The organism is Micromonospora chaiyaphumensis, assembly GCF_900091435.1.
GTDB classification, from domain to species: Bacteria; Actinomycetota; Actinomycetes; order Mycobacteriales; family Micromonosporaceae; genus Micromonospora; species Micromonospora chaiyaphumensis.
In genome coordinates, this window is the sequence record NZ_FMCS01000003.1 from 1 (window position 1) to 461373 (window position 461373).

At 71.7% G+C, this 461373-nt stretch carries 367 protein-coding genes, 1 tRNA gene and 8 pseudogenes (1 of these 376 only partly in view); 177 read left to right on the forward strand and 199 right to left on the reverse strand.

Annotated elements, in window-relative coordinates; genetic code table 11:
* Window positions 1–487 (reverse strand): C39 family peptidase (locus GA0070214_RS09405; protein WP_091261524.1); only part of this gene is annotated, 487 nt, incomplete at its 3' end.
* 939 nt (window positions 488–1426) lie between these two features.
* Here GA0070214_RS09405 and GA0070214_RS09410 point away from each other — a divergent pair.
* Window positions 1427–2605: a CaiB/BaiF CoA transferase family protein gene (locus tag GA0070214_RS09410; protein WP_244167625.1), complete on the forward strand. Its 1179-nt coding sequence runs from the start codon at window positions 1427–1429 to the stop codon at window positions 2603–2605.
* 3 nt (window positions 2606–2608) lie between these two features.
* Here GA0070214_RS09410 and GA0070214_RS09415 read toward each other — a convergent pair whose 3' ends face one another.
* On the reverse strand, window positions 2609–3181 hold the full coding sequence (locus GA0070214_RS09415) for a TetR/AcrR family transcriptional regulator (protein ID WP_091261526.1): 573 nt from the start codon (window positions 3179–3181) through the stop codon (window positions 2609–2611).
* Window positions 3182–3319: 138 nt separating this feature from the next.
* Here GA0070214_RS09415 and GA0070214_RS09420 point away from each other — a divergent pair, with 138 nt between their 5' ends.
* Entirely contained in the window at window positions 3320–4513 is a 1194-nt protein-coding gene (locus tag GA0070214_RS09420) for a thiolase family protein (RefSeq protein ID WP_091261528.1), read from the forward strand.
* A 27-nt stretch (window positions 4514–4540) separates the two neighbouring features.
* Here the strand turns inward: GA0070214_RS09420 and GA0070214_RS09425 are convergent, their stop codons facing one another.
* Window positions 4541–4969 carry a PPOX class F420-dependent oxidoreductase gene (locus GA0070214_RS09425; RefSeq protein ID WP_244167626.1) on the reverse strand — a complete coding sequence of 143 codons (429 nt, stop codon included), beginning with the start codon at window positions 4967–4969 and terminating at the stop codon, window positions 4541–4543.
* A 140-nt stretch (window positions 4970–5109) separates the two neighbouring features.
* On the opposite strand from GA0070214_RS09425, the gene GA0070214_RS09430 reads away from it, so the two are divergent.
* On the forward strand, window positions 5110–6321 hold the full coding sequence (locus tag GA0070214_RS09430) for an LCP family protein (protein WP_244167627.1): 1212 nt from the start codon (window positions 5110–5112) through the stop codon (window positions 6319–6321).
* Between the two features lie 23 nt (window positions 6322–6344).
* On the opposite strand, the gene GA0070214_RS09435 is transcribed toward GA0070214_RS09430, so the two are convergent.
* From GA0070214_RS09435 to GA0070214_RS09445, 3 genes are all read right to left on the reverse strand, one after another.
* Entirely contained in the window at window positions 6345–6881 is a 537-nt protein-coding gene (locus tag GA0070214_RS09435; RefSeq protein WP_091261530.1) for a hypothetical protein, read from the reverse strand.
* 143 nt (window positions 6882–7024) lie between these two features.
* Window positions 7025–7501 carry an SRPBCC family protein gene (locus GA0070214_RS09440; RefSeq protein WP_091261532.1) on the reverse strand — a complete coding sequence of 159 codons (477 nt, stop codon included), beginning with the start codon at window positions 7499–7501 and terminating at the stop codon, window positions 7025–7027.
* A 20-nt stretch (window positions 7502–7521) separates the two neighbouring features.
* Window positions 7522–8313: an alpha/beta hydrolase gene (locus tag GA0070214_RS09445; RefSeq protein WP_091261534.1), complete on the reverse strand. Its 792-nt coding sequence runs from the start codon at window positions 8311–8313 to the stop codon at window positions 7522–7524.
* Window positions 8314–8412: 99 nt separating this feature from the next.
* On the opposite strand from GA0070214_RS09445, the gene GA0070214_RS09450 reads away from it, so the two are divergent.
* Entirely contained in the window at window positions 8413–9024 is a 612-nt protein-coding gene (locus GA0070214_RS09450) for a TetR/AcrR family transcriptional regulator (protein ID WP_208602702.1), read from the forward strand.
* Here GA0070214_RS09450 and GA0070214_RS09455 read toward each other — a convergent pair.
* Window positions 9009–10331 carry an MFS transporter gene (locus GA0070214_RS09455; RefSeq protein ID WP_091261535.1) on the reverse strand — a complete coding sequence of 441 codons (1323 nt, stop codon included), beginning with the start codon at window positions 10329–10331 and terminating at the stop codon, window positions 9009–9011. The genes GA0070214_RS09450 and GA0070214_RS09455 overlap by 16 nt on opposite strands.
* A gap of 130 nt (window positions 10332–10461) precedes the next feature.
* On the opposite strand from GA0070214_RS09455, the gene GA0070214_RS09460 reads away from it, so the two are divergent.
* Both GA0070214_RS09460 and GA0070214_RS09465 read left to right on the forward strand, forming a co-directional pair.
* Window positions 10462–11541 carry a DUF5937 family protein gene (locus GA0070214_RS09460; protein WP_091262044.1) on the forward strand — a complete coding sequence of 360 codons (1080 nt, stop codon included), beginning with the start codon at window positions 10462–10464 and terminating at the stop codon, window positions 11539–11541.
* Window positions 11542–11567: 26 nt separating this feature from the next.
* Window positions 11568–12116, forward strand: coding sequence for a GNAT family N-acetyltransferase (locus tag GA0070214_RS09465; RefSeq protein WP_091261536.1), 549 nt, complete (start codon window positions 11568–11570; stop codon window positions 12114–12116).
* On the opposite strand, the gene GA0070214_RS09470 is transcribed toward GA0070214_RS09465, so the two are convergent.
* Complete coding sequence (locus tag GA0070214_RS09470) at window positions 12050–13108, reverse strand: S8 family serine peptidase (RefSeq protein WP_091261538.1); 1059 nt, start codon at window positions 13106–13108, stop codon at window positions 12050–12052. The two genes, GA0070214_RS09465 and GA0070214_RS09470, sit on opposite strands and share 67 nt — an antisense overlap.
* 131 nt (window positions 13109–13239) lie before the next feature.
* Here GA0070214_RS09470 and GA0070214_RS09475 point away from each other — a divergent pair, with 131 nt between their 5' ends.
* Genes GA0070214_RS09475 through GA0070214_RS09530 form a run of 12 tightly spaced genes read left to right on the forward strand, consistent with a single transcriptional unit; the run spans window position 13240 to window position 32282 of the window.
* On the forward strand, window positions 13240–13893 hold the full coding sequence (locus tag GA0070214_RS09475; protein WP_091261540.1) for a hypothetical protein: 654 nt from the start codon (window positions 13240–13242) through the stop codon (window positions 13891–13893).
* Window position 13894: 1 nt separating this feature from the next.
* Window positions 13895–14194, forward strand: a complete 300-nt coding sequence (locus tag GA0070214_RS09480) for a LysM peptidoglycan-binding domain-containing protein (RefSeq protein WP_091261542.1) — start codon at window positions 13895–13897, stop codon at window positions 14192–14194.
* Window position 14195: 1 nt separating this feature from the next.
* Window positions 14196–15347: a hypothetical protein gene (locus tag GA0070214_RS09485; protein WP_091261544.1), complete on the forward strand. Its 1152-nt coding sequence runs from the start codon at window positions 14196–14198 to the stop codon at window positions 15345–15347.
* Window positions 15348–15366: 19 nt separating this feature from the next.
* Window positions 15367–15864 (forward strand): phage baseplate assembly protein V, encoded by a 498-nt coding sequence (locus GA0070214_RS09490; RefSeq protein ID WP_091261546.1) that lies wholly within the window; start codon window positions 15367–15369, stop codon window positions 15862–15864.
* A complete protein-coding gene (locus GA0070214_RS09495; RefSeq protein WP_091261547.1) occupies window positions 15864–16181 on the forward strand; it encodes a hypothetical protein in 318 nt (105 codons plus the stop codon). Before GA0070214_RS09490 ends, GA0070214_RS09495 begins: the two co-directional genes overlap by 1 nt.
* Window positions 16178–16561 carry a GPW/gp25 family protein gene (locus tag GA0070214_RS09500; RefSeq protein WP_091261549.1) on the forward strand — a complete coding sequence of 128 codons (384 nt, stop codon included), beginning with the start codon at window positions 16178–16180 and terminating at the stop codon, window positions 16559–16561. Before GA0070214_RS09495 ends, GA0070214_RS09500 begins: the two co-directional genes overlap by 4 nt.
* Complete coding sequence (locus tag GA0070214_RS09505; RefSeq protein WP_091261551.1) at window positions 16558–19062, forward strand: putative baseplate assembly protein; 2505 nt, start codon at window positions 16558–16560, stop codon at window positions 19060–19062. The genes GA0070214_RS09500 and GA0070214_RS09505 overlap by 4 nt, the downstream gene beginning before the upstream one ends.
* Window positions 19063–19118: 56 nt before the next feature.
* Window positions 19119–21617 carry a baseplate J/gp47 family protein gene (locus GA0070214_RS09510; RefSeq protein ID WP_091261553.1) on the forward strand — a complete coding sequence of 833 codons (2499 nt, stop codon included), beginning with the start codon at window positions 19119–19121 and terminating at the stop codon, window positions 21615–21617.
* Window positions 21614–23791, forward strand: a complete 2178-nt coding sequence (locus tag GA0070214_RS09515; RefSeq protein WP_091261555.1) for a phage tail protein — start codon at window positions 21614–21616, stop codon at window positions 23789–23791. The genes GA0070214_RS09510 and GA0070214_RS09515 overlap by 4 nt, the downstream gene beginning before the upstream one ends.
* A 1-nt stretch (window position 23792) precedes the next feature.
* Complete coding sequence (locus GA0070214_RS09520; protein ID WP_091261558.1) at window positions 23793–26870, forward strand: DUF6519 domain-containing protein; 3078 nt, start codon at window positions 23793–23795, stop codon at window positions 26868–26870.
* Window positions 26867–31321, forward strand: coding sequence for an eCIS core domain-containing protein (locus GA0070214_RS09525; RefSeq protein WP_139141779.1), 4455 nt, complete (start codon window positions 26867–26869; stop codon window positions 31319–31321). Before GA0070214_RS09520 ends, GA0070214_RS09525 begins: the two co-directional genes overlap by 4 nt.
* 19 nt (window positions 31322–31340) lie before the next feature.
* Window positions 31341–32282, forward strand: coding sequence for an inositol-3-phosphate synthase (locus GA0070214_RS09530; protein WP_091261563.1), 942 nt, complete (start codon window positions 31341–31343; stop codon window positions 32280–32282).
* A gap of 310 nt (window positions 32283–32592) precedes the next feature.
* On the opposite strand, the gene GA0070214_RS09540 is transcribed toward GA0070214_RS09530, so the two are convergent.
* Window positions 32593–33183 (reverse strand): NADPH-dependent FMN reductase, encoded by a 591-nt coding sequence (locus GA0070214_RS09540; protein ID WP_091261565.1) that lies wholly within the window; start codon window positions 33181–33183, stop codon window positions 32593–32595.
* A gap of 87 nt (window positions 33184–33270) precedes the next feature.
* On the opposite strand from GA0070214_RS09540, the gene GA0070214_RS09545 reads away from it, so the two are divergent.
* Window positions 33271–33789 (forward strand): MarR family winged helix-turn-helix transcriptional regulator, encoded by a 519-nt coding sequence (locus GA0070214_RS09545; RefSeq protein ID WP_091261567.1) that lies wholly within the window; start codon window positions 33271–33273, stop codon window positions 33787–33789.
* Between the two features lie 16 nt (window positions 33790–33805).
* Here the strand turns inward: GA0070214_RS09545 and GA0070214_RS09550 are convergent, their stop codons facing one another.
* From GA0070214_RS09550 to GA0070214_RS09575, 6 genes are read right to left on the reverse strand one after another with little or no spacing between them, the layout of a single operon-like run.
* On the reverse strand, window positions 33806–35716 hold the full coding sequence (locus tag GA0070214_RS09550) for an ATP-binding protein (RefSeq protein ID WP_091261570.1): 1911 nt from the start codon (window positions 35714–35716) through the stop codon (window positions 33806–33808).
* Complete coding sequence (locus GA0070214_RS09555; RefSeq protein ID WP_091261572.1) at window positions 35713–36963, reverse strand: Pvc16 family protein; 1251 nt, start codon at window positions 36961–36963, stop codon at window positions 35713–35715. The genes GA0070214_RS09550 and GA0070214_RS09555 overlap by 4 nt, the downstream gene beginning before the upstream one ends.
* Entirely contained in the window at window positions 36960–37841 is an 882-nt protein-coding gene (locus tag GA0070214_RS09560; protein ID WP_091261574.1) for a hypothetical protein, read from the reverse strand. Before GA0070214_RS09560 ends, GA0070214_RS09555 begins: the two co-directional genes overlap by 4 nt.
* The gene (locus GA0070214_RS09565) at window positions 37838–38551 is read right to left on the reverse strand and encodes a hypothetical protein (protein ID WP_091261576.1); all 714 of its coding nucleotides are present in this window, start codon (window positions 38549–38551) and stop codon (window positions 37838–37840) included. Before GA0070214_RS09565 ends, GA0070214_RS09560 begins: the two co-directional genes overlap by 4 nt.
* 5 nt (window positions 38552–38556) lie before the next feature.
* Complete coding sequence (locus GA0070214_RS09570; protein WP_091261579.1) at window positions 38557–39078, reverse strand: phage tail protein; 522 nt, start codon at window positions 39076–39078, stop codon at window positions 38557–38559.
* An 11-nt stretch (window positions 39079–39089) separates the two neighbouring features.
* Window positions 39090–40649: a phage tail sheath family protein gene (locus GA0070214_RS09575; protein ID WP_091261581.1), complete on the reverse strand. Its 1560-nt coding sequence runs from the start codon at window positions 40647–40649 to the stop codon at window positions 39090–39092.
* 415 nt (window positions 40650–41064) lie between these two features.
* Here GA0070214_RS09575 and GA0070214_RS09580 point away from each other — a divergent pair, with 415 nt between their 5' ends.
* From GA0070214_RS09580 to GA0070214_RS09595, 4 genes are all read left to right on the forward strand, one after another.
* On the forward strand, window positions 41065–41298 hold the full coding sequence (locus tag GA0070214_RS09580; protein ID WP_091261583.1) for a hypothetical protein: 234 nt from the start codon (window positions 41065–41067) through the stop codon (window positions 41296–41298).
* 123 nt (window positions 41299–41421) lie between these two features.
* A complete protein-coding gene (locus tag GA0070214_RS09585; protein ID WP_139141780.1) occupies window positions 41422–41637 on the forward strand; it encodes a hypothetical protein in 216 nt (71 codons plus the stop codon).
* Window positions 41638–41665: 28 nt separating this feature from the next.
* Entirely contained in the window at window positions 41666–42040 is a 375-nt protein-coding gene (locus GA0070214_RS09590) for a hypothetical protein (RefSeq protein ID WP_091261591.1), read from the forward strand.
* An 82-nt stretch (window positions 42041–42122) separates the two neighbouring features.
* Window positions 42123–42926, forward strand: a complete 804-nt coding sequence (locus GA0070214_RS09595; RefSeq protein ID WP_091261593.1) for an AfsR/SARP family transcriptional regulator — start codon at window positions 42123–42125, stop codon at window positions 42924–42926.
* Here the strand turns inward: GA0070214_RS09595 and GA0070214_RS09600 are convergent.
* Window positions 42857–43654 (reverse strand): AfsR/SARP family transcriptional regulator, encoded by a 798-nt coding sequence (locus GA0070214_RS09600; protein ID WP_167364217.1) that lies wholly within the window; start codon window positions 43652–43654, stop codon window positions 42857–42859. The genes GA0070214_RS09595 and GA0070214_RS09600 overlap by 70 nt on opposite strands.
* Before the next feature lie 450 nt (window positions 43655–44104).
* On the opposite strand from GA0070214_RS09600, the gene GA0070214_RS09605 reads away from it, so the two are divergent.
* Both GA0070214_RS09605 and GA0070214_RS09610 read left to right on the forward strand, forming a co-directional pair.
* Window positions 44105–44413, forward strand: coding sequence for a TraR/DksA family transcriptional regulator (locus GA0070214_RS09605; RefSeq protein WP_091261596.1), 309 nt, complete (start codon window positions 44105–44107; stop codon window positions 44411–44413).
* A gap of 102 nt (window positions 44414–44515) precedes the next feature.
* On the forward strand, window positions 44516–45046 hold the full coding sequence (locus GA0070214_RS09610; protein ID WP_091261598.1) for a GNAT family N-acetyltransferase: 531 nt from the start codon (window positions 44516–44518) through the stop codon (window positions 45044–45046).
* Between the two features lie 17 nt (window positions 45047–45063).
* Here GA0070214_RS09610 and GA0070214_RS09615 read toward each other — a convergent pair whose 3' ends face one another.
* Both GA0070214_RS09615 and GA0070214_RS09620 read right to left on the reverse strand, forming a co-directional pair.
* Window positions 45064–45381, reverse strand: coding sequence for a DUF4326 domain-containing protein (locus tag GA0070214_RS09615; RefSeq protein ID WP_091261601.1), 318 nt, complete (start codon window positions 45379–45381; stop codon window positions 45064–45066).
* A 46-nt stretch (window positions 45382–45427) separates the two neighbouring features.
* Window positions 45428–46468 (reverse strand): LacI family DNA-binding transcriptional regulator, encoded by a 1041-nt coding sequence (locus GA0070214_RS09620; RefSeq protein WP_091261603.1) that lies wholly within the window; start codon window positions 46466–46468, stop codon window positions 45428–45430.
* A 245-nt stretch (window positions 46469–46713) separates the two neighbouring features.
* Between GA0070214_RS09620 and GA0070214_RS09625 the strand changes: the two genes are divergently transcribed.
* From GA0070214_RS09625 to GA0070214_RS09635, 3 genes are all read left to right on the forward strand, one after another.
* Window positions 46714–47664 carry a LamG-like jellyroll fold domain-containing protein gene (locus tag GA0070214_RS09625; RefSeq protein ID WP_091261605.1) on the forward strand — a complete coding sequence of 317 codons (951 nt, stop codon included), beginning with the start codon at window positions 46714–46716 and terminating at the stop codon, window positions 47662–47664.
* 37 nt (window positions 47665–47701) lie between these two features.
* A complete protein-coding gene (locus GA0070214_RS09630) occupies window positions 47702–49804 on the forward strand; it encodes a PQQ-dependent sugar dehydrogenase (protein ID WP_091261608.1) in 2103 nt (700 codons plus the stop codon).
* Between the two features lie 113 nt (window positions 49805–49917).
* Complete coding sequence (locus tag GA0070214_RS09635; protein WP_091261610.1) at window positions 49918–50469, forward strand: YciI family protein; 552 nt, start codon at window positions 49918–49920, stop codon at window positions 50467–50469.
* A 58-nt stretch (window positions 50470–50527) separates the two neighbouring features.
* Here the strand turns inward: GA0070214_RS09635 and rfbB are convergent, their stop codons facing one another.
* The 6 genes from rfbB to GA0070214_RS09665 form a co-directional block, all read right to left on the reverse strand.
* Window positions 50528–51517, reverse strand: a complete 990-nt coding sequence (gene rfbB / locus GA0070214_RS09640; RefSeq protein WP_091261613.1) for a dTDP-glucose 4,6-dehydratase — start codon at window positions 51515–51517, stop codon at window positions 50528–50530.
* Window positions 51518–51664: 147 nt separating this feature from the next.
* Window positions 51665–52609 carry a hypothetical protein gene (locus tag GA0070214_RS09645; RefSeq protein ID WP_091261616.1) on the reverse strand — a complete coding sequence of 315 codons (945 nt, stop codon included), beginning with the start codon at window positions 52607–52609 and terminating at the stop codon, window positions 51665–51667.
* A 124-nt stretch (window positions 52610–52733) separates the two neighbouring features.
* Entirely contained in the window at window positions 52734–54113 is a 1380-nt protein-coding gene (locus GA0070214_RS09650) for a protoporphyrinogen/coproporphyrinogen oxidase (protein WP_091261618.1), read from the reverse strand.
* Window positions 54114–54183: 70 nt separating this feature from the next.
* On the reverse strand, window positions 54184–54882 hold the full coding sequence (locus GA0070214_RS09655; RefSeq protein ID WP_091261620.1) for an SDR family oxidoreductase: 699 nt from the start codon (window positions 54880–54882) through the stop codon (window positions 54184–54186).
* 190 nt (window positions 54883–55072) lie between these two features.
* Entirely contained in the window at window positions 55073–56698 is a 1626-nt protein-coding gene (locus GA0070214_RS09660; protein WP_091261623.1) for an MFS transporter, read from the reverse strand.
* 50 nt (window positions 56699–56748) lie between these two features.
* Window positions 56749–57309, reverse strand: coding sequence for an NADPH-dependent FMN reductase (locus GA0070214_RS09665; protein ID WP_244167628.1), 561 nt, complete (start codon window positions 57307–57309; stop codon window positions 56749–56751).
* A 192-nt stretch (window positions 57310–57501) separates the two neighbouring features.
* On the opposite strand from GA0070214_RS09665, the gene GA0070214_RS09670 reads away from it, so the two are divergent.
* From GA0070214_RS09670 to GA0070214_RS09695, 6 genes are all read left to right on the forward strand, one after another.
* Window positions 57502–60780 carry an AfsR/SARP family transcriptional regulator gene (locus GA0070214_RS09670; RefSeq protein ID WP_091261627.1) on the forward strand — a complete coding sequence of 1093 codons (3279 nt, stop codon included), beginning with the start codon at window positions 57502–57504 and terminating at the stop codon, window positions 60778–60780.
* 71 nt (window positions 60781–60851) lie between these two features.
* Complete coding sequence (locus GA0070214_RS09675; protein WP_091261629.1) at window positions 60852–61724, forward strand: alpha/beta fold hydrolase; 873 nt, start codon at window positions 60852–60854, stop codon at window positions 61722–61724.
* Between the two features lie 199 nt (window positions 61725–61923).
* Window positions 61924–63447 carry an outer membrane protein assembly factor BamB family protein gene (locus GA0070214_RS09680; protein ID WP_091261631.1) on the forward strand — a complete coding sequence of 508 codons (1524 nt, stop codon included), beginning with the start codon at window positions 61924–61926 and terminating at the stop codon, window positions 63445–63447.
* A gap of 162 nt (window positions 63448–63609) precedes the next feature.
* Window positions 63610–64470 (forward strand): glucose-1-phosphate thymidylyltransferase RfbA, encoded by an 861-nt coding sequence (gene rfbA, locus GA0070214_RS09685; protein WP_091262046.1) that lies wholly within the window; start codon window positions 63610–63612, stop codon window positions 64468–64470.
* 129 nt (window positions 64471–64599) lie between these two features.
* A complete protein-coding gene (locus tag GA0070214_RS09690) occupies window positions 64600–65175 on the forward strand; it encodes a hypothetical protein (RefSeq protein ID WP_091261633.1) in 576 nt (191 codons plus the stop codon).
* A 9-nt stretch (window positions 65176–65184) separates the two neighbouring features.
* Window positions 65185–66444, forward strand: coding sequence for an activator-dependent family glycosyltransferase (locus tag GA0070214_RS09695; protein WP_091261636.1), 1260 nt, complete (start codon window positions 65185–65187; stop codon window positions 66442–66444).
* 62 nt (window positions 66445–66506) lie between these two features.
* Here the strand turns inward: GA0070214_RS09695 and rfbH are convergent, their stop codons facing one another.
* The 6 genes from rfbH to GA0070214_RS09725 all read right to left on the reverse strand — a co-directional run bounded on the left by rfbH (window position 66507) and on the right by GA0070214_RS09725 (window position 73301).
* The gene (gene rfbH / locus GA0070214_RS09700; RefSeq protein ID WP_091261638.1) at window positions 66507–67817 is read right to left on the reverse strand and encodes a lipopolysaccharide biosynthesis protein RfbH; all 1311 of its coding nucleotides are present in this window, start codon (window positions 67815–67817) and stop codon (window positions 66507–66509) included.
* Window positions 67810–68787, reverse strand: coding sequence for an NAD-dependent epimerase/dehydratase family protein (locus GA0070214_RS09705; protein WP_091261640.1), 978 nt, complete (start codon window positions 68785–68787; stop codon window positions 67810–67812). Before GA0070214_RS09705 ends, rfbH begins: the two co-directional genes overlap by 8 nt.
* Window positions 68784–69773, reverse strand: coding sequence for a Gfo/Idh/MocA family protein (locus GA0070214_RS09710; RefSeq protein ID WP_208602703.1), 990 nt, complete (start codon window positions 69771–69773; stop codon window positions 68784–68786). Before GA0070214_RS09710 ends, GA0070214_RS09705 begins: the two co-directional genes overlap by 4 nt.
* Complete coding sequence (locus GA0070214_RS09715) at window positions 69764–71161, reverse strand: NDP-hexose 2,3-dehydratase family protein (RefSeq protein WP_244167629.1); 1398 nt, start codon at window positions 71159–71161, stop codon at window positions 69764–69766. Before GA0070214_RS09715 ends, GA0070214_RS09710 begins: the two co-directional genes overlap by 10 nt.
* Window positions 71162–71228: 67 nt before the next feature.
* On the reverse strand, window positions 71229–72482 hold the full coding sequence (locus GA0070214_RS09720; protein ID WP_091261642.1) for an activator-dependent family glycosyltransferase: 1254 nt from the start codon (window positions 72480–72482) through the stop codon (window positions 71229–71231).
* Between the two features lie 69 nt (window positions 72483–72551).
* Window positions 72552–73301, reverse strand: a complete 750-nt coding sequence (locus tag GA0070214_RS09725; protein ID WP_167364218.1) for a 4'-phosphopantetheinyl transferase family protein — start codon at window positions 73299–73301, stop codon at window positions 72552–72554.
* A gap of 225 nt (window positions 73302–73526) precedes the next feature.
* Between GA0070214_RS09725 and GA0070214_RS09730 the strand changes: the two genes are divergently transcribed.
* The 13 genes from GA0070214_RS09730 to GA0070214_RS09790 are packed head-to-tail and all read left to right on the forward strand — an operon-like array spanning window position 73527 to window position 91313.
* Window positions 73527–75050, forward strand: a complete 1524-nt coding sequence (locus GA0070214_RS09730) for a nitroreductase family protein (protein ID WP_091261647.1) — start codon at window positions 73527–73529, stop codon at window positions 75048–75050.
* A 36-nt stretch (window positions 75051–75086) separates the two neighbouring features.
* Window positions 75087–76286 carry an acyl-CoA dehydrogenase family protein gene (locus GA0070214_RS09735; RefSeq protein WP_091261649.1) on the forward strand — a complete coding sequence of 400 codons (1200 nt, stop codon included), beginning with the start codon at window positions 75087–75089 and terminating at the stop codon, window positions 76284–76286.
* Window positions 76279–77769 (forward strand): class I adenylate-forming enzyme family protein, encoded by a 1491-nt coding sequence (locus tag GA0070214_RS09740; protein WP_091261652.1) that lies wholly within the window; start codon window positions 76279–76281, stop codon window positions 77767–77769. Before GA0070214_RS09735 ends, GA0070214_RS09740 begins: the two co-directional genes overlap by 8 nt.
* Before the next feature lie 17 nt (window positions 77770–77786).
* On the forward strand, window positions 77787–78074 hold the full coding sequence (locus GA0070214_RS09745) for a phosphopantetheine-binding protein (RefSeq protein ID WP_091261654.1): 288 nt from the start codon (window positions 77787–77789) through the stop codon (window positions 78072–78074).
* A complete protein-coding gene (locus GA0070214_RS09750; RefSeq protein ID WP_091261656.1) occupies window positions 78071–79048 on the forward strand; it encodes a hypothetical protein in 978 nt (325 codons plus the stop codon). Before GA0070214_RS09745 ends, GA0070214_RS09750 begins: the two co-directional genes overlap by 4 nt.
* A gap of 1 nt (window position 79049) precedes the next feature.
* Complete coding sequence (locus GA0070214_RS09755) at window positions 79050–79754, forward strand: 4-hydroxy-tetrahydrodipicolinate reductase (RefSeq protein ID WP_091261658.1); 705 nt, start codon at window positions 79050–79052, stop codon at window positions 79752–79754.
* Window positions 79745–81637: a non-ribosomal peptide synthetase gene (locus tag GA0070214_RS09760; protein WP_167364219.1), complete on the forward strand. Its 1893-nt coding sequence runs from the start codon at window positions 79745–79747 to the stop codon at window positions 81635–81637. The genes GA0070214_RS09755 and GA0070214_RS09760 overlap by 10 nt, the downstream gene beginning before the upstream one ends.
* The gene (locus GA0070214_RS09765; RefSeq protein WP_091261661.1) at window positions 81637–87150 is read left to right on the forward strand and encodes a type I polyketide synthase; all 5514 of its coding nucleotides are present in this window, start codon (window positions 81637–81639) and stop codon (window positions 87148–87150) included. Before GA0070214_RS09760 ends, GA0070214_RS09765 begins: the two co-directional genes overlap by 1 nt.
* A gap of 3 nt (window positions 87151–87153) precedes the next feature.
* Entirely contained in the window at window positions 87154–88038 is an 885-nt protein-coding gene (locus GA0070214_RS09770; protein WP_091261662.1) for a 3-hydroxyacyl-CoA dehydrogenase family protein, read from the forward strand.
* Complete coding sequence (locus GA0070214_RS09775; RefSeq protein WP_091261663.1) at window positions 88038–88286, forward strand: acyl carrier protein; 249 nt, start codon at window positions 88038–88040, stop codon at window positions 88284–88286. Before GA0070214_RS09770 ends, GA0070214_RS09775 begins: the two co-directional genes overlap by 1 nt.
* Window positions 88283–89473 carry an acyl-CoA dehydrogenase family protein gene (locus tag GA0070214_RS09780; RefSeq protein WP_091261664.1) on the forward strand — a complete coding sequence of 397 codons (1191 nt, stop codon included), beginning with the start codon at window positions 88283–88285 and terminating at the stop codon, window positions 89471–89473. The genes GA0070214_RS09775 and GA0070214_RS09780 overlap by 4 nt, the downstream gene beginning before the upstream one ends.
* Window positions 89470–90534 (forward strand): HAD-IIIC family phosphatase, encoded by a 1065-nt coding sequence (locus tag GA0070214_RS09785; protein WP_091261665.1) that lies wholly within the window; start codon window positions 89470–89472, stop codon window positions 90532–90534. The genes GA0070214_RS09780 and GA0070214_RS09785 overlap by 4 nt, the downstream gene beginning before the upstream one ends.
* On the forward strand, window positions 90531–91313 hold the full coding sequence (locus tag GA0070214_RS09790) for a thioesterase II family protein (protein ID WP_244167630.1): 783 nt from the start codon (window positions 90531–90533) through the stop codon (window positions 91311–91313). Before GA0070214_RS09785 ends, GA0070214_RS09790 begins: the two co-directional genes overlap by 4 nt.
* 6 nt (window positions 91314–91319) lie before the next feature.
* Here GA0070214_RS09790 and GA0070214_RS09795 read toward each other — a convergent pair whose 3' ends face one another.
* On the reverse strand, window positions 91320–92633 hold the full coding sequence (locus GA0070214_RS09795) for a 3-deoxy-7-phosphoheptulonate synthase (RefSeq protein ID WP_091261666.1): 1314 nt from the start codon (window positions 92631–92633) through the stop codon (window positions 91320–91322).
* Between the two features lie 290 nt (window positions 92634–92923).
* On the opposite strand from GA0070214_RS09795, the gene GA0070214_RS09800 reads away from it, so the two are divergent.
* Both GA0070214_RS09800 and GA0070214_RS09805 read left to right on the forward strand, forming a co-directional pair.
* The gene (locus tag GA0070214_RS09800; RefSeq protein ID WP_091262053.1) at window positions 92924–94249 is read left to right on the forward strand and encodes an FAD-dependent oxidoreductase; all 1326 of its coding nucleotides are present in this window, start codon (window positions 92924–92926) and stop codon (window positions 94247–94249) included.
* 155 nt (window positions 94250–94404) lie between these two features.
* Window positions 94405–96012 (forward strand): FAD-binding oxidoreductase, encoded by a 1608-nt coding sequence (locus GA0070214_RS09805; protein WP_208602704.1) that lies wholly within the window; start codon window positions 94405–94407, stop codon window positions 96010–96012.
* 70 nt (window positions 96013–96082) lie between these two features.
* On the opposite strand, the gene GA0070214_RS09810 is transcribed toward GA0070214_RS09805, so the two are convergent.
* From GA0070214_RS09810 to GA0070214_RS09845, 8 genes are all read right to left on the reverse strand, one after another.
* Entirely contained in the window at window positions 96083–97786 is a 1704-nt protein-coding gene (locus tag GA0070214_RS09810; RefSeq protein ID WP_091261668.1) for a (2,3-dihydroxybenzoyl)adenylate synthase, read from the reverse strand.
* 234 nt (window positions 97787–98020) lie between these two features.
* The gene (locus GA0070214_RS09815) at window positions 98021–98530 is read right to left on the reverse strand and encodes an SRPBCC domain-containing protein (protein ID WP_091261669.1); all 510 of its coding nucleotides are present in this window, start codon (window positions 98528–98530) and stop codon (window positions 98021–98023) included.
* Window positions 98531–98677: 147 nt separating this feature from the next.
* Window positions 98678–99355 carry a DUF899 domain-containing protein gene (locus GA0070214_RS09820; protein WP_091261670.1) on the reverse strand — a complete coding sequence of 226 codons (678 nt, stop codon included), beginning with the start codon at window positions 99353–99355 and terminating at the stop codon, window positions 98678–98680.
* Window positions 99356–99380: 25 nt separating this feature from the next.
* On the reverse strand, window positions 99381–100985 hold the full coding sequence (cmdF, locus tag GA0070214_RS09825; protein ID WP_091261671.1) for a tyrosine 2,3-aminomutase: 1605 nt from the start codon (window positions 100983–100985) through the stop codon (window positions 99381–99383).
* Between the two features lie 69 nt (window positions 100986–101054).
* The gene (locus GA0070214_RS09830) at window positions 101055–104303 is read right to left on the reverse strand and encodes a non-ribosomal peptide synthetase (protein WP_091261672.1); all 3249 of its coding nucleotides are present in this window, start codon (window positions 104301–104303) and stop codon (window positions 101055–101057) included.
* A 90-nt stretch (window positions 104304–104393) separates the two neighbouring features.
* A complete protein-coding gene (locus tag GA0070214_RS09835) occupies window positions 104394–105656 on the reverse strand; it encodes a GNAT family N-acetyltransferase (protein WP_091261673.1) in 1263 nt (420 codons plus the stop codon).
* Between the two features lie 26 nt (window positions 105657–105682).
* Window positions 105683–107083 (reverse strand): condensation domain-containing protein, encoded by a 1401-nt coding sequence (locus GA0070214_RS09840; RefSeq protein ID WP_091261674.1) that lies wholly within the window; start codon window positions 107081–107083, stop codon window positions 105683–105685.
* 36 nt (window positions 107084–107119) lie between these two features.
* Entirely contained in the window at window positions 107120–107407 is a 288-nt protein-coding gene (locus tag GA0070214_RS09845) for a phosphopantetheine-binding protein (RefSeq protein WP_091261675.1), read from the reverse strand.
* Between the two features lie 392 nt (window positions 107408–107799).
* Between GA0070214_RS09845 and GA0070214_RS09850 the strand changes: the two genes are divergently transcribed.
* From GA0070214_RS09850 to GA0070214_RS09860, 3 genes are all read left to right on the forward strand, one after another.
* Window positions 107800–109197 (forward strand): salicylate synthase, encoded by a 1398-nt coding sequence (locus tag GA0070214_RS09850; RefSeq protein ID WP_091261676.1) that lies wholly within the window; start codon window positions 107800–107802, stop codon window positions 109195–109197.
* A complete protein-coding gene (locus GA0070214_RS09855; protein ID WP_091261677.1) occupies window positions 109179–110330 on the forward strand; it encodes an epoxide hydrolase family protein in 1152 nt (383 codons plus the stop codon). Before GA0070214_RS09850 ends, GA0070214_RS09855 begins: the two co-directional genes overlap by 19 nt.
* Before the next feature lie 113 nt (window positions 110331–110443).
* The gene (locus GA0070214_RS09860) at window positions 110444–111685 is read left to right on the forward strand and encodes a cytochrome P450 family protein (RefSeq protein ID WP_091262055.1); all 1242 of its coding nucleotides are present in this window, start codon (window positions 110444–110446) and stop codon (window positions 111683–111685) included.
* 122 nt (window positions 111686–111807) lie between these two features.
* Here the strand turns inward: GA0070214_RS09860 and GA0070214_RS09865 are convergent, their stop codons facing one another.
* The 6 genes from GA0070214_RS09865 to GA0070214_RS09890 all read right to left on the reverse strand — a co-directional run bounded on the left by GA0070214_RS09865 (window position 111808) and on the right by GA0070214_RS09890 (window position 117795).
* Window positions 111808–112218, reverse strand: a complete 411-nt coding sequence (locus GA0070214_RS09865; RefSeq protein ID WP_091261678.1) for an SgcJ/EcaC family oxidoreductase — start codon at window positions 112216–112218, stop codon at window positions 111808–111810.
* A 46-nt stretch (window positions 112219–112264) separates the two neighbouring features.
* A complete protein-coding gene (locus tag GA0070214_RS09870; RefSeq protein ID WP_208602705.1) occupies window positions 112265–113449 on the reverse strand; it encodes an acyl-CoA dehydrogenase family protein in 1185 nt (394 codons plus the stop codon).
* Window positions 113450–113509: 60 nt separating this feature from the next.
* Window positions 113510–114313: a TIGR03084 family metal-binding protein gene (locus GA0070214_RS09875; RefSeq protein WP_091261679.1), complete on the reverse strand. Its 804-nt coding sequence runs from the start codon at window positions 114311–114313 to the stop codon at window positions 113510–113512.
* A 76-nt stretch (window positions 114314–114389) separates the two neighbouring features.
* On the reverse strand, window positions 114390–115529 hold the full coding sequence (locus GA0070214_RS09880; RefSeq protein ID WP_139141781.1) for a carboxymuconolactone decarboxylase family protein: 1140 nt from the start codon (window positions 115527–115529) through the stop codon (window positions 114390–114392).
* A gap of 62 nt (window positions 115530–115591) precedes the next feature.
* Window positions 115592–117229 carry a GMC family oxidoreductase N-terminal domain-containing protein gene (locus GA0070214_RS09885; RefSeq protein WP_091261680.1) on the reverse strand — a complete coding sequence of 546 codons (1638 nt, stop codon included), beginning with the start codon at window positions 117227–117229 and terminating at the stop codon, window positions 115592–115594.
* Window positions 117226–117795, reverse strand: coding sequence for a DUF5987 family protein (locus GA0070214_RS09890; RefSeq protein ID WP_377463226.1), 570 nt, complete (start codon window positions 117793–117795; stop codon window positions 117226–117228). Before GA0070214_RS09890 ends, GA0070214_RS09885 begins: the two co-directional genes overlap by 4 nt.
* Before the next feature lie 338 nt (window positions 117796–118133).
* Between GA0070214_RS09890 and GA0070214_RS09895 the strand changes: the two genes are divergently transcribed.
* The 9 genes from GA0070214_RS09895 to GA0070214_RS09935 all read left to right on the forward strand — a co-directional run bounded on the left by GA0070214_RS09895 (window position 118134) and on the right by GA0070214_RS09935 (window position 130929).
* Window positions 118134–119198, forward strand: a complete 1065-nt coding sequence (locus GA0070214_RS09895) for a carboxymuconolactone decarboxylase family protein (RefSeq protein ID WP_091261681.1) — start codon at window positions 118134–118136, stop codon at window positions 119196–119198.
* Window positions 119199–119297: 99 nt separating this feature from the next.
* Window positions 119298–119867, forward strand: a complete 570-nt coding sequence (locus GA0070214_RS09900; RefSeq protein WP_377463225.1) for a hypothetical protein — start codon at window positions 119298–119300, stop codon at window positions 119865–119867.
* Complete coding sequence (locus tag GA0070214_RS09905; RefSeq protein WP_091261682.1) at window positions 119864–120451, forward strand: copper resistance CopC family protein; 588 nt, start codon at window positions 119864–119866, stop codon at window positions 120449–120451. Before GA0070214_RS09900 ends, GA0070214_RS09905 begins: the two co-directional genes overlap by 4 nt.
* 71 nt (window positions 120452–120522) lie before the next feature.
* Window positions 120523–121518, forward strand: a complete 996-nt coding sequence (locus GA0070214_RS09910) for a DUF1702 family protein (protein ID WP_091261683.1) — start codon at window positions 120523–120525, stop codon at window positions 121516–121518.
* 181 nt (window positions 121519–121699) lie between these two features.
* Window positions 121700–122665, forward strand: coding sequence for a DUF1702 family protein (locus GA0070214_RS09915; protein WP_091261684.1), 966 nt, complete (start codon window positions 121700–121702; stop codon window positions 122663–122665).
* Between the two features lie 124 nt (window positions 122666–122789).
* Entirely contained in the window at window positions 122790–128579 is a 5790-nt protein-coding gene (locus tag GA0070214_RS09920) for a type I polyketide synthase (RefSeq protein WP_091261685.1), read from the forward strand.
* Between the two features lie 2 nt (window positions 128580–128581).
* Entirely contained in the window at window positions 128582–129022 is a 441-nt protein-coding gene (locus GA0070214_RS09925) for an acyl-CoA thioesterase (protein WP_091261686.1), read from the forward strand.
* 15 nt (window positions 129023–129037) lie between these two features.
* Window positions 129038–129571 carry a flavin reductase family protein gene (locus tag GA0070214_RS09930; protein WP_091261687.1) on the forward strand — a complete coding sequence of 178 codons (534 nt, stop codon included), beginning with the start codon at window positions 129038–129040 and terminating at the stop codon, window positions 129569–129571.
* Window positions 129568–130929 (forward strand): cytochrome P450, encoded by a 1362-nt coding sequence (locus GA0070214_RS09935; protein WP_091261688.1) that lies wholly within the window; start codon window positions 129568–129570, stop codon window positions 130927–130929. Before GA0070214_RS09930 ends, GA0070214_RS09935 begins: the two co-directional genes overlap by 4 nt.
* A 118-nt stretch (window positions 130930–131047) precedes the next feature.
* On the opposite strand, the gene GA0070214_RS09940 is transcribed toward GA0070214_RS09935, so the two are convergent.
* On the reverse strand, window positions 131048–131797 hold the full coding sequence (locus GA0070214_RS09940; protein ID WP_091261689.1) for a helix-turn-helix domain-containing protein: 750 nt from the start codon (window positions 131795–131797) through the stop codon (window positions 131048–131050).
* Between the two features lie 435 nt (window positions 131798–132232).
* Between GA0070214_RS09940 and GA0070214_RS09945 the strand changes: the two genes are divergently transcribed.
* The 3 genes from GA0070214_RS09945 to GA0070214_RS09955 all read left to right on the forward strand — a co-directional run bounded on the left by GA0070214_RS09945 (window position 132233) and on the right by GA0070214_RS09955 (window position 136219).
* Window positions 132233–132868 carry a MerR family transcriptional regulator gene (locus tag GA0070214_RS09945; protein WP_091261690.1) on the forward strand — a complete coding sequence of 212 codons (636 nt, stop codon included), beginning with the start codon at window positions 132233–132235 and terminating at the stop codon, window positions 132866–132868.
* A gap of 376 nt (window positions 132869–133244) precedes the next feature.
* Window positions 133245–135164: a CRTAC1 family protein gene (locus GA0070214_RS09950; RefSeq protein WP_091261691.1), complete on the forward strand. Its 1920-nt coding sequence runs from the start codon at window positions 133245–133247 to the stop codon at window positions 135162–135164.
* A 113-nt stretch (window positions 135165–135277) separates the two neighbouring features.
* Window positions 135278–136219: an enediyne biosynthesis protein gene (locus GA0070214_RS09955; RefSeq protein ID WP_244167680.1), complete on the forward strand. Its 942-nt coding sequence runs from the start codon at window positions 135278–135280 to the stop codon at window positions 136217–136219.
* Window positions 136220–136287: 68 nt separating this feature from the next.
* Here GA0070214_RS09955 and GA0070214_RS09960 read toward each other — a convergent pair whose 3' ends face one another.
* From GA0070214_RS09960 to GA0070214_RS10030, 15 genes are all read right to left on the reverse strand, one after another.
* Window positions 136288–137340: a ketoacyl-ACP synthase III family protein gene (locus tag GA0070214_RS09960; RefSeq protein ID WP_091261693.1), complete on the reverse strand. Its 1053-nt coding sequence runs from the start codon at window positions 137338–137340 to the stop codon at window positions 136288–136290.
* On the reverse strand, window positions 137340–138008 hold the full coding sequence (locus GA0070214_RS09965) for a dTMP kinase (RefSeq protein ID WP_091261694.1): 669 nt from the start codon (window positions 138006–138008) through the stop codon (window positions 137340–137342). Before GA0070214_RS09965 ends, GA0070214_RS09960 begins: the two co-directional genes overlap by 1 nt.
* Entirely contained in the window at window positions 138005–139138 is a 1134-nt protein-coding gene (locus GA0070214_RS09970) for a nucleotidyltransferase domain-containing protein (RefSeq protein WP_139141782.1), read from the reverse strand. Before GA0070214_RS09970 ends, GA0070214_RS09965 begins: the two co-directional genes overlap by 4 nt.
* Complete coding sequence (locus GA0070214_RS09975; RefSeq protein WP_091261696.1) at window positions 139135–140388, reverse strand: cytochrome P450; 1254 nt, start codon at window positions 140386–140388, stop codon at window positions 139135–139137. Before GA0070214_RS09975 ends, GA0070214_RS09970 begins: the two co-directional genes overlap by 4 nt.
* Window positions 140382–143084, reverse strand: a complete 2703-nt coding sequence (locus GA0070214_RS09980) for a PEP/pyruvate-binding domain-containing protein (protein ID WP_091261697.1) — start codon at window positions 143082–143084, stop codon at window positions 140382–140384. The genes GA0070214_RS09975 and GA0070214_RS09980 overlap by 7 nt, the downstream gene beginning before the upstream one ends.
* A 5-nt stretch (window positions 143085–143089) precedes the next feature.
* Entirely contained in the window at window positions 143090–143698 is a 609-nt protein-coding gene (locus tag GA0070214_RS09985) for a methyltransferase family protein (RefSeq protein WP_139141784.1), read from the reverse strand.
* 32 nt (window positions 143699–143730) lie between these two features.
* Window positions 143731–144621: an AfsA-related hotdog domain-containing protein gene (locus tag GA0070214_RS09990; protein ID WP_091261698.1), complete on the reverse strand. Its 891-nt coding sequence runs from the start codon at window positions 144619–144621 to the stop codon at window positions 143731–143733.
* Window positions 144618–145271 (reverse strand): nitroreductase family protein, encoded by a 654-nt coding sequence (locus tag GA0070214_RS09995; protein WP_091261699.1) that lies wholly within the window; start codon window positions 145269–145271, stop codon window positions 144618–144620. Before GA0070214_RS09995 ends, GA0070214_RS09990 begins: the two co-directional genes overlap by 4 nt.
* A gap of 401 nt (window positions 145272–145672) precedes the next feature.
* Window positions 145673–146767: a glycerate kinase gene (locus GA0070214_RS10000; RefSeq protein ID WP_091261700.1), complete on the reverse strand. Its 1095-nt coding sequence runs from the start codon at window positions 146765–146767 to the stop codon at window positions 145673–145675.
* A complete protein-coding gene (locus tag GA0070214_RS10005) occupies window positions 146767–147603 on the reverse strand; it encodes a sugar phosphate isomerase/epimerase family protein (protein ID WP_091261701.1) in 837 nt (278 codons plus the stop codon). Before GA0070214_RS10005 ends, GA0070214_RS10000 begins: the two co-directional genes overlap by 1 nt.
* Complete coding sequence (locus GA0070214_RS10010; protein WP_091261702.1) at window positions 147600–148763, reverse strand: dihydrodipicolinate synthase family protein; 1164 nt, start codon at window positions 148761–148763, stop codon at window positions 147600–147602. Before GA0070214_RS10010 ends, GA0070214_RS10005 begins: the two co-directional genes overlap by 4 nt.
* Window positions 148760–149911, reverse strand: a complete 1152-nt coding sequence (locus GA0070214_RS10015; RefSeq protein WP_091261703.1) for a Gfo/Idh/MocA family protein — start codon at window positions 149909–149911, stop codon at window positions 148760–148762. Before GA0070214_RS10015 ends, GA0070214_RS10010 begins: the two co-directional genes overlap by 4 nt.
* A gap of 19 nt (window positions 149912–149930) precedes the next feature.
* A complete protein-coding gene (locus tag GA0070214_RS10020) occupies window positions 149931–150752 on the reverse strand; it encodes an ABC transporter ATP-binding protein (RefSeq protein WP_091261704.1) in 822 nt (273 codons plus the stop codon).
* A 5-nt stretch (window positions 150753–150757) separates the two neighbouring features.
* On the reverse strand, window positions 150758–151774 hold the full coding sequence (locus GA0070214_RS10025) for an ABC transporter substrate-binding protein (protein ID WP_091261705.1): 1017 nt from the start codon (window positions 151772–151774) through the stop codon (window positions 150758–150760).
* 16 nt (window positions 151775–151790) lie between these two features.
* Entirely contained in the window at window positions 151791–152672 is an 882-nt protein-coding gene (locus tag GA0070214_RS10030; protein ID WP_091261706.1) for an ABC transporter permease, read from the reverse strand.
* 214 nt (window positions 152673–152886) lie between these two features.
* Here GA0070214_RS10030 and GA0070214_RS10035 point away from each other — a divergent pair, with 214 nt between their 5' ends.
* Both GA0070214_RS10035 and GA0070214_RS10040 read left to right on the forward strand, forming a co-directional pair.
* Window positions 152887–153900, forward strand: a complete 1014-nt coding sequence (locus GA0070214_RS10035; RefSeq protein WP_244167632.1) for a LacI family DNA-binding transcriptional regulator — start codon at window positions 152887–152889, stop codon at window positions 153898–153900.
* Window positions 153897–155051 carry a mandelate racemase/muconate lactonizing enzyme family protein gene (locus GA0070214_RS10040; protein WP_091261708.1) on the forward strand — a complete coding sequence of 385 codons (1155 nt, stop codon included), beginning with the start codon at window positions 153897–153899 and terminating at the stop codon, window positions 155049–155051. Before GA0070214_RS10035 ends, GA0070214_RS10040 begins: the two co-directional genes overlap by 4 nt.
* A gap of 129 nt (window positions 155052–155180) precedes the next feature.
* On the opposite strand, the gene GA0070214_RS10045 is transcribed toward GA0070214_RS10040, so the two are convergent.
* Genes GA0070214_RS10045 through GA0070214_RS10055 form a run of 3 tightly spaced genes read right to left on the reverse strand, consistent with a single transcriptional unit; the run spans window position 155181 to window position 156550 of the window.
* Window positions 155181–155753 carry a TIGR03086 family metal-binding protein gene (locus GA0070214_RS10045; RefSeq protein ID WP_091261709.1) on the reverse strand — a complete coding sequence of 191 codons (573 nt, stop codon included), beginning with the start codon at window positions 155751–155753 and terminating at the stop codon, window positions 155181–155183.
* Window positions 155740–156222 carry an SRPBCC domain-containing protein gene (locus tag GA0070214_RS10050; protein WP_091261710.1) on the reverse strand — a complete coding sequence of 161 codons (483 nt, stop codon included), beginning with the start codon at window positions 156220–156222 and terminating at the stop codon, window positions 155740–155742. Before GA0070214_RS10050 ends, GA0070214_RS10045 begins: the two co-directional genes overlap by 14 nt.
* Window positions 156155–156550 (reverse strand): ArsR/SmtB family transcription factor, encoded by a 396-nt coding sequence (locus GA0070214_RS10055; RefSeq protein WP_091261711.1) that lies wholly within the window; start codon window positions 156548–156550, stop codon window positions 156155–156157. The genes GA0070214_RS10050 and GA0070214_RS10055 overlap by 68 nt, the downstream gene beginning before the upstream one ends.
* A 133-nt stretch (window positions 156551–156683) precedes the next feature.
* Here GA0070214_RS10055 and ggt point away from each other — a divergent pair, with 133 nt between their 5' ends.
* Entirely contained in the window at window positions 156684–158486 is a 1803-nt protein-coding gene (gene ggt / locus GA0070214_RS10060; protein WP_091261712.1) for a gamma-glutamyltransferase, read from the forward strand.
* A gap of 158 nt (window positions 158487–158644) precedes the next feature.
* A complete protein-coding gene (locus GA0070214_RS10065; protein WP_091261713.1) occupies window positions 158645–159232 on the forward strand; it encodes a dihydrofolate reductase family protein in 588 nt (195 codons plus the stop codon).
* A gap of 29 nt (window positions 159233–159261) precedes the next feature.
* Here GA0070214_RS10065 and GA0070214_RS10070 read toward each other — a convergent pair whose 3' ends face one another.
* Window positions 159262–160134: an LLM class F420-dependent oxidoreductase gene (locus GA0070214_RS10070; RefSeq protein WP_091261714.1), complete on the reverse strand. Its 873-nt coding sequence runs from the start codon at window positions 160132–160134 to the stop codon at window positions 159262–159264.
* Between the two features lie 55 nt (window positions 160135–160189).
* The gene (locus tag GA0070214_RS10075; RefSeq protein ID WP_091261715.1) at window positions 160190–161677 is read right to left on the reverse strand and encodes a purine-cytosine permease family protein; all 1488 of its coding nucleotides are present in this window, start codon (window positions 161675–161677) and stop codon (window positions 160190–160192) included.
* Between the two features lie 402 nt (window positions 161678–162079).
* Here GA0070214_RS10075 and GA0070214_RS10080 point away from each other — a divergent pair, with 402 nt between their 5' ends.
* Window positions 162080–163411 (forward strand): MFS transporter, encoded by a 1332-nt coding sequence (locus GA0070214_RS10080; RefSeq protein ID WP_091261716.1) that lies wholly within the window; start codon window positions 162080–162082, stop codon window positions 163409–163411.
* Between the two features lie 49 nt (window positions 163412–163460).
* Here GA0070214_RS10080 and GA0070214_RS10085 read toward each other — a convergent pair whose 3' ends face one another.
* From GA0070214_RS10085 to GA0070214_RS31755, 6 genes are all read right to left on the reverse strand, one after another.
* Window positions 163461–165296 (reverse strand): AMP-dependent synthetase/ligase, encoded by a 1836-nt coding sequence (locus tag GA0070214_RS10085; protein ID WP_091261717.1) that lies wholly within the window; start codon window positions 165294–165296, stop codon window positions 163461–163463.
* 125 nt (window positions 165297–165421) lie between these two features.
* Window positions 165422–166153, reverse strand: coding sequence for a TioE family transcriptional regulator (locus GA0070214_RS10090; protein ID WP_091261718.1), 732 nt, complete (start codon window positions 166151–166153; stop codon window positions 165422–165424).
* Window positions 166120–166470 carry a hypothetical protein gene (locus GA0070214_RS32995; protein WP_167364221.1) on the reverse strand — a complete coding sequence of 117 codons (351 nt, stop codon included), beginning with the start codon at window positions 166468–166470 and terminating at the stop codon, window positions 166120–166122. The genes GA0070214_RS10090 and GA0070214_RS32995 overlap by 34 nt, the downstream gene beginning before the upstream one ends.
* Before the next feature lie 160 nt (window positions 166471–166630).
* Window positions 166631–166993 carry a YciI family protein gene (locus tag GA0070214_RS10100; RefSeq protein WP_091261719.1) on the reverse strand — a complete coding sequence of 121 codons (363 nt, stop codon included), beginning with the start codon at window positions 166991–166993 and terminating at the stop codon, window positions 166631–166633.
* 273 nt (window positions 166994–167266) lie between these two features.
* Window positions 167267–167893: a dihydrofolate reductase family protein gene (locus GA0070214_RS10105; RefSeq protein ID WP_091261720.1), complete on the reverse strand. Its 627-nt coding sequence runs from the start codon at window positions 167891–167893 to the stop codon at window positions 167267–167269.
* Window positions 167890–168057, reverse strand: a complete 168-nt coding sequence (locus GA0070214_RS31755; RefSeq protein WP_167364222.1) for a hypothetical protein — start codon at window positions 168055–168057, stop codon at window positions 167890–167892. The genes GA0070214_RS10105 and GA0070214_RS31755 overlap by 4 nt, the downstream gene beginning before the upstream one ends.
* 53 nt (window positions 168058–168110) lie before the next feature.
* On the opposite strand from GA0070214_RS31755, the gene GA0070214_RS10110 reads away from it, so the two are divergent.
* The gene (locus GA0070214_RS10110; protein WP_091261721.1) at window positions 168111–168557 is read left to right on the forward strand and encodes a winged helix-turn-helix transcriptional regulator; all 447 of its coding nucleotides are present in this window, start codon (window positions 168111–168113) and stop codon (window positions 168555–168557) included.
* Here GA0070214_RS10110 and GA0070214_RS10115 read toward each other — a convergent pair whose 3' ends face one another.
* The gene (locus GA0070214_RS10115; protein ID WP_091261722.1) at window positions 168558–169073 is read right to left on the reverse strand and encodes a winged helix-turn-helix transcriptional regulator; all 516 of its coding nucleotides are present in this window, start codon (window positions 169071–169073) and stop codon (window positions 168558–168560) included.
* Window positions 169074–169147: 74 nt separating this feature from the next.
* Here GA0070214_RS10115 and GA0070214_RS10120 point away from each other — a divergent pair, with 74 nt between their 5' ends.
* Both GA0070214_RS10120 and GA0070214_RS10125 read left to right on the forward strand, forming a co-directional pair.
* Window positions 169148–169735 (forward strand): dihydrofolate reductase family protein, encoded by a 588-nt coding sequence (locus tag GA0070214_RS10120; RefSeq protein WP_091261723.1) that lies wholly within the window; start codon window positions 169148–169150, stop codon window positions 169733–169735.
* On the forward strand, window positions 169729–170544 hold the full coding sequence (locus GA0070214_RS10125) for an MBL fold metallo-hydrolase (protein ID WP_091261724.1): 816 nt from the start codon (window positions 169729–169731) through the stop codon (window positions 170542–170544). The genes GA0070214_RS10120 and GA0070214_RS10125 overlap by 7 nt, the downstream gene beginning before the upstream one ends.
* A 31-nt stretch (window positions 170545–170575) precedes the next feature.
* On the opposite strand, the gene GA0070214_RS10130 is transcribed toward GA0070214_RS10125, so the two are convergent.
* The 3 genes from GA0070214_RS10130 to GA0070214_RS10140 are packed head-to-tail and all read right to left on the reverse strand — an operon-like array spanning window position 170576 to window position 172579.
* Window positions 170576–170809 (reverse strand): hypothetical protein, encoded by a 234-nt coding sequence (locus tag GA0070214_RS10130; protein WP_091261725.1) that lies wholly within the window; start codon window positions 170807–170809, stop codon window positions 170576–170578.
* Window positions 170810–170831: 22 nt separating this feature from the next.
* Window positions 170832–171674 carry an ABC transporter permease gene (locus GA0070214_RS10135; RefSeq protein ID WP_139141785.1) on the reverse strand — a complete coding sequence of 281 codons (843 nt, stop codon included), beginning with the start codon at window positions 171672–171674 and terminating at the stop codon, window positions 170832–170834.
* Window positions 171671–172579, reverse strand: a complete 909-nt coding sequence (locus GA0070214_RS10140) for an ABC transporter ATP-binding protein (RefSeq protein ID WP_244167633.1) — start codon at window positions 172577–172579, stop codon at window positions 171671–171673. The genes GA0070214_RS10135 and GA0070214_RS10140 overlap by 4 nt, the downstream gene beginning before the upstream one ends.
* Before the next feature lie 549 nt (window positions 172580–173128).
* On the opposite strand from GA0070214_RS10140, the gene GA0070214_RS10145 reads away from it, so the two are divergent.
* From GA0070214_RS10145 to GA0070214_RS10185, 9 genes are all read left to right on the forward strand, one after another.
* On the forward strand, window positions 173129–175228 hold the full coding sequence (locus GA0070214_RS10145; RefSeq protein ID WP_139141786.1) for a TOMM precursor leader peptide-binding protein: 2100 nt from the start codon (window positions 173129–173131) through the stop codon (window positions 175226–175228).
* 53 nt (window positions 175229–175281) lie between these two features.
* The gene (locus tag GA0070214_RS10150; RefSeq protein WP_046564715.1) at window positions 175282–175464 is read left to right on the forward strand and encodes a hypothetical protein; all 183 of its coding nucleotides are present in this window, start codon (window positions 175282–175284) and stop codon (window positions 175462–175464) included.
* A 182-nt stretch (window positions 175465–175646) separates the two neighbouring features.
* Window positions 175647–175865 carry a thiazolylpeptide-type bacteriocin gene (locus tag GA0070214_RS10155; protein WP_225853738.1) on the forward strand — a complete coding sequence of 73 codons (219 nt, stop codon included), beginning with the start codon at window positions 175647–175649 and terminating at the stop codon, window positions 175863–175865.
* 76 nt (window positions 175866–175941) lie between these two features.
* Window positions 175942–176127 carry a thiazolylpeptide-type bacteriocin gene (locus GA0070214_RS10160; protein WP_088993326.1) on the forward strand — a complete coding sequence of 62 codons (186 nt, stop codon included), beginning with the start codon at window positions 175942–175944 and terminating at the stop codon, window positions 176125–176127.
* Window positions 176128–176216: 89 nt separating this feature from the next.
* A complete protein-coding gene (locus tag GA0070214_RS10165; protein WP_167364223.1) occupies window positions 176217–178166 on the forward strand; it encodes a TOMM precursor leader peptide-binding protein in 1950 nt (649 codons plus the stop codon).
* A 10-nt stretch (window positions 178167–178176) separates the two neighbouring features.
* Window positions 178177–179769 (forward strand): SagB family peptide dehydrogenase, encoded by a 1593-nt coding sequence (locus GA0070214_RS10170; RefSeq protein WP_091261730.1) that lies wholly within the window; start codon window positions 178177–178179, stop codon window positions 179767–179769.
* Between the two features lie 30 nt (window positions 179770–179799).
* Window positions 179800–182580 (forward strand): lantibiotic dehydratase, encoded by a 2781-nt coding sequence (locus tag GA0070214_RS10175; RefSeq protein ID WP_091261731.1) that lies wholly within the window; start codon window positions 179800–179802, stop codon window positions 182578–182580.
* Window positions 182577–183626: a thiopeptide-type bacteriocin biosynthesis protein gene (locus tag GA0070214_RS10180; RefSeq protein ID WP_091261732.1), complete on the forward strand. Its 1050-nt coding sequence runs from the start codon at window positions 182577–182579 to the stop codon at window positions 183624–183626. The genes GA0070214_RS10175 and GA0070214_RS10180 overlap by 4 nt, the downstream gene beginning before the upstream one ends.
* Window positions 183623–184852 carry a zinc metalloprotease gene (locus GA0070214_RS10185; protein WP_091261733.1) on the forward strand — a complete coding sequence of 410 codons (1230 nt, stop codon included), beginning with the start codon at window positions 183623–183625 and terminating at the stop codon, window positions 184850–184852. The genes GA0070214_RS10180 and GA0070214_RS10185 overlap by 4 nt, the downstream gene beginning before the upstream one ends.
* Window positions 184853–184967: 115 nt before the next feature.
* Here GA0070214_RS10185 and GA0070214_RS31760 read toward each other — a convergent pair whose 3' ends face one another.
* The 5 genes from GA0070214_RS31760 to GA0070214_RS10210 all read right to left on the reverse strand — a co-directional run bounded on the left by GA0070214_RS31760 (window position 184968) and on the right by GA0070214_RS10210 (window position 189620).
* Window positions 184968–185444 (reverse strand): Fic family protein, encoded by a 477-nt coding sequence (locus GA0070214_RS31760; RefSeq protein ID WP_167364224.1) that lies wholly within the window; start codon window positions 185442–185444, stop codon window positions 184968–184970.
* Window positions 185445–185592: 148 nt separating this feature from the next.
* Window positions 185593–186576 carry a hypothetical protein gene (locus GA0070214_RS10195; RefSeq protein ID WP_139141789.1) on the reverse strand — a complete coding sequence of 328 codons (984 nt, stop codon included), beginning with the start codon at window positions 186574–186576 and terminating at the stop codon, window positions 185593–185595.
* A 300-nt stretch (window positions 186577–186876) separates the two neighbouring features.
* Entirely contained in the window at window positions 186877–187326 is a 450-nt protein-coding gene (locus GA0070214_RS10200; protein ID WP_091261735.1) for an AAA family ATPase, read from the reverse strand.
* Between the two features lie 145 nt (window positions 187327–187471).
* A complete protein-coding gene (locus GA0070214_RS10205) occupies window positions 187472–189001 on the reverse strand; it encodes a hypothetical protein (protein WP_244167634.1) in 1530 nt (509 codons plus the stop codon).
* Between the two features lie 82 nt (window positions 189002–189083).
* The gene (locus GA0070214_RS10210; RefSeq protein ID WP_091262072.1) at window positions 189084–189620 is read right to left on the reverse strand and encodes a DUF4240 domain-containing protein; all 537 of its coding nucleotides are present in this window, start codon (window positions 189618–189620) and stop codon (window positions 189084–189086) included.
* A gap of 231 nt (window positions 189621–189851) precedes the next feature.
* On the opposite strand from GA0070214_RS10210, the gene GA0070214_RS10215 reads away from it, so the two are divergent.
* Window positions 189852–190235: a hypothetical protein gene (locus tag GA0070214_RS10215; RefSeq protein WP_139141790.1), complete on the forward strand. Its 384-nt coding sequence runs from the start codon at window positions 189852–189854 to the stop codon at window positions 190233–190235.
* A gap of 90 nt (window positions 190236–190325) precedes the next feature.
* On the opposite strand, the gene GA0070214_RS10220 is transcribed toward GA0070214_RS10215, so the two are convergent.
* Together GA0070214_RS10220 and GA0070214_RS10225 are read right to left on the reverse strand one after the other, a co-directional pair.
* Window positions 190326–190805, reverse strand: a complete 480-nt coding sequence (locus tag GA0070214_RS10220; RefSeq protein WP_091261737.1) for a GNAT family N-acetyltransferase — start codon at window positions 190803–190805, stop codon at window positions 190326–190328.
* A 160-nt stretch (window positions 190806–190965) separates the two neighbouring features.
* Window positions 190966–191922, reverse strand: coding sequence for a sulfotransferase family protein (locus tag GA0070214_RS10225; RefSeq protein ID WP_091262074.1), 957 nt, complete (start codon window positions 191920–191922; stop codon window positions 190966–190968).
* Window positions 191923–192026: 104 nt separating this feature from the next.
* On the opposite strand from GA0070214_RS10225, the gene GA0070214_RS10230 reads away from it, so the two are divergent.
* Complete coding sequence (locus GA0070214_RS10230) at window positions 192027–193208, forward strand: zinc metalloprotease (protein WP_244167635.1); 1182 nt, start codon at window positions 192027–192029, stop codon at window positions 193206–193208.
* A 59-nt stretch (window positions 193209–193267) separates the two neighbouring features.
* On the opposite strand, the gene GA0070214_RS10235 is transcribed toward GA0070214_RS10230, so the two are convergent.
* From GA0070214_RS10235 to GA0070214_RS32755, 4 genes are all read right to left on the reverse strand, one after another.
* Complete coding sequence (locus GA0070214_RS10235; RefSeq protein WP_091262077.1) at window positions 193268–193783, reverse strand: GNAT family N-acetyltransferase; 516 nt, start codon at window positions 193781–193783, stop codon at window positions 193268–193270.
* 64 nt (window positions 193784–193847) lie between these two features.
* A complete protein-coding gene (locus tag GA0070214_RS10240; RefSeq protein WP_091261738.1) occupies window positions 193848–196376 on the reverse strand; it encodes an FtsX-like permease family protein in 2529 nt (842 codons plus the stop codon).
* 1 nt (window position 196377) lies between these two features.
* Window positions 196378–197148 carry an ABC transporter ATP-binding protein gene (locus GA0070214_RS10245; protein ID WP_208602737.1) on the reverse strand — a complete coding sequence of 257 codons (771 nt, stop codon included), beginning with the start codon at window positions 197146–197148 and terminating at the stop codon, window positions 196378–196380.
* Window positions 197149–197185: 37 nt separating this feature from the next.
* Window positions 197186–197317: a hypothetical protein gene (locus tag GA0070214_RS32755; protein WP_279615645.1), complete on the reverse strand. Its 132-nt coding sequence runs from the start codon at window positions 197315–197317 to the stop codon at window positions 197186–197188.
* Between the two features lie 174 nt (window positions 197318–197491).
* Between GA0070214_RS32755 and GA0070214_RS10250 the strand changes: the two genes are divergently transcribed.
* On the forward strand, window positions 197492–197695 hold the full coding sequence (locus tag GA0070214_RS10250) for a heavy-metal-associated domain-containing protein (protein WP_167364225.1): 204 nt from the start codon (window positions 197492–197494) through the stop codon (window positions 197693–197695).
* On the opposite strand, the gene GA0070214_RS10255 is transcribed toward GA0070214_RS10250, so the two are convergent.
* The 3 genes from GA0070214_RS10255 to GA0070214_RS10265 form a co-directional block, all read right to left on the reverse strand.
* Window positions 197692–200667: an AfsR/SARP family transcriptional regulator gene (locus tag GA0070214_RS10255; RefSeq protein ID WP_167364226.1), complete on the reverse strand. Its 2976-nt coding sequence runs from the start codon at window positions 200665–200667 to the stop codon at window positions 197692–197694. The two genes, GA0070214_RS10250 and GA0070214_RS10255, sit on opposite strands and share 4 nt — an antisense overlap.
* A 129-nt stretch (window positions 200668–200796) precedes the next feature.
* Window positions 200797–201867, reverse strand: coding sequence for a flavin-containing monooxygenase (locus GA0070214_RS10260; RefSeq protein ID WP_091261742.1), 1071 nt, complete (start codon window positions 201865–201867; stop codon window positions 200797–200799).
* Window positions 201868–201890: 23 nt separating this feature from the next.
* A complete protein-coding gene (locus tag GA0070214_RS10265; protein ID WP_091261743.1) occupies window positions 201891–202088 on the reverse strand; it encodes a heavy-metal-associated domain-containing protein in 198 nt (65 codons plus the stop codon).
* Between the two features lie 218 nt (window positions 202089–202306).
* Here GA0070214_RS10265 and GA0070214_RS10270 point away from each other — a divergent pair, with 218 nt between their 5' ends.
* The gene (locus GA0070214_RS10270; RefSeq protein ID WP_091261744.1) at window positions 202307–205546 is read left to right on the forward strand and encodes a heavy metal translocating P-type ATPase; all 3240 of its coding nucleotides are present in this window, start codon (window positions 202307–202309) and stop codon (window positions 205544–205546) included.
* 29 nt (window positions 205547–205575) lie between these two features.
* The gene (locus GA0070214_RS10275) at window positions 205576–206211 is read left to right on the forward strand and encodes a DJ-1/PfpI family protein (protein ID WP_091261745.1); all 636 of its coding nucleotides are present in this window, start codon (window positions 205576–205578) and stop codon (window positions 206209–206211) included.
* A gap of 233 nt (window positions 206212–206444) precedes the next feature.
* On the opposite strand, the gene GA0070214_RS10280 is transcribed toward GA0070214_RS10275, so the two are convergent.
* Window positions 206445–208424 (reverse strand): acyl-CoA dehydrogenase family protein, encoded by a 1980-nt coding sequence (locus GA0070214_RS10280; protein WP_091261746.1) that lies wholly within the window; start codon window positions 208422–208424, stop codon window positions 206445–206447.
* Window positions 208425–208772: 348 nt separating this feature from the next.
* Between GA0070214_RS10280 and GA0070214_RS10285 the strand changes: the two genes are divergently transcribed.
* The 4 genes from GA0070214_RS10285 (at window position 208773) to GA0070214_RS10300 (ending at window position 212876) form a co-directional block, all read left to right on the forward strand.
* Window positions 208773–210806, forward strand: coding sequence for a hypothetical protein (locus GA0070214_RS10285; RefSeq protein WP_091261747.1), 2034 nt, complete (start codon window positions 208773–208775; stop codon window positions 210804–210806).
* A 73-nt stretch (window positions 210807–210879) separates the two neighbouring features.
* On the forward strand, window positions 210880–211191 hold the full coding sequence (locus tag GA0070214_RS10290; protein ID WP_091261748.1) for a hypothetical protein: 312 nt from the start codon (window positions 210880–210882) through the stop codon (window positions 211189–211191).
* Window positions 211192–211369: 178 nt separating this feature from the next.
* A complete protein-coding gene (locus GA0070214_RS10295; protein ID WP_139141792.1) occupies window positions 211370–212233 on the forward strand; it encodes a hypothetical protein in 864 nt (287 codons plus the stop codon).
* Between the two features lie 169 nt (window positions 212234–212402).
* Complete coding sequence (locus GA0070214_RS10300) at window positions 212403–212876, forward strand: NUDIX domain-containing protein (RefSeq protein ID WP_091261750.1); 474 nt, start codon at window positions 212403–212405, stop codon at window positions 212874–212876.
* Between the two features lie 92 nt (window positions 212877–212968).
* On the opposite strand, the gene GA0070214_RS10305 is transcribed toward GA0070214_RS10300, so the two are convergent.
* On the reverse strand, window positions 212969–213922 hold the full coding sequence (locus GA0070214_RS10305; protein WP_091261751.1) for an NAD(P)-dependent alcohol dehydrogenase: 954 nt from the start codon (window positions 213920–213922) through the stop codon (window positions 212969–212971).
* Between the two features lie 430 nt (window positions 213923–214352).
* A complete protein-coding gene (locus GA0070214_RS10310) occupies window positions 214353–215783 on the reverse strand; it encodes a hypothetical protein (RefSeq protein ID WP_091261752.1) in 1431 nt (476 codons plus the stop codon).
* A gap of 359 nt (window positions 215784–216142) precedes the next feature.
* Between GA0070214_RS10310 and GA0070214_RS10315 the strand changes: the two genes are divergently transcribed.
* Window positions 216143–216937 (forward strand): MarR family winged helix-turn-helix transcriptional regulator, encoded by a 795-nt coding sequence (locus GA0070214_RS10315; protein WP_244167636.1) that lies wholly within the window; start codon window positions 216143–216145, stop codon window positions 216935–216937.
* Between the two features lie 254 nt (window positions 216938–217191).
* Here the strand turns inward: GA0070214_RS10315 and GA0070214_RS10320 are convergent, their stop codons facing one another.
* The 7 genes and pseudogenes from GA0070214_RS10320 to GA0070214_RS10350 form a co-directional block, all read right to left on the reverse strand.
* Complete coding sequence (locus GA0070214_RS10320; protein WP_091261754.1) at window positions 217192–217773, reverse strand: dihydrofolate reductase family protein; 582 nt, start codon at window positions 217771–217773, stop codon at window positions 217192–217194.
* Between the two features lie 65 nt (window positions 217774–217838).
* The gene (locus GA0070214_RS10325; RefSeq protein WP_244167637.1) at window positions 217839–218678 is read right to left on the reverse strand and encodes an AraC family transcriptional regulator; all 840 of its coding nucleotides are present in this window, start codon (window positions 218676–218678) and stop codon (window positions 217839–217841) included.
* Window positions 218679–218962: 284 nt separating this feature from the next.
* Window positions 218963–219511 (reverse strand): PPOX class F420-dependent oxidoreductase, encoded by a 549-nt coding sequence (locus GA0070214_RS10330; protein WP_244167638.1) that lies wholly within the window; start codon window positions 219509–219511, stop codon window positions 218963–218965.
* Window positions 219512–219605: 94 nt separating this feature from the next.
* Window positions 219606–219788 (reverse strand): annotated as a pseudogene (locus tag GA0070214_RS33000) (dihydrodipicolinate synthase family protein); the annotation flags it as partial.
* Between the two features lie 313 nt (window positions 219789–220101).
* Window positions 220102–220833, reverse strand: coding sequence for an ALF repeat-containing protein (locus GA0070214_RS10340; protein ID WP_091261756.1), 732 nt, complete (start codon window positions 220831–220833; stop codon window positions 220102–220104).
* Window positions 220834–221035: 202 nt separating this feature from the next.
* Window positions 221036–221407, reverse strand: a complete 372-nt coding sequence (locus GA0070214_RS10345) for a VOC family protein (RefSeq protein ID WP_091261757.1) — start codon at window positions 221405–221407, stop codon at window positions 221036–221038.
* 54 nt (window positions 221408–221461) lie between these two features.
* A complete protein-coding gene (locus tag GA0070214_RS10350; protein WP_091261758.1) occupies window positions 221462–222367 on the reverse strand; it encodes a LysR family transcriptional regulator in 906 nt (301 codons plus the stop codon).
* 72 nt (window positions 222368–222439) lie between these two features.
* On the opposite strand from GA0070214_RS10350, the gene GA0070214_RS10355 reads away from it, so the two are divergent.
* The 4 genes from GA0070214_RS10355 to GA0070214_RS10370 all read left to right on the forward strand — a co-directional run bounded on the left by GA0070214_RS10355 (window position 222440) and on the right by GA0070214_RS10370 (window position 225923).
* Window positions 222440–223369: an EamA family transporter gene (locus tag GA0070214_RS10355; RefSeq protein ID WP_091261759.1), complete on the forward strand. Its 930-nt coding sequence runs from the start codon at window positions 222440–222442 to the stop codon at window positions 223367–223369.
* 62 nt (window positions 223370–223431) lie between these two features.
* Window positions 223432–224577 carry a hypothetical protein gene (locus GA0070214_RS10360; RefSeq protein WP_139141793.1) on the forward strand — a complete coding sequence of 382 codons (1146 nt, stop codon included), beginning with the start codon at window positions 223432–223434 and terminating at the stop codon, window positions 224575–224577.
* Between the two features lie 207 nt (window positions 224578–224784).
* Window positions 224785–225645 (forward strand): YwqG family protein, encoded by an 861-nt coding sequence (locus GA0070214_RS10365; RefSeq protein ID WP_244167639.1) that lies wholly within the window; start codon window positions 224785–224787, stop codon window positions 225643–225645.
* 74 nt (window positions 225646–225719) lie between these two features.
* A complete protein-coding gene (locus GA0070214_RS10370) occupies window positions 225720–225923 on the forward strand; it encodes a hypothetical protein (RefSeq protein ID WP_091262083.1) in 204 nt (67 codons plus the stop codon).
* Between the two features lie 48 nt (window positions 225924–225971).
* Here GA0070214_RS10370 and GA0070214_RS10375 read toward each other — a convergent pair whose 3' ends face one another.
* Together GA0070214_RS10375 and GA0070214_RS10380 are read right to left on the reverse strand one after the other, a co-directional pair.
* Window positions 225972–226409: a VOC family protein gene (locus GA0070214_RS10375; protein ID WP_091261761.1), complete on the reverse strand. Its 438-nt coding sequence runs from the start codon at window positions 226407–226409 to the stop codon at window positions 225972–225974.
* A 186-nt stretch (window positions 226410–226595) separates the two neighbouring features.
* Window positions 226596–227564: an outer membrane protein assembly factor BamB family protein gene (locus tag GA0070214_RS10380; protein ID WP_091261762.1), complete on the reverse strand. Its 969-nt coding sequence runs from the start codon at window positions 227562–227564 to the stop codon at window positions 226596–226598.
* Window positions 227565–227649: 85 nt separating this feature from the next.
* On the opposite strand from GA0070214_RS10380, the gene GA0070214_RS10385 reads away from it, so the two are divergent.
* Both GA0070214_RS10385 and GA0070214_RS10390 read left to right on the forward strand, forming a co-directional pair.
* Complete coding sequence (locus tag GA0070214_RS10385; RefSeq protein ID WP_279615646.1) at window positions 227650–228765, forward strand: MFS transporter; 1116 nt, start codon at window positions 227650–227652, stop codon at window positions 228763–228765.
* Between the two features lie 117 nt (window positions 228766–228882).
* Window positions 228883–229239, forward strand: coding sequence for a VOC family protein (locus GA0070214_RS10390; RefSeq protein ID WP_091262085.1), 357 nt, complete (start codon window positions 228883–228885; stop codon window positions 229237–229239).
* Window positions 229240–229489: 250 nt separating this feature from the next.
* Here the strand turns inward: GA0070214_RS10390 and GA0070214_RS10395 are convergent, their stop codons facing one another.
* From GA0070214_RS10395 to GA0070214_RS10400, 3 genes are all read right to left on the reverse strand, one after another.
* Window positions 229490–231130 (reverse strand): DUF885 domain-containing protein, encoded by a 1641-nt coding sequence (locus tag GA0070214_RS10395; protein ID WP_091261764.1) that lies wholly within the window; start codon window positions 231128–231130, stop codon window positions 229490–229492.
* A 170-nt stretch (window positions 231131–231300) separates the two neighbouring features.
* On the reverse strand, window positions 231301–231489 hold the full coding sequence (locus GA0070214_RS31380) for a hypothetical protein (RefSeq protein WP_139141794.1): 189 nt from the start codon (window positions 231487–231489) through the stop codon (window positions 231301–231303).
* Window positions 231490–231554: 65 nt separating this feature from the next.
* Complete coding sequence (locus GA0070214_RS10400; RefSeq protein ID WP_091261765.1) at window positions 231555–232004, reverse strand: hypothetical protein; 450 nt, start codon at window positions 232002–232004, stop codon at window positions 231555–231557.
* Window positions 232005–232257: 253 nt separating this feature from the next.
* On the opposite strand from GA0070214_RS10400, the gene GA0070214_RS10405 reads away from it, so the two are divergent.
* Window positions 232258–232737, forward strand: a complete 480-nt coding sequence (locus GA0070214_RS10405) for a heme-degrading domain-containing protein (RefSeq protein WP_244167640.1) — start codon at window positions 232258–232260, stop codon at window positions 232735–232737.
* 239 nt (window positions 232738–232976) lie between these two features.
* On the forward strand, window positions 232977–233750 hold the full coding sequence (locus tag GA0070214_RS10410) for a maleylpyruvate isomerase N-terminal domain-containing protein (protein WP_091261767.1): 774 nt from the start codon (window positions 232977–232979) through the stop codon (window positions 233748–233750).
* Window positions 233751–233870: 120 nt separating this feature from the next.
* Here the strand turns inward: GA0070214_RS10410 and GA0070214_RS10415 are convergent, their stop codons facing one another.
* Window positions 233871–234449 carry a DUF3995 domain-containing protein gene (locus tag GA0070214_RS10415; RefSeq protein WP_139141795.1) on the reverse strand — a complete coding sequence of 193 codons (579 nt, stop codon included), beginning with the start codon at window positions 234447–234449 and terminating at the stop codon, window positions 233871–233873.
* 589 nt (window positions 234450–235038) lie between these two features.
* On the opposite strand from GA0070214_RS10415, the gene GA0070214_RS10420 reads away from it, so the two are divergent.
* Entirely contained in the window at window positions 235039–236403 is a 1365-nt protein-coding gene (locus GA0070214_RS10420) for an MFS transporter (RefSeq protein WP_091261769.1), read from the forward strand.
* Window positions 236404–236640: 237 nt separating this feature from the next.
* Here GA0070214_RS10420 and GA0070214_RS10425 read toward each other — a convergent pair whose 3' ends face one another.
* Window positions 236641–237024 carry a VOC family protein gene (locus GA0070214_RS10425; RefSeq protein ID WP_091261770.1) on the reverse strand — a complete coding sequence of 128 codons (384 nt, stop codon included), beginning with the start codon at window positions 237022–237024 and terminating at the stop codon, window positions 236641–236643.
* Window positions 237025–237121: 97 nt separating this feature from the next.
* Entirely contained in the window at window positions 237122–237460 is a 339-nt protein-coding gene (locus GA0070214_RS10430) for a hypothetical protein (protein WP_139141796.1), read from the reverse strand.
* Between the two features lie 371 nt (window positions 237461–237831).
* Between GA0070214_RS10430 and GA0070214_RS10435 the strand changes: the two genes are divergently transcribed.
* Both GA0070214_RS10435 and GA0070214_RS10440 read left to right on the forward strand, forming a co-directional pair.
* On the forward strand, window positions 237832–238923 hold the full coding sequence (locus GA0070214_RS10435) for a CapA family protein (protein WP_167364228.1): 1092 nt from the start codon (window positions 237832–237834) through the stop codon (window positions 238921–238923).
* Between the two features lie 94 nt (window positions 238924–239017).
* On the forward strand, window positions 239018–239749 hold the full coding sequence (locus GA0070214_RS10440; protein WP_091261773.1) for a class I SAM-dependent methyltransferase: 732 nt from the start codon (window positions 239018–239020) through the stop codon (window positions 239747–239749).
* On the opposite strand, the gene GA0070214_RS10445 is transcribed toward GA0070214_RS10440, so the two are convergent.
* On the reverse strand, window positions 239713–240489 hold the full coding sequence (locus tag GA0070214_RS10445; protein WP_091261774.1) for a glycosyl hydrolase: 777 nt from the start codon (window positions 240487–240489) through the stop codon (window positions 239713–239715). The two genes, GA0070214_RS10440 and GA0070214_RS10445, sit on opposite strands and share 37 nt — an antisense overlap.
* Before the next feature lie 185 nt (window positions 240490–240674).
* On the opposite strand from GA0070214_RS10445, the gene GA0070214_RS10450 reads away from it, so the two are divergent.
* On the forward strand, window positions 240675–241910 hold the full coding sequence (locus tag GA0070214_RS10450; protein ID WP_208602706.1) for a phospholipase D-like domain-containing protein: 1236 nt from the start codon (window positions 240675–240677) through the stop codon (window positions 241908–241910).
* Window positions 241911–241975: 65 nt separating this feature from the next.
* Window positions 241976–242329, forward strand: a complete 354-nt coding sequence (locus tag GA0070214_RS10455) for a hypothetical protein (RefSeq protein WP_091261776.1) — start codon at window positions 241976–241978, stop codon at window positions 242327–242329.
* 624 nt (window positions 242330–242953) lie between these two features.
* On the opposite strand, the gene GA0070214_RS10460 is transcribed toward GA0070214_RS10455, so the two are convergent.
* From GA0070214_RS10460 to GA0070214_RS10475, 5 genes are all read right to left on the reverse strand, one after another.
* Window positions 242954–249142 (reverse strand): S8 family serine peptidase, encoded by a 6189-nt coding sequence (locus tag GA0070214_RS10460; RefSeq protein WP_091261777.1) that lies wholly within the window; start codon window positions 249140–249142, stop codon window positions 242954–242956.
* A 15-nt stretch (window positions 249143–249157) separates the two neighbouring features.
* Complete coding sequence (locus tag GA0070214_RS31765; RefSeq protein ID WP_167364229.1) at window positions 249158–249319, reverse strand: hypothetical protein; 162 nt, start codon at window positions 249317–249319, stop codon at window positions 249158–249160.
* Between the two features lie 80 nt (window positions 249320–249399).
* On the reverse strand, window positions 249400–252354 hold the full coding sequence (locus GA0070214_RS10465) for an ATP-binding protein (protein WP_091261778.1): 2955 nt from the start codon (window positions 252352–252354) through the stop codon (window positions 249400–249402).
* Between the two features lie 513 nt (window positions 252355–252867).
* The gene (locus tag GA0070214_RS10470) at window positions 252868–253710 is read right to left on the reverse strand and encodes an alpha/beta fold hydrolase (RefSeq protein WP_208602707.1); all 843 of its coding nucleotides are present in this window, start codon (window positions 253708–253710) and stop codon (window positions 252868–252870) included.
* A gap of 374 nt (window positions 253711–254084) precedes the next feature.
* Entirely contained in the window at window positions 254085–254675 is a 591-nt protein-coding gene (locus GA0070214_RS10475) for a TetR/AcrR family transcriptional regulator (RefSeq protein WP_091261779.1), read from the reverse strand.
* A 41-nt stretch (window positions 254676–254716) separates the two neighbouring features.
* Here GA0070214_RS10475 and GA0070214_RS10480 point away from each other — a divergent pair, with 41 nt between their 5' ends.
* The 3 genes from GA0070214_RS10480 to GA0070214_RS10490 all read left to right on the forward strand — a co-directional run bounded on the left by GA0070214_RS10480 (window position 254717) and on the right by GA0070214_RS10490 (window position 256927).
* Window positions 254717–255463, forward strand: a complete 747-nt coding sequence (locus GA0070214_RS10480; RefSeq protein ID WP_244167641.1) for a GMC oxidoreductase — start codon at window positions 254717–254719, stop codon at window positions 255461–255463.
* 180 nt (window positions 255464–255643) lie between these two features.
* Window positions 255644–255907, forward strand: a complete 264-nt coding sequence (locus GA0070214_RS10485; protein ID WP_244167642.1) for an AMP-binding enzyme — start codon at window positions 255644–255646, stop codon at window positions 255905–255907.
* A gap of 381 nt (window positions 255908–256288) precedes the next feature.
* Complete coding sequence (locus GA0070214_RS10490; protein ID WP_091261780.1) at window positions 256289–256927, forward strand: GAP family protein; 639 nt, start codon at window positions 256289–256291, stop codon at window positions 256925–256927.
* Window positions 256928–257041: 114 nt separating this feature from the next.
* Here GA0070214_RS10490 and GA0070214_RS10495 read toward each other — a convergent pair whose 3' ends face one another.
* The 8 genes from GA0070214_RS10495 to GA0070214_RS10530 form a co-directional block, all read right to left on the reverse strand.
* The gene (locus tag GA0070214_RS10495; protein WP_244167643.1) at window positions 257042–258094 is read right to left on the reverse strand and encodes an FUSC family protein; all 1053 of its coding nucleotides are present in this window, start codon (window positions 258092–258094) and stop codon (window positions 257042–257044) included.
* A 629-nt stretch (window positions 258095–258723) separates the two neighbouring features.
* Entirely contained in the window at window positions 258724–261093 is a 2370-nt protein-coding gene (locus tag GA0070214_RS10500; RefSeq protein ID WP_279615647.1) for an arylsulfatase, read from the reverse strand.
* 56 nt (window positions 261094–261149) lie between these two features.
* Window positions 261150–262145 (reverse strand): formylglycine-generating enzyme family protein, encoded by a 996-nt coding sequence (locus GA0070214_RS10505; RefSeq protein ID WP_377463049.1) that lies wholly within the window; start codon window positions 262143–262145, stop codon window positions 261150–261152.
* 160 nt (window positions 262146–262305) lie between these two features.
* The gene (locus tag GA0070214_RS10510) at window positions 262306–264105 is read right to left on the reverse strand and encodes an alkyl/aryl-sulfatase (protein WP_091261783.1); all 1800 of its coding nucleotides are present in this window, start codon (window positions 264103–264105) and stop codon (window positions 262306–262308) included.
* A gap of 59 nt (window positions 264106–264164) precedes the next feature.
* Window positions 264165–265895, reverse strand: coding sequence for a GMC family oxidoreductase (locus GA0070214_RS10515; RefSeq protein ID WP_091261784.1), 1731 nt, complete (start codon window positions 265893–265895; stop codon window positions 264165–264167).
* Window positions 265896–266106: 211 nt separating this feature from the next.
* The gene (locus GA0070214_RS10520) at window positions 266107–267822 is read right to left on the reverse strand and encodes an aldehyde dehydrogenase family protein (protein ID WP_091261785.1); all 1716 of its coding nucleotides are present in this window, start codon (window positions 267820–267822) and stop codon (window positions 266107–266109) included.
* Between the two features lie 164 nt (window positions 267823–267986).
* The gene (locus GA0070214_RS10525; protein WP_091261786.1) at window positions 267987–269471 is read right to left on the reverse strand and encodes a long-chain-fatty-acid--CoA ligase; all 1485 of its coding nucleotides are present in this window, start codon (window positions 269469–269471) and stop codon (window positions 267987–267989) included.
* 175 nt (window positions 269472–269646) lie between these two features.
* Complete coding sequence (locus GA0070214_RS10530) at window positions 269647–270969, reverse strand: MFS transporter (RefSeq protein ID WP_208602708.1); 1323 nt, start codon at window positions 270967–270969, stop codon at window positions 269647–269649.
* 514 nt (window positions 270970–271483) lie between these two features.
* Here GA0070214_RS10530 and GA0070214_RS10535 point away from each other — a divergent pair.
* The 5 genes from GA0070214_RS10535 to GA0070214_RS10555 are packed head-to-tail and all read left to right on the forward strand — an operon-like array spanning window position 271484 to window position 276480.
* Window positions 271484–272371 carry an ABC transporter substrate-binding protein gene (locus GA0070214_RS10535; RefSeq protein WP_208602709.1) on the forward strand — a complete coding sequence of 296 codons (888 nt, stop codon included), beginning with the start codon at window positions 271484–271486 and terminating at the stop codon, window positions 272369–272371.
* A complete protein-coding gene (locus GA0070214_RS10540) occupies window positions 272368–273318 on the forward strand; it encodes an amino acid ABC transporter permease (protein WP_244167644.1) in 951 nt (316 codons plus the stop codon). Before GA0070214_RS10535 ends, GA0070214_RS10540 begins: the two co-directional genes overlap by 4 nt.
* Window positions 273315–274079, forward strand: a complete 765-nt coding sequence (locus tag GA0070214_RS10545; RefSeq protein ID WP_279615648.1) for an amino acid ABC transporter ATP-binding protein — start codon at window positions 273315–273317, stop codon at window positions 274077–274079. The genes GA0070214_RS10540 and GA0070214_RS10545 overlap by 4 nt, the downstream gene beginning before the upstream one ends.
* Window positions 274079–275701 (forward strand): N-acyl-D-amino-acid deacylase family protein, encoded by a 1623-nt coding sequence (locus GA0070214_RS10550; RefSeq protein WP_091261788.1) that lies wholly within the window; start codon window positions 274079–274081, stop codon window positions 275699–275701. Before GA0070214_RS10545 ends, GA0070214_RS10550 begins: the two co-directional genes overlap by 1 nt.
* 8 nt (window positions 275702–275709) lie before the next feature.
* Entirely contained in the window at window positions 275710–276480 is a 771-nt protein-coding gene (locus tag GA0070214_RS10555; protein ID WP_091261789.1) for a serine hydrolase, read from the forward strand.
* Here the strand turns inward: GA0070214_RS10555 and GA0070214_RS10560 are convergent.
* Window positions 276363–277376: a LysR family transcriptional regulator gene (locus tag GA0070214_RS10560; RefSeq protein ID WP_091261790.1), complete on the reverse strand. Its 1014-nt coding sequence runs from the start codon at window positions 277374–277376 to the stop codon at window positions 276363–276365. The genes GA0070214_RS10555 and GA0070214_RS10560 overlap by 118 nt on opposite strands.
* 179 nt (window positions 277377–277555) lie before the next feature.
* On the opposite strand from GA0070214_RS10560, the gene GA0070214_RS10565 reads away from it, so the two are divergent.
* Both GA0070214_RS10565 and GA0070214_RS10570 read left to right on the forward strand, forming a co-directional pair.
* Window positions 277556–278242, forward strand: a complete 687-nt coding sequence (locus GA0070214_RS10565) for a DUF2306 domain-containing protein (RefSeq protein WP_091261791.1) — start codon at window positions 277556–277558, stop codon at window positions 278240–278242.
* A gap of 193 nt (window positions 278243–278435) precedes the next feature.
* Complete coding sequence (locus tag GA0070214_RS10570) at window positions 278436–279644, forward strand: MFS transporter (RefSeq protein ID WP_091261792.1); 1209 nt, start codon at window positions 278436–278438, stop codon at window positions 279642–279644.
* 98 nt (window positions 279645–279742) lie between these two features.
* Here GA0070214_RS10570 and GA0070214_RS10575 read toward each other — a convergent pair whose 3' ends face one another.
* Window positions 279743–280144, reverse strand: a complete 402-nt coding sequence (locus GA0070214_RS10575; protein ID WP_167364230.1) for a nuclear transport factor 2 family protein — start codon at window positions 280142–280144, stop codon at window positions 279743–279745.
* An 80-nt stretch (window positions 280145–280224) separates the two neighbouring features.
* On the opposite strand from GA0070214_RS10575, the gene GA0070214_RS10580 reads away from it, so the two are divergent.
* The gene (locus GA0070214_RS10580) at window positions 280225–280674 is read left to right on the forward strand and encodes a MarR family winged helix-turn-helix transcriptional regulator (RefSeq protein WP_091261794.1); all 450 of its coding nucleotides are present in this window, start codon (window positions 280225–280227) and stop codon (window positions 280672–280674) included.
* A gap of 113 nt (window positions 280675–280787) precedes the next feature.
* Here the strand turns inward: GA0070214_RS10580 and GA0070214_RS10585 are convergent, their stop codons facing one another.
* A complete protein-coding gene (locus GA0070214_RS10585) occupies window positions 280788–281852 on the reverse strand; it encodes a glycoside hydrolase family 18 protein (protein WP_091261795.1) in 1065 nt (354 codons plus the stop codon).
* A gap of 132 nt (window positions 281853–281984) precedes the next feature.
* Entirely contained in the window at window positions 281985–282710 is a 726-nt protein-coding gene (locus GA0070214_RS10590) for a class I SAM-dependent methyltransferase (RefSeq protein WP_091261796.1), read from the reverse strand.
* A gap of 291 nt (window positions 282711–283001) precedes the next feature.
* On the opposite strand from GA0070214_RS10590, the pseudogene GA0070214_RS10595 reads away from it, so the two are divergent.
* Both GA0070214_RS10595 and GA0070214_RS10600 read left to right on the forward strand, forming a co-directional pair.
* Window positions 283002–283663, forward strand: a pseudogene (locus tag GA0070214_RS10595) (MOSC domain-containing protein).
* Window positions 283664–283920: 257 nt separating this feature from the next.
* Window positions 283921–285102 carry a low temperature requirement protein A gene (locus tag GA0070214_RS10600; RefSeq protein ID WP_167364232.1) on the forward strand — a complete coding sequence of 394 codons (1182 nt, stop codon included), beginning with the start codon at window positions 283921–283923 and terminating at the stop codon, window positions 285100–285102.
* 3 nt (window positions 285103–285105) lie between these two features.
* Here the strand turns inward: GA0070214_RS10600 and GA0070214_RS10605 are convergent, their stop codons facing one another.
* The gene (locus tag GA0070214_RS10605; RefSeq protein WP_091261798.1) at window positions 285106–286290 is read right to left on the reverse strand and encodes a low temperature requirement protein A; all 1185 of its coding nucleotides are present in this window, start codon (window positions 286288–286290) and stop codon (window positions 285106–285108) included.
* 486 nt (window positions 286291–286776) lie between these two features.
* Between GA0070214_RS10605 and GA0070214_RS10610 the strand changes: the two genes are divergently transcribed.
* A complete protein-coding gene (locus GA0070214_RS10610) occupies window positions 286777–287187 on the forward strand; it encodes a DUF2267 domain-containing protein (RefSeq protein WP_167364233.1) in 411 nt (136 codons plus the stop codon).
* Window positions 287188–288213: 1026 nt separating this feature from the next.
* A complete protein-coding gene (locus GA0070214_RS31770; protein WP_167364215.1) occupies window positions 288214–288576 on the forward strand; it encodes an SCO4402 family protein in 363 nt (120 codons plus the stop codon).
* Window positions 288577–288657: 81 nt separating this feature from the next.
* Here the strand turns inward: GA0070214_RS31770 and GA0070214_RS10620 are convergent, their stop codons facing one another.
* Both GA0070214_RS10620 and GA0070214_RS10625 read right to left on the reverse strand, forming a co-directional pair.
* Window positions 288658–289230: a hypothetical protein gene (locus tag GA0070214_RS10620; RefSeq protein ID WP_139141800.1), complete on the reverse strand. Its 573-nt coding sequence runs from the start codon at window positions 289228–289230 to the stop codon at window positions 288658–288660.
* Between the two features lie 209 nt (window positions 289231–289439).
* A complete protein-coding gene (locus GA0070214_RS10625) occupies window positions 289440–290201 on the reverse strand; it encodes a DUF6928 family protein (protein ID WP_091262094.1) in 762 nt (253 codons plus the stop codon).
* A 487-nt stretch (window positions 290202–290688) separates the two neighbouring features.
* On the opposite strand from GA0070214_RS10625, the gene GA0070214_RS10630 reads away from it, so the two are divergent.
* Both GA0070214_RS10630 and GA0070214_RS31385 read left to right on the forward strand, forming a co-directional pair.
* Window positions 290689–291183, forward strand: a complete 495-nt coding sequence (locus tag GA0070214_RS10630) for a GNAT family N-acetyltransferase (RefSeq protein ID WP_167364234.1) — start codon at window positions 290689–290691, stop codon at window positions 291181–291183.
* Between the two features lie 125 nt (window positions 291184–291308).
* A pseudogene (locus tag GA0070214_RS31385) lies at window positions 291309–291452 on the forward strand (IS5/IS1182 family transposase); the annotation flags it as partial.
* Between the two features lie 52 nt (window positions 291453–291504).
* Here the strand turns inward: GA0070214_RS31385 and GA0070214_RS10635 are convergent.
* From GA0070214_RS10635 to GA0070214_RS10645, 3 genes are read right to left on the reverse strand one after another with little or no spacing between them, the layout of a single operon-like run.
* Window positions 291505–292800 (reverse strand): hypothetical protein, encoded by a 1296-nt coding sequence (locus GA0070214_RS10635; protein WP_139141801.1) that lies wholly within the window; start codon window positions 292798–292800, stop codon window positions 291505–291507.
* Between the two features lie 24 nt (window positions 292801–292824).
* A complete protein-coding gene (locus GA0070214_RS10640) occupies window positions 292825–293196 on the reverse strand; it encodes a hypothetical protein (RefSeq protein ID WP_091261804.1) in 372 nt (123 codons plus the stop codon).
* Window positions 293196–294545, reverse strand: a complete 1350-nt coding sequence (locus tag GA0070214_RS10645) for a hypothetical protein (protein WP_139141802.1) — start codon at window positions 294543–294545, stop codon at window positions 293196–293198. Before GA0070214_RS10645 ends, GA0070214_RS10640 begins: the two co-directional genes overlap by 1 nt.
* A 186-nt stretch (window positions 294546–294731) precedes the next feature.
* On the opposite strand from GA0070214_RS10645, the gene GA0070214_RS33005 reads away from it, so the two are divergent.
* Complete coding sequence (locus GA0070214_RS33005; RefSeq protein WP_208602710.1) at window positions 294732–294863, forward strand: zinc ribbon domain-containing protein; 132 nt, start codon at window positions 294732–294734, stop codon at window positions 294861–294863.
* A gap of 220 nt (window positions 294864–295083) precedes the next feature.
* On the opposite strand, the gene GA0070214_RS10655 is transcribed toward GA0070214_RS33005, so the two are convergent.
* The 8 genes from GA0070214_RS10655 to GA0070214_RS10690 all read right to left on the reverse strand — a co-directional run bounded on the left by GA0070214_RS10655 (window position 295084) and on the right by GA0070214_RS10690 (window position 302479).
* Window positions 295084–295602, reverse strand: coding sequence for a hypothetical protein (locus tag GA0070214_RS10655; RefSeq protein WP_091261806.1), 519 nt, complete (start codon window positions 295600–295602; stop codon window positions 295084–295086).
* Window positions 295603–295678: 76 nt separating this feature from the next.
* On the reverse strand, window positions 295679–296119 hold the full coding sequence (locus GA0070214_RS10660) for a DUF4190 domain-containing protein (protein ID WP_091261807.1): 441 nt from the start codon (window positions 296117–296119) through the stop codon (window positions 295679–295681).
* The gene (locus GA0070214_RS10665) at window positions 296116–296520 is read right to left on the reverse strand and encodes a hypothetical protein (protein ID WP_091261808.1); all 405 of its coding nucleotides are present in this window, start codon (window positions 296518–296520) and stop codon (window positions 296116–296118) included. The genes GA0070214_RS10660 and GA0070214_RS10665 overlap by 4 nt, the downstream gene beginning before the upstream one ends.
* Window positions 296517–299006 (reverse strand): AAA family ATPase, encoded by a 2490-nt coding sequence (locus tag GA0070214_RS10670; RefSeq protein ID WP_167364235.1) that lies wholly within the window; start codon window positions 299004–299006, stop codon window positions 296517–296519. Before GA0070214_RS10670 ends, GA0070214_RS10665 begins: the two co-directional genes overlap by 4 nt.
* Window positions 299007–299408: 402 nt before the next feature.
* Window positions 299409–300227, reverse strand: a complete 819-nt coding sequence (locus tag GA0070214_RS10675; RefSeq protein WP_167364236.1) for a ribonuclease HI — start codon at window positions 300225–300227, stop codon at window positions 299409–299411.
* Between the two features lie 31 nt (window positions 300228–300258).
* A complete protein-coding gene (locus GA0070214_RS10680; RefSeq protein ID WP_091261811.1) occupies window positions 300259–301194 on the reverse strand; it encodes an Rv1352/Rv1906c domain-containing protein in 936 nt (311 codons plus the stop codon).
* Between the two features lie 108 nt (window positions 301195–301302).
* Window positions 301303–301869 carry a hypothetical protein gene (locus GA0070214_RS10685; protein ID WP_091261812.1) on the reverse strand — a complete coding sequence of 189 codons (567 nt, stop codon included), beginning with the start codon at window positions 301867–301869 and terminating at the stop codon, window positions 301303–301305.
* 79 nt (window positions 301870–301948) lie between these two features.
* A complete protein-coding gene (locus GA0070214_RS10690) occupies window positions 301949–302479 on the reverse strand; it encodes a DUF4352 domain-containing protein (RefSeq protein ID WP_091261813.1) in 531 nt (176 codons plus the stop codon).
* Window positions 302480–302578: 99 nt separating this feature from the next.
* Between GA0070214_RS10690 and GA0070214_RS10695 the strand changes: the two genes are divergently transcribed.
* The 7 genes from GA0070214_RS10695 to GA0070214_RS10725 all read left to right on the forward strand — a co-directional run bounded on the left by GA0070214_RS10695 (window position 302579) and on the right by GA0070214_RS10725 (window position 323311).
* The gene (locus tag GA0070214_RS10695; protein WP_091261814.1) at window positions 302579–304498 is read left to right on the forward strand and encodes an N-6 DNA methylase; all 1920 of its coding nucleotides are present in this window, start codon (window positions 302579–302581) and stop codon (window positions 304496–304498) included.
* A 179-nt stretch (window positions 304499–304677) separates the two neighbouring features.
* Window positions 304678–305745: a serine/threonine-protein kinase gene (locus GA0070214_RS10700; RefSeq protein ID WP_091261815.1), complete on the forward strand. Its 1068-nt coding sequence runs from the start codon at window positions 304678–304680 to the stop codon at window positions 305743–305745.
* Window positions 305746–305759: 14 nt separating this feature from the next.
* Window positions 305760–308561, forward strand: coding sequence for a helicase-related protein (locus tag GA0070214_RS10705; protein WP_091261816.1), 2802 nt, complete (start codon window positions 305760–305762; stop codon window positions 308559–308561).
* On the forward strand, window positions 308558–313453 hold the full coding sequence (locus GA0070214_RS10710) for a restriction endonuclease (RefSeq protein WP_091261817.1): 4896 nt from the start codon (window positions 308558–308560) through the stop codon (window positions 313451–313453). The genes GA0070214_RS10705 and GA0070214_RS10710 overlap by 4 nt, the downstream gene beginning before the upstream one ends.
* Window positions 313450–319878 carry a DEAD/DEAH box helicase gene (locus GA0070214_RS10715; RefSeq protein WP_091261818.1) on the forward strand — a complete coding sequence of 2143 codons (6429 nt, stop codon included), beginning with the start codon at window positions 313450–313452 and terminating at the stop codon, window positions 319876–319878. Before GA0070214_RS10710 ends, GA0070214_RS10715 begins: the two co-directional genes overlap by 4 nt.
* A complete protein-coding gene (locus GA0070214_RS10720) occupies window positions 319878–322046 on the forward strand; it encodes a UvrD-helicase domain-containing protein (protein ID WP_091261819.1) in 2169 nt (722 codons plus the stop codon). Before GA0070214_RS10715 ends, GA0070214_RS10720 begins: the two co-directional genes overlap by 1 nt.
* A 44-nt stretch (window positions 322047–322090) precedes the next feature.
* Window positions 322091–323311 (forward strand): serine/threonine-protein kinase, encoded by a 1221-nt coding sequence (locus GA0070214_RS10725; RefSeq protein ID WP_091261820.1) that lies wholly within the window; start codon window positions 322091–322093, stop codon window positions 323309–323311.
* Window positions 323312–323803: 492 nt separating this feature from the next.
* On the opposite strand, the gene GA0070214_RS10730 is transcribed toward GA0070214_RS10725, so the two are convergent.
* A complete protein-coding gene (locus GA0070214_RS10730) occupies window positions 323804–324004 on the reverse strand; it encodes a helix-turn-helix transcriptional regulator (RefSeq protein WP_244167645.1) in 201 nt (66 codons plus the stop codon).
* A gap of 180 nt (window positions 324005–324184) precedes the next feature.
* On the opposite strand from GA0070214_RS10730, the gene GA0070214_RS10735 reads away from it, so the two are divergent.
* From GA0070214_RS10735 to GA0070214_RS10745, 3 genes are all read left to right on the forward strand, one after another.
* On the forward strand, window positions 324185–324661 hold the full coding sequence (locus tag GA0070214_RS10735) for a hypothetical protein (RefSeq protein WP_139141804.1): 477 nt from the start codon (window positions 324185–324187) through the stop codon (window positions 324659–324661).
* The gene (locus GA0070214_RS10740; RefSeq protein WP_091261822.1) at window positions 324658–325032 is read left to right on the forward strand and encodes a hypothetical protein; all 375 of its coding nucleotides are present in this window, start codon (window positions 324658–324660) and stop codon (window positions 325030–325032) included. The genes GA0070214_RS10735 and GA0070214_RS10740 overlap by 4 nt, the downstream gene beginning before the upstream one ends.
* A gap of 119 nt (window positions 325033–325151) precedes the next feature.
* Window positions 325152–325598 carry a hypothetical protein gene (locus GA0070214_RS10745; protein ID WP_091261823.1) on the forward strand — a complete coding sequence of 149 codons (447 nt, stop codon included), beginning with the start codon at window positions 325152–325154 and terminating at the stop codon, window positions 325596–325598.
* A gap of 6 nt (window positions 325599–325604) precedes the next feature.
* On the opposite strand, the gene GA0070214_RS10750 is transcribed toward GA0070214_RS10745, so the two are convergent.
* Genes GA0070214_RS10750 through GA0070214_RS10770 form a run of 6 tightly spaced genes read right to left on the reverse strand, consistent with a single transcriptional unit; the run spans window position 325605 to window position 332429 of the window.
* On the reverse strand, window positions 325605–326558 hold the full coding sequence (locus GA0070214_RS10750) for a hypothetical protein (protein ID WP_139141805.1): 954 nt from the start codon (window positions 326556–326558) through the stop codon (window positions 325605–325607).
* Window positions 326558–327178, reverse strand: coding sequence for a thymidylate synthase (locus tag GA0070214_RS10755; protein ID WP_167364237.1), 621 nt, complete (start codon window positions 327176–327178; stop codon window positions 326558–326560). The genes GA0070214_RS10750 and GA0070214_RS10755 overlap by 1 nt, the downstream gene beginning before the upstream one ends.
* 27 nt (window positions 327179–327205) lie before the next feature.
* On the reverse strand, window positions 327206–327886 hold the full coding sequence (locus GA0070214_RS31775; protein ID WP_279615649.1) for a hypothetical protein: 681 nt from the start codon (window positions 327884–327886) through the stop codon (window positions 327206–327208).
* The gene (locus GA0070214_RS31780) at window positions 327883–328296 is read right to left on the reverse strand and encodes a hypothetical protein (protein WP_167364239.1); all 414 of its coding nucleotides are present in this window, start codon (window positions 328294–328296) and stop codon (window positions 327883–327885) included. Before GA0070214_RS31780 ends, GA0070214_RS31775 begins: the two co-directional genes overlap by 4 nt.
* Window positions 328297–328326: 30 nt before the next feature.
* Entirely contained in the window at window positions 328327–329331 is a 1005-nt protein-coding gene (locus tag GA0070214_RS10765; protein WP_091261827.1) for a radical SAM protein, read from the reverse strand.
* Complete coding sequence (locus tag GA0070214_RS10770; RefSeq protein WP_091261828.1) at window positions 329331–332429, reverse strand: N-6 DNA methylase; 3099 nt, start codon at window positions 332427–332429, stop codon at window positions 329331–329333. Before GA0070214_RS10770 ends, GA0070214_RS10765 begins: the two co-directional genes overlap by 1 nt.
* A gap of 240 nt (window positions 332430–332669) precedes the next feature.
* Here GA0070214_RS10770 and GA0070214_RS10775 point away from each other — a divergent pair, with 240 nt between their 5' ends.
* The 3 genes from GA0070214_RS10775 (at window position 332670) to GA0070214_RS32345 (ending at window position 337779) form a co-directional block, all read left to right on the forward strand.
* Entirely contained in the window at window positions 332670–334958 is a 2289-nt protein-coding gene (locus tag GA0070214_RS10775; RefSeq protein WP_091261829.1) for an McrB family protein, read from the forward strand.
* Complete coding sequence (locus tag GA0070214_RS10780) at window positions 334955–336172, forward strand: McrC family protein (RefSeq protein ID WP_244167646.1); 1218 nt, start codon at window positions 334955–334957, stop codon at window positions 336170–336172. The genes GA0070214_RS10775 and GA0070214_RS10780 overlap by 4 nt, the downstream gene beginning before the upstream one ends.
* A gap of 890 nt (window positions 336173–337062) precedes the next feature.
* A complete protein-coding gene (locus GA0070214_RS32345) occupies window positions 337063–337779 on the forward strand; it encodes a hypothetical protein (RefSeq protein ID WP_244167647.1) in 717 nt (238 codons plus the stop codon).
* Window positions 337780–337843: 64 nt separating this feature from the next.
* Here GA0070214_RS32345 and GA0070214_RS10790 read toward each other — a convergent pair whose 3' ends face one another.
* Window positions 337844–338329: a hypothetical protein gene (locus GA0070214_RS10790; protein WP_091261830.1), complete on the reverse strand. Its 486-nt coding sequence runs from the start codon at window positions 338327–338329 to the stop codon at window positions 337844–337846.
* Window positions 338330–338448: 119 nt separating this feature from the next.
* Here GA0070214_RS10790 and GA0070214_RS10795 point away from each other — a divergent pair, with 119 nt between their 5' ends.
* Window positions 338449–344484 (forward strand): DUF4011 domain-containing protein, encoded by a 6036-nt coding sequence (locus tag GA0070214_RS10795; RefSeq protein WP_091261831.1) that lies wholly within the window; start codon window positions 338449–338451, stop codon window positions 344482–344484.
* A gap of 118 nt (window positions 344485–344602) precedes the next feature.
* Here GA0070214_RS10795 and GA0070214_RS10800 read toward each other — a convergent pair whose 3' ends face one another.
* The 5 genes from GA0070214_RS10800 to fxlM form a co-directional block, all read right to left on the reverse strand.
* A complete protein-coding gene (locus tag GA0070214_RS10800) occupies window positions 344603–345208 on the reverse strand; it encodes a helix-turn-helix domain-containing protein (RefSeq protein ID WP_091261832.1) in 606 nt (201 codons plus the stop codon).
* Between the two features lie 398 nt (window positions 345209–345606).
* Window positions 345607–346089, reverse strand: a complete 483-nt coding sequence (locus GA0070214_RS10805) for a P-loop NTPase family protein (protein WP_244167648.1) — start codon at window positions 346087–346089, stop codon at window positions 345607–345609.
* Between the two features lie 424 nt (window positions 346090–346513).
* Window positions 346514–350536, reverse strand: a complete 4023-nt coding sequence (locus tag GA0070214_RS10810) for a tetratricopeptide repeat-containing sensor histidine kinase (RefSeq protein ID WP_091261833.1) — start codon at window positions 350534–350536, stop codon at window positions 346514–346516.
* Between the two features lie 773 nt (window positions 350537–351309).
* Window positions 351310–351786: a hypothetical protein gene (locus GA0070214_RS10815; RefSeq protein WP_091261834.1), complete on the reverse strand. Its 477-nt coding sequence runs from the start codon at window positions 351784–351786 to the stop codon at window positions 351310–351312.
* A gap of 570 nt (window positions 351787–352356) precedes the next feature.
* The gene (fxlM, locus tag GA0070214_RS10820; RefSeq protein ID WP_091262102.1) at window positions 352357–353580 is read right to left on the reverse strand and encodes a methyltransferase, FxLD system; all 1224 of its coding nucleotides are present in this window, start codon (window positions 353578–353580) and stop codon (window positions 352357–352359) included.
* 160 nt (window positions 353581–353740) lie between these two features.
* Between fxlM and GA0070214_RS31390 the strand changes: the two genes are divergently transcribed.
* A complete protein-coding gene (locus GA0070214_RS31390) occupies window positions 353741–354448 on the forward strand; it encodes a hypothetical protein (protein ID WP_139141806.1) in 708 nt (235 codons plus the stop codon).
* 356 nt (window positions 354449–354804) lie between these two features.
* Here GA0070214_RS31390 and GA0070214_RS10825 read toward each other — a convergent pair whose 3' ends face one another.
* Both GA0070214_RS10825 and GA0070214_RS10830 read right to left on the reverse strand, forming a co-directional pair.
* Entirely contained in the window at window positions 354805–355176 is a 372-nt protein-coding gene (locus tag GA0070214_RS10825) for a nucleotidyltransferase family protein (protein WP_244167649.1), read from the reverse strand.
* A 34-nt stretch (window positions 355177–355210) separates the two neighbouring features.
* Entirely contained in the window at window positions 355211–355660 is a 450-nt protein-coding gene (locus GA0070214_RS10830) for an NUDIX hydrolase (RefSeq protein WP_091262104.1), read from the reverse strand.
* A gap of 657 nt (window positions 355661–356317) precedes the next feature.
* On the opposite strand from GA0070214_RS10830, the gene GA0070214_RS31395 reads away from it, so the two are divergent.
* Window positions 356318–356920: an NPCBM/NEW2 domain-containing protein gene (locus GA0070214_RS31395; RefSeq protein WP_139141807.1), complete on the forward strand. Its 603-nt coding sequence runs from the start codon at window positions 356318–356320 to the stop codon at window positions 356918–356920.
* Window positions 356921–357188: 268 nt separating this feature from the next.
* Window positions 357189–357387 (forward strand): annotated as a pseudogene (locus tag GA0070214_RS32350) (IS256 family transposase); the annotation flags it as partial.
* A gap of 253 nt (window positions 357388–357640) precedes the next feature.
* On the opposite strand, the gene GA0070214_RS10840 reads toward GA0070214_RS32350, so the two are convergent.
* The 5 genes from GA0070214_RS10840 to GA0070214_RS31785 all read right to left on the reverse strand — a co-directional run bounded on the left by GA0070214_RS10840 (window position 357641) and on the right by GA0070214_RS31785 (window position 372649).
* Window positions 357641–358480: a phospholipase D-like domain-containing protein gene (locus GA0070214_RS10840; protein ID WP_091261836.1), complete on the reverse strand. Its 840-nt coding sequence runs from the start codon at window positions 358478–358480 to the stop codon at window positions 357641–357643.
* Window positions 358456–360294, reverse strand: a complete 1839-nt coding sequence (locus tag GA0070214_RS10845) for a hypothetical protein (protein ID WP_091261837.1) — start codon at window positions 360292–360294, stop codon at window positions 358456–358458. The genes GA0070214_RS10840 and GA0070214_RS10845 overlap by 25 nt, the downstream gene beginning before the upstream one ends.
* 58 nt (window positions 360295–360352) lie before the next feature.
* Window positions 360353–363847 carry a P-loop NTPase family protein gene (locus GA0070214_RS10850; protein WP_091261838.1) on the reverse strand — a complete coding sequence of 1165 codons (3495 nt, stop codon included), beginning with the start codon at window positions 363845–363847 and terminating at the stop codon, window positions 360353–360355.
* Between the two features lie 217 nt (window positions 363848–364064).
* Window positions 364065–366236 carry an MBL fold metallo-hydrolase gene (locus GA0070214_RS10855; protein WP_091261839.1) on the reverse strand — a complete coding sequence of 724 codons (2172 nt, stop codon included), beginning with the start codon at window positions 366234–366236 and terminating at the stop codon, window positions 364065–364067.
* Window positions 366233–372649, reverse strand: a complete 6417-nt coding sequence (locus GA0070214_RS31785) for a hypothetical protein (RefSeq protein ID WP_091261840.1) — start codon at window positions 372647–372649, stop codon at window positions 366233–366235. Before GA0070214_RS31785 ends, GA0070214_RS10855 begins: the two co-directional genes overlap by 4 nt.
* A gap of 163 nt (window positions 372650–372812) precedes the next feature.
* On the opposite strand from GA0070214_RS31785, the gene GA0070214_RS10865 reads away from it, so the two are divergent.
* A complete protein-coding gene (locus GA0070214_RS10865) occupies window positions 372813–375176 on the forward strand; it encodes a DISARM anti-phage system protein DrmE domain-containing protein (RefSeq protein WP_091261841.1) in 2364 nt (787 codons plus the stop codon).
* A gap of 381 nt (window positions 375177–375557) precedes the next feature.
* Here the strand turns inward: GA0070214_RS10865 and GA0070214_RS32905 are convergent.
* A pseudogene (locus tag GA0070214_RS32905) lies at window positions 375558–375867 on the reverse strand (methyltransferase, FxLD system); the annotation flags it as partial.
* Between the two features lie 458 nt (window positions 375868–376325).
* Here GA0070214_RS32905 and GA0070214_RS10875 point away from each other — a divergent pair.
* Window positions 376326–377711, forward strand: coding sequence for a helix-turn-helix domain-containing protein (locus GA0070214_RS10875; RefSeq protein ID WP_091261842.1), 1386 nt, complete (start codon window positions 376326–376328; stop codon window positions 377709–377711).
* Here the strand turns inward: GA0070214_RS10875 and GA0070214_RS32360 are convergent.
* Window positions 377675–379519, reverse strand: a complete 1845-nt coding sequence (locus GA0070214_RS32360; protein WP_244167652.1) for a S9 family peptidase — start codon at window positions 379517–379519, stop codon at window positions 377675–377677. The genes GA0070214_RS10875 and GA0070214_RS32360 overlap by 37 nt on opposite strands.
* A 752-nt stretch (window positions 379520–380271) precedes the next feature.
* Here GA0070214_RS32360 and GA0070214_RS10885 point away from each other — a divergent pair.
* From GA0070214_RS10885 to GA0070214_RS10910, 6 genes are all read left to right on the forward strand, one after another.
* Complete coding sequence (locus GA0070214_RS10885; RefSeq protein WP_139141809.1) at window positions 380272–380535, forward strand: hypothetical protein; 264 nt, start codon at window positions 380272–380274, stop codon at window positions 380533–380535.
* 5 nt (window positions 380536–380540) lie between these two features.
* Entirely contained in the window at window positions 380541–380768 is a 228-nt protein-coding gene (locus tag GA0070214_RS10890) for a hypothetical protein (protein WP_244167653.1), read from the forward strand.
* Between the two features lie 38 nt (window positions 380769–380806).
* Complete coding sequence (locus GA0070214_RS10895; protein ID WP_244167654.1) at window positions 380807–381502, forward strand: GOLPH3/VPS74 family protein; 696 nt, start codon at window positions 380807–380809, stop codon at window positions 381500–381502.
* A 63-nt stretch (window positions 381503–381565) separates the two neighbouring features.
* Window positions 381566–383062 (forward strand): APC family permease, encoded by a 1497-nt coding sequence (locus GA0070214_RS10900; protein ID WP_091261845.1) that lies wholly within the window; start codon window positions 381566–381568, stop codon window positions 383060–383062.
* 11 nt (window positions 383063–383073) lie between these two features.
* Complete coding sequence (locus tag GA0070214_RS10905) at window positions 383074–383730, forward strand: GNAT family N-acetyltransferase (protein WP_091261846.1); 657 nt, start codon at window positions 383074–383076, stop codon at window positions 383728–383730.
* Between the two features lie 8 nt (window positions 383731–383738).
* On the forward strand, window positions 383739–384338 hold the full coding sequence (locus GA0070214_RS10910) for a hypothetical protein (RefSeq protein WP_139141810.1): 600 nt from the start codon (window positions 383739–383741) through the stop codon (window positions 384336–384338).
* Window positions 384339–384485: 147 nt separating this feature from the next.
* Here the strand turns inward: GA0070214_RS10910 and GA0070214_RS10915 are convergent, their stop codons facing one another.
* From GA0070214_RS10915 to GA0070214_RS10920, 3 genes are all read right to left on the reverse strand, one after another.
* A complete protein-coding gene (locus tag GA0070214_RS10915) occupies window positions 384486–384902 on the reverse strand; it encodes a hypothetical protein (protein WP_139141811.1) in 417 nt (138 codons plus the stop codon).
* Between the two features lie 190 nt (window positions 384903–385092).
* Window positions 385093–386151, reverse strand: a complete 1059-nt coding sequence (locus GA0070214_RS31415; protein ID WP_139141812.1) for a hypothetical protein — start codon at window positions 386149–386151, stop codon at window positions 385093–385095.
* A 17-nt stretch (window positions 386152–386168) separates the two neighbouring features.
* A complete protein-coding gene (locus GA0070214_RS10920; RefSeq protein WP_139141813.1) occupies window positions 386169–387668 on the reverse strand; it encodes a serine/threonine-protein kinase in 1500 nt (499 codons plus the stop codon).
* Window positions 387669–387764: 96 nt separating this feature from the next.
* Between GA0070214_RS10920 and GA0070214_RS10925 the strand changes: the two genes are divergently transcribed.
* The 7 genes and pseudogenes from GA0070214_RS10925 (at window position 387765) to GA0070214_RS10970 (ending at window position 399758) form a co-directional block, all read left to right on the forward strand.
* A complete protein-coding gene (locus GA0070214_RS10925; protein ID WP_244167655.1) occupies window positions 387765–389036 on the forward strand; it encodes a hypothetical protein in 1272 nt (423 codons plus the stop codon).
* Window positions 389037–389567: 531 nt separating this feature from the next.
* Complete coding sequence (locus GA0070214_RS10930; RefSeq protein WP_244167656.1) at window positions 389568–390176, forward strand: hypothetical protein; 609 nt, start codon at window positions 389568–389570, stop codon at window positions 390174–390176.
* Window positions 390177–390466: 290 nt separating this feature from the next.
* Window positions 390467–393391, forward strand: a complete 2925-nt coding sequence (locus GA0070214_RS31420; protein ID WP_139141814.1) for a coiled-coil domain-containing protein — start codon at window positions 390467–390469, stop codon at window positions 393389–393391.
* Between the two features lie 453 nt (window positions 393392–393844).
* Window positions 393845–395044 (forward strand): annotated as a pseudogene (locus tag GA0070214_RS10955) (IS256 family transposase).
* A gap of 160 nt (window positions 395045–395204) precedes the next feature.
* Window positions 395205–398273 carry an ATP-binding protein gene (locus GA0070214_RS10960; RefSeq protein WP_167364241.1) on the forward strand — a complete coding sequence of 1023 codons (3069 nt, stop codon included), beginning with the start codon at window positions 395205–395207 and terminating at the stop codon, window positions 398271–398273.
* The gene (locus tag GA0070214_RS10965; protein WP_167364242.1) at window positions 398266–399462 is read left to right on the forward strand and encodes a response regulator; all 1197 of its coding nucleotides are present in this window, start codon (window positions 398266–398268) and stop codon (window positions 399460–399462) included. The genes GA0070214_RS10960 and GA0070214_RS10965 overlap by 8 nt, the downstream gene beginning before the upstream one ends.
* Window positions 399463–399578: 116 nt before the next feature.
* Complete coding sequence (locus tag GA0070214_RS10970) at window positions 399579–399758, forward strand: hypothetical protein (RefSeq protein WP_244167657.1); 180 nt, start codon at window positions 399579–399581, stop codon at window positions 399756–399758.
* Window positions 399759–400523: 765 nt separating this feature from the next.
* On the opposite strand, the gene GA0070214_RS32080 is transcribed toward GA0070214_RS10970, so the two are convergent.
* Entirely contained in the window at window positions 400524–400742 is a 219-nt protein-coding gene (locus GA0070214_RS32080) for a zinc ribbon domain-containing protein (RefSeq protein ID WP_208602711.1), read from the reverse strand.
* Window positions 400743–400781: 39 nt separating this feature from the next.
* Here GA0070214_RS32080 and tnpA point away from each other — a divergent pair.
* The 6 genes and pseudogenes from tnpA to GA0070214_RS11005 all read left to right on the forward strand — a co-directional run bounded on the left by tnpA (window position 400782) and on the right by GA0070214_RS11005 (window position 409349).
* Window positions 400782–401158: pseudogene (gene tnpA / locus GA0070214_RS10980) on the forward strand (IS200/IS605 family transposase).
* A 451-nt stretch (window positions 401159–401609) separates the two neighbouring features.
* Window positions 401610–403241: an Hsp70 family protein gene (locus GA0070214_RS10985; RefSeq protein ID WP_244167658.1), complete on the forward strand. Its 1632-nt coding sequence runs from the start codon at window positions 401610–401612 to the stop codon at window positions 403239–403241.
* Between the two features lie 94 nt (window positions 403242–403335).
* Entirely contained in the window at window positions 403336–405294 is a 1959-nt protein-coding gene (locus GA0070214_RS10990; protein WP_139141815.1) for an AfsR/SARP family transcriptional regulator, read from the forward strand.
* Window positions 405295–405527: 233 nt separating this feature from the next.
* Window positions 405528–406217, forward strand: coding sequence for a LysM peptidoglycan-binding domain-containing protein (locus GA0070214_RS10995; RefSeq protein WP_139141816.1), 690 nt, complete (start codon window positions 405528–405530; stop codon window positions 406215–406217).
* A gap of 220 nt (window positions 406218–406437) precedes the next feature.
* Window positions 406438–408489: an AfsR/SARP family transcriptional regulator gene (locus GA0070214_RS32760; protein WP_139141817.1), complete on the forward strand. Its 2052-nt coding sequence runs from the start codon at window positions 406438–406440 to the stop codon at window positions 408487–408489.
* The gene (locus GA0070214_RS11005) at window positions 408486–409349 is read left to right on the forward strand and encodes a DUF2637 domain-containing protein (RefSeq protein WP_091261860.1); all 864 of its coding nucleotides are present in this window, start codon (window positions 408486–408488) and stop codon (window positions 409347–409349) included. Before GA0070214_RS32760 ends, GA0070214_RS11005 begins: the two co-directional genes overlap by 4 nt.
* Window positions 409350–409961: 612 nt before the next feature.
* Here GA0070214_RS11005 and GA0070214_RS11010 read toward each other — a convergent pair.
* On the reverse strand, window positions 409962–410513 hold the full coding sequence (locus tag GA0070214_RS11010; protein WP_139141818.1) for a hypothetical protein: 552 nt from the start codon (window positions 410511–410513) through the stop codon (window positions 409962–409964).
* Between the two features lie 85 nt (window positions 410514–410598).
* Between GA0070214_RS11010 and GA0070214_RS31790 the strand changes: the two genes are divergently transcribed.
* From GA0070214_RS31790 to GA0070214_RS11025, 3 genes are all read left to right on the forward strand, one after another.
* Window positions 410599–415182 (forward strand): hypothetical protein, encoded by a 4584-nt coding sequence (locus GA0070214_RS31790; protein WP_167364243.1) that lies wholly within the window; start codon window positions 410599–410601, stop codon window positions 415180–415182.
* Window positions 415164–416867 carry a response regulator gene (locus tag GA0070214_RS11020; protein ID WP_091261863.1) on the forward strand — a complete coding sequence of 568 codons (1704 nt, stop codon included), beginning with the start codon at window positions 415164–415166 and terminating at the stop codon, window positions 416865–416867. Before GA0070214_RS31790 ends, GA0070214_RS11020 begins: the two co-directional genes overlap by 19 nt.
* A gap of 329 nt (window positions 416868–417196) precedes the next feature.
* Window positions 417197–417709, forward strand: a complete 513-nt coding sequence (locus GA0070214_RS11025; RefSeq protein WP_244167659.1) for a hypothetical protein — start codon at window positions 417197–417199, stop codon at window positions 417707–417709.
* A gap of 249 nt (window positions 417710–417958) precedes the next feature.
* Here the strand turns inward: GA0070214_RS11025 and GA0070214_RS11030 are convergent, their stop codons facing one another.
* The gene (locus GA0070214_RS11030; protein ID WP_208602712.1) at window positions 417959–419014 is read right to left on the reverse strand and encodes an ArsR/SmtB family transcription factor; all 1056 of its coding nucleotides are present in this window, start codon (window positions 419012–419014) and stop codon (window positions 417959–417961) included.
* Window positions 419015–419073: 59 nt separating this feature from the next.
* On the opposite strand from GA0070214_RS11030, the gene GA0070214_RS11035 reads away from it, so the two are divergent.
* A complete protein-coding gene (locus tag GA0070214_RS11035) occupies window positions 419074–420261 on the forward strand; it encodes an MFS transporter (protein WP_091261866.1) in 1188 nt (395 codons plus the stop codon).
* A 131-nt stretch (window positions 420262–420392) separates the two neighbouring features.
* Here the strand turns inward: GA0070214_RS11035 and GA0070214_RS11040 are convergent, their stop codons facing one another.
* Complete coding sequence (locus GA0070214_RS11040; protein ID WP_091261867.1) at window positions 420393–421166, reverse strand: hypothetical protein; 774 nt, start codon at window positions 421164–421166, stop codon at window positions 420393–420395.
* A gap of 332 nt (window positions 421167–421498) precedes the next feature.
* Between GA0070214_RS11040 and GA0070214_RS11045 the strand changes: the two genes are divergently transcribed.
* Both GA0070214_RS11045 and GA0070214_RS11050 read left to right on the forward strand, forming a co-directional pair.
* The gene (locus GA0070214_RS11045) at window positions 421499–421945 is read left to right on the forward strand and encodes a hypothetical protein (RefSeq protein WP_091261868.1); all 447 of its coding nucleotides are present in this window, start codon (window positions 421499–421501) and stop codon (window positions 421943–421945) included.
* 179 nt (window positions 421946–422124) lie between these two features.
* Window positions 422125–422544, forward strand: coding sequence for a hypothetical protein (locus tag GA0070214_RS11050; RefSeq protein WP_139141819.1), 420 nt, complete (start codon window positions 422125–422127; stop codon window positions 422542–422544).
* A 147-nt stretch (window positions 422545–422691) separates the two neighbouring features.
* Here the strand turns inward: GA0070214_RS11050 and GA0070214_RS11055 are convergent, their stop codons facing one another.
* The 7 genes from GA0070214_RS11055 to GA0070214_RS11080 all read right to left on the reverse strand — a co-directional run bounded on the left by GA0070214_RS11055 (window position 422692) and on the right by GA0070214_RS11080 (window position 428525).
* A complete protein-coding gene (locus GA0070214_RS11055) occupies window positions 422692–423516 on the reverse strand; it encodes a MarR family winged helix-turn-helix transcriptional regulator (RefSeq protein ID WP_091261870.1) in 825 nt (274 codons plus the stop codon).
* Between the two features lie 228 nt (window positions 423517–423744).
* On the reverse strand, window positions 423745–424464 hold the full coding sequence (locus GA0070214_RS11060) for a hypothetical protein (protein ID WP_244167660.1): 720 nt from the start codon (window positions 424462–424464) through the stop codon (window positions 423745–423747).
* 336 nt (window positions 424465–424800) lie between these two features.
* Window positions 424801–426051: a hypothetical protein gene (locus GA0070214_RS11065; RefSeq protein WP_091261871.1), complete on the reverse strand. Its 1251-nt coding sequence runs from the start codon at window positions 426049–426051 to the stop codon at window positions 424801–424803.
* Between the two features lie 103 nt (window positions 426052–426154).
* Window positions 426155–426991 carry a DUF4352 domain-containing protein gene (locus GA0070214_RS11070; protein WP_091261872.1) on the reverse strand — a complete coding sequence of 279 codons (837 nt, stop codon included), beginning with the start codon at window positions 426989–426991 and terminating at the stop codon, window positions 426155–426157.
* Window positions 426992–427166: 175 nt separating this feature from the next.
* Window positions 427167–427334 carry a hypothetical protein gene (locus GA0070214_RS31795; RefSeq protein WP_167364244.1) on the reverse strand — a complete coding sequence of 56 codons (168 nt, stop codon included), beginning with the start codon at window positions 427332–427334 and terminating at the stop codon, window positions 427167–427169.
* Window positions 427335–427568: 234 nt separating this feature from the next.
* A complete protein-coding gene (locus tag GA0070214_RS11075) occupies window positions 427569–427940 on the reverse strand; it encodes a hypothetical protein (protein ID WP_091261873.1) in 372 nt (123 codons plus the stop codon).
* Window positions 427941–428216: 276 nt separating this feature from the next.
* Window positions 428217–428525 carry a hypothetical protein gene (locus tag GA0070214_RS11080; RefSeq protein ID WP_091261874.1) on the reverse strand — a complete coding sequence of 103 codons (309 nt, stop codon included), beginning with the start codon at window positions 428523–428525 and terminating at the stop codon, window positions 428217–428219.
* A 707-nt stretch (window positions 428526–429232) separates the two neighbouring features.
* Here GA0070214_RS11080 and GA0070214_RS11085 point away from each other — a divergent pair.
* Window positions 429233–429304 (forward strand) — tRNA-OTHER (locus tag GA0070214_RS11085).
* Window positions 429305–429399: 95 nt separating this feature from the next.
* Here the strand turns inward: GA0070214_RS11085 and GA0070214_RS11095 are convergent.
* Window positions 429400–432150 (reverse strand): helix-turn-helix transcriptional regulator, encoded by a 2751-nt coding sequence (locus tag GA0070214_RS11095; protein WP_244167661.1) that lies wholly within the window; start codon window positions 432148–432150, stop codon window positions 429400–429402.
* Window positions 432151–432247: 97 nt separating this feature from the next.
* Here GA0070214_RS11095 and GA0070214_RS11100 point away from each other — a divergent pair, with 97 nt between their 5' ends.
* Window positions 432248–432661 carry a hypothetical protein gene (locus GA0070214_RS11100; RefSeq protein WP_091261876.1) on the forward strand — a complete coding sequence of 138 codons (414 nt, stop codon included), beginning with the start codon at window positions 432248–432250 and terminating at the stop codon, window positions 432659–432661.
* A 363-nt stretch (window positions 432662–433024) separates the two neighbouring features.
* Window positions 433025–433237, forward strand: a complete 213-nt coding sequence (locus GA0070214_RS31430) for a hypothetical protein (protein ID WP_139141820.1) — start codon at window positions 433025–433027, stop codon at window positions 433235–433237.
* 105 nt (window positions 433238–433342) lie between these two features.
* Here GA0070214_RS31430 and GA0070214_RS11105 read toward each other — a convergent pair whose 3' ends face one another.
* The 9 genes from GA0070214_RS11105 to GA0070214_RS11145 form a co-directional block, all read right to left on the reverse strand.
* Window positions 433343–433864 (reverse strand): hypothetical protein, encoded by a 522-nt coding sequence (locus GA0070214_RS11105; RefSeq protein WP_091261877.1) that lies wholly within the window; start codon window positions 433862–433864, stop codon window positions 433343–433345.
* A 176-nt stretch (window positions 433865–434040) separates the two neighbouring features.
* The gene (locus GA0070214_RS11110; RefSeq protein WP_091261878.1) at window positions 434041–434289 is read right to left on the reverse strand and encodes a hypothetical protein; all 249 of its coding nucleotides are present in this window, start codon (window positions 434287–434289) and stop codon (window positions 434041–434043) included.
* 11 nt (window positions 434290–434300) lie between these two features.
* Window positions 434301–434594, reverse strand: a complete 294-nt coding sequence (locus GA0070214_RS11115; RefSeq protein ID WP_091261879.1) for a DUF1330 domain-containing protein — start codon at window positions 434592–434594, stop codon at window positions 434301–434303.
* Between the two features lie 33 nt (window positions 434595–434627).
* Window positions 434628–436016, reverse strand: coding sequence for an MFS transporter (locus GA0070214_RS11120; RefSeq protein ID WP_208602714.1), 1389 nt, complete (start codon window positions 436014–436016; stop codon window positions 434628–434630).
* Window positions 436017–436056: 40 nt separating this feature from the next.
* Complete coding sequence (locus GA0070214_RS11125; protein WP_244167662.1) at window positions 436057–436515, reverse strand: MarR family winged helix-turn-helix transcriptional regulator; 459 nt, start codon at window positions 436513–436515, stop codon at window positions 436057–436059.
* 232 nt (window positions 436516–436747) lie between these two features.
* The gene (locus tag GA0070214_RS11130) at window positions 436748–437737 is read right to left on the reverse strand and encodes a DUF4192 domain-containing protein (protein WP_377463087.1); all 990 of its coding nucleotides are present in this window, start codon (window positions 437735–437737) and stop codon (window positions 436748–436750) included.
* A 208-nt stretch (window positions 437738–437945) separates the two neighbouring features.
* Window positions 437946–439541, reverse strand: a complete 1596-nt coding sequence (locus GA0070214_RS11135; protein ID WP_091261883.1) for a vWA domain-containing protein — start codon at window positions 439539–439541, stop codon at window positions 437946–437948.
* 18 nt (window positions 439542–439559) lie between these two features.
* Entirely contained in the window at window positions 439560–440684 is a 1125-nt protein-coding gene (locus tag GA0070214_RS11140) for an AAA family ATPase (protein WP_091261884.1), read from the reverse strand.
* A gap of 251 nt (window positions 440685–440935) precedes the next feature.
* Window positions 440936–441238: a hypothetical protein gene (locus GA0070214_RS11145; protein ID WP_091261885.1), complete on the reverse strand. Its 303-nt coding sequence runs from the start codon at window positions 441236–441238 to the stop codon at window positions 440936–440938.
* Window positions 441239–441397: 159 nt separating this feature from the next.
* Between GA0070214_RS11145 and GA0070214_RS11150 the strand changes: the two genes are divergently transcribed.
* On the forward strand, window positions 441398–442423 hold the full coding sequence (locus tag GA0070214_RS11150; protein ID WP_091261886.1) for a hypothetical protein: 1026 nt from the start codon (window positions 441398–441400) through the stop codon (window positions 442421–442423).
* Between the two features lie 16 nt (window positions 442424–442439).
* Here the strand turns inward: GA0070214_RS11150 and GA0070214_RS11155 are convergent, their stop codons facing one another.
* Entirely contained in the window at window positions 442440–442988 is a 549-nt protein-coding gene (locus GA0070214_RS11155) for a hypothetical protein (protein ID WP_091261887.1), read from the reverse strand.
* 393 nt (window positions 442989–443381) lie between these two features.
* Between GA0070214_RS11155 and GA0070214_RS11165 the strand changes: the two genes are divergently transcribed.
* Window positions 443382–444206, forward strand: a complete 825-nt coding sequence (locus tag GA0070214_RS11165) for a DUF4262 domain-containing protein (protein ID WP_091261889.1) — start codon at window positions 443382–443384, stop codon at window positions 444204–444206.
* Between the two features lie 54 nt (window positions 444207–444260).
* Here GA0070214_RS11165 and GA0070214_RS11170 read toward each other — a convergent pair whose 3' ends face one another.
* The 7 genes from GA0070214_RS11170 to GA0070214_RS11195 form a co-directional block, all read right to left on the reverse strand.
* A complete protein-coding gene (locus GA0070214_RS11170; protein WP_244167663.1) occupies window positions 444261–445352 on the reverse strand; it encodes a C40 family peptidase in 1092 nt (363 codons plus the stop codon).
* Window positions 445349–445864, reverse strand: a complete 516-nt coding sequence (locus tag GA0070214_RS32380; protein ID WP_244167664.1) for a hypothetical protein — start codon at window positions 445862–445864, stop codon at window positions 445349–445351. Before GA0070214_RS32380 ends, GA0070214_RS11170 begins: the two co-directional genes overlap by 4 nt.
* Before the next feature lie 198 nt (window positions 445865–446062).
* The gene (locus GA0070214_RS11175; RefSeq protein ID WP_091261891.1) at window positions 446063–446320 is read right to left on the reverse strand and encodes a hypothetical protein; all 258 of its coding nucleotides are present in this window, start codon (window positions 446318–446320) and stop codon (window positions 446063–446065) included.
* Complete coding sequence (locus GA0070214_RS11180) at window positions 446317–446901, reverse strand: hypothetical protein (RefSeq protein WP_091261892.1); 585 nt, start codon at window positions 446899–446901, stop codon at window positions 446317–446319. The genes GA0070214_RS11175 and GA0070214_RS11180 overlap by 4 nt, the downstream gene beginning before the upstream one ends.
* Window positions 446902–447112: 211 nt before the next feature.
* On the reverse strand, window positions 447113–447751 hold the full coding sequence (locus GA0070214_RS11185) for a GGDEF domain-containing protein (RefSeq protein WP_091261893.1): 639 nt from the start codon (window positions 447749–447751) through the stop codon (window positions 447113–447115).
* 89 nt (window positions 447752–447840) lie between these two features.
* Window positions 447841–448638 (reverse strand): hypothetical protein, encoded by a 798-nt coding sequence (locus tag GA0070214_RS11190; protein WP_091261894.1) that lies wholly within the window; start codon window positions 448636–448638, stop codon window positions 447841–447843.
* Window positions 448639–449192: 554 nt separating this feature from the next.
* The gene (locus GA0070214_RS11195; RefSeq protein WP_208602715.1) at window positions 449193–450014 is read right to left on the reverse strand and encodes a hypothetical protein; all 822 of its coding nucleotides are present in this window, start codon (window positions 450012–450014) and stop codon (window positions 449193–449195) included.
* A gap of 629 nt (window positions 450015–450643) precedes the next feature.
* On the opposite strand from GA0070214_RS11195, the gene GA0070214_RS11200 reads away from it, so the two are divergent.
* Window positions 450644–451885, forward strand: a complete 1242-nt coding sequence (locus GA0070214_RS11200) for a hypothetical protein (protein ID WP_091261895.1) — start codon at window positions 450644–450646, stop codon at window positions 451883–451885.
* Between the two features lie 94 nt (window positions 451886–451979).
* Here the strand turns inward: GA0070214_RS11200 and GA0070214_RS11205 are convergent, their stop codons facing one another.
* Window positions 451980–452459, reverse strand: coding sequence for a hypothetical protein (locus tag GA0070214_RS11205; protein ID WP_208602716.1), 480 nt, complete (start codon window positions 452457–452459; stop codon window positions 451980–451982).
* 368 nt (window positions 452460–452827) lie between these two features.
* On the opposite strand from GA0070214_RS11205, the gene GA0070214_RS11210 reads away from it, so the two are divergent.
* Complete coding sequence (locus tag GA0070214_RS11210) at window positions 452828–453562, forward strand: DUF1963 domain-containing protein (RefSeq protein WP_091261896.1); 735 nt, start codon at window positions 452828–452830, stop codon at window positions 453560–453562.
* An 81-nt stretch (window positions 453563–453643) separates the two neighbouring features.
* Here the strand turns inward: GA0070214_RS11210 and GA0070214_RS11215 are convergent, their stop codons facing one another.
* Both GA0070214_RS11215 and GA0070214_RS11220 read right to left on the reverse strand, forming a co-directional pair.
* On the reverse strand, window positions 453644–454072 hold the full coding sequence (locus GA0070214_RS11215; protein WP_091261897.1) for a DUF4259 domain-containing protein: 429 nt from the start codon (window positions 454070–454072) through the stop codon (window positions 453644–453646).
* 189 nt (window positions 454073–454261) lie between these two features.
* A complete protein-coding gene (locus GA0070214_RS11220) occupies window positions 454262–454702 on the reverse strand; it encodes a hypothetical protein (RefSeq protein ID WP_208602717.1) in 441 nt (146 codons plus the stop codon).
* 279 nt (window positions 454703–454981) lie between these two features.
* On the opposite strand from GA0070214_RS11220, the gene GA0070214_RS11225 reads away from it, so the two are divergent.
* The 4 genes and pseudogenes from GA0070214_RS11225 to GA0070214_RS32770 all read left to right on the forward strand — a co-directional run bounded on the left by GA0070214_RS11225 (window position 454982) and on the right by GA0070214_RS32770 (window position 459637).
* Complete coding sequence (locus GA0070214_RS11225) at window positions 454982–455581, forward strand: ArsR/SmtB family transcription factor (protein ID WP_167364245.1); 600 nt, start codon at window positions 454982–454984, stop codon at window positions 455579–455581.
* A gap of 1 nt (window position 455582) precedes the next feature.
* A complete protein-coding gene (locus tag GA0070214_RS11230) occupies window positions 455583–456833 on the forward strand; it encodes an MFS transporter (RefSeq protein ID WP_091261899.1) in 1251 nt (416 codons plus the stop codon).
* 431 nt (window positions 456834–457264) lie between these two features.
* Window positions 457265–457501: pseudogene (locus GA0070214_RS33095) on the forward strand (BTAD domain-containing putative transcriptional regulator); the annotation flags it as partial.
* A 1173-nt stretch (window positions 457502–458674) separates the two neighbouring features.
* Entirely contained in the window at window positions 458675–459637 is a 963-nt protein-coding gene (locus tag GA0070214_RS32770; RefSeq protein WP_279615652.1) for a tetratricopeptide repeat protein, read from the forward strand.
* A 182-nt stretch (window positions 459638–459819) separates the two neighbouring features.
* Here GA0070214_RS32770 and GA0070214_RS11240 read toward each other — a convergent pair whose 3' ends face one another.
* Entirely contained in the window at window positions 459820–460611 is a 792-nt protein-coding gene (locus tag GA0070214_RS11240) for an inositol monophosphatase family protein (RefSeq protein WP_091261901.1), read from the reverse strand.
* Between the two features lie 239 nt (window positions 460612–460850).
* A protein-coding gene (locus tag GA0070214_RS32085) for a hypothetical protein (protein ID WP_208602718.1) crosses the window boundary here: on the reverse strand, window positions 460851–461373 show its 3' portion. Its footprint extends 2 nt past the window's final position; 523 of the gene's 525 nt are visible here — the last part of the coding sequence; the start codon is cut by the window's right edge — 1 of its three bases falls inside, at window position 461373; its stop codon occupies window positions 460851–460853.

Genomic DNA, 461373 nt, shown 5'->3' on the forward strand with positions numbered 1-461373 from the left:
TGCCGTCGGTGTCGGTGGTGGTGCCGGCGATGTTGGCGACCACGGCGCGGCCGTCGTCGACGGTGCGCACGATGTCAGCGCGCAGGGTGTCGGTCTGCTTGTCGTCGGCCTTGCCGTCGCGGATTTCGACGGACCGGTAGTGCTTGCCGGTCTCCTTGTTCAGGACGGGGGTGATGTCGTTGATGCTGTTGGTGCCGGCCTCGGTGGTGCCCATCTCCTTGGCCATGGCGTCCACGTCGATGTTCTTACCCAGCACGCTCAGGGCGTTGCGGGTGGCGGCGGGACCGCAGTAGTAGAAGTTGGGCTGCGCCTCGTAGCGGACGTCGAGTTCCCGCTCGCCGTGGCCCTTACGGTCGGTGCTGACCTGGGCGGTCTTCTCGGCGGGGGTGGCCTGGGCGGCGATGGCGGGGGCGGCGATGCCGATGGTGGTGGCGGCGAAGCCGGCGGCGGTCAGAACGGTGTTCCGCAGCATGGTGTTGGTACGCATGATGAGTCACGCCTTTCTGTCGGGGGTGCACAGCACACGCGCGCGGGGGGTGCGCGGGTGCCGCAAGAGGGGGAAAGTTTGAGGGGTGCCCGACGATCGGGGGTGACCTGCTCGGGCGGTCCCGGGGATGTAACCGTCGGCGGCGGGGAAGCGATTCCCACCCACCTGATCCGATGTCCCGGGGATGTAACGACCGGCGGCCCGGGCTGAATTCCTGGCTCTACCGGCGCGGACCGGTGGTGCGCGGTCCGGGGGATGTAACGATCGGGGCTGCGGGGTGATTCCCTGCGGGCGACCCGGTGCGGCGGGCCGGTGGTGCGCGGCCCGGGTGGTGTAACGACCGGCGGGGGCCGGTCATTCCCACCGCCGGCTGCCTCCCGCCTGGGGGCGGGGTGCTGCGCGGTCTGCCATGTACAACGACCCCGCCCCCGCCATGATTCCGCCCGACGGTGCCGCCGACCACCCGTCGAGACCAGCCGAAACCGGACACCACGCCCGAACGCGCCGACGCAAACCGGACACGCACCCCAGAGCACGCACGACCGCGCTGCGGATCTTGGACAGTTACCGTTCACTGCGAACGACAAGTCTCCAAGATCTCCCGGGCGCAGTGGGCGGGGGATCCCGGCGGGCGGGGCGATTCCGGCGAGGCCGGGCGGCCGGCCGCTGAACGGGGTCACCGCGTTGATCAAGAGGTTGGCGTCGCGTTCGAGCCGATTGCCGACGCGAACCTCTTGATCAACGCGGGCAGGTCGAGGCTTCGCGCGGTGGCCAAGGGTTGTCTCCCGTCACGTAACGGACATCCTGGCGGCGCGGTCGTGGAACGCCATAGAGGTCACTGGTGCGCGGACACCTCCATGGCGTTCCACTCGTGGCGAGGTCGACGCGGGTGGTCGGCGCCCTGCCGGGTTCCACTGTGTGCGTGCCACGATGTCGGGCATGGAGATCCGGAGCGCGCGCCCGGCGGGCGACGGGGCGGCCATGGGGGAGGGCTCGTCCGGGCCGCTGCGCGGTGTCCTCGTCGCGGACTTCTCGCGGATCCTGGCCGGGCCGTACGCGACCATGCTCCTCGCCGACCTGGGCGCCGACGTGGTCAAGGTGGAGGCGCCGGGCGGCGACGACACCCGCACCTGGCAGCCGCCGGTCCGCGACGGTGTGTCGACCTACTACCTCGCCGTCAACCGCAACAAGCGGTCGCTGGTGCTCGACCTGGCCGATCCCGACGACGTGGTGCTGGCCCGCCGCCTCGCCGCCCGGGCCGACGTCATGATCCAGAACTTCCGGCCCGGCGCCCTGCGCCGCTTCGGCCTCGACCACGACACCGTCACCGCCGCCAACCCCCGGCTCGTGTACGCCTCGATCAGCGGTTTCGGCGCGGCCGGCGGCGCGGACCTGCCCGGGTACGACCTCATGGTGCAGGCGGCGTCCGGGCTGATGAGCCTGACCGGGGCGGCGGACGGCCCGCCGTACAAGGCCGGGGTGGCGGTCTTCGACGTGATCGCCGGGCTGCACGCGGCGGTCGGCATCCTGGCCGCGCTGCACCACCGGGCGGCTACCGGCGTCGGGCAGCACGTCGAGGTGGACCTGCTCTCCTCGGCCCTGTCCGGGCTGGTCAACCACGCCGGCGCGCACGTCGCCGGGGGAGCGCTGCCGCACCGGATGGGCAACGCCCACCCGAGCATCGTGCCGTATGAGCCGCTGCCCACCGCCGACGGCGAGCTGGTGGTGATCGCCGCCAACGACGGCCAGTTCCGCACCCTGTGCCGGGTGCTCGGCCTGCCCGGGCTGCCCGACGACCCGCGGTTCCGGCGCAACCAGGACCGCACCGCGCACCGCGACGCCCTGCGGCCCCTGCTGGTGGCCGCCCTGGCCCGGCGTACCAGCGCCGAGTGGTTCCGCGAGCTGCGCGCGGCCGGTGTGCCGTGCAGCCCCATCAACACGGTCGCCGACGGGGTGGCCCTGGCCGACGGGCTCGGGCTCGGCCCGGTGGTGACGGTCGACGGCGTGCCGGGCGTGCGTCACCCCATCGGCCTGTCGGCCACCCCGCCCCGCTACGACCTGCCGCCCCCGCGGCTGGACGAGCACGGCGCCGAACTGCGCGCCTGGCTGGCCGGGTAGCGGTCAGCGCTCGGCGGCCAGCAGGTCGTCCACCAGCCCGGTCGCGGTCTCCGCCGCGGCGGCGGCGTCCGGCCGCCCGGCGCTGCCGTAGAGGCCCTCCACGATCAGCCAGATCCGGTCGGCGAGTCGGCCCGGATCGGTCACGCCCAGCCGGGCAACGAGGGCGTCGATCTCCGCCCGCGTGTCGCGCAGGTAGTCCCGGGCCACCCGGCCGGGCTCGCCCGCGTCGCCGGGGAACTCGGCGAGGTAGAGGCGGAACGCGCAGCCGCGGAAGTCCGGGGCGGTGGCGGTCGCGGCGATTTCCGCGACCAGCGCCCGCAGCCGCGTTGCCGGGTCGTCGGGCAGCCCCTCGGCCGCCGCGGCGCCGGCCCGCTCGCGTTCCCGCCGGCACCCCCGCAGGTACGCCGTGACCAGGTCGTCCTTGCTCGGGAAGTGGGTGTAGAGCAGGTTCTTGCCGCAGCCGGCGGCGTCGATGACCTGGTTCATCCCGACGGCCCGGACGCCGTGCCGGTAGAACAGCTCGCCGGCCGAGCGCAGGATCCGTTCCCGGCTCCCCGGTGCCGCGGTGCGGGCCATCGCTCCTCCTTCGCCGGTCTGTGGCAAGGATAACGGACCGATCGGTCCGCCGACGATTGACCGGGCGGTGGGCGGTGTCGCAGTATCGGACCACTCGGTCCCGGACCGATCGGTCCGGCAATGGTCCAGGAGGTAGCGATGCGCGACGCGGTCATCGTCGAGGCGGTACGGACCCCGGTGGGTCGGGCGAAGCGGGGCGGGGCGTACCTCGACGTCCACCCCGTGGACCTGCACGCGCACGCGTTGCGCAGCCTGGTCGCCCGGGTGCCCGGGCTCGACCCGGTGGAGATCGACGACGTGGTCGGCGGGACCGTCGCCCAGGTCGGCGAGCAGAGCACCAACACGACCCGGCTCGCCGCCCTCGCGGCCGGCTTCCCCGAGTCGGTGCCCGGGGTGACCGTGGACCGGCAGTGCGGCAGCAGCCAGCAGGCGCTCAGCTTCGCCGCCCAGGGCCTGGTCGCCGGGGCGTACGACATCGTGGTGGCCTCGGGCGTCGAGTCGATGAGCCGGGTGCCGATCGGCAGCGCCGCCGTGGTCGACGGCGTCCGCACCGACTTCGCCGGGCCCGCCGTCGCCGCGCGCTACGCCGGCGGGCTGATCCCGCAGGGCGTCGCCGCCGAGCTGATCGCCCGCAAGTGGGGCCTGTCCCGCACCCGGCTCGACGAGTTTGCCGCCACCAGCCACCAGCGGGCCGCCGAGGCGTGGCGCCAGGGGCGGTTTGCCGGCCAGGTCGCCCCGCTGCCGGGCGTCGACCTCGCCACGGACGAGACCATCCGGCCCGACACCACAGTGGCCCGCCTCGCCGAGCTGCCGCCGGCCTTCGCGGCCGAGCACTGGACCGCCCGCTTCGGTGAGCTGGACTGGAAGGTCACCGCGGGCAACTCCAGCCCGCTCAACGACGGCGCGGCGGCGCTGCTGCTCACCACCGGGGAGACCGCGCGCCGCCGCGGCTGGCGGCCCCGGGCGCGGATCCACACCGCCACCGTGGTCGGCGACGACCCGATCATGATGCTCACCGGCATCATCCCCGCCACCGCCCGGGTGCTCGCCCGGGCGGGTCTCACCATCGGCGACATCGACGCGTTCGAGGTCAACGAGGCGTTCTCCTCGGTCGTGCTGGCCTGGTTGGACGAGACCGGCGCGGACCCGGCCAAGGTGAACGTCGACGGCGGCGCCATCGCCATCGGCCACCCGCTCGGGGCCAGCGGCGCCCGGCTCGCCACCACCCTGCTGCACGTGCTCGAACGCACCGGCGGCCGCTACGGCCTCCAGACCATGTGCGAGGCCGGCGGCACCGCCAACGCCACGATCATCGAACGCCTCGACGGCTGACCGGCGGGCGCGGGCGGTGCGGGCGGGTCAGTCGGCGATGCCGGCGAACGCCACCACCTGCTCCGCCCGCAGCCGGACCAGCAGCTCGCCGGGCACGGCGTTGCGCCGGCCGTACTCCTCGGCGCGGTCGGCGCCCATGTAGCGGGCCGCGATCCGGGTGGACCACGGCAGCGACTCGACCGGGTCGTCGATGATCGTCACGGAGCCCCGCACGGTGACGAAGGCGTAGGGCGGCTGCTCCTCGTCGACGCTCAGCCCGGCCCGGGGGTCGCGGGCCAGGTTGCGTCCCTTCACGCTGCTGCTGCCCGTGTTGAAGATCAGGTCGTCGCCGTCGAGCACGAACCAGACCGGGACCACGTGCGGGGAGCCGTCGGCCCGCACCGTGGCCAGCTTCCCCGTCCGGGTGCCGGCGGTCACGAAGGACCGCCACTGGTCGTCGCTCATCCGCTGCGCCATGCGGCCATTCTGGCCCACCGCCCCGACAGCCCGGCCGGCGCCCGCTCCCAGCCAGTTCACAGCCGCACGGCCTGGCCGGTGGGCTCGGCCCGGCATAGCCTCGGACCGGCCCTCACCCCTCTGACCTGGGAGATCACACGGTGACGTACCCCATCACCGCCGGACCGGCCGGTCCGGTCCCGCCGCGCCGGCCCGCGCGGCGGCCCTGGCCGCGCTGGGCGCGGTGGTGCGTGGCGGTCGGCACCACGCTGATGACCCTGAGCGGGGTCGCGCTGGGTGGCAGTGCCTGGCTGCTGCACGCGGCCACCGGCGAGGTCACGCAGCAGAACCTGCTCGGCGCCGCCGCCGCGCCCGCCGAGCAGCACCGGACGATCACCGGGGCGAAGAACATCCTGCTCGTCGGGGTCGACACCCGACCGCACCAGGACCCGAGCCAGCTCACCCGCGCGGACTCGATCATCCTGCTGCACGTACCGGCCGACCACAGCCAGGCATACCTGGTCTCGCTGCCCCGGGACTCGCTGGTCACCATCCCGGCCTACGACAACGGGGCGACGCCGTTCCGCGGCGGGCAGAACAAGATCAATGCCGCCTTCGCGTTCGGCAGCCGGGGGCTGACCGGCCCTGCGGCGCTCTCGCACGGCTTCGAACTGCTGGCGCTGACCGTCCGCGACCTGACCGGCATCACCCCCGACGCCGGCGGGATCATCGATTTCCAGGGCTTCAAGCAGATCGTCCAGGTGCTCGGCCAGGTCTGCATGTACGTCGACGAGACCACCACCTCGATCCACGTCGGGCACGACGCCGCCGGCAAGCCCGCCGCGCCGTACGTGATCAACCCGGACGGCACGGTGAACCACCGCATCGCCGGCGTCACCCCGAACGTCTACACGAAGGGCCAGCACTGCCTCGACCCGGCGCAGGCGCTGGACTTCGTCCGGCAGCGGGACCTGCTGGCCAACCACGACTTCGACTACGGCCGCCAGCGCCACCAGCAGCAGTTCGTCAAGGCGGTGCTCGCCCAGGTGGTCAGCAAGGGGCTGGACTCGCCGACGAAGCTGCCCGGGCTGCTGTCGGCGGTCGGCCGGACCATGACCGTGGACGACGGCGGCATCCCGCTCGCCGACTGGGCGTTCGCCATGCGCGGCGTCCGCCCCGAGGCGATCACCACGATCAAGACCAACGGCGGCACCTTCAACAGCCGCACGGTGCCGGGCGTCGGCAGCGCCGAGATCCTCAGCCCGACCAGCATGCAACTGCTGCACGCCGTACGCGACGACACCGTGGACTCGTTCGTCGCCGCCCATCCCACCTGGGTGGCCGACTCCGGCCCGACCACCACCGACCACTGACCCCGGGGCGACCGAGAGGGCAGTCAGGCTGCGCCATCGGTGTCGGCCCCCGGAGAAACGCGATCCGGGATCGGCGGGGGATCAGGGGTGCCGAGGGCGGCGGCTGCCTCCGCCCCGAGAGCCCGGAAGTGTGGCCAGCCCTCCCGGCCGCCTCGAAGATCACCGAGCCGCACCGTGAGGAAAGCGTCCGCCGACAGCCAGGCCCGAGCGTAGACACCGCCCCATTCGGCCAGGAAGTCCTGCTTGTCGACGTACCCCCTGGCGACGTACAGCCCGGCCACGTCCAACATGGCGACCGCTCGGTTGATGAGGTCGAAGTCGTCCGGCTCCTCGTCCCGCATCCGCTGGACGGCCTCCACCGTCCGGGCGCGGGTGAAGAGCAGCCGCCGCCCGCGCTGCAGGTCCGCCTCCACGAGACGCTCGTGCAGCTTCAGAAACAGGTCGCGACGGTCCTGTCTCCGGCGATCCTTGTAGGACAGGCCGGTGAACGCCAGGGCGGCGATCGAGATCAACAATGAGGCGGAGGCGCTGACCTGGGGAAGCCACCCGGCGTCCGTCATGCCTCGAACCTAGCCGAACGCATCAATCTCCCCGGTCGCGCCCTACTCATCCGGTTCCCCGGCGATGAGCTGGTCGAACGGCACCGGTCGCCGTCGAGCGTCGTGCCGTGTCCCGCCGTCACCGGGCGTCCCTCCGTCCCTCCTCACGGGCCGGACGAGGAAAGCTTCGCCAGGGTGGCGGCAAGACAGGCGTTCCGGCGCGCGATGAGGCGTCGGAGGTACGGCCGCAGGATGAGGATGGCCACCAGGCCGCCGACGGCTCCCATCGGCGCGGTGAACTCGATGTCGTCGCGCATGAGGGTCACCGAGGCATCAGCGGGGTTCGGCGCGAAGCTGTGCTCGTGGCGCCACCGGCCGAACGGTCCGCTGACCTGCTCGTCGATGAAGCCGTGCGGCCGCCGGTAGGCAGCGATCCGCACGGTCATCCGCCAGCGAAGGCAGAAGTGCCTGGCCTCCCAGGTGACCTCATCCCCGGCCGTCAGGCGGCCGGTCGTCACGCCGCCGACCGCCCGTTCGGCGCTGGCGCCCATGGAGACGGTGTGCAGATCCACGTCGAGGCAGGCGTCGAAGACGGTTTCCAGGTCTGCCGGGACGTCCGTGGTGAGCTCGATGCGTGGCACGCAGCCACCGTAGGTCCTGGTCAGAGGCCGTGCCGGTGCAGCCAGTCGAGGCTGGCCTGCGCGACCTCCCGCCAGCCGTGATCGATGGTCAGCGAGTGACCGCGGTCGGGGAACCGGATCACCTCGGTCGTCGCCGGGGACTTCCGGTACAACCGGGCCGTCCCCTCGACAATGGCCGGCGGTACGGTGCGGTCCCGGCCGCCGGCGGTCAGGAGCAGTGGCCCCCGACCCGGGTCCGAGGTGTCCACCCTGGTCGCGGTGCCCACGAGGTTGGCCAGGGCGGCCTCGAAGAGTGGGCGACCCGGGGTGGGGATCGTCCACTTCTCGTAGAGCTCGGCCGACTCGCGCTCGGTGAGCGCGTTGCCGAAGCCGTACCGGAACTGGGCGGGCGTGAGGGCCACCGCCCGCCGCCGGTTGGCCGGGTTGCGCACCGCCACCGAGGCCACCCGGAGCGCGGAGAGCGGGAGTGCGAGGACGCCCTTGGCCGGGGCGGGGTCGATGGCGACGGCGGCGCGTGCCAGGCCGCGCCCCAGCAGCTGCTGGACGATCAGGCCGCCGAACGAGTGGCCGACGACCACGGGCTTGGCGGGCAGACCTCGGATGATCTCCGCGAAGTGATCCGTGACGTCGGCGACGCCGTGGTCGCCGTAGCGCTCCGGGACGGGCCGGGCCTCGGCCACCGTGTCCGGGATGCCCGGCCACTCCGGCGCGATGGGGGCGTAGCCCGCCTCGCGGAACAGCTCGACCCAGGGCTGCCAGCTGGTCGAGTGCAGCCAGAGGCCGTGGACGAAGACGACGGGGGTGGGGTTCATGCCTGCGCACTCCTCGTGACGGGCTAGGTAGAAGGAACGTTCTAGCTGCTAGGCTGGAACGTACTCCGGCTTCGGTCGAGCGGCAAGGAGGGAACGTCGATGGGTGACGCAGCCGACTCACGGCCCGCGATGCGCGGGGCCGGCGGGAAGCCGTCGGCGGCGCGCGAGCGGATCCTGGCCGCCGCCGACCGGCTCTTCTACCGGGAGGGCATCCGGGCGGTGGGCGTGGAGAAGGTGATCGCCGAGGCGCAGGTCACCCGGGTCACCTTCTACCGGCACTTCCCCACCAAGGACGACCTGATCGCCACCTACCTCGCCGTCCGATCTCAGCGGGAGCGGGAGGCGCTGGCCGAGGCGCGCGCCGCGCTGCCAGGCGACCACCGGGAGGTGCTGCGTGCCATCGTCGACGCCCTCATCGCCGAGAGCCGGTCACCCGGCTTCCGCGGCTGCCCGTACGTGAACGCCGCCGCCGAGTACGCCGACCCCGACCACCCGGTCCGGCACGCCGTGGCCGAGCACCGCGCCTGGTTCACCGGCCAGATGGCCGAGCTGATGACCGAGCTGGGGCATCCTGACCCGGGCCTGGCCGCCGAGCAGATCATGATTCTCCGCGACGGGGCCATGACCGCCGCGTACCTCGACGACCGCGAGCGCGTCGCCGCCGCGCTGGTCGCCGCCGGCCGGGCGATCGTCGGCTACCGGGAGGAGTGAGAGCCGATCCGCCGCCGGCTCCTGGTCAGGGGACCATCCGCCGGGCTCCGCCACCCGCCACCCGCCACGGCATGACTCATGGACTGCCCGCCCGAACGGTGCGGACGAGAGTATCGAGCGCCGAGGCGTACCGTCGCCGCGCCCAACAGGGTCGCGGCGGCCAGCGGCAGCCACAGCGCCGCCGCGCCCAGGCTTTGCAGACCGGTGATGATGAGGGGATCGACGGCCCGGGCCAGGCCGTAGCTGAGCTGCCAGCGGGCGAGCGCGCGCCCCACCAGGTGTGGCGGTACCGACTCGATCACCAGCGGCACGCTGCTGCCGCTGTAGAGAATTTCACCCAGCGTGTAAGGCACGATGGCCAGCGCGACGAGCACCGTGCCGCGGTCGCCGCCGGTCGCCCCGCCGAGCCAGAAGCCGAGGTAGGACACGGCGAGAAACAGGCCGGACCAGAAGAGCACGGTGCGGTGCGGCCACTTCGCGAGGCGCACCACCACGACCAGCTGCAGTGCGATCACCATGACGGTGTTGGCGACGAAGATGCCCGAGGGCCACGCCAGGGACGCGTGCAGGCCCTGCACCAGCAGCAGCGGCAGGGCGATCTCGAGGATGTCGGCGTGGAACGCGTACGGGATGCCGGCCAGGGCCAGGAGGGTGACGGTGCGTAGGCCGGCGCCGCGCGCCTCCCTCGTCGGCGCCGCCGGGGCGGTCGCCGGCACATCGTGCTGGGGCAGCGGCACCCGGGCGATCACCGCCGCGCCGAACGCGCACCCGAGCGCCGTCGCCAGCGCGAGCCAGCGGAGCACCTCCGGCCCGCTCGCGACCAGAACGGTGCCGAGCAGGGCGCCGGCGCCCAGGCCGGCGTTGCGCAGCGAGCGGCCCGTGGCCAGCGCCGCCGCACGCTGGGCCGGGCCGGCGAGCGCGGCGACCAGGGCGGAACTGGTGGGAGGTGCGATCTGCGTGCCGACGCCGATGAGCACCGCACCGATCGCGAATCCGGCGACGCCGGGCAGCAGGGCAAGCAGCAGCGACCCCACCGCTCGCACCAGTAGCGCGGCGACGGCGGGGGCCCGCCGCGCCCCGCGGTCGATCCAGCCTCCGGCGAGCGGGACGGCGCCGAGGCCGGCCAGCATGCCGACGGTCAGCGTCATTCCGGCCTGCGGCGCGCTGAGCCCGATCTGCACGGCGTAGATCACGATGAAGGGGCGCAGCATCCCGGAGGTCGCTGCCTCGACCGCGGCGCTGAGCGCGTAGCGGCCGCCGCCCGGGATGCGGGCCAGCTCACGGAGGGTCGTACGGGTGGTCGTCACGGCTCGGATCGTCCGGCCCTTCGGCTGCGAAAAGACCCGGGTTGGCCGGCGTCGTCAATCCATGCCTCGTCGATTGACGAACGACGTCAACCGGTCTGCCCGGGCGCGGACCCCTGCCATGATCGGTAGCGTGGTCACCTCGATCGACATCGCCGGCGTACCAGCCGATCGGATCCGGATCACGCCGTCGCCGCTCGCGGAGCTCGGCGCGGTGCTGCACGTGCTCGCGGCGCCGCAGCATCACCCGGACACCGCCGCGGCGGTTGCGAGGATGGCGGCGGCCCTTCCCCCGGAGCTGGCTCCAGACCTCGAGGAGCTTGATCTGCTCTGGCACTCCGGCCGGGCCGACTTCCTCTTCCCGCCCGATCCCCGGCCGAGCCTGCGCGCGGAACTGGACGACGTCGACCGCCTGGACGACGAGCGGTGGGTCGCTGCGGCGCTCGCCGCCCATCGAGCCGTCTCACCGGCGCCGCGAACGTGGTCGCCGCTGCGTGACCCGATCGTGCGGCAGCGGGCGCTGGCCGCCGCCCGCGCGCGAGGGCCGCGGCAGGCGGCGTGGGCCGAGCGGGTGCTCGCCGATCCGGCCGCCGAGCGTGAACGGGTACGACGCTTTCTGCTCGCCTGCGAGTCCGCCTTCTTCGGCACGGTCTGGCAACGCGTCCGCCCGGCGCTCGCCGAGGAAGCCGACCGTCGACGCGTCGACCTGGCCCGCGAGGGTATCGGCGCGATCGGCCGGATCTCGCACGCCATCGGGGTCGACACCGATCGCGGCGTTCTGACGATCGACAAGCTGCAGGACCAGACCGCAGACGGTCGCGGCGGTGGGATGACGCTCATCCCGAGCGCGTACGGCGCCCCGCACATGACCGTCGTGTACGCGCCCGGCTGGCTGCCCGTGCTGCAGTATCCGGCACCGGGCTGGGATCCGCGCCCGGTGTTGCGGGTGGACGAGCTGGACGCCCGGCTGACCGCGCTTGCGCATCCGTTGCGGCTACGTTTCTGCCGCACGCTCGCCCGGGGCCCGCACACGACCGGCGAACTGGCCGACTTCTGGCAGGTGACGGCGCCGGAGGTGTCCAGGCACCTCGCGGTGCTGAAGGCGGCCGGGCTGCTGATCTCGGCGCGCCGGGGCCGCTACGTGACGTACCGCCTGGACATGGAGGCCTGCACCGGCCTGGGGCAGCAACTGGTGGACGTCCTCGGGCGCTGAACAGCCACGCCGGTAGTCTGGCGATCATGGCGGACTGGGAGATCCGTCCGGCCTCGCTGGCGGACGTCGAGGCGGTGGCCGAGCTGCGGGCCGTGGTGCTGCGGGCGGATCTGGAGCGGCTCGGGCGGTACGACGAGCAGCGGGTGCGGCAGCGACTGCGGGACGGGTTCGCGCCGGTGCACACGTGGATGATCGAGGTGGGCGGGGTGTTCGCCGGCTGTGTGGCGCTGCGGCCGGCCGAGGACGCCCACTGGTTGGAGCACTTCTACCTGGTTCCGCACCTGCAGGGCGGCGGCATCGGTGCGGCCGTGCTGCGCGGGCTGCTGGAGCGGTGCGATCGCGATGGCACCGTGGTCCGGCTGAACGTGCTGCAGGGCAGCCCCGCCCGGCGGCTGTACGAGCGGCACGGTTTCACGGTCGAGAGCGAGGATCCGGTGGACGTGTTCATGGTGCGCGAGCCGGCCCGGACAGGTGCCCGGGCCGGGGTCGCACGTCGTGAGGTGCCGCCTCAGGTGCGCGGCGCGGCAACGGCGGCCTGGGCGTCGACGACGCCCCAGCCGTACAGCGGCGTGTAGACGCCGCGCAGCCCGACGATCGGGGTCCGGGCGGTCGACATCAGCACCGAGTACACGTTGGCCACGCTGCGCCCCTGGGCGACGAGAAGCGCCGCCACGCCCGACACGTACGGCGTGGCCATCGACGTGCCGGCGAAGGCGTCGTAGTCACCCTGCCCGCAGGTGGCCGAACCGGCGCCCACCGGGACGCTGGACCAGACGTCGTCGTCGCAGTTGACCAGGCCGGCCCCGCCGGGCGCGGCGACGGCCTTCAGGTCGGCCTTCACCCCGAGGTTCGAGTACCACGCCTTGACCTCGTTCCGGTCGGTGGCGGTGACGCAGAGGGCGCCGGCCTCCCAGGCCGGGGTGTCGCACAGCGGCGCCGTCTCGTTGCCGGCGGCCGCGATGACGGCGACGCCCTTCGCCTGCGCGTACGTGATCGCCGCGGTCGCCTCGGACTCCAGGCCGGTGAGGGTGAGGGCCTGGGTGCCGGGCTGTGCGCCGAGGCTGAGGTTGACCACCTTGGCGCCGTGGTCGGCCGCGTAGCGGATGCCGGCGGCGATGTCGGCGAAGCTGCCGCTGCCCGCCTCCAGCACCTTGATCGGCATGATCTTCGCGTCGCGGGCGACGCCGGCGACGCCCACACCGTTGCCGGTGGCCGCGGCGGCGATGCCGGCCACGTGGGTGCCGTGCTCGTCGCCGGCGTCGGGCAGGCCGTTGGGGCCGCGCCAGTCGCCGTTGCCGCAGGAGGTCGTGCCGCAGCCGACGAAGGTCGCGCCGGGGACGAGCTTGGCCGCCAGATCCGGGTGGCCGAGGTCGACGCCGGTGTCCACGACCGCGATGACCACCCCCGCCCCCGTGCTGGTCGCCCAGGCCTGCTCGGCATGGATCTGCCGCAGACCCCACTGCTTGTCGTACAACGGATCGTTGACGGCCGCCTGGGCGGGCGCCGCGGTGGCCGCCACCAGCGCGGTGACGACCGCGGTGCCGGCTAGTGAGCGGGTGAACGACATGAGGCTCTCCTCCCGACGGACAGCAGTTCATCTATGCATCGGGGATCGGGCGCGAAACGCAACAGCGGCAGGGTCCTCGGCGTGACGCGGGCGTGACGGCGGGGCGACGGCTCCGCGGGACCCTCGGCGGCGTGAGCAGCTTCCCGGGCAGCCCGCGTACCCTCCGCGGCGCCATCATCGCGGTGGACCCGCTGGGGCCGCTGTCCCGGGTGGTGGTGTTCCAGTACAACCCGGACCAGGTGCAGCGCACCATCGCGCCCCGCTCCGGCGGGGAGTCCGGACAGCGGGCCGCCGACGCGCACCGGGCCTGGGGCGCGCCCACCGAGACGATCACCATGACGGTCGACGTCGACGCCGCCGACCAGTTGGAGACCGGCGACCCGGTGGCCGCCACCGTCGGTGTCCTGCCCCAGCTGTCCGTGCTGGAGATGCTGCTGCACCCGGGCAGCGTCCGGGTGATCGCCAACTCGGTGCTGCTGGCCGCCGGGACCATCGAGATCCTGCCGGTGGAGCTGCCCATGGCGGTGCTGGTCTGGGGGCCGGCGCGGGTGGTGCCGGTGCGCATCACCCAGCTCGGCGTCACCGAGCAGGCGTTCAACCCCGCGCTGAGCCCCATCCGCGCCACCGTGGACGTCTCCGCCCAGGTGCTCACCTACGACGACCTGTCGCTGACCGACGTCGGCTACGGGCTCTACCTCGCCCACCTGGTCGCCAAGGAGGTCCTCGCCGTGGTGGGCGCGGTCTCCGGCGCCGTCGACGCCGTCACCGACCTGGCCGGAGCGTGACATGACCGGGCGCTACGACTCCGTACCCGTCGTCGGAACGACCGTGCCCGACGGCGCCGGCGGCCTGCGCGAGGTGCGCTACCTGCGGCGGCGGCCCCTGCCGGAGCTGCGCGACGTGCGGGCCGCCGCAACCCACCGGGTGACCGCCGGGGACCGGATCGACCTGGTCAGCCACCGGTACCTGGGTGACGCCACGGCGTGGTGGCGGATCGCCGACGCCAACGGGGCGCTCGACCCGGAGGCGCTGACCGGCCCGGACGCCGAGGGCGAGCTGATCGTCATTCCGCTGCCGGGGGTGTGAGGTGCTGCTCGGGTCCGGGCTGCGGCTCACCGTCCTGGCGGGACGGACCGTGCCGCTGCCGCTGTCGGTGGACCTGGCCCAGCGGTGGCGCTCCACCCGGGTCACCGAGAGCGACGCCGAGCGCAGTGCCTTCTCCCTGGTTTTCGACGCCGGCCGGGCCAGCCCGCTGGCCGCCGTGGACAGCCCGTTCGGGCCGACCGGGCCGCTGGTCCCGTTCGCCCGGGTGGTGCTGGTGCTCACCTTCGGCGTGGTGCCGGTGGTGCTCTTCGACGGCATCGTCACCGAGACCCGGCTCGACCCGGGCACCGGCGCCGGGCGGGCCACCTTCACGGTCACCGGGGAGGACGTGGGCAACCTGCTCGACCGCGAGGACCGCGACGTCGAGCATCCCGCCCTCGACGACTACCTGACCGTGCTGAAGATCCTCGCCCCGTACGCGGCGCGCGGCATCCTGCCCAAGGCGCTGCCCGCCCCGGTCACCGACCCGCCGCTGCCCATCGACCGGATCCCCACCCAGCACGGCACCGACCTGGAACACCTCGCGGAACTCGCCGGGCGGCACGGCTACGTCACCTACGTCGACCCCGGCCCGGTGCCCGGGCTCAGCTCGTTCTACTGGGGACCGCCGGTGCGGCTCGGCCTGCCGCAGCCCGCGCTCGCCGTCGACCTGGGCTCGGACAGCAACGTGCGGGAGGTCTCCTTCCGCACCGAGGCGACCCGGCCGGCCACGGTCACGGGGGCGGTGCACGACCGGCGTACCGGCGTGACCCTGCCGGTCGCCGCGGTGGCCAGCACCCGGCCGCCGCTGGCGGCCGTACCGTTCGCCCTCGCCAACGCCGGGGACGTGCGCCGCCGCCGGCTGCGCGAGGGCAGCAGCGACGCGGTCTCCGCTTTCGCCCGCGCGCAGGGCGAGGTGGACCGCGGCGCCGACGCGCTGGTCGCCGAGGGCACCGCCGACGGCGCCCGCTACGGGGCGGTGCTGCGCCCGCGCGGCCTGGTCGGCATGCGCGGCGCCGGCTGGAGCCACGACGGCCTCTGGTACGTCCGCCAGGTCGAGCACGACCTCGCCTACGGCGGCTACCGCGTCGGCTTCACCCTGTCCCGGGACGGGCACGGCTCGATCACCCCCGCGCTGCCCCGGAGCCCGTCATGACCACCCGGGAGGAGCGGCGATGACCCGGCAGTTCTTCGGCGTCTACCGAGGCAAGGTCGAGCAGAACGTGGACCCGATGCTGCGCGGGCGGGTGCAGGTCTCGGTCCCCAAGGTGCTCGGCGACGGCCGGTTGGCCTGGGCCGAGCCCTGCGTGCCCTACGCCGGCAACGGCGTCGGCGGGTTCAACCTGCCGCCGGTGGGCGCCGCCGCCTGGGTGGCGTTCGAGGGCGGCAACCCCGACTATCCGGTCCTGCTGGGCTGCTACTGGCAGGTCGGCGAGTCGCCCGCGCCCGGGCTGCCGCAGCAGCGGGTGTTCCAGTCCGACTCGGTGAGTGTCACGGTCAGCGACCTGCCCATGGTGGGCGGCCTGACCATCGAGGTGGGGCCGCCGGCCGTGCTCATCCCGCTCAAGGTGGTGCTCGGCTCCGGCGGGATCGAACTGTCCACCGGGGCCACCAAGGTCGTCCTCGACGGTGTGCGGGTCTCGGTCAACGACGGCGCGCTGGAGGTGATGTGATGCCCGGGCCCCTCGTGCACCAGGGCGCCGTGGTGATCTGCGCGCACGGCGGCCAGGCCATGCCCACCGTGCCCAACCCCCGGGTACGGGTCGGCGGACAGGCCACCGTGCTGCTCGCCGCGCCGTGGACGGTGGCGGCGTGCCCGTTCCCGCCGGTCTCCGGCGGTCCGTGCGTGACGAGCGTGTGGAGCGTCGGCAGCGTCCGGGTGCGCTCGATGGGACAGCCCCTCGTGCTGGCCTCCGGCCTGGCCACCTGCGCGCCCACCGGGGTGCCCCTCGCGGTCACCGCCAGCCAGTTCCGGGCGGTGGCGACGTGACCGCCGGCCGGCACGTCGGCTTCCCGCTGCGCGTCGGCGGCCGCGGCCGCACCGCCCTGGTCGGCGACGAGGATTACCTACGCGGCCTGGTCGAGGCGGTGCTGTTCACCCGCCCCGGCGAACGGGTCAACCGGCCCGACTTCGGCAGCGGCGTCGACCGGCTGGTCTTCGCACCGGCCGGCGACGAGATGGCGCACGCCACCCGGGCGCTGGTGCACGGCGCCCTGCAACGCTGGCTCGGCGACCTCGTGCAGATCGACGACGTGCGGGTCGAGGCGGCCGACGCCCAGCTGCGGGTGACCGTCAGCTACGTGCCGCTGGTCGCCGGGGCGGCCGTCGGCGAGCGGCGCAGCCTCACCGTGGTGGGCGGCACCCCGTGACCGCGCCGCTGCTCGACCGGGAGGCCCGCCGGGCGCTCGTCGAGGGGGAGAGCACCCTCGACGGCATCGATCACGTCGAGGTGCTGTCGAACCGGCCCGGCACGCCGGGACATGTGCCCGGCGCGCCCCGCCAGCGCACCCTCCTCGTGCACCTGCTGCGCGGCCCGGTCCCCGCCGACCTCGACGCCGGCCGGGTCCGCGTGCTCGGCGGGGTACGCGTCGACCCGCGGGTCAACCCGGTGCGGGTGCTCTGGGCGTACCCGGCGAACGTCGTGGCGGCCGGGCCGCCGCCCGGGGTGACCGCGGCCGACCGGGCCCTGGTGACCGGGGCGGTGCCGGGGCCCGAGCGGGGCCGGGTGCTCGTGGTGCGCACCTCCTCCAGCGGGGACTGGTCCAGCTACCTGCTCGCCCTCACCGGCCCGGGCGGCGAGGGCTTCCCGGCCGGCTTCGACGAGCCGCTGGCCACCTGCCCGTTCGCCTTCGCCGTCGACTGTCCCGACGAACTGGACTGCCGGCCCGACGGCGGCTGCCCGCCGGTGCCCGCCACCACCCCCGCCCTGGACTACCTCGCCCGCGACTACGCCGGGCTGCGCACCCGGCTGCTCGACCGGCTCGCCGTGCTGCTGCCCGGCTGGACCGACCGCAACGCGGCCGACCCGCTGGTCACCCTCGCCGAGCTGTTCGCCTACGTGGGGGACCGGCTCACCTACCGGCAGGACGCCATCGCCGCCGAGGCGCACCTGGCCACCGCGCGGCTGCGCCCCTCGGTGCGCCGGCACGCCCGGCTCCTCGACTACCGGATGCACGACGGCTGCGCGGCCCGGACCTGGCTGGCGTTCCGCACCGCCGCGCCGCTGACCCTGCCGCCGCGCACGCCGGTCGCCGGGGCCGAGGATCCGCTGCCGCCCGACGCCGGGGTCGAGGTAGCGGTGGACGCCGGGGCCACCGTCTTCGAGACCCTGGCCCCGGTGGCGCTGCGCCCGGCCCGCAACCAGCTCGACCTGCACGCCTGGGGCGACCCGGACGCCTGCCTGCCGGCGGGCGCGACGAGTGGCTGGCTTCGGCACCCGGCCGGCGCCGACCCCCAGCTACGGTCCGGCGACGTGCTCGTCCTCGCACCCGTCGACGAGACCGGGACCGTGGTGGGCGACGAGGCCCGCCGGCAGGCCGTCCGGCTCGACCGCGACCCGGTCACCCGCGCCGACCCCCTCGCCCCCGCCGGCACGGTGGTCCGCGAGCTGCACTGGGCCGCCGAGGACGCCCTGGCGGTCCCGCTGCCGGTGGCCCGCCGGGCCGCCGACGGCACCGCCTCCCCGGCCGCCGTGGCCCTCGCGAACGTCGCGCTCGCCGAGCACGCCGCCGCGCTGCCCCCGCGCGGGCTGCTGCCCCCGCAGGCCCCGGCCGACGGCCCGTACCGGCCGCGGCTGCCCACCGGGCGGCACCCGGTGGCCTGGACCGACGCGGTCGTGGACGCGCGCAGCGCCGCCGCCGCGCTGCGCCCCGACCCGCGCCGCGCGCTGCCCGCCGTGCTGCTCGACGACGGCAGCCGCACCTGGACGGCCGTGCCCGATCTGCTGGCCAGCGGGCGGCTGGACCCCCACGTGGTCGCCGAACCGGAGACCACCGGCGTGCTGCGGCTGCGCACCGGCGACGGCATCAACGGCCGCCGGCCGGCGCCCGGCGCCACGCTCACCGCCTGGCCCCGGGTCGGCGGCGGCACCGCCGGCAACGTCGGCGCGGACGTGCTCACCCTGCCGCTGCCCACCGCCGGGTGGGCGGTGCCGGCCGGGGTGCGCGTCTGCAATCCGCTGCCCGCCACCGGCGGCATCGACCCGGAATCGGTCGAAGAGGTGAAGGAGCTTGCCCCGTACGCGTTCCGCACCCAGCTGCGGGCCGTCACCAGCGCCGACCACGCTGCCGCGGCCGAGGAGAACCCGGGCGTGCAGCGCGCGGTGGCCCGGCGCCGCTGGACCGGCTCCTGGTACGCGCAGGAGGTCACCCTCGACCCGGTGGCCCGCCGGGCCGGCGATCCCGCGCTCGCCGCCGAGGTGGCCGCCCTGCTCGACGTACGCCGGCTGGCCGGCACCGACGTGGAGCTGGCGCCGCCCGCGCACGTCCCGCTGGAGATCGTCCTCGGCATCTGCGTGGCCGACGGCCACCTCGCCGCCGACGTGGAACGCCGGTTGCGCGCCGAACTGTCCGACCGCGTGCTGCCCGACGGCCGGCTCGGTTTCTTCCATCCCGACCGGCTCACCTTCGGCCAGTCCCTGTACGTCTCCGACCTCGTCGCCGCCGTCATGGCCGTGCCCGGCGTCGGCTACGTCGAGGTGGCCGACGACGACGCCACCGGCCTGCGGTTCCGCCGCCTCGGCCGGCCGCCCGCCGGTGAGGTCGCCCGCGGCCGGATCGACGCCGCCGCCCGCGAGGTGCTGCGCGCCGACAGCGACCCGAGCAACCCGGAGTACGGCCGGGTCGCCTTCCACCTGCGCGGTGGCGCGTGAGCTGCGGCTGCGGTGGCGGATGCGGGTGCGACCCACTGCGCCCGCCCGCGCCCGAGGTGACCAATCCGCCCGGGCAGCCCGCCCTGGCCTGGCGGGTCGCCCCGCACAGCCACGCCCTGGCCCGGATGCGGGCCGCGCTCGCCGAACCGGGCCTGCCGGCCGGCGTGCGGGCGGTGGCCGGGCAGGACGCCGACGATCCGCTGCTGGCGCTGCTCGACGCCGCCGCCGTGATGACCGACGTGGTCTCCTTCTACACCGAGCGGATCGCGCAGGAGGCGTACCTGCGCACGGCCACCGAGCTGACCTCGGTGCGGCACCTGGCCGGCATGATCGGCTACCAGCCGCGCCCCGGCGTCGCCGCCGCCGTGGACATCGCCTTCGACGTGGAGGACGCGCCGGGCGCACCGTCGCAGGTGGACGTGCCGGCCGGCACCCCCGTGCAGTCGGTGCCCGGGCAGGGCGAGCTGCCGCAGACCTTCGAGACCGGCGCCGACCTGCGCGCGTACGCGGCGTGGAACGCGATCCCCGGCGCCGCGGCCGGGCCGCAGGAGATCGACTTCGCCACCGACGCGATCTGGCTGCGCGGCACCGCGCTCGGTGTGCGGGCCGGCGACGGGGTGCTGGTGGTCGGCGCCGAACGCCGCCGGTACGGGCGGACCCCCGCGCACAGCCGTTCGGGCGCCGACCGGCGGCGCGACGACGAGCGCTGGGACTTCCGCGTCGTCACGGCCGTCGAGGAGGGCCCGCCCGGCCTGGCCGGCTGGACCCGGCTGGCGCTGGCCGAGCGGATCGGCTGGCGGCGGTCGACGCCGCTGACCGCCGAGGAGGACGTGCAGGTGCACGCCTTCGCCACCCGCACCAACCTGTTCGGCTGGAACGCCCCGATGGCGGGCCTGCTCGCCGGGAACGACCCCCCGCCGCCGGGCATCACGGACGGCGAGTGGGACGACATCGACAACCCGTTCCCGCCCGGCGACCCGGCCCCCGCCGACATGGTCGAGGTCGACGGCGACCATCCCCGGATCGTGCCCGGCTCCTGGCTGCTGCTCGAACGCCCCGACTACCGCGAGCTGTACGCCGTCGAGGCGACCGACCCCGCCGGCGACTCCCGGTTCGGGGTCAGCGGCCGGACCACGCGGGTGCGCGTCGACATCACCGAGAACCTGGACACCTTCGGCCGCCGGGACACCCTGGTGCGCGGCGAGTCCCGGCCGCTGCCGGCCGCGGAGCGGCCCCTCGTGGAGCCGGTCGGCGGCCGTCGGCTCACCCTGGTCGCCACCGACCCGCCGCTGCCCGCCGGCCGACGGGTGGTGGTCACCGGGTTCCCGCCCGGCGGCCCGCCCGCCGACCCGCTCGTCGCGGCGGCCACCGCACCGCCGCTGGCCGAGACCGCGGTGGTGCTGGCCTGCGCGGTCGCCGCCGACGGCCGGAGCATGACCGTCGACCTGGACCGCGACCTCACCCTCCAGTACGACCCGCGCGGCCTCCGGGTGCGCGGCAACGTCGCCGCGGCCACCCACGGAGAGACCGTCGTCCAGCCGCTCGGCAGCGGCGACCCCACGGTCGCGTTCCAGCGGACGCGTACCCGGCGCGGCCCGCTCACCCACGTCCGCGACGACAGCCCCGCCGGCGCCCGCAGCACGCTGGAGGTCCGGGTCGACGGGGTGCGCTGGGAGCCGGTGCCCGCACTGGACACCGCAGGCCCGGGCGACCGGGTGCACACCGAGCGCCTCGACGACGAGGGCCTGACCACGGTCACCACGGGCGACGGCCGGCACGGCGCCCGGCTGCCCGGCGGGGTGGAGAACGTCGTCGCCACCTACCGGGTCGGGGTCGGCGCCGCCGGCGCGGTCCGGGCCGGCCAGCTCAGCATCCTGCCCCGCCGCCCGTACGGGGTGCGGGCCGCCGGCAACCCCGCCCCGGCCCGGGACTGGGCCGACCCGGAGCAGCTCGACGCGGCGCGGGCGCACGCCCCGCTGCGGATCCGCACCCTGGACCGGGCGGTCTCGGTGGCCGACCACGAGGACTTCGCGGCCGGCTTCGCCGGGGTCACCCTGGCCCGCTCCGACGACGTGTGGGACGGCCGGGAGCAGGTGGTCGTGGTCTCCGCGCTCGGCGCGGCGGCCGGCGGCGGGGCCGCCCCGGCCGGGCCGGAGCTGGTCGCTGCGCTGCGCGCCGCCCTGGTGGCCGCGCGGGACCCCGGCACCCGGCTCGCCGTGCTGGCCGGGGAGACCGTCCCGTTCGGACTGCGCGTGGACGTCGCGCACGATCCGGCGTACCCGCGCGCCGACGTGGAGGCCGCGGTGCGGGCCGCCCTCGCGGCCGCGTACACGCCGCCGGCGCTGGGCTTCGCCACCGGCGTGGTGGCCTCCCGGACCCTGGTCACCGTCCGGGCCGTGCCCGGGGTACGCGCCTGCACCCTGCCCCGGCTGGCCGCGCCGCCCGGCGGCGCTCCCGTCGACCTGCTGGCCGCGCTGCCCGGCCGGTTCGCCGGCACGCTGCGCCCCGCCCAGGTGCTCACCCTCGCCGAGGTGACGATCGGGGTGATGTCGTGACCGACACCGCGCTGCACCGACTGCTCGACCTCGTGCCGGTGCACCTGCTCGCCCGCGACGCCGAGGCCGACGGCGGCACCGGCCCGCTCACCGCCCTGCTCGCCGCGGTGGCCCGTGAACTGGATCTGCTGGAGGCCGACCTCGACCGGCTGCACGACGGGTTCTTCGTCGAGACCTGCGCCGAATGGCTGGTGCCGTACCTCGCCGACCTGGTCGGTCTCGCCGAGCTGCCACCCGACCTCGGGGTCACGGTGAGCCGGCGGGCCCTGGTCGCCAACACCGTCGCCTACCGCCGCCGCAAGGGCACCGTGGCCGTGCTGGAGCAGGTCGCCCGGGACGTCACCGGCTGGCCGGCCCGCGCCGTGGAGCACCACCCGCTGCTGGTGGGCGCCACCCACGTCAACCACGTCCGCGCCGACCGGCCGGCAACCGTCTCGCTGCGCGGCGCCGCCCGGATCGAGGCCGCCGCCGTGGTCAGCCCGCCCGGGCCGCGCGGCGCCCTCGACCCGCTCACCCACACCGCCGAGGTACGCCGCATCCCCACCCGCCGCGGCCGCTACGGCATCGACCACGTGGCCGTGCACCTGTTCCCGACCCAGGCGTACGAGGTGGGCGCCCCCGAGGCCGACCTCCCGGCCGGTCCGAACGGCGGCTGGTCCGCCGCCCGCGCCGCCGGCGACCACTGGACCTTCGACCCGCTGGGCCGGGCCGTGCCCCTGTACGCCCCACCCCGCCGTGAGGAGGCCGTCGAGCGGCTCGCCACCGAGGCGGACCTGCCCGTGCCACTACGCCCGCGCCGGCTGCTCGACCTGCTCGGCCAGGCCCGCGCCGGCGCCCTGCCGGCGGCCGCGCTGCCGCTCGGCGTGCGGCTGCGGGTCGGCGGTGTCGACCAGCCCGACCTGACCCCGGACCGGATCCGGGTCTGCCACCTGGAGGACCCGGCCCCGGCCGCGGCGCCGCAGGTGATGGTCGACCCGGTGACCGGCCGGCTGCGGGTCCACGCCCCGGCCGCCCCCGACGCGGTCTTCGTCCGCTACGCCTACGGCGGCCTCGCCGACGTCGGCGCCGGCACCTACGACCGCACGGCCGCCCACGAGGCGCTGCTCGCCTCCGACCCGGGTGCCCCGGTCACCGCCGACGGGCCGGACGCGCCGCCCGCCGCCGGCCAGACCGAGGTGAGCTCCGGCGCGCCCGCTCCCACCGGCAGCGTGCCGACCCTCGCGGCCGGCCTGGCCGCGGCCGAGGCGTCCTGGGCCGCCCCTGGCAGCACCACCCGCGGTGGCACGTACGTCGTCTCGGTCGCCGACAGCGCCGGCTACCCCGGCGACCTCGCGGTCACCGTGCCCGCCGGCACCCGGCTGGTGCTGGTGGCCGCCGGCTGGCCGACCCGCCGCCGCCCGGACGGCGAGGTGCTCGCGCCCGTCCCCGGCCGGTACGCCCCCGACGGGCTGCGCCCGCACCTGCGCGGCAGCCTGCGGATCACCGGCGAGCCGGGCAGCAGCGTGGTCGTCGACGGGCTGCTCGTCGAGGGCGACGTGGTCGTCGCACCCGGCCAGCTCGGCCACCTCACCGTCGCGCATGCCACGGTCACCGGCGCGGTACGCGTCGAGTCGGCCGCCGGCCGGCCCAACAGCCGGCTCCAGCTCCGGCTCCGCCGGGTGGTGGCCGGCGCGGTCACCCTGGCCGCCACCGTGCCGACGGCCACCGTGGACACCTGCGTGCTCGACGCCACCACGGGGGGCGGGACCGCGCTGGCCGGCGAGGGCGTGCACGCCAGCCTGGAGGGCAGCACCGTGCGGGGCGCGGTCCGGGTGCGCAGCCTCGACGCCAGCAGCTGCGTCCTCGACGGGCCGGTGGCGGTGGCCCACCGCCAGGTCGGCTGCGTGCGGTTCAGCTACGTCGCCCCCGGCTCACGCACCCCGCGCCGCTACCGCTGCGTGCCGGCCGACGGCGAGCCCGGCCCGCTCCCGGTGTACGCGGCCACCGACCCGGCCTCGCCCGCGTATCCGGCCCTCGCCGGGTCCTGCCCGGTGACCATCCGCGAGGGCGGCGAGGACCGGGCCGAGCCGGGCGTGCACCACCACCTCAGGCGACCGCTGCGGCTCCGGGCGGCGCAGCGGCAGCTCGACCCCTACCGGCCGGTCGGCATCGAGCTCGGGATCTTCGGGAGTTGACGTGCACGGAGACTTCACCCGCTGGACGTTCGACCCGCGCGACGGCTACCGCCAGGTGCTGTTGCAGCAGGGCCGCATGCTGCTCGACGCCGAGTGGAACGAGCAGACGACCATCACCGCCTGGCACGACGAGGAGCGGACCCGCGACATCGTGGGCGCGGCCGGCGGGCCGCTCGACGGGGCCGGCTTCGCCGTGGTCGACACCGCCGGCGCCAGCCCCACGGCGACGGCCTGGGCGGACCTGCGGATCACCCCCGGCCGCTACTACGTGGACGGGGTGCTGGTCGACGCCGCCCCGCCGGCCGCCGGCGGGGCCGGGCACAAGCTCGCCGACCAGCCGTACCTGCCCAAGATCGGCGACCTGCCCGGCCTGCCCGAGCCCACCGCCGACGGCCGGTACGCCGTCCTGCTCGACGTCGCCCACCAGCACGTCACCGCCGACCAGGCGCCCCGGCTGCGGGAGGCCGCGCTCGGCGGCCCGGACACCACCACCCGGGCCCGCACCGTCTGGCAGGTCCGGCTCGTCAAGGTGGCCGCCGGCACGGCCTGCGCCGACGTGGTGGACCCGGTCTGGGGCGGCCGGACCGCCCCGACCATGACGGCAGCGCTGCGCGAGGTGGACCCGACCGCCGACCCGTGCCGGCTCAGCGGCTCCGGCGGCTACCGGCGGCTGGAGAACCAGCTCTACCGCGTCCAGGTGCACGACGTGGCCGGCGACGGCACCGCCCGCTACCTGTGGTCCCGGGAGAACGGCAGCGTCGTGGCCGGGCTGACCGCCATCGGCCCGCCCTCGGCGGCCGCCGCGGCGGCCGGGATGGACGCCGAGCTGAGCCTGGACCGGGTCGGCCGGGACGAGGAACTGTCCTTCCGGGAGGGTGACCTCGTCGAGGTGACCAGCCCCGACCGCGAGCTGCACGGCCGGCCCGGCCACCTGGCCACCGCCGGCGCCCCGGACGGGACGGCGCTGCCGGTGACGTGGGCCGCGGGCGCGCCGGCCGGCCTCGCGGCGCTCGGCCGCACCCCGATCGTCCGCCGCTGGGACGGCCCGGCGCAGGTCGCCAACGCCAGCCCGGACGAGCTGGACGACGCCGGTATCGAGGTGCGCTTCGGCGCCGGTGACTTCCGGGTCGGCGACCACTGGCTGATCCCCGCCCGCACGGTTCGCCTGGTTTACGGCGTCAGCGCCCTGTCCGGCACCATCGACTGGCCCACCGACGGCCTCGGCAACGCCCTGGCCCGCCCGCCGCTGGGGCCGGTGCACCACGTGGCGGTGCTCGGCATCCTCCGGCGCACCACCGTCGGCGGCGCCGGGCGCTGGGCGCTCGACGAGGACTGCCGCCGGCTCACTCCGCCGCTGACCGACCTGGTCACCCTTGACCTGCTCGGCGGCGACGGGCAGCAGGCACCGCCCGGCCAGCCGCTGCCCGAGCCGGTGCGGGTGGTGGTCCGCAACGGCGGCCGCCCCGTGCACCGCGCCCGGGTCCGGTTCACCGCCGTCGACGGGCACCTGGCCACCGGCGTACCGTCCGCCGCCGACGCGGCGCAGGTGGTCCTGCAGACCGACGCCCGCGGCCAGATCGACGTGCGCTGGCTGCTGCCCAGCACCGGCCCGGCGACCCGGGTGCTCACGGCGGTCCGGCTCGACGACGCCGACGCCCCGGTCGACGCCGAGGTCCGGGTCACCGGCCGTCGCGACGAGAGCGGCACGGTCTGCCTGGTGGTCCGCCCCGAGACCGATCTGGTGCAGCTGTTCGCCGACCTGTCCGGGGTGACCGCGCTCGCGCTCTGCCTGACCGCGGGGGAGTGGACGCTGAGCGAGCCGGCGGTGCTCTCCGGGGTGTCCTGCGTGCTGGTCACCGGGGTCGGCTCGGCCACCCGGATCCTCTCCGCCGCCGAGTCGGCGCTGCGGTTCACCGACTGCGGCGAGGTGCAGGTCCGGGACCTGTCCGTGGCCGCGGTGCCGGCCGAGAACGACCAGCGCAACGGCGCCCTCGACGTGCGGCACACCGGCCTCGTCCTCGTCGAACGGGTCCACGCCGAGGTGGGTGACGCCCCGGCCGCCGTGGCGAGCGGGATCACCGTCCGGGGCGACGACCGCGAGGGCGGCCGGCCGGTCGAGCGCGCCGTGGTCCGCGACTGCCGGGTCGAGGCGGGCCACGCGCAGACCGGCGTGCTGGTGCTGGACAGCCGCCGCACCGACGTCGCCGGCTGCGACGTGCTGGCCACCGCCGACCCGGGCGCCGACCCGGAGAAGCGGTTCCTCGAGTGGCTGGGCGATCCCCGCTTCGCCCGGCGGATCGCCCGGCGGGCCGTGCACCCGCTGCTCGCCGGTGAGGACGGGCTCGGCCTGCGGCGCGGCTGGTCCTCGCTCGTGGAGACCCGCAACCTGCGGTTCGGCTCCGAGATCGACGACCCGAAGGGCTGGACCGCGTACGTCGGCGACCAGCAGGTCACGACCGTCGAGGAACTCCAGGACCTGGTCCGCGACGACCTGGTCCGGCACAACCCGGACTCCCGGTTCTTCGACGAGCGGACCCGCTTCGCCGCCTGGTTGCGCCGGGTCGCCGAGGAGTTCGCCGCCGTGGCCACGGCCACCGCCGGCATCACCGTCGCCGGGGCCACCGCCGCCGACGTCCGGGTCCGCGACAACACCGTCGCGGGTGCGCTCACCGGCATCAGCGTCGCCCTGGGCGACCCCGACGAGCAGCGCGAGACGGTACGCCGGGCGTGGATCACCGGCAACACCGTCACCCCGCCGGCGCGGGCCGCCACCGCCTACCTGCACCAGGGCGTGTACGTCGGGGACTGCCACCGCCTCGACGTGTCGTCCAACGTGGTCGACCTGGCCGACGGCAAACCCGGCTACCCGGTGCAGGGGCTGCTCTGCGCCGGCCGGTTCGGCCCGCACGCCGTCGCCGCCGCGAACACCTTCGACGGCACGGTGCTCGGCATCCGGGTGGTTCCCGGCCCGTCGGGTTCGCCCGCGCTGTGGGTGGCGCGCGACAATGTCTGCACCACCGGCCCGGCGCTGGTCGACGGCACCGGGGCGTGGCGCGACGAGGGGAACGTGGGCGTGTGAGGGTGGCGGAGGCGGTCCCGCCGTCCCGGTCGGCCGACCGGGACGAGCCCGAGCGCGCCCGCCCGGCGGCGGATCGGCCGGCCGAGCGGTCGAGCCGGCCCGCCCGCAGCACCCACAGCGTCGCCCGCATCCCGGTGCACGCCCCGCCCGACCCGGCCGCCGAACACGACGCCCACGCCACCGCCGCCCGCCTCGTCGCCGCCGGACCCGCCGACGCCACCGCCGCCCGGCCCACCCACGGCAGCGCCGCCCGGCCCGCACCGCCGGCCGCCCCGGCCCGCTCGGCCCGGCCGGTGGCCCGGCTGGCCACCGTGCCCGACCCCCGGCTGGGCGCCGGACGGCCGCTGACCGGCGCCGAACGCTCCCGCTACGAGCCGGCCCTCGGCATGGACCTGACCGGGGTACGCCTGCACGACGGCCTCGCCGCCAAGCTCGCCGCCCGGGAGCGGCGGGCGCACGCCTTCACGTACGGCAACCACGTGGTCCTCGGCGCCGGGGCCGGACCGGGCCGGGACCTGGTGCTCGCCCACGAACTGGCCCACGTCCGCCAGCAGGCGCGCCCCGCGCCCGCCCCGGCCACCGACCATTCGGGTCGCGGCCCACCGGCCGCCCCGGTCCGGTCCGCGCCGCTCGGCGTGCAGTGCTTCGCGCTCGCCGACACCGCCGTGGGCCGGTTCGTCTCCGACACCGCGAGCGACGCCGCCGCCCTGGGCCGTGGCGCGCTCGACACCGCCCTCGACGTGGGCGGGGAGATCGCCGGGACCGCCCTGGAGGCGGCCTCCGCGGTCGTCGACCGGCTCGCGCCCGGCCTGCTGGAGTTCCTCCGCGGCGGCGCGCTGGTCCGGCTGCGTGAGCTGCTGTGCACCGGCGTCAACGCACTGCTCGGCCGGCTGCTGGCCGGCCTCGCCGACATCGACCCGATGTCCGCGATCGAGTCCACCTTCACGGGGCTCGCCCAGGGCGTCCGGGACGTCCAGGCCCGCCTCGGCGGCGCCGCCCGCTCGACCGTCGGCGCACTCCTGCGCCCCGTGGTGGCCGCCCTCCAGGAGTGGGACGGCCCGATCATCCGGAACCTCCGCGCCGCCGCGGACACCGTCAACGACCTCTTCACCGGGCTCTGGGACCACCTCGCGGTCCCCGCGCTGGACCTGCTCGGCGCGGCCGGCGGCGCGGTGTGGGAGTCGTTCACCCGGCTGGGCGGCTGGCTCTGGGACCTCACGGCGCCCATCCGCGCCGGCGCGTCGTACGCCTGGGAGTGGCTCAGCACCCAGTTCGGTCTGGCCTGGGACAGCACCGAGGGCGCCCGCAGCTGGCTCGGCAACCTCGCGAACTCGGCCTGGGAGACGCTGCGGGCCACCATGGAGCCGATCCGTACCCCGCTCATGGTGGTCGGCGGCATCCTGGTCCTGCTCTCCTCGCTCGGCCCCGTGGTGGTGCTGACGCAGGTGCTCCCGCCGCTGTGGGACGGCCTCACCTGGCTCTGGGAGAACTGGAACACCCGCGAGATCCTGGTCGCCGCCCGGCAGGTGCTCCAGGAACGCATCCTGCCCACGGTCATCGGCGCGGTCAGCGGCGCGGCGGACACCGTCGCGGCCGCGGCGGCCTGGCTCGCCGACGTGGCCGGTCAGGTCGGCACCGCGATGGGTGGCGTCCTCGGTGCCTTCGGCGCCAGCACCTGCCTGACGGCGGTGTCCACACTCCTCACCGCCGTGGCGAACCAGTTCACCCGGCTGGCCACCTGGGCGCGCGGCGGGTTCAGCGGGCTCACCGAGGCCCTGCACGCCGTCTTCGACGCGCTGGTCGCCATCTTCCAGCCGATCCTGGACTTCCTGGTCCGGCTGGCGGTCGTGGTGGCCAACCCGCTCATGCTGCCGGTCGTCATCGGCGCGGTGATCTGGCTGCTCTGCCCCGACGACCTCAAGCCACCGGTCATCAACTTCGTGCTCGACCTGCTCATCGTGACGATCGGCGCGCTGCCCACCCTGCTCACCGGCCTCGGCCCGCTCGGCGCGCTGCTGCGCGAGGGCGTGGTCGGCTTCCTCACCCGGCTCCGCTACGGCGAGCGCATCGGCGACCAGCAGCGCATCGACGCCAGCAACAAGATCGCCAACCTGGCCGCCGGGGCCGGGGTGTCCTTCGTGGCCGGCCTGGCGTGGGGCATCGTGCAGGGCGTCGTCGACGGCATCATCGACCCGTTCCGGCTGCTGTTCATGCTGGCCCAGGTCCTGGTGGCCGCCGCACGCGCGGTGGCCCGGGTCGTCCAGGCGTACGCCCCCGGCATGGCCCTGGTCCGAGGGCCGCCGGCCGCCGCCGGCCCGACCGGCGGTGCCGGGCCGCCTCTCGCCGCGGCCTCGCCCGCTCCGGCGGGCCTCGCTCCCGTTCCCGGCGGCGGCGCCGCCGGACCGTCGGTGCCCGCGTCGGTCACCACGGCGACCGGCGCGGGCGCCGCGGTGAGCCCGGCGCCGCTGTCGGCACCCGTGGTGTCGGCCGCCACCGGCCCCGTCGCAACGGCCGCCGGTCCGACGGCCACCGCCGCCGGCCCGACCGCCGGCCCGACAGCGGCCGGCGGCGCGGCGGGTGGCGGCGCCGTCGAGCTGGCGGCGGTGCCCGGCGAGCCGACCGACGCGCAGATCGTGGCGGCGCTGCCCCCCGGCGCCCTCGCGCAGGCGGCGGCCGGCGGGGCGGAGGCCGATCTCGATCCCGCCACCCTCGAAACCGACATGCGCGGCGAGGTGCAGGGCGAGGGCGCCACCGTGGGCGGGCTCGCGCAACTCCTCGGCGACGCCTGGGCGGCCATGGTGGCCGGCGCCCAGTCGCTCGGCGCGCGGGCCGCCGACGCGCTGCTCGAATTCATCATGCTGCCCGACTTCGAGCTCGGCCGGAAGATCGGCTTCGTGGCCGGGTTCCTGCTGCTCCAGGCCGCCATCATCTACTTCAGCGCCGGCGGCTACGCCGCACTCGAGGCAGCCGGGCCGGTGCTGCGCCCCCTGCTGGTCTACCTGCTGCGCTTCCTCGACCTCGGCGGCGAGCTGCTCGGCGTGCTGGGCCGGGCGCTGCGCCCGCTGCGCGGGCCGCTCCTGCGTGGCATCGGCGCCGCGCGCGGCTTCCTCAGCCGGTTCCGGTTCGCCGCCGGGCTCCTCGAACGGATCGAGGGGCTGGCCGGGCGGATGCTCGGCCTCGGCGACGAGGCGGCCCTGGCCGCGAGCCGGGCCGCCCAGGGCGCCGAGGCCGGAGCGTCCCGCACCGCCCGCGAGGCGGTCGAGGCCGGCGTGGCCCGGGAGGGCGCGACCACGGGCGCGTCCCGTACCGGCCGGGAGGCGGCCGAGGCCGGGGCCGCCCGCGAGGCCACCGAGGCCGGCACGGCCCGGGCCGGCCGGGAAGGTGCCGAGGGCGCGGCCACCCGGGAGGCCGACGAGCTGGGCGAGGGGGCGGTCGGCGCGGCCGACGAGCCGGGCACCCCGACGCTTGCGGACGACGCGGCCAAGGCGGCCCAGTACCCGGAGGCCGTGGCCGAGGCCCGCGCCATCGAGGCCACCAACGACGCGCTCGACAGCCCGGTTCCGGTGCTGCTGGCCTCGCTCATGGTGCTCAAGCGCCGGTACCGCTGGATCGAGACGTTCGCCGCCACCCCGGTCGGCCCCGGGGTCTACGAGGTGGAAATGATCGCCAGCCGCACCTCGCTCGGCCGCTACACCACCGGCGGCCCGTCGCTGCCCGGGCCGCGCAACCCGCACGCGGCGGAGATCGACCGGCTGCTGGCGGAGGCCGAGGGGCTCGGGCAGCGGCTCAGCCGGGAGGAACTGGAACGCGCGGCGGCGGCCGACCCGGAGGGCTTCGCGCAGCTGGCGGACCGGGTGCGCCAGGAGATGGCCGAGCGGGCCGGCGGGCGCACCGGCCTGGCCGCCCAGGCCGAGGCCGACCTCGCCGGAGCGGGCGAGCACTTCGGACCCGGCCACCAGGGCCCCGGCCGGCCGCGCGCGGACGTCGCCGTGGCGGAGAGCCATGCCGTCGCCCGGGAGGCGGGGGTGCCGGAGGCGATCCTCGGCGACGCCACCCCGATGACCCGGGCCGACTTCGAGGCCGCGCTGCCCACCAGCGGGCCGGGCCTGACCCGGCCCGCACCCCCGGCGATCCCGATCCGCGACGCGTCCGGGCAGTTCACCAGTCGCGGGGTGGGGCGCAGCAGCGTGCAGAACATCGACGTGCGGCACGACATCGAGTTGCTGGAGGCGGCCGGCGCCAGCGACTTCCGGATCAACCAGACCCAGGTCGACGTCACCGACAGCCTCCGTCTCGGCACCAACCGCCCCGACGTGCAGGCGACGTTGAACGGCCGGCGGATCCACATCGAGTACGACCGGGCACCCGGGGACCGGGCCCTGGAGCACGCGCGGCGGATCCTCAGCAACGACCCGAACGCGATCGTCCTGCTGAAGATCGTCGACTTCTGACCCGGGGTAGCCTCGGGCCATGATCGAAAGTGCGAAGGTCGCGGTCGTCGGCGTGGGCAACAACACGTCGGCGCTGGTGCAGGGACTCCACTTCTACCGCCGCACCGGCAGCCTGGTGGGCATCCACCGCGCCGAGGTGGCGGGGCTGGGCGTCGGGGACGTCGACGTCGTCGCGGCGTTCGCCGTCTCCGACGCCAAGGTGGGCCGGGACCTGCACGAGGCGATCTTCCTGCCGCCCAACAACTTCCCCCGGCTGGACGCGGACCTGCCGCCGTCGGGCGTGACGGTCCAGCGCGGTCTCGTGGACGCGACGGAGGTCGAGCGGGTGGCGAGTGCGCTGGAGGGCGCCGAGGTGCTGCTCTACTCCGCGCCGAGCGGCCGGCCGGAGACCGCTCGCGCCTACGCCGAGGCGGCGCTGCGGGCGGGCGTGGCATTCGTCAACACCACGTCCGACGGTGTGGCCCGAGACCCCTCCTGGGTCCAGCGGTTCGAGGCGGCCGGCGTGCCGCTGGTCGGTGACGACCTGGCCAGCCAGTTCGGCACCTCCGTGGTGCATCACGCGCTGCTGCGTCTGCTCGAGGAGCGCGGCCTCACCCTGGTCAGCTCGTACCAGGTCAACCTGGGCGGCACCGAGGACTTCCGTAACCTGGTCGAGCACCCGAACACCAAGCAGCAGTCCAAGGCGAACGCGGTGGGCTCGGACAAGGTCGAGATGGCTCCGCTCGGGTACCTCCCGCACCTGGGGTCGCAGAAGATCGCCCACCTCAACGTCGAGGCGCAGGGCTGGGGCGGCACGGCGGTGAGCCTGGACGTGCGGCTGAAGGTGCACGACCCGAGCGGCGCGGCGGGCGTCAACATCGACCTGGTCCGCATGGCCGCCGCCGCCCGGCGCGCGGGGCGCGGCGGATACCTGCCCGAGGCGGCGGCCCTGCTGAAGTCGCCGCCGGGAACGGCGATCTGAGACCGGAGGAGAGATGGACGACGAGGCGAGCCCCGAGGTGCGGGAGCGCGTCACGGCGAGCCTCGAACGCCAGGGACTCATGCGCCACCTCGGCGCCCGGCTGGCGCACATCGCCCCCGGACGGGTGCACATCGTGCTCGCCAGCCGGGCCCGAGGTGACCCAGCAGCACGGCTACATCCACGCGGCTCGAGGTGTACGGCGTGCAGGGCGGGCAGCGATCGCTCGTGGCGACCGGGCAGCAGACACTCTTCTGCCTGGCCTGAGCTCGTCGATGTCCCGCTCAGGCGCCGTCCTGCACGCCGAGAATGCTCACCCGGCCGCGCGTTGCCGTGCCCGTTCCCGCAGCGGGGTCAGGGCCGCGGTCCAGTGCACCAGCTCCTCGAGCATGGCCTCGGCGCTGGCGTCCATCGTCTCGTTGGGTCGCAGTGCGCCGTCGTCGCCGATGAACTGGGCGACGAACGGGATGTGTACGGCCTCGGGGATCGGCGTCATCTTCAGCGTGGTCAGCACCTGCTTGATCATCTGCGCGGCGCGGGTGCCGGCACTGACGCCGCCGTAGCTGACCAGGCCGACCGGCTTGTAGGCCCACTCGTGCGCGAGGTAGTCGATGGCGTTCTTGAGCGGGGCCGTGTAACCGAAGTTGTACTCGGGCATCACGATCAGGAACGCGTCGGCGCGGTCGATCGTGGCGCTCCAGTCGCGGGTGTGCTGGTGCTCGTACCGGCGCAGGCGCGGGTGGTGCGGCTCGTCCATGAACGGCAGGTTCCACTCGGCGAGGTCGACGAGCTCCACCTGATCGAAGCCGCCGTGCTTGACCGCCGCGGCGTGGATCCACTCGGCGACCGGCAGGCCGAGCCGGCCCGGCCGGGTGCTGGCAATGATGATCTGCAAGGTAGGCATGCTTCGCTTCCTCGAAAGTCGCTGACGTATCAGCAAACCTATCCACACGATGCTGACGTGTCAGCAATTCGCCGTAGACTGTGATCCATGACCCAACCGCGGTGGCTGAACTCCGAGGAAGAACGCCTGTGGCTGGCCTTCCTGCGCATGCGGCGCGCCATCGACGTCGCGATCGACGGTCAGCTCGCCGAGGCCGGGCTCTCGCCCGCCGACTACGACGTCCTGGCCCCGCTCTCCCAGAGCGGCGAAGCACTTCGCGTGCGGGACCTGGCCGCCCTCATCGGCTGGGACCGCAGCCGCATCGCCCACCAGCTCCGGCGCATGGAACAGCGCGGGCTCGTGGTGCGGTCCGGCAGCACGACCGACCGGCGAGGCACCCTGGTCCACCTCACCGACCTCGGCCGCACGGCGATCACCGCCGCCGCGCCGGGGCACGTCGAGACGGTCCGCCGGGTGCTCTTCGATCAGCTCGACCAGCAGGACCTGGCCTGTCTCACAAGCATCGCCGAGCGGGTGGCCGACGCCGCCGGACTCACCGGCATCTCCCGCACCGGCGGCCCGGCTCGGCCCGGCACGGCGCAGGTGCGTCCGGGACGAGAATCCTGAACCCACGGGCCAGGAGTCAGCGACCGCCCAGCGAACGGCCGTTCTTGGCCAGCTCCCAGCGGGTCGCCGTGGCCACCTGCTCCCCGGTGATCCGTTCCCCGTCCGCACCCAGGTACGCGGCCGTCAGCGCCGCCGCGGCGATCCCGCCCCCGGGCAGGTCCACGGCGGCGAGCCGCTCCGGGTCGACGTCGGCCGGCACCCCCGCCGGGAACGCCCGCCGCCACAGGGTCTCCCGGGCGGCCCGGTCCGGGTACGGGAAGGTCACCACGATCCGCAGCCGGCGCAGGAACGCCTGGTCCAGCACGGACCGGGCGTTGGTGGTGAGGATGGCCAGCCCGGTGAACGACTCCATCCGCTGGAGCATGTAGCCGACCTCCAGGTTGGCGTACCGGTCGTGGCTGTCGCGCACCTCGGTGCGCTTGCCGAACAGGGTGTCCGCCTCGTCGAAGAGCAGCACGGCCGCGCCGTCCTCGGCGGCGTCGAAGACCCGGCTGAGGTTCTTCTCCGTCTCGCCGATGAACTTGCTGACCACCTGGCTGAGGTCGACCACCACGAGGTCCAGGCCCAGCTCGTGCGCGATCACCTCGGCGGCGAGGGTCTTGCCGGTGCCGCTCGGCCCGGCGAAGAGGGCGGCCGTGCCCAGGCCGCGGCTGCTCCGGTCGGCGAACCCCCAGTCGTGCAGCACCCGGGTGCGATGGTGCACGGCGGCGACCAGTGACCGCAGCTGCGCCACGTGGGTGTCCGGCAGCACCAGGTCGCCCCAGCCGGCGCGCGGCCGGACCACCCGGGCCTGCCCGCCGTAGCGGCTGCGGGAGCGGGCCCGGCACGCCTGCCACAGCGGCGCGCCGGCGGCAACGTCCCCGGCGGCCAGCTCCAGGTCGGGCAGGGCCAGGTCGAACACCCCGGCCACCGCGGCCGCCTCGCCCGCCGCCCGGTCGGCCAGGTGCCGGTCGAGCGCGTCGTCCAGCGCCGCGGCGCGTTCCGCGATGGGCAACCGGGGTACGCCGACCAGCACGCCGTCGGCCAGCACGGTGTCCATGGCGCCGAGCACGGCGACCGGGGCGGGCAGCGTGCCGAGGGCGCGGATCAGCGCCCGGGCGTCCTCCGGGCGGGCACCGTCGGCGTCGAACGCCCAGGCGGCCGGCGCGAGCAGGCTCTCCCGCCCGATCAGGCGCAGCAGCCGGTCGCGGTCGCGTACCGCGGAGGGGAGGTCGGCCACCGCGACCAGCCGCAGCTCGCGGCCGGCGGCGTCGGACGCGGCGGCCGCGACCACCGGCAGGTTGGCCGGCTGCGGTCCCTGGAGCACGGCGGGCCGGCCGTGCTCCCAGACGGTGCGGATGGTGGCGGCCACGGCGGCGAACGCGGGCGGCAGCGGGGCGGGCGGCGGGACGGGCCGGGCCACGGCGGCGAGGTCGGGTTCCAGGTAGCGGACACCCATGAGGTGGTGCAGCACCCGTTCCTCGGTGATCAGCGGGCTGCCGGTGGGGGTGTCCGGGTCGAGCAGCCGCACCAGGTCCCAGCGGCGCAGCGGCCCGTCGGGGGTGAGCGCGCTCCAGTGCGGGCCGGGCAGCGCGGCCAGGGCGAGGCCGAAGGTGGGCCGGGGCTGCCCGTGCGCGGCAGTGAGTTCGTCGGCAACCTCGCCGGCCAGCTCCGGGCCGGTGGAAAGCAGCAGGACGGCCCGCTCGAAGCCGGTGAGCCGGAGCGCGGCGGCGAGCGCGTCGAGCGCCGTGGGCCGGTCGAGCAGCGCACGGGCCGCCGCGAGCCGCCCCTCGGCCGCGGCGAGTTCCGCCTCGTCGGCCTCCCCGGGGTACGCGACGAGCCGCACCCGCAGCACGTCCAGCTCGGCCACCAGCGCGAGCCGGTTCGCCTCGTCCCACGGCACGCCGGGCGGGCCGGCCGGGCAGGCCCGGCGGTCGGCGGCGGTCACGGCACGGTCAGGGCGGGCGCGCCGTAAACCTCTCCGACCAGGTCGGGCAGGCTCTCCACACCGTCGACCTGCACCCGGACCAGCCAGTCGCCGGTGGGCACGTCGCCGGCGGCGAGGGCGATCCGGTCCTGCGGGGCGGCGTCCGGGGCGAGCGGGGCGAGCCGGACGGCCAGCGCGTCGGGTTCGCCGGCCGGGCCGGGCGTGAGCCGGGTGAGCAGGACGGTGGCGCGCTGCCGGGCCACCAGCGGCGGGTCGACGCCGAGCACGATGTCGGGCGGGCCGTCCACCACCGACGCCGTGGGGCGTACCAGCAGGGGCAGCGTGTTGGAGCCGGCGGTGACCCGGGCGGGCGCGCCGCCGGCGGCCGGCGTGACGTGCGCGACCCGGACGCCGTGCAGCCCGGCCGGCACGCTGCCGGCGAGGGTGACGGCCAGGGTGGAGTCGGTGCCGCCCGGCTCGGGGGTGAGGGTGGCCGGTCCGACGTGGACGCGTGTGGTCTGCCCGGGCCGGCCGCGCAGCCCGGCGCCGCGCAGCTCGACCCGGTCGCCCGTGGCGGCGGTCCCGCCGGGCGGGTCGGTGACCAGGGCGGTCAGCACGGCGGGCCCGCCGGCCAGGACGGTGACGGTGCGCTGCCGCACCGGCAGGGCCCGGCGCGGGATGACGTCCGCCTCGACCAGCGCGGCCGTCGCCACGTACGTCTGGGAGAGCTGGTGCGGGGTGGCGAAGGTGGCCCACAGCTTGGACATCTCCTCCACCGACAGGGTGTACGGGGCGACCTTCACCCGCTCCACCTGGTCGGCCAGGTCCGACTCGGCGAGGAACGCGGTCGGCACGTCGTCGGCGTACAGGTCGATGGCGGCCGTCACCAGGTCCCGGGTGAGCGTCGGGGTGACCGCGAGGGCGAGCACGGCCCGGCCGAGCAGGCGCTGCGCGTCCAGGGACTCGGCCTCCCCGTAGCAGGTGAGCAGGTAGTACAGGTCGAGCGCGGCGACCGGCCGGCGGGTGAAGCCGCCGTCGCGGCTGCGGGTGGGCAGGTCGGTGAGGTTCCAGGCGTGGTTGGGGCGCACGTCGTACAGGTAGATGTTGATGCCGGGCGTGGAGACCAGCGTGGTGTCGGAGAGCTGGTTGGGGCGCAGGGTGGTGACGGTGGCGCCGCCGACCGGCCCGGGGTGGGCGGCGTCGAGGGCCCGCTCGAGCACGTACCGCAGGGTCGAGGTGACCGCGGCGATGGCCAGGCCGTTGCTCATCGGCCCTCCCGGCGCCGGGCGAGGTACGCGGCGTGGTCCACGGTGGACCTGGCCGGCGGAGGCGGCGCGGGCGGCGGCGGGGCGGGCGCGCGGGTCACCACCACCCGGTCGATGTGCAGGTGCACGTCGCCCGACGGCGGGGCGTCCTGCGCCGTCCCCGGTGGCGGGGTGGGCGCGGGACGGACCGGGCCGGTGCGCACCTCGGCCGTGCCGGGCCGGGGCGGCGCGCCGGTCGGCCGGTCGACGAAGACGAGGCGCTCCCCGGGTTCCACGGCGCGGCGGGCGGTCAGCGCCGGGCCGAGGCGCTCCCGCAGCAGCCGGGCCAGGTCGGGCCCGGCGGCGCGTACCGGGGCGGGGGCGGGCCGGCGGGTGGCGGGTGCCGGGGCAGGCGCCGCGGGCGGAACGACGGTGGCGGGCCGGGTGGGTTCTGGTGCCGGGCTCGCGTCAGGTGGCGGGGCGACCGGGGGAGCGGCGGTGTGCGGGACGGCTGTGTCCGGCTCGCGGCCCGCCGGGCCGACCGGCTCCGTCCGCACGGCGGCGGCCCGGTTCGGCACGGGTGGGGCGGCCTCGGGGAGCGTGACGGGCGGCGTCCGGTCCGCCCTCGGCTGCTCCGCGACCCGATGCGCCGCCCGCGCCGGTGCCGCCCCGGGGCCGGTGGGTGGGAGGGGCGGTGCGGCCGGCCGTTCGGGGATGCCCCGGGCCGGCGTCGGCGCCGCCGCGGTCGACTCCGGCCACGACGCGGCCACGTCGGCCGGCACGTCGGCGGGCGGGTCCGGGACGGTGGCCTCGAAGGGCTGCGGGGCGCGGAGCCGGACCAGCGGTTCCCGGCCGGTGGCCCGCTGCGCCATCCGGGCGAAGAACCCCTCGCCGCCGCTCACGCCGCCCGCCCCGAGGCAAGGGCCAGGTACGCGCGCCGCCGCCCGGCCGGCAGGGCGAGGATGTCGGCCTCGGCCCAGCCGTACGCGGCGGCCAGGGTGGCCACCTCGGCGAGCACCGCCGGGGCGCGGTGTGTGACCCGCTCCCAGAGCAGCTCGGTCACGTCCAGCGCGGCGACCACGGCGTCCCCGCAGCCGGGGCAGCGGGTCCGCAGCACCACGGCGGCGGCGCCGGCCAGTTCCTCGGCGGCGGTGTCGACGGCCCGGCGCTGGTCGGCGGTCAGCTCGCCCGGTGCGACGGGCCGGCCGTCGGCGTCGCGGACGCACCGGGCGAGGAGCGTGCCGAGCGGGTCGTCGGAGTGCCCGGCGGCGAGCAGGTCCCGGGCGGTGGGGGCCCGGACCCGCAGCGTGCCGCCGGCGACCGCGCCGGTGTCGCCGGCCGGGAGCCCGGCCACCGGGTCCAGGGGCAGCGCCACGTCGAGGACCTCGCCGCAGCCGCAGGTGAGCACGGCGTCGACCGGGTCGCCGAAGCTGTCGACGCTCAGCCGGGCGGCGAGCGCGGCGACCGTCCCGACCGGGAGGTCCAGGGCGGCGTCGAGGTCGGGGAGGAGCCCGGCCGCGTGCAGCAGCACCGGGCCCCGGGCGGCCGGCGGGGCGGTCGCGGCGGCCTCCCAGACTGCGAGGAGCCGGCCGGGATCGTCCAGCGTGGTCACGGCGGTCAGGGTTCGACGAAGGACGGCTCGGCGGGCTCGGCCACCGTGTAGTCGCGTTCCCAGCCCTCGTTCTCCAGCTTGATGCTCTGGATGGCCACGGCGTTGGCGTTGGCGTCCAGTTCGGGCAGCGCGACCCATTCGGACACCCAGCACCGGTAGACCTTGTACGCGATGACCAGTTGCCCGGCCTCGTTGTACATCTCGATGATGATGTCCTTGCGGAAGTCCGCCAGGGACGTCTCGGCGCCCAACCCGGAGCCGTAGTTCCACACCTTGTTGGCCCACTGCTCGAAGTCCGGGTCGTGGGTGACCCCGCGCTCCAGCACGATCGCGTCGTACTCGGTGCGCCCCGGGGACTTGCGGCTGCTGCTGGGGTCGCCGCCGTGGCGGTGGGTGACCACCTCGGTGCTCCGCTTCAACGTGCCGATCTTGCTGATCCCGGCGACGTATCGCCCGTCCCACTTCGCCCGGAACTTGAAGTTCTTGTACGGGTCGAAGCGCTGCGCGTTGACCGTGAACTCGGCCATGCCCGCCCCTCCTAGGTCGCCGCGGCCGCGGTCCGCTGCTGGATGCCGATCACCACGAACTCGGCCGGTTTGACGGCCGCGAAGCCGACCAGGATGTTCAGCACCCCCCGGTCGATGTCGTACTGCGTGGTGGTCTCGCTGTCGCACTTGACGAAGTACGCCTCCCGCGGGGTGCGGCCCTGGAAGGCGCCCTGCCGGAACAGGTCCTGGAGGAACCCGCCGATCGACGCGCGGACCTGCGCCCACAGCGGTTCGTCGTTGGGCTCGAACACCACCCACTGGGTGGCCCGGACCAGCGTCTCCTCCAGGAAGAGCGCCAGCCGCCGCACCGGCACGTACCGGTACTCGTCGGCGAGCACGTCCGCGCCGCGCAGCGTCCGCGCGCCCCACACCAGGGTCCCGGTGGCCCGGAAGGTGCGCAGGCAGTTCACCGCGTACGGGTTGAGGTTGCCGTTCTCGCCGTCGGTCAGCGCGAGCGCCGGCCCGGTCACCCCGGCGAGGGCCGCCTCCACCCCGGCGGGCGCCTTCCACACCCCGCGAGCCGCGTCGGTGCGGGCCATCACCCCGGCGACCGCGCCGCAGGGCGCGAACTCGCGGACCGCGCCGTCGCGCAGCGGGTCGGGCCGGCGCACCCGGGGGAAGTAGAGCGCGCCGTTGCGGCCGTTGGCGGTCAGCCCGCGCGCCCCCAGCCAGGTTCGCACCGTGTCGGCGGTCTCGGTGGGCGGCGGGTCGACCAGCAGGAAGGCCCGCTGGCGTACGCAGAAGTCCAGCGCGTCGGCCCACACGGCGTCGTCGAGGGCCTGGTCGGGCACCGACGGCGGCAGGCAGAGCAGGGTGAACAGGTCGGCGTCGCGCAGCGCGTAGATGCCCTGCTTGGTGCCCTCCAGCGCGCCGCCGTCGGTGTACTCGGCAGCCGTCAGGTGGGTGCCGTCGGTGCCGGTGGCCGCCGGGTCGGTGGTGTCCACGTCGTAGCCGCCCGCGTCGGGACGGCCGGTGCCGGGCAAGGCCGGCGCCGCACCGACCCGGACCAGCCGGGAGGCGGCCAGCACCGTGTCCACCCGGCGCGGCCCGTCCACGAGGGTCACGTTCGGGTACGTCTCGACCAGCACCGGGTTCTCCGCCGGCCCTTCCCGCACGGTCAGGTGGAACAGCTCGTCGGCGTCCACGCCCTGCTGGTCGGCGACAGTGGTGGCCTCCTCGCCGGTCGCGTGCGTCACCTCGGCGTGCAGCCCGTTGCCCCAGCCGCCCGGCCCCACCGCGTCGAGGGTCAGTGCCCCGTTGAGGTCGAGCTGCGCGCCGGTCGCGTCGCGGGCCAGCCGGACGATCACCGCCTGGTTGCCGCCGTTGAGGTAGAAGTCGCGCACCGCGTAGCCGAGGCCGCTGTCCCGCCACAGGCCGCCGAAGGTGCGTTCGAACTCCGCGTACGAGGAGATGGCCACCGGCACGTCTACCGGCCCGCGCAGCGCCCGGCCGACGAACGCGGCCACGGCCGTGGCGACGCCGGTGATGGTGCGACTGCCGCCGGGAATCTCCTGGATGTAGACCCCGGGATGGCTGAGCGTTGCCGCCATGACGACTCCTCGACTCCACGGGCGCGCCGTACGCCGCTGGCGCGACTGTGCCGCCCGCCCGTCACCGCGCCGTCACCCGGCCGTGTCGGTCCGCGCAGGATGCGCGAGATCATCACCGACGACATGTCCTTCCTGGTGGATCCGGTGACCGCACGCAGCGGCCACGCACGGGTACGGGTCCACCCGGTTCGAGGAGAGGTCGAAGCTGGGCGCAGCCGAGGAGTGCCCGGCAGGTTCTCCCGGCTCGACCTGCGAGCCGCCGGCCACCCGGCCTGGCCGGCGCGCAGTCGTGGTCGGTCCGCCAGGCCCGCCTCGGGGGCTGTCGCCGCCGACGGGGGCGCCGAGGCGGCGAGCCTAGGCTGACGGTGTGGGTGACCCACGACGCGGTGGGATCCGGAGAGGAGCGACGACAGCCATGACCGCACTGCCCGCGGCGCCGTCGCCGCAGCCGCCGGACGGCCCGGGCGGCAACCGGGCCCTGTCGTTCGCCCTGGTCTTCCTGGTCGCGCTGCTGGTGGCCAGCTGGACGGGGTTCATCGTCTGGCTCAGCACCCACCAGCTGGCCGACGCCATCCTGCGTGCCGGCACGGCCTTCGCCGGCGCCGTCGGGCTCAGCCTCGCGGTCTGGACGGCGTACCGGCAGAAGTGACCACCGGAAGGTCCCGGGACGTCCGGCCGCGGTCGTGGTGACGCGGCGGGCGACGGGCCGGTGACGGGCGGACGGCACGCTGGGCCGGCCCGCGCACCAGACTCCCGCTCCGGAGGCGCTCCCGTGACAGCCCCTGACCCCGACCGCGGTGGGGTGGTGGTCGTCCGGGTGTGGTTCGAGGACCGGCCCGACGAGCTGGGCTTCCGCGCCCTGGTGACGAGCTGCGTCGACCTGGCCGGCGGCCGGCCGGAGAGCCGCGCCGTGACGTCGCCGGACGCGGTCGTCGAGGTGGTGCGCAGCCGACTGGTGGAGATTCTCGCCGGTCACCGACCGCGGTGACACCCACCGCCCGACCCAGGGAAGGACCATGACCGAGAAGATCAATTGGAGCCTCCAGGTGCGCGTGGCACACGGGCCGCAGATCGCGGCCACCGGCGTCGTCGACGTCGAGGCGTACGACAAGGTCTCGGTCGAGATCGCGGCCGGGGAGAGCCAGCAGGTGGACCTCGTGCCGGCCGGCACCGAGCGGGTCGGCATGGTGCTGATCGTGCCGGCCGCGCCCAGCGCCGACCTGTCGTACGAGATCGACGGCACGGCGATCGCCCTCGACGGCGCGCACGCCTTCCTCGGGGCCGGGGCGGCCCGGCTGCTCGGCGCGGACCCGGCGAGCCTGACCTTCACCAACGACACCGCCGAACCGGCCCGGCTGGACATCCTGGTCGGCCGGGACGTCACCCCGTGAGGGCCACCGCGATGTGACGCCGGGGTGACGCAGCGCGTTCTACCCTGCCGGGGCCAGGCCCGCGCCGCAGGGGAGGCCCCGGATGACCGCCGACTTCGTGGACGCCCTCGTCGCCGACCAGCCGGCCGGGTCCGGTCCGGTGCTGCGGCTGCTCGGTGACGTCCGGGTCAGCCACGGGTCGCGCTGGTACGACGTGCCGGAGGGCAGCAAGCGGCTACTCGTCTACGTCGCCCTGCACCGCCGCCGGCTGGACCGGGGCCACGCCGCCGCCACCCTGTGGCCGGACGCCCCGGACTCCCGCGCGGCCGGCAACCTGCGCTCGGCGCTGTGGCGGCTCAACCAGGCGCACGTCGGGCTGATCGGGGTGGACCGGCACCACCTGGCGTTCCGGCCCGGTGTGCTGGTCGACATCGACCTCGTCACCGCCTGGGCCGGCCGGCTGATCGCGGGCCGCCCGGCGGGCGCCGACCTGTCCGCGCTGCCCACCGGCGGCGTCCTGTTCGACCTGCTCCCCGGCTGGTACGACGACTGGGTGCTCACCGAGCGGGAGCGGGTCCGCCAGCGGGTGCTGCACGGGATGGAGGCGATGAGCCGGCATCTGGTCACCTCGGGCCGCTGCGCCGAGGCCGTCGAGGTGGCGCTCACCGCCGCCGGGGCGGAGCCGCTGCGCGAGAGCGCCCAGCGGGTGCTGCTGGAGGCGCATCTGGCCGAGGGGAACTGGGTGGAGGGCCGCCGCGGCCTGGACACCTACCGCCGGCTGCTGGCCCGGGAGCTGGACATGGAACCCGACCCGCGGCTGGCCGCGCTGCTCGACGCCTACCCGCGCGCCCGGCCGGCGGCCACTGCCGACCGCGAGCGCGCCTCGTCGATCAGCGCCATGAGCTGAGGCGAGGGCCGCACCCCCAGCTGCTCCGCGAGCAGCCGGACCACCAGGTCGGCGTGGCGCAGCGCGTCGCTGACGTTTCCGTTCGCCAGCATCGCGGTGAGCACGAGCCGGTGGCCGCTCTCCCGCAACGCGTCGGCGGCGACCGCCTCCAGCGCCCAGCCCAGCCCGGCGGCCGGGTCGCCGCCCCGGATCGCCGCGCCGGCCGCGTCCTCCAGGGCCCGCAGGGCCCGGTGCCGCAGCAGCTCCCGGTGCATCAGCACCCAGTCGTCGTACCAGCCGGGGAGCAGGTCGGGGCAGCCGTCGGCCGCGTGCCGGCGCAGGAACGCCGGGTCGACCGGGCCCCGGCCGCCGAGGGAGCGCGTGTCCACCGTCACCCCGGCGGCCAGCGCGAGCGCGCCGGTGGAGTCGGCGAGCAGTCCCGGCGCGGCCTTGCGCAGCCGCCACAGCGCCGTCCGCAGGTCCGCCGAGGCCCGATCCTCCGGCTTGCTCGCCCACATCGACCAGGCGGTGCGGGCCCGGTCCGACGCGCCGCGCACGGCCAGGAAGGCCACCAGCCGCTGCGCGGTCGCCGGCAGGGCGACGGGCTCGCCGTCCCGGTCGAGCGCGAAGCCGCCGAGCAGCCGCAGCCGCCAGCCGGCCCGGTGCGGGGGTACGGCGTCCGGCAGTGTTCCCGTGGTGATCCACACGTCGGCGCTCCGCTTCGTCCGGGGTGTGGTGCGGAGGGTCACCTCTCGAATACCCCAGCTCACGGGCCCCCGGGAACGGGCCTGTCGGTGGCCGGACATCCCGTTCGTCCGCGTGGCCCGGTGAGCGGTCCGATCGGCGGCGGGGGCCGGCCGAACGGCCGGCTGCGGGATCGGGCGCGGCGGGGCGGAGCCGGAGGGGCAAAGTCGTTGGCGAACCGTGTGGGCTCGCCTATGGTGGGCGGATGTACCCGGCCGGGCAGGTGTCCGCGACCGCCGTCACCACGGCGGCGCCCGCTGCTGCCCGCCGCCGGCGTCCCGCGACCGTGCCCGCCCGTCCGGCGGGCGCCCGCTCCATCGCGCCCATCCACGGCCTGCCGAGCCCGATCCCCACCGACCGTGGCCCTCCCGGATCCCCGAACATCCGCGTACGGCCACCCAGGGCGAAGCCAATCCGGCTTCGGCCCTTTTTCTTTTTCCTGGAAGGGGATCCAGATGGGCACCGACCTGCACGACGACCGGCTCACCCGGTTGCGGGCCACGCTGACGGAGGACTTCGCGGCGCAGACGGCCCGGTTGACCGAACTCACGGCGGACACCGGCGACCCCGGCGAGGCGCACACCCGGGCGGCGCTGATCGCGGCCACCCGGCAGAGCCTGGGGCAGATCGGCGACGCGCTGCGGCGCATGGCCGACGGCGGCTACGGCCGCTGCGAGCGGTGTGCCGCGCCGATTCCGGTGGAGCGGCTGGAGGTGCTGCCGCACGCCACCCTGTGCGTGCCCTGCCAGCAGAAGCACGGCTGACCCGGCGGGCGCCGGGCCGTCACCGCACGGCCCGGCACCCGTGCCGCCGTTCCGGGCTGCGTAGGCTGGCGCGGTGAGCCGTCGTGACCGTGGAGACCGCCGATGACCAGCCCGCGCACCGTCCGCACCGCCCGTCCCGCCGACGTGGCGGCCCTCGTCGACCTGGTGGAGTCGGCGTACCGCGGGGAGCGCAGCCGGGCCGGCTGGACCACCGAGGCCGACCTGCTCGCCGGGCAGCGCACCGACCCCGACATGGTGGCCGAGGCGGTGTCGAGCCCGGGTGGCACGGTCCTGGTGGTCGAGGACGGCCCGGGGATCGTCGCCTGCTGCCACCTGGAGCGCCGCGACGACCACGTCTACTTCGGGATGTTCGCGGTCGCGCCGGGACTGCAGGGCGGCGGGCTGGGCCGGGACCTGCTGGCCGAGGCCGAGCGGTACGCACGGGAACAGTGGCACGGCGGTGAGATGCGGATGACCGTGATCACGCAGCGGGCCGACCTGATCGCCTGGTACGAGCGGCGCGGCTACGTCCGCACCGGCGAGTTGAGCCCGTTCCCGTACGGCGACGAGCGGTTCGGCGTGCCGCTGCGGCCGGATCTGGCGTTCGAGACCCTGCGCAAGAAGCTCGGCTGACCTCGGACCCGCCGGGATCAGGTGCGGGGCGGCGTGTCGGCGAGTTCGGCGATCACCTCGGCGTGACAGCGTTCCGGCACGCACCAGCAGCCCAGCCGGCGCCCGCGCAGGTCGGGCAGCAGCGCGAGCAGGTCGGGCCGGCCCAGCAGGTATTCCCGGTACTTCTCGATCACCTCGTCCCGGGTGCCGTCCGGGCCGGGGCGGAACGGGCTGGACAGCGGGGACTGCGGCAGCCGCCAGCCGCCCCGCGACATGGCCCGCCCCACGTAGACCACGTCGGCGTACGCCGGGTCGTCCCGGTGGCCCTTCAGGTTGACGACGGTGGTCGCGCCCATGGCCCTCAGCTCCTCGCGCTCGTGTCCCTGAACGTCAGTCCGGCGGTCAGGCGTCGGTGGCGGGCGCCGGGCCGGTCGAGTCGCGGACGATGAGCGTGTGACCGGTGGAGCGCCGTCGCGGCCGGGTCGACCGGGGCTTCAGCGCGAGGGTCAGCGCCATCCGCCCCATCTCGGTCATCGGCAGCCGGACGGTGGTGAGGCTGGGCGCCAGGTCGGCGGCGACCGACACGTCGTCGAAGCCGACCACCGACACGCGCTCGGGCACCGGGATGCGCCGGGACCGCAGCACGGAGAGCACGCCGATCGCCATGGCGTCGTTGAGCGCGATGATCGCCGTGCGGTCGGGATGGTAGTGCAGGATCCGTTCGGTGGCCACCCGGCCGCCGTCGCGGGTGAAGTCGGAGTGGACGACGGCGAGGTCGTCGGGGGAGTGCCCGTGCGCGGCGAGCGCGGCGGTCACCCCGGCGAGCCGGTCGGCCACGGTGGTCAGGCCCGGGGTGCCGGCGGCGACGGCGATCCGCCGGTGGCCGAGGCCCAGCAGGTGGGCGCCGATGTCGCGGCCACCGGCCTCGTTGTCCGGCACCACCGCGTCGACGCCCAGGGCGTGCCGGCCGATGACCGCGACCCGTCCGCCGGCCCGCTGGAAGCCGGCGAGTTCGGCGCGCGCCTCGGCCTCCACGCGCGGGTCGTCGTAGCCGGAGCCGGCGATGAGGATGATCCCGACCTGCTGGGCGATGAGGTGCCGCAGCTGGCGCAGCTCGTTCTCGGGGTCGCGTCCGGAGTGTGCGATCTGGACGAGTAGGCCCTCCTCGGCGGCGACCTGGAGGACGCCGCTGGCGATCTCGGAGAAGTACGGGTCGTCGATCTGGTGGACGATCAGCCCGACGGTGGTGCTGGCGCCGCCGGCGAGCGTGCGGGCGTAGGGGTTGGCGACGTAGCCGAGTTCCCGGGAGACCTGCCGGACGTGCCGGGCCACCTCCTCGCTGACGCCCTCCCGGCCGGCGAGGGCGCGGGAGGCGGTCGCCAGCGAGACGCCGGCGCGTTCCGCCACGTCGACGAGACGCAACCGTGGTCCGGGTCGGGGCATGGGTGACTCCTGGCAGACATTGATCCGCACCGCGCTCTTGCGTGTGGCGTAGGGCACAGCATAGGGTACGAAAGCGCTTACGTAAGCGCTTTCGTAAGCGCGGCGCCGCCTCGGCCGTCCGGCCGGCCCAGGGCGGACCGTCCTGTCCCGACCCACCCCGACTCCACCTCCGGGCATCGATGCACGCCCGGTGCGTAAGCGCTTTCGTCACCGCACCACCGCACCGACGAAGGGAGCACCTCCCCATGAGAAGACCTCGACGCGCCGCCCTTGCCGCCACCGCCGCGCTGGCGCTGGCGCTCACCGCGGCCGCGAGCCCGGCCCGTGCCGACCGGCCCGGACCGCACGACGTCCACCCCGCCCTCTGGCCGCACCTCGTGGCCTTCTACGACTTCGACCACCCGGTGGACGGCGACGCCGCGCTCGAGCGGGACCTGGGCCGGTCGGGCACCGAGATCGAGCTGGTCAACGGCGGCGCGGCCATGCGCGTGCCCGACCGGGCGTACAAGGGCAGCGGTGACGCGCTGCAGACCCGGCAGGTCAACCCGCAGGCCGCCGGCAACGACGACTGGAAGGCCGGCATCTGGTCGTCCAGCGGCGTCCGGACGCTGCGCGCGTTCAGCGGCGCCGAGGGCACCACGGTGATGGGCTGGTTCAAGCGGGACATGGACGGCCCGGCGTTGAACTCCGTCACCGCCAACCCGACCGACCGGTACAACGCCATCGGCCTGGCCGGCGTGCTGACCGGCGACTCCGACGGGCACGGCGTGCGGGCCCTGCTGGAGCTCATCGACGTCAGCGGCGAGCTGCGCCTGGTCGCCCTCGGCCGCCGCGTCGACGGCGGCGCCTCGCAGACCTTCGCGGCCAACGAGGACTGGCGGACCCTGCTGCCGAAGGGGGAGTGGGTGCACCTCGCCGCCACCTACGACTTCACCAGCGGCACCATGGCGCTCTACCGCAACGGCGAGCCGGTCGACGGCTTCTACACCACGGCCGGCGACCCCTGGCAGCTCAACGGGCCCGGCCCGCACGTCACCAGCGCCACCGACGCCCGCGGCATCAAGATCGGCGGCAGCTTCCCGCAGAACAACCTGGAACGCAACCCGTGCGACTGCCGCATGGACGGCCTCATGTTCCTCGACAGCGTGATCCCGGCGGGCGACATCGCCAAGCAGTACCGCTACATGGCCCGCTGACCGTTCCTCGGACCGTCCCACCGAGAAGGAGAACCGCGTGTTCATTCGCGCTGGCAGCACCGGCAGGCTCCGCAGAGCCGCAGTCACCGCCGGGGTCACTGCCGCCACCCTCGTCCTGTCCACCCTGGTCGCCGGGCCCGCCCGGGCCGACGGCGCCGTCTACGACCCGATCCCCGAATCGCAGATCCAGTCGCACCTGGGGCTGGTGCTCCAGGAGTACGCCAGCTTCCCGCAGTCCACGCCGAACCCGGCGCCGGTCGACGCGCGGCTCGTACGCAAGGCCCGGATCAACACGATCAGCGAGCTGCCCGACGGCTCCGGCCGCCGGGCCGTGCCGGACCTCAACGGCAACCTCTACCTCGTGGAGAACGGCACGCCGCACGTCTACCTCGACGTGGCGGCCACCTTCGCGCCGCAGTTCTTCTCCGGCCGCGGTCTCGGCCAGGGCTTCGGGTACGTCGCCTTCCACCCGGAGTTCGGGAGCAACGGTCGCTTCTACACCATCCACACCGAGCAGGCCTCGCTGGCGACCCGGACCCCGGACTACGCCCAGCCGAACACCATCTACCAGGCCGTGATCACGGAGTGGACGGCCAGCGACCCGGCCGCGGACACCTTCTCCGGCACCCACCGCGAGGTGCTGCGGATCGGCTTCGGCGGCCAGATCCACGGCGTCCAGGAGATCAACTTCAACCCGACCGTGAAGCCGGGCGACCCCGACTACGGGATGCTCTACCTCGCCGTCGGTGACGGCGGCCAGGGCTACCGCAACGGCGACCCGCAGAACATGGGCATGCCGCACGGCAAGCTGCTGCGCATCGACCCGCGCGGCACGAACGCCCCGAACGGCCGGTACGGGATCCCGGCCGACAACCCGTTCGTCGGGCGGGACGGCGCGCTCGGTGAGATCTACGCGGTCGGCTTCCGCGACCCGCACCGGTTCAGCTGGGACCGGGCCACCGGCCGGATGTACCTGGGCCACATCGGCGAGCACGCCGTCGAGTCCATCTACGAGGTCCAGGCCGGGGACAACTTCGGCTGGAGCGAGCGCGAGGGCAACTGGGTCTTCGACAAGACCGCGACCAACCCCTGCGACAAGCTCTACCCGCTGCCGGCCGACGACGCGAAGTACGGCTACACCTACCCGGTCGCCGCGTACGACCACGACCCGGCGGCGAACTGGAACTGCACCTCCGACGTGGGCGTCGCGGTGGCCGGCGGCTTCGTCTACCGCGGGAAGTCCGTGCCCGCGCTGAAGGGCAAGTACGTCTTCGGCGACCTGGTCGACGGCCGGGTGCTCTACACCGAGGCGAACGAGATGCGCCGCGGCACGGGGCTCGCCCCGATCCACCGGTTCGCCCTGTACACCACCGCCGGCGACCTGGTACGCATGCAGGACCTGTCCAGCCCGGGCGCGCCCGGCGACCCGAACCGGGTCGACCTGCGCTTCGGCACCGACGCCGCGGGTGAGCTCTACATCCTGGCCAAGGCCAACGGGAAGATCTGGAAGGTCGTGGGCACGAAGACCGTGGCGGAGGGCAAGGTGGGCCACACCAGGGTCGTCCACACCGGCGGCGCGCAGAACTGGACGCCGGTGACCCCGTCGAAGTGGCAGTTCGACGGCGACGAGGTCATCCTCGCCGAGGCGGGCGTGAGCCGACCCGGCCCGCGCCGGCCGTTCGAGTACGCCATCCTCAACAAGGGTCCGGCCTTCTCGTCGGTGCAGATCGACGCCCGGGTGCGCCTCGACACCCCCGTGGAGGTCACCAACCGGGACGTGATCATCGTCTTCGGCTGGCAGTCGGACACGCAGTACTACTACGCGCACCTGTCCACCGACAACACGATCTACCCGCACAACGGCATCTTCAAGGTCAACAACGCCGACCGGGAACGGATCGACCACCAGTGGAACGGGCGCTCCCGGGGCGCCAACCCGGCGATCACCGACGCCGACTGGCACAAGGTGCGCGTGGTGCACCTGCCCGCCACCGGTGAGATCGCCGTGTACGTCGACGGGCACAAGGATCCGCTGCTGACCGCGAAGGACACCACCTTCACCTCCGGTCGGGTCGGCTTCGGCTCGTTCGACAACATCGGCCGTACCCGTCAGTTCACCGTGACGGGCTCCCCGGCCTGACGGACGGAGAGCGCGGGGCGGCGGCGACCTGCCGCCGCCCCGCCTCGTCGCACCTGTCGCAGCCGTACAAGGCCCAGGTCAGCCGCCCGCCGGAGGCAGGCGAGGATGTGACAATGGAGTTCTTCTGTTACCACCGCGACCGGCACGGCTCCTCGCCACTGCGCGAGGAGTTGCTGGAGGCACACTGGTCCTACATGGACCGGTACGCGGCGGAGATGATCGCCCGCGGCCCGACCTTCACCGCCGACGGCGGCAGCCCCACCGGCAGCGTGCACATCCTCGACCTGCCCGATCCCGCCGCCGCCCGGGCGTTCGCCTTCGACGAGCCCAACTACCAGGCCGGCGCCTACCGGGACGTGCTCCTGCGTCGGTGGCGCAACACGCTGGGCCGCACCATGTGGGACTTCCCCGGAGGCCGGACCGGCGGCAGCCGCTACCTGGTCCTCGGCCTCGGCGCGGGGCCGGCCGCCGACCTCGACGCGCCGCACGACCGGACCGACCTGATCGCGTACGGGCCGCTGCTCTCCGACGACGGCGTCACGTGGCTGGGCACGACGGCGCTGGTCAGGGCCGCGGACCCGGACGAGGCGCGTGCCGTCCTGACCCCCGACCGGTACGCCGAGATCGAGGTGCACGACTGGGCGTTCGGCGGGCGGCCGTCCTGAGCCGGAAGGACGGAGAGCGGGGGGCGGCGGCGCGCGTGCCGCCGCCCCCACGCGCCGGCTACCGGCCGAGCTGCTGGTAGCGCTCCTCGGTGCGTTCCTTGTCCGGCTTCCACCACCACTCGTTGTCGCGGTACCACTCGATCGTGTCGGTCAGGCCGCTGCGCAGGTCGGGGTACCGGGGCTGCCACCCCAGCTCGCGGCGGAGCTTGCCGCTGTCGGTGGAGTAGCGCAGGTCGTGGCCCGGGCGGTCCGGCACGTGGTCGTACCCGGCGGCGGACTCGCCCATGAGGTCCAGGATGAGTTCCAGCACCGCCTTGTTGCTGTGCTCGTCGCCGGAGCCGATCAGGTACGTCTCGCCGAGCCGCCCCCGGTCCAGGATGAGGTGCACCGCCGCGTTGTGGTCGTCCACGTGCGTCCACTCGCGCACGTGCGCGCCCGTGCCGAACAGCTTGGGCCGGTGGCCGCTGAGCAGGTTCGTCACCTGCCGCGGGATGAACTTCTCCACGTGCTGGTACGCGCCGTAGTTGTTGGCGCAGTTCGACAGCGTGGCCCGAACGCCGTAGGAACGCACCCAGGCCCGGACCAGCATGTCGGAGCCGGCCTTGGTGGCCGAGTACGGGCTGGACGGGTCGTAGGGGCTCTCCTCGGTGAACTTCCCGTCGGAGCCCAGGCCGAGGTCGCCGAAGACCTCGTCGGTGGAGATGTGGTGCAGCCGCCGGTCGTGGCGCCGGACCGCCTCCAGCACCGTGTAGGTGCCCAGCACGTTGGTGCGCACGAACGGCGACGGGTCGTGCAGGGAGTTGTCCACGTGCGACTCGGCGGCGAAGTGCACCACGAGGTCGCTGTCGGCCACCAGCCCGTCGACCAGGGCCGCGTCGCAGACGTCACCGTGCACGAACTCGATCCGGTCGTCGACCGCCGCGAGGGTCCGCCGGCCACCGGCGTAGGTGAGGGCGTCGAGGACCCGGACGGTGTACTCGGGCCGGCGGGCCAGGGTGTAGTGCACGAAGTTCGCGCCGATGAAGCCGGCGCCGCCGGTGACCAGCATCCGCGTCACGCCGCACCTCCCGGTCCGGTGGGGCGGCGGCCGGGTCGTTCCAGGGGACCCGTGGGTCGGCCCGGACGGCACGTACGGTCGTCGTCAGGCATGGGTGGGACACCTCCTCCTCGGCGTGCCCGGGTGGCGGCCGGGCGGTCAGTTGTAGGGCATGCTGGGGAACCAGCCGACGCCGAAGTGCGCGGGCACCCGCAGGTCCCAGTACACGACGGTGAAGACGCCGAGGGCGACGAGCAGCGACCCGGTCACGACGACGCTGCGGCGCGGGTCGGCCATCCAGCGCAGGAAACGGCCCCGGCTGAGCAGGACCAGCGCGGCGAACAGCACCGTCACCACGAGGATGTTGCCCAGGGACTGCAGGGCGAACGCCAGGGCGCCGTAGACCGGGTTGCCGGTGTCCACCGCCCAGTGGAACAGCTTGTTGAACAGCGGGTAGGGCCGGCCGATGAGGAAGCCGCCGATGAGCGCGCCGAGCACCACCACGCGCCCCGCCGGCCGGCCTGCGAACAGGTCCGGCACGACGCCGAGCGCGGCGAGGCCGAGGTAGAGCAGCGCCAGGCCGATCAGGCCGAACACCACGGAGGACTGGATCAGCCGGACCGGCATGTCCCCGACGGACGCGGTGGACAGTTGGGGCAGCCGGTCGCCGAGCAGCACACCGAGGGCGCCGTACGCCGCCGCCACGGGCAGCATGCCGGCCGCCAGCAGGCCGATGGTCCGCAGCAGCGGGCGCCACGCCCCGGCGGCCGTGCGTGGCGTGCGGCCGGCCTGGCTCATCGGCCCGATCGAGGCGACCATGGCGATGTTGCAGGCGGTGAAGGTGCCGGCGAAGCCGGAGACGAGGGCGAAGAGCAGGCCGGCGCCCGTGCCGGTGAGGGCCGTGGCCTTCGCGTCGTGCCCGAGCACCCCGTTGGCGACGGTGTCACCGATCACCGAGTCGACCAGCTCGAAGGACCAGACGACCGCGAGCAGCAGGCCGGCGGCGGTGCTGACCAGCGCGGCCCGCCGGTGGGTGGCGGGCGCGGCCCTGACGGCCTCCGGCGCGGCGCCGTGGCGCTCCTCGTGGTGCCTCTGCAACGTCATGGTCGCCTCACCTCCGGGGTGGGGGGATCGGGGGCGGTCGCGGGCGGCGCTGCGTCGCGGCCGATGATCCGAGCATGCCGAGCCGGCGGCGGCGGCACGTCTTCGCGAGTGCCGAACTTTCCGGTCAGTAGACGGCCGCGGCCACCGACCGGGCTGACGAGGGCTGCCGGTGGGGCAGGGGGATGCGTTCCGGCTCACCGGTGAGCAGGTGCCGGGCGACGTCGGCCCCCATCTTCATGGCGTGGTCCATGTTCCCGTACTCGTAGAGCCAGACGCCGAAACGGCCGCGGGAGTAGATGCCCCGCGCCTCCAGGTGGTCGAGGATCAGGGCCACGGCGTCCGTGCGGTCCAGCGTCGGGATCGGGTACGCCATGGGAATCCGCCGCACGTACCGGGAGACGACCGCGCCGGGGTCGGGCAGCAGCCCGGCCCGCGCGAGGCCGGCAACGGTCTGCCGTGCCGCCGCGTCGTCGTCCGGCCACCCGCCGTCGGCCGGCAGGGCGATCTCCGCCAGGTACGACACGTGGCGCTCGCGCGGCTCCGGCATGTTCGCGCCGGCGAACAGGCCCATGTTGGTGATCCGGTAGAACGGGTAGCCGGACTCGGGAAAGTACAGCCAGTGCCACGCCCGGTCCACCTGGCCCCGGGCGCCCACGCCCACCACGAGCACGCGGTTGTGCCGCAGCACCGCGGCGGCGGCGCGCACCTCCGCCGGGCACCGCGTGAGCGCCGACACCAGCGCGGTCAGCGGCATGGTGGAGACCAGCCGCTCGTACGCCAGCCGCTCGCCGGAGCCGTACGTGACGGTGCGGGCGTCCGGGTCGATCCGCCGCACCGGTGCCTCGTAGCGCACGTCGGGCAGCCGGGCGGCCAGGCGCCGGAACGGCTCGCCGATGCCGCCGCTGCCCGGATAGCTGAAGGTGCTGTTGGGGCCCCAGCCCGGTGCTGTCCGCCGCTCGACCAGGTTGCGCAGGGCGCCCCGCCAGTCGACCGTGGCCACCCGGTGGGTCACCCAGTCGGTGGACATCTCGTCGGTGGGCACCGTCCACAACTTCTCGTGGTACGGCCGCATGAACCGCTCGACGATGCCGGTGCCGAAGTTCGCCAGCAGCCAGTCCTCGTAGTTGCGTACCGCGCCGTCGGGCCGGTCGATCATCTTGACCAGGCAGTCGACGGCCTCGTCGGTGGGCAGGGCGCTGAGGTTGTGCTGGAACGGGTACGGCACCCAGCTGTCGCCGTAGCGGATGTAGGAGGAACGCTGGTGGCGCAGCACGTCCCCGGCCATGACGTCGTCGAGCAGGGCGTCGAAGTCGCCGAAGTAGCTGAAGGCGACGTGCGCGCCCTGGTCCCACACGAAACCGGCCCGGTCGGTGAAGGACGAGGCGAGCCCACCGGCGACCGGGCCGCGTTCCAGGACCACCGGACGCGCGCCGGCGCGGTGCAGTTCGTGGGCGGCGGCGAGCCCGCACGGGCCGGCGCCGATGATGAGCTGGTCGTGTCGCATCCGTGCGTTACCTCCGCGAGCGGGACGGGAGGTCCGGCGGTTCGGGTGGCGGCCCGGCCGGACCCGGGGCTCAGTGGGCGGGCATCGGCCGGATGACGAGGCTCGCCAGGTCGACGCCCTCGGGCTGGCCCAGCACCCAGAGGATGCTGTCGGCGATCTGGCCCGCGGTCAGGCTGCCGCCCTCCGGGGTGCCGCCGGCGGGCGCCCAGAAGGTGGTGTCGACGCGGCCCGGCGCGATCAGCGTGACTCGGATGCCGTCGCCGGCGACCATCAGCCGGACGTTCTCCGCGAGCCCGGTGACCGCCCACTTCGTGGCCCCGTACAGGTTGCCGCGGGTGGCGACGAGACCGGCGAGGCTGCCGACCAGGATGATCCGGCCGCGGGTGCGGCGCAGGCTCGGCAGTGCCGCGCGCACCAGCAGCGCCGGGCCCAGCACGTTGAGGAGGACCATCTCCCGCCAGCCCTGCGGGTCCCCGTCGTCCACCGCGTCGAAGGTGGCCATCCCGGCGTTCGCGACGACGGTGTCCAGCCGCCCGAAGCGCTCGACCGTGGTGCGCACGGCCCGCTCCACCGCGGTGGGGTCGGCCGCGTCGCCGGGGATCACCGCCAACCGCTGCCCGGCGTCGGCCCCGGCGGCGAAGCGGGCGAGCCGCTCCGGGTCACGGCCGGTCACCGCGACGCGGTGGCCCCGGCGCAGCAGGCGCTCGGCGGTCGCCGCACCGATGCCGGCCGCGCCACCGGTGATCAGGGTGACCGGGGCGTCCGCCATGGCAGTCTCCTCCTCCGCGCCCGCGGGCCCTGGCCGGCGGCCGGGTCGGCCGTGCGCGGCCGGCGACATCCGGCCCCGCCGCCACCATTCTCGATCGCCGCCACCGGGCGGGGCTTCTCCGAGATTGCCGGGTCCGGACAGGCGTGCGGGGCAGGGCCTGCACCGGCCCTGCCCCGCACGCGGATGTCGTTCAGCCGGCCTGCGCGGGCGCCTCCGCCGCGGCCGTGCCGCCGGCCGCCTTCGTGGGCTTTGCCGGCTTCGGCGGCGGGGGCACCGGCTCGACCTTGCGCAGTGCCACCACGGAGAGGACGGCCAGGCCGAGCACGACGATCGCGCCGACCAGGGCGACGGTGTTCAGCCCGGCGGTGAAGGCGTCGTGCGCGGCGTCGACCAGGCCGCTGCCCAGCGGACCGGGCAGCGACCGGGCGGTCGCCTCCGCGGCCTCGACGCTGGCCCGGGCAGCCTGCGCCGCCTCAGCGGTGATTCCCGCCGGCAGCCCGTCGGTCAGCTCGGTGCGGTAGACGGCGGTCGCCACGCTGCCCAGGGCCGCGATGCCGAAGGCCACACCGAACTCGCTGCCGGTCTGCATCACCGCCGAGGCGGAGCCGGTCTTCTCGGTGGAGACCGCGCCGATCGCCAGGCCGGTCACGAGGCCGAGGGGGATGCCCACGCCGAACAGCACGATGCCGAAGCCGATCAGCACGGGCGCCAGGCCGCCGCTGCGGGTGACCTGGGTGAGCACCACGTAGCCGAGCGCCGCGACGACCATCCCGGCCGCGAGCACGTACGCCGGGCGGATCCGTTGCGCCAGGCCCGGGCCGAGCATGAGCCCGACGATCAGCCCCAGGGTCGGCGGCAGCATCCACAGCCCGGTGCCGAGGGTGGACAGGCCCTCCACGGTCTGCAGGTGCAGGGTGACCAGCAATGAGCTGCCGCCCTGCACCGCGCCGCCGAGCAGGCCGAAGATGACCGCGGCCGCGAAGATCTGGTTGCCGAACAGTTTGGTGTCGAGCATCGGGTCCCGCAGCGACCGCTGGCGTACGACGAAGGCCGCCGCCGCCACCAGGCCGAGGACCACGGCACCGACGGGCACGGCGGCCCAGCCGTCCTTGGCCAGCTCCTTGAGGCCGAAGATGACCAGCAGCACGCCGGCCAGGGAGAGCACGACGCTCGCCACATCCAGCGGGCCCCGGTGCGGGTTGCGGTATTCCGGCAGCAGCCGTGGGCCGGTCAGCAGCAGCAGGAGCATCACCGGCACGGCGATGAGGAACACCGAGCCCCACCAGAAGAACCGCAGCAGGACACCACCGACCACCGGGCCGATCAGCAGGCCGCCCATGAAGCAGCTCATCCAGGAGGCGATGGCCATGCCGCGCTGCGCGGGATGGGCGAACATGTGGCTGATCAGGCCCAGCCCGCAGGGCATGACGGTGGCCGCCGCCACGCCCATCAGCGCCCGGGCGCCGAACAGCATCCAGAACGAGGTGGAGAAGGCCGCGACCACCGAGGTGAGCCCGAACAGCGCCGCACCGAGGAGCAGCAGCTTCCGGCGGCCGATCCGGTCACCCAGGCTGCCCATGGTGATGAGGAAGCCGGCGGTCATGAAGCCGTAGATGTCGACGACCCAGAGCTGCTGGGTGCTGTTGGCGTCGAGGGCCGTGCTCAGGTGCGGCAGGGCGAGGTAGAGCACGCTGAGGTCCAGCGACATCAGCAGGGCGGCGAGGGCCAGCACGGCCAGCCCGGCGAACTCGCGGCGGCCCGCCAGCGCGCCCGGGGCGGCGGAGGTGTCCGACGGCGTGTCGGCGTGGGACGACATGTTGATCCTTCCTTCACTCTTGTCGGCCGTCCGGGGACGGCGGGACAGGGTCACCGGACGTACGGACGGATCTGCCGGTGGTTGCGCAACGCCTCGGCCCACCAGACCAGCTCGTCGAACATGCGCCGCGCCTCCTGCGACACGGCCTCGGCCTCGACCGGCCGGCCCTGGGCGTCGAAGAGCGCCCGGTGGTGCGACAGGCTGACCGTCTCCCGGATGGTGGCCGACCCGAGCGCGGCGAACACCTGCCGGAGCTGCTCGGCGGCGCGGAGGCCGCCCGCCGGGCCGCCGTAGCAGAGGAAGCCGACCGGCTTGGCCTGCCACTCCTCCCGGTACCAGTCGACGGCGTTCTTCAGCGACGCCGGGAAGCTGCGGTTGTGCTCGGGCACCACCACCACGAAGGCGTCCGCGCCGGCCAGCCAGGGGCTCAGGTCCCGGACGGCCTGCGGTGTCACGTCGCCCTCGGCGAGGCGCACCTCCGGCAGGCGCGCCTCGGCCAGCTCGATGAGGTCCACCTGGAGGTCGTCGCGCAGCTCGGCCTGGCCGGCGAGCCAGCGGGCCGCGACCGAGCCGAAACGACCGGCCCGGATGCTGCCGACGACAATTGCCAATCGTAATCGCGATGACGACATTCCACGAACTCCTCGTATTTTCGCCGAGCGGCGTCCGTCGAACTGGCAATAGCTCGCCGCCATTGTCGCCGCGTCGGGTTCCGGATTCGTTCCGGTGCTGTTCCGGCACGTCGGAACAGGGCCGGAACGGCTCGTCACGCCATCTGCGCGGTCCTCCGTTAGAGTGCCCACATGCGCTTTGGTGTGCTCGGCCCACTGGAGGTGTGGACCACCAATGGGCGGCACGTCAAGATTCCCGAGTGGAAAGTGCGGGCGCTATTGGCGGACCTGCTGGCGCAGTCCGGCCGGGTCGTCACGGCCGACCGGCTGATCGACGACCTGTGGGGCGACCGGCCGCCGGCCAACCCGCACGCGGTGCTCCGCAGCAAGATCTCGCAGCTGCGCCGGGTGCTGCGCGACGCCGAGCCGGGCCTGCCCGACCCGGTCGTCCGGAGTGGGGCCGGCTACGTGCTGGACGTCCCCGCGGACGCGGTCGACGCGCACCGCTTCGAGGCGCTGCTGGCCCGGGCCGAGCACACCGGCGACCGGCGGCAGCGGGTCTCCGTGCTGGCCGAGGCGCTGGCGCTGTGGCGCGGACCGTCCTTCGTGGGCTTCGCCGACGCCCCGTTCGCGGCCGCGGCGGTGGCCCGCCTGGAGGAGCGCCGGCTCACGGCGCTGGAGGACCAGGTCGAGCTGCGCGCCGAGCTCGGCGAGGACGTGACGCTGGTCGGCGAGCTGGCGGACCTGGTGGCCGACCATCCGTTGCGGGAACGGTTCCGGGCCACGCAGATGCGGGTGCTCTACCGCCTCGGCCGGCAGGGCGACGCGCTCGCCGCGTACCGGGAGTTGCGCGAGCGGCTCAGCGGGGACCTGGGGCTCGAACCGGGCCCGGCCGTGGTGGCCCTGCACCAGGCGATCCTGCGGCAGGAGGAGAGCCTGGCGGCGCCGCCCGCCGGGCCGCCGGTCCGGCGCCGGCTGACCAACCTGCCCACGCCGCTGACCGGGCTGGTCGGCCGCGAGGGCGCCGTCGACGACGTGCGCGCGCTGCTGGGAGCCGGCCGGCTGGTCACCCTCGTCGGCCCAGGCGGGGTGGGCAAGACCCGGCTGGCCGTGGAGGCCGCCGGCGGGCTGACCGGGGACTTCCCCGACGGGGTCTGGCTGGTCGAGCTGGCCGCCCTGGACCGCACGGTGGCGGCCGACCCGGCCGAGGCGGACCGTCCCGCGTTGCAGGGCCTGGTCGACCGGGTCGCCGCCGAGCTGGACGTGCGGGCCCCGACCGACGCCCGGTCCTGTGTGGAGGGGCTGGCGGACGCGCTGCACGGCCGCCGCCTCCTGCTGGTGCTGGACAACTGCGAACACGTCGTCGACGACGTGGCCGAGCTGGTCCGCCGGCTGCTCGGCGGGCTGCCCGGCCTGCGCGTGCTCACCACCAGCCAGGAGCCGCTGGGTGTGGCCGGTGAGCAGGTGTGGGTGGTGCCGCCGCTGGCGCTGCCCGAACCGGAGGCCGACCACGACCCGGCGCGGCTGCTCCGCTACGGCGCGGTCGAGCTGTTCACCGTCCGCGCCCGGGCCGGGGCGGCCGGCTTCACGCTCGGGCCGGACAACGCGGCCGACGTCGCGGCGGTCTGCCGCCGGCTGGACGGCATCCCGCTGGCCCTCGAACTCGCCGCCACCCGGGTCCGGGCCATGGGCGTGCGCCAGCTCGCCGCCGGCCTGGACGACCGGTTCGGGTTGCTCGCCTCCGGGCGGCGCTCGGAGCCGGCCCGGCAGCAGACGCTGCGCGCGATGATCGACTGGAGCTGGGAACTGCTCAACGGCCCCGAGCGGGCCCTGCTGCGCCGGCTCGCCGTGCACGCCGACGGGTGCACGCTGACCGCCGCCCGCGAGGTCTGCGGCGGCGGCGAGGTGGATCCCGCTCAGGTGCCGGACCTGCTGGCCCGGCTGATCGACCGGTCCCTGCTGGTGCCGGCGGAGCAGCCCGACGGCCCTCGGTACCGCCTGCTGGAGTCCGTCGCCGCCTACTGCCTGGAGCGGCTGAACGAGGCCGGCGAGCTGGCGGACCTGCGCGCCCGCCACGCCGAGTGGTACACGGCGCTGGCCGAGCAGGCCGACGAGCGGCTGCGCGGCGTGCACCAGCGCACCGCGTTGCGCCAGCTCGACGCCGAGGCGGCCAACTTCCGCGCCGCGCTGCGCGCCTGCGCGCACCGCCGCGACGCGCACCTCGCACTGCGCCTGACCTGCGCGCTGGCCTGGTACTGGGTGCTGCGCAGCCGGGTCGGAGAGGGCCGCCGCGCGCTGGCCGCCGCGGTGGCCGTGCCCGGCGCCGCGCCGGAGGGCCTGCGCGGCACGGCGATGACCTGGCAGGCGGGCATCGCCGCGCTGGCCGGCGAGCCGCCGGACGCCCTGGTGGAGCAGCGGTACGCCACGGTGAAGAGCTATGTGGACGACCCCGACGATCCGGCGGGCCGGGCCCGAGCGGCCCTGCTGCTCGCTGTGGTCACCCCGATCGATGTCACGCGGCCGGCTGAGGATCCGGTCAACCGGCTGCTGGCGACGTTCCGCGCCCTCGGCGACCGGTGGGGCGAGGCGGCGGCGCTGGCCGTGCTGGCCTACCACGCCCAGCTGTGCGGGAACTTCTCCGCCCTGCGCCGCGACGCCGAGCGGAGCCTGGTGCTCTTCCGTGAACTGGGCGACCACTGGGGCATCCTCCAGGCGACCACCCCGCTGGCCGAGCTGGCCCAGTTCACCGGCGAGTACGACCGCGCCGGCCGGTGGTTCGCCGACGGGTTGCACATCGCGCAGGAGCTCGGGCTGCGCGCCGAGGTGGCGCGACAGCTGAACGGTGCGGGCCGGATCGCCCAGCTCCAGGGTGACCACGTGCGCGCCCGCGAGCTGTTCCGCCGGGCCCGTACCCTCGCCGCCGAGGAGTCGGTGAAGGCCATGGAGCAGGTCGCCGACCTCGGGTTGGCGGTCTCCGACCGGTGGGAGGGGGATCTCGACGCGGCCGAGCGGCGGCTGCTGCCGTGGCTGAGCTGGAACCGGCGGGCCGCCTGGCCGGCGGGCATCGCGGCGGTCCAGGCCGAGCTGGGGTTCGTCGCCGAGCAGCGCGGCGACGCCCACACCGCCTCGGCCCGGCACCGGGAGGGCTGGGAGGCCGCCCGGCAGACCCGGGAGCGCCGCACCATCGCGCTGGCGCTGGAGGGCCTGGCCGGGGCCTGGGCGGTGGCCGGCGACGGGGTGGGCGCCGCCCGGCTGCTCGGCGCCGCGGCGGCGGCCCGCGAGGCGGTGGGGATGCCGCTGCCGCCGGCCGAGCGCGGGGACGTGGAGCGGATCGCCGCGCGGGCCCGCGCCGTCCTCGGCGAGGACGGCTTCAAGGGCGAGTTCGAGTACGGGGCCGGCCTGCGGCCGGAGGAGTGTGTGGCGCGGACCCTCGCGGAGGAGACCGGTACCGCCCCACCGGGTGGGCGGTAGCCGCGCGTCCGGCGTGGTGGAAATCGATTCGAACAGGTGAGGTGCCCGGAGGGCACGGAGAGAGGTGGATCATGACCGAGAGCATCTCCGCGGCCGGCGGTACGACGGTCGGCGCGAACGGGGTCGACCTGTGCGTCGAGACCTTCGGCCGGCCCGCCGACCCGGCCGTGCTGCTGCTGGCCGGGTCGACGTCGTCGATGCTGATGTGGGACGAGGAGATCTGTCAGCGGCTGGCCGACCACAACCGTTTCGTGGTGCGCTACGACTACCGCGACACCGGGCAGTCGGTGGCCTACCCGCCCGGGAAGCCGCCGTACACGCTGCGGGATCTCGCCGCCGACGCGGTCGGCGTGCTGGACGCGCTCGACCTGCCCGCCGCCCACCTGGTCGGCCAGTCGATGGGCGGCATGGTGGCCCAGCTCGTGGCGCTCGACCACCCCGACCGGGTCGCCTCCCTCGTCCTGGTCTCCTCCAGCCCCGGCGTGCCGGGGCCGGACAACCCCGACCTGTCCGCCATGCCCGAGGAGTTCCAGAAGGCGTACGCGGACGTCCGGATGCCCGACTGGTCCGACCGGGAGCAGGTCATCGAGTACCGGTTGTCCCTGCAGCGGCCCTGCACCGGCTCCGGCCGCACGTTCGAGGAGGCCCGCTACCGCCGCCTGATCGGGCGCGAGTTCGACCGGGCGGTGGACATCGAGGCGAGCATGAAGAACCACTTCGCCATGGGGGACGTGCCCCCGTGGCGCGGGCGGCTCGGCGAGCTGGCCGTGCCCACCCTGGTCATCCACGGCAGCGACGACCCGGTGCACCCCTTCGACCACGCCACCGCACTGGTCCGGGAGATCCCGGACGCGTCGCTGCTGCGTCTCGACGGGGTGGGCCACGAACTGCCCAGCCAGGACTGGGACACCATCGTGGCCGCCGTGGTGACGCACACGGCCTGACCGCCGCCGCCCGTCCGATCGAGGTGAGCAGCCTGCGAGATGCCCCGGTCCGCCGGCCCCCGCCATGCTGGGACGGAAGGGGCCGCCGGCCGGGCCCGGGCAGGGTCCGGCGACCGACCTGGCGCCCCGTCCCACGTCGTGGTCCGCCGTCCCCGCCCTGGCGGGTGCGGCTCGGCGGGCCGACCCAGGAGGAGCGCTCATGCGGATGCGGGTGGTGGCAGGGATCGTCAGCCTGGGGGTGGTCGCCGGGTTCGCCGGCGCGGCCCCCGCGGGGGCCGGTGACCGGCCCCGGGTGCCGTCGGTGCGCGACTGGTCCGTCGCCGGGCAGAACACGCACAACACGCGGCACGCCGCGACCGAGCGGACCATCGACGCCCGCAACGTCGGCCGGTTGAAGCCCCGCTGGGTCTTCACCGCGAACGGCGACATCAACGCCACTCCGGCGGTGGTGGACGGCGTCCTCTACGTTCCGGACGCCGGCGGCACGCTGTGGGCCATCCGGGCCTCCGACGGCACGCCGGTGTGGTCGCACCCGATCAGCGACTACACGGGCCCGCCGGTCGACGGCTCCCGCACCACCCCGGCGGTCTCGGGTGACCTGGTCGTGATCGGCAAGGGCTTCACCGTCGAGTCGCCCAGCGGCGCCGGCGTGATCGCGGTCGACCGGGGTGACGGCTCGCTGCGCTGGCGTACCCAGGTCGACCCCAACCCCCGCGCGAAGGTGACCGGCGCTCCGGTGATCGACCGGGGCGTGGTCTACGTGGGCATCTCCTCCTCCGAGGAGATCCTGCCGCCGCCGCACACCTTCCGGGGCAGCGTCGTCGCGCTCGACCTGCGCACCGGCCGGATCCTGTGGCGGACCTACATGGCCCCGCCCGGCTACACCGGCAGCGCCGTCTGGGGGAGCAACCCGGTCGTGGACCGTCGCCGCGGCCTCGTGTACGTCGGCACCGGCAACAACTACACGGTGCCGGAGGGTGTGTGCACCCGCCCCGAGCAGACCGGTTGCGAGCTGCCGGCCGCCGACGACTACTTCGACTCGGTGGTGGCGCTCGACCTGCGGACCGGCCGGGTCCGCTGGGTGCACAAGACGCTGAGCGCCGACGCGGTGTCCGAGCTGGACCCGCCGCCGGGCACCGACATGAACTTCGGCTCGTCGCCGAACCTGTTCACCACCACCATCGGCGGGCGCCAGCGCGAGCTGCTCGGGATCGGGCAGAAGAGCGGCGACTACTGGGCGCTCGACCCGGACGACGGCCGGGTGGTGTGGAAGACGCAGGTGGGACCGGGTGGTGGCATGGGCGGGATCCAGTGGGGCTCGGCCACCGACGGCCGGCGGATCTACGTGGCGCTGGCCAACTCCGACCGCATCCCCTTCACGATCCCGTCACCGGACGGCGGTGAGACCACCCTGACCGGCGGGATGTGGGCGGCGCTGGACGCCGCGACCGGCCGGATCCTGTGGCGGACCCCGGACCCGCAGGGCGCCATCGACATGGGCTACGTCACCTCCGCCAACGGCGTCGTGTACGTCGGTTCCGGCGCCGGCACCGGCGACAACATGTACGCCCTCGACGCCCGCACCGGTGCGATCCGGTGGCGATTCGCCAGTGGCGGCTCGGTGATCGCGGGCGCGGCCGTGGTGAACGGCTCCGTCTACTGGGGATCGGGCTACCACATCGGCACGGGCAACAACAAGCTGTACGCCTTCGACCTGCGCTGACCGGTAGGCCGGGCGGGGTGTCCGCCCCGCCCGGCGTCCCTCCACCAACGTCAGGGTGGCTGAGCGATCATGATCGAATCTGGTTCGCGGGCCGACCGCCGGGAGCGGCACGGCGCCGCGCCCATCCCGGGCGCCGGCACGGCGCTCCGGCCCGACCCGCCGATGCGCGGCATCCTCCTCGCCGGCGGCACCGGCTCGCGGCTCTGGCCGGTGACCAAGGCGATCTCGAAGCAGCTGGTCCCGGTCTTCGACAAGCCGATGGTCTTCTATCCGCTGTCCACGCTCATCTCGATCGGCATCCGCGAGATCCTGCTGATCACCACGCCCGACGACCGGGACGCCTTCGTCCGGCTGCTCGGCGACGGCTCCCAGTGGGGGCTGCGCCTGGAGTACGCCGTCCAGCCCCGCCCGGAGGGGATCGCCCAGGCGTTCCTCATCGGCGAGGAGTTCCTCGGCGGGCGCAGCGCCGCGCTGATCCTCGGGGACAACCTGTTCCACGGCACCGACCTGGGGCGCTGGTCCCGGCCCGGCGCCGAGGTGGTGGGCGGGCACATCTTCGCCTGGCCGGTGCCGAACCCGTCGGCCTACGGCGTGGTGGAGTTCGACGCCGCCGGCCGGGTGCTGTCCATCGAGGAGAAGCCGTCCCGCCCCCGGTCCCGCTACGCCGTGCCGGGCCTCTACTTCTACGACAACACGGTGGTGGAGGTCGCCCGCGGGCTGCGGCCCAGCGCGCGCGGCGAGCTGGAGATCACCGCGGTCAACGACCACTACCTCCGGGAGCGCCGGCTGGGCGTGACCGTCCTGGACCGGGGCTCGGTCTGGCTGGACACCGGCACGGTCGCCGACATGGCCCGCGCCGGGGAGTACGTCCGGGTGGTCGAGGAGCGCCAGGGCTGCAAGATCGGCTGCGTCGAGGAGGCCGCCTGGCGGGCCGGGCTGATCAGCGACGCGGAACTCCGCGAGCTGGCCCGGCCGCTGCTCAGCAGCGGGTACGGCGAGTACCTGCTGGGCCTGCTGGGCTGACCCGTGCCGTCACGACCTGCCGGACCCGGCCCGCGCCGCCCCCGACCGGCCCGGGGCCCGCCGTGCCGGCAGCCATCCGGGCGGGCCGGTGCCCGCCGCGTCACCGTCGAGCATCCCGGGGGCCGCCAGATGGAAGGGTCGATCGTCCGCAGACTCACCCACGACCACACCCGGGTGCTGGTGTCCGTGTCCGGCCTGCCGGGGACCGCGGACGTCGCCACCGTCCTCGCCGCCGTCGGCCGGGCCGGCGCGGCGGCGGAGATGCTGACCCTGCTGCCGGCGCCCGACGGCACCGCGCTGAGCTTCGTCACCGCCCGGTCCGACGGCCCGCCGGTCCTGGCGGCCCTGGCCGAGGCCCGGCCCGCGGGCGGCGCCGCGATCGTGCGCTGCCGCGACGACGTGGCCCGCCTGACCCTGTGCGGCGAGGGCATCCGCGCCGACCCGCGGGTGCTGCCCACGTTCCAGCAGGCGCTGCACCGCGTCGGCGTGACGCCGCTCGCGCTGTCCGTCTCGAACACCCTCGTCGAGGCGGTCTGCGCCGCCGCCGCGCTGCACCGGGCGCTGCGCAGCCTCGCCGCCGCCTTCGACTGCGAGGCGGGGTTCGTGCCCGCCGCGGCGCCCCGACCGCGGTCGGTGCCCCTCCCGGCCGACCGGCCGCCCGTGGCCGCCCGTCCCGCGCCGCCACTGACCATCGCCCGACGTTAGGAGAGAACTGTGCGCGTCCTGTTCGTCACCCCACCCGCCCTCGCCTCACACCTGTTCGTGCTGACGCCGCTGGCCTGGGCCCTGCGTACCGCCGGGCACGACGTCCGCGTCGCCACCCAGCCGGACCTCGCCGAGAGCATCGTGCAGGCCGGCCTGACCGGCGTGCTTGTCGGCTCGGACATGGGGGAGACCCTCATGCGGGTCGCGGCGGCCGAGCCGGCGGAGAAGCCGGCCGCCCCGGACCGCCCCCGGCAGGAGGACTACGCCCGCGAGGATCCGTACGGGGAACTGGACTACCTCACCCGCCACCTGCTGCGGCACCTGTGCCCCGACGACATGCTCGACGACCTCGTCGGCTTCGCCCGCGCCTGGCGGCCCGACCTCGTGGTGTGGGACGGGCTCAGCTACGCCGGCGCCGTGGCGGCCCGGGCCTGCGGCGCCGCCCACGCCCGCCTGCTGTTCGGCGCCGACGGCTACGTCCAGCTCCGCACCGCGGCGCTGCGCCGCCGCCCGGACCGGGACCCGCTGCGCGAGTGGCTGGAGCCGCTGCTGGACCGCTACGGCAGCGGGTTCGACGAGGACGTGCTGACCGGTGACTGGACGATCGACACCCAGCCGCCGTGGATGTGGCGCCCGGAAGGCGCCCGCCACCTGCACGTGCGGCCGACCGCGTTCAACGGCCCGTCGATCGTGCCCGAGTGGCTGCACCGGCCGGACGGCCGGCCGCGCGTCTGCCTCACCCTGGGTGTCTCGCACCGGGCCGCCGACGTCGCCGAGGCGACCGCGGCGGACCTGTTCGAGGCGGTGGAGGGGCTGGACGTGGAGGTGGTGGCCACGTTGAACGCCGAGCAGGTCGGCGACACGCCCGTGCCGTCGAACGTGCGGCTGGCCGACTTCGTGCCGCTCAACGTGCTGCTGCCCACGTGCCGGGCGGTGGTGCACCACGGCGGCAACGGCGCGTCCGCGTCGGCGTACGAGCACGCGGTGCCGCAGCTCGTGGTGCCCGGGACGTACTGGAGCGAGAAGTGGTTCGGTCCGCTGGCCGTGGCGAACGGGGTGGAGGACCAGGGCGCGGGCGTCTACGTGGCCGACTCCGACAAGCTGACCGGGGAGCTGCTGCGCAAGGCGCTGGACCGGGTGCTCTCCGACCCGTCGTACGCCCACCACGCGAAGCGGCTGCGCCGGGAACTGCTCGCGGTGCCGACGCCCCGCGACGTGGTGCCGCTGCTCGAGGGCCTGACCGCGGAGCACCGCCGCGACCCGGCCTGACCGGGCTCGACGGGGACGGGCCCGGCCGGACGTCGTCCGGCCGGGCCCGTGGGCGTCGCGGGTCAGCCGCGGGACCGCTCGGCCACGAACTCGCGGATCGTGCGCCCCACGTAGGCGGTCATCTCGTCGGTGATGCCGGGGTAGACGCCGATCCAGAAGGTGTTGTCGACGATGACGTCGCTGTTCTCCAGGCTGCCCACCACCCGGTAGTCGACCTGCCGGTAGGCCGGGTGGCGGGTCAGGTTCCCGCTGAACAGCAGCCGGGTCCGGATCTGCCGGGACTCCAGGTGCAGCACGAGGTCGTTGCGGGTGAACGGGGCCTCCGGCCGCACCGTGATGACGAAGCCGAACCAGCTCGGGTCGCTGTCCGGGGTCGCCTCCGGCAGCAGCAGGCCCGGCACGCCGTCGAGGTCGGCCCGCAGCAGCTGCCAGTTCTTGCGCCGGGCCTCGCCGAACGCGGCCACCCGGTCGAGCTGGCGCAGCCCGAGCGCGGCCTGCAGGTCGGTCGTCTTCAGGTTGTAGCCGATGTGGGAGAACGTGTACTTGTGGTCGTACCCGAAGGGGAGCGTGCCGAGCTGGCAGCCGAACCGCTTGTGGCAGCGGTCGTCCTCACCGGGCCGGCACCAGCAGTCGCGCCCCCAGTCCCGGAAGGACTGCACCAGGTGGGACAGCTCCAGGCTGTTGGTCAGCACGCAGCCGCCCTCGCCCATGGTGATGTGGTGCGCGGGATAGAAGCTGACCGTGCTCAGGTGCCCGAAGGTCCCGGTCGGCCGGCCCTGGAAGAGTGAGCCCACCGCGTCGCAGTTGTCCTCGACGAGCCACAGCCCGTGCTCCTCGGCCAGGGCCATCATGCCGGCGGCGTCGAAGGGGTTGCCGAGGGTGTGCGCCACGATGATCGCCTTGGTCCGCGGGCCGATCGCGGCCCGGACCCGGTCCACCGTGGTGTTGTAGGTGCCCAGGTCCACGTCGACGAACACGGGCACCAGGCCGTTCTGCACGATCGGGTTGACGGTGGTGGGGAAGCCCGCCGCCACCGTGATCACCTCATCGCCCGGGCGCAGCCGCCGGTCGCCCAGCTCCTGCGCGGTCAGCGCCGACAGGGCGAGCAGGTTGGCCGACGAGCCCGAGTTGGTCAGCTGCGCCTTGCGCATGCCGAAGTGGCGCGCGAAGCGCCGCTCGAACTGCACGGCGTACGTGCTCGCCGCGATCCGCATGTCCAGCGCTGCCTCGACCAGCGCGGCACGCTCCGTCTCGTCGAAGACCGGGCCGGACGAGAGCACCGGCGTCTCGCCCGCCACGAACTCCTCGGCGCCGCTCTGCTCCCGGTGGTACTCGCGCACCAGTTCGAGGATCCTCGCCTTGAGGTCAGTCATGCCTGCTCGCCTTCTCTCTCCGTGAGTCGCGTGGGGTCGGGTCGTCGGCGTCCGCGGACGCCCACACGTCCCGGACGGTCCTGCTCAGCGACCGGCGCGGCGACCAGCCGAGCACCGCGCGGGCCCGCCGGATGTCCGCCAGTTGCCAGCTCGCGCCGGCCGCCCGGGCCGCCCCGGCCGGGGCCGGCACGAGCCTGAGGTCGTGGCCGACCCCGCTGGCCAGGGCGAGGGCGCGGACGACCTCCTCGGCGGAGCGGGCCACCCCCGAGCCGACGTTCAACGTCCGGTCGTCGCCCACCGCCGCGGTGGCCGCCGCGACCACCGCGTCGGCGACGTCGCGGGCGTCGACGTAGTCGCGGTGCTGCCGCAGGTTCAGCAGGCGCAGCTCGGCACGCCCGCCGCGGTCGCGGGCCGCCTGCAGCGCGTCCAGCGCGGCGCCCAGCACGCTGGCCGGGGACATGCCGGGCCCGATGGCGTTGAACACGCGCAGCTCCACGACGTCGAGGCCGTGTGCCGCGGCGACCGCGCCCAGCCGGCGGCTGCCCTCCAGCTTGGACCGGCCGTAGGGGCTCTCGGGCCGGGTCGGGGTGCGCTCGTCGATTGCGGCCGGCGGCGGCACCGGGGCGTACTCCAGGCACGAGCCGAGATGCACGAGGCGGGCCGGCGCGGCGCTGTCCGCCAGGGCCAGCGCGATCTGCTCCGGCACCTCGGCGTTGGCCACCGCCATGGCGGCCGGCTCGGGACGCCAGATCAGCCCGGCCGCGTTGACCACGAGGGTGGGCGCCAGGTCGCGCAGGGCCGGCGCCAGGACGTGCCGCAGCGGCCCGGCGGGCGGCAGGGTTACCCGGCGGGGCCCCTCCGGGCGGCGGGCGGCCGCCACCGCCTCCCAGCCGGCCGTGGCGAGCGCGGAGCGCACGTGCCGGCCGAGGAAACCGGTGGCGCCGACCACGACGGCGCGCGGCCGGTTCACCGGACCTCCACCCCGGCGTGCCGGCGCACCGCCTCGGCCAGGGCCGCCCGCCCGATCACCTCGTCGTGGTGCCGCCGCAGGTCCCGGCGCGTGGTCACCGCCGCCGCGAAGTCGGCCGCCAGCGCGGCGAACTGGTGGTGGGGGCGCAGCGTGCGCCGCCGTACGCCGGCGGGGCCGTGCAGGCTCAGCTCGGGCCGGTGCTCCGGCGGCGGGGTGAACGCGCGCTCCAGCACCAGCCGGCCGTCGCCGCCCCACAGCTCGTACGCGTTGCGGTAGGCGTGCCCGAAGCCGAAGGACACCGCCGCCGCGACGCCGTCCGGCGCGGCGAGCAGGGCGGAGCCGGCGATGTCCACGCCCGACGGGCCGGTGTGCAGGTGGGCGCCGACCACCCGCAGCTCCGGCCCGAGGAACATCTGCGCGGTCCGCAGCGGATAGAAGCCGACGTCGAGCAGCGCGCCGCCCCCGAGTTCCGGCCGGTAGCGGATGTCCTCCGGTGGCAGCGGCGAAATGCCGAACACGCTGGTGACGGTGCGCAGCGGACCGATCTCGCCGGCGGCGACCAGCCGCCGGGCCTCCTCGTGCTGCGGGTGCAGCTGGAACGCGGCGTTCTCCATGAGGACCAGGTCCCCGGCGGTGGCCCGGACGACCAGCTCGCGGGCCTCCGCGCCGGTGCGGCCCAGCGGCTTCTCGGCCAGCACGTGCCGGCCGGTGGCGAGGGCGGCGTCGACCCACCGGGGCAGCAGGGCGGCCGGCAGCGGCACGTACACGGCGTCGATGTCGTCGCGGTCGAGCAGCCGGTCGTACCCGGTCACCGGCGCGGCGCCGAAGCGGTCGGCGAACCGCCGGGCGCGCCCGCCGTCCCGGCTCGCCACGGCGACCAGCCGCAGCCGGGGCTCGGCGAGCACCGCCGGGAGGGTACGGCGCCAGGCGATGTCCGCGCAGCCCAGGACGCCCAGCCGGACCGGCTCGGGGCGGTTCACGGGCACGACCCGGCGAGGCTGTAGAGCGCGGCCAGCAGCGACCGCCCCTCGACCGTCACGTAGTGACTGTGGGCCAGCAGCATGGCCAGTTGACGCGGGGTGACCCAGCGGAAGTCCTCCGGCGGCCGCACCGGCACCCGCTCGTCGGCCTCCACCACCAGGTACCGGTTCTCCGCGTGGTGGAAGCGCCCGCCCTCCTCGGAGAGCACGCAGTCGTAGCGGATCCGCTCGGGCGGCGCGCACAGCACCGCGTCGAGGAACGGCGGCCGGTGCGCGGCGGGCAGGTGGGCGTAGTTCTCCGGCCGGCACAGCACGGTGGGGCCGAGCTCCGGCACGTCGCGCAGGCCCGGCTGGACGCACGCGCGGGCGAGCAGGTGCAGTACGCCGCCGATCGGCCGGGCGAGGAACGCGACGACGCCCCGGCCGCGGGGCCGCAGCAACGGCTGGCTCCAGCCGGGCACCTCCCGGACGGCGGTTCGCACGTCGACGCCGATGATGCTGAAGTGCCGGCCGGCGTCGTGGTCGATCGCGTGCCGGTCGCGGTGCCAGCCGCGCACCGTGGCCAGGCCGATCCGCCGGGCGACGAGGGGGCGGCGGCTGCGCAGCGCGGTGAGCCAGCTCAACACGTCGACGTCGCGCTCCACCGCGCCGCCCGTGGGGGAGAAACCCCGGGCCACCAGGTCGGCGAACGCGTCGCCGGTCGGCCGGGTCGACGGGCGCAGCACCGCCGCGAGGCAGGCCAGCACGGTACGGGTGTCCATGTTGACCACGTTGTCGAGCCCCATGAGCAGTTGCAGGTCCCGCAGCGTGATCCAGCGGAAGTTCTCCTGCTCGGGGACCGGCCCGACCGCCTCGACCACCATGTTCCGGTTGCGCTTGCCCAGGAACCAGGAGCCCTGCTCGGACTGGAGCACGTCGGCGACCACGGATCCGCGCACCGGCCGGACGAAGTGCTCCAGGTAGGGCGTCCCGGTGCCGCCGTGGACCCGGGTGTAGTTGCTGCGGGTGGCCTGCACCGTCGGGGAGATCTGGACCCCGTTGACGTTGCCGGGTTCCATCTTGGCCTGCACCAGGCACTCCAGCCCGGCCCTCCGGCGGACCAGCAGGCCGAGCAACCCGATCTCCGGCTGGGAGATGATGGGCTGCTGCCAGCCCGGCACGGGCCCGCCGTCGCCGCGCACGTCCAGCCCGGTGACGGTGAAGAACTGCCCGCTGCGGTGGCCGAGGTCCCCGGTGACCGGGTCGGTCCGCCAGCCCCGCAGCTCGTCCAGCGGCACCTGCGTCACCGTGCTGGTGCTGGCCCGCCGCCGCTCCTCGTACCACTGCCACAGGCCGGCGTCGGGCCAGCCGGTCGCGGTGGCCGACGCCGCCGGGGTGGTCGCCGCGCCGGTCACCGGCCGGCCTCCCGCGCAGTGACCGGGGTACGCGCCGGGGAGCGGCGGCGTCGGTGCGGCGGTGCGGTCAGCGCGGGCCGCATGCCGTGGCCAGCCGTTCGAGGACGGGGACGACCTCGTTCGGGGTCGGCTCCGCCAGGACCTCGGCCCGCAGCCGGCCGGCGGCCGCCCGGAACGACGGCTCGGTGACCAGCCGCAGCACCGCCTCGCGGATCACCTCCGGGGTGACCTCCTCCTGCGGGATGCTCAGCCCGGCACCGAGCTCCTGGATCCGCGCGGCCCGGACGGGAGCGTCCCACTGGGCCGGCACGAGCGTGAGCTGGGGCACCCCGCACCGGGTGGCCGTCGCGCCGATCCCGGCCGCGCCGACGTGCACCACGGCCGCGCAGGTGGGCAGCAGCGCGTGCATGGGCACGAAGTCGACCAGCCGCACGTTGTCCGGCAGGTCGACCGTCTCGCCCTCGGGGGCCACCAGCGTGGCGACGACCTCCAGGTCGAGGTCTCCGAACGCCTGGAGGGTCTTGACCGGGACCGGGTCGTGGCCGTGGAAGCCGCGCATCGAGATGCCGGCCGTGATGCACACCCGGGGGCGTGTGGGCGGCTCGCGCAGCCAGTCCGGCAGCCGCGACGGCCCGTTGTACGGCACGTACTGCGCCGTGACGGTGGGCAGGCCCAGCGGCAGCCGCATGCTGGCCGGGGACTGGTCGAGGGTGTGCTGGCCGGTGATCAGTTCCTCGTCGTACGAGGAGCCGAACCGCTCCGCGGTCCGTGCCAGCCACTCGCCGAGCGGGTCCTGCCGCCGCTCCGGCGGCTGCTGCGCCAGCAGGGACAGGAAGTGCTGCCGCATCCGGACCATCACGTCGGCGCCCCAGAGCAGGCGCACGTGCGGCGTGCCGGTGGCCCGGGCGGCCACCGCACCGGCGAAGGTGAACATCTCCCAGACGATCAGGTCCGGCTCCCACTGCCGGGTGTAGGCCACCAGGTCGTCGACCATGGGGTCGTTGAAGACCTGTCCGGAGTAGATGGTGGCCTCCCGCAGGAAGCGGACGAAGTCGTCGTACGCCACGCCGGCGGGGTCGATGAGCACGTTCGCCACCCGCTCCGACCAGCCCTCGTCGTCGGACTTCTCCACGAGCACCTGGTCGAAGCTGTGGTCCTGACCGACCGACACGGCGGGCAGCCCCGACGCGACGATGGTGTCCTGCAACGCGGGCTGGCTCGCGATCCGGACCTCGTGCCCGGCGGTACGCAGCGCCCACGCCATCGGCACCATCTGGAAATAGTGGGTCCGTTCGGCGTAGGTGACGAAGAGAACCCGCATCTGACACCCTTCCTGGAAAGGAACGAGGGGAATGGGAAACGCACTCGGGGCGGGATTTTCGGGGCGGCTTCACCCGCCGCCCGCCGGGTGCCCGGTGACCATTCTGCGCCCCTCGCGTACCCGGGTCTTCTCGCAGATTGCGCGGTCGATGAGCAGTCCGCCGGCCGCCTCGGCCGTCACCCGCGGCGGCGCCGGGGCCAGCACGGTGAGCGCGGCGGCGTAGCCCGGTGGCGCCGGCAGGTCGGTGAGGTGGGCCGGCGGGCGCACCCGCGACCGGTAACGCAGCAGGGTGGGCCCCGGTCCGATGGCGACCTCCGACATCGGCACCCGCAGCCCGTCGCCGGTCGCCTTGAGCACCGATTCCTTCCTGGTCCAGCAGCGCAGGAAGCCGGCCCGGGAGCGGATCGGGTCGGCCTCGCCGGGCGCCTGGATCCGCCGGGCCAGGCGCCGCCAGTCCAGCTCCACCTCCTGTTCCACGTCCAGGCCGACCGGCCCGGCGGCGGTCACTGCCACCCCCACCAGGTCGCCGGCGTGCGTCACCGACAGGTGCAGCGGTTCTCCGGGCAGGGTGGGCCGGCCGTGCGGGCCGCGGCAGTGCGGGCAGCGGCGGCGCACGGGCACGCGGCGCGCCGGGATGCCGAGGTGGGCCCCGGCGGCCAGCCGCAGCAGCGCCGCGCCGAGGGTGAACCGGTCCCGGTCGGCGGCGCGGGCGAAGCCGGCGCGCCTCCGCCGCTCGTCGGTGTCCAGCAGTTCCAGATGCGCCGCGCGCAATTCCGCCAGCCGCGCCCACCACACTCCGCACAATTTCTCCGGCCGCATTCGCGAATGATGGCACGGGCCTTCCGATTGCGTGGTCGGCGGGAGTTCCGGGGTCTCCGCAATTTCGGAGATGCGCACCGCGAGGGCCGGGCCGACGATGGTGGCGGAATGACTGCCGAATAGGGGTCGCGACATCCTGCGGCCCGAATTCCGGACGTGCCCGGGCCGCCGGCGGCGGCCCGGCGGACCGGTCCGGTCATCGCGTGCCCGCGAACGGAGGAAGCCATGCGCACCCAGCTCCGGTCCGACACCCCGCTGCTGGAGTTCTGGGAGGCGACCCGGCTCAGCGCCGACGACGCCCGCTACCCGGAGCAGGCCGAGCCGGCCGCGGGCACGGACGAGGCGATCCGGGCCGCCCTGGCCGGCGTGCTCGGTCGCGGGTGCGGCCAGCGGGTCGGGACCGTCCTGGCCAAGGGCGGCACCTTCGTCCAGGCCCGCACCACGCCGTCGGCCGGGGCGCTGTACCCCTTCGAGGTGCTGGTCGGCCTGAGCGACGGCGAGCGGTGCGTCAGCTACCTGTACGAGGTCGACTCCGGGCAGCTCAACCCGCTCGCCTCGGCGCCGCCGGTGGCGCTGGCCGAGCTTGTCGCGCAGGCCGGGCTGGCCGACGCCGCGGCCGCGCCGGTGCGTGCCGTCGTCACCCTGGTCGCCCGGCCCTGGACCTCGATGGCCAAGTACGGGCGGCGCGGCTACCTGTACACCTACCTCGACATCGGCCACGCCGCCACGAACCTGGCCCTCGCGGCCCGGGCGGCCGGCCTGGACGCCACCGTCCACCTGCGGTTCCGCCGCCAGTGGCTGACCCACGCCCTGGGCCTGGCCGGCACCTGCCGGGAACCGCAGGCCGTCGTGACGATCACCGTTCCCGGCCGCCCGCCGGCCGACCGTCCGGCCGCCGGGGCGCCGGCCGGTGAGGACGGCGTGGTGACCCCTGTGTGGCGGGACCGGCGGCAGGCTCGGCTGGAGCCGCCGGGAGACCCGGAGCGCCGCAACTTCGAGGCGCTGCGGGACATCAGCCTCTCCTACGCCCCGGCGGCGGTCGCCCGTCCCGGCCGGATCGCCTCGGTGACCGAGCCGCCGTCCCCGGCCGAGCCGTCGGCGGACGTCACGCTGCGCCGGCCCCGGGGCGGACCGGACGACCACACCGCGCTGGCCGCGCGCCGGCAGTCGGCCAAGGGCTTCCTCCCAGCGGCGGTCTCCCTCGACCAGGTCGCCGGCCTCCTCGACGGCCTGGACGGACGGCTCGCCGCCGACTTCGCCGAGTCCGCACCGGCCGGCATCGGGGTCCGCCTGGTGGCGCGCGCGGTCACCGGGCTCGCCCCCGGCGCGTACGCCTGGTCCGCGCGCCGGCACGCCCTGCACCCGGCCGGCGGCGGCCCGGTGGGGGAGGAGGACGTGCTGGCCACCTGCCAGCGGCAGGACGGGTTGCGGCACGCCGGCGCGCTGGTGCTGCTGCACACGCCGCTGCGCGCGCTGCTGCGGGAGCAGGGCCGGGCCGGGCTGGCGGAGGTGCACTTCCACGCCGCCCACGTGGCGCAGCGCATGTGCGTGAACGCGGCCCGGGAACGCGTCGGCATCACCTGCGTGGGTGGCTTCGACGAGGCGCACGCCGCCCGGCTGGGACACCTGCCCCGGGGCGAGGAAGTGATCTACCTGCTCGCCGTGGGGGTCGCCGACCCCGCGGCCCGGAAGGTCGACCGGGACCCGGTCGCGTACAGCCACGGCCGCACGGCCGCGGGCCTCATCTGAGCACCGGCGCAGATCGGAGTACGAAGTGAGCGACCCATGGTGACCGACACCGTCCTCGCGACCCGGCTGACCCCGGCGCACCACGACCTGGCCCGCGCCGCCGGTGAGCTGTTCACCCCGGAGCGGCTCGCCGCCTGGCGGGACGGGCCGGACGGACCGCTGACCCCGCGGGCCTGGCGCGACATCGCCGCCGCCGGCCTGCTCGGGGTGGCCCTGCCGACCGCGCTCGGCGGCCGCGGGCTGGGCCTGCTGGGCAGCCTGGTGCTGGGCGAGGCCATGGCGCCGCTGGCCGACGCCGGCGTCCTGCTGGGCATGCACGTGCACAACGACGTGGCGGCGTACTGGCTGGCCGACGCCGCGCCCGGGCTGCGGGACCGGTACCTGCCCCGGCTGCTCGACGGCACGCTGGTGGCCTGCCAGTGCGACACCGACCCGTCCGCCGAGGAGCCGACCACGGCCCGCCGCGACGGCGACGAGGTGGTCGTGCGCGGCTCCAAGCGGTACGTGATCAACGGCGCGATCGCCGGGCTCTGCTTCGTCACCGTCCGGCTGGACGGCACGCCGGCCCTGGTCCTGGTGGAGAAGGACCGGCCCGGGGTGCGGGTCGGCACGGTCTACGACAAGCTCGGCACCCGCTCGGTGGACTCGGCCCGGATCGAGTTCGCCGACGTCCGGGTCCCGGCCGCGCACGTGCTCTCGCGCGGCGGCGTCGCCCAGTTGCTGCGCTGGAACCGGGTGATGACCCGGATGCGTTACCTGATCGCGGCCGACGCGTACCTGATCCACCGGCGCCTGCTCGACCACATCGGCCGGCACGCCACCCGGCGGCGGCTCGGCGGCCGGGCGCTGTCGGCCTGGCCGGTCAACGCGCACGCGCTGGCCGGCGCGCGGGCCGACCTCGAGCTCATGGCGGCCGGCCTGGCCGACCTGCTGGACCGGGTGGAGGGGCCGGCCCCGGCGGTGCCGGAGGTGGCCGAGCTGAAGTGGTTCTGCGTCGAGCGGGCCGGGGCGCTGGCGGCGCTCTGCTGCGACCTGGAGGGCGGCGCCGGCTACATGTGGGGCAGCCCGTCCCTGCGTGACCTGGCCCAGCTGCGCGGGCTGCGGATGGCCGGCGGCAGCCAGACCACGATGCTCACCCTCGCCAACCACAGCTTCGCGTGCCGGGCCGAACTGGCCGGCATCCCGCAGCCCACGGAGGCGCCGGTCGGCGCCGGAACGGCGGCCGGCCATGTCTGACCACCGGCTCGACGGCACCTTCCGCGCGGCGTGCGCCCGCTTCGCCGACCGGCCGGCGCTGCGCCAGGGCGCCACGGTGCTCAGCTACCGGGAGGTGGCCGACGCGGCGTCCCGGCTGGCCGCGGTGCTCGACGGCGCCCTCGCCCGGTGCGCCGGCCCGGACCCCGACCGCGTCGCGGTCTACGCCCACAACAGCGTCGACTACCTGCTGTCCTACCTCGCCGTGGTGTTCAGCGGCCGGGTGCCCGTGCTGATCGACCGCGCGTTCGGCGAGCGGGAGCTGACCGCGATCCGGTCCGGCTGCGGGGTCACCGCCTACCTCGTGGACGCCGAGTCGGCGGCGGAGTTCCCGCTGCCGCCCGGGTCGGTGGTGCCGCTCACCGGCAGCACGCACGCCCTGGTCACCGTGCCCGCCGACGGGGACGTGCCGGACCTGCTCGCCGACACCGCGGTCTGCCGGTTCACCTCGGGCACCACCGGCGTGCCCAAGTGCCTGGAGTTCTCCGGCTTCGCGGTGCACAGCGCGGCCCGCAACTGGGTCGCCGGCACCGGGCTCGGGGCGGCGGACCGGACCCTGTGCCTGGCCGCGTTCACCAACGGGCTGGCGTTCAACACGTCGCTGCTGTCGACGTTCCTGGTCGGCGCCGAGCTGACCGTCCACCCGGGACTGCCCACCTCGGCGAAGATCGTGCGGGCGCTGGCCGACTCCCGCGCCACCCGGCTGGTCGCCTTCCCGTTCGTCTACCGGATGCTGGCCGACGCCGACCTCGCCGCGGCCCGGTTCGCCGGCCTCGACCTGGCCGTCTCGGCCGGCGCGGAACTCCCGGCCGACATCCGCGCCCGCTTCGAGAAGCGGTACGGGGTCCGGATCGCCGACTACTACGGCGTCGCCGAGGCCGGGCCCTGCACCTTCGAGCGGGACCCCGCGTACCGGCGGGGTCTGGGCACCCCGTTGCCCGGGGTGGTGCTGCGCACCCGGTCCCGCTCCGCCGGCCGGCCGGAGGTGCTGCTGCGCACCAGTTCGATGGCCAGCCGCTACCTCAACGCTCCCGGCCTGCTGGAGAGCCGCGTCGACGCGGACGGCTTCTACGCCACCGGCGACCTCGGCCACGTCGAGGACGGGCGGCTCTTCATCACGGGGCGCCTCGCCGGGCCGATCAACCTGGCCGGCCGCAAGGTGGACCCCCGCGAGATCGAAGCGGTGGTCAAGGAACTCGACGGGGTGCGGGACGCGGTGGTCTTCGCCGACACCGGCGCGGACGACCAGGTGCTGCTGCACCTGGCGGTGGTGGGCCGCCCGCCGCTCGGCCGCGCCGGGCTGGTCACCGGGTGCCGGGACCGGCTGGCCGCGTACAAGGTGCCGCAGCGGATCAGTTTCGTGACGGAGATCCCGCGCTCGTCGACGGGCAAGGTGCGCCTCACCGACCTGCGCGCCGTCGTCGCCGAGTCGGCGGACCGGCCCGAGGGCGGGATCCGGTCGTGAGCGTGGAGGAGGACAGGATGACCGGGGTGGACGTGCGGACCGGCGAAACCGGCCTGCGGGAACGGGTGGAGTCGCTGGTCGTCCTGGCCACCGGCCGGGCCGTGTCGGTGGACGACCTGCGCGGCTGTGCCGGGTCGCTGGACGCGGCCGGGGTCAACTCGATCGCGTACATCAACCTCATCGAGGCCCTGGACCGGCAGTTCCACGTGGTGGTCGACCCGGAACGGGACGCCGAGGCCCTGTCCACCGTGGACGGGATCGTCGCGCTCATCCGGTCGGCCGGTGCCGGGGAGGACCGGGCATGAGCGTCCCCACCCTCGCCGGCGGCCCCCGCAGCGCCACCGTCGAGCGCCTGCTCGCCGAGCTGGCCCCGGCCGGTGCGCCGGTCCCGGCGGTGTCCGAGGCGGTGCTCGCCGCGGACGTCGGCCTGCCGGAGGCCGTCGCCGTACTCGAACACGCCTGCGGGGTACGGCCGCTGCTGGACCTCCTCGACGAGCCCGCGCACCCGACCGTGACGGCGGTCCGCGCCGGCGACCTGCCCGGCGCGCTCGCAGTGTTCACCCCGGACGCCACGCTGGCCCTGCCGGTGCCGGCGGTCCGGGCCCGGCGCGGCGCGGACGGGATCGTGCTGGACGGCCGGTACCGCTACGGCAACCCGGCCGCGGCCGCCGCGCTGGTCCTGGTCGAGGCGGCCGACGGTCCGCGGCTGTGCCTGGTCCGGCACGACGACCCCGGCGTGCGGACGACCGGCACCGACGGGTGGGGCTGGGCCGACCTGAGCGGCGCGACCGTCGACCCGGCGCTGCTGTCCCGGCCGGTCTCCTGGGACCCGGCCGGACCCCTGCTGGCCGCCCTCGACGCCTACGCCTGGGCGTACGTCCCGGTCGCCGCGGCACACGCCGTGGAGGCGGTGGCGCAGCTGCGGCGGGAACTGGCCGACCCGGCCGCCGGGGTGCTCGCCGCCTCGCAGTACCTGGCCCACGAGCTGACCCGGCTGGACATCGAGCTGGCGCTGCTGGCCTCCGCCGCCCGCTTCGGCCCCCGGCTGCGCGGCGAGGGACCCGGCGGCACCGCCGCCGCGGCCGTGCTCACCGCCTGCGCCACCCTGACCCACCGCACCGCGCAGGTCGCCGCCGACTTCGCCACCGAGCTGGGCGTGCCCGGCGGCCCTGCCGCGAACCCCGCCTGGCGGACGGCCGTCCAGGCCCCGTTCGGCGGGCGGCGGATGGCCGAGGGCGAACTGGCCCGCCGGATGGGCCTGCTGGCGGAGCGGAGCTGAGATGAGCCTGCCCACCGTCGTCTGCGGACGGTCCGGCCGCATGGCGAACCTGCTGGCCCGGGCCGTCCGCGACACGACCGACCTGGCCCTGGCCGGCCGGCTCAGCCTGCGGGACCCGGCCGGACCGCCGGCCGCCGGGGTGTTCACCGCGCTCACCGACCTGCCCGCGGCGCCGGCCGTGGTGGTCGACTTCACCCACCGGGCCGCGACCGTCCGGCTGCTGCGGGCCGCCGAGGACACCCCGTGTGCCCTCGTCGTCGGCACGAGCGGGCTCACCGACACCGACCAGGCGCTGCTGCGCCGGGTGGCGCGCCGGCGGCCCGTCGTGCACGCGGCGAACTTCAGCCCGGTCATGGCGCTGCTGCGCCGCTTCGTCGGCGAACTCGCCGAGGTGCTCGACGACAGCTGGGACGCCGCTGTCGTCGACGTGCACCACGCCGCCAAGGTGGACGCCCCCAGCGCGACCGCGTCGGCCCTGGCCGGGGCCTGGGGCGCCACCCGGGCCGCCGCACCGATCTCCTCACTGCGGTTCGGCGACGCGGTCAGCGAGCACCGGCTGCTCGCCGGGGGCGCGGGCGAGCAGGTGGAGCTCGCCCACCGGGTCAACGAGCGGTCGGCCTTCGTCCCCGGCGTGCTCGCGGCAGTCCGATTCGCCGGCCGGGCCACCCCCGGCCTCTACCGTCTGGAGGACGCGCTGTGCGCCTGACCCCATCGCGGCACCTGCGGGAACTGGTCGTGAGCCTCGCGCGGGAGCGGCCGGACGCGGTGGCCCTGTGCGCCCCCGGCCGGCCCGACCTGTCCTTCGCCGCCCTCGCCGAGCAGGTGCTGGCCACCGGCGAACGGTTGCGGGAGCTGGGCGTCGGCCCGGCGGACGCGGTCGCGCTGGCCCTGCCCTCGGGGCCCGCCCTGGCCACCACCTTCCTCGCCGTGGCCGGGCACGCCCGCTGCGTGCCGCTCAACCCGGCACACGCGGCGGGGGAGTTCACCGACTACCTCCGCCGCACCGCGGCCCGGGCGCTCGTGGTGCCGGCCGGCGCGGCGGGGACCGCCGCCACGGCCGCCGCCCGCGAGCTGGGCGTCCGGACGCTGGAGCTGGTGACCCGCCCGGGCGACCCGGCGGGCGTCGCGGCGCTGGTCGGGCAGGCCGTCGACCGCCCGGCGAGCGACCGGCCCGGCCACCCGGACGACATCGCCCTGCTGCTGTTCACCTCCGGCACGATCGCCCGGCCCCGGATGGTGCCGCTCACCCACACCAACCTGCTCACGGCGGCCGGCAACACCGGCCGCGCGCTGCGGCTCGCGCCGGACGACCGCTGCCTCAACGTGATGCCGCTGTTCCACGCGCACGGCCTCACCAGCACCCTGCTCGCCAGCCTGGTCCGGGGAGCGTCGGTGGTCTGCCCACCCGGCTTCGACGCCGACGCCTTTTTCGACCAGCTCGACGAGTTCTCGCCCACCTGGTACACGGCCGTCCCCGCCATGCACCGGGCGGTGCTGGACGCCGCCGCGGGCACCGGCCGGCGGCCGGAGCCCCGGCTGCGCTTCATCCGCTCGGCCTCGGCGCCGCTGCCGGACACCGTGCTCGACCGGCTGGAACGGCTGTTCGCGGCGCCGGTGGTCGAGGGGTACGGGATGACCGAGGCCGCCTCCCTGGTGACCTGCAACCCGCTGCCCCCCGGCGACCGCCGGCGCGGGTCGGTCGGGCTGCCGGTGGGCGAGCCGGTGCGGGTGCTCGACCCGGCGGGCCGCCCGGTGCCGGCGGGCACCCCCGGCGAGATCGCGATCCGCGGCGCCAACGTCACGGCCGGGTACGCCGACGACCCGGAGGCCAACGCCGCCGCCTTCACCGACGGCTGGCTGCGCACCGGCGACCACGGCTACCTCGACGAGGACGGCTACCTGTTCGTGGTCGGCCGGGTCAAGGAGATCATCAACCGGGGCGGCTCGAAGGTGTCGCCCGCCGAGGTGGACCAGGCCCTCGCCGGGCATCCCGACCTCGCCGAGGCCGCCGCCTTCGCCCTGCCCCACCCGACCCTCGGGGAGGACGTGGCGGTGGCCGTCGTGCCCCGCGCCGGGGCGACCGTGCGCGAGCAGGAGGTGCGGGAGTTCGCGGCCCGGCGGCTCATCGCACACAAGGTGCCCGGCCGCGTCTTCGTGGTCACCGCCCTGCCCCGCAACGCCACCGGCAAGGTGCAGCGGCTGCGGCTCACCGAGCGGCACACCCCGGCCGGACGCGGGCCGGCGGTGGCCACCGGCACCGACCTGGAGCGCCGCATCGCCGCGGTCTGGGCCGCGGTGCTGGGCACCGACCGGCCCGGCGCCACCGAGAACTTCTTCGACCTCGGCGGCGACTCGCTGCGGCTCGCCCAGGTCGCCGAGCGGCTCCGGGCCGAGCTGGGCCGGGAGGTGCCGGTGCCGGTCCTGCTCATGCACCCGACCGTGCGCGGCCTCGCCGAGCACCTGAGCCGGGACGGCGCGGCCGACCCGCCGCCGGCCGCCGAGCAGCGCCGGCGCCAGGACGGCCGCGACCGGCTGCTGCGCCAGCGGCGGAGCCACGGCGCTGCCGCACCGGCCGGGGAGGCCGGCTGATGGCGACCGGCCTGGAGATCGCCATCGTCGGGATGGCGTGCCGCCTCCCCGGCGCCGACGGCCCGGACCAGTTCTGGCGCAACCTCCGCGACGGCGTCGAGTCGATCAGCCACTTCGAGGCGGCGGAACTGGCCGGGGCCGGGGTGCCCGAGCAGGCGCTGGCCGACCCCGGGTACGTCCGCGCGCAGGCGGTGCTGCCGGACAGCGACCGGTTCGACGCCGCGTTCTTCGGGATCAACCCGAAGGAGGCCGACCTCATGGACCCGCAGCAGCGGGTGCTGCTGGAGTGCGCCTGGACGGCCCTGGAGGACGCCGGATACGACCCGGACCGGGTCGACGGGCCGGTGGGGGTGTACGCCGGCACCTACTACAACTCGTACCTGCCGCTGCTGCCGCCCACCGACGACGTGGCCGAGCAGTTCGCCCGCAACATCGCCAACGAGAAGGACTACGTGGCGACCCGGCTGGCCTACAAGCTGAACCTGACCGGGCCGGCCGTGACCGTCCAGACCGCCTGCTCGACGTCGCTGGTGGCGGTGCACCAGGCCGCCCAGGCGCTGCTGGCCGGGGCCTGCGACCTGGCCCTCGCGGGCGGGGCGACCGTCCGCGCCGAGCAGGTGGTGGGCTACCCGTACCAGCCGGGCGGGATCTTCTCCTCCGACGGGCACTGCCGGGCCTTCGACGACGACGCCGAGGGCACCGTGCCCGGCAACGGCGTGGGCGTCGTGGTGCTCAAGCGGCTGGACGACGCGCTCGCCGACGGCGACACCGTGTACGCGGTCATCCGCGGCTCGGCCGTCGGCAACGACGGCGGCGAGCGGGCCGGCTTCACGGCACCCGGCGTGGCGGGGCAGGCCCGGGTGATCGCCGCGGCGTACGCGGTGGCCGAGGTGGACCCGGCGACGGTCGGCTACGTCGAGGCGCACGGCAGCGCCACCCGCCTGGGCGACCCCATCGAGGTCGAGGCGCTGACCCGGGTGTTCGGCCCGGCCGGCGCGGACGGCTGCGCGATCGGCTCGGTGAAGACCAACATCGGGCACACCCACGCGGCGGCCGGCGTCGCCGGACTCATCAAGGCGGTGCAGGCGCTCCGGCACGGGCAGATCCCGCCCAGCCTGCACCACGACCGGCCGAACCGGGCCATCGACTTCGGGGCGACCCCGTTCGTGGTGAGCACCCGGCTGACCGACTTCCCCCGCCGCGACCATCCCCGCCGGGCCGGTGTCAGCTCGTTCGGCATGGGCGGCACGGGCGTCCACGTGGTGCTGGAGGAGGCCCCACCACCGGCGGCGGCGCCGTCGCCGGCTCCGGCGGGCCTCCGGCTGCTGGCGCTCTCCGCCCGCAGCGCCCCGGCGCTGGAGGAGCGGACCGACGCGCTCGCCGCGCACCTGGCCGACCGCCCCGAGGCGGACCTCGCGGCGGTCGCGCACACCCTCTGGCAGGGGCGGCGGCCCTTCGGCCACCGGCGGGTGGTGGTCGCCGCCGACCCTGCGGAGGCCGCCGCCGCGCTCGCCGCCCGCGATCCGCGCCGGGTGCTCACCGGCGCGCCGGGCGACGCCCGGCCGGACGTCGCGTTCCTGGTGCCGGGAGTGGGCGACCAGCGCCGGGGACTCGGGTACGAGCTGTACCGCACCCAGCCGGCCTACCGCTCCGCCGTCGACGAGTGCGCCGAACTGCTCGCGCCGCTGCTCGGCCGGGACATCCGGACCCTGCTGCACCCCGCCCCGGGTGCGGCGGCGGCCGGTCCGGCGGACCTGCGGCGGCTGCTCGGGCGCGGCACCCCCGCGGCAGGGGAGGAGCCGGAGCCGCTGCACCGCACCCGCTACGCCCAGCCGGCCGCCTTCGTCACCGGCTACGCGCTGGCCCGATTGTGGGCCGCCCACGGGGTCCGGCCCGCCGCGCTGATCGGCTACAGCCTCGGCGAGTACGTGGCCGCGTGCCTGGCGGGTGTGTTCACCCTGCCCGACGCGCTGCGCCTCGTGGTGCGCCGGGCGCAGCTCATCGACCGGCTGCCGGCCGGCGCGATGCTGGCCGTACCGGCTGCCGAGACCGAGGTCGCCGCCGACCTGGTGCCCGGCGTGCACGTGGCCGCGGTCAACGGTCCCACCCTCTGCGTGCTGGCCGGCGTGCCGGAGGCGGTCGCCGAGGTCGAGCGGCGCCTGCTCGCCGCCGGCCGGGCCGTGCGGCGCCTGCCCACCGGCCACGCCTTCCACACCCCGCTCATGGACCCCGTCGTCGAGGAATTCGGCGACCTCGTCACCTCGGTGGCGCGGCGCCCACCCGCCGTGCCGTACGTGTCCAACGTGACCGGGACCTGGGTCACCGGCGACGAGGCAACCGACCCGGCGTTCTGGGTGGCGCACCTGCGCCGGCCGGTCCGGTTCGCCGACGGGATCGCCGAGCTGTGCGTGGAACCCGACCGGGTGCTCGTCGAGCTGGGCCCCGGACAGGCCCTGGGCAGCCTCGCCGCACAGGTGGGCAGCGCGGCCACGCCACCGGTGTCGAGCCTGCCCGGCGCCTTCGACCGCGACCCCGAGGCGGTCCACTTCCTGCGGGCCGCCGGCCGGCTCTGGCTGGCCGGGGTGCCGCTGACCCCGCCCGTCCCGGCGGACCGGCCGCCGCGCCGGGTGCCGCTGCCCACGTACCCCTTCCAGCGCCGCCGGCACTGGGCGGCGGGCCCGGCCGGGTCGCGGCCGCACCGGGCGGCGCCCAGCCTGACCCGGCGCCCCGACGTGGCGGACTTCTTCCAGGTCCCGGCCTGGGCGACGCTGCCGCCCCGCCCCCGGCGCGACGCGGCGGCGGGCACCGGGCACTGGCTGCTCCTCGCCGACGACCAGGGTCTGGGCGCGGCCCTCGCCGCCGAGGTGGCGCCGGGCGCCGACTCGGTGACCGTGGTGCAGCGCGCCGACCGCGACGCCCCCGGGCTGCGCCGGCTGGCCGACGGCCGGTACGCGATGCCGGCGGCGGACGGGGACTACCCGGAACTCCTGGCCGAGCTGGCGCGGACCGGCCGGCGGCCGGACCGGATCGTGCACCTGTGGACGGTCGGGACCGGCCCGGGCACCGGCGAACGGGAGGCCACCGAGCGCGGTTTCGGCAGCCTGCTCCCGCTCGCCCGGGCCCTCGCCGGCCACCCCGGCGACGAACCGGTTGACCTCGCCGTGGTCACCGCCGACCTGCGGCGGGTGACCGGCGCGGAGGCCGGGTCGCCGCTGGCCGCCACGGCGCTCGGGGTGTGCCTGGTGCTCCCCCTGGAACACCCGCACCTGCGCTGCCGCGCGCTCGACGTCACGCTGTCCGGCGGCGGGCCGGCCGAGGTCGCGGCCGCGCTGCGCGAGGAGCTGTGCGACCCGGCCGGGCCGGCCACCGTCGTGCTGCGCGGGCGGCACCGCTTCGGGCCGACCTACCAGACCGTGCCCCTGCCCCCGGCCGCTGGCCCCGCCCGCGGCGGCAACTACCTGATCACCGGCGGGCTGGGCGGCGTCGGCCTGTCCCTCGCCCGCGAACTGGCCCGGACCGAGAACGCCGGCCTGGCCCTGGTGTCCCGCACCGCGCTGCCGCCGCGGCAGCGGTGGGACGAGTGGCTGGCCACCCGGCCCGCGGGCGCCACGGCGGACCGGATCCGGGCCGTCCACGAACTGGAGCGGCTCGGCGCCCGCGTGGCGGTGCTGACCGCCGACGTCACCGATCCGGGCCAGCTCCACGAGGCGGCGCGGCACGCCGTCGCCGCGCTCGGCCCGGTGCACACGGTCGTGCACGCCGCCGGTGTGGCCGGTGGCGGCCTGATCCAGCTCAAGGAGCCGGCGGCCGCGGCCCGGGTGCTGGCCCCCAAGGTGCGCGGCGGGCTCGCCGTCGTGGACCTGGCCCGGCGCGTCGGCGCCCGGACGGTGGTGCTGTGCTCGTCCACCCTGTCGCTGAGCGGCGGGATCGGCCAGGTCGACTACGTGGCCGCGAACGCCTTCCTCGACGCGCTCGCCCAGCACGCCGCGGGGCAGCCCGGACCCGAGGTCGTGTCGGTCAACTGGGACGCCTGGCAGGAGGTCGGGATGGCCCAGCGGCACCTCGCCGGGCCCGACCCGGCCGCCGCGCCGGCGCACCCGGTGGACCACCCGCTGCTGAGCGCCCGACCGGACGTCACCGACGGGCACGCCGTGTACGACGCCACCGTCGACGCCACCGACTCCTGGCTGGTGGACGAGCACCGGATGCTCGGCGACGCGGTGGTGCCCGGCACCGGCCACCTGGAACTGGCCCGCGCCGCGCACGCGGACCTCACCGGCGCGGGCCCGACGGTCCTCTCCGACGTGCGGTTCCACACCCCGGCCGTGCTGGGCCGGACGGGCCGGCGGGAGCTGCGGGTGGTCCTCGACCGGGCGGCCGAACCGGTCCGGTTCACCGTGGTCAGCCCGCACCCGCGGGCGAATAGTGCGGACGGGCCGGCCTGGCAGGTGCACGCCACCGGCCAGGTGGCGGCGCTGGCCGGCGACCCGCCACCGGACCGGCCCGTCGAACGGATCGTCGCCGAGGGCCGGCTGCGGGACCTCGGGCGGCCCGAGCCGGTCGCGGTCATGGGCTTCGGCGGGCGCTCCCGCTGCCTGCGCCGGGTGTGGCGGGGCGAGCGGGAGGCACTGGCCGAGCTGGTCCTGCCCGAGCGGTACGCCGCCGACCTCGACCGGCTGCACCTGCACCCGTCGCTCCTGGACCTGGCCGCCGGGTTCGTCGGCACCCACCTGGCCGGGACGTTCCGCATCCCGATCTCGTACGGGCGGCTGCGGTGCTGGCGGCCCCTGCCCCGCCGGGTGTTCAGCCACCACGTGTACCGGGAGGACGACCGTCCGGACCGGGAGACCCGCACCGCCCAGATCACCCTCTACGACGCCGACGGCCGGGTGCTGGTCCACATCGACGACTTCGTCCTGAAGCGGGTCGCCGACCTGCGGCGGACCCTGGACGCGGCGCGCACCGGCAGCGGCCCGGAGATCGCCGGCTTCCGGCTACCGGGCGGGCCGTCCACCGGCGGCGCCGGGCTGCTCGGCGCGCACCTGGCCACCGGCCTGCGGCCGGCCGAGGGTGCCGACGCCTTCCGCCGGCTGCTCGCCGCCGGCATCGGCCCGCAGGTGGCCGTGGTGGCCAAGGACCTCGACGCGGTGCTCGCCGACATCGCCGGCCGCCGGGTGGCCGACGCGGCGGCCGAGCGGCCACCGGCGCACCCCCGGCCGGCGCTCGGCACGCCGTACCGGGCGCCGGGCGACGCCGTGGAGGCGCGGCTCGTCGACATCTGGCAGGACCTGCTGGGCGTGGACGGGGTCGGCGTCGACGACGGCTTCTTCGAGCTGGGCGGGCACTCCCTGCTCGGGCTGGAGCTGGTGAACCGGATCGGTCGCGAGCTGGGGCTGACCGTTCCGCTGAGCCTGCTGTTCGAGGCCCGCACCGTCGCCGAGCTGGCCGACGTGCTCCGCCGGGAGCCGGCGGCAGCCGGCCCGGCCGTCATGACCGAGAGCCGAGGAGGATGACCGATGGGCGACATCGAGACGGTCGGCGTGGTGGGCGCCGGCGTGATGGGAACCGGGGTGTCGCAGGCGCTGGCGGAGGCCGGGCTGCGGGTGGTCCTGGTGGACCGGACCACCGAGATCCTGGACCGGGCCCGGCGCGCGGTCGGTGACGGCGTACGCCTGCGGCGGCTGCTCGCCGGCACCGGCGGGAACCGCACCGCCGTGCTGGACCGGATCAGCTGGCACACCGAGCTGGAGGCCCTCGCCGACGTCGACTTCGTCATCGAGAACGTCACCGAGGACTGGGCGGTCAAGCAGCCGGTGTACGAGCGGCTGGACGAGGTGTGCCGGCCGGACACCGTGCTGGCGGCGAACACCTCGGTCATCCCGATCACGGCCCTCGGCGGGCTCACCCGCCGGCCGCAGACGGTGCTGGGCATGCACTTCATGAACCCGGTGCCGCTGCGACCCATGGTCGAGGTGATCCGGGGCCACCACACCAGCGACGAGACCGTCGACCGCAGCCGGTCGCTGCTGGAGCGGCTGGGCAAGGAGGCCGTGGTGGTGGCCGACTCGCCGGGCTTCGTGAGCAACCGGGTGCTCATGCTGACCATCAACGAGGCGGCGTTCCTGCTGCAGGAGCGGGTCGCCGACGCCGCGGAGATCGACCGGCTCTTCCGCGGCTGCTTCGGGCACCGGATGGGCCCGCTGGAGACCGCCGACCTCATCGGGCTGGACACGATCGTCCAGTCCATCGAGGGGTTGCACGAGGCGTTCGCCGACAGCAAGTACCGCCCCTGCCCGCTGCTGCGCCGCATGGTGCAGGCCGGCCTGCACGGCCGCAAGAGCGGCGAGGGCTTCTACACCTACGCCGGCGACCGGCCGGCGCCGGCGGAGAGGCGAGGATGATGGAGAACATTCGAGAGCAGGTCCGCGCGTTCCTCGCCCGGTACATCCGGGACCGGGAGGTCGCCGACGACGAGGACATCTTCACCGCCGGGCACGTCAACTCGCTGTTCGTCATGCAGCTCGTGCTGTTCGTCGAGGGCGAGCTGGACTGCCCGGTGGCCGACGAGGACCTGGAGCTGGAGAACTTCAGCAGCGTCGACGCCATCGTGGCGCTGGTCGAGCGCCGGACCGCGGCGGTACGCGGATGAGGGTCCAGCTCACCGCCGAGCAGCAACGGGCCGGGGAGCGGTTCGCGGCGTTCGCCGACGACCACCTGGTCCCGTACGCCGACGGCTGGGACCGCGCGCAGGAGCTGCCCCGCGCCGTCGTGCACCTCCTCGCCGAGGCGGGGCACCTCGGTGCGGTGGTCCCCGCCGACCACGGCGGTGCGGGTCTCGACGCCATCAGCTTCGGGCTGCTGCACGAGGAGGCGGGCCGGGCCTGTTCCTCGGTGCGCAGCCTGCTCACCGTGCACAGCATGGTGTCGTACGCGCTGGTCCGCTGGGGCCGTCCGGAGCTGCGCGCCCGCTGGCTGCCGGAGCTGGCCCGGGGGACGTACCTGGGCGCGTTCGCCGTGACCGAGCCGGGCGCGGGCAGTGACCTGGCGGCGCTGTCCGCCCAGGCCCGCCCGGTGGCCGGCGGCTACGCGCTGGACGGGCACAAGCACTGGATCACCTTCGGCCAGTACGCCGACCTCTTCCTGGTCTTCGCCCGGCTGGAGGGCCGGCCGGCGGCGTTCCTCGTGGAGCGGCAGCGCGCCGGGCTGACCGTGGTGCCGCAGGCCGGCGCCCTGGGCACCCGCGCCTCGATGCTCGCCGAGGTGCGCCTGACGGACTGCCGGATCCCGGCGGAGAACCTCGTGGGGCGGCCGGGTTTTGGGCTGTCCGCGGTGGCCGCGAGCGCCCTGGAGCTGGGGCGCTACAGCGTCGCGTGGGGCTGCGTCGGGCTGGCCGAGGCCTGCGTGCGGGCGTCCCTGGCGTACGCGGACACGCGGGAGCAGTTCGGCCGGCCGCTGCGCCGCCACCAGCTGGTGCAGCGGATGCTGGCCGACATGGTGACCGGGACCAGCGCCGCCCGGCTGCTCTGCCAGCAGGCCGGCTGGCTGCGCGAGAGCGGTGACCCGGCCTCGGTGCACGCCACCTGGTTGGCCAAGTACTTCGCCTCCACCGCCGCGGTCCGCGCGGCCGACGACGCCGTGCAGATCCACGGCTCGCGCGGCATCGGCGACGCGTACCCGGTGCAGCGGTACCTGCGCGACGCGAAGGTCATGGAGATCATCGAGGGCAGCACGCAGCTTCAGCAGATCACCATCGCGGAGTCGGCGTACCAGGTGCGGCCCCGACCGGCGGGTGGTGTGGAGCCCCGCCGACCGGACGCGGAAGGACTGATCCGATGAGCTCCGAGGTCGCGCGGCCGCCCGCCGGGGCGCCGGCCGGCAAGATGATCAAGTGTGTCGTCTGGGACCTCGACCACACGCTCTGGGACGGCGTGCTGCTGGAGGACGACGAGGTGCGGTTGCGGCCGGGCATCGCCGAGGTGCTGCGCGTCCTCGACGAACGGGGCGTCCTGCACTCCGTGGCCAGCCGCAACGACCCGGACGCGGCGCTGGCCGCGCTGCGCCGGCTGGGCGTGGCCGAGTACTTCCTGCACCCCCAGATCGGCTGGGGCGCCAAGTCGACCTCCGTGCGGGCCGTCGCCGACGCCCTCAACATCGGCCTGGACGCGCTCGCCTTCGTCGACGACGACGACTTCGAGCGGGCCGAGGTCGGCCACGCCCTGCCCGAGGTGCGCTGCATCGACGCCGCGGAGGCGGCCACGCTCGCCGACCGCCCCGAACTGACCCCCGAGGTGGTCACCGAGGACGCCCGGCAGCGCCGCGACCTGTACCGCGCCGACCTGGTCCGCCAGCAGGTGGAGAGCCGCTTCGACGGGCCGACCGAGGAGTTCCTGGCCACCCTGCGGATGCACCTGACGATCGCCGAGGCCGGGCCGGACGACCTGCTCCGGGCCGAGGAGCTGACCGTGCGTACGCACCAGCTCAACACCACCGGCTACACCTACTCGCGGGCGCAGCTCGACGCGTTCCGCACCTCGCCCCGGCACCGGCTCTACGTCGCGCGCCTGTCCGACCGGTACGGCCCGTACGGCACCATCGGGCTCACCCTCGTCGAGCAGGACAGCCGGGTGTGGACGATCAAGCTGCTGCTGATGTCCTGCCGCGTGATGTCGCGGGGCGTCGGCGCTGTCGTCATCACCTTCCTGCGCCGGCTGGCCCGCGACGCGGGCGTACGGCTGGTCGCCGAGTTCGTGCCGAACGGCCGCAACCGGATGATGCACGTCACCTACCGGATGAACCGGTTCCGGGAGATCGGCCGCGACGGTGACCGGGTACGCCTCGAGTGCGACCTCACCGACGTCCCGCCGCTGCCCGGCCACCTGCGGGTGGAGACGCCGTGACGACCGGCCGGGCGGCCGCGGACGCCGTCGCGGGCCGGGTGGGGGAGGTGGGCGTGGTCCGGCCCCGGCCGCTTCCCGGGGCCGCGCTGCGGCTCATCTGCTTCCCGTACGCCGGCGGCGGCGCCTCGGTCTTCGCCTCCTGGCCGGCGGGCACCGGGCCGGACATCGAGGTCTGCGCGGTCCAGCTGCCCGGCCGGGAGTCGAGGCTCGGGCAGCGGCCCTTCCAGGACGTGCGGACCCTCGTCTCCGCCGTCGAGGCGGGCCTCGGCGGCCTGCTGGACGAGCCGTTCGCGCTCTTCGGGCACAGCATGGGCGCCCTCGTCGCGTTCGAGTTCGCCCGCCGGCTGGCCGCGCGCGGCCGGCCCGCGCCGGCCCACCTGTTCGTCTCGGCCCGGCCGGCGCCGCACCTGCCCCGGCCGTGGCCGCGCGCGCACCTGCTCCCCGACGACCAGCTCATCGACCGGATCCGGCAGATCGGCGGCACCCCGGCGCAGGTGCTCGCCGACGCGCGGCTCATGCGGCTGGTCCTGCCGGTCCTGCGGGCCGATTTCGCCGTCAACGACGGGTACGTGCACCGTCCCGGGCCGCTGCTGGACTGCCCCGTCACCGCGCTCGGTGGCCGGGACGATCCCGAGGCGCCGCCGCGGGTCCTGGAGGCCTGGGCGCGCCACACGACCGGCCCGTTCCGGCTGCACCGCTTCGACGGCGGCCACTTCTACCTGCGCGAGCACCGGGACGACCTGCTGCGGGTGCTCCGCGAGTCGCTGACCGGCCGCTGAGCCGGCTCACCCGTTCAGCAGCTCCGCCACCTGGTAGGCGAGATCGAGCGCCCGGTCCCGGCCGAGCCCCCGGCCGGCGGCCGGCGCGCCCGGCCGGTCGCCGTCGAGCGCCACGCGCAGCCCACCGGGGTGCGTGCCCAGCGCGCGGTGCACCGCGAAGTACCCGCGTACGCCGTCGAGGATCCGGGCGAACGGTGTCCCCGGAGCACCCGTACCCATCGGGTCGCACTGCCACAGCACCCGGTGGCCGGCCGCGGTCACCTTCTCCACGATCGGGGGGAGCGTGTCGTCGACCCGGCCGGGGCCGAGCCGGCAGGTCAGGGTGAGCCGCCCGGCGACGTTGTCCGGATTGAGCCGTTCGCAGAGCTCGACGGCCGACTCCGGCGGGGTGTCCGGCCCCAGGGTCACGGTGACCGGATTGGCGATCCGGGCGACGAGGTCGACGTGCGCGCCGTCGAGCCGGCGGACCTGCTCGCCGAGGCCGAGCAGGTGGCCGGACAGGCCGTACCGCCCGCCCCGGGCGGCCCGGACCAGCGGGCGCTCGTACTCCAGCACGAGGGCGTCGTGGGAGCTGTAGAGGCGGGCGTGCGGGCGCGCCGCGGTGTCCGGCACCCCGCAGGCCCGCAGGAAGGCCATGGCGCGGCCGATCTCCCGGGCCGTGTCGAGGTGCGGGGTGTCCGGGTCGGCGCCGTCCAGCAGGCCCTGCTGCCAGCGGTGCACCGACTGGAGGTCGGCCAGGTCCCCGGTGAGGTGGGCGCGCAGCAGGTTCAGGGCGCCCGCCGCGTTGGCGTACGCCAGGATGAGCCGCCGCGGATCGGGAACGCGGGCCGCCGCCGCGGGCGCGCGGTCGTTGACCAGGTCGCCCCACCAGCTCGGCAGTCCGGTGTGGTCGGTCGGCGTGGCCGCCGGGCGAGCGTAGCCGCCGGCGACCCGGGCGACGCTGACCACCGGCATCGACCCGCCGTACGCCACGACGAGGGCCATCTGCGCGAGGGTCGCGGCGTTGGCGACCAGGCGCGCCTCGGTGTTGCCGGCGAAGGACTCGACGGGGTCGCCGGCCTGGAGCAGGAACGCGCGGCCCTCGGCCGCAACCGCCAGCCGGTCGCGCAGCTCGTCGACCTCAGCGGGCGTGACGAGCGGTGGCACGGTGCCGAGCAGCCGCATCACGTCGGCCAGCTCCGCCTCGTCCGGCCACGGTGGCCGCTCCGCCCGGGGCAGGCCCCGCCAGCCGTCGAGTCCGTCGCCCTCGACGGCCCGGCTGACCTCCGGCGTCGGCCACGTGGTCGGCGGCCAGCGCCGCAGCAGGCCCGGCGGTCTCATACCGTCTCCCTCCGACGACCCCTCCCACTCGTCCGCCCGTCCAGGATGGCCGCCCGCCGGACACCGGCGGATCTCCGAGAATGCGCAGCCCGGGGCGGTGCCGGGTGACCAGCCGTCGGGCGCGAACGCGCGCAATCCCGAAGGTGCGCGGCCGGCGCGGCGGGTGCGACGGTCGGGTGGTCAGCGGGCGGTCCGGCCGTGCCATACCACCGCCCGGGCCGGCAGGAGACGCCGAGGAGGCAGTTGTGGCGGTGAACCCGGGATCACGGGCGGTCGTGCTGGGCGGGAGCATGGCGGGCCTGCTCGCCGCCCGGGTGCTCGCGGACGCGTACGACGAGGTGACGATCGTCGACCGGGACGAGCTGACCGGGACCGGCGCCCGCCGGGGCGTGCCGCAGGGCCGGCACGTGCACGGCCTGCTCGCCCGGGGCCAGCAGATCCTCGAGGAGCTGTTCCCCGGCTTCACCGGGCGGGCGGTCGCCGCCGGCGTGCCCACCGGTGACCTGGGCGAGCTGCGCTGGTTCTTCAACGGCCGGCCGCTGCGCCGGGCGAGCACCGGACTGATCTGCGTCTCGGCGTCCCGGCCGCTGCTGGAGGCCCAGGTGCGGGACGCGGTCACCGCGCTGCCCGGCGTGCGACTGCGCGCCGGCTGCGACATCGTCGGCCCGGTCACCACCGAGGACCGGGGCCGGGTCACCGGCGTCCGGGTGCACCCGCGCGGGGCCACCGGCGAGGAGGTGATCCCCGCCGACCTGGTGGTGGACGCGACCGGGCGCGGTTCCCGCCTGCCGGTCTGGCTGGCGGAACTGGGCTACCAGCGGCCGGCGGAGACCCGGGTCCCGATCGACCTGGCGTACACCACGCGGCACTACCGGCTGCGCGACGAGAGCATCCTGCACGGTGACCTGTCGATCAACCCGGTGTCCACCCCCTCGCACCCCCGCGGGGCGTTCTTCTCCCGGATCCAGGACGGCCGGAGCGTGCTGTCGCTGACCGGGGTGCTGGGCGACCACCCGCCGGCGGACGAGCGGGGCTTCCTGGACTTCGTCCGGTCCCTGCCGGTGCCGGACATCTTCGACGTCATCCACGACGCCGAACCGCTGGACGACCCGGTCTCCTTCCGTTACCCGGCCAGCGTCCGCCGGCACTACGAGCGCCTCGACCGCTTCCCGGCCGGCCTCCTGGTCCTCGGCGACGCCCTGTGCAGCTTCAACCCGGTCTACGGCCAGGGCATGACGGTGGCCGCCCTGGAGGCGCTGACGCTGCGCGAGCACCTCCGGACCGGCCTGGCGCCCCGACCGGCGGACTTCTTCCGGGACGCCGCCCGGGTGGTCGACGTGCCCTGGGACATCTCCGCCGGCGGGGACCTGAGCTTCCCCGGTGTGGTGGGGCCGCGCCCGCCGAAGGTGCGGATGGCCAACGCGTACATGGGCCGCCTCCAGGCCGCCGCGGTCCGCGACGGCGCGGTGACCCGGACCTTCATGCGGGTGGCCGGCCTGGTCGACCCGCCGACCGACCTCATGCGCCCGGGCATGGTGTGGCGGGTCCTCACCCGGTCCCGCGGCGTGCCGCCGGCCCCGGCCCGGCCGGCCGAGCCGGCCGCCGTCGGCGACTGAGACCCGCAATTCCCGCCCGTGGGCAGGACGGCAATCTGGAAGATGCACGGCCGTCCGCGGGCGAGAACCATAGGCACAGATGATCTTCGCCCTGGTCCGGTCCGCCACGGGACGGGTCGGGACCGTCCGAACCTCCTCAGATGGCAGGTGCACCCATGGTCATGTCACGTCGGCAGCTCCTCGGCTCGACTGCCGCGATATCCGGCGCCACCGTCGGCCTCGCCGGGCTGGGCGCCACGCCCGCCCAGGCCGGCGGCGCCCCCGCGACCGCGGTCGACCCGCTGGTCGCCATCCACCCCGACGACCCGCGGTACGCGCAGCTCATGCTGCGCTCGTTCAACCCCCGGTTCATCTCGTCCCCGGAGACGGTCCACCTGACCTACACCGCCGAGCAGGTCCGCGCGGCCGTCGAGCAGGCGGTCGGCCGGGGCCAGCGCATCACCGTCCGCAGCGGCGGCCACTGCCTGGACAACCTGGTCGGGGACCCCGCGTTCCGGGTGCTGGTCGACGTGTCGGCCATGAACCAGACCTGGTACGACTCGCGGCACCGCGCGTTCGTCGTGGAGTCCGGCGCCACCCTCGGCCAGATGTACGAGCAGCTCTACCTCGGCTGGAAGGTCACCGTGCCGGCCGGCGTCTGCCCGCCGGTGGGCGTCGGCGGGCACATCTCCGGCGGCGGGTACGGCCCGCTGTCGCGCAAGTTCGGCCTCTCCGTCGACCACCTCTACGGCGTCGAGGTGGTCGTCGTCGACCGGTCCGGCCGCGCCCGCACCATCCTGGCCACCGCCCGTCCCGACGACCCGCACCGCGACCTGTGGTGGGCGCACACCGGCGGCGGCGGGGGCAACTTCGGCTTCGTCACCAAGTACCTGTTCCGCACGCCCGGCGCCACCGGCGACGACCCGGGCAAGCTGCTGCCCACGCCGCCGCCGACCCTCTTCATGACCTGGGTCTCCTACCCCTGGGACGGGCTGACCCAGGAGGGCTTCGTCCGCCTGGTGAAGAACCACAACGCGTGGCACGCCGCGCACAGCGGACCCGGCGACCCCTACGAGGGCCTGCACAGCGCACTGCACCTCAACACCGAGAAGGAACAGTTCATCTACCTGGAGATCCGCACCGACGCCACCATGCCGGACGCGCGGAAGATGCTCGACGACTACATCGCCGCCGTGTCGGCCGGGGTCGGCGTCACCCCGCAGATCAGCACCACGGACGACCTGTGGCTCGCCAACGCGACGCTGGAGTTCCCGCAGACCATCCCGCCGCGGACCAAGTCCAAGGGCAGCTACCTGCGCAAGCCTCTCGCCGAGCGGCAGATCGTGGAGCTGTACCGGGGCCTGCGCGACCCGGCCTACAAGGGACAGTGCCTGGTCTACTTCGCCGGCTACGGCGGCCAGGTCAACGCGGTCGGGCCGGATGCCACCGCGGTCCCGCAGCGGGACTCGATCCTGAAGCTCTGGTTCTCGGCCTCGTGGCCGAACGCCGCCGACGACGAGGAGTCGGTGGACTGGGTGCGCCGCTTCTACCAGCGGGTCTTCGCCGACACCGGCGGCATGCCGGTCTCCGGCGACCGCTACGACGGCTGCTACATCAACTACCCGGACATCGACAGCAAGGACCCGGCCTGGAACCGGTCCGGCGTGCCGTGGAGCACCCTCTACTACAAGCAGAGCTATCCGCGCCTGCAGCGCATCAAGGCCAAGTACGACCCGAACAACATCTTCCGGCACGCCCTGTCCATCGAGCCGGCGGCCGGCTGAGCCGCCGGGCGGGTACGCCGAACGGGCCGGTCGCGACGCGACCGGCCCGTTCCGGGTGGCACACCGGCGCTCAGGCGGGCGGCGCCTCGTCCGGCGCCTCGGCGGCCAGCCGCCGCCGGATGTCCTCGCGCAGCGCCTTCTTGTCGACCTTCCCGACGTTGGTGCGGGGGAGCGTGGCCACCTCGACGAGCCGCTCCGGCAGCTTGAACCGGGCCACCCCGGCCCGCTCCATCACGGCGCGCACGTCGGCCAGCCGCACCGAGGCGCCGGCCCGGACCACCACGTAGAGGCAGACCCGCTCGCCGAACTCGGGGTCGGGCATCGCCACGGCGGCGGCCAGGTCCACCCCCGGGAGCTGGTAGGCGAAGTTCTCCACCTCCTCCGCTGAGATCTTCTCGCCGGCCCGGTTGATCATGTCCTTGTCGCGGCCCTCGACCACCAGGTTGCCGTCGGGGCGGCGGCGCACCACGTCACCGGTCCGGTACCAGCCGTCGGCGGTGAACGCGATCCGGTTCTGCGCCTCGGCCCGGTAGTAGCCGCGGGGGGTGTACGGCCCCCGGGTCAGCAGCAGACCCGGTGTGCCGTCCGGCACCGGCCGGCCCTCCTCGTCAACCACCAGGATCTCGTCGTCCGGGCAGATCGGGCGGCCCTGGGTGTGGCAGACCACCTCGTCGGGGTCGTCCAGCCGGGTGTAGTTGAGCAGCCCCTCGGCCATGCCGAAGACCTGCTGGAGGCGGCAGCCCAGGGTGGGCTGGACCCGCCAGGCCACCTCGTCGGCCAGCCGGGCGCCGCCCACCTGGAGCAGCCGCAGCGTGCTGAGGTCGTATCCGGGCCCGGACTCCTGGAACGCGAGCCAGCTCTGCGCGATGGTCGGCACCGCGGCCGTCACCGTGACCCGCTCCCGCTCGATCAGGTCGAAGACCTTCTTGGGCGCCGGCGACGGTGCGATCACCACCCGGCCACCCACCAGCAGGGTGCCGAGGATGCCGGGACAGGCCAGCGGGAAGTTGTGGGCCAGCGGCAGCGCCGCCAGGTACACGGTGGACGGGCCGAAGCCGGAGACCTCGCCGCTGCGCCGGGCGTTGTACGCGTAGTCGTCGTGCGTCCGGGCGATCAGCTTCGGCAGGCCGGTGGTGCCGCCCGAGAGCAGGAAGAGCGCGACGTCCCGGCCGCCCGGCGCGGCGGCGTCCAGCTGCCGGCGCGCCGCGGCCGGGTCCTCCGCGGGCCGGCACAGCGCCCGCAGGTCCACCGAACCGGGCGCGGGCCGCGCGCCGGCGGCGAGCACGTGCGTGAGGCCCGGCTGCGCCGCGGCGATGCGCCGGGCCATGTCCTGGTGGTCGAAGCGGTCCGTCTCGGCGGGTACCGCCACCGCCCGGGCCTCGGCCTGCCGCACGAGGTGGGACATCTCGTGGTGGCGGTGCGCCGGCAGCGCCATGACCGGCAGCACGCCCAGCCGCAGGCAGGCGAGCGTCAGCACGACGAACTCCCAGCGGTTGTCGAGCTGCACCACGATCCGGTCGTCGCGGCGCAGGCCCAGCGCGTGCAGGCGCAGCGCCGCGCCGTCGGCCCGCTGCATCAGCTCCCGGTAGGTCAGCCGGACGTCGCCGCCGACCAGCGCCTCCGCGTCGGGCAGGGCGTCGGCCACGGCGAGGAGGCGCGCGCCCAGCGGCCGCCCCTCCCAGTAGCCCGCGGCGACGTACCGGTCCACCGCCTCCGGTGGCCAGGGCACCAGGCCCGTCCGGCTCGGCTCGGGTCCGCCCGCTCCACCTGTCACCGTGGCCTCCTCCTGCCGGCTGGCCGTCCCACCGCCGCGCCCGGGTCGGGGCGGGGTGCGTGGCGGCGGTGGCCCGGAGCAGCGAGGCCGGGCGTCGGGGCCGCAGGCTGGTGGGACTCCTTTCGATCATCCCGGCGGGGCGGCGGGGGACGCATCTCCGAGCGTGCCGAGGGACGAGGGGGAGGCACGGCCGCGGCGGGCGCCCTGGTAGGCGCCCGCCGCGGCCGAGGAGGGTCAGTTCGGTTGCTCGGGCAGCTCCGAGTAGTGCTTCACGAGGTCGTCGAAGGACAGCGGCCCGCCGTGCGGCGCCGGGCGGCCGGCCTCCCGGTCGAGCAGCTCGCCCATCTTGTCCAGGGCCAGGTGGAAGCCGGCGGCGCTCTGCGGCAGGTGCCCCGGGTCGCCGACCTCGTTCTCCAGCACCAGCCGGCAGCCGTCCCCGTGCGGGCTCAGCAGCCAGCGGTAGGCGTCGCCCCTGCCGGCGTACACGAACCGGCGCGGCTCGTCGACCTCGACGACCCGGGCCCGCTCCACCATGTCCGGGGAGAACGTCACGGTGACGGTCCCGCCCTCGACCGGCTCCACGTCGACCGGGAAGCCGAACCACGAGGAGTGCTCCTCGCTGTCGGTGATCGCCCGCCAGATTCGCTCCGGCGGGTCCGGGTAGTCGTGCGTGAAGCGCAGCAGCGGCTTCCCGCCGGGGCCGGGGTGCCGGGTGGTCCGCGTGCGGAAGGTCTCGGGATCCATCAGATCCGGTCTCCTCTGGGTCGCTGACCCGGCCCACGGGGCGTGGGCCGGTCGTTGCAGACTGTCAATAGTGGACGGAACGGGTCAAGCGCACACGCCCGACGGCCACGCCGGTCGGTCCGGCGTGGCCGTGGGCGGGTGCACCGGTCAGCCGTGGCAGGAGCCCGCCGTGGCGTCGCCGTAGCGGTCGTGGTGGCGGATCCACCCCATGGTGTCCGCCATGCCCTCCTCCTGCCGGCCCAAGGGGGTCAGGTCGAGATAGTTGTAGGTGTTGTTCAGGATGTCGCTGCCCCGCCCGTGCGTGGAGTACGCGTAGAGCACGCGGCCGTCGTCGTCGCGCAGGAACGCGCTGACGCCGGGCAGCTCGGGCTCGTCGGTGCCGACGTCCAGGGTGAAGTCCCGGTAGAAGTCGTCGCCCCGGGTGGTGTACCAGGGGATGTCCCAGCCCATCCGGCGCTTGAACGGCACGATGTCCGACTGCGGGGCGGCGCAGACGATGGCCAGCGACGTGTCCCGGGCGTGCAGGTGCGCCAGGTGACCGATGTTGTCGATGAACAGCGAGCAGACCGGGCACCAGTCGTGCCCCTCCAGCGGCCACATGAAGTGGTACGTGAGCAGTTGCCGCCGGCCCTCGAACAGCTCCGGCAGCGTCCGCTCGCCGTCCGGGCCCTCGAAGACGTACTCCTTGTCCACCACCATCATGGGCAGCTCGCGCCGCTCCGCGTTGAGCGCGTCCCGCGCCCGGGTCACCTCCTTCTCGCGCTCCAGGAAGGCCCGCCGCGCCGCGTACCAGTCCGCCCGATCGACGATCTTGGCGTCCGTCATGGCTCTCTCCTCCCGTCGCGGCCGGTCACCGCAGGCCCTCGCCGCGGTCGGGCAGGGCGTCGACGAACTCGCCCCGGGCCACCGCGGCCGCGATCGTCTCGATGTCGTCGCTCATGTAGCGGTCCCGGTCCAGGGTGGGCACCAGGGAGCGGATCCGGTCGTAGGTGGCCCGCCCGGCCGGGCCGAGCCGGTCCACGACGCCCCGCAGGTCCACCGCCTGGGCGGCGGACAGGTACTCGATGGCCAGGATGAGGTCGTTGTTGCGCAGCACCCGGCGGGCATTGCGGGCGGCGATCAGGCCCATGCTCACCACGTCCTGGTTGTCGCTGTTGGACGGGATGCTCTGGGTGCTCGCCGGGCCGATCGTCCGGTTCTCCGCGACCAGCGCCGTCGCCGGGTACTGGGCGCCGGTGAAGCCGCTGTTGAGACCCGGCTCGCCGGCCACCAGGTATTCCGGCAGGCCGCCGTTGAGGTGCCGGTTGAGCAGGCGGTTGGTGCGCCGCTCGGAGGTCACGCCGAGCTGGGTCAGGGCAATGGTGAGGAAGTCCATGGCGAAGGCCACCGGCTGGCCGTGGAAGTTGGCGCCGTGGAAGACCTCGCGCCCCTCGAAGAAGAGGGGGTTGTCGTTCGAGGAGTTCAGCTCGGTCGTCACGATCCCGGTGGCGTGGTAGACGGTGTCCCGCACCGCGCCGACGACCTGCGGGATGGCCCGCAGCGTGTACGGCTTCTGCAGGTAGATCTCGCCGCGCTGGACGGTGACACCCTCCTGCTTCTGCTCCTCGACCTGGCGGCGGATCTCCCGGTGCTCCAGCGCCAGGCCGCTGCCGGCCAGCAGGGCGCGCATGTTGGCGGCGTTGTCGACCTGGCCCCGGTGCGGGCGGGCCAGCTCGTGCCCCTCGGCCATGAAGGCGCCCGTCGAGCCCTGCAACGCCTCCAGCGCCAGCGCCGTCACGATCTCGGCCTGGCGGACCTGGGTGAGCGCCCGGCCGGTCAGCAGGGCGCCGAGGCCGGTCATGGCGGAGGTGCCGTTGATCAGCGACAGCCCCTCCTTGAACCGCAGCTGCAGCGGCTCCACGCCGAGCTGGCGCAGGACCGGTGCCGTCGGGGTGGGGCGGCCGTCGCGCAGCACGTACCCCTCACCGATGATCACGGCCGCGATGTGCGACAGCGGGGCGAGGTCGCCGCTGGCGCCCAGCGAGCCGATCTCCGGGATGGCCGGGATGATGCCCTGGTTGAGCAGCAGGGCCAGCCGCTCCAGCAACTCGGGCCGGACCGCCGAGTAGCCCCGCGCGAGGGCGTTGAGCCGGGCCGCGACCATGGCCCGCGCCTCGTCCTCGGCGAAGATCGGCCCGACCCCGGCGCAGTGGCTGCGCACCAGGTTGAGCTGGAGTTCGATCTCCACGGCGTTGTCCACCATCATGTACGCCAGGTCGCCGTACCCGGTGGTGATGCCGTACACCGGGATGCCCTGCTCGACGATGTCCTGGAACATCGCCCTGCTCGCCGCGGCCTTCTCCAGGGCCGTCGGGGCGATGACGCACGGCGCCTGCTCCTCGGCGATCCGTCGGATGCCGTCGATGTCCACGTTCTGGCCGTCGAGTTCGACGGGCGTTGTCTCCACCAGGGTCACGTCTGTCCACCTCACATGTCGTCGGGCTGGGCGGTTCGGGATTCGCGGTGTCGGCCCCGCGCGGGGCGGTCAGGCGGTGCCGCTCACCTCCCTCTGCGCCCGGGCGCCGTCGTCGGTCCGCGTGGCCGCGTCCACCAGCGCGGCGAGCCCGGCCAGGGTCGGGTCGGCGAGGAAGCGGCGGGCCGGCACGGTGACGCCGGTGCGCTCCCGGACGTGGTGCAGCAGCGGCGGGATCAGCAGCGAGTGCCCGCCCAGGGCGAACAGGGAGTCCTCGGGCGCGACCTCGTCGGTGCCGAGCACCTCCGCCCACACGGCCGCCAGGAGCCGCTCGGTCGGGGTGGTGGGCTGCCGGTCGCCGGGCGCGCGCAGCGACGTCGGCGCGGGCAGGCGCCGCCGGTCGACCTTCCCGCCCACGTTGCGTGGCAGCGTCGGCAGGTTGCGGAAGCTGACCGGCGGCATGAGGCTGCCGAACCGCTGGCGCAGCCGGGCCCGCCACGCGGCGGTCAGGTCGCTCCCGCCCGCACCGTCCGCCGGCTCCCGGGCCACCACGTACGCCATGAGGCGCACGACCAGGCCGCTGTGGTCGCGTACCGGCACCACCGCGCACTCGGCGACCGAGTCGGCGGCGGCCAGCGCCGTCTCCACGTCCGTCAGCTCCAGCCGGGTGCCGAAGAACTTGATCTGGAAGTCCTGCCGGCCGCGGAACTCCAGCAGCCCGTCCAGCCGCCGGCGTCCGAGGTCCCCGGTGCGGTACCAGCCGCGGTCCGGCAACCCGAGCTCCTCGTGGGCGCGCAGCGGCGTGAAGGCGTCGCCGGGCGTCTCGGCGCCCACATAGCCGGGCGTGACGTAGGGGCTGCGGACGACCAGCTCCCCGGTCACTCCCGCGGGGCAGGGCCGGTCCTGGTCGTCGACCACGAGCACCTGCCGGCCGGGGATCGGCACGCCGACGGGCACCGTCCCGCGCACCGGCCCGGTCACCTCGTGCCAGGTCGCCAGCACGATCTCGGTGGGGCCGTACAGGTTGGTCAGCCGGGCCGCCGGCAGCGCCCGGCGCAGCTCCCCGGCCAGCTCGCCGGGGAGCGGCTCGCCGGCGAGCAGCAGGTGCCGCAGCGCGGGCAGCGCGTCCCCGCGATTGCGGGACACCAGGGCCCGCAGGACTTCCCGGGCGAAGCTCGGCACGGTCTGGAAGTGGGTGATCCGCTCGTCGGCCAGCCAGCGCACCAGCCGGCGCGGGTCCACCCGCACCCGGTCCGGCACCGGGTGCAGGGTCGCGCCGGAGCCGAGCGCCGCGAAGATCTCGCAGAGCGCGGCGTCGTAACCGGGGGCCGCCCACTGGGCCACCCGGCTGCCCGGGCCCATCTCGAAGTGCGTGGCCATCCACTCGCAGAACTGCGCGAAGCCGGCGTGGGTGTGCGGGATTCCCTTGGGCCGGCCGGTCGACCCCGAGGTGTAGGCGACGTACGCCAGGTCGGGCCCGTCGGGGCCGGCCGGGACCGGCGCGGCGTCCTCCCCGGCGGCGCGGTGCAGCGCGCCCACCGCGACGGCCCGCCCGTCGAGTTCCGTGCGGTACCAGCGGGCCAGCTCGTCGTCCTCCGGGTCGCCCTCCACCAGCAGGTAGGCCGGGCGCAGGTCGCCGAGGATGAGCCGGCCCCGTTCGCCCGCCTCGCCGGCGCCGATGCAGACCAGGTGCGCGCCCGCGTCCAGGACGCCCAGCAGCACGGCCACCTGGCGGGGCCCGGTGGGCATCCGCACCGCCACCGGCGCGCCCGCCGCCAGGCCCAGGCGCTGCAGCCCCCGGGCCGTGGAGCTGGCCAGGGTGGCGAGCTCCCCGTAGGAGACGCCCTCCGACTGCCCGGCCACCGCGGTGTCACCCGGGTGCTGCTCGGCCCGGCCGTGCACCGCCGCGGCCACCGTGGACCAGCCGGTGGCGACCGGTTCGACCCGGTCGGCGGCCCGGGCCGCCGCGCGGAGCTGCTCCGGCGTCTCCAGCGGCAGCACGGCCACCGGCTGGCCCGGGTCCTTCAGGGCGGCGTCGAGCAGGGTACGGAGCTGGCCGAGCAGCGCCCGGACGGAGTCCGCCTCGAACAGCTCGGTCCGGTACGCCAGCGTGCCGGTCACCGCCGGCTCCACGGTGTCGACCTCGAGCGACAGGCCCACCGGGACCGCCCCGGCGCGCACCGGCAGCCGGCGGACGGTGGCGCCGGCGAGTGCGGGGTCCGGCTCGGGCGACTCGGGACAGGTGAACGCGGCGTCGAGCAGCGGCAGCCGCTGCGCGTCCCGGTCCACCTCCACCTCGGCCACGACGTCGGCGAAGGGCAGTTCGCCGTGGTCGAGCGCGGCGCGGCGGGCCTGGGCGACCCGGGCCAGCAGGTGCCGGAAGGTGGGGGAGTCGGCGAAGTCGGCGCACACCACCAGCGGGTTCTGGAACGGCCCCACGGTGCCGGCGAACTCCGGGCGGGGCCGCACCACCACCGGGTGCCCCACGGCCACCCGCTGCTCGCCGGTGTGCCGGAACAGCAGCGCGTGGAACGCCGCGGACAGCACCACGGCCGGGACCGTACCCTCGGCCGCGCAGACCTCGCGCAGCCGGCCGGCGGTCTCCTCGCCCCAGTCGAAGTCCACCGCCGCGCCCGCGTACCCGGAGTCGGCCGCGGGAGGCCGGTCGGCGGGCAGCGACAGCGCCGGCGGTGGCGGGGTCAGCGCGCCCCGCCACCACTGCGCCAGCCGCCGGTACGTCGGGCCGGTCGCCTGCTCCCGCTGCCAGCGCGCGAAGTCGCGGTACTGCAACGGCAGGAACGGCAGGGCCGGCTCGCGGCCCTGCACCGCCGCCGAGTAGCACTCGCCCAGCTCGGTCACCAGGATCCGGGCCGAGCTGTCGTCGGCCACCAGCCGGTGCAGCACCAGCAGCAGCTCGTGCTCCTCCGGGCCGAGCCGGACCAGGGCGAGCCGGCAGAGCGGGCCGTCGGCGTGGTCGACCACGGCCCCGGCCAGGCCGGTGCGCAGCCGCCGCGCGGCCGCCGTCCGCTCCGGCTCGGCGACGGTGGTGAGGTCGACCAGCGCCGGCGCGTCGGAGCCGGCGTCGATCGCCTGCCACGGCACGCCGTCCCGCTCCACGATGCGGGTCCGCAGCGCCTCGTGCCGGTCGACCAGCGTCCGCCACGCGGCGCACAGGGCGTCCTCGTCGAGCGGGCCGTCCACCCGGTACGCGCGGCACACCGTGTGCGCCGGCGTCTGCGCCGCCAACCTCTCCAGGAACCACAGGCCCTGCTGGGCCGCAGAGGTGACCGCCCGGACGCCGCTGCCCCGTCTGTCGTTCATCGCTACCCGCTCCTCGTGCTGTCGACGGCTCGCCGGCGCCACGTCCCGGCGCGCCGGCGGGTGCCGGGCGCCGGGGCGCGGCCGGGGGGATCAGTAGAAGTAGCTGATGTAGGGGGCCCGCTCGGGCGTGGCCATGGTGTCCCAGAGCTGGGCGCAGCGCGGGTCCCGCGCGACGATGCGGCCGCCCCGGGCCAGGTCGGTGGCGGCGGTGCCGCCGAGCAGGATCGCGCCGACGGCGGCCACGTGCATCTCCAGGTCCGGCTCGGCGGTGCTCCGCCGGCAGGTGGCCTGCCCGGCGTCGACGTCGAGGCGGAACGTCCCGTCGGTGTGGCCCTCCGGGTCGTGCACGCGCAGCGTCAACGCCCCGTCGCCGGCCCACCCGCGCGCCTCCAGCAGCGTCGGCACGTCCAGCGGGCGCAGCCACACGCCGTCGTGGCGCTGGGCGCGCAGCTTGCGCGCGTCGGTCACCCACCACGCCAGCGGGTTGTCCACCGGCGCGTACCACACCTGGATGGTGGCCACCATGTCGACGGAGAGCAGGTAGCGCCAGAGCGTCGCGGCGGCCTCGGCGTCCACGGCGAGGAAGTCGATGACCTGGAGCATGTTGCGGGGGGTGGTCTCCGGCGCCCAGTCGGAGGTGATGCGGTAGGACACGAAGCCCCGGTCCTCCACCGCGACGCAGGCCCGGGGCGCGCCGCCACCCCCGATCGCCAGCATCTGCTCCAGGCGGGGGTTCGTCGGGTCCATGGCCAGCCGGTCCCAGTAGCAGGACGGGGGGATCACCTCGCCCGGGGTCCGGGCCGCCTGCCGTTCGTACACCGACTGGGCCAGGTCCCGGGCCTCCTTGCCGGAGACCCGCCGCACGGGCAGGTCGCCGTCGGGCGCGTCGGCGCGCCAGCCCACCCCCCGCACGTCGATGTTGAGGCTGTTGTACCAGGTGGCCGGGCCGTAGCCGAAGCGCCAGTAGATGGGCCACTCGGACACGCCGCCGGCCGCGATCGGCTTGCCCTCCTCGACGGCCCGCTCGTGCAGCCGGTGGAGGGTGGCCTTCATGAGCCCCTTGCGCCGCAGCGTGGGGTGGCAGGATCCGCCGGTGCAGGCGGCCAGCGGCACCGTCCGGCCGCCCGGCAGCACCAGGTCGCGGTGCAGCGAGGCGTTCGTCGCGACGTAACCGGCCTCGTCGGTGATGGCGATGGCCCGGTGCGGCGGGTGGGTGCGCCGGTAGAAGTCCACCACCTCCGGGTCGTCACCGGGCGGCGAGGCGAACGCGCCGAGCCAGCTGTCGAGCCATTCGCCGTACCGTTCCTCGGTCACCTCGACCAGGCGCATGCCGGCGGGAAGGTCAGCGGTCATCAGAGGGGTCCCTTCGGTCGGGTCGGTCAGTTGCCGGAGGCGGCGGGCACGGCCGGGACGGCCAGGTCGGCCAGCGGCAGCTCGGGGTCGGCGATGCCGGCGCGCAGGACGTGCGTGAAGTCGGCCAGCATGGCGTCCATCGAGGACTGGTCGAACCGGTCGACGCTGCTGTTCACGGCGAAGAGCAGCTCGTTGGTCGGGCTCAGCTCGGCGGTCCACAGGATCGCGTCGTCCGGGATGTCGGGGCCGACCGGCTGGGAGACGCGCCGCTGGGCGGCCGTGCAGCCGACCCCGCCGGTGCCCTGCTCGCGCAGCACGAACGGGTTCGGTGACATCTGGAAACCGGGGCGGGCCCGCTCGGCGATCCGGTCGCCCTCCTCCAGCGCGGCGACCTCGTCGGCCACCTCGGTGGCCAGCCGGACGAAGGGCACCTCGTGCGCGAACGCCGACATGCAGCTCTCCCGGACCCGCTCGACCACCTCGCGGAAGGTCCGGCAGCCGGTCAGGTCGGTGCGCAGCGGGAACAGGTTGACGAAGTAGCCGACGGTGTCGGCCATCCACCGGCGTCGCCGTCCCGGCCCGGAGGTGAGCGTCCAGATCACCCCGTCGGTTATCCCGGTCCGGGCGAGCAGGTGCACCCGGTAGGCGGCGAACAGCACCATGAACGGCGAGCACCGCAGGGACCGGGCGAACTCCAGCGTCGCGGTGCCCAGGTCCGGGCCGAGCGCGAACCGGTCGCACCGGGTGCCCGCCGGGTCGCCCGTGGCCGGCGGCCGGTCGGTCGGCAGGGTCACCGGCCGGGCGTCGCGCAGGCGTTCCCGCCAGTACCGGAAGGACGCGGCGGCGGACACCTCGTCCGAACCGGCCTGCTGCCGGGAGACGTACTCCCGGAACTGGTGCGCCTCGCGCAGGTCGGGCTGCCGGCCCTCGCGCCGCGCCGCGTAGAGCTCGACGATGTCCCGCATGACCAGGCCGAGCGACCACACGTCCACCACCGGCAGGTGCGCCACCAGCACGACGATCCAGTCGTCGTCGGCCAACCGGCCCACGTGGACCCAGAAGGCCGGCACCTGGTTCATGTCGAAGGTCTGTCCCTCGATCTCGTTGAGGAAGTCCTCGGCCCGGTCCTGCCGCGGCCGCCCGTCGTCGGGCAGGTCGCGGACCACGAGCGTCGGCGAGCCGGGCGGCTGGACCTGTTGCCGCCAGCCGTCCTCGTCGTGCAGCAGCACCGTGCGCAGCGCCTCGTGCCGCACGACCACGTCGTCGAGGGCCGCCGTGAACGCGGCCAGGTCGAGGTCCCCGGTCAGCCGCCAGCCGCCGCTGGAGATGGGACGCGGGCCGAAGGCGCCGGTGGAGCCGTCGTTCAGGTGTTGCAGGCGGAGGAACTCCTGCTCCAGCGAGAGCGGGAACGGGGTGTCGGGCATCATCGGTCTCTTCCTCTCCGGGTGCGGCACACCCTGACGTCAGGCGGCGGGCTCGAGGGTCACGACGACCTGACGGATGAACGTGTCGAGGTCCGGGTCGTCAAAGAGCTGGTCGACCCCGACGGAGGTGATGCCGAGCTCGTCCTCGAGCCAGGCGATGATCAGCAGCGCGGTGATCGACTGCCCGCCCAGCTCGAAGAAGGTGGCGTGCTCCGCGCCCGGGGGCACGTCGAGCGCCTCCCGCCAGATGGCGGTGATCTGTTCTTCCACCGAGGGAATGTCGGTGCCGGACGCGGAAGCGCCGCCCGGCGCGGGGTGCGTGCCCATGGGCTCACCTTTCTGCTGGAGCGGGCGTCCGCGCCGCCAGGGCGCCGGACCCGCCCGCCGGCAGGTCCACAGGCCGATCGTGGCACCGCCGCTCCGGGCGCTTCACCTCCTGAATTGCCCCGACCGCCCCGTCGTTGCGCACCTTCGGAGAAGCCTCCGGCGGGGCGACGCCGATATGGTCGGATCGCTTGCCGGCTGCGCCGATTCCCTTGCCGGACAACGGATTTCCGCACTGCCGGCGGATGGATCCGGCCGCCGCGCCGCCGTGCGCACCGGCGGTGGTGGCCGGTCACGTCATCCCGGGCCGATCCCCGACTCACACCGGCACTCCCGCCCGTCGGATCGGTGCCGCGTCGACCGCGCCGCCAGGCCGGACCTTCCTGGAGGAGTAGATGGCTGGTCATCGGAAGTACCACGAACGGACGATCGCGCCGGTCGGCGATCCGCTGGCCGCGGCGGGCCTGCTCGTCGCGGCCCGGCAGGGCCGCGACCACGTGTGCTACGAGGGGCCCGAGGGGTACGCGGTCGCGCTGGACCCGGTCGCCGAGGTGGTCGCCGACCGGCGCCGGCTGGTCGTGCGCACCGACGAGGGCCGGCGGGCGGTGCCCTTCTCCGCCGCGGCGCTGCGCGGGCTGCCCACCCTGCTCGACGAGGTGCCGGTGGAGGCGTGGCGCTGCTACGGCTGGGCCGGGTTCGAGCTGGCCGCGGCCCGGGACGGGCTGGCGGAGCTGCTCGACGACGAACCGTTCCTGCACCTGATGATCCCCCGTGTCGAGGTGCGCTTCCACGCCACCGGCACGCTGCTGCGGGCGCTCGACGTGGCCGACCTGGACCTGCTCCAGGCCGAGCTGGAGAGCGCGCCGCCGGTCCGGCCGCCCGGCCGGCCGACCCCGGTGGACGACTGGGACGCCGAGGCGTACCTGCACGCCGTGGACCAGGCGATCCGCGAGATCCGCGCCGGCCGGTTGCAGAAGGTCATCCTGTCCCGCACCGTGCCGGTCGCCTTCCCGGTCGACCTGGCGGCGACCTACCAGCTGGGGCGCCGGGCGAACACGCCGGCCCGCTCGTACCTGCTGCGCCTCGGCGGTCTGGCGGCCACCGGCTTCAGCCCCGAGACGGTGGTCGAGGTGACCAAGGGCTGGGTGACCACCCAGCCGGTCGCCGGCACCCGCGCGCGTACCGGCCGCGGTGAGCTCGACGAGCCGCTGCGCCGGGAGCTGCTCACCGACCCCAAGGAGGTCTACGAGCACGCGATCTCGGTGAAGGTGGCGGTCGACGAGCTGGCCGAGCTGTGCCCCGGCGCGCCGGTGGAGGTCCCCGAGTTCATGGCCGTCCGCGAGCGCGGGTCGGTGCAGCATCTCGCCTCCACGGTCCGGAGCCCGCTGGCCGCGGCCGGCCACGCCTGGGACGCGTTCAGCGCGCTGTTCCCCGCGGTGACGACCTCCGGCGTGCCGAAGCGGGCCGCGTACGAGGTCATCCACGAACTGGAGCCGTCGGCCCGCGGCCTGTACGGCGGCGCGGTGCTCACCTACGACGCGGACGGCGCGATGGACGCGGCCGTGGCGCTGCGCACGGTCTACCAGCGCGACGGGCGCGCCTGGCTGCGGGCGGGCGCCGGCATCGTGGGCACGTCGCTGCCGGAGCGGGAGCTGACCGAGACGCGCGAGAAGTTGGCCACCATCGCCCGGTACCTGGTGGCCCGGGAACCCGATCGCGCCGCCGGCGAGCGCCGGGGGCGCCCTTCCACCGCGACCCAGGAGATGGGGGAGCCATGCAGCCGTTCCGCGTAGCCGTTCCCGAGGCGGACCTCGACGACCTGCGCCGCCGCCTCGCCGCCACCCGCTGGCCCGACGAGCTGCCCGACGTGGGCTGGGAGCGGGGCGTCCCGCTCGGCTACCTCCAGGAGCTGGCCGAGTACTGGCGCACCGGGTACGACTGGCGGGCCGCGGAGGCGCGGCTCAACCGGTACCCGCAGTTCCGCACCGACCTCGACGGCGCGCCCGTGCACTTCCTGCACGTGCGGTCGCCGGAGCCGGACGCCGTGCCGCTGCTGATCACGCACGGCTGGCCGGGGTCGGTCGCGGAGTTCCTGGACGTCATCGGGCCGCTGTCCGACCCGGCGGCGCACGGCGGCGACCCCCGCGACGCGTTCCACCTGGTGATCCCCGCCCTGCCCGGTTACGGCTTCTCCCGGCCGCTGCCCGGCCCCGGCTGGGACGTGCCGCGCATCGCGCGCGCCTGGGGGGACCTGATGTCCCGGCTCGGCTACGAGCGGTTCGCCGCCCAGGGCGGCGACGCCGGCTCGGTGATCTCCCTGGCGCTCGGCGCCCTCTACCCGGAACGGCTCATCGGGGCGCACGTGAACATGCTCATGACGTTCCCCGGCGACCCGGCCGAGCTGTCCGGCCTCGACGATGCCGACCGGCGCCGGCTGGAGCTGCTGGGCCGCTTCGACACCGAGCTCTCCGGTTACATGCGGATCCAGCAGACCCGCCCGCAGACCCTGGCGTACGGGCTCACCGACTCGCCCGTCGGGCAGCTCGCGTGGATCGTGGAGAAGTTCCGGGAGTGGACGGACTCGGCGAAGGCGCCCGAGGACGCCGTGGACCGGGACCACATGCTGACCGTCGCCTCGATCTACTGGCTGACGGCCACGGCCGGCTCGTCGGCCCAGTTCTACTACGAGGGCGCCGCGGCGGTACGCGCGGCCGCGGCCGGCGCGCCCCCGCCGCCCGTGCGGGCGCCGGTCGGGGTGGCGGTCTTCCCGCACGACATCTTCCAGCCGGTGCGCCGGTTCGCCGAGCGGGACTATCCGACGATCACGCACTGGACCGAGTTCGACCGGGGCGGCCACTTCGCCGCCATGGAACAGCCCGACCTGCTGGTCGGCGACATCCGGGCCTTCTTCCGGCCGCTGCGCTGACCCGGGCGCCGGCCCGCCGGCCGTCCCGGGTCGTGACCCTGCCGAAGCGGCGCGGGCCTCCGCCGCTGCGGCCCCGTCGACCGAGGTCCACCGAGGACACCATGGAGGAACGGATGGAACAGCGCTGCCCGTTCAGGCTGGACACCACCGGCAGCCGGATCCACGCGGAGGCGGACACCCTGCGGGCGCAGGGCCCGGCGACGCGCGTGGAGCTGCCGGGCGGGGTGCAGGCCTGGTCGCTCAACAGCTACGCGACGATCAAGAAGGTGCTGACCGACCCGCGGGTCACCAAGAGCGCCCGCAACCACTGGCCGGCGTTCATCAACGGCGAGATCCCGCCGGACTGGGAGATGATCAGCTGGATCGCCATGGACAACATGGTCACCGCGTACGGGCGGGACCACGTGCGGCTGCGCCGGCTGGTCGGCAAGGCGTTCACCCCGCGGCGCACCGAGCTCATCCGCCCGCGGGTGGTCGAGCTGACCGGTGAGCTGATCGACCGGATGGCCGCCCGCGCCCCGGGCGAGGTCGTCGACCTGCGGGCCGAGTTCGCGTACCCGCTGCCGGCCCGGCTGGTCGCCGACCTCATCGGCATGTCCGAGGAGGCCCGGGTGGAGACGGCCAAGGCGATCGACATGATGGTGGACACCACGGTGTCGCCGCAGCAGGCCCAGCAGATCCTCCAGGACTGGCGCGCCGCCATGGCGGAGCTGATCGCCGAGAAGCGCCGGAACCCCGGCGAGGACATCACCAGCGACCTGATCGCGGCCCGGGACGTCGACGGCACCCGGCTCACCGAGGCGGAGCTGACCGACACCATCTTCGCCATCCTGGGCGCCGGTTCGGAGACGACCATCAACTTCTTCGACAACGCCATCACCGCGCTGCTGACCCACCCGGACCAGCTGCACCTGGTCCGCACCGGCGCGGTGAGCTGGGACGACGTCATCGACGAGACGCTGCGGGTGGAGTCGCCGCTGGCGCACCTGCCGCTGCGGTACGCCGTGGAGGACATCGACCTGGACGGGGTGACCATCCCCGCGGGCGACCCGATCCTGGTGAACTACGCGGCGGTCGGCCGGGACCCGGCCCTGCACGCCGGCGCCCCGGGCGAGTTCGACGTGACCCGCGCCGACAAGGAGCACCTGTCCTTCGGGCACGGGCCGCACTACTGTCTCGGCGCCGGCGTGGCCCGGCTGGTGGCCACGGTGGGCCTGTCCAGCCTCTTCGACCGGTTCCCGGAGATGGCCCTGGCGGTCGATCCCGACGAGCTGACCCCGCTGCCCACGTTCATCATGAACGGGCACCGCAGCCTGCCGGTGCGGCTGACCGCGCCGGTGCCGTCGCTGTCCTGACGCCCGTCCCGCCGCGCCACCCCGCCCGATCCGGGCCGGGTGGCGCGGCGTCGTCGCGGGCGGGTGGGCGGAGACGCGAACGGGGGGCGTCGCGAGTGCGACGCCCCCCGGTACGGTGCCGGTCAGCCCGGCTGGGCCGGGCTGTTCTGGTAGGCGGCCAGCAGCCAGCGCCCGTCCTGGCGACTGAGCAGCCAGGAGGCCCGGATGGCCCGCTCCGGCGCGACGGCGGACTCACCCTCGGCCAGGACGCCGCCCTCGGTCAGCAGCAGCGCCGTGTCGGGGGAGAGGAAGCGGACCTCGAACGGCTGGCCGGTGACCCGGGTGCCCCGGTAGGGCCCGGCGAAGGCGGTGGCCATGAAGTCCCGGATCTCCGTCCGCCCCTTGCGGTAGAGGCCGGGCAGGATCATCGTGCCGTCCTCGGCGAACTGCGCGGCGAAGGCGTCGGCGTCGTGCTTCGCCCAGGCCTCGACGATGCGCTGGGGCACGGCGGCGACCGCGGCCTGCTCGGCCGTCACGGATTCGGTGGAGGTCATCTGGTTGCTTCCTTCCGGTCGGTGGCGGCGGGCGCGTCCGTCGCCGTCACAGGTAGAGCGTGTTCGGTTCGAGGCCGCACAGCACCCGGCCGTACAGCTCGGCGTTGGTGTCGGGGTTCATGAGGGCGTGCAGGTTGACGGACTGCACGTCGCGCAGGACGCGCTGCATCGGCACCGAGTCGTAGACGGAGGAGCCGCCGCTGGCGTCGGCCAGGATGCGGACCGCCTCCCGCGCCCGCCGGCAGGCCGCACCGAGCGCGGCGCGGGCCCGGGCGCGCTCCTCCAGGCTCCACTCGCCGGCGTCGTTCGCCTTGCCGTCGACGAGGTCCGTGAGCCGGTGGGCGTGGTGCCGGGCCTCCTCGATGCGCTGCACCGCGTCGGCGACCTGCAGGTGGGTGACCGGCGCCTCCGCCTGCGCGTCGTACCCGGTGTAGGTGATCTTCCGGCCGGGCAGCCGTTCGGTGAAGATGTCGAAGGCGGCCTGGGCCAGGCCGACCACCGACCCGACCGACGAGGCAGAGGCCACCGGCAGCAGCGGCGGGCGGTAGATGGCCGCGTCGGCGTTGCGCCGGCTCGCGGACTGCTGCTGGAGCACCGCGCCCAGCGGCAGGACCCGGGCGGCCGGTACGAACAGGTTGTCGGCGACCGTGCTCACGCTGCCGGTGCCGCGCAGGCCCGCGGTGTGCCAGTCGTCGACGATCGTCAGGTCCGACATGGGCACGAGGGCCATCACCGGCATGGGGCCGCCCTCGGCGTCCACCTGGACGGCGATGATCTCCTGCCACTGGCTGTGCAGGGCGCCGCTCACGAAGCCCCACCGGCCGTTGACCACGATGCCGCCGTCCGCCCGGGTCGCCGTGGCGGAGGGACTGAGCGTGCCGCAGATCCGCACGTCCGGCGTGGCGAAGACCTCGTCCTGCACCTCGTCGGGGAACAGGCAGGTCATCCAGGTGGGGATCCAGTAGACCGACGCCACCCAGGCCGTCGCGCCGTCGCCGCGCGCCAGCTCGGCGGCGACGTCGACGAGCGTACGGGTGTCCGCCTCGTAGCCGCCGTAGCGGACCGGGACCCGCAGCTTGAAGACACCGGCCTCGGCCAGCGCCTCGATCGTCTCCTCCGGCAACCGCCGGTTCTGTTCGGTCCACTCCGCCCGTTCACGGAGCGCCGGCGCCGCGGCCGCGGCCCGCCGGACGAGTTCCTCCCTGGTGGGGACACCGGTCGCCAACACCATTGCCTCCTCGAATTGCGCGGTAGCTGTGACAGGATCGGGCCGGCCGGATCGCCGGCGAGCTCATGCGGCCGGTACGGCGAACTGGCCCGGGGTGCGGCCGGTGCCGGCCGGCCCCCGGTACGCCTGGGCGAGGTCGAGCCAGCGGTCGGCCTCCGGCCCGGTGGCCCGCAGCCCCAGGTCGTCGCGGTGGCGACGGCGGGTGACCAGCAGGCACAGGTCCTCGGCGGAGCCCCAGACGGAGTTCGGGGCGTCCTCCGGCCCGAACCGCCAGCGGTCGCCGGACGGCGCCACGATGTCGAAGTGGAAGGTCGTGTCCGGCGGGGTCAGCTTCCGCGCGTGGTAGCCGAAGTCCCAGGTCCGGACGGCGAACTCCACGAGGTACCGCAGCCGGTCGGTGCGGGTGCGGCGCACGCCGAGCGTGTCGGCGATGTCCTGGCCGTGGCCGAACAGTTCCATCATGCCGGCGGCGGCCAGCACGGGCGCGGGCAGCGGGCGGACCAGCCACGGCACCACCTGCCCGGCGGGCACCGCCGCCAGCGCGCGCTCGGTCTGGGCCCGCTGGCGGCGCCACTTCACCAGCAGCTCGGCCGGGGTGTCGTGCAGGTGCGGCGCCATCGCGGCGACGACGTTGGCGTTGAAGTCCGGGCCCAGCCCGCCGGCCATCGCGGTGAACCCGTCGGGGTCGGCGGCGGCGAACCCGGCCAGGTGGAAGGTGGCGGTCAGGTGCGCCATCTGGTGCGTGATCGTCCACCCGACCGCCGGCGTGGGCAGCTGCCACTGCTCGTCGGAGAGGTCCGCCACCAGTTGGTCGATCTCGTCGCCGTCGGCCGCCAGGGCCGCGATCACATCCTGCTGCTCAGCCACCTGCTCGTTCCTCTCGGTCGGGGTCCGGCGCGCGACCGGCGGGCCAGCGCGTTCCGGACCGTCGGGCCGGGCGCGGTCAGTCCCAGGATGGTGGGGCGGCGGTGGGCGTGTCTTCTCCCGAAATGCTCGGCTGCCCGCCGCCGGCGCGGCGGAGGTCCTCGTGCAGCCGCCCGCCGGCCTGCCGGGCCGCGGCGAGGCTGGCCCACGCGCACAGCGCGACCAGCGCGGCGTCGTCGTGGCCGGCCGCCCGCACCTCGCCGATCAGCCGGTCGGTGACCTGGTAGGACGCGAGTGTGACGAGCAGCGCCAGGCGTGCCGCGGGGCGCTGCGCCGGGTCCAGCGGCGCGACGAGCGCGTCCAGTTCGGACCGGCCGACCGGTCCGGGTGTCCCCTCGCCGGCGTGGGCCAGCCGGTCGCCCACGAGCCGGCGCACCGGTTCGGGCGCGGCCGTGGCGGCGCACTCGTCGATCGCGCGGGCGGCGCGGGCCAGCGCGTCGGCGATGAGCGGGCTGCCCGCCGCCCAGGCGAGGTCGGGCGGTGCGGCGGCGGGTGGCAGCAGCGCCAGCGACCGGCCGGGCGGCCGGTCGGGGCGGGCCAGCGCGCCGAACAACCCGGCGGCGGCCCGCCGCGCGCCGCCCCGGGCCGCCGGGGGCAGGGCGGGCAGCGGCGAGTCGGTGAGGAAGACGTTCACCATGCGGTTCAGGTAGTGGAAGGTGACCGCCACCCCGATGAGCCCTGCGGACCGGGCGGCGGGGAACGGCGGCGGCGGGCGGCGGGCCGGGTCGGGTGAGCCGCTGGCCTCCGCCCATGCCGCCAGGTCGCGCAGCCGCGGGTCGGTCAGCCCTCCGGCGCCCCGGTCGACGACCGCCGGCGCGCCCGCCCGGCCCACGAGCCCGGTCAGCGTCGCGCCGTGCACCTCGACGCAGTACGGGCAGCGGTTGCCGTGCGACACCGCGGCGGCCACCGCCTCCCGGGCCGCCCGCTCGCCCGGCCCGGCGGTCAGCAGCGTCTCGCGCAGCATGAGCCAGCTCGCGGCGAGGGCGGGCGGGGCGGGGGAGTGCAGGGCGATCGGCGGGGCGAGCATGCCGAAGTCGTCGACGACCTGCCGGTAGACGTCGGCCACCGTCCCGCGGGCGGCGCCCGGCGCGACCGGCCGGACGTGCCGGACCTGGGCGAGGCTGGTCTTCCGCATGGCCCGGGCGAGCAGTTTTCCCATCGCTTCTCCTCCTGCGCCGGCCGGCCGGCGGTCCGCCCGCCCCGGCCGCCGGCCGTCGCCGGTCAGCCGCGCAGCGCCGGGGGGCGGGCGGACACGGTGGAGCCCTCGGGCAGCCCACCGTGGTAGGTCACCGGCACCCCGCGCTCCTGCGCGGCCCGCACGATGCCCGGAATGGCCCGCTCGGCGAGGGCGGCGATGGTCAGCGCCGGGTTCACGGTCAGCGCGCCCGGCACCGCGGAGCCGTCGGTGACGAACACGCCCGGGTGCCGCCGCAGCTCGTGCCGGTCGTCCAGGGCCGAGGTCTCCGGGTCGTCACCGATCCGGCAGGACGCCAGCGGGTGCACCGTGTACGCCCCGACCACGTCGTTCGTCCACGGCATGACCCGGGCCAGCCCGTCGCGCTCCAGGATGTCGCGCACGTCGGCGTCGGCGGCCGCCCAGCCCCGCCGCGTGTCGGCGGTCGGCACGTAGCGCAGCGGGCCGCGGCCCAGCATCTGCTGGGAGATCCGCTCGGCGTTGCCGGTGGCCGGCGGCGGCCCGAAGACGCCCTCGTTGTCGTCCTCGGACATCGTGAAGATCGTCAGCCACGACTGCCAGCGGCGCATCAGCTCCTTCTTCTCGGCGCCGAACCAGGTCGGGCCGGTGGCGTCCGGGACCTGCGCCAGGATGGTGCCCAGGCCGGGCGGGAAGTAGAGCTGCTCCAGCGAGTACCGCTCGAACTCCGGCAGGTCCGGGTCGAGGCGGTCCCAGCTCGCCACGGTCGGGCCGCGCCCGATCTGGTTCGCCGCGTACGCCTGCCCGCCCGGCCGGCTCAGGCCCAGCACCGACCGGACCCGGTCCTCGTCGAAGACCGCCGTGTTGAGCCGCTCGCCGTTGCCGGAGAAGTACCGGCCCACGGCCGGCGGCATGGGGCCCAGATCCGGCTCGGAGCGGCGGAGGATGACCGGGGTGGCGCCGGCGCCCGCGGCCACGATGACGATCTTCGCCTCGATGACGCCCTCGTCGTGCAGCACCCGGTAGTCCTCGTCGTCGACGATCCGGTAGTGCACCCGGTAGCCGCCGTCGTCGGTGCGGGAGAGGTGCTGCACCTCGTGCAGCGGGCGGATCTCCGCGCCGTGCGCCAGCGCCGCCGGCAGGTAGTTGAGCAGCAGCGACCGCTTCGCGTCGTAACGGCAGCCGGCCATCATCCAGTTGCAGTTGGTGCAGCGGTCCAGGTCGACCGCGGACGGCACCGGGTTGGCCGTGCGGCCGGCGTGCGCGCAGGCGGCCGCGAACAGGCCGCCGGCGTAGGGGACCTGGTCCCAGCCGTACCGGGTCACCGGCAGCGCCTCGGTGACGCGGTCGTACCACGGGTCCAGGGTGTCGCGGTTGATCGACGCCGGCCACATCCGGCGCCCGATGCCGCCGCGCCGCTCGAAGACGAACCGCGGCGCCCGCGGCATGGTCGCGAAGTAGACCACGCTGCCGCCGCCCACGCAGTTGCCGCCGAGGACGCTCATCCCGTCGCCGACCACGAAGTCGAAGATCCGGGTGTACGAGGAGCCCAGCTCGAAGTCCTGGTCGAACTCGTCGCCGCTGAGCCAGGGCCCGCGTTCCAGCACCACCACCCGGGCGCCACCGGCCGCGAGGTGGTACGCGGGGATCGCGCCGCCGAAGCCGCTGCCGATCACGAGGACGTCGGTGCTCTCGGTGCTGTTCATGCCGGGCTCCCGGTGGAGGTGGTGTGCGGATGCAGCGGCGCCAGCGGCCGCCCGTAGGAGTACTCGGGGAACCGCCACAGGCCGTCGGCGTCGGGCCGGTGGTATCCGATGGTGAGCAGGCCGGGGTGCCCGGCGGCCAGCGCCGCGTGCGTGCCCAGGTGCGCGGCGCTGTCGAAGGCCATGTTGCTGAACAGGGCCAGCCCCACCCACATCTCCTTCTCGGGGTGGTCCACGGCCAGCAGTTCCTGGAGCAGGCGGGTGCGGTCGGCGTGTTCGAGCGCCACGAACGGCGGCACCGAGGGGTCCAGCGCGTGGCCCTGCTCCTGGGCGTAGCGGCTCGCGTGGGCGTTCAGCGCTCCCGCGAGCGGCTCCAGCACCGCCGCGTACCCGCTGGCCGGATGTTCCAGCAGCTCGAGCGCGCCGGCCGCGACGGCCCCGCCGCCGGCCGCCGCGCCGGCGACCGCCCGGTCCTCCGGCCACCGTTTCTCGCCCGGCACGATCGTGTCGGCGAACGCTTCGATCGTCATGACCCGCACCTGGTCGGCATCGCTCGTGTCGGCGTGCACAGCTGCCCTCTTCCTGTGGCGGTCGGGGCGGCGTACCCCGGTTCGATGTGCGGGCCGGCGCGCGCCGCGGACGGAAAGGGACGCGGGTCGACGTCGCGGCGGCGGTGCCGGCCGCGGCGACCTGCGTGAATGTGCGATTCATCGTGCCGACGGGCCGGATCGCCCCGCACCTTCGACGTTGCGGTGGTATCCACCCACGACGGTCTTCTTGCCGCGTGCGCAATCGACCGCGCGGCGTTCCCGGCCCGGGTCCGCCGCCGAATACTGGCAGTGGCGCGGCCGCCACGCGGCTGCGTCCGCGCCGGTCCGGGCCGGCGCCAGATGACGCGGGAGGGGACATGATCGTGGGGCGGGTGGCGTCGTCGGTGGTCCGGCGGCACGTCAAGTACGTGACTCCGGTGCCGACGGCCGCGGCGAGCGGGCTGGTGGCGGAGACGTACGCGCAGATCGCCGACGAGATGCGGCTGGTGGTGACGCCGGCCCTGCCGCACTCGGTCGTCCCGGAGCTGCTCGCCGCCTACTGGATGCTCAGCCGCGAGCCGCTGCTGCCCACCACGGCGGTGGACCGTTCGGTGAAGGAGGCGGTGGCCGCGGCGGTGTCGGTGGCCAACATCTGCCCGTACTGCGTCGACATGCACAGCGTCGGCCTCTACGACCTGGCCGGGGAGCCGGACGCCGAGGCCGTGGTCGCCGACCGGGTCGAGGAGATGGCCGACGACCGGCTGCGCCGGGCCGCGCGCTGGGCGCGCGCCGCGCACACCGCCGACGCCCCGCCGTTCCCGTTCGACGAGGCCGCGCGGCCCGAGCTGGTCGGGGTCGTGGTGGGCTTCCACTACGTCAGCCGCATGGTCAACGTCTTCCTGGCCAACTTCCTCCTGCCGCCCGGCCTCAGCCCGCGGGCGCGGCGCCGGTTGAAGCGCGGCATCAGCCGGGTGCTGCATCCGGCACTGCACGACCCGCGGGAGCCCGGCCGCTCGGTGCCGCTGCTGCCGGTGGCCCCCCTGCCCGCGTCCGCCGCCTGGGCCGCCGGCAACCCGCACGTGGCCGCGGCGACCGCCCGGGCCTACGCGGCGTTCGAGGCCGCCGGGGAGCGGGCGCTGAGCCCGGCGGTGCGGCACCTGGTCGAGGAACGGCTCGCCGGCTGGCGCGGCGAGGACACCGGCCTGAGCCGCCGCTGGTGCGAGCTGCTCGTCGAGGGGCTGCCCGAGGTGGACCGAGCCGCCGGCCGGCTCGCCCTGCTCACCGCGTTCGCCTCCTACCAGGTGGACGAGGAGGTGATCGGCGAGTTCCGCCGGCACCACCCGGACGACCGCAGCCTCGTGGAGGCGGTGTCGTGGGCCAGTTTCGCGGTGGCCCGGGAGGTGGGTGCCCGGCACCTCGCCGCCGACGCGTCCCGCACCTGAGCACGGTGGAAGACGCGGCACCGCCGCGCCGGACGGCAGTCTGGGGAGGCGCTTGTGCCGGTCGCGCGGACGCCGGCAGCGATCCCCCTAGGAGGCAACGTGACCAGCTACGGAGTGGCCCTCACGGAGACCGGCGGTCGTCCGGGGCGCCTCAACGGAGCCCACCACCGCTTCGCGTTGAACGCGTTCATGGTCGTGGTCATCGGCCACTGGGCCGAGCACCTGACCCAGGCGTACCAGATCTGGGTGTTGGGCTGGCCGGTGCCGCAGGCCCGCGGCGTGCTCGGGCTGGCCTACCCCTGGCTGGTGACCTCGGAGTGGCTGCACTACGGCTACGCCCTCGTGATGCTGGTCGGCCTGTGGATGCTGCGACCGGGCTTCACCGGCCGCAGCCGCGGCTGGTGGACGGCCGCCCTGGCCATCCAGTTCTGGCACCACATCGAGCACCTGCTGCTGCTCCTGCAGGCCCAGACCGGCCACTTCCTGTTCGGCCGCCCGGTGCCGACGAGCCTCCTGCAACTGGTGCTGCCCCGGGTCGAGCTGCACCTGTTCTACAACACGGTGGTCTTCCTGCCGATGGTCGTGGCCATGTACCTGCACCTGCGGCCGAGCCCGGCGGAGCAGCGGCTCATGGCCTGCTCCTGCCGCCCGGCCGCGGCGCGGGCATGACCGGGGCGACGCCGGTCGCCGAGGGGAGCCGGTCCCCGGCCCGGGCCCGGGTGCTCGCCGCCGTCGTGCTCACCGTCGTGGTCGGGGTCGCGCTGCTGCTGGCCACCGGCCGGGAGCCGGAGCTGCGGCTGGTCGGCGCGGAGCCGGGCGGGGACGCACCGCTGCGCACCGCGCCGACCAGCGTGTCGCTCACCTTCAGCGACGACCTGTCGGCGGTGGCGGCGCACCTGAGCGTCGCCGGCCCGGACGGCCGCCCGGTCAGCCGCGGCGCACCGACGGTCGACGGCCGCCGGCTCGCCGTGTCCACCGTCGACGGCGGCCCGGGCCGATACCGGCTCGCGTACCACCTGAGCCTGACCGACGGCAGCGAGGTGACCGGCAGCGGCGAGTTCGTCGTCGGCACGGCCGCCGCCCCGGCGCCCGCGCCGGCGGACTCCGCCGGGCACCAGCACCTGCGGCGGGACGGCTGGAACCTGGCCCTGGCCCTGGTCGACCTGGTGCTCGTGCTGGGCGCGCTGGTCGCCTTGCTGCCGGCCGGTCGCCGGCGCCGGCCGGCGCGCGGAGGCGGACCCGCGCGGCGCTGACGGTTCCGCCACCACCGAACCGGCGCCCGCCCGCGCGGCGTGCGGACGCCATCGCAGACAGGGGGAGACACATGCCCACCACACTCGGTTCCCTGCGGCGGCTGGTGCTGGCGCCGTCGCTGGCGGAGGTGACCTTCGCCCGGCGGGGCTTCCCGGTGCAGCCGTCCCCGGTGACCCGGCGACTCGAGGCCATCCCGCAGTCGGTGATCTGTGGCTTCGAGTGGGGCATCGACACCCGCGACGAGTGGGAGCTGGAACGGCGGCTCAGCTTCGTCGACGAGGAGTTGCGGGGCTTCGCCTACGAGGGCGCGACGATGGCGTGCACCGTGCTGGACGCCATGGGGCCCCGGCGGGGCGGGCGCACCCGCAGCCTGCTGCTGGGCCCGGGCGCGCCGCACCTGTTCCTCGCCTACATCGGCATCGGGTTCGCCATGGCCCGGCTGCCCCGGCTGCGGTGGCGGGCCGTGCTGCCCGATCTCACCGGGTCGCCGTACCACCCCACGATGAGCTGGCTGGCCGTCGACGGGTACGGCTTCGACCGGGCCTACTTCGAGACCGACCGGTACGTGCACCGGCAGGAGCGGCTGGCGCCGTACCCCTGGCTGGGCCGGGCCGACTACTTCCCGCGCGCCGTCGACCAGGGGATCGGGCGGTCATTGTGGTTCATCCACGCGGCCCGCCCCGACGACGTGGCGGCGGCCGTGGGCCGCTTCGCGCCGGAACGGCACGCCGACCTGTGGAGCGGGGTGGGGCTGGCCGCCACGTTCGCCGGCGGCGCCGACGCCGAGGCGCTCGCCGGCCTGCGCCGGCACGCCGGCCGGTACGCCCCCGACCTCGCCCAGGGCGCCGCGTTCGCCGCGAAGGCCCGCAGCCACGCCGGCTTCGTGCCCGAGCACTCCCAGGCGGCCATGACCGCGCTGGGCGGCTGCTCCGTCGAGGCGGCGGCCACCCTCGCCGACGACGTGGCGGCCGACCTGGAGCGGGCGGGCGACGTCGAGCCGTACGAGGTGTGGCGGCGGGCGGTGCGGTCCCGGTTCTCCCCGGCGACGCTGTCCACCGGGGACTGACCCCCCGGTGCCCACCGACGACCCGGCCACCCCACGCGGCGGCCGGGTCGTCGGCCGGGCCGCATCCGGCCGGCCGGGCCGTCAGTCCGCACCTTTGAAGAAGACCTCGCGTTCGTTTTCTTGCCACCATCGGAATTGACGTTTCCGCGTCCTTACCGCACCCACCGGCCTGGGGGGAAACATGCGCCTTCTCCGTTCACTGCGCCGCCGCATCCTGACGCCGAACGTGCGTGAGACCAGGATGGACGTGCGCGGCTTCACCGTGAAGAACGACGCCTCCAAAAGGCTGCTGGAAACCGTCGGGTCCGCGTTCCTCACCGGTTACGGATACGCGGCCGAGGCGCCCGGCGCCGCGGCGGCCGAACCCCGGCTGGAAACCATTCCCACGCAATTTCGCGGATTCGCCTACGAGGGCGCGGCCATGGCGCTGGCCATGCGGGACGGGCTGCGCGTCGGCCGCCCGCGGCACGTCGCCGAGCTGCTGGCCGGGCGGGGCGACGCGCACGCGTACATGGCCTACGTGGGCGTCGGCTGGGCGATGGCCCGGCTGCCCCGGTTCCGGTGGCACCGGCTGCACGCCCCGGACCCGCTGCTGCGCTGGCTGGTCCTGGACGGCTACGGCTTCCACCAGGCCTACTTCCGCACCGCCCGCTACGCCTACCTGGCGTACCGGCCGGCGGCCTTCCCGTGGCCCGGCGACGACCGGACCGGCTACGCCGTCCGCGCCATCGACCAGGGCGTCGGGCGGGCCCTGTGGTTCGTCGGCGGCACGGACGTGGACCGGGTCGGCGAGCTGATCGGTCGCTTCGCCCCCGAGCGGCGCGCCGACCTGTACGCCGGCGCCGGTCTCGCGGCCACCTACGCCGGCGGAGCGAGCGAGGCGGAACTGGTCCGCTTCCGCCAGGCCGCCGGCGAGCACCGGGACCAGCTGGCGCAGGGCAGCGCGTTCGCCGCCGGCGCCCGGGTGCGCGCCGGGCTGGTCGTCCCGCACAACGAGGTGGCCACCGCGGTCTTCTGCGGCACCACCCCCGCCGAGGCGGCCAAGGTGACCGACGCCGCGCTGGCGCAGGCCCGCCCCACCGCCACCCGACCCGCCTACGAATCGTGGCGGCTGGCCATCGCCGAGGAGTTCCGGCACCGGTGCTGACGGCACCGCCCCGCCGCCCCGTCCGGACCCGCGTCCGGACAGCCGCCGAAACACCGGTCCGTCCGTCCGCCGGCGCTCGCCGCGCGGGCCGGATCGACACCGGCGCGTACCGAAGGAGAAATCTGTGAGCAGGATCGCTGTCGTCGGGATGGCGTGCCGGTACCCGGACGCCACCTCACCCCGAGAACTGTGGGAGAACGCCCTGGCGGGCCGCCGGGCGTTCCGCCGGCTGCCGGACGTCCGGATGCGCCTGGAGGACTACTGGGACCCGGACCCGCGCACGCCGGACCGCTTCTACGCCCGCAACGCGGCGGTCATCGAGGGCTACGAGTTCGACCGGATCGCCTACAAGGTCGCCGGCAGCACCTACCGCTCCACGGATCTCACCCACTGGCTGGCCCTGGACGTCGCCGCCATGGCCCTCGCCGACGCGGGTTTCCCGATGGCCGAGGGGCTGCCCCGGGAGCGCACCGGCGTGGTCGTGGGCAACACCCTCACGGGCGAGTTCTCCCGGGCCAACCAACTGCGGCTGCGCTGGCCCTACGTGCGGCGCATGGTGGCCGCCGCCCTCAAGGAGCAGGACTGGGACGACGACCAGCTCAGCTCGTTCCTGGACGGCTTCGAGGCGACGTTCAAGAACCCGTTCCCCGAGGTCGACGAGGACACCCTGGCCGGCGGCCTGTCCAACACCATCGCCGGGCGCATCTGCAACCACTTCGACTTCAAGGGCGGCGGCTACACCGTCGACGGTGCCTGCTCGTCCTCGCTGCTGTCGGTGGCCACCGCCTGCAAGACCCTCGTGGACGGTGAGGTGGACGTCGCCGTCGCCGGCGGTGTCGACCTGTCGATCGACCCGTTCGAGATCATCGGCTTCGCCCGCACCGGCGCGCTCGCCACCGGTGAGATGCGCGTGTACGACCGCGGCTCCAACGGCTTCTGGCCGGGCGAGGGGTGCGGGATGGTGGTGCTGATGCGCGAGTCCGACGCGCTGCGGGCCGGCCACCGCATCTACGCCACCGTGGCCGGCTGGGGCATCTCCTCCGACGGCAAGGGCGGGATCACCCGGCCCGAGGTCGCCGGCTACCAGCTCGCCCTGCGCCGCGCGTACGAGCGGGCCGGCTTCGGCATCGAGTCCGTGCCGCTGTTCGAGGGGCACGGCACCGGCACCGCGGTCGGCGACGCCACCGAGCTCAAGGCGCTCTCGCTGGCCCGGCGCAGCGCCGACCCGGCGGCGTCCCGGGCGGCGATCAGCTCGATCAAGGGCATGATCGGCCACACGAAGGCCGCGGCCGGGGTGGCCGGCCTCATCAAGGCGGCGATGGCTGTGCACCACCAGGTGCTGCCTCCGGCCGTCGGCTGCGTCGACCCGCACGAGCTGCTGGCCGAGGACTCGGCGGCGCTGCGCGCGCTGCGCAAGGCGGAGCCCTGGCCGGCGGGCGAACCCGTCCGGGCCGGCGTCACCGCCATGGGCTTCGGTGGCATCAACACCCACATCGTGCTGGACGGCGCGCCCGCGACGCGGCAGGAGCGGCTGGACAGCCGCACCCGGCAGCTCGCCTCCTCGGCCCAGGACGTGGAGCTGCTGCTCATCGACGGCAGCAGCCCGCAGGAGCTGCGGGAGCGGCTGGGCCGGCTGCTCGACTTCGTCCCCCAGGTGTCGTACGCCCAGCTGGCCGACCTGGCCGCCACCCTGCACGCGGAGCTGCGGCACCTGCCGCACCGCGCCGCCGTCCTGGCCAGCTCGCCGGAGGACGCGGAGCGGCAGCTGCGCCGCCTCTGCCAGGCCCTCGACGCCGACGAGACCGAACTGCTCACGGCCGACGGCCGGTGCTTCCTCGGCCACGCCGGCGGCCCGCGCCGCGTCGGCTTCCTCTTCCCCGGCCAGGGTTCCGGCCGAGGCACCTCCGGCGGGGCGCTGCGGCGCCGGTTCGCCGAGGTGGACGAGATCTACCAGCTCGCGGACCTGCCCAGCGGCGGGTCGGCCATCGCCACCGAGGTCGCGCAGCCGCGCATCGTCACCGGCTCGCTGGCGGGCCTGCGGGTGCTGTCGATGCTCGGCATCAAGGCCAGCGTGGCCGTGGGCCACAGCCTGGGCGAGATCTCCGCCCTGCACTGGGCGGGCGTGCTGGACCAGTCCGCGCTGCTGCGCACCGCGGCGCTGCGCGGCAGCACGATGAGCCGGCTGAGCGCCTCCGGCACGATGGCCAACATCGGCGCCGCCCCCGAGCTGGTCACCGACCTGACCGCCGGGCTGGACGTGGTGATCGCCGGCTACAACGGTCCGGAGCACACCGTGATCGCCGGGACCGCCGCCGACGTCGAGGAGGCCACCCGGCGGGCCACCGAGAAGGGCCTGTCGGTCAATCCGCTCGCGGTGTCGCACGCCTTCCACTCCCCGCTCGTGGCGCCCGCGGCGGACGCCTTCCGCGACGCCCTGTCCGGGCAGCGCTTCGGGGCGGTGGGCCAGCGGGTCATCTCGACGGTGACCGGCGAGGCGCTGGCCGAGGACACCGACGTCACCGCCCTGCTGCACCGGCAGATCACCGACCCGGTGCTCTTCGCCCAGGCGGTCACCCTGGCGGCCAAGGAGGTGGACCTGTTCGTCGAGGTCGGACCGGGGCGGGTGCTGTCGTCGCTGGCCGCCGCCAGCACCGACGTGCCGGCCGTGGCCATGAACACCGACGACGAGTCGCTGACCGGGCTGCTGCGGGTGGTCGCCGCCGCGTACGTGCTCGGCGCCGCCGGCGCCGGTGCGGCGCTCTTCCACGGCCGCCTGGTCCGGCCGTTGAAGGTGGGTCAGGAGTTCAGCTTCTTCGCCAGCCCGTGCGAGGTGGCGCCGGTCGTGGACCTGCCGGCCGTGACGCGGCGGCCGGCCGCCGAGCCGGCCGCGGCCGACGGGGCGGCGCCGACCGGTGAGTCCGGTGTGGACATGCTGCGGCGGCTCGCGGCCGAGCGGGCCGAGCTGCCGCTGGAGATGGTCCACGGGCAGAGCCGGCTCCTCGACGACCTGCACCTCAGCTCGATCACCGTGGGCCAGATCGTCAACCAGGCCGCGCAGCTGCTCGGTGTGCCGCCCGCGCAGACCCCGACCAACTTCGCCACCGCGACGGTGGAACAGCTCGCCGACTCGCTGCGGGAGCTGGCCGGGACCGGTGGCGGTGGCGCGGCCGAGCCGCCGCCCACGGTCGAGGGGGTCGCCGACTGGGCCCGGGCCTGGCGGATCGACCTCGACGAGACGGCCCGTCCGGCCCGGCCGGAGCCGGAGGTGCACGGCCACTGGGACCTGCACGCCGACCCCGGTCACGCGCTGGCCGAGCCGCTGCGCGCGGCGCTGAGCCGGGGCGCCCTCGGCGGCGGGATCCTGGTCTGCCTGCCCGACCGGTGCGAGGAGCGGCACGTCCTGATGGCCCTGCGCGCGGCGCGGTCCGCCGCGACCGCCGCTCCCGGCACCCGCTTCGTCCTGGTGCAGCACGGCCGCGGCGCGGCCGGCCTGGCCCGCACGCTGCGGCTGGAGGCACCGCGCCTGCGCACCACGATCGTGCACACGCCCGCAGTGCCGGAGGCGGTGGACCGCGTGGTCGCCGATGTGGCGGCCACGGTCGAGCACAGCGAGGTGTACTACGACGACGACGGGCGGCGCCGGGTCCCGACGCTGCGCGTCATGCCGGTACGGCCCGCGGCGCCCACCGCGCCGCTGGACGACACCGACGTCCTGCTGGTCACCGGCGGCGGCAAGGGGATCACCGCCGAGTGCGCCCTGGCCCTGGCCGCCGACAGCGGGGCCCGGCTGGCCGTGCTCGGCCGCAGCGACCCGGCCGCCGACGAGGAGCTGGCGGCGAACCTCCGCCGGATGGCCGACGCCGGCCTCCAGGTCTCCTACCAGCGGGCCGACGTCGGCGACGCCGCCCAGGTGCGCGCGGCGGTCGACCGGATCCGCGCGGACCTCGGCGAGGTGACCGCCGTGCTGCACGGCGCCGGGCGAAACGAGCCGATGGCCATCACCCAGGTGGACGACGCCGCCGTGCGGCGCACCTTCGCCCCGAAGGTGGACGGCCTCACGGCGGTGCTCGCGGCCGTGCGGCCCGAGCGGCTGCGGCTGCTGGTCACCTTCGGCAGCATCATCGGCCGGGCCGGCCTGCGCGGCGAGGCGCACTACGCGGTCGCCAACGAGTGGCTCGCCGACCTGACCGAGGAGTTCGGCCGGGATCACCCCGACTGCCGGGTGCTCTGCCTGGAGTGGTCGGTCTGGTCCGGCGTCGGGATGGGCGAGAAGCTGTCCGTGGTGGAGTCGCTCAGCCGGGAGGGCATCAGCCCGGTCAGCGTCGACCAGGGGCTCACGCTGCTGCGCCGGCTGCTCGCCGACCCGCAGGCGCCGCCGACCGTGGTGGTCGCCGGCCGCGCCGAGGGCGTGGACACCATCCGGCGGGACGCCCCGGAGCTGCCGCTGCTGCGCTTCGTCGACCGGACCCCGGTGCGCTACCACGGCGTCGAGCTGGTCAGCGAGGTCGAGCTGACGTCGGCCACCGACCTCTACCTGGCCGACCACCGGCTCGACGGGAACCTGCTGTTCCCGGCCGTGTTCGGCATGGAGGCGATGGCCCAGGTCGCCACGGCGCTGACGGGCGGCACCGCACCGGTCATCGAGGACGCCCGCTTCGTCCGGCCCATCGTGGTGCCCCCGGACGGCAGCACCACGATCCGGATCGCGGCACTGGTGGTCGACGACGACCGGGTCGACGTGGTGATCCGCAGCGCGGAGACCAACTTCGCCGCGATCCACTTCGCCGCCACGATCCGGTTCGCCGGCGAGCCGGCCCCCGCGGCCGCCGCCGACGAGCAGGCCGTCGCCGGTCTGCCGCCGGTGGCCCTGAAGCCCGCCGCCGACCTGTACGGCGACACCCTGTTCCAGGGCGACCGGTTCCAGCGGTTGCGCCGCTACCACCGGGCCGCCGCGCGGCACGTGGACGCGGAGGTGGCGGCGGTGCCGTCCACCGGCTGGTTCGCCTCGTACCTGCCGGCCACCCTGCTGCTGGGCGACCCGGGTGTGCGGGACGCGCTCATGCACGGCAACCAGGTCTGCGTGCCGGACGGCACGCTGCTGCCGGCGGCGATCGAGCGGCTCTGGCCGGCGGGCGAGCGGCTCGCCGAGGCGGGCACGCTGCGCTACCGGGCGAGGGAGCGCAGCCGGGACGGGGACACCTACGTCTACGACATCACCCTGCACGACGACGCGGGGACGGTCATCGAGCGGTGGGCCGGGCTGCGGCTGCGGGCCGTGCGCAAGCGCGACGGCCGTGGCCCGTGGGTGGCTCCGCTGCTCGGCCCCTACCTGGAGCGGACGCTGGGTGACCTGCTGGACGTGTCGGTGGCGGTGGCGGTCGAACCGGATCCGGTGCTCGCGCCGGCGCCGGACGCCCCGCAGGGCGAGCACCTGCGCCGCCGCCGCGCGGCGACCGCGCTGGCCGCCGGCCGGGCCCTCGGCCGTCCCGTCGAGATCGGCTACCGCCCCGACGGCCGCCCCGAGCTGCCCGACGGGGCCCCGATCTCCGCGGCCCACGACGCCGGGCTCACCCTCTGCGTCGTCGGCGCCCCCGGCTGCGACGTGGTCCGGGTGAACCCGCGCCCGGCGCACGTGTGGGCGTCGCTGCTGGGCCGGCACGCCGACCTGGCGACGGCGGTGGCCGAGACGGACGGCGAGTCGCCGGAGACCGCGGCGGCCCGCGTCTGGGCCGCGATGGAGTGCCTGCACAAGGCCGGGCACACCAGTCTCGCGCCGCTCGGGCTCGAACCCGCCGACCGGGCCGGGTGGACCGTCTTCTCCTCGGGCGACCTGCGCGTCACCACCCTCGCCACGACGCTCCGCGACCTGCCGGAGCCGGTGGTCTTCGCGATCCTCACGGAAGGACGTGGCTGAACATGGACAAGTACTTCGAATACCTGCACACGGTGGGTTTCGAGGAGACGAATCTGGTCGGCAACGTGTACTACGTCAACTACCTGCGCTGGCAGGGCCGCTGCCGGGAGATGTTCCTGAAGGAACGGGCGCCCGACGTGCTGGCCGACGTGCGGGCCGACCTCAAGCTGTTCACGCTGCGGGTCGACTGCGAGTTCTTCGCCGAGATCACCGCGTTCGACGAGCTGTCCATCCGGATGCGCCTGGTCGAGCTCGCCCAGACGCAGGTCGAGTTCAGCTTCGACTACGTGCGGCTGGACCGGGCGGGTGGCGAGACGCTGGTGGCCCGGGGCCGGCAGCGGGTGGCGTGCATGCGCGGGCCGAACACCCGTACCGCGCCGGCCCGGGTGCCCGAGGCCCTGGCGCGGGCCCTCGCGCCGTACGCCCGGTCCGCCCGGGCCTGAGATCGGGAGGCGGGCGTGGACAGCGCACGGACGGCCCCCGCCGGGGCCATCGATCCGGACACCCTGCGCCGTGCCTTCGGTGCCTTCGCCACCGGCGTGACCGTGGTCACCGTCGGCGGTGCGGCGCCGCACGGCATGACGGCGAACTCCTTCACCACCGTGTCGCTCGACCCGGCGCTGGTGCTCGTCTGCGTCGACCGCCGGGCGGTCATGCACACCTGCCTCACCGAGACCGACGGGTTCGGCGTCTCCGTGCTGGCGGCCGACCAGGAGGACGTGGCCCGGTACTTCGCCGACCGGCGCCGGCCGATGGGCGGCGCGCAGTTCGACGCGGTGCGGTGGCTGCCCGGCCGGCACACCGGGGCGCCCCTGATCACCGGCGCGGCGGCCCACTTCGAGTGCCGGCTGTGGCGCAGCTACGACGGGGGCGATCACACCATCTTCCTGGGCAGCCTGGTCTCCCTGGAGCGCAGCGCCGACACCGACGCGCTGCTGTTCCTGTCCGGGCGGTTCCGACAACTCGAGCGGGAACGGAGCGGTGCGGCATGACCGACGTACGCGAGCGTGGCCGGCGCCGGCCGCCCGGGCCCTCGGCCCTGGCCGGCCCGGGACTCCTGCTGGCCATGGGCCGGGACCGGCTGGGCATGATGACCTCGGCCGCGGCGCGCTACGGCGACGCCGCGCGGCTGCCGGTCGGCCCGAAGCAGCTCTACTTCTTCAACCATCCGGACCAGGCCAAGCACGTGCTGGCCGACAACAGCGCCAACTACGAGAAGGGCATCGGCCTGGTGCACGCCCGGCGCGCGCTGGGCGACGGGCTGCTCACCAGCGAGGGTGAGCTGTGGCGCAAGCAGCGCCGGGTGATCCAGCCGGCCTTCCAGAACCGGCGCCTCGCCGACTACGCCGGCGTGGTCGGCGAGGAGGCGGACGGGCTGGTCCGGCGGCTCTCGGGGCGGGTCGGCGGCGCGCCGGTCGACGTGCTCGACGAGATGACCGCGCTGACGCTCGGGGTGCTCGGCCGCACGTTGCTGGACTCGGACCTGAGCGGTTTCGCCGGCGTCGGCGACTCGTTCGCCGCCGTGCAGGACCAGGCCATGTTCGAGCTGAGCAGCCTCAGCGCCGTGCCCACCTGGGTGCCGCTGCCCCGGCAGCTGCGGTTCCGGCGGGCCCGCCGGCACCTGCAACGGGTGGTCGACCGGCTGGTCGAGAGCCGGGGCGCGGCGGCCGACGACCGGGACGACGTGCTGTCCCGGCTGATCGTCTCGACCCGCGCCGAGACCGACCCGCGGGTCGGGCGCCAGCGGCTGCGCGACGAGCTGGTCACGCTGCTGCTCGCCGGTCACGAGACCACCGCGAGCACGCTGGGCTGGAGTCTGTACCTCATCGACCGGCACCCCGAGGTGGCGCGCCGGCTGCGGGCCGAGGCCCGGGAGGTGCTGGGCGACCGGCTGCCGACCTATGACGACCTGCACCGGCTCACCTACACGGCGACCGTCGTGCAGGAGGCGATCCGGCTGTACCCGCCGGTGTGGATCCTCACCCGCAAGGCCCGCGAGGACGACGAGGTGGGTGGTTTCCACGTGCCGGCCGGCGCGGACATCCTGGTGTGCCCGTACACGCTGCACCGGCATCCGCGCTTCTGGCCCGAGCCGGAGCGGTTCGACCCCGACCGGTTCGCGTCGGGCGGCGGCGCCGAGCGACCCCGGTACGCCTACATCCCATTCGGCGCCGGACCGCGGTTCTGCGTGGGCAGCAACCTGGGCATGATGGAGGCCGTGTTCGTCCTCGCCATGGTGATGCGGGAGCTGCGCCTGGTCGTCCCGCCGGGGCGGCAGGTGCGGCCGGAGCCGATGCTCTCGCTGCGCATCCGAGGCGGACTGCCGATGGCGGTGTGCCGGCCGGAGTGAACGGCGCCGCCGGCGCCGTCCGGCCGGTCGTCCCGCACCGGTTCGCGGTGCGGGGACGGCCGGCCGGCGTGGCGCGGGTTCCAGGGGAGCGCGGGTTCCAGGGGAGCGCGGGGACCGGTCAGGCCTGGCTGACCAGCCGCTCCAGGGCGGCCTTGCGGCTGTCCAGGAGAGCCAGCAGGACCGGCGGGTCGAGCTTGCAGGCCGCCTTCAGGTGGACGTGCGCGGAGACGCTGCTGCGGCCGCGCACGGTGATCGGGCCGACCGTGGCCACCGTGACGTTCTCCTGCTGCAGGCCGAGCGGCTCGCCGCCCACCGAGTGGCACAGCACGTACCACGTGCCGTCGGGCACGGAGTCGAAGACGTAATCGCCGGGCTCGCGCAGGATGGTGCAGCGCAGCGGGGCGCCTTCGGGGATGCGGTGCGGGAACAGGCCCATGAAGATCAGGCCGTCGGGGCCGCCCTCGGGGGGTCCGTACACGGTGCCGCCGATCCGGTTCTGCGAGGCGCCCCGGTTCTGGGTGGGGATCCGGGGGGCGAAGCCGCCCATCCGGCGGTAGTTGGTGGGGGAGAGCCCGACGCTGCGGGTGAACCGGGTGCTGAAGGTGCCGACGCTGTTGTAGCCCACCCGGAGGCTGATGTCGGCGACGTTGAGCCTCGTGGTGATCAGGAGGCGCTTGGCCTCCTGGAGCCGGATGGCGGAGAGGAATCGTCCGGGTGAGATGCCGGTGACGCGTTGAAAGACCCTGGTGAAGTGGAATTTACTGAACATGGCGGCCCTTGCCATGTCGTCCACCGTTAATTGCTCCGAAAGATTTTCGAACATGGTGTCAATTACTCGCTCCACTGCTCTTTCGGTGCTGCTGTGCATTTGCTCTCCCCGCATGAGATGCCTGCGTGAGTGGCGGTGGCCAGCTTTTCGGGCCACCGGTGGGGATTGACCGGAGGGGATCACCCCGCTACGGCGATCGATGCTAACCAATGAAGAAAAGGCTCGCAACACGTGCCGCAATCGGAGCTTAGCGCCGTGTGACGGGGCCTCGCTTATCGAGCCTTGCGGAGTAGTGGAAAGTGCCGCTGTCCATATTTTTCGGACCATGGGGGGCGACTGTCGAGGGTGGATGTCGGCGTGGCCTCCCCGTTTGCCGGTCAGTGACCGCCGTCACGGTGATGATCGCAGAGTAGCGGTACGACCGCAGAATGTGACAGAGGTCACAACCCTGGGCCGCCCGGGGGAGGGGCCGTCATACTTTCGATTGCTGGTTGATCTACGAGCCGTAGACCCAACCGCCAGCCTGGGGGGGCCGTGCGTATCTCCGAGCTCAGTCGGCGCACTGGAGTGTCGATTCCCACGATCAAGTTCTACCTGCGGGAGGAGCTCCTGCCGCCCGGGTCTCCCAAGGCCCGTAACCAGGCGGAGTACGGGGAACGGCACCTCCGGCGCATCTGGCTGATCCGGACCTTCACCACGGTCGGCGGCCTCGACCTGTCGTCGGTGCGCAAGCTCATCCAGGTCATCGAGGACGAGAGCCTGCCCCTGGCGGCCGTCTATCGGATACTCGACCGCACCATGGCCCGGCCGCCGCTCGAACCGCCCTGCCCCGACAGCGTGACGCAGGCCCGGGACCAGGTCGACCGCCTCATGGAGCAGCTGGGCTGGCGCCTCCTCGACGACTCCGGCGGCGCCACCACCCTGGTGCAGGTGCTCGCCGCGCTGCGCACCCTGGGCTGCGAGTCCGACCTGGCCTTCCTGCTGCCGTACGCGCGGGCCGCCGCGGCGCTGGCCGATGCCGAGCTCGACCTGCTGGCCACGGACGACGGGGAGCCGGACCGCGGCGCGGCGGTCGTGCGGGGGGTGCTGCTCGACGTCGCCTCGGCGGCGCTGCGCCGGATGGCTCACGAGCAGCAGGTGCTGGTGCGGCTGCCCGACGCCGCCGGCTGACCGCAGCACGCCCCCGCCGGGCCGACGCGTCATTTAGCAAGTTCCAAGAAGACTTCCCCGGCACGGCTGCAGCAGGATGTGGATAACCGGCAAATAATGCTGCGGCAGAGTATTGGCGTCGGCTGCGGCGACTGGAAAGAGCGGGCGTCGACGGTAATTGCCGACCGAGTCAAGCTCTGGATGTCGACTGCTCAGCGCAGCTTCGTTTCCCGGTCGAATGACGGCACGTCAACCAATTGACGGTGAACAATCTCCGTCCAGATTGGCAGGTATGTGCCGCGCGGCAGGGAGGCGGACGCGGGCGACACCACGTCTGGGAGGAAAATTGACACCGAAACCATCGGGCGCAATCCGTCGTGCGCTCCCCGCAATCTTCGTGCTCGCCCTGGTGGCCGGGCTGTTCGTCGTCGCACGGCTGCCCGCCGCATCGGCCCAGGAACGCTCGTCGCTTGCCGCCAGGTTCCGGTTCACCGAGCTGCCCATCGCCCTGCCGCCCGGCCTGCCCCAGCGCACCGTCCGGCAGGTGAACCCGGCCTACCAGCACATCCGCGCGTGGATCTCCTCGGTCGGCGCGGCCATCGCCATCAACGACATCGACGGCGACCGGGCCCCCAACGACCTGTGCCTGGTGGACACCCGCAGCGACAGCACCGTCGTGACGCCCGCCCCGGTGCCGAACCAGCCGCCCCGGTACGCGCCGTTCGTCCTCGACCCCGCCCCGCTGCCCACCCACGCCGCCATGGCCCCGATGGGCTGCGCCCCGGGCGACTTCAACGGCGACGGGCTGACCGACCTGCTGGTCTACTACTGGGGACGGACGCCGGTGGTCTTCCTCCACCGGCCGGGCGCCGCGGCCACCCTGTCCGCGCAGGCCTTCCAGCCGACCGAGCTGGTGCCCACCACGCCCGGCCCGAACGGCGCCTACCAGGGCAAGTTCTGGAACACCAACGCGGTCTCCATCGCCGACTTCGACGGCGACGGGCACCCGGACATCGGCGTGTTCAACTACTTCCCGGACAGCCAGGTGCTCGACCCCGAAGGTCAGCCCAACGTCACCATGAACCACTCGCTGTCCCGCGCCACGAACGGCGGTGGCGCCCACCTGCTGCGCTGGACCGCCGCGACCACCGGCGCCCGGCCCAGCGTCAGCTACGTCGAGCAGGACGCCGCCGTGCCGCCGGCCGCGGCGACCGGGTGGACGCTCGGCGCGGGCTCGGCCGACCTGGACGGCGACCTGCTCCCCGAGCTCTACGTCGCCAACGACTTCGGCCACGACCACCTGTTCCGCAACGACTCCACCCCGGGCCGGATCCGGTTCAGCCTGACCGAGGGGCGGCGGGGAGCGTTCACGCCGAAGTCCATGGTGGTCGGGCGGGACTCCTTCAAGGGCATGTCCATCGACTTCGCCGACCTGGAGGGCAAGGGCCGGTTCGACATGTTCGTCAGCAACATCACCACCTCCTGGGGCCTGGAGGAGAGCAACTTCGTCTGGCGCAACAACGCCACCAGCACCGAGGACGCCCGCCGCCGGCTCGACCGGGGTGAGGCGATCTTCGACAACAAGGCGGCCGACCTCAACATGGCCTGGGTCGGCTGGGGCTGGGACAGCAAGATGGCCGACTTCGACAACAGCGGCCGGCTGTCGGTGGTCCAGGCCACCGGCTTCGTCAAGGGCACCATCAACCGGTGGTCCTGGCTCCAGGAGCTGGCCATGAGCAACGACCTCATGCTCGCCGAGCCGCACATGTGGCCGAAGGCCGAACCCGGTGACGACATCGCCGGTTCCCAGCCGTTCGCGTTCTGGGTTCGCGAGGACAACGGGCGCTACGCCAACATCAGTGCCGAACTCGGCATGACCGACGACACGCCCAGCCGCGGCGTCGCCGTGGCCGACACCGACGGCAACGGCGCGCAGGACTTCGCCGTGGCCCGCCAGTGGGGCGCCCCCGTCTTCTACCGCAACGAGAAGGCCGGCCAGGGCAACTTCCTCGGACTCCGGCTCCAGCGCCCCGTCGACGGCGGCGCCGACGGTGCCGGGAGCCCCGCGTACGGCGCGCAGGTCCGCATCCGCACCGCGGACGGACGTACCCAGCTCGCCCAGCTCGACGGCGGCTCCGGGCACTCCGGCAAGCGGAGCTTCGACGTGTTCTTCGGTCTCGGCGCCGCCGGCGACCGGCCCGTCGAGGCCGAGATCAGCTGGCGCGCCGTCGACGGCACCGTGCACCACCAGACCACGCAGCTGACCGCCGGTTGGCACGACGTCGTGCTCACGGATGTCGCTCAGGAGGTGAGGTAGGCATGACCGACGTACGTAACGCCCCGTCGTCCACCCGGGACGACGCCAGCAGCACCGTCCCGGTCAGTCCGGCGCCGGTCAACGGCCGGACCCCGGGCGAGCGGGTCACCGGGATGGGCGCCCCGCCCGAGGGCGTGCCCCCGCGCGTCGACCGCCGCGACCCGCGCTATCTGGCGCTGCGCAACTTCGCGCTGTCCATGAGCGTCTTCAACATCTTCGGCTACACGGTGCTCGGCTTCGAGCAGCCGTGGACCTGGCCGCTGTTCGCGCTGGCGATCGGCTACACCGCCGAGATCGTCATCGAGCGGGTCACCGCCTGGGCGCAGCGGCGCCGCCCGGCGTACAGCGGCAACGGGGTGTGGGGCATGTACACGTTCCTGCTGCCCACGCACATCACCGCGCTGGCCGCGAACATGCTCCTCTACGCCAATGACCGGTTCTGGCCGATCGCCTTCGCGGTGGTCGTCGCGATCGGGCAGAAGACGGTTCTCCGCGCCCCGATCAAGGGGCGGATGCGCCACTTCATGAACCCGTCCAACTTCGGCATCACCATCACGCTGCTGGCGTTCTCCTGGGTGAACATCGCTCCGCCCTACCAGTTCACCGAGAACGTGCCGGACTCGATCGCGCTGATGGTGCCGCTGATCATCATCACGGCCGGCACCGTGCTCAACGCCATGCTGACCCGGAAGGTCCCGCTGATCGTGGGCTGGCTCGGCGGCTTCGTCATCCAGGCGCTGGTGCGGCACTTCATCTGGGACGTGGCCCTGTGGGGCGCGCTGGTCCCGATGACCGGCGTCGCGTTCGTCCTGTTCACCAACTACATGATCACCGACCCGGGCACGACTCCGGCGAAGGGCCGGGACCAGTTCATGTTCGGCGCGAGCGTCGCCACGGTGTACGGCGTCCTCCTGGCGTTCAACGTGGTCTACACCCTGTTCTTCGCCGTGACGATCGTCTGCCTGCTGCGCGGCCTGTACTGGTGGGGCCGGCACCTGCGGGGGCGGCGGGCGGAGTCGTCGCCCGCGACCGTCCCGCAGCCGGCACCGGCCTGACCCGGCGGCAACGCGACAGCAGGGCGGCGGCCCCCCGCAGGGGGCCGCCGCCCTGGTCGTCGTCGGGCTCAGCCCTGCGGGCGGGCCGGCAGGTGGCGCAGGCGCAGCACGACGCACGACGCCGAGAAGGCGCCGCCGTTGTTGACCAGCAGGACGTGGTCGCCGGGCCCGAGGGCCCGCGTCTCGATGAGGTGCGCCAGCGCGGCGACGTGGTCGTTGACCCCGAGGTGACCGACCCGCCGGCCGTAGTCGAGCACGCCGCGGTCGGCGTCGATGCCGATCGGTTCGAGGACGCTGCGCACGTACGGCTCGCCGCCGGAGAAGAGGTGGACCGCCCGGGTGATCTGCTCCGGCAGCACGCCCGCCTCGGCCAGGGTGCGCCGGGCCAGGGCGGTCCGCTCCTCCTGCAGCGTCCGCTTGATCCGGGTGAAGGCGTCCCGGTCGGCCGCGGCGAACCGGGCGAAGCGCGATCCCAGCGCCATCGGCCGCCCCACCGTGCAGGCGGGCGGGAACAGCGGGTGCTCGTCCCGGTAGAGCTCCTCCCCGGCCGGCATCGACACCGAGCCGACGGCCAGCACCTCGGCGAAGCCGGCCCGCCGGGACAGCACGAGCGCCGTGCCCGCGTCGCCGAGCACGGAACCCCGGTTGGTGCCCGCCCCGGCGCTGTAGCGCCAGCGGTCCACGAGGGGCGTGCCGAAGTTGTCGGCGCCGGTCAGCAGCGCCGCCCCGGCCGACCCGGCGAGGTAGCCGGCGGCGAGTCCCACGGCGGCCAGCATGCCGTTGCAGGCCTGCCGGACCTCCATGGCCGGGGCCGAGCCGCCGACGGTGTGCCGCTGCACGTACTGCGACGCCGGCCACCCGTCGGGGCCCTGGTGCAGCGTGCCGGCGTGCAGCACCAGCCGGAACTCCTCGGGCCGTACGTCCGCGCCCTCCAGTGCCTGCCGGGCCGCCCGGACGGCCAGGTCCGGCGCCGCGAGGTCCCCGGCCACGGCCGCGCCGAGCCAGCCGTCGGCCGCCCAGCTCTCCCGGTCGTACCGGCCCTCCTCCACCGCCGTACGGGTGGGGACGCTCGGCGGCACGTACGCCCCGATGCCGGCCAGGAACAGTCCGTCGGTGCGCACTATGCCTCCATCGTGGCGCGTCGGTCGGCGAGGGCGGCGATCACCTGGTCCGCCAGCACGGGCGTCGGCGCGGTGGCGTCGAGGACGAGCCACCCGTGCCGGTCCGCCCACCGGTCCAGCACGGCCAGCAGGGCCCCCTGGTGGGCCAGGAAGCTCGACCGCGAACAGGTCAGGTCCATCCCGCACTCGAAGGGCAGCGGCCGGCCGTCCTTGCGCGCCCAGGCCAGCTCCGGCTCCACGCGCAGGTGGACGACGAGGTCGGCGGCCGGCAGCCCGGCGGCGACCGCCTCCACCCAGGCCGGGTCGGCGCCGTACGCGATCTCGGCGGCCGCGTGTTTCATCCAGTAGCCGTCGAGCAGGACGACCTCGCCGGGCATCCCGCCGGCCCGGTCGGTGAGCGCCAGGGCGCTGGCCCAGAGCAGGAACAGCAGGCGCGGCCCGGTGGACATCCGCGCCGCGCACGAGCGTGCCTGGCGCTCGTCCGGGCGCAGGCAGGCGGCGCTCGGATAGTCCGTCTCCGCCAGCACGTCCCAGCGGTCCACCCGGCGGGCCGGTGTGCCGGCGGCGGTCAGTCGCCGGTGCAGCAGCCCGGTCAGGGTCGACTTGCCTGCGCCGTCGCCGCCGACGACGGCGACCAGGGCGGCGGCGTCGCCGGGGCGTCCGCTCATCGCGCCGCCTCCGGGCGGGCCACCACGGGGCCGGGCAACCGGTCGGTGCGGGGCTGCCAGGCGAACAGGGGCTCCGGCCGTACACCGGGCGGCGGGGCGGGGTCCGGCGGGCCGGGTGCCGGGCCGCCGTCGGCGGCGAGCAGCCCGAGCGCGGCCAGCGCGCGCAGGTCGTCGCCGGGGTCGCCGGGCCGGGCGTCCCGCCACCGGCGCAGCACCGCGTCGTCCACGCGGTAGCTCTCGCGCGGACCGATCAGGGCCAGGCCGTCGCGGAAGCGCAGCGGCGTGGCGTAGGGGCTGCGCCGGGCCGGTGCGGCTGTCGAGGGCGCGGGGAGCGTGGCCAGCGGCGCCGGCCAGCCCTCCAACGCGCACCAGGCGAGCAGCAGGTTGCCGGCCCGCAGTCGCCGGTCGGTGCGTTCGCGCAGGCGGGGGAGGGGCTCCCCGGCGGCGACCGGCTCGTGCAGCAGTCCCCAGAGCAGGTCGGCCCACGGCGCGGTCGCCGGGGTGCGCGTCAGCCGGCGGAACAGGAACTTGTCCCCGAGGTAGATGTCGTCGGCAGCAGCCAGCGCCGCCTCGGCCGCCGCCTCCAGGGCCAGCGCCGAGGAGGCCAGCGCCGTGTACGGGTCGCCGGAATCGAGCGCGCCGAGGACGTCCTCGGCGTACCCGGCGAACTGGGCCGCGTGGTGCGCCACGAAGATCTGCCGGACGGTGTCCCGGCGCAGCCGCGCCAGCTCCCGCTCCCACCCGTCGGTGCAGCGCAGCCGCCAGCCGGTCAGCACCCGGACCAGGCCGTGCCGGGTGCGCGGGTCCAGGTTGAGCTGGCCGCGGTCGACCCCGGTCACGGTGTACGCCGAGCCGACGTCGACCAGCCGCGTCACGGTCGCGGCGTCCAGCGTGAGCACGTGGACCTCCACGCCGTCGCGGGTCAGCACGGCGCTGCTCCCCGGCGGCCGGTCGGCGACCACGTAGAGATCGACGTCGGAGGTGGCGTGCCCGAGACCCACGGCGAGGCTGCCACCCAGGAAGGCCAGGTCGACCCGCTCGGGGCCGCCCAGGTCGTCGACGACGGCGCGCGCGGCGGCGCACTGCCGGTCGGAGAAGACGACGTCCGGCACCGCCGGCAACCCGCTCACCGGGCCGCCCCGTCCCAGGTCACGGGCAGCCGCCACGGCCCGCGGATGAACATGTCGGTCCGCCAGTCCACCTCGTCGGACGGCACGGCCAGCCGCAGCCCGGGCAGCTCCGCGAGCAGGCTGGCCACGCCGACCTGCAGCTCCACCCGGGCCAGCGGTGCGCCGAGGCAGTGGTGCCGGCCGTGGCCGTAGCCGAGGTGCGGGTTCGGGCTGCGGGTCAGGTCGAGGTCGGCCGGGTCGGCGAAGACCTCCGGGTCGCGGCCGGCGGCGTCCACGAGCGGCACCACGACCTGCCCGGCGCGGACCAGCCCCGCGGACAGCGGCACGTCCTCGAGTGCCACGTGCGGCGCCCCGCCGGTGGCGTTCAGCGACGTCAACCGGACCATCTCCTCGATCGCGCCGTCGACCAGGCCGGGGTCGGCGCGCAGCCGCTCCCAGCGGCCGCGCTCGGCGAGCAGCAGCCAGACGCAGCTGGCGAGCTGGTTGGCGGTGGTCTCGTAGCCGGCCATCAACAGGCCGGCGCCCATCGCCACCGCCTCGTCGCGGCTCAGCGTGGCGTCGTCCGGCCCGGGCCGGGCCAGCTCGGCGAGCAGCCCGTCGGCGGGCGCCCCGGCGCGGACGGCCCGCCACCGCTGGTCGACCAGGTCCGCGAGGTGCCCGGCCATCCGCCGGTGCGCCCGCGCGACCTCCTCCGGCGGGTACCGGTGGGTGGACATCATGGCCGACATCCAGGGCCGGCACCGGGCACCGTCCTCGACGGTGATCCCGAGCAGCTCGCAGATGACGGTGAGCGGCAGCGGGACGGCGTACGCCTCGACCAGGTCGACCGGCGGGCCGGCGGCCCGCATGGCGGCGATCAGCTCCGCCGCGAGCGCGCGGATGCGGGGCACGCTGTCCCGGGCCCGCCGGGCGGTGAAAGCGGCCGCGACGGCGCGCCGGCGGCGGGTGTGGTCGGGCGGGTCGCTGAGCGCCAGCGCCAGCGAGTCCCGCTCGCGGGCGAACATCGGCTTCGCGGTGTACGCCGCGCGGCTGAACCGGGGGTCCCCGAGCACGGTCCGCACGTCGGCGTGCCGGGTGACGAGCAGCGCGGGACTGCCGCTGGGCAGGGTCACCGGGGTGAGCCCGTCCCCGTCGAGGAGGTCGGCGTACTCCACGGGCGGCGCCATGGCAGGCCCCGGCGCGAAGGGGAAGCGGGCGGGTGCCGGCACCGGGCAGCGTGGCGCGACGGGCGGTCCGGCGGGGGTCAGCATGCGGAAGCCTCCTCGGTCCCGGCGAGCAGCCGGACGGTGCCGGCCACGCCGTCCACCTCGATCAAACTGCCGTCGGTGATGACGCGGGTGGCGTCGGGGACGGCGACCACCGAGGGGATGCCGAGCAACCGGCCGGTGATCGCGGTGTGCGACATGAGGCTGCCCCGTTCCACCACCATGCCCTTGGCGGCGACCATCAGGTAGAGCCAGCCCGGGTCGGTCTCCCGCGCCACCAGGATGTGGTCGCCGGACCGGTCGAACACCGCCGTCGGGTCCAGCACCACCCGCGCGCGGGCCCGCGCCCGGCCGGCGCTGGAGGCCAGCCCGTGCAGGACCCGGCCGTCGCCGCCCGGCCCGGCCGGCGCGGTGCCGCCCGTGGCGGGCAGCACCCCGGCCGCGATGTCGGCCGGCGAGAGCCGCAGGAACGCCGGCGGCGCGGGGCGGGCGGCCGACTCGGCGAGGGCGGCGCGCCGGCGGGCCACCACGCCGCGCAGGTCGGGCTCGTGCAGCGTCCCGGTGACCGCACCGACCACCTCCTCGGTGGTCAGGTGCACCACGTCACCGGCCTCGTCGAGGCGGCCGGCCGCGACCAGCGTGGCGCCGAGGCGCCACATGACGTCGCGGGTCACCCCGTAGAGCTGGCTGCGGCAGTACCGGGTGTCCTCGCGTACCCGCACTCCCCAGCGGGCGACGCCGACCACCCGGCGCAGCACGGCCCGGCGCAGCGGGTGGGGGCAGGCCCGGCGCAGGACCTCGTCCGCCTCACCGGCGGTCCGGTCCGGGGCGGTCGTCGCGGGGTCCTGTTCGACCAGCGCGGACAGCGTCGGCAGCAGCCGCCACGGGTCCTGCCGGGGCGAGCGTTCCTCCAGCTTGAGGTCGTGCACCGCGCGGTCGCCGTAGCGGCGCAGGTGCCGCCGCATGGCCTCGGCGATGTCGGTGCCGAAGCGGCCACCGGCGATCTGCCGCCAGGTCTCCCGGTCGTCGCCGGCCCGCAGCAGCTCGGGCAGCCCGGGGGTGGCGCGGATCCGGTCGGCCAGGTCGACGGCCGAGCGGACCCCGGCGAGGGACCGGTTCTCCGGTCCGCCCGCGAGCAGACCGGCGAGCAGGGAACGGTCCTGGTCCGGCACCCATCGGCGCAGCAGCCACTCCACCGTGCCGACGCCGGCGAGCAGGACGTAGCTGCCGACGAGGGTGACGCCCCACCGCTCGCCGAACTCCGTCCACAGCGTGCGGTAGCGGGCGACCAGCTCGTCGGGGTCGAGCCCGTCGAGGTCCGCGTTCTGCGCGTACCGCTCGTCCCACCACCGCAGGAAGCGCCGGACCTGCCCCGGGAGCGGCAGGAACGCCCGGGCCAGCGCGGGGGCGGCGCGCAGCAGCAGGCGGCCGGGGTACGCCGGCGGTGGGGGCGCGGGCAGCTCCGTGGTGGACAGTCCGAGCCCGCGCTGCCAGGCGGCCGCCAGCAGGGCGAAGCCGGGCAGCGTCGAGTGCAGGGCCAGCCAGGAGTCGAGCCGGTAGTAGACCCGGCCGTCCAGGATGCCGATCATGCTGGCCAGCTCGGCCGTGAGCCGCCGGCGGGTCGGGGCCGGCACGCCCATCCGCCGGTAGAAGTCGCCGAACGCCAGCCGGTAGAACTCGCGCGCCTGGGCGAAGGTCAGCGCGCAGGTCACCCCCGGGAAGCTCTCGGTGAGGTTGTGGTTGGTCCAGGTGACGGTCCGCTCCGGGGCCGCGTCGCGGGACTGCCCGCCCGCCGCGCCGAGCACGACGGGGCGGGCCTGCACGAGGTGGATCTCGCCGTCTTCGGTCAGCGTCCCCTCGATGTCCTGCGGGGCGCCGAACACCCGCTCGACCCGCTCGGCCAGCCGGCACACCCGGCGGACCTCGTCGTCGCCGAGGACCGGCGGCCCGGTCAGCTCCGGGGGCACCGGCACGTCGCGGACCGCGCCGGCCCGCTCCGGGTCCCGAACGGTCATCCGGCGCTTGACGACGACCGCCGCGCGCACCGAGTCGGTCGCCGGGTCGCGGAAGAAGTGGTCGATGTCCGCCCGTTCCTGCACCACCCCCTCGCCGGTGCCGTGGGCGGCGGCGACCAGCTGGCGGTCGGCGCCGTCCCGGGGGTCGCGGGTGAACACCACGAACGACCGCCGCCCGTCCACCATCCGCTGCACGCCGACGGCGATCCGGGCCCCGTCCACGGCCAGGCCGCGGTGGGACCGGTAGCGCACCGCCCGGTCGGTGTAGGCGGACGCCCAGCACTCGGCCACCCGGCGCAGCACCTGGTCGCGCGGCACGTACAGGTAGCTGTCGGTCATGCCGGCCGCCGGGTCGACGGCGCTGTCCTCGCCGGGTTCCGCGCCGTCGCCGCCGGCCACCGCGCACGACCGGACCGCCACGAGGCCGTCCGGGCCGACCAGCCGGTCGAACTCCGCCAGCACGGCCCGGCCCAGCGCGTCGGGCACGCCGTGCTCGCGCACGGCCGCGCGCCGCCGGGCCGCCCACCCGTCGAGCTCCGCCGGCCACCGGCCGGCCGGCGGCACCGGCTCCGCGAGCGCCGACCGCACCCGGTCGAACTCCTCGGCGGGAACGCAGAAGAACGGGGGTACGGGGAAGCCCGCCTCGCGCAGCACCTGCTGCCGGGCGAACTTGTGCCCCACCACGGTCGGCTCGGCGAGCGCCGGGCCGGAGCGGACGAGCGGCATCGTGCTCACCACACCTTCGGGACGAGTCGGGCGGTGTGCAGGGCGTAGCTCCGGTAGCCGGGAAGCCCGGTAAGCATCCGTTCCTCCCGGCCGATGCGCCACACGATCGCGGCGACCAGCAGGGCGTACGCCGCCAGGCTCCACGGGTTGAGGAAGTACGCCACGAACCCGGCGTGGGCGGCGAGCATCCCGGTGTAGGCGGGATGCCGCACCACCCGGTACGGGCCGTCGGTGACGACGTGCTGTCCCTCGTGCGCCAGCACCCGGTGGCTGTAGAACCGGCCCAGCGACCGGATGGCCCACAGCCGGAAGGCGACGCCGCCGGCGAACAGCAGCACCGGCAGCGCCAGCCACCAGCTCCACGCCGTCCACGGCGTGCCGGCCAGCACCCCGGCCACCGCGGTCGCGGTGCGCGCCGTGGCGTACGCCGGGAGCGTCGGGTCGGGCGGCGCGTCGGCGGGCGCGTCCCGGAAGGTGATCCGCGCCTCGGCCAGCACCCACCCGAGGTAGGCCAGCGTGACGGCCAGGCCCAGCGCGTGGGGCGCCCGGCCGATGTCGGCGAGCTGCCGCAGCGCGGCCGTCGCCAGGGCGGCCAGCAGGACGACGAACAGCACCTGGTGAGCGTGCTGCCGCCGGGGGCGGCCGGTCACGACGCCCCGCCGTCGGCCGCGCGCTGCCGGAAGCGCCGGTACGCCGCGGCGCTGACCGCCGTCACGTCGATGGTCACCCCGCCCAGCGTCCGCCCGGTGGTCTCGTGCAGCAGGTCGAGCACCACACTGAACCGGCTGCCCCGGATCCGGGTCCGCCACCAGCGCAGGGCGAGCGCCTCGGTCCGGCACACGTACGGCAGGTCCGCGGTGAGGCCCAGCCAGATCATCTGGGTGTCGGCCGGCCGGCCGCCGACGTGGTGGAAGAGCATCGTGGTCACCTGGCGGGCGGCCTCGACCAGGCTCCGGGTGCTGTGGGCGCGGCCGCCCGACCCGGCCAGGTAGTGGTCGTGGGGCGCCCGCAGCACCGGCCAGGTGATCGCGTCCTCCTGCTCGTCGGGCACACCGAGCAGCACGTTGTCGGCCCGCGCGCGGTGCAGCAGCTCGGCGCGGCAGGGCGTCGGGTCGAGCCGGCGTACGGCCGGGCCTCCGGGTGGCGTGCCGGGTGTCCAGCGCAGCACGCCGCCGCAGGTGGTCGACCCCTCCTGGGTCACGTCGACGCGCAGCCCGTCCGGGCCGGCGCCGTCGCCGGTGCCCCGGACCGACACGGGGCGGCCCAGTTCGCACAGCGCCGGGAAGTCCAGCCGGGTGTGCAGGCGCCAGCCGTCCCCGGGCGCGGCCGGGTCGGTCTCCACGAGGTCGAGCGCGGCGCAGAGCAGGACCATCCCGGAGACGTGGTCGAGCGGGTGGTCGAAGAAGAACGGGTGCCCGTGCGGCACGCGCAGCGGGGCGGACCGGCCGCCGCCGGGCAGGTCGGTGGTCGGGCCCAGCAGCCGTGGCCGGCCGGCCAGGCCCACCCGTGTGCGGGGTACGGCGGTCGGGGAGCTCATGCCACCTCCCGCTGCTCGTCGCGCGGTCCCTGCCAGCCGTTGACGTGCAACACGCGGTGCAGGGGCCGGCGGGCCGCCGGCCGGAAGGTGCCCTCGACGTACGCGGTCGGCAGGAGCACGCCCTGGCGGACGGTGGCGGGCAGCCCGAGCAGGTCCGCCACCTCCTGCTCGTGCCGCAGGTGGACGGTGGTCCAGGCGGTGCCGAGACCCCGGGCCCGCGCGGCGAGCTGGTAGCTCCACGCGGCGGGCAGGACGGAGCCCCACAGGCTGGCCTGGTTGCCGTCGGGCAGCCGGCCGCCCGACGGGGAGACACAGGCGAGCACCAGGACCGGCACGCGGGCCAGGTTCTCCGCGAGGTGGTCGCCACCGTCCCACAGCCGCCGGTCGGCCGCCGTGCGGACCGGTCCGGCCTCCCGGCGGTAGTTCCGCCAGGCCTTGCGGTAGATCTCGCCGACCGCGGCGCGCAGCCCGGCGTCGGTGACCACCACCCAGTGCCAGGGCTGCCGGTTGCCGCCGTTGGGCGCCTGGAGCGCGACCTCCAGGCACTCGGTCACCAGGTGCAGCGGGACCGGCCGGTCGAGCACCAGCCGCCGCCGGACCGTCCGGGTGGTGGTGAGTAACTCGTCGGGTGGGAGGGCGTTCACGGTCATCCGCCGACCCGGGGACGGACGGTACGGGGGACTGCACGCATCGGCATCGGGAGCACCTTCCTGCAGGGCACGCTGCCGGGCGTCGGCGGTCGGGCGCGAGCGGACCACTCCGGAAGCGGCGGGAGATCAAGGTGAACATGGGCATTCTCCCGAGTGGAATTTCCACGACGCATCTCTGAGAATGCGGTCGCTCGCCTCTTCCCCGAGGGCGACTTTCGTCCTATGGGGACGGCCGTGAGCTCGGCTTATGAGCAGCGGCCCGGCCCGCGGCGCCCGCCGGATCACGGCTCGGTGAGGAACGTCTCCACGGCGGTACGGAAGGCGGACGCCGCGGGCCCCCGTCCTGGTCGGCGCCGATCCGGCGCCGGTCTGACGACCGCGCACCGCGCGGGATCCCTGCGTCAGCGTGCGCTCAGGCGGTCTGCCAGCACGCCGCCGGCCTCGACCAGCCAGCGCGTCGGGTCGCTCAGGGCCGCGTCGACCGTGCCGGCCAGCTCCGTCAGGGACACCGCTGCCGCGACCGATCCGGGCACCGGCCCGGCGACCTGCCCGGCGGCCACCGCGACGCGGACACCGGCGGCCGCGGCCGAGTCCAGCAGCGAACCGACCACCTTGCCGGTCAGCGAGGTCTCGTCGAACCGTCCCTCACCGGTGAGCACCACGTCCGCCCCGGCGAGCGCGCCGGGCAGCCCGACCAGGTCGGCGATCGTCGTGGCGCCCGGCACGATGGCGGCCCCCCACACGGCGGCCAGCCCGTACGCGGTGCCGCCCGCCGCGCCGGCGCCCGGCTCGTCGGGGTCGCCGCCGGCCAGCCCGGCGAACCGGCGCAGCGCGTCGTCCAGCAGCGTCACGTCCGCCGGCTGCGCGCCCTTCTGCGGCCCGAAGACGGCGGCGGCGCCGGCCGGGCCGGCCAGCGGCGCGGTCACGTCGACCAGCAGCCGTACGCCGCCGGGCGGCGGGGGCCGGAGGTCGGTGGCGTCGATGCGGGCCAGGCCGGCCAGGGCGGCGCCGCCGAGCGGCAGGTCCCGGCCGAGGTCGTCGTGCAGGCGCAGCCCGAGGGCGCGCAGCGCGCCGGTGCCGCCGTCGGTGGACGCGGAGCCGCCGAGGCCGACGACGAGGCGGGTGGCCCCGGCGTCGAGGGCGGCCCGCGCCACGGCGCCGAGCCCGTAGGTGTGCGCGCCGAGCGGGTCGGGGGAGGCCATCAGGGGCAGCCCGCTGGAGCGGGCCAGTTCCAGCACGGCGGTGCGATCCGGCAGCAGGAGCCAGGCGGCGGCGACCGGCCGGCCGTCGGGCCCGGGCACGGTCACCGTGCGGCGTTCGGCGTCGGGCCGGGCGGCGGCGAAGGCGTCGAGGGTGCCTTCGCCGCCGTCGGCCAGGGGGAGCAGCCGTACGTCGTCGCCGGGCCGGTGGGCCAGCCAGCCGCCTGCCAGGGCCCGGGCCGCGTCGTCGGCGGTGGCGGAGCCCTTGAACGAGTCGGGGGCGACGACGACCCGCATCAGTCGGCGAGCACGAGCTGGCGGTAACGGTCCTTCATGGTGGCGAGGACCTCGTCGGGGTCGGTCGCCCACACCTCGGCGTTGAAGATCTCCACCTCGGTGTCCCCGGTGTAGCCGGCCTCCTCGACCGCCCGCCGGAACGGCGGGAAGTCGATGTGCCCGTCGCCCATCATGCCGCGGCCGAGCAGCACGTCGGCGGGCAGCGGGGTGAGGAAGTCGCAGACCTGGAAGCTGGCGATGCGGTCGCCGGCCCGGGCGATCTGCCGCCAGACGTCCGGGTCCCACCAGATGTGGAAGGTGTCCACGACGACGCCCACCTGCGCGACCGGGAACGGTTCGGCCAGGTCGAGCGCCTGACCCAGGGTCGACAGCACCGCCCGGTCGGCGCAGTACATCGGGTGCAGCGGCTCCAGGGCCAGCCGCACGCCCCGCTCACCCGCGTACGGGGCCAGCTCGCCGAGGGCGTCGGCCACCCGCTGCCGGGCGCCGATCAGGTCGCGGGAACCGGGCGGCAGCCCGCCGACGACCATGACCAGGCAGTCCGTGCCCAGCCCGGCCGCCTCGTCGATGGCGCGCCGGTTGTCCTCCAGCGCGGCCCGGCCGGCCTCGCCGCCCGCGGTGAGGAAGCCGCCCCGGCACAGCGACGACACCCGCAGTCCCGCGTCGGCGACGAGCTTCGCGGCGGCGGCCACCCCGATCTCGGCGACCGGCTCGCGCCACAGCCCGATCGCCGGGATTCCGGCGCGGACGCAGCCCTCGACGGCCTCCCGCACCGACCAGGACTCGGTGGTGCGCTGGTTGAGCGACAGCTTCGCCAGGCTGGGGTCGACACTCATGCGGCCACCCCGGCAACCGACAGGTAGCGGCGCATCCGCGCCACGGCCAGGTCCGGGTCCAGCAGCAGCCCGGCGGCGTCGGCGAGCCGGAACACCTGCACGAGGTGCGGCACGCTGCGCCCGCTGTGCAGCCCGCCCACCATGGTGAAGCCGGGCTGGAAGCCGTTGAGCCAGGACAGGAAGGCGATGCCGGTCTTGTAGTACTGGGTCGGCGGGGCGAAGACGTGCCGGGACAGCGGCACCGTGGGGTCCAGGATCTCCCGGAAGCCCGCGGTGTCACCGGCGTCGAGGCGTTGCAGCGCCGCCGACGCGGCCGGCGCGATGGCCGCGAACGCGCCGAGCAGCGCGTGGCTGGACCGCCGGCCGTCGCCGGCGATCAGCTCCGGGTAGTGGTAGTCGTCGCCCGTGTACACCTTGACGGTGGGCGGCAGCAGCTCGCGCAGCCGCACCTCCCGCTCGGCGTCGAGCAGCGACACCTTCACCCCGTCGATCCGGTCGGCGTGCGCCTGCACCAGCGACACGAACGTCTTGGTCGCCTCGTCGAGGTCGGTGGCGCCCCAGTAGCCAGCGAGGGCCGGGTCGAACATGTCGCCGAGCCAGTGCAGCACCACGGGCGTGGACGTCTCCCGCAGCACCTGCTCGTAGACGCTGAGGTAGTCGTCCGGCCCGGTGGCCAGCGCGGCGAGCTGCCGGCTGGCCATCACCACCGGGGTCGCCCCGCACTCCTGCACGAACGCCAGCTGCTCGGCGTACGCGCCGACCACCTCGTCCAGGGTGTCGGGCAGGCCGGTGAGCTGGTCGGTGGCCGCACCGGCGACGATGCGCCCGCCGCAGGCGGCGGCCTCGGCGGCGCTGCGCCGGATCAGCTCCCGGGTGGCCGCCCAGTCCAGCCCCATGCCGCGCTGGGCGGTGTCCATCGCCTCGGCCACACCGAGCCCCCAGGACCAGAGGTTGCGCCGCACGTTCAGCGTGGCGTCCCAGTCCAGCCGCGCGGGCCGGCTGGGCGCGTTGTCGGCGTGCGGGTCGGCGACCACGTGCGCCGCCGCGTACGCGATCCGACTGGCCGGCGGGGTGGCCGGCCGCCGCCAGCCGGCCGGCTCGCGCAGGGTCAGCTCCTCGGCACCGCCGTCGGCGAGCGGGAGGGTGATGCGGGCGGTCACAGCCGGATCTCCTCGATCTCGACCCGCCGCCCCTCCCGCGCCGAGAGCAGCCCGGCCTCGGCGAGCTGGACGCCGCGGGCGCCGGCCAGGAAGTCCCACGGGAACGGCTCGTCGTCGACGACGTGCCGCAGGAACGCCTCCCACTGCACCTTGAACCCGTTGTCGAAGTCCTCGTTGTCGGGCACGGTCTGCCACTGGGCGCGGAACGGCTCGGTGACCGGGAGGTCCGGGTTCCACACCGGCATGGGGGTGGCGCCGCGGTGCTGGATGCGGCACTCGCGCAGCCCGGCCACGGCGCTGCCGTGTGTGCCGTCGACCTGGAACTCCACCAGCTCGTCCCGGTAGACCCGGACCGCCCAGGAGGAGTTGATCTGCGCGGTGATGCCGCCGGCCAGCTCGAAGATGCCGTACGCGGCGTCGTCGGCGGTGGCCCGGTAGGTCTGTCCGGTCTCGTCCACCCGCTCGGGGATGTGCGTGGCGATGTGCGCGGTCACCGCCGTGACCGGGGCGAAGATCTGCTCCAGCACGTAGTGCCAGTGCGGGAACATGTCCACCGTGATGCCACCGCCGTCCTCGGCGCGGTAGTTCCAGCTCGGCCGCTGCGCGTCCTGCCAGTCACCCTCGAACACCCAGTAGCCGAACTCGCCGCGCACCGACAGGATCCGGCCGAAGAAGCCGCTGTCGACCAGCCGCTTGAGCTTGCGCAGGCCGGGCAGGAACAGCTTGTCCTGCACGACACCGTTCTTCACGCCCTTGGCGGCGGCGAGCCGGGCCAGCTCCAGCGACCCGGTCAGCCCTTCGGCGAGCGGCTTCTCGGTGTAGATGTGCTTGCCGGCCTCGATGGCCGCCCGGATGGCCTTCTCCCGCTGCGCGGTGACCTGCGCGTCGAAGTAGATCTGGTGGGAGTCGTCGGCGAGCGCGGCGTCCAGGTCGGTCGTGTACGAGGTCAGCCCGTGCCGGGCGGCGATCTCGGCGAGCTTGGCCTCGTTGCGGCCGACCAGTGTCAGCTCGGGCCAGATGCGGCTGCCGTCGCGGGCGGGCAGGCCGCCCTGCTCGCGGATGGCGAGCAGGGACCGGACCAGGTGCTGCCGGTACCCCATCCGGCCGGTCACCCCGTTGAGGATGATCCCGATTGACGTGCGCTCCACGTGTGTGTCCTTCCAGTGGTTATTCGGCGGTCGTCGTCGCACCCAGCAGGTCCCGGATGCGTCCCGTGGCGCGGGCGAACTCCGGCGCCGACATGGTCTGGCCGTAGTCCCGCTCGACGGGAAGGTCGACATCGATGACCTCGGCGACGGTGCCGGGTCGAGGGGTCATGACGATCACCCGGTTGGCCAGGTAGACCGCCTCGGCGATGGAGTGCGTGACCAGCAGGACGGTGGTGCCGGTCTCCCGCCAGATCCGCCGCAGTTCGACGTTCATCTGCTCGCGGGTGAGGGCGTCGAGCGCACCGAACGGCTCGTCCATGAGCAGCACCGGGGGGCGGTGCAGCAGCGCGCGGCACAGGGCCACGCGCTGCTGCATGCCACCGGACAGCTCGTTCGGGTACGCGTCCTCGAAGCCGGTCAGCCCGGTCATGGCGATCAGCTCGTCGGCGCGCTGGCGGGCCTGCGCCTTGGGCATGCCCCGCATCTCGGCCTGGAGCAGGATGTTGCGCCGGGCCGTGCGCCACTCCAGCAGGGCGGCGCGCTGGAAGACGTACCCGATGTCGCGCCGCGGCCCCCGCACGTCCTCGCCGTGCAGGCGGACCTGGCCGGACGAGGGCCGCAGCAGGCCGGACACCAGCTTGAGCAGCGTGGACTTGCCGCAACCGGAGGCACCGACGATGGCGACGAACTCGCCCGGCTCGATCCGCACCGAGACGTCGCGCAGCGCCGTGACGTCCTTCTTCTTGGTGCGGAACCGGACCGCGACCTCGTCGATGTCGACCGCGGCGCCGGTCGCCGTGGCGTCCGCGGAGCGCTGCGTGGTGGTGTTGCCGACCGTCATCAGAATCAACCCTTCGGAGCGAAGCTCGCGTCCCAGTAGGCCGACGGGGACTCCGCCTTGGTGATCACACCGGCGTCGGCGAAGACGGTGATGGTCTTCTGCCAGTCGGCCTCGTCGTTGACGCCCGGGGCCTGCCCCTTGGTGGCGTCGGTGTGCAGCAGCTGCAGGGTGGCGTTGAACTGGTCGGTCAGCACCTTCTCCGACGGCAGCTGCTGGGAGGCGCCCGCCATGGCCGCGACCGCGCCGGCCGCGTCCTTCTCGGCGGCGGACCACGCCTCGCTGCTGGCCGCGACCATCCGCTTGACCAGGTCCTGCTTGTTCTTGATGGTGTCGCTGGAGGCGATCAGGCCGTTGCTGTAGAAGCTCAGGCCGTGCTCGGCGAACTTCAGGTAGGAGACCTGCTTGCCGGCCTTCTCCTGCATGGTCGGGCCCTGGTCGGTGGCGAAGCCGAGCAGCGCGTCGGTCTTGCCCGACATGACGGCGGCCATCTTGCCGGCCGGGTCGGTGTTCTGCAGGGTCACGTCGCCGGCGGCCAGGCCGTTGGCCTTGAGGAACGCCGGGAAGGTCTTGCTCAGCGCGTCGCCGGCCGTGGAGGCGATGGTCTTGCCCTTGAGGTCGGCGGGGGAGGCGATGTTCTTGTCGCTGAAGAACTGCACCGACGACGGGGTGGTCTGCAGGAAGACGCCGACGCTCTTGACGTCCATCCCCTGGCCGACGGCCGAGAGCAGCGCCGGGGTGTCGGCCCAGCCGAAGTCGGTCTGCCCGGCAGCCGTGGCCTGCACGGTCTTCTGCGAGCCCTGGCCGGCCTGGATGGTCAGGTCGATGCCGTGCTTGGCGAAGATCTCCTTCTTCTTGCCGTAGTAGAACGGCGCGTGCTCGCCGTACGGGTACCAGTTGAGGGTCAGGGTCACCTTGTCCAGGCCCTGGGCGTTCTTCTCCTGCTCGTCGGAGGACGAGCCGCAGGCGGTGGCGGCCAGAAGGAGTGCCGGCACGAGCGCGACGGCGAGAGTACGCAACTTCATCCGAAGGTTCTCCTGTTCACATCGTTGTGGTGGCGGCGTCGGTGCGGCGGCTGGCGTGCCAGGGCATGACGAGGTACTCCAGCAGTTCGACGACGACGAAGAGGATCACGCCGAGCAGCGACATGATGATCAGCCCGGCGAACAGGGTCGGGGTGTCGAGGTTGCCGTTGGCCTGCAGGATCACGTAGCCGAGGCCCTCGTTGGCGCCGACGAACTCACCGACGACGGCGCCGGTGACGGCCATGGTGGCGGCGACCTTCAGGCCGGCGAACAGGTGCGGCAGGGCGGCGGGGAACCGGATCTTCCGGAACGTCTGGGCCGGGCCCGCGCCCATGGTCGCGGACAGTTGCAGCATCTCCGGGTCGATCGACTTCAGGCCGGTGACCGTGGAGATGACGATGGGGAAGAAGGCCATCAGGACCGCGACGACGACCTTGGGCGAGAGCCCGAAGCCGAGCCACACGATGAACAGCGGCGCGATCGCGATCTTGGGGATGACCTGGGCGAACAGCAGCAGCGGGTAGAGGCTCTTCTCGACGGTGGGCGAGTAGACCATGACCACGGCCGAGAGCACGCCGACCAGGATGGCGATGGCGAAGCCCAGCACCGTCTCGTAGGTGGTGATCCAGGTGTGGTGGGTGAAGTAGCCCGGCTGGGCGAGGACCACGTCCAGCGTCGTGCCGGGCGAGGGGACCAGGTAGGGCTTCACCAGTTCCGCGGCGGTGACCACCCACCAGACGAGAAGGATGGCCACGAGGACCGCGGCGGGGCGCCAGGTGTTCCGGGCGAACCGGAGCAGGCCGGTGCCCGCCCCGCCGGGGCGGCGGGTGGCCGACGCGGTGGCGCCGGCGGGAGCGGTGGTGCGCTCCGGTTGCTCGATGGTGCTCTGCGCGGCCATGACCCTCCGTTCTCCCTGGCTGGCCGGCGGTTTCCGGGTACTCAGCCGCTGGGTAGGCGCGTGCCGTCGGCAGGGCCGGGCGACCCCGGTGAGGACGGGGAACCGGCCCTGAATGCGCTTTCAGTAAGCGCTTTCAGGGTGCTACGGTAACCACGCCGAAATAATCCGGTCAAGAACTTCCGCAGGGGGAAAACCGATGCAGCCACGGGCGCACGTGACCTTGGAAGACGTGGCCAAGGCCGCCGACGTCTCGCTGGCCACGGCCTCCCGGGCGCTCAACGGCATGCGCGTCACCCCGCAACTGCGCGACCGGGTCCTCGCCGCCGCCGAGAAGCTCGCCTACACGCCCAACGCCCACGCCAGAGCGCTCGCCGGCGCCTCGCACCGCACCGTCGGCGTCATCTGCCACGACGTCACCGACCCCTACTTCGCCGCCATCGCGGGCGGGGTCATGCGGGTCGCCGGCGCCAACGACCTGCTCGTCATGCTGGCCAGCACCTTCCGCGACCCGGAGCGCGAGATCGCGTACGTGTCGATGCTGCGCGCCGAGCGCGCCCCGGCCATCCTGCTGATCGGTTCCGGCTTCGAGGACGCCCGGTGGGAACGGGCCCTGGAGGCCGAGCTGAAGCCCTACCTGGACGGTGGCGGCCGGGTCGCCGTGGTCAGCCGCCACCGCAGCCTGAAGGTCGACAGCGTGCTGCCGGAGAACCGGGCCGGCGCCGCCGCCATGGCCCGCGCCCTGCTCGACCTCGGCCACCGCCGCTTCGCCGTCCTCTCCGGACCGCCGGCGCTCACCACGGTCGCCGACCGGCTCGGCGGCTTCCGCGAGGAACTGGCCAAGGCCGGCGTGGCGCTCGCCCCGGCCGACATCGTCGAGGCGCCCTTCACCCGCGACGGCGGCTACGGCGCCATGACCGAGCTGCTGACCCGGGGCTCGACGGCCACCTGCGTCTTCGCCCTGACCGACGTCATGGCCATCGGCGCCTGCGCGGCGCTGCGCGACCAGGGCCTGTCCGTCCCGAACGACATCTCCGTCGCCGGGTTCGACGACATCCCCATCGTCCGCGACCTCACCCCGCCGCTCACCACCGTGGCGCTGCCGCTGCAGACCCTCGGTGAGAAGGCCATGGAGCTCGCGCTCACCGAGAACAACGGGCGGCGCCGGCGGCTCCTGCGGATGGGCGGCGAAGTGGTCCTGCGCGGCAGCACCGCGAAGGTGGGCTCGTGACCCCGCTCGCCGGCCTGACCATCGAGGCGGTCGACACCTACGCCGTCGCGCTGCCCACCGTCCGCTCGTTCGGCGTCTCCGGCGGCTCGGTCGCCGTCGCCGGCACCCCGAGCATCCGCGTGCTGGTCAAGGTCACCGCCGGCGGCGTCACCGGCTGGGGCGAGGCCACCCCCATCCCGGCCTGGACCTACGAGACCGCCGAATCGATCGTCACCACCATCGACCGCTACCTCGCCCCGGCCATCCTCGGCCGTCCCGCCTGGGACCTCGACGGCGTCACCACCGCCTTCGACCGCGCGATCAACCGCGGCTTCACCATCGGCTCGCCCCTGGCCAAGAGCGCGGTCGACGTGGCCCTGCACGACCTGCTCGGCCGCGCCCTGGGCGTACCGGTCGGAATGCTGTGGGGACAGCGCCGCCGGGACACCATCGAGCTCGGCTGGATCGTCGCCGGGCAGACCGCCGGCGAGGTGGCCGACGCCGTCGCCGAGGGCAGCGCCCTGGGCTACCGGGCGTTCAAGGTGAAGGTCGGCCTGCACAGCGAAGCCGAGGACGCCACCGTGGTGCGGGCCGTCCGCGAGGCCGCGCCCGACGCCGCGCTCTGGGTGGACGCCAACCAGGGCTACACCGTCGACGGCGCGCTGCGGATGGCCCGCCGGCTGGCCGACTACGACGTCACCGCGTTCGAGCAGCCGCTGCCCGCCAACGACGTCGCCGGGCAGCGCCGGTTGCGGGAGACCTCTCCGATCCCCGTCGCGCTCGACGAGAGCCTGCGCCATCCGAGCGATCTGGCGACCTTCGTGAAGCTCAACGCGGTGGACGTCGCCATCGCCAAGGTGCAGCGCAGCGGCGGGCTGACGCTGTCGCGGCGGCTCTGCGCCCTGGCCGAGGACTCCGGCGTCCGGCTCATGGGCTCCGGGCTCACCGACTCCGACCTGGGCCTGGCCGCGTCGCTGCACCTGTTCGCCGCGTACGGCATCGACACGCCGGTCGACCTCAACGGGCGGCAGTTCCTCACCTCCTCCTACGCCACCGGGGCGACGGTCGAGATCAAGGACGGTGTCGCACGCGTGCCGACCGGTCCGGGGCTCGGCGTCGACGTGGACGAGTCGGTGGTCCGGGAACTCGCCGTGGACGTTCTCGGCCGGTAGCCGTCCCGGAAGCCCACAGCCTGGCGCCATCACGTCGCCTTGAGCGCATCGTCGCCGCCGACTTCGAGCACTGGTTGCGGGACCGGACGACGGTGCGGCGGTCCTGACGACCGCCGGCCGGGGCTCGGTTCACGGCCTCGACCAGAACGGATCCCGGCCGATGAAACCCAGCAGCTTGGTCTGGGCGTCCGCGTCCTCGGGCACCGCCACCCGTGGGCCGTACTGGCCGGACGAGCGGATGATCTCCTCCATCTGCTCCATCCCGCCGAGGAGCTGAGCGCAGAGCTCCGGGTCCAGCGCGTCGTCCTGGCCGGTGGCCCGGGCGAGATCCCAGGTGTGCATGAACACGTCGGTGGTGTAGAACCGGTCGATCGCCTCCGCCAGCGGCAGGCTGCCGATGTGCGGGTTGGTGAGGTGCCGGTGCGCGGTCTCCGGATCGTCCAGCACCGCCTGCACGGCATCGGCGTGCGCCTGCCAGGCGGCGACCGGGTCGTCGTTCACGGACGGCCCCGGGGGCAGGTCGATGCCGGCGCCGGAGGCGAGAAATCCGGGGAACCATTCGGTGAGGTGGCGCACCACGTCGCGGGCGGTCCAGCCGGCGACCGGGGACGGCACGTCCCACGACCGGGTGCCCCGGACCCGGTCCGTGAACAGCCCGGCAACCTGTCGGTGCCGCTCGGCCGGACGGTCAGACAGCGCCATCGATGATCATCCCTTCCAGCTTCGCGTAGCCCTCGTTGACACCGACCTCCATGCCGGTGCGCAGCCACGCGTCGCGGCCTTCGAAGCTGTCGACCAGCGACTGGGTGCGCAGCCGCGTACGGCCGTCGCCGAGGTCCTCGAACCACAGCGTCTCCAGCGCGACCCCGTCGGGCTCGCCCTCGAACGTGAAGGTCTGCACGATGCGGTCCGGCCGTACGTCGTGGAAGCAGCCGCGGAACCAGTATTCCGTGCCGTCACGCGCCGAGACGTACCGCCAGCTGCCGCCGGTGGACGCGTCCCAGTGGTCGATCCGGGTGGCCATGTCGTCGGGACCCACCCACCTGGCGAACAACACGGGATCGGTGTGGGCGCGGAACAGCTGCTCGGGCCGTGCCGCGAAGTCACGAGTCATCCGGATGACCGGCAGCCTCGGATCGGCTTCGATCGCGGTTTCCGTGATCCTCTCCATGTCCGTCTCCTTCCATCTCCGCCAGGACGGCGTCGAGGCGGCGGTAGCGCTGCTCGACGCGGCTCCGGTGGCGCTCGATCCAGGTGTCCATCAGGTCGAAGGCCTCGGCCTCCAGGCGCACCGGCCGGGGCTGCGGCCCGCTCGGCCGGCTGACCAGCCCGGCGTCCTCGAGCACCCGCAGGTGCTTGTAGACCGCCTGCAGCGTCATCCGGTACGGCTCGGCCAGCTGGCTGACGGTCGCGTCGCCCTCGGAGAGCCGGGCCACCATGTCGCGGCGGGTCGGATCCGCGAGGGCGGCGAAGGTCCGGGACAGCGCATCCGTGGTCATCCGGCCCCGTCCTTTCAACCCGATGGTTTAAAGGACCGTAGGCCGCAGGCGGACCAGCCGTCAACCCTCGGGTTGCCCGCCCTCGATCGGTGGAGTAGGCAGGAGGTTCACTCATGTCGATCTGGGAGGCCGCATGAGACCTCGGGCCCTCGTCACCGCGACCATCGCCCTGGCCACGCTCGTGGCCGGGACCGCCATGCCCGCCCAGGCGAAGCCGGCCGGGCCACCGAAGGAGCCGGTGGCCGTCGGCTACGGGGGAGCGGTGTCCACGGTGGACGCCACGGCCACGGCCGTCGGCCTGGACGTGCTGCGGCGCGGCGGCAACGCGGTCGACGCTGCGGTCGCCGCCGCGGCGACCCTCGGCGTCACCGAACCCTTCTCGGCCGGCATCGGCGGTGGAGGCTTCTTCGTCTTCTACGACGCGAAGAGCCGGCGGGTGCACACCATCGACGGCCGCGAGGCCGGACCGGCCTCGATGCACGAGACCACCTTCATCGACCCGGCCACCGGGAAGCCGTACCAGTTCGACGAGGCCCGGATCAGCGGGCTGTCGGTCGGCGTCCCGGGCACCCTGCTCACCTGGCAGGACGCGCTGGACCGCTGGGGCACCCGGTCGCTCGCGCAGCTGCTCAGGCCCGCCGCGCGGGTTGCCGAGGAGGGCTTTCCCGTTGACGAGACCTTCGCCGGTCAGGTCGCCGGGAACCAGGCGGCGTTCGGCCAGTTCAGCTCGACCAGCGCGCTGTACCTGCCCGGCGGGCAGCCGCCGGCGGTCGGCAGCACCTTCCGCAACCCCGACCTTGCCGACACGTACCGGCTGATCGCCAAGCGGGGCACCGACGCCTTCTACCACGGCGAGGTCGGCCGCGATGTGGTCGCGACCGTGCAGCACCCGCCGGTGGCGGCGGAGCCGGTCGGCTCGTGGCTGTACCCGATCCGCCCGGCCCGCATGACCGCCGCCGACCTCGCCGCGTACCGCACCCGCTTCCCCGAGCCGACCCGCTCGGACTACCGGGGCCTCGAGGTGTACGGCATGGCCACCCCGTCCAGCGGCGGCACCGCTGTGGGGGAGGCCCTCAACATCCTGGAGCAGTTCGACCTGCGGTCCATGACCGCGACCCAGGCGATGCACCGCTACCTGGAGGCCAGCGCGCTGTCGTTCGCCGACCGCAACCGGTACGTCGGCGACCACACCCCGCGGGACGTGCTCCGGGAACTGCTCAGCGACGCGTACGCCAAGGAGCGGGCCTGCCTGATCGACCCGTCGGCGGCGCTGCCCAAGCCGGTCGCGCCCGGCGTCCCCGACGGCGCCTACGGCGGCTGCTCGGCGGCGGCGGCCGCCGACGTCCGCGACGACCGCACCGGCACCACCAACCTGACCGTGGCCGACCGGTGGGGCAACGTCGTCGAATACACGCTGACCATCGAGGCGACCGGCGGCAACGGCATGGTCGTGCCCGGCCGGGGATTCCTGCTCAACAACGAGCTGACCGACTTCAACTTCGCGCCGACCCAGGGCGCCGCGACCGACCCGAACCTTCCGGGGCCGGGCAAACGCCCGCGCAGCTCCATGGCACCCACGATCGTGCTGGCCGACGGCCGGCCGTTCCTGGCCGTCGGCTCGCCCGGCGGCGCAACGATCATCACCACCGTCCTGCAGATGCTGGTCAACCGGATCGACCGGGGCATGCCGCTGTCGGAGGCCCTCGCCGCGCCGCGGGCGTCGCAGCGCAACGGCGCCAGCACCCAGGCGGAGCCGGCCTTCATCACCGGGTACGCCACCGGCCTCCCGCCGGGCCACGCCTTCTCGCCCACCGCGGAGATCGGCGCGGCGACCGGTATCGAGTTCCTCGCGGACGGCCGGCTGGTCGCCGCTGCCGAGCCCGTTCGCCGGGGTGGCGGCGCGGCGGCGGTCGTCGGCCGCTGGGCGCGCGACTGACGGGGGAGCGCGGCGACGGCCCAGCCTGAGCCGTCGCCGTGCCCCTCGCCGCATGAGAAACCCTCATTTCGAGAGCCCATGTCGGGACCGCCGGGTCGGCTCCGACTACCTCCTGACGGCGCCGGACGGCGGTGCTGCGAGTGTGGCGGAGGTCAGCGATGGGCAAGGTCGTGCTGGACGTGTCGATGTCCCTGGACGGGTTCACGGCCGGGCCGAACGTCCGCGAGGCGGAGCCGATGGGCGACGGCGGCGAACGCCTGCACGCATGGATGGCCGAGCAGGGGCCCGGGGGCGAGGTCGACGCCGCGGTGCGCCGAGAAGTGGACGCGGCCGTCGGAGCAACGGTCATCGGGCGACGCACCTTCGATCTCGGCCTCGGCCCGTGGGGCGGTACCCCGTGGCCCGGTGTCCCCAGCTTCGTGGTGACCCACCGGGCGAGGCAGGACCTGGCCGGTGACAACGGCGGAACGTTCGCCTTCGACGGGATGCAGGCTGCGGTGCGCCGCGCCAAGCAGGCCGCCGGACACAAGGACGTCCTGGTGCTCGGGGCCGATGTCGCCCGCCAGGTGCTCCGGGCGAACCTGCTCGACGAGGTACGCATCCACCTGGTTCCACTCCTGCTGGGCGCGGGAACACCCATGTTCGCCGGTGAGCGTGCCGAGCTGATCGCGGAAGGAAAGCCGGTCACCGGAACCGTGACCCACCTGCGCTTCCGGGTCGCGCGAGGCCCCGGCCGCCTGTCCTAGGGTTCACCGGCGGCCGAGCCGGTAGTGGATCAGGCGAGTTCGGCGAGTCGCGCCGCGACCCGCTGCTCGGCCAGTTCCTGCGCGAACTCCACCGGGTGGCGGTCGGGCATTGTCTGCACCTCGGTGACGCCGAGCGCCGCGTACTCGGCCACCTCGGCCACGAACCCGTCGACGTCGGCCAGGGGCGGTCGCGTGACCAGCACCGTCTTGTCGATGCTGCGGTAGTCCCGGCCCTCGGCGGCGCAGTGTTCCCGCAGCACGTCGAGCTTGCGCGCGACCTCCGCCGGGCTGTTGCCGAACACGTTGCAGGCGTCGGCGTAGCGGGCCACGAGCCGGAGCGTCTTCTTCTCGCCGCCGCCACCGATCATGATCGGGGGGTGCGGCCGGCTGATGGGCGCCGGCACATTCAGCGTCTCGGCCAACTGGTAGTGCCTGCCGTCGAACCGGCCGTTGTTGTCGCTCCACATCTGCAGGCAGATCTGCAACGTCTCCTCGAGCCGCTCGAAGCGCTCGCCGACCGGGACGACCGGCACGCCGAGGCCGCGCTGCTCACGGTCGTACCAGGAGGCGCCGATGCCGAGCCGGGCCCGCCCACCGGAGAGCACGTCGAGCGTGGTGACGATCTTGGCGAGCAGGCCCGGATAGCGGTACATCACCCCGGTGACGAGGACGCCGAGTGACATCCGCTCGGTCTTCGCCGCCAGGTAGCCCAGGGTGGTGTAGGCCTCGAGCATCGGCTCCTCGGCCGACGTCGTGAACTCCATCTGGAAGTAGTGGTCCATGACCGTGAAAGCGGCGATCCCGGCCTGCTCCGCGATCCGGGCGGTCTCCGCCAGCGCCCCGGCCGTCTCGGACGGGTCGGCGGGCGTGGAGAAATTCCAGTAGTGCAGCCCGAGCTTCATCGCCCATCCTTTCAGGGTTCCTGGGACAGCTGGCATTATGCCGGGACTGCCCGGATCAGTCGGTGCGTTCCTGGTCGCGGACGCGACGCCGACCGAGCAGCAGGTAGCCGAGGAAGCCGATGGCGAAGGACGCCGCCACCCCGAGGTTCGCGAATGCCCAGTCCCCGGTCCTGCCGCCGAGGCCCGCTGCCGACAGCAGGTAGCCCTGCCAGGACAACCACGACGCCAAGCTGTTGGTCACCAGGCCCCAACCGACGGCGGTACCGGCGACGACGAGTCCGACCGCCGCCGCGCCGATCGAGCCGTATCGGCCTTCGGGCCGGTAGAGGTCCGCCTCCGTGTACGCCTGCCGGCGCAGCGCGAGGTCCGCGAGGAACACGCCGCACCAGCCGGCGATCGGCACGCCGAGGGTGATGAGGAAGCCCTGGAAGGGACCGATGAAGCTGTTGGCGATCCAGACGACGTAGATGGTGCCGAGGATCATCAGGACACCGTCGATGCTCGCCGCCACCCACCTCGGCACCCGCAGTCCGAGGGTGAGCAGCGCCAGGCCCGACGAGTAGATGTCCAGGACCGCGCCGCCGATGAGGCCGAGGATGGCGACGATCGCGAACGGTACGAGATACCAGGTAGGGACGAGCGCCGTCAGGGCACCGATGGGGTCGGCGGCGATCGCGCTGCTGAGCTGCTCGTCGGAGGCGGCGAGCAGCAGGCCGTAGACCACCAGGACCACGGGCGCCACGCTCGCCCCGAACGTGGTCCAGCCGACGACACCTCGGCTCGACGCGCCGCGCGGCAGGTAGCGGGCATAGTCGGCGCCGGAGTTGACCCAGCCGAGGCCGAAGCCGGTCATCGCGAAGATGAGAGTGCCGACGAACGCCTCGACGGACCCGCTCGGCACCGACGACACCGCGGCCCAGGAGATGTGGTCGGCGGTCAGTGCGAGGTAGCCGACGGTCAGGACGGCGGTGGCGACGGTGATGATGCCCTGCAGGCGCATGATCGCGTCGAAGCCGAGGACCCCGGCGAGCACGACGATCATGGCCACGACGAGGAACGCGACAACCTTGGTGAGGTTGCCGCTGCCCCAGCCCAGTCGGTCGAAGACGGTCGCCGTGGCGAGCGTGGCCAGGGCGCAGAGCACGGTCTCCCAGCCCACGAGCAGGACGTAGCTGATGGCCGCCGGCAACGCGTTGCCGCGTACGCCGAACGGGGCCCGGCTGAGGATCATCGTGGGCGCCGAGCCGCGCTTGCCGGCCAGCGACACGAAGCCGACGAGCAGGAACGACACGACGGTCCCGAGCACCCCGGCGAACGTCGCCTGCCAGAAGGAGACGCCGAAGCCGAGGAAGAAGGAGCCGTAGCTGATACCCAGGACGGCGATGTTGGCGGCGCACCATGGCCAGAACAGATCGCGGGGTCGGCCTTTGCGTTCCTCCTCCGCGATCACGTTGATGCCGTTGAGCTCGACGGGCAGGCCGGCCGGCCCGCCGGCGGCGGGCTTCGGGCCTTGACTCTCGCTGGGGCGGACCTCTGCGGTCATGGCTTCCTCGCGCAGTGGGCGGGTGCGACCCGGACGGGTCGATGACTGTGGACGGTACGGGCGATGACCAGTGTCCGGCCGGCGGGCGTGGATGAACAAGGGCCAGGGCGAGCACCATCCAGGCGGAGCCGGCTGATGCAGGCCAGTAAATCGACGGACATGTAGATCTTCAGTCGCTAGAGTGTGAGCTGTTGCGGATCGTCCGCCTGGGAGTTGAGGAGCACTGATGTCCACGTCATCGGCTGGAGCTTCCATTCGCCCCTTGGCGACCGCAGTCGCAGGCTTGTAGCGCCGCTCGTGTAGCGAACCCAGCCCACATCCCGGTCGCCGGGGCGAGGTGACACCTGTCACCGGCCCTTGGCGCTCTTCGGCGCATCCGTCCGCCTTTCCGGGAGCTCTGCTGTGTCCGCTCGTCGTTCCTCGATCCACCGGATCCTTCTCTTACTCCAGCGACTGACCGCTTTCCCGTTCGGCAGGACAGCTCGACGGCTCAGGTCAGCTCCGGCTGCTCCAGACCTTGCTGACGAGACCGTCAGCCACAACGTCCGCCTGCTGGGCTGGTTCAACTTCCTCGGCGACTTCCGCATGTACGGGCCAATCATGGTCATCTACTTTGCGCAGGTCACCGGCTCGTACTCGGCCGCCGCAAGCCTGCTGGCGCTGAAAAAGCTGTCCTCCGCGGCGTTCGAAGTCCCCACCGGCGTGCTGTCCGACCGGCTCGGGCGTCGCGGCACGATGATCGCCGGTGCCGTCGTCATGGTGGCCGCCCACCTCGGGTACGCCGGAGCTTCCGGCTATGGCCTCCTCCTCGCAGCTGTTGTGCTGGAGGGATTGGCGGCCGCACTGTGGAGCGGCAACAACGACGCGCTTCTGTACGACACTCTGCTGGGAGCCGACCGCGAGGCGGAGTTTCCCCGGCACTCGGGCCGGGTGAACTCGATGTTCCAGCTCGCGCTCGCGCTGGCGGCAGCCCTGGGTGGCGTGGTCGCCGGCGCGTGGTCGCTGCGTGCGGTGGTTGTGCTGTCGGTCGTACCGCAGGTGCTGTGCGTGCTCGTCGCCTTGCGGGTCCGGGAACCGCGGGTGCACGGCCCGCTGGAATCGAACGTGCTGGTGCATCTCGGATCGGCCCTGCGCGGCATCCGCCGTCATCCGGTGCTCCGCCGGATGACTCTGGTGTCGGCGCTTCGTTACAGCAGCGAAAGCGCGGCTCAGTTGTCGCCTGTCTTCGTGGCAGGGCTGTGGCCGCTCTGGGCGCTGGGCGTGTGGCGCACTGTCGGCCATGGCGTGGCCTTCGTCGGTTTCCGCGTCAGTGGCTGGGTGATCGGCCGAGTGGGTGCGGCCCGCACTCTGCTGTTCGGTGAGTTGTTCGACAACCTGGCGAACTTCGTGGCGCTGGTCAAGCCGACGGTACTTTCGCCCGTGCTGCTCGGGTCACCGGCCTACGGCATGTCGACAATCGCCCAGCAGACGTTGCTGCAGCGCGAGTTCACCGATCGGGAACGCGCGACGATGGGGTCGCTCGGGTCGCTGCTCGGCAGCGTGCTGTACGGGCTCGTCGCTGTGGGAGCCGGCCTGGTGGCAGACCGCTGGGGCATCACAGCGGCGTTGCTCGCGATCCAGGCAGTGGTCCTGGCCGCACTTCCGCTCGCCTGGTCGGTGCACGTACACGCTCTCCGACCGCCCGCTTGCCCCGACGCCCCATTGGCCGGAACGACGCGAGGAGAGACGGCATGAGCGCCTTCTCAGCCGCCTGACCGGCTCGGTGAACGTACGCGGCAGCGCACTAGTGACCCGCGTAGAGGGCGTCGATGTCGGCGGCGCGCTGCCGCTGCACGGCCTCCCGCCTGATCTTCAGGGTGGGGGTGAGCTCACCGTTGGCCTCGGTGAAGTCGTCGGGCAGGATGCGGAAGGTCTTGATCGCCTCGGCCTTGGAGACCGAGCGGTTCACCCGGTCGACCGCGGCCTGGATGTCGCCGCGCAGGGCGGGGTCGTCGCGCAGTTCCGCCACCGACGCGCGCGGGTGACCGTGAGCGGTTCGCCACCGCGACCAGGCCTGCGGGTCGATGGTGATCAGAGCGGCGGCGTACGGCTTGGCGTCGCCGACGAGCATGCAGTGGCTGACCAGCGGGTCCGCGCGTACCTGATCCTCCATCGGCGCGGGCACGATGTGCTTGCCGGCGGCGGTCACGAGGATCTCCTTGGTGCGTCCCGTGATACGCAGGTAGCCGTCCTCGTCGAGGCTGCCGAGGTCGCCGGTGCGGAACCAGCCGTCGGCGGTGAACGCCGCGCGGGTGGCGGACGGGTTGTTCCAGTAGCCCTGGAAGACGATCTCGCCGCGCGCGAGGATCTCCCCGTCGTCGGCGATCGCCAGCTCCACGCCCGGTAACGGCCGGCCGACCGTGCCGATCCGCATCGCCGAGGGCCGGTTGGCCGCCAACGCCGGGGAGGTCTCGGTCAGCCCGTATCCCTCCAGCGCCGTCAGGCCGGCCCCGCGGAAGAAATGTCCGAGCCGTTCACCGAGGGGGGCGCCCCCGACGATCGCGACGCGGCACCGTCCGCCGAGCGCCGCCCGCAACTTCCGGTACACGAGCAGGTCGAAGACCTGCCGTGCCAGCCGGAGCAGCGGGCCGGGTCCGGACGGGCGGTCGAGTGCCCGGCTGTACCGCACCCCGACGCGGTCCGCGAGGGCGAAGAGCCGACCCTGGTGGTTGCTGATGGCCTTCTGCTGCGCCCGGTTGTACATCCTCTCGAACACTCGCGGCACCGCGAGGACGAACGTGGGCCGGTATCGACGGAGCTGGTCCATCACGCCGCTCATGCTGGCGCTGTGCACCATCGTCGCCCGGGTGTGCACCATCCCCACCTGGATCATCCGGGCGAAGGCGTGCGCCAACGGCAGGAAGAGCACGGTCGACGCCCGCTCGTGGAACAACTCCGGCAGGGCCGCGACCGCGTTGCCGACGTCGAGGCCGATGTTGCGGTGCGTCAGCACGCAACCCTTCGGCCGGCCGGTCGTTCCGCTGGTGTAGACGATCGTCGCCACGTCCCCGCCCGACACCGCGCCACGCCGGGCTTCCACCTGCTCGTCGTCGACGGCCCGGCCCCGGCCCGCCACCTGTATGAGGTCGCCGGCGTCGATCTGCCACGCCTGCCGCAGCCCGGGCAGCCTGTCCCGCACGCCGGACAGCATCGCGGCGTGATCGGGTGTCTCCACCACGCATGCCACCGCGCCGGAGTCGGCCAGGATCCAGGCCAGCTGGTCGGCACTCGAGGTGTCGTACACCGGAACGGTCACCGCGCCGATCGTCCACACCGCATAGTCGACAAGGGTCCACTCGTAGCGGGTACGGCTCATCAACGCCACCCGGTCCCCTGGCGCGACCCCTGCCGCGATGAGCCCGCGCGCCAGCGCCAGGACGTCGTCGCGGAACTGGCGGCAGGTCACCGCCTCCGGGCCGTGTGCGCCGGACTGCTGGGCGGGCCACGACCGGATGTCCGGGTCCGGGCGCAGAAACTGCACGGTGTCCGGTTTCCGTCGCGCGTTGTCCCAGACCACGTCGGCCAGCCCCGCTGACTCGCCGCCGGTCACCTTCGGCTCCGCCGCGATGCTGCCCCGCATGCCCCGTACGCCCCCTGGCTCTAGATCGACGCTTCCCGGCGCGTCGTGACGCGCGATTGCCCGAGGCGTAGCGGGGCAAACTCCGATCCGGCATGGGGCTCTGGTTCGTGGCGCGAAGGATACGTCTAGGGCGTGTCCTCGCGCGGGGCCTGCCGGCACGTGAGGTAGGCGTCGAGCGCGGCGGCGCCGGTGAGCATGGCGCGGCTGCGGGCCGAGAGGCGGGCTCGCCAGTCGCCGAGCATCGATTCGAGGGGTGCGACGCCTCCGGCGGCGCGGACCTGGGCGATCAGCGGGGCGATCTGCTCCAGCAGGTAGCCGCCCCGTCTGAGCTGGTGGGCCAGCCGGGCGTCGCGAACGTCGGCCGCGCTGTAGACCCGGTAGCCCGTGTGCGGGTCGCGGCGCGGCTGGACCACGCCGGCGCGTTCCCACTTGCGGAGGGTGGCCGGGCGGAGCCCGAGCCGTCGCGCGAGGGGCCCGACGAACGTGTCGCCGCGTTCCTGGGGCACGGGACCGAGGTCGCGGGGTGCGGCCTCGACGGCTTGGAGGGTGCGGCGGTCGTCGAGAAGCTGGGCGTGGCTCTCGTCGATGAGCCGGAGCGCGTCCTCGGTGGCGTCCCGGTTGACCGCCCGCATGATCGCCGTGGCCGTCTGGTGGCCGTGCCCGGGGACAAGAGCGAGGAACGCGTCGAGGGCCCGCGCGTGCAGCGGGGTGTAGGTGCGGTAGCCGCTCTCGGTGCGGGCGGCGTCGGGAAGGATGCCGGCCGCCTCGTAGTTCCGGACCGCCTGCGTGGACAGGCCGTGCCCGCGCGCCAGGTCGACCGGCCTCAGCCGTACCCCGTGTTGAAGGTTCCGTGCCACCGCTCTGCCCGAGTTCGCGGAAAAGTCTGCACCGACGGTTCGACGATACCGTTCAAGGAACGACTGACCTCGAAGACCTCACCCAGGCCGTCGACGCCGCCCCCGTCCGCACCCTGCTCCCGCACCGGCCGCGGGTGCTCGCCCTCGGTGAGCCCACCCACGGCGAGGTGGTCCTGCTCGACCTGCGCAACGATCTCTTCCGGCAACTCGTCGAGCAGGACGGCTACCGGACCATCGCCATCGAGAGCGACCGCCTGCTGGGCCTGGCCGTGGACGATCACGTCACCTCGGGTCGACGCCGGCCTGCTGCCCTGCACCGGGGAGACGCTGGAGCAGCTGCTTCGTCGGCCGGCTCCCGGGGGCGGCACTTTTCTGGCCGCCCCCGTGCCTGGTCGAGTCCTTGCCGATACCGCAGCAGCGACGTCGCCCCGGTGCCGGCCACGCCTCGGCTCAAGCCTCAGCCGATGAGTGACGATTTCATCCCTGCAAGACGCGCCGCGGCTTGAACCGGCGAACCTCCTGCGGCCAGCCGCATGCCTCCGCGATTTTGCCGGCCCACATCCGGGCGGTCGCCTCGTCCGGCACGTCCACGATGGTCAGGCCACCCAGGAACTCCTTGCTCTCGACATAGGGCCCGTCGGTGAAGACCACCGCACCGCTTGTCGCGTCTGCGTTGAAGACCGGGCCGTCCTCTTCCTCCAGGCCCCCGGCGAAGACGAAGGCCCCGGCGGCCTTGATCTCATCGACAACCGCCCTGGCGAGTGGACCGCGCCCGCGGAACCACTCCTCGGTGTGGTCACCCACCCACTGCTGATTGAAGTAGATGAGGTACTCAGGCATGTCCGCTCCCTCTGATCGTCCCCGGACCTGACGTCCGTCTCTGCATACGCTACGAACGGCATCCGGCAGATCCGACACTGTCCAGCCTGATTTCTGTTCGGACCACCGTGTGGTGGGGCCGCCTGACGTTTCCGCTGACGGGAGTCCGGTGACCTGTAGTGATGTGGCGGCGGGAGCCGCCCCTGGTTTCCTCCTCACCGTCGAAACTGATGAGACGTACGAGTCGCTGTTCGGGCCGTGGCTGCCGAGCCGCAGTCCTTCCTGGAGTTGGCATCAGCGCATGCCTGGGTGCACAGGCTGGGCTGTCTCCGCCGGTGTGTACGTGTTGACGACGATGCCGCACGCGTACGACTTGGAGCGGACAAGTGTGAGCCGGAGGCCACCGGCGACGGACCGGAACAGCGACTGCCCGCGGCCCACTGCTGTCGGGTTGACGTAGAACTGGTACTCGTCGACAACGCCCGCGGCGGCGAGAGCGGCGGCGAATCCTGTGCCGCCGAAGGCGATCATGTCGCCGCCCGGCTCCGCCTTGAGACGCGCGATGGTCTCGGCGAGCCCGCCGCCTGCCAGTCGGGTGCGCGGCCACGGGAGTCGGAGACCTTCGGCGGTGGAGAACACGATCTTCTCCGCCTCGCCGACTTTCCGGGCGAAGGCGTAGTCGGGCTCGTCGGGATGGTCCGCCGCGCTCCGCGCCCAGTGATCGATGTAGCCCTCCTCGGCCAATTTACGGCTGAGGAGGATCCGGTCGACCGCGCGAAGCGTGTCGTTGAAGTCCCGCTTGAGCTCGTCGTCCCACGGCCAGTGCTGCCCCCAGTCCCAGACCGGCCACCGCACCGCCGGGTCGGCCGCTTCGACGTAGCCGTCGGCGGACGTCTGCATCTGGACGATGAGCCTGCTCACTGGGGATCACCGGCCAGTGTGACGCGTGCCCAGTCCCGAAGCGACGTGGGCGTCGTGGTCTGGCCGTAGCTGGTGAGGTGCCGCTCGACCTCGCGGCCCGTCTTGCCCGTTGCGCCGACCACGACGTACGTGCCGCGGCCGCTCGACTGGTAGTTTTTCGCCACCAGCGCACGGTATGCTGACTGGTAGGAAAAAGCAATCGGTTTGGAGGCGTGGTATGTCCCTGACGCAGCGGTCCCTGTGCCCGATCAGCCAGGCGTTGGAGGTTGTCGGCGACCGGTGGAGCCTGCTGATCGTGAGGGATCTCGCGTTCACCGGAAAGCGACGCTTCCGCGAGCTGTTGCAGTCCGACGAGGGCATCTCGAGCACAGTGCTCTCGGACCGGCTCGCGCGGCTGGTCGAAGCCGGCGTGCTGGCGCGACACGGCCATCCGAACCACCGGCAGATGGCCGTGTACAGCCTGACGCCCGTGGGTATTGACCTGCTCGATGTCGTGGTCAGCCTGGGCATCTGGGGCCGGCGGCATCTGCCGGTGACGGATGCGAGCAGCACGCCCGTCGCGGACCTGGAGCGGGGTGGACAGGCTGCCCTGGAGGAGCTCAAGCGACGGACGCTGCAAGAACACGTGATGAACGCCTCTGCGGCCGGGGCGTCCGAGAACTGACTATGCCGGGCCATCCGGCGGCGTCAACCGGCGGCGTTCCTGTTCGGCGGCGCAGGCGGCGTTGAGGCGTTCGAGGGGGTCCGGGCCATCGTGGAGCTTCGGCGGGGCGTCCAGGTGGCGCACCCGCAGCTCGTCCATGAGCTCCTCGATGAACGCCGGGCCCGCCTCGCGCATGATCCGCTGCCGGATCTGGAGCTCCTCGGTGCCCGGGCGCCAGTCGAGGCCCCAGTTGCCGAGCGCGTAGAGGACCGGAAGGGTCTGGATGCCGGCTTCGGTGAGGCTGTAGCGGGCACGCTGCCCGCGCGCCGCGGTGCCTCGGGTGAGGATCCCCGCCTCGACGAGCCGCACGAGGCGGTCGGCGAGGATGTTCGAGGCGATGCCCTCGATCGACCCGGTGAGCAGCGCCCGGAAGTGGCGGCGGTCGCCGAAGATGACGTCGCGGAGCACGAGCAGCGCCCAGCGGTCTCCGAGCACCTCGACGGCCGCGTTGATCGGACACCCGGATCGTGGCTCCACGACTCCTCCTTGACAGGCACGTGACCCTCAATATAGTGGTTGCAAACCGCAATCACTAGCGGGAGGAGGGGACGATGGGCCGCTTCCTGTACTGGATGAACGTGTCCCTCGACCTGCGGATCGAGCAAGTTCCCGGAGACGACGGTGCCGGCGAGTGGCTGCGCATCGACGAGGAGTTGCACCGGGAGTTCAACGCCCGGGCCCGGGCGCTCGCGGGCATGGTCCAGGGCCGGGTCATCTACGAGACGATGGAGGAGTACTGGCCGCGGGCGCGCGAGGATGCGTCGCTGCCGGACTTCATGCGCGAGTACGGCGAGATCTGGACCTCCGCGCCCAAGGTGCTCGTCTCCCGCACCCGGCACAGCGCCGGCCACGGCACCCGGATCATCGGCGGGGACGACGCGATCGAGCAACTGGCCGCCCTCAAGGCGGAGACCGACGGCACCCTCGGCGTGGGCGGCGCGGCGCTCGCCACGCAGCTGCTCCGGGCGGGGCTTCTCGACGAGCTGCTGCTCTTCACCCACCCGGCGATCCTCGGCTTCGGCCGGCCGCTGTTCGACGACTGGGGCCGGCCGATCGAGCTCGACCTGCTCGAGCAGCGATCGTTCAGGCAGGGCGTCACGATGCATCACTACGCCATCCGGGAGGCGAGCTCGTGCTGAGGCAGGTCGCGGACGGCGTGCTGGTTCACGAGAGCGCATTCCTCCAGAGCCACACCGTCGTCGTGCACGGCCGCGCCGGCGTGTTGCTCATCGACCCCGGGTTGCAGGGGCACGAACTGGCCTGCCTCGCGAACGACCTGTCCGCGTCGGGCCGGCCCGTCGTGGCGGGCTTCTCGACGCATCCGCACTGGGATCACCTGCTCTGGCACGCACAGCTCGGCGAGGCGCCCCGTTACGGCACGGCCCGCTGCGCGGCCGCCGTCCAGGAACAGCTGTCCGACCCGGACGTGAAGGCCCGGATCACCGAACATCTGGCCGAGACGGAGATCGCCGGGCAGGTCCCGCTGGACGGGTACGGCCTCATCACCGCCCTGCCCACCGGGACGGCACGGATTCCCTGGGACGGCCCCGGGGTCCGGATCATCGAGCATCAGGCGCACGCACCGGGCCACGCGGCACTGTTCGTCGAGGAGCTCGGGGTTCTCGTCGCCGGCGACATGCTCTCCGACGTCCTGGTCCCGATGCTCGACCTGGAGGGCGCCGCCAACCCGATCGAGGACTACCTGGCCGCACTGCGGCTGCTGGAGGGTGTGGCGGCCGATGTCGATGTCGTCGTCCCCGGCCACGGGTCGGTCGGCGGAGCCGGTCAGGCGCACGAGCGGATCGAGCGGGACCGGGCGTACGTGCTCGCCCTGGGTGACGGCCGCGAGCCCGACGACCCGCGAATCGGCCCTTCGGCCAGGCCCGGCTGGGAGTGGGTGGGCGATCTGCACCGCGGGCAGGCCCAGCGCCTGGCCGCTGGTGCCTGACCAGATCAGGAAGCCCGCCTGGCGGGGCCGGTCACCGCTCGGGATGGCGGCGGACGAAGTCCTGGTAGGTCTCGTTCGCGAGTTCGATCTCGCGGACCTCGGCGGCGAGTTCGGCGCGCCGGATGTCCGCCGCCGACCGGGCGCGGGCCAGCCGCAGCTCGTGCCGCCGGTCCCGGGCGCGCGACCAGCCGCGGACGGCGGCCCAGGCGATCCACCCGCCGGACGCCGCCAGGCCGGTCACCGCGAAGGCGAGCAGGAATTCCATCTCGACGTCTCCTCCCGCTCGGTCAGCCGACGTCCCGCCGCGCGGCCAGCCAGCCGCCCGCCGCGAACATGATGAGAACGTAGCCCAGCAGGACCAGGGTCGGCACCAGCGCGTTCGAGGACTCCAGCACCCCGGGTGTGCCCCCGTCGAACTGGGACCGCGCGCCCAGCGCCCCGGCCAGCGCGCCGGAACTCGGTGCCAGCAGCACCTTCTGCACCACGGTCAGGGGGCTCAGTGCGAGGGCGAGCGCGCTGACCGCGTTCTCCAGGACCAGCGTCCAGATCAGACCGACGGCGATGGCCGTGGTGGCGCTGCGGAACGCGATGGCGAGGAACCAGCCGAGGGCGGCGTGGGCGGTGCAGATGAGCCAGGCGCCGGTCGCCGCCGCGGCGAGCCGGCCGGCCGACGGCCAGTCGGCGGCCCGTCCCTCGGCGGCGGCCAGCGCGCCGGTGGTCAGCGCCAGCAGGGCGAAGGTCAGCACCGCGATCAGCAGGGTCAGGCCGCACAGGACGACGGCCTGCCCGGCCATCACCTGCGCCCGGCGTGGCCGCTGGGTGAACACCAGGTTCCAGGTGCCCCAGCGGTACTCGTTGCCCACCACGAGCGCGCCGAGGATCACCAGGATGGCGCCCCCGAACAGGGGGAACAGACCGATCCCGGTGGGTACGAGCTGGCCGGGGAGCACGGCGGCCAGCAGTGACTCGGCCGACGACGCTTCCTTGGGGTCACCGGCCAGCGCCAGGTGCACGAGGTAGGGCACCCCGATGCCGAAGACGAGCGCGAGGGCGAGCCAGGTGGCCGTCACCGTCCACACGGCCGGGCGCTTCCGGTCGGCGAACCAGGCCGCCCGCACCGCTGCCATCATCGGAGGCCTCCCGTCGTGGTTGCCGGCTCCTGCCGGCCGGTCCGCTCCTCGGCCATCGGCGGTCGCGCGGGCGCGGTCAAGGTCAGGAACGCCTCCTCCAGCGAGTGCCGCACCGGGCGCAGTTCCCGCACGTCGATCCCGGCCTCGACGAGCCGGCGGTTCAGGGTCGCGGCCAGGGCCGGGTCGGTGGTGACCCGCAGTCGACCGTCGACGAGCTCCACCGACCGGACCCCGTCGTGGCCGCGCAGGCAGTCGGCTGCCCGGTCCGCCGGGTCGGCGTCGATGACCAGCACCGCCTGGCCGAGCGATCCGCGCAGCTCGTCGGGCGTGCCGTCGGCGACCAGCCGCCCGGCGTCGATGACCACGATGCGGTCGCAGATCTGTTCGACCTCGCCGAGGACGTGACTGGACAGCAGCACGGTGCGGCCGCGCCGGCCGAGCGCGCGCAGCAGCTCCCGGATGTCGGTCACCCCGGCCGGGTCGAGGCCGTTGGTGGGCTCGTCCAGGATGAGCAGGTTGGGCTCCTTGAGCAGGGCGGCGGCCACGCCCAGCCGCTGCTTCATGCCCAGCGAGTACGTCCGGAACGGCGAGCCGGCCCGGTCGGTCAGGTGCACCTCGGCCAGCACCCGGTCGGCGGCCCGCTCCGGCACGCCCGCGTACCGGGCGGCCAGGCGCAGGTTGTCGCGGCCGGACAGGTGCGGATAGAACGCCGGCGACTCGATGAGGGCGCCCACCCGGGCGAGCTGTTCCGGGGTGCCCGGCGGCCGGCCCAGCACCTCGATGCGGCCGCTGGTCGGCCGGACCAGGCCGACGAGCATGCGCATGGTGGTGGTCTTGCCCGCGCCGTTGGGGCCCAGGAAGCCGAGCACCTCGCCCTCGTGCACCCGCAGGTCAAGGCCGTCCACTGCGGTGATCCCACCGGGATAGCGTTTGGTCACTTGATGAATTTCAATGGCAAAACGGTCATTCCTCAACGTGCCACCGCAATCGTGCGATGCCGCGCCGCAGGGTCGACGGTCGGATTTCCCTTCGAGTTCATCTCGGTTTCCTTCACATTCCCGACTGCACTCCGGGGTTTTTATTTCGTCGCCTGGACTTAGCGCTGCTTAAGGCGGGTCCGAGGTGGAGTGTGGGCGCCGCGTTGTCGCGCTCCAGCCGTCAGAGGCGGCGCCCAGCGGTGGGCGTTCAAGCCTCTGACCTGCGGCGGAGTGACGACGCGCACAGAGTACCGAAGATCGATCGGGTCCGGTAGGGCCGCCTTGACGGCCGGCGGACGTTTTTGTCTTAGCCGCAGCTCAATGCACTGAAATCTGCTTCCGTCACTACCTCTCCCGAAACAATCTGTTGACGAAAGACTTGACCTTGGGCAGCATGAAGACGCTTTCGAACTGGCCGTGGTCGTTGTCATGGGGGGTCGGATGAGCCAGCCGCCGGACGGTGCAACCAGCCTGGAAATGCGACCCAAGTTGCGGCACGACGTGGTGTTCCTGGACGCCCCGGCCGGCGCCTATCTGCGCGGTCCCGACAGCGCCTTCCTGATCAAGGGCCGGTCGGCGTTCCGCTGGCTGACCTCGCTCAGCCCCTACCTGACCGGGGAGCACACCCTCGCCCAGCTCACCGCCGCCCTCGACCCGGGCCAGCGGCAGACCGTGCTCACCCTGGTCCGCGCCCTGCTCGACCGCGGCTTCGCCAAGGACGCGGGAGACCGCACCGCCCTGCCCGAGCCGCTGGCCCGCCGCTTCGCCGCCCAGATCGAGTTCGTCGACCACTTCGCCGACGACCCCACCGGCCGGTTCCAGCGCTTCCACGCCGCCCGGGTGGCGCTCTGCGGCGGGGGAGAGGCCCTGCTGGCCGCGGCGAGCGGCCTGCTGCGCAACGGCTGCGTCCGCCTCGACCTGCACCCCGACGACGACCCCGACCGGTACGCCGAAGCCCTGGCGCCCGAGCTGGCCGACCTGCGCGCCGACGGCCTGCCGGCGGAGGTGCGCTGCCACGAGGGTGCGCCCGACCTGCGCGCGGTCGACGCGGTGGTCTGCTGCACCGGCCCGGACGGCCTGGCCCGCCTCGCCGCCCTGGCCCGCGACTGCCACCGGGACGGGCCGCTGCTCGTGCCGGTGCACTGGGCCGACGAACGCGCCGTGGTCGGCCCGACCGTCCCCGCCGGGCAGGCGCCGTGCTGGCACTGCGCCCAGCTCCGGCTCGCGGCCGGCACCGACCCGGCGACCGCGGCCGAGTTCTGGCGTCAGCTCGCCGTCGGCGGCGACACCACCGCGGCCCTGCCCGAGGTGACCGCCCGGATGCTCGGCAACGCCGCCGCCTTCGAGGTGTTCCGGGCGTTCACCGGGGCGTTCGTCCCGGACACCGGCGGCGGGGTGCTGCTGCTCGACACGGCCACGCTGGAGTCCACCCGGGAGCGGGTGCTGCCGTACCCGGCCTGCCCGGTCTGCCGCGAGGTCGACGTGGCCGACCCGGGGCCGGCGGACGGCACCGACGAGGAGACCTACCAGCGGGCCGAGGCCCTCGTCACGCCGAACGCCGGAGTGTTCACCCGGTTCGTCGACGACCCGCTGGAGCAGGCGCCGCTGAAGACGGCCCGGCTGCGGCTGCCCGGCCGGCGCGGCCCGCGCGAGGTGACCGCCTTCGACGTGCACACCGTGATGGGCGCCCGGCTCGCCGCGTACCGTGTGGCGGTCCGTGACCACGCCGCCCGCCACGCGGACCCGGCCGCGGCGCTCACCGCCTCGGCGGCAGAGCTGCGCGCGCGGGGCGAGGAGCCGGTGCCCTGGTCGGAGCTGGCCCCGACCGGGGCGCCGCCGGCCGACGACCGGCGGCGCACCCGCTGGCTGGCGGCCACCGTGCTGGACGGGACCGGGTCGGTGCGGGTGCCGGCCGCGCTGGCGTTGCCCACCTCCGGGTTCAACGCCGAGGGCTGGGCCGAGCCCACGGTGGCCGGCGCCGCCGCTGGTGGCTCCCTCGACGAGGTCGTCGACCGGGGGCTGGCCGACGCGCTGGCCTACCGGGCGCTGATCGACGCGCTGCGCGGGCAGGCCGAGGTATGCCCGGTCACCGAGGAAGACCTGGTCGGCGACGACGACACCGCGTTCGTGGTCAAGGCCGCCCACCGGTTCGGCCGCCGGCTGTCGGTCTACACCCTGGGCGGGGCCGCCCCGGCGCACGCCGTGCTCGCCGTCGCCGAACCACCCGGCGGCGGCGACCCGGACTGGGCCCTGGCCGGCGGGTACGACCCGGTGGCGACCCGCCTGGCGGCGGTCCGCGACGCGGTTGGGCGGGTGCAGGTGCGGCACTTCGAGGGCGCCGCCGCCGACCTGGGCGACCCGGTGCTGCGCGACTTCGACCCGGCGGTGCTCACCGCCGCCGCCGCCCCGGCCGCAACGGCGGCCACGCCGACCGACCGCGCGGCCGTGCTGGCCGCGCTGGCCCGGCGGGGGATGAGCGCCCTGCTGGTCGAGACGACGACCCGGGACATCCGGGCCACCGGGGCCTTCCGCAGCGGCGTCGTCCTGCTGCGCCGGCCCGCCCCGGCGGCCGACTGAACCACCACGTCAGTGGTTTCGGCGAGGCACGCACCACGAGAGGAGGTGACAACATGCCGATCACCCTGAACGACGAGCTCCGCGAGCTGGAGACCGAGACCTTCGAGATCGAGGAGGTCGAGGACGGCGGCGAGGCGCTCGCCGCCACCAGCTCCAGCTGCTCCTGCTCGAGCTGCTGCAGCTGCAGCACGTCGAGCTGCTGCAGCACCAGCACCAGCACCTCCAGCTGCGGCTGACCGGCCCAACGGGGTTGCCCCCGACGCTGACGACTCCGGTCCCCGGTGGGACGCCGCATCGAATGACGCACCATCCGCCGCCGGCCGACGCCGGCGAGTAGCCCCTGCGTGCCTCCGCAGCCACCGTGGTGGTGCGGGCGGACCACCGACGACCGGCTCGAACGCGGCTCAAGGAGAGGCCTGTGCCCACACAACCCCCGACATCCGGCGTACTGCCCGACTCGGTCCGCAGCGAACTGCGCGACCTGCAGACCGAGACGTTCGAGATCGAGGACATCGCTGATCTGTCCGCCGAGCTCATGGACATCTGCAGCAGCAGCACGAGCACGTCGAGCTGTTCCAGCTGCAGCACGTCCAGTTGTTGCAGCTGCACCTCGTCGAGTTGCAGCAGCACCAGCTGAGCGACGGCGCCGCCGGTCGCTCCGGACGGCCGCCCGGCGCCGCGCGCCCTGACCGCCAGAGGGGAGGTGGAAGGAAATGCCGGAACTGACCGAGGAACTGCGCGCGCTGGAGACGGAGACGTTCGAGATCGAGGACGTCGACGCCGTCGACGCGATGGTCATGGACTGGTCCAGCTCCAGCTGCTCCTGCTCCAGCTGCTGCAGTTGCAGCACGTCGAGCTGCTGCAGCAGCAGCACCAGCACCGGATGCGGCGGCGGCTGACCCGCCGCCGTCCCGCCGTCCCCGCCGGCGAGCCACGCCGGCGGGGCACCGGCCACCCCAGCCCCGCGACCGCAGACAGGGTGAACCGCATGATCGTCGACGTCCGGACCACCTCCACCGGGTGGGACAGCAGCCTCAAACAGCTCGGCGAGGCGTTCCACGAGCGATTCCAGGATCGCGCGCGGCAGCCGGCCGGCACCGACGCGCCGCTCGACGGCGTCACCGTCCGCATCGCCGCCCTGGGCCTCACCGACGCGTACGCCGACGGCGGGGACGGCCTGACCGGCACGGTGGTGCCGATCTGGTTGCACGGCGCGACCGCGCTCGTCGGGCCACTCTGGACGGGCGCCCCGCCGGGCCCCTGCCCGCTGTGCGTCCAGCGCCGGTGGCAGGCCATCCGGGTGCGCGACGAGCGGCACGCCCTGGAACACCAGGCCCGCGTCGGCACGGTGGCCGCGCTGCCCCACCTGACCCCGTTCGCGGTCGACACGCTGTGGCAGCTCCTGCGCGACGCCGCCCGCTCCCGCGCCGAGCGGCCCGGTGTCGGGCGGCTGTGGCAGCTGCGCATGGACACCCTGGAGACCACGGTCGTGCCGGTGCTCGCCGACTCCGAGTGCCCGGCCTGCGCCACCGCCCCGGCCGACACCGCCGAGGCCGCGGTCATCCCGCTCACCCGCCGGCCCAAGCCGGATCCGACCTCCTACCGGCTGCGTGCGGCCGGCGAGCTGGACCTGCCGGTGACGGCGCTGGCGAACCCGGTGGCCGGCGCCCTGGGCGGCGGGGCGCTGCGCGCGTACAACGCCACGGCCACCGCGCCGGTGACCGGCTACTTCCGCATCCGCAGCCGCTACGACCTGCACGAGATGTGGTGGAGCGGGCACGCCAACAGCTACGGCAGCAGTGAAACCTACGCCCTGCTGGAAGGGCTGGAACGCTACGCCGGCCAGTTCCCCCGCACGCGGCGGACCGACGTCGTCGACAGCTACGCCAACCTGGCCCCGGACGCCCTGGACCCCGCCGGGCTGGGCTACCACCCGGCGTTCTACCAGGGACACGGCCTCTACTACGAGCCGTACGCGCCGAATGCGCCGATGCCCTGGGTCTGGGGCTGGTCGCTGCGGGACAAGGTGCCGCGGCTGGTGCCCGAACAGCTCGTGTACTACCTGGACCGGCGCACCAACCACCGCAAGTTCGTCCAGGAGTGCTCCAACGGCTGCGCCAGCGGCAGCTGCCCCGAGGAGGCGCTGCTGCACGGCATGCTCGAACTCGTCGAGCGGGACGCGTTCCTGCTCGCCTGGTACGGCTCCGCCCGGCTCGCCGAGATCGACCCGGCGACCTGCCGCGACGAGCGGGTGCACTTCATGCTCGACCGGGTCGACCTGCTCGGCTACGACATCCGGCTGTTCGACACCCGGGCCGACCTGCCCGTGCCCGTGGTGACCGCGGCCGCGGTGAAGCGCGGCGACGGGCTCGGCCAGCTGTGCTTCGCCGCCGGCGCCAGCCTCGACCCCGACGACGCGGTCCGCGCGGCCGTCTGCGAGACCGCCTCCTACGTGCCCGGCTTCGACGAGCGCGTCGCCGCCAGCGAACCGGAGCTGCGGGCGATGACCCGCGACTACACGTTGGTCACCGAGCTGAGCCATCACGCCCTGCTCTACGGGCTGCCGGAGATGACCCGCCACGCCGCCTTCCTCTTCGACGACCCGCCGCTGCGCTCGATGACCGACCTGTACGGGGACTGGCTCGCGGCCCGGCCGACCCACGACGACCTGCGCGCCGACATGGAGTACCTGTGCGGCCTGATCGCCGGGCTCGGCGGGGACGTCGTCGCCGTCGACCAGACCTGCCCCGAACAGGAGGTCGCCGGCGTGCACACCATGGCCGTGGTGGCGCCCGCCCTGGTCCCCATCGACTTCGGCTGGCAGCGCCAGCGGGTGCTGTGGAGCGACCGCCTCGAACGGCACCTGGCCCGCGGCACCCACGGACCCGACCGGCTCGGCGCCACCGGCCGCAACCCCCACCCGCACCCCTTCCCCTAGGAGCACCGCGATGCAGCAGGAGGCCGTCCAGGTCGTCCGGGAGTACGCCGAGGCGGTGTTCCGCCGGGCGCGGGTCCCCATGGAACCGCTGAACTACGAGGTGGACTGGATCGACCAGCCCTCCCGGCACACCAGCTACCCGGCCGCACCGCGGGTGCCGCTGCCCGCCGACCTGCCTGCCCTGCCCACCCTGCGGGACCTGTTCACCGGCGAGAACCTGCCGCCGGCCGAAGGCTGGTCGCTGCCCGCCCTGTCGGCGCTGCTGCGCCTGTCGTACGGGGTGCTCGACCGGCGGCTCACCGTGAACTGGAACCAGGACCTGGCCAAGCGGGCGCACTTCGAGCACGCCGTCTGGGGCCGCGGCACCGCCTCCGGCGGCGGCATGTACCCGGTCGAGATCTACCTCGTGGCCGGCGGGTCCGCGCCGCTGCTGCCCGGCATCTACCACTACGGCACCGGCCCGCACGTGCTGGAACGGCTGCTGCTCGGCGACGCCGGCGACCGGATCCGCGCCGCCACCGGCGCCGAGGCGGACAGCTTCCTGGTCGCCACCATCCGGTTCTGGAAGAACTCCTTCAAGTACAACAGCTTCTGCTACCACGTGGTCACCCAGGATCTCGGCGCCCTGCTCGGCTCCTGGGACCTGCTGGCGCGCGCCCTCGGCGTACCCCTGCCCCGGCTGCTCGGCTTCGACCCGGCGCCGGTGGACCGCCTGCTCGGCCTCGACGGCGACCGGGAGAGCGCCTTCGCGGTCGTACCCCTGACCTGGGCCGGCGCCGCGCCGGCCCCACCGGCCGGACGGAGCCCGGACGTCCCGGTCCGGTACCCGGCGTTCGAGCGGTCCCGCACGCTGCGGGAGTTCCCGGCGGTGACCGCCGTGCACCGGGCGGCGGCTGCCCCGGCCGTCCCCGCGCCGGAGGCGCTGGCCGCGGCCGCGCCCCGCGACCTGCCCGGCGAGCCCGTGCCCCTGCCCGCGCCGCTGCTGCAACGGCTGGACCGTCCCCTGTCGACGGTGCTCGCCACCCGGTCCAGCAGCTTCGGCCGGTTCCGCCGGCCCCCCGACCTGACCGCCGCCGAACTGGGCACCACCCTCGCCTTCGCCGCCGCCGGGCGGCACCACCCCGCCGACGCCGGGCTGCCCGCCGACGCGCCGCCCCTCACCAGGCTGTGGGTGTTCGCGAACCACGTCGACGGCCTCGCCGCCGGCACCTACGGCTACTGCCCCCGCCGGCACGCGCTGCTGCCCGCCGGAGCCGAACCCGACGGCGACATGTCCGCCTTCCTGCAACAGCAGTACTTCCTCACCAACTACACGATGGGGCAGGTCGGCGCCGTGCTGGCCATCTCCGGCCGGCTCGACGCGGTGCTCGACGCCGTCGGCCCGCGCGGCTACCGGCTGCTCAACGCCGAGATCGGCGCCGTCGCCCAGCGCGGCTACTGCGCGGCCACCGCCCAACGGATCGGCTGCGGCGCGGTGCTCGGCTTCGACAACGTCGCCATGGACGCCGCCCTCGGCCTGTCCGGCACCGACGAACGCACCGTGCTGTTCCTGCTGCTCGGCCGGCACCCGGACGGCACCGCCGACCTCGTGCACCGGCTCTGACCCCCTGACACGTCGACGAAGGAGAGACCCGTGACGGTGTCCCTGCCCGCCCCGGCGGCCACCGAGGTGTCCTGGCGGATGCCGGAGGTGTTCATGCTGCGCACCACCGGCCTGCCGCTGGAGGTCGCCGACCGGCTCGCCTTCGACCGCAGCGCCGCCTGGGCGCGCCGCACCCTCGATCTGGAAGACCGGCTCCGGGCCACCGGGCCGCCGCTGGCCGACGCCCTTCAGGAGGCGGTGGCCCGCAACCTCACCGACGACCGGCTCCGGCGCCGGCTCATCCGGCTCCGCCGCGACGTGTGGAACCTGCGCCGGCCCGACCCCGCCGATCCCGCGGCCTGGCCCGCCACCGCACTCGGCGCCGACACGCACCGGATGCTGGCCGGCTGGCTGGGGACGTTCGCGGCGTACCACCGGGAGCTGGCCGAAGGCGAGCCCGTGCTGGCCGCGGAGCTGGCGCACCGCCGGACCGTGCTGCGCGAACTGGCCGACGACCCGGACCTGCGCGGCGGCATCCTGCTCGCCTCACCGTCGCTCGACCAGTACCTGCCCACCTACCTGGCCGCGCCCGGCCGGCTCGGCAAACGCGCCCGCCGCGTGGAACGGTCCCTGCTGGAGTACGCCTTCCGCACCGCCTGCAAGACCAGCCCGTTCAGCCGGCTCACCACCGTCAACGTCGGCACCTTCACCCCGACCGCCGGCCCCCTGCTCGACGTGGACCCGGTAATCGACGGGACCGGCGACGCGAAGCGGGGCGCCGCCCGGCTCAACCTGGCGGCGCTCGGCCGGCTGTCGGCCATCGTCCTCGCCGACGAGACGCTGCGCGCGGACCTGCCGGTCGCCCTCACCACCGGCTGGCGCATCGAGCGCGGCCGGCTGCGCTACCTGCGCCGCCGCCGCACCAGCTCCGAGGACGGCGACGCCGCGATCACCCTGGAGTCGATCCACGAGTCGCTGTTCGTGCTGCCCACCGGCCGGGTGCTGCACGACATCCTGGCCGCGCTCGACGGTGGCCGGGTCCGGCGGCTGGCCGACCTCGTCGGAGAGCTGACCACCGACGACCGGCCCGCCGCGGAGATCGCCCAATACCTGCACCACCTGCTGCGCGTGGGTCTGCTCGTGGTGCCGAACCTGCACCTGGACATCCACGCCGACGACCCGGTCGAGGGCTACCGGCGGGCGCTGGGGGAGATCGGCCGCGACTGGGCCGACCGGCTCGCCGAGCGGGTGGCGACCGTCAACCGCCTCGCCACCGGCTACCCCGGGCACGACGTCGACGGCCGCCGCCGGGCGCTCGCCGACATCCGGCGCGAACTCGTCGCCGCCCACGAGGACCTCGGCCGCGCCGACATCCCGGCCCCCCGGACCCTGCTCTACGAGGACGCCACACTGCGCACCGGGCGGCCGGTCACCGCCGACCGGGCCCGCTGGGAGCGCGACGTCCTACCCGGCCTGCGGGCGCTGGCCCGCATCATGCCGGTGTTCGACATCAACCTGCCGCGCCGGCTGGCCACCAAGGGCTTCTTCCGCGCCCGCTACGGCGCCGGCGGGCGCTGCGGCGACCTGCTCACCTTCGCCCACGAGTTCCAACAGGACTTCTTCGAGCACTACAGCGGGCGGATGATGCGCCGCCGGCCGTTCGACGCCGACAACACCTACGTGCGGCAGGAGAACTGGTTCCGGCAGGAGGAGATCACCGCGCTGGACGACGCCCGCATCGAGGTGGCCCGGCGGATGAACGAGGCGTACGACCGGCTGCCGGCCGGGGCCGAGGAACTGCGCCTGGACGACGACTTCATGACCGAGGTGGCCGCCCTGGTCCCGGAGACCCTGGGCACGCTCGACCCCCGGTCGTTCTTCCTCCAGCTCGCCGACCAGGGGGACCGGCACCGGGTGGTGGTCAACCGGATCTACTCCGGCATGACGCTGCTGTTCTCCCGCTTCGCCCACCTCTTCGCCGACCAGGACCTCGCCGGCACCCTGCGCGCCGAGCTGGCCCGGCTGGCGCCGCCGGGCGCCGTGCTCGCGGAGCTGAAGGGCGGGTACGACGCCACCAACCTCAACCTGCACCCGGCGGTCACCCCGTACGAGCTGGTCTGCCCCGGGGAGGTCAGCTTCCGGCCCGCCGCCGAACAGATCCACATGGACGACCTCAGCGTCGAACACGACCCGGTGAGCGACCGGCTGCTGCTGCGCTCCCGCCGGCTCGACGCCGAGGTCATCCCCGTCTACCTGGGGTTTCTGCTGCCCATGGCGCTGCCCGAGGTGCAGCAGGTGCTGCTCACCTTCGCCTACCTGGGCATGGCCCAGCCCGACCTGTGGGCCGGCACCGCCGTGCCGCTGCCCGGCCACGGCATCGCCGGCTACCCGCGCATCGTGCACGGCGACCTCGTGCTGCAGCGGCGGATGTGGAAACTGCACCCGGACCACCTGCCGCCGCCGCGCACCCCGGAGCAGAGCGACGCCGACTGGTTCCTGCGCTGGCAGCGGTGGCGCCGCGACAACAACCTGCCCCGCCGGGTCTTCGCCACCCCCGAGGGCACCCGCCTCACCCCGGCCGCCGACGACGGCCAGCCCGCCGCCCAGCCGGGCGGCCGGCCCGACCACAAGCCGCTGTACGTCGACTTCGACAGCCACTTCTGCCTGCAACTGCTCGAGGCGACCGGGCGGGGAGCAGGCAGCCGCCTGGTGCTCACCGAGATGCTGCCGGACCGCGACGAGCAGGTGCTCCGCGGCCCCGGCGGCACCCACGTCACCGAACTGACCGTGGAACTCAACGGCGTCCGCGCCGCGAAGGAGGACGACCGATGACGCACTTCCCCTCCCCGGTGGCCCACGACTGGATCAGCGTCCATGTCTTCTACGCCAGCAACGCCAACCCCATGCTGGTCGAGGGCGTTCGACCGCTGGTGGACGACCTGCGGGCCGAGGGCCTGATCAGCCGGTACTTCTTCATCAAGTACTGGATGGAGGGGCCGCACGTGCGGCTGCGGGTGCTGCCCGCGCCCGGCGTCGACCCCGCCGTCGTGCGGGCGCGGGTGGACGAGGCCATCGAGGCGTTCCTGCGCCGCCGCCCCGCCCTCTACGAGGTGGACAGCGCGGGACTGGGCGACCTCTACAAGCAGATGTTCCTCGCCGAGTACGGCCGGGAGCGCTGGGACGAGGAGTACGGCCCCGACGGCGTCATGCCCATGCGGGCCAACAACAGCTGGCACCACATCCCCTACGAGCGGGAGTACGGCCGCTACGGCGGACCGGCCGGCATCGAGCTGGCCGAGTGGCACTTCGAGCACTCCAGCGACGTGGTGCTGGACCTGCTGGCCACCACCAACGTGCACGTACGGCCCGTGCTGCTCGGGCTCTCCGCCCAGCTCACCATGATGATGTGCGCGGTGTTCCTCGCCGACGACCGGCGGATCGCCGGATTCCTCGACGAGTACCGCCGGTTCTGGGAGGTCTCCTACTCCGAACCCAGCGACGACTACCACGCCAGCTTCGACAACAGCTACCGGAAGATGGACGCCGCGCTGCGCGACCGCCTCACCCAGATCCGCGCGGGCGCCCGCGAGCACGCCGACGTCCGGCCCGGCGGCGTCGAGGGCCGCTGGTCGGCGCACTGCCGGGAACTGCGCGACCGGGTCGTCGCCGCCACCGAACGGGGCGACCTCGTGTTCCAGCGCGGCGGCGCCGAACCCACCGAGGTCCGCGACCTGGACGCCGCCCTGCCCATCCTGCTCAGCTCGTACGTGCACATGACCAACAACCGGCTCGGCGTGAGCATCCTCGACGAGATCTACCTGTCGTACGTGCTGCGCACCGCCCTGCTCGACGACCTCGCCCCGGCCGGCCGACGATGACCACGACGGACGCCACCTGGACCCGGCCCCGGCTGCGGGCCGAGGTGGTGCTCGGCCCCGGCCAGTGGCGGGGGGAGAAGCTCGTTCACCACGTCAAGGACCCGGAAACCGGCTGGTTCTACCGCGTCGGGCCCCGCGAGCACTTCCTGCTGTCCCGGATGGACGGCACCCGCACGCTGGACGACCTGGCCACCGAGTACGCGGCCACCTTCGGAAAACGGCTCGGGCCGGAGAACTGGCAGCAGCTCTTCGGCATGCTGCACCAGCGGCAACTCCTCGACGGCGCCACCGACCCGGCGGCCCTCGCCCGGCTCACCGCCACCGCTGCCGAGGGCGCGGCACGCACGAAGCGAGGCCCGCTGTCCGCCCGGTGGCCGCTCTACGACCCCGACCGGTTCTTCGACCGGCTGCTGCCCCGGCTCGCCCCGCTGTTCGGCTGGTGGTTCGTGCTGCCGGCGCTGCTCGTCGTGCTGGCCCTCACCGGGTACGTGGCCCTGCACCTGCCAGCGCTGCTCGGCGTCGTCGCCCGCGGCGACCGGCCCCTGGCCGCGATCCTGGCGTCGGTGGTGATCACTTGGCTGATCGTCTTCCTGCACGAGTGCGCGCACGGCCTGACCTGCCGGCACTTCGGCGGGCGGGGCACCGAGATCGGTGTCATGTGGCGCTTCCCGATGCTGGCCCCGTACTGCAAGGTGGACGACATCGTGCTGTTCACCCCGCGCCGCCGGGTCGCCACCGCGTTCGCGGGGGTGTTCGTCAGCATGCTGGCCCTCGTGCCGTTCGCCGCGCTCTGGATCTGGGGCGCGCCCGGGGCGCTGCATGACCTGGCCGGCACCATGCTGCTGTTCGGCACCGCAACCGCCGCGCTCAATCTGGTGCCGTTCCTGCGGTTGGATGGCTACTACATGCTCAGCCACGCCCTGAATCTGGCCGACCTGCGCACCGACAGCTACCGCTTCTGGGGCCGGCTGCTCCGTCGTGGTCCTGCGGCGGTACGCGCCTACCGGCCCCGCGACCGCGCGACCTACGCCCTCTACGGGCTGGCCTCGCTGGGGTTCGCGGTCACGCTGGTCACGCTGCTCGTGCACTACTGGTACGTCACGCTGGCCCGCTGGGTCGGGGGAGGGTGGGCCGTGGCAATCCTGGTCGCGGAGGTGCTGGTGCTGCTCGCGTTCGCCGGCTGGCTCGCCCGCCGCCGGGCGGCCGGGACGGTCCGGTCAGGCTGACGCGAGGTGGTCAGCTTCAGAACGTGCCCGTGCCCCAGGGCACGCGACACGACCGCGCAATACGGGCGGCAGAAGTGCGCCTGACCTAGATGCCGCTGGCATCGGCGATCTTCGGCTACCTGTTCGCCCGCAGCCAGCGGCGACGGGTGGCCGTGGCGATGCCGTGGACCAGCCGGGCCAGGTCCGCTGCTCCCTCGGCGTCGTCGGCTCGGCGGACGGTCGTAAGGATCGGCGCGACCTCGTCGAGTTCGACGCGCTCGCGCAGCAGCACGAACTGGAGCACCAGCCCGGCCGACCGAGCGTTGCCGTCATCGTGCGGATGGAAGAAGGCGACGTCGAGATAGGCCCGGGCCGCCCGGGCCGTCACCGGTGTCTCCCGGTCGGCGGTATCCGCCAGACACGAGGCGAACCGCTGCTCGGTGTCCGCGTGCAGCCCGTACCGTTCCCGGCCGTTCTTCGCGAACGCCGCCGCGCGGCGGAACGCCGCCACCGGGACACCACGGACGAGGCGGTTCCAGCGGGCCAGGAGGTCCGAGGTGAGGTCGGCGCCGGCGGCGGCTTCGAGCCGCACGTCGTCGTACGCGCTCAGCAACCGGCTCAGCCGTCGTGGGTCATGCCCGGCGGATCCGTGGGCGAAGTCGACGAAGCCGTCACGAATCGCCGGCCCCGGCGCCTTCGAATGCGGGACGACATGCCGCCAGCCGACGGAATCCCGCACCCGCTGCCACACCGCCAGATGATCAGGCAGGGTCAACGGCCACCCGCCGCGCCAGGTCCTCGGCCACCGACTCCACGACCGCCTTCGGCGGCTCCACCCAACTGTCGAAGCGGCCGGCGACCGCGTGTTCGAGTAGTTCCTCCCGGCGGCGGATGGACTCGATCCCGGCCGCCTCGAGAAACCAGCCGAGTACGGTCATGCAGCAGCCGTACCAGCCGGACTCGTACAGCGTGCGATCACCGACCGCAGTCACCAGGTGCGCAACCGCGCGCTCCCATCCGTCCAGGTCGTCGGCGGGAAGTGGCAGGAACCGGTCGAAGCGCTCCGCCAGATCGTCCAGCCAGTCGCGCCATTCCACCAGTGCCGCGGAGATGGTGGTCGCGGTCGCCTCCGGCGTGGTGACCGAGTGCGAGAAGCAGCACCAGGAGCCAACCGGGCCACCATCGAGGTCGCCCTCGCCGACGGACCAGCGCCAACCCACCGCCCACCGCCCGTACCGGTCGACGAGCCCGGCCGACACGTTCGCCAGCCACAGGTCTTTGAGACGCCAGTCGGCCCCGTGTGACGGGAGTCCGAACGCCGCGAGCAGATCGTCCACCACCGCCCGAACCGTGTCCGGGTCGAAGCTCCGGTCCGGGGAATCGGTGTCCGCCCAGCTCAGCAGCCGCGGACGAGGCAGACGGCGGTCCTCGGGCGTCGTGTAGATGGTGATCCGGCCACTGCCTTGAACAGCCCGCCAGGCCGGCGGCTCGCCCGTCCCGTCCACTGCCGTGGGGGCCGCCTCGGCGAACCGGCCGCCGGCATCGGTGGCGAGTTCCACCAGTAGTTCATGCCAGGCCACCACGGCGTCAGCGATGCGGGTCAGCGTCTCGTCGGGTGTCGTCACCGGAGGGCGTTCCGCCCGCCAGACGGGGATGACCCCGCGGTCCTGGTAGTGCTCGATCGTGACGGTGTACCACCAGCCCACCACCCAGTCGCCCAGGTGCTCGACCAGCGCCTCCGTCATCCGGTCGTACCAGAAGTCGATCAGCCGCCAGTCGGTGCCCGCCGGCGGGACCTCGGCGGCCGGCGGCAGCACCCGCACCAGGTCCGCGACAGCGGCCGGGTCGAACGCGGGCCGCGCAGCGGGATCGAGGTCTCTCCAGGTGAGTGTCCGGAGCTCGGGAAGCTTGACTCGGTCAGTTGTCACACTCGGCCTTCCATCTGGGCAGCCGGCCAGCCTAACGGGTCCGCCCTCCCGCTCGCCGCCCCCGCCAACGACATCGCATGGTGAAGTGGCGTCAACGACCGTCCTGTTGGGGGCAGTTCAGGACGCCGGACCGAGCAACTGCTCGATGATGTCGGCCAGTTCGCCCACGGGGCGTTGGCCGTCGAGTTCCAGCGTGGCGCCGCGCCGCAGCAACGGCTCCACCTCGCGGACGTAGCGCGCGATGTCGGCGCGATGCTCGGCGGTCTTCCCGTACGGATTGTTGGACCGCGCCGTGACCCGATCGAGCAGGACGCCGAGTGGTGCACTCAGCAGGATGATGTGGTCGAAACGGTCGTAGAAGTGGCCCTGGTTGGCCACCGTCCCCGCTACGACCAGCACGGGCCGGTCCGCGAGCAGAGCTGCCATCCGTGGCTCGTCCCAGTCGCCGTCCGGCAAGGTCCAACCGTCATGGTCGGTGTCGACGGTGTCGTAGCCGCGACGGGACAGCTCGGTCAGCAGCGTGGTCTTACCGGCGCCCGACATGCCCGTCACCAACACTCGTGCCACCCATCGACCCTACGCAGGCCGGCGCAGCCCGAGTGCTCCCGCCCCACGGATGCGATTGCCCCCAGGCAGATCGATGACATCGGCACGTCGACAGAGGCGGACGGCAGCGGCTGGTGGGTGCGGCGTGCAGCGTGGCTGTCCGGTGTCAGTCCGCGGTCATCCTGTTCAGGACCAGCTCCATCTGATCGACTGTCAGGGCCGGGTTAGCCGCGGCGGCCTCGGCCAGTTCAGGATCACTGAGAAGCGAGGCGATCCGCGGCGCCGGTAGCCGTGGACTGCTTGCCATCGCCTGCCGCACGCCGGCGTCCGGGTCGGTGCTGAGTCGGTCGACGAGTTCGGGGTCGGCGTGCCGGTCGAGGGCGACGAGCCGACGTACCGCCGGGTCAGCGTCGTCGGCGAAGCGGGTCAACCCTTCGGCGGGAAACTGCGGCAGCTCGCTCAGTTGGTCCCGGCCGCAGCAGTGGTACTCCAGGTAGCAGCGCAGCAGCAGCGCTGGCGGCGCGGCCGGGTGATGCTGGGCGAGCAGGACCCGTACGCCCAGATCGGAGTCGTCGGCGAGGATGGCGACGACTTCCGGCGGCAACTTGGCGTTGCGGGCTGCTCGTCGGCGCAGCAGCGGATTGACCGAACGGGCCCACCGCAATGCATCGGTGAGCTCCGGCGCGGCGTCGGCGGGATACGGGATCCCACGGCAGCGGACGTCCGCGGAGCCGAAGTGGCCATCGCCCGGCGCAGTGGTCACGTCGATATCGATGCCCGCGCGCTGCTGCTCGGTGAGGCCAGGATGGGTGGAGACCGCGGTGCGGACTTCGACCGCTGGGTCGGTGGCGAGCCTGACGAGTTGGTCGCCGGTCAGGTCGACGCGACCGCTGACTCCCAGCCGGACCGCAGGGTCGGGGTGGCGCAGCAGCGTCTCGACCACGTCCGGCGGGACGCTGGGGTTCTCGCCCATCACCCGCAGCGCAGCCGTGTCGCCGCTGGCGACTACCTGATCGATCAGCGCCCGGGACAGTGGACGCCGCAGCACGTACCAGAATGCGTGACAGTGCTGATCCGGCAGGTCCGCAAGCTCCATCACCTGCTGCCGGTGCGCGACGCACGCCACGGCGGCCGCACGCACCTCGGGCGCCTCGTCCTCCAGCAGCGCCTGGCGTGACCGCTTGTCCAGCCAGTACCAAGAGCCTGCCGCGAACCGGCGCACGCCTGGCCGGGGATGCGCGGCGGCCAGCTGGAACAGACGTCGGTCATATCGCATGGCCTCGACGAGCTCGCCGATCAGTTCCTCGCGACTGAACGGCATGTCGGAGGGTGGATCATCAAGCTCGGCTAACAACTTCACCAGCACGTCGTCAGGCAGCGACTCCTGACCGGGTCGGCCGAACGCGCGCATTCTCACCCGCCAGGCCGAGTCGGTCAGCAGCTTGGCACGCGCCGGAGGCGCGACCTGCGGGTGGGTCGCCAGCGCTCCGCGGATCCTCGGCGAGGGATGGTGCAGCGTCGCATCCTGCACCAGCGGCGGCAGGTCGCGGCGGCGTCGTAGGCCCTCGCGCACCTGCTCCGGCCACGTCTTCAGCAGACGGAGTAGCACGTCGCTCGGTGCTGCTGGATTTCTCGCCAGGCCGCGCAGCAGCGGGGACGGGGCCGAAGACCGATCCAACCAGGCGTCACCGATCATCGGCCGCACCTTACGCCGACGCTCGCCCCCACGGAGTCCGCTCATCGTCGTGCCGATGCTCTGTTAGCAGCTGCGGTTGACGTCACTCATCCATGAAGAGCACGGCGAGCCTCGGCAGACGCCGACGGGCCTCGTCCTCGTCCTCGAAGTCCCAGCCCCGGCCGAGGTCCGGGTATCTGCCGGTGACCGCATTGGGCAGTTCCACGCTGCCTGTCACGACCGTCCATGCGTCCCATACGACGCCATACATGGATTCGCATTCGAGATCGAACCCGCCGTCGACCGCAACGCGTTGGACGACCGGCAGATCGGCGAGCGTATCGGGGTCTGCTACGGCGCGTTCGAACGTCTCTCGCCCCTGGGTGAGCAGCCAGCCGCGGAAGTACTCGAAACCGTCGTCGGAGCAACCTCCGTTGATCAAATAGGCCGCCTGCCACAGGCCCCAGCCGTACGACTGCGTCCGCAGATCCCACAGTGGCTGCGCCAGGTCCGCGATCCTGTTGGCCGGCAGGGCAGTCAGCAGCCGCAGTGTCCGTTCGGCGACGTCCTCGGCGTCCGAAGGGTCGGCCGCAGACTCTCGTGCCTTCGCCACCAGGTTCCAGAACTCGTCAACACTCATCACGCGGAGTATGGCATTGCCCCTTGGCCTCGCCGCCCACCATCTGGCGTGGTACCAGCCCCTGACCTCCCGCCGAGCTTACGGAGCCCTAGACAGGTGAGCTGATCGCGGCAGGAGAGGATGCGCGACGAGTACGGGGCTAGCGTGATTGAATCGTGCGCTGTATCGGCGGGAGTAGGAGGAACTCGGGGGCTCATGGCGGACGAGTTGGATGAGACGGGGAGGTGGGCCGTGTTGGACGATCTCGCCGTCATCTGGAACCGTGCCGCCGACTACGGGGCTGAGGGTGAAGCGCCTGAAGGAACTCCGCTGGGGATTGCGCACCTTTCCTTCCTGCTGCGTGTCTACAACTCGGCCATGGGCGGCGGCTTGGGCTTCGCCGTGGAGGTCAACGAGCCTTTCCGCCTGAGACGGGCGATCGACGCGATGCGCTACTTCCGCCTGTCCGAGCTTGCTGATCTCCTGACTGACGTCTTCAACCGTGAGTCGGATGTCGAATACGCCGGATCGCGGGAACGTCAGTTCCACGATCTTCTCGGCCCAGCGGATGAGAATCTGGATAAGGCGTTCAGAGCCAAAGCCGCCGAGGCTCCCAGCGACTTCGGTCTTCGCTAAGCCGACCGGACTCAGGTCGAGTGTTATGTGATCTGTGCACTCATCTCGGAAGGTCGGGGCGCCGGCCGCGGCAACCCGTCTGGCTCCTGGTCAACTGAGCGACTTACGCATCTGTTGTGTCACGACGCGATAGCCGGAAGTCTCGTACAGCCGGATCGCCCGGTCGTTGTCGCGGAAGACGTTGAGCTCCAGGCGACCCACGCCACGGGATCGCACCGCGTCCTCGGCGGCAGCCAGGAGCGCGCGTCCGTAGCCCGATCCGCGGTACGCCTCGTCGATTTCGATGTCGTAGATGAACGCGCAGTCGGGCGCGCCGCGCGGATGCGTCAGGCCCAGCCATGACACACCCACATGGCTGCCGTCGGGGAGCGTGGCCCTCAGGAACAGCATTCCGGCGGTCGCAAAGCCGTCCGGCAGCAGGACGTCGTTTGCCTTGGTGGCCAACTCGAGGGCCTCGTCCGCGGGCCAGTTTCCGGCTGCTACCTGCTCATCTGCGAACGCTCGGATGGTACGGGCACGCCACTCCTCGTACTCGTCCTTCGTCATGTCCCGCACGATCAACTCAGGCACAGGGTGATGGTCCCACGCCAATCGGTGGACGGCTGCCCGGTTATCCGCGGAGCATAACGGAGCGCCGGTGCTCGGGTCTGCGATGAGGTTCGGCTGAGGCAGCGTCTACCGGGCGTTCGAGGGGCTGACGCGGCGTCGTCAAAGTGGGAAGCCGGAGTCGTCACTCGTATCCCATGGCTGGGATGACCTTGCCGAGTGCTTCCTTGATGAACTCGCGGGTGTCGTCGTCGAACTGGTTGTTGCGGTTCGCCAGCTTGTGCGACTGAAACGTCGACGGGGTGGCGAAGTCGTCGACGTCGAGCCGTTCGAACAGGGCCTTGCGCTGCCCGGGCCAGTCGGCCGCGAGGTCTTCCGCTTTCACCTCGATGTATCGCCGGCCCGTCAGGTCGACCGTGTTCTTCCAGGTGAGCCATCGGTGGTAGATGGGCTTGAGGTAGGCGAGCGCGCCGTCGACGGTGGGCGGCGCCCATGGCTGGGCCAGGTGGGAGGCGAGCACCGAGACCGGGTGACGCTTGATGTGCACGATGGTCGCTTCGGGGACCAGTTCCCAGAGGAAGTCCATGCACAGCAGGTTGAACGGTGTCTTCTCGCACCAGGTCGGCTTGCCCGCGTCGGCGGCTGCCCCGCCGAACAGGGTGTCGACCAGGCCCCGCAGGATTCCGAGCAGTTCCGCCCGGTCGCTGAAATACCTGGGGACCACCCGCCTGCGGCTCGACGGCTCGAACGGCCCGGCTGGGCGGTCGGCGTTCCCGAAGCCCTCCGCGGGTGCGGGTTCGTCGAACGTGTGCATGATCAACTGCGGCCAGAGCCGCTGCACCGCCTCCCGGTAGCGCTGCTCGCCGACCAGCTCGGGAACGGTCTTGCCGCGATCGTCGCGCCGGCCGGGCACTCGTACGGTGAGGAAGTCGCTGAGCCGGTGCAGGGCGTCCTCACCGACGGTGGGGTCGTACCGATCGGTGAGCGCGTCGGCCAGGTCCCGCAGCCCGCCCGGGTCGATGAGGAACTTGGTCTCCATGGGAATCCGATGGATCAGCGGATGTTGGCCGATGACGTCGGCGATCCGTGAGGTTCCCGAACGACCCGTACCCGCGACGAAGACCGGTGAGGGGGAGGACATGGCGAGCAGCCAACTCTCGGTCCGGCGCCGGTGCAAGCCATTAATCCCCTTCACCCGCTGCTAAGGGTCGGACCCGCAGGCTGGTCCCGCCGTACCATCGCCCGGTGATCTCCTCCCGCCGCCGGCTGGTCGTCGCGTGCATCCTCCTGGTGTTGGAGGCGTTGGTGGTCGCGCTGTTCGTCACCGAGTCGGTGACGGGTGCGATCAGTGCCGTCGTTCTCACCTGCGTGTCGGTGTGGGTGCATGTCGTCCTGCACGAGTGTGGGCACCTCGTCGTGGCGAAGCTGCTGCGTCTGCGGGTCATCGCGGTCCGTATCGCACCCTTCACCGGCTGGCGGAGCGAGGTGTGGGTCCGGCCGACGCCGATGGCAACCGTGTTGCCGCTGCGGATGGTGTTGTTCTACCTCGGTGGCCCGATGGCGAACCTGTGCGCCGCGATGCTGCTCTGTGCCGCAGCGGCGGTGACGAGCACGGCGTTGACACGCGTCGTACTGCTCGGCGCGGCGCTCGTCGGGGCGCTGCTCGGGGTGGTCAATCTCATTCCCGGGATCTCGCCTCGTAGTGACGGCCGTAACCTGCTTCGCTGGCTCTCGGCGCCGACGGCCACCCGCGCCGCGCTGCGGGCCGGCTATTACCAGGAGGAGGTGAGCCGGACGTTGCGGGCGATGGCCCGAGGGGAGCATGGTCTCGGAGATCCGGTCCCCGACGGCAACGACCCGCTACTGGCGCTCGCCGCCTTCCAACGGCGCTGGAGCACGGGGCACGCCGGGTCGACCGCGGATTACGTCGCCGAGGCCGAGCGGCTCGCGGCGCTGGCTCGCGCCGACCGCACCGATCCCATGGCCGCCGCCGCGATCGGGCAGGTGCTCACCGTCCAGTTCGGGTTGTGGTACCTGTACGACGCGGTGGTGAACGGCGTACCGGTAGTTCACCGGGAGGTCGTGGAGATCTCGGAACTGGCCCAGCTCGCCTTCGACGTGCAGCCGCACCGGTTGTCCGCTCGTGTCGCCCTGAGCCTGGCTCACCTGCTCAACCATCGGCCGGAGCAAGCGCGGTCGCTGCTTCTCGACATCCGGCCGGGTGTCGAGGAGCCGGACCTGTGCCACGTCGCGTCCCTCCTGTCGGCCGTCGCCGAGTGTCACCTCGGCAACCGCGCGGGCGCGGACGCCTTCATCCGGGCGGCGGCCGACGGCGGCTACCAGCAGCTGACGCAGGTCGCTGTCGCGATCCGCGCCGCCGACCCGGTGCCGCGCCTGTTCGCCCCGGCACCGATGGCGGACGCCTGACCGGCGTGCCCCCGGAGCAGACGCGGGTCCACGGTCCGGGGGAACACCCGTCCGGCGGCTCAGCAGGGGCTCTCCTGGTGCCGGGCGGGCGTGTGCGTGCCTGCCGGCGAGAGCAGCGGGAGATAACCCTCCGGAGGCCAGCCGGCGACCACCTTGGTGAAGAGCCGCGCGCCCAGGCGGCGGTAGAACCGTTGTGCTGCCACGTTCTCGGGCTTGACCTCCCACCGGATGGTGAGCCGGTCGACGGCGGCGCAGCGAGCGAGCGCTGTCATCAGCTCCCGCCCCACCCCGCCGTCCCGGGCCTGCGCGCGGACGTACAGGTCGTCCAGGGCGAGGATGTCGCCGCCGGTCCACAGGTGCAACCGGCGCTGCGCGGACACGTAGCCCAGCGGTTCGCCGGCCCGCTCGGCCAGCAGGACGGTGACGTCGGCGCGTCCGAGCAGGTCGCGCCACCCCGAGGCGGTCACGTGGACGTGGGCGCTGTCGCCCTCGTGGGCGGCGATCTCCCGGACCAGGGTGTCCACGACGGGAGCGTCGTCCGGGCAGGCCCGGCGGATCGTGATGGTGTCGTTCATGGTGTTCTCCTCGAAGAAGGTGTGGCCGGGTGGCACCGGACGGGCCGGTGCCACCCGGGAGGAATCACGGAGTGCCGATGGCGGCGAGAACGTCCAGCCGGGCGGCCCGGCGGGCGGGCAGTAGCCCGGCGAGGAGGCCGGCGGCGAGGGCGACGGCCAGCACCAGGAGCAGCCGGCCGGCCGGCACCGCGAGCACGGTCGGGGCGTCCCGGCCCAGCGCCCGGACCGTGGCGGCGGCGAAACCGACGCCCAGCAGGATTCCCAGCACGCTGGCCAGCGCGGCGACCAGCACGGCCTCGCCGCGGATCATCCAGCGCAGCTGCCGGCGGGTCATTCCCACCGCGCGGAGCAGCCCGATCTCCGCGGTCCGCTCGGTGATCGAGAGGGCGAGGGTGTTGGTGATGCCGAGCAGTGCGATCAGCACGGCCAGCATCAGCAGCACCGTCACCAGACCGAGCACCTGGTCGATCATCTGGGTCCGGCCGGCCACCGCGGCGGCCTGGTCGCGCAACTGGGCGGTCGGGGTCTCGGCCAGGGCCGCCTTGATCGCCCGCTCGGCGGCCGCGCGTCCGGTCCCCTCGGCGGTGCGGATGAGTACGCTCGCGTCCATTTCCTCGCTGTAGAGCCGGGCGAAGGTGTCCAGCGAGATGAGGTAGTCGGTGGAGAGCGCCCGGGCGTCCCCGTCCCTCAGCAGGCCGACCACCGGAAGGCTGCGGGTGCCGGCGCGGGAGAACGTCATGGGCAACTCGTCCCCGACGGCCAGGCCCCGATCCCGGGCCACGTGCTCGGCCAGCACGATGCCCCCGCCGTCCAGCGCCGCCAGGTTGCCGGCGGTGAAGTGCAGGGACGCCACCCGGGGCAGCGTCGCCGGGTCGACGGCGGTGAGGGCCTGGGTGGCCTCCCCGTCACGCCAGTGGCCGTAGCGCAGCCGGGACGCGACCGCCACCTCGGGCAGCCGGCTCACCCGGTCGTACACCATGGGGGAGAGGCCACCGAGCATCTCGTTGCGGGCGCTCTCCACGACGTGATCGGCAGTGATCACCTCGGCGTACGACTGGCGGACCGAGCTCTTGACCGAGGTGCCGAGGACGGCCATGAAGCTGATCAGCGCGAGCCCGAGGGCCAGCGCCAGGGCGGTCGCCGCGGTGCGTCGCGGGGTGCGGGCCGCCGACTCGTTCGCCAGCCGTCCGGTCACCCCGGCGGCGGCCAGGGGCCGGCCGACGAGGCGTACCAGGATCGGGGTGATGGCGGGGCCGAGCAGCGCGAGCCCGCCGACGGCGCCCAGCGCGGCGACGCCGAGCAGCGGGACGGGCGCGCCGGCGGCGAGCACCGCGGTGGTCGCGGCCAGACCGGCCGCGGCGGCCAGCGCGCCCGCGATCACCCGGAGCCGTCCGGTGCGGGCGGCGGCCGCGTCCCGCAGCGCCGCGACCGGCGCCACCGCCACGGCCCGACGGGCCGGACCGACCGCCGAGCCGACCGTGACGACAACACCCACGGCGAAGGCCACCAGGACGGTACGGGCGGTCAGCACCAGCCCGCCCTCGGGCAGCGGTACGCCGAACGCCCCGGCCAGGTTCCGGATGCCGGTGGCGGCGGCGACGCCGAGGCCGAGGCCGACGGTCGAGGCGGCGAGCCCGACCAGCAGCGCCTCGCCGAGGACGGAGCGCAGCACCTGCCCGCCGGTCGCCCCGGCGGCCCGCAGCAGGGCGAGTTCCCGGGTGCGCTGGGTGATGACGATGGAGAACGTGTTGGCGATCAGGAACGCGCCGACCAGCAGGGCCGCCGCCGCCAGTGCGAGCAGCACGAGTTGCAGCCAGCTGAGCTGGTCCCGGGCGGCGGCCGCGCCGGCGGCCGCGATGTCCCGGCTGGGGGTGACCTCGTAGCCGGCGCCGAGGGCGACGCTGATCCGGTCCCGCAGTTCGTCCGGGGCGACACCGGGTGCGGCGACCACCGCCACCTCGGAGACGGTGGAGCCGAGCCGCAGGAGGCGCTGCGCCGACGGGAGGGTGACCAGGGCGATCGTGCTGTTCGGCAGGCCGCCGCGGGCGCCGAACCCGGCCAGGCCGACCACCCGCAGCCGGCCGGTGTCGGTCGCCCGGACCGTGACGGTGTCGCCGAGGCCGATGCGGTGCGCACGGGCGGTGTCCTCGTCGATCACCACCTCGTCGTCGGCGGCCGGCGGCCGGCCGCTACGCACCGTGAACGCGCCGAGCGGCGGTGGCACCCAGGAGGCCAGCACGGACGGGCCGCTCGGCACGACGGCCGTGCCGTCCACCTCCAGCAGGCCCTGGCCCCGGACCTGCGGCCGGACGGCGGCCACGCCGGGCACCGCGGCGATCCGCTCCGGGAGGTTCGCCGGCAGCGGATCCCGGGTGACCTCCACGCCCATGGCGGAGTCGAAGGCGACCGCGTCGCGCACGGTCAGGTCGACGCCGGCGGTCGCGGTGCGGAACTGGTCGTCCAGCAGCCGCCCGGAGGTGTCGGTGAGGATCAGGCTCCCGGTGGCGAAGGTGACGCCGAGGACGACCGCGAGCAGGGTCAGCGCAAGCCGGGCCCGGCGGGCCAGGGTGGTACGCAGGGTCAGGCGCCACATGTCAGTTCCCTCCGGTGGCGGCGGGCGCGGTCAGGCGCGCCATGTGCGACAGGATGGCCGGAACCGTCGGCGCGTCGAGTTCGCCGTCGATCCGGCCGTCGGCGAGGAACACCACCCGGTCGGCGTACGCGGCGGCGTGGGGGTCGTGGGTGACCATCACGATGGTCTGCCCGAGCTCGTCGACGGCCTGCCGCAGGAAGCCGAGCAGCGTCTCGGCGGCCTGCGAGTCGAGGTTCCCGGTCGGCTCGTCGGCGAAGACGATCTCCGGGCGGGTGACCAGAGCGCGGGCCACCGCGACCCGCTGCTGCTGGCCGCCGGAGAGTTCCCCGGGCCGGTGCCGTGACCGGTCGGTCAGGCCGAGGGTGGCGAGCAGGTGGGCCAGGTGCTCGGCGTCGGGCCGGCGGCCGGCCAGGGTGAGCGGAAGGACGATGTTCTCCCGCGCGGTCAGGGTCGGCACCAGGTTGAAGGCCTGGAACACGAAGCCGATCCGGTCGCGGCGCAGCAGGGTGCGTTGCCGCTCGGTCAGCCGGCCGAGGTCGGTCCCGCCGAGCAGGATCTGCCCGGCGTCGACGGTGTCGAGGCCGGCCAGCGCGTGCATGAGCGTCGACTTGCCGGAGCCGGACGGACCCATGATCGCAGTGAACCGGCCGGCCGGGACGGACACGGTGACGCCGTCCAGGGCGCGGACGGCGGCGTCGCCGCGGCCGTAGGTGCGGACGACGTCGCGGGCCTGCACGGCGACGGTGGTGGCGGGTGCGGGGGCGGTGCTCATGGTCATCGGAAATCTCCTGGCGGATGCGTCCGGGGGCTCAGCGGGCGGTCCGCCGGTGCAGCGGGGTGCGGCTTGCGCGAACGGTCGCGGCGTGCCGGTCCCGGCGCAGCCGGCGGACCAGTTCGGCGCGCTCCAACTGGAACAGCTCGGCGGTGAGCAGGTGGTTCATGGCAGCTCCTCGGTCAGGTGCGGATCGGTGACGTGAGGAGAGTCGCCGGTCGCGCTGTCCGGACGCTGGCTGTCGATCCGGTGGGGGCGGACAGCGGATGGACAGGCGGCCGCCAGCCGCCGCGACCAGGCTGGCCGCATGGTGGAACGGAACGAACCCGGGGGGCCGACGCGGGTGACAACCGTGCGGCTGCTGCCCGGCATGTGCCGGCGGTGCGTCCGCGCGGTCAGCGCGCGGGTGAGCGACCTGCCCGGAGTGGTGTCGCTGGAGTTCGACGTGGACGCCGGCGCGCTGCGGGTGGGCGGGGAGGTGGACCCGGCCGCCCTGCGCCGGGCCGGTCTGGTGGTGTGCCCGGACGGCCCGGACTGCTCCGGTTAGCGGCCCGCCGCCAGGTCCGTTGCGGCTCGCCGGGCCGCGTCGGCCTCCTGCGGTCGCCCCGCGGCCGTCGCCGCGTCGGCCGCCAGGGACCAGAGCCGGCGCCGCGCCCACGGGAACTCCCGCTCCTGGAGCAGCTCCAGCGCGCGGCGGCACTCGTCCGCCGCGCCGGCCGCGTCGCCGTCCGCGTAGCGGATCCGGGCCCGGCCCCAGGCGGCCCAGGCCTGGCAGCGTGGGTTGCCGCTGCGGCGGGCGGTGTCGTCGGCCTCGGCGAGCATCGCCGTCACCCCGTCGATCTCGCCCCGGTCCAGCCGGGTGTGCGCGAGCTGCACGAGGGTGAACGCCGTCGCGTGGGGGGAGGGGTTGCGCCGCGCCTCGGCCGCCGCTTCCTCCAGCGTGGCGATCGCCTCGTCGGGCCGGCCGGACTCGCGCAGCGCGATGCCGAGGTGCGCCAGGATCCCGGCGGGCAGCAGCAGATCGCCCGCCTTCCGCGTCCACTCGAGGCTGCGGGTCCACTGCTCGGCGGACCGCTCGAAGGCGCCGGTCCGCAGGTCCAGCAGCGCTTCGACGTAGTGGACCGTCCCGTGCCACCAGGGGTCGTCGGTCTCGCCCCGCTCGCGGACCGCCTGGGCGACCATCGCCCGGTACCGGTCCGGGTCGCCGTCGTACTGGCCCTCCCACGCGACGACCAGCCGGGAAGTGGCGGTGTTGACCGGGTCGCCCAGGCGCTCGAACGCCACCACGCTGTCGCGGGCGGCGGCCCGGGTCTGCGCGGTGGGGTAGTAGACGCCGAGCAAACCGATCCGCTGCAGGGCGGCGGCCCGCGCGGCGGGCGTGGAGACGCCGGCGGCGAGCAGCGCGGTCAGGGCGCGCACCCCCTCGTACCGGGGGCCGTAGTTCCAGAACAGGAAGAGGGCGTCCGCCAGCCGCAGGCCGGCGTCGACCCCGTCGCGCCGGTCCAGGCAGCGGTCGATCGCGGCGCGGAAGTTGTCGTGCTCCTCGGTCAGCCGCGCCCAGGCGTCGGCGTCGGAGCGCGCGTGCGGTCCGTACCGCTCGGCGAGTTCGGTGAAGTGGGTGAGGTGCCGGTCGCGGGCCGGCTCCGTCTCGCCCGCCTCGGCGAGCCGGGCCGTGGCGTACTCCCGGATGGTGACCAGCAGCCGGAACCGCCCGGTGGTCGGGTCCGGCACCACGAGGGACCGGTCGACCAGGCGGAAGAGCAGGTCGAGGACGTCGTCGGCGGCCAGGCCGTCGAACGCGCAGACCTGCTCGGCGGCGGGCAGGTCCCAGCCGCCGCGGAACACCGCCAGCCGGCGCAGCAGCCGCCGCTCGGCATCGGAGAGCAGGTCGTGGCTCCAGTCGAGGGTGGCCCGCAGCGTGCGGTGCCGCGCCTCGCTGGTCCGCGCGCCCGCCGTGAGCAGCGCGAACCGGTCGTGCAGGCGCGCCGCGATCTCGGCGGGCGGCAGCGCCTTCACCCGCGCGGCGGCCAGCTCGATGGCCAGCGGCATGCCGTCGAGCTGGCGGCAGATGTCGGCGACCACCGGCGCCGTCGTCTCGTCGAGGACGAACCCGGGGCGCACCGCCCGCGCGCGATCGACGAACAGGGCCACCGCCGGGCTGTCGCCCAGTCCCGTGGGATCGGCCGGCCCGTCGGGTACGCCGAGCGGCGCCACCGCGAGTTGGGTCTCGCCGGGTACGGCCAGCGCCTCCCGGCTGGTGGTCAGCACGGTCACCGCCGGGCAGGCCGCGACGAGCTGCTCGACCAGTTCCGCGGCCTCGTCGATGACGTGCTCGCAGTTGTCGACCACGAGCAGGGTGCGGTCGGCGCCGAGCCAGGCCGCCAGCGCGGCGATCGCGGCCGGTCCCGGCCCGCCGGCGGGCACGCCGAGCTGAGCGGCGACCGCCTCGGGCAGGTCCGTCCCGCTCGGCAGGGCGGCCAGCCGGACCAGGTGCACCCGGTCGGCGAGGGCGTCGTCGACGTGGCGCGCCGCCTCGACAGCAAGGGTGGTCTTGCCGACGCCACCCGGCCCGGTCAGCGTCACCACCCGCGCCTCGCGCAGCCGGTCCAGGACGCGGTGCACGTCGTCCTGACGGCCGACGATCGAGGTGAGCCGGCGGGGCAGGTCGTCGCGTTGCGGCGCCCGGGGGATGGGGACCGGCGGCGGCGCCGTCCGGGCCGGCTCGGCCACGGGCGGGGCGGCCGGCGCCGGCACCTGCTGGCGCAGGATCGCCTCGGCGAGCGCCTGGAGTTCGGGTGCCGGATCGATGCCCAGCTCGTCGGCGAGGCGGTGCCGCAGCGCGTGATAGGCGGTGATGGCCTGCGCCTGCCGTCCGCCCCGGTAGAGCGCCAGCATCAGCAGCCGGTGCAGCCGCTCGCGCAGCGGGTGGGTGACGACCAGTCGTTCCAGGTCGGCGACCGCCTCGGCCTGCCGGCCGGCGGCCAGCAGCAGCTCCAGGCGGTCCTCCACCGCGCCCAGCCGCAGCTCCTCCAGGCGGGCAGCCTCCGCGAGGGCCCACTCGGCGTCACCGACGTCGGCCAGGGCAGGCCCCCGCCAGAGCCGCAGCGCCTCGTCGAAGCGGGACAGCGCCGCGGCCGGCCCGTCGCCGGTGGTGGCGCCGCGTGCCGATTCCAGCAGCCGCTCGAAGCGGTACGCGTCCACCGCGTTCGCGGCGACCGCGAGCTGGTAGCCGGGGGCGCGGGTGACCAGCAGGTCGCCGCCGGCCCCGGCGGCCACCAGGGCGCGGCGCAACTTGGACACCCGCAGCTGCAGCGCGTTCGTGGCGTCGGCCGGGGGCTGCTCGCCCCACAGCGCGTCGGTCAGCGCGTCCGCCGAGACCACCCGGCCCGCGGCCAGGACCAGCCGGGCCAGCAGCGCGCGGACCGCCGGGGCGAGCGGCGTGGCGGGGCGGCCGGCCACCCGGAGCTCGACGGTGCCGAGCACCCCGAAGCTCACTATGGGCTCGCTGTCCCGGCTCATCGCACTCCCGTCCGCCGCGGCGGACACCCGGGGCCCGCTTCCGGTCGCCCGGCGACCGCCCGGGCGGGCCCCATGGTACGTCCCGGCCATCGCCGGAACGATCATCCGAGCGGCGGTGACCTGCACCGATCAGGCCGGGACCGCCGGTCGGGCCGGCGCCCGCCGCCGGTCCCCGGTCAGCCGGGCCGCCAACACCTCGGCGTCCCGGCCGACCCAGCCGAGCACCGCCGAGCCCCGGGCGCGTTGCCAGGGCAGGCCCAGGAAATACAGCCCCGGCCAGTCCGTCACGCCTTCCCGCTGAACGGGCGCGCCGGACGGGTCCAGCACCGGCACCTCCAGCCAGGGATAGTGCGGGCGGAAACCGGTCGCCCAGACCACCGCGTCGACCCGCCGCCGCCCGCCGCCGGCGAACCGGACGTGGTCCCCCTCGGCGTCCACCACCCGACCGACCCGGTCCACCCGGCGCAGCAACCCGGCCACGTCGGTGCCGATGATCGGGTTCTGGGCGGCGATCCGGCGGCCCAGCCGGCTCTCCGGGCTCAGCCGCATGGTGCCCGACCGGGAGAACCACCAGAAGATGTCCCGGCCCAGCCAGCGCTGCGGCAGCACGGGGCCCAGGGTCGGCGCGGCGAGCGCCACCCGGCGGCCGTCGTCGGCGAGTTCGGCGGCGATCTGCACCCCGGTGTTGCCCCCGCCGACCACCAGGACATCGTGTCCCGGCAGCTGGCCGGACCAGCGGTACCCGCTGCTGTGCACCTGCGCGACCCGCGGCGCGAGCTTGCGGGCCACGTCGGGGATCCGGGGCGTGTGGAACGCCCCGGCGGCGACCACCACGCGCCGGGCGTCGAGCGTCCCGGACGAGGTGTCGACCGTGAAGCCGCCCGCCGCGCCGGGACGGACCGACGTGACCCGGCAGCCGAGCCGGACCGGTAGGGCGAAGTGCGCGGCGTACCGGGCCAGGTAGTCGGCGACCTCGTCCCTGCCGGGGTGCCCGTCCAGGTCGCCGGGGAAGGGCAGGCCCGGCAGGCCGGAGAACCGGCGCGGGGTGAACAGCGTCAGCGAGTCCCACCGCTGCCGCCAGGCGGCTCCGACGCGGTCGTGCGCGTCCAGGATCGCGAAGGGCACGCCGGCGCGGCGCAGGTGGTGGCCGAGCGCAAGCCCCGCCTGACCGCCCCCGACGATCACGGTGTCGAGATCCATCGGTCCGTCTCCCCTCGTACCGGTCAGGCGACCTGGTGGCCGGCTTCGCCGATGGCGGCCACCACCGCGGCCCGGTCGGCGTCGCCGTCGACCCGGACGGTGCGGGTCGCCAGGTCCACGGCCACGGCGCGGACCCCGGCGACCAGGCCGACCTCCTCCCGGATGGCGTCGACGCAGCGGCCGCAGCTGATCTTCGGCACAGAGAGCACGAGCTGGTTCACGGTTCACTCCTTCGTCCGGCGGGCCGCCCTCCTGGTGGCCCGGCGGTTCGAACCCTGCCGGGAGGCGCTGTCCGCGCCCTGTCGCGTACGCCCGGAGGCGCCGACGGGTCGCGGACAGCGGGCGGACAGCGGCGGCGGCGAGCGTGGCGTCACCGGCCGGCGAGGGCCGCCGGACCAGCGAGGGCGCCTGCGACGCCCGGTACGAGAGGAGCAGTGCGATGACGACACCGACGGTTGTCTCCGGCACGCTGGACATCGGCGGGATGACCTGTGCGTCCTGCGTCCGGCGGGTGGAGCGGGCGCTGAGCCGGGTCGAGGGCGTCGAGGCGGCCCAGGTCAACCTGGCGACCGAGACGGCGAGGGTGGTCTACGACCCGGCCCGGGTGGCCCCGCCGGCACTGACCGCGGCGGTGGAGCGAGCCGGCTACACGGCCACCGTGCCGGCCGACGAGCCGCGTGAGCCGGGCGTTGCGCCCGCGGCGGCGGCCGACGAGGACGCCGAGCGTGCGCGCGCCGAGGAGCGGGAGGTCACCCGGCTCAAGCGGACCTGGCAGCTCACCCTGGCCACCGGGCTGTCCATGATGGTGCTGATGTACCTGCCGCTGTCCGTCGACGCGATGGACTGGCTCATGCCGGCGCTGCTGGTCGTCGCGACCGTCGTGCAGTTCGGGGCGGGCCGGCCCTTCTACCGGGCGGCCTGGGCGGCCGCGCGGCACGGCGGTGTCAACATGCACACCCTGGTGGCCCTGGGCACCACCGTCGCCTACGGGTACAGCGCCTTCGTCACGCTCTGGCCGGCGGCCGCCGAACGGCTCGGCCTGCCGCTGCACGTCTACTTCGAGATCTCCGTGGTGGTCATCGCACTGGTGCTGACCGGGCGCTGGATGGAGGCCCGGGCGCGGCGGCAGACCGGCGCGGCGATCGGTGCGCTGCTCGGGCTGCGCCCGCGGACCGCGCGGGTGCTGCGCGACGGCGCCGAGGCCGAGGTGCCGGTGGACCAGGTCGTCGTCGGTGATCTGGTGCGGGTGCGGCCCGGCGAGAAGGTGCCGGTGGACGGCACGGTCGTCGAGGGCGCCTCCACCGTGGACGAGAGCATGCTGACCGGCGAGAGCTTGCCCGTGTCGAAGACGGTCGGGGACGTGCTCATCGGCTCGACCGTCAACCGGACCGGCTCCGTGGTGCTCCGGGCCACCGCGGTGGGTCAGGACGCCACCCTCGCCCAGATCGTGCGCCTGGTCCGCGAGGCCCAGGGCGGCAAGGCGCCGATGCAGCGGCTGGTGGACAGCGTCTCCGCCTGGTTCGTGCCGGCCGTGCTCGGGCTGGCGCTGCTCACCTTCGCCGTCTGGGCGCTGGCCGGGCCGGCCGACGGGCGGCTGACCTTCGGCATCGGCACCGCCATCGCGGTGCTGATCATCGCCTGCCCGTGCGCGCTGGGCCTGGCCACCCCGACCGCGATCATGGTCGGCACCGGCAAGGCCGCCGAGCTGGGCATTCTCATCTCCGGCGGCGACGCGCTGGAACAGGCCCGGCGGATCACCACCGTGGTGCTGGACAAGACCGGCACGCTGACCCGCGGCCGCCCCGACGTGACCGCGCTGCACATCGTCGACGGCGTCGACGCCGACCAGCTGCTGGCCTACGCCGCTGCGGCCGAGACCGGCTCGGAGCACCCGCTCGGCGAGGCGATCGTCCGGCACGCCCGCGCCCGCGACCTCGCCGTTGCGGCGGCGGAGTCCTTCGAGGCGGTGCCCGGACACGGCGTCGAGGCGCGGGTCGATGGCCGCGCCGTGCTCGTCGGCAACGCCGCCCTGATGCGTCGCCACGACGTCGACGTGACCGCCCTGTCCGACCGGACCGCCGGCGTCGCCGCCACCGGCGGCACCCCGGTGTACGTCGCCCTCGACGGCCGGCTCGCCGGCGTCGCCGGGGTCGCCGACACCCTGCGGCCCGAGTCCGCGGACGCGGTGGCCCAGCTGCGCGCGCTGGGCCTGCAGGTGTGGATGCTCACCGGCGACAACCGGGTCACCGCCGAGGTGGTCGCCCGCGAGGTCGGCATCACCCACGTGATCGCCGACGTCCGGCCCGAGGAGAAGGCCGCCCGGGTGGCCGCCCTGCAGGAGCGCGGCGCGGTGGTGGCGATGGTCGGCGACGGCATCAACGACGCGCCGGCGCTGGCCCGCGCGGACCTGGGGATCGCCATCGGCACCGGCACCGACGTGGCGATCGCCGCCTCCGACATCACCCTGGTCGGCGGCGACCTGCGCGGCATCGTCTCGGCGATCGCGCTGTCCCGGCGTACGGTCACCACGATCAAGCAGGGCCTGGGTTGGGCGTTCGGCTACAACGCCCTGCTGATCCCCGTGGCCGCCGGGGTGCTGTACCCGACCTGGGGCATCCTGCTCGACCCGTCGCTCGCCGCCGCGGCCATGGCGATGAGCTCGGTCAGCGTGGTCACCAACGCGTTGCGGCTGCGCCGCTTCCGCCGCCCGCAGACGGCCGCCGCGCTGCGGCCCCGACTGGGTGCCCGGCTCGGCGAGTGGGCGTACCTGACCGGGGTCGCCGCGCTCGCGCTCGCCGTGGGCGCCGGCTTCACCGCGCTCAGCCGCACCGACGCCGCCGCCCGGGGGATGAACGGGGTGCTGGCCTGGACACAGAACACCGGCATGCCGATGCGGCCGGCGATGAGCACCATGATGACCGCCGAGACCGAGCCCGTGGACGCCGAGGACGCCGGGGTCCGGGTCGACGTCCGGCTGCCCGCCGACGTCCTGCCCGGCCGGCCCGCCACGATCCGGGTCCGGATCACCGACGCGGACAGCGGCCGGCCGGTCCGGGACGTCGGGCGCAGTCACGACGCGTGGATGCACCTGATCGCCGTGCGCGACGACCTTGCCAGCTTCGCCCACGTCCACCCGCAGCCGGCGGGCCGGCCCGGCGAGTTCGACGTGACGCTCACCTTCCCCACCCCGGGCCGGTACATCGTGCACACCGAGTTCCGGCGCAAGGGCGAGCTGACCGACGTGCTGCAGCGCCACGACCTGGTGGTCGGCGACCCCGGGGAGGTCATCCACCAGCGGCCCGTGGTGTCCGGCCGGCAGCAGGTCGTCGACGGCGTGCGGGTGACCCTGGACGGGACCGCGAAGGTCGGCGGGAGCCGCTTCACCTACCGCTTCGCCGACGCGGCCACCGGCCGGCCGATGACCGGGCTGCGGCCGTACCTGGCCGCCGCGGGGCACGTGGTCGTCATGTCGGCCGCGGGCGACAGCTTCGCCCACGAGCACGCCGAGACCGTCGACGCCGACGGCCGGCCGGTCTTCGCCCTGCCAGGTCAGACGTACGGACCGGACCTGAACCTGCACGCCGACTTCCCCCGCCCGGGCCGCTACCGGCTTTGGGGCCAGTTCCGCCTCGCCGACGGCCAGGTGATCACCGTGCCGTTCACCGTCGACGCCCGCTGACCGACCCACGCCCTGGAAAGGAAAACACCATGCAGATCGCCGTCCTCCTCTTCGACCGGTTCACCGCCCTCGACGCCGTCGGCCCGTACGAGGTGCTCGGCCGGCTCCCCGGCGCCCGTACCGTCTTCGTCGCCGACCGGCCGGGCCCGGTTACCACCGACGTGGGCACCCTCGCCCTCACGGCCACCGCCACCCTGGACGAGGTGACCCGCCCGGACGTGCTTGTGGTCCCCGGCGGGCCGGGACAGATCGCCCGGATGACCGACGCCCGGCTGCTCGACTGGCTGCGCGCCGTCGACGCCGCCACCACGTGGACCACCTCGGTCTGCACCGGGTCGCTGCTGCTCGCCGCGGCCGGCCTGCTGGAGGGCCGCCAGGCCACCTCGCATTGGCTGGCCCTGGATCAGCTGCCCGCGTTCGGGGCCGTGCAGGCCGAGGAGCGGGTGGTGGTGGACGGCAAGTACGTCACCGCCGCCGGGGTGTCGGCCGGCGTTGACATGGCCCTGACGCTCGCCGGCCAGATCGCCGGGCACGCCGTCGCCCAGGCGATCCAGCTCGGCATCGAGTACGACCCCCGGCCGCCGTACCCGGCGGGATCCCCGCGTACCGCGCCGGCGCCGCTGGTCGCCGCGCTGCGCGCAAACCCGCAGCGGGTGCTGGGCTGAGCGGACCGCCCGGGTCGGCGCGGGATCACTCGTCCGGCTGCCGGGGTGCGGCATCGAGAGGACCCACTCCCGCCACGCCCTGCAGCCGGGCGACCCGCACCGGGTTGGTCGCCCGGAACCGGACCGGTGGTCAGTCAGGTGGTGGCGTTGCGGTGATGGCGGAGTCGGGTGGGAGCAGCGCGCCGAGACCCATGCTGCAATGGGCGACGTTCCGTTTCCCGGCGGTGGGTCCGTCACGCCCCGACGGTCTGCGGATCACCGGCGGCGTCGTGGGCGGCCATCGTCTCCTGTCGGAGAGGTTCCTCGCGCAGGATGGCGCAGTGCAGCCACGCGTCCGGGATGCCGAAGCCGTCCACCAGCGTCCGCATGTGCGGGCGCAGCTCCTTGAGCAGGCCGTTCACGACTCCGGTGACAGCCTTCGAGCGGGCCGGCGTGAGTCTGCCGTGTTCCAGCAGCCAGCCCTTGTTGGCCTCGATGACGCTGAGCGCGTACAGGTCGCAGACCCGGGAGAGTAGCGCCCACACCGCCGGGTCGGCGGTGTCCTCGATGCCGGCGACGAACGCCTCCAGGGTGACCCGGTCGATGTGCGCGGCCGCGACGGCGAGGACGTGGTCCTGGACGTCGTTGAAGATGTCGAAGGGGTGGTCCTTCTTCGTGGCCGCGCCGTTGCGGAGGCGGCGGACCGCGCCGTCGAGCAGGTGCCTCTCGCGGTCCTCGAAGACCTTGAGGTGCCAGCCGCGGTCGGTGACGGCGACCTCCTCGTCGCGGCCGGGCACGGCGCTGATCAGCCGCTCGATGAGCGACCGGGCGGCGGTGCGTTCGAGCACCATCTCCCGGACGTGTTCGGCGGCGAAGGAGGCGCGTCCCCAGCCGTCCAGCGAACCGAACGCGTCGCGGTAGCCGGTGAGCAGGCCCTTGGCCACGAGTTGCAGCAGCACCGTGTTGTCGCCCTCGAAGGTGGTGAAGACGTCGGTGTCGGCCTTGAGGCTGGGTAGCCGGTTCTCGGCCAGGTAGCCGGCGCCCCCGCACGCCTCGCGGCACATCTGGATCGTGCGGGTGGCGTGCCAGGTCTGCGCGGCCTTGAGGCCGGCGGCCCGGGACTCCAGCTCCCGCTGCCGGTGCTCGTCGACCGGGCCGTCGCCGCCCTGCACCTCGTGCAGCGCGGCGACCAGCGCGGTCTGGGCGAAGTGCAACGCGTACGTGGTGGCCAGGGCGGGCAGCAGCTTGCGCTGGTGAGCCAGGTAGTCGTTGAGCAGCACCTCCCGATCCGCGCCGGGAGTGCCGAACTGCCGGCGCATGTCGCCGTAGCGCACCGCGATGGTCAGCGCCGACTTCGTGGCCGCCGACGCGGCGCCGCCAACGCTCACCCGGCCGCGCACCAGGGTGCCGAGCATCGTGAAGAAACGGCGGGAGTCGTTCTCGATCGGGCTGGAGTACGTGCCGTCCTGCGCGACCTGACCGTAGCGGTCCAGCAGCATGTCCCGCGGCACCGTCACGTGGTCGAAGCTGAGCCGCCCGTTGTCCACGCCGAGCAGGCCGGCCTTGGCGCCTGCGTCGCCGATGGTCACGCCGGGCAGGGGGTTGCCCTGCGCGTCGCGGATCGGGACCAGCCACGCGTGGACGCCGTGCCGCCGCCCGTTGGCGACCAACTGTGCGAAGACCACCGCCATCCGCCCGTCGCGAGCCGCGTTGCCGATGTAGTCCTTGCGGGCGGCCTCGTGCGGGGTGTGCAGGTCGAAGGTCTGCGTGTGCGGGTCGTACGTGCAGGTGGTGCGCAGTTGCTGTACGTCGGAGCCGTGACCGGTCTCGGTCATCGCGAAGCAACCGAGGATCCTGCCGGAGATGATGTCCCGCAGGTACGCGTCGTGGTGGCGTTTCGTGCCGAGGGCGCTCACGGCGCCGCCGAACAGGCCCCACTGCACGCCCGCCTTGACCATCAGCGACAGGTCGACCTGCGCCAGCATCTCGGTGGCCACGATCGAGCCGCCCACGTCGTTCCTGCCGCCGTACTCGGTCGGGAAGGCCGACGCGATCCCCAGCTCGGTGGGAAGTTCGGTGATCAGCCGGCTGATCCGCGCGCGGGCCTGGTCGCCGGTCTCGCCGTAGACCGGGAGGAAGCGCGCGTCGAGGTGGTCCCGGAGCGCGTTGCGGACGTCGGCCCACGGCCCGTCGAGCACCTCTCGCAGGCGAGCGAGGTCGATGTGATCGGACATGGGCACCCCTCCGTTGGCGGACATATGGGTACAGTCTGTACTCGATCAAGGTTACCGGCCGGTTGATGTATCCCGCCGGACCAGGCCACGGTGAGACCGGACACGATCGGGGCTCCCGCCGGGCCCGCCATCCCTCAGGGAGTCGGACGCTAACCGGCGATGATCACGCCGGCTGTCGTCGGCACCCTCGGCGAACAGGCCGAACGTCGGCGGGAGGCCCGGTCGGCGAACCCAGGAGCGCACGGCGCCCGGCCACCGGACCTTGCCGAGATCGATTCACGAGCGTAGGAAGAACACCACCCGTTGACCGCCGCGTCGACGCACCGTCCAGTGTCGAGGGAGAAGCGCGTGCCCACACCCAGGCGGCTCCGTCTCGCCGTGTCCGTGCTGGTGACCGCGGGCACCGTGCTGCTCGGCACGTCCGCCGTCGCGGCGCCGGCCGCGACTCCGGCGCCGGCCGGCGACCGGACGTGCGACCCCATCGACCCGACGGCCTGCCTGCTGCCGTTCCCGAACGACTACTTCACCGTGCCGGACCGGACCAGCCCCACCGGCAAGCGGGTGCGGGTCGCGGCCTCGGCGATGCCCGCCACCGTGCAGGGGGCGCCGATCGACCCGACCGAGTGGAACCGGCAGGACGGGTTCAGCCCCGGCTCGCCGATCCTGGTGCACGTGCCCGGCCTCGACGCCGCGGCGACCGGCATCGCACCGGTCACCGACATCGGCCGCTCGCTGGCACCGGACGCGCCGATCGTGCTGCTCGACGCCCGGACCGGCGAGCGCACCCCGTACTGGGCCGAGCTGGACGCGCACGCCGCCGGCCGGCCCGACCGGCAACTGCTGATCATCCGGCCGGCGGTCGCGCTGACCGAGGGCACCCGGTACGTCGTGGGCCTGCGCGGCATGCGCGACGGCACGGGAGCGACGATCCCGGCGCCGAAGGCGTTCCGCGCGTACGTGACCGGCGCCGGCCTCGGCCACCGCGACGATCGCGCCACGCAGATGAAACGGATCCTCGCCGACCTGAGCCGGACCGGCGTCAAGCGGCACAGCCTCTACCTGGCCTGGGACTTCACGGTGGCCAGCCGGCACGGGCTGACGGGGCGGATGCTGGCGATCCGCGACGGCGCGTTCGCCGCCCTCCGCCGGGCCGCACCGTCGTTCACCGTCACCCAGGTGACCGACTACTCGCCGGAGCAGGAGCCGCTGATCGCCCGGCAGGTGACGGGCACCATCGACGTACCGTCCTATCTCACCGGCGACGGCGGGCCCGGCTCGCGGCTGCACTACGGACCGGCCGGCGGCGACGGCACGCCACCCACACCGAACGCCCTGCCCACGCCGTCCGGCACGACGGTGGCGGCGGACTTCGTCTGCAACATCCCGCGCAGCGCCTCCGCCGCGAAACCGGCGCACCTCTCGCTCTACGGCCACGGCCTGCTCGGCCGGCCGACCGAGATCAACGCCGGCAACGTCAAGACGATGTCCAACACGTACGACTTCACCTTCTGCGCGACCAGCTGGATCGGCATGTCCGCCGCCGACGTCCCCTACGTGGCGGGTGCCTTCACCGACCTCAGTGCCTTCCCCGCGGTGGTGGACCGGTTGCAGCAGAGCTTTTTGAACTTCCTCTTCCTGGGCCGCGCAATGATCCACCCGGGCGGGTTCGCCGCCCACCCGGCATTCCGGGACACCTCCGCGCGGCCGCTGATCGATACGGCCGGCGGGTTGCACTACGACGGCAACAGTCAGGGCGGCATCAACGGCGGCGCACTCACCGCCATCGCCCAGGACTGGACCCGGTCGGTGCTCGGCGTGCCGGCGATGAACTACTCGACGCTGCTGCAACGCAGCGTGGACTTCGCCCCGTTCCAGCAGATCATGGACGGCTCCTACCCGGACAAGGTCGATCAGCAGCTGATCCTCGCGCTGCTCCAGATGCTGTGGGACCGCTCCGAGGCCAACGGGTACGCCCAGCACATGACCGACCGCCCGTTGCCGGGCACCCCGGCGCACCGGGTGCTGATGCACGTGGCCTTCGGCGACCACCAGGTCTCGCCCGCCGCGGCGGAGGTGCAGGCGCGCACGATCGGCGCCCGCATCCACGCCCCCGCGCTCGCCGACGGCTGGTCGGCGGACGTGCGGCCGTACTGGGGCATCGCGCCGATCCGCAGGTACCCGTACCCGGGGTCGGCGATCGTGATCTGGAACAGCGGCACGGCGTACGCGCCACCGCCGACGAACCTCGCCCCGGCCGGGCCGGAGTACGGGGAGGATCCGCACGAGTTCCCGCGCGCCCAGGCCGCAGCCCAGCGACAGAAGGCCGTGTTCCTGCTCACCGGCAAGGTCGTCGACGTCTGCGCGGGTACGCCCTGCCCATAGGAGGGGCCGTGACCGGTGGGTGAGTTGGGCTGATAGGCCGGTCCGCTCTCGACAACTCGACCAGGATGGCTGTGTGAAGGCGATCTACCCGGACAACGGCGACGGCGACCGCGAGGCTCACCCGCAGGCCGTGCCCGGCCTGCGCCCTGACACCGAAGGTGCGGCTGACGGCACATCGCTCACGCTGGAAGTCAATGGAGAGGTGTTCGCCTGCCGCCCGAACGAGTCCGGCGGCACCGACTACACCTGGCTGAGCGGGCCGAACCCTGGCTACGGATTCGGGGTGAGTCCGACCCTGAACCAGTCACTCGACGAGCACGTGCAGAACATCCGCGACTTTCTGGACATCGTTGACCCCGCCACCGGTTACCTAGAAGACGATTGAGTGCTGCCCGGGCGGAAGGAGCCGGCCTTGGTGCGAATCATCGAGGCTGGGCAGTGTGCGAAGCGCGGCTCGCTACCGCAAGAATGCACATCGACACGTTGACATAAACTGATACGCTTCTCTCCCCTTGCCGTTGGAGGAGAGACACCGAGTGAAGAAACTATCAAGCCTCGCGTCCGTGCTCACACTCTCGCTTGGAATCGCTGTTGCCCCGGCAGCATCTGCCTCCGCTGCTACGGACAGGAGCGGGGCGGAACGGCTGAACATCCCGAACAGCAGCGCGTGCAAGGCGGGTCGCACGGTCATGCAAGGCATGGTGGCAGGGCCCGGCGGCCAGCTCTACATCGTCTTCACCAAGGCAGCCGGCGCGGAGCCTGTCCTGTCCCGGTGGTTGCGCGACGGCTCAACCTGGGACGGCACCAGCTGGGTCTGCGCCGGGGCGCCAACCTCCATGCCCACACTCGGCCACGGAAACGACCTCGCCTACAACCCGAACTATCTGGGCCAGGGCCCGGCCTTGATCGCCACTCAAGGGAGCCAGTCCGCGTTCCTGAGCGACAAGGTGACAATCGTACGCCTGAATGCCGACGGATCTTTTGGCGCAACCGGGGAAGTGCGGCTACCGATAGGCAACATCAGCGGCCTCTGCTACAGCGCGACGGCTGCCGGCGGAGCCGGCAAATATGCCGTCCGACGGTTGGGTAGCCTCTGGACCCATCCCGGCGCCGGTGCCCTCACGAGTGGATGGACGCTGGCGAAGGGCAACCTGACGAGCCACGATAATCGTTCCGACCAAGGCATCGACTGCTCCGAGAACTATATCTGGAACACCAAGTCGATCAACACTTCAACGCCCGATACCGGCTGGAACTGGGTCTACCAGTACAACTGGTCTGGAGGCGACGTGGAAAGCGACATCGGAATTCCAGGCAACAACTTGACCGACGAGATCGAAGACGTCACCCATGTGGGGAGCGAATTCTTCGTCGGCGTCAACCGAAACGACGGGCTGGCCGACTCGGTCAAGGTGTTCATCGAGTAAATCCGAGCAGCTGTAAAGCTGGCCTCCTGGCTGGTTGGCGACGGCGCATCGCGTGAGCATTCGCATCGTCTCCGGCGGGGAGGCCAGAGTCCTGCTCGGACTGACTCGGACGTCCGCGAGCCCCGTCCGGCTGGGGCGAGCTGTCCCACCCCTCTGCTCTAATCCCGTCATGCATGTCGTCGTCACAGGCGCACTCGTCGAGAACGGCGCGGTCCTGCTGGTGCACCGCAGCCCGACCCGCCCGGCGTACCCAGATCTCTGGGATCTGCCCGGGGGGCATGTCGAAGCGGGGGAGTCGGAACTACAAGCCCTCGCGCGTGAGATGCGCGAGGAGCTCGGTGTTCACATCGTGACGGAGTCCTCGTCACGGTTGGGCGACTGGCATGCCGGCAGTGGTGAGGACACCGTTCACGTGAGCGTCTGGCATGTTGGGGACTGGGTTGGCTCTCCGACCAACCGTGCACCTGACGAGCATGACGACATCGCATGGGTCGGGATCAGCGAGCTGGGCGGCCTTCCCCTCGTGCACGGCGACATGGCGGCATTGGTTCGTTCTCTGCCTGAGCCTGACCGGCTGCCTCGTCGCGACGAAGCACGGACAGCCGCATCGCCGAGCGGTCCGCAGGTCCATCGCCGCTCTTGATCTCGGTTCCGCCTTCCGCACGCTCGCCACGCCACGCCACGCCGTCGAAGCCGTAGCCGACCGGGTTCGGGGCAGATGTGCGCAGTCGCTGGTCAATTCACGGTCACGACGACCTTGCCGAGGGCGTGTCCGTTACCCACGTGGGCCAACGCCTCGGGCGTCTCGTCGAGGGTGAAGACGCGGTCGATGTGGATGGCGAGGTCGCCCGTGGCGCAGAGGTCGGCCACCGGTTCGAAGTGGGTCGGCCCTTCCTTGACGGCGAGCACGCCCAGCCGGCGGTGGGTGAGCCGGCCGGCCACCGCGCCGATCGTCAGGATGCGCAGCAGCGTCGGGACCGATCCGCCGACGCACCGGTAGCGGCCGCCGGGGGCCAGTGCCCGGCGGTAGGCGAACACCGATCGGTGCGCGACCAGATCGAGGATGAGATCGTACGGGCCGCTGCGGGTGAAGTCCTGGCTGCGGTAGTCGATCACCTCGTCGGCGCCGACGGACCGCATGAAGTCGAGCTTGCCCGCGTTGTCGACGCCGGTCACCTGGGCGCCGAGTCGTTTGGCGAGCTGGATCGCGAATGCGCCGGATCCTCCGCCGGCACCGTTGATCAGGACCCGTTCGCCGGCTGCGGCGCCCGCGGTGCCCTGCTGCGCGATCACGCCCGCCTGCGGGATCGCCGACGCCTCGGCGAAGGTCAGGGCCGCGGGCTTGCGGGCCAGGACCGACTCGGGCGCGATCGCGTACTCGGCGAAACCGCCCTTGAGCATGAGGTTGTCGCCGTACACCTCGTCACCGGGCCGGAACCGGGTGACGGCCGGGCCCACCGCGTCGACCCATCCGGCGATGTCCGAGCCGAGGGTCCGGCGTGCCGGGGAGCGCAGCCCACCGATGCGCGAATACAGCGGCGACCCTTGCAGGGTCTCCCAATCGCTCAGATTGACCGAGGTCGCCGCAACCTTGACGAGCACCTGCCGGGCAGCGGGAGACGGCTTGGGGAGATTCTCGATCCGCAACTCGTCAGGAGGCCCGTACCGGTCGTACACGATCGCTCTCATCCGCGCACCCCTAGACGTTCATGGAGGTAGGCCAGCCGCAGTAACGGACGAGTCCAAGGCCAGCAGACTCTTGGTAGCACACAGGCACGAGCGGGCTGAGCGACAAGGCGGGCTGCCGGCGACGGCGGGGAAATTGTCCGGTCTGCGGGAGAAGCGGACGTCACGGCGAGCACGACGGCTGGTGCTACGAGTTCTCTGAGGTCGATCCGGCCAACGGTGCAGACCAGCCGGCCGGAGTCAGCAGCGCGCGCATTCTCGACGACGGTTGTGGCTACGGCTGAATCGTGGTCGAAGCCTGCGGGAACTCGGCCGAAGCGCGCGGGCGCGGCCCTGCCATTCGTGCGGTCCCGGGGCGTACGCCGACTGGGCTCCGCAGAGGGTAGCGACGGCGTTGGGGTTCCGCCCTGGCTTCGCGTACCGATTCGAAGTCTCAGCCTAGGGCCGCGTGGGCCTCGGTGAGGAAACGGTCGCGGTCGTCACCGTGGGCGATCGCCGCGTTGTAGACGGCGTCGATCGCGGCGACCAGCGGATCGTCATTCGCCAGCGCGATCAGGGCCGGAAACGCGGCGGCCTGCTGGAGCGCGTCGGTGACGTGGCGTGTGCCGGACGCCCTCGCGGGCAGGTGGAGCGTGATGGTGGTGTGCGGTACCTCGGGATCGGACAGGAGCCGGTGGAACGCGGCGGCACCGTTCTGCTCGGTGAAGGGTCGGGGCAGTGGGCGGTCGGCCTCGGCGGCGGCGAGCGCCTCGGCGACCCACCCGAGCCGTTCCAGCCCGGCGACCCGCATCGCGCGCCGAGCCGCCCAGCGGGCTGCCTCACGCTGGCGCGCTGCGGGCAGCGCGTCGATGCGGTCGAGCAGCGGGCGGTCGACCCGGGCCAGGGACCGCGCCTGACCGATGAGCCCGCGGACCCGCGCCGACGGCGGAACACCTCCCCACTCTTCGGCGTCGCGCTCCGCCTTCCGGCGGCGGGCGTCCTCGGCTCGCGCGGTCGCCTCGGCGGCCTGCCCACGCAACGTCTCCATCCACGGGTACGACCCGACGGTGTCGAGCAGGTGCTCCCAGATCACGCCGAGGGCGAAGGCGTGCCGGCCCAGGACTCCCTCGTGCCGCAGCGTGAAGCCGTCGGGGCCGGAGGTCAGCCGCACGACACTCGGCTCGTCGTCGGGCAGCGCGTCCAGCGGATGAGGGAAGATCGGCTCGTCGGCGGTGGCCCACGACCACGTGAGCGTCTCCTCGTCGACCCGAGCCAACCGGACCTCCAGGTCGCCGGCGGGCAGCGCGCCCTCGGAGACCTCGACCGGCGCAGGCAGGTGGCGGACCACCGTCACCCGAGGCAGGCCGGAGTCGTCCTCGTAAGGGTCGAGAGGCAGCGGGGGCAGGATGGCCGGGCGGCCGGACGGGCGCGGCACCAGGGACAGCATGCCCCACTCGGCGGCCTTCGCCGGCTTCTGCTCCCAGTCACGGCCCCCCGGCACGGCCAGCACCGTACGCCACGGCATCTCCTCGGACACCGCCCAGATGTGCAGCTCGTGCCGCTCGGGCGGATCGTCAGCGGTGCGTACGGTCTCGTGCAAGCGGTCGCGCGCATGCACTCGCACCCGGATCAGCCCGCGCGGAACGGCAACGTCGGTGAGAGCCTCCGCGGTGCCGCCCATCAGGCCGACGACCGACAGCCGGCCGCTGGGACTCCAGAGGGTCGCCTCGCTGATCACGTCCCAGCCGACGTCGACCGACGCCGGAGGCCCGGGCAGCACGCGTACACGTGCCTCGATCCAGCCGGTGTGTATGCCGCAGAAGCCGGTGAACTGATTCGGCCCGCCGACGTGCAGCAGGTCGTCACCCCGGACGTAGATTCCCATGCGGGACGCACCCGGCACAGTGAACACGTCGTACTGGCAGTGACTGACCGACAGCCGCGCCCAGCCGGTCGCCGATCCCGGAAATCGATGATCCGCAGCAGCCACGTCGTCCACTCCGCGATCCTAAGACCGTCATGATCGGGCCTGCCACCACGGGATCAGTGCAGGCCCGATGCCGGATCCGTCGGGACCAGGCCGGGCTCGTCAGGTGCGGGTAAGTCAGACGTGTTGATGTAGGCCGAAGTTGTCGTATCCGGGCCATGTTGTTCGTAGCTGGTGTGAGAGTCCGCCCGCGAGCGCGGGGCCACGACAAAGGGAGATGCCGAGCGATGCCGCACCCACTGGCCAAGGTCCACCGCATGTTCGAGCTCGTCGAGCCGATCGCCACCGTCACCTTCTCCGAGGTGCCGAACGAGGCGTTCCTGGCCCTGGGTATGCGCAACTACTGGGACGGGTACTTCGCGGGCCGGGCCGCCCCGCTGGGCCTGGCGCCGGCCGAGGTGGTGCATGCGGTCTTCTACAACTTCGCCGACGGCGAGGTGGCGCGCCACATCCCGTGGGTCTGGGGGAAGACCACCCCGCAGGAGGCGATCGCTGTGCGCGAGCGGGGCAGCGCCGCAGCGCTGCGGCAGAGGATCGGGCAGCTCGCCGACTCGCCCGGTCTGGTGCGGGCCGCCGACCTCGCCACCCGGGCAGCGGTCAGCGCGCCGATTGAGGGCCGCGCGCTGTACGCCGGGCTGCGGGCGCTCGACGTGCCCGAGGAGCCGGTGGCCAGGCTCTGGCACGCGGCAACGCTGCTGCGGGAGCACCGCGGGGACGGCCACAACGCCGCCCTCCTCGCCCACGGCATCGGCGGCACCGAGGCCCACGTCCTGCTCGCCCTCTCCCTCGGCATGCGGGCCGAGGAGTTCGGCCGGACCCACCACCTGCCCAAGGCACAGCTCGCCAGTGTCGTCGACGGGATGCGCCGCCGCGGCCTCGTGGACGCCGCGGGCGGGTTCACCGACGCCGGCCGGGAAACCAAGGAGCGGATCGAGGCCCTCACCGACGAACTGGCGGCGCCCGCGTACGACGTGCTCACCGCCGACGAGCTCGACGAGCTGATCGCGGGGCTCGAGCCGATCGCCGCCGCGGCACAGGAAGTCGACGACTGAGCCGGCGCGTCAGGCGACGGCCACGAGATCAGACGGTCGCTGCGCGCGGTCACTCGCGTATCGCTCGTGCGCCCAAGGGTTTCGCGTCGCGTGGAACACCGCCAACGACGCGGTCCTGGCCGAGGGCCGACGGGCGCTGATCAACGATCCCGGCGTCGGCTGCCCGACCAGGGACAGCGATGCGCACACCAGCCGGAGGCCCAATCTTGTGTCCCCGTTCGCAATGGACTTCTTCGCGTGCTCGCTCAGATCGGTCAGCGGCGTACCTGATAGCGCAGGTGGAGCACCCGGTTGCCCTGAATCACCACGTCAGGATCCTCCAACAGGTGCTGCGCGTGGACCGACCCGAAGTAGCGCTTGCCGGACCCGAACACGACGGGTACGACGTCCATGCGCACCTCGTCGACCAGGCCCGCGGCAAGCATCTGGCCACCGACGTCGCCGGCGGCGACCTCGACCATGCGGTCACCCGCAAGCTCCTGCGCCTTGGCCACGGCCGCCTCGACGCCGTCGACGAAGTGAAACGGCGCCTCGGGGTCCCAGCCGTCGGGCTCCGGCCGGTGCGTCACGACGACCACGTGGTCGATCCCGCCCGGAGGCTTCCCGTCCCAGCCGTCCGTCAGGTCGAAGACGTGGCGGCCGGCGATTGTCACCCCGATCTGGTCCCAGTACGGCCGGGTGTAGTCGTAGGACGTCTGCGACACCTTCACCACGCCGCTCTCGTCCAACGGGACGTCACCGCTGGACAACCAGTCGAACAGCGGTCCGGGCTGGTCGTTCTCGTCCGCGATGAAGCCGTCCACCGACACCGAGGCGTACATGACCACCTTGCCCACGGGGCTCTCCTCTGCTCTGGGTGCCCCCAAATTAGCGTGCCGTGAGCTGTCGCTCTTGTAAGAAATCAATCGGCCGGCAGCGGCCAGCCGTCCAGCGCGTGGCCGGGATGTTCGCGCAGGAACCGCTGCCGGATTTCGACGTACCGGGTCGGCGTGAGCCCGGTGAACTCCCGGAACTCGTGGCCGAAGTGGGCCTGGTCGAAATAGCCTGCGCCAGCGGCGAGATCGCCCCAGTCGATCGGTCGGGCGGGGTTGATCGCGAACACGGTGGCGGTGAAGCGCCAGGTGCGGGCCAGCCGCTTCGGCGTGACGCCGATGAGCTCCTTGAACCGCTGTGCCAGATGAGTGCTGCTGACACCGGCTGCCACGCTCAGGTCGCCGATCGCCACCGTCCCGCCGGTCGCCGCGATGACGCTGCTCGTATGGCGGACCAGGCCCAGGCCGGCGGTCTCGCGCAGCCGTCGCATCAACTCCTCCTCGAGCAGCGTCAGCATCTCGTGCGGTCCGTCCGCCGCGGCCAGCCGGTCTCGCAGCTCAGCAATGGCGGGCCGGCCCCAGACCTGCTCTACCGTCGCCGGCCGGTCACACAGCTCGGCCGCGGGCATCGGCAGGAGCGGCGCCAGCCCCCACGGCTTGAAGTGCACACCGACGGACCGGGTCCGGGATGGGTAGCCGAACTCGAACGCGCGGGTGGGCATGGTGACGACGCAGCCGTCGGCGTACTCGGCCGTCTCGATGTCGGTGCCGGCGCGGACGCGGAACGGCGCTCCGAGGTTGACGATGAGCAACGCCGCGGGCATCGGCGGCAGCGTCAGCCGGGCGTACGGCGGCGCACCTTCCAGGTAGTAAAGGTCGTCGATCAACCCGTCCAGCGGCGGTCGCGGCACTCTGGAGACGTACTCCACGCCCACAGCATCGCCGCCACCGTGCTCGCGATCAACCCCGGCCGGCATGGCGCCGGGATGGTCCAGCCGCGCGGCCGCCGGCATCGAGCCGGCGCCAGTCCCGGACGAGCGCCCCACCGGTGAACGTCGCCCGCAGCAGGGTGTTGACAGCGCAAGTCCTGTGGAACGTGAACCAGCGTTGGCTGATCGAGCCCAGGCGGAGGGATGAAGCGAGATCGCTTCCTGCACGGGCCCTGCCGGGTCGTGCGGGCAGCCGCCGTCTCTGTTTGCCGTTCGGCGCCCGCTCAGCCGACCTGGTTGTTGTCCTTCAGCGAACCCCACCCGTGCCACCGCTCGATCTCGATCAGAGCGCTGACCCTTCGGCGATCACGCCGTGGATACGCCCTTCCGGTGTAGTGCTGGGAGAGCCGGTCGATGTCCGTCAGGTCCTCGTCGTCGCTGAGTTCGACGACGCGCCCGAGGATCGTGACGTGGGTATACCAGGCTTGCTCGTCCAGCACCGTCAGGGTGACCCGGGGGTCGTTGCGGAGGTGGCTGAGCCGGCGGCGGCCCTCGTCCATGTTCACCATGATCCGGCCGTCGTCCCACAGATACCAGGTGGCCGCGGAGACCGGCTGACCATCGGCTCGGAGCGTGGCGATGACGGCGGGGTTCGGCTTCCGGAGCATGGTGACCGCAGGTTCGGGCAGCGGCGGCTTCGACATGTAGCTTCTCCTTGCGACAGTGTGACTTCCCGCAATGTACGCAAGCGCCGGGCCGATCGGGCCGGTTCTGGTCTGGTCGTCGCCGCCCGACAAGATGCCCCACGTCGGCGTCCTGGTCTGTTCGTTCACGTACGTCAGGCTCCGTGCCGTGGCCGCCCGTGTGGCGAGGCCGCAGCGGTGGACGGACCGTCGGCGGGGGGATGCGTGCCGGGGCGTGCAGCACCGCACTGATCACGGATGGGGTGGGTTCGGCGAAGATCGCCGTCGACAGCGTGGCGAGGCGGTGGCCGAGCGATCGGGCGCGGGTGATGTCCCCGGCCTGCCAGGCCGTGATCAGCGCGGCGTAGTCGCTGGTGGCGACGTGCGCCGAGGCGAGGAGGCCGCCGTGCCCGCCGAGTTCGAGCAGCGCCGAGGCCTACGCGTCTTCGCCGCCGAGCACCGAGTGACCCGGTGGCACGCCTGCGGCCTCTGCCTCGTCCTGCTTCGGCGTCGCGCGTTCGGGCCTCACTGTGGCGCTAGTGGTGGGGTGTTCCAGAGCCTTTCCATCGTTGTCACGATGCCCTCGGCGGTGTGGGGATTGCCGTCGGCTCGGCGGCCCACATGCGTTGCGGCTTGCTTCCGAAGCTGGCAGCACGCCTTCGAGACACGACGATCCGCGCCAAGCGCAGCGCTGAACGCGCCCAGCCCGACGAAGCATCGAGCCGGGCGCGTCGAGCGGGCTATGCCACGAAGCGGGAACGGCGTCGGCGTCCGATCAGGTAGCCAGCGCCGCCGAGGAGCAGAAGCGCACCGCCGATGCCGGCCACGGTCGCGGTGTCGTCACCGGTGACGGGCAACCCACCGCCCTCGCCGCCGCCGGGGGCGCCCGGGCTGGCGGAGGAAGCAGGAGCCGGTGCACTGGTCGTCGTGGCGCTGGGCGTGGCGCTCGGTGTCGGCGTGGGCTGAGACGTTGCCGTCGGTGTGGGCTGAGACGCGCAGTCGAGCGCACGTGCGGCGTACAGGCCGTTGTTCAGGTAAGCCAGGTAGGCGTCGACGGTCCCCTCATCGAGCGCCTTCTGCGCGGCCGCCTTCACGTTGGTGCCAGCGCCGGTCAATGTCCGGACCACCGTGATCCGCAGGGCCGTTGACCAGGCGTTCTGCACGTCCGCTTTGAGGAATGCGCGCAGATCATCCGCGGTGCCGTCCAGGCGCTTCTGAATGGCGTCAGGCAGAACGGGCAACGAGTCGGCGTTCGCCGCGGCCAGGATCTGGTTGGCCAACACGCGCACCTCTACATTGGTGGCGGTGTCCAGGTCGATGGTGACAAGCTCGCGGATGTCCTTGTACACCTTGCGCTCGACCGTTTGGCAGGCCTCGTTCAGCCCGGGCGGTTCGGTTTGGGCCACCGCCGGTGCCGCCGGAATCAGAAAGGCCAGCGCCATTAGGACGCCGGCCGGAATTTTCCATCGCATGTGGGTCTTCCTCCCCCGTTGCTAGCCAAAACACGGAGATACTACCGACAGCGAATGGAAGAGCAAGGACCTGCACGCGTGATGATCTATGCCAAGACCCCCCTGCCGTCGGCTGCATCGACTTCGGCCCCGGGCCAGGAGCAGACCACGAGCAGCCGATCCGCGACGTCCTCGATCATCAGGGCAGTGCCAGGGCCTTCGGTCAGCCGTTGGGGCGTGATGCGATCGCCTGCAGCGACCATTTGTTGCCGTCCGGATCGCCGAAGTAGACGAAGTTGCCCCATGGCTGCACGTCGACCTCGCTGGCGTCGACACCGGCGTCGAGCAGTTGCCGGCGCGCCGCCTCGGCGTCGGCGACCACGACCTGGATTTCCTGGGTGCCGGGGGTCTTGTCGGTGATGCCCTCGCCGATCACGATGGAGCACGCCGAGCCGGGTGGTGTCAGCTGGACGAACCGCAGGCCCTCGTGCACCGTGTGATCGTGGTCGGCGTTGAAGCCCACCTTCTGGTAGAACGCCTTGGCCCGGTCGACATCGGTCACCGGAACGGGGATGAGTTCAATCTTCCAGTCCATGGAGCCCACCGTAGGACGTGGGTACGACCCTTCGGGCTCACCACACCATTCGGCTCAGGCCCGGGCTTCGGCCGGGCCGCTCAGCTCGGCCAGGAAGGCGTCCACGGCGGGCCGTTGCGCCGTGCCGCCGAGGGCGCGGGTGACCGCGAAGATGCGCCGCTCGGTGACCGGCTCGACCAGTGGCTCCACGTGCACCCCGGCTGGCACGTGGCGCAGCGCCAGCTCCGGCACCAGCGCGGCGCCCAGCCCGGCCGCGACGAGGTCCAGCGTGAGCGCGAAGTCGACGGACCGGTGCCGGATGTCCGGCTCGAAGCCGGCGAGCCGGCAGGCGTGCAGTGTGGACCGTAGGCACGGCGTGTGCTCGGCGCTGGCGATCCAGGGCACATCGCGCAGTTCGCTCAGCCGGCCGGTGTGACGGCGCCACCCGACCGGGGTTATGAGGTGCATCGGGTCGGTGGTGACCGGGTGCCGGTCCAGGTCGTTGACCAGCGGCGCGGGCACGTGGTCGTACTCCTGCAGCACCACCACGTCGAGGGTGCCGGAGCGTAGGTCGAGGCGGCTCTGCTGGTCTTCGGCCTCGATCACCCGCACGTCCAGCTCCGGGTGCTTCGCCCGCGCGCGGGCGGCGGCGGGCGCCACCAGCGCACCGGCTGCGGACGCGAACGCGCCGACCCGCACGGTGCCGCTGACCCCGTCGCGGATGGCCGCGAGCCCGGCCACCGCCTGCTCCACCGCCCCCAGCACGGACTTCGCGTGGCTGGCCAGCACCTCGCCGGCCGGCGTGAGCACGATTCCGCGCCCGGCCCGCTCGACCAGCTCGTGCCCGGCCTCTCGGGACAGCTGGACGAGCTGCTGGGAGACCGCCGACGGGGTCACGTGCAGCGACGCGGCGGCGGCGGTGACGCTGCCGCGCAGCGCTACCTCGTGCAGCACGCGGAGCCGGCGAACATCAAGGTCCATGTAGCCACGCTACAACAGCGATGAAGAACTTTGAACTGGTTCTTAAGCGTTCGCTGGGGCAGCGTAGCCGGCATGAAAGCATCGCACCGACTTCTCGCCGTGCTCGTTGCCGCCATCTGGGGCGTCAACTTCGTCGCCATCGAGCTGGGCCTGCGCGACCTGCCGCCGCTCGTGCTGACCGCGCTGCGCTTCGTCGCGGCGGCGGTGCCGCTGGTCTTCCTGGTGCCGCGCCCCAGCGCCCGGCTCCGCTACGTGGTCGCCTACGGGCTGGTGCTCGGCGTACTGAAGTTCGGCGCGCTGTTCACGGCGCTCGCCGCTGGCATGTCGGCCGGCCTGGCCTCGCTGGTGCTGCAGGCGCAGGCGCTGATGTCGGTGCTGCTGGCCGCGGCGGTGCTGGGGGAGCGGCCGGGGCGGGCGCAGGTGGCCGGCGTACTTGTCGGATCGGTCGGGATCGGTGTGCTGGCGATCGGCAGCGGCGGCCACGCCACGGTGATCGGCTTCGCGCTGACGCTGTTCGCGGCGGCCAGCTGGGCCGTGGCGAACCTGGTCATGCGAGCCAGCGGCGAGACACGACCGCTCTCGCTGCTGGTCTGGTCGAGCCTGGTGCCACCGATGCCGCTGCTCGGCCTGGCCGGCGTGGTCGACGGCACGCAGGCGGTGCTGGATGCGATCACCGGGTTGTCCTGGCGCGGACTGCTCGCCGTGGCGTACGTCGCCTACGTGTCGACCCTCGTCGGCTTCGGGATCTGGAACCGGCTGATCGCCCGGTACTCGATCGCGCGGGTGGCGCCGTTCAGCCTCCTGGTGCCGGTCTTCGGGCTCAGCGCGGCGTGGCTGCTGCTCGACGAGCCCGTCGGCCCGACGGAGCTGGCCGCAGGCGCCATCATCCTCGCCGGGCTGGCGCTGGTGGTCCGGCGTTCCTCGACGGACCGCGGCAACGCCACGGCTGCGAGTGGGGGCCGCGAACCCGAATACGCTCCGGCCGCCACTGCCTCTGCATGAGCAATTATCGGTTGTCCCAGCATCGTCGGCTCAGGCGCCGCTGGGGACCTAAGATCGTCTGCGTGCCTGCTGCGTTCGGGCGGTTCCGACCCGTCGGTGACGTCCGGCGAGTCCGGTCCGCTGATGTCGAGGTGAATTTCGGTGGTGGTCCGAAGCGTCTTGCCCGCTCGACCAGGGTGCTCAACCTGCGCCCAGCCGATGGCCTGGTGCCCGTGGACGGCCAGGTCCACTGGTCACAACTGGATGCGTTGCCCCAGTGCCTGACGGTCGAGTGGTCTGGTCCAGAGCGCGGGATCATCGAGGCTGTTGCCGCTCGCCCGGGGATCCGGTTTCTCTACTGGGACGATGCCGTCGGCGACATCGACCTCACCTCGACCAACCTCGGCACCGTTCGTCTGAATGGTGCCGGGCTTCGTAGCGTTCGCCTACCCAAGTCGGTCGGTACGCTGTTGCTCCGCAGGCCGCCGGCGGCGCTTCGCGTCGAAGCACCGGAAATGGGCCACGGGCTGGACCTCCGGCTGTTCCCGTACACGTCAGACCTGGTGGTACCAGACGGTCTGCACCGCACGCGTAAGGTCTGGCTCTGGGTCGGGGGCGAGATGTCGGCCGCCGTGCTGGCCGGCCTGACCGACCTGGAGGACCTGAGGCTCACGTTCGGGGAGCCACCCGGTGTCCTGACCGACCTACCCGAGCTAGGCAGGCACCAGCGGCTGCACAGCCTCCAGCTTGACGACGCCTACGGCTTGGACCCGGAAAACCTGCCGGAGTTGCCATCGTTGCGGCACCTCACGCTCAACGGAACCAGACGCGCAACGGCCACCGCGGTGAAGGCACGTTTGAAGGGCGGCGCGGTCACCGTGTCGGTCAACGGAGCGAAATCGGAGGCCTGGCTCGCCGCCCACATGGACAACCCGTTCCGCGACTGGGTAGAGGACTCCGAGGCATTCGGTCAGGCCGCCTGCGCGGCCTACAACCGGGCACGGCGGGCCGTCGACGCCATCGCACCCGAAGCACCCGATCGGCTGGACGCAGCCGAACGTGCTCTGCGCGGCCTCGTCGCCGAGCTCAACGTGGCCGACGACGAGCACGGCCTGATCGACACGAATTACCGGGAGCAGGCCTGGGCCGTCTTCTGTGACCTGGCCAAACGCCTGTGTGTACCCGAGACTCAGGTCACCAGTTGGTTTGACGAGGGTCGACGCTTCTGAAGTCCGACGGACTCGCTGGCTGGCGCCGGCCCTGTGCTCCACCGCGCTTCCGCCAGCCGATAGGCATCCTTGGAGCACGCTATGAGGACCGACCATCGGCCGGCTGACCGGGCTGTGACTCGGCCGGCGCCGGGGCCAGGCCGACGGTGAGGCCGGGGCTGACCGACACCGGCGTCGGTGTCGGCGTGCGGTGGCATGATGCTCGGCATGACCAGCCAGACCGATCTTGCTGCGGCGGCCCGTGAACACCTGCCGGCAGACGTCGCCGACACGTGGTTGTCGCTGCTGCGGCCGGGAATTCGGCTGATCAACGCCGACGACGGCGACGGGCCTGCGGTCGGATACCTGGGCGGTGAGCCCCAGCTGCCCGACGACGTGGCGTGGCCGGTCTGGGAGGGGCATGGGCCGTTGAGCTTCATCGCCTCCGTCGACTGCGCCGCGCTGCCACGGGTGGTCACCGAATTGGGGCTGCCGATCGACGGCCGGCTTCTGTTCTTCTACTTCGACGGCCAGTACGACGACGGTGAGGCGATGGTCTTCGCCAGCGATCCCAAGTCTCAGGCCGGCGCCCGCGTCCTGTACGTGCCTGCAGGCCGAGCCAGTGCGCAGCGGTCGACTCCCGAGGGCATCGAACCCTACAAGCGCCTCCGGCTCGCCTCGCGTGCGGTGTCGACGCCACCCTCGTACGACCATCCCGTGCTGCACGACGCGTTCGGGGCCGGGTTCACCCAGGTGGCAGAACCAGAGCATCCGCTCCGAGGCAGGGAGTTCTGTTCGGCAATCAGCTGTGGCGAGGGCCCGCTGCACCAGCTCGGCGGATACGCCTACCCGGTGCAGGGCGATGTCGAGTACGAGGTCGCGCAGGCGGCACTGGGTGGCAACGTCGGCTGGCGAGACCCCACACTCGCCTCCGAGGCCGGCCAATGGCTGCTGCTGGCCCAGTTCGACAGCGACGACAACGCGAACATGATGTGGGGCGATGTCGGCATGCTCTACTGGCTCATCCGGCCCGACGACCTCGCTGCCCGGCGATTCGACCGAGCCATGTTCACCTGGCAGTGCTGCTGACCGCGGTCTGCGGGAGGTCCGTGCACTCGACCTCGACCAGCCGTTGCCGCAAGATGTGCGATGAGCGTCTGCACATGGGGGATGACGTCATTCTGCGGCTCGGCCGCGCAACCGCCGAGGATCTGTGCGTCGCTCTGTTCGAGGTCGGAGAGCATATCGCGGCCGGCGCGGCCATCACTCCGCCCACCGCCGAGGAGGTCGAGCGCCTGGGCACCCTTCTGCGAGACCTGGGCCACGCCCTCGGCCGTTGTTGCTCTCCCTACTGCGACCATCTCTAGTCGGCAGGGGATCGGGCGTGCTCAGCGGCAGATCCGGGCGTTGCGAGTTCAGCTGATGCGCTCGGCGAGGGAGACGATGATCCCCTCGGGCCCCCGGACGTAGGCCATCCGCCAAGCGCCCTCGTACTCGCCGATGCCACCGACCAGCCCGTAGCCCTCGCTCGCTGCCCAATCGACAGCGGCCTGCAAGTCGTTGACCTCGAAGGAGACGTTTCGCAACCCCAGCTCGTTGGCCATGGCTGCCGGCGAGCCCGGCACGGAGTCGGGCCGCACGAAGCGCGCGAGCTCCAGGCGGGCACCGTCGGGCGACTTCAGCATGACGATCTCGGTGCGGGAGTCCGGAATGCCGCAGACCGTCTCCAAGAACTCGCCCTCGACGAACGTCCTGCCCTCGACCTCCAAGCCGAGCGCCACGAAGAAAGCGGTCACGGCATCGAGGTCTGCGACGGTGATGCCGATGTGGTCGAAGCGCCGAACATATGACATGGACCGTGCTCCCGTCGTCGTATCGGACATGTTTCTGCCACGGCCTGCGGCGTTCACAGTACCGAGGTCAACCGAGGCGGCCGGTCATCACCGTGCGAACGTCCACAACTCGCCATGACCGCGCGCTACGTGGCGGATCCGTCCGGCCTTCCCTTCGAGCGGGTTGGCCGGCGGCAGGCTGCGTGGTCAGAGCAGCGGGACTTGGCCCGGCAGCGGGTCATCGTCGAGGCGGCCGTCGAGTTGCCAGAGCCGGAGTTGGTCCTGCTGATGGTGGCGGGTGAGCCATCGGCCTGGCTGCTGACTGGGGTGGATGGCGCCGGATCTGTAGGGGTGCGGGTACCGCACCTGGGAGCGGCACCTGAGGCCGCGCGCCGACAGCAGTAGATGGTCCTCGGCGTCGTCGGGCAGGTCTGCGGTGCTGACGTCGATCAGGATCAGTTCGTCGGTGACGAACACCGCCCGGTCCAAGTATCGCCAGCTCGCGGGGCCTGGTGGCATGTCCGGCAGGTCTTCGAGGTGTCCCTCCACGATCATGGTGCCGGTGGTGAGGTCGCGGACGGACAGGAAGCCGTCGGGTGCCATGGTCAGATAGTGGTCGCCTGCCGGGCTGAAACCGGCGAGGTCGTCACCGGTCAACGGTCTCAGCGCGATGTGTTCGGCGTCCAGGCCGACGAGCATGGCGGGTGACGGGTCAGGATGGAACAGCGTCAAGCCGGTCCAGGTGTCGACGGGGCGGTGCACGAACATGGCAGCCTCGGGGCCGGGCAGCGGCGTGCGATGGATCTCCTTGCCGGTCGTGGCGTCGATGGCGACGAGTTCCTTGGTGTCGGTCAGACGGACCCAGAGGACGTGCTCGCCGTCCAGGTGGAAGCCGGCGTCGGCGCTGCCGCCGAGCCGATCCCAGTCGCTGCGCCAATGAATTCCGCCTCGGTGGTCAAGAACGATGATCTGATGCTTATCGCCCGCCGCGACGAGTTGGCCAGTGGCAGCGACGTTCATCTGCGGGTCGTCAAGGGGGACCGCAACTCGCCCCACGCGACGCAGTTCATGGTCGAACAGGTTCACGGTGGCGCTGTTGGGCTCGGTGACCACCCAGCCAAGGCTCGTTGCCTGCGTGACATGCTGAATGCCGGGCAGCCACACCTGGTTGATCAAGCGGGGTTGCGTCGCAGCAGCATAGAGCCGATTTCGACGAAGCCATCAGGGGTTGCCTGCGCGGATCGCGGCTACCTGTTGACTGGTGGTACGACGCAGCCCGGCCAGGCTTGGTCGAGGTGATCGGTGGGGTCGCTCTCATCGCGGCTGCCCACGGCTGTTCCACGCCCTCGCCGGTGCGTGCGCGGGTACGAGCACCGTGGTTAACGCGTACATCGCGGACGTCACGGAACCCGAGTCGCGGGCCCGCGCGTACGGGCTGATCGGCGCAGCGTTCGGGCTCGGCTTCGTCGCCGGCCCGACCATCGGCGGCCTGCTCGGCGCCGTCGACGTACGCCTGCCGTTCTTCGCCGCGGCCGCGCTGTCCTTCGCGAACGTCGCCTACGGCTGGTTCGTCCTGCCCGAGTCGCGGCCCGGCGACCGAACGACCCCGCTGACCCTGCGGCTGGCGAACCCGGTCGGCTCCCTCGCCGCCGTCCTGCGCCGGCCGGTACTGGGGCGGCTCGCGTACGCCCGCTTCTGCGCCGACGTCGCCCGCATGACCCACCAGTCGATCTGGGCGTTCTTCCTCACGTACCAGTTCGCTTGGAGCACCGCACACATCGGCGTCGTGATGGCGGCGGGCGCGCTCGCCGGCGCGGTCTTCCAAGCCCGGGCCGTCGGCCCGGTCGTCCGCCTGCTCGGCGGCAAGCCTGCCGCGGTGGCCGGCGGCCTGCTCGGCGCCGCGTCGCTGGTAGGTACCGCGTTCGGGTCCGTGCCGTGGATGCTCTACCTCCTACAGATGGTCGGCGTGCTCGGCGCGGTCGGCGGTGCGGCCGCGCAGTCATGGATCTCTCGCAGCGTCCGGCCCGACGAGCAGGGGCCCATGCAGGGTCGCGCTGACCGGAATCGGTGCCGTTGCGGAGACCGCGGTGCCGCTTGCGGCCGGCGCGGCGTTCGGGTGGTCGCTGGCGTACGCATCACCGGGTTTGGTCTTCGTCGGTGCGGCCGCTTTCAGGGCCGTGTCGGCGCTCCTGCTGGCCGCAACGCCCGGTGTCCGGACAGTACCGCTCAGATAAACCGTCGCGGCCAATGCGCCCGTCTCGGGCTGCACAGGATCTCGAGACGAGCGCCCGGACGACCACAAAGCATGGCCACTCGACGCACTCTTCTCGGCAGTTCAGGATGCCCGCTCGACTCAGAGGCCAGGTACCGAGCGTGATCGCCTCGCTCGGCGAGCACGCGCGGGTCGCGGCATGAGCGGACGTTCGGCGGGCGACACAGCGCGCGTCGCGTCGCCGGAGCTGGATCGTCCGCGACCGCTCGTACCATGGCCGGCATGGCCATCGCTCGCTTTCCCAGCATCGTCATCGACTGTCCGGATCCTGGTGCACTCGCAACGTTCTACGGCACAATGCTGGATTGGAAGGTTGACGTCTCGTCGGACTGGGCCGAGGTCCGCGCGGAGTACGGTCAGTGCATCTCCTTCCAGCAGGTAGCTGGGTACAGGCCGCCGGTGTGGCCAACCCAGGAGCTTCCCCAGCAGATGCACCTCGATGTGATCGTTGACGACCTCGACGCCGCCGAGGCGGCAGTGCTCGATCTCGGCGCAACCAAACACCCGCACCAACCTGGTACCTCCTTCCGGGTCTTCCTCGACCCGGCAGGTCACCCCTTCTGCCTCTGTGTGAACTGATCCGGGCGGGCGGCCCAATCCTCAAACACAACAAGCCCAGGACGCCTTGGCGCAGTGTCCACGCTCATCGGCACGACCGGGTGTCGGCTCCATCCGCCGGCTGTCACGCGCGGTCGCCGTCAGATCCGGACGTGGAAATAGATCATGATCGTGTTGATATGCCGAGGTCTGACGCGCTGTTAAAGTCTGGCCTGATTCAGACCGGTCGGACGTCAAGGACGTGCAGCTACAAGCGCGGTCCCTGGCTTGTTCAACCGTGGTGCACGAGTGGTGCGGCGTCACCCTGGAGGGCGGCCGTCAACTGATCCAAGCCCAGCGAACCCAGCTCCAGCGCCTGCCGATGGAATGCGCGCCGGTCGCCGGGGAAGGACGAGCGGCCCGCCAGCCACACGCGCTCACCCACCTTGTAGGCCAGGGCCTGCCCCGGCCGGCCCAGGTAACGCGCGAGTTCGGCGGACGCGTACGGCCCCTGGTGACAGCGGTCCCGCAGCAGTTCCAGCGCAGCATTCGGCGTCCACGATGCTCTGTCACCAGACGGCATTGGCAATCGCAGGTGCAGGCCGATGTCGAGCACGACCCGGGCTGCCCGCAGCAGCTGCATGTATAGATATCCCAGTCGAGCACCGGGCTGCTCGTAGAGCCCGACCTCGTCCATCAACCGCTCGGCGTACAGGGCCCAGCCCTCCTGGCTGCCGCAGAGGCCGCCGAGCAGGTTAAGCCGCTGCCCGAGGCCTCCCCGGCAGACCTCGGAGCCGAGGTGGAGGTGGTGGCCGGGGACGCCCTCGTGATAGGCGGTGCTGTAGGCGTACCAGGTGGGGAAGGTCGTCGCGTCCTGGGGGAGGGACCACCAGACCCGGCCCGGCCGCGTCAGGTCCCGCGACGGCCCGGTGTAGGCAATGCCGGACGACGTGGTCAACCGCGACTCGATGCGCCGCAGCGGGGCGGGGATGTCGAAGTACACGCCGTCCAGCCGCTCGGTGGTGGCCTCCAACAGCTCCTGCAGCCACGCGGCGAACGCCTCCCTGCTGTGCAGCGTGCCGGGCGCGTCGGGGCCGGCGAGCCGCGCGAGCACCTCTGGCACGCTCCCGCCCAGGGCCTTCGCTTCCGCGATCAGCTCTGCCTCCGTCGCTCGGAACTCGTCCCAGCCCCAGTCGTACAGCTCGCGCAGGTCAGGCTGGGCCGCGAGGAAGGTGCGCACCCAGAGTGCGTACCGCTGCTGGCCGAACGCTTCCTCCTCAACGGCCCGCGGTGCCAGGTCCGCGGTCAGCATCTCGGCCAGTTTCTGGTAAGCCTCTCGCGAGCCCGTCGCCGCGGCCTGCAACGAGGCCCGCTGACGCCCCTCGCCGTAGCGATCCACCAGGGCGACATCGTCGTCGATCCAGTTGCGGCAGCGCTGGATGACGAGCTCCACCTGACGCCGCGCCGGCACATTGCCGCGCTCCGCGGCGAGCAGGAGGCTGCGGGCGTACCCGTCCAGGGCCGCGGGGATCGCGGCCAGGCGTGCGCCGACACGAGCCCAGCCCTCCTCGAAGGCCGCGCCCTCGGCGCCGTCGGCGGGAACCGCGGCCTCGACGGCCTGGCGGATGAGCTGGAGCGGACCGGTGGCCGCCGCGTGCAGTTCGCGCAGGTCCTCCCCGGCGTCGTGGAAGGCGATACGCGTGTGCAGCCGTTCGGCGAGGTGGGCGTGCAGCGGGGTCGCGGCCGGCAGTGCGTCACCCAAGGCCTCTAGCTCGCGCAGAGCGCGGGCTGCGAGGTCGGCGCGGGCCTGGTGGCCCTCCGGGCCGTAGTCGGTAAGCCCGTCGACATCCTGCTCGCCACACTCGACGACCGCTGTGCAGGGGTCGAGGCCGGCCATGTCGCACAGGAGCCGATCCGCGAAGTCCTCGATCACGGGAGCAATGCTAGGGCCTTCCGTAGCCGCCGTGGTGCGAGCCTGCATCGATCGCGGTAAGCGGTTCAGACCCATTTGAAAACTTCCGTTCATCGGCACGAGCGGACGCTGACCGGTGCGCGGTCAGCGGCAGGTCGGGGCGCCGGCCGCGGCAACGGTCTGAGTCTTGGTCAATCGAGCGATTTACGCACGATCTCGATGTCGTAGATGAACGCGCAGTCGGGCGCGCCGCGTGGATGCGTCAGGCCCAGCCACGACACACCTACATGGCTGCCGTCGGGAAGCATGGCCCTCAAGAACAGCATTCCGGCAGTCGCAAATCCGTTCGGCAGCAGGACGTCGTTTGCCTTAGTGGCCAACTCGAGGGCCTCGTCCGCCGGCCAGTTTCCGGCTGTTACCTGCTCGCGATCTGCCGTTGGCGGCGCTACTGGCTCGCCGTTGCTCGATGCCCGTAGTGGTGCTGGTGTAGCAGCGGGTCGGTCGCCGTTACGAAGTCGATCACTTCCCAGAACTCGCTGAGGTTTGGGTGGGCCAAAGCCTCGGCTCGAGTGAGCTTGTGACCGTAGAGGGGAGCATCTGGTGCCACCGATGCAGCGTCTACGGCGGTAGCCCCAGGCAGATCGCTGCCGGCGCCTGGGCCGAAGCGGCAGCCGAAGGTGAGGTGGTCGTCGTAGTCGGTGTCCTGACCCCACGTACCGAACACCACGTCGATCCAGCTTTCGGCTGCGCCGTCGTGGTTGTAGCACGCGGCGAAGAACACCGCGTACGGGAGGCCGTCACGAGTCACCATGCACCAGGTGCGGCGGCTGGGTTGCCCACAGCACTCACAGGTCTTCTCGGCGCCGCCGCGATACGACTCATCGATCTCCAGCACGGCAAGATCCTCTCAGCCGCGGTGCTGCACCCGCAACGCCATGATCAGCTGACTGTTTGAGCATCCTCAACTCGACACGTCCGAAGGCCACCGAGGGCAGCTCGGCGTGACGCTGTGTAGCGCGGATCGCGGCACCAACGGCTGCCGGCATCACCCTGATCTGCCGATGGGCGTACGGCGCGATGAACGTTTCCCTCGGCGGTTCTCCCTCTGCTTAGATCGTTCTGACGATCGAGGAAGGGAACGGTACGCCGTGACGCCGGAGCTTCGGGAGCAGGAAGAACGCCTCCAGTTCGACCGCTTCGACCATGATGACGCCTGGGCCTTGGGAACTCGCCTGGTCGGGCTGGCCAGGGAGCGGGGCCACGCTGTCACCGTCGACATCCGCCTCGGCGATCACCAACTCTTCCACTACGCACTGCACGGCACCTCTGCCGACAACGACGACTGGATCGAACGCAAGATCCGCGTCGTCCGCCGGTTCGGACACAGCTCCTACCTCGTGGGCCAGACCTACCGCGACCGCGGCACCACCTTCGAGGAACAATCCCACCTCGACGCGACCCTGTACGCCGCGCACGGCGGCTGCTTCCCGATCATCCTCAGGGGCACCGGCCCGGTCGGCACCGTCACCGTCTCAGGGCTGCCCCAACTCGAGGACCACCGTCTCGTCGTCGAGGCCCTCGGACTCTTCCTGGACTCCAAGGGCTCCGAGAAGGGCGCCGTCTCGTGAACGGCTCCTTGTCAACGTTCGGCTGTCTCACGCTTTGTGGTGACGGAGGGCGACGTCAGCCGGGCAGGATGCGGTGTCGTAGGAGTGGCAAACCGACGAGCCTGGACATCTGACGCTTCACCAACTGGTCCTGGTGCTGGCCCAGCATCGCTCCGGCGCCGGCGCTTCGCCCGGCTGTCGACGCGTTCGTCCGGCAAATTCGCTACCCGGCGGCCGGAGCGCAGTGATAGACAACCGCGGTGCAAAACGTTTTGGAGTTCCCCGAGGTCCTGCGGCTGATCGAAGACCGCTCGGCCGCGTTCCGCGCCGCGGTCGCGTCCGCCCCTGACCTTGACGTCCAGGTCCCGACCTGCCCGGACTGGACGCTGCGCGAACTGGCGCAGCACCTCGGCGACGGCCGCCGCCGCCAGGCCGCCATCATCGCGGCCGGCCCGGGCGCTGAACCCCCGGCGAGGACGGACCCGAAGGGCGCCCCGACCGCGCCCCGCGACCGCGAAGCCCTGGACGCCTGGCTCGCCGAGTCGACCAAGCTCATGCTCGAGGTGATGCGCGAGGCCGGCCCGGACCGCGGCTGCTGGACCTGGTGGGGCCGCTCGCAGGCCTCGCAGACCAGCGGAGCCGTGGCCCGGCACCAGATCCAGGAGATCGCCGTCCACACCTACGACGCCCAGCTCACCCAGGGGGCCGCACAGCCGCTGCCGACGGACGTCGCGGTCGAGGGCGTCGACGAGTTCCTGACGACCGTCTCGGCGACGACCGTCCCCTGGCCGTTCAAGCCGGCGACCATCGACCTGCACACGACCGACGGCCGCTCCTGGCGCCTGACCCTCAACGCCGACGGCGTCCGCTGCGACGACCTCGCCGCCGACGCGGAGCCGGGCGACCTGGCGATGCGCGGCGCAGCGAGCGAACTGGTCCTCTACTTCTACGACCGCGTCCCGCTCGACGGCCTGGAAACCACCGGCGACACCGAGCCGATGGAGCAGCTCGCAGAATGGGACCCGAACGCGTAAAACCCGCGCTTGTGACGCATCCGTCGGTGGTGCGCGCGCTCCTGCGGGCGCCACTGGCCCTGCCGCCGCCAACCCGGTAAACGTTCCCGGTCAGAGCACTAGCTGTGGGACGGGTGCCCATCAGCCGCGACCGCTTTCCCGTGATCGGCGGACGTAGGAGACGGTGGTCACGCTGAGTAGCACCGCGCCAATGAAGAAATAGGTGTTGATCCCGAGGCCGGCCCAGAGCTCAGCCGTGGAGATGTCCTCCGCCCCCACAAAGCCGCCTCGGCGGATGCCGGTAGCCATGAGCAGGTTTTCGACCATCCCGGGAACCCCCCGGACGACGAGTAGCGTGCTGCCGAACCACAGCGGCGTGAGGAGCACCCACCGAGGGACACGCCGTCCCCATGGCCGGACGGTGGCTACCACGACAGCCGCCCCGACGGCCGACATGAGGATGAGAACGACGTTGAAGATCACGTACGCCCTCAGGTCCCATGGCCCGTCACCGGTCGGATCGTCACCGGGGAAGAACACCGCTACCACGTGGGACACGACGAAGAAGACCAGCCACGCGAACGTGCCGTACGCCCATCGAGCGCTGCCGTGAACTCTCATAACCCCAAGATCGTCGACTCGGGCGCCATGACGCCTCCCCTCCTCAGGGGATTCACCTCCCTCAACAGAGGGAGGCTCGATCTCTCGGGCACTCAACATGGCGCGACCGAGACCATGAGGGGCGCGCAGCGGCGGCCTGCGTGTGCGTCACGCCGCGTGACCGCACTTCAGGGCTGCCGCGCAAGCTCGGCGGCAGATGCGGACACCCTGCGTTGGCTCGGGCGCAATACGATTGGAGGCCGGCCTGCCCAACGCGCGGGGCCGGTACCGCGCGTCACTGAACCCAGGGGTGGCAGCACCGTTCGAGTCGGGCCAGGCTCCGGGGAGCCCGCTCATGGTGAGCGGGCTCCCAAAATGGCCCAACCCGGCCGACCTTTGAACTGCCACCACGTGGATCGCGGCAGAGGAGTGCAGGCTCCTGAAATGACCCGGCGCTCCATCGCGTCCATCTCTCCAGCAGGGCACCGAAGCATCGCGCCAGTCGCCCAACCGCCGACGTTGCTCCGCTCGACGCGCGGCGTATCGATGGCTTGGCTGTCCCAGCATGGTCGGCGTGGTCGAGGGAAGGATCACATCAGGCCGGGCCTGTTCTGAGCGGGCGGTCATAGCCGCGCGGACTGTAGCGCGACCGCCGCCGTGCCGGAAAATCGCACGACAATTGTCGTGAGGTTCCGCAGAATCCCCGGTGATGTTCGCCGCCGTCCTCCTCCGCCGAGCGCGCCCCCCGTCGCCTCTCGCCGGCCAGCTCGCTGCCCAGTCACTCCTCTTCGCCCTCGGTGAGGGCACCTTCATGACCGGATCGGCGGTGTTCTTCACCAAGATCGTCGGGCTGTCCGCCGCCCAGGTTGGTCTCGGCCTGACCTGCGCCGGCATCGCTGCCTTCCTGGCCGCAGTGCCGATGGGCAAGCTGGTCGACCGCTTCGGGCCGAAGAAGATGTGGGCCGCAAGCGCGACGGGGCAGGCGGCGATGTTCGCGGTGTGGCCGCTCATCACCGACTTCAAGGGCTATGTCGCCATGGCCGTCGGCATGGAGGTCATCGGTGCCCTCGGAAACGCGGCGCACGGCGCGTACACGATCGACGTGTTGCCGCCGGACGAGCGGGTGAAGTCTCGCGCCTACATGTACTCCGCGCTCAACGTCGGCTTCACTCTCGGCTCCCTGATCGGTGGCTTCGCGCTGGCGTTCCACTCCAACGACGTCCTCCACACGCTGCCCTGGTTCACCGCTGTGGTCTTCCTGGTCAACGCTGCCGCAATCAGCCGGTTGCCGCGGGCCTCGCACGACGACCGCACCCCGGAGGACCGCAAGGTGAAGATCCCCGGGCCTGGACCGCTGCGCAATCCTGGCTGGCTCCTCACGAACTTCTTCGGCGGGGTCTTCTGGACCAACCAGGTGCTGCTCAACATCGTGATTCCGCTGTGGCTGGTGGAGGAGACCGACGCCCCCCGGGTGCTGCTGGCCTTTCTGTTCGGAACCAACACGGTGATGTGTATCTTCCTGCCGATGGCGGCGGCCCGTGGAGTCGAGAACGTGCCGACCGCGCTGAAGGCGGTTCGGGTGTCGTCCACCTTCTTCGTGCTCTCCTGTTTGATCACGCTGGCGACCCACGACACCGTCGGCTGGGTCACGATCTCGCTGGTCTGGCTGGGTCACGTCACCGTGACCGGGGCTGAGCTCTACCTCTCCGCCGCCAGCTGGTCGTTCGAGGCCGAGCTGATGGACCCGCGTCAGCGCGGCGCCTACCAGGGTGCCGCCGAGTTGAGCAGCACCCTGGGCCGGGTATGGGCGCCGGCGGTGTACACCTTCCTCGCGATGAACTGGGGTGCGGTCGGCTGGCTGGTGATCGCCGGCATCATAGTGATGGCCACCATCGGCGTGCACCCGTCGACCCGACTGGCGCGGCGATTCCTCGAGCAGCACGTCCCTGCCGAAGTCTTAGCCGACGCCCGGGCCTCCAGCCGTGAGCCCGAGGAGGGCATCGCTGCCGGGCCGCCCTCGCTCATCAACACCGACGAGCCGCTGCCCGAGTCCACCGGCGGCCCGATCCGCTAGGCCACGCCGTGGCTGACTTGACCGGTTCCCTGAGTCACGGGCGGCGCGCGCACGCACCGACTCCCGCATGGCACCCTGCTGCCGACCCTCCTCGACGACCCGGCCGCCGTAGACCCGCTGCGCTACGAGGACACTCATGTCCGCTGGCTCAGGGCGGCGTGAGCTCCCGGAGCAGCGGCACGTTAGGGCACGGTCGGAGGCATATCCGGATGCCGGAACAGGGCACTGATCACGGCATCAAGCGACGCAGAACTCGTTGCCCTCGGGGTCATGCATGATGACGTGCCCAAGGACGTCGCCGTACGACTCCTCGCGGACCACCGTCGCGCCGGCGGCAACCAACTCGGGCACTTTCTGCCGAATCAGTCGAGCGCGCTCGGCCATGTCCCACGGGCCTGGACCGGCCACCCGGATATCGATATGCATACGGTTCTTGGCGGACTTGCCCTCGGGCACCTTCAGGAAACCAATGGCAGGGCCCCGGCCATCCGGGTCGACGATGGACGCGTTGTCGGGCTCGTCGAAACCGGATTCCTTGACATAGCCGAGGGCCAGCGCCCAGAAGGCAGCGATCCGCTGGGGATTGTCGGCGTCGCATCCCAAGGTCCAAAAAGTCGCCATGGTGCCAACGTACGCGAGCTACGACACGCTGTCATCGGCACGGACGGACGCTGACCAGCGCACGGTCAGCGGAACCGGAGGGCGTTACGCCGCTGGGCTATACCCAGTCGTCGGCGTCGAGGGCGTCCAATTCTGCCCGAATCTCCGACAGAAGGGCAGCGGGTAGAACCACGACGAAGTCGTAGCTCTCGACGTCCTGACCCACGCTCAAGGTGAGTTGGCCATCGCTCATGCTCCACCACACGCGGCGTCCCGCCGACGTCCCGAGGCTTACGTTCAGGCGCTGCGCGTGGTCGGCACCGGCAACGCGAGAGAGGTTCCTAGCCCATTCGTCCGGACTCGCCTTCACATTCAGGAGCCATGAGGCTCCGCTCAGTGTGAGCATCACGTTGTCGTCATCGAGTTGCGCGTCCGCCCTCACATCAAACCGCTCCATGCCGGAGAGTGTCGCAGCGGGATCGACGCAGAGACCGCTCATGGGCAGGTGAGCACATGGGGCGTGGTGAGGTGTGCGCCAGCTCGCAACGAAGGTTGACGGGAGCTTATGAGTCGACCCCGGCACACGAACCGAATCCCAACGACATCGCCAGTCGGTTGCCTCTCGCCACCAGCACGTCAGTCGCAGTCAACCGCTGATGACCACGATGACGTCCAGCTGCCGTCTCCTCGTCTTCCTTCTCGTCGCGCCGCGCCGGCGGCGCCCTCTGATACGAATCCCGGGCTCGAATGCCAGTGCGTCATGGTCGAGTGCTGTGGTGGTGGTCGCCGGGGCACCGGGCATCGCTCCGAGCGCGTACCCTCGGCCGCGTGAAGCGCAGGACGGCGCGTTCCTCGCTGGCGGCGCTGACGGTGGTCGCGGTCGGCGTCGGGCTGGCGGGATGCGCAGCCGGATCGACGGACCCGGCGCCGGTCTGGCGCGGGGTAACGTCCACTCCGACACCGTCCCGCACCGCGACGCCGGCGCCGAACGCGCCGGTCGAGGTGCGGCTGGCCTTCGCCGGTGATGTCCACTTCACCGGCCGTACCCTGCGCCTGCTCGACGATCCGGAGACGGCCTTCGGGCCGATCGCGTCGACGCTGCGCGACGCCGACGTGACCCTGGTCAACCTGGAGACGGCGGTGACCGACCGGGGCACCCCGCAGCCGAAGACGTACCACTTCCGCGCTCCGAAGACCGCCTTCGCGGCGCTGCGCGCGGCCGGGGTGGACGCGGTGTCGATCGCCAACAACCACATCCTCGACTACGGCCGGCAGGGGCTCTCCGACACCCTCGACGCCGCGGCGGAAGCCCGGTTCCCGGTGTTCGGCGCGGGCCGCGACGCCGACGCGGCGTATGCGCCCTGGCTCACCACGGTACGAGGGATGCGGATCGCGGTGCTCGGCATGTCACAGGTGCACGACCTGGCCGGGTCGTGGCGGGCGACGGACACCCGATCAGGGGTGGCGATGGCGTTCGATCCCGCCCGGGCTGCCGCCGCGGTGCGTTCGGCACGGGAGCGGGCGGACCTGGTCATCGTCTTCATGCACTGGGGCATCGAGGGCAATCCGTGCCCGAGCGGCGAGATGAAGACGTTCGCCCGAAGGCTGTCCGAGGCCGGCGCCGACATCGTGGTCGGTACGCACGCGCACACGCTGCTGGCCGGCGGCTGGCTCGGCCGGACCTACGTGCACTACGGCCTGGGCAACTTCCTCTGGTACGCCAATTCGCACAGCACGGACTCCGGGGTGCTGAACCTGGTCGTGCGCGGCCGGACGGTGATGGACAGCCGGTTCGTCCCGGCGACGGTCTCGGCCAGCGGCCAGCCGGTCCCGGCCACCGGGGCCGGCAGGCAACGCATCCTCGACAAGCTCGCCACCGCTCAACGCTGTACCAGCTTGGCGGCCAAGCGCCCCGGGTAGCGCGGCGGTCGCCGCTTGGCCGACCACCCATCGGTGACCGGGGGAGCGGTGGCTTGGCTGCCGCACTGAGTGGCGCTCTGGCAGGCTGTTCACCATGCCGGATCGCCTGCTCGATGACGAGGCGTTGGAGTCGTCCGCCGTGGTGGCCAACTCGGCGATGAACCGGGAACGCCAGCTCGCCGGTGTGAACAGCTACGCGCGGGAACTGGGGTTCAACCCTCTCGAGTGGGTCATCGCCCGGGCCCGGCAGTCCCCGCCGCGCACGACGATCGGCTGGCTGGACCTGTGCTGCGGAACAGGCCGCGGCCTCGTGCAGGCCGCGAACACCCTCGCCCGCGACGGACTCGACCGTCTCGTCACCATCATCGGCGTCGACCTCGTCGACTTCTTCGACCCCACGCCCGTCCACGGCACGGCGCTGCACCTGACCTGCGCCTCCGTCACCTCCTGGTCGCCGCCGCGCCGATTCGACCTCATCACCTGCGTCCACGGCCTGCACTACGTCGGCGACAAACTGGCAGTGCTGACCCGCGTCGCCAGCTGGCTCACCGACGGCGGACGGTTCATCGCCGACCTCGACCTGGACAGCATCCGCCTCGCCGACGGCCGGCCCGCCGGCCGGAAACTGGCGACCGCCCTCCGCGAGGCAGGCTTCACCGTCGACACCCGCCGTCGCCGGATCGCGCGAAACGGCCCCGGCGAGGTGTCACTGCCGTACACGTACCTCGGCGCCGACGACCGCGCCGGGCCCAACTACACCGGCCAGCCGGCGGTCAGCTCCTACTACCGCTATCGGCAGGACTCGGGAGCGGACAGCAGGGAGTAGTAGAAGGGCGTGGGGTTGCCGGCCCCGTCGCGGAGCCCGAAGCCGGGGACCATCGCGTCGGTGTAGGAGAAGACCGAGTTCCAGACGCTGGACCGGCCGGCGAGCATGCACTGGAAGTTCCAGGTGTCGTCCTCGTTGTGCCACTCGGTGGCGACCACCGGGCGGCCGACGGCGTTCCACATCAGGTCGAAGTCGCCCGCGGCCTGCGCGCTGGTCTTCGCGTACGGGTGAATGGCGACGATGTCGGGCAGCGGAGCGCGGCCCCCGATCGCGGCGAACACCGCGGCGGCGTAGTTGACGGCGTTCTGCCCGCCCGAGGCGAGACCGGCCATCACGAACCGGCCGGCGAACTGCGGGTACGTGTTGCGGTACAGCACCCACAGGTCGGCGTACTCCGACGGCGACAGGTAGGTGCCGGGTAGGTCCGGCTCGTTGCCGATCTGGAGGTAGTCGGCGTTCCACGGCACGTAGCCGCCCGACTCGTCGGTGACGACGGCCAGGACCCGGAGGCCGGCCTGCTTCAGCTCGTCGATCCGCGGCTGGATCCACTGCCGGGAAACGAAACGGACGCCGCGGAATCCTTCGTCCGCGAGCCGGGTGGGTGGCGTCTGCTGCCAGGCCGCCTCGTTGCTGGGGTCGATGTTGACGGCGAAAAGCGATGCGCTGGAGGCCCGGAGGTCCTGGCGATGGGAGGCGCCGCGCGCCTCCGCCGCGGGGGAGATCCATCCGAAGGTCGCCACAGCGACGACGGCTGCACACAGCGACGCGAGCATCCGGGCGGGCGCGGTGCGGCTCGCGTGCCTGCTGAATCCGACCATCGTCCACCTCCGGGGCGACACGATCTCGAAGTACGCCGACGGCGCCTGCGGAGAATCATGCCAACAGGCATTGACTTATGGAAGATTTCCTCCAACGATGCCTATCCATGAATGTCAGTCGGATGGGTGCCGCGGTACGTCGCACGCTGGTGTGTTCTCTGCTCGCGGCGGCGCTGGCGGTGTCCCCGAGCGGGGTGCCGGCGGCCGCGGCGGATGTGTCAGCGGCCTCGGCCACCCTGGCCGGCTACCCGGTGTGGGCGCACTTCAGTAACCCGACCGCGGGACGCGACTACACCATCATCACCGAGCTGCAACGCCTGATCGACGCCACGCCGGCCGGGGCCACGATCAGGGCGGCCATCCACTCCCTCAGCGTCGACTCGGTGGCCGACGCGCTGGTGCGGGCCCAGACCCGCGGCGTCACGGTGCTGGTGGTCCTCGACGGCAAGAACGCGACCTCGACAGACCCGGCCATCACCAGCATCAAGCAGCTGGCCAACCATCAGTTCTGCCTGAACAGCAGCGGCGGTCACGGCTGCATCAGCACCAGCGCCGCGGGGGACATGCACACCAAGCTGGTCACCTTCTCCAGCACCACCGACCCGAACGGCGTCGCCCGCGGCAACGTCGTCTGGTTCGGGTCGAGCAACCTCACCTACGCCACCGGCCCCGACGCGTTCAACAACGCCGTCACCGTCTACGGCGACGCGGCGCTCGCCGCAGGCCTGAACGCGAACTTCACCGACCTGTGGAACCGGCGGCACTACAGCGGCAACGACTACTACGACTCCGCGTCCGGCCGGGGCTACTACCAGGCGACCGCGGCCGACGCCTACGCCTCACCGGAAGGGGCAGGGCAGACCGATACCATCGCCACCCGGCTCAACGACCTCACCCCGGACACCGACTGCCGGCTGCGCGTGGGCATGGCCTCGGTCACCACCGGACGCCCGCAGATCGTCAGCCTGGTCGGCCGGTTCCGCGCCGCCGGGTGCAAGGTCTGGATGGTGATCGGTACGAACGCCGACGGCGGCATCGCCATGAGCCAGTCGGTCTACAACCAACTGCTCGACGCCGGGGTGTCGATTCGCCGCAAGGACAAGGTGCACGACAAGTTCTTCGCTGCCTACGGCCGATACGGCAGCGCGTACCAGTACCGCGTCTACACGGGCTCGCAGAACTGGACCCAGGACGCGTTGAACGAGAACGACGAGATCTTCGTCAAGATGGCCCCGGAGAGCGGCACCGCGCACCCGCTCTACGACGCCTACTACACCCACTTCAACGACGCGTACAACACCGGGGTGACCTGCGCGAAGAGCAGCTTCCCGTGCCGCTCCTGACCCCCGGGCCGCGGCAACGCGTTGCCCGCCATGTCCGGTGCCTGCGTCGTGGCGACCGTCAGGAGGTGACCGGCGTCGTCGTGCCCGTGGGGCTTGCCGGTGGCGACGACGGATCGGTGGACGCGGAGCCGCTGGGCGCCGGGCTGCTCGGCGCCGGAGTGCCGCTCGACGGCGTCGGGCCAGGTGTTGACGGGGACGGAGTGGGAGTGCCGGACGGGCTGGGGGTGCCGGACGGGCTGGGCGGGGCAGTGGTCGGGGGCAACGAGGGGGTCGATCCGGGCGTCGGCGGCAGCGTCGGCTTCGTGGTCGGTGGCCTGGTGGCCGGGGTTGTGGCCGTCGGCTTCGGTGCGCCGGTCGCCGGCCGTGTAGTCGCCGGGGCGGCGGTCGGCTGCCGCACCGACTCGGTCCGGGCCACCTGATCGGTCGGCGGCGGGATGTCGGTGGGAGACGGGCCGGAGACGGCGGCGGGACTGGGCGTCGCCGGGGGATCCGGCGTGGGGGTGGCTGGTGCCGGCCGGAGGTCCGGCGCGCCGGCGGCCGGCGCCGGCGCGGCGCTGCCGGGGTCAGCCTCGGCGTCTCCGATCAGCGCGAAGCCGAGACCCGCTCCGCCGACCAGCAGGGCGGCGAGGGCTCCGGTCACGACGGGCAGCGCGGCCGAACGGGGTGGGCGGGGACGTCGGTGGGCGGGCAACGAACGCTCCTGACCTGCTGGGATGTGGCTGGCGCGACGACGCCGACCCATGACCCTGCCGCCCGCCCTGCGCGACCGCCAATGGCCGGGCGGCGGAGGTGACCGGGATCACCGCCAGGCAGGCATGCGGCGGCCGAAGCAGCCATCAGACCGACATGTCGGATGAGTGCAGGGATCGTCGCCGGGACCCAACACCTGCCAGCAACGCCACGCCGTCGAGTGCGACATCAACCGGCTCAAATGCAACCGAGCCCTCGCCACCCGCTACGACAAACCCGGTAGGCGCGGTCAGAGCCTCCCCGGCGCTTTCCGAGGAGGCTCTGACCACTGCTGGCGGACCGGTTCGGCTATCTCACAAGCGCGGGTCCTCCTGGATCTTCAGGGCGTTGAGGATCGGGTCGCCCTCGCCCTTCTCGCGGCGAAGCTCGATTTTCAGATCGCCGCCGGCGTGCTCGACGGTGACCGTGTTCAGGTCTGCGGACAGCGCACCCACCTTCGCCTGCACGTCGTGGTCGTAGAGCGCGATCTTGCCGTCGGCCAGAACATCGAAGGTGCGCTTGCCGGCCTTGACGTTCTCGATCTCCGCGAAGTCGAGGCCGATCCGGTACGTCCCGGCGGGCGCGTTCTTGAGCACGTAGCTGAACGTCTCGCCGGTCCGCTGGGTGCGGAACAGCGCGTCGTCCTCCGTGCCGGCGATGTCGGCCTTGGTGGCATGCGCCTTGCCGCCTACGTAGCCCCACGGCCGTGAGCCGAGCTGCTGGTCGGGCGACCAGACGAAGCCGTCGGTGCCGACGTATCCGGATCCGCCCACGTCGACGCCCTGCCAGTAGGCCGAGGTCGCCAGGCGGGCCGGCTTGAGCTGGGCCTCGCCCTTGGCGGCGTTCGACGCCACGAGCACGTCCCCGACGAGCACGCCGGGCTCGACGCCGGCGTTGTCGGCCGTCGCCGTGACCGTGGTGGACTCCCCGGCCGCCAGCGTGACCGTGCCGGTTGCGGCCGCGCCCGTGAGGGTCAGCCACGGCAGGTCGGCGGCCTCGTGCCCGCCGTCGCTGGTGCGCTTCTGCTCGCTGAGCCGCACCTCGAGCGGGGCGGAGCCGGTGTTGGTCACGGTCACGTCGGCCGCCGCCTTCTGGCCCTTGTCGAGGAGCCAGTCGAGGTCACCTCCGGCGACGGTGGCGATGCCCGTGGTCAACGCCGTGTCGACCACCTCGGCCTGATCCTTCTTGGCGATGGTCACGGGGTGGCTGGCGGTGACGTAGTTCGGCGCCGACACCTGCACGGTGTTCTCGCCGACCAGCGCCTGGGCCTTCCACCGGCCCTTCGCGTCGGCCGTGATGACCCGCTCACCGTTCGGCCCCTTGAGCGTGACGATCGCGCCCTCGATCGGCTTGCCGTCGTTCTTGTCGGTGACCGTGCCCTCGATCGTGCCCGCGGCCGGGAGGGTGTACTCCAGCCCCAGGCCGGCCTTCAGGATCGGCTGGTTGAAGGAGTACTGGCCCGCGGGGTTGTGCGTCAGGCTCTCCACACCGACCGTGGCCGACGACCCCCGGGTGAGGGGGTTGTCGCCGCCGACGCCGTCGCCGTACCCGATCTGGATGCGGCCGTCGGCGATCAGGGTGACCGAGAAGCTCACGCGAGCCGTCTGGTCGTTGTAGAAGGTGGCGTTGCGCCACTCGATGACCTCAGCGGCCAGGCCGTCCACCTCGGTGGTGCCGAAGTAGATGCCCGCCTCGTCGTCGACGACCAGGTCGTCCCAGAGCGGATAGATCGCGTCGAACGCGTACGGCGACGGCAGCTCCGTGTTGCCTCCCACGGCGCTGGCCTGGTCGAAGATCAGCTGGCCGTTCGTCGTCACGCACACGCCGTCCCAGGCCGTGTCGTAGAGCGGGAACAGGAAGCTGGAGTCGAACCACAGCACGCCGCAGACGTCATCGCCGTGCCACCCGGAGTCCTCCGTGCCCTGGCGGAAGAGCCCGTCGGTCACCTTCATCGAGTAGGAGCGACCGGCGGGGGAGACCGGCACGGGGCCCGGCTCCGGCTGCTCGGGCTGGGGCTCCGGCTCCGCCGTGTCCGCGCGCGGGTCGAGCGTCACCCGCAGCGCGGCGATGGTCGGGGCCTGTAGTCCCTTCGAGCCCCGCAGCTCCACAATCAGCGGACCGCCCTCGTGCTTCACGACGGCGGTGCGCCAGTCGGCGGCGTTCGGCCCCACGGCCGCGGCCGCGTCGTACGCGTACTCCGTCAGCGTTCCGTCCACGAGCACGTCGAACACCCGCTTGCCCTTGGCCACCTTCTCGATCTCGGCGAACGCGAGGTCGATCGCGTAGGTGCCCTTGGGCGCGTCGGGGAAGCGGTAGAACAACTGCTTGTCCGGCGTCGTGCGCTGCGACTGGAACAGGGCGTCGTCCGTCGTACCTTCGATCGGGGCGTTCGTGGTGGCGACCTTCGTCTTCCCCTCGTAGCCCCACGCCTCCTTGCCGGCGGCCTGGTCCCCGGACCAGGTGTAGCCGGAGCCGTCGGTGAACTTCGGGCCGCCGGCGTTGACGCCGACCTGGTACTTCGTGGTCGTGAGCGTCACCGGGACGTACGTCTTGGACTGGCGTCCGGAGTCGGACCGCACCACGATGTTCGCGCCGAGGACCCCGGGCTTGGCGTCGTTGGAGGAGATCGAGACCTTGACGGTCGTCGACTGACCCGGGGCGAGGGTGCCGCCGGTCGAGGACAGCGACAGCCACGGCAGGTCGGTGAGCAGGTCGTCCTCGACGTCGACCAGCACGACGTCATCGGCGACCTGGTCCGCCGCCCACAGCGCGCCGGTCGAGTCGGTTTCGAGGCCGCCGCCTTGGGTCGCCTTCTGGCCCGGGAACCACCACGCGTTCACCAGGGCGCAGTCGTCGGGGTCGACCTGCAGCAGGCGGGTGGGCCTGTTCGAGGTGAGGTCGGTGTACCAGATGGTGTCGGACGCCTGGTTGTAGGCCAGGCCCATCACCTCGGGCAGCGGCGGGGCGCAGAAGGACAGCAGCTCACCGGCGTTGTCGTGCGACGTCCCGGCGACGGTGCCGATCATGCCGTTCGCCCGGCCGCCGACGTAGAACACGTCCTCCGCCGGGTTGTAGGCGAGGCCGGTCAGCTGCAGCGTGGACCAGTCACCCTTGATCTGCCGGGTCTCCTTCCCGGTCTGGCGGTCGAAGCAGTGGATGTAGCTGGCCGGGCTGTCTTCCATCTGGCACATGTCACCGGTCTTGGTGTCGAGCGCCATGTCGAACGCCCGGTAGGCGGGGTTCCACGACGCGTCGAAGACCTTCCCGGTCGGCTTGCCCGTCACCGTGTAGGCGGTGTTGGTCCGCGCGTTGTAGTCGTGGACCCAGACGTCGCCGTCGTACCCGATGCCGGTGGGCTCCTTCTCCGCGATCGTGCCCGGGATGGGGATCCGGGTGATGACGTCGCCGCCGGAGGTGGGGCCGACCTTGGCGGTCGCCTGTGCTTCCGCCTTGCTCGCCGTCGCCGCCTTGCCGTCGGCGTTCGACGGCTTCATGCCGCTGGCACCGGCCTTCCAGGCGGTGAGGTCGATCGTGCTGTGCGCACCCGTCCCGGTGCGCGCGGTGGCGCCGGTGGCGTCGAGCTCGGGGTGGCGCGCGGCCTCGCCCAGGTCGTACGTGAGCGGGGCGGAACCGGTGTTGGTCAGCGTCAGCGAGCCCACACCGTTCTGGTCGGTGCCCAGCACTGCGTCGAGGCCGTCGGCCTTCAGGCCGGCGACACCCGTCGTCAGCCGTGCGTCGATCTTGGCGTTGGCGTAGAGCTTGTCGAGGGAGAACGGGTACGCCGCGGTCGTGTAGTTCGGCGCGTCGACTGTCATGGTGTAGTCGCCGACCGGGAGCTGACGGTGCACGATGCCCGTCCCGTTGGTCGTGACGGTCTCGACGAGCCCGTTCTTGTTGCTGAAGGAGACCTTGGCCCCGGACACCGGCAGCCCGTCGTTCTTGTCGACGACGGTCGCGTCGAGGTAGCCCCAGTCGGGAAGGTCGTAGGTGACGATCATCCCGTCGTGCAGCACCGGGGCGTTGTCGGAGAACCGGATGCCGTCGACGCCGGCCCAGCCCTGGATGCCGGTGATGGTCTTGGCGCCGCCGGTCACCGGGTCGTCGGTGCCGATGCCGTCGCCGTACCCGAAGATCACCTTGCCCGAGCGGGTGAGCGTGGCCGAGAAGTTGACCGGCTCCGTGTACTCCGACCGGATCGGGTAGGCCCAGATCTTGGCGTTGCGGAACTCGACGACGAACGCGTCCTCGCCGTCGACCTTGGTGGCGGCCGTGAAGACGCCTCCGCCGGAGGCGAACTCGACGGGGGTCTGGACGTAGAACGGGAAGACGCCCGCACCGCCGCTGCCGGGTCCGGTGCCCTCGTCCGGGGTGATCACGCCGCGCAGGCTGATACCGAGGGTGTCGTGGCTGCCGTTGTAGAGCGCGATCGGGAACGGCAGCTTCACCGTCGCCCACACGCCGCTGGTGAACGCGACCGGGTCGGTGCCGCGCAGGTACTCGCCGTCGGAGACGGCGCAGCTGTAGCCGCCCTTGTCGACGACGAGCCCGACCGGGATCTCGCGCGACTCGTTCTGCGCGCCGACGGTCAGCGGGACGGTCGTGGGCGAGAAGCAGGCGTTGGGCGTGACGGCGAGCCCGTACTGGCCCTCCGGCACTCCGGCGATGGTGAACGCGCCGTTGGCGTCCGTGCGTACCGGCTTCAGCGGCGTGTCCTTGACGGAGACGTCGGCGTTCGGCACGGGCCGCTTCTTGTCGTCGACGACCCTGCCGCTGACGTCGTGCTTCGCGGCGGCCGTGAGCGGCAGCGTGACGGAGGTGTCCTGGCCGAGGGAGATCGTGACGTTGGCGGTCGCGGTCAGGTAGCCGAAGACCTTGGTGCTGATCTGGTACTCACCGACCGGCAGGTTGATCTTGAACTTGCCGTCCTTGTCGGTGCCGATCGACCGGCTGAACGGTCCGCTGATCGTCACCTCGGCCGCGGGGACCGGGGCGCCGTCGGCGGTGACGACACCGGTGAGGGTGCCGCCCTGCCGGGGCGCGAGCTCGAGCAGGCGGACGAGGTCGAGCCGGCCTTCGCCGTACTTGTTGTTGACGTCGGCGGTGCCGCCGCACTCGGTGTCGTCGACGTCGACGGCCGAGTCGGCGAGCAGGCGGCGGGTCTGCTCGACCTGCCCGATGAGGGTCGGGTCGTAGCTCCACAGGTCGGCGACGGCGCCGGCGACGTGGGGAGCCGCCATCGACGTACCGGCCATCTCGCCGTAGCTGTTGCCCGGGTAGGACGAACGGACGGCGACGCCCGGAGCGGAGATCTCGGGCTTGATCCGGCCACCCTCACCCTCACCCTTGCGGGAGAACGACGCGAGCGTGCCGTCCGAGTCGTACGCGCCGACGGAGTAGGCGCTCTCGGCGGAGCCCGGCGAGGAGACGGTGTCGCAGGCCGCGTACGGCGTGGTGTTGCCCGATGACCAGACGCTGAAGATGCCCGCGGCGCTCCAGGCCTCGTCGATGGCCTGGAAGAAGTCGTCGAAGTTGTGCTCGACGGTCTGGCCCCACGAGTTGTTGATGACGTGGGGGCGCTTGGACGGGTCAGGGTTGTTCCCGTTGACGTCGGTCGGGGCGAGCAGCCACCAGCCGGACTTGAGCAGCGACTCGACGCCGCTGCTGTCGCAGCAGCCGTTCGTCGCGATCCACTGCGCGTCCGGGGCGACGCCGACGTGGTCGGTGCCGTCGCCGCCGACCATGGTGCCCATGGTGTGGGTGCCGTGTCCGTTGTCGTCGCACGGCGCGCCCGTGCACGTGCCCCGGGCGGCCATCCAGTTGTAGTTGTGGTCGACGGTGCCGTCCGGCTTCGCGCCGCGGTACTGGTGCATCAGGGCGGGGTGGTCGAACTGGACGCCCGAGTCGAGGTTGGACACGGTGATGCCCGCACCGGTGGCGCCCATGGCCCACGCCTCGGGGGCGTGGATCGCGTCCAGACCCCACGTGGTGGTGCCTGCCTCGGCGGCGGCCTTCGGGGCGGCGGGGCGGGCAGCCTGGTCGGCGGGGACCTTCTCGTCGACGGGCTCGATCAGCGCGACCTGCGGCGTCGCGTGGATCTCGGCGACCTGCCCGACCGAGGCGACGTCGAGCGCGAGCTTCTGCGTGCCGCCCTTGACGAGCACGGCGTTGACGAGCGGGTAGGACGTGTACTTCACGCCCGCCGCGTCGAGCTCGGCGGCGACGGACGCCGCGGAGCTCTTCGCTGCCGCTGTCAGCGCGTCGTAGACGAACTGGCCGCGGTCGGTCCAGTTCGCGATCTTCTTGGCGGGGGCGAGATCGGCCTCGGTGTCGAACGTGATCCAGAAGTCGGAAGCCGGCTGCGTGCGGAAGCGATCCTTCAGGTTCGACGCGATCTTGTTGGCGGCGGCGCCGGGATCGGGCTCAGCGGCGGACGCCGGTATTGGCTGGATCATGCTCAGGCCGACCGCTGTGGCCAGCGAAGCCGCGAGGGCTTTGAGTCTCATGCGGGATCCTTCTGCCTACAGGGGTTGGTAGGGGTCGTGGCTCTCGTGGTCGTCAGCACCGTCGGCGTCGTGGGCGGCGCGGGCGTCGGAGGCGCTGACGCGCGGCTCGCGCGACGGCTCGAGAGGTAGCGGGTGCTCGACGGCGGAGTCGTCACGCGCGACAGGTAGCTCAGCCATGCATCGGCCTAGGGCTATGGATCATGCAGTCATGCTCGGCGGACGAGTGACCACTCGCTATCCAGCGGATACGTCAATTTTCACGGCACGCCGCCGAGCGTTTCCTCTTCTGCGAACACTCCGGCCTCCACTGCCTTGACCGCGAGCGCGGTCCGGGAGGTCACCTTCAGCTTGCGCATCGCCGCACGTAGCTGCTGATCCACCGTCGCCGGCGACTTCGCCAGGATCCGGCTGATCTCCCGGTTCGTCTTGCCGGCGACAACCAGTTGGACCACGTCGAGCTCGCGAGGTGAGAGCTGGTCGCCGTACCCCCGTCGGCCGCCGCGCCACAATCGCGGCACCTCGGCGCCGTGTTCGCGAAGCCGCTGCGCGACACGGTCCGCGTCGCCGCGGGCGCCGAGCCTGAACAGTTGCTCGTACTGCGCGGCCAGCAGCTCTCGGCCCTGTTCGATCTGGCCTTGCGCGATGAGCGCCTCGGCTTGACGCTCGCGGGCGAGCATGGCGTCGTAGGGGCGCGGCAACGCGCTCCAGGCGCGTGCCGCCCGATCGTAGGCGGTCGCCGCGCGGGCGTGGTCTCCGGCTGCGGCGAGCAGCAGGGCACGGCATACGGTGAGCGCGGCGCGCGGCGCGGGCGCCGTACGGCCACGCAGTCCTCTGGCGAACTGGTCGTTCAGGCGGGTCGCTGCCTTCAGGTCGCCTGCGGCGAGGTGCGCCTCGATCCGGGCGGGGACGAGGTCCGTCGCCCAGACCCAGATGCCCTTTCTCCGGACGGTGTCGATCGGCTCGTTCGTGACCTGCAGCGCCCGGGCGCTGTTTCCGTCCGTCAGCCACAGTCTGGCCAGCGCAGCGGCGGCCTCCATGGTGTCGTCGGCTGCGCCGAGACGGGCGGACTCCTCGAGGACCAGCCGGAACTGCTCCTCCGCAGCGCGCCGCCGTCCGGCAGCGGCTGCCAGCCGGGCCGCGAGCCGAATGCTGCCGAGGTAGTGTGCCGGCCGGTCCCGGTCGGCATCGGCGAGTGCCGCGCTGCGCTCCGCGAGACCCTCCCACCGGCCGGTGAGCCACGCCAGGTTGGCCTGTTCGAGTCGGACGTTGTGCTGCAACCGGGACGCCTGCTCGGCCTCGGCAAGGCGCATGGCCACGGCGAGGTGTTCCTCGGCGTCGGCGTACCGACCCCAGATCAGCGCGCCGGTCCCGACGTTTGCGTGGATGCGGGCCACGTCGAGACGCTCCGCCGAGGTCGCGCCGTCGACGGGCAGGTCGGCGACGACGTCCCAGGCCTCCTCTTCGCCGAGCATGAGCAACGCGGCGGCCCGGTTGCCGGCCAGGTTCAGCCGCTCCGCGGGAGAGTCGAATTCGGCGGTGAGCTCGGCGGCGCGATCCAGCCAACGCCGGTGGGTCGACGCCGGCCACGGTCCCGCATAGGCCCATCCGAGGTAGGTCATCGCCCGGGCCGCCTCGACCGGGTCGTGGTCGAGGTTGGCCACCGCCTGCTCGAGCTCGCTGAGTGCGGCCTGCGCCTCGCCTCCGGTGATCAGGAGCCGACCCAGGGGGTTGCGGATCTCGGCCTGCTGGCGGGCGGAGAGCCCAGGGGTCTCCAGCACCGAGCGCAAGGTACGGATCACGCGGTGGTAGACCTCGTCGACCGGCTCACGACGGCCCAGTGCGGCTACTCCGGCGATGCGCGCGACTCGTGCCCGATCCGCCGGCGGCAACACAGCCCACGACAGCAGATCGACCAGCAGGTCGACGGCCTTGGTGTGGTCACCCGAGGCCATGGCCAGCTCGGCGCCCTGCTCGGCGTACCGCGCCCAGGACTGCGTCTCGCCCGCCTCTCGGAAGTGGCGGGCAAGGCGTGCGACAGGCGGCGGATGGATGTCCTCCAAGGCCCGGCCGGCCAGCAGGTGGAAGTGCCTGCGGTCGGTCAACGGGATCGCTTCGTAGACAGCCGTGGCGGCCAGCACATGCCGGAACCGCCACTGGCCCCGGTCGTTTCCGTCGAGGATGCCGGCATCGGCCGCCTCCGCGACAGCGCCTCGACACGCATCCGGTGACAGACCGGCGGTCATCGCGATCGTGGCCACCGACGACCGCTCAGCCAACGTCGCCGCGGCCCGCAGCACCTGCTGCGCCGTCGGCGACAGCCGGCCCACCCGCTCCCGGGTGGAGTCGCGCACCGTCGGCGGCACCTGCAGCTCGCGCAGCTTCAACCGGACCCACTGCCCGTCGCGGAAGACGAGGTCGGCACGGTCGCACATGAGGCGAACCGACTCCTCCAGCGCCAGCGGAACGCCACCGGTCCGCTCGTGCATGAACGTCGTGAACTCCTGCGAAATCGGATTGCCGTCCAGCATCGAGGACACCAGCGCTGCCGTGTCGTCGGGTCGCATGGGCGCCAGGGCGATCCTCAGCTGGGTCACGCCAGCAGGCAGCCGGGACGTCAGCCGCAGCAACAGCGACCCGGCGTCCACCTCCTCCGGCCTATAGGAGATCACGAGGCTCGGCCCGTCCGACTGCTGCCGGGAGGTGACGAACAGCAGGAACTCCAAGGTCACCTCGTCGGCCCAGTGCGCGTCCTCGAGCACGAGAACGTCGACACGCAGAGCCCGCAGCAGCTCGTCCAGGGCGCGGAACAGGCGATGCCGCGCCGCCTTCGCATCGTCCAAGGGCGGCAACGCGGGCGGCAGGTCCGACGACCATTCAGGGAACAGGGGTCGTAACGCACCCGCAAGCTCGGTGAGCCGCAACCGGGACACCGGCCGGTCGATCCCACCGAACGCGTCGACGATCGGCCCCAACGTCAGTGACTCGCGAAGCGGTGGACACACCGAGACCAAGGCGGTGTGCTGGTCCGGCGTGGCCAACCACTCCCGCAGCAGCCGGCTCTTCCCGATCCCCGCCTCGCCCTCCACCAGCACGATCGCCGGTGGCCGGGCCAAGGCCCCCCGAAGCGCCGTCATCTCCCGATCACGACCCACGAAATGCGGCGTGGAAACCGTCGGTGAAGTCCGTTCGTCCTCGGGCGAGGGGTCGAGCATGCGTGATGATCTCTCTTTTCGCTGCTCGGGCGCAAGTAGCATCACGGCGACTTGCGTTGCGGAGCCACTGCTGGCTGGAACAACACTGTCCCCGGCCCAGCCGGCGCACCCACGGCTCCTGGTATTCACGCCTCGGCCACCAGCGTGCTGGGCCGCTCGGAGCGGCGCCGGGCTGTCGAGGCGGCCACCACCCGCCTGGCGGACCACCGGCCATCGCGCCCGGTGACCGGACCCTCCGGTGCGCAGCTCGACGGTGGTGTCGCGTGACCGATGTGCTGCGTGAGCGCTACACCAAACTCCTGCGGTGGTACCCGGCCGCCGACCGCGCCGACCGGGGCGCCGAGATCGTCGACACGTACACGGGCCACTGATCGGTCGCGAAGTGGTCGCCGTCAGGCCCGCGGACAGGACTGGCTCGGCCCCGAGCTGGGTGTGCCGGCTTCGCACCGGCGCACACCGCACTCCGAGGACTCCGCCGACCAGCGGCGTGTCACCGACCAACGTGGTGGCCGGTTACACCTGGAGCGCGAGCATCGCCGCCGCGACCTCATCGGCGGCCGCCCGGGGATCGCCGTCGCGGCCCGTTGGAGCACGAGCAGCCGCGCACCAGGGATCTCGCGCGCGAGCGCTTCGCCGTTGCCGACAGGGAAGAACGGGTCGCGGCGACCGTGCACCACCAGCGTCGGGATCGCGAGCTCGGACAGGCGCTCGCGCCAGCGCGGTGTGCAGTCGAGCCTGGCGAACACCATGCCCAGATGGTTGGCCATCTGCACCGCGGGCTCCGTGCTCGGCGTGCGGTCCCATCTGCGCGGCGGTCGCGTGCGCGGCGACGGGGTCGTCGTTGAGGATCTCCGCGCCTGCGGCGGCGAACTCGGCGACCGCGGCGCGGTCGGACCAGTCGGGCATCGCACGCGAGAACAGCCGGCCCATCGTCGCCGTGTCATGGTCAGGCAGGTCGCCGTCGACCGGGCCTGGAGCGACGGGCCGCGTTCCGACGAGGGTGAGCGCCGAGAACGCGTCCGGGTGGTCGAGCGCGGCGACCTGGGCGACCATCCCGCCAACGCCGATGCCCGCCAGGTGCGCCGGCCGGTGGTCGAGTTCGCGGGCAAGCGCCGCGGAGTCGGCTGCAAGGTCGCGCAGCGTGTACGACGGAGCCTCGGGGTCGACGGTGGTCGACACGCCGGAATCGCGCAGGTCGTACCGCACCACGTGGCGCCCGCCGCGCGCGAGCGCCTGGCAGAGTGCGTCGGGCCAGGAGAGCATGGTCGTGCCGCCCGCGAGCAGGACGAGCGGAGCCGCCGCGTCGCCGAAGTGCTCGACCCCGAGCGTTACGCCGTCCGCCTCGACCGTCGTCATCACACCTCCGCCGTCGCGTTGACGCCGCCGGATTTGCGGAACGAGTGGACCGTCGGATACATCAGGAACCTCCAGGGCGGCGTCGTGGGCCGGTGGCGCGGGGACGGCGGCACAAGCGACGCGTCCCCGCCGGTGGTCTGCGTCGGTCGAACGAATGCGACTGCTCAGAGATGGACGACTGGCGGGGCGGACACTCATCGGGAACCTGTCCGCAAGGCAACGATGACCGAGCGGCCGTAGAACGCGAGGATCTCGCTGAGCGCGGCGTTGCCCGCAGCGTCCCAGCGTTTACCCGCGACCCGCCACCATCGGCCACCGGCGTCAGGAACGTCGCCTCGGGCCAGAAAGAGCGAGGTCTGGCCGGCGCTGCCGGGTCAAGCTGCGGCACCTACCGCGCGTGCGATCATGTCGGCCAGGTCGGCGGCGAACCGCTCGTCCGGCGGCTGCCGCTCGATCACCAGACGGTACACCAGTGGCGCGGCGACCAGCGTCGCTGCGGCCTGCACATCGACATCGGCGCGGACGTCACCGCGCGCGATCCCGCGCTCGAGGATCTTCCTCGTCTCACCCATGATCCGCGAGACGTATCCGCGATACGCACCGTTGACGTCGCCGCCCTCCTCCACCGCGGTGATCATGCCCGCCATCAGCCGGGACGTGCCCGGTATCCGGTAGGCCTCCACACGGGCGTCGAGCACCGCACGGAGTTCGGCACGGAAGTCGCCCATGTCAGGCACGGTCAGTACGCCGATTCGGTTCTCCGCCGCCGCGATGACCAGGTCGTGCTTGGAAGGCCACCGGCGATAGATGGCCGGCTTGCTGACGCCCGCGCGAGCGGCCACCGCATCCATCGTCACCGCGGCCATACCCTGCTCGGTCACCAACTCCAGAACCGCCGACAGAACCGCCCCGGTCACCCGCTCCTCCCGCGGACGACCCGGCCCACGCTCCACCCGACTCACCATGCCCGAAGCCTACGTGCGGCTCCAGTTACCTTCAGGGAGCGGTGCAACAGGGATCGGAGAGCCGAAACGACGGATTGGCTCTGGGCCTGCTGTCCGTGCTGCAGGCGCCGGGCGGCGGCCGCGGCCCGCGCTCGCTGCACTTCCTCGTCACCTGGGTCCGACACCCGGTGCTGTTCGCCCATTCGCTGAGCAGGCGCCGCTGGTCGGTGCGGACCATCATCGGCCTGGTCATGCAGTCCCTGGACAACTTCGGCACCGGCTCAGGTAAGAAGGTGCGCCGAGGCAAGGCCAAGCTGACCTCCCGACAGGGGCACGGGGCCCCCAGCCCGACCTCGATCTCTGCGGCCGAGCAGGCGGGCCGCCTGCTCGGCCGCGAGATCAACGGCTTCCCGGGCAGTTCGGTGGGTGAGATCTTCGACATCCCTCTGGCCGCGATCTTCATCGGCGGCTGCCCCATCGGCGACAGCCCCGACACCGGCGTGATCGACCCCTACCACCGCCTCTACGGGCACCCTGGGATCAGCGTCGTCGACGGCTCTGTCGTCTGCGCCAACGTCGGGGTAAACCCCGCCTTGACCGTCACCGCTCAGGCCGAGCGGGCCATGTCGCTGTGGCGGAACAAGGGCGAGGCCGACCTGCGCCCCGCCCAGGGAGAGCCGTACCGGTCCATCCCCGCCGGTCAAACCGATTCGTCCCGCTGTGCCCGAGGCCGCCTTCGCGGCCTTCCGCCTTCCGTACCTGCCTGCACCTACCACCCGGCCGGAGGCGGCCGGCGCCCGGAGCGCTGAGGAGCCCTCGAAGTGACGCTGCTGCTCAACCCGTGTACCTACGGCCCCACCCCCTTGACGAGGAGAGCCGGCGACTGCTGCGCGCCACCGTCGCCTGGTTCGAGAACCGGGGCAAGAACGCGCTGACCGACGCCTACAACACCCACGAGTGCGCGCGCAAGGCCGCGCTCAGCGAGATCCTTGGGGCGGGTACAACGTTTACACTCGCGAGATCGAGGAGTTGCTGTACGAGCACCCGGCGGTGCGGGATGTGGCCGTCATCGGCATCCCCGCCCGAAGCTGGGCGAGCAGGTCTGCGCCGCGGTCGCGCTGAAGGACGGCGCCACCCCCGAAGAGCTGCGCGAGCACGTCGAGGCGCGGGCGGCGCTGTACAAGTACCCGCGGCACGTGTGGATCGTCGACAAGCTGCCCAAGACGGCCACCGGCAAGATCCGCAAACGCTAGGCGGCGGCGCGCCGGCCGAACTGGTCGGGTAAAGCGCCTCCAGGCTCAGCGCGGCCCCGCAGCGAAGCAGGTTGCCCTTCGCCCCGAAGGACAATCGCCCGCCCTTCTTCCCCGCTGGCGCGAGCCCACCGGGCTCGCGCCAGCGGCGAGGCCGAAATGGCCGTCAGCCACCACGGCCCGGTTCTGGCTGCCGCATGGTCCATGCTCATCCGTTGGTCTCCGGCCCGATCGTCACCCGGTGAACCGCTTCACCTGAGCGAGGTGGCCCCCCGCGCCCAACCACGGATCTTGCCGGTCGGCGGCGCCTGCGTCGGACCGTTCGTGCAAAGGGCGTCCGCGGGGGCGCGGCCCGGCGAAGAATGAGGGGCAGGTAGGAGGGTTATGAACCTGCTGAGCGTCCTACCGCTTGCACTGGTGATGATCGCCGGTCCGCAGATCATCAGTGCCATCTTCCTGGCCTCCAGCAGGGACGCGAAGCGCAGCTCGCTTGCCTTCCTGGTCGGAGCTGGGCTCGCCGTACTCGTCGCGCTGACTGTGTGGTACGTCGTGTTCCACACCGTGCGTGCCGCTGGAAACGGGCAGCACAAGAATGACGGCGAACGGCACCTGATCGACTGGGTGGTGCTGCTGGTGCTGCTGGCGTTGATGGCGATGATCTTCTCCCGCCGCAAGAGAACCCAGCCGCCCAAGTGGATGAGCAGGTTGCAGGAGGCCAAGCCGCGCTTCGCCCTCGGGCTGGGCGTCCTTCTCTTCCTCGCCATGCCCAGTGACGAGGCGACCATGCTGGCTGTCGCCGCAAGCCTGGCGGGCCACGGCAAGCCGTGGTGGCATCTGCTGCCGTTCCTGTGTCTGACGCTGCTGCTACTGGCATTGCCACTGCTCGCCCTGCTCGCGTTCGGTCAGCGGGCGGCAGCAGCGCTGCCGAAGATCCGCAACTGGGCCAACGACCACTCGTGGTGGGTCAGCGAGGCAGTGATCCTGATCTTCGTGGCTATCGTCGTGTCCGACCTGCTCAAGTAAGGCCCCGCCCGCGCATCACCCTCGGGCTGGAGGTTGCCAGTCGGGGTTCAGACCGTTTGACGCGGAGCCAGGAGCCCTGCGGCCCTGCGTCACCATCCGCTGGCACCGCCGTAGCTATTCGGAGGCCGTCAGGCCCGCCAGCCTATTCGCCTCTGCTTCTGGCAGTCCGGAGGCTTGTAGCAGCGCGCTGACGGTGGCGCGCAGTTGTGCGACGACGACGGTTACGGAGGACTCGACACCGTCGGAGCAGGCCTGGTTGACTTCTTTGATCGCCTGCATTGCCCGCGCGCGTGTGGGACCTGGCTCCCGGCCGGCGACGACGTCGCGATACAGGAGCCTCAGCGCCTGGCCGGCGTGCTCGATCGACGGTGGAAGGCCGGCCGGCACCGGCTCACCGGCGCGGAGCGTCTCGACCGCCCAGTGCACCATTTCGCGGGTGGAGGTGTAGGCCGCATCGAGGTGCTCGGCGGCGTGCTCCCACCGGCGCATGATGCCGATCCGTCGTCTCCGCCACGGTGAGAGGATCGCGACCTGCCGCGCCGCGGCCACCAACTCGGCCGTCTTCTGTCTTTTCTCCCATGCCGTAGAGAAGCGCTCCAGGGCGCACTCGGCCTGTTGAGGGTCACGATGGGCCAGTGCGTCGGCGACGGCCGTCAGCTCACGGGCGAAGGCATCCAGCGTCGGACCGACGCTGCGATGTACGACGCGCAGCGGGTTGAGTGGCAGGATCAGGAACGCGACGGCGATGGCGACGACACCACCGACCACCGCACTTGCCGTTCGGGGCACCGCCAGATCCGGTCCTTGCGCCACCGACCCCAACAGCAGAGCTGTGCCGCCTGCCTGCGCCAGGACCGCGCCGGTGCCCCGAAACGCGACTGCCACCGCAATGGCCAATGCCACGACCACGCCGGTTTGGACCGGCCCTACCCCGAAGATCCGCGTGATCACATGCGCGACCACCGCCCCCATGGTCACGCCGGCAATGAACTCCAGCGCGCGCCTGATTCGATTGCCGATGGCTCCCGCGATCGTGCCGATCGCGACGGCGGGCGCGAAAATCGGCTGCGCATTGTGCAGTACGTCGCGGGTGATGAACCAGGACAGCTCGGCTGCCACACCCGCCTGCGCCGCGACGATGAGGTACGTGCGAAGCCGCTCGTACACGTCTCGGCGCCCCCGCCGTACACCCCCGCTCAACGCACCCCGAAGCCGGCCGAGCACCTCTCACCCCCGCGTATCCATCGGCTCCCCAACGACATCGTCGTATGCCAACAGCGATCGGATGCTCGAGATCCCGAAGCTGCCGCATCAGATCTTTAAGCCCTAGGGGCCCGCTCTGGAGACCGCTACCGCGCCGCTATCGGCAACGGCACCGACCGCAGCATCGTCAGCCGGTGGATGGCCCCGGTCCGAACCGAGCAGGTCGCCGCCGAGGCCCCCTGCGACGTCTCGGCGAACACCGACACCTCACCGCTGAGGCTCGTCTTGCGGGTAGGTCGGAATGCGGCACGCCGCCCGCAGCAGCCTGCTGTGGACATTCGCTTTGGGACGCCGGCCAAGACCCTGGGCAGTGCGGGCCGCCCAAACTGCACGGGGACCGGTTCGCCTGCGCTGATCCCACGGCCTGGCCCGAACCCGGCCGCGATGTGCACACGGTCGCTGGCTTGTCCAGTCCGGCCGCATCACGTGTCGTGTGGCCGCGGTGGTGATGTGAGGACAGGCAGGGTGGCCGGCGTTCGGATTCACCCCACCCGTCCTTCGTCACTGCCCGCTTGGCGCCGTTTGGCGGGCCGTCATTGCCGGGCCATGGCGACGCGCCAGCGTTCCTCGATGGGGATGAGGTGCTCGGCGTTGGCCGCTTCGGCGTCGACGTCGATCTGGACCCAACGGATGGTGCCGCTGAAGTCGTTGCCCCGGGCCGGGTACTCCGGGGTGACCGTGGAGCCGGACTCCCGGCCGACGTGGGTGGCCTCGTCTGCGGAGAACATCACCGGCTGGGTGGCCGACACGGTGCCGCGGCCCACTTCGACGCCGTCGAGGTGGAGGGTGACAGTGCCGCCCTTGGCCAGGCCGGGGCCGGCGTAGGCGAACTCCACCCGGACCTGGTGCTCCCCGGCCGGGATCTCGACATCGGAGTCGATGTAGAAGTGGCGCAGGCCGACGAGGTTGTAGCAGTAGCGCAGCCGCCCCTCGCGGGCGTACAGGCTCCAGCCGCCGGCCATGCCGCCCTGGGCGATGATGACGCCCTCCGCGCCGGCGTCGGGCACCACGACCTGGGCCGTGACGGCGTGGCTCTTGTTCTTGATGTTGATGACGGAGTTCTCGTTCAGGTGGCCCATTCCGGGGAACAGCACCTGCGTGTTGCCTCGGATCAGCTGCGGCCGCCCGGCCAGGTCGGGGTTGAACCGCTCGGCGCCCCGGTCGTCCAGCGGCAGCACCCCGTGTTTGGTCGCCTCGATCAGCCACAGCCGCTGCAGTCGGTGCAGCATGTCGGGCTGCTCAGCAGCCAGGTCGCGGGACTGGGTCCAGTCCTCGGGGCCGTACAGTTCCCACACGTCGTCGTCGAAGGCGGCCAGTTGCGCGCCGAGCAGCAGCCACGGCGTACGGTGCCGGGTGACCGCGGTCCAGCCCCGGTGGTAGATGCCGCGGTTGCCGCCGATCTCGAAGTACTGCGTCTGGTGGCGCTCCGACGCGGCCCCGTCACTGAACGTGTAGCGCATGCTGACGCCCTCGATCGGGGCCTGCGTCACGCCGTGCACGGTGGTCGGTTCGGGCAGCCCGGCCGCTTCGAGGATGGTTGGGGCGACGTCGATGACGTGCGCGAACTGCTCGCGCAGCTCGCCGGCGGCGGTGATGCGGGCGGGCCAGTGCACGATGGTGCCGTTGCGGGTGCCGCCCCAGTGCGAGGCCACCTGCTTGGTCCACTGGTACGGCGTGGACAGCGCGTGCGCCCAGCCGACCGCGAAGTGGTTGTACGAGCTGGGAGTGCCGAGCTCGTCCATCCGCGCGCGCAGAAACTCCGGGGTTTCCAGCGCGCCCATGCCGTTGTAGTTGATCGATCCGTTGAAGGTGCCATGCATGGCTCCTTCGGCGGAGGCGCCGTTGTCGCCGATGATGTAGTAGATCAGCGTGTTGTCGAGCAGTTCCAGGTCGTCCAGGGCCTGTACGAGCCGGCCGATCTGGTCGTCGGTGTGCGCCAGGAATCCGGCGTAGACCTCCATCTGCCGGGCGAGCACCGGCTTGAGGTCGTCAGGCATGCCGTCCCAGTGCGGGATCTCCGGGTTGAAGGCGGTCAGCACCGCGTCGGGCGGGATCACGCCGAGCTCCTTCTGCCGTTCGAAGATCTCCTCGCGCAGCGCGTCCCAGCCGGCGTCGAAGCGCCCGGCGTACCGGTCGCACCACTGCTTGGGCGCGTGGTGCGGGGAGTGCGTGGCGCCGGGCGCGAAGTACATGAAGAACGGGCGGTCCGGCTGCAGCGCGTGCTGGCGGCGGATCCAGTCCACGCCTCGGTCGGCCAGGTCCTCGGTGAGGTGGTAGCCCTCCTCCGGGGTGCGGGTCGGCTTGACCGGGGTGGTGCCGTGGTAGAGGGTCGGGTAGTACTGGTTGGTCTCGGCTCCGATGAAACCGTAGAAGTACTCGAAACCGCTGCCGGTGGGCCAGCGGTCGAACGGGCCGGCCGGGCTCGTCTCCCACACCGGGACCTCGTGGCACTTGCCTAGCTGAGCGGTGGCATAGCCGTTGAGCCGCAGCGTCTCGGCCAGCGGCGCCTTGCTGTTGGGCCGGATGGTGCTGTAGCCCGGCGCGGAGGTGGCCAGCTCGGTGATCGCGCCCATGCCGACCGAGTGGTGGTTGCGGCCGGTCAGCAGCGCCTGCCGCGTGGGCGAGCACAGCGCCGTGGTGTGGAACCGGTTGTAGCGCAGCCCGCCGTCGGCCAGCCGCTGCGCCACCGGGGTGTCCACCGGGCCGCCGAACACGCTGGAGGCGCCGAAACCGACGTCGTCGAGCAGGATCACCAGCACGTTCGGCGCGCCCGTCGGCGGCCGCACCGGCGTGATCGGCGCGAACGAGGTGTCCGGATCCCGTGCGTGGTAGGTGGTCAGCCCCGGCTTGGGCCGGTCGGGCATGGGCAGCGTGGTGCGGGGCAGGTCGTCATGCGCAGGCACGGGTTCTCCGTTTCGATGCGGTGGGGTGATGCGGACGCCGTCGGGTCGGCGGCAGGTCACGACGCCGGCCGCACGACGCAGCGGAAGCCCAGGTGGCAGGTGGAGGTGTCAACCGGCTGGGCCAGCCGCGCGGAGGGGCGATAACGGCGGCAGTAGTTCGGCGCGCACAGGTGCGAGCCGCCCTTCATCGTCTTGCGGGGAATGCGCAGGTGCGCCTGGCCGGGTTCGAAGCTGTCGGACTCGGTGCCGCCGGCCGGGTTGACCCGGGAAGCGGGAGTGCCGCAGCAGTTGGGCCCCTTCGGTGCGAGACGGTCGTGCTCGGCGTACCAGTCGGACGTCCACTCCCACACGTTGCCGATCATGTCGTGGAGACCGTAAGCGTTGGCTGGGAAGGCGCCGACCGGTGAAGTCCCGTCGTAGCCGTCCAACCGCAGGTTCTCGTGCGGAAACCGGCCCTGCCACGTGTTGGCCATGTGGTTGCCGCCGGGGTTGAACTCGTCGCCCCACGCGTACTCGCTGCCGGACAGGCCGCCGCGTGCGGCGTACTCCCACTCGGCCTCGGTGGGCAGCTGCTTGCCGGCCCACTGCGCGTATGCGAGGGCGTCGGCATAGGCCACGTGGGTTACCGGGTGGTCGCGGCGTTCGCGCAGCGACGTGCCGGGACCACCCGGATGGCGCCAGTTCGCGCCGGGCACGTACGACCACCACTGGTAGGGGTCACCCAGGTCCACCGGATACGGCGGCGGCGTGAACACCGCAGAGGCCGGTGCGAGCAGCGCCGGGTCGGCACCGGGGTACGCGGCAGGGTCGGCGGGCCGTTCCGCCGTCGTCACGTATCCGGTGGCCTCGACGAAGGCTTCGAACTGGGCGTTGGTGACCGGGGCAGGGTCGATCCAGAACCCGTCGACATCGACCGGGTGGGCCGGGGTCTCTTCCGGGTAGTGGCGGTCCGATCCCATGGTGAACCGGCCGCTGGGGATCCACGCCATGCCCTCGGCCTGTCGTCCCGGGGTGGGCCGCGTGGTCCGCGGGCTGCCGTCGGTGTTGCTCATGCTCGTCCCCTGATAGTGCTCGGTCTCAGGTCGGTGTGCGGGTGGCGGGTGGACCGTTCGCCTGGCCTGCGGCGTGGATCGCGGTCGACGTATCCGGCCCGCCTGAGGAGGGCCGGATACGTCGACGGCGAGGGGCGGCAACCGGCCGATCACATCGCCGTCAGGGCGTCACGATCGCAAAGCGAGGATCGGGCGCGTCGAGGTAGCCCTGCATGCGCGTGAGACCGTCGAGATCGCCGTCGTGCGTGATGCCGCCGAGGCCCTTGCCGGCCAGCATGCCCAGCAGTTGCGCCTTGGTCAGGGTGAGGCTGAGATCGGGGTTCCCGGCGGGCGGGTTCTGCTGCTGGACGAGCACCCCGTTGCGCAGCGTGGTGCGGTACGACTGGCCGAGGTCGGTGAACGTCCAGTCGATGATGATCGTGTCGTGCCATGCCTTGGGCGCGTCGACCCGGATCGCCAGGGTGTCGAAGATCTGCTCGATCGACAGCACCGCGGCCATGCCGCCGCCGAGGTCGACCGGGGTGACGTCGGGCCCGTGGCGAAGCTCCTGCGCGGCGGTGAGGTAGAAGTTGCGCCAGATGCCGCTCTCCGCGCCGTGACCCAGCTTCTCGTACACCTGCGCGAGCAGTTCCTTCGCGTCGCCACGAGCGGGGTCGGCGAAGACCGCGTGCTGCAGCAGTTGCGCGGCGAACCGCAGGTCCCCGGCGTCGGCGTAGTCGCGCGCCTTGGTCAGGACGGCGTCGACCCCGCCGAAGCAGTCGACGTAGCGCTTGGCGGTCTCGACCGGCGGGTGCTGCCACAGGTTGGCCGGGTTGCCGTCGAACCAGCCGAGGTAGCGCTGGTAGACGGCCTTGACGTTGTGCGACACCGTCCCGTAGTAGCCGCGTCCGTGCCATGCCGCGTCCAGCGCCGGCGGAAGCTGGATCATCTCGGCGATCTCGGCGGCGTTGTGGCCCTGGTTGGCCAGCCGCAGCGTCTGGTCGTGCAGGTAGGCGTACAGGTCACGCTGCTCGGTCAGGTATCGCGTCATGTTGTCCTGGCCCCAGGTCGGCCAATGGTGCGAGGCGAACACCACGTCGGCCGCACCGTCGAACATGGTGATCGCCTCGGTGAGGTAACGCGACCAGATTCGCGCGTCGCGGACCAGCGCACCGCGGAGGGTGAGCACGTTGTGCATGGTGTGCGTGGCGTTCTCAGCCAGGCACAGGGCGCGGTGGTCGGGGAACACGAAGTTCATCTCCGACGGCGCTTCGGTGCCCGGCGTCAGCTGGAACACGATCCGCACGCCGTCGATGGTCTCTTCCTGCCCGGTGTGCGTGATGTCAATCGTGGGCGGGAACAGCGACACGGTCCCGGAGGAAGCGGCGTTGCCCAGCCCGAACCCGATCTGTCCCGCCGGGCCGGCGGGCAGCGTGGCACCGTACATGAAGCTCGCCCGGCGGGTCATCGCCGTGCCCGCGTACACGTTCTCCGCGACGGCGTGCTCCATGAACCCGGCGGGCGCGAGGATCGGGACGTCGCCGTCGGTGACACCGGCGGCGCCGCCGAAGTGATCGGCGTGGGAGTGGGAGTAGACCAGGCCGGTGACGGGGCGGTCGCCGCGGTGGGCGCGGTACAGGCCGAGCGCCGCCGCGGCGGTCTCGACGCTGAGCAGCGGGTCGACGACGATGATTCCGGTGTCGCCCTCGACGATGGTCATGTTCGAGAGGTCCAGGCCGCGTACCTGGTAGATGCCCTCGGTGATCTGGTAGAGGCCCTGGCGGGCGCACAGCTGGCTCTGCCGCCACAGGCTCGGGTTCGCGGTGTCCGGGCATTCGCCGTCGAGGAAGGCCCACGCGTCGGCGTCCCACACGACCCGCCCGTCGGCTGCAGTGACGACACCTGGCGTCAGCGCGGCGACGAAGCCGCGGTCGGCGTTGGCGAAGTCGGTCCGATCGCCGAAGTCGAGTGGGTTGTCCATTGCGGAACCTCCGTGCGTCTGAGAAGTGCTTGAGACCTGAGCTGTCGGCTGTGGGCGGATCACAGGGCCGAGCTGTCGGGCGATGACGGCGAGGCGGCGGCCGCGCCGAGGGCGGCCGGGGCGCCGGCGGGAACAGCGGGTCGGAGCGGGGCGACCGGGGCGAGCCGCACGTAGGCGGCGCCCAGCGTGGGTCTGTGGTCGGGCTGCCCGCGGTTGGGCCAGAACGCCATGGCGCGTTCGGCTTGGGCGGTGATGGTCAGCGACGGGTTGACGCCGAGGTTGGCCGACACGGTCGAGCCGTCGGCGACGTGGATGCCCGGGTGGCCGTAGAGCCGGTGGTAGGGGTCGACGACACCGGTCTCTTGAGAGTCGCCGATCGGGCAGCCGCCGATGAAGTGGGCTGTCAGGGGGATGTTGGCGATCTCGCCGATGGTGCCTCCGGCGATGCCGTCGATCTTCTCCGCGACCCGGCGGGCGGCTTCGTTGGCGGCGGGAATCCAGGACGGGTTCGGCTCGCCGTGACCGGGGCCGGAGGTGAGCTTGTACCGGCCCGACATGGTCCAGCGCCCGCGGACGGTGATCGAGTTGTCCAGCGCCTGCATCACCAGCAGGATGATCGTGCGCTCGGACCAGTTCTTCGGCGAGAACCAGGTCCAGTGCCGCGGCTGGGTGAGCATCGTCCTGGCCCAGGTGACCCAGCGGGGGCGGCCCTGGTCGCCGTCGGTGAGCGCGGTCTGCAGCAGCGCCATCAGGTTGCTGCCCTTGCCGTAGCGCACCGGTTCGATGTGGGTGTGCTCGTCGACGTGGATCGACGAGGTGATCGCGACACCCTGGGTGTAGGCGATGTTCTTGGCCCGCGCCTTGACTCCCAGCACAGACTCGGAGTTGGTCCGGGACATCTGCCCGAGCCTGCCGGAGATGCGCGGCAGCGACCCGGTGTCGCGCAGGCGGTGCAGCAGCTTCTGGGTGTTGTAGGTGCCGGCCGAGAACACCACCTGCTCGGCGGTGAAGGTGCGCCGGTGGCGCCTACGGCGTGCCGACTTGCCCGTCGCCACCGTGTGCACGGCGTAGCCCCCGGCCGGCAGCGGCTTGACGTCGACGACCGTGGTCATCGGGTGGATCTCGCAGCCGTTCTGCTCCGCCAGGTACAGGTAGTTCTTGTCCAGGGTGTTCTTGGCGTTGTACCGGCAGCCCGTCATGCAGGAGCCGCACTCGATGCAGGTGTTGCGCCTGGGTCCGGCACCGCCGAAGAACGGGTCGTCGACCTCGGTGCCGCGCTTCTGGCCGTCCTTGCCGAAGAGCACTCCCACGGGCGTCAGGGTGAACGTGGCGCCGACTCCCATGTCGTCGGCCACCGACTTGAGGACCTTGTCGGCCTCGGTGACAGTGCGGTTCATGGTGACGCCGAGCATGCGCCGGGCTTGGTCGTAGTGCGCCTCGAGTTCGTCGCGCCAGTCGGTGATGTGGGCCCACTGCGGATCGTCGAAGAACGGCGCGAGCGGCTTGTAGAGCGTGTTGGCGTAGTTCAACGATCCGCCGCCGACACCGGCGCCGCCGAGGATCACGACGTCGCGCAGCAGGTGGATGCGCTGGATGCCGAAAAGCCCCAGGGCAGGGGCCCACACGAACTTGCGCACGTCCCAGGACGTCTTGGGCAGTTCCTCGCTGGTGTAGCGCCGGCCCGCCTCGAGCACGCCGACGCGGTAGCCCTTCTCGGTCAGGCGCAGGGCAGAGACGGATCCGCCGAAGCCGGAGCCGATGACGAGGACGTCGTAATCGTGGGTACTCATGACATCACACCTTCCGCAGCAGCGTCAGATCCTTAGGTCAGCGCCCCGCACCAAATGCGTTAACGGCAGTATCGTTATTATGGATCGGCAGGGCAAGAGCCTGCCGGCCGGAGAGTGAACCCGTCAGCGCTGACCGGCCACGCCGCGGCGCGGTGGCTGAGGGCTCGCCGCCCGTCCCGGTGCCGCCTCGCATGGCGCCGGGATGGGCCGGTTACCCCCGCAGCGCGGAGGCGAAGATCCCGGGCAGCGCCGACCAGCGGGGCCGAGCGGCGAACGCGGTGAGCCGTCGGCCGGTCGTCGCGGCGGTGCGGTTGCTCAGGAACCACGGCGGTTTCGGGGTCAGGCTGAACTCGCCGGTCATGACCGAGCGCGGCAGCGGCCGGAACGGCCCGTACACCACGGTCCGTTCGGGTCGGTGCAGCAGCAGCGAGTTGTGCACCACGCCGCGGCCGCTGGCGATGTCGTCGAGCGGGTGCCCGGGGAACGCTCCCCAGGTGGCGCGGGCGGTCAGGTAGCCCACGCCGGTCCAGGCGTTGACGCCGATGGTGCCGTAGCGCAGCCGGGCGATGACCTCCCGCAGGCGCGGGCCGAGCTGCCGGCGCGTACGGGGGTCGATTACCAGGTTGGCACCGAGCGTGCCGTGCAGACGCTCGTTGGCGGCGTCGACCGCGGCGTCGAGGAACTCCATGCCCGTTCCGGGCAGTTCGGCCACGCCGAGGACCGGACCGAAGTACTCGGTGCCGAACGCGGGCTCGGCGTCATCGCCCAGGTCGAGGTCCCACAGCACGGTGCGTTCGGCGGTGCGGCCGACGGCCTCGAAATGCGGGTGCGACCGCCGGGCGCCGGACACCCGCACGTCGCAGCCCGGATACCAGGCCGGGCGGACGGGCGCGTTCGCGAACGCGTCGCGCAGCGCGGCGAGGAACTCCCGCCTCTGCGGCCAGTCCCGGCTCACGATGACGATCTGCGCCGCGACGCAGTTGAAACCGCTGTTGTGCAGGCGCTGCGTGGCGACGTGCTCAGCCTGGAACCGGATGTCAGCCTTCGACCAGCGACCGGGCACCACGATCGTCGGAGACACCCCGCCGAGTTCGCTGGTGACGGGCTTGTCCAGCCGCGGTGTACCGGTGGCCTTCGCCGCCCGCGCCGCCTCGCCGGTTCCCCACACGATCGCATCGTGGGTGGCCTCGCTGCCGGTGAGATGTACCGCGTCGACACCCGCGTGGGTCACCAGGTGGTCGCCGACGGACGCGTCCCCGGCGACGATGCGCAGATAGCCCCGGTCGATGAACGGCGCGAACACCGCCGCCAGCACCGGCAGCAGCGCGTCGGCGACCGGGTTGAGCTTGAGCAGGACCACCCGGTTGTACGCGTACAGCTGGTACAGCACATCCAGCGGTGCGATCGAGAAGATGTTGCCCGCGCCCATGACCACGGCGACGCCCCCGGTGCGCTCAGGAGCGAGCAGGCCCAGCCCGGCGCGCTCCCGGGTCTCCTGCTCGGTGACGCCGGGCTCCATCCAGACCTCGGCCCGGAAACCGCTGAGCAGCAACCGGTCGAAGGTGTTGTACGGCAGCACGCCGATGCTCACCCGGCCGCCCGGCGCTGCGCCGACCCTGCATCCCGCGAGCAGGTCACGTCCCTGCTCCAGGCGCGCCAGGGTGTCGGCCAGCGCGTCGACGTAGCCGAGCACGGCCCACGGTCCGCTGGTCCACTCCTCACCGAGCAGCGGCGAGCCGGTGGGCAGCTGCTTGATGCCCCCGGCCACCCGCACCCATTGCTCGGCGTGGGCGGCCACGGCCGCCTGCAACTGGCGCAGCAGGGCGCGGCGGGAACTGAGGGGCTCGCGGGCCCAGGCGCGCTCGCCGTCGCGAAGCTCGGTGATCATCTGGTCGAGCTGCGCGGTCGTGGCGGTGCTGATTGTCATCGGTGTCCTTGTCGGCACTGGGTCGGCGGAAGGTCGCCGAAGATCGTGAACGCGAACGTGGCCGCGAGTACGCCCCGGAGGGGGTTCGGGGATCCGGCCGCCGCCTGCCGCTGCTCGCAACGGCAGGCGATGGTGTCCGGGCGCCGGGCGGGGTCGGCGCGGTGTCAGGCGACCAGGCCGGCGGGCACGGTGACCTCACGCTTGAGGATCTTGCCGGTCGGCGACTTCGGCAGCTCGGCGACGATCCACACGTGCCGCGGGTACTTGTACGCCGCGGCCTGCGTCTTGACGTGCTCGCGCAGGTCCTCCGCGGTGACGTCGGCGCCGGCCTTGAGCGCGACCACGGCACAGATCTCCTCGCCCAGCTCGGCGTGCGGGACGCCGATGACGGCGGCCTCGCGCACAGCGGGGTGCTCGTACAGCAGCTCCTCGATTTCGCGCGGATACACGTTGTACCCACCGCGGATGATCATGTCCTTCTTGCGGTCGACGATGAAGAAGAAGCCGTCCTCATCGACGCGGCCCAGGTCGCCGGAGCGGAACCAGCCGTCGGCGTCGATCGCCTCCACGGTCGCGTCCGGACGGCCCCAGTACCCCTTCATGATGTTGTGACCGCGGATCACGATCTCACCGACGCCGTTCTCGACGTCGCGCAGCGCCATCTCGACCCCGGCGACGGGGGTGCCGATCGACCCGGCCTTGCGCTGCCGGTCGGCGTGGTTGAACGACGCGATGGGCGAGGTCTCCGACAGGCCGTAGCCCTCGAGGATGATGCAGCCGAACGCGGCCTCGAAGGCGCGCATGACCTCCACGGGCAGCGCCGCGCCACCGGACACGCACAGGCGCAGGCTGTCCACGTCGAACTCGGTCCGCTGCGGGTGGGCCATCAGCGCGACGTACATCGTCGGCACGCCTTCGAAGACCGTGACGCGGTGGCGGTGGATCGTGTCGAGCGCGGCCTGGGGGTCGAAGCGCGGCACGAGCGCAAGGCACGCCCCGGCGGCGACCGCCGCGTTGAGCCCGCACGTCTGCCCGAACGAGTGGAACAGCGGCAGCGCGCCGAGCACGACATCGGCGGAGGTCAGCGCCAGCAGATCGACGCCCACCTCGGCGTTGCGGGTCAGGTTGGCGTGGCTCAGCTCTGCGCCCTTGGGCGTACCGGTCGTGCCCGAGGTGTAGAGGATGACAGCGGTGTGGCCCGCCTCGCGCTCGACGATGCCACCCTGCGGCGTGGTGGCGCCCAGCAGGGCTTCGAACTCGCCCGGCACCACCAGCAGGCATTCGGTGCCGGCGGCGGCGGCGCCGGCCGCGGCGTCCTCACCGAACCCGTGCCAGGCCAGTACGAGCTTGGCCTGTGAGTCGCTCAGGTAGAACGCGACCTCGCGGGACTTGAGCAGCACGTTCATCGGCACGACCACCGCACCGGCGCGCAGGATGCCGTAGTAGGCGGCGGCGAACTGCGGCACGTTTGGCAGCATGACACCGACCCGGTCGCCGGGGCGCACGCCACGGTCGCGCAGCAGCCCAGCCACCCGGGCGCTGGCCGCGTCGAGCTGCGCGAACGACAGCACCGTGTCGCCGAGCCGGATGGCGGGTGCGGCGCCGTCGCGGGCGGCCGCGTCGGCCAGGTTCTGGGCAAGGTTGGTCATGATCGGTTCTCCATCGGGATGCGGTTCACGTGGATCGGTTCTTCGGCTTCCGGCATCAGCCGCGGCAGGCCGGCCGCGGCGGTCTCTGGGGATGCGGGCGCAACGAGCCCTCGTGCCCGCGTGGACCCGGCCGCCGCTTACGTCACAGAGGCGGGCGGCCGGGTGGCGCGGCGGGTCACTGCGCCAGGCGCTGCTGGTCCCGGGCGGGGTCGACGAGCGTGACCGCGGCGGTTCCGCCCAGCAGGAGCACGGCTGCGGAGATCAGGACCGCGTGCTGGTATCCGGCCGCGCCCTGGGTGTCGACCAGGCGGCCGACCAGGATGGGGGCGATCAGGCCCGCAGTGGTCACGACACCCTGCATGATGCCGAGGGCGCCGCCGCGTCGCTCGGCGGGTGCGATCTCCGCGACGGTGGTGACCGCGATGGTCGCCATCACTCCACAGATCCCGAACCCTGCGATCAGCAGCAGCACGGTGAGCGGGCCGCCCTGGCCGGCGGTCAGGGCGAGGCAGCCGGCCGCGCTGAGGAGCAGGGTGATGCCGCCGACCCGGGCTCGCGCCCAGCGGCTGCTGACTCCGCGTCGCAGCAGCCATCCGGTCAGCCCGGCCTGGCCGAGCAGGGCCACTGCGTTGGCGGCCCAGAGCAGCGCCACCAGGTTGGCCGAGGCGGTCCTGGAGTAGCCCAGCCCGTCGTGCAGGTACGAGGGCAGCCAGGCGACGGTCAGCGCGACCATCCAGTAGGTGGCGAAGAAGGCGGCGGTGACGCCGATCCAGGAGCGGGTACCCAGGATGCGCCGATAGCCGACGTTACTCGGGGCCGGCTCGGAGGCGGCCTTGGCCGCCGTGTCGGCGGCGGGGTCCGGGCCGGTCGCGACGGCGTACTGGCCCTCCTTGCCGACGAAGGCCCACACCAGCGCCCACAGCACACCGGCGACGGCCACCACGCCGAACGCGGACCGCCAGCCGTGCTCCGTGATCACCCAGGTCAGCCCGGGCGCGGCGACCACCACGCCGAACGTGGTGCCGGCGGTGATCAGCGCGCTGGGCAGATTGCGCCTGCTGTTCGGGAACCACGACAGAGCGGTCTGCTGGGCGATCGGGAAAGCGGGGCCTTCCGCCGCGCCCAGCATGATGCGGGAGGTGAACAGCATGGCCACGCCCGCGCCCAGCGCCAGCGGCGCCTGAGACACCGACCAGAACAGGACCATGCCCAGCAGCAGCCACCGCGGGCGCACCCGGTCGGCCAGCAGCCCGCCGACCGCGCCGAAGATGGAGAACAGCAGGAAGAAGGCGCTGTTCGCCGTGCCGAACTGGGTCGCGGACAGCCCCAGGTCCTCCCGGATCGGGTCGGCGGCCAGACCCACGATCGACTTGTCCGCAAAGTTGATCATCATGAAGGCGACCAGCAACGCGGTGACGATCCACGCGCGGCGGCGGTTGTGCGGTGCCTTCCCGGAGAGCCTGACGGCCGTTGCGGGTGCGACTTCGGTGTCGGCCACGGTTGCTCCACTGGTGGCTGCGATGGGTGGGGGCGGAGTGCGGGTGGTTCAGCAGGGCGGGACGCCAGAGGCGGTGGCATCCACGTGACCCCCGACACGCTAAATCCGTGACCGACAGTATCGTTATAGGCATATCTTCGCGCAAGAGCCCGAGGCAAATTTCGCCGCCGCCGCAGGCCAGCGGACCCCAGCTCAAGGGGCGTTGGGCATGCCGCGGCAACAGATGCGGGAGGCCTGTCCGGCGCTACGGGATCAGGCGGGCGAGCCCACAGCACGAGCGATCATGTCGGCCAGGACCGCCCCCGGCGGCGACAATGCGGCTTCGCCAAGATGGGCATCAGTTCCCCCCGGGCGCTTGGTCCTTCACGTCGGCATGGCCAGCCTTCGCGACCGATGTGGATCACGCCCGATGAGCATCGAATATCTAGGTGCTCACCCCGCAAAGCGTTCGGGCTGTTCATGCTGACCGATCCCGGATAGGGTCCCCGCCATCGTCTCAGGCAGGAGGTTTCCGGTGGTCAGGAAGCGTGCGCTTCGCATTGTCGTCGGTCTCGCCGCACTCTCACTCGCCGTCGCCGGCTGTGGCCGCTCGACCAGCGGCCAGACGCCGCAGGCCGGTGCCTCCGCCTCGGTCGCCGCCGACGCCAAGGCGGCCGACATGGTCCCGGCCGCCCTCAAGGAGAAGGGCGTCCTGCGGGTCGCCACCGCCGAGGGCTACCCGCCGATGGAGATGTACAAGGAGGGGACCCAGGACCTGATCGGTGTCGACCCGGAGCTGGCGGCGGCGATCGCCGGGCGGCTCGGCCTGAAGCTGGAGATGACCAACGCCAGCTTCCCCGGCCTGATCCCGGGCCTGCAGGCCGACCGGTGGGACCTGGCGATGTCCTCGATGAGCGACACCGAGGAGCGCCGCAAGGCCGTCGACTTCGTCGACTACTTCCAGGCCGGCGGCGCCATCATGGTGGCCAAGGGCAACCCGGCCGGGGTCAAGGACCTGGCGGACCTGTGCGGCCGGGCCGTGGTGCTGGCCAAGGGCAGCTCGAACCTCGCCATCGGCGAGAAGCAGAACACCTCGTGCGCCAAGAAGATGACGATCTCGCAGAGCGAGGACGCCCCGACCGGCCTGCTGCAGATCGATGCCGGGCGGGCGGTGGCCACCATCGTCGACTACCCGGTGGCCAAGATGCTGGCCACGCAGAGCGGCAAGTACGAGGTGCTGGAGGCCCAGTACGAGGCCGGCCCGTGGGGCATCGCGATCGACAAGAAGGACAGCCAGCTGCGCGACGCCGTCCAGCGGGCCCTTCAGGAGCTGATCGACTCGGGCGACTACACGAAGCTCCTGGAGAAGTGGGGCGTGCAGGGCAGCGGCGTGCAGGCCGCGACGGTCAACGACCAGAAGTGAGCACACCGGTGGATGCGACCGCCACGGGCCCGGCCTCGGCCGGGCCCGCCGCGCCGGAGGCGAACCGGATCAGCCACCCGCTGCGGCCGGGGCGCTGGCTGGCCGCCGGGGTGACGGCCCTGGTCCTGGCCTGGCTGGCCTGGACCATCGCGATCAACCCGAACCTGCACTGGGACATCGTCGTCAAGTACCAGTTCGACCGGGTCATCCTGGAAGGGCTGTGGGTCACCGTCCAGCTCACGGTCGCGTCCATGGCGATCGGTGTGGTGCTGGGCGTCGTCGTGGCGCTGATGCAGGTCTCCGACAGCCGCGTCCTGCGGGCCGGCGCCATGGCCTACGTCTGGTTCTTCCGCGGCACGCCGCTGCTGGTGCAGCTCATCTTCTGGTTCAACATCGCGCTGATCTTCCCCGAGGTCGGGCTGGGCGTGCCGTTCGGCGGCCCGAAGCTGATGACCTGGGAGACGAACACCCTGGTCACCGGATTCGTCGCGGCGCTGCTCGGGCTCAGCATCAACGAGGGCGCCTACATGAGCGAGATCGTCCGGGCCGGCCTGCGCGCGGTCGACCCCGGCCAGCAGGAGGCCGCGGCCGCGTTGGGCATGTCCCGCATGAAGATCATGAGGCGGGTGGTGCTGCCCCAGGCGATGCGGATCATCGTCCCGCCGACCGGCAACCAGTTCATCTCCATGCTGAAGACCACCTCGCTCGTCTCGGTGATCGCCGGCGCAGACCTGCTCACCGTCGCCCAGCGGCTCTACCTGACCAACTTCGAGGTGATCGCCCTGCTGATCGTCGCGTCCCTGTGGTACCTGGTCCTCACCACCGTCGCCAGCATCGGCCAGTACTACCTGGAACGCCGGTTCAGCCGCGGCTTCGGCGCCACCGCGCCGGGAACCCTGCGCGGGCGCATCACCCGCAACCTGCGCTTCACCGGGAGCGCCGGATGACCCCGCCCATGGTGCAGTGCCGGTCCCTGCGCAAGAGCTTCGGCCGGCTGGAAGTGCTGCGCGGCATCGACCTGACCATCGAACGCGGCCGGGTGGTCTGCGTGGTCGGCCCGTCCGGCTCCGGCAAGTCCACCCTGCTGCGCTGCCTCAACCACCTCGAGGAGCCGCAGGCCGGCCGCGTCTACGTCGACGGCGAACTGATCGGGTACGAAGAGCGCGGCGGCCGGCTGCGGCCCCTGCCGGACGCCCGGCTGCGCCGCCAGCGCGAGTCGATCGGCATGGTCTTCCAGCGCTTCCACCTGTTCCCGCACCGCACGGCCCTGGAGAACGTGATGGAGGGCCTGGTCGCGGTGAAGGGCGTCCCGGCCGCCGCCGCGCGGCGGCGCGCCGCCGACCTGCTGGAGCGGGTCGGGCTGGCCGACCGCGCCCACCACTACCCGGCGCAGCTGTCCGGCGGCCAGCAGCAGCGGGTGGCCATCGCCCGCTCGCTGGCCATGTCGCCGAAGCTGATGCTCTTCGACGAGCCGACCTCGGCGCTCGACCCGGAACTCGTCGGGGAGGTGCTGGAGGTGATGAAGGACCTCGCGGCCAGCGGCATGACCATGATCGTGGTGACCCACGAGATGGGCTTCGCCCGCGAGGTCGGCGACCACCTCGTCTTCATGGACGAGGGCCTGATCGTCGAGCAGGGCCCGCCCCGGGAGGTGCTCGCCGCGCCGCGGCACGACCGTACCCGCGCCTTCCTGTCCAAGGTGCTCTGATGGCCCGGCTGGATCTGCTGGTCAGCGGTGGGGACATGGTCGACGGGACCGGCTCGCCGTCCCGTCCCGCCGACGTGGGCGTCCGCGACGGGCGGCTCGTGCTGCTGCCACCGGGCAGCCGCGCTCCCGCCGCCGACGTCATCGACGCGACCGGGCTGGCCGTCACACCCGGTTTCATCGACGTGCACACCCACTCCGACCTGCTCGCCGGGGACGACGCGCAGCGGGAGGTGCTGCGCCGGGCGCCGCTGCTCCAAGGGGTCACCACGGAGATCTGCGGCAACTGCGGCATCAGCCCCTTCCCGGTCCCGCCCGAGCGCGCCGAACCGGTGCGGGAGCTGATCGCCGCGACGTTCGGGCCACCCGCGTCGGCGTACGGGTCGTTCGCCGAGTTCGCCGACGCCCAGGGCGTGGCCCGCCGCAACCACCTCGCCGCCCTCGTCGGCCACGGCACCCTGCGCGCCGCGGTGGTCGGCTTCGCCCAGCGGCGGGCCACCCCGGCGGAGATCCAGTCCATGTGCCAGCTGCTCGACGAGGCCCTGGCCGCGGGCGCGGCGGGCCTGTCGACCGGCCTGATCTACTCCCCGGGCGTCAACGCCGGCACCGACGAGGTCATCGCCCTCGCGCGGGTCGCGGCCGCACACGGCAAGCCGTACGTGACCCACCTGCGTGACGAGATGTCCCAGGTCGAAACCGCACTCGAAGAGGCCATCGAGATCGCCACCGCGGCCGGGTCGGCGCTGCAGGTCTCCCACCACAAGACCGCCGGCCGGCGCGCCTGGGGCGCCACCGTCCGCACCCTCGCCCGACTCGAACAGGCGCGCGCCGACGGCCTCGACGCCACCTGCGACGTCTACCCGTACACCGCCGGCAGCACCGCCCTGCACGCCATGCTGCCGCCGTGGCTCATCGCCGACGGCGTACCCGCGATGCTCACCGCCGCCGCCCAGCCGGCGGTCCGCGACCGCATCCGCCACGACCTGGTCGCCGGCGTGCCCGGCTGGGAGAACACCGTCGGCAACGGCGGCTGGGACCTCATCCGCGTCGCGTCCGCCCCGAACAACCCCGACGCGCAGGGGCACACCATCGCCGACCTGGCCGCCGCGGCCGGCGTCGACCCCGTCGACTACGCCTGCGACCTGCTCACCGCCGAGCACGGCGACGTCACCATCCTCAGCCACTCCATGCACGAGGACGACGTCCGCCGGGTGCTCGCCAGCCCGCTGACCATGCTGTGCTCCGACGGCGTACCGAAGGGGGGCCGTCCCCACCCGCGGTGGGCGGGCAGCTTCGCCCGGGTGCTCGGCCACTACGTTCGCGAGGTGAAACTGCTGAACCTGGCGGGGGCGGTGCACAAGATGACCGGGATGCCCGCGGCCCGCTTCGGCCTGCGCGACCGCGGGCTGCTCGCCGACGGGTACGCCGCCGACCTGGTCGTCCTCGACCCGCAGCGCGTCGCCGACGGCGCCACCTACGACGACCCCCTCGCCCCGCCGGACGGGGTGCGGTGCGTGCTGGTCGGCGGGCGGGTCGTCGTGGACGGCGGCGAGGTCACCGACGCGCGGCCGGGCCGGGTGCTGGCCGTACCGGATCGGCAGCCCGCCGTGCCGGGGCGGCCTTGAGCCCGGCGGTGCGCATCGGGGCGATGGTGCGGCGCCTCGACGACGGCCGCACCCTCTCCACCGACCCCGACCTGGTCCTGCCGCTGGCCAGCGTCGGCAAGGTGCTGCTCCTCGCCGAGGTGGCCCGCCGGCTCGCCGACCGCACCCTTGAGGCGGACCAGCCGGTCGAGCTGCTCGACACCGACCGGGCGCTCGGCGGCACCGGCCTGCTCGGCCAACTGTCGCCCCGATGGTGGACGGTCGCCGACCTCGCCACGGCGGTCGCCACGGTCAGCGACAACGCCGCCACCAACGCCCTGCTGCGGCTGGTGACCCTGGACGCCGTGCAGGATTTGGCCCGCGTCGCCGGGCTGCGGGACACCACCGTGCACGACCTGATCCGCGCCGAACGCGGCCCGGGCGTACCGGACACCTTCGCCACCGGCACCGCCGGAGAACTCTGCGCCTTCCTCGCCGACGTTGCGAAGGGGACCTGGCACAGCCCGCAGGCGTGCCGGCTGCTGCGCGGCTGGCTCGCCGGGAACATCGACCGCACGATGGTCGCCGACTCCATCGGCCACGACCCCTGGTCGGGCGACGGCGTCCGGGTGGAGAACAAGACCGGAACCGACACCGGGGTACGCGCCGACACCGGCATCGTGTCCGGCCGGCACACCGTCGTCTACGCCGTGGTCGCCGCGTTCGCGCCGGGGGAGGAGCGGACTGCCGTCGCCGAGCTGCGCCGCTGGGGTGCAACGGTCGACCGGCTCGCCGGACCCCACCGCTCCGACAAATCCTGACTGAGCGCCGCCGCCGCGTCGCGCAACCGCTCGACGAAGCTGCCGACCACCGGGTTGGGGTTGCCGGACCGCAGCGCCACACCGATCTCCCGGTACAGCTTGGCGTGCGCGAGCTGCCGCACCGCCACCCCACCGGGGTTGCGCAGGCCAAGCGACGGCACCAGCGCCACCCCGACACCGGCCCGGACCAGGCCCAGCACCACCTCGTAATGGTCACTGCGGCAGCGGATCCGCGGCGCGAAGCCCTCCGCACGCGCCGCCAACTCCAGCACCGACACCTCGCTCTGCACGCCGAGCGTGGTGATCCACGGTTCCGCGGCAAGGTCCGCGAGCCGCAGCCGCCGCCGGCGGGCCAGCGCATGATCCGCGGGAAGCACCACCAGCTGAGGGTCCACCATCAGCGGCTCGACCTTCGCGTACGGCGATTCCTGCGCCGGGCTCAGCGGATGGTCGAAGACCACCACCAGGTCCAGCTCACCCTGATGCAGGCGGGGGAGCAGCTCGTGCGGCTGCCCCAGGATCAGCGCCAGCTCGACCTGCGGATGGTCCCGGGTGAAACTCGACAGCGCGCGCGGCAGCAGCTCGGTGCCGGCGGTGGCGAAGAACCCGATCCGCAGCAGCCCCTGGCGGCCCTCGCCGTGTGCGGACAGCTCGTCGCGGGCCGCCGACATCAGATCGGAGATCTGCTGCGCGTAGTCCGCCAGGCGCTGGCCCGCGACCGTGAGCCGCAGGCTGCGCGGCCCCCGGTCCACCAGCGCCACCCCGGCCTCCTGCTCCAACGCGGCGAGCTGATGGGAGACCGCGGACGGGCTCAGCGCAAGCCGCTCCGCCGCGGCGACGATCGTGCCGTGGCGGGCGATCTCCAGGATGACCTGCAGGCGTGCGGTGTTGAACATCGGCGGGTTGCCTCCCTGGTCCAGGACCCGGCGCCGCGTCCCCAGGATGCGGCCGCCACACGGTAACGCGCCTCTTGACGGTGTACGCCGTACACCCTACTCTCACCGGTGAGAGTGTACGCCGTACACCTCTTGTGGTGGTGACGTGGCCGGCTGGCCAGTGGATGAAGGGATCCGCCATGACCCTGTCGGCCAAACGAGAGTGGCTGGTACCCGTCGGCCTGATCATGCTCAGCGCCGTACCCGTGATCGCCGGCGCCGCCCGCACCGCCGAACTCACCGGCGGTGCGACGGTCACCCCGGACAACGCCCGGTTCTTCGCCTCGCCCGTACCCGTGCTCGTGCATATTGTTGGCGCCAGCCTGTACTGCCTCCTGGGGGCGTTCCAGTTCGCCCCCGGCTTGCGCCGCCGCCGGCCCGGCTGGCACCGCCTCGCCGGACGAGTGCTGGTCCCCTGCGGGCTCGCCGCCGCCCTGTCGGGACTGTGGATGACGCTGTTTTATCCCCGCCCGCCGATCGACCACGTGCTGGTGACCCCGATGCGGCTCGTCTTCGGCACCGCCATGCTCGGCTGCATCGTCCTCGGCTTCGCCGCCATCCGGCGCCGGGACATCCCCCGCCACCGTGCCTGGATGGCCCGCGGGTATGCCATCGGTCTCGGGGCGGGCACCCAGGTCCTGACCCACCTGCCCTGGATGCTGCTTGTCGGCCAGCCGGACGGGGTCGGTCGGGCGTTCCTGATGCTCGCCGGCTGGGTGATCAACCTGGCCGTCGTCGAATGGGCGCTGCGCAGGCGGCCGACCAAACCGACCCGGAGCGTCCAGCGCCGTGCCGACGCTCCCGCAGGCGCTCTTGCCAGCCACTGACGGCCAAACGAGGTGTTCTGATCATGGCAGCCCGTTCGAGCGGCACGTCGCGCATGGCATCGACACGCCGGTCGACCTCAAGGCTCCTCACCTCGTCCCGCGCGATTACCCGAGGCGTACCCGGGCAAGCGCTCCGCTGCGCCCGTGGGCTGATCACACCCGACCCCGCATGCCGGTAGGCCAGACTGCATGAGTGAAGGTCGCGGCGCCGGCAATCAGATGGACGCCGTGGCGGTTCGTGACCGCGTTCGGTGCTGTCAGTCTGCTGTCGGACGTGGTGTACGAGGGCGGCCGGTCAGTCATCGGCCCCTACCTGGCCACCCTCGGTGCCTCCGCGGCCCTCGTCGGCCTGGTCACCGGCGTCGGGGAAGCGTTCGCCCTGGCCGGACGGCTGGGCACCGGGCCACTCGCCGACCGGACCCAGGCCTACTGGCGGCTGGTTCTGATCGGCTACCTCCTGACCCTGGTGGCGGTGCCCGCGCTCGGGCTGACCAGCGCATTGTGGCTGGCTGCGCTGCTGTTTGTCGCGGAGCGTGCCGGTAAGGCGATCCGTGGACCGGCGCGGGACGTCATGCTCTCCCACGCCGCCTCGGCAGTGGGCCGTGGCAAGGGCTTCGCCGTCCACGAGGCACTCGACCAGGCGGGGGCGGTTGCCGGGCCGTTGCTGGTCGCCGCCGTTCTGGCCGCCACCGCCCAACGCTACCGAGCCGCGTTCCTCACCTTGGCCGTGCCGGCTGTGGCGGTGCTGCTCCTGCTGCTGTGGCTGCGCGCCGGCGTGCCCGATCCGCGTCGCTTCGAGCCGGGCCCCGAACCCGGTGCGGCGCCCGCCCCGCCGGGCGCCCGGCTGCCCCGCGTGTTCTGGACCTATCTGGCCTTCACGGTGCTCACCACGGCCGGCTACGCCACCTTCGGCGTGCTCAGCTTCCACCTCGCCACGCGGCACGTCGTACCGGTGGCGGTGGTCCCGGTCGTATACGCCGGCGCCATGGGCGTCGACGCGCTCGCCGCGCTGGCCTCCGGGTGGCTGTATGACCGGGCCGGTTTCCGGGCGCTGGCCTCCGTACCCGTGCTGACCGCCCTGATCCCGCTGGCTGCCTTCACCAGGACCCCGGCGACCGCAGTCGCCGGGGTCCTGGCCTGGGGTGCCGTACTCGGTATCCAGGAATCCACCATGCGTGCGGCCATCGCTGACATCGTCCCTGCTGCCAGGCGGGGCACCGCCTACGGGATCTTCGCCGCCGGATTGGGTGGGGCGACCCTGGTCGGTGGGCTGCTCACCGGTGCCCTTTACGACTACTCGATCACCGCCCTGATCATCACCGTGGCCGGCATTCAGGCCGTCGCCCTGGCCTTGTTCGTCACCACCGTTCGCCCCGCGGCTCGGCTCGTCCGCCCTGCTTGAGGGGATCGTCGTGGATCAGGTGGCCTTGGCGGCCCTCGCCGCGCGGGCCTTCACCCCCGCCCTGGAGGGTGGAGCACTGGCCCGCACCTCAGTAGCGATTACGCGGCGCGCTGCCAGAGCGGGGAGATCTGCGCCTGCGCGAGGCGCCAGCCGGTCGACGTGCGTACGGCGGTGTATCGGGTCTGGAGGCCGGCCAACCGGTGGGGCACCTCGCCCTGGTGGAAGAAGTACACGAGCTGATGGGCCTTGACCTCGGCGTGGTCGCCGTCGAGATCGACTACGACGTCGGTGTTGAAGTGCTGGGTCAACACCTCCTCCGGGCTGGTTCGCCGCACGACGTCGACGATCTCTTCGATGCCGCGCAGGGTGCCCCGTGGGCTGTGGGTTTCGGCGTCCCGGGCGTAGACGGTCCGCAGGTCGTCGAAGCGCCGCTCGTCCAGTGCCCACGCGAGCCTGGCGACCAGTTCGGCGATCTCGGTGCGGTCGGTCAGGTGTGACATCTCGAATCTCCATTCGTTGGTGCGGCCAACGATACGGTTGATCGTTGGCGCCGCCAACGGTTCTGTTAGCATGGTCACCCGTGGAACCGACACCGAGTCGTCTCGCGACAAAGGCCAGCTGGTTGCTCTCTCAAGCCGCCGTGCATTCGCGGCGGTTCGTCGCCGAGGGATTCACCGCCGCCGACGCGCGGGGCTACCACTACCGCGTGCTCGCCGCGTTGGAGGAGTTCGGTCCCGCGAGCCAGGCCGACCTGGGGCGGCGCAGCCGCATGGACCGCAGTGACGTCGTCGCGGCCGTGACCGAGCTGGAGGAACAGGGCTTCGTCGAGCGCAGCGCCGACCCGGCGGACCGCCGGCGTAACGTCGTCACGATCACCAGGGCGGGCAGGCAGCAGCTCGGACGGCTGGACCGCGTGCTCGACACCGTGCAGGACGAACTGCTCGCCCCGCTGTCGGCCGCCGAACGGCAGACCCTTGTCGCGTTGCTCGGCAAGTTGATCGAGCACCACGGCGGCGTGCCGACCTCATGAGCCGACCTGGGCGCCCACCAATGTCCTAGCGGACGCCGAAGTCTCCGCCGATCTGCCGGGCCTGCTGTGGCACCGTATCCCTCATCAACGTCGGCCAGATGGCCCACGAAGGTCTAACGGCGGAACGGGCGGGTCATGGCTGCGAGGAGGGAATGCTCGCTGTCGTCGCCGGCGAGCTGCCACGTGAACGCGCCCCGGAGCCCGTGCCTCGCCGCGAACGCCGCGCGTTCCTCGATGGAGTCGGCGTCCTCGTAGCTCACGAACGTCCGCGTATCAGGATGGTAGAGCCACGGTGCGCGGGCGACCGGATGGCGGTGGCGCTGCCACGCCGGGTCGGACAGCAGGTCACGGCTGATGTCGCGCCAGTTGCCGACATCGACGGTACCGATCTGGGGCTGGAACAGGCCGGCTTGCTCGCCGGGTGAGGTGACGCGAAATCCGCGGCCGTAGAACGGCACGCCGAGCACGAGCTTGTCCCGTGGTACGCCGTGACACTCGTAGTAGTCGACCGCGCCGGTGACGTTGTTCCACCGCCGCAGGCCGGGTTCGAGCGGGTCGTCGGCGACTTCCGCCAGTGGCGCGTTGAACGTAGCGATCGGGGAGAAGCCCGTACCGAAGTCGTAGGTCATGAGGTTGACGAAGTCGAGGACATCGGCGAGTTCCGCGAGCTCGAAGCTGTCCGCCGGGTCATACGGGCCGGCCGACTGCAGCCGCCCGGCCGGCAGGGCGGCGGTCAGCAGGCGGTCCGGACCGAGACGGTCACGCAGGTCCTGGGCGAGCAGCGTGCAGTTACGCCGATCCTCGGGCCGTCGGGTGAGCTCGGCAGGGCCGCCCGATACCGGAAACTCCCAATCCAGATCCACGCCGTCGAAGCCGGCGGTGAGCTCCACGCATTCGGCGACCAGGTCGGCGCGTGTGCGGGGGGTCAGCGCAGCATCGGAGAACCCGCCGGCACCCCAGCCGCCGATCGAGATCATGATTCGCAGGTGCGGATGCGCCTGCTTGATCGCGGCGACCTGCGCTGGTGCCGCGGCCGGAAGCGTCAGGTGCCCGTCCTCGATCGTGGCGAATGCATAGAACAGGTGGGTCAACAGGTCGGCGGGAAGGTGCTCGATCGGGTACTCGTGCGCGTCTGCCCCGGGAATGTAGGCACCCAGGACCGTCCGACCCATGATCATTCGGACACGGTAGCAGCCGGCGCCCAGAGCCGGGGTCGGTGAATTCGGTGCGATGAAGCAGCCGCCGGCCTGGGAGGCGCCGGCCGCGAAGCCACCGGAGTTGACGAGGTGAGCGCGTGCCGGTCCAGCTCGTTACTCGGCTGCGGCGATGAACACGAACTCACGGCCCGGACGATCCGGGGCCTCACGTACATCAAGGACCCGATAAGCGTTGGCGGCCAGGCTCGATTCCACCTCGTCGCGGCTGCGAAACCGGAGGGTCGAGTCGGACGTGACTACCGCGCCATCGGCCAGGAACCGGTAGGTGTACCGGAAGGAGACGAACGGAAAGCTGACGTCGGTGACCGCAAGGCGCCGTTCTACGGGCCCGATGCCCGGGACATCGAGGATGACTGGATCAACGTCGGCGGCCCATTCCTCCCAGGCGCGACGTTCGGGGCACCTGGTCTCGAACACGAGATATCCGTTCGGGCGAAGTGCGGCATGGATGCCCTGGAGAGCCTGTGCCCACTCATTGTCGGCGAGGAAGACCTGCGCCACATTCCCGGTCATCGTCGCCAGATCAGCATCGAGCGCCGGCACTGACGTGGCATCACCGTGGATCCAGGTGACCATCGCGGCGTCGTCTTTCACCTTCGCGACCGCAAGCGACGCTTCGGCGGGGTCGACAGCCACGACTGCATGGCCGCGCCGAGCGAGCAGGATCGCCAGAGCTCCTGTGCCGCACCCGACATCAAGCACCCGGCGTGCTCCACACTCGTCGGCAATGGCGAGGTAGGCAGCCAGGTCGTCGCGGTCTCCATCAAAAGCGTCGTAGACGCGTGCGAGGCGAGGGTGAGCGAAGATCGCATCGGGCACCGGGCGACCATATCGACCATGACGTGCTCTGGCGACAGAGATCCGACGCCATCGGGTACGCGCTCAGGCCGCTGACAACCGACGGCCCCGACGATCCGGTCAGTGGGGCGCGAGCCAGCCGCTGCCCGGGTCGGGTGAGGGCAAGCGTCGAGGCCATCGGCCCCGACTCGCGGCGCGATGGTGCAAACCCGGCCCTGACGGGCGACGAGGCGCTGGGTGCCCGCAGAGGAGACGCTTCGCCGGATGGGAATTGCGCGGCGTGCGGTGGCCCGAGCGGCTAGGTTGCCGGGCGTGTCCAGGATTGTTTCGGTCAACCTCGCGGTGCCGGAGCCCAACCCGGCAAAGGGCGTTGGTGTCACGGGCATCAGCAAGCGGCCGGTTGATCACCTGGTCCACGTGCGGGCGCCAGGGCCGAAGACGACCGGCCTGCACAGCGGCCTGGTCGGTGACCAGATCTTCGACATCGAGCACCACGGCGGCGACGACCAGGCGGTGTACGCGTACGCGCGCGAGGACTACGACTGGTGGCAGGCGCGCCTGAGCCGCCGTCTGGCCAGCGGGCTCTTCGGCGAGAACCTGACCACCGAGGGGGTGGACGTCAACGGCGCGGTCATCGGCGAGCGGTGGCGCATCGGTCCACGGTTGGTGCTCCAGCCGACGTTCGGTCGTATCCCGTGCGTCACGTTCCAGCACAAGATGGGCGAGCCGCGCTGGGTGAAGACCTTCACCCGGGCGAACCGCCCGGGCGCGTACCTGCGTGTGCTGGAGCCGGGTGAGGTGTGGGCCGGTGATCCGGTGAGCGTGGAGGACCGTCCGGCGCACGGGGTGACGATCGCGCAGGCGTTTCGGGCGTACCTCACCGAGCCGCAGCTGCTGCCCGAGCTGGTCGAGATCGACGGGCTCGCGACGACCTGCGCGAGACCCTCGCCGAACGGCTTCACCGGCGGCGGTAGCTCGTGATTCGGTGCCCGAGGCTGCCGACATCGGCAGGCTTGCGTCGAGCAGCCCCTCGGCCGGTGTAGGGCCTGGCCACCCGCGTGTTCGACACGGAGCCGCGCGGCGCCGAGGCCGGCAGCCAACGCTCGCCGGGCCGGCACGACCAAAAGATCGCGCGGTAGCGGGAATGCGTCGATGACGGGTATGCGGCCCGACCGGCGCCCGTAGGGTGTGATCAGGCGAGGACGGTGCGGAGGTCCGGAGGACGTCGATGGTGACCGAAGACGCCAACGTGGCGGCTCCGACCCCACGGGACCCCGCCCGCCCGGCGTTCCTGGAGCTCTTCTTCGACCTGGCGTACGTCTTCGCGATGATCTCCCTGGTCAAGACGCTCGCCGACGACGTGAGCTGGACCGGCGCCGGCCAGACGTTGGTCCTGCTGCTCGCGTTCACCCTGGTCTGGGCGATCACCACGTGGGCCGCCGACACCCTGGACCTGATGCGGCCCGCGGTCCAGGTGCAGTTCATCGGGGTGGCCGCCGGCAGCCTGCTGCTGGCGGCCGCGGCGCCCGACGCGCACGACGGGCGCGGCCTGCTCTTCGCGCTCACCTACCTGGCGATCCACCTCGGTTCGAGCAGCTACTACCTCCTGCTCCTGCCGAGCGCGGCCGAGCCGCGGCGCAGCGGCCGGGTGCTGTTCTGGTACAGCATCGCCGCCGTCGGATGGATCGGCGGCGCGCTGGCCACCGGCCCCACCCGCCTCGTGCTCTGGGCGGTGACCATCGCCATGGAGTACGTCGCCGCCTCGCTCGGCTGGCCGCTGCCGAAGCTCGGGCGGTCGCAGCCGCAGGAGTGGCGGCTGGTCGGCGAGCGGGTGGCCGAGCGGTACCGGCAGTTCGTCATCATCGCGCTCGGCGCGTCCATCTTCGTCATCGGAACGACCTTCACCCGCAACGACTACACCCTGGACCGGGCCTGGGCGCTCCTCGTGGTGTTCACGATCGTGGTGCTGGCCTGGCGGATCTACATCTACCGGGCCGGCGAGCTGCTGACCGAGGCCATCGCGCGATCGACGAACCCGTCCCTGCTCACGCAGTCTGCCGCGGTCACTCACCTGATCATGGTGGCGGGAATCGGCGGCATGGCGGTCACGAGCCACCTCGTCGTGCTGCGTCCCTTCGGGCAGACGCCGCCAGCGTGGGCTGCGGTCATCCTCGGCGGACCGGCGCTGTTCCTGGTCGGCCGCGCGGCGCTGGACTACACGGTCTTCGGCCGGATGTCCCGGTCTCGGCTGGCCGGGCTGGTCCTGCTGTCCGCCGTGGCGCCGGCGACGGGCCTGCTGCCGCCGGTCGTGGTCGCGCTGCTCGCCATGACCATCCTGGCCCTGGTCGCCGCGGCGAACCTGGTGAGCACCCGCCGGCACGCCCGCGCGCCGATGCCACCGGCGCTCGGGTGACCATCACCCGGTCGGCACGGTGGCCCGGACCGGCCGCACGCGCGCGGGCAGCGTCTCCCAGACCAGGATGAACAGCAGCACCGTATTCGCCACGACCAGGATCGCCAGCGGCGGAAGCAGCACCATCACCGGACCGATGACGCACAGCACCACGATCCCCAACGCCCGGGACCAGAGGAGCCGTCCGGTGAGCACGGCGTCGAACAGGCAACTCCCAAGCAGGAACAGCGCCGGCCCGCCCAGGATGGCGACGATCCAGGCCGCCGGCGCCGCACCGAACGGCTGGTCGATGACCAGCGCGACGCTTGTCGACACCACCAGCACCCCGGCCACCATCACCAGATGGCTGTACGAGGTGGAGGTGCCGGGCCGCACCCGCTCCACCACCATGACGGCCGGCGGTGCCAGCAGCTGCCGCACCCGGTGGAAGTAGAGCTGGAAGAGCACGACAGCGCTGGCGAAGCCGACGAAACTCGTGGCCACCCGGCCGGCCTGGAAGCCGCTGCCGGCCAGCCCCAGGCCGCAGCTCAGGATCAGCTCGCCGAGGGAGATGATGAAGATCTCTCGATGCCGCTCGGACAGGTGGGTGCCGGTGAAGATCTGACTGGCCAGCTCGGTGCGACCAAGTTTCGGCGTCGGCCAGCCCAACCGGGCCGACCCGAGGTCGACCGCCACCGCGACCGACCAGAGCAGCAGCCGGGCCGTTCCGTGCACGAACACCCCGGCCACCCACGGCAGCGCCGTGACGCCGAACCAGAAGAACACCCGGATGCTCCGAGCCTGGATCGGACGGTTCACCCGGGTACCGGGAATGAGGACGGCGTCCCGGACGAGATGGATGCCGAAGTACCCCGCGACGAACAGCCAGCCGTACTCGGCGAAGGCGTACGGCACCGCGATCGCCATCAACAGCATGCCGAACATGACCGCCAGGACGGTGGCCTGGATGACCGGCAGTCGCGGGTTGAACAGATCGGTGAGCCAGGCGGTCAGCACCCACACCCACCAGGCGGCCATCAACAGCACGGCGGTCTCGGCGGCGCCCCGGACGGTCAGGTCCCCGGCCAGCCCCGCCGAGAGCCGGGAGAGCATGAAGATGTAGACCAGGTCGAAGAAGAGCTCCAGGAACGTCGGATAGTCAGGCTCGCCGCGCCGGCGAAGGATCCGGGGGAGCGGGCTGGAGCTCACGCGTCTGCCTCCTCTGGTACGCCCCTCGGGGGCGGAGGCACGCTTCTCTGGCCAACCTATAAAAGCGGAGGTCGCCGAAGAGCCGAAATGGAGCAGCAGGGCGGAAGCCGAACACCGGTCATCGGCCCGACGCCCCCGACCGTCGGCGATGCAGTTCCCACGGATGGCCGCCACCAGATGGCGGGGGGCGATCAGGCCAGCCAGGTCCGCCCGGTAGGTCCCGCGCACGCCCTGCAACAGGCCGCTCTGCAGCCGCGGGTGACCTCGTGGCCGCGCTTGCGCAGGATCGCCAACACCTCTCCCGCTCGTCCCGTTCAACTGGAACGCCCAGGACGCCGGCGCAGGGCGCCTTGGTGATTCGCCCGATGGGGATGAGGCCGGATCACCCCCCGTCCCAGCAGGCTGTCGAGGTACCAGTTCGCTCAACGAAGCGATGTGATGCGTTCCAGCCGTTCGACGAGAGATCTGGCCGGAGGGGAGAATCAGGTGGAATACGAGGATTTCATCAATGCGGTGACCATGCGGGCAAAGGTGTCGACCGATCAGGCGGCGACACTGACCGGGGTGACGTTGGAGACGCTGGCGGAGCGGATCAGCGCCGGTCAGGCTGAAGACCTCGCCTATCAGCTTCCGGATCGACTTGCCGCTCACCTGAGCAGACCGCTCGGAGGGGAAATGGCCACCGCGTTCGGGCTTGATGAGTTTGTGCGGCGGGTGGGGGATCGTCCTGGGGTCGACCGTGCGCTCGCCGGTGCCGGGGTCCGCGCGGTGCTCACCACCCTGGGTGAGGCCGTGACCCGAGACGAGTTCGAGAACGCCATGGCCCAACTTCCCGAGGAGTTCTCGCAGGTCATCGAACCGGTGGGCGCCGGTGGCGGGCGGCGCCGCGGCTCGTAGTACGCAGAGTTGAAGCGGGAGCAGCCGGTACGGCACCCAACTCCTGGCCGAAGTTGTGCATGCTCACAGAGCCGACGCCGGTGTGATCGGCGAGCGCGACGGCGGCGTGCAGCACCCGGTCCTGCGCGGCGAGGCCCCGGCTTGCGCGATGAACACGTCGCTGCGCTCGGATGTGGCCGCCTGGCGGGGACCGACGGCCGGGAGCGTGCCATGATCGCCGCTGCCCTAGCGGCGATCATGGCGTGACGTGTGTCAGCTCGGTCCGCAACCACATCTCGAACGTGCTGACGAAGCTGCCGGTGCCGGACCGTGCGGCGGCGAGAGTCAAGGGCGGCGACGCCAGACTTGGCCGCGACCACGGCTCAGGACTCTGAACGGGGACAATCTCGCCCTCCGCCGCTCCGGGGGGACTGTCATCATGCATATCTGCCCGGCGTCCACATGCTGGTCGACACCACTTCTTCAGCGATCGGCCGCTGGAGCATTCCCTGGACAGGCTGTCGTCCTCGACGAGCCGCTCGCCGGAGACAATGTCGCAGGGCCTGAGTTGATCGCCACCGGCGCCGCTGACGATGGCGTATGACCCGGTGAGCTCAACGACGACGACGTCTACGTTCGGCTCCTTGCGGCCGTGCTCACAGCAGGCACGTCAAAGCGATCACCCGGGCGAGCCCAACGCCGCGGTAATACCCCGGCTCACCCTCCAGCTGCCAGCCTCCGGGCACTGCCTGGACGCACTCAACGGAGAAGCTCAGATGCCCGGTACACACGGACAGCATCGTGCACGGCTGGCGTGGCACCCGTCATCCGGCCCCACCGTCGTTTCCGCCAACATCCGCTCTCCGGCTACGAGACAGGACAGGACCATGGGTCGGCGGCCATCCTCTGCTCCGCCTCGCCGGCGCCGTTCTCGTTGAAGCCCACGACGAATGGCAGACCGGCGACCGCCGCTACCTCGTCGAAGGCACCATGGCTCTGATCACCGCACCCGCCCCCCGCCCTCACGACGACCGAACTGGCAGCAGTATGACCACCATTGCCTGGCCCGACCGCAGGGCGGACATCATCAACGCCCTGTCCATCCTCGCGGCGCTGCGCCCACACGAGCCCACGTCATGGCCCAGCCTGACCGAAGCCGTCCACTGGCTCATCGACGACACCTTCTGGGACCAGCACGATCCCCGCAACGACATCGGCACCATCCTCGCCAGCACCAGCGAGGCCAACGCGATCAGCGCAACACTCGAACCCTTGACCGCCATCCTCGACGACCTCGGACCCACCGCTCCCGACGACGACTACCTCACCCACCCCCGATGGCATGAAGTCACCCATGCCGCAGCCAACACCCACCAACTCATGACTGGCAAAACCCGACCCCGACCCTGAACAGACGAGCACAGAGTCACGGCTCTACACCACTCCACGGGGCGCGACCGGGCTTTTGCCCGCCAGCCGCCAGGTTGCTTACTAAGAGGCCACCCTTCCTAGCTCGGACCGGAAGTCGCGTACCTCGCGTGGGTTCCCTTCATGCACGATCACAGCTCCAGCGATGCGGTGAGCCAGAGCCGTGTCTCCTGCCGCCGCCGCCGCGAACGCTGCTGCCTGCAAGGGTGCGGTGCCGCCCGGATACACCTGCCGGAACGGTCCCCAAGCCCCCTGTTGGGCATGGACCTCGGCTGCCCACCTGCCGAAGTCGTGCAGGTCTGCGGCGTGACACAGGAAGGCGACGCCGGGTCCGACGACATCGTCTACCAGCTCAGCCGGCAACGGCTCCTCAGAGGCGGGACGCGGGTATTCGGTGAGCTGGCGGATCGGCTCCAGGTGAGTCCACAGCGCCTCGCGGCGGAACTCCACCAGTGGTTCCGGCAGGCCCATGATCCGAACGCTGAGGAACACCTGGATTCCCTTCGTCGCAGGGTCGCCCCACCGAGGGGTGTAGAACCGCATCTCTCGGAGAAGTCCGTTGTCCGTCCGGGTGCAGCTATTGCCGTGGCGCTCGAAGCCAATCGGTGCCAGGACATCGCGGTAAAGGCGGTTCACGGCACGTGGGAGGCTCCAGCGACCGGGCACCCGTAAGATGTTAGGCCCCAGCCAACTTCTGACCGCGGTTGTCACCCAGGTCCCGAGACTGATCTGTCACGGACGTCCTGAGACCCGACATCGCCGGCAGCCGGCCGCCCGGTCTCGGAACCTGCTTGCCGGATGCGCATCAGGACCTGCGTGACACTTCCCGACCGAGGGGCCGGCGATCACAAGCTGTCGAGGCTGATCTCGTGCATCGTGCCGTCTGGCCCCATCCGGAACATCCGTGGTGGGCCCATGGTCCGGTATGCCTCCGCATACATGGCCTCACGTGCGGCCTGTTCTTCGCCGGACGGGTCGGTCACGCGGAATCCGTGCAGATGAACAGCTTCCGTGTTGATATCGTCCGGGTCCGGATAGCCCTCGATGACGAAGCCGAACAGCGCGCGTAGCGCTTTCTCACCTAGCTCAAGCGGATGGAACGGCAACGGGTACGGGTCCTGGTTGGGCCAGCCGGGTACGGGTACGACGGGATGGTCACCCGCCCAGTAGGGCAGCTCGAAGTCGTACGGCTCGCCGATGTTCTCCTGGATGCCGCCGTCGGGCGACAGGCTCAGCGATCTGATGAGCTTCCCGTCTTCCCAGACCGCGAAGCCGAGCCAATCCACCATCGAGTGCATCCCGTGCATGATGATCCGCCTGCCCGCTCCCGCCTTGCGCAGGTGTTCCGGCAGCTCTGACGGGCGGTCGAGCACCAGCCGCCGGTCGCAGTACAGCTCGGCACCGGCTAGCACTGTGGCGTAGGTGATGTCGTCTGGAGGGTAAATGTCCTCGAACAACGTGCCGTTGTCGGCGGGCTCGACGGCGTAGCCCGGGTGGACCTGTCGTACCAGCGCTTCGGTCTCGGCTCGCGCCGAGCGGGTCGCCCCAAGCAGCGCAGGACGGATATCTCCATCGGCAAAGGCCAGCAGGGCTGTCTTCGCGCCCACGATGCTCCTCCAGGTTGGCTGGGACAAGCGCCTGAACACTACCTGCCCACAAGATCGTCTAGCACGGACGTTTCACCCGCGTCCCGACACTGATCTGGCACGCGGGTCATGAGACCCGACATCGCCGGCAGCCGGCAGCCGGCTGGCCTCCGTCGACTGATGTCTGACGGTCGTCCGTCAACTGATCTATCCCACGCCGGTCCAAGTTAACAGCGCCCACTGACCAGGCGAACAGCAGCCAGGGCAGGAATGTCAGGGCGCCAACGCCGACATCAGCACGGGTGGCACGCGAACGTCTCCGGTATCAAGTTGTGGTTGGTCGCTGAACGTCTACGGGAGGCCTCGCCATATCTCGATGTCCGAAGAACACCCGGACCGCCGTCTGGACCTCCTGCGTGTCGTCGGCCATGGCCGTGCGCGCCTAGGCCCTGTCCTGGCGATCATGCCGGGGTGCCCGAGTGGCTACCTCGATCCTAGGATCGGGATGATGCAGGAGAGACGGCTAACGGTTCGGCCAGCGCGCGTGGCCGATGTTGCTTCATTGGTGGAGTTGCGCCTGGCCAACGCTGAGGCGCACCTTGCTCTCGACGCTGGCACCTACCGCGTTCCACAGCGTGACGCGGTAGTGCGACACTTCGCGGCCATGCTGGCCGACGTGTCCGGGCCGGATGGCGTCCTCGTTGCTGAGGGGCATGACGGCCAGGTGGTCGGGATGGTCGAAGTGCTGCGGCATTCCGATCCGCCGGACCATCAGATCCTGCGTCCTGAACCTTCGGCCCAGGTGCACACGGTTGTGCTGCCCGGCGCCAGGGGGCTCGGGGTGGGATCAGCGTTGCTGGCGGCGGCCGAACGGTGGGCAAGCGACCGGGGGATCACGTACCTGTCGGCTGGCATCTACCACCGCAACGTTGATGCGGTGCGCTTCTATAGCCGGCACGGCTACACCGACGCCGGTCTGTCCCTCGGTAAGGGCGTGGATTAGCGGGCGCGGTGCCGTCATCGGAGCCAGATGATGGCGGCGATGAGGACCAGGCTGGATCGGTAGAGGGATGCGCGTTTGGCGTATCTGGTGGCCAGGTGGCGGCGGGGTGCCCGGCACCGTATCGGCGGCGCTGCACCGACCGTGACACAAAGATCGTGGACTTCTACCTGTATCTGGCAGCCGCCCTCGTCACCGTACGTCAACTCATACGCCGCGCCCGAACCCTCTACCGCTGGGACACTCGCCCCGCCATCCGACGCCTCAAGTGACACCTACTGCCGGCCGCTCTTACTGACGATCGCGTGGGCGATGTCCCGCAGTTCAAGCATTGCCCGCGCTCACGAGGTCCCAGGCCATTGCCACCGACTGGCCGAAGTGGGCGGCTCCCGCGTTGGCGACGTAGGTGGCGACGTCGGCGGCTGCTGCGGCCCGCAGGTCGACGGCAGCAGATAGCCGTCGCAGCGTCAGCCCGACAGTCCAGTGATTGTGGCCCGCGCGCGCCTGCTCGGCGGCGCGACCCAGAGGCCCAGGTCCGACTGCGAACAACGGGACGGCCTGGGCGGCGACTCGACCGACACGTAGATCCGCAGCTGTGAGCGGGCGGCTCTGGCTCGCGAGCATCTGAATGCGCGCCTCATCGAAGGGATGGTTTAGGCAGAACGCTCGGCAGAATTGGCAGGGACAGTTCCACCGATGCGCTGGATCGAGGACCATTCGCTCAAGCACGTTCCACGTGCGTACCTTGAGCTTCGCCGGCTCGGAGACGTACAGCGTGCCCTGAGCCGCGTCCTTGATCGGGCTGGTCGCATCATAGGTGACGCTTGGGACCGACCGGGCGGCGTACGCGGAAAGGGGCAACATGACGGGCGCGCCCAGTCCGAGGAAGTGGAACCGATCCGGCGCGGCGGATCCAGCCGCGGCCCATCCGTCGAAAAAGCCTCGGACGACCTGGGCGGTCCGCAGGTAGCGCATCGGGAGTGCCTGGGGCAAAGGGAGCCACCGGCCACCGTACTTGATCCGTGTGGTCCACGAGTCGTCGGCCATGAAGGCGCCGAAGCCCATCGCGACAGCGCGGACGCCTGTGTCGCCCAGTGCCTGCCCAGCGTCGAAGGCGCTGTCATAGTCGTGTGCGGACGCCACTGTGTAGACGGTCAGCTCCGGGTGCGCTGCCTGCATGGTCAATCCGCGACGTGCGACGGAACGGTTCCGGCGACGCAGTTCGCTCCGTCGCTGAACCAGGTCGGTTTCCCCGACGCCGGCGCGGAGCCAACAGGCCAGGGTGATGTCTTCCGGGCCGATGAAGGCGTCGGGACGTACGGCCAACTGCTCGGCCAGCTGTGAGTTCGGGTCGACGGCACCCGCTGCCGTCCGCACGGCTTTGACCCTTGCGGCGTTGTCCGCGCTCGGGGGCAGTGATGCCGCGATTTTGCCGATCGTGTCGTAGGCTCCGTTGTCGGCGAGCACGAACCTGCGGCGCAACGGCCCGGCCAAAGCCGCCACTGTGGCGGCCGCCGCGCGGTCGGGCGGGAATAGGATCCCGCCCGCGTACGTTCCGTTCAGAAATTCTCGGCTCAAGGTCGATGGACGGGCATTGACGAGAAACGAGAATTGAGCCACGGCAGTGCTCCTGGCGGTAGCCGGTCAGTCCGGCGTCGAGACGGTGTGCTCGGAGAAGCACTTGCACGCTGCGGTGATGGCCTTCTCGGCTGCGGCGATGGCACCCTCGGCCTGCTCCTGGGCCAGGATCAGGCCCTCGCCGGCGCTCTGAGTCCACAGCAGACCTCCAATCATGGCCAACCCGGCGCCGCCCAGGCACACAACAGCCCCGACTCCCGCAGTGGCAAGAGTGCAGGCGAGAGCTCCGGCGCCCGCCGCCCCGGTGGAGATGCCGCCGGCCTGCATGTTGTGTTTCGCGCTGTCGAACGCCAACTTGGCCTGTTCGAGGGCCTTTCGGCTGTCCTCGAGTGCCTTGATCTCGTCCTTGCAGGCTCCAGGCGTGAGTTCCTCGCCCATCACAGCCTCCGTTCAAACGGCAGCCAGGTTCCGTACCGCAGCTGGTTGTTGGCACCGGACAGTCCCCGCTCCCATGAGCTGACGTAACGCAGTCCGTGTGGCACGGGCGTCACCACCCATCGGGTCAGATGGGTTGCCGCGGCCAGGAATGAGTGCTCGCCTTCGTCCTCGTAGCTGTGTCGGCCGACGCGCAGGATCGGCGTGTGGTTGAACACGGGATCGTCTGCGACGTAGCGACCGGCGACCGTTGCGTAGGCGCCCTCGTCGAGTCCGCCGGAGTCGAGCTTGATGTGTTCGATGCCGACCGTCAGCGAGAGGCCGTCCTCGTCGAGGAGGGAAGCCGTGGACAAGACTTTGCCGCGTACGTGCTTGATCGTTACCTGCCCGACGACACCTGATACGAAGACATCGTCGCCGTCGAACGTCGCCGGGTTGGACTTCAGCTGGGCGAGGGTGACGTCCTGGCCGGGGCCGAGTTCGTTCGGCAACGGCAGTGCGCTCGCCGCTCGCCAGCGGTCGAGATTGTCTCCGCCGAGTAGCGCGGCCTCCTCGACGGTGAGGCCGATCGCCTGCGCCAAGATCAAATTGCGGATGAGTTCACCGGCCGCCTGCGCCGCCGGTCCCAGCGTCCACCGCGAGGCGACGTCGCGGCGCGCAACACTCAGATCCACGGCTCGTCGCACTGTGTCGTCTAGTGTTGTGCCGCGTGCCCAGTCCGCCAGAGAGCGGGCGTTCGTACGGATAGCGTCCCGGTCGCTGGAACCGATCGTGTCGCAAAGCTGCGTCAAGCGGTCGTTGAGCTCGGCGGCGAGCGGGCTGACGATATCGTCTCCGAAGGGACCCGGTACGAGTGGCCGGGGCCGGCGAGTGTTAAGCGCCGCGATCGCCTCGGCAAGCCTGGCGCCGACTAGTGCAGCTCGCCACTGTTCGGCGGAGTTGGCCAAGAACTCGTCGAGGTCCGCGACAGGCTTTTCCATCCTGGACTTGACCGCCCGGGCGGTGGTCGCCCCGAAGTCGTCCGCCAGCGCTTCAGCCTTGGCCACTCCGGTCTGCGGCTTTAGCGTCGCCACCAGCTGGGCCCTGACCTGCGGCCAGTCGGCTCGACGATCCGGCCGCACCCAACCGGCGAGCAGGTCGTCAGCGTGCGTTGCGATGTCCCTATGCGTGCCGCGAACCTTCTCCTGCAGCCTGGTGATCAGCCCCAACGCCGAGCGGGCGTCGCGACGCTGTTGTTTGGCGAGGGCGATCAACCCAGGCCAGTCCGAGGACGCCGCAGCCTTCAGATAGACCGCCCGGGCCGTCTCCGGCAACGGAGACGATGGCCACGTGACGTCGACGAGCTGTTCCAACCTGCGCTGGAGGGTCCGCGCGTGTACCGCTGTACCGACCATCACCGCTCCTCGAGCGTCGCGCGCCCCCAAAAGAGACGCCTAAACCACTGAAGTCATGTTCCTCGCTGGGTCGGGAACCTCAACGGCACTGGCGGAATCGCGACACCCGACCGTGGGTCCAAGACCTGTTCGGGCTGCGGTGCGGTGAAACCCAAACTGCCGCTGCGGATCCGGACCTTCACCTGCCACGCGTGCCTTCTGGTCCTGGACCGGGATCTCAACGCCGCGCGCAACCTCGCACAACTCGTGGTCGCCGGGAGTGCTCGGAGACTGTAAACGGACGTGGAGCCGACCGTAAGACCCGCCCCGGCGGCCCGGTGGCTGTGAAGCGTCTACCCGGCACCGCCTTGGCGGGTCAGTCCGGGACCGCCCCACCGCAAGGCGGGACTGCCGATCAAGCGCTCACCAGCGCCTCATGAAAGGCAACGGCGAGATGCGGCTGCGGCGGAGGACCTCCGACCACACGCGGCCCGGCTCCGAAGAAGTCACCGGCGCATTATGCGAAGCGCTCACGCGAGGGTCCTTCCTGGTCGTTCCGCTGACGAGCCACTTCGAGCAGCCGGCCGAGGACGGCGCGGGTCCGGCCGGTCGCGGTGGCGAGGGCACCGAGCGGGTCGGCGTGCCGGCGTTCGGCCAGGTCCAGGTAGACCGCGAGCAGGTCGGCCTCGAAGCCCGCCGCGGTCGCACCGCGGGCCTGGGCCAGGTCGGCGAGCCGTCCCTCGATGTAGCGGCCCACCATCACTTGGTACGCGCCGACGCTGGGCATGCCGTGGAACTCCGCCACCATGTCGTCGACCTGCCGCCCCATCCGGTGCAGGACCGCCGACGTGATTCCGTGCCGGCGTACCTCGGGGGCTGCCTCGTCGGAGATGCGGATGACGACCTCGTCCGGTCCGTTGAACTCGTCTGATCCGGTGTCGCTGTTCCAGCGGGCCGTGACGACGAAGCCGTCGTCCCGCCGGGACAGTTCGAGGGACGGGTCGGGCACGGCGTGGAGGGGATTCTTCTGGGACATGCGTTCCTGTCTTTCCGGCGGCCTCGTGGGCGGCTGTTTCCGGGCCGCGGTGGCGGCCGTGTGTCACACCTGTTGTTCAGGGGGTCGGGGTGGCGGCGCTCAGGACGCTGCCGAAGAAGACCATGACGGTGAAGAGGATCATCGGGCCGACGAAGACGTAGCCCAGGACGAGGCCGGCGACGGCCATGCCGTGCCCCGACCGCATGCCGTCGCGGGTCTCCCGCAGGGCCAGGTGGCCGAGGATGACGGCCAGGACGCAGGGCAGCCCGAACAGGCACCAGCCGCCGAGCACGCCGAGGATCCCGAGCACCAGCGACGCCGTCGCCGTGCCCGAGGTCAAGATGGGCTGGACGGTGAGCCGCGGGCCGCCCGCCGGGTAGCCGCCGCCCGGGTAGGGCATGGCCGGGAGCGGCGCGTACGCGCCGGTGGGCGCGGACACCGGGGGATACGGCCCCACGACGGCGGGCAGCGGCGGCTGCGGGCGGGTGGGGTCGAGGCCGGGCTGCGGGTAGGTCATCGGTGCGGTTCCGTTCTTCCGTCGAGGTGGGTGAGCAGGGCGCTCACCTCGGTGTGCAGGCGACGCAGCTCGGCGGCCGTCGGCGCCAGCTCGTAGCTGTGGTGGTGGGCGGCGGCCGACAGGGCCGCCCAGGTGAAGGCGACCCGCCGGGCGACGGCGGGGCCGGGCCCGAACCGGCCGCGCAGCATCAGCTGCTTCGCCCGGCCCTGCCGGCACGCGGCCACGACCGGGCGGGTGCGCCGCCAGTAGGCGTCGATGCCGCCTTCGAGGGCGAGCCGGATCAGGCAGGCGCACGCCCGTGGCCACCAGCCGGCGGTCACCGCCGCGGTGCCGAGCGGCCCTGCGCCGCGCAGCATCTGGTCGGCCGCCGCCAGGCAGGCCCGGGGCGTCGGCGCGGTCACGGCCGGACCTCCGCGCCGTCGCGGGGCGCGGGCACGGCAGCGACGGGTGCCCGCAGCGCCTCCGCGAGGTGGCGGGCGTCGGAGACCAGGACGGGCAGGTCGAACAGGTACGCCCCGTGCACGCCCTCCTTGCACGCCTTGTACGCGCCCACCGCCCGCGACCCGTGCCGGCGACTCAGGTACCCGAGGACGTCACCGCCCCGGTTGGCGTCGTCGAACAGCGCCAGCGCGACGGTGGTGGTCAGCCGGCGGGACGCGGCCACGACGGCCGCCTCGATGTCGTCGTGCGGCACACCGCGGGCCACCCGCCGGCGCCACACGATCCGGTGGCAGGCCGCCTCGATCGCCGAGCGGCACAGCTCCGCCACCACCGGCCCGCGCACCTCGGACGCGATCTCCTCGGTGCGGGCCAGCGCGTACGCGTCGTCGAGGTAGCGGGTCACCGGGTCGGAGCCGGGCCGCAGGGTCACCACCGACCGCTCCGCGCGGGTCACCTCCACGATCCGGGACCGGCCGAGGTCGAGGCGGGCGAGGGCGTCGGGCAGCCGGGTGTCGTGGGTGAAGACCACCACCTGCCGCTGCTCGGCCAGTTCGGCGAGCACCCGGGCCAGCCCGTCCACCTTGGCCGGGTCCATGCTCTGCACCGGGTCGTCGACGACGATGAACCGGAACGGGCTCTCCGGCGCGCAGCCGCGCGGCAGGAACGTCGCCAACCCGAGGGCGTGCATCTCGCCCTGGCTCATCACCCCGAGCGCGGTGCCGTTGTCCGCGCCGTCGACGCTGACCGGGATCACCACCCGCCGCCGGGTGTTCATGCCCGCCAGGGTCATGGCGCCCAGTTCGACGTTGCTCTCCTGCCGCAGCTGCGCCCAGATCCGCTGCGAGTGCTCCGCGAACGGCGCCACCCGCTGGTTGCGCAGCTCCGCCCCGGTCGCCTTCAGCCACGCCCGCGCCGCCTTCACCCGCGCGAGGGCGCGTTCCCGCTCCGGCAGCGTCCCGGCCGACGCGATCCAGGCCCGCAGCTCGCCGGCCACCGCCTGCCAGCCGGTGTCGCGCTGGCGGAGCAGACCCTTCGCGTACGCCTGCGCGGTCTGCGCGGCCGCGAGCACCGCCGGGTACTGCGCGGTCAGGTGGCCGGCCAGCTCCTCCGGCCCACCCGGTGCCAGCCGCAGCGCGGTCACCGCCGTGTGCAGGTCGCCGACCAGCACCCCGTCGGCGTCGCCGGTGGGCACGTCCAGGTCGTCGATCAGGTAGTGCGCCCGCTGCAGCAGCGCGGTCAGCCGGGCAGAGGCGGCCTGGGCGGCGAGGGTGCGGTCGCGCAGCTCCGCCAGGGACTCGGCCGCGCTGATCCGCCAGTCGTCGTCGAGGCGGCCGGTCGCGCAGACCGGGCACGGCCCGTCACCCTGGTCGTCGTGGTGCTCGACGGCCAGCCGGAGCAACTCGGCGCTGCGCAGCGACGCCCGCGACCGCCCACCGTCGTGCCGGCGGGCCTCCGCGGCGGCATCCCGCAGCTGCCCAGCGAGGCGGGTCACCTCGTCAGCGTCGGGCAGCTGCATCGCCACCAGCCGCCGGCACAGCAGCACCGACTCGTCGTCGGTCGGCTCGTCCGGCTCGTCGAGGATCGCGGTCAGCGCCCCCAGGTCGGCCGCGCCCCGAGTGTGCAGCAGCGCGGCGGCCCGCCGGGCCCGGTCGTCATCGATCCCGGCGAGGGTGTCGGTCAGAGTGGCGCGCTGTCCGCGTACCTCCCTGATGGTGGTGTCGACGGGGCGCGCTGCGGCCATCAGGCGGCGGTCGGCGTCGGTGATCGCCTCCAGGCCGAGGATCGCGGAGATGGCGTCGAAGAGCTGGCTCTGCGTGCCGGCGGTGAGCCGGCCCAGCTCGGCGGCGGTGAGGAACGGCCGGTACAGCTCCAGCGGCCGAGCCAACCCCAGCTCGGCGAGGTCCCGGTGGGTGCCGCGTGCGCTGGTGACCGCCACCTCGGCGTCGCCCAGCTCCGCCTGTGACGGCCAGGAACGGACCACCCGGGTGGGCGTGGCCACCCCGTCGACCCGCAGCTCGACGGCGATCCGGCACGGGTCACCGGCGTGCAGGTTGCGCCACCCAGTACGCCACACGCTGTTGCGATCCGCCCAGCGCGCGCTGTCCCCGGTCAGGGCAAGTTCGACGGCCTCGGCGAAGCTGGACTTGCCGGAGCCGTTGCGGCCCACCACCACGGTCAGCCCCGGGCCGGGCTCGATGGCGAGCGTGCGCTCCGGGCCGACGCCGCGGAACCCGGCGACGGTGACCGACGAGAGCCAGATCCGCTCCCGCGGCTCGGCCGCCGCGATGCGCTGCGGCTCCAGCGCGGTCGGCGCGCCGGCGAGCGCCGCGGCCAGGTCGGCCTCGCCGCTCAGCGCGGCCAGGACCACCTCCGCGGTGTCATCGGGTACGCGGTCGGCGGCGAGCCGGTCGAAGATCAGCTCGACCAGGGGTTCGGTGTGGTTCATCAGGCGACCTCCCAGGGAGGGCATCGAAGCTGGATCGTTCCGGCTCGGGCCGGTTCGCTGGCGTGGTGGTACGACGACGCTGTGCGGTTGCCCTCTGTGAAGTGATCGGCGGTCAGGCCGGCAGTGCAACAGGACAATCGGGGCTGGCCAGGCAGGTGCGGGCCGGTGGAGTGCCGGGGTGACCGACCGGGTCGACCGTCGGCGCGGCGGCCGGCAGGAGTCCGAGCGGCTGGTGCGGGCGAAGTCCCGGACCGGCCCAGGGTGCTTGTACAGAGGTCATCGTCTTCTCCTCCAGGCGCGTGGTGTCCGCGGATCGACGGACGATCGATCCGCCCGAGGGGGTGGTGGGAAGCTGTGGCGCTGTGTCGGCAGTGGATTAGCCGGCTTGCCCGGGGGGCCGGGTCAGTGGGGGAGGGCCGCGTGCCAGTCGTGCAGGAAGGCGCCGACCAGGGCGTGCGCCCGTGGGCCAACGTCGAAGGTCTCCTCGACCCGGCGGCGGGCCACGTGCGACAGGCCGTCGGCGGCCTCGTTGAGGGCGTGCCCGCTGTGCCCCTTCACGTGCGCGAACGACAGGTCCGGCCGGCGGCTCACCTGATCGGCGAGCCGGACCAGCGTCGGCCGGTCAGCCCACCGCCGCTGGCGCAGGCTGTAGCCGGCCGGCATCGCCGACACCTCACCGACCTGCCAACGGCGCAGCCAGCGCAGCGCCACCGTGCTGTCCAGCAGCACCGTCATCCCCGCCGGCGCCTCCTCGTACGCGGAGAGCAGGAAGTCCACCGCCCGCAACTCGTTGATCAGCACCCGCGACGCCCCGGTCGGGTCCAGCCGGCCGGTGCCCCGACCACGCAGGCCGTAGTGGCCGTCGCTGACCACGTACGCGATGCCGCCGGCGCGGCCCTTCCAGCTGGCGTCGGTCGCGGCGACGACCGGCGCGGACGCCGCCGCCCAGCGCCCGACCCGGCCGCGACCGCGCTGCTCGTCCGGCTGCGGCCGGCAGGCCGTGCCGTGCACGGTGGCGAGCTGCTCGGCGGTGTCCAGGAGTTCGCCGGCCGAGTCGAGCTCGTCGTACTTCGCCGCGGTGAGTGCGAGGGTGACCGCGTCGCCGATCCGCTGGCAGTCCGCGCAGGTGGTGCGGTGGACGTAGCGGCGCAGCGGGAGGGCGTGGGCGTGCAGGGGAGCGGGGAGCAGGTGCAGGGCGCGGAGGAACTCATCGGGACGCACGACGCTCCTGACGTCTCGGTTGCGGGCAATGTCAGCGGGCTGGGCGCCACTCACCGCAGTTCTCCGAGTGGAAGGCATAGTCGGAGGACCGGATGGTGACCTGTACGCGGCGGGCGCCGTTGGTGAAGTAGTTGTCGATGATGTTTCCGGAGCTGTTCTGCCGCTCCCAGTAGCAGCCGTCGACGTCGTGCGTGACGTAGGTGCCGGGTTTGATCTCCTTGCCGACCCGGTAGGTACCGGATCCGAACAGCCGGCCCTGGGCCTCAAGGTCTGCGTCGGCCTGGCCGCGCTGCACGGCCTGCCGCCACTTCTTCGCGTACGGATGCTTGGGGCAGAGGGTCAGCGCGGCGTTGATCTCGGTGATCTGCTCGCTGCTGGCGGCGAATCCCGCTTCGGCGTAGACGTCTTCGGTGTCGATCGCGGCGCAGATTTCGTAGAGCGGCGCGATGTCCTGGTCGTCGTACTTGGAGACCTTGTAGGCCTGCTTCTCGACGCTCGTGACGATGGTGACGGCGCCGACGATGTCGCAGGAGCTCGGCTTGGCTGCCCACACCTCAGTGAAGTCGGGCCGGCCGTCCTTGCCGGGGAAGACGGTGAGGAGTGAGCCGTCCGACTCGTTGTTGGTCTCGCACTCCAGGTTGATCGGCGCCTGCTGGGGGATGTTCTTCGGGTCGTCGGGGTAGCTGTCGTTGCTGTCGGGGATGCCGTCGTGGTCCCGGTCGGCGGGCGGGGTCGGGCTCGGCGTCGGCGACGGGCTCGCCGAGGCGGATGGACTGGCGGAAGGGGAAGGCGCGCTCCCTGCGGCCTTGCGATCGTCTCCGCAGGCGGTCAGGGCGAGAGCCGGCAGCAGAAGGGTGACCAGCAGGATGCCGGTCGAGTGGCTGAGGTGCCGCCGGGAGTCGGCGTGGCTGGTGGTTCGAACAGGGGTTGAAGGAATCGCGTCGTGGTGGCGGCGGGCCATGGTCACTCCGAGGTGATGAGCAGGCTGTGGCAAGTAGTTCCGCTGCAGGCGGAGTCGGATCGGCGGCGAAGTAGACGTCGTGTCGCGGTCGACCGGGTGGATGTCCCGATGTCATTAGTCAGTGACAGTGATGACCATCTGGAGGCCGCTGTCCGGGTGGTAGCTCCAGGACGCATGGATGTGGTCCCAGTCGCCGCTCTGCCGGCCATCGAGGGCCCGCGTTGCGAGGACCTCCGCCCTGACCGAGTCCGACATCTTGAGCTCAGACCAGTAGCACTCGAGCGCGCTGAGGCTGAGCCCGCTGCTCTCCTCGCCGGCCCCGTGCAGGGTCAGCGTCTTGCCCTCGTCGCCCAGCATGGCGTCGCCCGCGAGAGAGCTGCCGCACTTCTCCTTGGCTAGCATGAGCGGTGACTTCCGCTCGGCCAGCGGCGACGAGATCGGGCTCGCTTGGAAGGCCGTGTAGATGGCAGCTCCGGCCAGCAGGAGTGCCGCCACGGCGCCGGCCGCGATCAGCGCGACGGAGCGGCCGTTCAGGGCGAGGGACGGCTTGCTTTCGACGCTCTTGGGTGCGGCCGCCTCATGGAGATCAGCGGGGTCGAGATCCTGCGCCGAGGTGGCCCGAGGAAGCTCGTACTGATCCGTGGGTTGTTCGGTCGGGGTGGCATGGGTCGGGTCGGTCATGATGGTCTCCTCGGTGAACGCGCCAAGGGGCAGGGACAGGCGGGGCGGGCGGTGGTGCCCGCCCCGGTCGAGCGGTGGATCAGGTGAGGGAGACGGTCACGCCGCCGGAGAACATCGAGTCGTGGAGCTCGAGCTTGGTGAGCTTCACGTTCTTCGGGATGTCGAAGACGAACACGCCGGTCACCTGGTTGCCGGGGTTGATCTCCTCGAAGAAGGTGCTCGCCTCCTTGTTCGCGTAGAGGCCGGCCTCGGTGTCGGAGGAGTATTCGGTGCCGTCGGCGGCGAGAGCCTTCTGGCTGCTGCCGTCGAGGGTCTGCGCCTCCTTGCCGATGTTCTTGACGTTGACCGTGATCAGGCAGAACTGGCCCTGGGCCTTGTCGCCGATCATCGACGTGCCGACCTTCGCGACGCCGCACTTGGACGACTTGACGGTGAACTCGAACTTCCCGTCCCGGGCCGGCTGGCCGATCTTCGCGGTCTTCGCCGGCTTGTCCTCGCCCTTGGCGCCGCCGTCGGACTTGCTGCTGGTGCCCTCGTCGGTGCTGCCCGCGCCGCATCCGAGGGCGACGAGACCGGTGGCGAGCAGAGCGAGAGTGGTGATCTTGCGCATCGTTTTCCTCCTGCTGTGAACGTGGCGGCGTCAATGAGAGCATCATCTGTGAACGCTGTCAACACACATGATGCTTGACAGGTGTGACACACTCCGAACGTGCAGGAGACACCGACCATCACCGCAGCGGAGATCGCCCGGCTCGCCGGTGTCGGTCGGGCCGCAGTCAGCAACTGGCGCAAACGGCATGCCGACTTCCCCGCCCCGGTAGGCGGCACCGCGGCCAGTCCCGAGTTCGACCTGGGACAGGTCGAGCAATGGCTCCACGCCCAGGGGAAACTTCCCGAGCTAGCCAGCGCCGACCGGCTGTGGCGGCACCTCGCCGCCGCCAGCCAGTCACCCGCCGCCGGCCTGGCCGCCGTCGGCGCCCTGCTCCTCGCTCGGCAACGCGTTCAGCGCCCCGGTCGATCAGCGGATCCGCAGCTCAAGCCGCTGCTGCCCGACATCGACGCGCTCGTCGACGAACTCGGACCGCAGGGCGCGTTCGACGCGCTGTGGCAACGGTTCTCCGCGCCCGGCCCCGGCCGCCCGTTCGCCACCCCGGATGACCTGGCCGACTTGATGGCCGGGCTCGCCGGCGTCGGCGGCGGCTCCGTCCTCGACCCGGCGGCCGGCTCCGGCGCCACGCTGCGCGCCGCCGTCCGCGCTGGCTGCACCTCGGCGTACGGGCAGGAGATCGACGAGGACCTCGCCCGACTCGCCGGACTGTGGCTGGCCTTGCGTGACGTGGCAGGGGAGGTCTGCACCGGTGACTCGCTGCGCGCCGACGCATTCGCCGGCCGCACCTTCGACGCCGTCGTCTGCCACCCGCCGTTCGGGACGACCAACTGGGGCGACGAGGAGCTCGGCCACGACCCCCGCTGGATCGTCGGCACCACCCCGCGTACCGAGCCGGAGCTGGCCTGGGCCCAGCACGCCCTCGCCCACCTGCGCGCCGGCGGACACGCGGTCCTGCTGATGCCACCCACCGTCGCCAGTCGCCGCGCCGGTCGCCGTATCCGCGCCGAGCTGCTGCGCCGCGGCGCGCTGCGGGCCGTCATCGCGCTCCCGCCAGGGGTAGCCGCGCCGCACGGCGTGCCCCTGCACCTGTGGGTGCTGCGGCGGCCGGCGCCGGACGCGCCGCCACCGGCGCGAACGCTATTGATCGACGCCGCCGGCGGTGACGCTGCCGAGACTTGCCCGAGGATCCTTGCCGTGTGGCGGGCCTTCGCCGCCGCACCCGACGCGGAAGTCGAGGAGGTCGGCTTCGCTCGGGCGGTGCCGGTCATCGAGCTGCTCGACGAGGAGGTCGACCTCACCCCGGCGCGCCGCCAGCCTGCGGTCGGAGGCGAGGCGACGGGGGAGCATCTGGTACGCACCAGAGAGCGGCTCGCTGCCATAGTCGGTGACCTGCCAGGGCTGATGCCGCAGGTGACGCCGGCACCCGAAGGCCCGGATGGGGAGTTCCTGTCGGTGGGAGAGCTGGCTCGCGCAGGCGCGCTGCAACTGCTTGGCCCGATCCGTGCATCGTCATCCGAGGGCGGTGGGCCGTCAGTGGGCGGGCCATCGGTGTTGACCGTGCAGGACGTGCTAAGTGGCGAAGGCCCCTCCGGTCGGGACGACGGGCGGCTCGATCAGGAGATCCGGCTCGCCGCCGGGGACGTGGTGGTGCCGATGATCGCGCGGCAGCTCACCGCCCGGGTGGTGACGACCGATGGGGCGCTGCTCGGACGGAACCTCTACCTGCTGCGGCCCAATCCGGCGGCGCTGAACTCGTGGTTCCTCGCCGGGCAGCTGCGCACTTCGGCGAACGAAAAGCAGGCGTCCAGCCTGTCCGGGACACTGCGGTTCGACATCCGGCGGGCGCAGGTGCGGCGGCTGTCGCTGGACGAGCAGCGCGTGCACGGGGAGGCGTTCCTGCGACTCGACGCCTTTGAGTCGGCAATCCGACAGGCAACAGCGCTCGGCGCGGAGTTGGTCCAGCTTACGGCAGACGGTTTGGCCAATGGTGGCCTGCGCCCTGAGCATCGTCCGCGATGAGCGCCTGTTGCAGCGTTCAACTCGGATCGAAGTTCGTGACTCCCCGCCATCGGGCCAGCACACTGCGCCAAAGGGGCACTAGCAGCCTGATCATCCAACGTTGTACCGTCATGCGTCCGTCAGGCGTGGGGCCGACATGGCGGAGCAGCACGGGGCAGGTGTCATCGTGAGGGGGACGAATGACGCTGGGTAACATCGGCGGCTATGAGCTAGTCCGACCGCTCGGGTCGGGCGGCATGGGCGACGTGTTCTTCGCCGTGTCGCCGACCGCCGACCGTGTCGCGCTCAAGGTGATCAAGCAGCACCTCGTTGAGGAGCCGACGGTTCGGGATCGGTTCGCTGCGGAGGTCGACAGCCTCAAGCTGGTCTTCGGCTCGCGGGTGGCTCGCCTCGAGAACGCCGACCCTTTCGCGAACCCGGCCTGGCTCGCTGTCGAGTACGTCCCCGGCGCCACGCTGCGCCAGCACGTCGACGCCCGTGGCCCGCTCACGCTGCCGGTGGCCGCCATGGCCGGCGCGATGCTCGCCGACGGCCTGGCCAAGGTGCACCAGGTCGGGCTCCTGCACCGCGACCTCAAGCCGCAGAACATCATCCTCGGCCCGGACGGCCCGAAGCTCATCGACTTCGGTTTGGCGGTGCTGGTCGACCGCGAGCACTACCTGACCGAAGCCGGGGCTCTCGTCGGCACGCCCGCCTACATGTCTCCCGAGCAGGTCCGCGGCGAGCGGGAGCTGACGCCCGCCGTCGACATCTACGGCCTTGCCGCGACACTCGTCTTCGCGCTCACCGGGCATGGCCTCTACCCGCCGACCAACTCCTGGAACCTGTTGCTGCGGATCACGGAGCCAAGCGACCTGCCCGACCTCTCCGGTGTGCCGGCTGAGCTGGCACCGTTGCTCGGCGCGATGCTGGCGTTCGACCCGACCTCCCGCCCCGGGCTGGACACCGTCCGCACGCGGCTGCTGGAAGTCGCCACGGCCACCAGCGGCAGGACGGCCCTCGAGCTGCGGCAAGAGGTCGCCGCGCTCACCTACGACGGAGACACGGAGCTGCTTGTTCCGCAGGGCCTCGAAGATCCAAAAGAGGAGCCCGAGGATCTGCCCGTCGTCGAGGAGCAGAGCACCGTGGAGGTGCCGGAGACGACGCCCACGAAGGTCGACCCCGTGGGGGCCCCCAATCCGCCTGTCGATGTCAGTTGGCTGGTCGACAAGATGCGCCGCCAGTACGCCCGCCGCTCGACCCTGTAGGAAGGCTCCACCCCATGACCACCTCCCAGGACGCCACCTTCGCCCCGGGCTCCCGCATCGTCGTCCGCGACGAGGAATGGCTGGTCCGCACCGTCAAGACCGGCACCGCGGACGGCACCATGATCAAAGCCGTCGGGGTCTCTGAGTTCGTGCAGGACGTCGAGGCGACCTTCTTCACCGCGCTGGACGAGATCCAGGCGATGCGCCCCGAGGAAACGATCCTGGTCCCGGACACCTCGTCCCGGTTCCGGCAGAGCCGGCTCTTCCTGGAAGCTGTGCTGCGGCGAACCCCGCTGCCCCGCACCGAGCGCGGCCTGGCCCTGGCCGACCGATTCCTGCTCGACCCGCTGACCTACCAGCAGCGCCCGGTCGAGCTGGCCCTGTCCGGCCTGCAGCCACGGATCCTGCTCGCCGACGTGGTCGGTCTCGGCAAGACCCTCGAGATCGGGCTGATCCTCGCCGAACTGATCCGCCGGGGCCGGGGCGACCGGATCCTGGTCGTCTCGCCGCAGCAGGTGCTCGAGCAGTTCCAGCGGGAGCTCTGGACCCGGTTCGCCATCCCGCTGGTGCGACTCGACTCGACCGGCATCCAGCGCATCCAGCAGGAGATCCCCGCCGGGAGAAACCCGTTCACCTACTTCAAGCGGGCCATCATCTCCGTCGACACGCTCAAGGACGCCGGCCAGTTCGGCCACCACCTCGACGCCACCACCTGGGACGTGGTCGTCATCGACGAGTCGCACAACCTCATCAACAAGGGCACCCAGCGCAACGAACTGGCCCGCCGGCTCGCCGCGAAGACCGACGCCCTGCTGCTGGCCAGCGCCACCCCGCACAACGGCAACAGGGAGTCCTTCGCCCAGCTGATCTCCCTGCTCGACCCGGCGGCCATCGCCAACGAGAAGGACTACGAGGCCAAGGACATCGCCCACCTCTACCTACGCCGCACGAAGATCAGCCCAGAGGTACGCGACCAGATCGGCGACCGGTGGGCCGACCGTGGCCCGTCCCAGGCGCTGCACTGCCAGGCCAGTGTGCTCGAGGAGCAGATCTTCGACGAGCTGACCGACGTGTGGCTGGCCGGCAAGTGGAGCGACGAGGCGATCACCGGTCAGCACCGGCTCTTCCCGTACACGCTGTTGAAGTCCTTCCTCTCCTCGCACCGTGCGCTGCACGAGACGGTGACCAACCGGCGGAAGAAGGCCACCGGCACCGAGCGGGTGGCCCTCGATCGGCTCGCGGAGCTGACCTCCGCGATGACCGACCGCGACTCCAGCAAGCTGCGGAAGCTGGTCGAGGAGCTGAAGAAGATCGGGGTCGGCAAGGGCAGCGACACCCGGGCGGTGGTCTTCTCCGAGCGGGTGCCGACCATCAAGTGGCTCGCCGAGGTCGTCCCCGGACTGCTCGGTCTCAAGCCGAACGCCGTCCGGGTCCTGCACGGCGGCATCGCCGACCAGGACGAGCAGAAGATCCTGCAGGAGTTCGAGCTGGCCGGCAGCGAGGTGCGGCTGCTGTTCACCGGTGACGTCGCCTCCGAGGGCGTGAACCTGCACCAGCAGTGCCACCACCTGATCCACTACGACATCCCGTGGAGCTTGATCCGGATCGAGCAGCGCAACGGCCGGATCGACCGCTACGGGCAGAAGCACCAGCCCCAGTTCCGCGCGCTCATCCTCACCTCCGACCGTGAGGACGCGAAGGACGACCGCACGGTCTCCGAGAAGCTCCTCGACCGCGAGGCGGTCGCCCACCGTAGCCTCGGCAGCGTCGAAGCCGCGACGGGCCTCTACGACGCCAAGGCCGAGGAGGACCGGCTGGTCCGAGACCTGCTCAACGGCAAGTCGGTGGACGAGTCCTATGAGGCCGCGCACGCCGAGATCGACGTGATGGCCGACCTCTTCGGCGACGTCGGCACCGCCCCCGTCGCGGCCGACGTCCCCCAGGCCCGGGTGCCGAAGCTCTTCGCCTCCACCCAGGATTTCGTCGACGCTGCCCTGTACGAGATCTACGAGGACCGGCCCGAGGACCACATCGACCTGCGTCGCGAGGATGAGCTGCTGACCTTCCTCGCCCCCGACGACCTGGTGCACCGGCTCACCGACCTGCCCCGCTCCTACCTCCGCGCGCACCGCGAAGGTGAGGACTTGCGGCTCAAGGTCACCTTCGACCGCAAGCTCGCCCAGCGCAAGCTCGACCAGGCCCGGCAGAGCAAGACGCCGATGTGGCCGGAGATCGCTTTCCTCAGCGATGTCCACCCGATGGTCGACTGGCTAGTCGACAAGGTCCTCATCCGCCTCGGCCGCCAGCAGGCTCCGGTGCTCACCGCCGACGTGACCGCACCGACCTACCTAATCCAAGGCGTCTACGCCAACCGCCTCGGCCAGCCGACCGTCGTTCAGTGGATGGCCGTCTCCGGCCTGCCCGCAGCGCCCGAGATTCGGCCCATGGACGAGGTGCTCCGGGAGGCCAACGTCGGCCCGTCGATGGTCAACCGCGCCGAGGCTGTCGCGCTCGAACCATTGAGGCAGCTCCTGCCGCAGGCCGTCGATGCTGCCCGGAATGACCTGGAGGGCAAGCGCGCCGAGTGGGCGGAGGCCAACGCCGAGCCGCTACGGAAGTATCGCCAGCAGTTGACGCACTTCCAGCAGGCCAGCCTCTTCGACGAGTTGCCGGCGCCGCATCGTGAAAAGCGCCGCCAGCGTGTCGACGCCACCATCCAGGAGCAGCACGACCTGCTCGACCGCTTGGAAACCGACGGCGACCCGCTGCTGCGGGTCCTCGCCGTCCTCGTACCGTCCCCGGAGAGTGCAGCATGAGTTTCGAGTCGCTGACCAACCGCGGCGAATACCTCTCCGCGCACTACCTCGCCGAGATCCTGCCCACCACTCTCAAGGGCGGTCTGCTAAAGCAGTGGTCCGAGGATGAGAAGGCCAACCGGGTCACACCCCGCGCCGGGCTGCGCGGCCTGCGCCGGCTCTACTTCGAGGCCAAGACCGAGCTGGCCGACGACGAGTTCTTCGACCCGGAGCGGCTGCGCAAGTTGCACCAGGACCTGTTGCGGGCACTCGGTTTCGAGCCGCAGCCGCAGACCATCACCGTCGAACGGGCCGGCCAGGAACACCAGATCAAGGTGGCTCACGCGGAGCTGACCACCGCGCACGGCATCGTGGCGCTCGACTGCGGCTGGGCCGTCGACACCGAGGCCGCCCAGGACCCGGACGACGCCGGCCGGCTGCTCGACCCGGTCACGCTGGCCGCGAACGAGACCATCGAGACCGGCGCGAAGCTCGCCTCCTGGCTGTTCGCCGCCGACAGCCCGAAGCCCCGCTACGTGCTCATCCTCAGCGGTGGCGTCATCACCCTCGCCGACCGCAGCGCCTGGGGCGAGGGCCGGTACCTCGCCGTGAGCCTTGACACCGCCTACGGCCGCAACGACGACAAGGAGTACGACGTCGTCGCCGCCCTCTTCGGCGCCGACTCGCTGCGGCCGCCCACCGAGGGCGGCTCTGAACCCCTCGCCGACCTGGTCGCCGGCTCCCGTCAGCACGCTGTCGGCGTCTCGAGCGAACTGCGCGAGGGCTTGAAGGTCTCCGTCGAGCTCATCGCCAACGAGGTCCTCGACCGCATCCGGCAGGCCGGCTACCAGCCGCAACAGGTAATGGACCTCGACGAGCTGGCCAAGGAGCTCGGCCGGGAAGCACTCCGCTACCTCTACCGGATCCTCTTCCTGCTCTACGCCGAGGCCCGACCCGAGCTCGGCGTGCTCCCGGTCAACGACCGCGAGTACGTCGAGGGCTACAGCCTTACTCGCATCGGCGACCTCGTCTCCCGCCGGCTTGCCCCCTCCGCCGAGGGCGGATTCCACCTGCACGAGTCGCTCGACCTTCTCTTCCGTATGGTCAACGAGGGCCACCGGCCCCGCGGTGGCGCGGAAGTCGACGACAAGGCCAGCGAGGGTGAGGGCCTCCGCTTCGAGCCGATGCGCTCGGACCTGTTCCTGCCGGAAAAGACCAAGCTCATCGGCCGTCTCATCGCCGAGCCCGGTAGCGATCCCGACGACCCCGACGGCCCGAAGATCGACACCCGGCTGCGCAACAAGGTCCTCTACCAGGTGCTGCGCCGGCTGATGCTCACCAAGGGCGCCAAGAAGCGCCGCGGCGGCTTCATCTCGTACGCCCAGCTCGGCATCAACCAGCTCGGCGCTGTCTACGAGGGCCTGATGTCGTACACCGGCTTCGTCGCCACCGAGCAGCTCTACGAGGTCGCCAAGAACGGCGACCCCAAGGACGGCTCGTGGATGATCCCGGCCTCCAAGGCCGAGGAGTACGAGGACAGCGTCTTCGTCTACAAGGAGGACCCGTACACGGGCGTGCGCAGCCGGGTCAGCTACGCCCCCGGCGCGTTCGTCTACCGGCTCGCCGGCCGGGACCGGCAGACCAGCGCCTCCTACTACACCCCCCAGTCGCTCACCGAGGTCACTGTCCAGCTCGCCCTGAAGTACCGCCTGGACCAAGGCGGCACCGTCACCAAGGCCCGTGAGCTGCTGAACTGGACAATCTGCGAGCCGGCGCTCGGCTCTGGTGCGTTCCTCAACGAGGCAATCAACCAGGTCGCCGCTGAATACCTGCGCCGTCGCCAGGAGGAGCTCGGCATCAGCCTCGACCCGGAGCAGTATCACCTCGAACTCCAGCGGGTAAAGGCGTATATCGCCCTCCACAACTGCTACGGCGTCGACCTCAACCGCACCGCCGTCGAGCTCGCCGAGGTGTCGCTCTGGCTCAACGTCATGCACGCAGGCCTCCGGGCGCCCTGGTTCGGCCTGCACCTCCAACGCGGTAACTCGCTCATCGGCGGCGGTCGGAAGCTCTACGGCCCGAAGCAGCTCGCTGACAAGTCCTGGCTGACCACAGCGCCGGCGGAGAAGCCGTTCCGGGACGGGGCGATCGACGACGGCACCATTCACCACTTCCTGCTGCCAGCCGACGGGTGGGGCGCAGTTGCGGGGGAGAAGGAAGCCCGCGAGCTGGCACCTGAGGAGACTGCCAAGCTCAAGGCATGGCGTGCGGCGATGAAGCGCGTCCCGTCCGGCAAGGGGAAGAACTCGCAGGTCAAGCGGTTGCAGGCGCTCGCCCGTCGGGTGGAGTTTCTCTGGGACCTGGTACAGCAGCGCCTCGCCATCTCGGAGCGGGAAATCCGCCGCGACATCAGAGTCTGGGAAGCTGAAGACCTGCCGCCGGTGACCGAGGCGGTGCCCCGGGAGAAGATCCTCGAAGACCTAACCGCGCCTGGCGCGCCGTACTGGCGGCTCAAGACATTGATGGACGTCTGGTGTGCGCTCTGGTTCTGGCCACTGGACAAGGTTGGCCTGCTGGATGGCTCAGATTCCGTGTATCCGACAGCGCCCGTCGAGGTCAGTCATGTCAAAGAACTGCCGGTGTACGACGAGGCACCGGCATACGAGACGGCGGACCTTTTCGGTCAGGTGGCGCCGCAGCAACCCAAGTTGCCGACCAAGCCGACCGGCTCCCGTAAGATGACGGTGGCGGAGCAGCTCCGTAAGCAGGTGTCGCTGGCCGACCTGGATGAATGGCTCACCTTTGCTGAGGCGCTGATCGGCCGCTCGGACATCCAGGCAGAGTCGCTGCTCAGCAACTTTTCGTCGCTGTCTCAGCTAGGCGAGTACGAGGACGTGCTCCCTGGTCTGCTGGGCATGGATGAGTCCTACCGGCTTGCCGACCGCTTCCCCTGGCTACAAACCGCTGAGACCATCGCCGAGCAGCAAGGTTTCTTCCACTGGGAACTCGCCTTCGCCCAAGCGTTCGCCATGGGTGGATTCGATCTGCAAGTCGGTAATCCTCCTTGGGTGCGTCCCCGTTGGGACGAGATGGGCGCACTTGCTGAGCGTGAGCCGTGGTTCGCGTTAGTGGGAAGCTCATCGATTGAGACGCTGCGTGGGCGGAAGATTGCGCTTCTCGCTGATGTGCCGGCTCGGCGCTACCTCCTTCATGAACTGGCTACGAACGCGGGAGTGGCAGCTGTCCTTGGGAGTGCAACGACATACCCTCTACTTTCCGGAACTCAGCCGGACTTGTATCGGGCTTTCATGTGCCAGGTCTGGGTGCATTTAACTCCGCCAGGTTCTGCCGGCCTGGTTCATCCCGACAGTCATTTCAATGGAGTGAACGAGGGCTTGCTTCGGGCAGCTTCCTATCGCCACCTCTGTTTGCATGGACATTTCCAAAATTCTCGGCTACTTTTTCCAGATATCGACTGGAGTCGTCAATATTCCGTAAATATCTACCGTTCCAAGGGTGAGATCAACTTCACTCATGCCAGTTGGCTATTCGACCCATCGGTTCTGATTCAATCTCTGTCGCACAGTGGCGAGGGCGCACTGCCGTCCATCAAGTTCGAGGGCTACTGGGACCTCCGGCCCCATCGCTCGCGCCTGATTCGGGTCGATCTACGACAGTTGGCTGTGTGGAACCGCCTCCGCGGGGACACCAAAACCCCGGTGGAGCAAACGCCGTTACTGTATCCGATCACTATCCAGGAAGAGCGCGCTATTGCATCATTGGCTGGGTTCAAGCAGCGTCTTGGCTCAATGGATCCCTGGATCAGTCGAGGATACGACGAATCTAATGGCAAGAAGGATGGGCTCATAGCCGAGAGGTTCGAAGAGCCGGGGGATTGGAAGGATGTCATCCTTCGCGGTCCACAGTTCTCTATCGCAACGCCCTTTGCCAAGCGACCCCCGTACACTGGTCGTTATGACCCCCCGTTCAATCTAGAAATTCTCGACACCGACACCGTTCCCTCGACCGACTACGTCAGAGCCTGCTCCATTGAGCGCTTCACTCAGGCCCAAGATGTCTGGGATGGTCGGCGCTATGCCGAGTATTTCCGGGTTGCTTGGCGGGAAATGATTCCGCTCAACACGGAGCGAAGCTTATTTGTTGCAATCGTTCCGCCTGGACCGACGCATATCAGTGCAGTCCGGACCATGGCGGTCAGGGATGTCAGGTCGACCGCTCTTGTCGCGGGATTCTGGTCTGCACTGCCAGTAGATTATGTTCTGCGCGTCATGGGTCGGGCTCATCTCAAGAATGCGGACGCGTTGGTATTGCCCGCTCCGGAGCCTACTCACCCCCTCTCTGGGTCGCTGTTGCTGAGGGCGCTGCGGCTCAACTGCCTAACCTCGGCTTACGCGAACCTCTGGGAAGAACTGTTCGACCCCTCGTGGACCGCCGGGGCTGGCTGGGCGACGCGTTGGCCTGGGCAAAAGCCCTTGAGTAATGTAGATGGGGTTTGGGGGTTCCACACACCTTTGAGGACGGAACGCGAGCGGCGATCGGCACTAGTAGAAATCGATGCCCTCGTTTCGGTCTGGCTGGGGATCGAAGTTGACGAACTGATTGCCATCTATGGTTCGCGATTCCCTCAGTTGGTGGACTATGAAGCAGCCACCTGGTTCGATGCAAAAGGTCGTAAGATAGCGGCTGACCGCAATTCTTTCGGTCAGGGCCAGACGAAAGAGCACTATCAGCAACTGATGGCGTACCTCGACGATTCGGAGCGGAGCCCGCTGCCGGAGGGGTATACCGCACCGTTCTATAAGGCTGACCGAGAGAACGAGTACCGCCAAGCGCACGCGGTTTTCAGCAAGCGCCTGCAGGATGCCATTGACGCGGGGTGGCAGCCGTCATGAGACCCACGATCGCCGCCGAGACCCTGCGCCGGACCCTCACCCAGTACCTGACCACCACCTTCGGTCTGACCGAGGAGGGCGTACGCCAAGGCCTGGAGGGTTTCCTGTCCCACCCGGAGCAGGGCATCTTCCGCGGGCCATACCTGCGGATCCGCACCCCCTTCCGCCCGGCGGAGGGAAACTGGCGAGGGTGCCTGGACTGGGCGCCGGCCGGCTTCACCCCCTACCTGCACCAGGCGAAGGCGTTCGCCCGGCTGTCGACCATGGGTAAGGCGGCCGAGCCGACCCTGATCACCACCGGCACCGGTTCCGGCAAGACCGAGTCGTTCCTGATCCCGGTGCTCGACCACTGCCGCCGCCAGCGGCAGCAGGGGAAGGCCGGCACCAAGGCGATCCTGCTCTACCCGATGAACGCGCTAGCGACAGACCAGACGCAGCGCATCAACGAGTTACTTTCCGACCCGGCGCTCAGCGGGGTTACCGCTGGCCTCTACATCGGCGACGTCGCGGCCATCGAGTACCAGCACGTAATGACCAGGCGATCGGAGATGCGCCGGACCCCGCCGGACATCCTAATCACTAACTACAAGATGCTGGACCTGCTGCTTCAGCGCGCCGACGACCTTCCGCTCTGGGAGGGAGCCGATCCGGCGTACGTAGTGCTGGACGAGTTCCACACCTACGACGGTGCGCAGGGCACGGACGTCGCGATGCTGCTGCGCCGACTCGCGGCTGCGCTCGGCCTCTCCGAGCCGGACCGGCCGTTGGGCCCGATCTGTCCGGTCGCCACCTCCGCCACCCTCGGCGAGGGCGGCGGCCGGGACGGCCGTACGGCCATCCGTGAGGTCGCGGAGCAGGTCTTCGGCGTCCCTTTCGACGCCGAGTCGTTGGTGGGGGAGGACCGCTACGAGCCGGGCGAGTTCATGGTCCACCAAGATTTCAGCTTGCCGCTGCCCAGCCCTGAGCAGCTCTCCGCCGTCGACGGCCGGGACCCCGAGCGGATGATGACCGAGGTCGCCGAGCTGGTAGTGGGTGAGCCGTGCATCGACAACCCGGCCCGCCTCGGTGCGCTGCTGCGCCGGCACCCGCTGACCAAGGCGGTACTCGACTCGCTGCAGGCCCGACCGTGCACCCTCGACGAGATCATCGAGGTTCTGCCTCGGAAGAACGCCACCGGCTGGGGCAGCGCCATGAAGACCCGCCCCGAGGTCACCGCTAAGGCCCTCGCCCGATTCGTCGGCCTGCTCTCGATGGCACAGAACCCGGAGGCACCGGGCCGCCCGCTGCTCAACATCGAAACCCACCTGTGGGTACGAGCCGTCTCCCGGCTGCTGCGCGGCACCTCCCACCAGCCCGCCTTCGGCTGGTACGGCGAACCGCCCCGGGAGCTCGACCCTTACGCGCCCGATGCCGATGTCGTGGTCGCCGACAACCGCTACCCACGCCTGCCCGCCATCTATTGCCGGCACTGCGGCCGCTCCGGCTGGATGGCCCTGTCGCCGGAGAAGGACCCGCAGGAACTGGAGACCGACCCGGACAAGATCTACCGGGCCAGCGTCGGCCGGGACAAGCGCCGCGTCCGCGCGCTGATCACCGCGACCGACGACGAGATCCGACAGCGCTCCGGCGGCCTGCTGGTCCTGGAGTACGGCCGGCGGGTGCGCCCCTTCGACGAGCAGCGGGATCGCAAGCCGAGTGAGGACGCGATCGTCGTGCTCGGCGACATCCTCGCCATCGACGCGGCCGAGAAGGACCGGTGCCCGTCCTGCCAGATGGACCACGGCATCCGCTTCCTCGGCGCCGGCCTGGCCACCCTCGCCTCGGTGGCGATCACCCAGCTCTTCACCGGCGGCGAGCTGGACGAGCGCGAGAAGAAGACGCTGCTCTTTAACGACTCCGTGCAGGACGCCGCGCACCGCGCGGGCTTCGTCGCCAACCGCTCGTACGCCTTCTCTCTGCGCTCCCTGCTTGCCAGCCGGTTGCACCCGGGGCAGCCGGTCGGGCTGGACGATCTTTTCGCCGAGATGATCGAGGCGGCGGCGCGGCCGGAGATCCTCTCCACCGTGGTTCCGCCGGACCTGCACGACCAGCCGGGGGTCGACGCCCTGCTCGCGGGAGAGCACACCGGCAGCCGGGAGACCTGGTCGCTGATCAGCGAGCGGCTCGTGTTCGCCACCGTGATGGAGGTCGGGCTGCGCTCCCGCCAGGGGCGCACGCTGGAGCTGACCCGCAGCGTCGGCGTCGAGGTTGCCCTCGATGATCCCGCGAAGGCCGCCGCGATCTGCCGGGACGTACACCTGACCGGTCCTTGGCAGCTCGGCGGCACGCCGCCCGACGACGCCCGTTATCTTGCCTTCCTTCGGGGCCTGCTGGAGCGGCTGCGGACCCGCGGCGCGGTCTACCACGAGTGGCTGGTGCCGTACCTGAAGCGGGGCGGCACCCGGTGGCAGGTGTGGGGCGGTCGTCCGGCCGGCATGCCCGCCTTCCCGAGGGGGGTCTCCGCGCCTGCGTTCTTGCTCGCGATGGCGAAGTCCCGCTCCGAATTCGACGCGATCACCGCCCGCGGCAACTGGTACCAGGACTGGACCTTCCGCTGCCTGGGCCTGGACCTCGGCGACGCCGGTAGTTACCTCAGCCGGCTGCTGCCGGCCCTGGCCGCCGCCGGCATCGTCGCCGCCGGCGACACAGAGGACAACAACCAGGTGTACGGGCTGATGCCCGGCCACCTGCGGGTCACCCGGCTTGACGACACCGCCGCCGTGCTGGCCGGCGTTGGTTGCGACACCTGCCACTGGCAGCAGACCGAGCATCCCGACCGGGTTGCTGACTGGGTCGGCCAGCCCTGCCGGCAGTACCGCTGCCGAGGCCGGCTGCAGCCCGCCCACGACGACACCGCACCCGACGACTACTACCGGCGGCTCTACCTGGAGGGCGACGTCTTCCGAGTGGTGACCGGCGAACACACCGGCATGCTCACCCGTGTCCAGCGGGAAACCGTCGAGCAGCAGTTCCGCGAAGGGCAGCGCTACACCGATCCGAACGTCCTCTCCTGCACGCCCACCCTGGAGATGGGCATCGACATCGGCGCGCTCTCCGCAGTCGTGCTGGCGTCGCTCCCGCAGGGGCCGGCCAACTACGTGCAGCGAGCCGGCCGGGCCGGCCGCAAGAGCGGCAACGCGCTCGTCCTCACCCTGGTCGGCCGCAGCGAGCGGGACCGCTACTACCTGACCGAGCCGAGGGACATGATCGCGGGACAGATCGTGCCACCCGGTTGTTTCCTCTCCGCCGTGGAGATCCTGCGCCGGCAGTACCTGGCGCACCTGATCGACCTGGCCGCGCGCAACCGGCTGCCCGGAGTCCTGCCCATGCCCCGGCGGGCGCACGTCCTCTTCGGCCCGAGCGGCTGGCTCACCAACCTCGCCGAAGCCGGCCGGCGCGACGGGGCCCGGCTGGTAAAGGACTTCCTGACGCTGTTCGGTGACAAGGTCCTGCGGGCCGCCGCCGACCAGCTTCGAGAGTTCGCGGTGGACGGCATCGTGCACCGGGTGAAGGAGGCCGACGAGACCTGGGAGGAACGGCTGGCCGACCTGCGCCGCCGTCTCCAGGAGATCGCCAAGGCCCGCGGCACCCTGGTGCCCAGCGACCCGGACCACGCCCGCGAGATCAAGATGCTCAAGGCGGAGGAAGCCGCGGTCCGCCGCCGGCTGCGGGAGGTCAGCGCCGCCGCCGCCCACGGCACCCTGGTCGAGTTCGGGCTGCTGCCGAACTACGCGCTCATCGACAGCCGCACCGACCTCGAAGCCACCCTGACCTGGGAGGAGCAGACTGACGGCGACCGCCGGTTCCACAGCGAACTGCGCGAGTACGCCCGCCCCGCCCGCCCGGCCCTCGTCGAGATCGCCCCCGGCAACAGCTACTACGTGCGCGGCTACAAGCACGAGATCTCCGGCCTCGACATCGGGCCGGCCGACCGGCCCGCATACGAGCAGTGGCGGGTCTGCGCCCAGTGCGGGTACGTGCGCACCCACCTGGCCAAGGAGGACACCAGCCCGTGCCCGCGCTGCGAGGACGGGGGTATCGCCGACCACGGCCGGCTGTTCCAGGTGCTCCAGCCGACGCGGGTCTACAGCCGGGACAAGCGCGACGACGCCCGGATCCGGGACGACAGCGACGACCGGGACCGCCGCTTTTATGCCACCAGCGTCGCGGTCGACATCGACCCCGCCAAGGTCGAGTCGTCGTGGCGGCACGCCCGCGACACCTTCGGCGTCGATTACAGCCGGCATGCGATGATCCGCCACTTCAACCTCGGCGCCCAGCGCTACGACCGGGCCGCCGAACTCTTCGCCGGCGACGAGGTGCGGATCAACCGATTCCACACCTGCACCTCATGCGGTGGCACCACGGTGGATGGCGCTCCGGCGGCCAGCCAGCAGCTCGCCGCGCAGGCCTCCGGCACGACCGTCGTCCAAGGCGCGGAGCATCACCTGCCCTGGTGCCCGTACCGGCGGTCCGCGGCCGGTCCGGACAGCCACGTGGACCTGATCCTGGCCCACGAGCTGGAGACCGAAGCGTTGCGCATCCTCATTCCGGCGGCTACCGCGATGGTGCAGGAGCGGCTGCTGTCCTTCGCCGCCGCGATCCGGCTCGGCATCGCGGCCCAGTACGGCGGCGAGCCGGCCCACCTGCAGGCTGTCCCGGCCACGATGCCCGACGGGCACAGCGAGGGCACCCGCAACTTCGTGGTCGTCTACGACACCCAGCCGCAGGGCACGGGATATCTGCACCGTCTCGCCAAGCCGGACGAGTTCCGGGCGGTTCTCGAGCTTGCCCGGCAGCGCATCGCAGACTGCGACTGCCGGCACGAGGCCAAGCCCGTGTGCCACCGCTGCCTCCTGCGCTACGCGCGCAACGAGCATTTCGCCTTCATGAGCAGGAGTGAGGCGCTGAACATGCTCGACAAGCTCCTCGACAGTTGGGACGTCGAGGAGGGCACCCGCACCGACGAGATCTCGCTGATCCACCAGGTGGAGAGCGAGCTGGAGCTGCAGTTCCTGACCAAGCTGCTGGCCCTCGGCGAGACGCCGGGCTCCGCGCTGCGCATCGACCGGCGTACGGATCACGACGGCGCCCGGATCGCCGACCTGAGATTCATCAGGGACGGCGGGCAGAGCGTCACGCACTGGCAGATGAAGCTGCAGAACACGGTCAAGGGCACCCGGCCCGACGTGCACTTCAAGCGCCTCGATGCGCCGGCGCCGGAGGTAGCGGTCTACCTCGACGGGTTCAAGTACCACGCCTCTTCGCAGTACAACCGCCTCGCCGACGACGCCGAGAAGCGCGCCCGACTGCGTGCTCACGGCTACCTGGTCTTCGCCGCCACGTGGGACGACGTCAAGACCTGGGGGAGCGCTGAAGGGCAGGGGCGCTGGACGCCGTACGGCGGGGTCTGCAAGCAGACGGCGCGGGAACGGTATCGGCAGTTCCTCCCCGGTGCGGACCCGGACGAGCTGGAGGAGGCGATCTGGACCAACCCGATCGAGCAGCTGATGCGGTTCCTCGCTGACCCCGATCTTGTCCGCTGGCAGCGCCGAGCGGAGGCGACCCTCGCGGGCATGCTCAAGCAGGCCCGCGACAACAGCCCCACCGACTCTGCTGGTGTCGGTGAGCGGTTGCTCGCCTCGCTGCGCGGCGAGCCGCTGCCTGCGCCCTCCCCGCAACGCCACATCATCGTGGGTCGTGCTCGTGACAACGCGGATTGTCCCGTGACAGTGGTCGTGGACAGCCGGAGCAAGCCTCTGCCAACGTGGTCGGCGCTCACCGTTGTCGACGATCTGCCGGCCGCGGTTGCCGGCGAGGGGCACAAGGAGCGTTGGGCGGCCTGGCTCGCCTGGGGCAACGTCATCCAGTTCCTCGCCAACGGCGGCGGTGACGCCGGCCAGCTCGCGGTCTCCACCCTAGGCGCCTTCGATCCCGCGTCGATGGCGGTCACCGAAGGCACGGGACTGGTGTTGGCCCAGCGGGCGCTGCCGCTGGACGAGGAAACCGCCACCTGGCTCGGCGTCGCGCCGCAGCAGGTGTCGACCGAGCCGGAGCCGGTCGACGACGAGTCGCCGTGGCACGAGGTACTGCAGTACATGGACCGTGACGAGACCACGCTGGAGCTTCTCGTCCAGCAGCTCGCGCGGCAGAACCTGCCCGCACCGGTCGTCGGCTACGAGCTGGGCGATCAGGCGTGGCCCGCCGAGCTCGCCTGGCCGGATCGGCGGATCGCCATCGTGCTCACCGGCCCGCCTGACGATCCGGAAACGGAAGATCGCGACCGGGCGTACGCCGCGGCGGGCTGGCACGCGCGGACCGCGCGGGAGTGGTCGATTGACGAGCTGGCGGCACAGCTCACGGGGACGAGTGGGGGAGAGAGCTGATGAACACCGGAGCCACCCTGCGGATGCTGGACCGCGCCGACAAGGAGGTCATGAAGCTCACCCGCGCGGACATCGGCGCGGTCTATGAGTTCATGCATAAGTTCCGGCACAACCCGGAGAATCCCGGCCTCAACCTGAAGGCGCTCAACGGCGACTCCCGGCTGATGTCCGCGCGGGTGAGCAAGGACTACCGTGCGCTGCTTCTCCACATCGCCGACCGGGACTATCTGCTCGTCGCGGTCAAGCATCGCGGCGAGGTGTACGACGACCTTTCCCGGTACGCGTACCGGATCAACCGGGTCACCGGTGGCATCGAAGTTGTCGACCTTGCGCCGGTCGGCGACAGCATCGTCGGTCGGGTCGTACCCCCGCCCGCCGACCCTGAGCCTGCCCAGAAGCCGCTGTTCGACGCGTACACCGACGCCCAACTTCTGGAACTGGGCGTCTCCGAGCCGCTGCTGCCGCAGATCCGGGAACTCACCACCGAGGCCGAACTGCTGGAGCTACTGGACCGGGCGCCGCAGCTCACCACTGATGTCCTGTTCGCGCTCTTCGACGGCACCCCCTACGACGAGGTGCTCCAGCAGGTCACCGACCCGGTACGTGCCGACGAGCCGGTCGACCCGGAGGACTTCGAAGCGGCGGTGCAACGCCCCGCCACACAGGTCACCTCCGACGACGAGGCGCTGCAGGCCATCATCGGCGAGGCCTTCGAGCGGTGGCAGATCTTCCTGCACCCCACCCAGCGCAAGCTCGTCGAGAAGAAGTACAACGGCCCCGCCCGGGTCGGCGGCGGTCCCGGCACCGGCAAGACCATCGTCGCGCTGCACCGGGTCGCCCATCTGGCCCGGCAACTGCCGCCCGGCACGGACAAGCCCATCCTGCTCACCACCTTCAACCGCAACCTCGCCGCCGACCTGCGGACCCGGCTGCTGGCCCTCGGCGGCCAGGAGCTGGTAGCGCGCGTCGACATCGTCAACATCGACCGCCTGGCCAGCCGGGTCGTGACCGAGGCGAAGGCGGGTGGTAGCCGGCGGGTCGTCGACGACAACCGGGTCTCCGAGCTGTGGAGCGAGTTCCTCCTCGAGACCGGCGAGTCCGGCTGGGACGCGGAGTTCCTGACCGCCGAGTGGACCCAGGTGATCCTCGGTCAGGTGCTCAACTCCCGGACCGACTACTTCAAGGCACGTCGCCCCAACCGAGGCCGCAGCCTGACCCGCGTCGAACGAGACCAAATCTGGCAGCTGACCGAGCGGTTCACCACCTGGCTCGAAAGTCGCGGGGTCTGGACCTGGCGCCAGGTGGCCCAGCGGGCAGCACGCCTGGAGATGGACCGCGCAGCCGCTTCCAGCGAGTCGTCCGGCGGTTTCTACCGCCCGCGCTACCGCCACATCGTGGTCGACGAGGCGCAGGACCTCAGTGCCGCCCACTGGAAGATGCTGCGCGCCATGGTCATCCCCGGGCCGGACGACATGTTCCTCACCGGCGACACCCACCAGCGCATCTACGACAACCACGTGACCCTGAGCAGCCTCGGCATCAACATCCGTGGCCGCTCGTCCCGCCTCACACTGAGCTACCGCACGACCCGTCAGATCCTCTCCGATGCTCTGCAGATCATGACCGGGGAGGTGTACGACGACTTGGACGGTGGCGAGGAGAACCTGGCCGGCTACCGTTCGCTGTTGCGGGGCGGCCGACCGGTGTTCCGGGGTGCGGCTACCTGGGCGCAGGAGCGGGACCTCATTGCCGAGCAGCTGCGGGGATGGGGCAACCCGACCGACGGCTCGGTGGCCATCTGCGTCCCCACGCGGGAACTTGCGGCGGACGTGATTAGCCGACTGGAAGCCGACGGACTCCCCGCCGTGGAGATCGGGCCCGACGGTCCGAAGCAGCCCGACGGCATCCACGTCGGCACCATGCACCGATTCAAGGGCCTTGAGTACCAGCGGATGATCATCGCGGCGGTCAGCGATGGCCTCGTGCCCCGGCAGATGATCAGCCGCTACCGGGACACCGATCCGAAGCGCTACCAGCGCGAGCGCCAACGGGACCGGTCCCTGCTGTTCGTGGCCGCCACCCGGCCCCGCGACGAGCTGGCAGTGTTCTGGCACGGCACGCCGAGCCCGTTCCTGACCGCCCGCCTCGTGCAGCGACAGCTAACGTAAGTGCCGCCCAGCCAGGGGCGGTAAGCGACCAGGGGAGACTGCAGGTGCAGGCGCGGGACCGTATTGGCGACCGGTACGAGCTGACGTATCCGGTCGGCCGCGGCGGAATGGGGCAGGTCTGGGCGGGCTACGACGAGCGGCTCGACCGGCCGGTAGCGGTCAAGTTCCTCCGCCAAATGGAAGTGCCCGAGGACGGGCGCGAGGCCGCCGTCAAACGCTTCCGAAGGGAAGCCAGGGTCACCGCCCGGCTCGACCACCCCGGGGTACCGGCTGTTCACGACCTCGGTCAGCACGGCGACGACCTCTACCTCGTCATGCAGCTCATACCCGGGATGGTCCTCGCCGACCTGATTGCCGAGGAGGAGGAACTTGCCGTCGCCCGGTCGGCCTCAATCGCCGCGCAAGTGTGCGACGTGCTGGCCGCCGCACACGCTGCCTCACTGGTGCACCGCGACCTCAAGCCGCAGAACCTCATGATCACGCCGGTCGGCACGGTGAAGGTCCTCGACTTCGGCGTCGCCGCCCTGCTCGACCCCGCAGAGGCCTCACGGCTCACCGCAACCGGCCACACGCTCGGCACGCCCGCCTACATCGCGCCAGAACAAGCAGAGGGCGGCCCGGTAGGCCCGGGCACAGATCTGTATGCCCTCGGCTGCATCCTGTTCGAGATGCTCACCGGCCGCCCGCCATACGACGCCGAAACCGCCCTCAACATGCTGCACCAGCACAGGCGCGGACCTATTCCGATCGTCACCGAGCACCGGCGTGACGTGCCCGACGACCTGGCCCACCTGCTGTTCTGCCTACTCGCGAAGGATCCCGCCGAACGACCCGCCTCAGCCGCCGAGGTCGGCCAACTGCTCGCCCCATTCGCCGATGGAAAGGGAGCCCGGAACACTGCGGTGACAGCAGCGAGGGAACATCCCGCGGTGGCATCGACCCAGCAAACAGCAGAAACGCCGAGACAGCTGCACGCACGAGCCATCGAACTGGCGGAGGAGGAGCGCTTCGTGCAGGCCGCGGACGTGCTCGCGGCCGCCTTGGCAGCGCATCAGTCACCGCCTCTCGACGACGCTACGAGGGTGCGCCTGCGCTTCGAACTTGCCACGCTGCGCATGCTCGGCGGGGACTCTCGCGATGCCCAGCACGACTTCGAGGTACTGGCCCGTGAGGTCGAAGGGCGAGATAGCGACCTCGCTGACGAGTGCCGACGGCGAGCTCGAGCGTGCCAGTCAGGCGGGCAGCCGATGAGCCTTGAGCCGTAGGGGCCGGTCTACAGCCTCGAGGCTTGCCCGACGTCCCAGGGATCGACGTAGCTCATGCATTCGGGTACTCGGCAGACGAAATGCCTGTGAGCCGTCGCCGGGTCGGCCGCGTCGTTCCAACTGCCAAGGAGGACCTACGTGGCGGGCGCGGGCCGGCGGACCGCGCCACGAGTGACTCCCGCCGAAACGCGGGCAGTTCGGCCCGCACCAGGTGAGCGAACTCGACCAGCTCAACGTGCGCCGCCCGCTCTGCGGTGAAGTCGCGGATCGGCAGCTCCAATCAGCCCTTCCTCGAACCTCCGGCGCTCGGCCCCTGGATGTGCCGGTTCGGGGACCGGTGTGAGCGGCTGGACATGCTCCACCTCACCCGGAGGCCCCCATCTATTGCAAGATCGCAGCCATGCCATCAACTTCCGTGGACAGAACACACCTAGCAGGCTGGAGACAGAGTCACTGAGGGACGCGGGGCCCGCCACGTTCCCTTGGCGATGGCTACTCTTCCGAGTCTTGGAGATCCCGGCGGTGCGCTTTGATCCACCGCTCCACGTCGTCGGCGCGCCAGATGCGCCCGACGGACAGGACGGCCACCGGATCGGGAAAGGTCTTCGAGTTGGTGATCTGGTAGGCGCGCGTGCGTGAGACGCCAAGCATTTCCTGAATTTCCTGGCTCGCCACCAGCCGAAGGTCTCCCACGGCCTCACGGTAAGAGCAGGCGAACTGAACATATGTTCTCTGCGCAAGTGCACTCTTCATGCGCACATGTGCGTGTATGCTGTGCATCTGTTCACACGGCGGTGTGTTCGACGGTCGGCAGGGGAGGCGTGGCAGAACATGGGTAGGCGGTGGAAGTGGTTCTTGCGGCCTCGGAAGATCGTGCTTGATCTGACCGGGCAGGCGATGCCGGATGGGGACCTGTGGGCGCGGTTTCGGCGGTTGGCAGTCGAGCACGTCGTGCCGGAGCTGCGGATGACGTCGCGGTGCGACGGCGCGGTCGTCTACGAGCGTTCCGAGGAGCGGCAGGCGATGTCCTCGCCCTGCAACCAGCGTGCGGGCCGCTACGAACCGCACCGGCGAGGCGAGCGGAACCGGCAAAGGTTCCCGACTTCGGCCGACAAGGCGCCGTCCGGCGGTGAGCCGGCCCGGTCCGCCCGGCCGGACGCGGACGACGAACTCTTCGTGACGCCTGCCCAGCTCGCCAGGGCAAATCGGATGGCCGAGGTGCACTGGCGCAGCCCCACAGAGGATCCCCGTACCAGGAAATGCCCAGACTGCCGCGCCGATGGCACCTGCCCCCGGGCGGCCTGGGCCGACTCGATCATTGTGCGCTGCCTGCGGACGTACTGGCGGTGACCGTCTTCGATCTGTCGCCCGCGCAGATCCGTAACCGGCTGATCCTGCGGGCACGGCGGATCGCGCTGGCCAACGGGCCACGCCCCCAGCCGCCGGCGGGCCCGCTCGGCTCCGCCGAGGCGGCGGCCCGGGTGCCGGTCGTCCCGCGCGTGTCCGTGGCTTCCGGGGAAGTGGTTCAGCTCGCCGAGTCCGACTATCGGTACGCGGACGGTCCGCTCCGGCTCCGGATCGTCCGGGTCCGGCCGGACCTCAGCGAGTGGTATGACGGCGAATGGGTGTGGCTCGAAGGAGTCGAGATCGGCCCGGACGGCCAGGATGAGGCGTTCCGGCCGGTGCTTGCCCGGGTCGCCGCGCTGAGGCCGAAGGGCTGACAGGTGAACGTCGGCGTCGGCAACTCGACCCGGGACGGGCCGGCTGTCCTTGAACCACGCCGCGCCTCGTGGGAGGGTCCCCCCATGCTGGAGCAACACGTGCCCGCAGGACCTGCGGCATGAGGCTGCTCCGCGCGCGGCGGCACCTCAACGGCAGCGAATGCCGGGCGATCATTGCGGCGGCGGCGACGCTCGCTTCGATGTTCAACATCGCGTGGAGAGTCGCGGATAACGCAGCGGGCCAGAGCCCCGCGGCGCTGGCCGGCAGTCTCAGCGAGGCCCGCCGGGACGGCAGCACGTTTCTCGTTCCCGGACAGGCGCGAGGCTGGTTCGACCTGAGCTTCGACATCCCGGACACGAGGTATGCCCTGGCCCTGATTCTCGTGTGGTCGTTCGCCGCGGCCGGGACACCGGACGGTGGTGCCCCGGCCGGGAGCCATGTGTCAGTAGCGATGTGGCATCTGCGCCACCTCTTGCCGCGCTCGGCACACCGCGCGCTCGCCGACATCGAGTACGCCTTCGCGCAGTTCAATCCGCCAGCACACACGGACGCCCGGGTCGGCTGAGCAGGCTCACCTTAGGTCGGGAGGCTCCCGCCTGGCGGCCCTCTCCAGATGCATCAACAGCAGGAAAGGCTTGGCCCGCTGGGCTGCCTTTCGCCAGGTGAGTGCTCGGAGGCCGTACTTGAAGACGACCGTCGACGGTACGGTGGCACCCAGGACATCCCAGACCACCTCCTGTGCGACCTGACCGGCGATGCGCGGCCGGGCGAACTCCGCGACCGTCTCGCGGTAGCGGCGGGTCAACTCCCGCGCCGTCGCCTCCGGGGTCAGGACCGGGTCGAGGCCCCGCGACAGCGCGAGCAACGACTCGTCGAGCAGGGTCCGGAAGTCGGCGTTGTAGCGACGGGACTGGACAATCTGGTCGACGCTGAGCTGGTCGAGTGAGCCGATCTGAAGCTGTCCCAGCACTTCCTTGACCACTGCGGCTTCGAAGCGTTGCGGTTGCGGCCGGCCGAGGCTTTGAGTGAGCTGAGCCTTCACCGCCGGGTTGGACAGCATGCCGTCCTGCCGCAGCTCGGAGGAGATGACGAGGGACGCCATGTGGTTGCGCAAGCTCACGATCTCCGCCGCGCCCTGCCGCAGCGCCCGCGTGTCCGTCTCGATCCGGCGGTACGCCTCCTCTCGGATCGCCCGCATCACCTCGTCCATCCGGGTCAGGCTTTCGCGCATCTGCCCCTGTGGGATGACCAGGTCAGCACGGCGTCCCTGCTTCGCGCCCTGGCCGAAGCGCACCCGGCCACCATCGTCGACCTCGTATTCGTAGCCCCAGAGCCCCAGGAGCCCGGCCTCCCGTAGCTCGTCTATCCGACGGTTGATCTCGGTGGCACGGTCCCGGTACGCCGCTGGGACCTCGAAGGAGGCCCGCAGCACCACGCGGTCGGAGAAGAACACGACCGACTGCAGCACCTTGTCGAGGGTGTGCGTGTCCACGAGGCCGCTGTCGAGCAGCGTGAGTGACCGCATCATTCCGCTCCCGCCAGGTAGGTGAGGTAATCCACCTCGTACAGGTGCGCGCTGAACATGTGGTAGCAGATCTTGCTGCTGCGCAGCCCGAGCGCAAGGGCGGCGTCCGATGCCAGCTGCGCGAAGGTCAATAGCTCGGGTACGAACCCGATCCAGACGTCGACGCTGCGGGCGGTGAGGAAGAGAACGAGGCCGTCGCCGACAATCCGGAGGGCACCGCCGACCGGGGACACCGGGAATGGGCCGCCCAGGTCCTCCTCCGGCCGCCACATGGAAAAGACCGCCGCCCTGCTGTGCTCGTCCTGCCGGAGCATTGCGATGGCCTGCTGGAACTGGTCGATCGGTGAGCCGTCCGCCGCGACCCATTCCCGTAATCGTTGGTAGAGCAGCGATGATTCCCGCTGGTCGCCGAAGATCCGGTCTCGGTAGTCCTTGATCAGTTCCGGGTAGAGGTAACCCTGTGGCGGTGTCAGGTCTGCCGGGTTCCGCAGCCAGACGGTGAGGCCCGGAATGTCGAAACAGATCCCGTGCCGTGTCGCGACCCGCGCCGGCTGCCCTCGGGAGAAGGCCGACAGAACCTTGGGCCAACCGGAGGAAACGGTAGCTACCTCAAGCTCCACGCGACGATCTCCCAGACGATGTCGACCTCACCGGCGCAACCCTCCGTCGCGTTGCCGCGGTATTGGCTTGTCGGCACTCCCGCCCGGTGCCTGGCAGAAGCTTGGCAGTGGCAGCACCGGCAGCGACGGCAGGTCGATCAGCGTCTGCCCGGCGGGAGGCAGGGTACGCGTCACGACGCACACGTCGGTGGCGAGAAGCGGCACCTCCACGTCGAGACCGTTCGCGGCCAGGGTCTGCCCCGAGGTCACGAGCAGCAATCCGGCGCCGGTGTCGTCGGCGCGAATGACGCCTTCGGTGGACCCGTGCAGCCGTACGATCCGCACTGGCTGAGGGTTCGCGCAGGCGGCGAGCCAGGCCCGGGTGATGGCCGGATATTCGGTGTAGATGGTGTGTGGCGTTCGGCCGGCGACCGTGCAGTAGGTGACAAATGATGTCCGAGCCGGCGGCAACGCCCGGATGGTGAGCGACTGGCCGCTTGCAAGGCACCATTCGACGCACACGTCATAGCCGGTGATGCCGATGTCGACGGCTTCCGAAGCCACGAGTTCTGGTACGTCGAAGCCCCGACAGTGGACAAGCGAATCCGCGCCTATGCGGTGCCACAATGACCTCGGATGCGCCTCGTCATTTCTGGCGAAGCGGCTACCGATGGCGTCGGCGACCGGGCCGTACAGTCGGCTCGATGATCCGGGGACGGCGACTATCACTGCGTTCGGCCCGCTGCTCCGGCCCTGGCCACCGACCGCAGCGCTGGGCCGATCTCCTCGACCGGAACCACCGCGTCGACCAGCGCCCGGAGTGCGAACTCGGTTGGCTGTTCGGAGAACAGGATGGCCTTGCCCTGCCCCGCGGCGTAGCCGACCTCGATGCATACGCTCACGCCCGCGTATCCGCCCGTAGCTACGACGAATATCGCGTCCGACTTGGCAATCTTGGCGAGGAAGTCGTGGGTGAGCCGAACCTTGTCCGACTCGCCGACCGTCACTTGCTGTTCGTTGAAGTCGTAGCGAGGGGTATGGACGGTCATGCCCAGGTCACGGAACGCAGCCTCGGCACGCTGGGCTGTGTCGTAGAACTTGGAGCTGCTGCATATCGTGATCGCCTTGATTTCCGGCATGGATCCTCCGAGTGTTGTCGGTACTCGTGCTCAGCTGAGCGGTACCAGATGACGAGGTTCGTCGAGGTACCCGACACCGGTGTGCCGTCGCAGAATCTCCTCCCACACCATCGAAGGCGCTTCGGATTCGTTGGGTAGGGGCAGCTTCCGGCGGTCGGCGAGAGCGGGGTAGTCCAGGTGGAAGGGGCGCACCGCGAGTCGCTGCGGGAGCCCCGGGCTGATTAGGGCCAACTCGTGAAAGGTCCTGTCGAGTTGCTCTGCGGTCCAGTCACTGGCGCCGACCGCTGGAAACAGATCGAACCCAAGCTCGAGTGCCAGGACGATCCCGTCGCGGATGGCGGGCCAGTCGCCGCTGCCGGGCGGGTGATGCAGCGTCGTGTGAACCTTGACGCGCCGCAGCTCCTCGCGCTCGGCCGCGGAGAGCCGAAGACCGCTCTGCTGCCAGGCGTACGGCAGGGCGGAAAGGTTGGACTCCACCTTCAAGACGACGGACCCGAGCAGGTCCCGCGCTGCCAGACAGCGGTAGATCTCGATCACCAGGGAAGGCGCGAGCAGAGGCTCCCCGCCGCTCACACGCAACAGGCTAAGCTGTTTTCCGGCAGCCTCGGCCGTGCGTCTGAGCGCGAGGAACTCGTCCACCACACCGTCGGCGCTCGTGATAAAGGCGTCCTGACCGGCGAGATGGCGGTAGTCAACGTAGCAGTAGGAACAGCGGAAGTTGCAGGCGGCGACGTGCGTGATCGCAGCGAGGTTGTACTCCGACCAGTGTCCACCGAGCTCCGCCGCCACCGTCACCGGACTGTCGGACAGATTGGCCACATGCCGCAACCCCGCGAACTCCGGCAGGGAGGTGGGTAAGCGCATCCGGTCCCGCCGCACCGGCGTGAAGAAGCGGAACTGCCGGCCCTGCACACCGCCAAGATCCGTTTTGCGAAGATCGGTGAAGGCGTAATCGCCGCCACCGATGTTTACGATCCGATGCGCCCTGAGCAGTATCGGCCGCTCCTTCGCGCCGCTACCAGGCGAGGCGTCCATCAGCTGAGCATTTCCATGACGACCGCCTCGATCTCGTCGGTGGCAGGGTGGCGTGCGAGCTCGGCTCGGACCTGGCGGCGCAACGTCACGAAGTTCGCGCCCTCGGCCAGATGTAACCCGGCGATGGTCTCAGACTGCTGCTGGCCGAGTTCTGCGAGCCGCTGGTGCTGGCCGTTCACGTCATCGAAGTGGGGAATGGGCAGGTTCCACACGTGCTTGTCGATGTCGCGCTCGTCCTTGCCGTAGGACATCATTGGTCGGACAAGGTCGGTCAGCGCGCTGCTGTTCAGGATCGCCGAGAGGAAGAAGCCCTCCTCGCGGGTGGCGATGGGTGCCCAGTAGAGCTTGTGCTCGACGACCGCGGCTGGCTCATCCACGATCGCGGCCGCGACATGCATCCCGGAGGCGGTGTAGGCCAGCCGCAGAGGCGGCGCCGGGAACTGGGCGGTGAGCCCGCGATGAAAGTCGAGTCGTTCGCTCAGGGTGAGGCGTCCGCTGCTGCGGTGCGCCTCCCAGGTGGTCTCCGCCTTCTGCCACCACTCGGCAAGGCCGACGTAGTAGTCCAGCCCGGAGTCAGGCCCGGTCATCAGCGTGGAACCGTCGAGCGGGAGCACCGCCTTCTTCGCCGTCAGGATCCGATAGGGCAGCAGGCATTCGCCGAGCAGCACAGAGCGGATGAATTCGCTCTCCACGACGCCTTCGAGTGCGGGCAACTCCTTCCACGGGGCCTTCTCCAGGTTGCTCCGCGCAGAGCGAACGGCGTGGCGGCCAGCACCCAGGCCGAGCCGTCCGCCCGTATCGGTCTCCACGAAGAAAAGGATCTTGGGGAAGATGGTCGCGCCGTTGCGCACGTGCGCCATGTACGGTGACTCGGCGAGGGATGCCCGCCCCAACGGGGCAGGCTCCCGGTGAATGGATGGCGAGATCTCTGCCCATGTCCTGGCATCGGCGACGAGGCGTCCCGTCCACCGGTCGGTGACCGGTGGGAGGCCGCGAGGACTGCCCGTGGCCGCCTTGTTGCCGAAGACGACACTGGCGCCCCGCGGAAAGGGATGCGGACGTAGGCGGCGCAGGTCCCAGGAGCCGGTGAAGGCAACATCGGTCGGCTCGACCTTGTCCTTGTATCGCCCGCTGCGGAAAGCTTCGAAGTGCTCACGGTCGAGCACGGCGTTGGGCAGGACGAAAGCGAACGCGCCGCCGTCGCGGAGATACTGCTGAATGGTTCTGGCGACGAAAAGAGCCGAGAGGTCCTGCTGGGTTGCGAACTGGTTGCCACGCCACAGCCCGCGATCGTGGGACAGCCTCTTGAACATCGCCTGCATACCCGGCGGCATGTGGCGATAGGAGAGCCACGGCGGGTTGCCGATCAGGACGTCCACCCGGTTGTCGTCCATGGCAAGCCAGACGGGCCGGGCGAGGTTGCGTAGGTAGTAGCTCCAAATATGGTCGCGGCCCTCGTCGTGCAGTCGGCACATCGCCTCGAAGGTGCTGCGGATCATCGCCTGATCGTCCGGCCCGATCTCCATGTGGTGGAAGAACGCCGCCAGCGACGGCGGGTTGTCCGGATCTCGCGGCTTAGCCGCGATCGTGGCCAGCCGCGCGACGATCTGATCGAAGCGGCTCGGCTCGTTGAGCAGGCCCTTCGGAAAGCGAAGCCACTCCTCGACCTCGCTGGTGTTGTAGCCGGCGCTGATCCGCACGTGCTCTTCGGTGAAGAGGTCGCGGCGTTCGCGCCACTGCATGCTGTCGCCGAGATATACCGGGATGGTGATGGGACCCCGCTCGCCGGCGAGCCGTTGATGGCCGATGGCGAGCAGATAGGTCACACGTGCGAGCGCCACGGCGACCGGGTGCAGGTCGACGCCGACCACGTGGTCGGTGAGTTGCGTCAGCGCGACATCCAGCGACAGGTCCGCCGTCTCGGCGGCGGCCAGATATCGGCGTACGGCGTGGAACAGGAAGGTGCCCGAGCCGCAGGCGGGGTCCAGCACCCGTTGCCGTAGCGGATCGGCGACAAAGGTGTCGACGAGGTGCTCGGCGAGCCAGTCGGGCGTGTAGTACTCGCCCATGCGCTTGCGCGTTTCGGGCCCGATCATCGACTCGTAGAGCACCTTGAGGATGTCGTGGTCGGCTTGCCGCCAGTCGAAGCGCGCCAGGCGCCGGGTGAGTCCCTGGATGAACTCCCGACCGCCGGGCACCTCGGTGGTCCAGCCGAAGAAGTCGTGTTCGACCACGCCCAGGATGCGGGCCCGGTCGAACCGCTGCCCGGTGATGAGGTCCTGCGGCTGCAACGCCAAGGCGTCGATGTCGAGGACCAGGTGCGCGATGATGTACGCGCTGTTCATCAGCAGGGTGTGCTCGACGAACAGATCCCGGTCGTCGACGAACTGGGTGCCCAGGGCGCTGTCCAGCAGCTCCGCCCACAGCTTCCGCTTCAACCTCACCGTCGGCAGCTGCTCGTGCTCGGCGTAGAGCGCCGCGAGCGCGGCGCGATCCAGCTTGTGAGAGGTGCTCTGTGCGCCGAGGCGGCGAGCCACCTCCGCGGGCGCCGGCCGGACCCGCTGGCTTGTCGCCAGCACTCCTTCCAGCCAGTAGAAGAGGGCCAGGCCGTCGGGGCGATTGGCGGCCAACGTGTGGGTGTCAATGAGCGCTAATCGCTTGCCAGACAGCTGGTACGCGCGCCACGTGGCGCCGTCGGTGAGGATGCCGACGTATCGCTGGCCGCTCTCCAAGCTGCGCGACCGTACGTAGCCGCCGAGCTGGCGTTCAGCCTCCAGCAGCGAGCGTCCGGCGTGGAGACGGCGTTTGACCTCGATGATGGTGTAGCCGACCTCGATGTCGATACGCCGGCCGCCGCCCGCCGCGGCTTCGAGATCGACGTCGTCGAGATGAGCGCCGGAGAGCCCGAAGTCGCCGGCCAGCAGAAGTTGGCGAATGTCGGCTTGCAGGGTTGCTTCGCTGCGGGCGGCTCGCCGGTCGGCGATTCGGGCCAGCAGCGGCTGCAGTGACGGGGGGAAACCGTCGGGGGCGCGTGCCTGCGACCGGGGAGGTGAAGGGCGGCGCCGGCTTCCGTCTGGCGTACCGTCCGAGCGGGCCATACATCAGTCTGGATATTGAAGACGGCGAGATCCAAGAGGTCACGAACTACTGTCAGGTTTCAGACAGATACGGATTGTGGCTGAATGCGATATCGGGATGCGGCTGTGGGGTCCCGGCATGGGCCGCTTTTGCCCAATTGGGCCCTTGCTGGGTGGTACCGGGCTCACTAGGTTGCTTGGAGTGCGGTGGGCGTCACCGCTGGCCCTGTATGTATAGCCGGCGCCTGATAGGGGTGAGTCGTGGAGAACGAGGCGATCATTCCCTCGCGAGACGACGACTTGGTGCGGTCCGTCGGCCGCAGACTCATCGATGTGGGGCTCGGCCAGGGCGGTTCGCTGCTTGTTCCTGGCAGGCGGGCGTGGGCCCGGGAGACCGTGAGGGAGCTGTTCCGCGCCTACAACGAGCGCCCCGACGAGGGCTCTGATGCGTTCCTGGTCAAGTTGCACCGGCAGCTCGATGACGCCTCCGATGAGGTCAAGTTGTTGGTTGCGGAGTTGTTGACCCTGCAGGCGCTTCCGCTGAGCAACCTCACCCCCGTGACCAAGCGCAGACGGGTTGAGGCTGTGCTGGCCTGGATGCGCACACCTTCGACCGTCCCAGAGGAGCTCGTTGCCGCTTTTCAGCAGAAGACCTGGAACGGGGGGACCGGCGCCCACACGATGTTGTGGAAGTGGCTGGCCGACGCGGTCGAGTTTCTCCTGGCCTGGTGGGCGCTACCTGAGCAACGGCGCGCTCTCGCTCTGAGCGACCCCTGGGCGTGGCAGGAGGTTGTGTACGAGAAGAAGCTAATGCCCTCGTTGCGGGAGGCGCTGCTCTACCTCGCGTTCCCCACGCATTTCTTGCCGATCGTCAACGTGGCCCACAAGCGGGCGATCCGCGACGCGTTCGCCCCAGGTGCCGCAGTGGCGCCGACGCCGGACCTCAACAGAGACCTGTTCCACATCACCACACAGGTGCAGAAGCGGGTCGGTGGGCAGCGAGTCGACTTCTACCGGCCGCCGTTTGCGAGTCAGTGGAAGCCGCCACCGCAGGGTCGGCGTGCCTGGCTCGTCCGGTCCCGGGCGAGTGAAGGCGTGCTCGACCAGTGGAAGAGCGACCAGGTCGTTTCGCTCGTGGCCACCCGCATCGGCCAGCTGCCTGCGGAATCAGAGCGATCCGTGGTGCGGTCAGCCGTGGATGCCGGGTTCGGGCATTTGGACTACGCCGGGCGGCTCGTGCTCGCCACGGAGTACCACGCCTTCCTGTCGCTGATCAACGTCGAGGACATCGTGGCGACAGTGGTCAACGACGAGCTGCACCTCGGCGTGATCGATGGGGAACCGGACTATGTCTTCGACGGAGACGAGCTGCTGCTGGTCAGACCGGTGCAGTGGGTGGCGATTAACCCGGTTCCGGTGGACACCCTCCCAGCGCCCCTTCCGGCGGAGCTGGATCAGCAGGGTGCTGTCGTTGACCTGACCGGTGCGTTGGAGGCGCTCACGGCTCTGATCGAGGAGGTGGTGGAGCCTCCCGGCCCCGAACCGCAGGGCAACAGTCGTAGCAGGCAGGCCCCGCAAACTGTGCAGGCGTTGCCGCCGGCTACCGGCGACCTCGCCGATCGCCTGAACCTTCCTCAGGACTGGTTGCAGAAGCTGCTCGATCTGTGGCAAGAGCGGTCCCAAGTCGTCCTGTTCGGCCCACCCGGCACGGGCAAGACGTTTATCGCCCAGGCAGTGGCCCGACACATCGCAGAACGGGACGCGATCCGTCTGGTCCAGTTCCACCCCTCGTACGCCTACGAGGACTTCTTCGAAGGCTTCCGGCCAGTTGAGGGCGCAGACGGCGCGGGGGTGGGCTTCGCCAAGGTTCCCGGACCGCTTCGGGAGATCGCCGCAGCTGCCAAGGAGAATCCAAGCAAGCCGCACGTCTTGGTCATCGACGAGATCAATCGCGCCAACCTCGCGAAGGTCTTCGGAGAGCTGTACTTCCTCCTGGAGTACCGGCAGGCCACCGTACGCCTTCAGTACTCGCCGGCGGAGGCGTTCAACCTGCCGCCAAACGTCTTGCTCATCGGCACTATGAACACCGCCGATCGGTCGATCGCGCTGGTCGATGCCGCCATCCGCCGCCGCTTCGCATTCGTCGAGCTGCACCCGGACGAGGAACCGGTCTCGTCGGTGCTGAACGTGTGGTTGAACAAGCAGGGCAAGGCCGATGACGAACGTCCCGCCCTGCTGGGCGCGCTCAACGCGGCGATCGGGGCCGCCGACCACGACTTCAAGATCGGCCCTTCCTACTTCATGCGCCCCACCGCGGAGCATGTCGACGGCCTCACACGGATTTGGGACCACGACCTCCTGCCGCTACTCGAGGAGCACTACGCGGGACGCCTATCACGCGCAGCGGTCCGCAGCCGGTTCGGGCTGCCCGCAATCCGCACGGCTATCGCCACACAAGGTCCCCCTAATCGGCGGGTAGGCGACGACACCGACGCTGCGCGAGTCACCGTGCCAGCCCAGAACGCTGACGTCGCCGCGGGCCTGGCGTGAACACCAGCGCCACACCGGGTTCCATCGTCCTCACCGAGGTCGGATCCAAGGCGGTCGTGCTGGCACTGGACGACCACCAGGTCGCCGCGCTGCGTGCCGCGGGCCTCGTTACCGTGAGCCCTGTCGTCGGCGGCCAATGGAAGATCAAAGCCGGCCGAAAGGTCGGGGCAATCCGTGTCGGCAATCTCGAGATTGAGGTGACGCCCAAGGTCGGCCTTGCCAACATGCTCTTCTTCCTCGGCTACGCGACCAACCCCGGATTCCGCCCGGAAGACGTGGCCGGCGTCCCCACCGCCGGACTGTGGCCGGCCCTGGCCACATCACTGATTCGCTACACCCGTCGCGCACTCGCCTCCGGTCCGCTGCACGGATACGTCACCGTCGACGACGCCCTGCCGCTCGTACGCGGACGAATCCGGTTCGGCGACCACGCGGCCGCACGCCCCGGCGTGCCGCTACCGGTCGAGGTGCGGTACGACGACCACAGCAACGACATCCCGGAGAACCGTCTCCTGCGCACGGCCGTCCAACGCATGCTGGCCGTGCCGCGGCTACGCGACGCCGATCAGACTGATCTGACCGAGCTGGATGCCCGCCTGGCCGGGGTGCGCGTACTACCGCAAGGAGCTCCGCTGCCCGTGTGGCGTCCGAGCCGGCTCAACGCCCGATACGCCCCGGCGCTACGACTCAGCGAGCTGATTCTGCGGCACTGCTCCGCCGACCCCGGTGCCGGCCGCTATGCCATCGCAGCTTTCGTCGTCAACATGGAGAAGGTCTTCGAAGCGTTCATTGGCGTGGCCCTGCGCGAGGCGCTGTCTAGCTACGGTGGCCACACCGAGACACCTGGCAAATGGCCGCTTGACGTAGGGCACGCCGTTCGAATCGAACCCGATGTCCTGCATATCATCGACGGCCAACCAGTGGCCGTCTTCGACGCCAAGTACAAGATCGAGCCCGGTGCAGGGAAACCAACCAACGCCGACGTCTACCAGATGCTCGCCTACTGCACCGCGCTGAACTTACGCAGCGGTTGGATCCTCTACGCCCAAGGCACAGAACCACCCACCACCTGGCCTATCCGCAACACCAACACCACCATCGGCTACCGGCCGCTCAACCTGCGCCAACCGCCTGAGCAACTCCTAAAAGACGTGAACATCCTTGCCCACCTCGCCATGCACGAAGCTGCTGCGCCGCTTCATCACCCCGCCTGAGATGGGCGGTTCAATTCGGCTCGCCGAAGACTGGATCTGGTATGCGGGTAAGGTGCCGAGGTCCGTCCGAGATGGGGGAACCGTACATGGGCGCGGACTCGTCACGCTGGCAGCAGATTGACGTCAGCTCTGAGCCCTGGGTGCAGGACGGATTGGCGGGCCTCCAAGACCGTGGTGTGCACCAGCGTGGAACAGATCGAACGGTTCCACGACAAGGGTCGAAGTCGGTCGAGCCGATCACAAGCACGCTGACCAGCGGAGTGCCGGTAGCCGCAAAGCGGCGGATCGCCGACAACGGGCACAGCGGCCCGGCAACGCCATTGGCGCGAGGACGGGCAGGCGGGGATCCCCCGGATCGCGCCCTGAGTTCTCCATCGACTTCATCGGCGGCATGTTGCCTGCGATCAAGATCAACCGTCCCCCGCAGGGTTGCTGCGGGTACGCAGCCGACGTTGCGCCGGTCCCTCGAGCATCCGGCCTGTCGCGTCTGTGGGTGAGGCTAGCGACCGAGGCGGGCGGTTAGACGATTCAGCCTGCGGGCTGGCGAGCATGTCGGCGAAGCTTGGACGGGGCGGCGTGGCCGAACGCGCCGGCACGAACGGTCAGGGCCGCCATGACAGCGTCGATCGTAGGTGCACCTGAAGGGCGGGCCTTCGCGGTGAGGGTTTCGCCGCCAGCGCCGTTGACACCACCAGACGATCTGGCATCTGAACTGCCCGTTGAGTCGAGTGCACCGACGATTCTGCCGCCGCTAAGGTGCGCAGCACGGGGAGGTGGTCGGGTTGGCCGCTCGGCGTTGGGACGCCTGGTTCGACAAGGAACACCTTGTCCTCCGGCACAGGCGGCTATTGCCGTGGCCCAGGGCCTACGTCCGGCGCATACCGCTGGCCATGGTCCTCGACATCGGCTCGCTCACCGCAACCGACCACGCCAAGCGGCGCGCGCAACTCACAATTCACGATCCGTCGGCGCCGTACCTGACCGAGCTCGTCCCGGTCCGGTTCACCCCGGAGCAATGGGCGGTCGCCGGCGGCTTCATGCGAGAAGCGCATGGGATACCGACCCAGCCGCGGCAACCCGGCGACGTGCCATCGTGGGATGCCGCCACGTCCCGCTCGGCCGCCGACGTCCCGAAGCAAGCGCAGCGGCTGGCGCAGCCACCGGCCGATCTACCAGCCCGCCTTCCGCCGCCCAAGCCCTCTCCCGTCAGCCGAAGTGCCACGTCGACCATCCCGGGGATGCGGGCCGGCGACGGCAAACGGCCGGTGTGGCTGTGGCTCCAGAACGGCAAGATTCATGCCTCACTCGTCCCGGTCGGCAACACCTCGCCGCGCCAGCTGAGCGCTGCCGATGTCGCCCATCTCCTGCTCGCCGACCCGTCCCGGGCTATGCCGGCGATCCGTGCCTTGACCGGTATCGCCGACAGCGGGCAGGCTCTGGCTCGCATGCGAAGTTGGCGGCGGTCGGACGTCGTCAACTTGAGCGCCTCCGATCTCGCCGGTCGGCGGGTCACCGAGGCTCTACAGAAGCCGGGCCGGAGCAACCCGGATGGCAGCGTTCGGACCGTATCTGGCGGCCTTCCGAGCCTGAACAAGCGCCGCCGGTGAGTGCGAGCCACGGGGGATGCCGGCTGGGAGGCGATGCCGGCCTCTCCAGTGGTTCCTTAGCCGGTCACCCCCCGATGCCGACGCCGTCGACCAAGTTGATCAGTTCGTCGTCGCGGGCCAACTCGTAACCACGCCCGCGCAGCTCCGCGACCAGTTCCGCCTCGCCGTCGAGCCGAACCTGCAGGTACTCGCCCTCGTGAACCGTGAGCACGACTTCGCCGTACCGGTCTTGCAGGTCCCGCGGCAGCACGTCGAGCGCCCGCACCGTGACCATCTTCGGCCAGTACCCGTCCACGATCGCGCCCAGCTCGGTGATGTCGAAGGGCTTGTCGTCGGCGTAGTCGTCCTCTTCGTAGCAGTCCGGCCCGGCGGGGTTCTCCAGGTGGGTCATCTGCACCTGCCGGGCCTCGCCCCAGGTACGCGCGCCCGCGAGCGCCCTGATCTCCGCGGCCTCGCCTGTGGCGGCGTCGGCGTCGACGAAGGCCAGGCAGTCGTGATTGGTGGCGTGGCCGTAGACCAGGCGCCGGGTGGTCGGTTGGTGCGTCGTCATGGCGCACATCCTGCCCCAGTCATACGACAACCAAGATCGGCATACGGACGGGGGAGTATCCACCGGTCGGGCGACCGTTAGGCTGGCCCTTCCTGGCCTCGCCACCTGGAGAAACGCCTATGTCCGACAGCGTCTTCGCGCAGTTCACCGCGGACGACGACCGGCTCGCCGTCGCGCTGCTGGTACAGCCGGCGATCAACGCCGCCCTGTTGCACAACCGGGTGCCGCTGGTCCGCCACCTCACGCTGGTCAACCGCGGCACGGGACCACTGGCGGACGTGACCCTGACGTTGGAGCTACTCGGCCCCGACGGCGCTCTCACCGAGCCGTGGACCCGTACCCTCACCGCGCCGCTGCGGCCCGGGGCGAGCACCGGCTGGGACGACTTCCGGGACGTCACCCCGGACCGGGCGCTGCTCTACCGCACCGACGAGGCGTTCCCGGTCGACTACCGCCTCACCGTTGAGGCGGATGGCCAGGCATTGACGATGGTCGCCCCGTCACGGGTGCTCGCACACAACGAGTGGTTCAACAGTCCCGCCCTCTACGACAGCCTGGCCGCTTTCGTGCAGCCGAACACCCGGGCGGTCGAGGCGGTGCTGCGGTCGGCGGCGCAGATCCTGCTCGCGCGTACCGGCTCCGGTTCGCTGCAGGGCTACCAGGACGGCTCGGAGCGGGCGGCATTGATCGCCGGCGCCGTGTACGAGGCACTGCGCCAGCTCGAGATCACCTACCAGACCCTCCCGGCGTCGTTCGAGAACAGCGGCCAGAAGGTGCGGACGACGGCCGCGGTGCTGGACGGGCGCCTCGGCAACTGCCTCGACCTCTCCGTCACCTACGCCGCGTGCCTGGAGGCGGCGGGGGTGCACCCGCTCGTCTTCATCAGCGAGGGGCACGCCTTCGGCGGCTTCCTCCTCGAAGAGGAGCGGCTCGGCGCCGCGGCGGTCACCGAGACCAACCTGCTGATCTCGATGGTCGACTCGGGCCGCGCGGTGCCGGTCGAGCTGACCCGCATCGGGCCCGGCACCCAGTCGGCGACCTTCACCGAGGCGGTAAGGGTCGGCCTCGGCCACTTCCGCAGCGAGGGCCACCGGCTGCAGGGCGTCATCGACATCCACCTCGCCCACCGCTCCGGCATCCAGCCGCTGCCCTCGGCCGACGAACTGGTCGCGCCCGCGCCCGTCGACACCGAGACGACCCCCAACGCCGGCGCGTCGCTCGACCTTCCGCCCGGTGTCGCCGCCGCGAAGCTGCGCCAGCTCGCCGACGAGGGCGACGAGGTGCCACAGCCCGCCGACGGCTCCCCGGCGCGCATCCAGCAGTGGCGGAAGTCCCTGCTCGACCTGAGCCTGCGCAACCCGCTGCTCAACCTGCCCAAGCGCGGCCGCGGCCTGGACCTGCACGTGCCGGCCGGCGCCCTCGCCCTGCTGGACGACCTCATCCACGACGGCCGCCAGGTGCAGGTCATCCCGCAGGACGACATCAGCCACGTGCACGAGCTGGCCGGCGCGCGCCGGGCGCAGGACCTCGACGCCGAGATCCTTACCCGGGAGCTGCGCACCGACCGGCGGGTCTACGGCGCTGTGACCGAGGCCCGCTACAAGAGCGCCATGCGGGCGTTGCAGCGCGAGGCGCGCACGATGGAGCAGGAGACCGGCAGCAACTACCTCTACCTGACCATCGGCACCCTGGTGCACACCAAGACCACCGGGGGAGAGGCGTACGCGCCGCTGTTCCTCCTGCCGGTGCGTATCGAGGGCGGCAGCGGCCGCCGTCCGTACGCGATGGTCATCGACGGCACCGAGGTGGCCAGCCCTAACTACTGCCTCATCGAGTGGCTGCGGGTCAAGCACGGCGTGCGGATCCCGGAGCTGGAGCAGCCGGTCCTCGACGAGCACGGCATCGACATCGCGAAGACCCTCGCGGCGATCAACACCGGGCTGGTCGACAACCGGCTGAACTACCGCATCGACGAGACCGCCAGCCTGCGGCTGCTGCAGTTCTCCACCTTCCAGATGTGGCGGGACCTCGGCGACCACTGGCCCCGGTTCAAGGAAAACCCTGTGGTCCGGCACCTTGTGGAATCCTCCGGCGCCACCTTCGACGACCCGGCCCGGCCGGACCACGACACCGACGTCGCCGTGGACGAGGGGGAGCTGCACCTGCCGATCCCCGCCGACGGTTCCCAGATGCAGGCGATCGTCATGGCCGAGCGCGGACAGTCGTTCGTGCTCGAAGGGCCGCCCGGCACCGGCAAGTCGCAGACCATCACCAACATGATCGCCCGCGCGGTCGCCGCTGGCCGCTCGGTGCTGTTCGTCGCCGAGAAGCAGGCCGCCCTCGAGGTGGTGAAGCGCCGGCTCAAGCAGATCGGCCTCGGACCGTTCGCGCTGGACCTGCACGGGCGCAAGCAGTCCCTCAACGCCATCCGACAGCAGCTGCGCGACGCCCTGGACCAGTACGACCTGGGCAGCGACGGCGACTGGATGGCCGTCGAAACGGCCTACCGGACGCGGCTCGCCCCGCTGGCCGAGTATCCAGCGCAGGTCCACACCGCCAACCCCGTCGGGATGTCGCTCTGGTCGGCCTACGAGCAGGTCCTCGCGTACGGGGACGGCCCGGCCGCCCCGGTTCCGGTCAGCTACCTGCACGCACCCGCCGAGGTACGCGCTCAGGTGGAGACGACGCTGCGGGAGTTCCCGGCCGCCGCCCGCTCCGCGCGGGTCCGGCCCGAGCATCCCTGGGCACTCAGCGGCTGCCGGACCCTCGACGGGCTGCACGGCGCGGCCGTCACCGAGATCGCCGCCGACCTCGAACGCCTCCGTGCCGACCTCGCCGCCAGCCCCCACCTGGTCGGGCTGCTGCGGACGCTGCCTACCCCGGAAACCGTCACCGAGCTGCAGGCCGGCGCCTGGCTCGCCGTACGCGGAATGCTCCCGGACCGGGAGACCACTGTGCGCGCTGGCGACCGGCGGTGGGACGAGGCCGCGGCCCGGCTTCAGGGGGAGCTGGCCGCCTTCCACCAAGGCTTCGCCGGTGAGCTCGCCACCTTCCGCCCGGACGTCTTCGCCCGGCCCGAGCTGGCCGCCTGGCACGCCGAGACGCAGGAGGCGGCGAAGAAGCTGCTCGGCAAGCGCAAGCGCCGGCAGGCCGTCGTCGACAAGCTGGCCGTGCACCTGGTCGCCGGTGCGACGCTCGACGTCGAGCGGGTCGAGGTGACCACCGGACGCCTGGTCGCCGCCCAGGCCCAGGCCGCCGCGCTGCACCAGCACGCGGTCGCGCTCGGCGGCCTACGGATCCCAGCATGGCAGCCCACGAACCCGGACGCACAGCAGCGGCTGGCGGAGGCGATCGAAGCGACCCGGGCCAGCCGCACGCTCCTGGCCCGGCACCCGCAGGCCTGGGAGCTGTTCCAGCGCGGCATCTCCGACGTCGACGCCGCCCTCCTGGACCGGGTCGCCTCCCGGTGGCGGGCCTGGCGCGGGGTGCTGCGTTCCGCAGAGCCGGAGCTGGCCCTGTGGTCGGCCGGCTCGCACTGGGTCGACGCCTGGCAGCGGGACGGCGCGACCTGGCTTCACGACCTGCGCAGCGAGGAACTCTTCCCGCTGCGCCGCTGGGCCACCGTCCTCACCCACGCCGACGTGCTCGCCTCCGCCGGCCTCACCGACTACCGGGACCAGCTGCTGCGCGCCGAGGTGAACGGACAGTTCGCCGAGGAGGCATACCGTCGGGGCGTCGCCGCCGCCTCCCTCGGCGAGCGGGTACGGGCCGGCGGGCTGCAGTACTTCGACCCGGAACTGCACGACGATGAGATCGCCCAGTTCGAGACGGCCGCCGGTGAGCTGCGGGCGGCGCTGCCCGAGCGCCTGCCCTCGGTGCTGGTCCGCCGCCGCCCGTTCAGCCCGACCGACCGGCGGGGCCGCTTCGCCGACTTCGCGGCGGAACTACGCCGCAAGCGCGGCGGCCGGTCCTTCCGGGAACTGTTCGAGCAGTACCCCGACGCCGTGCTGGCGCTGACGCCGTGCGTGCTGGTCAGCCCCGCCTCGGCGGCGAACTTCCTGGCCCCGGGAAGCCAACGATTCAACCTGGTCATCTTCGACGAGGCGTCGCAGATCCGGGTCGCCGAAGCGATCGGCGCGATGGGGCGGGGCAGTGCCGTGGTGGTCGTCGGGGACTCCCGGCAGATGCCGCCGTCCAGCATCATGCAGGCCAGCCACACCGTTGACGACGTCGACGAGGGCGACGGCCCGGTACTGGAGGACCTGGAGAGCATCCTCAGCGAAGCCGTCGAGTCCGGGCTGCCGCAGCGGTGGCTGTCCTGGCACTACCGCAGCCACGACGAGTCGCTGATCGCCTTCTCCAACCGCTACTACTACGACAACAAACTCTCCAGCCTCCCGTCGCCGGGGATGAGCGGCTCCACCGGCATCGCCTGGCGGCGGGTCGACGGCCGGTACGACCGCGGCGGCTCGCGGACCAACGACGTCGAGGCGCGCGCCGTCCTCGCCGACATCACCCGGCGGCTGCACGACCCGGCCACCGCCGGACAGTCGATCGGTGTGGTCACCTTCAACATCCAGCAGCGGGACCTCATCCTCAACCTGCTGGAGGACAGCACCGACCCGATCATCCGCGAGCAGCTCTCCGGCGCGGTCGCCGAGCCGATCTTCGTCAAGAACCTGGAGAACGTGCAGGGCGACGAGCGGGACGTCGTCCTGTTCTCCCTGGCCTTCTCCACCAACCCGGACACCGGCCAGCTTCCGCTGAACTTCGGTCCGCTGAGCCAGGCCGGCGGTGAGCGGCGGCTCAACGTGGCGATCACCCGGGCCCGCCGGCAGGTGGTGCTCTTCTCATCCTTCAACCCGTCGGACATTGACCTGTCCCGCACCTCGGCGGTTGGCACGCAGCACTTGCGGGCGTACTGCGAGATGGCCGCGGCTGGCGTCGACCGGCTGGGCGACCTGACCACCGATCGGGCCGAGCGGCGCAGCCGCATCCGCGACGAGGTGGCCGCCGCGCTGCGCGACCGTGGCCACGAGGTCCGCACCTCACACGGCCTGTCCGACTTCACCGTGGACCTCGCCGTACGCCGGCCCGGCTCGGCCCGCTGGCAGGTGGCCGTCATGCTGGACGGCCCCGACTGGAGCGCCCGCCCGACGGTGGCCGACCGGGACCTGGCGCCCGCCCTGCTCCGGACCATCATGGGCTGGCCGGAGGTGGTGCGGTTCTGGCTGCCGGCGTGGATCCACGACCGGTCCGCGCTGCTCGACCGCGTCGACGACGCCGTCGCAAAAGCCGACGCCCCAGAGCCGCCCGCGCCAGCGGAAGCCGTCGCGCCCCACGGCACGGTCGAGCTGCCGACGCCCCGCACGGCCGAGGACGTCGAGCAGGTCCACCTGGTCGAGCTGTCGGGTCCGCGCGTTGCGGAGGACACCGATCCCGCCACGGAAGTGTCGCCGGTACCTGTCACGAGCCTCGCCACAGCGGCGGTGCCGGCCCCCGTCACGGACCTCGCCACCGCATCCGCGCCGGCCCCCGTCGCGGGCGCGCCGCCGGCGACGACCGGCGCTCTCGAAGTCAGGCCCTTCGTCCCGTACACCCCGACGCCGCTCGGCGACCAGAACGACCTCGACCTTCTCGCCACCGACCAGCGGGTACGCGGGCTCGTCCGGGAGGCGCTGCGGGAGACCATCGCGGCGGAAGGCCCGGTCGAACAGCACCGGCTCGCCCGCCTGGCCCTGGCCCGTTTCGGCTTCTTGCGGACCCGGGAGGACCGGCGCCTTGCCGTGCTCGCGCTCGTCGACGCCCGCCGGCTGTACGGCCATCCCACCGTGGGGCGGTACGCCTGGCCCGAGGAGACGGACCCGCAGACGTACCGCGCGTACCGGGTCACCCAGGCGAGCAACGACCGGGCGTTCGAGGAGGTGCCTCCCGAGGAGGTCGCCAACGCGTTCGTGCACGTTCTGCAGGACGTGCCGAGCGTGGACGAGGAGCGCCTGCTGCGCGCGGGGCTGGAGCGCCTCGGCTACCGACGGCGCACCGACAAGATCGACAAGCTACTCCGATACGGCCTGCACGTCGCCGTGACCAGCGGCCGAGTCCGGTTCGACCAAGAGGGACGTCTGACCCTGGGTCCACATGAGTCATCGACGTGACCGCGCCTCGGCGAAACCCTGGCCGACTACGCCGGGCGGCCCTCGCTTGTCTCATGGTGCACCGCGCACGTCCAGCCGAAGACCGATCAGCATGCCAGCACATAAGTGACGGTCGCGATCATGCCCGGCGCTCGATCGCCTCTGAGCGGCAGGGAATGCACCTGCCAGCAGGTTGGCCAATGTGCCCCGGACGCGAGCAGCGGCGGCCACCGCCGGTCATCGGCGGCGCCGCGCCGCCACGCTCGGCGCAACCCGGAGCGCGGGTCTGCTTCCTCTGCGGAGCAAATCGGTCGGAAACCGGTGCCCGCCTGTCTTTCATTGATTGGTCTTCAAGGCTTCCGGTGACACCCTGTCTGTCACCCCTGCTGGCCGAATCTGTCACCCTGCCCTGCTGATTTGTCACCGCAGAGGCGGTTCCCGTCCGCCCGGCTCCGGCGACCAGGCGGTAGACGCGGGTGGCGATCCCGGCGACCTTGGATACCGCCAGATGGCCGAGCTGCACCAGCTTGGTGAGGCATCGCTGCACCGTCCGCTCCGAGCAGCCGGCGTAGTTGGCGATGGTGGCGACGGAAGGCCAAGCCTTACCCTCGTGGTTGGCGTGTGCAGCGATGGCGATAGCCACGGCCCGCTCGTTCTTCCCTAGGTCTTTCGTCGCGAGAAGAGCGCCCTTAACGGCAAGACTCATTAGCCTCGGACCTCCTACGTCCGTCGGGGCCACGGGCATGTGTTCTACACCGACGCGGCCGGGCTCGATCTGGCATCCCGCGCCGTACCGGCGTGGGGTCTAGTGATCCACGCTCACCTATCGCTGAAGGTCAAGTCGCAGAGGAGAGGTGGGGCATCCCAACCGGCTGCCGACTGTGTCCGACTAAAACTCGGCGAGGAGCAACACGCCCGAATCCCAAGCGAGCTGAGCGTTAGAGGTCGGCCAGGCGGCGGGCAGGGATGGGCTACCCACGGACGGTCCGGGCCGTAGGACGCGCTCAGCTCGCGCACTGGAGGCGGTTGGGCAGGCGACGAGAGGCTTGTGCGAGGCTGAAGCGGGCTCGCCGGGCAGCTGGCACAGCGCGCCGTCCCGTTGCGGTTAGGGCAAGGGCTGGTGTTCGTCCCGTACGCGGTTGATCAACTGGTTGGCCTGCCGGCGGCTGTTGAGGGTGAGAAGCCGGACGTGAGGTCCGTGTTCTCGGACAAGGTTGTGTACCCGGGGTCGCGTAGTGCGTCGGTAATCGAGGATGTAGCGGACGAAGTTCCAGGTGAGCCGGTCGTAGACGCCATCCTGGTGGTGCTGCCCGCCTCGGTAGCGCCAGCGCCGCTGCTTGATGCCCCACAGGCAGCTGCGGCGGGTAGGTCGAGGAAGAGGACTGTGTCCGCGGCAGCCAGCCGGATGGGCAGGGTGGTTGCATAGTTGCCCTCGATGATCCACCGTTCCCCAGCGACGAGTTCCTCCTGCTGGGCGGCGAATTCGGCCTGCGGCAACGGGCGCCACTGCTCGTCGTAGTAGACGGCATCGAGGTGGGTCAGCGGTACGTCGAGGATCTGGGCAAGCTGCCGGGCGATCGTGGATTTACCGCTGCCACCGCAACCGATGATGGCGATCCTGTCCATGGCGCTCCAGGGTAGGGGGCCGTTGACGTACCGCCGAGACGACATGGTCAGTCATGACGCCACCGGTTCCGGCTGACGCAGGAGGCGATTGACCACGTCAAGCTGGGTGGAGAGCCGGAACGAGTCGAGGTGCTGTAGGCATTCGCGATCATCCGGGTGTGCTCGCCGGTGCCCGGCGATCTCGGCCGGCCAGCCGACGCGGTGCCGGACGTCGGTGGCGTTCCGTGCGGAAGTGGGCGGGCTGCAACCCGGTGAACGGAAAGATCCACTCAGAGTTGGCTGCCGTGATCACCTGCACCCACGCATCCTGCCCGATCATCCTTAACACACAGACGCCACGGTTACGAGACGTCTCTTAGGAGGCACCAACTCGGGCAGGCTCGCGACAGAAGCGTTACGGCTCCCTGCTACCAGAATTGCTTGGTCAGGACTCCGGCCGCTGGGCGAGGGTGGCAAGGAACGCTTGGACGAACTCGCGGCGGCGCTCCGGACTGGCGTGCCCGAGCACCTCGACCACGTCCTGGTGGCGTTCGACCAGCAGAATCCTTCGGTCTTGCACCTGCGCCTCCCCGTACTTCTTCACCCACTGGTTGACGTCGACCTCGACCATCCAGTCACGGACTATAAGTGGCTCACTTAGCTCGGTCAGCGCTTGGTCGGTCTCGATCACCTCCTGTCGGTACCGGGAGGCATATCTGACCAGGTCGGCCCGCTCGTTCGGCGATGCATCGACTGACTCGGGTACCGTGTCGGTTAGGTCGGACGGAGAGGGCTGGGCCTCCCGGGCGAAGAACTCGGCCAGACCCAGCAGAGCAGCGAGGGATTCCGGATAGCGCTGCGCCTCCCGCAGCGCCAGATAGACGTTCTCGCGCGCCAACCGTTCACAGACCACGTCCTCGACCCGTCGAGCGAACGGTATTGAGCGGCACAACAGGTCGAGCGCAGCCTCAGTCCGGCCGGCCTCTCGGGCCCGGTAGCCACGTTCGTTGAACAGTTTAGCCAACCGCTGCTCGTCGATTCGTTGACTTTTTTGTTCTGCAGATGAGGCCGAGGGCTCCGACGGTGTCAGTCGAGTCACCGAGGACAGGACCGCCTGTCCGTCGGCTTCGATCGCCTCCGGCTCGCGGCCGAGCGACGTCAGCACTACTGCGGCCTCCAGGTGGGCCAGCGGCAGCTGGATCGCGAACAGGTAGCTATGGGACATGAATCTTGTTGCCAGCACTATACGCTCCTGGACCGCTTTCAACGCGGCCTCATGGTCACCAGCCGCGCGGAGAGCGACCGTGGACCATTCGAGGGCGACGGCGAGTTGGTAATCGGGTTCGGCGCGGAGTTCCGGACCGAGCCGACGGTAGGCCTCGACGGTCCGCCGGGCAACCGCCGCGGCTTCCGCTGAGCCGAGCTGGGAGAGGGCGAAAGCCAGTCCGCTCAGCGACTTGACCAACCGCGACAAATGTCGCCCCACGCTCTCGGCGCCCAGTTCGTCTCGAATGGACACCGATTCGGTGAGCAGCGGTATTGCCTGGTCGAATAAGCCCTCGCTGAGCAGGCGCATCGCCCCGTTGTGTAGGGCATGAGCCAACGCTCTTAGCTGCGCACCTCGGCCTCGCGAGGGCAGCGCCCGCAATATTCGGATCGCCTCGTCTTGGATGGGATCAGCCTCGGCATTCTTGCCGAGCCGATCCAGGTCGGTGGACAGGTTATCCAGCGCTACCGCCAGTTCGGCCCGGTATCGGTTGGGTATTTCGGCGTCGAGTTCCCGGTACAGCCGCACGGTGGCCTCGGAGGCCTTCAGCGCGTCTTCGTGTCGATCGACGTTGGACAACGCCAAACTCAATTCGGTCAATGTTGTCCCGAGCATGGCGCGGTAAGTAACCGGCTCTCGATCGGCGAGCGTGGCGAGAATGAGGCTTAGTGTTTGATACGTCTGCACTGCGGCCTCTCGCAGGCCGAGCTGGGATTCGATCAGCCCGCGTAGCTGCAATTCCCGGACTTTCCCCAGCTCATCGATTGGCGGCTCCGACTCATTGTGGGTGCCGGTTGCCGGGGTGTGCAACAGCTCACGGTAATCGTCCAGCAGCGCGAACGCTTCATCCCGACGCCCCAGACGGGCGGTGATCTTAACTTGTGCGCGGATGGACCGGAGTAGCCCCTGGCTGTGGGCGCTCGGGTTGTGCCGGGCCAACCGACGCCTGATCTCGGTGGCGCGTTCGATGTGCACCAGCGCCTCGGCCAATTCGCCCAGATCTCGCAGGGTCAAACCGAGGTTGTTTAGGTACAACGCCAGGTCATGCTCGTGCGTCTCGGGTTGTTCGGCGGCGAGCTGGTCACACACTTTCACCGCCTCACGGTGCGCCGCCAGGGCCTCACGCAGCCGGCCCAGGTTCCTCAGCGCGTTGGCCAGGTTGTCCAGCGACATCGCTAGTTCGGGCCGCTGCTGTAGACGGCTTGGCTCCCCGGCGTTGAGCGCACGATTGATGGTCACCGCTCGTTGTGCGGCGTCCCGCGCCTCGTCCCAGCGATGCTCGTTGGCGAGGTCGACCGAGAGATTGTTCAATGCAACCGCGTGATGGCCCGAGTACTTAGGGTTTACTCTTGTCAGTTCCTCGGCGATTGCGGCAGCCCTGGTGGAGGCGGCCAGCGCAGCCGTCGAATCGCCCAGGTCGGAAAGGCGAAAACCGAGATTGGTCAGGGCGCTGGCTAGGCCGGGTAGATGGGTGCCCCGCTCGATCCCGTCAGCTTCCTCGAACGCTGTGACTGCTGCCTGGGCGGTCTCAAGCGCTTCACGGTGTAGGCCAGCATAGCCCAACCGTCCGCTCAGGTCCAAATAAAGTCTGCCCCGCTCGGCAGGGTCGGTGATCTGGGTAAGCCGGTGGGTGACGACCCGCCGGACCACGGCGGCGGTGGCCAAGTCAAGGCTGACGTATCGACCGGGCGGAAGTTGTTCGGTGAGCGCCTCCAGCAGATCGATCGGGGCATACCCGGCCAGAGTGGCGAGCGCGGCACCCCCCATCTGGCGAACGAGCTGGGGCTGGGCACGAAGCAACGGATAGAGGTAATCGGTGGCAACATGCGGCCAACGCTGTCCGGTGTCCACTAAAATGGTCCACACAGAACGTCGGGCCGCTGCCGGTACAACCGGAAGCGGCCTGGACGCGTCGCCGCTACCGGAAGCCGTCGCGGTCAACAACAGCTTCGGGAGTTCTCCGGACCACGCGTCGCCCCAGGTCCTTCCGCCCTCGGCGGTGGCATCATCCCTACTTCCATTCCTGGCAGGCAGGCTGCGGGCGAGGAAGTCTTCTCCCAACCGGTCCGGGTGAAGGGGTTCGAGGACCGTGTCCGCCGACTCCGGCGGATAGCAGGCAGTGTGGTCATTGATCAGCGGGAGCGCCGTCGCCAGTGAATCGGCTAAGCCGACGCCTGTAAGCAAGGTAACGGCGGTGGGATGGGCCAGCGGGCGAGTAAGGGTAGCCACCGTGACGAGGCGTCCCATGGTGACCGAATCCGCGCTCACCCGCCCGGCCTCTTTCATCCGAGCCCAGTGATTCTTCTCCCGATTCAACAGGTACTCCGACAACCGCCCAGGATCAGTCGGAGGGTCGACCCCTCGGCTGGCAGCGTCCACGGCCACCAGTGCGGCCATCTGGATCGCGAGTACTAGCCGAAACGCCGGATCGTTAAGGGGCGCGGGCGGAGCCGGCCGGGCATCTGCGGGAAGTCCGAAGACTGGTCCGAAGGCCCGTACCGCCGCGTCGTAAAGGCGCTGGCGTTGCGTCACTGAGCCGACCAACGCCGGAAGCTCGACATTGGACACCTGGTAATCCTCATCCCGCAGCGGATGCAGCAGCGACTCCCACCATGACCCGGCGGTGCGTCCCATCAGCAGGCACCGCAGCGGCTCGGTACCGTCGTCAGGTAGGTCTGCACACAGCAGACTTTCGAGGTCCGTGCGGGGCCAACGGTCCGCGTAGTCGACGATCAGCAGCCGACCGGCCGGGTCTGGTACCCGTTCGGTCTGGCCCCGATCGCGGCGGCGTACGTTGCCGTGCCGGGCAAGTCGAACGTCCCATCCAGCGTCCAGCGACAGCTGGGCGAGCCGGTGCGCCAACCGTGTCTTGCCCTGTCCACCGGGTGCGTAGACGAGCCGTATCGAGTTGTCTCCCGGGGCGTCACGCCAGGCTTCGAGGTCCCGGACGATCTCATCACGTCCGGTGAACTCGACGAGCTGGTGTCGCGCGGCCAGCATCTCGCTGGGAGGCAATAACTGCCACCGGGCCGCGTCGCCCGGCGGCGGGCCAGCGAACGGCATGAGCTGGTATGGAGCAGCCGTGTCGAAGTGCTGGTGGTACGAGTTCGACTCGAAGTACTGCCGGTTGCCAACGTACGCATCACCGCTGACGTTCAGGGACGGCACCCGCCTCGTCCACTCGAATTCCCACTCGGTCACCGGCTGTCCCGGCCTTGTCGGCGGCGTGGTCTGCGTGCCGTAAAGCGCTGCTCATGGGCGATATATGCGTCACCGTCCACCTTCAGCCTTCCGATCGCTACTCCCGCCGGGGACCCGCCGGTCGACGGCATGGGCGGAGGTGCAGACCTATCCGCCGGTCCTCGCGGGTCGTGACGGGAGTCCCGCCAAGCCCACACGGCAATGGCTACGCCGAACAGCCCGGCAATGGTAGCCACGACGTTGAGTAGCAGGCCGATGACGCTAGCGAACTGATCAGCTCGCTCCAACTCCTGGCGACTCAGGAAGATACTCAGGCCCGCCAGTGCAGCAGCGCCAGTCAGCAGACCGGTCGCTGACCATGCGGTACGGCTCATGCCACCATCCTGCGGTGGCCAAGCAAGTTCCGTCCACGACGCGAGCGGATGTGTCGGGCACCGGACAGAATTGCGAGTCGGCACCTGGAGATCCGCCGACGAGTTCACCGATCGAGGGGCAGTCAACGCTGCAAGCCGGACAGGCTCGCGACCCGAGCCCCTCAACATCTCACTGGACGCCGGATTTGCGTCGAGAGCTCCGCCGACTCGTTCGGCGATCCCTGTCGTGACGCTTTGAGGCAGAGCGGTTCAGTCCCTACGCATCGCGTCTCCTCTCTGCTGGCTGAGCGGATCGTCACTGCGGCCGATCAGGTTCCGGTTGGAGCGCGAATCATGGAGCTATTGCGACGGCCCCGCGTCCTGGATTGCCGCTTTGCTGACCGGCACGGCCCTGAGCAGTCACTCGTGAGCGGCGTTTGGCATTCCCTGGTGCGCCATTCCAGCTGCCTGCAGAATCTCGGCCAGCTTGGCTCTCGATGAGGCGTCTGCGACGGTGAGGATGTCGCGGTGGTGCAGTAGGTCACGGGCGACGCAGGCGTCACCGAAAGTGAGGGCTTGATTGATTAGGCCTGCGGCGAGGCACCGTACGTCGGGATGGTCTACGCCACTGGCGGCGTCGATGACGGTGAGCCCGAGGCGGGTGTGAAAGACGGCAAGGCTGGGTGTGGGCGTTAGCCGTTGCTGGCTTCGGAGCAGCGCGTCGAGCTTGCTTCCCTCCGGTTTCGCTGCGGCCTTGGTGCATAGGTAGGCCAGGCATGCGGTGACGGCCTCCTCCCACGGCTCGCCACGGGCGGTTTCGGCGATGATCGAGCGCGCGCGTTCGAGCTGGCCGGTTGTGGCGTGGGCGATGACCGCGACTTGTCGCCCGTCGAGCATCCGTTGGCCGATGCCATTGTTCTGCTGGAGGTGGTCGTGGGCCTCTTTTCAACGGCCGGTGGTGGTGATTGCTCGGGCACGGTCGGCGAGGAGCACGCCCCACAGCCGTCGCCGCACTTCGCGATGGGTCGTCCTCTGTCCGGGTCAGCCGGCTGGCCGGCAGGGGCTGGCCGTCGATCAGCGTGTCGGTGCGGGATGAGACAGCCTTGAAGAGATGCCTGAGGAGCCCAAGTGCGGCGTCGCCGTTGCCGTCTCTGATGTGTAGGCGAGCGAGGTTGACCAGCGGCTCGAGAGCGTGCCGCGCGGCCTTCCCGCCCAAAGGGACGGCGCACAGGTACGCGTCGGCATGGTGGTGGCACCACTGTCGGGCCAGCTCAGGTTGGCCGCAGTCAGAGGCGATCAGCGCGGCCTGGTTGTAGACGGCAGACGCTGCGGCCAGATCGCTCACCCGATCCGCACGGTCGGCGAGGGCGCAGAGGTCGTCGATGCGGATGCTCAGCGCCTCGGCGGCGGGCCGCGGTCGAGCCACGAGGGGGAAGCGCCGAAGGGCCTGGCTGGTTCGCTCCATCGTCATCGCCAGGCGACGGTGATCGGATAGTGCGGCCGGGGGAGAACGAAATGTCCAGCCGAGGGATTCGCTTGGGCGGGAGCGTCGGGGATTTCGAAGCGCACGGTCCGGGTGCGGTACTCGGCGTCCCAGACGCGGGTTTCGTCGGCGACGTGCCGGGCGAGGTCCTTGCCGGAGGGGCCGTGGCCGACGACGCCCACTTCGTACAGCTTGCCGCCGTCGGCGGCGGGTGGTGCTGGCCGGATGGTGAGGTATGCGAGGTCGGCACCGCATGTGGTCGCCACCGCGCCCCACCGAAACGTGGGGGAGACGGTGCCGCGCTCGATGGCCTGGGGTTTGACGTTCATCCGCATGATGGCGTTGTCGAGACGGCAGGCGAGCAACAGGTCCAGCCACTCGTAGGGCACCATCGGTGCGAAGAGGACGCCGGTCCACATCTCGTGCCGCTGGCTCTCGAGCACGCGGGCGAGTGCGGCGGCGTCGACGTCCTGGTCCTTTTGCACCTGCAGCGTCACGTCCTGCTCGTCGGTGAGGGCGACGAGGCGTCGGGCGTCGTCGCCGGTGCCGCGCAGCGGCATGAAAACGGCCAACTCACTGCCGGCGTCGCGCCATCCGCCGTCGTACCGTTCGAAGATGATCGAGCGGGACGCGGCACCGCGCAGCCGCAGCGGCACGACCAGCCGGCCGTCCGGGGCGAGTTGCTCCAGCCACGCGGTGGGCGTCTCCCAGGTGCCGACGGTGGCGATGCTCCGGTCATACGGTGCGCCGTCGGAATGTCCGAGCGCGCCGTCGCCGCGAACGACCTGAACGTGGGCGACGCGAGCGGCGGCGAGGTGTTTGCGAGCCCCGTCGACGAGGTCGGCGTCGAGGTCGATGGTGACGACGCGTTCGGTGTCACAGACAATGGCCGCCAGGAGAGCCGCCTTGTAGCCGGTTCCGGCGCCAGCTTCCATAATGCGGTGGCCTGGTTGGGCGTCGAGCTGCTCGAGCATCATGGCCACGATCCGGGGCTGCGAGGCCGCCCTGATCGAGGTGCCGCTGCCGTCGGTCTTGATGTAGACCGGCCCGTCGGCGTACGCCTGTTCCAGCGGCACGCCGGGCAGGAACAGATGCCGGGGAGTGTCCCGCATCGCGGCGTCGACCGTCCGCGTCCGGATAATGTTCTCTGCCCGGAGCTGGTCGGCGAGCTCGCCGGGCAGGTCACTGGGGTCTCGATGGGTGGTCATCGGGTCGACGGTGGTGGCATGCGGGGTGGGTTCTGCGCTGGATACGGTGCTCCTCCCAGGGCGGCAGACGTTCCAGACTGCGAGGGCGGCGAGGGCGGTCTGGTCACCGGACGGGCAGCGCTGTGCCCGCTCCGCCTGAACTTGGCTACTCTCCAGATCCATGAGCAACGTGGCCGGAGCGACGACAAGCCGTGAAGAAGAGATTGCCTTCCTGGCGCTAGAGCAGGTGCTCGGGGTCGACATCAAACTCGCGGATGCTGGCGCCGGCGACAAGAAGCCGGACGGTTCTTGGGTTTACCCCGATGAGCCGAAGCGCCACGGCATCGTCGAGGTCACTTCACCCCCAGCCACGCACCTGATGCGGGAATGGGCGCGAGCGAAGAAGGCAGGGCGTCTGCAGACCGAGAGCGGAAGGATCGCCTTGCGCTGGAACGAACTCGCTCAAGTGTGTGCTGAGATGCTTGCGGAAGACTGGGCCCGCGAGAACCTCGACAAGCTCCTGGCCCATCCGGCAGATGAGCGGCATCTCTTCCTCTTCTCGCGGGGTCACACGGAAGGCGGCCACTACTTCTATCGACTGTCGGATTCTTATGACGACGGATCAACTGAGCACGTCGATGACCTTGTCCTCCCCCACGGCATCTCGGACGTCTGGTTCCGAGGTCGGGCACAGCGAGATCTTGACCGACCACTGGGCTCGACCAAAATCTGGTTGGCGAGGTTTCAAACAGGTTTGGGGTGGCGCCGCTACGTGGTGCGGATCGAGGAGAGGCAACTTCCGTCCCCGAATCCGCGTATCGCTGACGATGGTGTTCCCGCAGGCTGGCGCTCCGTGAAATGTCGAGCTATCAAGCCAGCTGACAGCTGACAGCTGAGACTGGGCTGGAATTCAGCGCACGAGAAACGAGGGAGGTGGCCATCGCCCGTGTCCTACGCTGCCCTCAGCTGCCGCTATGAATGGCGCCCGTGCGAACCTCAGTCCACCCGGGCGGTCGTCTTGCCGCTGCCGGAGTTCATAGGAACGAGGACTGGGGCTCGGTAGGGAGCGGCTCCAGGTCCACGGTCGCAGGCCTGGGTGGCAACCCTTCACGGGCTTCGAACGCCGGCTCAGGTCACGATGCGGACGCACACGCCGTCGAGCAGGTCGTCGAAGGCGTGAGGCGCACACACCGCGATCTGGTCGTATGCGTCGAGGCGTACGGCCACGGCCGTGGCGTACTCGGGTCAAGTAGCGACCGTGTCGGCGATGGCCCGTAACGGGTCCACCTGCCCGCCGCCGAACTTGGCCGGGTACCAGGTGTGCACGGCGGCCTGATTCTTCGCCTCCCACGGCGGCTCCGGCCAGGCCGCCACCAGCCGCTCGGTGGCCCGGTCGTCGTTGTCGCGGCTCAGGCCCGCCGCGTCGAGGAAGATGGCGTCGACGTCCCGCACCGATGACGGGTCGAAGCCGTCGCCGTACCGCTCGCCCCAGACCAGGTCGCGGATGGCGCCCGCGCCGATCCAGGCGTCCTGCAGGCCGCAGTCCCGAACGACGCCCAGCGCCCGCACCAGCCACGGGCTGCGCTGGACCAGATCCCGCAGCTCGTCCTCCCGCATCGGTTCCCCTCGTTGCCGCTGTTGGGATTCCTGGTCAGTCGAACAACCGGCCCACGAGGGCACCCTCGCCGGCCTGCAGGACGTGTGCGGTCCGTAACGGTATCCAGAAGCATTCGAACCGGGTGGGCTCCTGCTCGCCGTCGTGCTCTTCCTGGCTCGCCCATCGCTCGGGCGTCACCCCGAGCAGCGCCAGCTCGAAGACGTGACGATGCTGGATCTCGAAGCGGAGCGGACTGATGTCGTACTCGACCTCCCCCAGCTTGCGCACGACGCTGAAGCCCGTCAGTCCGGTCTCTTCGCGGGCCTCGCGCAACGCCGCGTCCGCCTGGTCCTCACCCGGGCGGACGCTGCCGCCCGGAACCTGGATGCCCACCTCCTCGTAGCTGAAGTCGGTGTGCCGGAAGACGAGCAAGTGCCCTTCCCGCACGACGTAGCAGAGAACCTTGTTGGTGATCACCTTCTCCGCAGTGATGTGCACCGACATCCCCGACCTCATCGCTACCTGACCGAACGCATCGTCGACCTGCCAGCGGTCCACGACATCGAGGTGGCACCGGTCATCCGCACGCTCAAGTGCGCCGCCGCACTCGTGAGGCGCGTAGCACCTGCACGCCGCAGGTCCGGGCTCACGGGCCGTGAACGCCCCCAACCTGCCTTCGAGCGTGAGGGAGGCGACGCACTGCTGGGGGCGAGGATCCGCGATGACGCACGGCTGTCGACAGCCCGGGCGGTGGGTGAGGGTCGCGGCGTGGACGCAGTGCGAGATGCGGCGGGCGAGGTCGGCTCCGGGCCGGCCAGGGTGACCGGTGTCGTCCTGGGCGACGTGGGCGAGAACCCGGGGCGCAGTTGCCGCTCGCGCAGTGACCACGAACGATCACGGTGTTGGATGACCCGCCGTCGGGCCTGTTCGTCTGCCTGCTGCAGGGGGGCGGTGCACCACAGCTTGGCCGTGACCCAGTCGTCTTCCCGACAAATTGTGGCCAGGCTTGGAGGTTCCAAGCAACATCAACGGGTTGAGAGCAAGTGCCGAGATTATTCCTAGTGGGATTGGTGGGTCACCTTGCGGTTGGATTCTCATGAAGAAGGTGGCCGGTCCAGGCGCGGGAGGTGGGCTGCCGGCGCCACGGTCCTCGCTGCGGTCTTGGCGGTTCCTGGCTTCTTCTTGAACTCCTGCCAACTGCGAGACTACGGAGCCGCCGCACCTGCTTCCTCCGCTGCGGCGCGCACTCCGGCAGGCCAAGATGTGTCCAGTCGGGCAGCCCCAGTTGATGAGTACACCCTGAGCCCGAGCCCGCAAGCCCAAGTCGATGACTCGACCGCTTCTGCAGAACCTGCCGCGCCTTCCCAGGTTGATCTGGCTGATATTCCTCCTGCAAAGGGTGGTTGGGGGTCGGATCAGACGACGATGAAGGGGAAGGTGTATCAAAACGCTGTGAGGATGGATTGCTCTAGTTCCTACAAAGAGGAAATGGAGTATGCCCTAGAGGGCCGGTATGCACGCCTGTCGGGGGTGGTCGGCATGGATGACAAGTCTGTTAACGGCGACGTCGTAACGCACGTCAACATCTACAACGAAAGAAACCAACTGCTCAAGAAGTTCAGTGCTCCGATCTATGAGCCATACTCCTTGAACCTTGATGTTCGAAATGTTTATCGTCTGCGAATTGAATGTCGCCTGAACGATCCACGCCGAAACTTCAGTCTCGACATGCCGATGTCGATGGCGCTCACCCTATTCTCTTAGCGGAGCCTGCGGATAGTCTCCGGTGAAAAACCTTCCCAGCGCCAGCTAGTGTGCTGAGTCGTTAATTCGTTGGCAGTATGCGGCGATCGTTTCGAGGATGTCGTCTAGGACGTCGCCTCGTCGGCGGCCAGCGATAACCTGTCGCTCAAAGGAGTGAGAGGGATGGCGATAGACCTTCGTGAAGTTGGGCTTGGACGGCTGAAGGACGTCGCCGACGCCGCGGGACGGATGGTTGCCGACACCACGAGCGCGGCGAGGCAGCTTGTCGCAGTCGCTGCTGGCCCGCGGTCACTTCCCGAACGAGGCCTCCGCGCTCAAGTGCGTCTACCTCGCGATGATGAGCCTCGACCCCACCGGGCAGGGCCGCCGGCGGTGGACCATGCGCTGGAAACCCCGCCCTGAACGCCTTCGACATCGACTTCGAAGGACGTCTGTCCGCAGGCCGTAAGTGGATGTCAACAACCTGAGTTATACCGTTCGTTTGACAGACCAGTACCCGGCGACTGCTGGGGCGAAGGACGTCAGAACGACACCGAATCCCGCAGCAGCAGCGGTCTCGGAAGCCGTCGGGGGAAGCTCACCCGACCTTGATCGCGCCGCCGCAGAAACCCTTGCCACCGTCGCGCCCGTCGCAGACGAGGCTGTCCCGCCCACGCCAGTCAAGACAGCCGCGGCCACACGCCTGCCGTGCCCTCGCGGATTCATGCTCGTGGCGGGCAGTCACGCTTGCGGCAGCCGCCGCCGGGCGAGCTCGTCACACACCGCGTCCAGCCACCGCTCGAGCGGCACCAGCCGCGGGCCGTGCAGCAGCACTCCTGCTTCCGCGTGCCCGGTCGACCCGGCCAGGGTCGGGTTCGCCGACCCGAGATAGGCCGCGTGCCCGTACGCGATGACGACCTTGAAATGGATGCCGAGGCCGGACTCCTCCCACGACCGGACCGTGAGTGTTCCGCCCACCGCGGCCGCCGCGTCTCGCAGCACGGTCACCGCGGCGACGTTCGCGCTCGAGCGACCCGGCGCCGCCACCGACAGCGCCCGGGTCACGACGACCACCTGCCCGCCGCCGGCCAGCACCCGCTGCACGTGTGGGGCGAGCAGCCCGACGAACTCCCCATGCAGGAACGGCGCCCCAATCAGCAGCCGTCGGTCCGCACGCCCGGCGACCTCCAGCACCGCTCGGGTCGTCTCGACTGGCCGGGCGGCCTCGCCATGCACCGCGACCAGCTCGTCCAGCGCCAGACGCAGGAATCCCGGCACGGTCAGCACCAGCTCCCAGCGGTCGGTGTCCGCCGCGTGCGCCTCGGCGAGAACCGCGGCCTGCGCCAGCCGCACCGCGGCATCCACCGTGACCGCCCCGGCCGGGTCGAGCACGCCGGCGTGCTGCAGCACCACCCGGGCCAGGCTGGAGTCGGCGACCGCGGCCTGCAGCTGCGCGACCAGAGTGCAGCCCGCCGCGCCGGCTGCAGCGGAGGCGGCCAGCCGGTGCGCGGCCGCCACCGGGTCGCCCGCCTGTGTAAGCAGCCCAGTCAGCGGGGTCAGGGCGTCCAGAACGCGCGCCACGTGATCTCCTCCGGGTTGGGCGCCGCGCCGCCAGCCGGTGGGAGCGACCCGAACAGCAGATTCCGGTCCAGGACCGTGTTGAAACGGGCGCACGCCACCTCCGACACGTAAAGGCACGCCGCGCACGCCCCGCCGAACGCGCCTCGGCACGGCGGGTCGAACATGCACCGGGACTCCGCGGCCAACTCGGTCAGCGCGTCCGGCAGGTCGAACCGGAACACGTGCTCCAGCCCACCAAGAATGAACTCGCTGCGAGTGTTGGCGTAGATGAGGAACGCGCCGCTGCTCGGGAACAGAAACTCGGCGAGGGAGTCGACGTTCAGCCCGCACCGGGCCGCGAGCGCCTTCATCGCGCGGTGCGCGAACGAGTGCGTCAGGCCGAGCACAGCGCGGGTGATCCTGTTCTCCGGCGCGGCGAACAGGTCGACGACCGGGTCGCACACGGTGAACAGCCAGCGTTGCGCGGCGGCCGCGTCGGTGATGCCGGGGTCGTCGACGACACCGGAGTCAACCAGCCAGGTCACGATCCGCAGCGGGTCGATCCGGAACAGCAGCCCTTCGGTTTCGGTCCGCACCCCGTACATGGGGAACTTCCCGTTGCGGGTGCCGGGGAAGAACCTGAACCGGGTGATGACGGTGTCGCCGCGTCGGTTCACCGTGCTCGCCCGCGGCGAGACCCGGGTGTATCCCGCGACGAGGTACGCGACCGGCAGCTGCCGCAGCAGTGTCACGTCCGCCAGCCCGTACCGGTCGAACAGCGGCCGGTACGTGCGGTACGCCGCGGCGAGCGGCCCGCCGGCGGCGTCGCCGAGCAGGTCCCCGACGCTCATCGCGTTTGCCGACTGGGCCAGCGACAGCTGCAGGCATTCCTCGCCGAGCAGGTCCAGCCGTTCCGGCTTCAGCCCGAGCGCGTCGACATCGTCGCGCCACGCCGGCCCGCTGCCGGCCTTGGCCTGCGCGTCGGCCAGGCCGGCGTCGTACAGCGGATTCCCCGGCTTCCATCCCAGGGTCGCGGCGAGCGCCTCGAACTGGGCGACCGCGTCGTCGGACCCGCCGCTGGCTGCGGTCCGCAGCCCGTCTGGGCCCGGCGGCAGAATGCCGAGTGCCTGGGCGAGCGCGGCGGCGTGGGTGTGCTCGTGCGCGAGCGCGGCGTATGTCTCCCGCGTCGGCGGGTTGATCACGGTGATCTGCTGCGGGTAGTACGCGGAGGTCTGCGGAACCCGGGTGACGGTGACCTTGCCGCGCCGGCATTCGCACCAGCGGGCGACCGGCCGGTCGGAGCGGGTGCCGCACCGGGAGCAGGACCAATACCAGCGGCCGATGTTGAACGACTTGGTGTTGAACAGCCGCATCGCGGCCCGGCAGTTGTTCGCGCAATGCGGCGGCCGCAGCTCGCCGAGGTGCCCGCACTCGTGGATCTCGACGAACGTGAACTGCTCCATCGGCCCGTGCGTGGCGCAGTCCGGGACCCGCTCGCCGGCGCGGATGGTCCGGAACACGCCGCAGTCGCTGCACAGGTACGTGTTCGGGAACCGGGCGGCGCGCAGGTCGTCGGCGCGGACAAGCTCGTACTGGCGCCGGTCGATGATGTCGAGCTCCGGGCCGCTGTTCGGGATGTTCGACGCGGCCTCGGCGAACGGGCGGATCAGGCGGCGCAGCTGCGCCTCTACCCACGCCTCCGGGATGCCGAGCGGGCTGGTCTGCCGCGGCGGTTCCCCGACGACGGCGGCCTTCGTGCCGAAGTTGTACGGCTGCCCGGGCATGTACCGCCACAGCGCCTGGATGCTGGTCCGGTTGAGCGTCTCGATCGCCATCGCGGGGCGTCTCCTTGAAGCAGGGCCGGGCAGAACGGGGAGGGCGGGCCGGCGCTGGTTACAGGTCGGCGTAGATGGTGATGGGTTCCTCGACGTCGCGCAGCGACCGCGGCACCGGCGGGGTGAGCAGCTCCGGAAGCCGTTTGCCGGGCTCGGCCTGCATCGGCAGCCCGGCGAGCCGGTCGTCGACCCACGCCGCGACCGCGTTCCGGTGCAGCTGGTGGTACACGCTGCTCGGGTGGATCCCGAACCCGCGGGAGAGGTTGCCGATGAGCAGGGCGCGGTCGACGAACCCGGCCGTGACTGCGGCCGCGAAGGCGGTCGAGTCGGCGAGGGTCTTGCGGCGGGGGGCGCCGGTGAGCCAGTCGCGGTCGTGAACCTGCAGCAGCCACGCCATCAGCCCGCTGGACAGGACCCGGCGCAGCACCGGCAGTGACTCCCGGTTGACCGGGACCTTGTGCACCAGCCGGTCGAGGAACCGGATCCAGTCGGCGTAGTACCGGAACACCGACAGGTCCCGGTCCCGGGTCGGATTGATGACGTTGACGACCAGGCCGGGCCAGCGGCGCCCGACCCGGGCGGACGCTTGGATGATCTCCGCGGCGGAGGTTGGGGTGCCCATCACCGTCATGACGCCGAGCCGGCCGACGTCGAAGCCGTGCCCGATCGCCTTGGTCGCGGCGATTATCGTGACCCGCTCGTCGGCGGCGGCCGGCGGGTTCGTCAGCCGGGCGACGGCGCGCCGGATCGCGGCCGGTTCGGCGTCGCCGTTGATGACGGCCAGGTTCGGCTGGCTACCCAGCAGCGCCCGGACCTCCGGGTCGCGGGTGAAGCTGGTCAGGTCCTCGTTGCGCAGGCAGTACGCGATGAACACCTCGTACAGGTCGCGGCCGGCGGCGCGGGCCTCGTCGACCAGCAGCGGGTCGGTCGCGTCGAGGCCGGCTTCGGCGAGCACGGTGGCCGGGTCGGTGAGCAGTTCGGCGAGCCAGCCGGCGTGGGTGAGCGCGACCTCGCGGGTCGCGGTGACCATCGTGATCGACCGGGGCCGGACGCCGAGGTAGCGGCGCAGCGGCTCGTCGGCGGCCGTGGTGGACCAGAACGTCTCCCCGACGTCGGGCCCGTTGACCGGAAACCGGCGCGCGTCGCGGCGGTATAGGTGCTGCACCTGGTTCTTGTAGCCCTCGATGGTCGCGGTCGCGCCGACAATCTGCATCGGCGCGTTGCCGAGGTCCTCGCTGATGGCCTGCAGCAGCGTCTCGTACATGCCGTCGAGCGCGCCGAGGGATTCATCGAGCAGGTGCAGCTCGTCGGCGATCTCGAGCCGGACGTGCCCGAACCCGGCCGGGATCGGCTGCCGGTTCTGCTTGCAGCCGAACACCGCGCACCACGTCGGGTTGCCGGTGTAGCCGTGCCGCGGGCAGCGGGAGTGCGCGCGGCCGAGCAGGACCTGGAACTCGCGGGACTGGCCGAGCTGGGCGAGCTTGTCGACGGTGCCGACCAGCACCGCCGGTGCGTGCCGGTATATCTCGTCGTCGATGCCCCACACCGGCAGCACGCCGGTCATCCGGCAGGCGGCGTTGCGGCAGCGGTGCTGCATCGTCCAGGACGGTTCGTCGAAGGCGACCTCGAGCGGCTGCCGGCACAGCGGGCAGTCGGCGAGGATCCGGCACGCCTCGGCGGTTGCGGCGGAGTGCGGGTCCTGGCCGCGGTAGTACGGGTTGGTCGGGTCCGGCGCCTGCAGCCGGTTCGGGGTGTTGGTGCCGCCCACGAAGTACCCGATGCCGAACGGGTCACCGGCGGCGATGTGCGGGTGGCCGCGGCGCAGCAGCTCGGCGTGCAGCACCATCGCGGTGAACCGTTCGGTCTGCTGCAGCGCGAGCAGCCGCAGCGGGAACCGGGCCCACACCTGCGCGCCGGCGGTGACGCCGGTGAGCCGCCCGTAGAACAGGGTGGTGAGCATCAGGCCGAGGTACGCCTCGGACTTCCCGCCGCCGGTGGCGAACCAGACGATCTCGACGTTCGGGTGCCCGGCCGGGTCGACCATGCCGGGCAGGCAGCCAACCAGCCACGCGACCTGGAACGGAAACCACGCGTCGTAGCTGCCGTTCGCGGCCGCGGCGACGGCCCGGTTCGCGAGCACGAACGCGTCCCGGACCTGCGGGTCGATCCGCAGCAGGTCCAGTCCGGCGGCGACCCAGGCGACCTCGTCACGAGCGGCGTGGGCGTCGGCGTCGGCGTCGGCGCGGGCTGCGGCGTCCCACCCGCGGGCCGCGGCGCGGACGTCGAGCGCGGCGGTGCTCCATTCGACCTCGACCCAGGCCCGGTGCGCGTCGACGAGCGCGCTCACCGCGGCGACCGGGTCGGCGATCAGGGCCGCGAACGACGTGTCGAGGGTGGTCACGGTCCCGTCCGGGAGCGTGACCCGCCGGCGCGGGTGGACCCGAGCGGTGGCCTGCTCGGCGGCGTACAGGGTCGCCAGCCGGGTGCGGCCGCCGGTGCGGGTGACGTCGACGGCGCAGGCGTGCCCGAGCGCGGGGACGGTCCGGTCGTACCGGTAGGACTGCTGGACCTGTTCGAGCTGATATGGCACGAGCGGCGCGTCCGTGTCACAGGTCAGCTGTACCTCGTACAGACGCGTGTCCAGGTAGCTCGCCTGGTAGGCGTGCGCGCCGTCGACGGTCTGCTGGTCCGGGGCCGGGGTGAGGTTGACGACCGCGGCGAGGATCTCGACGTACCCGTCGCCGGGGGTGATGTCGAGCTCGATGGCGGCGCGGAATTCCGGCGGCGGCACGTCGTCGGCGTCGAGGAGGTTCGCCGCGCAGTATCCGGCCCACGTGGTCGCATCCAGCATGTCGTCCGCGCGCGGCAGGCTGCCGCCGGGCGCGGGGGAAAGGCGCCGCGGCCGGTGCAGTTCCGAGCCGGCCGGCGGCCGGACCGCGGACCGCAGCGCGGCGGCGAGCTCGTCCTCTCCGGCCCGTACGGTGCCGGTGGTGCCGGCGGCAAGGGGCATGGTGACGGTGACGGGGTCGATCGCGACCTTCGTCCACACTGCAGCCAGCGGACGCCCGCGGCCGGCCGTCGGGGCCCCGGCCGACCCCGCCGCCGGGGCAGCGGCGCCGGCGCCCGGGTCGGAGGCGGCAGTTACCGCCGCCTTCTGCTCCTCCAGGGTCGGGTGCAGCGCGACGTACGCCGCCGCGGACACCGTGAACTCGAGCGTGACCGGCAGCGCCGCCACCCGGAACGTGAAGCCCTGCGCGGGCGGGACGAGCCGCTCCCCGTACGTGTAGCCGTTGGCGGCCTCGGCAATGAGCTTCGGGGCGCTGGCGAGCATGCCGAGCCACAGCCGCTGCTGCGCGGGGGGGTCGGGCAGCCGCGTCCCGGTCGGGATGAGCGCACCTGTGGCGATGTCGACGACGCGGCGGGCGAGGCTGCCGAGCAGCGCGTCGTACCGCTGCGCCGCCGTCGCGGCAGGTACAGCAGGCTCCGCGGCGGGTACGGCAGCCGGAACCGCGGCAGGTGCGGCGCGCGAGATCGGGGCGGGTGAGACCGTCAAGGTGGGCTCCTGCAGGTGGCGGCGCGCGGCGCCGGGCCGCGTCGCCCACCGAGGGGCTCGCGCGGCGGTCATTAGTCGGACGGGGACGGTCAGTGTGCAGTTGTCGGCCCGCGGCACCGGGTGCGACCGGGGCGGTCAGCGGCCGGCGCGGTGGGCTAACCGGGACGGTACCCGCCACCACCGACATTGCGGAAGATCACCGCCGGACGGCCGGGGTTCACCGCTGCCAGTGCCGGGTCGGCGCGACAGCGTAGCCGCGCCGGGTGAGGTTGTCGGCGAAGTCCCGCTGCTTGCGTTCCACGCCGTGCACCAGCATCACCTCGCGCGGCGCGACCTCGTTGATGATCGCGGACAGGCCGCGCCGGTCGGCGTGCGCGGACAGCCCGAACTGCTCCACCCGCGCGTTCACCGCGACGTCGTCGGCGTCGAGGCGGAACGTGCGCGGCCCGCTGCGGCCGCCCCGGGTGCCGTTGCCGCCGTTGGACAGGTCGAGCAGTTCCGCGCCGGGAGAGTCCTCGTCCTGGTAGCCGGCGACCAGCAGCGCCGAGTTCGGGTCCGGCAGGATCTCCCGCGCCCACCGGACCGCGGGTCCTGCGGCCAGCATCCCGGACGTCGTCACGACCACTCCCTTGCGGAAGCTCTTGAGCAGGTACGGCCGGTTGGTGTCTCGGACTTCCTGCACCCCATCGCCGTAGATCCGTAGCGGCCGGTCGGTCCCCGCGGTCTCCTGCTCGTAGATCCAGGACACGTGCCGGGCCAGCCCGTCGATGAGGACCGGGACGTCCGGCAGCCGGTCGCGCAGGGTGAGCGCGACCTCCTGGGCCCGGCCGAGCGCGAACGCCGGGACGAGCACCCGTCCGCCGGCGGAGACGGTCTCGGCGACCATGTTGATGAACTTCTCCACCTCCAGGTCCCGGTTGGTGCCGCGCTGGCCGCAGTACGTCGACTCGATGACGAGCAGGTCCGAGCCGCGGGCCGCGTCCGGCACGATCAGGCCGGGCACGGACAGCTGCGCGAGCGTGGACACGTCCCCGGTCACGGTGACCCGGCGGTCGCCGGCGGTGACGACGACGCCGGCCGCGCCGAGGATGTGCCCGGCCGGGAACAGCTCGATGGTGACGCCGTCGGCCACCTCGACGGTCCGGGCGAGCGCGATCGGCTCGAGGCGCCGCTGCGCGGCGAGGGCCTGCGTCCGCGTGTACGGTGGCTCGGCGGGCGGCTCGCCTGCCTCGACGTAGTCGCTGCGGGTCCGGTCGAACACCTTCACCGAGTCCTGCCACATCGTCGGCAGCAGCGCCGCGGTCTCCGCGGTGCAGAACACCGGCACGTTCGCGAACTGAGCTGTCAGCGCCGGCACGTACCCGGCGTGGTCGTTGTGCGCGTGCGTGATCACGATCGCGTCTAGGCGGCCGCCGCGGCGGACGACGTCGATGTGCGGCGGGCCGGCGTCGTCGATGCGCCGCTTGGGCCGCATCCCGGCGTCGACGAGGATCCGCACGTCGCCGGCGGAGACGAGCATGGCCGACCCGCCGATCTCGGTGCCGGCACCGAGCGGGGTTAACGCGATCTCCCGCGGCGTCGCCACCGCGGGCACCGGCGCGATCGGCGGGGTGAGCAGGGTGGCCAGCACGGCCCGGAGCGCGGCTGGCGCCATACCGGCGGCGGCGAGCGCGGCGGCGAGCCGCGTGTCGGACGGGACCGCGGTGGCGTCGTTGGCGAGCTCGCGTGTGCGCGGGTCGTCGGTGTCGCCGGTGCCGGACGGGGCGGCGGCCGCGGCGAGGACCGCAGCGGCGGCGAGCAGGTCGGTGGACCGGGCTGCGGCTGCTTCCCGCTCCAGGTTCAGCTCAGCCCGCAGCGCCTCGATGACGGTGCCGGCCTCCTCGAGGTCGCCCTGGGTGGCGGCTAGCTGCCGGGCCAAGTCGCGGGCCTCGGCCTGCGCGGTGTTGCGCTGGGCGCGGGCGACGTCGCGGGCCTCCTGCAGGTCGGCGATCTTGCGGGCGGTCCGCGCGTGCCGGCGCCGGTCCACCGGCGCCGCCTCGTCGGCGGGGCTTGCCTGCACGGGAGCAGGGGTGGCGCTGCCGACCCAGCTGCGGGCGAGGCGGCGCACGCCGGCAGGGTCGGTGAGCGTGTTCGCGGCCAACTCGGCCACGGCCGCGTCTCCGCTGAGTAGGGCCCGCACGGTCGGCTGCTGCAGCGTCGGCTCGTCGGCGTACCGGGCGGTGAGCTCCTCGCGCAACGGCCGGCGGCGGGCGATCAGCTGCAGCATGGCGCGCCGGTTGGCCTGCGCGAGCCGGTGCGGGTCGGTCCTGGCTAGCGCCGGCGCCTGGACGGCGTGCCGGGCCGCGTCGAGGACGAGCTGTTGGACGAGCTGCGGCAGGGTGCGGCTCACCAGGCGCTCCGGGTCGCTGTGGCCAGGATCGGCTCTATCCGGTACTCGCCCTTGCCGTCGCCGAGCAGCACGCCGAGCGCGCGCAGAACCTGCACGACGTCCTCGGTGCCGGTGTATCCGTTCGCGGCCAGCCTGGCGGCGGTGAGCTGTTCGCTGCCGGGCTCGCCGGTCGCGGCGTGCAGCTCGAGGAACTCGGCGAACGTCTCCAGGTCGACGGCCTCGCCGGCCATCTGCCTCACCAGGAACTCCCACGCCTGCTGCAGCGACCCGTCTGCGGTCACGCCGGCGGCGACGACCAGGTCCCGGGCGTGGCTGCCCAGCCAGGTCCGCACGTCGTCGAGCGGGTCGCTGACCGTGCCGCTGTCCCGGCCGGCCAGGTGTTGCGCGAGCCGGTCCAGGAGCTTCGGCCAGCCGCCGGTCGTGGCCAGCAGCTCGGTCCGCGACGCGGCGTCTTGGAACGGCAGCGACTCCTGCGCGAACCACAGACGCAGATCGGTGTCGTCGTAGCGGCGCAGCTCGGTCAGGCCGGAGGACGTATCCGACTCCCGCGCCACGACCGGCCACGCGGCGGCCTGCGGGGGGCCGCTGACCAGCACAATCCCGAGGGTGCCGCCGATATGCGCCGCAATCAGCTCCCGGGCCTGCCGCCACACCTCGAGCGCCGCGTGGGCGGTCGCGTCCTTCAGGTCGACCAGGACGACGGCGTGGTGCCCAGCACTCTGGAGCGGCAAGCTGCGGCACTTGTTCTTCAGCCCGCCCGGCGTAGCCCGGGACAGGACCGCCTTCCGGTTGCCGGACGCAGCGTTCTCGTTCTCCTTCTCCAGCACCGCCAGGCACCGGTCCAGGTCGAGCGCGGCCGAGCCGACCAGCATCCGGACCTGGCGCCGGGCGGCGAGCAGGTCGGCGATCTGCTGCGCGGTCAGCGGCGCCCGGGTCGGCCCGGCGCCGTACACCGGCCGCATCAGCGACCCGTCGAACGACTCCGGCGCCTCGAACGACTCAGCCCGCTCGAGGACCTCGTCGATCTCGTCGCGGTTGCCGAGCAGGTCGAGCACGTTCGGGGTCCGAAGCCGGTAGCCGCGCTCGGTTACCGACAGCACCCCGAGGTCGACGCACTCGTCGAGCAGGGCGCGGAACTCACTAGCGCGGATGTCCTCGGCGGCGAAGCCGGCTGGCCACCACTGCTCGCACTCGGCGCGTAGCTCGCCGGGGGACATCGCGGCGTCGACGCCGACTGCGTGCGCGTTCTGCGCGACGCTGTACGCGATCACCTTGTAATGCGGGTCGAGGTCGAGGGTCCAGTCGAACCGCTTGCGGAACTGGCGCCGCAGCGTCGGGTCGGCCCACACCTGCTCGACGTCGTCGGCGACGATGATCTGCGGCGGCGCGTCGCCGAGGACGGGCGCGCCCTGCAGGTTGCGCAGCAGCCGCGCGGCGAACAGCTGGATCAAAGCCGGCTGGTTGTTTGCCAGCGCCAGCACCCGGGCGGCCTGGTCGGTGTCGGCGAACCGGAACCCGAGTGCGTGCAGCGGCCGGGTGAGAAGGTCGTACGCTGCCTGGGGCGCGAGCGGCCCGACGCAGACCGGCTCGCCGAAGTGCGCGAGTGGGTGGTTGGCGAGCCGTTCAAACCGGGCGGTCTGGTGGAGGCCGGCGAAGACGACCTTGACCGCGCGGTGGGTGAGTTCCATCAGCGACTTGAACTGCACGACCTGGGGGAACATTCCACTGACGGCGTTCGCGTCGGCGTCGAGGAACGAGTCGGACTCGTCCAGCAGGAGCAGCAGCTGCCGGCCCGGGCGGGCAGTCACCCAGTCGGCGACGTGCCCGGTGAGCGCGGCCGCAACGTCGCCGGCCGGGACGGTCTCGGGCACGATGCCCTTGTCCGCCAGCCGCGGCCACAGCGTCGTCCAGACCGCTTCGGCCGGGGCGGACTTGCCGATGTGGAAGATCGACTCGTAGATCGCGTGCCGGGTGGTGCCGTCGTCGAACTCGCGCTCGGCGGCGCGCAGTAGCGCGGACTTGCCCAGCTGCCGGCCGCCGTACACGACGCACGGACCCATCATGTCGACGACCTTGTCGCGTTCCTCGGCCCGGCCGTAGAACATCTCCTGCGGCACGTTGACGCCGGGCACGTCCGGGGTGAACGGGGACGAGAACGTGAATGGCAGCGTGACCGACATCGTCACGTCCCGACCGGGGGCCGGCTGGCAGGCGACGTAGGCGATCACCGCGTCGTCGATGACCGCGGTCGGCGGCAGCTTGCGGCCGCTGCGGAACTGGCGGGCCAGTTCGCGGCGGGCGGCGGCGTCCAGGGTGCCGAAGTACAGCAGGACGATCGACCGGTCGGTCGGTTCGCTGCGCAGCATCTCCACCAGCTCGGCCGGCGTCGGGGTCTTCCACACCGCGAGCAGCCGCAGCGTGTCCCCGGACGGGCTCATCGCCGTCCCGAAGGCCGGGATGAGCGCCTTGCCGGCGGTCGCGCGGACGCCGTGCAGGTCCAGCCACGAGCCCCGCCCGCCGCCCTGCCCGCGCTTGACCGGCGGGTTGGTCGACTTGTCGAAGATGAACCCGACCTGCTCGAGGACGGCCTTGACGCTGCCGATGCGGGCGTCGAACGAGCGGCTGACCGCCAGCCGGTTCCAGTGCTCGACCCGTTCGGCGACGGTCTTGCCACGGGTCACTTCGGCCAGGTTTAGGCCGGCGTCAGTGAGCAGCGCGGCCAGTGCCGGGTCGCTTGGGACCCGCCCGGCCGGCAGCGCCAGCTGCAGGTCGCGCAGCAGCGGGTGCGTGCCGTTGCTTAGCGCCGGGCAGGCGGCGAACACGTCGCAGAACGCGGGGAAGAATCGGCGCAGGTGGTCGACGTCGTCTCGCGGGCCGGGTAGTTGTCGGCCGGAGGCGAGCGTCTCGACGTACTCGGCGGCGGTGGTGAGGTCCCCGTCGTCGAGGCGGCGCTGGATCCGGTCGGCGTCCTCGGGGTCCATGCCGGTCGTGTCGAGCGCGGCGCGGGCGGCGACGATGGTGCGCCCGACGGCGGCGGCCCGGTCGGCCTCGATGGCGGCGAGGTCGGCGAACATGACGTCGTAGTCGCGGCGGGTGCCGCGCGGCCCGGCCTGGTGGGCGCGGACCCGGGTGGACAGGTCGGTCCACTCCTGAACTGTGACGCGGCCGAAGAGCCGGTCGGAGTCAATCTGGGTGACCAGGGCCGTGATCGCGGTATCGAGTGCGGTCGTGGACGCGGCGACGGCTTGGTCCCGGGCGGTGGCGAGCTCGGCGGCCAGTGGCGGGTCGAGGGTGCGCACGTGCTCGATGAGCAGTTGCGTGCCGACGTGGTCGTGGCGGGCGGCCCGCTGCCCGTACACGGCCCGCCACCCGGCCGCGCCGGTCAGAGCGGTCCGGTCGGCCGTGACGACGTCGTCCGTGGTGATCGGGCGGGTGGGCTCTCCGGCGCCGCTGAGCGGCAGGTCGGCGGCGCCGGAGAGCGGCCCGCCGAGGAGCCGGTCGGCCGGAACTTCCGGCCCGGCGGGGACGGCGGCGGTGCCGGCGAGCAGGTCGAGGGCGTCGGTCAGCAGCCGCAGCCCGGCCTCGTGAACGGCGTCGCGCGCCTTGACGCCGGTGTCGCCGCGGCGGCCGAGCTCGGCGATGGCCTGGTTGCGGACGGCGACGACCCGGGTACGCAGGTCGGTAATCGGGTCGCTCATCCACGACTCGGCGTCGGGGCCGGTGAGGTTCTCAACGGCAGTGATCCAGTTCGACAGCAGCTCGGTGACCTCCCCGGTCCAGGCGAGCAGCTTCTCCCGGGCGCGGGACTCGATCCGCTTGCTGCGCTTGCCGGAGCCGCGGGGCGTGTCGCGGTCGATGGTCGCTTCCAGGGTGGCGCGTGAGCGGAGTTCGGCGACCCGGTCGCGGACGAGCGCGACCGCGTCGGGGGCCGTCTGCCCGGCGGCGACGATGCTCAACGGTCGACCGAGGTAGCCGTCGGGGGCCCTCCACGTCTGCCACAGCTCGGTCGCACGGGCGTAGAGGATGGTGCGGGACGTGGCGAGCAGTTCCTCGGCGCCGGCGGTCAAGGTCTGCAGGACTTGGTCTGCTTCGGCGGCTTCGGCGACGGCGTCGACGCTGCGCGGAGTGAGGTAGACGCCGCTGTAGATCGCGGTGAGCAGCGCTTCGTGGAGCTCTTCGACCGCCTTGCCGTAGCGAGGGATGCTGGTCGCGATGTCGCGGAGGGGACCGGCGGCACCGGCCGACGGGGACAGCAGCCCGGCGCGCACGGCGGCGCCGTAGATCAGCATCTGAGTGGCGGGCATGTCGCGGACGGAGTCGGCGTCGAGGTCGGTGACGGCGGCGGCGAAGGCGGCCGCGTTTGAGCCGGTGGAGGTCTTGATCGCGGCGGCGTGCGCGGCGAGCCGGTTCGCGGTGCGGAGCGAGGCCGGGGCGCCTTCGGCGGTGGTGAGCCAGTACGCGAGCGCGTACTGGTCGTGGTTGAGCTGGTCGGCGTAGATCGTGCACGCGTCGCTGTTGTCCGGTGCATCGGCGGCCAACGGCTCAGCGGTCGACAGCTCGGGCTCGGTGATCTCCTCTGGCGGGGCGTGGCGAGGCTGGGGGGTGGTGGGCGGCGGCGGGACGGTGAGGTTGAGCCCGGCGAGGATGTCCTCGAGGTCCGGCTCCGAATAGGTGCTGGCCCCGGCGCCCTCCTCCGTGGCCGTTCCCTGCGGGCTCGGCTCGTTCGTGCTGGCGAGGTTGGCGGCCGGGGAAGGGGTCTCGGTGTCCTCGGCCGAGCTGGTGGCCTGCTCGTCGGTCGCGGAGGCAGCCAGTTGGGTGGCGCGTTGCTCGTCTGTCACGCTAGCGGTGCCCGCTTCGTCTGCGGCGGCGGGAGGCGTTTCTGCGGCGAGCTCAGCCGGGCCGGGCATGTCCGCGGCCTCGGTTCCAGCGGGTTCCGCGCTGGCGCGTTCGGCGGCGGCCGGGGTGTAGGTGAGGGTGCCGGCGGTGGTGGCGAACATGAGCAGCGGGATCGCGGCCGGCACCGCCGAGCTGACGAGCCTGCCGAGCCCGACGGCGCGCGCCGGATCACGGCCGTCCAGCTCAACGATCTCCAGCAGCGCATCGAGGCCCGCGACGGTCTCCGCCGCAGTCGTGTCGTCGACGCTGCCGGCCAGCTCCGCCACCTGCGCGACGGCCGCAGCGACGTACTCCGGCGCCCGCAGCGTCGCGAGCTGCCGGACCCGGTCCAGCCGGGCGGTCGCCTGGTCCGCTTCCTGCGCGGCGGCCAACGCATCCTCGACCGCACGCCGGGCGTCTGCGAGCGTCTCCGGCCGCGCATTTCCCGTCAGCCGCGCGACTGCCTCGAACACCGAGGTGAGTTGGCGGGTGTAGATCGTGACCGCGACGACGTAGGCTTCCGCCGGGAGTCGTCCGGCAGCCGCGGCGGCGGCGAGGGCGGGAGCCACCTCGTCCTCCACGTGGCTGCGGAGCTGCTCGAGGTCGTCGAGCTCGCGCTGCAACGACGGCATGTCTCGCTCGGTCGGCTCGGCCGCGACGCCGCCTTCGACAGCCGGCGCGCGGACCGCCGCCTGAGGGGAGCCGCCGGGCGCATCGGTCACGGCTGGGGGTGCCGCTGCGGGCTCCTCGAGGCCGGCGGGCTCGTCGACATCGTCGAACTCGTCGCTGTGCAGCACAGCGTCGGCGTCGATGATGACCTCGACCAGATCCTCGAACCGCATCGGTTTCTCCGGCATGTCCGGCGTCCGGGCCCGCACGCTGTCCCACACGTCGGCCAGCACCTGCCGCTGCGCATCCGACCACTCCTCCGGCGGCTCGGCGACCAGCCAGGCCAGCGCCGCGACGTCGGCCGAGTGCCCCATGCACACCATCGACGCCCAGGCCGCAACCCGCGCTGTCCGGGTCGTGCCGAACTCCTCGGCGTCGAGCAGGGACTGGTAGATCGGCTCGTCACCCAGGCCGTTCATGCCGTCGATGTCGCCAGCCAGCAGGGCGGCCAGCTCGGCGAGTTCTAGCTTGGAGGCGGCGTGAGTGGACAGGACTCCATAGTGCAGGCAGTCGTGCAGGATCAACGCAATCCGCTTCTCATCTGCGCGGACCAGCCTCGTGCGCACCGCGCGGGCTAGCGCCGCGATCGGAGCGTTGGGGCGCATCTTGGTCTGCCGCCGCACCCACGAGGCCTCGCCGCCGCTCAGCCGCGGCAGCTCGCTCATCAAGTCGGCCTGGGTGAGGTGCCCGGCCGCGGCGCGGCAGATCTTGGCGCGGCGCAGCGTCTCGCTCTCCTGCTCAGTGAGAGCGGAGCCAGCGGTGTGCGATTTCCCGTCCTGGCCGCTGCTCTCGGCGCCATCGAGGGCGGCAGCCGCCATGCCCGGGGTGTCGCCGGTGTCGTGATCCGCGCTGTGTTCGCTGCTGCGCACTGCCCGCGTCCTCCCCTGGTGGCTTGCCGCCGCCCGCGGAGCTGCCGTCGTGGCAGCCCGCGCCGATGTTCGGGTCACTGTACGACCAGGGTACGACCGACAAGAAAGATGATCTCGAGATGGCTGATCGGCCCCAATCGGGGCAGGTTTATCGTTCTGGCTCATGGCAGCTGCCGGGACCCGCGGGTTGAGCGACTGCGTCCTGTCCGGACTCCTCATGCGCGGAAGGGGTGGCGGCCGGCCGCTGCCGTTCGCACCGACCGTCCTGGATGCCGAACTGCTGCAGGCGGCGGACGCCGCGATGACCGCCCGCATTCCGCTGGCAGTCGTGGTGCCGGCATCCGTCACCGCGGCGCCGGTTGTGCTGGCCGCGTCCGCGGCCGTCGCGGCCGCGTTACACCGTGGCAGGCTGAACCCGCAGATCGGAGTCGCGTCTGTTCGGCTGGCCGACCGGGACCTGTACGACGAGCTGGCCGTCCGGACGCAGCGTCTGGTCGACTTCGTGCCGCGCGCAGTGGTGACCGCGGCAGGACAGCCGCAAGTGATCGGCCGGTCGAAGCTCGACGCGGGCGGCCGGGTGTACCTGACCGGGCGGGTGGCGCGGCTGCTCCCGCTGCTCGAGCGGCTCGAGGGCGTCATCGTCGCGGCCGGCGCCGCCACGGCCGACGAACTTGCCGCGGTGCTTCAGCAGACCGGGCGCCGGATCCCGGCCGTCTACTTGACCGGCGATCCGTACGACGCTGGCCTGGACATCGTCCGCAGCGCCGGAGGCGTGGTGTGGGCGTGGGACGCCGCCTGCCTGCCGGCGCTCGCCGGCCCGGCCGCGACGCCTCGCACGGCCGACGCCGGGGCGGTGTTCGCCGCGGCGCAGCAGCTGCAGGCCACCGGCGCCGCCGTGGTCGACATCGTCGTGCCGCAGCCGGGCACGGTGCTGGACCCGGCCCTCGACACGTTGTGGAAGGCGGCAGGCCAGCTAGCAGGTACCGCGACTGCTGACCCCGTCGGGCTGCGATGGGCGTGGCAGGCGTTCCACGCGGTCGCGTCCGTCCCGGTTCGCCCAGACGTGTACGACCGGTTCCCCGGCGCGAACCCGTACCGGATGCGGCTTGGGACGCTGGTCGAGATCGCCCGGGGCTACGCCGAGCATGCGGCCGGCTCGAGCCGGGACGCGTGGCTGCGGTTCGCGGACGCGCTCACCGACGCACTCCGCGCAGCTACTGAGCAGCCACGGACCGGCCAGCTGATCGACTGGGTCACGGCCCGGGTCGAGGCAGGGGAGCGGGCAATCCTGCTGGTGCGCGGCGCGTCCGCAGCCGCCACGGTGACGGCCGCGCTCACGGAGTCGCCACGGACTCCGCTCGGATGGGAGCAGATGGTCCCGGTGCGGACGGTGACCGCCGCCGCGCGCGGCATGGTGGAGCCGGGCGTGCCGCTGGCCGTCGTCGGGACGCTGCCGCGCAGCCGGTCCGGGCTGCTGACGTTGCCGCCCGCGCCGGCGGTGCTGCAGTTGACGTGCGGGCCGCTGGAAGGACGCCGCGCGGTGCGGCAGGCGGTTGCGGCCCGGGCGCGGATGGCGCACCTGCGGACGGAGGCCGTCACGGTGTCGGCCGCGGCGCTAGGTGTGACTCCGGGCTGCCGGCCAGTCGGGACCGACCCGGCTGCCGCTGTCCGGGTCGTTGACGGAGGCGTCGTGCGGGCCGTCGACGCGAACGAGATGGCCAGCGCGAAGGACACCGCGTGGGACCCGTTCGCCGTCCATGTGACAGGGGTGCTGCGTGCGGTGATGGCTGTCGCCGAGGACGACCTGGGCACCCTGCCGGTCCGCGAGTCAACCAGCACCGACAGCGACGTGCCGGCGATCGCAGTGCACCTGGACGACCCGAACGGTCCCCGGATGTTGTGGCTGCCGCCGAACGAGCTCGTGACCCGCCGCCGCGGCCCAACCCTGTCCCGGGTCGCAGCGAAGGCGCTGCAGAGCGGCGACGTGCTGCTGCTCGTCGACAGAGCCGCCCGCACGTACCTGCGGGTGGCATTGACGGAGAAGCTGTCCGAGCGAACCGAGTACGCAGCACTGCGCATGCTGGTCGACTTCTGGCACGCCCGCGCTGCGGCGGCCCGCGACCGCGGCCTGACACAGCAGCAGATTCTGGATCGGATGACCGGCACGACGCTCACGACCGCCGGCGCCGTCGGGCACTGGATGCGCGGCACCGTCGACGGCCCCGCCGACAGCGCAGACATAGCCCGCTTCGCCCGCGCCGTCAACGACGACGCGCTGCTTGCGGAGGCCGAACGGGTCGCATGGGCGCTGCGGACCCTGCACATCGTGCACCGCAAGCTCGGCGCATGGCTGGCTGGTCAGGTGGAGACGGCCGCCAGCCGGGCGAAGGACAGCGTGGTCGATGCCGACCTTGGCGTGCACGTCGCCGATCTGCTCGATGCAATTACCGAGCACCCGGTAGCGGACGTCGACCCGGCCGAACAACTGGTCCCAGCGCACCTCGTCGGCGTGCTTGCTTCTGCTTGATCAACCAACGGATTTGCAGGTTGCAGCCGCCGATGCGAATCGCTAAGGGCGCTGGCGGGCGGACACTTCGCGCCATCGATCCCAGCAAACGACGGTCGTCATACATCAGGTCGAAGCAAGCAGTAACCCACGTCGACCCCGTGCGCCACGCGCTGTGCGGGGCGTCTCCCGCTGCATCTACGGCATCGATCTCACCCAGATGGCCGTAGAACTGGCCAAGGTGTCGCTCTGGATAGTCCTTGAGCCGGGCAAGCCACTCACCTTCCTCGACGTGCACGTCAGACTCGGCAACGCGCTCATCGGTGCCACGCCGGCGTTGCTGCGGCGTGGCCCTTCAGCCTCACTCCACAGGAGATCAACCTCCTCAACCCGATCAAGCGGCAGCGCGAGCAACTCCAGGCCGGGCAAGCCGCCGTCGATGGCGTCAGCTGCCTGACCGAGCATCTCCGCGATGAGCCAGGGCGCCGACGCCGAGCTGACGGCTTCGTCGCCGATCCGCTTGGTCACGACGGCCTGATCGGCCCGGTACGCCTCCGTCAGCGCGGCATCGGGTGTGAACAGGTGGCGTGGCACGAACCGTAGCGCCGCCTCCACCTCGGGCCGCATCTCCAGCCCCTTCCGCATGATCAGCGACGAGCTGATCGACCATCGCGGCACGAAGGTCCTCGCCCCTCGTCGTGTCGACACTCATTCAGGCTTTCCCTTTTCATTAGGGCCTCCTGACCGGATAGCCCGTCGTTTCGCTCTGCTCGGCTCAACAGAGCGTCAAGCCGCTGGACTCGCCAGGACGCATGGAGTGTGAAGTCGATGTGGTGCCGTGGCAGGCTGGAGGTCACACCCGATGTGGATCACGATCACGGCGACGAAACGGCGTCCTGGTCCAGCCACCTCCCGCGCTAGTCAAGGACAGGAGCGGACCCGACGAGTGAGAAGCGCCCCGTCTCCACACTGAGCTCTCGACGCGGCCGAGTGAATGCCGAGCATGCGGACGAAGCCGTTGTCCGCATCTGCGCCGCCGATCAGCTTCTCCCGTAGCTGCGGATCTCAGTGTTCTTGCTTGCGTCGCAGTGAACACTGAGTGACCCTATGTGGGCGATATCCACGCTGCTCATCGCCCCAGTGGCGCGAACAGGCCGAGAAGGCGGTGCTATGGGTCAGGCCCCACGGACGCTCCAGCCGTATCTGTCCGAGCGCCACTTCTTCGGCGCCGAGTTGCGTCGGCTGCGTGAGCGGGCCTGCCTCTCGCAGGCGCGACTCGGCGTGGCGATCCGGTTCAGCGCCGACATGGTGCGTCGGGTCGAGACAGCGGATCGCTTTCCATCCCGGGAATTCGTCGAAGCCTGCGACAGCGCCTTGGCGGCCGGCGGGGCCTTGACCCGTCTGTGGCCGCTTCTCGAGGCAAGTCGCGCCGACGAGGGTAAGCGGACATCTTCCACGAGCGGTCCTACTAACGCTGGGGCAGCGCTGCCTACCCATTTGGCGAACACGCCCGGGGTAGCAGACATGGTGGCTCGTGTTCCCTTCCAGCCAGGCGTTCTCGATCGCGCAGCGCTGGATTGGCTGAACGCCTCAGCGGGACCCTGTCTGTCCGTGGCCGGACGAGCTGGTTCGGCTGATCAGGTCTGTGAAGAGGATCTTCATTCCGCTGAGACCGCTCTGGCGGTGTTCCGGGAGTTGGATCACACCCACGGTGCCGGACAAGTCCATACCCAGGTGCAGAGGTACGTCGAACGCGAACTGAATCGGCTACTTGCCAGCCCTCCCGCCTCGGCGGCGATCGGTCGGCACCTCTACACCCTGGCGGCAGGATTCTTCGAACTGTGCGGATACCAGGCGGTCGACACGGGCGCTCACGGTCTCGCGCAGCGCCGCTACCTACGCGCTCTACGGCTGACACAGGCCGGCGGTGACCGCCTCTTCGGCGGCTATCTGCTCGCCGTGAACATTGGCCACCTGGCGCTGCACTGTGGTCACCCTGAGCCAGCGCTGCGGATGGCCCTCGCGGCGGTCCAGGGAAGCGAAGCCCAGGCGACGCCCGCCGTCACAGCCGCCCTGCACGCCGTCGTCGCGCGAACACACGCTCGCCTTGGACGCGAGGGCGCCTGCCTGGCTCACGTCGATATCGCGGAGAGGCAACTGGCACGCAGCAAGCCCGAGGACGAGCCGGCCTGGATTCGGTACTTCACCCCTGCGTACCTTGCGGACGAAATCGCCCACTGCTTCCACGACCTGGGCCGACCGCAGCAAACCCAACGGCACTTGGTCGATGCCCTCACCGAGCTGAGCCCCACACACGTCCGTCGGCTCGCCATCGACACCGCTCTCCTGGCCTCGTCGCTAACCGCGGCCGGTAAGATCGACGAAGCGTGCGCCGCCGCCCGGGCGGCGGTGGATCACGCCGCCCGGATCACCTCGCACCGCTGCTTGCAGCGCATCGTTGAGGTACAAGCCGACCTCGAGCCCTACCGGTGCGAACCGGAGGTTCGCGGACTCAGCGATTACGTGCGCGAGCAGCTACCGCTGGCCGCCTTGTGATCCCCGCTGCCGACCACGGCAGCCGCCGTCACCGAGCGGTAGTGAGCCAGTTCTGCCTCCAACGCCGCACCCGCCCGGCTGGACGTCGCCACGTAATGGCCAACCTCGGAAAGTAGCAACAACTCGTGCCTTACACCGAGAGCCGCCAGCTCGTCGGCAAGCTCCCGCACATCCTCGACCACGGCCACCTCGTCCGCCGTGCCGTGAATGAATAGAACAGGGCGCCGAACGGTGGCGGCACGGACCCGGCCCGCGCCACCGCGCAGCCGCGTAGCGTGTGCCCGCTGGAACCGGGGCACGGTTTCCGCCCACCGGTCCGGATCGACGATCGCAGACACTGCGGTGGCCGCAGCGAACGGACCATCCTTGGACACTGCATGCAGCGCCGTGTATCCCCCCGCACTGGCACCACGGATGAAGACCTGGCCCGGGACCGCTCGCCCCACCCCCAGCAGGTAGTTCGCTACAGCCGCGCAGTCATCCACGTCCTCCAAGCCCCACCTGCCGTACAGCGACTCCCGGAAGCTGCGGCCATACCCCGTGCTGCCCAGATAATCGACGTCGACCACGGCGAAGCCGCGGCTGGTAAAGAACTGCGCCTGCCAGTCCAGACGCAGCAGGCAGGAGGCGGTGGGTCCAGGATGCGCGCGAATGATCAGCGGGGCACACCAGTCCGCCGCCGAACCCGTCGGGGGGTACACCAGGGCAACCACCTCACGGCCACCGGGTACACCAATCCGCAGTTCCGTCGGCGTGGACACCTGCGCCGCAGAAAGTTCCCCGTGCTCCGACCTGGCGACTACCTCCAACCGGGGATGGCCATCGGCAAGGTGCACCACCGCAACCTGCGGAGCCGCAGTTGGTGACGACCCGATCAGCGACACTGTCATGCCTTGCGCCGCCAGGTAGGGCTTGATCGAGGTGTACGGAACGTTGACGGGGCGAACGGCACCGTCGGGCTCGACAACGACGAGGCGGTGCCGCGGCCCCTCCTGCACCACCATGGCGATCCGGCCATCGGCAAGGAAGTCGTACGATACGTAACCCAATTCCCACGGCTCCGCGGCACACTCACCCGCGATTGGCCCCACCGCGTCGATCGCGTCGCCGTTCCACCGATACAGGTTCCACCAGCCGCTGCGGTCAGACATGAAGTACAGCGCCCCGTCCGGCCCCCAACGCGGCTCCAGCGCCGACTCATTAGAGCCACCGGCGACCTTCCTCGGACTTCCGATGTCCCCGCCGGGCAAGTACGGAGCCACCCACACCTCACAGGCGTCCCAGGGCATGTCGCGCTCGCTCCATGCAACCCAGGCCAACAATCCGGGGCCCTGTCTAGGTGCACCAAGGAAGCTGGTTGATGCGACGAGCGCCCGAACCTGTGTACGGCCCGCCAGCGAAACCCCGACGATCTCGTCGCCCTGCTCTGATTCGCGCACCGCCAACAACTCGCCATCACCGACGGTAAGGTCCCCGAAGCGCCCCTGGGTAATCGGCTCGAGCTGATCGCTGCTGCGACGGCTCCGGTACAGGCCCGCTTCGCCGATACACCACAGAGTGTCTTCGACGACAGCAAAAGTTCCGCCCCCGTACGCGTGGACGCTGCTGGTGACGTCGAAACGCTCACGACTGATGCTCCGGATGCCCTCGCCGGGCCGCCACCTTGTCACGGCTCCGCGCCCGCCAGCTTCGGGCCGAGTCTCCAGCCAATACAAAGCGCCGTCGCCGGCACGAAGCTGGTCGAAGCTGGTAGAGGCACGGACGGCGTCTTCCACCGACAAGGCGGCGAAGTCTTCGGCCAAGCTCACGGGCTCCTCTCCATCAACGTCAGACTGCGCTCCAAGGGGCGGCCCCGTCCATGGGTCTGAGGCGCCGACAACGCGCCGCGCACGTTGCGTGTCATCGTGCAGGCATCCACGCTCCTTAGGCACGTCCGACTCTACGCCCGAAGCTCGCCCCGGCCGCTGGACATCCCCACCCGCGCCCCGCTGCGTCATGTTGTCGGCGAATGCCTATGCGGACAGCAATCTTGTCCGCATTTCCGGTGTCGACCAGGTCGCCTATCCACGCGACGCTAATGCCGAGCGCCATTCATCAGTAAGGCATTGACAACTGCCATTGCCGCAAGAGAAGTGCTAACTCATTGGATGGGCAAGATGCATTTGCAGGCTACCTGGCGCCTTGCGGCGACCGACAGGAGTTGGCGCGCCCGCGCCGGTTCCGAGATCTGCTGGCTGACGGGCTGGCGAAGACGGTCCCATCGCGCCGAGGAATCGTCGGCAGCTTGTGTGCCGGGTCCCGGACCACCTTGCTGCCCCGACCAAGCCGCCTACGTACGCGAGCTTCGCGACAACCAGATCAACTCGTCGCTGCTGACGCTCGTCGAGCAGGCCGCGCCCTCGGCCGCCCGGATGAGTTTCTGCGGGAGTAGTCCCGCGCATGAGCCGGGTGCAGGGCCAACGCGGTCCCCCAGGGGAGGCCCTGCACCCACCGGACCGGGGTGCGCGGTCGGAGCCGGCAAGGACCAGGCCGCGCACCCCCGCAAAAAGAGGTGGTGGCAGTGCGACGTATCAAGTGGTTCACGCCGGCAGACGACGGGCAATTTGCGCCGTTCGGCATCGACCGCGGGGGCGCGGCCACGCTCTACGGCAACCGGAGCGGCGGGCACCTCGTCGGCGCCAACGGCCAGAGCGAGTCGGCCGCCGAGGAGTTGGCCGAGGCGAACCGCGCCTTCTGGGCGGCCCTCGATCGAACTTCCGAGCCCACCCGGCGGTCGCTGCGCTGGCGCCTGCGAGGGCGATGTCGTCCCCGCACTGCCTCGTGACGGTCATGGAGGAGAGCGACCGCGCCGTCGACCGATTCGACTCGGCCCGCCGCACAGCGCAACAGCACGCTAACGGCGGCACCTGCTTCAACTGCACCGACAGCAAGATCTGCACCCAATACACATGGGCCCTTGAGGAGCTCTCCCGGCATCCCGGTGGGCTCGATGTCCTGAAGAAACTCAAGATCGCCGTTCCCGTAGAAGCTCCGACCGAGGAAGGCCAGCAGCGGTGATCCCAACACCTCCTGGCGCAGAAGATCACCGACCGGTAGTGCACCCGCACCTCGAGCCCACACCCGCGAGACACCGGCAGGCGCGGGGGAGTGGCCCGGACCGGCCGGCGCTGCTTGCTGACGAGTTCTTTCTGATCGCTCACGACGACCAGACCGGCCGGCCGCGCCTGCATCAGAGCGCGATCAGTCACGGGTTGGCTGCCGCGCTGCTCGGCGAGCTGGCCGCCGCGGGTCGGATCTCGTTCGACCGGGGGCACATCTACGTGCTCGACCACCGGACGCCGGCCGACCCGCTGCAACACCTCATCCTGGACCGGCTCGTCGGCGAACCTCAGCACACCGCCACCCGCACGTGGCTGTCGTACCTCGCCGCGACTGCCCACGAGGAGGTCGCGCGACGGTTGTGGCAGGCCGGCAAGGTCGAACCGCAGCAGCAGCGGAAGGTCCTCCGCACGGTCACGGTGCACGTTCCGACGGACATGAACGTCGCCGCCTGGTCGTGGGCCCGCCTGTCAACGAAGCTGCGCCAGTACGAGGAACTGGACGCGTTCGACCTCGCCTTGGCCGGCATCGCCGCGTCCTGCCGCCTGGACCAGTTCATCCTCGACGGCGCGCCCTACGCGGTCGGCGCGCACCTGCGGCGCCTGCTGGCGGCCGCCCCGCAGCCGATGCGTGAACTCCTCGCCGACCTGGACACGGCGATCGGTCACACCGTTCTGAGCCACCGCACCTGAGCGCGGCTGCGGCACACCACCCCACCGTTCACCCTTCAACCCCTGGAGAGGGGCAGCTTCCCCATGCCCAGACATGACCCTGACACCGTGTCCGCGGTGCTAACACGCGGCCGGCTCGGCATTCCCGCCGTGGTGTTCTTCGTCGTGGCGGCCGCCGCGCCGCTGACAGCCGTCGCCGGCGGCGCGACCACCGGCTACGCCGTCACCGGCGTACTCGGCATCCCACTCGCCTATCTGGTGGTCGCCGCGGTGCTGGCCCTGTTCGCCGTCGGCTACGTGGCCATGTCCCGCCGGATCGTCAACGCCGGAGCGTTCTACACCTACGTCACCCGAGGCCTCGGCAGGCCAGCCGGCGTCGCCGCCGCGATCGTCGCCCTGGTCGCCTACAACAGCATGCAGATCGGCCTGTACGGCGTCTTCGGCGCGGTCCTGTCCGGGCTCCTCAACGACCGGTTCGGGATGAACACCACCAGGTGGCTGTGCGCTGTCATCGCCTGCGCGGTGATCGCCGTGCTCGGCCTGCTGCGCATCGACCTCAACGGCAGAGTCCTCGCCGTACTACTCGTCGCCGAATGCGTCATCGCCCTGGTCTATGACGCGGTGATGGTCGCCCGACCCGTCAACGATCTCGGCGTCAGCTTCGACACCCTCGCCCCAGGCAACCTGATCGGGCCTGGCATCGGCGCCGCCCTCGTCACGGGCATCGCCGGGTTCGTCGGCTTCGAAGGCACCACGGTGTTCGCCGAGGAGACCAAGGACCCCAAACGCACGGTGCCGCGTGCCACGTACATCGCCGTGGCGGTCACCGCCCTGCTGTACGGGCTGTCGGCGTGGGCGATGTCCGTTGCCACCGGGCCCGACCAGATCGTGGCAGCCGCCCAGACCGAGGGCACCGACCTCATCTTCAACCTGGTGTCCCCGCACCTCACCTCGTCGCTGGTGACCCTCGGTCGGTGGCTGTTCATCACCTCCCTGTTCGCCGCCCTGCTGTCCTTCCACCACACGGTCGCCCGGTACGCCTTCGCGCTCGGCCGCGAACGGGTCCTCCCCAGCGTCCTCGGCCGCACCAGCCGGCGCACCGGCGCGCCGAAAGCCGGCTCCATCCTTCAGACCGCCCTCGCCGTGGCTGTGCTCACCGGGTACGTGCTCGCCGACGCCGACCCGATCGTGCACCTGTTCTTCTGGCTCACCTCCCTCGGCGCGCTCGGCGTGCTGATCCTCATGACGGCCACCTCGGTCGCCGTGCTCAGCTACTTCGCCCGGATCGCCCACCGCGACGGCATGTGGCGCACCGCCGTCGCGCCGTTCCTATCCGCACTGGCCCTCGGCGCGATCCTCGTCGTCACCGTCGAACAGTTCGACGCCCTACTTGGTGTCGAGCCGACCTCCCCGCTGCGGTGGGTGTTCCCCGCCAGCTACGCGGTCGCTGCGGCGACCGGGCTGGCGTGGGCGTTCACGCTGCGCGCCGCCCGGCCCGACGTCTACCAGACGATCGGCCTCGGCGCCGACAGCGCGACAGCGCCCCTGCGCACCCCCGATCCCGTCCGCCAGCCCGTCTGAGGAGGCCCAGCATGTTCAAAACCCGCATAGATCTCACCGTCCGGCAGGCCACCGCCGACGACGTACCGGCGCTGCTGCCCGTCCTGGCGCAGGCGTTCTCCACCGGAACAGTCGCCGAGTGGGCGGTCCCGGAGCCCGCCGACCGGCTGGACGTGTTCACCGGCTACTTCCAGTTCATGCTCACCCTCGGCCTGCGCCACGGCAGAGTCGACACCACCGACGACCTCACCGGGGCGGCGATCTGGTACCGGCGCGACGAAACACCCCCACCTCACCCCGACCACCTCTACGGGCTGGAGGAAGCCACCGGCCCGTACGCGCCGAAGTTCCTGCTGCTCGACGCGATGTTCGAGGCCCGCCACCCCCGCCTGCCGCACGCCTACCTCGCCTACATCGGCGTCAACCCGGCCCTGCAGAGCCGGGGCGTCGGGTCGGCGCTGCTCGCCCACGCGCACAAGGCGCTGGATGCCGAGAACCTGCCGGCGTACCTGGAGGCCAGCAACCCCCGCAACCGGAACCTGTACGCCCGACACGGCTACGACGCCGGACCACCGATGCAGCCCACATCGTCCGGGCCACCCTTCTGGCCGATGTGGCGGGGCCAGCTCAATGGGGGTGTCCGGTCGTCGTTCCTGCCGCCCAATCCGTACTACCGGCGGCCGCGGTGAACAGGGCCATGACCGCATCCGTACGCCGGGCGGGACCGGCCGACGTTGCCGCCGTCACCGCACTTCTGGTCGACGCGCTGTCCCGGGACCCGGTCGCTGAGTGGCTGCTGCCGGACGCCGACAATCGGGCGGATGTTTTGCACCGGCTCCTCGCCGTCGACATCGACCACGCCATCGAGAGAGGCCACGTTGACGTGGCGGGGGACTGGTCGGCGGTCGCGGTGTGGCGGCGCCACGACCTGGACGCGGACCGGTGGGCGCTCGGCGACTACCACCTGACCACGTTCGCGGGCCGGGCGGCTCCCCGCTTCAGTGAGCTGAACGCTGCCATACGCAGCTACCGTTCCGACGCGCCGCACCACTGGCTGTCCTGGCTAGCCGTGCAACCCGGCTACGCCTGGCCAGTCGCCGACGAACTGCTGCGCCAGCACCATCACGTGGTCGACCAGACCGGCCACCCGGTGTACGCCGTCGTCACCACCGAGGGCGCCCGAGATCTGCTCTGCCAGCACGGCTACCGGCCGGATCTGCCGCTGCACCTGGCCAGCGGGCCCAGGCTCTGGCCACTAACCTGCGCCGGCCGCCCAATCGGGAGCAGCTCCGGCTGAAGGTTCCCCCGGTGACGTCCGGCCGCCCTGCCTCCAGCGACCGGGACACCACGAGGGCCCGGAAGGTGTGACCGTGCAGGTTCGCAGGGGGTCCGGACCAGCCACCCGAGGTCACCCTTCCGGGCCTTCGGCGCTGGTGCGCCTCCGTCACGGGCAGCCGACGACCGTTGGGCCGTCACGCTCGTCCCGCTGGTAGTAGGTCGGCGAGTCCGGGCAGATCTGGTAGCCCAAACCGAGAGGCTGACCAGCGCGCCCGGGCAGATGTTTGCCGCAGCAGACCGCGTCCTTCACGTCGGGCGCGTCGTCCCGGGCTACGACCGTTCCGTATCGCCGCTCGTAGGCTCGTTCAGTCGTCCGGTCACGCCGCGGGACGCTCCCGTTCTCGGCCAGTTCCACGGTCCCGGCCCGCTCGGCGACGACTTCCTTGTAGGCGCCGCCGGAATCCAGGCGACCCGGTCGCGGTGCCGGTACGGCCAGCAGGACTTCGGCAGGGTCTTCCTCCAGCAGGTGGTCCAGGTGAGGGCGGACCTCGTAAGCCTTGAACTCCTCCGGTGCCCGATACACTCCGGGGAACGGACCCCGGAACACCCCGAGCCCGGCAAGACCCTGCTGCGGGGCTTCGCCGACCCCGCACGGCGACCGCCGCCGCGGCACGGGCGGCGGTCAGGGCCGCCGCAACGGCGGTGGGCCACAACTCGGGCAGCGCGTGATCTCGCCGGTCCGATACATGCTTGCCCCGGAGCCAAATAGTGGATTATGCAGGTGGTTGTCGCTGCCGGTCATTGATCGCGACCGATTGCTCGGGCCGATTGAGCGCGCCGTGCGACCCTAGGATTTGAGCTGTGTCGAACCCATCCAAGATCATATATTTACGAGGATTGCGGGGGTCATGAGCATAGGTTTCCATCATGTTGATCACGGCGGATGTGACCGCGTGGCAATGCTGAAGCACGAGTAGTTCGGCTGGCTCGCTGAAGAGGCGTACGATCTGGTCGCCATTCTTACCGAGCGCTTTGACGGTCATCGGCCGGGGAAAGCCTGGTCCTTTGAAGAGCCAGGCCGTGGAGACTTGCCGTCCATGGATGCGGAGACGCGAAGAGTATAGGTCGGATTTTTCGCCGCCCCAGTCTTTGGGAACATATGGCTCTCCGATAATGCTGGCGAATGCGTTCTTTACGGCTTCTTCTGATGTCGCTAGGAGTGCGTGCAGGTCGTTCTGGTTCGCGGGCCGGTGAAAGTCCGCCCCGGCGAACTGGTCAACCTCATCTGGGTATACGCGCCGTTTCGAGGCGATGCCGTATACGGCGAGTTCTTCGTCTTCGATGAGGGATCTGACTCCGGCGAAGGCGGGCCGAAGTTCGAGGTTGACGCCGTCCCAGGCCGTGACGGTGCCTATGATGTACGCCGGTCTTCGTCCGGACAGATTGCCAGCGGCTGACTGCACGACGAGCCTTGATGAGTTGAATGTGCCGCTGATAGTTACATTCTCGTCGGTGTTCAGTCTGGCATGGAAATCGACCGGTTTGTCGCCCGTGCGGTCCCGTTCCCTGGCGCGGCGGAAGTTGAAGGCTTGCTCGATTCCGACGACCTGGCCGACGTGGAGTGTCCGTTCATGCAGGACCTTCTGGAGTTCGCCGATTCCGAGCGCCGGTAGGGCCTCGGCGAGCGCTGCGGCCAGGGCGTGAGGCGTGGCCACTGGAAGGCTGATCGACCGAGATGTTCGCTCAAGTGCGAAGGCGGCCCGTTCGGTGCCGAGGAGGCCGATGAGTTGTTCTTGGTGGAGGAAGTACGGTTCGAGCGAAATCCTGACCACCTGGGGATCATACACGGCTAGTGGGCGGCGTCGATGAGGTCGAGTAGGTCGTCGACAGTCTGGGGCCGTGCGGAGGGGTCGTGGAGCGTGGTGTACTCGACGAGGGCCGTCCATGGCCCTGACGGCGGGATCAGCGCGATGTTTGCTTGGGGGGAACGGCCTGTCAGGATAGCGCCGATGATTTGGCCGATGCTGTAAATATCGGCAGGGGGTCCTACCTGATGCGCGTCAAGCGACAGCTCAGGGGCGGCGAAGCCGACAGTTCCGTAACCCGAGCCGGTTCTGGTGCGGCCCGGTTGAGTGGTCTCGCCACGCGGTCGACGGCCGAGGCCCCAGTCGGCAACCGTCCAACGATCGTGGAGCAGCAGGAGGTTTTCAGGCTTGAGATCACGATGTATCCAGCCCTGCTGGTGCGGCACCCGAAGGGCTTCGCAGACGGCGATCAGCATGCGACGCAACCGATCTGGCTGCATCAGCTGGTCGGCGTAGGTGCGAGCAGTGCCGCTCGCTAGAGGCATGACAAACCAATGACATGCAGGGTCGGCGTCCAGCACGGGCATGATGTGGGGATGCCCTCCGAAGAGGCGACCAGCCTCGATCTCGCGGCCCATCCGTGCCGTTGAGTCTTCGTCTCGAATCCGGACCCTTTTGAAGGCAACCCTCTGACCAGTTCCTTTGTGGGTGGCGCCAGCGACAGTCGCCTGGCCGCCTCGCTCGATCACCTCCTGGTCTACCGCGTAGTCCTTGACCCGGCCTCGGCTGAGCCGCTGCAGGACGAAGGAGGCAGCGGTTGTGTCGTTGCTGATCGAAAGACCTTCCGGAGCGGGCAGGAAGGGCCTGGGGCCGTTCACAATGCTCCGTGCCACGGTGACGGTGTGTTCGAGGAAGGTTGGATCCAAGGGATCTATAAGGATGCGGGCCAAGAGTTGCGTTTCGGGAAAAGCTTGCAGGCGGGAGCCGAGCTGCTTCGCCTGCGTGGCGAGGGCGGCACGCTGGTCTTCGGAACGCTGTGCCGTCTCGTCGGCGTGGGCTTGCACGGCATCACTCAGCCGCCATGCGACGAGAGCTCCATGGGTGGCTCCGGGCTCGTGTGGCGGCTCAACTTCGAAGACGACGATTCCGGCGGCGCACCATTTGTACATCAAGCCGAGGGTGTGCTCGCCGAACCGCTCGGTCAGCCGCTTTGCCTTCCCTGGGCTGTGATTTACAAGCCATCGAACAGACGCCTCGTCTATTGATCCGAGTTTTTCAAGCCATGACGATGCTCGCAGCGTGCTCGCTGCGCGCACCTCCAGGCGCAGGAGCTTGGCATCTTCCTCAGTGCCGTCTCGAACACGAAAGCGGTAGACGGGGTATGCGTCGAGGTCACTCGGCAAGCCCGGTACGTAGACGGCACCCGTAGCCACTTTGGTCACTTGTGTCGACGCTCGCCTTTGCTCCGGGCCGGACGGTCGACGACCCGCGTTCAGTTCTTGACCTTTCACGAAGCCCTTCCTATCGGCCATGCCGGTCGTCACGCCCAGATCGGCAACACGCAGTCCCCCTAGGATCCGTCGCTCGCCCACCAAGCAGCTGATCACACCCCGGGTAGATCTCCGTTACCCTTCGACAGTGTGACAGCACCGGACATGGATACATCCGGCGATGCCGCAGCGGCAAGGGTCTTCGCCCCGCTCCCGCGGTCGCTGTACTCGTTCCGCAGCGGCCAAGCCCAGCAGGTCGCCGGCGTGCTCGGGATCATGCTGAAGGAGGCTGGCGCGCTCGACTGTACAGACGAGGAGATAGCCGCCGCAGTCGATCTCTGCCGGACCCTCGCCGACTGCGATCCACATGGGACTGGCGTCCCCACCCGCAGGCTCTTTGAGCGACTTGAACCGCGCTACCCACGGCAGATGTTGGAGCGGCGGTTGGCTGCTTTGATGACGGCAGGGTCGGTTGAAAAGGACAAAGATGTCGTAAACGAACAGGACGTGCGGTTGACGTTGTCCGGGTCGCTGAGTCTCATCCTGGTTCCCTGGCTATCGACGATGTCGGGGCAGAAGGCACTGCTAGAGATGTTCAGCCGAGCTCAGGCGCGAGCGTCGTCCGCTGATGCCTCCATCGGCGACGTTCGAGCTGATCTCGCGGAGCTGCGCCGAGTGCTTTCCACGTTCGCGAACGAGCTGCGGCGAACCGTGGATCGTCGCAAGACGGCCTCGATCCTTGAGCTTGCGCAGGGGGCCGATGATCGCGTCTTGCGAACGCGAATCGGCCAGCTAAAGGACGCCGTTGTTCAGCGTTTCGCGGGTGAGTTGACGGATGATCTAGAACGGCTCACCGAGGCTGGCGATCGATACGTGGCTCAGCAGCTGCGTCTGCTCAAGTTGCTGAGCCAGGCCCGTGGCGTGCTGGGGCATTGGGTTCAGCGGGACGAGGTCCACGAGGTGATGCGTACGGCCGGTACGCAACGTCTGGCCGCGCTGTGGGACGGTATCGCGTTCGACGAGGCTCCTGTCTGGGTTGACCCCAACCAGGTACTGGCGGCTCTGCAAGACTTGACGTACGAGGCCGGCCCGGATCCAGTCCCGGAGCCAGCGGTCGCAGACGCTGTGGAGGCACCCGCACCCTCATTGCGAGACACGCTACGGGCACTCGCCGAGCGCTTGTTGGACGGCGCCGGAGAACGTGACGTTACCGAGGTGCTCCTCTCGCAACCGTGGCCCGAACCGGCAGTGCTACTCGCCCAGTTGAGCACGCTGGAGGGCCTCGACATTGGCTACAAACTCGCCCATCCCGGAACGCTCGCCGTCCGTCCCGATGGGGCGGCAGTCCGTTTGGTGTCCGGGCTCATCCTCCGTCGGGTCGCCGCCGGCGCTGTGACGCAGATCAGCGAGGGGGCCAGATGATGGAGCAGGCGCAAGAGGTGGCAGTTGCACTGGCGCGACTGCGCCAACACGGCTACCTGCCAGCTGCTGGCGTACATGTAGGCGACGTCGAGCGGACAGCCGAGCTGGCCGGCCGCCGGGTACATGTTATCGATGACGGTAATGGCGGGACTCTGCTGGTTCAGGGTTGGCGCGATGCGGAACCGGCGGCAAGTCCTCAACCTCCGCGGCTAGCTCGACGCGCCCTCACGCGCAAGGAGACGAGGACCCTCGTTGTCGTATACGCTCTGCTCAACGACCCTCGCACCAACCGCGCGGCAGTCGCGACGGCGCAGGTGCTGGCGACCGTTGAACTCCTGATGGTGCGCCCAGGCAATTCATGGGTCCTTCCTGCTCTGCAGGGGAGTCTGCCACGGGCCGGGTTGCTTGCCGTCACGGACGGTGGTTGGTGCGCCGGACCCATGATGCATGTGTGGGACGTGCCCACCCGGGACGTCATGACGCATGCCGCCCGCCGCCTCTGGCAACACCCTAACTGGCCGGAGATCCCTAATGCGTGACGAAACCCTGGACGAGGCTGCCGTGCAGGAGGCGGTACGCGCGCTAGAGGTGGCCGATTCGGTTCTGCGACCCCGCGAATGGCACGCATTGGATGACCAGCTTCTGCGCGAGCTAGTCATCCAGCGACTCAAAGGACTGGGTCGCCAGCTCATCGCGGTGACGCATGGCGAGGGCGGACCAGTGGAAGGCTACCTCAGCGGGTGGTCCGACGACGTGGTCCCGTACCTTGTCCAACAACGCAAGGACCTTGAGCCTCACGACCTCGCGGTGCTCGCACTGATCTACCTGCACACCGAAATGCTGGGGCGGATCCTGGGCGAGGATGTGCCGTCGGTCCTGCAACAGCTGGACGAGCACACCGGCGAAACCGGCCGAGATGTTGTGCGTGGTCAACGCCTCAGCGACAGCCTCGCTCGGCTTCGAGCACACCAGCTCATCAACCAGCGCAACCAACCGGGACCAGCCCTGCGCAGACTTAGCCCAGCTCAACGTCAACGCCTCGAAGACAACCTCGTCCTGCTCCTGAGACCGGACAGCATTTGGGCCCGAGACATACGCAGTGCACAGCAAACTAGCGACGGAGTTAAGGAGTCGCAGTGACCGTTCCGACACTACCGATCGACGTTGAGGACCTCGGTATCGTCGGGCCTCGACCACTGCGGGCCCTGCAACTCGTACGGATTGGCCGGCACACCAGCACCGCCATGCTAATCCCGCGAGACGGCATCTGGGTGGTCAGCGGACGGGGTCCCGAGACCGGCTCGAATGGCGCAGGGAAGACGGTGCTTCTCGGTGCAATGTCGCTTCACAACGGTGATCCCCAATGGCGCGGCGATAACGGCGTAGGCCCTAGCGCCGCGAGGCTTCTATTCGACCACAATCGCGCCCGCGTGGGCGACGTACGGTATGCCGACGCGCCGCACGGCTACATCGCCGGGGTGTACCTTCATCCGGATAGGCTCGATGACGCTGTCACCGTATGGATGCGCATAGAGCGGCACTCCAGCACTTACATTCAGGTGCGTTGGAGTCGAGGCATCCTTCTCGTTGAAGGCGACAGTGAAGAGGCAAGAGTCGCTCGGGCCAACCACGTCTGGAGCAACCTCCGAGAGAACGAGCCACTGACGGTCACAACCTACGCCGAGCGACTCTTCGGAAAAACACCGCGTTGCGTCGCCTATATTAGAGCTCGGGGAAGTGAAGAAAACCAGGACCGTGGTCTCCTTGCCTTGGGGCAGAGGCCGTTCCGGCCCAAGGATCTTGCGACGCAGGTCATCACGCTAGCTGGTAAACTCCAAGCGGTAGAGAACGAACGGAAGTTCCGCCAAGACCTCGACGCCAGCGAGTCACAGCTCGCGAGCAAGAAGGCGGATCATCAATTCCAGTATCAGCGAGAGGAACAAGAGTTACGTGACATCGGAGCCAGGAGAACCTCTCGTAAGCTCCTCCAAAATGCGGCCGAATCATGGCAGTTGTACCTCACGTTGGGCACGCTGGTGGCCAATAGTAACTCCGAGGATCTCGCACACAAGATCACCAAGCTCGAAAGCGATATCAATGACAAGAAGCAAGAAATCGCAAATGCGGAAGGCGAACTCTCAAATCTGCCGTCGCGCGAAGACCTTTTTCGAGAACTCGACAACGCGCGAAAAACTCATGGTGCGGCCGAGCGAGCCAAAGAAGACCTTCTAAAAGAGTCTGGCAGTATTGCAACCAAACTGACCGGCTGTGAAGAGAAAATCAGGAACCTGCGCAAAGCGGCGGCGCTCGCACCTGGACTCTCCGTGCCCGACGCCGAACTCAAGCTGGATGAGGCCCGCAGAGCGGGCCGAACGGCAGACCGACAAGCAGAGCGCGTACAAGAGTCTATCGAAAATGCCGGCCTGCGTTTCGAAGAGCTTCGCGCTGGTCGGGGCGGCCCCGCCGGGCCGGCGCTCAGTGCACTGGGCGCCGAACACATCGCCGCTGTGTCAGTGATCGACGTCGTAACTCTGGACGATGACGCCCGCGCACATTGGGAGGCCCGCCTGAGCCCGTACGCCAATGCGGTTGTCGTTGCGCGAGCAGATCACCAGCGTGCTCGAGCTGTCCTCGCCGACCACCCAGGTACGCCCCTCCTGGTGGTCGGCGACAAGGAGAATCTTGTTACCGCGAAGGCACAACCGGGCGAAGACGGCATCCTTACACGCTTCCTGCAAGAGCTTGAAAGACGGACGCGCGCCGACGGACCGGACTGGATCACCGACCCGGGCCTCGCACTCGAAATACCTGGCGGATACGACATCCCACTAACCGATCGTCAGGCGGCAGTCCAAGCCGTGGAGAAGGAACTCGCTGGGCTCAAGGCCGAACTAGAGGTTGCGGAGCAGGCACAAAGAGAGGCCGAAGAGCGCCTCACCACAGCTACTAATCAACTGACCGCCGCCAAGGCGACGGTTGAACTTGCGGTTGCAGAAGCCGAGCTGGACGCTCTCCAGAGCCGTGAGAGAGAGCTGGCGGGACTGGTCGATGAGGCAAAGGAACGTGAGTCGTCCGCCGCGGATGTAAGCCGGGACGCCGACGACAAATATAAGAACGTGGACAAAGAACGGCGGGAACTCGGCGCCAAGATCCGCCAGCTGAGATCGGACCAAACAGGCTGCCTGGGAGAGCTGCTCGAAAGGGTGGCGGTGGTGCGCGAGCAGGGCCGCATCCAAAAAGGCGTCGTGGACCGTTGGCGGCAAGCTGCTGAACTCGCCGACCTGCGCCGTGCAAGCCTCGATATCGCCAATGCGGCGATTACGCTGGACGACTCCACCCGTGATGCATACTTCCATGAAGCGCGCAGCGTTTTGCGGCAAGCGATCGAGGCGGTCCTTGGCAATACAAGCGACAGCTTGCGCGTCGCCGGCCCTAGCGCGGACTCTGTCCCGGCCGGCTCTGACGAGCTCCATGCGGGCTTGAACTCCCGACTGCATACCCTCCATAAGTGGTGTGATGACTCTCGGGCACTCACTGAGTCCGTCAGGCCATTTGACGGGGTCTCCAGACCCCTCCGCGCCTGGCTTGACTGGTACGGGGTCGAGGACGATGTCAGAGAGGAGCAGATCCTCGCTAACCGTAAGAAGAACGAACGCGAGATAGAAGCGGCCGAAACTCAGACCGCCGAGACTCGCCGGTGGATCAACAGTCTCCGTGACAATCAGATCGCAATCATCACGCAGTCATTCCGCGACATCGAATCCAAGCTCAACGAACTGTTGGCTGCCGTTCATCGGGATCCCGTTTCCTTGCGTCCAAGGTACTCGGATCTTAATGACACAAGCCAGCCACTGCGATGGGAACTTCATCCGCAATGGCTGCCGCCCGGCGCAAAGCCGGTCGAATACTCGAACCCGCCCAATACGGCCGAGTTGATTATCCTCCACACTCTTCTGGCCACCGCTTCGCTCGTCGCTGCGACAAGCCCTCAAGGCCGCATGCTAATTCTTGACGAGTCAGGCAATAACCTCGACGGCCCAAACTTAACTCGGGTGTCGGCGGTGCTTCAGCAGGTGGCGAAGAGATATGGATTGACCGTTGTTCTCGCCTGCCAGGATCTCTACACCGATCGCGTTGCCCGTCACGGTGCCGCGATGATCCAGCTGCTGCGTCCCTCGCCAAGAGACCCGCTGAACGCCCCTCCCGCTGTCAGCCACGGGGACGAAGAAGCCGCGGTACTGGAGGCCTTCCTGCCGTACCTCAACCTCGGGCGGCCCGAAGGAACAGCCACTAGCGTTGAGGGGTCCCCGTATTCGGGCACTCCTCGTCGCGGCGACGATGTGGCGGTGCGCTGAAGTTGGCTTCGGTGGAGCTGCTGCCCGGTAACCGAGATCGAGTGGACGGCAGTCCGCGCTGCCGCGGGTGAGACGATCGTCAACCCAGGGTTCGGAACGTGGAAGCGCAGCGCGCGACAGGTTCGAGGAGAGCATTGGTCGACCCACCATGTGTCGCGGGTTCGAACCCCGCCCGGGATCCCAGGTCGCGCGCCAGGCCGACGCCGTAGCTGCCAGTGCCCTCGATCCAGATCGACCGCAGGGGACCGTGTTCGCTCATCCAGACCAGCAGAGCCCGGTAGCCGGCCACCGTAGTGGGGAACTGGCGGTGGCCGAGCATCCGGCCGATCTCGTCGATGACAACGGCGGTGGGGTGTCGGCGTGGGTGTCGACGCCGCCGATGACTTCGTACTGGTGGACTGACGAACGGTGTAACTCCTGATCAAGAAGCAGCACCTGATGTCCGATGGATCGATGGTCGCCGTGGATACTGCCGCGGTGGCGATGAACGGGCCGGGACGACCGGCGGAGGGTGTCGACGCGGAGCTGATCGCCCAGCTGGTGGAGCAGGCCCGTGCGGCGGGTCTGCAGCTGACCGGCGACGGTGGTCTGCTGCAGCAGCTCACGAAGCGGGTCCTGGAATCAGCGCTCGAGGGTGAGATCACCGGTCACCTGGGCTATGACAAGGGCGACCCGCGCGACCGGGACGGGTCCTTCGGGCCGCAGATCGTCAAGGAGAGGCAGCGCCGACTGTCTGGCGTGGACGACATGGTGATTTCGCTGTCGGCCAAGGTTCTGACCACGGGCGAGATCCAGGCCCATCTGGCCGAGGTCTACGGCGCCGAGGTGTCGCGGCAGACGATCTCGACGATCACCGACAAAGTGATCGAGGGCATGACCGAGTGGCAGAACCGGCCCCCTGGACCCGGTCTACCCGGTGATCTTCCTGGATGCGGTGCACGTGAAGATCCGCGACGGGAAGGTCGCCAACCGGCCTATCTACCTGGCCCTGGCAGTCAAGGTCGAGGGCACCCGGGACATCCTGGGCCTGTGGGCCGGTGACGGCGGCGAGGGCGCCAAGTTCTGGCTGCAGGTCCTCACCGAGTTGAAGAACCGCGGCGTCGCGGACGCGTGCATCGTGGTCTGCGACGGGCTCAAAGGGCTGCCCGACGCAATCGGCGAGGTGTGGTCGGAAGCGGTCGTGCAAACCTGCGTGATCCACCTGCTGCGAGCCTCGTTCCGGTATGCCGGACGGCAGCACTGGGACATCACCGCCAAGGCTCTCAAGCCCGTCTACACCGCGCCGACCGAGTCGGCTGCCCGAGCCCGGTTCGCCGAGTTCACCGAGGCTTGGGCGGGAAGTATCCGGCGATCATTCGGTTGTGGGAGCAGGCATGGGCGGAGTTCGTACCGTTCCTCGCCTTCGACGCCGAGGTCCGCACCGTCGTCTGCTCCACCAACGCCATCGAGAGCGTCAACGCCCGCATCCGCCGGGGAGTCCGCGCCCGCGGGCACTTCCCGAACGAGGCCGCCGCGCTCAAGTGCGTCTACCTCGCGGTGATGAGCCTCGACCCCACAGGGCAGGGTCGCCGGCGGTGGACAATGCGCTGGAAACCAGCCCTGAACGCCTTCGACATCGCCTTCGAAGGACGCCTATCCGCAGGCCGCAAGTAGACGTCAGCATCCCGGGTTACACCGTTCGTTCGACAGACCCCGCGATGACATGGTCCGGTCCTCGCGTGGCTCCACTGTCGCCGATGGTCGGCACGGTGGACGCTGATGCGTGACCGGTAAACGGCTTCTACGGTGGGGCGCGGATGCGATGAGGCTGACCGTGGGCCTCGACCAGGTTGTCACGCTGGCACGTTCCTGGAAGGGTTGGCGCGTGACACACGGTCTTCCGCCAATTGTGGCGCTGCCGTCCACGGTCGTCGAGACGGACGTTTGGCCGCTGCTCTCGAAAGCGATTGGCGGCGACGGGGACGGCCTCACCGTCGGCCAGCGCCGCTGGCTGACGGTCGCGAGGCATCATTCCTCGGCCCTGTACGAGAGCCGCGAGCTATCACCGGTCGTGTCGCCGTCGTGCCTGTCGTTACTGGAGAACGTAGGCAAGTCTGTGTTGGATCTCGAGTTGACAATGGCGATCGGTGGTCGTGCGGAAGGGTGGGATGTTGCGCGACGAGACGCTGTGAAGGCTCGCGTGATCTCGTCCGCTCGTCGCATCCTCGCCGATCGCCTCGGCGTTGCCGATCACGGCCTGTTTGGCTCTGGTGAGCGGCAGATGTTGCTTCAGCAGGTAGCACGCGGTCAGGTGGCCCGCAGTTACGAGGCGGTCGCGTTGCAGTTGCTCGGCTGGTGGTCGCTCCTTCTAGCGGGTCGCCGAATCCGGGCGCTCGTTCATGATATCTATTCCGTTCAGGCATCGGCAGCAGAGGATATCCGCGACTGGCGAAGCATCTTCGAAAAGAACTTCAGCAGACTGTCGCCGGAATACTCGGTTACCGAAGTCGGTCCGGACCATTCCCGGAGTTTCGAGGTGTTGCTGACGACAAGGGATGGGCGATCAGCAGTTGGCGCTGGTCAGCGAAAGAAGCAAGCGGTTCAACGTGCCTGTCAGGCATACCTCGTAGCCCATGCGCAGGGTCTGCTTAATCGGGCAGAGCCAGCTGGCTCATCCGCCCTACCCCGCACGGACGGTCGTGCCTTGCCTATCTACACTGAACACCGCCGTTTGGCGCGCGAGTTCGGAAGCTCTGATCCGTATCTCTTCGCGAAGGCCCTCACCCACTCCTCCTGGGTGTACGAGAACATCTCTCGTGGTGATACCCGATTGGACAGCAATGCGGTGTTGGCGAACTTGGGAAGCGCGGTGCTTGCGACGTGCTTCACTCGCACCAGGGCTAGTTATTTGCTGAACACCAGCGGCAAGCCTGACCCCGATATCTCGTTAACCCTCACACTGCCAGATAGCGACCTTCGCCCACTAGCCGCGGCACTCGGACTACCCGCTGCGGCGCTGTTGGGTGCAGGGCAGCGGACAGTGGGAGTGAGTGACGAAATGGCTGCGAATTTCGTGCAGGCAACGTTGGCGGCAGCCTTCGTGCAGGCACCTGAATGGTCTGTTTTTGAAAGCCGTCTTCCTGTAGTTGTTTCGCGGTTTCTGCTTGAGCAGAGCAGTCGGTCGCTGCTCGATCCGGTTACGCTCATGCAGGAGTTGGCTGCCGAACTGCAGTTCACGTGGCAAGAGGATAGTGACAAAACAGGCCCCGACCATCGCTCTGAGTATCAGGTCACGGTCCGTCTGATTGCTGGCGACTCGGTGGTCACGGCGGCTGGCTGCGGGCCTAGCCTAAAATCTGCCCGAAAGCAAGCAGCGCAGACGGTACTCGACGCGGACCATCTGCGTACCGGCGATGCAGTAGAGGGTGACCGCGACGATATCGCACGCCTTCTTATAGAACGGCAACTCGCCGCGCTGGCCACGCGTCGATCGCGCTGGCAGCAGTTGCAGCGGCGAAACGCTCTTGGCGCCAGGTACGTTGCAGCTGGCCAGTGGGAGAGTTTTGGGCGCTGGAATCTCGAGATGCTGCGCGCAATTCCAGTAACCTCAACGCCGCCGCCCGATGCCCTAGAAACTCTTGCTGAATATTATGGCGATGCGGTGCGACGTACACAAGCTCGACCGCAATTCGCTGCGACGCTCACTCAGGTCGTTGATTGGATTCGGTCGACCGAAGAGGACGACAGGATTGTCCTTCAGGATCGTTCATGGAATGGACTTTTGGCCCTATCCGCTGCGCAAGCCGTGTGGCTTTCCCCGAACGATGAGGCAGATCTCGTTCAAGTTCTCCAGGACTGGGCGCTGTTGAACAAGAAACATTTTGCTGTAGGTGTTGACGCTCCAACGGACGTAGCACCGGTCGACAAGCGATCGGCAGCGGCCATCCTGCGGATTTTGCAACAGTCGACGCCGGCAGCCCTCGGCCCGCGGGCACCGGTACGCGCCAGCCTGTCCTCCGGCCCGGCAGGGCATGTCGTTCGCCTTCTCGCAGAGCACAACTGGACACGTGATCCTCTGGAGTCACCAGTTATCGCTTTGGTGTGCGAGACAACACCATACATCACTGTGGCACGCGCCGGTCGTGAGGTCCGCATTAAGATCGGGAACCGCACCCCGACGTCCTCAGGGGGCTGGCTGTGGGCGGCAGCCAGACAGGCGTACAACGTCGACGACTACGACCACGAACTCGGTGCGCTCATCCACAACCTCAAGAACGAAGTCACGGCAGCGCGTGTGGCCCTAAACAGCTCGACGACGACGCGCACCCAACGCCGAGAGGCGGACCTAGCCGCCAGTAAGCACCTCGACGCAGCCATGACTATCGCGAGCCGGCTTGCCGACGTCGACATGCTGTACACCTCCGCGGCAGGCGGTACCGCTGACTTGGCTATGTTCCTTCGAAGCTACACAGGCGACCTCATCCGGACCCTCCCGCCAACAGTCCGCGTGATCCCCCCGACGACGCCACCAGCCGTCGTAGCGGTCAGCGGAAGCGTCCTACGGGGTTTACTCGACAACCTTGTCAAAAATGCGGTCGAGGCTATGCACAACGAAGGAGATCTCGCCTTCGACTACACCGTGGTGTCCGGTGACAACCTCGTTCTCTTGGAGGTGCGGGACACCGGGCCAGGGCTACCGCCGCAAGTCATCCAGGCTCTTAGATCTGGAGCCTCGGTCCCGAGCAGCAAGCGTCACGGAAGCGGACTCGGCCTTCCAAGCGTAATGCGCGTCCTGCGTCGGCTTGGCGGCGACTTGCAGCCACTCGACACCACCGCAGGGGGGTGGCTGGTCGCCTTGCCGCTTACTTTGCCCACCGAAGAGGAGAACTCGCCACGTGACTGAAGCAATCCCCGTGGGACGACGTCCACGGCTGCTGTTCATCGACGATCAACGTGAGGTCGCCCGCACGCTTGCCAAGTTGCTCAACCCCATGCCTGTCGAATGCCGGTTCGCCGACGACGGCGAAGCGGGACTACGCCGGCTTCAGTCCGAAGTGTTCGACCTCGTCATTGTGGACCTCCGCATGCCGCCAGCAGAATGGGGCGGTCTTTGGCTCCTGGAAAAACTTGCCGAACATCAGATCACAGCGAACGCGATCGTGCTGTCGGGCGAGGCCGGGCAAGCCGAAACGATTAAGGCGATGCGACTCGGCGCTTTCGACTTCGTCGTCAAGGACAATGCCCAAGCTGAGTTGTGCGACCGCGTCAAGGAAGCGCTTGGCGAGGCTGCTCGACTCCGCTGGCAATTTGCGGCAACAGACCTTCCCTCCCCGTTGTCGATTCCTATCACCCGGATGGCGCTGCGAAGCGATGAGATCCACAAGCTGCGAGCTGCCGTAAGTTGTGTCGAGGCGGTGTATCGATTCGCCGCCTTGGCGGCGTGCGCTGCCTGCGGCCGCCCCGGCCGGAGCCTTTTAGTCGATTCTCTTGCCGGTCCGAGCATGGGTACCTGGCAGCACCTATGTCGCCGACTCCTGGACGACCTACCCTCTTCCGCACTGCGGCGATGGCTGGAATTCATCGTTGGAACCACTGCAAACGAGATCACTACGCTTCGCAACGATCTGCACCACGGTGCCGACCCTACTCAACGCTGGGCACAGGAACATCTACCCCTAGTCGGTGACTGGCTCGACCAGTTCCTTGCACTGGCCCGATACTGGCCCCACGTAAGCCTGATCGTGCCAGGCGCGCTCGAATACAAGGATGGCCGGTTTCTTGTTGACGCCGCGACGATCTCCGGAAATGCGTCGGCGGTGGGGTCAGTCCGCCTCTCCCGTGACCAGCCTGTAGAGACAGGTCATGTTCACCTCCTTACGGAAGGCTCCCTGGTCGACATGTGGCCCTTGGTCACCGCGGAGCGAGGAGAAATGCCAGGACGATGGAACGTCTTCGTGCTCGACAGCTATCGAAACAGCGGAAGTCGCGCAGAAACGGCTACCGGAAAACTACGCTACCTCGATCTTGAGCGCGGCGAACGAACAACGTCGCGGGCCACGGTCGTCGAAGATATTCGATACAGAGCGGACTGACTCGATTGCGTACCGCGGTGGCTCATACCTGACCATTCTGGAGTTCCGGTGAGGGTCCTAGAGCGTGTTTGAGATGCGGGTTGGTCAGGTTCAGGGTGTAGAGGTGCGGCGGGGCCGTGTCCCTCGCCGAGGCGTGGCGCTCGGGCGCCAACGGTTGGACCACCAGCCGGCGGCAGAGCTTCGCCAACGACCTCAGCCACCCGCAGTTGATCGCCGTCACCTTCAACCAGGCCAAGGGCGACCAAGACCCGTCCACCTGGCAGCCGTCGCTCCGGTGCACCTACAGCAAAATGTGAATCACCGTTAAGTGCAGCTGGGGGCTAGGCCTGCAGTCGGCCGAGAAGTCCGCCCTGTAGAGCTTGCTCAAGACCTACCTTTTGACGCCGTTACCAGGCTGATCGGACAGGTGTGCGCGACGCGGCGAACGGGCAGCCAGGCTCGGTTCGAGAGTCTGGCTGCCCCCTCATCCCCTCGCGCCGCCGCTCAGCGGTAGCGGCCTTGGCTGGGAAGCCCATGCCCGGCTGTTGCCGCTGGTCACGGTGGCGGGAGCGCCTTGCCGTCTCGTGTCCACATCTGGCTGCCGTCGGGCAAGAGGACTGTCGGCTCGTCCTCGGCGTGCAGCTGGCCGTATGCGTTGACCCGCAGGACCGTGGGGCGTTGGCTCATGGACAGCGACATCGGTGAGTGGACACCAGGGTCCCGGCCGCCAGAGCCACGTCCCTGCATCCTTCCCAGGCGGCATTCGGCGCGGGGCCGAGGACCTCTTGGTAGGTATCGACGGCGAGCAGGAGCCAGTCCGGGTAGTAGTTCCAAGCTGGCTCGAAAAACCAGTCGCGGGGATTGAGGCATTGACGATCTCTCCGCTCTAATGGGCGGAGATTTCCTTGACGCTGCGTGTGAAACACGCGGCGTCCGGGTGGATTCCTGCTTCAAGGCGCTGCGCCGGCGCGGGCCGGTCCTACCTGCGCTCCACAGGTGTTTAGGCGCTCGGCGCGTCCCGCCGCGAGGATGTTCTTGGTCGCGTTGACGTCCTGGTCGTGGACTGACCCGCACGGGCAGGTTCACGACCGGATATTCAACGGTTTGGGTCCGTCGAGCCGGCCGCAGGCCGAGCAGGCCTGCGACGTCGGCGCGAACCGGTCAATCTTGGCGAAGGTGCGCCCGTGCCGGGCGGCCTTGTACTCCAGCATCGCCGTGAACGACGCCCACCCGACATCGTGTACCGACTTCGCCAGCCGAGTGCGGCCGAGACCAACCACACACAGGTCCTCGACGTACATCTATGACAGACTGACGCCGTTCGTACCGGCAGACACTGCGTGTTCGTCCAGCACGCTCATTAGGTCCTCGTGACGAAGTTCCGACACAAGGTGTTCCCGGACCAGCACATGATCAGGCTGGAGGAGATCCTGCGGGCGGTGTGCGCAGACTTCGGTACCGAGCTGATCGAGTTCAAGGGCGAAAGCGAGTACGTGCACCTGCTGGTCAACCTCCCTGCGAAGGTTGCCCTATCGAAGCTGGTCAACAGCCTCAAGGGCGTGTCATCACGCCGGATGCGGCGGGAGTTCCCCGACGTCATGCGCCACTACTACCGAGCCAACCAGCTCTGGTCAGCTTCTACTTCGCCAGCTCCGTCGGCGGTGCATCCCTGACCATCCTGGACCAGTACATCGAACAGCAGAACCGGCCAGGCTAGAGCGGGCTTAACCGGCCCTCCCGCACTGGCCTTCACCCCCGCCCTGAAGAGCCACGCCCTGGTAGCAGATGACCGTGTGTCCTTCGTCGTCCTGGTCGACGATGCTGCGCTCGGTGGCCCAGAACCCGCCACCGCCGGATCTGCGAACCTTGGTTCGTGGCCGTGAGTAGTTCACGGGTGACGTGAAGGTGATCGTCATGTTTGACTGAGATCTATGCGAGCGGGGCAGGCGCGGCTGGCGATCGACTGCGGAAACGCCAGCACCAGCGCCGTAGTGGCGTGGCCGGACGGCACATGGGCACCACTGACGTTCGACGGGAAACCCGGGCTATCCAGCGCCGTTCTGCTCTCCCCAGACGGGGCCACGTTGACGGGCCACCAGGCGTGGCGGGCCACCGCCACTACCCCTGACCGGTTCATTCCGTCCCCGCGGCAGCCTCCCGACCAACGGTTGAGCGTCGCCGGCGCGGACGTCGATCCCCTCGACCTGGTCGCGGCAACCCTGCGTCGAGTCGCCCAAGAGGCGCAGCAGGTCGCCGGATCCGACATCGAGGATGTGCGGCTGGTCGTGCCAGCAGGGTGGGGCCCGAGACGCAGGACGTGGATGCGCCACGCCGCGCACCGGGCAGGCCTGCCCCAACCCACGCTGATCGAGGCGCCGGTAGCGGTCGCCGGGTACCTCAATGCCGCGGGCGTGCAGCTGCCAGTCGGATCGTTCATCGTGGTCTGCGACGTCGGCGCGGGGGCGGAGGTCAGCGTCCTGCGACGCGGCCCGGCCGGGTTCGAGGTCCTCGCAACTCTGGCCGGCCCCGCCGCCGGCGGCGCGGCGATCGACGACGCCCTCGCCGGCCTGCTCGCCGGCACCAGCCCTGCCCAAGGTGACGGTGAATGGTGGGCGCTGATGGCCAGCGTCCGAACTGGCAAGCACGCCCTGGCCGACCATGTCGCGGTCACGATCCCTCAGCCGCAGGGATCAGCCATCGTGCTGAACACGGACCTGCTGGAACAGGCCGCCCACCCGATCCTGCACCGCGCCGCCCAACTGACCACCGAGGCGATCGCGGCCGCCGAGGTCAGGGCCGAAGACCTCGCAGGCGTCTACTGCGTCGGCGGTGTCGCCCGCATGCCGCTGCTGGAAAAGGCGCTGACCGAGACCGTCGGGATTACCCCCGTCGTGCTCGCGGATCCTGGGCTGGCGGCGGCGCGCGGTGCCGCGGACGCCGGCGCCGCCGATGCCACTGCCGGGCAGCCGGTGGGGGAGGAGCCGGTACCGCCGGTGCGGCGGGCGGTCGCGATCGCAGTGCCCGGCTTCGCCTCGCTCGCGTTGATCTCCCAGTTCCTGCTCACCCCCGAGTGGAACGGCAGCCTCATGTACAAGTGGGCGCTGCTCAACTGGGGTGAACTTGCCGTGGCCGCCGTCTTCGCCGTGATCGCCAGCCTCAGCGCCGGCACGGTTTTGGCCTCCGCCATCGCCGCCCGCACCAGCCTCACAACCGGCACACCCGCGAGCCCTGGCTCGCAGACCGGCACCGGAATCCTGGCGTCGGCATCCCTCGGCGTCGCCGTCGCCGGCATGTACGCCGTCCTGGGCAGCCTCTACATCGGCGACCCCGTCGGCGGTTTCCTCCGCTGGACGCTGCTGCCGATCACCCCGATCGTCGCCGCTGCCGCCGTGATGGCTCTCGTCGCGGCCCGGCAATGGCGCACCCCACCCAGCGGCTGGTCGAAGCTGCTCGCGTTCCCCACCGGATCGGTGATCACCGCCGGGCTCGGCATGGCGCTGATCCAGTACTCGCTGACCGCCGACCGCTGGCCGAACATGCTCCTGTGGATCGACCTCGCCGGACGCGTCGGCGGCCTGCTCCTCGGCATCGGCGCGGTCATGGCGGTCGTGTCCCAGCCGATTCTGCGGCTGATCCTGGGCGCGCCCCTGGCGGTCATCACCGCTGCGCTGGTCAGCTGGCCGGCCTCGGGAATCCTCGGCGTGATCTACGCGATCGCCGTGGCCGGATGGTGGCTGCGCCAGCTGTGGACCCGCCTCCTGCGCCAACAAGCCCCACCACCTCATCGGCCGGCCCGATGAGCCGACGAGCCGCAGCCGGCGACCGCGTAACCGGGTGGGAGCGCGGGGAATGAGCTGGCCACGGCGGGTAGTGTCAGCCGCCTTCGTCTTGACCATGCTGGTCGTACCGCCGTGGCTGTTGACCACACTCGCCGGGCCGCCGCTGCCCGGGTGGCCCACCGGGGCGCAGATGCGGAGCTGGATCGCCGATCCGCTGAACCAGCACACCCTCACCGCCGCGCTTACCACCCTGGCCTGGCTGGTGTGGCTGGGCCTGGCCTGCACCGTCGCGGTCACCGCTGCCCGCCGGGCACGCGCCCGCGCCCGATGGCTGCGCCGCCTACCGCTACCCACCCCCTGGCAGGCCGCGGCCACAACCGTGGCCGGCGCCGCCGCCCTCAACACCGCCCACATCCCCACCGTGGACACACCACCCCCGCCGGTCTCAGCCTCCACCGGCACCCTCCACCCGCACGACGGCGCAGCCGACACGCAGACCGGCGATGGGGTCACCGTGCCCGGGGGATGGCTACCCGACACCACCGCCCAACAGGTCGCCGCCGCGGCAGCCCTGGTGTGGCTACGCCGCCGCCGCGCCTACCAACCCGGGCAACCCTCAACCGACGACTCGGACCTGGCGCCGCTACCGAACACCGTCACCGCCGTCCGCACAGCCCTCACCGACGCAGACACCCAGCAGCCGCCCGCCACACCCGCAACCGCGGCACTGCCGGCCCTGCCGACGCCCTGCGTCGCCCTCACCGGAGACGGTGCCGCTGACGCCGCCCGCGGCATCCTCCTTACCCGACTCCTCGCCGCCATGCGAGACCCACAAGACACGACCCGCCTGCTCATCACCCACACCGCCCTCACCACCCTCCTGCCCGACATCTCCACGGACACAGAGATCCCCGGCCTGCGCGTCGTCAACACCGTCGACCAGGCGGCCACGCTGATCTCCTCCCTCATCAACGCACCTCCACCGCGCGGTGGGGGAGCCGGCCACCCGGACCTACTGCTGCTCACCGACCCGCCGAACGCTCCGACGGCCGCCCAACTCGCGACCTTGCACCACGCGGGCGCGACCGTCGTGATGCTTGGCGCTGGACCGCCCGGGACCACCTGGAGCATCGACGGCCACGGCCACACCCGCGACGAGGACACCGGGCGGGCGGGACCCCGGCTCTGCGTCCTCGACTGCACCGCCGCGACGGATCTGCTCGCCGTCATCGCCCACCCCGCCGGTGAACGGGAGCACCCCGTCACCGAACCGGCTCCGCCGCAGCGGCAGCCAGCCGAGACCGGCCACGCCCGAATTCCCCGCCAAGCAGGCGCTGACCGTCGGGCGGCCGCGCCCGACATTCCAGCGGTCACGAACCCCCATCTTCAGGTGCGGGTGCTCGGCCGGCCCGCACTCCTCGCTGGCGGTGAGCCCGTCACGATCCGCCGCAGCGCCGCCCTGCAAGTGCTGGTGCTCCTCGCCGTGCACCCCGAGGGAGCCACCACCACAGACCTGGTCCAGGCGATCTGGCCCGGGTTGCCCGCCCACACCGTCACCGGACGCCTCTACACCACCCTCAGCGACCTACGGGCCGCCATCCGCACCGCCGCCGGCGTCAGCGTCCTCCGACACATCGAGGACCGCTACCACCTGGACCCCGATCGAGTCGACGTCGATCTGTGGCGGCTGCACGCCGCCGCCCGCAACGCCGCCACCGCCCTGAGCGACCACGCACCCGCCTGGCAAATGGTGATCGACACCTACACCGGTGACCTCGCCGCCGGTCACACCTGGGCCTGGATCGACCCGCCCCGCGAGGCCACCCGCCGGCTCGTCCTCGACGCCTACGCCAGCGCCGCAGCGGCCCAAACCGATCCACACCACCGGCTGCGGATCCTGCAGGACGCCATCCGCGTCGACCCCTACAACCAGACGCTGCACCAACTCGCCGCCGACCAGCTGAACGCGCTGGGCGACGCCGACGCCGCTGCCCGGCTCATGGACGGCTACCAGAGGCGCCTACAACTCGTAGGCATCGCCGCCAGCGACCAACCCGCGCCCACCTCGCGCTGACCCAGCCGCTCACCCCATCAGCCGCATTGATCTGCCCCGTGCAGCCAGGTGTCAGGAGCTGTTGCGGGGCGGCGCTGACCTGCGGGTGTGAGGTCGTGTGAGGTCGTGTCAGGTTCTGTCAGCCGGCATCACCGCCCATCACCGCCACATCGGCCATAGCGTCACGGCACCGTCCAACCCCGCGCACCGGCAGCACCCTCGCCTGCCAGCGCGGGCCACGAGGGGAGGGCCAGGTGACGTTCCGAACAGCACGCGCAGCAGCCACCACCACCGTCGTCCTGTCCACAACAGCCGTGCCGGCGATCCTTGCCGCCACCGGCACGTGGACCCCGCAGCTACCTTCACCGGCCACCGCTCGGCAGTGGATCGCCCAACCGATGAGCACCGGCTTCGTCATCGTCCTCGCCGAAGCCGCAGCAGTGGCGCTGTGGCTGCTCCTGGCCACCGCCATCCTCACCCACGCCTACGCCGCGCTGGCACGCCGGCTGCGCTGGACGACGACCCTCCGCCTTCCCGGCCCGCTCCAGGGCCTCACCGCGGCGCTGCTCGGCGCCACCGCCGTCACCACCGCCACCGGGGCCACCGCACACGCCAACCCCGCCACCGACACGAGCAACAGCGCAATGCCCGCCGCCGAACCGACCACCACCACGTCCACGTCTCACCACCACGCCAGCCCGGATCCGCGACCAGCCGCGCAGACACCCACCTACACCGTGCGGCGCGGAGACAGCCTCTGCCGGATCGCAGCACGCACCCTCGGCGACGCCGACCGCTGGCCGGAAATCTTCGCCCTCAACCGCGGCACCCGCTTCCCCCATGTCGGCGGCACGCTGCGCGACCCGAACATCATCTACCCCGGCTGGACCCTCGACCTGCCGGCAGACGCCGACCCACCCCCCCACGGCACACCCGCCTGCTAACACAGCACCATCGAAGGGCGGCAATCCCGACGAGCATGCGGCGCCGGACTCCGACCCGCGACCGTCACGTCCGGCGCCAGCGCACACCGAATACCCAGCCGCCCCGCAACCCGCCGCCACCACGAACCCCCACGGAAACGCCGCCCAAGCCAGCTCAACAGGCAGCGCGATCAGCCCAAGGGCAGACACCAGCCGCCCGGCCGAGAAGGCTTCCCCAGGCGTGTCGCTTCCCACCGGCAGCTGGGTCGACCTCGGCCTGGCCGGCGCCATCGTCGCCGCCGTCGCGCTGGTCTGGGCCCACCGCCGACGCCGCTACGTCCCCCGCACACCCTCGACCCGCCCTCGCCTCGACGACACCCTGACCCCCATGCCGCCGGTGGTCGCCCAGATCCGTCGCGGGCTGCGTCGCGCCACCGCCCGCTACTCACACCTGGGCGATCCGGCACACCGCCGCGCCGACAGCCCCTACCCGGACCGGCACACCGCCAGCGGTGAACGGCACGACCGGACATCGGACCGCGACGACGCGCACACTGCCGTTGACCAGGCTGAAGATGAAGGCCCGATGTCGGTCGTGCCGACACTGCACGCCCTGCTGTCGCCGCCGCAGCGTTCGGCCGGATTGGGCCTCACCGGGCCCGGCGCCCACGCCGCCGCCCGCGGACTCCTCACCGCCGCCCTCGCCGCCGGCGGCGCCGAACATCCTGACGCCCGCACCGAAGTGGTCGTGCCATCGGCGACCGCGGCGACGCTGCTCGGCACCACCACAGCAAACCTGCCCCGTACGCCACGGCTGACCGTCACCTCCGACCTGGACGAGGCCCTGCGGATCCTCGAAGCGCAGACGATGCACCGCACCCGGCTGCTCCAGCAACACGACGTCGGCACCATCGACGAGCTGCGCGCCGCCGACCCCTACGAGGAACCGGTCCCACCAGTCATGCTGCTGGCCGACCCCAACGGCGAGCAGGCCCGGATCGCCGCCCTGCTCACCCAGGGCCCACGCCTGAGCATCCACGGCGTACTCCTCGGACACTGGCCCACCGGCGACACCATCACCGTCGTCACCGACGGCACCACCACCTCCGGCGACCACGACGCCCTGCACACCACCCACCCTGACGAGATTGACCGCCTCACCGTTCTCAACCCGGCCGAGGCCCTTGACCTGCTCACCACCCTCGCGGAGTCACACACCGGGCTGCCACAGGTCCCCGCGCCCGCCGAACACCTATCCGTTATGCCCGCCGACGCTGCCCACTCGCCCGCAGCCGAGACTCCGCCCTCTCCCGCCACCACCCACCCCGAAGGGGCCATCACCGACTCGACTGCCGACGGCGAAACCCAAGCCGACAAACCCCGCAGCACCGCTGCCGTGCCAGGAGACGGGCACCAGGACAGCCCCGCCGTCCCAGCATCCAGGCTCCCTGAACATTCGCAGGCGCCAGATCAGGCAACCAGCGACAGGCGCAGCGACCCCGAGGACGGCAAGCGAGTGCGGGTCCAGGTGCTGGGCGCACCCGCCGTCGTCGACGCAGACCCGCACCGCACACCACGCGCCAAATCCGTCGAGCTGCTGGTGTACCTGGCGGTGCACGACGGCGCCGCCTCCAGCGAGGCGATCCTCGACGACCTGCTGCCCGACGCCCCAACCAGCAAAGCCGCCGGCCGGCTCTACACCTACGTCTCCGGACTGCGCGCCGTCCTACGCCACGCCGGCCGATCCGCAGGACACGTCACCCACCCCGACCACCGCTACGTCCTCAACCGAAACCTGCTCGACATCGACCTGTGGCGCATGCGCACCGCCATCCGCGACGCCGCACAGGCCACCGACCCCCACACCCGCGCCGCCGCGCTACGGCGAGCAGTAGACGCCTACACCGGCCCCCTCGCCGACGGCTGCGACTACGAATGGATCGAGCCCCACCGGGAGGCAATACGCCAGGAAGCCCTCGACGCGCACCTTGCCCTCGCGGACACCCTCGCAGGACGACCCGCGCAACAACTGGCCGTCCTCGACACCGCCATCACCCACAACCCGCACCACGAAGCCGTGTACCAGGCGGCGATGGGAGCCCGCGCAGACCTCGGCGATGTCGAGGGCATCCGCATGCTGCGCCGAACCCTGGCACGCCGGCTCAACGACATCGACGCCGAACCCAGCGAGGACACCCTCGCCCTCGCCGATCGACTCATCGCCGACCTGCGCCGCCACGGCAGTGCCTCCGGCAACCGCCGTCTGCCCAACGCGGGGGGAGGCGCCGAATGACCACGAACATCATGCTCACCCCCAGTAGCGACAACTCACCGGACGGGCTGATTGGTGACGTCACTGACCAGTTGCAGCGACTGAGGTGGGCGGTACGGGCAAGCCTCGCCCTTGGCGTCGTCGCGTCAGTGGCCGCGAACGTGCTGCATGCCCGCCCGAACCCGATCAGCCAGCTCATCGCCGCGTGGCCACCCTTGGCGCTGCTGCTCACTGTCGAACTGATCTCCCGGGCCCCCCACCACCGCCGCCTGCTCCGCGCCATCCGCCTCGCCGCGACCGCTGTCATCGCCGCCATCGCCACCTGGGTGAGCTACTGGCACCTCGTCGGCGTCGCCGCCCGCTACGGGGAGACCGAACACGGTGCCGCCTACCTGTTGCCCATCTCCGTCGACGGGCTCGTCATCGTCGCCAGCGTCAGCCTCGTCGAGATCACCGCACGGATCCGCGCCGCGACGCTCGAGACGGCCATGGTCACACCGCCAACAGCTTTACCCCGAGCCGAACAGTCACCAGCCACCACCGTCATCCGCTCGACGCGCACTCGGGTACGGCGCGGCGACATGCACCACGGCCCTGTCCAAGACACACCGCCGACACGGCGATCCGAGGCCTCGCGGGCAGGACCTACAGACAACAACGGCGCGAGCAGGACCAAGCTGGCGCACGCTGCCCCGGACACCAACCCAGACGACGTGCCGGCCGAGACCGCCCCAGCGGTCGCCTACTGGCGGCGACGCGACCCCACCCTGCACCCGGCCGAAATCGCCGCCCGAATCGGCAGGTCCGAACGCACCGTCCGCCGCCACTGGCCCTCACCGGCACGCGACGGCGCCAGTACGCGTCAACGGGCACTTCGCTGACCGCCCTCGCGGCCACCTGCCTCCGCACGAGTCACCGCGAACTTCGCCTTGCGCCCCAATCAACGCGCACAGCCTCCAGCGGACCGACGGCGATGAGCGGAGGCAAGTACGGTGCCCAACCGCCAGCGGTCTGAAGGTGCCATCACCGGCGATGCGCGTCGACGGCACCCCGCATCCGCTTTTAGCCAATCTGAGTGGATTGCGCCCGGAATGGCGATCGGAAGGCTCCGTACCTCATGCCGGTCTGCTCGACGAGCGTGCTTGCCACCGCGTAACGAATTGTTGGAAGGGCAGTCGGCCGGCGAAACGATCTGCCTGCTGGGTGCGGTTCAGCGCGTCGGCAGATTCTGTGTGAGAGGTCCAGCCAGGACTCGACACAGGTCCAGGTTGGGGAGTATTCACCGCGCCTGCGGCTACCAGGCACCGGGTCTGGCAACGGCTGACCCGGCAGCTCCCATTCGGGTCGCAGCCAATACTGGGGCGGCCAGCGGGCTGACGGGACAGGCGGACCGGATCTCCAGGCAGGCGGACGCGGCTATTTAACCACCACAAGCGTTCGCGCAAAAGCGGTCGCTCGCCGGGGCGGCTGAACCTTCCGCCCAGCGCTTCGCATCATGGGTTCGAGGGTGCCGCCGGTGATCGGTCGCGGAAGACGCGGCTGACGAGATAGCCGCATCCCGCCGCGGCGAAGAGCCCGGCCAGCCAGACAATGACCAGACCCGTGGTGGCCCAGCCAGAGCGATGACCTGGTACGAAGACGAGGCGCAGGGTCCAGCCGAGCGCGAGCAGGCTCGCCCCGGGGAAGCAGATGAGCATTGGCGCGTACCAGTCGAAAAGGCGGTCGGGTCGGCGGTTCCGCGCCACCCACGCCGACCAGCCGAGGCCGCCCGGCACTCGCGGGCTGAGCTGCTCGGATATGTACCGCGACGCCCAGCGGATGGCAGAGCGCTGTCCAATGTAGCGCGCGCAGAGCAGGTAAGACGTTAGCGGGATGACCAGCAAGATGCCCAGCGGCACCGGCTTGGCCAGGCCGAGTCCGAAAAGGGCGCTCGTGAGGGTCAGCTGCAACGACAGAATCTGCTGCTGATACTTGGATCGCGAGTCGATCTCGGTCCGGAGCGCGCTGAACTCCGCGAGCACTCCGTCGTAGCTGGGGACCGTCACGTCCGTGCGCCTCCACTCCGGCCTGCTTTCGGCACAGTCGGATCGGATCACGTCTGCCAGTGCGAAATCAATACGCGTTTGCCTGATGGTGATCAGTGAGTCGCTGTGGGTAGCTTCGAAGTCGATCGCCGATCCAGCCCTGGACAGAACGGCACCCACCATGACGGATCTGAGAATCGGCAGCCGCCTCAACGCGACGACGTGGGCTGCGGCGCTGGCCCGCCTGGGACCCGGCCCGCTGCGAGGCAGACGTCTGCTGATCGACCTCAGCGACCTGGGCTTCGCCGACTTCGTCGCCCTCGGCCACCTGCTGGTCTTCGTCCGGGCCGCCGCGGCCGCAGGCGCCGACTGCAAGGTGCGTCTGCCCAGCGCCGACGCGCTGCCCAGCGGCACACCGGCCGATCCACTCGCGGCGCAGCGCATCGTGAAGCGGCACAACTGCCGCCTCTACTTGGAACAGGCGGGCGTCGTCGAGGCGCTGGGCGAGCACTTGGACGAGCAGGTGGTCGCGGGCGGCGGCGCCACGTCGACCGACGCGGACGGCGACGTGCTCATCGCTCCGCCGACGTCCGAGCGGCCGCACCGCTACCGACGCATTATGAGGTACCAGTGGCTGCCGAGCGAGAGCCTGCGCGACGTCACGCTGGTCACCCGGCCGACCGCCGCGGAACGGACGCTCCGCGAGCTGGGCCTGCGGCGCGAGACAGCCGCCGCAGTGACCCGCGGCATCCTGCTCGAGCTGCTCGAGAACGCCGAACGGCACTCCGGGGCGAGCGAGGTGCTAATCGGCGGGGTGATCGTCGACCCCGAGACCTACGGGCAGCGGGCGACCGACTTCGACCCCTCGCTGGAAGGCTTCGCCCAGCACGCCGCGGCGACGCGCAGCCCGATGATCCGGCTAGTAGTGGCGGACACCGGCCGAGGCATCGAGGGGGGCGTGAGCGTGGCCGACACGCGTACCGGAGCCCAGGACGCGGCCCGCGGGATGTGGAAGGTCGCCCGGGTGGCCCGCGCCTTCCAGGGCGCCCTGCTGGTGAGCAGCCAGGGGCAGGCGAGCGGCCACGTCTACCGGGGCGAAACCGAGAAAATCGCCGGCCGGGCGCCCGCGATTGTGCCCGGCACCCTCATCGAGTGCGACATCCTCGCCGACCCCGGCGACTCAGCGCGAGCCGAGGCTGGCGAGTTGCGGACGCCGACGGCGGACCCGGACGGCGAGCCGGCGGCGACCAGCTGCCTGGCAGTCACGCTCTACTCGCCCCTAGGGCTGAACGAGAAGGGCCGTGACGACATCCGCAGCAACCTGGCGAACAACCGACATCTCGTCGTGGCGGTGAACGCGCCGGACGAGGGTCACGGCGCCCACGACGTCGAGATCGGCCGCGCCGCCTTCCAGGTAATCGACATCGTGGCGGGCTTCCGCGGCGACCGGGCCGCCATCCTTGCCTTCCCAAGCGTCAACCGCCCACTCATGGCGGTGGCGATGGAATACGTCAACGCCGAGTACGACGACCGCGTCGCCGCCGGTGAGGAGGTCCCCCCGCCCGTCCTCGTGCTGGCACCGGGCAACCGGCATTACTGGGCGGGCGGCACGCCGGCGCAGCGACACGTGCTGAGCCGGATCTCCACGGCAGGCGAGCCGCTGCCGCTGACGGAGCTCACGGCCGACGAGATGTCCGCCGTGGACGGCCTAGCCCGGCACACGGCGCTGGTCGTGGCCGACGGCGAGCGGGTCCGGCTGCGGGCGTCACCTCGAAGCGCTGTGCGGGCCATGGCGACCTGGGTCGGCGATCGGATCGCCGCTGTGATCCGGGACGCGCCCGAGAACACCGGCGAGGGCACGGCGGACGGCGGGAACGTGCGCCGCGGGCGGTTCCTGACGCCCAGCCTGCGCCGGACCAGCCGCTGGTTCAACCTCGACGGCGTGCTGTCCGAGCTGGAGCTGCGGGCGCTCGCCGGCGTCACCCTCGCCGCCCGAGCCGAGGAGTGCCTGCCGCCGTCCGCCGAGGATGTGCCGCTGGTCGTGCTGCGGCTCCCCCACACGCCGGCGGAGGTCGCCGCCGCCGTGGCCCGCACAGTGACCACGCAAGGCGCCTACTACGACTTCCTGCGCGACGTCCCCCACACCGACGAGCGGCCGCGGGTGCTACTCGTCACCGACGTGGTCTCCAGCGGCAACTCGGTAGCCGGCGTCGTGGCCGAGGTGCTCGACCTGGGCATGGATCCGGTCGCTGTCGCGACCATCGTCGACGCGCGGGCGCCCGGCGAACCCGGCGTCGACCTGCCGCTGGCGTCGCTCGCCGTGGTGGACCTCGGCCTCCCCGCGGACGACGATGGCCCGGCGCAGCCGATCGACCCCGTCCTGCGCAGCCCCGAGCACGGCAGCCAGCCGCTCCCGGTGCCCGAAATCGACCAAGAACTGTACGTCGAGACGATGCAGCGGAACGCCGCGGCCAGGCTCGGGCACATCGAGCGCCCGGCCGACCGGCACTACACCGCCTACGTCGACCCGACGCTGTTGTTCCGCGAGCGAGACTGGACCGAGGCGGTGTTCGGCCGCCTGGTCAGCGAGGTCAGACGGCGCCACCGTGAGGCCTTCGGTGAGGCGTCGGCCAGGGTGACAATCCTATTTCCCGAAGGCACGGCGGACGATCTGACCGTCACCGCTGACCAGATGAAGCAGGCGCTGCCGGCGGCCATGCGGGCGGAGGCGGTCTCGGTGCCCCGGGCGGCACACACCGCGAACTGGCAGCTGCCCGGATCGGCGGCGCTGCCGACGGTAGAGCACGCGCTCATCCTCGACTCGGGTGCCAGCAGCGGCCGGACGGTGCAGCAGCTGGTCGGGCTGGCGGCTGACAAGGGCGCCGTCACGATCACCGTGGTCCTACTGGTCAATGGGCTCAGCGACAGCGACGCGGTGAACCTGCAGCGCATCGCCAGGGTCCGCCGCTCGGAGGAGTCCTCGCCTCAGGAACGGGCCGCGGTGAGGATTTACTACCTGGCCCGGACCGCCATGAGCAACCTGCGCAGCGGCCACTGCGGCATCTGCGCGCTGCGCCGCCGGTACGCGGAGCTGACGCTCTACGCGCCCGTGCCCGAGTTGCTCGCCAACCACCGGGAGTGGCTGCTGAACCTGCTGGAGACCCGCACCAAGCAGCAGCTGTTCGAGGAGCAGGCAGCCGACCTGTTCGGCGCCGACGTCACCCAGCGCGAATGCGTAGCCTATCTGAGCTGGCGGCTGCGCCTGCGCGACGCTGACGTCAACACCAGGCGCCGCGCCCGAGTGGTGGAGCGGCTCGAAGAGGCGGCCGGCAACCGGGAGTACCGCGACGCGCTGATCCGGCTTTTGGTAGCTGAGCCGCAGTGGCTGTCCTCGGCGCCGCTGTCGTTTCCCCGCTGCCGTGCCCTGATCGTGGACATGGCGGCGGCGATGCTCGTGGGCGAGGCCGCGCTGCTGATCGAGGCGCGCCTGCGGGTGCAAGCGGTCATCCTGCTCGCCCGGGCCGCACCCGAGCGGTTCTCCGCCGAACTGGTCTGGATCCTGCGCACCAACCGTGACGAGGGGCTCGTCGTCCCGCAGGTCATGCTGGAGGTCCTGCAGCTGATGGCCGCGCCGCGCACCGGCGCACCGCTTCCCCGGTTGCGCGTGGCGCGGCAGCTCACGGACGCCCTGGGGCGCCTCCTTGACGACCTCCGCGACAAGAACGAGGCGCCCGGCATCCGGTCCAGCTACGTCAGCGTGCCGCTAGTCCGCTACCTGCTTTCGCACACGCGGCGGCCGCTGTACGCGCCGCCAGCCGGCAAGCAGGAGGCCTGGTCGCGGATCAAGCACGAGATCTCCTATGCGGCGCACGACTTCTCTACCCCGATGTGGCTTGCGAAGTCGACCGTCGAGTTCGTTATCGCCACCGGCCGGCTGCCGCGCAACCACGAGGCGATCGGGGAGGCCTGGAGCCACTGCCAAAACTTCCTGCTCGGTGTGATCCTGCCGAACGCGGCGATGCTGCGGGACATCCTGGTCAGTCACAGCGCAGTGCGCGACCTGTCCCAGGAGGAGATTCCGCTGTGGGAGCGAACCCTCTCGGAGGACGGGCCGAGGTTCATCGACGAGACCACGGTGCGCGTCGACAACTTCGTAAGAAAGATCAAGTCCGGTATGGTCCCCGGCAAGGAAGAGGCCGCGAACCTGCTCCCCGACCTCCTGTGGTGGCTGCGGTTCGCGCTCGACGGTGACAAGTCCGTACTGCGCAAATTCGTCGCGCGCGGCCCAGTGGACGCGCTGCCGACGGTACGGGAGTTCTTCGGGGAACGGGGCGACGTACTCGACGACGGGCTGCTGCCGGCCGAGCAACGCGGAGCCTTCCGTGTCTTCTGTACCGATCGGCTGCTCCAGCAGGTGCTGCTGGATATCCGGCACAACGCACGCACAACCCACCGGGTGGCCGACGTGCCGCAGGAATTCCGGGTAGAACTCGACTACCGGCAGGACCGCCTGGTGATCACGGTCCGCAATACCGGCAGCGCGCCGCAGTCCGGCGGCAGCGGAAAAGGCCTGGAAACGTTGCGGCACCGGCTCGAGCGCTTCGGCGGAACGCTGTACGAGGCCGAGTTCGAGCGGCCGTGGACCTATGCGGTGACGGTGGAGCTGGATCAATGGAGGATGCCTACATGAAAAGCCTTGCGCGCGGGCTGGTCGTCGACGACAAGCCCGCCGTAATAATGCAGGTCCAGGACATCCTCGACTACGGCTTCTCCCAGCTAGGAGAATGGGAGGTGGAGTACGAGGAGGCGAGCACGCCTGCCGAGGCGGTCAAGTTGGCGCGCAAAGTGGACTTCGACTTCGCAGTCCTCGACTTCGACCTCAACGACGAGACCTGCATCCCGGTGGTGAAGGAGTTACGCAAACGCCGCATGGACAACTGCTACATCCTCGTCGTGACCGGGGAATCGAAAAAGAACCCGAATTTCCTAAAGCGTTCCATGGAGGCCGGTGCGGATGACGCCATTATCCGTGACAACCACCTGACCATGTCTCCAGCGTTCGAGGGCGACCGGAACGGCTGGGATGGCGAAAACCTCGCCCGCAGGATCCGCGAACGGATGCGCGTGCAGGATCGGGAGGACGGGTTCCGAATCGTCTTCGCGCCCGAGGCGGGAGTGCAATCCATGCTCCACAGCCTCGGCGACCCGCCCGGGGAATACCGCGACGCCATGAGGCGCGGCGAGCTGATCGCGCGCACCCTGATCGTCAAGTGCCTCGGGACCGACGACGACACCCGCACCTCGCTGACCGTCCAGCACCTCGCTCCCGGCCGCTCCGGCGCCCACGTCTGCAAGGTCGTTCGCGTACAACCGGGCCAGCCCAAAGAGTCGTTCGTCCTTAAGATCGGCCTCGATCGCGCATCCCTCGTGGCCGAGAAGGAGGCGAACAGCCGAGCGGCGCGGGCGCTGCGCTCGCAGGTACTTGTCCGGCTCGACCGCGAACTGCGGTCCCACGAGCAGTCGGGCTACAGCGCGATCGCCGCCGAGTTGGCAAAAGACGCGGTCACGCTCAAGGACTGGCTGCAGCAGCCGGGCACCACCACCGAGCAGGCGACGAAGGTGGCCGGCGAACTGCACCGCGGCCACCTCAGAGAATTGCTGCAGCCGGGCCTGCGCAAGCCCCAGCCGGTCAGCCAGTGGCTCACGATGTCGCCGGTGCTGCGCGGCCGCGTCCTCGACGCCCTCGGCACCTACGCGCAGGTGTGGCGCGACAACCGCGGCGCCGGTCAGGCCGACGCGGAGTCGATGGCCGCCGTGCTACGCGACTTCGTGGACACGGGCGCGCTGCCCGGCGTCGCGTCGAAGCGCCTCGGCGAGCAGGTGCTGTACGCCCGCGGTTTCGGCGACCTGCACTCGGGCAACGTCCTGGTGCAGTCCGTCGGCGAGCCCCATCCCCTGCTGATCGACGCCTCGCAGTACGGCCTCCACCACTGGGCGACCGACACGACCCGCCTGCTGGTCGACTTGGTCCTGCAGGTCCGCCGCCCGGGTATCGAGTCGATGCTGTGGTCGGGCCTCGCGGCCGAGGCCGGCTTCGCGACCGGCCTGTGCGACTGCACCGGAAGCCTCGAGGCCGAACCCGGCGATCCCACCGACGCCTACATTCACAAGCTGGTCACCGAGCGCGCCACGTACCTGTGCCTCGACGACCTGGAGCCGCGCAGGGCGGACTGGCACTGGCAATGGCACGTCGCCCTGGCCCGCGAATTCCTGCGCCAGGGGTCACGCCCGGGCCTTCTGCCGACCCGGGCCGTCCTCGCACTGACCGCGGCCGCCCGCCACCTGCAGCAGGCGGCCGAGGCCTTGGCCGACTGATAGCGGTCCGGGCTGCATCTTCGTCGCCGTGGCGAGTCCGGTAGACGACGATGCCAATATTTCACTGAGGTGGCGCCAGAACTGACGCGGTAGGGCCAGCCACCATGTGATCGTGGTGTCGGGCGGCCCGCGCGGTGCGCAGATATCCGCTCGCTGCGCCGATCACTCGCCCGAGGACGCCACCGACAAGGTTTTGGAACGCAGCGCTGAGAACCGCAGAGGAAGCTTCTAATTGTCGGATGCCTTCGCCTGGCCCGAAATGCCACACTGCCGCGGTGGAGGGCTTTCGGTGTGCGAGCTGCGGGAACCCGCTGAGCGTCCCAGTCCGGTTGGTCGAGCTGCCGGCGGGGCCGCACTGGTCGCTCCTGGATTGCCATCACGTGAACCCGCCGCTGCTCGACCCCGGCACCTACGCGATCGACGAGGCCGCGTATGGCCGTGATCAGGTCGTCGGCACGTTCGTCCTCTCACCCGGCGACGTACGCGGGACACGCTTCGTCCACAACCTTGTTCGCACGGGCTGCTGGTCGGTGGTGGGGTGGAACCCGTGTGTGGCTTGCGCAGGCTGCGGCGCCTTGGTCGCCTCCCGGGCGGATGACTGCAGGGTGGCTCAGGAGACGCGCTTTTACCCAGCGATGGTCGTCCGGGAGCCCTGTGGCGATGAGCCTGAGCGCCGCACGGATCCTTTTGCGCTGATCGCCGACTGGGATAGCCCTGCGCGCGACAATAGACAACACGGCTGGGTGCCCAAGCCGACCCGCCCTCGTCCCGAACTCGTTGCGACCCGCTGGCGCGGCCGAGGTGTGAAAGAGCATCTCTTTCGAGACGATCCGCCAGCCTGACCAGCCGGCCGATATCGGACCTCGAGGGTCGGCGTAAGCAACGACCCACTCGATCGACGGCTCATGTCCCGCCACGGAGCACTGACCTGCCGCGAGTCGGGCGGTCCGACGGCACGACCGGATCTGTCGATGAGCCGATTCTCGACCATGGCGGCGAGCGTCTTGGGTGGTTGCATCGTGGGCACCTGACCGACTTTCGGGCGCGGCTGAACTGATCGTCTGGGCGACATCGCTCGTGTGTCAGCCGGATCACTCGCGGAGGAGCGCGTCGGCGCGCGGGGTGCGCACGTAGAAGACGAGACGGCCGGCTCGGTGCCGGGTGACCAGGCCGGCGGTCACGAGCCGCGCGAGGTGGGCCGAGACTCCGCTCGGGGTCAGTCCGGTGCGGCGGGCCAGCGACGTCGTGGTCGACGCAGTCGCCAGCTCGACCAGCAGTGCTGCGCGAGCCTGACCGATCACCGGGGCGAGATCGGGCGCGGGTGAAGGGGTGTGCCACATCGAGCCCACGCCCCGAGTGGGATATCGCAGCACCGGAGCCCAGGGCTCGGACGCCTTGACGAAGACGTTCGGCCAGGCGAACAGCGACGGCACGAGCACCAGACCGCGACCGCCGAGTTCGTAGTCCCGGTCCAGGTTGGGCCGGTCCACCGTCAGGACGTCGTCCGACCACGAGACCGCGGGATCCAGTTCGGGGAACATGCGGTGCGGGCCGTCGTCCGCCAGCCGCCGCGCCCGAAACATCACGTCGGCCTCCAAGATCCCCCGTATCCGCCCCCAATACGGCGCCAGTGTGAGGCTCCAGTAGGTCCGCATCTGGCCCACGATCATCGGCAGGTTACGGCGCGGCGCGCGGCGCAGGTCCGACAGCGAGGCCGGCAGCCGGTCGCCATACACCGATGCGAGCTCCTCGCGTACGACCGTCGCCGGCGTCTCCCGCACCGCGGCGAACTCCGCCTCAGGCTCGGCGACGGGTGAGTGCGGCGCCGGCGCGAGGAAGCCCGGCAGGTGCCGCCCGGGTGCGATCACCAGGTCCCGCAGCTGACGCAGGTCGGGTGAGGCCAGCACCCTGGCCCGGTGTCGGGTCACCCATGGCAGGTGCACGGCGTGCGCACCGGGATCGCGGAGTACGCGCAGGCTCGCCACGACCTCCCAGGCGGGGGAGATCGCGAACCTGACACTGGCGAGATCGGCCAGGGACAACGACATCTTCAGCATCAGACCGACCTCATGAGGATTCACCGTAGTCTGAATCGTTGGCACCCGGGGGTGGCCAACACCGAAGGTTCGGCCATGTCGATCCAGCACGCCTCTCGTCGGGGGCACGACGCCGCGCCGGCCCTGCCTCGTGACTTCGCTCCTACCTCATCGCCGCCGTAGCCGCGAAATGGGGTTTCAACATCGCCAAGGTCGCCGTTCCGCTCGTCGCGATCACGTCGCTCGGCGCCGGTCCGGGCGCGGCGGGTGCGCTGGCCACTGCGGGCACCGTCCCATTCCTGCTGCTCGGCCTGCCGGCGGGCGCGTGGCTGGACCGGGTTGCTCGTCGCCCAGTCATGATCGCCATGGACCTGACCCGGTTCGTGCTGATCGGCTCGGTACCGATCGCTGCCGCAGCTTCCGCTCTGACCATGACCCAACTGTGGGTGGTGGTGTTCCTCAACGGCGTCGCGACCGTCTTCTTCGACGTCGCGATGCAGAGCCACCTGCCAGACCTTGTCGGGGATGGGCACGCGGGACGCCTGGTCGCGGCCAACGGGAGGCTCGGCATCGTGGACCAGATGGCCCTGATCGGCGGCCCCGCGCTGGCCGGCTGGCTGGTTGGCCTGTCGACAGCGGCGGCGGTTCTGGTCGCGACGGCACTGGGCTACCTGTGGTCGGCGCTGTGGATTCGACGGATCGAGCGGTCGGAGCCGCGCCGGGTTGACGTCGTACGACGCTCGCTCGCGGCCGAGGTGCGGGAAGGCCTGTCGTTCGTCCGGCGCAACCACACCTTGCGTGCGATCGCCGTCGCCGGCGCGCTCGTGAACTTCGCGACCGCGGGCACGGTCGCGATGCTGCCGCTTCTCCTGGTTCAGGAACTGCACTGGTCGGAGAGCCAACTGGGCCTCTTCCTCGGTGCCGGCGGAGTCGGTGGCCTGCTCGGGGCGCTCTGTGGGCAGCGGTTGTCGACGGTCCTCGGCGCCGGCCGCTCGGTGCTTGCCATCGGGCTGGCCATCGCCCCCGCCTCGCTCGTGCTGCCGCTCGTCGGTCAACCCGTTCCTGGGCTGGTCGCCGCGCCCGCGTGGGCACTGGTGATTTTCAAGGTCGGCTTCGACAGCGTGGTCCTGATGTCGTTCCGCCAGCACGTCACGCCGTCCCGCCTCCTGGGACGCGTCAACGGCACCTTGCGCGTGATGTTCAGTGGCGCGCTCACACTCGGCGCGGCGATGACGTCAGTCGTCGGTCACTACGCCGGTCCACGCGCCGCCACCTGGGTTGCCTGCGCCGCGCTCGCGTTGGTGTGGGTGCCGATCCTGCGCTCCCCGATGCGCCAGCAGACCCTCGGCGCATCCTGACCAGCAGCCTGGCCCGGCCGGAAAACAAGATTGAGTGCGCTCTTCTGCCGCCGACCGCGCGTCGTCGCCCTCCGTGAATCCCTGGTATCCGAGTACGGACAGTCGTCCTCCCGCCTCGCCGAACAGGTGTGTCACAGCTCGACGAGCAGAAGCCCGTCGTTGTTGAGGTTCACGTCGGGCGTGGTGGTGTCTGGAGCGTAGGGCGTCACCGCCAGGGTCCTCCGGCCGTCGAAGCGGAGCTGCTGGCCGGGGACGAGGACGTGGCCTTCGGCGAGCATTCGGGCGAGGTGGTTGAGGATCTGTGCGGTGTCTTGGAGACGGTCGGCGGGTACACCGGTGATCAGGTCCGGCTGGCCGAACTTCATCATGCCGCGGGTGTGTACCGGGTGCCCGAACCCAGGTGTGGGTTCGGTTTCCGCGATCAGACTCACCTCCTGCTGGATGGTGAACGGCCGGTGGGGTGACAGTGATGCCAGGGTCGGCCCGGACAGCCCGTTACAGGCATAGGCATCCAACGTCGCGCAGCTGCCGGCGTCGGCGAGCATGGTGGCCACCGCCCAGGCAAGTTGCAGATGCGTGAGGTCGGTCGGATCGTCGACCTCGACGGTGATCGAGTAGCAACAGGATGCCGCGTCGAGAAGATCAAGGTTGTCCAGTTGCTGGGCGGCGATGTTGCGCAGAGCCCCGGTGCGCCAGCCGTCGATCCAGCTGGGGCTGTCCGCGTAGTGGTGGATGCGCAGGTCGAGCGCGGCGATGGGGGCGGTCTTCGGGACCGCGTCGTGAAGCCCGAGATCGGGCCGGGCCTTCAGCACGTCCTCGTCGGCGAAGGCGATTAGCGTGATGGCGGCGCGGCGACCAGTCGGGCGAAACGCAGGACGCGGCCAAGGCGCGATCGGAGCAGTCACGGCGGCATCCTGCCACGCCCTTCAACGAGCCGCGCCGGCGAGCCGTTGCACCCATCTGCCGCATAGCGCTCGTCACGTAAGGTAACCAATTCAGCACCCCGGCTGCCGAACTGATCGCGGCTCTCAACACCGAGGCTCGCTGACCGCATAAGAGCGCCACCGGCGGCTCGCGCGCTGCCTCGGCACTCAACGAGATTGCGTGCACGGATCTGCCGCTGATCGGGCGTTGGCTGCTCGGCCGTTGCGCACAGTCAGCCGAGTTGAGCGCGTTGCGGGCGGGTGGACACACGTCTGCCTTCCGGCTAGCGTGCTCCAAGATCAAGGGGGTTACCGTGGGCGCGTCCGGGTGGCACTACTACGTCGCATATCAGCCGGATCTCCAAGCCGCGTTGGACGGACTACGGCGGCAGGTTTTCGAAGCCGGCGACTACTGGTGGGCAGTGCCGTATGAGTACGGCAAGTCCGCCGCAGACTTCCCGAATCGGCCGCGGACGGAGGCGGAGCTATGGGCGGATGAGTCCGTCCAAGAGTCCGGTACGCACTCGATATTGGACATGTCTCGGGTATTGGCCGACGGCGAGGAGCCCGACTATGGGACAGTCCAGCCGGTCGTCGAGGCGGAGGCGCTCGAGCACCTGGGCGTCACCAAGCTGACCCGGTCGCACGTCGAGGCGCTCAAACCGCTCGCCTCGCGAAGCTGGTTCGGTCGGTGCGCGGTCTTGCACGACCCTGAAGGCAACCCCAGTGAAATCTACTTCTGGGGTTTCTCCGGCGACTGAATCACAGCGGGTAGCCGGTTGCCGCCGGGGTCCGGGCCAAGGGCAGGTGCGCGCATCTGCCGCGAACCGCGCGTTCGTTCTCGCCGCTCGGTGCGCGGCAGCCGAACAGAGGACACGGCGTCCCCGACCCTGGATGACCCAAGGAAGCTCCCTACGCAGGCTCGCTGTATAACGAGACCGTGGTTGAACTGGCCGCCGCCACAGCTATGGCCCAGCGGGAGAGCCTGGCGGGACGCGTACGTGATGAACTGGCCTTAGCCGGCCTGCCGATCGTGGCCTCCGACATGAGTCCCCATCTACGACAGTCCGGCGCGGAGGTGAGGGTCGACAAACTTGCGGACTGCCATGCCCCGGTACGCGTTGAGTGGCGCACCGACCGCACGCTACAAGAGATGTTCCAGCGAGTAGCCATGGCGGAACAGGTCGATGCACCCGTCTTCCGCCACTACCAGATGGTTGTCGAGACCATGCTCCAGACCATGACGGAGATCCTGACCGCGGCCGGCTTCACCGTCCGTGGCAGCACCAACGACTTCGCACCATTGACCCTCGAAATCCTCGACGGCCCGCACGGCGCTTCTCCATGGTCTTCGAGCTAGCGGATCACGCTCGGCGCCAGCGTGGGCACGACCCAATCCCAAGGTCAGGTGTACTGATTTGCCGCATTGCGCTCGCTGCGGGACAGCGCCGGGAGTGCCTACGCCCAGCAACCGTCTGATCTCGTGGCCGTCGCCTGACGCGCCGGCTCAGTCGTCGTCTTCCTGTGCCGCGGCGGCGATCGGCTCGAGCCCCGCGATCAGCTCGTCGAGTTCGTCGGCGGTGAGCACGTCGTACGCGGGCGCCGCCAGTTCGTCGGTGAGGGCCTCGATCCGCTCCTTGGTTTCCCGGCCGGCGTCGGTGAACCCGCCCGCGGCGTCCACGAGACCGCGGCGGCGCATCCCGTCGACGACACCGGCGAGCTGTGCCTTGGGCAGGTGGTGGGTCCGGCCGAACTCCTCGGCCCGCATGCCGAGGGAGAGGGCGAGCAGGACGTGGGCCTCGGTGCCGCCGATGCCGTGGGCGAGGAGGGCGGCGTTGTGGCCGTCCCCGCGGTGCTCCCGCAGCAGCGTCGCCGCGTGCCAGAGCCTGGCCACCGGCTCCTCGGGCACGTCGAGCGCCCGGAGTCCGGCGTACAGCGCGCGGCCCTCGGTCGGCGCGCTGACCGCTGCCCGGGTGGCGAGGTCGGCGGCCCGCACCAGACCGGGCGAGTCGGCGAGCTGGCCGATCCTCTGCCGCAGCGCTGTCGCGCTGCCCCGCTCACGCACAGCGATCGCCTCCTGCGGGGTGGTCTTCCCCCAGACCCACGGGATGTGGCGCGCCACCTCGCCGTCGGCGAAGTTGTAGAAGACCGCGTGCACCACCTCGGCCGGCGCCAGGCCCAGCGGGGCGGCCCGGCCCGCGAAGTACCCGTCCCAGTAGTTGCGCATACCCACGGCCAGGAACGCCTCGTTCGGCACCTCGGAGAAGGTGACGGTGGCGATCGGCTCGACGAGCTCGAACATGCGGTGGATCTTGGCCAGTGGGTGCGGCATCGCTCGGCATCTCCCTTTGTCGTGGCCGCGCCCTCGTGGGCCTCTCACACCAGCTACGAACAACGCCGCCCGGATACGACAACTGCGGCCGACATCAACCCAGCCAAGATCAGACTCACTCTCATGCGCATACCGTCCGCTATGCCCGCCCGTGGCGTTACGGCATCGCCCTGCCTGACCGTTGATCGCTGTGCCGAGCCCAGGTCGTGCGGCGGCCTCGGCGTCTCGTCAGAGGGCTGCTTGCTTGCCGACTGGGCAGGCTCGGATCGCGATGGTGACCTGGTTGCCCACGGCGGGGTCGATGACGCAGTGGAGTCCGAGGTCTGTGATGCGGCCGTCGCGTGCGTTCCACTCGCGGGCACCGGCGTCACGCCCCAAGATCGAGCCGAGCGAGTCGATCGTGGCCTTCCAGAGGTTCGGCCAGGCGCGGCGTGGCCCGACCACGAACGCAAGCTGGAGAGCGATACCGCCATCGGGAAGTGGTTGTGCGGCGGTGATCTGGTCGCGGATTTGCCGCTTGTAGGCGGTGGTACTGGCTGACGCAGTGGTGCGGACCTGCAGCGAGTACACCCCGCCCGGATCCTGGACAGTGTGCGTCTGGCACACGGCGACCGAGGATCTGCCCCCGTGCCGCTTGGTCGCCCACACCGACGCGAACTGTCGCCCGGTGGCCTGGGTCAGCTTCGGGACGAGCGGAAACAGGTAGTTGTCGAGGTCGTGGAGCGCGAGCAGGGGCACGACGTCCGGCAGCCCGATGTCCACGCGCAGGGCGAGCGGATCCGGAGTGACGGGCAGCGTCGGGGCGATGGCCGCCAGCACGTCGGCGGCAAACGTGGCGGAGCGAACCTGCCCGGGTGATCCAGCACTGTCCCAGCTGGCCAGCGCAGGCGGAACGCTGAGTGTGCTGCCCACAAGCTCTGGCCGCGCATAGAAGACAGGCGTAGTCACACGTGAAATCTATCGCCAGACCAGAGCTCGGTCGCCCACGTGACCGCTCGGTGCTCGAGCTGACCTCTCGTTTGCCTTCCCGCTCATGCCGGCGATCGGCGCCAGAGGGCGCCACCGGGCAGGGTTCAGCAAGCAGCGCTCAGGACCGTAGAGGATGGGCCTCTGTCCTGCCGGCGCTCGGCCGTGAAGTCCTGCCGACCCAGAGCAACGAAAGGACCTGATGACGAAGGTGTCCCGCTGGCATGGCCAGGACCGCTGAAGTGAAGTCTGTCGACCAATGCCGAGCCCGCCGCTGCTTCAGGCCCATCGGAGAGCCCACGTGGCTGACAGTGCAACTCAGTCTTGCTCCTCGCGATCCTCGTCGTTCCCGCGCCGACGGAGCGCTCGCTCGGCGATCCGGCTGGAGAGCTTGCCCGTCGCCCATTTGGCGCGGCCGAGGGTCTCGTCGCCGAGGCGCCTGGCGGCACCGACGCCGTCTGCTCCCGTCTCGAGCGCCTTGTCCCTCGCCTCCTTGGCCGCTTCCGTCCATCGTCTCGCCTCCGATGACTGGCGATCGCCCTCGATCCCGAGCCGACCGTGGAACTCGACGATGGCGGTCGAGACATGGTTGCTCGACTTCACCACAGCGGGGGAGTCCAGCGGATTCAGCAGCACCTTGGCGTTGGCCCTACCCGCGGCCGCAGCCATGCGGGCCAGCAGGCGCTCGGTGCACCGGGAGATGAGTTCCAGCCGGTTCTGCCGGGCAGCCCTCAGCCCGAGGCGATGCCCGTCCAACTCGCCCGGCGACGCGTCCAGCACCCGATCGAGTTCGAGCACGGCGATCGCGTCCTGCAGCTGGAAGCAGCGAGCCAGGACAGCGAGCCACTCCTGTCCCTTGGACTCTGCTTCCCTGGCCGCCTTGGCAAGATCACCGATCGCAGTCTTGCGCTCCAGCTTCTCCGCGAGCGCGTCGAGCTGACGCAACGCGTACGCCTGGGTTTCCGCGATCGTCGCCGGCGCGCCCTGCACCTTCGACCACGTGACTTCGTCGACCCGGCCCCGCTGCTCACGGATGGTCATGGACTCCTCGATGACGAAGCCCACGCCGATCATGCGGGCCAACACGGCGTCCTTCTGGGCGCGGAGCACATCGTCGACCTTCTCGTCGATCGTGGCGAGATAGTCGGTGATCTCCTTCATGCTCTGTTGCATCGCGAGCTGCGCCATGAGCCCCGCTGCGCCAGCCAGGAGCGCAGGGTTGGTCAGATGATGCGATCCCTTCACGAACTGGAGGTTCTTGACGAATTGGCCATTCTGCGCCCTCAAAGTGGCATGGGCGTTGCCGGAGACCGAGTTCGTGACCATCGGGAACTTGTCCATGACCTTCGCGGACTCCGCAGTCAACTTCATCCAGCGACCTGAGTTGGCGGCGATCTCGGAACCTGCCTGTGCGACCCCCGCCGCCTTACCAAGGGCAGGCCCGAGCCGATGTAGTCCGAGGTCCTTCGACTGCAGCCCCTCGGAGACGAGGAAGCGTTCGACCGCCGCCGGTTCACCGATGATGGCCACGCCATCGCCGTCACTGATCAGCTGAATCTCGTTATCCATCGTCGGCTCCAACGTGCGTGCAGGGTAAGCAGCGCTTCACAGTTCGGATGTAGCGCGGGCTGGCGTGTCGATGACCGGGTAGGTGTCGAGGCCTCTCGGCCGGTCAGAGTGTGACGACGGCGTCCTCGGCGAAGGTGAACAGGCCGGCGTCGAACGTGATGATCTTCAGCTTCGTGCCCTTAGGTACGTCGAAGTAGATGTTCGCCTTCACCGAGTTGCCAGGGTTGATCTCGTCGAGGAAGCCCTTGGCGTCGTCGTTGCCGTAGATGGCGGCCTCTCCGTCGACGTCGAACTCCCGGCCGGAGGCGTCCTGGGCGGTGATGGTGCCGTCGGCGTGGAACAGCTTGGCGCTCTCGGTGACGTTCTTGGCGGTCACGCTGACCCGGCAGAAGGTGCCCTGCGCCTTGTGGTTGAAGTAGCTGCTGCCGACCTGGGAGATCCCGCACCTCATGCTGTTGACGGTGAACTCGAAGTCGCCGCCGCGGACCTTGTCGCCGATGCCGAACGTCTTGGGCTTTGTCGGCGTCGGGGCGACGGTGGTCTTCGCTGGCGCGGGTGTCGCGGAACTCGTCACGGGGGCCGAGGCCGCCGCGCTTGGGGCCGAGGTGCTGGGGTTGACGGCGGGGATCTCCTTGCTGGCGGAGGCGCCGTTTGTCTTCTTGTCGTCGCTGGCCAGGCCGATCACCATCGAGCCGCCGCAGCACAGCACTACGAACACGCCGACGCCGATGAGGGCCGGAAGCAGCCAAGAGGGACGCTTCTTGGCGGCGGGAGGCAGCGGAAACTGCCCAGGAGGCGGCGGATATTGGCCGGGCGCTGGCGGCGGGTACTGGCCGGGTGCCGGCGGGAACTGTCCGGCGGGAACCTGCGGGAACTGGGCGGTCGGCGGCATCGGCTGCTGGCCGGCCTGGTTCTGGGCAGGGTCATAGGGGGTGGTCATGGGGGTGAGGTCTCCCAAGCTGCATGGCGCGCTGCCCCGTATTGAGCGCGCTACCCCCGACGCTCTCACAGCGTTTTTGCAGATGCCTCCTCCGGAAGTCCTGACCCAGACGCCGGTTGCCTGGGGCAACGTCCAATTGACCGGCCCGGCGTCCGACGATGAGCCACCCGCCACGTCACGCTCCGGCCTCGGCATCCCAGAAAGGGTCAACCCAGTCGTCGAGCAGCGGCGGCACGTCGTACCCCCACAGGTCCAGCCGCCGCCGCACGTACCACACCCGGGTGGAGCCATTGTCGATGCTCGAGGGGCAGTCCAGTTCGATTGCAGCCGCGGTCTGCTTCACCTGCAGATAGCGCAGTGGCGGGTCGGCCGTGCTGGTGCCACCAGAGCGCCAAGCGCTGAAGGCCCGATGGCTTCCCACTACGCCTAGCGATGCGGCAGGGGTTAGTTGCGAGATTAGTGGTCCGCGCACTCCGGCTTCGGCCACTCCGCCGGCGCTCCAGTGGCCCAGCGGGCCTGCACCGGCAGGCGAAAGCCCAGGGCGACAGGCGAACCGGGTCTCGTAGTTCAACGGCGGTCAACTCCCTGCCGCGGGTTTGGCCCCGGCTGATTGTGATGGGTCGACCTCGACAAAGCCGAAGAGCCGTTCGATCAGTTGCAGCGATTGGGTGCGGTAGCGGTCTGCGAAGCCCCGACAGATTGCCGGCTTGACCTCTGGCTGACCGTAGTGCGGCAGTGTCTGATGGCAGACGATGAACGCTTCGCGCTGGCGGGCTTCGGTAACGAGGTTGTGCAGCCGGCCAGGGGCGAGGTGCATCCGGTTGCCGGGGGCGAAGATGCAGGTGTCGCACTGCCGTGCCAACAGGCGTGACTTGCCGAGGACCGCGTCGCCGACGCTGAATTCAGCGTCGCCGTCGCACTCGGCGTCGGGTTCCAGAACGGGTTCCATGACGGTTCCTTTCGCATGTCCGCAGCGGTGCCGCCGGCGAACCGCCGCCCGTTGCGGAGCGAAATGAAGTTGAGGTGTTGAAGCGGGGGGAGAGAGATCGGCCGCGACGGACCGGAATTCCCGTTGCCGCGGACTGCGCGATGCGGCGAGATGGTCAGGGCTGGCCGTGCGTGAGGTACAGGCCGGCTGGGTCTGGCTGCGGGTAGCTGGTACGTCAGCCGTGGCCGGTGCTCGCGCACCCGCAGCGTCGGGCCGAGTCGGCTGTTCCGCTGTCGGTCAGGCGGCGCGCGGCGAGGCTGTCGGCTGCAGGCGCGCGGGCCGGAACCATCCGGCGAACCGGGCGGTAGGCACGACTACCCGCGCCCGGCCGAGGGTGGGCGGGGCAGGGCGGGTCGCAGCCTGGCAGGCGCGGTGGGCGTCGCGTGCCGGCGGGCACGGGTATCGGTGGCCGGCGCAGCGCAGGTTGGCGCAGCGGTCCGGCTGGCCGGGCTCGGCTTGGTGGGCAGCGGCGACGTCGGTGGCGAGCAGCCACAGCAGGATGTCGTTCACGGCGTCCGGCACGGCGTGGCGGTGCGGCAGCTGCACGGCTTGTTGCCTCCTTCGACGAGTTTGGCTCGTGGATCCGCCGCCCCCGGCCAGCGGTGTGGGGTGTCGCTATTGGGTTCGCCAGGGGCGGCGGTTGGATGCAGTGACGCTCGACTTTCCGCATAGATCAAGTCGTGTCCCCGATGGCGAGGCCTTCGGTGCCGTTGGTTAGTCGCCTCGGTGGTTGAGGAAGCAGTCGAGTGCGGCGGGGTTGTCGTGCTGGTAGTCGCCGAGGCAGTGGTCGTAGTGCGGCGCACAGGCGCGGCTCTGTTCAGCTCGGCGCCGTCGTGCCTGTGGGCGGTGGTGTGTGTGGGCGAAGCGGCAGGCGCCGCGTGTACAAAATGGGCGACCGGGTGTGTGGAGCCGAGCGACGACCAGGCCTCGGACCGCGTCGGCGGGACCCAGGCTGGCCTGGGTGCCGTCGTTGGGGACTGCGGCGTTTGATCAGGTGCTCGGTGGCGTCGAGGCAGCGGTGCAGGTCGACGAAGGAGCCGATGCTGGCGGTCAGTTCCGCGGCGTAGCCGTTTGGCTGGTAATACACAGCCCACCCTTTGCCCACAGCGAGGCGGTGTGGTGGTGGCGGCTGGTGAGGGCCGGCACGATGGCGGTCGCCGACGTGGCCACTCCGAGCGGCACCGCCCGCGGCCTGGTACAGCATCGACCACCGCAGGCGGGGCGCGGGAGTCGCCGGAACGCTTCGGCGGCACGCGGACGCAGCGCGGCTGGTAGCGCATCACCTTGCCAAGTGAGGGTCGCGGGTTCGAATCCCGTCGTCCGCTCGCGACCGCCTGGCCCGGCCCTGCCGGGTCGGCGGGCACCACGGGCGATTGGCGCAGTGGGAGCGGACTTCCTTGACACGGAAGAGGTCACTGGTTCAAACCCCGTATCGCTCGCCAGGAACGTCGGCCCGGACGCCGCCCGTTCCCGCGGGCGGCCGTCGTCGCTCGACGGCCGCGACCGCGACCAGCGTCGCCAGCTGAGCCCGCGACGTGATGCCCAGCTTGGGGAACGCCTTATAGAGGTGGTAGCCCACGGTCCGTGGGCTGAGGAAGAGTTGGGCGGCGATGTCGCGGTTGGAGGCGCCGGCGGCTGCCAGCCGCACGACCTCGCGTTCCTGCGCGGTGAGCACGCTGAGCGGGTCGCCAGCCCGGCGCGGCGCGGCTGGAACGTCCCCGGTCGCGCGCAGCTCGGTGCGGGCCCGCCGGGCCCACGACTGCGCGCCAAGCCGGTCGAATACCTCCAGGGCGGCGCGGAGCTGCGTGCGGGCATCCGCCCGCCTCCGGGCCCGTCGCAGCCACTCGCCGTAGGCGAGCCGCGTCCTGGCCTGCTCGTACGGCTGGTCGTCGCCGTCGTGAGCGCGGACGGCGGCAACGAAGTGCGCCTCGTCCTGCTCCACCAGGGCCCGGCAGCGCAGGGCGACCGCGTCCGAGGCTGGTTGACGGACATGCCGCGCCCAGGTCAGGTAGCGCTCGAGCGGGTCGCCGGCCCGCTCCGGCCGGCCACTGCGGACCGCCGCCTCGACGAGATCGGCGGCGGCGAGCGCCCCGAACCCGGTCGGCGGGATGCGTTCCAACTGCTCGAGAGCGGCGTCCGCGTTTCCCTGGCCGAGTTCGAGCCGGCCGAGCGCCCAGCGTCCGAGGGTCGCCGCGAGGACCAGCCCGCGGTCGTCGGCCCGCCGGACGCCGTCCTCGGCCCTCGCGCGGCACCCCGCCACGTCCTCCTGATGAGCGAGCACCCAGGCGAGGCAGCAGGTGAGGTGGATGACCCGGTGCTCGTGACCCAGGTCGGTCGCCAGCCGCAGCCCCGCGTCGAGGGTCGCCCTCGCCTCCCCGTAACGGCCCTGTAGCCCCTGCGCGAACCCCTGGTCCTGAAGGGCGAACGCCAGCCAGCCGATCATCCCGCTCCTGCGGCAGTCCGCCACGACCCGCCCGGTGAGTTCCGCGCAGAGGGCCGCGCGGCCCGTCGCGAGGGCGGCGCCGGCGGCGAAGGTCAGCCCCGGAACGCCCAGCCCGGCAAGCTCGGACGGGCCCAGCGCGCCGCCGGTGAGCGGCAGCCCACCCGCGAGGTCGCCGGCCAGAAGCCGGGCCAGCCCGACCGCCTGGCAGACCAGCGGCGAACCGGTCGCCGGCAGCTCGTGCAGCGCCGTCGCCGCCTGTCCGGCCAGCGGCGCGTCGCCGGCGAACCAGGCGCAGCGGACCGCTTCCACCAGCAGCCAGGTCGCCTGCTCGGGGTCGCGCGCCGCCACCCGGGGGGCGGCGTCGAGGATAATCCGGCCGGCGGCCAGCGGGGTGCCCAGCTCGACCTCGCGGTGGGCGCGGACCTGGGTCAACGCCACGATCATCGCCGGATCGTCCACGTCGGGCGTGGCGCTTGCGGCGAGCGCGGCGGCGCGGTCGGTCAGACCGGCGTCGCTCGCGGCCAGCGCAGCCGCGGCCAGCCGAGCGGATCGGCGTACCGGATCGACGGTGAGCTCGGCGGCCCGCTGGTAGGCGGCTGCCACCGCGGCGTGGCCGCCTCGGGTACGGGCCCGACCCGCCGCCTCCTCCAGCTGCCGCGCGACCACCTCATCGGGACCGAGCGCGGCGGCGGCCAAGTGCCAGATGCGCCGGTCGGCGGCGTCGGGCGAGGTCGAGCTGCTCAAGGCGTCGGCCAGCGCCCGGTGCACGGCGAGGCGTCGGCTCACCGACGCGCTCTGGTACGCGGCCGCCCGGATAAGGGGATGACGGAAACCGACAGCCGTCCCGGTGATCCCGATCAGCCGGCTCCGCTCGGCGGCTTCCAGACCGTCGAGCGGAGCGCCGGCGGCGACCAGCGTCGCGAGTTCGCCGGAGCCTTCCGCCGCCGCGACCAGGAGCGCGGTGCGCGCGGCCTCGGGCAGCGCGGCCATCTGCGCGAGGAAGGCCTCCTGGATCCGCTCCGCCACCGGCATCGCGCCCACCTGCGACAACCGCCCAGCCCGCTGTTCGGGTGTCAGCGCGGCTGGCAGCTCGATGAGCGCCAGCGGGTTGCCTGCCGACTCCTGGACGAGGCGCTCCCGGACCTGCGGCGGAAGATCGGCGGGGAGCAGGGCCGCGGCCGCCGCGTCGTCGAGCCCGGCGAGACGGCGTTCGGGAAGGCCGGTGACCAGGAGGTCCGGACGGGCGGCGAAGATCATGGCGACACCCTCGGCCCCGAGCCGGCGCGCCGCGAACACCAGGGCGTCGACGGACGCCTCGTCGCACCATTGCACGTCGTCCACGAGGCAGAGCAGCCCGCCGTCCCCGGCCAGCTCGGACAGGAGGCTGAGGGTGGCCAGGCCCACCAGGAACCGGCTCTCCGGTGGCGCGTCGCGCAGCCCCAAGGCGGCGCCGAGCGCCCTCGCCTGCGCGTCGGGCAGCGCGTGGATCCGGTCGAGCCCGGTCCGCAGGAGCAGGTGCAGTGCGGCGAACGGCAACGCCGCCTCGGATTCGATGCCGACACCGCGCACCACCCGCATGCCGGTCGCCCGCAGCGCGGCGTAATCCAGCAGCACCGACTTGCCGATCCCCGCCGGACCCCGGAGAACCAGGGCGCCGCTGCGACCTTCCCGGGCACCGTCCACCAGCCGGTCGATCTGCGCCTGTTCCTCGGCCCGCCCGTGCAGCACGACTGGCAACCTACCGTCACGATGACGGATTCGGCATGGCCGCCCGCTCCGTAGCTTCGTGATCAGACGCACGTCAGCACCACGAAGGGACTTCCAGATGGCCACCATCGCCAGCACCGTCCGGACCGCCGACGACGCCAAGCTGCTCCGCTTCGCCCTCAAGCAGGACGCGATCGGCTCAGGCGCCAACGGCGTCGTCTACCTCGTCGCCGCGGCGATCTTCGGCCGGCTGTTCGGCCTTCCCGCGGGTCTTCTCTACCCCGTCGGCGCCTTCCTGGTCGCCTTCGCGGCCGCCCTGCTCGTCCTCGCGTCGAGGCCGACGGTGAGCCGAACCTCCGTGGCAGTCGTGATCGCCGTCAACATCGCCTGGGTCGCGGCGAGCGTCGAGCTGCTCGTCGCGGGCTGGTTCCCGTTGACCACCCTCGGCGTCGCGCTCGTGATCGCGCAGACGGTGGTGGTCGCCGGATTCGCCGCCCTCCAAATCACCGGCCTGCGCCGGACCGCCGTCTGATCCGCGCGGATCCCCGGGTGCCCCTTGCGGGCCGGAGCGGACACCCGGGGATCCAGCTCGCCGTCCGATCCGGTAAGCGCGCCGTTCGGTGACCTCATGAGACACCCTCGCCCCGGTCGCGTCGCGCGCTTCTTCGCGCGCCGCTCAAGACCTATCCGGAGCTGCCTCGATTCGCGCCGACCCCCGTGGTGCGGTGGACCGGCCATAGCCGGAGGGGCGAATGGCTGGCGGGCATCAGGGTAGCCGAACAACGTGGAACCGGACCCTGGTCCACTGGGCTCCGGGCCCGGCGCCCTGGGCGGCGAGGCGTCTCGAGCCGTTGGCTCTTGAAGAACTATCCCCGGGATGCGACTCTCACTCGCTATGAGCCGCAACGGGCACGGGCGCCCACGTCAGCCGAGCGACGAGATCGCGGAACGACGCGAACGACGCGATGCACGGATCCGCGCCGAGCGCATCGAGTTCGCGATGGCGGAGATGGACGACAAGCCGCCGACCGACGACATCGAATTCGGACCCGGTCGGGATACGCGTGCATGGCGCGGAGGATCGCCCGGGCTCGGGCGTCGCCGATGACCTGCCCGATGTGGCCCTGGGGGAGCTCGGGAGCAGCCCTGCTTGTGCCGACAATGACCTCCGCACCGGCCAGGCGGGGTTGACCGCAACGACAAGATCTCGCGCTCACCCCAGCTCGGCCGGTTCGTCGGTGGTCGGGTCCACATCGCCGGGGTCGGCGCCGTCGCGCTCGCTGCCGTCCCACTCGAACCGCGCTCCCACCTCCGCGGCGGTGAGGGCGGTTTCGACGGCTGCTTCGGCGGCGTCGAAGGCCTCCTCGCGGCCGGTGGCGGTGACCTCGACAAGGACGGACAAGGTGAGGCGGACCTGCCAGCGGCGGGGCAGTGCCGGCAGGTCCAGCACGCTCAGCACCCGCTCTGCAGCGTCGGCGTCGATGTCGTGAGTACTGGCGGCCTCCCGCAGGGATCGCCACACCTCGCGACGGAAGTGGGCCAGTGCGTACGTGCCGGCGGCGGGCGGCTGGGCCTGCGGCGGGGTGTGTTGGTGGTGCAGGTGAGCGTGGATCTGGGCGGTGGTGTGGGTGAGCCATCCCAGTGGGGCGGGTTGGTCCGGGTGGAACATGTTCCAGGCGTCGAGCAGGACGGATTCCAGGGTCGGTGGTGACGTCGTCGGCTCGGGTGTGGTCATCGCAGATTGCTCCTCGAGAACGGAGACGGTCCCGCCGCCCTGGCGGGCGGCGGGACCGTGGGTTGATGTCAGGACTGGTGGCGGATCCGGGTGACCCGGACCTTGTAGGTGTCGGAGCGCAGGGTCAGGTGCAGCCACGGGTAGCCGGCGGCTGCGGCGGTGCGCAGGGTGGTTGATCAGCGGGGTGGGCTGGTCGGTGAGGCGCAGGGTGCTGGCGAGGTCGTCGCCGCCGAGATCCGGGTCGCGGCGGTGGCCGTCGGTGCGGGGTACCAACCGTGGGCGTAGACGACCGGGCTGCTGCCGGGTCGGTTCGGATCCTCCCGGCGCGGCAGGCCGCTGGACATCAGGTAGACGCCGTGGTCGTGGACCCACACCAGCGCGCTGGGGCAGGTGATGCCGTCTTGGTGCTCGGCGAACGAGGTCACCTGGACTTCGGTCAGTCGATGCCTTCGACGATGCGGAAGTCGCGCTCGACGCCGTCGGAGAGGGCGACCAGCGCTTCCTGGTAGGCCGCACTCTCGTGCGCCGCGACGGCCTGCTCGAAGCTGTCGAACTCGACCAGGACGGTGCGCTCGGCGATTCCGGCGTCATGCGCCACGACCCGACCGCCACGGACGAGGGTCCGACCGCCCCCGGCCTTGACGGCCGGACCGGCCAGCTTGTTGTAGGCAGCCAGCTTCTCCGGGTCTGAAATGGTGCGGTAGACGCTGACCCAGTAGCCCTTGGGCATGGAACCTCCAGTGTTGGGATGAGTGCATCTGACTTACGGGTTGGTCTCGGACAAGCGTCGGCGGGCGAGAGCGAGGCTTGTCAGCGTCGTGATCGCCATGGCGCCGATGCCGACCAGCGCCGCGGTGGTGTAAGCGCTGTCGTCGGGGAAGAGGTGGCCGGGGCCGGTGCCCGCGGCGAGGATCAGGCCGCCGATGGCGCTGCCCAGGGAGTACCCGACGCTGCGGACGACGTAGTTGAAGCTCATGGCGCTCGACGTCTCGCTCTTGGGGGTGACGGCCAGGATGACGCCGGGCATCGCGGCCGAGAAGCCGCCGACGCCGAAGCCGAGCACGCCCATCGCCGCGAACAGTTCGGCCACGTCCGACCGGGCCGCCGCGAACAGGGCGAACCCGCCGCCGACCACGACGGCGCTGCCGGCCAGGAGCAGGGGGTCGGCGATCCGCGTCCGGGCCCGCGGCGTGAGCTTGCCGGCGACGAACCCCAGCACCGAGAACGGGATGAGGACCAGCCCGGCGACGAAGGTCGTCAGCCCGAAGCCGTAGCCGACGCCGTGCGGCGTCTGCGCGTACCGGGTGATGAGCGTGAGCAGGAGGTACATGCCGATCCCGCCGACGAGCATGGCGAGGTTCGCCCCGGCGACCGCCGGGTGCCGCACCGCCCGCACATCGACCAGGGGCGTCGTGCTGCGCAGCTCGATGACGGCCCATACGCAGAGCAGCACCACCGCAACGACGGCGAGGCCCGCCGCCACGGCGAGGTGCCGGCTCCACAGATTCCGTTCGCCGGAGAGGAACAGCACCAGGAGCAGCGCAGCGGCCAGGACAACCGCGCCTGCCACGTCCACGTGGGCGGAGCGGCCTTCGGGGGCTTCGGGCATGGAGCGCCACGCGGTCAGGAGGGCGGCGGCGGTGACGACCAGGCCGAGGCCGTAGGCGGCCCGTACCCCGCCGAGCTCGGCGAGCAGTGCGGCCAGCGGGTAGCCGACGCCGGCCCCGATGATCGAGACCACCGAGATCAGGGCGATCACGGCCGCGCTGCGCTCCTCGGGGAGGTGGTCCCGGGCCACGCCCATCATCAGCGCCGTCAGCCCGAGCCCGACGCCCTGGGCCGCCCTGCCGGCCAGCAGCCACGCGAACGGCAGCGGCAGCACGGTGAGCGCGCTGCCGGCGACGACGACCGCCAGCGTGGCGAGGATCGTGGCCCGCCGGTGCGGACCGGCTCCGAGCCGGCCCAGGACCGGCGTGGCGACGGCGCCGCTGAGCAGCGCGACGGTCAGCGTCCACTGCGCGCTGCCGAGCGAGACGTGGAACGAGGTCGCCACGCTGGTGATGAGCGGCGTCCCGAGGCTGGCGACCGCCGCCACGACCAGAGCGATGAACATCAGGGCGGGGACCAGCAGCCGCGCCTCGGACCGCGCCACCGGCAACGCCTTCACCGCGACCCGCCGACCGGCTGCCCGGTCACGGCTTCGGCCCTTCGCGGTCCTGGCTTTCGAGCTCGGCCAGATGCTTCAGCGCCGGAAGGGCCGCCACCAGCGCCTCGACCTCGTCGCCGGTGAGCTCGCCGATCAACCGCTCGAACGCGTGGACACCCGCCTGGCGCCGCGTCCGGACATAGGAGGCGCCGGCCTCGGTCAGGCACACCAGCGTGACCCGCTTGTCGGACGCGTCGCCCCGCCGCTCGACCAGGCCGGACTCCTCCATCACCCGGACCAGGGCGGTCATCGCGGGCTGGGTGACGCCCTCGACTGCGGCCAGATCGGTGATGCGCCGCGGGCCGGTCCGGTCCAGCGTGGCCAGGGTGGCGGCGGACGTCAGGCTCATGTCCCGGGGCAGGCGTCTCGCGGCCCTGGTGGCCAGGCCGTAGAGGGCTGCCCCGATGGCGGCGGACGCGCCAGGAGCGGCGTCTTGACGGCTCATGCTCGAAGCATAGCAATTTTATATTCATAGTTTATGGAAATGGTCGACTGGCGCGGGCGGCCTCGACCGCTGCCTTGTAGCCGGCGACGACGACTTGGTCGTTGCAGTCCTTGTCGAGGCCGAGGAAGCCCAGGTCGGCCAGGGCCCCGAGGCCGAATGTCGTGGGTGCGCCCGGGCCTCGCGGCGAAGATCCAGGTCGAGGAAGGGCGGTATCGGTCGTTTCTCCTGCGGCTCACAACGGAGGCTGCCCGATGTGTGGCCAGCCATCCAGCACGGACGGGGGGAGCCCGGCGCGTAGCGCTTGGTCGATCACGTGCGCGAGGCTGTAGTCGGGGTCGGCGGCGAGAGCACGGTCCACGGCGACGGACGCCAGGGCCCCATCGCCGCATCGCCAAGCCGTGAAGGCGAGCAGAGTGGCCGGCGCCGCCGCGAGGGGCGGGTGAGCCCGGCGGGTGATGTCGGTCCACATGGGCACGTGCCGGTCGTCGCTGGCCTGCCAGGCGGCGTCGCGGATCACCGGGTCGGTTAGCAGGACGGTCAGCCAGGCCAGCTCGTCGTCGTGGAGGACCTGCTCGTCGCGGTAGCGGGCGAGCGCGACGGTTACCGCGTCGACGCCGGCGCGGATGAGGCCGTCGTGTCCGGCCTGGGCGAGCAGCGCGCGGCGGCGGGTGCGGGCCGCGACGGTGGCGCGGGTGACGGCGACGCGGGCGGCCCCGCTGGTGGGGGCAATGCTGGCGACGAGCGCCGCCCGATCGGGCAGGGCTCGGCAGCCGGCGACGATGGCGTGCATCGTGACATCGCTGCGGTGGGGGTCGAAGGGCACCCCGTCGGTGGGGCAGCAGGCGGGATCCTGGCAGAGATAGGAGAAGTAGCGGCCGTCGGTGACCCGCAGGGCGTCGAGGACATCGAGGCCTGCGGCGGTGAGGCGTGGGGTCATGGCGTCCATGACCGGGGTGACGGCGGTGGCTGGCCCGTAGCCGATCACGATGACGCGGGTGGCGTCGGCGTGGCGCAGCAGCCGGATCTGCGACCGGGCCATGCCCGAGATCCAGGCGGCGACGCGGGAGGGTTCGGGAAGGTCGGCGCGGCCTGCGACGACGACTCGGGCGCCGGCGACGCCGACGGTGAGGAAACTGTCGGTGGGGTGGAAGCCCAGCAGGTACGGCACTGCGGTGAGTAGGTCGGCGGGTGAGCCGACCGGCAGCCGGTTGAAGTCGGTCATGATGTCTCCTGTCATTGGTGAGATGAAGTCGGGCAGGGTCGATCGGCCGTTCCGGGGGTGCGCGAATGTCGCGCCGGCATCCGGCAACGGCGATGGAGGTGCGGGACGGGATCCGCGGGCCTGCTGGCCAGCCGGTGAGGTGTGGCGGCGCCCGCGGGCCTGTGGGCGGCGCGGTTCGGCCCGTCCGGTGTGGGGCCGCCGGAAAGTGTCAGGCGCGCTCGAGGGCGGTGACCGCGGCGTCGGCGATGTGCCCGATGGCCTGCACAGGGTCGGCCACGGTGAGGGTGGTGGTGTCGGTGAAGGTGTGCCCGGGCAGATCGGCGGGGCGCAGCCACAGCACCGCACAGCCGGCCCGGTGCAGGGTGGTGATCAGCCGCTGGGCGGGTGCGATGTCGGGCAGGTCGCCGTCGGAGACGACGGTGAGCATCCGCAGCCGGCCAGGCTGGCGCAGCTGCAGCAGCTCGTCGGCGAGTTTCACCGCGTCCGTGAACGCCGCGCTGCCGCCGTCCGCCCGCAGCTCGAGGACCTGCTGAGGGTGCTGGCGAGGTGGGACGAGCAGGGTGACGTCGCTGCCGAAGGCGATGGTGGCGGTGACCGCCTGATTGGTGCGGGCGGCGTGGGCGAGGATCCACCCGGCCGAGGACATCGGCGCCGCCCAGGGATGCATGGAGAACGAAGCGTCGACGATGACCCCGAGGTGCAGCGTCGGCTTCGGCGGCGGCACCTGGGCGCGGCGCCGCCACGGGGTAGCCGTCGGCACGGTTCCGGCGGCGATCTGCGCGCGGGCGGTGATGGCGTGGCGGGTGCGCAGCCTTCCCGGCGGGGTGACGCTGGGCCTGGTGTCGGGTTCGGGCTGATGGGTGCGGGCTCGCCGGAGCCGGGCGGCGAGGGTGCGGGCGGCGGCGCGTTCGGCGTCGGTGGGGTCCCGCAGCGACCAGGTGGTGGGCGCGGAGAACCGGGCGGTCAGCTGCTGCGCCCGATACTGCGCGCCGGTGAGGCCCGCGGTGTAAGCGAGGTAGTCCGCCAGTGCCTGGGCGAGCACACCGGCGAACACGCCCGCGTCGACGGTGGGGGTGTCGGGTTGGTGGCGGGGGTCGATGCCGAGAATCTGGCACCACCGCCACGCCAGGCCGATCATCGCGTCGGCGTCGGTGTCGTCGGTGGTGTGGGCTTGGCGCCAGACGTCGCGCAGCTGCAGCAGCCTTCTGCGGCCGAGGATGCTGGTGACGGCGGCGCGGACACCTTTGATGTCTTTGGCAGTGATGATGCGGGCGTCGACCCGGGCCAGGAGCAGCCCGGCGAGCTGGCCTGCGTGCCATGCGTCGTCGACGGGTGCGTCGGCGGGGCTGACCAGGGTGGTGACGGTGTGGCGCAGCCACCGTCGGTCACCTCGCCGGCGGGCGCGGTGCCGGTTCTCGATGCGGGACTCCTCGAGCAGCTCGGCGACGGCGGCGACGACGGGTGGAGTGCCGGGCGGGGTGCTCCATTGGCTGTGAACGGCGTGGGCGGCTTCGTGAACGAGCAGCCCGTAGGCGGTCGGGACGAGGCGTGTGTGGCCGGCGCGGCGGGGGTTGGCGACGTCGGGGGCGCCGATGTGCGTGGCGTCGACTTCGATGCGGCCGGCCGCGGGGTAGAAGCAGGCGGGTGCGCCGCCGCCGGCGCCGGGGGCGACGGTGACGGTCAGGTCGGTGCGGCCGGTCAGCACCGGGATGTGCCGTGTCCAGGCGTCGCTCCACTCCTGCCAAGCCGGGTCGCCGCCAGCGGCCGGGGTCGGGCCGGGCTGCAGGTGATGTGGCTGAGGCATCAGTACTCCTTCCAGGGTTTAGCGCTGCTTGCCGAGGGTCAGCGGGGTGATCTCAGTGCCGAAGTGCTGCCGCAGCGCGGCGAGAACCTGCTCCCGGTCCTCCTCAGGTGCGCGGCCGGCGAGATTGGCGGCCGCGGCGGGCAGGCCGAGGGTCTTGCGGACGCGGGCGAAGCCGAGCAGCTCCCGTAGCTGCGGCGCCCAGCTGACCCGCCCGGCGGCCAGATCGGCGTTGAGGGCGACGGCGGCGGCCACGGCGGGGGAGGGGACGCCGAGGTGGCGGGCGAGGTCCCAGTCGGTGGTGACCTCGATGTGCACGTCGAACCGGGAGGCGAGTGCTTCGGTGAGGATCGCGCCGTGCACGCCGGGGTTGTGGCCGGCGATGACGTAGAAGCCGTCGGCGGCGTCGACGCGTTCGTTGCGGTAGCCGGGGATGGTGATGACCCGCCGTCCGTCCATCGCGGGGTAGAGCACGGCGAGGACCTTCGGCGGGATGAGGGTCGCGTCGTCGACCAGCAACGCCCGCCCATCCCGCATCGCGGTGACGAGGGGCCCGTAGACGAACTCGAAGCCGCCGTCGGGCAGGGGGATGAAGTTGCCGAGGAAGTCCTCCACGACGGTGTCGCCGGTTCCGGCGACGGTGAGCAGGTCGGGGAAGGCGGCCTCGACGAGGGCGGTCTTGCCGGTGCCGGGCGGGCCGTAGAGCAGCACCGGTATGCGCTTTTCGCGTAGCCGGCGCAGAACGTCCACATCGGTCGCCCCCGCGAGCTTGCGCGGGAAATACAGGTCCCCGTTGGGGCGCGTGACCGGCTGCCGCCGACCCGCCCCGCGACGTCCTTGACGGGGTGTACGCTGGGCGGGCGGTGGCAACGTCCCGGCGGCGTCGATTCCGGCCTGGGTGATCTGGAAGCGGTGCGGGCCGGTGGTGTGGGTGGCGTATCCGCCCGCCGCCATCTTCTTCAACGCCTCGAACACCGCCCCGGTGGACCGGGCGGCGATCGCCGTGGGGAGTTCCCCGACCTTGAACACCTGATCGGGGTGCGCGGCCAGGTGAGCGGCGACCTGCCGGTAGAGGTAGCCGGGCCGGCGACCGTCGACTGGCGGCGAGGTGGGGTCGCTCGGGTCGGGTGGGGTTGCAGAGCCCATGTGGGTCCTCCTGTCATAGGAGCCCGCGCACCCGTCTCCGGGTGCGCGGGCGAGTTGGTGCGGTGTCCGCGCGGCGGAGACGAGCAGGTACTGCGACAGCCCCCGGGGCAGGGGCCGGCAGTAACTCCGTGAGGTGCTCAAAGGGCAGCCCGGGAAGGGCTGCCAGGGTGGTGGTGTCGCCGCCACCGGCGGTGTGCGACGACAAGGAACGCACCCAATCTCGGATCGATCAAGTCGACCCGGTGCGGGGCCTACCCGCGGCGGAGGGTGACCTCGTCGCGGGGGCGTCGGGCGATGCTCACGGTCAGGCCGAAGACGCTGCCGTCGGACAGCTCCAGCCACACGCCGCGGTCGAGGGTCATGACGCCGGCGTCGCGGTAGACGCGGGCGGAGGTGACGGTCACCGGGGTGCCGTCGTCGTGGGTGAGCTGGGGCAGGTCAGCCTCGTCGCAGAGCTGATCCAGGTCGGCGCTGGTCAGCAGGCTCCGGACGAGGCCCTGCAGGATCTCCTCGTGGGCGTACTCGCCGAACTCGTCGGCAGGGTCATCGAACATGGTGATGCTCCTCGTTGTAGGTCTTCATGTCGTTCGGCCAACTGGAAGCCACGGAACGCTTGCGTGGCGGCGAGCGCGTCTCGGTGCCGCCGCCGTGGGGCGTCTGCCGCAGATCGAATCGGCTGGCGCAGCGGTGTGGTGAGGTGATGAGGTACCGGGATGACGAGCTGGAAGGACCGATGGCGCAAGAGGAAGCAGACGAGCCGGGCGCTGCCGACGTGGAAGCTCGGCGAGGGTTCGCCGGTCCTGCCGGCTGACCCGCGTGACGCGCTCGTCTCGGCCTCCATCGGGCCTGCCGGTGAGCTGGTAGCGCTGTGGTCGACATCCGAGGACGAAGCGGCGCTGCGGTCGGTCACCACCCAACCCGGCTGGGCCACGTTCCCCGACCCGACGGCGGCCCGACCCGTGACCGCCCGAGTGACCAGGCAGGCAGGCGACATCCTCGACGTCACCGAGTTGCCCGGGATGACGCTTGCCCACCCTTCGCTCCAGCCCCTGCCCGAGGGGCGGATACTGGTGGTCGGAGCCCGCTGCCGGTGGCGCAAGGACGGCCCGGACCGCAACGCCGTGATCTACGGCAGCGACGGACGCATCGAGGCGCAGGCGACCCTCGGTGACGGCATCGAACACGTCTTCACCACCACCTCCGGAGAGGTATGGGTGGGCTACTTCGACGAAGGCGTCTACGGCAACTACGGCTGGGGCGATTCGAGCTCGGCGCCGCCGATGGGCAGCAGCGGCCTGGTGCGCTTCTCACCGCAGCTCGAGCCGACGTGGCGATTCCCGTCCCACGTAGACAACCAGTGGGGCGCCATCAGCGACTGCTACGCACTCAACGTCACCGACGAATCGGTGTGGACCTGCTACTACACCGACTACCCAATCGTGCAGATCCGCCAGGACTCGGTCGCCGGCTGGCGCAATCACATCTCCGGGGCGAAGGCCCTGGCGGTCAGCGGAAACCGGGTCGGACTGCTCGGCGGGTACGGACCGCAGCAGGACCGCCTCGTTGTGGGTGAGCTGGCGGACCAGGCGATGCGAGTCGTCGGTGAGTACCGGCTGGTGCTGCCCGGCGGAGCCCCGCTCCCACCGCAGGTGAGGGCGATAGGCCGCGGCCCGGTGCTGCACCTGATCACCGCCGAGCGTTGGTACCGGCTGCCCCTGGACGAGCTCACCCCGGAATGAGCTGGGGGAGACCGCGTCAGGTAGCCACCGTCGCCGGCGGGCCAGGGAGGTCGCCGGCGATCCGGTCGCAGTCGTAGGGGTGCACCGCCATCCAGGTCCAGGCGCGGCCCATCACGGTGAACCGGCCGTGCGCGTCGGGCGTGATGCGGTCGACGGCCTCCGGGTCGTCGTGCATCCGGGTCTCGTCGGCCACGATGACGTCGCCGTCGAAGCACAGGCGGGCCAAGGATTCGTCGACCATCTGCTCTTGGCGCTCACCGGTGATCCCGTCGGCGGCGAGCTGCTGCCGGTAGCGGTCGCGGGCATCGTGCTGGTCGGCGACGATCGCCTCGGCCACCTGCCGGGTGCAGGTGAACACCGCCCACCCGTTCCACGTGTCGACCAGGGTGCCGACGAACCCGACCGGGATGCGAAGCTGCCCCTGCTCGTTGGACGTCCACGCCCAGTCGCCGGCGAACACGCCCGGACCGCCCAGACGCACCCGGTCCGGGTACACATGACTGAGGTCCCGGTCGTCGCGGCGGCGCAGCGCCTCGGCGTAGTAGTCGTCGCCGTACCGGATCATGCTGTTCCGGCGGTCTGTAGGCGGCGAGCCAATGCCACCCAGTCCGTGTGGTCCTCGGGCCTGGCACCCGGCCGGGGAATGCTGTTGCTGGTGTTGATCACGGTGATGTCCTTCCAACGTCGTGATCGAGGGAGTGGAGGTTCGGGAAAGCGCCCGGGCACCTCGTGAGGTATCCGCAGCCGGGGTGGTGGGGGCGGCTCGCGTGGAGCACGGCGCATTGGTGGAGTGCCTGCTGCCGCCGGGCCTCCTCTGCTCCTGGCTATCGGTCAGGACGACAGGCGCCTCAGACTTGCGGGGTGGGTTGGCCGGCGAGGACATGCACCTGCTGCCTGCCGGGCGCCCTGCCTGGTGCGCGATAGGCGGCGTGAGCATCCGGCGCGATAGCCTCCCCCGGTGACTGACCAGCCATGCCATTGCCTGCTGTGCCAACACCCGTCCGACGAGGCGACATGGGACCAACGCGATCGACGAATCGCCGACCACATCCGCCAATACGGATGGAGCGTGACGGGTTTGGCCGAGGACGCGCGGACGCCGGGCTGGTCGTATTCGACGGGACTGTGGCACACGCTCCGCAGCCCGGAGGTGTGCATCTTCGGGTTGCCCACCAACACCGCGATGACGATCGTCAACATCGTGGCCGACCAAGTCCGCCAAGGTGCGGTGCTGAAGCCCGACGAACGGCGTGCGGACGTGCTCACCAACCACGACGTGGCGATCCGTCCCGTCCACCCGGCCTGGTATCGCCACTTCTTCGGCGCCGCCGTCGACTTCTATCAGGCCCCGCCGCTGCCGATCGTGCAGGTGTTCTGGCCGGACAAGCAGGGCCGGTTCGCGTGGGAACAGGACGCCGAAGCTGGTTGTCGAGCCAGCCAACCACTCCTGTGGCTGTCACCGGCCGAGCATCCGCAGGGCGTGTGGACCGAGTTCGACCCGTATGAGGGCTGGCCGTTCGGCACCAGCCTGCCGTACTTCTCCGTGCGCACCGCGTCTGCTGTGGTGGAGGGCAAGGCCGAAATCACGGCCGTCGTGCGCGGCTATGACGGCAGCTGGCGATTCCTCGACGGCACCGGCGACGGGAGTGCGACCGCAGTGACGAACCTGCGGCACATCGCCAATGCTCATCCCGAAGTGGCAGCCGTTGCCGACCTTGCCCACGGCCAGCGAGCCGACCGCGCCCCAGACGGGGGCTGGGTCCGCTCCGCTCTGCCCAGCTGACGCCGCCCGCGCCGACGACTGCTGGGCGCCGACGAGTCCAACCCGGTCACCTACCTAGCTCACGATTCGGCGCACGGCGGCGAGATGCGCGGCCCATCCGGACAGGCGGGTGATCTTGACGACGTCGCCGCTGTGCGGGGCCTGGACGATCAGTCCTTGGCCGAGGTACATGCCGACGTGGCCGGGGCGGGCCGCGCTGCCGCGGCTGCCGGGGATGAACAGCAGGTCTCCGGGCCGCAGGTCCCGGTAGTCGGTGACCGGCTGACCCGTGTCCACCTGCTCACTGGTGGTCCGTGGCAGGCCAACGCCGGCCGCCCGATACGCCTGCTGCACCAGAGAGGAACAGTCGCACTGGCGGGCGGGAACACCGGAGTGGGGTGCGGTGCAGTCCCCACCGAAGGTGTAGGGGGTGCCGAGCTGGGCCAGGGCCCAGCCGACCGCCGTCACCACCTGCGCCGGGGTGCCCGGCGGCAGCGCGAACCCTGCCGGAAGCGGCACCTGCTCGCTGCCGGGTTGGCCGTCGCCGCCGTCGAACAGGCACAACGGGTTGCTCATGGCCTGCTCCAGATCGGCGGCGACAGGCCCGGCGGGAGTGCCGCCGGTCAGGACGCGGACCAGGGCGATCGCGTCGTCCTCCCAGCGGGCGTAGGCGCCGGGGTAGGCGGATCGCTGCACCGCCTGGGCGGCGTCGGTCAGCGCCATGGCCTGCCAGCCGTCCACGGCCAGCAGCGCCTGATAGAACCTCCCGGCCGCGTAGCGCGGGTCCCGCAGTTTGGCAGGGCTGCCCCAGCCTTGCGACGGGCGCTGCTGGAACAGCCCCACCGAGTCACGGTCCCCGCCGGGCAGGTTACGCAGGGTCGACTCCTGCATGGCGGTGGCCAGCGCGACGACCCAACCCCGAGGCGGAACCTTCAGGTCCGCGCCGACGGCGACGATCACGGCGGCGTTGGCCACCTGGTCGCTGTTCCATCCGGCGGCGCCGGCCGCGGGTGGAGACACGGCGATGGTGGCCCCGGCGCTGACGGTGCCGTAGCAGGCAGCCGATGCGGTGCCGCCGCCGGTGAACAACGCGCCGACCCCGCCCGCGCACAGCACCACCACCGCGACCACCCCAGCGGCGAGGGCGGCGAGGGCACGGGCGCTCACCGCGGCGCTCCCGCCGCCGCCGTGCCGCCAAGCTCTGCCATGCAGCGGTTCGCGGCGGCGGGCCGGGGCAGGCACCCCGACAGGGGGTACCGGGCGACGAGGCTGCCGTCGTCGGCGTGCATGGCCACAGTGGCGCTGTCCGGGTCGAGCAGGTAGATCCATTCGACGTCGAGGTGCCGGGCGTGACTCAACGGGAACACGGTGACCGATTCCGGCGCGTCCACGGTCCCGCCTGCGCAGATGGAGGCCAGGGCCATGCCGACGCCTGGCACCGGGTGCTTGCCGGTGAAGGCCGAGTGGGCGGCAGCGGTGATGTCCTGGTCGAGGTACTCCCAGTCGCTGGCGAGGATCGCGGTGACCAACGCGCGGGTGTTGTAGTGGGCATGCCGGGCCCAGATCGCGGCCAGGGTCGGCAGGACGGCGCTCGGGTGGCCGCCGCAGAGCACGAAGCGGGCGTGCGCGAGGCGCGGGCGGTGGGGTTCGGTGACGCCGACGTAGCAGTGACTGCTCACGGGACAGAACTCCTTCAGCGAGAGGCGAATGAAATGGGGTGCGCCCGCCCGCCTTGCGGCGGGCGAGCGCATTCGGGTGGTGGGGGTGGCCCGGACAGGCCTGCCACGGCTGGCGCCGGCGCTGCTCACACGTCGCGACGCCCGGCGGCATGGCCATGCCGTCCGTGTGGGACGGGTGGAGCTGATGCGCCCTACCGGTCAGGGCTCGTCGTGGTCACGGCGGGGCGGCCAGGTGGCGGGCCGGGGGCGCCAGCCGAAGATCGGGTCGGTGGTCTCGACGGATCCGCAGCGGGTGCACCGGGTGTAGGTGTCCTCGCCGTAGCCGGCCATGGACGGCACCTCGTCGGAGGCGATCTGGTCGACGGCGCCGCAGACCCGACAACAGATGGATGCGCCGTCGGGCCCGCACAAGGTGAAGATCGGCTCGTCGGCGTTAGGCGGCGGCTGCCCGGTCATGCCGTGCCTCCCGACGTGCTCCAGTGGGGGTGACGGGCGGTGGCGGCCAGCAGCGCGGCCAGGCCGGGCTGGGTGGCGGGGGTGTCGCCCGGGTCGGGGGTCTCGTCGACGAGCAGCAGCGGGTGGTCCTCGCCGATCTGACGGGTGAGCTGGTAGACGCGGCCGTCGGGGTCGACGGCGTCGATGCGGCGGACCTGCCTCGGCTGGCCGTCGACGGTGAGGATGTCGTCGTAGCAGGCGGCCCAGGCCAGCAGCCGCACGTCGGGCTGCGTCGCGCGGATCAGCCGGACGATGGTGTCGAGGGTGGCTCGGTAGGGCGTCGGCGCGTCCGGCTTGTCGAGGCTCTCGGCGAGGCGGTGCAGCAGCGCGGGCAGCCCGGCCGGGTCGGTGAGCAGGTCGTCGCGGTGCAGCGGGAACTCCACGCTGCGCATCTCGCGTACCGGCGCCGGCCCGATGGTGATCACGGGCCGGTCGTGGATGAGCAGCAGTGTCGCGGGCCGGCCCCAATCCAGCGCGTCGGCTTCGGCGTCGGCGGCCAGCAGGCATCCGGCGAGGGTGTGGACAGCAGCGAAGGACAACACGGGGTCTCCTTGTCATCGAGCAGAAAGGGAAGGACCCCGCAGCCGCCGGCTGCGGGGTCCTCGGCATCAGGAACGGGCGCCCACTGGTGGGCGCGGGACCGGTGGTCTGCGCGGCACGCGCAGACCCGGGACAGCCGACCGTGGCGGTCCGGCATCGCGGGCGCGGCGGCCGGTGTGGACTTCGCCGGCGCGTGGGCCGGGCGCCCGGTGGTCAGCGGTAGTGGCGGTCGCGGCTGCGCCGCCCAGCTGCGGCGGCGCGGGGATGGTGCTCGCACACTCCGCCACCGGAGCGCTTGGCCTGGTAAATGGCGGTGTCGGCTTCGGCGAGCAGCTGTCGGGGGCTGGTGTGCCGGTTACCGCTGTGGGTGTGGCCGACCGAGGCGGTCATCCGGAGCTCGCCGTTGACCACGCGGATCGGGGCGGCGGCGATGACCTGCCACGCGGCGTGGGCCGCGGCGGCGGTGTCGTCCCGGTCGCCGGCTACGAGCAGGGCGAACTCGTCGCCGGAGAGCCGGGCCGCGACCTGCACCGGTGCGGGCAGGCCGGCCAGGAGCCGTGCGATCCGTTCGAGCAGGTCGTTGCCGGCGTCATGGCCGAGGGTGTCGTTGACGGTCTTGAACCGGTCCAGGTCGAGCAGCACCACGCCGACCGGCGTGCGGTCGGCGAGCGCGGCACGAAGGCGGGTGAGGAACAGCCGCCGGTTGGGCAGGTCGGTGATGTCGTCGTGGGTGGCCTGGTAGCGGGCGATCTGCAGGGCTTGCTGCTGCCGCCAGAGCAGGGCTCCGGCGAAGGCGAGGCCGGCGAGGATGCCGCCGGCGGCGGTAGCGATCGTGTTCAGGGTGGGAGACACTCGGGACGCTCCTTCTGTAGTAAGGAGCACCGGGGGCGGGCGGGAGGCGCCAACTTCGACGCCCGCCCTCGGGCTGCCGGACAGGTGGACTACTCGCCGCCGCCGGTGGCGGGGGCGAGCTGGAAGGTGGCGGGGCGCTCGACGGTCTGTACCGCCCTACCGGAGGCGACGAGCTTGATGGCCGCGTTGGCGACCGCACCCGCGCTGGCCTTGGCCGAGCCCGTGCCGGCATTCGCGGTGTCGATGAGCTTGCACAGCTCGCCGGTCCTGTAGGCCCGGTCGGGGTGCGCTTCGAGGATGTCCAGGACCGCCCCGCGCAACGACCCGCCCCTTCGGCGCACCGGCGCCGAACTGTCCTCGCCGCGCGGCCCGTCGCCGCTGTCGTGACTGCCTGCCGGCGTCTGACATGCCGTGTCGGTTGCCTTGTCCGCAACGTTGCCGGCGCTGGACTCTCCGGCGTCCGATGCTTCCGGCTCGGGCTCCTGCTGGGAGGCAGGAGAGCTGTCGGGCGGGCCGGTGGTGTCGGCTGCGGTCGACGGGTCGGCGTCATCGGGCTGGAGCTGCGCCTCGGCGGCGTCGGGCTGGGCATCCTCGAGGTCGGCGGCCGGTGCGGGTGCGTCGGCCGCCGCTGGCTGCGGGGTAGCGGTGGTGGCGGTGGTGGCGCGGCCGGCGTCGGTGAGCCGCCATCGGGTGCGGCCGTCGCCGGTGCGGAACCGCTCGGCCTGCCCGGAGCCTTCCCAGGCGCGCAGCTTTGGGGTGGTCGTGGAGTAGCCGAGCCCGGCGTGTTCGGCGATCTCGGCCGCGGTGGCTTGGCCGAGTTCGGCCAACGTCGCGAGGACCAGGATCGCGCTGTGCGGGGGAGCGGTTTCCGTGTGCGTGTCGGTCATACCGGTTGTCCTTTCGTCGTGGATTCGGGTCGGGAGTGCGCGCACTGATCCACGCTTCGAACGCGGCGGTGATCAAGTGCATAGACCGCATCTCGGGACAGGCCAGAGAGCCTGGTTCGTGCGCAGCCGGGCATTGCTGTGGCCGGGCCGTCGGAAGCGAGGGCTCGGCGGTGGGAGGCGCGAGAGGCGTCCTGCCAGCGGCTCACTTCCCGAGGCGGAGCACAGTCGGTGTGTCGCGACCGAGCGCCTCGATTGGCATGCGGAAGAGGAAAAGCGGCCTGTCGCCGACCACGGCTCAGAGAAGGCCCCGGACCCGGGGCGCAGGCGACGCGCTGCCCGCCTCCCGGCGGCCCATCGGCCGGCGCGCGCCCACCGCGCCTGGCGGCGGATGACACGCCGACAGAGGTCGAGGTAGGCCAGAGGTAAGGCGAGATCGGGTTGGACTGACCCAGCCCGGAGGAGCGGCAGTGGTCCGCAGCCCGATAGCCGATGTGGCCGACACTGGGCGGTGCTTGCATCCCTGGGTGCCCGCGAAATCGGCGGCCTGTCCCGTACTAGAGGGCGACGGCGAGCAGCCGCTGATGTGGGCCGAGGGTGTCAAGGTGGGTCAAGGCCTGCTCCAGGTAGGTGATGCGGTGAGCGAGGGCATCGCTGGCCGGGGCGAGCTTGCGGCCATCGGCGGTGAGCAGCGCATCGCCTGCGACCGCGCTGGCGGCGCGGTAATGCTGGTAGGCGACCTCGCCTGCCTGGTACATCTCCAGCTCCCCGACGGAGGGTTGCCCGGGGCCGAGGGCGGCGGCGTGCAGACGCATGGCCTGCACGCGGGGCTGGGCGTGGAAGTCCGCGATCGCGGACTCGAGGGGATAGCGGTCGGGGTCGGTGAGGTGGCGGGTTTCGAACATCGGCCAAGGGGTGGCCGCTCTCGTGCCATGCACCACCTGCTGCCAGACCTGGTGACGGATGCCGGCCCCCACGGCGGCGGCCTGGCGCATACCGGCCAGGTCGAGCAGCCGCACCGGCCCACCAGCGCACAGCGCAGGGCGGCCCTTGCGCAGCCCGATCATGAGATGGTGCTGCCAGCGCCGCAGTCGCGGCACCGCCCAGAACAGCGCCGTGAGGGTGCCGGCGACACCGAAGTATGTGTCGAGGTGGTGGCTCGTGAGCGCCGCGGCGGGCAGCTCCTCGGGCAGACAGATCACCATCGTGGCGACGCTCGGGGCCGGCGTGACGGTCGGCCGCAACGCGGTGGTGGCCGCGCGGGCGGCGGCCGGACGGGGCCCCGACGGCGGAGCGGCCTTCGCGGCGGCCGGCCGTGCCGGGACGGCGGGCACACGGCTGCCATGGCGAGTCAGCGGAGTGCCATTGACAGGGGACATGCGTGATCCTCCTTCGAGAGACTTGCGCGTGGGCGCGCAGGGATGACCGGCCCACGGGCGCGCGGGTCGGCTTCAGGCGGAGCGGTGCAGTGGTGCGAGTGGCTGGTCGACCTCGAGGGGCCGCCGCGCGGGATGTGTGCCGACCGGCCGAAGCGGGTGGGCATCGCATACCGCTGGAGTTCGGCGGGGATCCCTGAGATGGGACCGAACCGGGATGCTGCGAGTGTGGAGTGGTGTTGGCCGAGACGGTAGCGGTCCGGTCTGTCAGCGCCCGTTGTCCCGTCCTGGCCGGGAAGCGGTGCTGACCTGCGGTGTCAGCCCGTGTCGCGGCCGGGCGGCGAGGGTAGCCGCATGCCTGTCAGATCCGATGGATCTGACAGGCGACCGGCGGCGGTGACAGAAGCACGTCGCCGGCCGGGCACCAGCGTCGGTGCGGAAGCCCGGCGCTCGCCTGTGCCGGGGCGGGGCTTGCGAGGCGGTCTGTGGCCACCACCCGGCAACCGGCGGCGAGGCTGACTTTGTCGGCTATCAGCGCTTGAGGTGTTCGGGGTCGCCTGCGACAAGGTCCGCTACCTAGACTCGTGCGGCTGAGCTGGCGCCGACGAACAACTGACGGGGGAGACGAGACTGTGACTGACGCCGAGACCATCACCCTCCAGGCGGAACTCCCCAACGACGACGCCGAGCGTGAGATCGCGAAGGCGGTAAGCGCCCGGCACGCCATCGCCCGCAAGTACGTCAAACGGGTGCGGAAGCGGAACCCCGACGCGACACCCGCCGAGGTCATCACGATGCTCGAGCGGCACTACGTCACAGCGATCACCGTCGCCGGGGGCATCGTCACCGTCGGATCGATTGCCGCTGCCGTCGGGATCGCGCTGATCCCGGGCGGCGGCGCCACTACGGCTGCCAAGACGGTGAGCACCCAGGCGGCGAAGAAGGCCGGGAAGGTCGCGGCGAAGAAGGCCGGCAAGGAGGTGGCGAAAAAGGCCGCGAAAGGCCTGGCGCTCAACGCCGCGAAGACAGGCGCCCAACGGGTCGCCGCACTCCTACCGGCAGGTGATGAGCAACTCCAGTTCGAGATCACCGCGATCTTCGCCCTCGCGATCGCCGACATCCACGGCATGGCCCTTGACCGGGACCAAGCCCACGCCCTCGTCTACGGCCTGTCCAACGAACGCGTCAGTCAGAAGCAGATCGCAGCCATGGCAAACGACCTCGCCAGCGCGTCGACCGACGGCATCGTCGGCGTCGGCCACAGCATCGCCTCCGGCCGCAAGGACTGGTCGCATTGGGCGAACACTCTTGCGGACACCCTTCCAGGGGGCGCGGCACAAGACCTGGTCCGAACCGTGCAGACCGGTCGGTTGGAGACCGTGCGGTCCGGCCTGAACGGCAAGCAGCAGGCCGCGGTCGAGTACGGCGTCGGCGCCGTTGCTGGCGGTGTCGCTCGGTTCGTTTTCGGCCGGGAGGTCGTCGAGGCGGCGAGGACGGCCTTTGCCGAGGCGCCACCGGAGTTCCCCGATCACCTCACAGTGCCGATCAACGTCACGGCGGAAGAAGAAGAGGATGAGCCGAACCCGGCGCTTGTGGCGCTCGAGGACGCGGCCAAAGCTACGGGCACCTGGGTGGCGAACGCAGCCGTCACCGTAACTCGGCCCTTCCGAAGCGTCGACCTCGATGGCGATGGAGTTCCTGACGAGCCTCAGGCGTTGACCGCCGTGAAGGGCGTCGGTGGGGCGATCGCCGGTGTGGCCGGGACCGTCGGCGAGGGGGTCACCTCTCTGTTTAAGCCGAAGAAGCGCGGCAAGCATGCCGCTGGTGAGCCGCGGCGAGAGATCGAGGCGGCCGAGGCGTCAGACGGCCAGTAGCTGGCAGTGCTATTCCCACCACATGCTTAATGAATCCGTCCGCACGCCATGATGGGTGACCTAGAGGAATGAGGATGATCCTGCGGGGTCGCTGTTAGATCCTGAGGTCTTGGCCGTCGCGACCGGAGGGGTCGAGAGTGAGAAGGGCCTCGTGGAGGCCGTCGAGGTGTCTTCCCGTGGGCTCGCCGGTTGGGGCGATCTCGGCCAGCACCCAGGACGGGAATTGGCCGGTGGCCTCTTCGTCGGCGGCGAGGTGGTACAGCATGGCGAACACCGTTTCGTAGGCGACGGCTCGGGCCAGCTGCGCTAGATCGCCTTGGCTGGCTCCCGCTTCGAGCGCACGCCGGGCAGCGGGGACGTTGGCCATGCCGTCGTGCCAGCTGTCGATCACTTGCGGCCAGAGTGTGCGCAGGAATCGGTAGCGGGCCAGTTGCGGGATGTCCTCCCCGATTTCGGACCGGGCCCATCCCTCATGGTCACCGCACCCGAGCTGGCTGAACGCGCCGAGCAGCTGTCGTGCGCGCTCCCTGGCACCGGTGGGTAGCTGCTGCAACCAGATCTCCTGATCATCCACGACTCGGATTGAAACACTCGCGATCCAGTGCCTCGTCGTCGTCCTATGGTTACCAAATCCTTCTTACGGGGTCGGCTGGCTTCGACGTTGCGGACGGACTGGTCCGGTGGTGCTTCGGGCTGCGGGTGCCGTCGTCGCAGGCGATGGCCGCCTCGCTGTCGGTGACGTGGATGGTTTGGAGGACTAGGCCGTGTTTCGTAGTACGTCGACTTGTCGCGCGGTTCCAGCTCTGACCAGCCGCGCAACGTCCCCGACGGCAGCTTGACCGGTCTCACCTCCACCGGTCCGCCTGGTGGCCTGCGCCTCGGGCGCCTGCCGCGAACCGGCATTCTGATCTTTGTCGGACCCCTCAGGCACCATGCCCGGCCATGGATGTACGACAGGAGTTTCGGGGCGCAGCCCGGGAAATGGGCGTGCCGGTGGACGAGACCGAGCGCTGGGTGCGGCTAGCCCGACCACAGACGGAGCTGGTTCCGCAGGGCGACGGCCTGCCTGTGGCCGGTCGGTTCGGCGGTCTCGCGGCGTTGCCGGAGGGCGAGAAGTGGCCTCACGGGCAGTGTCTCGTGTTGACGCTCGACCTCGCCGCGATCCCCCCGCACGGGCACGACCTTGACCTGCCGGCCGACGGGTCGCTGCTGTTCTTCGTCGAGCCGGACTTCACACCCAACGACTGCCGGATCGTTCATGTGCCAGCCGGCACTCCCGTAACCGAGCACCCGAACCCCGGGGTGCCGGTCTTCGGTCCGATTCTGCTGCACGCTCGTGCCGGCTGGAGCCTTCCAGAGAACGAGCACGAGGTGCCGTTCGACCTTCGCTTGGACGACGAGGTCGAGGAACTGATCGGAGAGGTGATGTGGGACCTCGAGGACAACGATTACGAGTTTTCTCTCGGCGGTTACGGCGGCGCCAGCACCGGCGGCGCGGACAACCCCATCCTCAACGCAAACGAGCACACCGTGCTAGCCACCGTGTGGCTGGACGAGAGGCACGTGGGTGACGCGTTCGGCGAGACACTGATTGTCGTCAACTTCATGATCAAGCATGCGGATCTGGCCGAGCGCGCCTTCGACCGGATCTGGCTGATGACTGACTTCAACGGCTGACGCGGTCAGGACTCCGGCATGGTCCCCGGCTCGACGTCGACCGCGTCGCGTGCGGTTCGGCGCACAGGTGCTCCGGACCGGCTAGATTGCCGCCCGAAGGATCGCGGCGAGGTCGTGAACGGTCCGTTGCGCGTCGAGTCTGTCCGCTTTGGTGGTCCACCCCTGGTGCCACGGCCCGTCAGGGCCGGCGACAAAGAGCAACGCCTCCAGTGCGGGCGCGGCGAGGCCCAGCGCGGATGTGGGAAGCAGCGCAATGTCTGTCTCGTCCGCCAGTTCCGCCAGGCGGTGTTGTAGGTGCTCCCCGCCGGGAAGCGTGGCGGCCACGAGTGCTGCCGCCGCAACGACCTGGTCAGGGAAGAACTCTCGCCAGAGGAGGTCGCGGTTGGTTAGCACGTAGGTGAACATGTGCCGGAGCGCGTCGAGGTGCTGCTCTGGCGGCCGTTCGGCCAGTTCTTCGAGGAAGTCCAGGGCGCCGTCGCTGCTAAACGGCCCGGTTCCGAACGTGCCCACGTCACCCTCTCGTCAGAGGACTGCCACCGTCCAAGTCGATGAGCGCACTGCACAAGCACCTGTGCAGCGTAGCGCCCCATCACGCACGCCCTGATACTGATCTGTCTCGCAGGTCCTGAGACCTGACAGGCCGACTGCCGGCGAGTTGACGCTCCTATTTCTGTCAAGGGACCGGGTGGGCCAAGCAGATCACGTCGCGCCGGTCAGGAGTTGGTGTGTGGGGGAGTAGTCGATCTTCCAGTCGGTGTAGACGCCAAGGGTGCCGTCCTGGGCGCAGCGGAGTCCGACGCTGACCCAACGGACCTCACCGTCGGTGCGTAGGGCGAGCCCGACGGCGACCTGAAAGGTTTCGCCGCCGCATGGGCAGGCGCATTCCTCAGGGTCGGCGTCTTGCCAGTGGTCGGCACTGTCCGCGATCAGAGCGTGGTCGCCGCAGGTCATGCACCGTGTCTGTGCGCACCCGTTCTCGTCGTCGACGAGGACTGCGAAGGTCTTCCCGCCGCACCGTTGGCAGACCATTTCCTTGACCCGATCCACCGGGTAGCCGCCGGGCTGGTACTCGCGGAGGTAGTCGGCGAGGTCGGTGAAGTTGTCGCCGCGCCAGAACTTGCCGGTGGTGTCGATGGCCACCGGTGCAGCGTGCCTGATTCGGCTACTGGGTGTCGAGACCGATGTTTCCTACGCGGGGTTCGTGAGCAGCCGGTAGGCGTCTCGTGCGACGTATCGCTTCAGGCAGCGCATGGTCTCGGTCTTGCCCTCGCTGATCCAGGGAGCGCGGACGCCTGCCATTCGTCATTCATCGGGTCGAGGTCGCCTCGTACGGCAGCCGCCGTTCGAGATGTCGCTGGTCGGACGCGCATGCCAAGCACTTGCTTGACAAGCCGTTACCGTCGCCTTGAGACTCCAAGCATGCCTTTGGAATCGGACCTCGGGCGGCGGGTCGTCAGTGATCCGCTCGCGTTGCGGGCGCTTGCGCATCCCTTACGTCTGAAGCTCTGTGCTCTCGTCGGTCGCGAGGGATCGCTTACTGCCGCGGACGCCGCCCGGCAACTCGGCATTAGTCAGGCGCTCGCCTCACATCACCTGCGTCAGCTCGCCAAGTACGGCTTCGTCGAGCACGCTGACGCCGGCGACAACAGGGAGCGGCCTTGGCGGATTACCGCTGTCTCGCACCGGTTCGAGGCGGCGGACGGGTCGGCCGAGGCCTGGGAATCGGTCGAACTACTCGATCGCTATTTCGTCGAACAGGCGTCGGCCCAACTCGCAGACTGGCAGCAGCGGCGCGCTGACGAGGATCCGCGCTGGGCTGAGCACGTGGGCGTCTCGCAGAGTTTGCTTTACCTCACGCTCGAGGAGTTCGTCGAGCTCAAACAGCGGTGGGACGAGATCGTGGCGCCGCTCGTTCACCGGCGGCCGCTCGGCGACGCAGGCAAACGGCCTGTCGACGCGGTACCGGTGAATCTGACGCTCGTGGCCGCGCCGCTGCGTCCGACGCCCTCGGGCGGATAGCGTGCGACGGCTCTGGCGGATCCTCGCCAGCAACGGGGACTTGCGTCTGTTGCTCGCCGCGAACCTGATCTCACTGACCGGTGACTGGATCCTGCGGACCGGGCTCGCCTACCAGGTCTATGTCCTGACCGGCTCCACGCTCGCATCGGCAGGATCGGTCCTGGCCTCGCTGCTCCCACAGATCGCGCTCGGATCGGTCGCGGGCGTCTACGCCGACCGGTGGGACCGCCGCCGCACCATGGTCGTCACCAACCTGCTGATGGTGGTGGCGCTGCTCCCACTGCTCGCCGTGCAGCACGCAGGTCAGGTCTGGTTGGTCTACCTGGTGATCGCGGTGCACAGCTGCCTCGCTCCGTTCTTCACCTCCGCCGAGGCCGCGCTCGTGCCGTCCCTGGTATCGGACGACCACCTCGTCACGGTCAACTCGCTCAACGGCCAGGCCCGCGACGTCGCCCGCCTGGTCGGCGCCGCGCTGGGCGGGGTGATCGCGGCGATCGGCGGCATTGCCCTGCTGAGCCTCGCGGACATGATGACCTTCGCGCTCGCGGCCGGGCTGCTGTGGCGGATCCGCACCCGACCTCGATCCGGCTCGGCGATGCGTCCGCATGTCCTGCGGGAATGGGTCGATGGCATGCGCATCGGGGTCTCCAGCCGGGTCCTGCGTGTCTTCCTGGCGTTCACCGTCATCACCGGTATCGGCGAGGCGATCATGGGCACGCTGATCGCGCCGTTCGTACACGACGTGCTGGGCGGCGATGCCCGCGCATTCGGTGTGATCATGGCGGCCCAGGCGGTCGGCGGCATCGTGGGTGGCCTTATCGCGACGCTGGTCGGGCACCACTTCACGCCCCGGGCGATGTTCGGCTGGGGCACGCTGGCGTTCGGCGCACTGGACTTGGTGCTGTTCCTGTATCCGCTGGCTACGCACGCCCTGTGGCCCGCGCCGGTACTCATCGCGCTCGTCGGACTGCCGGCCGCGTTCCTGACCGCTGGCGGCATGACCGTCTTTCAGAACGCGACAACCGACGACCACCGCGGTCGGGTCTTCGGAGCGATGGCGGCCGTGAACGGCGCAGCGATGCTGCTCGGCACGATCGCGGCGGGCACCCTCGGTGAACGCATCGGCATCCTGCCGGTCTTGGCCGCTCAAGGCGCAGCGTACTGCCTGGCCGGTCTAGTCGTACTGCTCGCACTCCCAATTCCGCCACCGATGCAGCGTCAGCGCCCTCGACACGAGGCCGCCACCGCGTGATCGCCCTCGCGCTATGGAAACAACATCAGAGTTGGCAGTGGCGTCGTGCCACAGCGTGAACCCTTTCCGATGGCGACAGTTTCTGGCCGGGAGCTTGCTTCACTCGCGGGCCGGTTCGGGCGGGTCGAGCCGCGACGTACGTCGGCGGCCTTCGTGCCCGAGCCGCTAGCCGACGAAGCGAAGGCAACGACCGGGTTGGCTGACCGCTCACGTGACCATGCCAATCCGCAGGCCGGGGCGGGGCGTCTGCGAAATCGACCGGCGGCGACGATCGCCGCGACCGGGCTCGCCGCCGAAGACCGGACGCCTCCCCGACGGGGAGTCTCCACCCCTCAGAAGTAGCCGTACCAGCGGTTCGACTCCGCCGTTTCGGTGTTCACGCCGCTGGCGTTGTAGATGCGCACGCCGGCGTAGATGTCGTCGAGCTATCGGTCCGGGAGGCGTTGCTCGACGCCCGGCTGGCACTGGGTGAACACGCGTCGCTCGTACCGGAACTGGCGCGCCTGGCCGACGAGTATCCCTACCACGAGCAGATCCACCACCGCCTGATGCTCGCGCTGTACCGCGACGGCCGGCAGGTCGACGCGCTGGCGGCCTACCAGCGGTTGCGCACCGCTCTGGCTACGGACCTCGGCGTCGACCCGAGCCCGGCACTGTGTCGGCTGCACGCCGCCATCCTCCGGCAGGACGCCGACCTGGCACCGCCGGCCATGGGCGAGCCGGCCCGGGTGACCGGCGCGCCGGCCGGCCAGCCCGCACCGTCCGGGCCCGTGCCCGCCCAACTGCCCATGGCCGTGCGCGGATTCGCCGGCCGCCGTCCGGAGCTGGCGCGACTCGACGCCCTGCTGCGTGCCGCGCGGACACCCCGCGCCGACCAGCCCGGCACCCTGCCCATCGCGGTGGTGTCCGGCACCGCCGGTGTGGGCAAGACCGCCCTCGCCGTGCACTGGGCACACCGGGTGGCCGGTGAGTTCCCCGGCGGGCAGCTGTACGTCGACCTTCGTGGATTCGCCGACCACGGCTGCCCAGTGGATCCGGCCGCGGCGATCCGTGGCTTCCTCGACGCGCTCGGGGTGCCGGCACAGCGGCTTCCCGTCGAGCCGACCGCACAGGCAGCGCTCTACCGCAGCATGCTGGCCGGCCGGCGGGTGCTCGTCGTCCTCGACAACGCCCGCGACGCCGCGCAGGTCCGGCCGCTGCTGCCCGCCACGCCGGGCTGCCTGGTCCTGGTCACCAGCCGCACCGAGCTGACCCCGTTGGTGGTGAACGAGGGCGCGCATCCCCTGACCCTGGACCTGCTGTCGACGCAGGAGTCCCGGGAGCTGCCGGCCGGGAGACTTGGCGCCGACCGGCTGGCCACCGATCCGGCCGCTGTCGACGACCTCATCGCCCGGTGCGCGCGGTTGCCGCTCGCGCTGGCCGTCGTCGCCGCGCGCGCCGTCACCCGGCCCGACTTTCCGCTCGCCACGCTGACCGCCGATCTTCGGCGCGCCGCGGAGGAACCGGACGCAGCGTTGGACCCATTCGACGGCGGGGACCTCGCCACCGACATCCGGGCCGTCTTCTCCTGGTCCTACCGCACCCTGACCACCGAGGCCGCCCGTTTGCTCCGGCTGCTGAGCCTGCACGCTGGCCCGGACATCGCCGCGCCGGCCGCGGCGAGCCTCGCCGGCCGGTCGGCCGCATTCGTTAAGCCACTCCTGGCGGAGCTGGCCCGCGCGCACCTGCTGGGCGAGCTGGCCCCGGGGCGCTACGCCTGCCACGACCTGCTCGACCGGTACGCCGCGGAGCTGGCCCACACTCACGACGACGCCGGCGACAGGCGGCGCGCCCGGCACCGGATGCTCGATCACTACCTGCACACCGCCGACGGCGCCGCCCGCCTCCTGGACCCCCATCGGGATCCGATCACCGATCCGGCACCTGAGCCCGGCACGGTCCCCACCGTCCTCACCGGCTACGCGGAGGCACTTGCCTGGTTCCGCGCGGAGAGGCCGGTGCTCCTGGCCGCAGTCGGCCAGGCGACCCGCACCGGCTCGGACCGCCGGGCCTGGCAGTTGGCCTGGACCCTGCTCGACTTCCTCGACGCCCACGCGTACTGGCACGACCTGGCCGCGGTGCAGGATCTTGCGATAACGGCCGCCCGGCGCCTCGGCGATCGCCGCGGTGAGGCCCACGCGCACTGGGGGCTGGCGCGGGCCAGGGCGAAGCTGGGCGACCACGAGGACGCCCGCCGGCACTTCCAGCGCGCACTGGAGTTGTTCGAACAGACCGGCGACCGCACCAGCCAGGCGCACACCCGGCTCAACCTGGCCTGGGTGCTCGACCGGCAGGGCCGTTACGCCGAGGCGCTGCCGCAGGCGCGGGAGGCGCTCGCGCTCTACCAGGCTCTCGGCCACGTGGCCGGGCAGGCCGACGGGCTCAACGCGATCGGCTGGTACCTCACCCACCTCGGGGAGCACCGGCGGGCCCTCGGCCACTGCAGGCGGGCCCTCGACCTGCACCAGCGGACCGGCGACCGGCGCCGTGCCGCCCAGGCCTGGGACAGCCTCGGTCACGTCCACGGCAACCTGGGCGACCACGAGCGGGCGACGGAGTGCTACCGCAACGCACTCGCCCTGACCCGGCAAATGAGCATCAGGTACGACGAGACCATCGTCCTGACCCATCTCGGCAGCGCCCGCCGCGCCGCCGGTGACCGGGAGGAGGCGCGCGCGGCGTGGCTCCACGCGCTGGCGATCCTGGAACAGTTGAATCATCCGGACGCCGAGGCAGTGCGCGTCCATCTCGCGCGACTGAGCTGACGTACGCCCGGCGGTCAGCGGCGGCGCGGCGGGCGCAGCCCCGACTCGTAGGCCCGCACGACCAGCTGGGCCCGGTCGCGGCAGTGGCCCACCAAATGCTCGTCGAATCCGCCCCAGCACTCGCCTCATGGGTGGACTTGATCGTTGGACGCGATTGGAAGCAACGCGGCTGCCAAGCCTAGTCAGCCGGCCAGGACAGGCGCTAACAGGTCCAGGAGGGCGTCATGATGGCGTCCAGTGCTGAGCAGCGCAGTTCCGTCTCCGGTAAGTAGGGAGCGACCGTGAAGGTCGGTCGCCCTTCCGCCAGCCTCCTCAAGAATCAGCGGTAGCGGTGCGAGGTCCTCGTATCCCATCTCAGGACCCGCGATCACCAAGGCGTCGACTAGGCCGGTGAGCAAACCGCCGATGCCGCCCAGGTGGCCGGTGATGCGCGTATGGCGATGCAGCGTGAGGAGCAGATCAGCGGGCCAGCCAGCCGGATTGACGAGCTCAACCCGGGCGGCGGCCAGGTCGGGGTTGTCCCGTAGCGCCGGTGCGAGATCCCTGCCGTCGGTGCGCACGCGGCACCCGCAGCCACGGCCTGCGTAGATCAGTTGGCGAGCCACGGGCTGATTGATCACGGCAAGGGCCGGCCCATGATCGTCCTCAAGCGCAAGGTTGGTGCCGAAGATGGGGATGCGATATGCGAAATACTTGGTGCCGTCGATCGGGTCGATGACCCATCGCCGGCCAGAGGTGCCTGCCGTCGAACCGGCTTCCTCGCCGTAGATTTCGTCAGCCGGAAAGCGTGCCGCCAGCTCGCCGCGGATCATGGTCTCGACCGCGAGATCAGCATCCGTGACCTCGGTACCGTCCGCCTTGATCGCCAGCGCGAAATCAGCCGCGAAGAACCGCTCGGCGGCGAGCGTGCCGGCGCGCTCTGAGAGCCGGATCGCAAACTCCAACGTCGCCTGGTCGAGCCGGGGCGCACTCACCCGTTCAGACTAGCCACAGTGCTCGTGCTGGCTTGATTAACCAACACCTGCTGGGTTGGGGCCACCCTTGGGTTAACCATGAGCCAGTAACCGTGACACTCAGCAGTCACGAGCGGCAGCAGACGCACCCACGCAGACCGCCTGCGGCATGCGTTTCCGATAGCACTGCCGGTTGATCGCGCTGTTGCCAACGAAGGCTCCATGCAGACTGGCCGACCCCTCAAGGCGATCAGCCGGTCTCATCCCCGGCGGGATCCTGCGGCATCAGCCCTCGGAACGCCGACGTGGTGTGGACGCTCGGGCTTGGATGCGACTTCGAAATGCGCTCGGCGAGAGCCGCTTTGGCTATTGTCGTTGACCGGTAGAACCCCGTTCTCCGCCATCAGCGCGTGGAACTGCTGCTGTTGGTACTGGACCCCTGGGGGCAGCGGTGCGAGGTGCCAGTGCAGATGGGCGTTGCCCTGCTGGCTGCCCAGGCTCATCGAGTGCATCCGCTCGGTGGGCAGCGTGGCCGCGATGGCACGCGCGACCCTGTGCACGATTCCCATGCTGACAGTGAGGTGAGGCTCGACGTAGCCGTCACTGTCAGGGACCATGCCGCCGTGAGCTTTGAACTTCTGGTCCTCGCGGCCCAACCCGTCGTTGCGCTCAGCGTGGTGCGCGAGATGATCGATCACTGCACCGGCCTGGCGCACCGAGATGGGGAGCTGGATCCCCGAGTCGTCGGCTTCTACGAGGAGCTGGGGGGGGCGTTCCCTGATC

Bases quoted from the DNA above. Each gene is read 5' to 3' on its own strand.
- GA0070214_RS09410 (WP_244167625.1), top strand. From the start codon at position 1,427: ATGGAGATCCGGAGCGCGCGCCCGGCGGGCGACGGGGCGGCCATGGGG.
- GA0070214_RS09415 (WP_091261526.1), bottom strand. From the start codon at position 3,181: ATGGCCCGCACCGCGGCACCGGGGAGCCGGGAACGGATCCTGCGCTCG.
- GA0070214_RS09420 (WP_091261528.1), top strand. From the start codon at position 3,320: ATGCGCGACGCGGTCATCGTCGAGGCGGTACGGACCCCGGTGGGTCGG.
- GA0070214_RS09425 (WP_244167626.1), bottom strand. From the start codon at position 4,969: ATGGCGCAGCGGATGAGCGACGACCAGTGGCGGTCCTTCGTGACCGCC.
- GA0070214_RS09435 (WP_091261530.1), bottom strand. From the start codon at position 6,881: ATGACGGACGCCGGGTGGCTTCCCCAGGTCAGCGCCTCCGCCTCATTG.
- GA0070214_RS09445 (WP_091261534.1), bottom strand. From the start codon at position 8,313: ATGAACCCCACCCCCGTCGTCTTCGTCCACGGCCTCTGGCTGCACTCG.
- GA0070214_RS09450 (WP_208602702.1), top strand. From the start codon at position 8,413: ATGGGTGACGCAGCCGACTCACGGCCCGCGATGCGCGGGGCCGGCGGG.
- GA0070214_RS09465 (WP_091261536.1), top strand. From the start codon at position 11,568: ATGGCGGACTGGGAGATCCGTCCGGCCTCGCTGGCGGACGTCGAGGCG.
- GA0070214_RS09470 (WP_091261538.1), bottom strand. From the start codon at position 13,108: ATGTCGTTCACCCGCTCACTAGCCGGCACCGCGGTCGTCACCGCGCTG.
- GA0070214_RS09480 (WP_091261542.1), top strand. From the start codon at position 13,895: ATGACCGGGCGCTACGACTCCGTACCCGTCGTCGGAACGACCGTGCCC.
- GA0070214_RS09490 (WP_091261546.1), top strand. From the start codon at position 15,367: ATGACCCGGCAGTTCTTCGGCGTCTACCGAGGCAAGGTCGAGCAGAAC.
- GA0070214_RS09495 (WP_091261547.1), top strand. From the start codon at position 15,864: ATGCCCGGGCCCCTCGTGCACCAGGGCGCCGTGGTGATCTGCGCGCAC.
- GA0070214_RS09530 (WP_091261563.1), top strand. From the start codon at position 31,341: ATGATCGAAAGTGCGAAGGTCGCGGTCGTCGGCGTGGGCAACAACACG.
- GA0070214_RS09540 (WP_091261565.1), bottom strand. From the start codon at position 33,183: ATGCCTACCTTGCAGATCATCATTGCCAGCACCCGGCCGGGCCGGCTC.
- GA0070214_RS09545 (WP_091261567.1), top strand. From the start codon at position 33,271: ATGACCCAACCGCGGTGGCTGAACTCCGAGGAAGAACGCCTGTGGCTG.
- GA0070214_RS09555 (WP_091261572.1), bottom strand. From the start codon at position 36,963: ATGAGCAACGGCCTGGCCATCGCCGCGGTCACCTCGACCCTGCGGTAC.
- GA0070214_RS09570 (WP_091261579.1), bottom strand. From the start codon at position 39,078: ATGGCCGAGTTCACGGTCAACGCGCAGCGCTTCGACCCGTACAAGAAC.
- GA0070214_RS09575 (WP_091261581.1), bottom strand. From the start codon at position 40,649: ATGGCGGCAACGCTCAGCCATCCCGGGGTCTACATCCAGGAGATTCCC.
- GA0070214_RS09580 (WP_091261583.1), top strand. From the start codon at position 41,065: ATGACCGCACTGCCCGCGGCGCCGTCGCCGCAGCCGCCGGACGGCCCG.
- GA0070214_RS09590 (WP_091261591.1), top strand. From the start codon at position 41,666: ATGACCGAGAAGATCAATTGGAGCCTCCAGGTGCGCGTGGCACACGGG.
- GA0070214_RS09595 (WP_091261593.1), top strand. From the start codon at position 42,123: ATGACCGCCGACTTCGTGGACGCCCTCGTCGCCGACCAGCCGGCCGGG.
- GA0070214_RS09605 (WP_091261596.1), top strand. From the start codon at position 44,105: ATGGGCACCGACCTGCACGACGACCGGCTCACCCGGTTGCGGGCCACG.
- GA0070214_RS09610 (WP_091261598.1), top strand. From the start codon at position 44,516: ATGACCAGCCCGCGCACCGTCCGCACCGCCCGTCCCGCCGACGTGGCG.
- GA0070214_RS09615 (WP_091261601.1), bottom strand. From the start codon at position 45,381: ATGGGCGCGACCACCGTCGTCAACCTGAAGGGCCACCGGGACGACCCG.
- GA0070214_RS09620 (WP_091261603.1), bottom strand. From the start codon at position 46,468: ATGCCCCGACCCGGACCACGGTTGCGTCTCGTCGACGTGGCGGAACGC.
- GA0070214_RS09625 (WP_091261605.1), top strand. From the start codon at position 46,714: ATGAGAAGACCTCGACGCGCCGCCCTTGCCGCCACCGCCGCGCTGGCG.
- GA0070214_RS09635 (WP_091261610.1), top strand. From the start codon at position 49,918: ATGGAGTTCTTCTGTTACCACCGCGACCGGCACGGCTCCTCGCCACTG.
- rfbB (WP_091261613.1), bottom strand. From the start codon at position 51,517: ATGCTGGTCACCGGCGGCGCCGGCTTCATCGGCGCGAACTTCGTGCAC.
- GA0070214_RS09645 (WP_091261616.1), bottom strand. From the start codon at position 52,609: ATGACGTTGCAGAGGCACCACGAGGAGCGCCACGGCGCCGCGCCGGAG.
- GA0070214_RS09650 (WP_091261618.1), bottom strand. From the start codon at position 54,113: ATGCGACACGACCAGCTCATCATCGGCGCCGGCCCGTGCGGGCTCGCC.
- GA0070214_RS09655 (WP_091261620.1), bottom strand. From the start codon at position 54,882: ATGGCGGACGCCCCGGTCACCCTGATCACCGGTGGCGCGGCCGGCATC.
- GA0070214_RS09660 (WP_091261623.1), bottom strand. From the start codon at position 56,698: ATGTCGTCCCACGCCGACACGCCGTCGGACACCTCCGCCGCCCCGGGC.
- GA0070214_RS09670 (WP_091261627.1), top strand. From the start codon at position 57,502: ATGCGCTTTGGTGTGCTCGGCCCACTGGAGGTGTGGACCACCAATGGG.
- GA0070214_RS09675 (WP_091261629.1), top strand. From the start codon at position 60,852: ATGACCGAGAGCATCTCCGCGGCCGGCGGTACGACGGTCGGCGCGAAC.
- GA0070214_RS09680 (WP_091261631.1), top strand. From the start codon at position 61,924: ATGCGGATGCGGGTGGTGGCAGGGATCGTCAGCCTGGGGGTGGTCGCC.
- rfbA (WP_091262046.1), top strand. From the start codon at position 63,610: ATGCGCGGCATCCTCCTCGCCGGCGGCACCGGCTCGCGGCTCTGGCCG.
- GA0070214_RS09690 (WP_091261633.1), top strand. From the start codon at position 64,600: ATGGAAGGGTCGATCGTCCGCAGACTCACCCACGACCACACCCGGGTG.
- rfbH (WP_091261638.1), bottom strand. From the start codon at position 67,817: ATGACTGACCTCAAGGCGAGGATCCTCGAACTGGTGCGCGAGTACCAC.
- GA0070214_RS09720 (WP_091261642.1), bottom strand. From the start codon at position 72,482: ATGCGGGTTCTCTTCGTCACCTACGCCGAACGGACCCACTATTTCCAG.
- GA0070214_RS09725 (WP_167364218.1), bottom strand. From the start codon at position 73,301: ATGCGGCCGGAGAAATTGTGCGGAGTGTGGTGGGCGCGGCTGGCGGAA.
- GA0070214_RS09730 (WP_091261647.1), top strand. From the start codon at position 73,527: ATGCGCACCCAGCTCCGGTCCGACACCCCGCTGCTGGAGTTCTGGGAG.
- GA0070214_RS09735 (WP_091261649.1), top strand. From the start codon at position 75,087: ATGGTGACCGACACCGTCCTCGCGACCCGGCTGACCCCGGCGCACCAC.
- GA0070214_RS09740 (WP_091261652.1), top strand. From the start codon at position 76,279: ATGTCTGACCACCGGCTCGACGGCACCTTCCGCGCGGCGTGCGCCCGC.
- GA0070214_RS09745 (WP_091261654.1), top strand. From the start codon at position 77,787: ATGACCGGGGTGGACGTGCGGACCGGCGAAACCGGCCTGCGGGAACGG.
- GA0070214_RS09750 (WP_091261656.1), top strand. From the start codon at position 78,071: ATGAGCGTCCCCACCCTCGCCGGCGGCCCCCGCAGCGCCACCGTCGAG.
- GA0070214_RS09755 (WP_091261658.1), top strand. From the start codon at position 79,050: ATGAGCCTGCCCACCGTCGTCTGCGGACGGTCCGGCCGCATGGCGAAC.
- GA0070214_RS09765 (WP_091261661.1), top strand. From the start codon at position 81,637: ATGGCGACCGGCCTGGAGATCGCCATCGTCGGGATGGCGTGCCGCCTC.
- GA0070214_RS09770 (WP_091261662.1), top strand. From the start codon at position 87,154: ATGGGCGACATCGAGACGGTCGGCGTGGTGGGCGCCGGCGTGATGGGA.
- GA0070214_RS09775 (WP_091261663.1), top strand. From the start codon at position 88,038: ATGGAGAACATTCGAGAGCAGGTCCGCGCGTTCCTCGCCCGGTACATC.
- GA0070214_RS09780 (WP_091261664.1), top strand. From the start codon at position 88,283: ATGAGGGTCCAGCTCACCGCCGAGCAGCAACGGGCCGGGGAGCGGTTC.
- GA0070214_RS09785 (WP_091261665.1), top strand. From the start codon at position 89,470: ATGAGCTCCGAGGTCGCGCGGCCGCCCGCCGGGGCGCCGGCCGGCAAG.
- GA0070214_RS09795 (WP_091261666.1), bottom strand. From the start codon at position 92,633: ATGAGACCGCCGGGCCTGCTGCGGCGCTGGCCGCCGACCACGTGGCCG.
- GA0070214_RS09800 (WP_091262053.1), top strand. From the start codon at position 92,924: ATGGCGGGCCTGCTCGCCGCCCGGGTGCTCGCGGACGCGTACGACGAG.
- GA0070214_RS09805 (WP_208602704.1), top strand. From the start codon at position 94,405: ATGGTCATGTCACGTCGGCAGCTCCTCGGCTCGACTGCCGCGATATCC.
- GA0070214_RS09815 (WP_091261669.1), bottom strand. From the start codon at position 98,530: ATGGATCCCGAGACCTTCCGCACGCGGACCACCCGGCACCCCGGCCCC.
- GA0070214_RS09820 (WP_091261670.1), bottom strand. From the start codon at position 99,355: ATGACGGACGCCAAGATCGTCGATCGGGCGGACTGGTACGCGGCGCGG.
- GA0070214_RS09830 (WP_091261672.1), bottom strand. From the start codon at position 104,303: ATGAACGACAGACGGGGCAGCGGCGTCCGGGCGGTCACCTCTGCGGCC.
- GA0070214_RS09835 (WP_091261673.1), bottom strand. From the start codon at position 105,656: ATGACCGCTGACCTTCCCGCCGGCATGCGCCTGGTCGAGGTGACCGAG.
- GA0070214_RS09840 (WP_091261674.1), bottom strand. From the start codon at position 107,083: ATGATGCCCGACACCCCGTTCCCGCTCTCGCTGGAGCAGGAGTTCCTC.
- GA0070214_RS09845 (WP_091261675.1), bottom strand. From the start codon at position 107,407: ATGGGCACGCACCCCGCGCCGGGCGGCGCTTCCGCGTCCGGCACCGAC.
- GA0070214_RS09850 (WP_091261676.1), top strand. From the start codon at position 107,800: ATGGCTGGTCATCGGAAGTACCACGAACGGACGATCGCGCCGGTCGGC.
- GA0070214_RS09855 (WP_091261677.1), top strand. From the start codon at position 109,179: ATGCAGCCGTTCCGCGTAGCCGTTCCCGAGGCGGACCTCGACGACCTG.
- GA0070214_RS09860 (WP_091262055.1), top strand. From the start codon at position 110,444: ATGGAACAGCGCTGCCCGTTCAGGCTGGACACCACCGGCAGCCGGATC.
- GA0070214_RS09865 (WP_091261678.1), bottom strand. From the start codon at position 112,218: ATGACCTCCACCGAATCCGTGACGGCCGAGCAGGCCGCGGTCGCCGCC.
- GA0070214_RS09870 (WP_208602705.1), bottom strand. From the start codon at position 113,449: ATGGTGTTGGCGACCGGTGTCCCCACCAGGGAGGAACTCGTCCGGCGG.
- GA0070214_RS09880 (WP_139141781.1), bottom strand. From the start codon at position 115,529: ATGGGAAAACTGCTCGCCCGGGCCATGCGGAAGACCAGCCTCGCCCAG.
- GA0070214_RS09885 (WP_091261680.1), bottom strand. From the start codon at position 117,229: ATGAACAGCACCGAGAGCACCGACGTCCTCGTGATCGGCAGCGGCTTC.
- GA0070214_RS09895 (WP_091261681.1), top strand. From the start codon at position 118,134: ATGATCGTGGGGCGGGTGGCGTCGTCGGTGGTCCGGCGGCACGTCAAG.
- GA0070214_RS09905 (WP_091261682.1), top strand. From the start codon at position 119,864: ATGACCGGGGCGACGCCGGTCGCCGAGGGGAGCCGGTCCCCGGCCCGG.
- GA0070214_RS09910 (WP_091261683.1), top strand. From the start codon at position 120,523: ATGCCCACCACACTCGGTTCCCTGCGGCGGCTGGTGCTGGCGCCGTCG.
- GA0070214_RS09915 (WP_091261684.1), top strand. From the start codon at position 121,700: ATGCGCCTTCTCCGTTCACTGCGCCGCCGCATCCTGACGCCGAACGTG.
- GA0070214_RS09925 (WP_091261686.1), top strand. From the start codon at position 128,582: ATGGACAAGTACTTCGAATACCTGCACACGGTGGGTTTCGAGGAGACG.
- GA0070214_RS09935 (WP_091261688.1), top strand. From the start codon at position 129,568: ATGACCGACGTACGCGAGCGTGGCCGGCGCCGGCCGCCCGGGCCCTCG.
- GA0070214_RS09940 (WP_091261689.1), bottom strand. From the start codon at position 131,797: ATGCACAGCAGCACCGAAAGAGCAGTGGAGCGAGTAATTGACACCATG.
- GA0070214_RS09955 (WP_244167680.1), top strand. From the start codon at position 135,278: ATGGGCGCCCCGCCCGAGGGCGTGCCCCCGCGCGTCGACCGCCGCGAC.
- GA0070214_RS09965 (WP_091261694.1), bottom strand. From the start codon at position 138,008: ATGAGCGGACGCCCCGGCGACGCCGCCGCCCTGGTCGCCGTCGTCGGC.
- GA0070214_RS09975 (WP_091261696.1), bottom strand. From the start codon at position 140,388: ATGCTGACCCCCGCCGGACCGCCCGTCGCGCCACGCTGCCCGGTGCCG.
- GA0070214_RS09980 (WP_091261697.1), bottom strand. From the start codon at position 143,084: ATGCCGCTCGTCCGCTCCGGCCCGGCGCTCGCCGAGCCGACCGTGGTG.
- GA0070214_RS09990 (WP_091261698.1), bottom strand. From the start codon at position 144,621: ATGAGCTCCCCGACCGCCGTACCCCGCACACGGGTGGGCCTGGCCGGC.
- GA0070214_RS09995 (WP_091261699.1), bottom strand. From the start codon at position 145,271: ATGACCGTGAACGCCCTCCCACCCGACGAGTTACTCACCACCACCCGG.
- GA0070214_RS10000 (WP_091261700.1), bottom strand. From the start codon at position 146,767: ATGCGGGTCGTCGTCGCCCCCGACTCGTTCAAGGGCTCCGCCACCGCC.
- GA0070214_RS10005 (WP_091261701.1), bottom strand. From the start codon at position 147,603: ATGAGTGTCGACCCCAGCCTGGCGAAGCTGTCGCTCAACCAGCGCACC.
- GA0070214_RS10020 (WP_091261704.1), bottom strand. From the start codon at position 150,752: ATGACGGTCGGCAACACCACCACGCAGCGCTCCGCGGACGCCACGGCG.
- GA0070214_RS10025 (WP_091261705.1), bottom strand. From the start codon at position 151,774: ATGAAGTTGCGTACTCTCGCCGTCGCGCTCGTGCCGGCACTCCTTCTG.
- GA0070214_RS10030 (WP_091261706.1), bottom strand. From the start codon at position 152,672: ATGGCCGCGCAGAGCACCATCGAGCAACCGGAGCGCACCACCGCTCCC.
- GA0070214_RS10045 (WP_091261709.1), bottom strand. From the start codon at position 155,753: ATGGCGCTGTCTGACCGTCCGGCCGAGCGGCACCGACAGGTTGCCGGG.
- GA0070214_RS10050 (WP_091261710.1), bottom strand. From the start codon at position 156,222: ATGGAGAGGATCACGGAAACCGCGATCGAAGCCGATCCGAGGCTGCCG.
- GA0070214_RS10055 (WP_091261711.1), bottom strand. From the start codon at position 156,550: ATGACCACGGATGCGCTGTCCCGGACCTTCGCCGCCCTCGCGGATCCG.
- ggt (WP_091261712.1), top strand. From the start codon at position 156,684: ATGAGACCTCGGGCCCTCGTCACCGCGACCATCGCCCTGGCCACGCTC.
- GA0070214_RS10065 (WP_091261713.1), top strand. From the start codon at position 158,645: ATGGGCAAGGTCGTGCTGGACGTGTCGATGTCCCTGGACGGGTTCACG.
- GA0070214_RS10070 (WP_091261714.1), bottom strand. From the start codon at position 160,134: ATGAAGCTCGGGCTGCACTACTGGAATTTCTCCACGCCCGCCGACCCG.
- GA0070214_RS10075 (WP_091261715.1), bottom strand. From the start codon at position 161,677: ATGACCGCAGAGGTCCGCCCCAGCGAGAGTCAAGGCCCGAAGCCCGCC.
- GA0070214_RS10085 (WP_091261717.1), bottom strand. From the start codon at position 165,296: ATGCGGGGCAGCATCGCGGCGGAGCCGAAGGTGACCGGCGGCGAGTCA.
- GA0070214_RS10100 (WP_091261719.1), bottom strand. From the start codon at position 166,993: ATGCCTGAGTACCTCATCTACTTCAATCAGCAGTGGGTGGGTGACCAC.
- GA0070214_RS10110 (WP_091261721.1), top strand. From the start codon at position 168,111: ATGTCCCTGACGCAGCGGTCCCTGTGCCCGATCAGCCAGGCGTTGGAG.
- GA0070214_RS10120 (WP_091261723.1), top strand. From the start codon at position 169,148: ATGGGCCGCTTCCTGTACTGGATGAACGTGTCCCTCGACCTGCGGATC.
- GA0070214_RS10130 (WP_091261725.1), bottom strand. From the start codon at position 170,809: ATGGAATTCCTGCTCGCCTTCGCGGTGACCGGCCTGGCGGCGTCCGGC.
- GA0070214_RS10135 (WP_139141785.1), bottom strand. From the start codon at position 171,674: ATGATGGCAGCGGTGCGGGCGGCCTGGTTCGCCGACCGGAAGCGCCCG.
- GA0070214_RS10145 (WP_139141786.1), top strand. From the start codon at position 173,129: ATGCGACCCAAGTTGCGGCACGACGTGGTGTTCCTGGACGCCCCGGCC.
- GA0070214_RS10150 (WP_046564715.1), top strand. From the start codon at position 175,282: ATGCCGATCACCCTGAACGACGAGCTCCGCGAGCTGGAGACCGAGACC.
- GA0070214_RS10160 (WP_088993326.1), top strand. From the start codon at position 175,942: ATGCCGGAACTGACCGAGGAACTGCGCGCGCTGGAGACGGAGACGTTC.
- GA0070214_RS10165 (WP_167364223.1), top strand. From the start codon at position 176,217: ATGATCGTCGACGTCCGGACCACCTCCACCGGGTGGGACAGCAGCCTC.
- GA0070214_RS10170 (WP_091261730.1), top strand. From the start codon at position 178,177: ATGCAGCAGGAGGCCGTCCAGGTCGTCCGGGAGTACGCCGAGGCGGTG.
- GA0070214_RS10180 (WP_091261732.1), top strand. From the start codon at position 182,577: ATGACGCACTTCCCCTCCCCGGTGGCCCACGACTGGATCAGCGTCCAT.
- GA0070214_RS10185 (WP_091261733.1), top strand. From the start codon at position 183,623: ATGACCACGACGGACGCCACCTGGACCCGGCCCCGGCTGCGGGCCGAG.
- GA0070214_RS10195 (WP_139141789.1), bottom strand. From the start codon at position 186,576: ATGACGGAGGCGCTGGTCGAGCACCTGGGCGACTGGGTGGTGGGCTGG.
- GA0070214_RS10205 (WP_244167634.1), bottom strand. From the start codon at position 189,001: ATGATCGGTGACGCCTGGTTGGATCGGTCTTCGGCCCCGTCCCCGCTG.
- GA0070214_RS10210 (WP_091262072.1), bottom strand. From the start codon at position 189,620: ATGAGTGTTGACGAGTTCTGGAACCTGGTGGCGAAGGCACGAGAGTCT.
- GA0070214_RS10225 (WP_091262074.1), bottom strand. From the start codon at position 191,922: ATGTCCTCCCCCTCACCGGTCTTCGTCGCGGGTACGGGTCGTTCGGGA.
- GA0070214_RS10235 (WP_091262077.1), bottom strand. From the start codon at position 193,783: ATGAACGACACCATCACGATCCGCCGGGCCTGCCCGGACGACGCTCCC.
- GA0070214_RS10240 (WP_091261738.1), bottom strand. From the start codon at position 196,376: ATGTGGCGCCTGACCCTGCGTACCACCCTGGCCCGCCGGGCCCGGCTT.
- GA0070214_RS10245 (WP_208602737.1), bottom strand. From the start codon at position 197,148: ATGAGCACCGCCCCCGCACCCGCCACCACCGTCGCCGTGCAGGCCCGC.
- GA0070214_RS32755 (WP_279615645.1), bottom strand. From the start codon at position 197,317: ATGAACCACCTGCTCACCGCCGAGCTGTTCCAGTTGGAGCGCGCCGAA.
- GA0070214_RS10255 (WP_167364226.1), bottom strand. From the start codon at position 200,667: ATGAGCCGGGACAGCGAGCCCATAGTGAGCTTCGGGGTGCTCGGCACC.
- GA0070214_RS10260 (WP_091261742.1), bottom strand. From the start codon at position 201,867: ATGGATCTCGACACCGTGATCGTCGGGGGCGGTCAGGCGGGGCTTGCG.
- GA0070214_RS10270 (WP_091261744.1), top strand. From the start codon at position 202,307: ATGACGACACCGACGGTTGTCTCCGGCACGCTGGACATCGGCGGGATG.
- GA0070214_RS10275 (WP_091261745.1), top strand. From the start codon at position 205,576: ATGCAGATCGCCGTCCTCCTCTTCGACCGGTTCACCGCCCTCGACGCC.
- GA0070214_RS10280 (WP_091261746.1), bottom strand. From the start codon at position 208,424: ATGTCCGATCACATCGACCTCGCTCGCCTGCGAGAGGTGCTCGACGGG.
- GA0070214_RS10300 (WP_091261750.1), top strand. From the start codon at position 212,403: ATGCATGTCGTCGTCACAGGCGCACTCGTCGAGAACGGCGCGGTCCTG.
- GA0070214_RS10305 (WP_091261751.1), bottom strand. From the start codon at position 213,922: ATGAGAGCGATCGTGTACGACCGGTACGGGCCTCCTGACGAGTTGCGG.
- GA0070214_RS10310 (WP_091261752.1), bottom strand. From the start codon at position 215,783: ATGGGAATCTACGTCCGGGGTGACGACCTGCTGCACGTCGGCGGGCCG.
- GA0070214_RS10315 (WP_244167636.1), top strand. From the start codon at position 216,143: ATGTTCGAGCTCGTCGAGCCGATCGCCACCGTCACCTTCTCCGAGGTG.
- GA0070214_RS10340 (WP_091261756.1), bottom strand. From the start codon at position 220,833: ATGCGATGGAAAATTCCGGCCGGCGTCCTAATGGCGCTGGCCTTTCTG.
- GA0070214_RS10345 (WP_091261757.1), bottom strand. From the start codon at position 221,407: ATGGACTGGAAGATTGAACTCATCCCCGTTCCGGTGACCGATGTCGAC.
- GA0070214_RS10350 (WP_091261758.1), bottom strand. From the start codon at position 222,367: ATGGACCTTGATGTTCGCCGGCTCCGCGTGCTGCACGAGGTAGCGCTG.
- GA0070214_RS10355 (WP_091261759.1), top strand. From the start codon at position 222,440: ATGAAAGCATCGCACCGACTTCTCGCCGTGCTCGTTGCCGCCATCTGG.
- GA0070214_RS10365 (WP_244167639.1), top strand. From the start codon at position 224,785: ATGACCAGCCAGACCGATCTTGCTGCGGCGGCCCGTGAACACCTGCCG.
- GA0070214_RS10370 (WP_091262083.1), top strand. From the start codon at position 225,720: ATGGGGGATGACGTCATTCTGCGGCTCGGCCGCGCAACCGCCGAGGAT.
- GA0070214_RS10375 (WP_091261761.1), bottom strand. From the start codon at position 226,409: ATGTCATATGTTCGGCGCTTCGACCACATCGGCATCACCGTCGCAGAC.
- GA0070214_RS10390 (WP_091262085.1), top strand. From the start codon at position 228,883: ATGGCCATCGCTCGCTTTCCCAGCATCGTCATCGACTGTCCGGATCCT.
- GA0070214_RS10415 (WP_139141795.1), bottom strand. From the start codon at position 234,449: ATGTTGAGTGCCCGAGAGATCGAGCCTCCCTCTGTTGAGGGAGGTGAA.
- GA0070214_RS10420 (WP_091261769.1), top strand. From the start codon at position 235,039: ATGTTCGCCGCCGTCCTCCTCCGCCGAGCGCGCCCCCCGTCGCCTCTC.
- GA0070214_RS10425 (WP_091261770.1), bottom strand. From the start codon at position 237,024: ATGGCGACTTTTTGGACCTTGGGATGCGACGCCGACAATCCCCAGCGG.
- GA0070214_RS10430 (WP_139141796.1), bottom strand. From the start codon at position 237,460: ATGGAGCGGTTTGATGTGAGGGCGGACGCGCAACTCGATGACGACAAC.
- GA0070214_RS10440 (WP_091261773.1), top strand. From the start codon at position 239,018: ATGCCGGATCGCCTGCTCGATGACGAGGCGTTGGAGTCGTCCGCCGTG.
- GA0070214_RS10450 (WP_208602706.1), top strand. From the start codon at position 240,675: ATGAATGTCAGTCGGATGGGTGCCGCGGTACGTCGCACGCTGGTGTGT.
- GA0070214_RS10460 (WP_091261777.1), bottom strand. From the start codon at position 249,142: ATGAGACTCAAAGCCCTCGCGGCTTCGCTGGCCACAGCGGTCGGCCTG.
- GA0070214_RS31765 (WP_167364229.1), bottom strand. From the start codon at position 249,319: ATGGCTGAGCTACCTGTCGCGCGTGACGACTCCGCCGTCGAGCACCCG.
- GA0070214_RS10465 (WP_091261778.1), bottom strand. From the start codon at position 252,354: ATGCTCGACCCCTCGCCCGAGGACGAACGGACTTCACCGACGGTTTCC.
- GA0070214_RS10470 (WP_208602707.1), bottom strand. From the start codon at position 253,710: ATGACGACGGTCGAGGCGGACGGCGTAACGCTCGGGGTCGAGCACTTC.
- GA0070214_RS10475 (WP_091261779.1), bottom strand. From the start codon at position 254,675: ATGGTGAGTCGGGTGGAGCGTGGGCCGGGTCGTCCGCGGGAGGAGCGG.
- GA0070214_RS10490 (WP_091261780.1), top strand. From the start codon at position 256,289: ATGAACCTGCTGAGCGTCCTACCGCTTGCACTGGTGATGATCGCCGGT.
- GA0070214_RS10505 (WP_377463049.1), bottom strand. From the start codon at position 262,145: ATGAGCAACACCGACGGCAGCCCGCGGACCACGCGGCCCACCCCGGGA.
- GA0070214_RS10510 (WP_091261783.1), bottom strand. From the start codon at position 264,105: ATGGACAACCCACTCGACTTCGGCGATCGGACCGACTTCGCCAACGCC.
- GA0070214_RS10515 (WP_091261784.1), bottom strand. From the start codon at position 265,895: ATGAGTACCCACGATTACGACGTCCTCGTCATCGGCTCCGGCTTCGGC.
- GA0070214_RS10520 (WP_091261785.1), bottom strand. From the start codon at position 267,822: ATGACAATCAGCACCGCCACGACCGCGCAGCTCGACCAGATGATCACC.
- GA0070214_RS10525 (WP_091261786.1), bottom strand. From the start codon at position 269,471: ATGACCAACCTTGCCCAGAACCTGGCCGACGCGGCCGCCCGCGACGGC.
- GA0070214_RS10545 (WP_279615648.1), top strand. From the start codon at position 273,315: ATGACCCCGCCCATGGTGCAGTGCCGGTCCCTGCGCAAGAGCTTCGGC.
- GA0070214_RS10550 (WP_091261788.1), top strand. From the start codon at position 274,079: ATGGCCCGGCTGGATCTGCTGGTCAGCGGTGGGGACATGGTCGACGGG.
- GA0070214_RS10560 (WP_091261790.1), bottom strand. From the start codon at position 277,376: ATGTTCAACACCGCACGCCTGCAGGTCATCCTGGAGATCGCCCGCCAC.
- GA0070214_RS10565 (WP_091261791.1), top strand. From the start codon at position 277,556: ATGACCCTGTCGGCCAAACGAGAGTGGCTGGTACCCGTCGGCCTGATC.
- GA0070214_RS10575 (WP_167364230.1), bottom strand. From the start codon at position 280,144: ATGTCACACCTGACCGACCGCACCGAGATCGCCGAACTGGTCGCCAGG.
- GA0070214_RS10585 (WP_091261795.1), bottom strand. From the start codon at position 281,852: ATGATCATGGGTCGGACGGTCCTGGGTGCCTACATTCCCGGGGCAGAC.
- GA0070214_RS31770 (WP_167364215.1), top strand. From the start codon at position 288,214: ATGACCACCATTGCCTGGCCCGACCGCAGGGCGGACATCATCAACGCC.
- GA0070214_RS10630 (WP_167364234.1), top strand. From the start codon at position 290,689: ATGCAGGAGAGACGGCTAACGGTTCGGCCAGCGCGCGTGGCCGATGTT.
- GA0070214_RS10640 (WP_091261804.1), bottom strand. From the start codon at position 293,196: ATGGGCGAGGAACTCACGCCTGGAGCCTGCAAGGACGAGATCAAGGCA.
- GA0070214_RS10655 (WP_091261806.1), bottom strand. From the start codon at position 295,602: ATGTCCCAGAAGAATCCCCTCCACGCCGTGCCCGACCCGTCCCTCGAA.
- GA0070214_RS10660 (WP_091261807.1), bottom strand. From the start codon at position 296,119: ATGACCTACCCGCAGCCCGGCCTCGACCCCACCCGCCCGCAGCCGCCG.
- GA0070214_RS10670 (WP_167364235.1), bottom strand. From the start codon at position 299,006: ATGAACCACACCGAACCCCTGGTCGAGCTGATCTTCGACCGGCTCGCC.
- GA0070214_RS10685 (WP_091261812.1), bottom strand. From the start codon at position 301,869: ATGACCGACCCGACCCATGCCACCCCGACCGAACAACCCACGGATCAG.
- GA0070214_RS10690 (WP_091261813.1), bottom strand. From the start codon at position 302,479: ATGCGCAAGATCACCACTCTCGCTCTGCTCGCCACCGGTCTCGTCGCC.
- GA0070214_RS10700 (WP_091261815.1), top strand. From the start codon at position 304,678: ATGACGCTGGGTAACATCGGCGGCTATGAGCTAGTCCGACCGCTCGGG.
- GA0070214_RS10705 (WP_091261816.1), top strand. From the start codon at position 305,760: ATGACCACCTCCCAGGACGCCACCTTCGCCCCGGGCTCCCGCATCGTC.
- GA0070214_RS10710 (WP_091261817.1), top strand. From the start codon at position 308,558: ATGAGTTTCGAGTCGCTGACCAACCGCGGCGAATACCTCTCCGCGCAC.
- GA0070214_RS10715 (WP_091261818.1), top strand. From the start codon at position 313,450: ATGAGACCCACGATCGCCGCCGAGACCCTGCGCCGGACCCTCACCCAG.
- GA0070214_RS10720 (WP_091261819.1), top strand. From the start codon at position 319,878: ATGAACACCGGAGCCACCCTGCGGATGCTGGACCGCGCCGACAAGGAG.
- GA0070214_RS10745 (WP_091261823.1), top strand. From the start codon at position 325,152: ATGAGGCTGCTCCGCGCGCGGCGGCACCTCAACGGCAGCGAATGCCGG.
- GA0070214_RS10750 (WP_139141805.1), bottom strand. From the start codon at position 326,558: ATGCGGTCACTCACGCTGCTCGACAGCGGCCTCGTGGACACGCACACC.
- GA0070214_RS31780 (WP_167364239.1), bottom strand. From the start codon at position 328,296: ATGCCGGAAATCAAGGCGATCACGATATGCAGCAGCTCCAAGTTCTAC.
- GA0070214_RS10765 (WP_091261827.1), bottom strand. From the start codon at position 329,331: ATGGACGCCTCGCCTGGTAGCGGCGCGAAGGAGCGGCCGATACTGCTC.
- GA0070214_RS10770 (WP_091261828.1), bottom strand. From the start codon at position 332,429: ATGGCCCGCTCGGACGGTACGCCAGACGGAAGCCGGCGCCGCCCTTCA.
- GA0070214_RS32345 (WP_244167647.1), top strand. From the start codon at position 337,063: ATGGTCCTCGACATCGGCTCGCTCACCGCAACCGACCACGCCAAGCGG.
- GA0070214_RS10790 (WP_091261830.1), bottom strand. From the start codon at position 338,329: ATGACGACGCACCAACCGACCACCCGGCGCCTGGTCTACGGCCACGCC.
- GA0070214_RS10795 (WP_091261831.1), top strand. From the start codon at position 338,449: ATGTCCGACAGCGTCTTCGCGCAGTTCACCGCGGACGACGACCGGCTC.
- GA0070214_RS10800 (WP_091261832.1), bottom strand. From the start codon at position 345,208: ATGCCCGTGGCCCCGACGGACGTAGGAGGTCCGAGGCTAATGAGTCTT.
- GA0070214_RS10805 (WP_244167648.1), bottom strand. From the start codon at position 346,089: ATGGACAGGATCGCCATCATCGGTTGCGGTGGCAGCGGTAAATCCACG.
- GA0070214_RS10815 (WP_091261834.1), bottom strand. From the start codon at position 351,786: ATGCTCGACGGGCGACAAGTCGCGGTCATCGCCCACGCCACAACCGGC.
- fxlM (WP_091262102.1), bottom strand. From the start codon at position 353,580: ATGACCACCCATCGAGACCCCAGTGACCTGCCCGGCGAGCTCGCCGAC.
- GA0070214_RS31390 (WP_139141806.1), top strand. From the start codon at position 353,741: ATGAGCAACGTGGCCGGAGCGACGACAAGCCGTGAAGAAGAGATTGCC.
- GA0070214_RS10825 (WP_244167649.1), bottom strand. From the start codon at position 355,176: ATGCGGGAGGACGAGCTGCGGGATCTGGTCCAGCGCAGCCCGTGGCTG.
- GA0070214_RS10830 (WP_091262104.1), bottom strand. From the start codon at position 355,660: ATGTCGGTGCACATCACTGCGGAGAAGGTGATCACCAACAAGGTTCTC.
- GA0070214_RS10845 (WP_091261837.1), bottom strand. From the start codon at position 360,294: ATGGCGATCGAGACGCTCAACCGGACCAGCATCCAGGCGCTGTGGCGG.
- GA0070214_RS10865 (WP_091261841.1), top strand. From the start codon at position 372,813: ATGGCAGCTGCCGGGACCCGCGGGTTGAGCGACTGCGTCCTGTCCGGA.
- GA0070214_RS10875 (WP_091261842.1), top strand. From the start codon at position 376,326: ATGGGTCAGGCCCCACGGACGCTCCAGCCGTATCTGTCCGAGCGCCAC.
- GA0070214_RS10890 (WP_244167653.1), top strand. From the start codon at position 380,541: ATGGAGGAGAGCGACCGCGCCGTCGACCGATTCGACTCGGCCCGCCGC.
- GA0070214_RS10900 (WP_091261845.1), top strand. From the start codon at position 381,566: ATGCCCAGACATGACCCTGACACCGTGTCCGCGGTGCTAACACGCGGC.
- GA0070214_RS10905 (WP_091261846.1), top strand. From the start codon at position 383,074: ATGTTCAAAACCCGCATAGATCTCACCGTCCGGCAGGCCACCGCCGAC.
- GA0070214_RS10910 (WP_139141810.1), top strand. From the start codon at position 383,739: ATGACCGCATCCGTACGCCGGGCGGGACCGGCCGACGTTGCCGCCGTC.
- GA0070214_RS10930 (WP_244167656.1), top strand. From the start codon at position 389,568: ATGCGTGACGAAACCCTGGACGAGGCTGCCGTGCAGGAGGCGGTACGC.
- GA0070214_RS32080 (WP_208602711.1), bottom strand. From the start codon at position 400,742: ATGTACGTCGAGGACCTGTGTGTGGTTGGTCTCGGCCGCACTCGGCTG.
- GA0070214_RS10990 (WP_139141815.1), top strand. From the start codon at position 403,336: ATGCTGGTCGTACCGCCGTGGCTGTTGACCACACTCGCCGGGCCGCCG.
- GA0070214_RS11005 (WP_091261860.1), top strand. From the start codon at position 408,486: ATGACCACGAACATCATGCTCACCCCCAGTAGCGACAACTCACCGGAC.
- GA0070214_RS31790 (WP_167364243.1), top strand. From the start codon at position 410,599: ATGGTGATCAGTGAGTCGCTGTGGGTAGCTTCGAAGTCGATCGCCGAT.
- GA0070214_RS11020 (WP_091261863.1), top strand. From the start codon at position 415,164: ATGGAGGATGCCTACATGAAAAGCCTTGCGCGCGGGCTGGTCGTCGAC.
- GA0070214_RS11055 (WP_091261870.1), bottom strand. From the start codon at position 423,516: ATGCCGCACCCACTGGCCAAGATCCACCGCATGTTCGAGCTCGTCGAG.
- GA0070214_RS11065 (WP_091261871.1), bottom strand. From the start codon at position 426,051: ATGGATAACGAGATTCAGCTGATCAGTGACGGCGATGGCGTGGCCATC.
- GA0070214_RS11070 (WP_091261872.1), bottom strand. From the start codon at position 426,991: ATGACCACCCCCTATGACCCTGCCCAGAACCAGGCCGGCCAGCAGCCG.
- GA0070214_RS11075 (WP_091261873.1), bottom strand. From the start codon at position 427,940: ATGGAACCCGTTCTGGAACCCGACGCCGAGTGCGACGGCGACGCTGAA.
- GA0070214_RS11100 (WP_091261876.1), top strand. From the start codon at position 432,248: ATGGCCACCATCGCCAGCACCGTCCGGACCGCCGACGACGCCAAGCTG.
- GA0070214_RS31430 (WP_139141820.1), top strand. From the start codon at position 433,025: ATGAGCCGCAACGGGCACGGGCGCCCACGTCAGCCGAGCGACGAGATC.
- GA0070214_RS11105 (WP_091261877.1), bottom strand. From the start codon at position 433,864: ATGACCACACCCGAGCCGACGACGTCACCACCGACCCTGGAATCCGTC.
- GA0070214_RS11115 (WP_091261879.1), bottom strand. From the start codon at position 434,594: ATGCCCAAGGGCTACTGGGTCAGCGTCTACCGCACCATTTCAGACCCG.
- GA0070214_RS11125 (WP_244167662.1), bottom strand. From the start codon at position 436,515: ATGAGCCGTCAAGACGCCGCTCCTGGCGCGTCCGCCGCCATCGGGGCA.
- GA0070214_RS11130 (WP_377463087.1), bottom strand. From the start codon at position 437,737: ATGACCGACTTCAACCGGCTGCCGGTCGGCTCACCCGCCGACCTACTC.
- GA0070214_RS11135 (WP_091261883.1), bottom strand. From the start codon at position 439,541: ATGCCTCAGCCACATCACCTGCAGCCCGGCCCGACCCCGGCCGCTGGC.
- GA0070214_RS11140 (WP_091261884.1), bottom strand. From the start codon at position 440,684: ATGGGCTCTGCAACCCCACCCGACCCGAGCGACCCCACCTCGCCGCCA.
- GA0070214_RS11145 (WP_091261885.1), bottom strand. From the start codon at position 441,238: ATGTTCGATGACCCTGCCGACGAGTTCGGCGAGTACGCCCACGAGGAG.
- GA0070214_RS11150 (WP_091261886.1), top strand. From the start codon at position 441,398: ATGACGAGCTGGAAGGACCGATGGCGCAAGAGGAAGCAGACGAGCCGG.
- GA0070214_RS11155 (WP_091261887.1), bottom strand. From the start codon at position 442,988: ATGATCCGGTACGGCGACGACTACTACGCCGAGGCGCTGCGCCGCCGC.
- GA0070214_RS11175 (WP_091261891.1), bottom strand. From the start codon at position 446,320: ATGACCGGGCAGCCGCCGCCTAACGCCGACGAGCCGATCTTCACCTTG.
- GA0070214_RS11190 (WP_091261894.1), bottom strand. From the start codon at position 448,638: ATGACCGACACGCACACGGAAACCGCTCCCCCGCACAGCGCGATCCTG.
- GA0070214_RS11195 (WP_208602715.1), bottom strand. From the start codon at position 450,014: ATGTCCCCTGTCAATGGCACTCCGCTGACTCGCCATGGCAGCCGTGTG.
- GA0070214_RS11210 (WP_091261896.1), top strand. From the start codon at position 452,828: ATGGATGTACGACAGGAGTTTCGGGGCGCAGCCCGGGAAATGGGCGTG.
- GA0070214_RS11225 (WP_167364245.1), top strand. From the start codon at position 454,982: ATGCCTTTGGAATCGGACCTCGGGCGGCGGGTCGTCAGTGATCCGCTC.
- GA0070214_RS32770 (WP_279615652.1), top strand. From the start codon at position 458,675: ATGCTCGATCACTACCTGCACACCGCCGACGGCGCCGCCCGCCTCCTG.